Annotated in this window: 428 protein-coding genes, 2 tRNA genes, 10 pseudogenes and 1 riboswitch (1 of these 441 cut by a window edge); of the genes and pseudogenes, 215 read left to right on the top strand and 225 right to left on the bottom strand. The window is 67.5% G+C overall.

The features are described from left to right. The 6 genes and pseudogenes from BLW27_RS00005 to rpsT form a co-directional block, all read right to left on the bottom strand. Positions 1–350: pseudogene (locus BLW27_RS00005) on the bottom strand (transposase); the annotation flags it as partial. A 572-nt stretch (positions 351–922) separates the two neighbouring features. Continuing rightward, positions 923–3340, bottom strand: coding sequence for a DNA topoisomerase (ATP-hydrolyzing) subunit B (gyrB, locus tag BLW27_RS00010; RefSeq protein WP_089877345.1), 2418 nt, complete (start codon positions 3338–3340; stop codon positions 923–925). A 115-nt stretch (positions 3341–3455) separates the two neighbouring features. Then, positions 3456–4553: a DNA replication/repair protein RecF gene (gene recF, locus BLW27_RS00015; protein WP_425429268.1), complete on the bottom strand. Its 1098-nt coding sequence runs from the start codon at positions 4551–4553 to the stop codon at positions 3456–3458. 58 nt (positions 4554–4611) lie between these two features. After that, complete coding sequence (dnaN, locus tag BLW27_RS00020) at positions 4612–5730, bottom strand: DNA polymerase III subunit beta (RefSeq protein WP_089877351.1); 1119 nt, start codon at positions 5728–5730, stop codon at positions 4612–4614. A 158-nt stretch (positions 5731–5888) separates the two neighbouring features. Next, a complete protein-coding gene (gene dnaA / locus BLW27_RS00025; RefSeq protein ID WP_218141074.1) occupies positions 5889–7247 on the bottom strand; it encodes a chromosomal replication initiator protein DnaA in 1359 nt (452 codons plus the stop codon). A 449-nt stretch (positions 7248–7696) separates the two neighbouring features. Further along, positions 7697–7960 (bottom strand): 30S ribosomal protein S20, encoded by a 264-nt coding sequence (gene rpsT, locus BLW27_RS00030; protein WP_089877356.1) that lies wholly within the window; start codon positions 7958–7960, stop codon positions 7697–7699. 218 nt (positions 7961–8178) lie between these two features. On the opposite strand from rpsT, the gene BLW27_RS00035 reads away from it, so the two are divergent. Then, positions 8179–8364, top strand: a complete 186-nt coding sequence (locus BLW27_RS00035; protein WP_089877359.1) for a hypothetical protein — start codon at positions 8179–8181, stop codon at positions 8362–8364. Positions 8365–8367: 3 nt separating this feature from the next. Here BLW27_RS00035 and BLW27_RS00040 read toward each other — a convergent pair whose 3' ends face one another. After that, positions 8368–9144 (bottom strand): enoyl-CoA hydratase, encoded by a 777-nt coding sequence (locus BLW27_RS00040; RefSeq protein ID WP_089877362.1) that lies wholly within the window; start codon positions 9142–9144, stop codon positions 8368–8370. A gap of 61 nt (positions 9145–9205) precedes the next feature. Next, a complete protein-coding gene (mutM, locus tag BLW27_RS00045) occupies positions 9206–10072 on the bottom strand; it encodes a bifunctional DNA-formamidopyrimidine glycosylase/DNA-(apurinic or apyrimidinic site) lyase (protein ID WP_089877365.1) in 867 nt (288 codons plus the stop codon). A gap of 138 nt (positions 10073–10210) precedes the next feature. On the opposite strand from mutM, the gene ubiE reads away from it, so the two are divergent. After that, a complete protein-coding gene (gene ubiE, locus BLW27_RS00050) occupies positions 10211–10966 on the top strand; it encodes a bifunctional demethylmenaquinone methyltransferase/2-methoxy-6-polyprenyl-1,4-benzoquinol methylase UbiE (protein ID WP_089877368.1) in 756 nt (251 codons plus the stop codon). Beyond that, positions 10967–12514 carry a 2-polyprenylphenol 6-hydroxylase gene (ubiB, locus tag BLW27_RS00055; protein ID WP_089877372.1) on the top strand — a complete coding sequence of 516 codons (1548 nt, stop codon included), beginning with the start codon at positions 10967–10969 and terminating at the stop codon, positions 12512–12514. 219 nt (positions 12515–12733) lie between these two features. On the opposite strand, the gene BLW27_RS00060 is transcribed toward ubiB, so the two are convergent. The 3 genes from BLW27_RS00060 to BLW27_RS00070 all read right to left on the bottom strand — a co-directional run bounded on the left by BLW27_RS00060 (position 12734) and on the right by BLW27_RS00070 (position 15458). Continuing rightward, a complete protein-coding gene (locus BLW27_RS00060) occupies positions 12734–12976 on the bottom strand; it encodes a hypothetical protein (protein WP_089877374.1) in 243 nt (80 codons plus the stop codon). Positions 12977–13169: 193 nt separating this feature from the next. Next, entirely contained in the window at positions 13170–13841 is a 672-nt protein-coding gene (locus BLW27_RS00065; protein ID WP_089877377.1) for a flagellar hook capping FlgD N-terminal domain-containing protein, read from the bottom strand. 9 nt (positions 13842–13850) lie between these two features. Next, positions 13851–15458 carry a flagellar hook-length control protein FliK gene (locus BLW27_RS00070; protein ID WP_218141075.1) on the bottom strand — a complete coding sequence of 536 codons (1608 nt, stop codon included), beginning with the start codon at positions 15456–15458 and terminating at the stop codon, positions 13851–13853. Between the two features lie 98 nt (positions 15459–15556). On the opposite strand from BLW27_RS00070, the gene BLW27_RS21585 reads away from it, so the two are divergent. Both BLW27_RS21585 and BLW27_RS00080 read left to right on the top strand, forming a co-directional pair. Beyond that, positions 15557–15844, top strand: a complete 288-nt coding sequence (locus tag BLW27_RS21585) for a rod-binding protein (protein WP_245710720.1) — start codon at positions 15557–15559, stop codon at positions 15842–15844. Next, positions 15837–16178, top strand: coding sequence for a hypothetical protein (locus tag BLW27_RS00080; RefSeq protein ID WP_089877383.1), 342 nt, complete (start codon positions 15837–15839; stop codon positions 16176–16178). Before BLW27_RS21585 ends, BLW27_RS00080 begins: the two co-directional genes overlap by 8 nt. Positions 16179–16245: 67 nt before the next feature. Here BLW27_RS00080 and BLW27_RS00085 read toward each other — a convergent pair whose 3' ends face one another. From BLW27_RS00085 to BLW27_RS00100, 4 genes are all read right to left on the bottom strand, one after another. Next, positions 16246–16863 (bottom strand): DUF1217 domain-containing protein, encoded by a 618-nt coding sequence (locus BLW27_RS00085; protein WP_245710721.1) that lies wholly within the window; start codon positions 16861–16863, stop codon positions 16246–16248. Between the two features lie 176 nt (positions 16864–17039). Further along, positions 17040–17444, bottom strand: coding sequence for a flagellar biosynthesis repressor FlbT (gene flbT, locus BLW27_RS00090; RefSeq protein ID WP_089877390.1), 405 nt, complete (start codon positions 17442–17444; stop codon positions 17040–17042). Then, positions 17441–17821 carry a flagellar biosynthesis regulator FlaF gene (flaF, locus tag BLW27_RS00095; protein ID WP_089877393.1) on the bottom strand — a complete coding sequence of 127 codons (381 nt, stop codon included), beginning with the start codon at positions 17819–17821 and terminating at the stop codon, positions 17441–17443. The genes flbT and flaF overlap by 4 nt, the downstream gene beginning before the upstream one ends. A gap of 80 nt (positions 17822–17901) precedes the next feature. Continuing rightward, positions 17902–19272, bottom strand: coding sequence for a flagellin N-terminal helical domain-containing protein (locus tag BLW27_RS00100; protein WP_342708022.1), 1371 nt, complete (start codon positions 19270–19272; stop codon positions 17902–17904). A 223-nt stretch (positions 19273–19495) separates the two neighbouring features. Between BLW27_RS00100 and BLW27_RS00105 the strand changes: the two genes are divergently transcribed. From BLW27_RS00105 to BLW27_RS00120, 4 genes are all read left to right on the top strand, one after another. Continuing rightward, entirely contained in the window at positions 19496–21352 is a 1857-nt protein-coding gene (locus BLW27_RS00105; RefSeq protein WP_089877396.1) for a sensor histidine kinase, read from the top strand. Beyond that, positions 21349–22692, top strand: a complete 1344-nt coding sequence (locus BLW27_RS00110) for a sigma-54-dependent transcriptional regulator (protein WP_089877399.1) — start codon at positions 21349–21351, stop codon at positions 22690–22692. The genes BLW27_RS00105 and BLW27_RS00110 overlap by 4 nt, the downstream gene beginning before the upstream one ends. Positions 22693–23084: 392 nt before the next feature. Next, positions 23085–24080 carry a TAXI family TRAP transporter solute-binding subunit gene (locus tag BLW27_RS00115; RefSeq protein ID WP_089877403.1) on the top strand — a complete coding sequence of 332 codons (996 nt, stop codon included), beginning with the start codon at positions 23085–23087 and terminating at the stop codon, positions 24078–24080. Positions 24081–24240: 160 nt separating this feature from the next. Further along, the gene (locus tag BLW27_RS00120; RefSeq protein WP_089877406.1) at positions 24241–26562 is read left to right on the top strand and encodes a TRAP transporter permease; all 2322 of its coding nucleotides are present in this window, start codon (positions 24241–24243) and stop codon (positions 26560–26562) included. Here the strand turns inward: BLW27_RS00120 and BLW27_RS00125 are convergent. Further along, positions 26559–27437, bottom strand: coding sequence for a glucosamine kinase nucleotide-binding domain-containing protein (locus BLW27_RS00125; RefSeq protein WP_089877410.1), 879 nt, complete (start codon positions 27435–27437; stop codon positions 26559–26561). The genes BLW27_RS00120 and BLW27_RS00125 overlap by 4 nt on opposite strands. A gap of 60 nt (positions 27438–27497) precedes the next feature. Between BLW27_RS00125 and radC the strand changes: the two genes are divergently transcribed. Further along, on the top strand, positions 27498–28268 hold the full coding sequence (gene radC, locus BLW27_RS00130) for a RadC family protein (protein ID WP_089877413.1): 771 nt from the start codon (positions 27498–27500) through the stop codon (positions 28266–28268). 114 nt (positions 28269–28382) lie between these two features. On the opposite strand, the gene BLW27_RS00135 is transcribed toward radC, so the two are convergent. The 3 genes from BLW27_RS00135 to secA all read right to left on the bottom strand — a co-directional run bounded on the left by BLW27_RS00135 (position 28383) and on the right by secA (position 33898). Further along, the gene (locus BLW27_RS00135) at positions 28383–29957 is read right to left on the bottom strand and encodes a phosphate ABC transporter substrate-binding/OmpA family protein (protein ID WP_089877415.1); all 1575 of its coding nucleotides are present in this window, start codon (positions 29955–29957) and stop codon (positions 28383–28385) included. 19 nt (positions 29958–29976) lie between these two features. Further along, positions 29977–30942: a hypothetical protein gene (locus BLW27_RS00140; protein WP_089877418.1), complete on the bottom strand. Its 966-nt coding sequence runs from the start codon at positions 30940–30942 to the stop codon at positions 29977–29979. A 169-nt stretch (positions 30943–31111) separates the two neighbouring features. After that, the gene (gene secA / locus BLW27_RS00145) at positions 31112–33898 is read right to left on the bottom strand and encodes a preprotein translocase subunit SecA (protein WP_089877420.1); all 2787 of its coding nucleotides are present in this window, start codon (positions 33896–33898) and stop codon (positions 31112–31114) included. A gap of 202 nt (positions 33899–34100) precedes the next feature. Between secA and BLW27_RS00150 the strand changes: the two genes are divergently transcribed. The 4 genes from BLW27_RS00150 to BLW27_RS21860 all read left to right on the top strand — a co-directional run bounded on the left by BLW27_RS00150 (position 34101) and on the right by BLW27_RS21860 (position 36831). Next, a complete protein-coding gene (locus BLW27_RS00150; protein WP_089877423.1) occupies positions 34101–34952 on the top strand; it encodes a foldase protein PrsA in 852 nt (283 codons plus the stop codon). A 1-nt stretch (position 34953) separates the two neighbouring features. Continuing rightward, complete coding sequence (gene argJ, locus BLW27_RS00155; protein WP_089877426.1) at positions 34954–36180, top strand: bifunctional glutamate N-acetyltransferase/amino-acid acetyltransferase ArgJ; 1227 nt, start codon at positions 34954–34956, stop codon at positions 36178–36180. 3 nt (positions 36181–36183) lie between these two features. Then, a complete protein-coding gene (locus tag BLW27_RS00160; protein ID WP_089877429.1) occupies positions 36184–36582 on the top strand; it encodes a (deoxy)nucleoside triphosphate pyrophosphohydrolase in 399 nt (132 codons plus the stop codon). Between the two features lie 126 nt (positions 36583–36708). Next, positions 36709–36831 (top strand): hypothetical protein, encoded by a 123-nt coding sequence (locus BLW27_RS21860; protein ID WP_089877432.1) that lies wholly within the window; start codon positions 36709–36711, stop codon positions 36829–36831. Positions 36832–36930: 99 nt separating this feature from the next. Here the strand turns inward: BLW27_RS21860 and infB are convergent, their stop codons facing one another. Genes infB through rimP form a run of 4 tightly spaced genes read right to left on the bottom strand, consistent with a single transcriptional unit; the run spans position 36931 to position 42259 of the window. Further along, a complete protein-coding gene (gene infB / locus BLW27_RS00170; protein ID WP_089877435.1) occupies positions 36931–39417 on the bottom strand; it encodes a translation initiation factor IF-2 in 2487 nt (828 codons plus the stop codon). Positions 39418–39421: 4 nt separating this feature from the next. Beyond that, a complete protein-coding gene (locus BLW27_RS00175; RefSeq protein WP_089878642.1) occupies positions 39422–40057 on the bottom strand; it encodes an RNA-binding protein in 636 nt (211 codons plus the stop codon). Between the two features lies 1 nt (position 40058). Beyond that, positions 40059–41687 (bottom strand): transcription termination factor NusA, encoded by a 1629-nt coding sequence (nusA, locus tag BLW27_RS00180; RefSeq protein WP_089877438.1) that lies wholly within the window; start codon positions 41685–41687, stop codon positions 40059–40061. A 5-nt stretch (positions 41688–41692) separates the two neighbouring features. After that, positions 41693–42259 carry a ribosome maturation factor RimP gene (gene rimP / locus BLW27_RS00185; protein WP_089877441.1) on the bottom strand — a complete coding sequence of 189 codons (567 nt, stop codon included), beginning with the start codon at positions 42257–42259 and terminating at the stop codon, positions 41693–41695. Between the two features lie 205 nt (positions 42260–42464). Here rimP and BLW27_RS00190 point away from each other — a divergent pair, with 205 nt between their 5' ends. Both BLW27_RS00190 and BLW27_RS00195 read left to right on the top strand, forming a co-directional pair. Beyond that, complete coding sequence (locus BLW27_RS00190) at positions 42465–43625, top strand: pyridoxal phosphate-dependent aminotransferase (protein ID WP_089877444.1); 1161 nt, start codon at positions 42465–42467, stop codon at positions 43623–43625. 100 nt (positions 43626–43725) lie between these two features. Then, the gene (locus tag BLW27_RS00195; RefSeq protein WP_089877447.1) at positions 43726–45225 is read left to right on the top strand and encodes a DNA recombination protein RmuC; all 1500 of its coding nucleotides are present in this window, start codon (positions 43726–43728) and stop codon (positions 45223–45225) included. 236 nt (positions 45226–45461) lie between these two features. Here the strand turns inward: BLW27_RS00195 and BLW27_RS00200 are convergent, their stop codons facing one another. The 6 genes and pseudogenes from BLW27_RS00200 to BLW27_RS00220 form a co-directional block, all read right to left on the bottom strand. After that, positions 45462–45902: a hypothetical protein gene (locus BLW27_RS00200; protein WP_143042180.1), complete on the bottom strand. Its 441-nt coding sequence runs from the start codon at positions 45900–45902 to the stop codon at positions 45462–45464. Then, positions 45903–46049, bottom strand: coding sequence for a hypothetical protein (locus BLW27_RS21085; protein WP_177177776.1), 147 nt, complete (start codon positions 46047–46049; stop codon positions 45903–45905). Positions 46050–46053: 4 nt separating this feature from the next. Further along, positions 46054–46386, bottom strand: coding sequence for a response regulator (locus tag BLW27_RS00205; RefSeq protein ID WP_177177777.1), 333 nt, complete (start codon positions 46384–46386; stop codon positions 46054–46056). 101 nt (positions 46387–46487) lie between these two features. After that, positions 46488–46940: a GGDEF domain-containing protein gene (locus BLW27_RS00210; protein ID WP_089877455.1), complete on the bottom strand. Its 453-nt coding sequence runs from the start codon at positions 46938–46940 to the stop codon at positions 46488–46490. A gap of 25 nt (positions 46941–46965) precedes the next feature. Next, positions 46966–47145: pseudogene (locus BLW27_RS22040) on the bottom strand (hypothetical protein); the annotation flags it as partial. After that, a complete protein-coding gene (locus BLW27_RS00220) occupies positions 47075–48154 on the bottom strand; it encodes a histidine kinase N-terminal 7TM domain-containing protein (RefSeq protein WP_177177778.1) in 1080 nt (359 codons plus the stop codon). The gene BLW27_RS00220 and the pseudogene BLW27_RS22040, both read right to left, overlap by 71 nt. 242 nt (positions 48155–48396) lie before the next feature. Between BLW27_RS00220 and BLW27_RS00225 the strand changes: the two genes are divergently transcribed. From BLW27_RS00225 to BLW27_RS00235, 3 genes are read left to right on the top strand one after another with little or no spacing between them, the layout of a single operon-like run. Then, positions 48397–49053 (top strand): ABC transporter ATP-binding protein, encoded by a 657-nt coding sequence (locus BLW27_RS00225; protein ID WP_089877461.1) that lies wholly within the window; start codon positions 48397–48399, stop codon positions 49051–49053. Next, positions 49050–51437, top strand: a complete 2388-nt coding sequence (locus BLW27_RS00230; RefSeq protein WP_089877464.1) for an ABC transporter permease — start codon at positions 49050–49052, stop codon at positions 51435–51437. Before BLW27_RS00225 ends, BLW27_RS00230 begins: the two co-directional genes overlap by 4 nt. Continuing rightward, complete coding sequence (locus BLW27_RS00235; RefSeq protein ID WP_089877468.1) at positions 51427–52461, top strand: lipocalin-like domain-containing protein; 1035 nt, start codon at positions 51427–51429, stop codon at positions 52459–52461. Before BLW27_RS00230 ends, BLW27_RS00235 begins: the two co-directional genes overlap by 11 nt. Here BLW27_RS00235 and BLW27_RS00240 read toward each other — a convergent pair. The 6 genes from BLW27_RS00240 to BLW27_RS00265 are packed head-to-tail and all read right to left on the bottom strand — an operon-like array spanning position 52455 to position 56851. Then, entirely contained in the window at positions 52455–53336 is an 882-nt protein-coding gene (locus BLW27_RS00240) for a metal ABC transporter substrate-binding protein (protein ID WP_089877472.1), read from the bottom strand. The two genes, BLW27_RS00235 and BLW27_RS00240, sit on opposite strands and share 7 nt — an antisense overlap. Next, positions 53336–53680 (bottom strand): hypothetical protein, encoded by a 345-nt coding sequence (locus BLW27_RS00245; RefSeq protein WP_089877476.1) that lies wholly within the window; start codon positions 53678–53680, stop codon positions 53336–53338. The genes BLW27_RS00240 and BLW27_RS00245 overlap by 1 nt, the downstream gene beginning before the upstream one ends. Continuing rightward, positions 53677–54441 (bottom strand): DUF4198 domain-containing protein, encoded by a 765-nt coding sequence (locus tag BLW27_RS00250; protein ID WP_089877479.1) that lies wholly within the window; start codon positions 54439–54441, stop codon positions 53677–53679. The genes BLW27_RS00245 and BLW27_RS00250 overlap by 4 nt, the downstream gene beginning before the upstream one ends. Positions 54442–54468: 27 nt before the next feature. Then, positions 54469–55620 (bottom strand): ABC transporter permease, encoded by a 1152-nt coding sequence (locus tag BLW27_RS00255; RefSeq protein WP_089877481.1) that lies wholly within the window; start codon positions 55618–55620, stop codon positions 54469–54471. After that, the gene (locus tag BLW27_RS00260) at positions 55617–56279 is read right to left on the bottom strand and encodes an ABC transporter ATP-binding protein (protein ID WP_089877484.1); all 663 of its coding nucleotides are present in this window, start codon (positions 56277–56279) and stop codon (positions 55617–55619) included. The genes BLW27_RS00255 and BLW27_RS00260 overlap by 4 nt, the downstream gene beginning before the upstream one ends. Next, the gene (locus tag BLW27_RS00265) at positions 56276–56851 is read right to left on the bottom strand and encodes a hypothetical protein (RefSeq protein WP_177177779.1); all 576 of its coding nucleotides are present in this window, start codon (positions 56849–56851) and stop codon (positions 56276–56278) included. The genes BLW27_RS00260 and BLW27_RS00265 overlap by 4 nt, the downstream gene beginning before the upstream one ends. 279 nt (positions 56852–57130) lie before the next feature. On the opposite strand from BLW27_RS00265, the gene BLW27_RS00270 reads away from it, so the two are divergent. Together BLW27_RS00270 and BLW27_RS21865 are read left to right on the top strand one after the other, a co-directional pair. Next, positions 57131–57706 (top strand): hypothetical protein, encoded by a 576-nt coding sequence (locus BLW27_RS00270; RefSeq protein ID WP_089877491.1) that lies wholly within the window; start codon positions 57131–57133, stop codon positions 57704–57706. A gap of 88 nt (positions 57707–57794) precedes the next feature. Beyond that, positions 57795–58028, top strand: coding sequence for an HGGxSTG domain-containing protein (locus BLW27_RS21865; protein ID WP_281242699.1), 234 nt, complete (start codon positions 57795–57797; stop codon positions 58026–58028). Positions 58029–58453: 425 nt separating this feature from the next. On the opposite strand, the gene BLW27_RS20545 is transcribed toward BLW27_RS21865, so the two are convergent. The 6 genes from BLW27_RS20545 to BLW27_RS00300 all read right to left on the bottom strand — a co-directional run bounded on the left by BLW27_RS20545 (position 58454) and on the right by BLW27_RS00300 (position 63870). Further along, a complete protein-coding gene (locus BLW27_RS20545) occupies positions 58454–58750 on the bottom strand; it encodes a hypothetical protein (RefSeq protein ID WP_143042182.1) in 297 nt (98 codons plus the stop codon). A gap of 640 nt (positions 58751–59390) precedes the next feature. Further along, a complete protein-coding gene (gene rfbA / locus BLW27_RS00280; protein ID WP_089877498.1) occupies positions 59391–60266 on the bottom strand; it encodes a glucose-1-phosphate thymidylyltransferase RfbA in 876 nt (291 codons plus the stop codon). After that, entirely contained in the window at positions 60263–61102 is an 840-nt protein-coding gene (rfbD, locus tag BLW27_RS00285) for a dTDP-4-dehydrorhamnose reductase (RefSeq protein WP_089877501.1), read from the bottom strand. Before rfbD ends, rfbA begins: the two co-directional genes overlap by 4 nt. Further along, the gene (gene rfbB, locus BLW27_RS00290; protein ID WP_089877504.1) at positions 61099–62142 is read right to left on the bottom strand and encodes a dTDP-glucose 4,6-dehydratase; all 1044 of its coding nucleotides are present in this window, start codon (positions 62140–62142) and stop codon (positions 61099–61101) included. Before rfbB ends, rfbD begins: the two co-directional genes overlap by 4 nt. Further along, complete coding sequence (rfbC, locus tag BLW27_RS00295; RefSeq protein ID WP_089877507.1) at positions 62139–62705, bottom strand: dTDP-4-dehydrorhamnose 3,5-epimerase; 567 nt, start codon at positions 62703–62705, stop codon at positions 62139–62141. The genes rfbB and rfbC overlap by 4 nt, the downstream gene beginning before the upstream one ends. A gap of 148 nt (positions 62706–62853) precedes the next feature. Continuing rightward, entirely contained in the window at positions 62854–63870 is a 1017-nt protein-coding gene (locus tag BLW27_RS00300) for an NAD-dependent epimerase/dehydratase family protein (protein WP_089878645.1), read from the bottom strand. A gap of 277 nt (positions 63871–64147) precedes the next feature. Here BLW27_RS00300 and BLW27_RS00305 point away from each other — a divergent pair, with 277 nt between their 5' ends. The 3 genes and pseudogenes from BLW27_RS00305 to BLW27_RS22045 all read left to right on the top strand — a co-directional run bounded on the left by BLW27_RS00305 (position 64148) and on the right by BLW27_RS22045 (position 64813). Then, positions 64148–64453 (top strand): glycosyltransferase family protein, encoded by a 306-nt coding sequence (locus BLW27_RS00305; RefSeq protein ID WP_089877510.1) that lies wholly within the window; start codon positions 64148–64150, stop codon positions 64451–64453. An 8-nt stretch (positions 64454–64461) separates the two neighbouring features. Next, positions 64462–64590 (top strand): annotated as a pseudogene (locus BLW27_RS00310) (GDP-mannose 4,6-dehydratase); the annotation flags it as partial. 1 nt (position 64591) lies between these two features. Then, complete coding sequence (locus BLW27_RS22045; RefSeq protein ID WP_177177780.1) at positions 64592–64813, top strand: sulfotransferase; 222 nt, start codon at positions 64592–64594, stop codon at positions 64811–64813. Here BLW27_RS22045 and BLW27_RS00315 read toward each other — a convergent pair. Further along, entirely contained in the window at positions 64794–66005 is a 1212-nt protein-coding gene (locus BLW27_RS00315; RefSeq protein WP_177177781.1) for a nucleotidyltransferase family protein, read from the bottom strand. The two genes, BLW27_RS22045 and BLW27_RS00315, sit on opposite strands and share 20 nt — an antisense overlap. A 206-nt stretch (positions 66006–66211) precedes the next feature. Between BLW27_RS00315 and BLW27_RS00320 the strand changes: the two genes are divergently transcribed. From BLW27_RS00320 to BLW27_RS00390, 15 genes are all read left to right on the top strand, one after another. After that, positions 66212–66955: a glycosyltransferase family 2 protein gene (locus BLW27_RS00320; protein WP_245710722.1), complete on the top strand. Its 744-nt coding sequence runs from the start codon at positions 66212–66214 to the stop codon at positions 66953–66955. 8 nt (positions 66956–66963) lie between these two features. Further along, a complete protein-coding gene (gene gmd / locus BLW27_RS00325; protein ID WP_089877517.1) occupies positions 66964–68088 on the top strand; it encodes a GDP-mannose 4,6-dehydratase in 1125 nt (374 codons plus the stop codon). Positions 68089–68101: 13 nt separating this feature from the next. Next, positions 68102–69079, top strand: a complete 978-nt coding sequence (gene fcl, locus BLW27_RS00330) for a GDP-L-fucose synthase (protein WP_089877520.1) — start codon at positions 68102–68104, stop codon at positions 69077–69079. Between the two features lie 13 nt (positions 69080–69092). Then, entirely contained in the window at positions 69093–70523 is a 1431-nt protein-coding gene (locus tag BLW27_RS00335) for a mannose-1-phosphate guanylyltransferase/mannose-6-phosphate isomerase (protein ID WP_089877523.1), read from the top strand. A gap of 172 nt (positions 70524–70695) precedes the next feature. After that, positions 70696–72018 carry a UDP-glucose dehydrogenase family protein gene (locus BLW27_RS00340; RefSeq protein ID WP_089877526.1) on the top strand — a complete coding sequence of 441 codons (1323 nt, stop codon included), beginning with the start codon at positions 70696–70698 and terminating at the stop codon, positions 72016–72018. A gap of 96 nt (positions 72019–72114) precedes the next feature. Then, positions 72115–73149 carry a UDP-glucose 4-epimerase GalE gene (galE, locus tag BLW27_RS00345; protein ID WP_089877529.1) on the top strand — a complete coding sequence of 345 codons (1035 nt, stop codon included), beginning with the start codon at positions 72115–72117 and terminating at the stop codon, positions 73147–73149. A 347-nt stretch (positions 73150–73496) separates the two neighbouring features. Beyond that, a complete protein-coding gene (locus tag BLW27_RS21590) occupies positions 73497–73673 on the top strand; it encodes a hypothetical protein (RefSeq protein WP_245710723.1) in 177 nt (58 codons plus the stop codon). Continuing rightward, complete coding sequence (locus tag BLW27_RS00350) at positions 73657–73887, top strand: hypothetical protein (RefSeq protein ID WP_342708023.1); 231 nt, start codon at positions 73657–73659, stop codon at positions 73885–73887. The genes BLW27_RS21590 and BLW27_RS00350 overlap by 17 nt, the downstream gene beginning before the upstream one ends. 235 nt (positions 73888–74122) lie before the next feature. Next, on the top strand, positions 74123–75061 hold the full coding sequence (locus tag BLW27_RS00360; RefSeq protein ID WP_089877534.1) for an NAD-dependent epimerase/dehydratase family protein: 939 nt from the start codon (positions 74123–74125) through the stop codon (positions 75059–75061). Next, positions 75058–75897, top strand: a complete 840-nt coding sequence (locus tag BLW27_RS00365; protein ID WP_089877537.1) for a sugar phosphate isomerase/epimerase family protein — start codon at positions 75058–75060, stop codon at positions 75895–75897. Before BLW27_RS00360 ends, BLW27_RS00365 begins: the two co-directional genes overlap by 4 nt. Then, positions 75894–76919: a hypothetical protein gene (locus BLW27_RS00370; RefSeq protein WP_143042184.1), complete on the top strand. Its 1026-nt coding sequence runs from the start codon at positions 75894–75896 to the stop codon at positions 76917–76919. The genes BLW27_RS00365 and BLW27_RS00370 overlap by 4 nt, the downstream gene beginning before the upstream one ends. Beyond that, complete coding sequence (locus BLW27_RS00375; protein WP_089877545.1) at positions 76916–78058, top strand: FAD-dependent oxidoreductase; 1143 nt, start codon at positions 76916–76918, stop codon at positions 78056–78058. The genes BLW27_RS00370 and BLW27_RS00375 overlap by 4 nt, the downstream gene beginning before the upstream one ends. Next, on the top strand, positions 78055–78453 hold the full coding sequence (locus tag BLW27_RS00380; protein WP_089877548.1) for a GtrA family protein: 399 nt from the start codon (positions 78055–78057) through the stop codon (positions 78451–78453). Before BLW27_RS00375 ends, BLW27_RS00380 begins: the two co-directional genes overlap by 4 nt. Next, entirely contained in the window at positions 78450–79280 is an 831-nt protein-coding gene (locus BLW27_RS00385) for a glycosyltransferase family 2 protein (protein WP_089877551.1), read from the top strand. The genes BLW27_RS00380 and BLW27_RS00385 overlap by 4 nt, the downstream gene beginning before the upstream one ends. Before the next feature lie 96 nt (positions 79281–79376). Then, positions 79377–80828: a hypothetical protein gene (locus tag BLW27_RS00390; protein WP_089877554.1), complete on the top strand. Its 1452-nt coding sequence runs from the start codon at positions 79377–79379 to the stop codon at positions 80826–80828. Between the two features lie 882 nt (positions 80829–81710). Here the strand turns inward: BLW27_RS00390 and BLW27_RS00395 are convergent. Next, positions 81711–83900 carry a polysaccharide biosynthesis tyrosine autokinase gene (locus tag BLW27_RS00395; protein WP_089877557.1) on the bottom strand — a complete coding sequence of 730 codons (2190 nt, stop codon included), beginning with the start codon at positions 83898–83900 and terminating at the stop codon, positions 81711–81713. Positions 83901–83997: 97 nt separating this feature from the next. Here BLW27_RS00395 and BLW27_RS00400 point away from each other — a divergent pair, with 97 nt between their 5' ends. Further along, positions 83998–84924, top strand: coding sequence for a class I SAM-dependent methyltransferase (locus BLW27_RS00400; protein ID WP_245710746.1), 927 nt, complete (start codon positions 83998–84000; stop codon positions 84922–84924). A gap of 37 nt (positions 84925–84961) precedes the next feature. Here BLW27_RS00400 and BLW27_RS00405 read toward each other — a convergent pair whose 3' ends face one another. The 19 genes and pseudogenes from BLW27_RS00405 to BLW27_RS00490 form a co-directional block, all read right to left on the bottom strand. Continuing rightward, complete coding sequence (locus tag BLW27_RS00405; RefSeq protein WP_177177783.1) at positions 84962–87571, bottom strand: glycosyl hydrolase family 28-related protein; 2610 nt, start codon at positions 87569–87571, stop codon at positions 84962–84964. Positions 87572–87735: 164 nt separating this feature from the next. Beyond that, on the bottom strand, positions 87736–88641 hold the full coding sequence (locus BLW27_RS00410) for a glycosyltransferase family 2 protein (protein ID WP_089877567.1): 906 nt from the start codon (positions 88639–88641) through the stop codon (positions 87736–87738). Between the two features lie 16 nt (positions 88642–88657). Beyond that, positions 88658–89779 (bottom strand): glycosyltransferase, encoded by a 1122-nt coding sequence (locus tag BLW27_RS00415; RefSeq protein WP_089877570.1) that lies wholly within the window; start codon positions 89777–89779, stop codon positions 88658–88660. Further along, the gene (locus tag BLW27_RS00420) at positions 89776–90801 is read right to left on the bottom strand and encodes a glycosyltransferase family 4 protein (RefSeq protein ID WP_089877574.1); all 1026 of its coding nucleotides are present in this window, start codon (positions 90799–90801) and stop codon (positions 89776–89778) included. Before BLW27_RS00420 ends, BLW27_RS00415 begins: the two co-directional genes overlap by 4 nt. Beyond that, complete coding sequence (locus tag BLW27_RS00425) at positions 90798–91688, bottom strand: sulfotransferase family protein (RefSeq protein WP_177177784.1); 891 nt, start codon at positions 91686–91688, stop codon at positions 90798–90800. Before BLW27_RS00425 ends, BLW27_RS00420 begins: the two co-directional genes overlap by 4 nt. 171 nt (positions 91689–91859) lie before the next feature. Then, positions 91860–92924, bottom strand: a complete 1065-nt coding sequence (locus tag BLW27_RS00430) for a CgeB family protein (RefSeq protein ID WP_089877579.1) — start codon at positions 92922–92924, stop codon at positions 91860–91862. Beyond that, on the bottom strand, positions 92921–94444 hold the full coding sequence (locus tag BLW27_RS00435; RefSeq protein ID WP_089877582.1) for a hypothetical protein: 1524 nt from the start codon (positions 94442–94444) through the stop codon (positions 92921–92923). Before BLW27_RS00435 ends, BLW27_RS00430 begins: the two co-directional genes overlap by 4 nt. Then, entirely contained in the window at positions 94441–95298 is an 858-nt protein-coding gene (locus BLW27_RS00440; protein ID WP_177177785.1) for a sulfotransferase domain-containing protein, read from the bottom strand. Before BLW27_RS00440 ends, BLW27_RS00435 begins: the two co-directional genes overlap by 4 nt. Beyond that, entirely contained in the window at positions 95295–96263 is a 969-nt protein-coding gene (locus BLW27_RS00445; RefSeq protein WP_143042187.1) for a sulfotransferase domain-containing protein, read from the bottom strand. Before BLW27_RS00445 ends, BLW27_RS00440 begins: the two co-directional genes overlap by 4 nt. Positions 96264–96424: 161 nt before the next feature. Continuing rightward, complete coding sequence (locus BLW27_RS00450; RefSeq protein WP_089877592.1) at positions 96425–98002, bottom strand: GMC oxidoreductase; 1578 nt, start codon at positions 98000–98002, stop codon at positions 96425–96427. Further along, positions 98002–98835, bottom strand: a complete 834-nt coding sequence (locus BLW27_RS00455; RefSeq protein ID WP_089877595.1) for an aldo/keto reductase — start codon at positions 98833–98835, stop codon at positions 98002–98004. Before BLW27_RS00455 ends, BLW27_RS00450 begins: the two co-directional genes overlap by 1 nt. A gap of 34 nt (positions 98836–98869) precedes the next feature. Then, positions 98870–99409 carry an LbetaH domain-containing protein gene (locus BLW27_RS00460; protein ID WP_218141077.1) on the bottom strand — a complete coding sequence of 180 codons (540 nt, stop codon included), beginning with the start codon at positions 99407–99409 and terminating at the stop codon, positions 98870–98872. 136 nt (positions 99410–99545) lie between these two features. Next, positions 99546–100799: an oligosaccharide flippase family protein gene (locus BLW27_RS00465; RefSeq protein ID WP_281242700.1), complete on the bottom strand. Its 1254-nt coding sequence runs from the start codon at positions 100797–100799 to the stop codon at positions 99546–99548. A 114-nt stretch (positions 100800–100913) separates the two neighbouring features. Continuing rightward, positions 100914–101096 (bottom strand): annotated as a pseudogene (locus BLW27_RS21595) (transposase); the annotation flags it as partial. Positions 101097–101180: 84 nt separating this feature from the next. After that, positions 101181–102467 (bottom strand): MFS transporter, encoded by a 1287-nt coding sequence (locus tag BLW27_RS00470; protein ID WP_177177786.1) that lies wholly within the window; start codon positions 102465–102467, stop codon positions 101181–101183. 82 nt (positions 102468–102549) lie between these two features. Continuing rightward, complete coding sequence (locus tag BLW27_RS00475; RefSeq protein ID WP_089877602.1) at positions 102550–103029, bottom strand: DUF6505 family protein; 480 nt, start codon at positions 103027–103029, stop codon at positions 102550–102552. Further along, on the bottom strand, positions 103026–103745 hold the full coding sequence (locus tag BLW27_RS00480) for a biotin/lipoate--protein ligase family protein (RefSeq protein WP_089877605.1): 720 nt from the start codon (positions 103743–103745) through the stop codon (positions 103026–103028). The genes BLW27_RS00475 and BLW27_RS00480 overlap by 4 nt, the downstream gene beginning before the upstream one ends. Before the next feature lie 9 nt (positions 103746–103754). Continuing rightward, the gene (locus tag BLW27_RS00485) at positions 103755–104822 is read right to left on the bottom strand and encodes an Mrp/NBP35 family ATP-binding protein (protein ID WP_089877608.1); all 1068 of its coding nucleotides are present in this window, start codon (positions 104820–104822) and stop codon (positions 103755–103757) included. A 4-nt stretch (positions 104823–104826) separates the two neighbouring features. Continuing rightward, positions 104827–105018 carry a DUF6494 family protein gene (locus BLW27_RS00490; RefSeq protein ID WP_089877611.1) on the bottom strand — a complete coding sequence of 64 codons (192 nt, stop codon included), beginning with the start codon at positions 105016–105018 and terminating at the stop codon, positions 104827–104829. Between the two features lie 64 nt (positions 105019–105082). Between BLW27_RS00490 and BLW27_RS00495 the strand changes: the two genes are divergently transcribed. Beyond that, the gene (locus tag BLW27_RS00495) at positions 105083–105829 is read left to right on the top strand and encodes a hypothetical protein (RefSeq protein WP_089877615.1); all 747 of its coding nucleotides are present in this window, start codon (positions 105083–105085) and stop codon (positions 105827–105829) included. On the opposite strand, the gene BLW27_RS00500 is transcribed toward BLW27_RS00495, so the two are convergent. Beyond that, on the bottom strand, positions 105823–107772 hold the full coding sequence (locus BLW27_RS00500; RefSeq protein ID WP_089877618.1) for a 4Fe-4S binding protein: 1950 nt from the start codon (positions 107770–107772) through the stop codon (positions 105823–105825). The two genes, BLW27_RS00495 and BLW27_RS00500, sit on opposite strands and share 7 nt — an antisense overlap. 373 nt (positions 107773–108145) lie before the next feature. Between BLW27_RS00500 and BLW27_RS00505 the strand changes: the two genes are divergently transcribed. From BLW27_RS00505 to BLW27_RS00545, 10 genes are all read left to right on the top strand, one after another. Next, positions 108146–108682 (top strand): DUF3305 domain-containing protein, encoded by a 537-nt coding sequence (locus BLW27_RS00505; RefSeq protein WP_089877621.1) that lies wholly within the window; start codon positions 108146–108148, stop codon positions 108680–108682. Continuing rightward, a complete protein-coding gene (locus BLW27_RS00510) occupies positions 108679–109290 on the top strand; it encodes a DUF3306 domain-containing protein (protein ID WP_089877625.1) in 612 nt (203 codons plus the stop codon). The genes BLW27_RS00505 and BLW27_RS00510 overlap by 4 nt, the downstream gene beginning before the upstream one ends. Positions 109291–109304: 14 nt before the next feature. Then, positions 109305–109910 (top strand): TorD/DmsD family molecular chaperone, encoded by a 606-nt coding sequence (locus BLW27_RS00515; RefSeq protein ID WP_089877629.1) that lies wholly within the window; start codon positions 109305–109307, stop codon positions 109908–109910. 127 nt (positions 109911–110037) lie between these two features. Continuing rightward, entirely contained in the window at positions 110038–110223 is a 186-nt protein-coding gene (locus BLW27_RS00520; RefSeq protein ID WP_089877633.1) for a twin-arginine translocation pathway signal protein, read from the top strand. Between the two features lie 105 nt (positions 110224–110328). Next, positions 110329–113355 carry a formate dehydrogenase subunit alpha gene (locus BLW27_RS00525; protein ID WP_089877636.1) on the top strand — a complete coding sequence of 1009 codons (3027 nt, stop codon included), beginning with the start codon at positions 110329–110331 and terminating at the stop codon, positions 113353–113355. Between the two features lie 13 nt (positions 113356–113368). Further along, positions 113369–113962, top strand: a complete 594-nt coding sequence (gene fdh3B, locus BLW27_RS00530) for a formate dehydrogenase FDH3 subunit beta (RefSeq protein WP_089877640.1) — start codon at positions 113369–113371, stop codon at positions 113960–113962. 183 nt (positions 113963–114145) lie between these two features. Continuing rightward, on the top strand, positions 114146–115399 hold the full coding sequence (locus tag BLW27_RS00535; protein WP_245710724.1) for a formate dehydrogenase subunit gamma: 1254 nt from the start codon (positions 114146–114148) through the stop codon (positions 115397–115399). A gap of 7 nt (positions 115400–115406) precedes the next feature. Continuing rightward, a complete protein-coding gene (locus BLW27_RS00540; RefSeq protein WP_089877643.1) occupies positions 115407–116690 on the top strand; it encodes a c-type cytochrome in 1284 nt (427 codons plus the stop codon). A 7-nt stretch (positions 116691–116697) separates the two neighbouring features. Further along, the gene (locus BLW27_RS21875) at positions 116698–116826 is read left to right on the top strand and encodes a hypothetical protein (protein ID WP_281242688.1); all 129 of its coding nucleotides are present in this window, start codon (positions 116698–116700) and stop codon (positions 116824–116826) included. Between the two features lie 56 nt (positions 116827–116882). Then, positions 116883–118217: a sigma-54-dependent transcriptional regulator gene (locus BLW27_RS00545; RefSeq protein ID WP_089877646.1), complete on the top strand. Its 1335-nt coding sequence runs from the start codon at positions 116883–116885 to the stop codon at positions 118215–118217. Positions 118218–118238: 21 nt separating this feature from the next. On the opposite strand, the gene BLW27_RS00550 is transcribed toward BLW27_RS00545, so the two are convergent. Beyond that, complete coding sequence (locus BLW27_RS00550; RefSeq protein ID WP_089877650.1) at positions 118239–118745, bottom strand: DUF2478 domain-containing protein; 507 nt, start codon at positions 118743–118745, stop codon at positions 118239–118241. A gap of 85 nt (positions 118746–118830) precedes the next feature. Here BLW27_RS00550 and BLW27_RS00555 point away from each other — a divergent pair, with 85 nt between their 5' ends. Genes BLW27_RS00555 through BLW27_RS00570 form a run of 4 tightly spaced genes read left to right on the top strand, consistent with a single transcriptional unit; the run spans position 118831 to position 122931 of the window. Then, on the top strand, positions 118831–119694 hold the full coding sequence (locus tag BLW27_RS00555) for a formate dehydrogenase accessory sulfurtransferase FdhD (protein ID WP_245710725.1): 864 nt from the start codon (positions 118831–118833) through the stop codon (positions 119692–119694). Beyond that, a complete protein-coding gene (gene mobA / locus BLW27_RS00560; protein WP_089877656.1) occupies positions 119691–120323 on the top strand; it encodes a molybdenum cofactor guanylyltransferase MobA in 633 nt (210 codons plus the stop codon). The genes BLW27_RS00555 and mobA overlap by 4 nt, the downstream gene beginning before the upstream one ends. Further along, positions 120320–120811 (top strand): molybdopterin-guanine dinucleotide biosynthesis protein B, encoded by a 492-nt coding sequence (gene mobB / locus BLW27_RS00565; RefSeq protein WP_089877658.1) that lies wholly within the window; start codon positions 120320–120322, stop codon positions 120809–120811. Before mobA ends, mobB begins: the two co-directional genes overlap by 4 nt. Then, complete coding sequence (locus tag BLW27_RS00570; RefSeq protein ID WP_089877661.1) at positions 120808–122931, top strand: molybdopterin-binding protein; 2124 nt, start codon at positions 120808–120810, stop codon at positions 122929–122931. The genes mobB and BLW27_RS00570 overlap by 4 nt, the downstream gene beginning before the upstream one ends. Here the strand turns inward: BLW27_RS00570 and BLW27_RS00575 are convergent. Beyond that, positions 122928–123164, bottom strand: a complete 237-nt coding sequence (locus tag BLW27_RS00575; RefSeq protein ID WP_089878662.1) for a sulfurtransferase TusA family protein — start codon at positions 123162–123164, stop codon at positions 122928–122930. The genes BLW27_RS00570 and BLW27_RS00575 overlap by 4 nt on opposite strands. Positions 123165–123301: 137 nt before the next feature. Here BLW27_RS00575 and BLW27_RS00580 point away from each other — a divergent pair, with 137 nt between their 5' ends. Beyond that, positions 123302–124996, top strand: coding sequence for an NAD(P)H-dependent oxidoreductase subunit E (locus tag BLW27_RS00580; RefSeq protein WP_089878665.1), 1695 nt, complete (start codon positions 123302–123304; stop codon positions 124994–124996). Beyond that, the gene (fdhF, locus tag BLW27_RS00585; protein ID WP_089877663.1) at positions 124996–127791 is read left to right on the top strand and encodes a formate dehydrogenase subunit alpha; all 2796 of its coding nucleotides are present in this window, start codon (positions 124996–124998) and stop codon (positions 127789–127791) included. The genes BLW27_RS00580 and fdhF overlap by 1 nt, the downstream gene beginning before the upstream one ends. Here the strand turns inward: fdhF and BLW27_RS00590 are convergent, their stop codons facing one another. The 17 genes from BLW27_RS00590 to folK form a co-directional block, all read right to left on the bottom strand. Further along, on the bottom strand, positions 127792–129756 hold the full coding sequence (locus BLW27_RS00590) for a sensor histidine kinase (RefSeq protein ID WP_089877666.1): 1965 nt from the start codon (positions 129754–129756) through the stop codon (positions 127792–127794). A gap of 67 nt (positions 129757–129823) precedes the next feature. Then, on the bottom strand, positions 129824–130594 hold the full coding sequence (locus tag BLW27_RS00595) for a FadR/GntR family transcriptional regulator (protein WP_089877669.1): 771 nt from the start codon (positions 130592–130594) through the stop codon (positions 129824–129826). Positions 130595–130654: 60 nt separating this feature from the next. Then, the gene (locus BLW27_RS00600) at positions 130655–131098 is read right to left on the bottom strand and encodes a molybdenum cofactor biosynthesis protein MoaE (protein ID WP_089877671.1); all 444 of its coding nucleotides are present in this window, start codon (positions 131096–131098) and stop codon (positions 130655–130657) included. A gap of 4 nt (positions 131099–131102) precedes the next feature. Continuing rightward, positions 131103–131348 (bottom strand): molybdopterin converting factor subunit 1, encoded by a 246-nt coding sequence (gene moaD, locus BLW27_RS00605; protein WP_089877674.1) that lies wholly within the window; start codon positions 131346–131348, stop codon positions 131103–131105. After that, positions 131348–132013 (bottom strand): CDP-diacylglycerol--glycerol-3-phosphate 3-phosphatidyltransferase, encoded by a 666-nt coding sequence (gene pgsA / locus BLW27_RS00610; protein ID WP_089877677.1) that lies wholly within the window; start codon positions 132011–132013, stop codon positions 131348–131350. The genes moaD and pgsA overlap by 1 nt, the downstream gene beginning before the upstream one ends. A gap of 38 nt (positions 132014–132051) precedes the next feature. Further along, entirely contained in the window at positions 132052–132789 is a 738-nt protein-coding gene (gene recO / locus BLW27_RS00615) for a DNA repair protein RecO (RefSeq protein WP_089878668.1), read from the bottom strand. Between the two features lie 63 nt (positions 132790–132852). Beyond that, positions 132853–133185: a DUF1491 family protein gene (locus tag BLW27_RS00620; RefSeq protein WP_089877681.1), complete on the bottom strand. Its 333-nt coding sequence runs from the start codon at positions 133183–133185 to the stop codon at positions 132853–132855. Between the two features lies 1 nt (position 133186). Further along, positions 133187–134092: a GTPase Era gene (era, locus tag BLW27_RS00625; RefSeq protein WP_089877683.1), complete on the bottom strand. Its 906-nt coding sequence runs from the start codon at positions 134090–134092 to the stop codon at positions 133187–133189. Positions 134093–134138: 46 nt separating this feature from the next. Beyond that, positions 134139–135029 (bottom strand): DMT family transporter, encoded by an 891-nt coding sequence (locus BLW27_RS00630; RefSeq protein ID WP_089877686.1) that lies wholly within the window; start codon positions 135027–135029, stop codon positions 134139–134141. A 9-nt stretch (positions 135030–135038) separates the two neighbouring features. After that, positions 135039–135722: a ribonuclease III gene (gene rnc, locus BLW27_RS00635; RefSeq protein WP_089877690.1), complete on the bottom strand. Its 684-nt coding sequence runs from the start codon at positions 135720–135722 to the stop codon at positions 135039–135041. Then, positions 135719–136552 carry a signal peptidase I gene (gene lepB, locus BLW27_RS00640; protein ID WP_089877693.1) on the bottom strand — a complete coding sequence of 278 codons (834 nt, stop codon included), beginning with the start codon at positions 136550–136552 and terminating at the stop codon, positions 135719–135721. Before lepB ends, rnc begins: the two co-directional genes overlap by 4 nt. Before the next feature lie 196 nt (positions 136553–136748). After that, positions 136749–137150 (bottom strand): holo-ACP synthase, encoded by a 402-nt coding sequence (gene acpS / locus BLW27_RS00645; RefSeq protein WP_089877696.1) that lies wholly within the window; start codon positions 137148–137150, stop codon positions 136749–136751. A gap of 27 nt (positions 137151–137177) precedes the next feature. Further along, positions 137178–137930 carry a pyridoxine 5'-phosphate synthase gene (locus BLW27_RS00650; protein ID WP_089877698.1) on the bottom strand — a complete coding sequence of 251 codons (753 nt, stop codon included), beginning with the start codon at positions 137928–137930 and terminating at the stop codon, positions 137178–137180. A gap of 68 nt (positions 137931–137998) precedes the next feature. Further along, positions 137999–138643 (bottom strand): DUF2062 domain-containing protein, encoded by a 645-nt coding sequence (locus BLW27_RS00655; protein WP_089877701.1) that lies wholly within the window; start codon positions 138641–138643, stop codon positions 137999–138001. Between the two features lie 28 nt (positions 138644–138671). Further along, the gene (locus BLW27_RS00660; RefSeq protein ID WP_089877704.1) at positions 138672–140810 is read right to left on the bottom strand and encodes a RelA/SpoT family protein; all 2139 of its coding nucleotides are present in this window, start codon (positions 140808–140810) and stop codon (positions 138672–138674) included. 29 nt (positions 140811–140839) lie between these two features. Then, positions 140840–141193, bottom strand: coding sequence for a DNA-directed RNA polymerase subunit omega (gene rpoZ / locus BLW27_RS00665; protein ID WP_089877707.1), 354 nt, complete (start codon positions 141191–141193; stop codon positions 140840–140842). An 87-nt stretch (positions 141194–141280) separates the two neighbouring features. Further along, entirely contained in the window at positions 141281–141856 is a 576-nt protein-coding gene (gene folK, locus BLW27_RS00670; RefSeq protein WP_089877710.1) for a 2-amino-4-hydroxy-6-hydroxymethyldihydropteridine diphosphokinase, read from the bottom strand. Positions 141857–142004: 148 nt separating this feature from the next. On the opposite strand from folK, the gene BLW27_RS00675 reads away from it, so the two are divergent. The 5 genes from BLW27_RS00675 to rnhA all read left to right on the top strand — a co-directional run bounded on the left by BLW27_RS00675 (position 142005) and on the right by rnhA (position 145274). Then, positions 142005–142580: a LabA-like NYN domain-containing protein gene (locus BLW27_RS00675; RefSeq protein WP_089877717.1), complete on the top strand. Its 576-nt coding sequence runs from the start codon at positions 142005–142007 to the stop codon at positions 142578–142580. A gap of 7 nt (positions 142581–142587) precedes the next feature. Further along, positions 142588–143025 (top strand): YqaA family protein, encoded by a 438-nt coding sequence (locus BLW27_RS00680; RefSeq protein WP_089877720.1) that lies wholly within the window; start codon positions 142588–142590, stop codon positions 143023–143025. Positions 143026–143090: 65 nt separating this feature from the next. Next, complete coding sequence (gene ispH, locus BLW27_RS00685; RefSeq protein WP_089878672.1) at positions 143091–144041, top strand: 4-hydroxy-3-methylbut-2-enyl diphosphate reductase; 951 nt, start codon at positions 143091–143093, stop codon at positions 144039–144041. A gap of 256 nt (positions 144042–144297) precedes the next feature. After that, complete coding sequence (locus tag BLW27_RS00690) at positions 144298–144747, top strand: DUF3429 domain-containing protein (RefSeq protein WP_089877722.1); 450 nt, start codon at positions 144298–144300, stop codon at positions 144745–144747. A 77-nt stretch (positions 144748–144824) separates the two neighbouring features. Continuing rightward, positions 144825–145274 (top strand): ribonuclease HI, encoded by a 450-nt coding sequence (rnhA, locus tag BLW27_RS00695; RefSeq protein ID WP_089877725.1) that lies wholly within the window; start codon positions 144825–144827, stop codon positions 145272–145274. Positions 145275–145395: 121 nt separating this feature from the next. Here rnhA and BLW27_RS00700 read toward each other — a convergent pair whose 3' ends face one another. Further along, complete coding sequence (locus tag BLW27_RS00700) at positions 145396–146712, bottom strand: ammonium transporter (RefSeq protein ID WP_089877727.1); 1317 nt, start codon at positions 146710–146712, stop codon at positions 145396–145398. 29 nt (positions 146713–146741) lie between these two features. Next, positions 146742–147080: a P-II family nitrogen regulator gene (locus BLW27_RS00705; RefSeq protein WP_089878675.1), complete on the bottom strand. Its 339-nt coding sequence runs from the start codon at positions 147078–147080 to the stop codon at positions 146742–146744. 264 nt (positions 147081–147344) lie between these two features. Between BLW27_RS00705 and BLW27_RS00710 the strand changes: the two genes are divergently transcribed. After that, positions 147345–149507 carry a transglycosylase domain-containing protein gene (locus tag BLW27_RS00710; protein WP_143042188.1) on the top strand — a complete coding sequence of 721 codons (2163 nt, stop codon included), beginning with the start codon at positions 147345–147347 and terminating at the stop codon, positions 149505–149507. Positions 149508–149534: 27 nt separating this feature from the next. Here the strand turns inward: BLW27_RS00710 and BLW27_RS00715 are convergent, their stop codons facing one another. Continuing rightward, positions 149535–150131: an MlaC/ttg2D family ABC transporter substrate-binding protein gene (locus tag BLW27_RS00715; protein ID WP_089877730.1), complete on the bottom strand. Its 597-nt coding sequence runs from the start codon at positions 150129–150131 to the stop codon at positions 149535–149537. Position 150132: 1 nt separating this feature from the next. Beyond that, positions 150133–150873 carry an MlaA family lipoprotein gene (locus BLW27_RS00720; RefSeq protein WP_089877732.1) on the bottom strand — a complete coding sequence of 247 codons (741 nt, stop codon included), beginning with the start codon at positions 150871–150873 and terminating at the stop codon, positions 150133–150135. Positions 150874–151065: 192 nt separating this feature from the next. On the opposite strand from BLW27_RS00720, the gene BLW27_RS00725 reads away from it, so the two are divergent. From BLW27_RS00725 to BLW27_RS00815, 23 genes and pseudogenes are all read left to right on the top strand, one after another. Beyond that, positions 151066–152799 (top strand): type I secretion system permease/ATPase, encoded by a 1734-nt coding sequence (locus tag BLW27_RS00725; RefSeq protein WP_089877735.1) that lies wholly within the window; start codon positions 151066–151068, stop codon positions 152797–152799. Further along, positions 152796–154103 (top strand): HlyD family type I secretion periplasmic adaptor subunit, encoded by a 1308-nt coding sequence (locus BLW27_RS00730; protein ID WP_089877738.1) that lies wholly within the window; start codon positions 152796–152798, stop codon positions 154101–154103. The genes BLW27_RS00725 and BLW27_RS00730 overlap by 4 nt, the downstream gene beginning before the upstream one ends. A 110-nt stretch (positions 154104–154213) precedes the next feature. Further along, the gene (locus tag BLW27_RS00735; RefSeq protein WP_089877741.1) at positions 154214–154678 is read left to right on the top strand and encodes a RidA family protein; all 465 of its coding nucleotides are present in this window, start codon (positions 154214–154216) and stop codon (positions 154676–154678) included. Beyond that, positions 154675–155427, top strand: coding sequence for a glycerophosphodiester phosphodiesterase family protein (locus BLW27_RS00740; protein ID WP_089877744.1), 753 nt, complete (start codon positions 154675–154677; stop codon positions 155425–155427). The genes BLW27_RS00735 and BLW27_RS00740 overlap by 4 nt, the downstream gene beginning before the upstream one ends. Before the next feature lie 52 nt (positions 155428–155479). Next, on the top strand, positions 155480–156691 hold the full coding sequence (locus tag BLW27_RS00745) for a GNAT family N-acetyltransferase (RefSeq protein WP_089877747.1): 1212 nt from the start codon (positions 155480–155482) through the stop codon (positions 156689–156691). Then, positions 156688–156978 carry a 4a-hydroxytetrahydrobiopterin dehydratase gene (locus tag BLW27_RS00750; protein ID WP_089877750.1) on the top strand — a complete coding sequence of 97 codons (291 nt, stop codon included), beginning with the start codon at positions 156688–156690 and terminating at the stop codon, positions 156976–156978. Before BLW27_RS00745 ends, BLW27_RS00750 begins: the two co-directional genes overlap by 4 nt. 22 nt (positions 156979–157000) lie before the next feature. After that, positions 157001–158032 carry a P1 family peptidase gene (locus BLW27_RS00755; protein ID WP_089877752.1) on the top strand — a complete coding sequence of 344 codons (1032 nt, stop codon included), beginning with the start codon at positions 157001–157003 and terminating at the stop codon, positions 158030–158032. 403 nt (positions 158033–158435) lie between these two features. Then, positions 158436–158870: a hypothetical protein gene (locus tag BLW27_RS21880; protein WP_089877755.1), complete on the top strand. Its 435-nt coding sequence runs from the start codon at positions 158436–158438 to the stop codon at positions 158868–158870. Between the two features lie 76 nt (positions 158871–158946). After that, positions 158947–159225, top strand: a complete 279-nt coding sequence (locus tag BLW27_RS21600) for an NAD(P)H-dependent glycerol-3-phosphate dehydrogenase (protein ID WP_281242691.1) — start codon at positions 158947–158949, stop codon at positions 159223–159225. Between the two features lie 64 nt (positions 159226–159289). Then, entirely contained in the window at positions 159290–160060 is a 771-nt protein-coding gene (locus BLW27_RS00770) for an HAD-IIB family hydrolase (RefSeq protein WP_089877760.1), read from the top strand. A gap of 127 nt (positions 160061–160187) precedes the next feature. Then, entirely contained in the window at positions 160188–160463 is a 276-nt protein-coding gene (locus BLW27_RS21985; protein ID WP_342708026.1) for a hypothetical protein, read from the top strand. A 53-nt stretch (positions 160464–160516) separates the two neighbouring features. After that, on the top strand, positions 160517–160870 hold the full coding sequence (locus tag BLW27_RS21990) for a trehalose-6-phosphate synthase (protein ID WP_342708027.1): 354 nt from the start codon (positions 160517–160519) through the stop codon (positions 160868–160870). A gap of 130 nt (positions 160871–161000) precedes the next feature. After that, the gene (locus BLW27_RS00780) at positions 161001–163394 is read left to right on the top strand and encodes a glycogen/starch/alpha-glucan phosphorylase (RefSeq protein ID WP_089877763.1); all 2394 of its coding nucleotides are present in this window, start codon (positions 161001–161003) and stop codon (positions 163392–163394) included. Positions 163395–163450: 56 nt separating this feature from the next. Further along, positions 163451–163723: pseudogene (locus BLW27_RS22050) on the top strand (GlgB N-terminal domain-containing protein); the annotation flags it as partial. Positions 163724–164222: 499 nt separating this feature from the next. Next, positions 164223–164495 (top strand): annotated as a pseudogene (locus tag BLW27_RS21605) (alpha amylase C-terminal domain-containing protein); the annotation flags it as partial. A 150-nt stretch (positions 164496–164645) separates the two neighbouring features. Beyond that, positions 164646–165878, top strand: a complete 1233-nt coding sequence (gene glgC, locus BLW27_RS21405; RefSeq protein ID WP_245710748.1) for a glucose-1-phosphate adenylyltransferase — start codon at positions 164646–164648, stop codon at positions 165876–165878. Next, positions 165875–167305, top strand: coding sequence for a glycogen synthase GlgA (gene glgA, locus BLW27_RS00790; protein ID WP_089877766.1), 1431 nt, complete (start codon positions 165875–165877; stop codon positions 167303–167305). The genes glgC and glgA overlap by 4 nt, the downstream gene beginning before the upstream one ends. Then, positions 167302–169395, top strand: a complete 2094-nt coding sequence (gene glgX / locus BLW27_RS00795; RefSeq protein ID WP_245710726.1) for a glycogen debranching protein GlgX — start codon at positions 167302–167304, stop codon at positions 169393–169395. The genes glgA and glgX overlap by 4 nt, the downstream gene beginning before the upstream one ends. After that, positions 169388–171304 (top strand): 4-alpha-glucanotransferase, encoded by a 1917-nt coding sequence (malQ, locus tag BLW27_RS00800; protein ID WP_089878681.1) that lies wholly within the window; start codon positions 169388–169390, stop codon positions 171302–171304. Before glgX ends, malQ begins: the two co-directional genes overlap by 8 nt. 13 nt (positions 171305–171317) lie before the next feature. Continuing rightward, positions 171318–171581, top strand: coding sequence for a hypothetical protein (locus BLW27_RS00805; RefSeq protein WP_089877772.1), 264 nt, complete (start codon positions 171318–171320; stop codon positions 171579–171581). A gap of 8 nt (positions 171582–171589) precedes the next feature. Continuing rightward, positions 171590–171817: pseudogene (gghA, locus tag BLW27_RS21885) on the top strand (glucosylglycerol hydrolase); the annotation flags it as partial. Between the two features lie 76 nt (positions 171818–171893). Next, a complete protein-coding gene (locus BLW27_RS21095; protein ID WP_218141078.1) occupies positions 171894–172073 on the top strand; it encodes a hypothetical protein in 180 nt (59 codons plus the stop codon). Positions 172074–172289: 216 nt separating this feature from the next. Further along, entirely contained in the window at positions 172290–174503 is a 2214-nt protein-coding gene (locus tag BLW27_RS00815; protein ID WP_089877774.1) for an NADP-dependent isocitrate dehydrogenase, read from the top strand. A gap of 73 nt (positions 174504–174576) precedes the next feature. On the opposite strand, the gene BLW27_RS00820 is transcribed toward BLW27_RS00815, so the two are convergent. The 6 genes from BLW27_RS00820 to BLW27_RS00845 all read right to left on the bottom strand — a co-directional run bounded on the left by BLW27_RS00820 (position 174577) and on the right by BLW27_RS00845 (position 182782). Then, positions 174577–175449, bottom strand: coding sequence for an NAD(P)-dependent oxidoreductase (locus tag BLW27_RS00820; protein ID WP_089877777.1), 873 nt, complete (start codon positions 175447–175449; stop codon positions 174577–174579). Positions 175450–175512: 63 nt separating this feature from the next. Next, the gene (locus BLW27_RS00825; protein WP_089877780.1) at positions 175513–178647 is read right to left on the bottom strand and encodes an efflux RND transporter permease subunit; all 3135 of its coding nucleotides are present in this window, start codon (positions 178645–178647) and stop codon (positions 175513–175515) included. A gap of 9 nt (positions 178648–178656) precedes the next feature. Beyond that, positions 178657–179823, bottom strand: coding sequence for an efflux RND transporter periplasmic adaptor subunit (locus BLW27_RS00830; protein WP_089877782.1), 1167 nt, complete (start codon positions 179821–179823; stop codon positions 178657–178659). 123 nt (positions 179824–179946) lie between these two features. Continuing rightward, positions 179947–181131 carry a 4-hydroxybenzoate 3-monooxygenase gene (gene pobA / locus BLW27_RS00835; protein WP_089877785.1) on the bottom strand — a complete coding sequence of 395 codons (1185 nt, stop codon included), beginning with the start codon at positions 181129–181131 and terminating at the stop codon, positions 179947–179949. 86 nt (positions 181132–181217) lie between these two features. Beyond that, on the bottom strand, positions 181218–182234 hold the full coding sequence (locus BLW27_RS00840) for a histidine kinase dimerization/phosphoacceptor domain -containing protein (RefSeq protein ID WP_177177788.1): 1017 nt from the start codon (positions 182232–182234) through the stop codon (positions 181218–181220). After that, positions 182234–182782, bottom strand: coding sequence for a methanogen output domain 1-containing protein (locus tag BLW27_RS00845; RefSeq protein WP_089877791.1), 549 nt, complete (start codon positions 182780–182782; stop codon positions 182234–182236). Before BLW27_RS00845 ends, BLW27_RS00840 begins: the two co-directional genes overlap by 1 nt. A gap of 287 nt (positions 182783–183069) precedes the next feature. On the opposite strand from BLW27_RS00845, the gene BLW27_RS20570 reads away from it, so the two are divergent. Further along, positions 183070–183465, top strand: coding sequence for a hypothetical protein (locus BLW27_RS20570; RefSeq protein ID WP_143042189.1), 396 nt, complete (start codon positions 183070–183072; stop codon positions 183463–183465). Between the two features lie 72 nt (positions 183466–183537). On the opposite strand, the gene BLW27_RS00850 is transcribed toward BLW27_RS20570, so the two are convergent. Both BLW27_RS00850 and mscL read right to left on the bottom strand, forming a co-directional pair. Next, on the bottom strand, positions 183538–184236 hold the full coding sequence (locus BLW27_RS00850; protein ID WP_089877794.1) for a polyamine aminopropyltransferase: 699 nt from the start codon (positions 184234–184236) through the stop codon (positions 183538–183540). Positions 184237–184302: 66 nt separating this feature from the next. Beyond that, positions 184303–184752 carry a large conductance mechanosensitive channel protein MscL gene (gene mscL, locus BLW27_RS00855; RefSeq protein ID WP_089877796.1) on the bottom strand — a complete coding sequence of 150 codons (450 nt, stop codon included), beginning with the start codon at positions 184750–184752 and terminating at the stop codon, positions 184303–184305. Between the two features lie 391 nt (positions 184753–185143). On the opposite strand from mscL, the gene BLW27_RS00860 reads away from it, so the two are divergent. The 6 genes from BLW27_RS00860 (at position 185144) to BLW27_RS00885 (ending at position 191676) form a co-directional block, all read left to right on the top strand. Continuing rightward, complete coding sequence (locus tag BLW27_RS00860; protein ID WP_089877799.1) at positions 185144–186562, top strand: TrkH family potassium uptake protein; 1419 nt, start codon at positions 185144–185146, stop codon at positions 186560–186562. A 315-nt stretch (positions 186563–186877) separates the two neighbouring features. Further along, the gene (locus BLW27_RS00865; protein WP_089877802.1) at positions 186878–188056 is read left to right on the top strand and encodes a substrate-binding domain-containing protein; all 1179 of its coding nucleotides are present in this window, start codon (positions 186878–186880) and stop codon (positions 188054–188056) included. 55 nt (positions 188057–188111) lie between these two features. Next, positions 188112–188876: an ABC transporter ATP-binding protein gene (locus tag BLW27_RS00870; RefSeq protein WP_089877804.1), complete on the top strand. Its 765-nt coding sequence runs from the start codon at positions 188112–188114 to the stop codon at positions 188874–188876. Further along, entirely contained in the window at positions 188869–189591 is a 723-nt protein-coding gene (locus BLW27_RS00875) for an ABC transporter ATP-binding protein (RefSeq protein ID WP_089877807.1), read from the top strand. Before BLW27_RS00870 ends, BLW27_RS00875 begins: the two co-directional genes overlap by 8 nt. Beyond that, positions 189591–190622, top strand: coding sequence for a branched-chain amino acid ABC transporter permease (locus BLW27_RS00880; protein ID WP_089877810.1), 1032 nt, complete (start codon positions 189591–189593; stop codon positions 190620–190622). The genes BLW27_RS00875 and BLW27_RS00880 overlap by 1 nt, the downstream gene beginning before the upstream one ends. Before the next feature lies 1 nt (position 190623). Beyond that, positions 190624–191676, top strand: coding sequence for a branched-chain amino acid ABC transporter permease (locus tag BLW27_RS00885; protein WP_089877813.1), 1053 nt, complete (start codon positions 190624–190626; stop codon positions 191674–191676). 228 nt (positions 191677–191904) lie between these two features. Here the strand turns inward: BLW27_RS00885 and BLW27_RS00890 are convergent, their stop codons facing one another. Then, a complete protein-coding gene (locus BLW27_RS00890) occupies positions 191905–192207 on the bottom strand; it encodes a DUF2218 domain-containing protein (RefSeq protein WP_089877816.1) in 303 nt (100 codons plus the stop codon). Positions 192208–192297: 90 nt separating this feature from the next. Between BLW27_RS00890 and BLW27_RS00895 the strand changes: the two genes are divergently transcribed. From BLW27_RS00895 to BLW27_RS00915, 5 genes are all read left to right on the top strand, one after another. Continuing rightward, positions 192298–193200 (top strand): siderophore ABC transporter substrate-binding protein, encoded by a 903-nt coding sequence (locus BLW27_RS00895; RefSeq protein WP_089877817.1) that lies wholly within the window; start codon positions 192298–192300, stop codon positions 193198–193200. Between the two features lie 9 nt (positions 193201–193209). Then, complete coding sequence (locus tag BLW27_RS00900) at positions 193210–194154, top strand: ABC transporter permease (RefSeq protein WP_089877820.1); 945 nt, start codon at positions 193210–193212, stop codon at positions 194152–194154. Beyond that, on the top strand, positions 194147–195091 hold the full coding sequence (locus BLW27_RS00905; RefSeq protein WP_089877823.1) for an iron chelate uptake ABC transporter family permease subunit: 945 nt from the start codon (positions 194147–194149) through the stop codon (positions 195089–195091). Before BLW27_RS00900 ends, BLW27_RS00905 begins: the two co-directional genes overlap by 8 nt. After that, positions 195088–195849 (top strand): ATP-binding cassette domain-containing protein, encoded by a 762-nt coding sequence (locus BLW27_RS00910; protein WP_089877826.1) that lies wholly within the window; start codon positions 195088–195090, stop codon positions 195847–195849. The genes BLW27_RS00905 and BLW27_RS00910 overlap by 4 nt, the downstream gene beginning before the upstream one ends. A gap of 207 nt (positions 195850–196056) precedes the next feature. Then, complete coding sequence (locus BLW27_RS00915; RefSeq protein WP_089877828.1) at positions 196057–198039, top strand: TonB-dependent receptor domain-containing protein; 1983 nt, start codon at positions 196057–196059, stop codon at positions 198037–198039. 96 nt (positions 198040–198135) lie between these two features. Here the strand turns inward: BLW27_RS00915 and BLW27_RS00920 are convergent, their stop codons facing one another. Further along, positions 198136–198786 (bottom strand): 5-formyltetrahydrofolate cyclo-ligase, encoded by a 651-nt coding sequence (locus tag BLW27_RS00920; RefSeq protein ID WP_089877831.1) that lies wholly within the window; start codon positions 198784–198786, stop codon positions 198136–198138. A 368-nt stretch (positions 198787–199154) separates the two neighbouring features. On the opposite strand from BLW27_RS00920, the gene BLW27_RS00925 reads away from it, so the two are divergent. The 5 genes from BLW27_RS00925 to BLW27_RS00945 are packed head-to-tail and all read left to right on the top strand — an operon-like array spanning position 199155 to position 203418. After that, complete coding sequence (locus BLW27_RS00925; protein WP_245710727.1) at positions 199155–199748, top strand: DUF2478 domain-containing protein; 594 nt, start codon at positions 199155–199157, stop codon at positions 199746–199748. An 11-nt stretch (positions 199749–199759) separates the two neighbouring features. Beyond that, on the top strand, positions 199760–200287 hold the full coding sequence (gene ubiT, locus BLW27_RS00930) for a ubiquinone anaerobic biosynthesis accessory factor UbiT (protein WP_245710728.1): 528 nt from the start codon (positions 199760–199762) through the stop codon (positions 200285–200287). Beyond that, the gene (ubiU, locus tag BLW27_RS00935; protein WP_089877833.1) at positions 200284–201282 is read left to right on the top strand and encodes a ubiquinone anaerobic biosynthesis protein UbiU; all 999 of its coding nucleotides are present in this window, start codon (positions 200284–200286) and stop codon (positions 201280–201282) included. The genes ubiT and ubiU overlap by 4 nt, the downstream gene beginning before the upstream one ends. A gap of 5 nt (positions 201283–201287) precedes the next feature. After that, positions 201288–202199 (top strand): ubiquinone anaerobic biosynthesis protein UbiV, encoded by a 912-nt coding sequence (ubiV, locus tag BLW27_RS00940; RefSeq protein ID WP_245710729.1) that lies wholly within the window; start codon positions 201288–201290, stop codon positions 202197–202199. 58 nt (positions 202200–202257) lie between these two features. After that, a complete protein-coding gene (locus BLW27_RS00945) occupies positions 202258–203418 on the top strand; it encodes an NnrS family protein (protein ID WP_218141079.1) in 1161 nt (386 codons plus the stop codon). Positions 203419–203484: 66 nt separating this feature from the next. Here BLW27_RS00945 and BLW27_RS00950 read toward each other — a convergent pair whose 3' ends face one another. Further along, complete coding sequence (locus tag BLW27_RS00950) at positions 203485–203931, bottom strand: RrF2 family transcriptional regulator (RefSeq protein ID WP_089877842.1); 447 nt, start codon at positions 203929–203931, stop codon at positions 203485–203487. Between the two features lie 79 nt (positions 203932–204010). Between BLW27_RS00950 and BLW27_RS00955 the strand changes: the two genes are divergently transcribed. Together BLW27_RS00955 and BLW27_RS21890 are read left to right on the top strand one after the other, a co-directional pair. Further along, positions 204011–204463, top strand: a complete 453-nt coding sequence (locus BLW27_RS00955) for a group III truncated hemoglobin (RefSeq protein WP_245710730.1) — start codon at positions 204011–204013, stop codon at positions 204461–204463. Positions 204464–204514: 51 nt separating this feature from the next. Then, complete coding sequence (locus BLW27_RS21890) at positions 204515–204637, top strand: hypothetical protein (protein WP_281242693.1); 123 nt, start codon at positions 204515–204517, stop codon at positions 204635–204637. Positions 204638–204981: 344 nt separating this feature from the next. Here BLW27_RS21890 and BLW27_RS00960 read toward each other — a convergent pair whose 3' ends face one another. The 6 genes from BLW27_RS00960 to BLW27_RS00990 all read right to left on the bottom strand — a co-directional run bounded on the left by BLW27_RS00960 (position 204982) and on the right by BLW27_RS00990 (position 210655). Then, positions 204982–206112: a DUF3618 domain-containing protein gene (locus BLW27_RS00960; RefSeq protein WP_089877845.1), complete on the bottom strand. Its 1131-nt coding sequence runs from the start codon at positions 206110–206112 to the stop codon at positions 204982–204984. Beyond that, complete coding sequence (locus BLW27_RS00965; RefSeq protein WP_089877847.1) at positions 206109–206540, bottom strand: phage holin family protein; 432 nt, start codon at positions 206538–206540, stop codon at positions 206109–206111. The genes BLW27_RS00960 and BLW27_RS00965 overlap by 4 nt, the downstream gene beginning before the upstream one ends. Continuing rightward, positions 206540–207079: a hypothetical protein gene (locus BLW27_RS00970; RefSeq protein WP_089877850.1), complete on the bottom strand. Its 540-nt coding sequence runs from the start codon at positions 207077–207079 to the stop codon at positions 206540–206542. The genes BLW27_RS00965 and BLW27_RS00970 overlap by 1 nt, the downstream gene beginning before the upstream one ends. A gap of 516 nt (positions 207080–207595) precedes the next feature. Beyond that, positions 207596–208960 carry a cation:proton antiporter gene (locus tag BLW27_RS00980; protein WP_089877856.1) on the bottom strand — a complete coding sequence of 455 codons (1365 nt, stop codon included), beginning with the start codon at positions 208958–208960 and terminating at the stop codon, positions 207596–207598. Positions 208961–209569: 609 nt separating this feature from the next. Beyond that, positions 209570–209646: transfer RNA gene (locus tag BLW27_RS00985), tRNA-Pro, on the bottom strand. 43 nt (positions 209647–209689) lie between these two features. Then, positions 209690–210655 (bottom strand): DMT family transporter, encoded by a 966-nt coding sequence (locus BLW27_RS00990; RefSeq protein WP_089877859.1) that lies wholly within the window; start codon positions 210653–210655, stop codon positions 209690–209692. A gap of 154 nt (positions 210656–210809) precedes the next feature. Here BLW27_RS00990 and BLW27_RS00995 point away from each other — a divergent pair, with 154 nt between their 5' ends. Continuing rightward, positions 210810–211781: a glycosyltransferase family 2 protein gene (locus BLW27_RS00995; protein ID WP_089877862.1), complete on the top strand. Its 972-nt coding sequence runs from the start codon at positions 210810–210812 to the stop codon at positions 211779–211781. Positions 211782–211901: 120 nt separating this feature from the next. Here BLW27_RS00995 and leuB read toward each other — a convergent pair whose 3' ends face one another. Beyond that, positions 211902–213005, bottom strand: coding sequence for a 3-isopropylmalate dehydrogenase (gene leuB, locus BLW27_RS01000; protein ID WP_089877865.1), 1104 nt, complete (start codon positions 213003–213005; stop codon positions 211902–211904). A gap of 112 nt (positions 213006–213117) precedes the next feature. Here leuB and BLW27_RS01005 point away from each other — a divergent pair, with 112 nt between their 5' ends. After that, positions 213118–213723, top strand: a complete 606-nt coding sequence (locus tag BLW27_RS01005; protein ID WP_089877868.1) for a redoxin domain-containing protein — start codon at positions 213118–213120, stop codon at positions 213721–213723. Here the strand turns inward: BLW27_RS01005 and BLW27_RS01010 are convergent, their stop codons facing one another. The 3 genes from BLW27_RS01010 to leuD all read right to left on the bottom strand — a co-directional run bounded on the left by BLW27_RS01010 (position 213724) and on the right by leuD (position 216391). Next, positions 213724–214659, bottom strand: a complete 936-nt coding sequence (locus BLW27_RS01010) for an endonuclease/exonuclease/phosphatase family protein (protein ID WP_245710731.1) — start codon at positions 214657–214659, stop codon at positions 213724–213726. A 26-nt stretch (positions 214660–214685) separates the two neighbouring features. Further along, the gene (locus BLW27_RS01015; RefSeq protein ID WP_089877874.1) at positions 214686–215501 is read right to left on the bottom strand and encodes a hypothetical protein; all 816 of its coding nucleotides are present in this window, start codon (positions 215499–215501) and stop codon (positions 214686–214688) included. A 284-nt stretch (positions 215502–215785) separates the two neighbouring features. Beyond that, on the bottom strand, positions 215786–216391 hold the full coding sequence (gene leuD / locus BLW27_RS01020) for a 3-isopropylmalate dehydratase small subunit (protein ID WP_089877876.1): 606 nt from the start codon (positions 216389–216391) through the stop codon (positions 215786–215788). Positions 216392–216483: 92 nt separating this feature from the next. Here leuD and BLW27_RS01025 point away from each other — a divergent pair, with 92 nt between their 5' ends. Continuing rightward, positions 216484–216699, top strand: a complete 216-nt coding sequence (locus BLW27_RS01025; protein WP_089877879.1) for a hypervirulence associated TUDOR domain-containing protein — start codon at positions 216484–216486, stop codon at positions 216697–216699. Between the two features lie 21 nt (positions 216700–216720). Here the strand turns inward: BLW27_RS01025 and leuC are convergent, their stop codons facing one another. After that, complete coding sequence (gene leuC, locus BLW27_RS01030; protein ID WP_089877882.1) at positions 216721–218145, bottom strand: 3-isopropylmalate dehydratase large subunit; 1425 nt, start codon at positions 218143–218145, stop codon at positions 216721–216723. A 332-nt stretch (positions 218146–218477) separates the two neighbouring features. Between leuC and BLW27_RS21895 the strand changes: the two genes are divergently transcribed. The 3 genes from BLW27_RS21895 (at position 218478) to BLW27_RS01040 (ending at position 222717) form a co-directional block, all read left to right on the top strand. Beyond that, a complete protein-coding gene (locus BLW27_RS21895; RefSeq protein WP_281242695.1) occupies positions 218478–218600 on the top strand; it encodes a hypothetical protein in 123 nt (40 codons plus the stop codon). A gap of 135 nt (positions 218601–218735) precedes the next feature. Then, on the top strand, positions 218736–219914 hold the full coding sequence (locus tag BLW27_RS01035; protein ID WP_089877886.1) for an acetyl-CoA C-acyltransferase family protein: 1179 nt from the start codon (positions 218736–218738) through the stop codon (positions 219912–219914). Positions 219915–220149: 235 nt separating this feature from the next. Next, positions 220150–222717, top strand: a complete 2568-nt coding sequence (locus BLW27_RS01040; RefSeq protein WP_089877889.1) for a PAS-domain containing protein — start codon at positions 220150–220152, stop codon at positions 222715–222717. Here the strand turns inward: BLW27_RS01040 and yaaA are convergent. The 3 genes from yaaA to BLW27_RS01055 all read right to left on the bottom strand — a co-directional run bounded on the left by yaaA (position 222654) and on the right by BLW27_RS01055 (position 225932). Further along, positions 222654–223421 carry a peroxide stress protein YaaA gene (gene yaaA / locus BLW27_RS01045; protein ID WP_089877892.1) on the bottom strand — a complete coding sequence of 256 codons (768 nt, stop codon included), beginning with the start codon at positions 223419–223421 and terminating at the stop codon, positions 222654–222656. The two genes, BLW27_RS01040 and yaaA, sit on opposite strands and share 64 nt — an antisense overlap. 57 nt (positions 223422–223478) lie before the next feature. Further along, on the bottom strand, positions 223479–225533 hold the full coding sequence (gene recQ, locus BLW27_RS01050; RefSeq protein ID WP_089877895.1) for a DNA helicase RecQ: 2055 nt from the start codon (positions 225531–225533) through the stop codon (positions 223479–223481). A gap of 105 nt (positions 225534–225638) precedes the next feature. Further along, a complete protein-coding gene (locus BLW27_RS01055) occupies positions 225639–225932 on the bottom strand; it encodes a YggT family protein (protein WP_089877898.1) in 294 nt (97 codons plus the stop codon). 135 nt (positions 225933–226067) lie between these two features. Here BLW27_RS01055 and BLW27_RS01060 point away from each other — a divergent pair, with 135 nt between their 5' ends. The 6 genes from BLW27_RS01060 (at position 226068) to arfB (ending at position 231391) form a co-directional block, all read left to right on the top strand. Beyond that, positions 226068–226637, top strand: a complete 570-nt coding sequence (locus tag BLW27_RS01060) for an acyl-CoA thioesterase (protein ID WP_089877900.1) — start codon at positions 226068–226070, stop codon at positions 226635–226637. Positions 226638–226716: 79 nt separating this feature from the next. After that, positions 226717–228111, top strand: a complete 1395-nt coding sequence (locus BLW27_RS01065; protein WP_089877902.1) for an MFS transporter — start codon at positions 226717–226719, stop codon at positions 228109–228111. Next, on the top strand, positions 228108–229010 hold the full coding sequence (gene mepA / locus BLW27_RS01070) for a penicillin-insensitive murein endopeptidase (protein ID WP_089877905.1): 903 nt from the start codon (positions 228108–228110) through the stop codon (positions 229008–229010). Before BLW27_RS01065 ends, mepA begins: the two co-directional genes overlap by 4 nt. 14 nt (positions 229011–229024) lie before the next feature. Further along, positions 229025–229960, top strand: coding sequence for an esterase-like activity of phytase family protein (locus BLW27_RS01075; protein ID WP_177177791.1), 936 nt, complete (start codon positions 229025–229027; stop codon positions 229958–229960). A 63-nt stretch (positions 229961–230023) separates the two neighbouring features. Next, complete coding sequence (locus BLW27_RS01080) at positions 230024–230674, top strand: queuosine precursor transporter (RefSeq protein ID WP_089877910.1); 651 nt, start codon at positions 230024–230026, stop codon at positions 230672–230674. Positions 230675–230968: 294 nt separating this feature from the next. Next, a complete protein-coding gene (gene arfB / locus BLW27_RS01085) occupies positions 230969–231391 on the top strand; it encodes an alternative ribosome rescue aminoacyl-tRNA hydrolase ArfB (protein WP_089877913.1) in 423 nt (140 codons plus the stop codon). A gap of 175 nt (positions 231392–231566) precedes the next feature. On the opposite strand, the gene BLW27_RS01090 is transcribed toward arfB, so the two are convergent. The 5 genes from BLW27_RS01090 to argH form a co-directional block, all read right to left on the bottom strand. Further along, a complete protein-coding gene (locus tag BLW27_RS01090) occupies positions 231567–234131 on the bottom strand; it encodes a DUF4175 domain-containing protein (protein WP_342708028.1) in 2565 nt (854 codons plus the stop codon). Positions 234132–234195: 64 nt separating this feature from the next. After that, a complete protein-coding gene (lysA, locus tag BLW27_RS01095) occupies positions 234196–235461 on the bottom strand; it encodes a diaminopimelate decarboxylase (RefSeq protein ID WP_089877915.1) in 1266 nt (421 codons plus the stop codon). Between the two features lie 76 nt (positions 235462–235537). Beyond that, complete coding sequence (locus tag BLW27_RS01100) at positions 235538–235846, bottom strand: DUF2834 domain-containing protein (RefSeq protein WP_089877918.1); 309 nt, start codon at positions 235844–235846, stop codon at positions 235538–235540. Continuing rightward, on the bottom strand, positions 235847–236017 hold the full coding sequence (locus BLW27_RS21100; protein WP_177177792.1) for a hypothetical protein: 171 nt from the start codon (positions 236015–236017) through the stop codon (positions 235847–235849). It abuts the gene before it with no gap. Further along, complete coding sequence (gene argH / locus BLW27_RS01105; RefSeq protein WP_089877921.1) at positions 236014–237405, bottom strand: argininosuccinate lyase; 1392 nt, start codon at positions 237403–237405, stop codon at positions 236014–236016. Before argH ends, BLW27_RS21100 begins: the two co-directional genes overlap by 4 nt. A gap of 22 nt (positions 237406–237427) precedes the next feature. Between argH and BLW27_RS01110 the strand changes: the two genes are divergently transcribed. Further along, complete coding sequence (locus tag BLW27_RS01110) at positions 237428–237994, top strand: TlpA disulfide reductase family protein (RefSeq protein ID WP_089877924.1); 567 nt, start codon at positions 237428–237430, stop codon at positions 237992–237994. Between the two features lie 324 nt (positions 237995–238318). Here the strand turns inward: BLW27_RS01110 and BLW27_RS01115 are convergent, their stop codons facing one another. The 6 genes from BLW27_RS01115 to pncA all read right to left on the bottom strand — a co-directional run bounded on the left by BLW27_RS01115 (position 238319) and on the right by pncA (position 243675). After that, a complete protein-coding gene (locus BLW27_RS01115) occupies positions 238319–238915 on the bottom strand; it encodes an extensin-like domain-containing protein (protein ID WP_089877927.1) in 597 nt (198 codons plus the stop codon). Beyond that, a complete protein-coding gene (locus BLW27_RS01120) occupies positions 238912–239826 on the bottom strand; it encodes a prephenate/arogenate dehydrogenase family protein (protein ID WP_089877928.1) in 915 nt (304 codons plus the stop codon). The genes BLW27_RS01115 and BLW27_RS01120 overlap by 4 nt, the downstream gene beginning before the upstream one ends. Then, a complete protein-coding gene (hisC, locus tag BLW27_RS01125) occupies positions 239823–240908 on the bottom strand; it encodes a histidinol-phosphate transaminase (protein WP_089877931.1) in 1086 nt (361 codons plus the stop codon). Before hisC ends, BLW27_RS01120 begins: the two co-directional genes overlap by 4 nt. A 97-nt stretch (positions 240909–241005) precedes the next feature. Then, complete coding sequence (pncB, locus tag BLW27_RS01130; protein ID WP_089877934.1) at positions 241006–242298, bottom strand: nicotinate phosphoribosyltransferase; 1293 nt, start codon at positions 242296–242298, stop codon at positions 241006–241008. A gap of 49 nt (positions 242299–242347) precedes the next feature. Continuing rightward, positions 242348–243085: a YkgJ family cysteine cluster protein gene (locus BLW27_RS01135; protein ID WP_177177793.1), complete on the bottom strand. Its 738-nt coding sequence runs from the start codon at positions 243083–243085 to the stop codon at positions 242348–242350. After that, a complete protein-coding gene (pncA, locus tag BLW27_RS01140; RefSeq protein ID WP_089877939.1) occupies positions 243082–243675 on the bottom strand; it encodes a bifunctional nicotinamidase/pyrazinamidase in 594 nt (197 codons plus the stop codon). Before pncA ends, BLW27_RS01135 begins: the two co-directional genes overlap by 4 nt. A 104-nt stretch (positions 243676–243779) precedes the next feature. On the opposite strand from pncA, the gene trhO reads away from it, so the two are divergent. Continuing rightward, a complete protein-coding gene (trhO, locus tag BLW27_RS01145) occupies positions 243780–244700 on the top strand; it encodes an oxygen-dependent tRNA uridine(34) hydroxylase TrhO (protein WP_089878699.1) in 921 nt (306 codons plus the stop codon). A gap of 6 nt (positions 244701–244706) precedes the next feature. Here the strand turns inward: trhO and BLW27_RS01150 are convergent, their stop codons facing one another. The 5 genes from BLW27_RS01150 to fliF are packed head-to-tail and all read right to left on the bottom strand — an operon-like array spanning position 244707 to position 249195. Next, positions 244707–245927 carry an MFS transporter gene (locus tag BLW27_RS01150; protein WP_089877942.1) on the bottom strand — a complete coding sequence of 407 codons (1221 nt, stop codon included), beginning with the start codon at positions 245925–245927 and terminating at the stop codon, positions 244707–244709. Positions 245928–245975: 48 nt separating this feature from the next. Continuing rightward, positions 245976–246698 (bottom strand): flagellar type III secretion system pore protein FliP, encoded by a 723-nt coding sequence (fliP, locus tag BLW27_RS01155; protein WP_089877945.1) that lies wholly within the window; start codon positions 246696–246698, stop codon positions 245976–245978. Between the two features lies 1 nt (position 246699). Continuing rightward, complete coding sequence (locus BLW27_RS01160) at positions 246700–246987, bottom strand: FliM/FliN family flagellar motor switch protein (RefSeq protein WP_089877948.1); 288 nt, start codon at positions 246985–246987, stop codon at positions 246700–246702. Continuing rightward, entirely contained in the window at positions 246980–247585 is a 606-nt protein-coding gene (locus tag BLW27_RS01165; protein ID WP_089877950.1) for a FliH/SctL family protein, read from the bottom strand. Before BLW27_RS01165 ends, BLW27_RS01160 begins: the two co-directional genes overlap by 8 nt. Further along, positions 247582–249195, bottom strand: a complete 1614-nt coding sequence (gene fliF / locus BLW27_RS01170) for a flagellar basal-body MS-ring/collar protein FliF (RefSeq protein WP_089877952.1) — start codon at positions 249193–249195, stop codon at positions 247582–247584. The genes BLW27_RS01165 and fliF overlap by 4 nt, the downstream gene beginning before the upstream one ends. Before the next feature lie 118 nt (positions 249196–249313). Between fliF and BLW27_RS01175 the strand changes: the two genes are divergently transcribed. From BLW27_RS01175 to BLW27_RS01195, 5 genes are all read left to right on the top strand, one after another. Next, on the top strand, positions 249314–249823 hold the full coding sequence (locus BLW27_RS01175) for a flagellar basal body-associated FliL family protein (RefSeq protein ID WP_089877955.1): 510 nt from the start codon (positions 249314–249316) through the stop codon (positions 249821–249823). 11 nt (positions 249824–249834) lie between these two features. Then, a complete protein-coding gene (locus BLW27_RS01180) occupies positions 249835–250194 on the top strand; it encodes a hypothetical protein (protein WP_089877958.1) in 360 nt (119 codons plus the stop codon). Further along, on the top strand, positions 250194–250847 hold the full coding sequence (locus BLW27_RS01185) for a MotE family protein (RefSeq protein WP_089877961.1): 654 nt from the start codon (positions 250194–250196) through the stop codon (positions 250845–250847). The genes BLW27_RS01180 and BLW27_RS01185 overlap by 1 nt, the downstream gene beginning before the upstream one ends. A gap of 110 nt (positions 250848–250957) precedes the next feature. Then, complete coding sequence (locus BLW27_RS01190; protein WP_089877964.1) at positions 250958–251506, top strand: L,D-transpeptidase; 549 nt, start codon at positions 250958–250960, stop codon at positions 251504–251506. Continuing rightward, a complete protein-coding gene (locus BLW27_RS01195) occupies positions 251503–252663 on the top strand; it encodes a geranylgeranyl reductase family protein (protein WP_089877966.1) in 1161 nt (386 codons plus the stop codon). The genes BLW27_RS01190 and BLW27_RS01195 overlap by 4 nt, the downstream gene beginning before the upstream one ends. A gap of 24 nt (positions 252664–252687) precedes the next feature. Here the strand turns inward: BLW27_RS01195 and BLW27_RS01200 are convergent, their stop codons facing one another. After that, positions 252688–253380, bottom strand: a complete 693-nt coding sequence (locus tag BLW27_RS01200) for an arylesterase (protein WP_089877969.1) — start codon at positions 253378–253380, stop codon at positions 252688–252690. 18 nt (positions 253381–253398) lie between these two features. Between BLW27_RS01200 and BLW27_RS01205 the strand changes: the two genes are divergently transcribed. Continuing rightward, positions 253399–254094, top strand: a complete 696-nt coding sequence (locus BLW27_RS01205; protein WP_089877972.1) for an ABC transporter ATP-binding protein — start codon at positions 253399–253401, stop codon at positions 254092–254094. Continuing rightward, complete coding sequence (locus BLW27_RS01210) at positions 254091–256607, top strand: ABC transporter permease (RefSeq protein WP_089877974.1); 2517 nt, start codon at positions 254091–254093, stop codon at positions 256605–256607. Before BLW27_RS01205 ends, BLW27_RS01210 begins: the two co-directional genes overlap by 4 nt. Before the next feature lie 100 nt (positions 256608–256707). Here the strand turns inward: BLW27_RS01210 and gcvP are convergent, their stop codons facing one another. The 9 genes from gcvP to uxuA all read right to left on the bottom strand — a co-directional run bounded on the left by gcvP (position 256708) and on the right by uxuA (position 269587). Then, the gene (gene gcvP / locus BLW27_RS01215) at positions 256708–259554 is read right to left on the bottom strand and encodes an aminomethyl-transferring glycine dehydrogenase (RefSeq protein ID WP_089877977.1); all 2847 of its coding nucleotides are present in this window, start codon (positions 259552–259554) and stop codon (positions 256708–256710) included. A gap of 427 nt (positions 259555–259981) precedes the next feature. After that, entirely contained in the window at positions 259982–260461 is a 480-nt protein-coding gene (locus BLW27_RS22055) for a recombinase family protein (protein WP_089877980.1), read from the bottom strand. 56 nt (positions 260462–260517) lie between these two features. After that, a complete protein-coding gene (gene uxaC / locus BLW27_RS01225) occupies positions 260518–261912 on the bottom strand; it encodes a glucuronate isomerase (RefSeq protein WP_089877983.1) in 1395 nt (464 codons plus the stop codon). Between the two features lie 5 nt (positions 261913–261917). Beyond that, positions 261918–263204: a TRAP transporter large permease gene (locus BLW27_RS01230; protein WP_089877987.1), complete on the bottom strand. Its 1287-nt coding sequence runs from the start codon at positions 263202–263204 to the stop codon at positions 261918–261920. Further along, positions 263201–263719 carry a TRAP transporter small permease gene (locus tag BLW27_RS01235; RefSeq protein WP_089877989.1) on the bottom strand — a complete coding sequence of 173 codons (519 nt, stop codon included), beginning with the start codon at positions 263717–263719 and terminating at the stop codon, positions 263201–263203. Before BLW27_RS01235 ends, BLW27_RS01230 begins: the two co-directional genes overlap by 4 nt. Positions 263720–263785: 66 nt before the next feature. Beyond that, positions 263786–264766: a C4-dicarboxylate TRAP transporter substrate-binding protein gene (locus BLW27_RS01240; RefSeq protein ID WP_089877992.1), complete on the bottom strand. Its 981-nt coding sequence runs from the start codon at positions 264764–264766 to the stop codon at positions 263786–263788. After that, entirely contained in the window at positions 264763–266910 is a 2148-nt protein-coding gene (locus BLW27_RS01245; protein WP_089877995.1) for a PfkB family carbohydrate kinase, read from the bottom strand. Before BLW27_RS01245 ends, BLW27_RS01240 begins: the two co-directional genes overlap by 4 nt. Further along, complete coding sequence (locus BLW27_RS01250; RefSeq protein ID WP_089877998.1) at positions 266907–268376, bottom strand: mannitol dehydrogenase family protein; 1470 nt, start codon at positions 268374–268376, stop codon at positions 266907–266909. Before BLW27_RS01250 ends, BLW27_RS01245 begins: the two co-directional genes overlap by 4 nt. After that, positions 268373–269587, bottom strand: a complete 1215-nt coding sequence (gene uxuA, locus BLW27_RS01255; protein WP_089878000.1) for a mannonate dehydratase — start codon at positions 269585–269587, stop codon at positions 268373–268375. The genes BLW27_RS01250 and uxuA overlap by 4 nt, the downstream gene beginning before the upstream one ends. 69 nt (positions 269588–269656) lie before the next feature. On the opposite strand from uxuA, the gene BLW27_RS01260 reads away from it, so the two are divergent. Beyond that, entirely contained in the window at positions 269657–270391 is a 735-nt protein-coding gene (locus tag BLW27_RS01260; RefSeq protein WP_245710732.1) for a GntR family transcriptional regulator, read from the top strand. Between the two features lie 66 nt (positions 270392–270457). On the opposite strand, the gene BLW27_RS21900 is transcribed toward BLW27_RS01260, so the two are convergent. The 3 genes from BLW27_RS21900 to gcvT form a co-directional block, all read right to left on the bottom strand. Beyond that, positions 270458–270613 carry a DUF4334 domain-containing protein gene (locus BLW27_RS21900; RefSeq protein ID WP_143042190.1) on the bottom strand — a complete coding sequence of 52 codons (156 nt, stop codon included), beginning with the start codon at positions 270611–270613 and terminating at the stop codon, positions 270458–270460. A 204-nt stretch (positions 270614–270817) separates the two neighbouring features. Continuing rightward, complete coding sequence (gcvH, locus tag BLW27_RS01265) at positions 270818–271183, bottom strand: glycine cleavage system protein GcvH (protein WP_089878003.1); 366 nt, start codon at positions 271181–271183, stop codon at positions 270818–270820. A 31-nt stretch (positions 271184–271214) separates the two neighbouring features. Next, a complete protein-coding gene (gene gcvT / locus BLW27_RS01270) occupies positions 271215–272342 on the bottom strand; it encodes a glycine cleavage system aminomethyltransferase GcvT (protein WP_089878006.1) in 1128 nt (375 codons plus the stop codon). 142 nt (positions 272343–272484) lie between these two features. Further along, a riboswitch (glycine riboswitch) is annotated at positions 272485–272583 on the bottom strand. Between the two features lie 94 nt (positions 272584–272677). On the opposite strand from gcvT, the gene BLW27_RS01275 reads away from it, so the two are divergent. After that, positions 272678–273265, top strand: a complete 588-nt coding sequence (locus BLW27_RS01275; protein WP_089878706.1) for a gamma-glutamylcyclotransferase family protein — start codon at positions 272678–272680, stop codon at positions 273263–273265. On the opposite strand, the gene gltX is transcribed toward BLW27_RS01275, so the two are convergent. Beyond that, positions 273246–274571, bottom strand: coding sequence for a glutamate--tRNA ligase (gene gltX, locus BLW27_RS01280; protein ID WP_089878009.1), 1326 nt, complete (start codon positions 274569–274571; stop codon positions 273246–273248). The genes BLW27_RS01275 and gltX overlap by 20 nt on opposite strands. Before the next feature lie 110 nt (positions 274572–274681). Between gltX and BLW27_RS01285 the strand changes: the two genes are divergently transcribed. Genes BLW27_RS01285 through BLW27_RS01295 form a run of 3 tightly spaced genes read left to right on the top strand, consistent with a single transcriptional unit; the run spans position 274682 to position 276552 of the window. After that, complete coding sequence (locus tag BLW27_RS01285) at positions 274682–275623, top strand: 1-phosphofructokinase family hexose kinase (RefSeq protein ID WP_089878011.1); 942 nt, start codon at positions 274682–274684, stop codon at positions 275621–275623. Further along, complete coding sequence (gene thpR, locus BLW27_RS01290; protein ID WP_089878014.1) at positions 275624–276166, top strand: RNA 2',3'-cyclic phosphodiesterase; 543 nt, start codon at positions 275624–275626, stop codon at positions 276164–276166. After that, entirely contained in the window at positions 276163–276552 is a 390-nt protein-coding gene (locus BLW27_RS01295) for a metallopeptidase family protein (RefSeq protein WP_089878016.1), read from the top strand. The genes thpR and BLW27_RS01295 overlap by 4 nt, the downstream gene beginning before the upstream one ends. Before the next feature lie 45 nt (positions 276553–276597). Here BLW27_RS01295 and BLW27_RS01300 read toward each other — a convergent pair whose 3' ends face one another. Further along, a complete protein-coding gene (locus tag BLW27_RS01300) occupies positions 276598–278253 on the bottom strand; it encodes an NAD+ synthase (protein ID WP_089878019.1) in 1656 nt (551 codons plus the stop codon). Between the two features lie 170 nt (positions 278254–278423). On the opposite strand from BLW27_RS01300, the gene BLW27_RS01305 reads away from it, so the two are divergent. Beyond that, on the top strand, positions 278424–279932 hold the full coding sequence (locus tag BLW27_RS01305; RefSeq protein WP_089878022.1) for an MORN repeat-containing protein: 1509 nt from the start codon (positions 278424–278426) through the stop codon (positions 279930–279932). Between the two features lie 149 nt (positions 279933–280081). Here the strand turns inward: BLW27_RS01305 and BLW27_RS01310 are convergent, their stop codons facing one another. From BLW27_RS01310 to BLW27_RS01325, 4 genes are read right to left on the bottom strand one after another with little or no spacing between them, the layout of a single operon-like run. Continuing rightward, positions 280082–281611 carry a cryptochrome/photolyase family protein gene (locus tag BLW27_RS01310; RefSeq protein ID WP_089878025.1) on the bottom strand — a complete coding sequence of 510 codons (1530 nt, stop codon included), beginning with the start codon at positions 281609–281611 and terminating at the stop codon, positions 280082–280084. Continuing rightward, positions 281605–282270, bottom strand: a complete 666-nt coding sequence (locus tag BLW27_RS01315) for an SDR family NAD(P)-dependent oxidoreductase (RefSeq protein WP_089878028.1) — start codon at positions 282268–282270, stop codon at positions 281605–281607. The genes BLW27_RS01310 and BLW27_RS01315 overlap by 7 nt, the downstream gene beginning before the upstream one ends. A 31-nt stretch (positions 282271–282301) precedes the next feature. After that, the gene (locus BLW27_RS01320; protein ID WP_089878031.1) at positions 282302–283009 is read right to left on the bottom strand and encodes a gamma-glutamyl-gamma-aminobutyrate hydrolase family protein; all 708 of its coding nucleotides are present in this window, start codon (positions 283007–283009) and stop codon (positions 282302–282304) included. Continuing rightward, positions 283006–283944, bottom strand: coding sequence for an amidoligase family protein (locus BLW27_RS01325; RefSeq protein ID WP_089878033.1), 939 nt, complete (start codon positions 283942–283944; stop codon positions 283006–283008). The genes BLW27_RS01320 and BLW27_RS01325 overlap by 4 nt, the downstream gene beginning before the upstream one ends. A gap of 143 nt (positions 283945–284087) precedes the next feature. Here BLW27_RS01325 and BLW27_RS01330 point away from each other — a divergent pair, with 143 nt between their 5' ends. Next, positions 284088–284285 carry a DUF1328 domain-containing protein gene (locus BLW27_RS01330; RefSeq protein ID WP_089878036.1) on the top strand — a complete coding sequence of 66 codons (198 nt, stop codon included), beginning with the start codon at positions 284088–284090 and terminating at the stop codon, positions 284283–284285. Positions 284286–284338: 53 nt separating this feature from the next. On the opposite strand, the gene BLW27_RS01335 is transcribed toward BLW27_RS01330, so the two are convergent. Then, positions 284339–285148 carry a response regulator gene (locus tag BLW27_RS01335; protein ID WP_089878040.1) on the bottom strand — a complete coding sequence of 270 codons (810 nt, stop codon included), beginning with the start codon at positions 285146–285148 and terminating at the stop codon, positions 284339–284341. A gap of 102 nt (positions 285149–285250) precedes the next feature. Here BLW27_RS01335 and BLW27_RS01340 point away from each other — a divergent pair, with 102 nt between their 5' ends. The 4 genes from BLW27_RS01340 (at position 285251) to BLW27_RS01355 (ending at position 288622) form a co-directional block, all read left to right on the top strand. Further along, entirely contained in the window at positions 285251–285436 is a 186-nt protein-coding gene (locus tag BLW27_RS01340; protein WP_089878041.1) for a NepR family anti-sigma factor, read from the top strand. Next, a complete protein-coding gene (locus BLW27_RS01345) occupies positions 285429–285995 on the top strand; it encodes an RNA polymerase sigma factor (RefSeq protein WP_089878044.1) in 567 nt (188 codons plus the stop codon). Before BLW27_RS01340 ends, BLW27_RS01345 begins: the two co-directional genes overlap by 8 nt. Continuing rightward, complete coding sequence (locus tag BLW27_RS01350; protein ID WP_089878048.1) at positions 285992–287749, top strand: sensor histidine kinase; 1758 nt, start codon at positions 285992–285994, stop codon at positions 287747–287749. Before BLW27_RS01345 ends, BLW27_RS01350 begins: the two co-directional genes overlap by 4 nt. Before the next feature lie 216 nt (positions 287750–287965). Then, the gene (locus BLW27_RS01355; RefSeq protein WP_089878051.1) at positions 287966–288622 is read left to right on the top strand and encodes a sugar transferase; all 657 of its coding nucleotides are present in this window, start codon (positions 287966–287968) and stop codon (positions 288620–288622) included. A gap of 165 nt (positions 288623–288787) precedes the next feature. On the opposite strand, the gene BLW27_RS01360 is transcribed toward BLW27_RS01355, so the two are convergent. The 8 genes from BLW27_RS01360 to BLW27_RS01395 form a co-directional block, all read right to left on the bottom strand. Next, positions 288788–290176 (bottom strand): polysaccharide biosynthesis/export family protein, encoded by a 1389-nt coding sequence (locus BLW27_RS01360; protein WP_245710734.1) that lies wholly within the window; start codon positions 290174–290176, stop codon positions 288788–288790. Between the two features lie 222 nt (positions 290177–290398). Beyond that, the gene (locus BLW27_RS01365) at positions 290399–291148 is read right to left on the bottom strand and encodes a metallophosphoesterase family protein (RefSeq protein WP_089878054.1); all 750 of its coding nucleotides are present in this window, start codon (positions 291146–291148) and stop codon (positions 290399–290401) included. Positions 291149–291262: 114 nt separating this feature from the next. Continuing rightward, positions 291263–291628, bottom strand: a complete 366-nt coding sequence (locus BLW27_RS01370) for a response regulator (protein ID WP_281242696.1) — start codon at positions 291626–291628, stop codon at positions 291263–291265. Then, positions 291609–293114, bottom strand: coding sequence for a sensor histidine kinase (locus tag BLW27_RS01375; RefSeq protein ID WP_089878057.1), 1506 nt, complete (start codon positions 293112–293114; stop codon positions 291609–291611). The genes BLW27_RS01370 and BLW27_RS01375 overlap by 20 nt, the downstream gene beginning before the upstream one ends. Before the next feature lie 268 nt (positions 293115–293382). Then, positions 293383–293458, bottom strand: a tRNA-Thr gene (locus tag BLW27_RS01380). Positions 293459–293502: 44 nt separating this feature from the next. Next, a complete protein-coding gene (locus tag BLW27_RS01385; RefSeq protein ID WP_089878059.1) occupies positions 293503–295035 on the bottom strand; it encodes a heme biosynthesis protein HemY in 1533 nt (510 codons plus the stop codon). A 13-nt stretch (positions 295036–295048) separates the two neighbouring features. Then, on the bottom strand, positions 295049–296533 hold the full coding sequence (locus tag BLW27_RS01390) for a COG4223 family protein (RefSeq protein ID WP_089878062.1): 1485 nt from the start codon (positions 296531–296533) through the stop codon (positions 295049–295051). 64 nt (positions 296534–296597) lie between these two features. Beyond that, entirely contained in the window at positions 296598–297335 is a 738-nt protein-coding gene (locus tag BLW27_RS01395; protein ID WP_177177794.1) for a uroporphyrinogen-III synthase, read from the bottom strand. A gap of 84 nt (positions 297336–297419) precedes the next feature. Between BLW27_RS01395 and tsaD the strand changes: the two genes are divergently transcribed. Genes tsaD through BLW27_RS01415 form a run of 4 tightly spaced genes read left to right on the top strand, consistent with a single transcriptional unit; the run spans position 297420 to position 300150 of the window. After that, entirely contained in the window at positions 297420–298502 is a 1083-nt protein-coding gene (gene tsaD / locus BLW27_RS01400) for a tRNA (adenosine(37)-N6)-threonylcarbamoyltransferase complex transferase subunit TsaD (RefSeq protein ID WP_089878068.1), read from the top strand. Continuing rightward, positions 298499–299458 carry an NAD(P)H-dependent glycerol-3-phosphate dehydrogenase gene (locus BLW27_RS01405; protein WP_089878071.1) on the top strand — a complete coding sequence of 320 codons (960 nt, stop codon included), beginning with the start codon at positions 298499–298501 and terminating at the stop codon, positions 299456–299458. The genes tsaD and BLW27_RS01405 overlap by 4 nt, the downstream gene beginning before the upstream one ends. 3 nt (positions 299459–299461) lie before the next feature. Further along, the gene (locus tag BLW27_RS01410) at positions 299462–299737 is read left to right on the top strand and encodes a YciI family protein (RefSeq protein ID WP_089878074.1); all 276 of its coding nucleotides are present in this window, start codon (positions 299462–299464) and stop codon (positions 299735–299737) included. Further along, a complete protein-coding gene (locus BLW27_RS01415) occupies positions 299734–300150 on the top strand; it encodes an EVE domain-containing protein (protein ID WP_089878077.1) in 417 nt (138 codons plus the stop codon). The genes BLW27_RS01410 and BLW27_RS01415 overlap by 4 nt, the downstream gene beginning before the upstream one ends. Positions 300151–300243: 93 nt before the next feature. Here BLW27_RS01415 and ahcY read toward each other — a convergent pair whose 3' ends face one another. Then, positions 300244–301632 (bottom strand): adenosylhomocysteinase, encoded by a 1389-nt coding sequence (ahcY, locus tag BLW27_RS01420; RefSeq protein ID WP_089878081.1) that lies wholly within the window; start codon positions 301630–301632, stop codon positions 300244–300246. 187 nt (positions 301633–301819) lie between these two features. Between ahcY and BLW27_RS01425 the strand changes: the two genes are divergently transcribed. Then, the gene (locus BLW27_RS01425; RefSeq protein ID WP_089878084.1) at positions 301820–302413 is read left to right on the top strand and encodes an HD domain-containing protein; all 594 of its coding nucleotides are present in this window, start codon (positions 301820–301822) and stop codon (positions 302411–302413) included. Positions 302414–302431: 18 nt separating this feature from the next. Here the strand turns inward: BLW27_RS01425 and BLW27_RS01430 are convergent, their stop codons facing one another. Both BLW27_RS01430 and BLW27_RS01435 read right to left on the bottom strand, forming a co-directional pair. After that, positions 302432–302986: an ActR/PrrA/RegA family redox response regulator transcription factor gene (locus BLW27_RS01430; RefSeq protein WP_089878087.1), complete on the bottom strand. Its 555-nt coding sequence runs from the start codon at positions 302984–302986 to the stop codon at positions 302432–302434. A 73-nt stretch (positions 302987–303059) separates the two neighbouring features. Further along, a complete protein-coding gene (locus tag BLW27_RS01435; RefSeq protein ID WP_089878090.1) occupies positions 303060–303698 on the bottom strand; it encodes an SCO family protein in 639 nt (212 codons plus the stop codon). Positions 303699–303777: 79 nt separating this feature from the next. Here BLW27_RS01435 and regB point away from each other — a divergent pair, with 79 nt between their 5' ends. The 10 genes from regB to hslU all read left to right on the top strand — a co-directional run bounded on the left by regB (position 303778) and on the right by hslU (position 317637). Then, positions 303778–305175, top strand: coding sequence for a sensor histidine kinase RegB (gene regB / locus BLW27_RS01440; protein ID WP_089878093.1), 1398 nt, complete (start codon positions 303778–303780; stop codon positions 305173–305175). A 161-nt stretch (positions 305176–305336) separates the two neighbouring features. Then, complete coding sequence (locus BLW27_RS01445; protein ID WP_245710735.1) at positions 305337–306764, top strand: PAS-domain containing protein; 1428 nt, start codon at positions 305337–305339, stop codon at positions 306762–306764. A gap of 89 nt (positions 306765–306853) precedes the next feature. Continuing rightward, on the top strand, positions 306854–307330 hold the full coding sequence (gene tsaE, locus BLW27_RS01450) for a tRNA (adenosine(37)-N6)-threonylcarbamoyltransferase complex ATPase subunit type 1 TsaE (protein WP_089878096.1): 477 nt from the start codon (positions 306854–306856) through the stop codon (positions 307328–307330). After that, positions 307327–308286 (top strand): aminoglycoside phosphotransferase family protein, encoded by a 960-nt coding sequence (locus tag BLW27_RS01455; RefSeq protein WP_089878099.1) that lies wholly within the window; start codon positions 307327–307329, stop codon positions 308284–308286. Before tsaE ends, BLW27_RS01455 begins: the two co-directional genes overlap by 4 nt. Further along, a complete protein-coding gene (locus BLW27_RS01460) occupies positions 308271–308939 on the top strand; it encodes a nucleotidyltransferase family protein (RefSeq protein WP_089878102.1) in 669 nt (222 codons plus the stop codon). The genes BLW27_RS01455 and BLW27_RS01460 overlap by 16 nt, the downstream gene beginning before the upstream one ends. Next, entirely contained in the window at positions 308932–311859 is a 2928-nt protein-coding gene (gene addB / locus BLW27_RS01465) for a double-strand break repair protein AddB (RefSeq protein WP_089878105.1), read from the top strand. Before BLW27_RS01460 ends, addB begins: the two co-directional genes overlap by 8 nt. Then, positions 311856–315257 carry a double-strand break repair helicase AddA gene (addA, locus tag BLW27_RS01470; protein ID WP_245710736.1) on the top strand — a complete coding sequence of 1134 codons (3402 nt, stop codon included), beginning with the start codon at positions 311856–311858 and terminating at the stop codon, positions 315255–315257. Before addB ends, addA begins: the two co-directional genes overlap by 4 nt. A gap of 62 nt (positions 315258–315319) precedes the next feature. Then, complete coding sequence (trxA, locus tag BLW27_RS01475) at positions 315320–315640, top strand: thioredoxin (RefSeq protein WP_089878111.1); 321 nt, start codon at positions 315320–315322, stop codon at positions 315638–315640. A 96-nt stretch (positions 315641–315736) separates the two neighbouring features. Further along, positions 315737–316294 (top strand): ATP-dependent protease subunit HslV, encoded by a 558-nt coding sequence (gene hslV / locus BLW27_RS01480; protein ID WP_089878114.1) that lies wholly within the window; start codon positions 315737–315739, stop codon positions 316292–316294. A gap of 41 nt (positions 316295–316335) precedes the next feature. Beyond that, positions 316336–317637: an ATP-dependent protease ATPase subunit HslU gene (gene hslU, locus BLW27_RS01485; RefSeq protein ID WP_089878118.1), complete on the top strand. Its 1302-nt coding sequence runs from the start codon at positions 316336–316338 to the stop codon at positions 317635–317637. 251 nt (positions 317638–317888) lie between these two features. Here the strand turns inward: hslU and BLW27_RS01490 are convergent, their stop codons facing one another. The 5 genes from BLW27_RS01490 to pip all read right to left on the bottom strand — a co-directional run bounded on the left by BLW27_RS01490 (position 317889) and on the right by pip (position 324464). Then, complete coding sequence (locus BLW27_RS01490) at positions 317889–319442, bottom strand: ABC transporter substrate-binding protein (protein ID WP_089878121.1); 1554 nt, start codon at positions 319440–319442, stop codon at positions 317889–317891. 79 nt (positions 319443–319521) lie between these two features. Beyond that, complete coding sequence (locus BLW27_RS01495; RefSeq protein ID WP_089878124.1) at positions 319522–321183, bottom strand: ABC transporter ATP-binding protein; 1662 nt, start codon at positions 321181–321183, stop codon at positions 319522–319524. Next, positions 321180–322379 carry an ABC transporter permease gene (locus tag BLW27_RS01500; protein ID WP_089878126.1) on the bottom strand — a complete coding sequence of 400 codons (1200 nt, stop codon included), beginning with the start codon at positions 322377–322379 and terminating at the stop codon, positions 321180–321182. Before BLW27_RS01500 ends, BLW27_RS01495 begins: the two co-directional genes overlap by 4 nt. Further along, a complete protein-coding gene (locus BLW27_RS01505; protein WP_177177800.1) occupies positions 322376–323353 on the bottom strand; it encodes an ABC transporter permease in 978 nt (325 codons plus the stop codon). The genes BLW27_RS01500 and BLW27_RS01505 overlap by 4 nt, the downstream gene beginning before the upstream one ends. Positions 323354–323486: 133 nt before the next feature. Then, positions 323487–324464 (bottom strand): prolyl aminopeptidase, encoded by a 978-nt coding sequence (pip, locus tag BLW27_RS01510; RefSeq protein ID WP_089878133.1) that lies wholly within the window; start codon positions 324462–324464, stop codon positions 323487–323489. A gap of 47 nt (positions 324465–324511) precedes the next feature. Between pip and ubiG the strand changes: the two genes are divergently transcribed. Next, positions 324512–325246, top strand: a complete 735-nt coding sequence (gene ubiG / locus BLW27_RS01515) for a bifunctional 2-polyprenyl-6-hydroxyphenol methylase/3-demethylubiquinol 3-O-methyltransferase UbiG (protein WP_089878135.1) — start codon at positions 324512–324514, stop codon at positions 325244–325246. A gap of 74 nt (positions 325247–325320) precedes the next feature. Next, the gene (locus BLW27_RS01520; RefSeq protein ID WP_089878138.1) at positions 325321–326223 is read left to right on the top strand and encodes a c-type cytochrome; all 903 of its coding nucleotides are present in this window, start codon (positions 325321–325323) and stop codon (positions 326221–326223) included. A gap of 97 nt (positions 326224–326320) precedes the next feature. Here BLW27_RS01520 and grxC read toward each other — a convergent pair whose 3' ends face one another. Both grxC and BLW27_RS01530 read right to left on the bottom strand, forming a co-directional pair. Next, positions 326321–326578, bottom strand: a complete 258-nt coding sequence (grxC, locus tag BLW27_RS01525) for a glutaredoxin 3 (RefSeq protein ID WP_089878141.1) — start codon at positions 326576–326578, stop codon at positions 326321–326323. Positions 326579–326610: 32 nt separating this feature from the next. After that, positions 326611–327339 (bottom strand): ComF family protein, encoded by a 729-nt coding sequence (locus BLW27_RS01530; RefSeq protein ID WP_089878143.1) that lies wholly within the window; start codon positions 327337–327339, stop codon positions 326611–326613. Between the two features lie 14 nt (positions 327340–327353). Between BLW27_RS01530 and BLW27_RS01535 the strand changes: the two genes are divergently transcribed. Together BLW27_RS01535 and hemH are read left to right on the top strand one after the other, a co-directional pair. Continuing rightward, complete coding sequence (locus BLW27_RS01535; protein WP_089878146.1) at positions 327354–328175, top strand: methyltransferase domain-containing protein; 822 nt, start codon at positions 327354–327356, stop codon at positions 328173–328175. A 56-nt stretch (positions 328176–328231) separates the two neighbouring features. After that, positions 328232–329296 (top strand): ferrochelatase, encoded by a 1065-nt coding sequence (gene hemH, locus BLW27_RS01540; RefSeq protein WP_089878150.1) that lies wholly within the window; start codon positions 328232–328234, stop codon positions 329294–329296. Between the two features lie 75 nt (positions 329297–329371). On the opposite strand, the gene BLW27_RS01545 is transcribed toward hemH, so the two are convergent. Both BLW27_RS01545 and BLW27_RS01550 read right to left on the bottom strand, forming a co-directional pair. Next, positions 329372–329566, bottom strand: a complete 195-nt coding sequence (locus tag BLW27_RS01545; protein ID WP_089878715.1) for a ferrochelatase — start codon at positions 329564–329566, stop codon at positions 329372–329374. Between the two features lie 147 nt (positions 329567–329713). Beyond that, positions 329714–330304 (bottom strand): L,D-transpeptidase, encoded by a 591-nt coding sequence (locus BLW27_RS01550; RefSeq protein ID WP_089878153.1) that lies wholly within the window; start codon positions 330302–330304, stop codon positions 329714–329716. 168 nt (positions 330305–330472) lie between these two features. On the opposite strand from BLW27_RS01550, the gene dalA reads away from it, so the two are divergent. Beyond that, positions 330473–331018, top strand: coding sequence for a divisome-associated lipoprotein DalA (gene dalA, locus BLW27_RS01555; protein WP_425429269.1), 546 nt, complete (start codon positions 330473–330475; stop codon positions 331016–331018). Positions 331019–331058: 40 nt separating this feature from the next. Here dalA and BLW27_RS01560 read toward each other — a convergent pair whose 3' ends face one another. The 8 genes and pseudogenes from BLW27_RS01560 to hslO form a co-directional block, all read right to left on the bottom strand. Next, positions 331059–331556 carry a L,D-transpeptidase family protein gene (locus tag BLW27_RS01560; protein ID WP_089878156.1) on the bottom strand — a complete coding sequence of 166 codons (498 nt, stop codon included), beginning with the start codon at positions 331554–331556 and terminating at the stop codon, positions 331059–331061. Between the two features lie 80 nt (positions 331557–331636). Further along, a complete protein-coding gene (locus BLW27_RS01565; RefSeq protein WP_089878159.1) occupies positions 331637–332422 on the bottom strand; it encodes an ion transporter in 786 nt (261 codons plus the stop codon). Positions 332423–332425: 3 nt separating this feature from the next. Continuing rightward, positions 332426–333646: a class I SAM-dependent RNA methyltransferase gene (locus tag BLW27_RS01570; RefSeq protein ID WP_089878162.1), complete on the bottom strand. Its 1221-nt coding sequence runs from the start codon at positions 333644–333646 to the stop codon at positions 332426–332428. 66 nt (positions 333647–333712) lie between these two features. Further along, positions 333713–335569, bottom strand: coding sequence for an ABC transporter ATP-binding protein (locus BLW27_RS01575; protein ID WP_089878165.1), 1857 nt, complete (start codon positions 335567–335569; stop codon positions 333713–333715). Continuing rightward, positions 335566–337409, bottom strand: a pseudogene (locus tag BLW27_RS01580) (ABC transporter ATP-binding protein). Before BLW27_RS01580 ends, BLW27_RS01575 begins: the two are co-directional and overlap by 4 nt. A gap of 53 nt (positions 337410–337462) precedes the next feature. Continuing rightward, a complete protein-coding gene (locus tag BLW27_RS01585; RefSeq protein WP_089878168.1) occupies positions 337463–338611 on the bottom strand; it encodes a CCA tRNA nucleotidyltransferase in 1149 nt (382 codons plus the stop codon). Beyond that, positions 338608–339210, bottom strand: a complete 603-nt coding sequence (locus BLW27_RS01590; protein WP_089878172.1) for a CoA pyrophosphatase — start codon at positions 339208–339210, stop codon at positions 338608–338610. The genes BLW27_RS01585 and BLW27_RS01590 overlap by 4 nt, the downstream gene beginning before the upstream one ends. Then, a complete protein-coding gene (hslO, locus tag BLW27_RS01595) occupies positions 339197–340183 on the bottom strand; it encodes an Hsp33 family molecular chaperone HslO (protein ID WP_089878175.1) in 987 nt (328 codons plus the stop codon). Before hslO ends, BLW27_RS01590 begins: the two co-directional genes overlap by 14 nt. Positions 340184–340259: 76 nt before the next feature. On the opposite strand from hslO, the pseudogene BLW27_RS01600 reads away from it, so the two are divergent. Continuing rightward, positions 340260–340712, top strand: a pseudogene (locus tag BLW27_RS01600) (NUDIX domain-containing protein). Here BLW27_RS01600 and BLW27_RS01605 read toward each other — a convergent pair. Next, positions 340693–341988 (bottom strand): PP2C family protein-serine/threonine phosphatase, encoded by a 1296-nt coding sequence (locus BLW27_RS01605; RefSeq protein WP_089878181.1) that lies wholly within the window; start codon positions 341986–341988, stop codon positions 340693–340695. The pseudogene BLW27_RS01600 and the gene BLW27_RS01605 sit on opposite strands and share 20 nt — an antisense overlap. 139 nt (positions 341989–342127) lie before the next feature. Here BLW27_RS01605 and BLW27_RS01610 point away from each other — a divergent pair, with 139 nt between their 5' ends. Further along, a complete protein-coding gene (locus BLW27_RS01610) occupies positions 342128–342460 on the top strand; it encodes an Hpt domain-containing protein (protein ID WP_089878184.1) in 333 nt (110 codons plus the stop codon). Between the two features lie 10 nt (positions 342461–342470). On the opposite strand, the gene ilvA is transcribed toward BLW27_RS01610, so the two are convergent. Both ilvA and BLW27_RS01620 read right to left on the bottom strand, forming a co-directional pair. Continuing rightward, positions 342471–343697, bottom strand: a complete 1227-nt coding sequence (ilvA, locus tag BLW27_RS01615; protein ID WP_089878187.1) for a threonine ammonia-lyase IlvA — start codon at positions 343695–343697, stop codon at positions 342471–342473. Positions 343698–343733: 36 nt separating this feature from the next. Next, positions 343734–344474, bottom strand: a complete 741-nt coding sequence (locus BLW27_RS01620) for a hypothetical protein (protein ID WP_245710737.1) — start codon at positions 344472–344474, stop codon at positions 343734–343736. A gap of 128 nt (positions 344475–344602) precedes the next feature. Here BLW27_RS01620 and BLW27_RS01625 point away from each other — a divergent pair, with 128 nt between their 5' ends. From BLW27_RS01625 to msrA, 3 genes are all read left to right on the top strand, one after another. Beyond that, entirely contained in the window at positions 344603–345829 is a 1227-nt protein-coding gene (locus BLW27_RS01625; RefSeq protein WP_089878189.1) for an argininosuccinate synthase, read from the top strand. A 94-nt stretch (positions 345830–345923) separates the two neighbouring features. Further along, positions 345924–346205 (top strand): SCP2 sterol-binding domain-containing protein, encoded by a 282-nt coding sequence (locus BLW27_RS01630; RefSeq protein WP_089878192.1) that lies wholly within the window; start codon positions 345924–345926, stop codon positions 346203–346205. Between the two features lie 143 nt (positions 346206–346348). After that, the gene (msrA, locus tag BLW27_RS01635) at positions 346349–346978 is read left to right on the top strand and encodes a peptide-methionine (S)-S-oxide reductase MsrA (protein ID WP_089878195.1); all 630 of its coding nucleotides are present in this window, start codon (positions 346349–346351) and stop codon (positions 346976–346978) included. Here the strand turns inward: msrA and BLW27_RS01640 are convergent. Together BLW27_RS01640 and BLW27_RS01645 are read right to left on the bottom strand one after the other, a co-directional pair. Next, on the bottom strand, positions 346975–347844 hold the full coding sequence (locus BLW27_RS01640; RefSeq protein ID WP_089878198.1) for a ribokinase: 870 nt from the start codon (positions 347842–347844) through the stop codon (positions 346975–346977). The two genes, msrA and BLW27_RS01640, sit on opposite strands and share 4 nt — an antisense overlap. A gap of 12 nt (positions 347845–347856) precedes the next feature. Then, entirely contained in the window at positions 347857–350112 is a 2256-nt protein-coding gene (locus tag BLW27_RS01645) for an NADP-dependent malic enzyme (RefSeq protein ID WP_089878200.1), read from the bottom strand. Positions 350113–350241: 129 nt separating this feature from the next. Here BLW27_RS01645 and mutS point away from each other — a divergent pair, with 129 nt between their 5' ends. Next, entirely contained in the window at positions 350242–352854 is a 2613-nt protein-coding gene (mutS, locus tag BLW27_RS01650; RefSeq protein WP_089878203.1) for a DNA mismatch repair protein MutS, read from the top strand. Positions 352855–352927: 73 nt separating this feature from the next. Here mutS and BLW27_RS01655 read toward each other — a convergent pair whose 3' ends face one another. Continuing rightward, positions 352928–353479, bottom strand: a complete 552-nt coding sequence (locus BLW27_RS01655; RefSeq protein WP_089878206.1) for a nucleotide exchange factor GrpE — start codon at positions 353477–353479, stop codon at positions 352928–352930. Between the two features lie 3 nt (positions 353480–353482). After that, positions 353483–354553: a heat-inducible transcriptional repressor HrcA gene (hrcA, locus tag BLW27_RS01660; RefSeq protein WP_089878209.1), complete on the bottom strand. Its 1071-nt coding sequence runs from the start codon at positions 354551–354553 to the stop codon at positions 353483–353485. Between the two features lie 111 nt (positions 354554–354664). Between hrcA and rph the strand changes: the two genes are divergently transcribed. The 3 genes from rph to hemW are packed head-to-tail and all read left to right on the top strand — an operon-like array spanning position 354665 to position 357139. Next, positions 354665–355378: a ribonuclease PH gene (rph, locus tag BLW27_RS01665; protein ID WP_089878212.1), complete on the top strand. Its 714-nt coding sequence runs from the start codon at positions 354665–354667 to the stop codon at positions 355376–355378. Beyond that, complete coding sequence (gene rdgB, locus BLW27_RS01670) at positions 355375–355989, top strand: RdgB/HAM1 family non-canonical purine NTP pyrophosphatase (RefSeq protein ID WP_089878215.1); 615 nt, start codon at positions 355375–355377, stop codon at positions 355987–355989. Before rph ends, rdgB begins: the two co-directional genes overlap by 4 nt. Beyond that, entirely contained in the window at positions 355949–357139 is a 1191-nt protein-coding gene (gene hemW, locus BLW27_RS01675; protein ID WP_089878218.1) for a radical SAM family heme chaperone HemW, read from the top strand. The genes rdgB and hemW overlap by 41 nt, the downstream gene beginning before the upstream one ends. A gap of 3 nt (positions 357140–357142) precedes the next feature. Here hemW and BLW27_RS01680 read toward each other — a convergent pair whose 3' ends face one another. The 6 genes from BLW27_RS01680 to rho are packed head-to-tail and all read right to left on the bottom strand — an operon-like array spanning position 357143 to position 363915. Further along, a complete protein-coding gene (locus BLW27_RS01680) occupies positions 357143–358042 on the bottom strand; it encodes a ParB/RepB/Spo0J family partition protein (RefSeq protein WP_089878726.1) in 900 nt (299 codons plus the stop codon). A gap of 23 nt (positions 358043–358065) precedes the next feature. Beyond that, entirely contained in the window at positions 358066–358875 is an 810-nt protein-coding gene (locus BLW27_RS01685) for a ParA family protein (protein WP_089878221.1), read from the bottom strand. After that, positions 358868–359479 (bottom strand): 16S rRNA (guanine(527)-N(7))-methyltransferase RsmG, encoded by a 612-nt coding sequence (rsmG, locus tag BLW27_RS01690; RefSeq protein WP_089878224.1) that lies wholly within the window; start codon positions 359477–359479, stop codon positions 358868–358870. Before rsmG ends, BLW27_RS01685 begins: the two co-directional genes overlap by 8 nt. Next, the gene (gene mnmG / locus BLW27_RS01695; protein ID WP_089878226.1) at positions 359476–361350 is read right to left on the bottom strand and encodes a tRNA uridine-5-carboxymethylaminomethyl(34) synthesis enzyme MnmG; all 1875 of its coding nucleotides are present in this window, start codon (positions 361348–361350) and stop codon (positions 359476–359478) included. Before mnmG ends, rsmG begins: the two co-directional genes overlap by 4 nt. A gap of 3 nt (positions 361351–361353) precedes the next feature. Then, complete coding sequence (gene mnmE / locus BLW27_RS01700; protein ID WP_089878229.1) at positions 361354–362634, bottom strand: tRNA uridine-5-carboxymethylaminomethyl(34) synthesis GTPase MnmE; 1281 nt, start codon at positions 362632–362634, stop codon at positions 361354–361356. Positions 362635–362643: 9 nt separating this feature from the next. After that, positions 362644–363915, bottom strand: coding sequence for a transcription termination factor Rho (rho, locus tag BLW27_RS01705; protein WP_089878232.1), 1272 nt, complete (start codon positions 363913–363915; stop codon positions 362644–362646). A 540-nt stretch (positions 363916–364455) separates the two neighbouring features. On the opposite strand from rho, the gene BLW27_RS01710 reads away from it, so the two are divergent. From BLW27_RS01710 to dnaQ, 4 genes are read left to right on the top strand one after another with little or no spacing between them, the layout of a single operon-like run. Beyond that, on the top strand, positions 364456–365055 hold the full coding sequence (locus BLW27_RS01710; RefSeq protein WP_089878235.1) for a Maf family protein: 600 nt from the start codon (positions 364456–364458) through the stop codon (positions 365053–365055). Further along, positions 365052–365891: a shikimate dehydrogenase gene (locus tag BLW27_RS01715; RefSeq protein ID WP_089878238.1), complete on the top strand. Its 840-nt coding sequence runs from the start codon at positions 365052–365054 to the stop codon at positions 365889–365891. Before BLW27_RS01710 ends, BLW27_RS01715 begins: the two co-directional genes overlap by 4 nt. Further along, on the top strand, positions 365888–366484 hold the full coding sequence (coaE, locus tag BLW27_RS01720; RefSeq protein ID WP_089878241.1) for a dephospho-CoA kinase: 597 nt from the start codon (positions 365888–365890) through the stop codon (positions 366482–366484). Before BLW27_RS01715 ends, coaE begins: the two co-directional genes overlap by 4 nt. Beyond that, positions 366477–367166, top strand: a complete 690-nt coding sequence (dnaQ, locus tag BLW27_RS01725; RefSeq protein WP_089878244.1) for a DNA polymerase III subunit epsilon — start codon at positions 366477–366479, stop codon at positions 367164–367166. Before coaE ends, dnaQ begins: the two co-directional genes overlap by 8 nt. A gap of 35 nt (positions 367167–367201) precedes the next feature. Here the strand turns inward: dnaQ and secB are convergent, their stop codons facing one another. Beyond that, positions 367202–367714, bottom strand: a complete 513-nt coding sequence (gene secB, locus BLW27_RS01730) for a protein-export chaperone SecB (protein WP_089878247.1) — start codon at positions 367712–367714, stop codon at positions 367202–367204. A gap of 98 nt (positions 367715–367812) precedes the next feature. Next, positions 367813–368313 (bottom strand): FxsA family protein, encoded by a 501-nt coding sequence (locus BLW27_RS01735; protein WP_089878250.1) that lies wholly within the window; start codon positions 368311–368313, stop codon positions 367813–367815. Between the two features lie 102 nt (positions 368314–368415). On the opposite strand from BLW27_RS01735, the gene BLW27_RS01740 reads away from it, so the two are divergent. The 5 genes from BLW27_RS01740 to BLW27_RS01760 all read left to right on the top strand — a co-directional run bounded on the left by BLW27_RS01740 (position 368416) and on the right by BLW27_RS01760 (position 372153). Then, entirely contained in the window at positions 368416–369081 is a 666-nt protein-coding gene (locus BLW27_RS01740) for a Tim44/TimA family putative adaptor protein (protein WP_089878254.1), read from the top strand. 38 nt (positions 369082–369119) lie between these two features. Then, entirely contained in the window at positions 369120–370118 is a 999-nt protein-coding gene (gene mltA / locus BLW27_RS01745) for a murein transglycosylase A (protein WP_245710738.1), read from the top strand. After that, complete coding sequence (locus BLW27_RS01750; protein WP_089878260.1) at positions 370115–370708, top strand: Smr/MutS family protein; 594 nt, start codon at positions 370115–370117, stop codon at positions 370706–370708. The genes mltA and BLW27_RS01750 overlap by 4 nt, the downstream gene beginning before the upstream one ends. A gap of 81 nt (positions 370709–370789) precedes the next feature. After that, positions 370790–371326 (top strand): isopentenyl-diphosphate Delta-isomerase, encoded by a 537-nt coding sequence (idi, locus tag BLW27_RS01755; RefSeq protein WP_089878263.1) that lies wholly within the window; start codon positions 370790–370792, stop codon positions 371324–371326. 353 nt (positions 371327–371679) lie between these two features. Then, entirely contained in the window at positions 371680–372153 is a 474-nt protein-coding gene (locus BLW27_RS01760; protein ID WP_089878266.1) for a c-type cytochrome, read from the top strand. An 89-nt stretch (positions 372154–372242) separates the two neighbouring features. Here BLW27_RS01760 and BLW27_RS01765 read toward each other — a convergent pair whose 3' ends face one another. Further along, entirely contained in the window at positions 372243–373349 is a 1107-nt protein-coding gene (locus tag BLW27_RS01765) for a polysaccharide biosynthesis/export family protein (protein WP_245710739.1), read from the bottom strand. Positions 373350–373448: 99 nt separating this feature from the next. On the opposite strand from BLW27_RS01765, the gene BLW27_RS20585 reads away from it, so the two are divergent. Both BLW27_RS20585 and BLW27_RS01775 read left to right on the top strand, forming a co-directional pair. After that, positions 373449–374279: an NAD-dependent epimerase/dehydratase family protein gene (locus tag BLW27_RS20585; protein ID WP_143042191.1), complete on the top strand. Its 831-nt coding sequence runs from the start codon at positions 373449–373451 to the stop codon at positions 374277–374279. After that, complete coding sequence (locus tag BLW27_RS01775) at positions 374276–374887, top strand: sugar transferase (protein ID WP_089878269.1); 612 nt, start codon at positions 374276–374278, stop codon at positions 374885–374887. Before BLW27_RS20585 ends, BLW27_RS01775 begins: the two co-directional genes overlap by 4 nt. A 4-nt stretch (positions 374888–374891) precedes the next feature. Here BLW27_RS01775 and BLW27_RS01780 read toward each other — a convergent pair whose 3' ends face one another. Next, a complete protein-coding gene (locus BLW27_RS01780) occupies positions 374892–375581 on the bottom strand; it encodes a YjbF family lipoprotein (RefSeq protein WP_089878272.1) in 690 nt (229 codons plus the stop codon). Beyond that, positions 375578–377728: a YjbH domain-containing protein gene (locus BLW27_RS01785; protein ID WP_089878274.1), complete on the bottom strand. Its 2151-nt coding sequence runs from the start codon at positions 377726–377728 to the stop codon at positions 375578–375580. The genes BLW27_RS01780 and BLW27_RS01785 overlap by 4 nt, the downstream gene beginning before the upstream one ends. A gap of 195 nt (positions 377729–377923) precedes the next feature. Here BLW27_RS01785 and BLW27_RS01790 point away from each other — a divergent pair, with 195 nt between their 5' ends. The 12 genes from BLW27_RS01790 (at position 377924) to polA (ending at position 394259) form a co-directional block, all read left to right on the top strand. Next, on the top strand, positions 377924–378757 hold the full coding sequence (locus BLW27_RS01790) for a flagellar motor protein MotB (protein WP_089878277.1): 834 nt from the start codon (positions 377924–377926) through the stop codon (positions 378755–378757). Positions 378758–378857: 100 nt separating this feature from the next. Next, entirely contained in the window at positions 378858–380186 is a 1329-nt protein-coding gene (locus BLW27_RS01795; RefSeq protein ID WP_089878281.1) for a flagellar hook protein FlgE, read from the top strand. Between the two features lie 30 nt (positions 380187–380216). Next, positions 380217–381692, top strand: coding sequence for a flagellar hook-associated protein FlgK (flgK, locus tag BLW27_RS01800; RefSeq protein WP_089878284.1), 1476 nt, complete (start codon positions 380217–380219; stop codon positions 381690–381692). 11 nt (positions 381693–381703) lie between these two features. Then, complete coding sequence (locus tag BLW27_RS01805; protein ID WP_089878287.1) at positions 381704–382699, top strand: flagellin; 996 nt, start codon at positions 381704–381706, stop codon at positions 382697–382699. Continuing rightward, positions 382696–383802: a flagellar basal body P-ring protein FlgI gene (locus tag BLW27_RS01810; RefSeq protein WP_089878290.1), complete on the top strand. Its 1107-nt coding sequence runs from the start codon at positions 382696–382698 to the stop codon at positions 383800–383802. The genes BLW27_RS01805 and BLW27_RS01810 overlap by 4 nt, the downstream gene beginning before the upstream one ends. A 40-nt stretch (positions 383803–383842) precedes the next feature. Further along, complete coding sequence (motA, locus tag BLW27_RS01815) at positions 383843–384709, top strand: flagellar motor stator protein MotA (RefSeq protein WP_089878295.1); 867 nt, start codon at positions 383843–383845, stop codon at positions 384707–384709. Beyond that, positions 384706–386922, top strand: coding sequence for a hypothetical protein (locus tag BLW27_RS01820; RefSeq protein ID WP_089878298.1), 2217 nt, complete (start codon positions 384706–384708; stop codon positions 386920–386922). Before motA ends, BLW27_RS01820 begins: the two co-directional genes overlap by 4 nt. 63 nt (positions 386923–386985) lie before the next feature. After that, the gene (gene flhA / locus BLW27_RS01825) at positions 386986–389070 is read left to right on the top strand and encodes a flagellar biosynthesis protein FlhA (protein ID WP_089878300.1); all 2085 of its coding nucleotides are present in this window, start codon (positions 386986–386988) and stop codon (positions 389068–389070) included. Further along, positions 389070–389834 carry a flagellar biosynthetic protein FliR gene (locus BLW27_RS01830; protein ID WP_089878304.1) on the top strand — a complete coding sequence of 255 codons (765 nt, stop codon included), beginning with the start codon at positions 389070–389072 and terminating at the stop codon, positions 389832–389834. The genes flhA and BLW27_RS01830 overlap by 1 nt, the downstream gene beginning before the upstream one ends. Positions 389835–389840: 6 nt before the next feature. Further along, the gene (locus BLW27_RS01835) at positions 389841–390929 is read left to right on the top strand and encodes an EscU/YscU/HrcU family type III secretion system export apparatus switch protein (RefSeq protein WP_089878307.1); all 1089 of its coding nucleotides are present in this window, start codon (positions 389841–389843) and stop codon (positions 390927–390929) included. Continuing rightward, entirely contained in the window at positions 390926–391348 is a 423-nt protein-coding gene (locus BLW27_RS01840; RefSeq protein ID WP_089878310.1) for a hypothetical protein, read from the top strand. The genes BLW27_RS01835 and BLW27_RS01840 overlap by 4 nt, the downstream gene beginning before the upstream one ends. A gap of 112 nt (positions 391349–391460) precedes the next feature. After that, entirely contained in the window at positions 391461–394259 is a 2799-nt protein-coding gene (gene polA / locus BLW27_RS01845; RefSeq protein WP_089878313.1) for a DNA polymerase I, read from the top strand. A 90-nt stretch (positions 394260–394349) separates the two neighbouring features. Here polA and BLW27_RS01850 read toward each other — a convergent pair whose 3' ends face one another. From BLW27_RS01850 to BLW27_RS01870, 5 genes are read right to left on the bottom strand one after another with little or no spacing between them, the layout of a single operon-like run. Then, positions 394350–395303 (bottom strand): ABC transporter substrate-binding protein, encoded by a 954-nt coding sequence (locus tag BLW27_RS01850; RefSeq protein ID WP_089878316.1) that lies wholly within the window; start codon positions 395301–395303, stop codon positions 394350–394352. Between the two features lie 23 nt (positions 395304–395326). Continuing rightward, positions 395327–396331, bottom strand: coding sequence for an ABC transporter permease (locus BLW27_RS01855; protein ID WP_089878319.1), 1005 nt, complete (start codon positions 396329–396331; stop codon positions 395327–395329). Continuing rightward, a complete protein-coding gene (locus BLW27_RS01860) occupies positions 396328–397827 on the bottom strand; it encodes a sugar ABC transporter ATP-binding protein (RefSeq protein ID WP_089878322.1) in 1500 nt (499 codons plus the stop codon). Before BLW27_RS01860 ends, BLW27_RS01855 begins: the two co-directional genes overlap by 4 nt. Then, a complete protein-coding gene (locus tag BLW27_RS01865; RefSeq protein ID WP_089878325.1) occupies positions 397824–398981 on the bottom strand; it encodes a Gfo/Idh/MocA family protein in 1158 nt (385 codons plus the stop codon). The genes BLW27_RS01860 and BLW27_RS01865 overlap by 4 nt, the downstream gene beginning before the upstream one ends. Next, the gene (locus BLW27_RS01870; RefSeq protein ID WP_089878330.1) at positions 398978–400036 is read right to left on the bottom strand and encodes a sugar phosphate isomerase/epimerase family protein; all 1059 of its coding nucleotides are present in this window, start codon (positions 400034–400036) and stop codon (positions 398978–398980) included. Before BLW27_RS01870 ends, BLW27_RS01865 begins: the two co-directional genes overlap by 4 nt. A 131-nt stretch (positions 400037–400167) precedes the next feature. Here BLW27_RS01870 and BLW27_RS01875 point away from each other — a divergent pair, with 131 nt between their 5' ends. Then, positions 400168–401187 carry a LacI family DNA-binding transcriptional regulator gene (locus BLW27_RS01875; RefSeq protein WP_089878332.1) on the top strand — a complete coding sequence of 340 codons (1020 nt, stop codon included), beginning with the start codon at positions 400168–400170 and terminating at the stop codon, positions 401185–401187. A 6-nt stretch (positions 401188–401193) separates the two neighbouring features. Here BLW27_RS01875 and BLW27_RS01880 read toward each other — a convergent pair whose 3' ends face one another. The 4 genes from BLW27_RS01880 to smc form a co-directional block, all read right to left on the bottom strand. Continuing rightward, a complete protein-coding gene (locus tag BLW27_RS01880) occupies positions 401194–402339 on the bottom strand; it encodes an alpha-D-ribose 1-methylphosphonate 5-triphosphate diphosphatase (RefSeq protein ID WP_089878335.1) in 1146 nt (381 codons plus the stop codon). Further along, on the bottom strand, positions 402329–403099 hold the full coding sequence (locus tag BLW27_RS01885) for an esterase/lipase family protein (protein ID WP_089878337.1): 771 nt from the start codon (positions 403097–403099) through the stop codon (positions 402329–402331). Before BLW27_RS01885 ends, BLW27_RS01880 begins: the two co-directional genes overlap by 11 nt. A gap of 57 nt (positions 403100–403156) precedes the next feature. After that, positions 403157–403993, bottom strand: coding sequence for a DMT family transporter (locus tag BLW27_RS01890; protein WP_089878341.1), 837 nt, complete (start codon positions 403991–403993; stop codon positions 403157–403159). Between the two features lie 248 nt (positions 403994–404241). Beyond that, positions 404242–407697, bottom strand: a complete 3456-nt coding sequence (gene smc, locus BLW27_RS01895) for a chromosome segregation protein SMC (RefSeq protein WP_089878344.1) — start codon at positions 407695–407697, stop codon at positions 404242–404244. A 155-nt stretch (positions 407698–407852) separates the two neighbouring features. On the opposite strand from smc, the gene BLW27_RS01900 reads away from it, so the two are divergent. Beyond that, positions 407853–408299: a GNAT family N-acetyltransferase gene (locus tag BLW27_RS01900; RefSeq protein WP_089878347.1), complete on the top strand. Its 447-nt coding sequence runs from the start codon at positions 407853–407855 to the stop codon at positions 408297–408299. Here BLW27_RS01900 and BLW27_RS01905 read toward each other — a convergent pair. From BLW27_RS01905 to BLW27_RS01935, 7 genes are all read right to left on the bottom strand, one after another. After that, complete coding sequence (locus BLW27_RS01905; RefSeq protein WP_245710741.1) at positions 408296–408694, bottom strand: hypothetical protein; 399 nt, start codon at positions 408692–408694, stop codon at positions 408296–408298. The two genes, BLW27_RS01900 and BLW27_RS01905, sit on opposite strands and share 4 nt — an antisense overlap. Positions 408695–408757: 63 nt before the next feature. After that, entirely contained in the window at positions 408758–409567 is an 810-nt protein-coding gene (locus BLW27_RS01910) for a division plane positioning ATPase MipZ (protein WP_089878349.1), read from the bottom strand. A 117-nt stretch (positions 409568–409684) separates the two neighbouring features. Further along, a complete protein-coding gene (locus BLW27_RS01915; RefSeq protein WP_089878353.1) occupies positions 409685–410248 on the bottom strand; it encodes a F0F1 ATP synthase subunit B in 564 nt (187 codons plus the stop codon). 3 nt (positions 410249–410251) lie between these two features. After that, positions 410252–410797: a F0F1 ATP synthase subunit B' gene (locus BLW27_RS01920; RefSeq protein WP_089878357.1), complete on the bottom strand. Its 546-nt coding sequence runs from the start codon at positions 410795–410797 to the stop codon at positions 410252–410254. A gap of 81 nt (positions 410798–410878) precedes the next feature. Further along, on the bottom strand, positions 410879–411103 hold the full coding sequence (locus BLW27_RS01925; protein ID WP_009505655.1) for a F0F1 ATP synthase subunit C: 225 nt from the start codon (positions 411101–411103) through the stop codon (positions 410879–410881). Positions 411104–411172: 69 nt separating this feature from the next. Then, complete coding sequence (locus tag BLW27_RS01930; protein ID WP_089878361.1) at positions 411173–411931, bottom strand: F0F1 ATP synthase subunit A; 759 nt, start codon at positions 411929–411931, stop codon at positions 411173–411175. Further along, positions 411921–412316, bottom strand: a complete 396-nt coding sequence (locus BLW27_RS01935) for an AtpZ/AtpI family protein (protein ID WP_089878365.1) — start codon at positions 412314–412316, stop codon at positions 411921–411923. The genes BLW27_RS01930 and BLW27_RS01935 overlap by 11 nt, the downstream gene beginning before the upstream one ends. Positions 412317–412566: 250 nt before the next feature. On the opposite strand from BLW27_RS01935, the gene BLW27_RS01940 reads away from it, so the two are divergent. After that, a complete protein-coding gene (locus BLW27_RS01940) occupies positions 412567–412902 on the top strand; it encodes an ArsR/SmtB family transcription factor (RefSeq protein ID WP_177177795.1) in 336 nt (111 codons plus the stop codon). A 15-nt stretch (positions 412903–412917) separates the two neighbouring features. On the opposite strand, the gene BLW27_RS01945 is transcribed toward BLW27_RS01940, so the two are convergent. Together BLW27_RS01945 and BLW27_RS01950 are read right to left on the bottom strand one after the other, a co-directional pair. Next, positions 412918–413808 carry a DMT family transporter gene (locus tag BLW27_RS01945; protein WP_342708032.1) on the bottom strand — a complete coding sequence of 297 codons (891 nt, stop codon included), beginning with the start codon at positions 413806–413808 and terminating at the stop codon, positions 412918–412920. After that, positions 413799–414680 (bottom strand): LysR family transcriptional regulator, encoded by an 882-nt coding sequence (locus tag BLW27_RS01950; RefSeq protein ID WP_089878371.1) that lies wholly within the window; start codon positions 414678–414680, stop codon positions 413799–413801. The genes BLW27_RS01945 and BLW27_RS01950 overlap by 10 nt, the downstream gene beginning before the upstream one ends. A 339-nt stretch (positions 414681–415019) precedes the next feature. Here BLW27_RS01950 and ffh point away from each other — a divergent pair, with 339 nt between their 5' ends. The 10 genes from ffh (at position 415020) to rpmE (ending at position 421605) form a co-directional block, all read left to right on the top strand. Beyond that, positions 415020–416513: a signal recognition particle protein gene (gene ffh / locus BLW27_RS01955; RefSeq protein WP_089878374.1), complete on the top strand. Its 1494-nt coding sequence runs from the start codon at positions 415020–415022 to the stop codon at positions 416511–416513. Continuing rightward, positions 416510–417103: a GNAT family N-acetyltransferase gene (locus BLW27_RS01960; protein ID WP_089878377.1), complete on the top strand. Its 594-nt coding sequence runs from the start codon at positions 416510–416512 to the stop codon at positions 417101–417103. Before ffh ends, BLW27_RS01960 begins: the two co-directional genes overlap by 4 nt. Then, complete coding sequence (locus BLW27_RS01965; protein WP_089878738.1) at positions 417103–417615, top strand: GNAT family N-acetyltransferase; 513 nt, start codon at positions 417103–417105, stop codon at positions 417613–417615. The genes BLW27_RS01960 and BLW27_RS01965 overlap by 1 nt, the downstream gene beginning before the upstream one ends. 94 nt (positions 417616–417709) lie before the next feature. Further along, on the top strand, positions 417710–418006 hold the full coding sequence (locus BLW27_RS01970) for a chorismate mutase (RefSeq protein ID WP_089878380.1): 297 nt from the start codon (positions 417710–417712) through the stop codon (positions 418004–418006). 44 nt (positions 418007–418050) lie between these two features. Further along, positions 418051–418410, top strand: a complete 360-nt coding sequence (gene rpsP / locus BLW27_RS01975) for a 30S ribosomal protein S16 (protein ID WP_089878384.1) — start codon at positions 418051–418053, stop codon at positions 418408–418410. Between the two features lie 134 nt (positions 418411–418544). Beyond that, positions 418545–419051, top strand: coding sequence for a ribosome maturation factor RimM (gene rimM / locus BLW27_RS01980; RefSeq protein ID WP_089878388.1), 507 nt, complete (start codon positions 418545–418547; stop codon positions 419049–419051). Between the two features lie 209 nt (positions 419052–419260). After that, positions 419261–419806: a hypothetical protein gene (locus tag BLW27_RS01985; protein WP_089878391.1), complete on the top strand. Its 546-nt coding sequence runs from the start codon at positions 419261–419263 to the stop codon at positions 419804–419806. 89 nt (positions 419807–419895) lie between these two features. After that, positions 419896–420690, top strand: a complete 795-nt coding sequence (gene trmD, locus BLW27_RS01990; RefSeq protein WP_089878395.1) for a tRNA (guanosine(37)-N1)-methyltransferase TrmD — start codon at positions 419896–419898, stop codon at positions 420688–420690. A gap of 297 nt (positions 420691–420987) precedes the next feature. Then, positions 420988–421371: a 50S ribosomal protein L19 gene (rplS, locus tag BLW27_RS01995; protein WP_089878399.1), complete on the top strand. Its 384-nt coding sequence runs from the start codon at positions 420988–420990 to the stop codon at positions 421369–421371. A gap of 12 nt (positions 421372–421383) precedes the next feature. Then, positions 421384–421605, top strand: a complete 222-nt coding sequence (gene rpmE, locus BLW27_RS02000) for a 50S ribosomal protein L31 (RefSeq protein ID WP_089878403.1) — start codon at positions 421384–421386, stop codon at positions 421603–421605. Positions 421606–421684: 79 nt separating this feature from the next. Here the strand turns inward: rpmE and BLW27_RS02005 are convergent, their stop codons facing one another. From BLW27_RS02005 to BLW27_RS02015, 3 genes are read right to left on the bottom strand one after another with little or no spacing between them, the layout of a single operon-like run. Beyond that, a complete protein-coding gene (locus BLW27_RS02005; protein ID WP_089878406.1) occupies positions 421685–422476 on the bottom strand; it encodes a metal ABC transporter permease in 792 nt (263 codons plus the stop codon). After that, positions 422476–423249, bottom strand: a complete 774-nt coding sequence (locus BLW27_RS02010; RefSeq protein ID WP_089878410.1) for an ATP-binding cassette domain-containing protein — start codon at positions 423247–423249, stop codon at positions 422476–422478. The genes BLW27_RS02005 and BLW27_RS02010 overlap by 1 nt, the downstream gene beginning before the upstream one ends. Next, positions 423246–423743: a Fur family transcriptional regulator gene (locus BLW27_RS02015; RefSeq protein ID WP_089878413.1), complete on the bottom strand. Its 498-nt coding sequence runs from the start codon at positions 423741–423743 to the stop codon at positions 423246–423248. The genes BLW27_RS02010 and BLW27_RS02015 overlap by 4 nt, the downstream gene beginning before the upstream one ends. Before the next feature lie 56 nt (positions 423744–423799). Here BLW27_RS02015 and BLW27_RS02020 point away from each other — a divergent pair, with 56 nt between their 5' ends. From BLW27_RS02020 to glpK, 3 genes are all read left to right on the top strand, one after another. Then, complete coding sequence (locus BLW27_RS02020; protein WP_089878739.1) at positions 423800–424777, top strand: zinc ABC transporter substrate-binding protein; 978 nt, start codon at positions 423800–423802, stop codon at positions 424775–424777. A 63-nt stretch (positions 424778–424840) separates the two neighbouring features. Further along, positions 424841–426190 carry an aminotransferase class III-fold pyridoxal phosphate-dependent enzyme gene (locus BLW27_RS02025; RefSeq protein ID WP_089878416.1) on the top strand — a complete coding sequence of 450 codons (1350 nt, stop codon included), beginning with the start codon at positions 424841–424843 and terminating at the stop codon, positions 426188–426190. A gap of 387 nt (positions 426191–426577) precedes the next feature. After that, positions 426578–428083 carry a glycerol kinase GlpK gene (glpK, locus tag BLW27_RS02030; protein ID WP_089878419.1) on the top strand — a complete coding sequence of 502 codons (1506 nt, stop codon included), beginning with the start codon at positions 426578–426580 and terminating at the stop codon, positions 428081–428083. A gap of 58 nt (positions 428084–428141) precedes the next feature. Here glpK and serA read toward each other — a convergent pair whose 3' ends face one another. From serA to BLW27_RS02050, 3 genes are all read right to left on the bottom strand, one after another. Beyond that, a complete protein-coding gene (serA, locus tag BLW27_RS02035; protein WP_089878422.1) occupies positions 428142–429737 on the bottom strand; it encodes a phosphoglycerate dehydrogenase in 1596 nt (531 codons plus the stop codon). 125 nt (positions 429738–429862) lie between these two features. After that, a complete protein-coding gene (locus BLW27_RS02040; protein ID WP_089878427.1) occupies positions 429863–431044 on the bottom strand; it encodes a phosphoserine transaminase in 1182 nt (393 codons plus the stop codon). Between the two features lie 1036 nt (positions 431045–432080). Further along, complete coding sequence (locus BLW27_RS02050; RefSeq protein ID WP_089878434.1) at positions 432081–432521, bottom strand: MarR family winged helix-turn-helix transcriptional regulator; 441 nt, start codon at positions 432519–432521, stop codon at positions 432081–432083. A gap of 77 nt (positions 432522–432598) precedes the next feature. Here BLW27_RS02050 and hmgA point away from each other — a divergent pair, with 77 nt between their 5' ends. From hmgA to maiA, 6 genes are all read left to right on the top strand, one after another. Continuing rightward, positions 432599–433960 carry a homogentisate 1,2-dioxygenase gene (hmgA, locus tag BLW27_RS02055; RefSeq protein ID WP_089878437.1) on the top strand — a complete coding sequence of 454 codons (1362 nt, stop codon included), beginning with the start codon at positions 432599–432601 and terminating at the stop codon, positions 433958–433960. 53 nt (positions 433961–434013) lie between these two features. Then, positions 434014–435240, top strand: a complete 1227-nt coding sequence (gene fahA / locus BLW27_RS02060; protein WP_089878440.1) for a fumarylacetoacetase — start codon at positions 434014–434016, stop codon at positions 435238–435240. A gap of 18 nt (positions 435241–435258) precedes the next feature. Next, positions 435259–436209, top strand: a complete 951-nt coding sequence (locus BLW27_RS02065) for an MBL fold metallo-hydrolase (protein WP_089878443.1) — start codon at positions 435259–435261, stop codon at positions 436207–436209. A 93-nt stretch (positions 436210–436302) separates the two neighbouring features. Further along, entirely contained in the window at positions 436303–437907 is a 1605-nt protein-coding gene (locus tag BLW27_RS02070; protein ID WP_089878446.1) for an FAD-dependent oxidoreductase, read from the top strand. After that, positions 437904–438092, top strand: coding sequence for a DUF2783 domain-containing protein (locus BLW27_RS02075; RefSeq protein WP_089878449.1), 189 nt, complete (start codon positions 437904–437906; stop codon positions 438090–438092). The genes BLW27_RS02070 and BLW27_RS02075 overlap by 4 nt, the downstream gene beginning before the upstream one ends. Further along, positions 438089–438733, top strand: coding sequence for a maleylacetoacetate isomerase (gene maiA / locus BLW27_RS02080; protein ID WP_089878453.1), 645 nt, complete (start codon positions 438089–438091; stop codon positions 438731–438733). The genes BLW27_RS02075 and maiA overlap by 4 nt, the downstream gene beginning before the upstream one ends. Before the next feature lie 159 nt (positions 438734–438892). Here the strand turns inward: maiA and BLW27_RS02085 are convergent, their stop codons facing one another. Then, positions 438893–440125, bottom strand: coding sequence for a Tm-1-like ATP-binding domain-containing protein (locus tag BLW27_RS02085; RefSeq protein WP_089878456.1), 1233 nt, complete (start codon positions 440123–440125; stop codon positions 438893–438895). 10 nt (positions 440126–440135) lie between these two features. Next, entirely contained in the window at positions 440136–441623 is a 1488-nt protein-coding gene (locus BLW27_RS02090) for an aldehyde dehydrogenase family protein (protein ID WP_089878459.1), read from the bottom strand. Between the two features lie 138 nt (positions 441624–441761). Here BLW27_RS02090 and BLW27_RS02095 point away from each other — a divergent pair, with 138 nt between their 5' ends. The 3 genes from BLW27_RS02095 to BLW27_RS02105 are packed head-to-tail and all read left to right on the top strand — an operon-like array spanning position 441762 to position 444542. Next, positions 441762–442538 (top strand): IclR family transcriptional regulator, encoded by a 777-nt coding sequence (locus BLW27_RS02095; protein WP_089878463.1) that lies wholly within the window; start codon positions 441762–441764, stop codon positions 442536–442538. Further along, positions 442531–443190 carry an HAD-IA family hydrolase gene (locus BLW27_RS02100; protein ID WP_089878466.1) on the top strand — a complete coding sequence of 220 codons (660 nt, stop codon included), beginning with the start codon at positions 442531–442533 and terminating at the stop codon, positions 443188–443190. Before BLW27_RS02095 ends, BLW27_RS02100 begins: the two co-directional genes overlap by 8 nt. After that, entirely contained in the window at positions 443187–444542 is a 1356-nt protein-coding gene (locus tag BLW27_RS02105; RefSeq protein ID WP_089878470.1) for an aminotransferase class III-fold pyridoxal phosphate-dependent enzyme, read from the top strand. The genes BLW27_RS02100 and BLW27_RS02105 overlap by 4 nt, the downstream gene beginning before the upstream one ends. Before the next feature lie 35 nt (positions 444543–444577). Here BLW27_RS02105 and BLW27_RS21615 read toward each other — a convergent pair. The 6 genes and pseudogenes from BLW27_RS21615 to BLW27_RS02135 all read right to left on the bottom strand — a co-directional run. Next, positions 444578–445573: pseudogene (locus tag BLW27_RS21615) on the bottom strand (gamma-glutamyltransferase); the annotation flags it as partial. A gap of 54 nt (positions 445574–445627) precedes the next feature. Next, positions 445628–446284: a GntR family transcriptional regulator gene (locus tag BLW27_RS02115; RefSeq protein ID WP_089878476.1), complete on the bottom strand. Its 657-nt coding sequence runs from the start codon at positions 446282–446284 to the stop codon at positions 445628–445630. 139 nt (positions 446285–446423) lie between these two features. Further along, the gene (locus tag BLW27_RS02120; protein ID WP_089878478.1) at positions 446424–447218 is read right to left on the bottom strand and encodes an SDR family NAD(P)-dependent oxidoreductase; all 795 of its coding nucleotides are present in this window, start codon (positions 447216–447218) and stop codon (positions 446424–446426) included. Between the two features lie 21 nt (positions 447219–447239). Beyond that, positions 447240–448763: a tripartite tricarboxylate transporter permease gene (locus BLW27_RS02125; RefSeq protein ID WP_089878481.1), complete on the bottom strand. Its 1524-nt coding sequence runs from the start codon at positions 448761–448763 to the stop codon at positions 447240–447242. A 10-nt stretch (positions 448764–448773) separates the two neighbouring features. Further along, the gene (locus BLW27_RS02130) at positions 448774–449316 is read right to left on the bottom strand and encodes a tripartite tricarboxylate transporter TctB family protein (protein WP_089878484.1); all 543 of its coding nucleotides are present in this window, start codon (positions 449314–449316) and stop codon (positions 448774–448776) included. A gap of 74 nt (positions 449317–449390) precedes the next feature. Then, the gene (locus tag BLW27_RS02135; protein WP_089878488.1) at positions 449391–450332 is read right to left on the bottom strand and encodes a tripartite tricarboxylate transporter substrate binding protein; all 942 of its coding nucleotides are present in this window, start codon (positions 450330–450332) and stop codon (positions 449391–449393) included. Between the two features lie 147 nt (positions 450333–450479). Between BLW27_RS02135 and BLW27_RS02140 the strand changes: the two genes are divergently transcribed. Next, positions 450480–451225, top strand: partial view of an IclR family transcriptional regulator gene (locus BLW27_RS02140; protein WP_089878491.1) — the 5' portion only. It continues 79 nt past the right edge of the window; 746 of the gene's 825 nt are visible here — the first part of the coding sequence; its start codon is at positions 450480–450482; its stop codon lies off the right edge, out of view.

Genomic DNA, 451225 nt, shown 5'->3' on the forward strand with positions numbered 1-451225 from the left:
CAGCGGCCCGTCGGCGCGGCGATAGGGGACCTGAACGGCCAAGGTCTTCTGCCTCCGGCACACAGGGTGGAGAAGTCCGGAACGGGCCAATCCAGCCCCGCCAGTTTCAGCAGGCTCGCCACCATCCCGGCGGTCTGGCGAAGCGGCAGCTTGAACAGGATCTTGATAGACAGGCAGAGTTGTATGGCCGCATCGGAAAACACTGGCGGGCGTCCCGGCCGACCGTCATGCGGCGCGCGCCACGTCATGTCCTTATCGACCCAGATCAACAGCGATCCCCGCTTCCGCAGTGATGCGTTGTAGCTGGACCAGTTCGTGGTGCGATAGCGGGCGGGAGGAGGCTTGCTCATGCACCGCGTCTAACGCCATGGATTCGAAAAGTGAATCCTTCGCCGTCTGACTTGTGCAACAACGCCATGCTCAAGCCTCTTTAGTTTCGCAATCGTATAGCGTTCAAGATTTACAAAAGCAACAGCAAATTATTCACGTAAAAATTCTCTCCGCGCCTGTGATTGATTGGCCCCGACGGCCCGCTCCCCAGTCAGCTCCCCAGACGGCCCGCAGGCGCAGCGAACGGCCAGTCAGCGCCTTGGCGGTCTGACCCTACCAACGTGCACTACGTGCGCTCCCTGGGTTCGCCAAGCCGGCTTTCAACGTTAAGCTGAAGCTCAAGTTCTTCCGCCGGAGAAGGAGGCTTCTGTCTCGGTTGATGGGCAATGCATATCAACCGAGACAGAAAGGCAAAGCTCGTTCGTTTTGCAGACGCTGACCACCGCGCCCTGCGCGAAGCAGTCCAAGAAACCGCGAAGGCCTAGATTTCTCTCTAACCGTCTGAAAGTGACAGAAAAAGCGGCCGAGCCCCGACCTCAGAACGCGAAAAACTTTGCGCGCCGCGAAAAACTACGCGCGCGCCTACACCTCGTCAGAAATCCAGGTTCTCGACGCTCAGCGCGTTCTGCTGGATGAAGTCGCGGCGCGGTTCGACCACGTCGCCCATCAGCTTGGTGAACAGATCATCGGCCTCGGTCATGTCCTCGATGTCCACGCGCAGCAGGGTGCGGGCGTCCGGATCCAGCGTCGTTTCCCAAAGCTGGCCGGGGTTCATCTCGCCCAGGCCCTTGTAGCGCTGCAGGCTCAGGCCCTTCTCGCCCTCTTCGAGGATTGCCTGAAGCAGGTCCAGCGGGCCGTAGATGCCCTGGCGGCGGTCCTTGCGCTCGAGCTGTGCGGGCATGCCATAGACCGCCTGCAGGCTTTGCGTGAAGCTGCCCGCCTTGCGGCTTTCGCCCGAGCGCAGCATCGGCCCGTCCAGCGTCCGCACTTCCTCGACGCCGCGCAGGATGCGGGCCAGCCGGATGCCGCGGTCCTGCGTGATCCGGCCCTGCCAGCCGCGTTCGTATTCCACCGCGACAAGGTCCAGACGCGCGGCGACCTTGTCGGCAACCGCCTGCAGGTCGGAATCCACCGCGCCGGGCACGAAGGCCCCCGCGATCGCCGCCTGTTCCAGGATCCGGCGCTGGTAATGCGTCGGGAAGGCGTCGATCACGCGGCGCAGCTGGCGCGCCTCCTCGACCACGCGCACGAGATCGGCGCCGATCAGGATCTCGCCCGTGCCCAGCCGCAACTGCGCACCCTCGACGCCCTGCTGGATCAGGTAATCCTCGAGCGCGGGCTGGTCCTTGAGGTAGACCTCGGACTTGCCGCGCGTCACCTTGAACAGCGGCGGCTGAGCGATGTAGAGATACCCCTTCTCGATCAGCTCGGGCATCTGGCGGTAGAAGAACGTCAGCAGCAGCGTCCGGATATGCGCGCCGTCCACGTCGGCGTCTGTCATCAGGACGATCTTGTGGTAGCGCAGCTTCGAGATGTCGAACTCGTCGCGCCCGATCCCCGTGCCCAGCGCCATCACTAGGTTGCCGATCTCCTGGCTCGCCAGCATCCGGTCGAAGCGCGCGCGCTCGACGTTGAGGATCTTGCCCTTCAGCGGCAGGATCGCCTGCGTGCCACGGTCGCGCCCGGTCTGCGCCGAGCCGCCGGCCGAGTCCCCCTCGACAATGAAAAGCTCGGTCTTCGACGGGTCCTTTTCCGAACAATCCTTCAGCTTGCCCGCCAGGAAGTTCACGTCCATCGCCGTCTTGCGGCGCGTCAGCTCGCGCGCCTTGCGCGCCGCCTCGCGCGCAAGGGCCGCCTCGACGATCTTGCCGACGATCACCTTGGCCTCGGCGGGGTTCTCCTCGAACCATTCCGAAAGCTTCTCGTTCACCAGGTTCTCGACCGCCGGGCGCACCTCGGAACTGACCAGCTTGTCCTTGGTCTGGCTCGAGAACTTGGGGTCGGGCACCTTGACCGACAACACGCAGGTCAGCCCCTCGCGCGCGTCGTCGCCGGTAAAGCTGACCTTCTCGCGCTTGGCGATCCCGCTTTCCATGGCGTATTTCTGCACCGTCCGGGTCAGCGCGCCGCGGAAGCCCGCCATGTGCGTGCCGCCGTCGCGCTGCGGGATGTTGTTGGTGAAGGGCAGCACGGTCTCGTGGTAGCTGTCGTTCCACCACATGGCGACCTCGACGGTGATGCCGTCGCGCTCTCCTTCCATGTGGATCGGCTCGGGCATGACCGACTGCTTGGATCGGTCGAGATACTTCACGAACTCCTTCACGCCGCCGTCGTAGTGCAGCTCCGTCCGAAGCGGTTCGGCGGGGCGCTCGTCCTCCAGCAGGATGCGCACGCCCGAGTTCAGGAAGGCCAGTTCACGCAGGCGCTTCTCCAGCGTGTGGAAATCGTAGTCCAGGTTGCTGAACGTGTCGGTCGAGGCGAGGAAGCGCACCTCGGTGCCCTTCTCGCCCTCGGCGTCGCCGACCACGCGCAGATGTTCGACCGTCTCGCCATGCGAGAACTTGGCGTAGTGCTCCTTGCCGTTGCGCCAGACCCGCAGTTCCAGCCAGACAGACAGCGCATTCACGACCGACACGCCCACGCCGTGCAGGCCGCCGGATACCTTGTAGCTGTTCTGGTCGAACTTCCCGCCCGCGTGCAGCTGGGTCATGATGACCTCGGCGGCGCTGACGCCTTCCTCGGTATGCATGTCCACGGGAATGCCGCGGCCGTTGTCGCGGACCGACACGCTATTGTCGGCGTGGATCTTCACCTTCACGAAGTCCGCGTGCCCGGCCAGCGCCTCGTCGATCCCGTTGTCGACCACCTCGTAGACCATGTGGTGCAGGCCCGAGCCGTCGTCGGTGTCCCCTATATACATGCCCGGGCGCTTGCGCACCGCTTCCAGCCCCTTGAGAACCTTGATGGAATCCGCGCCGTATTCTTCGGGTGCGCCTGCGGGTTCGGCCATGAACCAATCCTTTGATCGTGTCTGGCGCTGTATAAGCGCGCAGCAGGGGAATGTCACGCCGCGGACACAAGATTTGGGGCCCGGCGCGGCAATAAAAACAAGGGCGCGCGCGACGTCACGCCACCGGCGCGACCCGGCTTTCGCCATCCTCGTCGGTGACCGCGAAGTGCTGGGCACGCGGGCCGAGATCGGCGAACAGCTCGGGGCCCGTCCCGGTCATCCAGGCCTGCGCCCCCAGCGCGCAGATTTCGTCGTAAAGCGCCGCGCGGCGGTCGGCGTCCAGATGCGCGGCGACCTCGTCCAGCAGCACCAGCGGCGGTGAGCCCTCGTCCTGCGCCAGCGCCCGCGCATTGGCGAGGATCAGCGAGATCAGCAGCGCCTTCTGTTCGCCGGTCGAGCATTCGGCGGCGGGCACGCCTTTCGCCGCGAAGACCGCCGCCAGATCTGTGCGATGCACGCCCACCAGCGCGCGGCCGGCCACCATGTCCCGCGCGCGGCTGCCCGCGAGCGCGACGCGCAGCGCGGCCTCGTCGCCCGGCAGTTCTCCCTCGGACTGAACCAGCGCGAGGTCGGTGATCGGAAAGGCGGTCTCAGCCTCGGCCTGCGCGCGGGTCAGGCGATCGACGGTGGCCTGGCGGTTGGCGTGCAGCACCGCCCCCGACCGCGCCATCTGCGCCTCGAGCGCGCCATGCCAATGCGGGTCGCGCACGTGGTCCTTCAGCAGGCGGTTGCGCTGGCGCATGGCCTTTTCGTAATCCAGGGCTGCTTGAGCGTGATACGGAAAGAACGACAGCGCCGTGCGATCCAGGAAGCGCCGCCGCCCCTCGGCGCCCTCGATCCACAGCCGGTCCATGCTGGGCACCAGCCAGACCGCCCGCGCGATCCGCCCCAGCGCCACCTGCGACGCCGGCTTGTCGTCGATGCTGACCTGCCGCGCCGCGCCGTCCTCGGACGTGAAGGCGATCTCGTGCGCGGTGGCGCGGGTCTGCAACGTGCCCGTGACCTTCCAGCCCAGCGCCTCGGGCCGCCGCGCCATGTCCTGCGCGGCCGCCCGGCGCAGCCCGCGCCCGGGCGAGAACAGCGAAACGGCCTCGATCAGGTTGGTCTTGCCCGCGCCGTTGAGTCCCGACAGCGCCACGGGCCGCGCGTCCAGCGTCAGCCGCGCCTGCCGGTGCGACCGGAAATGCGACAGGCCGAGGCTGGAGAGATACACCGGCCGCTCCTTCATTCAGGCAGAACAGGCGCGCCGCGAACACGGCGCGAGACGCGCGTCAGACGCGCATCGGCATGACCACATAGACCGCGCTGGTGTCCGAGCCCTCGCGCATCAGCGTCGGGTCGCCGGACGAGTTGAACAGGAACACCGCGTTCTCGCGGTCCACCTGACTGGCGATCTCCAGCAGGTACTTCGCGTTGAACCCGATCTCCAGCCGCTCGTCGGAATAGGCCACGGCCAGCTCTTCCTCGGCGGCGCCGCTATCCGGCGCGTTCACCGACAGGATCAGGCGGTCTTCATCCAGCTGAAGCTTCACCGCGCGCGAGCGTTCCGAGCTGACGGTCGCCACGCGGTCCACCGCCTTGGCAAAATCGCTGGCATCCACCTCCAGACGCCGCGTGTTACCCTGCGGAATGACGCGCGTGTAGTCGGGGAAGGTCCCGTCGATCACCTTCGAGGTCAGCGTGATCTCGGGGGTGGCGAAGCGGATCTTGGTCTCGGACACCGACACCGCGATGTCCGCATCGCCGTCATCCAGCAGCTTGCGCAGCTCACCCACGGTCTTGCGCGGCACGATGACGCCCGGCATGTCCTCGGCTTCCTTGGGAAGCGGGGCGTCGATGCGCGCAAGCCGATGGCCGTCGGTCGCGACGCAGCGCAGCATGCGTCCCTCTTCGGACTCGGCCACGTGCATGTAGACGCCGTTGAGGTAATACCGCGTCTCCTCGGTTGATATGGCGAACTTGGACTTGTCGAACAGCCGCCGCAGCACCTCTGCCTTGGCCGAGAAGTTCGACGCGTATTCCGACGAGGCCATGACCGGGAAATCTTCCTTGGGCAGGGTCGCGAGCGAGAAGTGCGACCGCCCGGCCGAGACGCTCAGTCTTCCGGCGGCGCTGTCCTCGTCCAGCACGACCATCGCGCCGTCGGGCAGCTTGCGCACGATCTCGTGCAGGGTGACGGCCGAGACGGTGGCGCCGCCGGCGCGTTCGACCATGGCGGGCGCGCGGTCCAGCACCTCGATGTCGAGGTCGGTGGCGCGGAAGGTCGCGGTGTTGCCCTCGGCATCGATCAGCACGTTGGCCAGGATCGGGATCGTGTTGCGCCGTTCGACGACCGACTGCGCCTGCGCCACCGCGCGCAGCAGCGTGGCCCGTTCAATGCTGATCTTCATCGCGCTTGTCCCTCTTCGCACCCCGGACGGGCAGCGTAGCCAAAGGCCGCACCCACCGGTAGACGTATTTTTCGTGTTTTGTCCGCTGCCGGTCCTGCCCCGTCAAGACCGTGAGCCGGTTTGCAAGGCAGGCTGCGGCAGCTTGTGCTTCGCGCGCCTCAGGCCTCGAGCGCGCGGCGCAGCAATTCGACGTCCTCGTCGATCTGGCCGTCCTGCTGGCGCAGCTCCTCGATCCGCTTCACGCCGTGCATGACGGTGGTGTGGTCGCGCCCGCCGAAGCGGCGCCCGATCTCGGGCAGCGAGCGGCTGGTCAGCTGCTTGCACAGGTACATCGCCACCTGCCGCGGGCGCGCGAAGTTGCGCACCCGCTTGGGCCCGACCATGTCGGACAGGCGGATGTTGTAGTGCTCGGCCACCTTGCGCTGGATCTCGTCGATCGAGATCTTGCGTTCGGACGCACGCAGCACGTCCGACAGGCTGTCCTGCACCAGGTCCATGTCGATCGGCTTGCCGACCAGCGAGGCGAAGGCGAACAGCCGCGTCAGCGCGCCTTCGAGCACGCGCACGTTGGTGCTGATCCGGTGGGCGAGGAACTCCAGCACGCCGTCGGCGATCTCGAGGCGGGGATAATGCTCGCGGTAGCTTTCGACCTTGGATTGCAGGATTCCCAGGCGCAGCTCGTAATCGGTCGGGTGCAGGTCGACGACCAGTCCCGACTGCAGGCGGCTGCGGATGCGGTTCTCGAGGTCCTTGATCTCGTCCGGGGCACGGTCGGCCGAGATGATGATCTGCTTGTTCTGGTCCACCAGCGCGTTGAACGTGTGGAAGAACTCTTCCTGCGTGCTGTCCTTGCCTGCAATGAACTGGACGTCGTCGACCATCAGGATGTCGACCGAGCGGAACATCTCCTTGAAGTCGAGCATCTTGCGTTCGCGCAGCGACTGGACGAAGCGGTACATGAACTGTTCGGCCGACAGGTACAGAACGCTCAGTTCGGGCGAACGCTCGCGCAGCTCCCACGCGATGGCGTGCATCAGGTGCGTCTTGCCCAGCCCCACGCCGCCATACAGGAACAGCGGGTTGAACGTGACCTGGCCGCCCTCGGCCACGCGCTTTGCCGCCGCGTGGGCCAGCTCGTTCGGCTTGCCGACGATGAACCGGTCGAAGGTGAAGCGCGCGTCCAGCGGAGCGCCCGGCAGGTCGCGCTCCTTGCGCGGCGCGGCCGGCTGGGGCGCCTCGACCGTCGCGGGCTTGGGCGCGGGCGCCTTGCGCAGCGACGCGGCCGAGATCGCGATGCGCCGGATCGCCGGGTTCAACCGGGCCACCTTCGACAGCAGCAGGTCGCCGTAATTCTGCGTGACATAGGTGCAGAAGAACGTGGTCGGCGCGCTCAGCCGCAGCACACCGTCCTGATCGGTGCCCTCGAAGTCCAGCGGCTCAAGCCAGGTGGCATAGCTGTTCTGCCCCACTGTCTTGCACAGATCGCCCTGAAGCGCGCCCCATTGTTCTTTTGTCATCCCGTCCATTCCGTTCTCTCGGTCATCGCAGCGCCCATGGCTCTGGCGGCCCGTTCTGCAGAAGGAACAGCGTGCCTGCCCCGTTTCCTGATGCGGAAACGGGTGGACCAATATCGCTACCATGCGGTTCCCGACGGACCGGGACCGCTGAGGTCCGAATTGTGCTTGGACACGGTCGGGTACACTTCGGATCCAACGGCGCCGGTGGCTGACGCAATGCAAGATCCGTCCCGGCTGTGTGCTTGCCGGGCGTGTTTGACCTGTCCCCCCTGCGATGTGACTCGCAGGGGCAAATTACCAACCTTGCTTCACGCGCGGCAACTACACTTCAAACTTGACTCGCCCATTGCGACAAAAGAATCTCAGACCGTGTCACGAAATCGTTACCAAAAGAGAAAAGGCGCCACATGATGTGACGCCCTTCGAAAACAACGCAATATGCTGCGGTATCAGCCCAGTGATTTGACCCGCGAGGAGAGGCGCGACATTTTCCGCGCTGCGGTGTTCTTGTGCATCACGCCCTTGGTGACACCGCGCATCAGCTCGGGCTGGGCGGCCTGCAGCGCGGCCTTGGCGGCGCTTTGGTCACCCGAGGCGATCGCCTCTTCGACCTTGCGAAGGAAAGTGCGGATGCGCGAGCGGCGCGCGCGATTGACGGCGTAGCGCTTCTCGTTCTGGCGGGCGCGCTTCTTTGCCTGGGGCGTGTTGGCCATGGTGTTCGTCCTGTTCGTTCGAATGGTTCGCGCACGACCCCACGGCCATCCGTCTTCACGGACTGATTCCAGCCAAAGCGGGCTTCACGCGCATGTTCTGGTCGCGCCTATAGACGCTTTCCCGCCATTTGCAAACCCCCAGCGCGCATCCACCGGAACCTGCCGCCCCGCAGCGAGTTAACGTCATACCGTCAGGCACAGGGTTTGGGAGGTCCGCCATGCTTTCTCCGGTCAAGGTATCCGAATATGCCCACGCGCTCTACCGCTCGCTCGGCCCCCAGGCCGAGGCCGAGGCGGCGCGCCGCGCCCGGAATTGCGAGCAGTCGGGCGAGACGAAGGACGCGGCCGAGTGGCGCCGCATCCAGCAATCGATCACGCAGATGCGCGGCCCGCGCGAAAGCTGATCCTCAGCGGTCACGGAACTGCGCGGTGCGCTTTTCCATGAACGCCGCCATGCCCTCGCTCTGGTCGTCCGTGGCGAACATCGAGTGGAACAGGCGGCGTTCGAACAACAGCCCCTCGGAAAGGGTGGTCTCGTACGAGCGGTTGACCGCCTCCTTCACCGCCATGCTGGCCAGAAGCGATTTCTCGGCGATCTTCGCGGCTGCGCTCTGCGCCTCTTCCAGCAGCTTCTTGGCCGGCACCACGCGACTGACGAGGCCCGAACGTTCGGCTTCCTCGGCATCCATGAAGCGGCCGGTCAGGTGCATGTCCATCGACTTCGACTTGCCCACGAAACGCGTCAGGCGCTGCGTGCCGCCGATGCCGGCGACCACGCCCAGGTTGATCTCGGGCTGGCCGAACTTGGCGGTGTCGGCGGCGATGATGAAGTCGCACATCATCGCCAATTCGCAGCCGCCGCCCAGCGCGTAGCCCGCGACCGCAGCGATCACCGGCTTGCGCACCCGTGTGATCGTCATCGCCTCGTGCCCGAAGAAATCCTGCAGGAACATCTCGACAAAGCTCTTCTCCGACATCTCCTTGATGTCGGCGCCGGCCGCGAAGGCCTTGGCCGAGCCGGTCAGCACGATGCACCGCACCTTGTCGTTGCGGTCGGCGTCCGTCAGCGCGGCGGAAAGTTCGCCCAGAAGCTGCGAGTTCAGCGCGTTGAGCGCATCGGGCCGGTTCAGCCTGATGGTCGCGACATGATCTTCGACGTCGACGACGATCGTCTCGTAGGCCATGGCTTCATCCCTCCGGTTCCGTCAGGGGCTCAGCCTTACCACCTTGGCAAGTCGGTTCAAGCTATCTTTGACAGGACGCGCAGTAGAAGCTCGACCGACCGGATTGCACGATCCGGCGGATTGAGTGGGCGCAGCCCGATGTCCGGCAGGCATCGCCCTCGCGGCCGTAGACGTCGAAACGGTGCTGGAAATACCCCAGTTCGCCATCGGTCTGCCGATAGTCGCGCAGGCTGGACCCGCCGGCCTCGATCGCCTCGGAAAGCACGTCGCGGATGATCGGCGCCAGGGCTTCGAGCCGCGCTGCGGCGATTCGGCGGGCCTTGCGCGCCGGGTGGATCCCCGCGCGGAACAGCGCCTCGCAGACATAGATGTTGCCGAGGCCCGCCACCACCTTCTGGTCCAGCAGCGCCGCCTTGATCGGCGTGTTTCGCCCCTTCAGCGCCTGCGCCAGGTAAGCGCCGGAAAAGGCGTTGCCGAACGGCTCGGGACCCAGATGCGCCAGCAGCGGATGCGCTTCGGCGGCATCCGTCGGCATCAGGTCCATCGCGCCGAAGCGGCGAGGATCGTTGAAGGTTACGCGCCCGCCATCCTCCATGTCCAGCACCACGTGGTCGTGCTTTTCCGGCGCCGGATGGGCATGGACGAATTGCGCCGTGTCGGCCCGGCCCGATGTCCCGCCCGAGATCAGCATCCGCCCCGACATGCCCAAGTGCACCAGCAGCGTCTCGCCCGTATCCAGATCGGCCAGGATGTATTTCGACCGCCGCCGCAGCCGCCGGACCCGCGCGCCGGTCAGCCGCTCGGCCATCCGGTCAGGGAACGGCCAGCGCAGGTCGGGCCGGTTGGCCCGCGCCCGCGCGATCCGCCGCCCTTCCATCACCGGTGCGAGCCCGCGCATGACGGTTTCGACCTCGGGCAGTTCGGGCATGGGCGGAGCTCCTCGCGCGGCGTGTCGCGCGTTAGTTGGCCGTGCTTCCGGCGATTGCAAGCGCGCGAATTTGACTGTTTGTCCTTCGCCCCACATCTCACTAGAACACTGCGACAGGTCACAGGGGGCGCCAGAGCCATGACAGAGCGGGACGATCGGCGCACGCATTTCGGCTTCTCCGAAGTGCCCGAGGCCGAAAAGGCGGGCCGCGTCCGCGGCGTCTTCACCTCGGTCGCGTCGAAATACGACGTGATGAACGACGCCATGTCGATGGGCATCCACCGGCTGTGGAAAGACGCGATGATGGACTGGCTCGCGCCGCGGCCGGGCCAGTACCTGCTGGACGTGGCCGGCGGCACCGGTGACATCGCCTTCCGCTTCCTCGATCGCGCCGGCGGCCGGGCGCGCGCCTGCGTGCTCGACCTGACCGAAAGCATGCTTGTCGCCGGACGGCAGCGGGCCGAGGCCGCGGCGATGGCCGACACGCTCGACTGGGTGGTGGGCGACGCGATGGCCCTGCCCTTCCCCGACAACACCTTCGACGTCTACACGATCTCGTTCGGCATCCGGAACGTCACCCGCCCCGAGGTCGCGCTGGCCGAGGCCTTCCGCGTGCTGCGCCCCGGCGGGCGGCTGATGGTGCTGGAATTCAGCCAGATTCCGAACGACCTGATGCAAAAGGTCTACGACCTCTACTCGTTCAACATCATCCCGCGCATGGGGCAGGCGATCGCCGGGGACCGCGACAGCTACCAGTACCTGGTGGAATCGATCCGGCGCTTCCCCGACCAGGAGACCTTTCTCTCCATGATCCGCGACGCCGGCTTCGAGCAGGCGAAGTACCGAAATCTCTCGATGGGCATCGCCTGCCTCCATTCCGGCTGGAAGCTCTGAATGCGCGGCCCGCACAACATATGGCGGCTGGTCCGCACCGGTGCGACGCTGGAACGCACCGGCGCGATGCGCGCGATCCTCGACGCGGTGGACGCACCCGCGCCGCTGCGCGCGGGTGCGCGCGTGTTGGGTTGGCCGTTCAAGTGGCTGGGTGACGAAGGCGACCCGGCCCAGCCGCCGGTCGTGCGCGCGCTGACCGCCCTTGGTCCGGCCTACATCAAGTTCGGCCAGATCCTGTCGACCCGCCCAGACGTCGTCGGCGACGACATGGCGCGCGAGCTGCGCATCCTGCAGGACAAGCTGCCGCCCTTCCCCCTGTCGGTCGCCCGCCACCAGATCGAGGCCGAGCTGGGCCAGCCCGTCGACCAGATCTACGCCGAACTCAGCGAGCCCGTGGCCGCCGCGTCGATCGCGCAGGTCCACAAGTCGCGGCTGCGCGACAGCCTCGAGCCGGTCGCGGTCAAGGTCCTGCGCCCCGGCATCGAACGCGCCTTCCGCAAGGACATCGACGCCTTCTACCTCGCCGCCGGTCTAATCGAGATCCTGTCTCCCTCCTCGCGCCGCCTTCACCCGCGCGAGGTGGTGCAGCATTTCGAGCAGACCGTTCTCGGAGAGCTGGACCTGCGGCTGGAATCGGCGGCCGCGAGCGAATACGCCGCCAACACCGCGGACGATGCCGGGTTCCAGTTGCCGCAGGTGAAGTGGAACCTATCGGGGCGCCGCGTGATGACGCTGGGTTGGGCCGAGGGCGTTCCCTTGGGCGACAACGACGCGCTCGACGCCGCCGGCCACGACCGCGTCGCGCTGTCCGAGCGGGTCCTGCAACTGTTCCTCAACCACGCGCTGCGCGACGGCTTTTTCCACGGCGACATGCACCAGGGCAATCTCAAAGTCGCGCCCAACGGCGATATCATCGCGCTCGATTTCGGGATCATGGGTCATATCGACGAATACACGCGGCGCGTCTACGCCGAGATTCTCTACGGCTTCATCCGCCGCGACTACAAGCGCGTGGCCGAGGTGCATTTCGAGGCCGGCTACGTGCCCGCCGACCGTGACGTCGACGAATTCGCCCGCGCCCTGCGCGCCGTCGGTGAGCCGATCTTCGGCATGGACGCCACGCGCATCTCGATGGGAAAGCTTCTGTCCTACCTCTTCGAAGTCACCGAGCGATTCGGGATGGAGACGCGGACCGAGCTGATCCTGCTGCAGCGCACGATGGTCGTGGTGGAGGGGGTGGCACGCTCGCTCAACCCCAAGATGAACATCTGGACCGTGGCCCGGCCGGTCGTCGAGGATTACATCCGCCAGTCGATCGGACCGCGTGCCGTGGCCAAGGACATCGCCAAGACGGTCCGCGTGCTGGCGCGCTTCGGCCCCCGCACGCCCGGCCTGGTCGAATCGGCGCTCATCCGCCAGGCGAAACCCGCTCCGGCCGAAAAGCAGAACCTTGGAACGCTCCGGGCCATTTGGCTGATTCTGGGCATCATGATCGGCTCGTTCGGGGGACTTCTTCTCGCCGCCGGATCGCCCGTGCTCTTTCAGTGATGCGAGGGCGCCATGTCGACCCCGAAACCTGAGCGCAAGAAACGCGGACTCCGGTCTTAAGCAATGCTGCGGGCATCCGCCCGGCCGGACGGCTTCAGGTTTCCGGCGCCGCTACGAAAAGACCGTAAGCGCCGCACGTCTTCATTGAAGATGGCGCCCCCGCAAACGCGAAAAGGGCGGCCCTTTCGGACCGCCCTTCCGCAAAGCGCTGAAATGCTTTTAGTCGGTGTCGTTGGCCGAGGCGACGGCAATCGCGGCCAGCGCGAGGCCGCCGATCACAAGCGCGGCGCCCGTACCACCGCCCAGCGCGGGGATGGACGCTGCCGCTGCGAAGCCATCGTCGTCTTCGTCGTCTGCGACCACGACGGGCACGGGGGTTTGCTCGAGGCCGCCGGCCATGACCGGCGAAGCCATCGACGTGGCGAGCGCTGCTGCTGCAGCAAGGGCCAAAATCTTATCCATAATCTATCTCCAGTCTCTGCGGCGTGCATTGGACGCGCTGCGTCCTTGCGGTTTACCTTACACAAGCCGATCGTTCGGATCAAAGCTCAATTCACGTCGCGGCACGTCAAGCGCGGGTTTTGTCGCCAAAAGCGCAACATGACGCAAGAAACTCACATCCTGTCGCGGATTTCACGTCGTCGGCGCCCGATGATCACGCTCCGCCCGAGCGCAGGCCTTCGACCATGGTGGACACGATCTCCGTTCCGTCTGATAGCCGGACCAGAACGTTCCCACCGTCGTTGCGCACCTCTTCAATGCGACTGAACACCTGCGCGACCTGCGAATCGATCACGATTCCGTCGACGCTGCTTTCCACCTCGAACCTGTAGTTGCCACGTGGAAGGGGAACGCCGCTCGCATCGAGACCGTTCCATGTGAGGGATGACTGTCCCGGCTCCAGCTGGATCCGCTCGATCACCGAACCGGACGGGTCGCGCACCAGCAGGGTCGCCTCGTCCGCCTCGGGGTGCGCTTCGGGTCGGACCGTGACCGGCGTTCCGTCGAACCGCACCGGCGCCCGCACCAGCGCCTCCATCCCGATCCACGCGCCCACCTGCTGAAGCGACCCGATGCCAAGCTGCGTGCCGATGGCACCAAGCAGGTCGTTGGTCAGAACCTGCTGCTCGACGGACGAGAATGTCGCCAGCTGCGTCGCGTAATCGTTCGAATCGACAGGATTCATCGGATCCTGGTTCTGGACCTGAACGGTCAACATCTTCAGGAACGTCTCGAAGTCGGAACTGAGCGCGCTCGCGCCCGAGGCTGCCGTCGTCTTGGCGGTGGTCGCGGTCGCCGCGGGCTGCACCTGTGAAATCTGCGTCATGACTGTCCCCTAGATCTTCATGTCCAAGCCGCCTTCGACACGCGTTGCCTCGGCTGCCTCGTCGGCCTCGCGTCCGGGCGGGTTGGCCGCCGGTCCGGCAATTTCCGGGCCCGCGACGATGCCCCCGCTGCGCTCGCCGCCCCGGCCTTGGCCGTCGCGGCCCTCCGCGAAGGTAAAGCCCGACGCACCGTGCCCGCTTGCGGCCAAATCGCGGGCAAGCTGGTCAACATGTCGGCGCAGCAGGTCGAGCGTTTCGGGCCGATCGGCCTGGATGTGCACGACCATCCCGTTCTCGCCCGGAACCATCTGCAGACGCACGTGCCCAAGCTCGTCGGGGCTCAGGCGAATCTCTATCGTGCCGTTGCCCGCCCGGGGCATGGCTTCGGTGATCTGGCGGACGATCGCCGCGGCATCCGTCCGCCCGGGCGGGGCAAGGGCCGATGGCTGAATGCTGCCCGCGCGCAGGTCGGCGGAGCCGCCCTGCGTTGCGAATTCGGGCGCGTCCGCGTCGTCGGCCCCTTCTTGGACCGAGGGATGTGCGATTCCGGCGGCGGCGATCGCCTGCGACGCGACGGCCGACACGAAGGACGCGGCCGGTGCCGCGACCGCCGCGGCGCCCGCGGCAGCCCGCGCGGTCGCGGCCCCGCGTTCAGCCGCCGTGACCGACGAATCGGCGGTGGCTTCTGCGGCCCGGATCAGAGTTTCCACCTTTCGCGAGAGGCCGGATCGACCGATCGCTTCCGCCGCTCCGGGCAGGGCCGTTTGCGCTGCGCCCTCCGGCACCGTCGCGCCGCTTTGCGGCGAAGCGCCGCTGGCCGAGACGAGCTGCGCCAGCTTTTCGGCTTGCAAGGAGGCCCTGTGCGACGCGAACTCGGCCGACGTTGTTCCGGCCGCCGGCGCTCCGGACGGCAGGCTGACGCCAACGACTTGCTGTTCCGCCTTTGTGGTGCCTGGCTGAGCAGGCGCGGCGATTGCCGCGCCGGCCGTCCGCGCGGCAACGCCTCGCAAGGCTCCCGCAGGGGATTCCGGCGTCGCGGCAGCGCCCTGTTCCGGTTTCCCCAAATCGGTGACCAGGGTTTGCGCCCTGAGCAGAGCTTCAGCCGCGGCGGACGCCGTTGCCCTGCCCTGCTCCAGGACCGGCATACCCACCGCTTCCGGACCCGTGCCCTGCCGGATGCCGGCCATGTGCGCCAGGCGGTCGTCCGCAACAGGTTCGGCCGCGGGCGCATCGTGGGAACCTTCCAAGCCGTGTGCCGCGGCCGGGCCTTGATCTGTGGACGAGCCATCTCGTCGCCCCACTAGCGCGGGCGCCACCGCGTGTTTCGGATCGATGTCAGCCTCCGCAATGGCAATGAAAGCGTCGCTCTCCACGTCGGCTTCGGGTTCGGGTTCCGTTGCCGCGTGAATGGCATCGGCACCCTCCGTTTCGGCCCCCTCGACCTTTTCAGCGTTGCCCGACGCGGATCCGGCGGCGGTTTCCGCGGGCTCCGCCGCCTTTGCCGCCCGCTCCGCAGCCACGAAGTCACCGAAGTCCCGATCCGGTTTGCCCCCCGATTGTCGCGCAGGGGCATGTCCTGCATCGGTCAAGCCGAGGAAATTTCCTATTTTCGCCAACATCGGATGATCTCCGGAATTCTTCCGCTTCGGCATTGATAGCAGAGTTTCGTTACCGGTTCTTTACCGCAATCGCGTCATCATGAGCGAAGTGAACCGAATTGGAGTCGCATTTCGTGCAAGTCTTACCGCCACCATCCGCTCTTTCCGGGCAAACTCAGGAACAGGCGCTGCGCGCCGTCGCCGAGAAACTCGAGGCGACGTTCCTCTCCGAGATGCTGAAATCCGCCGGATTGGGCAAGACGCCCGAGGGGTTCGGCGGCGGCAGCGGCGAGGATCAGTTCTCGTCGTTCCTTCGAGAGGAACATGCCAATGCGGTAGCCGCCCGAGGCGGAATCGGACTGGCCGAATCTTTGTTCAACGCGCTGAAGGGAGACGCGCATGGCTGAGGCACTGGAAAGATTGAAAGCGATTGTCGAGGCAGAGCGCGAGGCGCTGCTTTCGGGAGACTTCGAACGACTGACCGCATTGCTTCCGGACAAGGAACAAGCCCTCGCAGAGGTCGAGGGAGCAGGGAGCACGCCGGATTCCCTGCGCGATCTGCATAGGCGTGTCGAGCGCAACCAAGCGTTGTACGATCGCGCCCTTGCCGGGGTTCGGGCAGTCATCGGCAGGATCGCCGAATTAGGTGAGGTGAAGAAATCTATCGGAACTTACGATTCCGCCGGAAAGCGGCGCACGATCGATATTCCGAAGCATGCGCATCTTGAAAAGAGAGCGTAGTCGGCGCAAGAAAAAAGAAAGAGCGAAAGCGGACAACACCGCTTTCGCCCGCTTTTCAAAACGCCTGCTATCGGCGTGCCGTTTGCAGCAGCGTTATTGCGATCTGACCCGAACTGGTCGCCTGGAATAGGCCGATCTGTTCCTGCAGAAGGTAGGTCTGAACGATCTTTTTCATGACGTCCGGCTCAAGCATTTCCGAAATCTTGTCGGTTCCGAAGCGGGCCTGCGCCTTGTCCTGAAAAACCTGCTTCTGAACATCGATGTCCAGCTGGCCGAACGTCTTCGGAAGGTTCAGCGCCTTCTCCAGCACGGTGCGCATCGGCGGCGTCCCCATGAGGCGGAACCACTGGGCGTTTTCGCTCGAGCCGGATTCGTTGATCTCGGTCAGGCCACGTTCGAAGTTGAGCGCGAGCCGCAGCGACTGGTCGCTCTCGCCCACCGCCACCTCGAAGGATTGCTGGCGGAACTTCGCGACGATGTCTTCGGCGAAACCGGGCGCGGACGTCCCGGGTCCCCGCGGATTGCCGAAGCCGAACGCCTTCGAAAAGGCCTTGTACCGTTCGTCGGCGAGCTTGTTCGCGAGGGCTGAACGCTCGGTGGTTCCCTCCTCGAGGATCTTCCGAATGAAGAACTTGCTGTCGATATCGTCCTGCAGGCCGAAGGCGCCCAGCGCCACGCGCAGCATGCGCCTGTCCGAGACCAGATCCTCGGCGGATTTGACCGAACCGATGTTCTCGGCGAAGTAGTCGGTATCGCGTTTCAGCAGCGGGCTGGCGTTGAACACCTCCTTCTGCCGGGCCTGCGTGGACTGCAGGAATTGCCAGCCGACCAGGCCGCTTCCGACAACGATCGGCTGGAAACTCATTTGCGTGCCACGGCCAGAAGCCGATCCTCGCGCGGGATGAGGGCGCGCAGTGCCTTGAGGCATTTGTAATACTGCTCCGTGAGCAGCGCCTCGGTCGCCTGGCTCAGCAGGGTGCGGCTGTCGATGTCGACCATCGCGCGACTCAGTTCCTCGATCTGGCGCAACAGGGTCCGCCGGGTGGAATCGGGGTCCGCGTCGCCGGTCAGTATAAGCTGCGCGGTGTAGCAGATGCGCCGGACGGGGGTCTGCGCCTCGTCGGGATGGATCGCGTCGCGCAGGCGCAGGATGTTCACGTTGGGGGTGACGATGGACAGGCGGCTGCGCTTGTCGCCGTTCTCGATGACGGCGCCGTTGACCAGAACGCGTTCGCGCGGGCCGAGCTTGAGGACGAGGCCGGTCATCGGGTTCTTCCCTTCGCGCTGAGGCCCTTGAGAATGGCGGCGTTGACTTCCAGAAGCGGGCCGACCTTGGCCTCGCGGGCCAGCACCTTGCCGGTGTGGGCGTTCACGAACTGGGCGAGCGCGAAGATCTGCGCGCGCAGCTCTTTCGGCAGTCCGTTTTCCGGGTGGGCGACGTCGACGGCGAACGTGTCCCACAGGGTGCGGTTCTCGACCAATGCCTCGGCCAGCTTGGGAAAGGCTTTCGGGCCCTTCTCCTGCGCGGCGGCGCGCAAGCGGTGAGAGATGCGCGCAAGCACGCGGTATTCGGTGTCGCGATCGGTCCGGGTCGACGACGAGGTCTGGACATAGGCATTCTGGGCAAGGGTATGTGCGTTCACGGCAGAACCTTCTGATTCATGTGTTCGGGGGGCCGAAACGGGGTACCGGGGGCCAAGACCTGGCCCCCGATGTCAGCCGTTTAGCGGAACAGCGACAGAAGCTGCTGCGGCGCCTGGTTGGCGATCGACAGCGCCTGGACACCCAGCTGCTGCTGGACCTGCAGGGCCTGCAGGCGTGCCGACTGCTCTTCCATGTCGGCGTCGACCAGTGTGCCGATGCCCGACTTCATCGCGTCCATCAGGCCGCCGACGAAATCCTGCTGGGTCTCGATGCGGTTCTGGGCCGAGCCGAAGGCCGCTGCCGCGTCGATGCCGGTCTGGATCAGACCTTCGATAGCGCTGAGCGCCGCAGCTGCGCCGTTTTCGGTGGTCACATCCAACTCGGAGAGCAGCGCGAGGCCGCCGCCGACCGTGGAACCGGCAGCAAGTGTGACGTTTCCAGCCGCGGATGCCGTAAGACCAGTTGCCGTATGGTTGGTCACGCTGATCTCGTTGCCATTGGTGCCGCCGACGCTGACCGTGAAGTCGTCCTGCATGCCTTGCTCGGCCAAGCGGAACTTCATCATTTCGGCGAGCCCCTCGGCCACATCAGCTTGGGTGTCACCATCCTTTGCAGTGTAGACGGCCTCCTGCTTCGCCGCAGGTGCGGTAGCGAACGATCCGCCGAAAACGGCGTTCATCTGGAACGAGTAGGAGTCCCCAGCCATCACGGCTTGGGTGCGGCCTGCCGTCGTGGTCTCACCGTTGATGGTGTAAGTTGCTGATCCGGTGCCGTTTGCGCCCGCAGTACCGGCGGCAGTGAGCGCGGCGGCGGCGAGAGTAAGGGCACCGTCGTCTTTCGCTGCCGTCGTGCTCAGATCCTGCTTCTGGACATCGATATCGCTTGCGACAACTCCGGTCGCCGAGCGGTCGAGCGAGGAAAGGACGCTGGTTGTACCGCTTCCCTCCACGCTGCCGGCGGCGGTGTAGGCAGTCGTGGTCTCGTTGTTCGACAGCAGGTTGAGACCGTTGAACTGGGCCGCGCCGGTCACGGATGCGATCTGGTCGGTCAGCGCCTTGATGTCGGTCTGGATCTTGGTGCGGTCGACGTTGCCTTCCTGCGACGCGACGATCTTTTCCTTCATCTGCTTCAGCAGGTCGGTGGTCGTCTCGGCGGCCTGACGCGCCACCTGGGTCGTCGCCTGGCCCAGGCCGAGGTTCGAGCTGATGGCCTTGAAGCCGGACACGTCGGATTCCATCACCTTCGAGATGGCCCAGACGGCGGCGTTGTCCTTGGACGTGGCCACGTTCTTGCCGGTGGCGATCGAGTTCTGCGTGCCCTCGAGGTTCTTGTTGATCGACTTCAGGGTCTGCAGGGCGACCATTGCGCCGTTGTTGGTAAGGATGCTAGACATTTTGACCTCTTCGGAAAGCCGGTTTTCCGCCTTCCAGTTCGTGTTGAACGGTTCCAAGCAACATTCTGAAGCCTGCGAGACCTTCCCCGGTTCGCGCCACCGGCCAGAGCGGCCGATGCAAGGGCACACTCGCCCACCGCGTTTAAAACAGTCTTAAGCGCGGCGCCGACGATGCCGGAAGGTGTGCGGTATTTTAGGCAAACCCTTAAGCTTCCGTCAGGCCTGCGGGCGCCCGCGCCGGGACTGGTCTTCGCACAAGGCGCGCCGCATACTTCGTGCCATGCGCGCACCGACCTCCAGATCGCTTTTCCGCAAACCCCTGCCGGGTCTGATCCTTGCGGCGATGCTCGGCACCGGGGCGCTCGTGGCGTGGCCCGCGCTGGAACGGCATTTCCTGATCCGCGCGGCCATGCGCGACGAGGCGACCCTGCGCCTGGTGACCGAGGTCCTGCGCGGCGCGCTCAGCCGGACCGAGGCGCTGCCCGCGCTGATCGCCGAGCGTCCGATCCTCGCCCGGGTCCTGCGCGCGCCCGACGCCACCGGCCTCATCCCCTTCGCCAACGAGCAGCTGCGCCTGACCGCGCTGTCGCTGGACGTGTCCGACATCTACCTGATGGACCGGCAGGGCGACACGCTCGCCGCCTCCAGCTACCGCGCCGAGCGCAGCTTCATCGGGCAGAACTTTGCCTACCGCCCGTATTTCACCGACGCGATCGGCACCGGCGTCGGGCGCTTTCACGCGCTCGGCACCACGTCGGGCGAGCGGGGCTACTATTTCGCCGCGCCGGTGCTCGACGGGACCGAGATCCTCGGCGCCGTGGCGGTCAAGATCACGCTGGACCAGTTCGAGGACGCCTGGGCGCAGAGCGACAGCACGGTCGCGGTCTACGACACCAGCAACGTGGTCTTCCTGTCGGACCGCGCCGACTGGCGCTTCCGCAGCATCGGGCCGGTCAGCGAACTGGCGATCGAGCGTATCGCGCAGACGCGGCAATACCCCCTCGATGCCGTATCGGCGTTGCCGCTGCGCCGCGTCCCGCTGGCGGACGGGCTGACCCGCGCGACGCTGGACGGCGACGGGGGGCGCGAAAGCTTCGTCCTGCAAGAGGGGTTGATCGCCGCCGCAGGCTGGCGCGTGGCCGTGCTCACGCCCGCCGGCCCCGCGACGGCGCAGGCGGCGGCGGCGCTGGCCCTCGCCGGTCTGATCGTGCTGCTGGGCGCGCTGGTGGCGGCGTTCTTCGGCCAGCGCCGCGCGCGCCTTCTGGAACGGCTCGAGGCGCAGCGCAGCCAGCACGCCCTGCTGGAAAGCCGCGTGCGCGACCGGACCCGCGATCTCGACGATGCCAACCGCCGCCTGCGCGCCGAGGTCGAGGAACGCCGCGCCGCCGAGGCACGCCTGCGCCGCACCCAGGCCGAGCTGGTCCAGGCCGGCAAGCTGGCGGCGCTGGGGCAGATGTCGGCCGCGCTGAGCCACGAGTTCAACCAGCCGCTGGGGGCGGTGAAATCCTACGCCGAGAACGCCCTGACCTTCCTCGACCGCGGCCGCATGGCCGAGGCGCGCGACAACGTCGGCCGCATCTCGCGCATGGCCGACCGGATGGCGACGATCTCGCAGCACCTGCGCAACTTCGCCCGGCGCCCCAAGGACCACGTCGGCCCCGTTCCCCTGCGCGCTGTGGTCGAGGACGCGGTCGAGATCATGCAGGCCCGCTTGGCCCGCAGCGGCGTCACCCTGCGCGGCCCCGACTGGCCCGACGCGCCGGTCTGGGCGATGGGCGGCCGCGTGCGCCTGCAGCAGGTGCTGGTCAACCTGCTGGCCAACGCGCTCGACGCGATGGCAGACGACCCGGCCCCGGCAATCAACCTTGTGCTGGAGGCCACGGAGGACACGCTGGCGCTGCGGGTGCGCGACCACGGGCCCGGGCTGGGCGACGGCGACCTGCCGCAGGTCTTCGACCCCTTCTTCACCACCAAGGACCCCGGCCGCGGGCTGGGCCTGGGGCTGTCGATCTCGTACAACATCGTGCGCGATTTCGGCGGCACGCTTACGGCGGCCAACGCCGAGGGCGGCGGCGCCGTCTTCACCGTCACGCTGCGCCGCGCCGCGCCGCAAGCCCAGGAGACAGCCGCGGAATGACAGACGAGTCCGTCCTGTTCGTCGATGACGAGGAAGACCTGCGCCTGTCGGCCGAGCAAAGCCTGATGCTCGCCGACCTGCCCGTGCGCCTGTTCGCGCGGGCCGAGGACGCGCTGGCCCATGTGGGACGCGACCGGGCATCCGTGCTGGTCACCGACATCCGCATGCCGGGCATGGACGGGCTGGCGCTGATGGCCCGCACGCTCGAGATCGACCCCGCACTGCCGGTGATCCTTGTCACCGGCCACGGCGACATCGAGCTTGCCGTCCGCTCGATGCGCGACGGCGCCTACGACTTCCTCGAAAAACCCTACGACCCGGCGCGGCTGGTCGAATCGGTGCGCCGCGCGCTCGACAAGCGGCGGCTGGTGCTGGAGAACCGTGCCCTGCGCCGGCAGGTCGGCCGCCGCGACGCGATCGAGGCGCGTCTGACCGGCCGCAGCGCCGTCATCGTGGCCCTGCGCCAGCAGCTGCGCGCCGCGGCCCAGACCGATGCCGACGTGCTGATCGTGGGCGAGACCGGCACCGGCAAGGAGGTCGCCGCGCGCGCCATGCACAAGGCCAGCCCGCGCAGCGAGGGCCCCTTCGTGCATGTCAACTGCGCTGCCCTGCCCGCCGACCTGATCGAATCGGAACTGTTCGGCCACGAATCCGGCGCCTTCCCCGGCGCCACCCGCACCCGCTACGGCAAGTTCGAACATGCCCGCACCGGCACCGTCTTTCTCGACGAGATCGACTCCCTGCCGATGCCGCTTCAGGCCAAGCTGCTGAACGCGATCCAGAACCGCGTGGTGACGCGGCTGGGCTCGAACGAGACGGTTGCGCTCGACATCCGCTTCATCGCCGCCTCGAAGGGCGATCTCGAACGCGCCGCGGCCGAGGGGCACTTCCGCGCCGACCTGCTCTACCGCCTCAACGTCATCACCCTGCGGATGCCGCCCCTTGCCGCGCGGGCCGAGGACATCCCCAAGCTGTTCCTCGAACTGGTGCACGAGGCCGCCGCCCGCTACCGCCTGCCCGCGCCCGAGGTGCCCGGCGCGGTGCTGTCCTCGGTCGCCGCCCGCGCCTGGCCCGGCAACGTGCGCGAGTTGCGCAATGCGGCCGAACGCTTCGCGCTGGGGCTCGACCTGGACCTCGGCGGCGCCGACACCCCCGATGCCGCGCACACGCTGGCCGACCGCGTCGCGGCCCACGAACGAGCGCTGATCGCGGCCGAGCTTGCCGCCCAGGGCGGCAGCATCAAGGCGACCTACGAATCCCTCGGCCTGTCGCGCAAGGCGCTCTACGACAAGATGCAGCGCCACCGGCTGGACCGCAGCCAGTTCACCGAGGACGGCTGACCCCGCCCCACGGCGGGCGCCCTGCGCGGCCCGCTTCCGCCGCAACCTGCCGCGGCGCAGCCCCTCGATCCTGGTGAGAATGTCCTCGGCCGGGTGCGGGGGCCGACAGCCCTCGCCTGCGCCGCGCCGCGGGCGATGTATCGAAAGCCACACATCGGGCCGCGCGCATGGGTCCCTTTCCACTCATTTCCCAAGACGGCTGCGGGTTTAGCGCAACCACGCAGCAATCGCACCTTGCCCTGCGCATTTTTCGGTCCAAACAGGAACGGGCGCGACACGCGCTCCGGAGGCAGGACGCCCTGCACCCGGGATCCGCCGCAGCAGGCGCACCCGATGCCGCACGACAGGCATCGGCCGCGCCCGCGACACGGCGCGACAAAAGGGAGAAGAGAATGACGTTCAAGACACTCACCGCCATCGCGGCGGGCACCGCGCTCACCGCCGGTGCGGCCCTCGCCGAACAGCACCAGATGGACCGCAGCGACTGGCCCGAAAGCTTCACCGTCGGCACCGCGTCGCAGGGCGGCACGTATTTCGCCTACGGCTCGGGCTGGGCGAACCTCGTCGCCGAGGAGCTCGGCCTGTCGGGCGGCGCCGAAGTCACCGGCGGCCCGATGCAGAACATGGCGCTGGTCCACACCGGCGAGGCGCAGTTCGGCATGACCACGATGGGCCCGGCGGCCGAATCGCTGGAAGGCACCAACCCGATCGCGCCCGGCCTGCAGATGACCAACGCCTGCGCCATCTTCCCGATGTACCAGACCCCGTTCAGCGTCACCACGCTGGCCTCGTCGGGCATCGAATCGGTGTCGGACATTCCCGACGGCGCGCGCATCGGCTTCGGCCCCGCCGGCTCGACCTCGGACACCTACTTTCCGCGCATGATGGAAGAACTCGGCGTGAACTTCGAGCGCCGCAACGGCGGCTGGGACGACCTGGGCGGCCAGCTCCAGGACGGCCTGCTCGACGTGATCGCCTTCGCGGCCGGCGTGCCGGTTCCGGCGGTCAGCCAGCTCGAGGTGCAGACCGACATCAACATCATCGAGTTCACCGAGGAAGAGCAGCAGCAGATCATCGACGCCTTCCCGGTCTCGGAATTCTCGATCGAGGCCGACACCTACTCGACCCTCGAGGAGGACGCGCGCTCGGTGGCGATGTGGAACTTCGCGATCGCCAATTGCGACCTGCCCGCCTCCTTCGTGAACGCCGTCGTCGACACCGTGATGTCCGACAACGAGCGGATGGTCGGCATCCACTCGGCAGCAAGCGAGACGCTTCCCGAGAACTGGGACAAGAACAAGGTCATGAAGTGGCACCCGGGCGCCGCGCAGTGGTTCGAGGAGAACGCCGGCGCGGACATCCCCGACGACATGATCCACGGCGGCTGATCGCCCCCGTCTGACGGAAACTGCGTGCCGCCCGGACCCGCTCCGGGCGGCACGTCTGCAAGTGAGGGGCGCGGCCGAAAGACGGCCGGCCGAACGGGCTATGCGACGGGCGGTGCCGTCTGTAGCCTTGACGAACACGTCTTTCAGGGGGGACGACCACATGACCGCAGATCGCGACGGGACCAGCACCCGGCCGGACGACACCGGCGACGCGCAGACCCGCGAAACGGACGGCGACGGCGTCCTGGTGGTCGAGGGCGTCGACGAGGATCCCATCGAGAATTACCGCCGGCTGTTCGTCGGCTGGCGCTTCACGCTGATCGCCTGGATGTCGGCGATCTACGCCTTCTTCCACATCGCGGCGCTGAACGGCCTGTCGGTCACCCGCTTCACCGGCTTCGACCTGCCCTTCCTGCCACAGCTCCCGATGGAGACATGGGACTTCCGCACCGTGCACATCGCCGGCGCGCTGGTCATCGGCTTCCTGCTGTTCGCCGCGCGCGCCTACGACGACGACGGCAAGCCCGCCCGCGACCGCACAATCGTGCGGCTGGCCGCCTTCGCGCTGCTGATCCCGGCGCTGGTGTCGCTCTACACCGCCATCACCTTCATCCTGCAGATCGAGTCCGGCGAGCTGCCGCAGATGGGTGGGCTGACCACCTGGTCCGCCTTCCCCGGCACCCCCCTCTACGAGACCGAAACCTGGTGGTTCGGCTTCCCGCTTCTGGTGGCGACCATGGGCGGCATCGTGCTCGGCTGGTTCGAGGACCGGCCCCGCGACCGCTTCGCCGCGTCCGACATCCTGATGGGCGTCTGCGCGGTGACCGTCGCGGCCTACATCATCCCGGTCTACGGCACCGCGGCGCGCAACTCAGTCGGCACGCCGTTCGTACCCATCGGCGTGGCCTTCGCGGCGACCGCCGGCTCGGCGCTGATCCTCGAGCTCACGCGGCGCGTCACCGGCCTGGCGCTCGTCGTCATCACCGGCGTCTTCCTGGTCTACACCTTCACCGCGCACATGCTGCCGGGCATCCTGGCGGTGCAGACCCCCTACACGTGGAAACGCTTCTTCGGCTTCCTCTACACCGACGCGGGCATCCTCGGACCCACCACGGCGGTCAGCTCGACCTACATCATCCTGTTCATCATCTTCGCGGCCTTCCTGCAGGCCTCCAAGGTGGGCGACTACTTCGTGAACTTCGCCTTCGCCGCCGCCGGGCGCGCTCGCGGCGGCCCGGCCAAGGTGGCGATCTTCGCCAGCGGCCTCATGGGCATGATCAACGGCACCAGCGCCGGCAACGTGGTGGCCACCGGCTCGCTTACGATCCCGCTGATGAAGAAGGTGGGCTACCACAAGAAAACCGCCGGCGCGGTCGAGGCCGCCGCCAGCACGGGCGGCCAGATCATGCCGCCGATCATGGGCGCCGGCGCCTTCATCATGGCCGAGATCACAGGCATCCCCTACACCGAGATCGCCATCGCGGCGATCATCCCCGCGGTCCTCTACTTCGTGTCGGTCTACTTCATGGTCGATTTCGAGGCCGCCAAGCTGGGCATGCGCGGCATGCGCGAGGACGAGCTGCCGAAGTTCCGCGACATGATCCGCCGGGTTTTCCTGTTCCTGCCCATCGTCATCCTGATCGCGGCGCTGTTCATGGGCTACTCGGTCATCCGGGCGGGCACGCTGGCGACGGCGGCGGCCGCGGTGGTCAGCTGGCTGACACCCTACCGCATGGGCGCGCGCTCGATCGTCAAGGCGTTCGAGCTGGCCGGCATCATGTCGATCCAGATCATCGCGGTCTGCGCCTGCGCGGGCATCATCGTGGGCGTGATCTCCCTCACCGGCGTCGGCGCGCGCTTCTCGTCGCTGCTGCTCGACATCGCCTCGACCTCGCAGCTGCTGGCGCTGTTCTTCGCCATGTGCATCTCGATCCTGCTGGGCATGGGCATGCCGACCACGGCCGCCTACGCGGTCGCCGCGTCGGTCGTGGCGCCGGGCCTCGTGCAGCTGGGCATCCCGCAGCTGACCGCGCACTTCTTCGTGTTCTACTTCGCGGTGCTCTCGGCCATCACGCCACCCGTGGCGCTGGCCAGCTACGCCGCCGCCGGCATCTCGGGCGCCAACGCGATGGAGACCTCGGTCGCCTCGTTCAAGATCGGCATTGCCGCCTTCATCGTGCCGTTCATGTTCTTCTACAACGGCGCGCTGCTGATGGACGGCACCTGGTTCGAGATCATCCGCGCCGGCCTGACCGCCACGGTGGGCGTGTTCCTGCTGTCCGCGGGCATCCAGGGCTGGTTCATGGGCGGCCGGGTCGCGTGGTTCATCCGCGTGGGCCTGATCGTCGCGGCGCTGTTCATGATCGAAGGCGGGCTCTTCACCGACCTCATCGGCGTGGGCGCGGCGGTCGTGCTGTTCTTCGTGCAGAAGCTGCTGAACCCGTCGCCCGACGCAGGGATCCCGGTGCGCGGCGCCGACTAACCCTGCCGGCGGGGCGCAGCACCGCGCCCCGCCAGCTCCAGCGCGCCCTCCAGCGCGCCGGCGCGCGCCTCGACCAGCGCGATCGCCATGTCCGCCGGCAGATAGGGCGCATAGGCCGCTCCGACGCCGCCGGTCAGGCACAGCGTGTCCCCCGCGCGATGGCCCAGCCGGCGCAGCGTCATCATGACATGCGCCGCGCCCCGTTTCAGAAGATCGCGCGCCACCGCGTCGCCGTGCGCCGCCGCCTCGGTCACCAGCGGCGCCAGCGCGGCAAGCTCGGCGGGCGGCACCCGCGCAGCGAAGCGCACGATCTTGCGCGGGCTGCCGTCGAAGCGCAGCAGCAACCCGGCGGTCAGCGGGCTTTCCTCGCCCAGCCCGTCGACCACCGCCAGCGTCGCCGCCAGCGCCCGCCGCGCCAGCCAGGCGCCCGACGCGTCGTCGCCCAGCGCCGGACCCCAGCCGCCGGCCAGCCGGATCTGCCCGTCACGCTGCCGCGCGAAGAACGCCCCCGTTCCCAGCCCCGCGACAAAGCCGTCCTCGCGCCCCAGCGCGCCGCGCACCGCGGCCGGCCGGTCGTCGGCCACCGCGGCACCAGGCAGCCCCAGCGCCGCGCGCAACCGATCCGCATCGTGCGAATCCACCACGCCGGACAGTCCCAGATGGGCCGGCACGCGGGCCAGCGCGCCCGGCTCCAGGCCGGCCAGCGTCGCCAGTTGCTGCAACCCGGCGCGCAGCGTCGCGACCGCGCCGTCGAAATCGCCGGAGACGTCGACGCCCCCCAGAACCACGCTGTGCCGCTCGACCGGCGTCTGCAGCGCGAACCGGCAGCGCGTGCCGCCTCCATCCACGCCGAGACGCCATCCGTCGATGTTCATGCCACTCTCTCCCGCCCGGAGTTAACCGGACACTAACCAATTCTGCCCGAGGGTCACGCCATGACCAGAGGTCCGCACTTCTCGGATGGCCAGGCCCGGCTGTTCGACGCCGACGAGGCCACGCCGGTGCCCGTCCCCGATGCAGGGCGCGCGGCCCTGCCGTCCTATATCCGCGATCACCGCGCGCGCCTGCGCGAACGCTTCCTTGTCGGCGGGCCGGACGCCCTGCCCGATTACGAGATGCTCGAACTGGTGCTGTTCCGCGCCATTCCGCGCCGCGACGTGAAGCCGCTGGCGCGCACGCTTCTGGACCGTTTCGGCGATTTCAACGGCGTGTTGTCGGCGCCCGCCGCCCGGTTGCGCGACGTGGCCGGCGTGGGCGACGCCGTGGTGTGCGAGCTGAAGATCGTCGAGGCCGCCGCCCACCGGCTGGCCCAGTCGAAGGTGCTGCGCAAGCAGGTGGTCAGCTCGTGGGACGCGCTGCTGGAATATTGCCAGGCCACCATGTCCCACGGCGAGATCGAGCAGTTCCGCGTGCTCTTCCTCGACCGCAAGAACGTCCTCATCGCGGACGAGGCGCAGGCCCGCGGCACCGTCGACCACGTCCCCGTCTACCCGCGCGAGGTGGTCAAGCGCGCGCTTGAGTTGAACGCCTCGGCGCTGATCCTGGTGCACAACCACCCGTCGGGCGACCCCACGCCCAGCCAGGCCGACATCGACATGACCGAGCAGATCCAGATCGCGGCGCAGGCGCTGGGGATCACGCTGCACGATCACCTCGTCATCGGCCGCTCAACCGAGCTCAGTTTCCGCGCCCAAGGGCTTCTGTAGCCGCGCCACGGCGCCGCCGGACGGGGGGCCAAAGGTTGACGATTGGTGAATCCGTCTCTGCAAGCCATTGATGTTGCTGGGGCGCCTTGATGTCCCATCGTGGGACACGCCTTTTCAGCGCACCCAGACCTCGACCCGCCGGTTGATCTGCCGGCCCCAGGCGCTGTCGTCGCAGGCCAGCGGCAACGCCTCTCCGAAGGCCTCCGTGTCGATCTCGACCCGGCCCAGATCCGCCGTCTCGGCCGCCTCCAGAACGGCCGCCCGCACCGCCTCGGCCCGCTTCCTCGCGATCTCCAGGTTCACCGGCGCCGCGCCCCGACCGTCCGAGAACCCCACGAAGGCCAGGCCCTGCCCGTCATGCTCGCCCGCCTCCAGCGCGTCCGCCAGGGCCCGCACGTTGGCCCGCGACTGGGCGTCCAGCCGGGCCGAGCCCGGCTCGAACCGGAACGACGTGGTCAGCCGCCGCCACCCGCTCAACCGGTCTGCCAGCCGCCGCAGTTCGGCCAGGTCCGCCGGCGTGCGGGCGGCCAGGATTGCGTTGGCCAGCCGGTCGCCCTGCAGATCCACCGGCACCTCCTCGGCGGCCCGATCGACGAACCCCGCCCGCCGGATCACCACCTGCGCCGCCTCGCTGCGCGCGTAGGCCAGGAAGTCGCGTCCCAGCGCCGGCAGCCGCCGCGCCGGCAGGTACAGGAACATCGGCGTCGTCAGCGGGTAGTCCTCGGTCTTGATGGTCCGCCGCGCGGCCCGCAGCTGGAACCCGCAAGAGCCCGTCAGCACCAGCGGCTTGGCGTCGTCCGTGGTCGAAAAGCTGGCGAAACCGATGCCGAACGGATCCCGCTCGACCGCCCGCGCCAGCGCCGCGTTGTCCGCGTGCCGGATCACCTCCTCGCGCAGCGTCGCCCGCGCCGGCTCCAGCAGCCGCCTGGCCACCCCGTGGGCAAGCCCCGAGCCCACCTCCCGCAGATGCACCGCGATCGCCACGTCCGGCCCGCCCAGTTCGGACCAGTTGGTGATGTCTCCCGAAAGGATGCGCGCCAGGTCGCGCATCGACACCGCGTCGACCGGGTTGCGCGACGCCACCACCGGCACGATCGCGTCCAGCGCCAGCACGACCGACCGGTTGGGCTGCGTCAGGTCGCCCAGGCCCGCCTCGCGCGCCAGCGCGACCTCGGCCGCGGTGATCTCACGCAAGGCCATGGCAATGTCCGCCTCGTCCGCCAGCAGGTCGGCAAAGCCCTCGTCCGTGGTGGTCGCCCGCACGGTGAAGCGGCCGACGATGCCCGATTGCGCCGACGCGGCGCCCTTTGGCCGGGACAGGACGTAGACTACGTCGCCGCCGGCGGTCTCGCGTTCCGCGATCAGGCCCTCGCTCAGCGCGAAGCCCTCGATCAGCGCCGGGACCAGCACCGAGCCAACCGTTTTCGATCCCGCAATTTCAAGCTCGGCCACGTAGTTCGTCAGGGACGGGCAGCCGACGCCTTCGCACACCACACCGCTGCCATCCACCGTCAGCTCGCCGTACCGGGTCTGGACGCGGTAGTACTGCCCGTCGAACCCCAGCAGCGTGCCTGCCACCTCGATCGCGCCGTCACGGGATCGCAGCGCGACATCCTGCGCCCGAGCGGCCAGCGCCGTGACGGAAAGAAAAAGTGCGGCGCAGAACGCCGCACATCGGTTGATTCTCAACTGGCCGCCCGATCGTCGTCTATCGAGACGCGATAGTCAGGTCTTGGACGAGGTTTTTCAACACCAGAAAATACCCCGCACGGTCGCAATCGGGGATCGGCATTTCCAGGTCCTGCACCCGCAACCGGCCGCCTTCGTGCTGCTGGAATGTCTGGGCCACGATGGTCCTGTTGCAGTTCTGCTCCGTCACCTCGACCTCGACGGACAGGTCGACATCGCCCGCACGCGCGGCAGTGCCGGTGGGGAAGGTATAGACCTCGGCCATCAGCGCATCGGAGCTGTCCTCGAGCCCGAGCCGCACTAGAAAACCGCCCTCGCCCCGTGCGGTCGCGCCGAGATCCCCGGACGCCGCCGCCCAGACGTGGCCCGGCTGGAAATAGTCTGACCCGTATTCGCGCGCGTGCAGTTGGAGGCCCGCCGCGCCGCGCCACTGCACCGCTACGCGGTCGTAGAAGATCAGCGACGATATCTCGGCGCTCGCCGAGGCACCCGCCCCGTCGGCGAATTCCGCCATCACGGTCGCGGCCTCCGAGAGGGCGGGGATCATCACCGCAAGCGTGCCGTCGGCCTGAACCAGTTCGGTCACCATCAGGCCCTGGTGGTGCAGGGTGACGCGCTCGCCCGCGTGGCAGGGGGCGGAAAGCATCACGCTGATCATCGCGCCCGCAGCCGGCTCCGCCTGCATCGAAAGATCGCAGGAGCCGGCCGGGTTCGGCGCAACCTGCGACAGCCGGGATCGCTCGGGATCACCGCCGGTCGCCTGGAGTGCCACGCGCATGTGAGACAGGCGGGCGGCCAACGGCGAATCTTCGGGCAGTCCGGGCGTGCCGCGCCGGGCCGAAGTCATCTCGACATCCTCCAGCTCGAAGGAAGCGTCGACGCGGGCAAGCTGGGCGGCGCGCTCTTGCGCTTGCATCGCGTAACCGATGGCGATGGCACTGAGGAACGTCGCGCAGGCGAGGATGTATGTCTTGAGCCGAGCCACGGTTGCACTCTCCTGTCCTTTGGCCCGTTAAGGATTGGTGACCGAAGATGGCATGTATTGGGCAGCGCCGCGAAACAAACGAGACGGGTAGACGGGTTTTTCACGTCCATTGCCCGGCACGCAGTGCAGTGCCGCCCGATACGCGGAATTCCGAGCGGCGGTCAGGAGATCAGGCCAGACGGCCGTGGCAATGCTTGAACTTCTTGCCCGACCCGCAGGGGCAGGATTCGTTGCGCGCCGGGTTGCCCCAGGTCGCGGGATCGTTCTCGTCGAAGCCCTCCCGCGGGGCCGAGGCCGGCGCTTCGGCCAGCGCCGTGTCGCCGCCGGCCCGCGCGGTGGCGGCCGGAGCGGCACCAGCGGGCGCGGCGCCGGTGCCCGGCGACGGATCGGGAGCCTGCGCCGCCTGCCCCGCCTCGGCCTGCCGGCGCAACTGGTCCTGCTGCGACTGCAACTGGGCCAGCATCGCGCGCTGTTCTTCCTGCGTGATGGGCCGGACCTGCGACAGTTTCTTGGTCACTTCCTCGCGCAGGCTGTCGAGAAGCGTCTCGAACAACTGGAAGGCCTCGGTCTTGTATTCGTTCAGCGGGTCGCGCTGCGCATAGCCGCGGAAGCCCACGACCGAGCGCAGGTGTTCCAGCGTCACGAGGTGCTCGCGCCACTTGCCGTCGATCGTCTGCAACAGCACCTGCTTTTCGACCTGGCGCATGGTCTCGGGGCCGAAAGCCTCGGCCTTCTCGGCCATCATCTTGTCGGATGCTTCCTCGAGCCGCTCGCGGATCACGTCCTGGTCGACGCCGTCCTCTTCGGCCCAGCCGATCAGCGGCAAATCCATGCCCAGCTGTTCCAGCACGGCAGCGTACAGCCCCTGCATGTCCCATTGCTCCGCATAGGCCTTCTGCGGCGCGTAGGTGTCGACGAGGTCGTCGATCACCTGGTGGCGCATGTCCTGCACGATCTCGCCCAGGTCCTCGGCCTCCATAATCTCGCGCCGCTGGCTGAAGATCACCTTGCGCTGGTCGTTCATCACGTCGTCGAACTTGAGCAGCTGCTTGCGGATGTCGAAGTTGCGCCCCTCGACCTTCGCCTGCGCGCGCTCGAGCGACTTGTTGACCCACGGGTGGACGATCGCCTCGCCCTCTTTCATGCCGAGGGTGCTGAGCACCTTGTCGAGCCTGTCCGACCCGAAGATGCGCATCAGGTCATCCTCGAGCGACAGGAAGAACTCGGACCGCCCCGGGTCGCCCTGACGACCCGAGCGGCCGCGCAGCTGGTTGTCGATGCGGCGCGATTCGTGGCGCTCGGTCGCCAGCACGAACAGGCCGCCGGCTTCCTTCACGGCCTTCTCGTCGGCCTCGTGCTGCGCCTCGATCTCGCGGCGGATGTCCTCGGGGTCGCGGTCAGGGTTGGCGGCGATGGACTCGAGCACCTGGAAGTCCACGTTGCCGCCCAGCTTGATGTCGGTGCCGCGGCCGGCCATGTTCGTCGCGATGGTGATCGCGCCCAGCTTTCCGGCATCGGCGACGATCTGCGCCTCCTGTTCGTGCTGCCGGGCGTTCAGGACGTTGTGCGGCAGGTTCGCCTCGGTCAGCAGGCGGCTCAGCGCCTCGGACTTGTCGATCGAGGTTGTGCCGACAAGCACGGGCTGGCCCTTTTCATGGGCGATGCGGATCTGCTCGACGATGGCGTCGTACTTCTCGCGGCCCGTGCGATAGACCTTGTCGTCCTCGTCCTGGCGCGCGATAGGCCGGTTGGTCGGCACCTCGACCACGCCAAGGCCGTAGATCTGCATGAACTCCTCGGCCTCGGTGCTGGCCGTGCCGGTCATGCCCGACAGCTTTTCGTACAGCCGGAAGTAGTTCTGGAATGTCACCGAGGCGAGCGTCACGTTCTCGGGCTGGATCTTGCAGCCTTCCTTGGCCTCGATCGCCTGGTGCAAGCCGTCCGACAGGCGGCGGCCGGGCATCATGCGGCCGGTGAACTCGTCGATCAGCACGACCTCGCCGTCGCGGACGATGTAATCCTTGTCGCGCTTGAACATCTTGTGCGCGCGCAGCGCCTGGTTGACGTGGTGCACGACCGTGGTGCTTTCGGGATCGTAGAGCGTCTGGTCCTCGGGCAGCAGCCCGCGGGCGTGAAGCTGGTCCTCGAGGAACTCGTTGCCCTCGTCGGTGAAGGTCACATTGCGCTGTTTCTCGTCCAGCGTGTAGTGCTCGTCGGTCAGCAGAGGGGCGAGCTCGTCGATCTTCTGGTACAGGTCCGAGCGATCCTCGGACGGGCCCGAGATGATCAGCGGCGTGCGAGCCTCGTCGATCAGGATGCTGTCCACCTCGTCCACGATGGCGAAGTAGTGATCCTTCTGGTTCATCTGGCTCAACTCGGACTTCATGTTGTCGCGCAGATAGTCAAAGCCCAGTTCGTTGTTGGTGGCGTAGGTGATGTCGGCGGCGTAGGCCTCGGCCTTCTCGGACTCGGGCTGGCGGGGATAGACCACGCCGGTCTTCATCCCCAGCGCGGCATAGACCTTGCCCATCCAATCCGCGTCGCGCTTGGCGAGATAGTCGTTCACCGTGACGATATGGACCCCGCGGCCGGTCAGCGCGTTGAGATAGGCGGGGAAGGTCGCGACCAGCGTCTTGCCCTCGCCGGTCTTCATCTCGGAGATATTGCCCTGATGCATGAAAATGCCGCCCATCAACTGCACGTCGAAGGCCCGCAGGCCAAGCGCGCGTTTGGCGGCTTCGCGGCAATTGGCGAAGGCTTCGGGCAGCAGGTCATCCAGGGTTTCGCCCTTGGCGAGGCGCGCCTTGAGGTCCTCGGTCCGCGCGATCAGCCCGGCATCATCAAGGGCCTCGAACTCGGGCTCCAGCGCGCTGATCTTCTCGACCAGCGGGCGGGTCGCCTTGACCTTGCGGTCGTTAGGCGTGCCAAACACCTTGCGCGCGATATTTCCAAGCATGATCGGCCTGTCCTGTCTGACGTCCTCACGTGCGGCATCTGCTTGCCCGCCTCGCACATGAGCCATATGACGGAGGAAAACGTCGGCCTCGCAGAGCCACCTCGGCGATGTAAGGGGCGGGCCCAAAAGTGTCAACGCCGCCATGGGCGCGGCACCCGATCCGCCAACCGAACACGATCGAACCATTGAAGGAACGCAACCGATGTCGAAGATGACTCTCCGCCTTGCCACTGCCGTGCTGGCCGTTTCGCTGGCCGCCCCCGGCTTCGCGCAGGACGAACCCACCGCCGACACCGTCGTCGCCACCGTCAACGGGCAGGATGTGACGCTCGGCCAGATGATCATGATCCGCGCCTCGCTTCCCGAGGAGTACCAGCAGCTTCCGCCGGACGTTCTCTGGCAGGGGATCCTCGACCAGATCGTGCAGCAGGAAGTGCTGGCGCAGAGCGACACGGCGACCGAGACACGCCGCGTGCGCACCGCCTTGGAGAACGAGCGCCGCTCGCTGCTCGCGTCGGAGGTGATCGGCCAGATCGCCGAGGACGCGGTGTCGGACGAGGCCGTGCGCGCGGCCTACGAAGAGCGGTTTGCCGAGGCCGCGCAGGGCACGGAATACAACGCGTCGCACATCTTGGTCGAGACCGAGGAAGAGGCGCAGGCCATCGCCGAAGAGGTTCGCGCCGGCGCGGATTTCGCCACCGTCGCGCGCGAAAACTCCACCGGCCCGTCCGGGCCGAACGGCGGCTCGCTGGGCTGGTTCGGACCCGGCATGATGGTCGAGCCGTTCCAAAACGCGGTCGAAGCGCTGGAGCCGGGCGAGATCTCGGACCCGGTCGAGACGCAATTCGGCTGGCACGTCATCAAGCTGAACGAGACCCGGGCCGCCGAGGCGCCCGAGCTTGAAGAAGTGCGCGCCCAGATCGAAAGCGAGCTGCAGCAGCAGGCGGTTCAGGAATTCATCGACGCCCGCGTCGAAGAGGCCGAGATCACCCGCACCGCGCCGGGCGAGATCAACACGTCGACGCTCAACGACCTCGAATTGCTGCAGGACTGACATGGCGAAACCGGCCCCCCGTTCCCCGCTCGCCCCGGCGGCGTTTCCCGACCTGCCGGTCATCGACGGCGCGCGCTTCGCCGCCGTCGAGGCCGGCGTGCGCTACAAGGGGCGCCGCGACGTGATGCTGGCGCTGCTCGACCCTGGCAGCGTGGTCGCGGGTGTCTTCACCCGTTCGGCCACGCGATCGGCGCCGGTGCTGGATTGCCAGGACAAGATCGGCGGTGAAGGCGACGAGGGCGCAGCCATCATCGTCAATTCGGGGAACTCCAACGCGTTCACCGGCAGGAACGGCCGCGATGCCACCGCCGCCGTCACCGGCGCGGTCGCAACGGCCACGGGCCTGCCCGAGACGCGGGTGTTCTCCTCCTCGACCGGGGTCATCGGAGAGCCGCTGCCGCACGACCGGATCACGGCGAAGATCGACGACCTCGTGGCCGCGCTCTTACCCGATAGCCTGCCCGACGCCGCCCACGCGATCATGACCACCGACACCTTTCCGAAGGGCGCCTCGGCCACGATCGAGACATCGGACGGCCCGGTGAAGATAGCGGGCATCGCCAAGGGGTCGGGCATGATCGCGCCGGACATGGCGACGATGCTGGTCTATATCTTCACCGACGCGAAGATCGCCCGCGGCGACCTGCAATCGCTGGTCTCTTCGATCAACGACCGCACGTTCAACTGCATCACCGTGGACAGCGACACGTCGACCTCGGACACGCTGTTGATCGGCGCGACCGGCCAGTCGGGTGTGGACGTCACCGGCTCGACCGCCTTCGCCGAGGCGCTGGAAGGCGTGATGCTGGACCTTGCCCACCAGGTCGTGCGCGACGGCGAAGGCGCGACCAAGTTCGTCACGATTAGCGTCACGGGTGCCGCATCCGACGGCGATGCGCGGCAGCACGCAATGGCGATCGCGAATTCGCCACTGGTCAAGACCGCCATCGCCGGCGAAGACCCGAACTGGGGCCGCATCGTCATGGCCGTGGGCAAGTCCGGCGCCGCGGCGGACCGGGACACGCTCTCGATTCGCTTCGGCGACACACTGGTGGCGGAGAACGGCTGGGTCTCTCCCGACTACCGCGAAGAGGACGGTGCTGCGCACATGAAGCGCCCCGAGATCGGCATCGCCGTCGATATCGGCCTCGGCGACGGGCAGGCCACAGTATGGACCTGCGACCTGACGCACGGATACATCTCGATCAATGCCGACTACCGGTCCTGAGGCGTGAAGGTCGTTCTGGTTTCGGCCGTCGCGTTGATCGACCGCGACGGCCGAGTTCTCCTGGCGCAGCGCCCCGAGGGCAAGTCGATGGCGGGCCTGTGGGAATTTCCCGGCGGCAAGGTCGAATCTGGCGAAACGCCCGAGGCCGCGCTGATCCGCGAGTTGCACGAGGAATTGGGCATCGGCACCTGGGCGTCCTGCCTGGCGCCGCTTACCTTCGCGTCGCATTCCTATGACAGCTTCCACCTGCTGATGCCGCTCTATGCCTGCCGCAAGTGGGAGGGCGTCCCTCAGCCACACGAGGGGCAGAAGCTGGCTTGGGCGCGGCCCAACGCGTTGCGCAACTTCCCCATGCCACCGGCCGACCTTCCCCTGATCCCGATCCTGCGGGATTGGATCTGACGACGGATCGTGGCGGATTGTCCACGAATCGCAGCTTATTTGGGCGCTAATATGGGGCGCTAACCTTTTCTTAACGCACTTTGTGAATATACTGTGTCGTGTGTGGAGCGAATTAGGGGAAATACGATGCTCAAGACGATCATGATCGGACGGGCGATTTCGGTTCAGGGTTTTCTCGAGAGAACCCTTCCTGACGGACGCCTTATCGTCCGGGTCGGCCAGCGGCTCTTCACCGGTCAGCCGGTCTGACGACGCCGCAACAGCGAACCGTACAGAATGAAAGCGCCTCCTGCATTCAGGAGGCGCTTTTCGTTTTCGCCCGACAAGGTGCCGCTTTTCCGCGGGGGGTCAGTCGAGCCTGCGCTCGACCTCCTCCCGCTCGAAGATCTCGATGACATCGCCTTCGCGGATGTCATCGTAGTTCTCGAACGCCATGCCGCATTCCTGGCCGGACTGAACCTCGGACACTTCATCCTTGAAGCGCTTCAGCGTCTTCAGCGTGCCTTCGTGGATCACCACGTCGTCGCGTAGCAGGCGCACGCCTGCCGAACGCCGCGCCACACCTTCGGTCACCAGACAGCCGGCGACCTTGCCTACGCCCGTCACCTTGAAGACTTCGCGGATCTCGGCATAGCCGATGAACTTCTCGCGCACCTCTGCCGACAGCAGGCCGGAGGCCGCCGCCTTCACGTCGTCCACGAGGTCGTAGATGACCGAGTAGTAGCGAATCTCTACGCCCTTCTGGTTGGCCGAGTTCCGCGCCGGCGCGTTGGCACGCACGTTGAAGCCGATCACAGGACAGCCCGACGCTTCGGCTAGGCCGACGTCGGTCTCGGTGATCGCGCCCACGCCGTGGTGGATTACCCGCACGCGCACCTCGTCGTTTCCGATCTTCTCCATCGCCTGAACGATCGCCTCGGCCGAACCCTGCACGTCCGCCTTGACGACGATCGGCAGTTCCTTGACGTTCTCGTCTTCCTTGGCCTTCAGAAGCAGCTGGTCGAGCGTTGTGCCCGCACCGGCGGCTGCGCGCTTTTCCTTGGCCAGATTGGCGCGGTATTCGGCGATTTCGCGCGCCTGCGCTTCGGTCGCGACGACGTTAAGGACGTCACCCGCCTCGGGTGTGCCGTTCAGGCCCAGAACTTCAACGGGAACGGACGGGCCGGCCTCGTTGACGCGGTCGCCCTGGTCGTTGATCAGCGCGCGCACCTTGCCGTACTGCTCGCCCACAACGAAGATGTCGCCACGCCGCAACGTGCCGTTCTGCACCAGAACGGTCGCGACCGGGCCGCGGCCAACGTCAAGCTGCGCCTCGATCACGGCACCTTCGGCGGCGCGGTCGGGGTTCGCCTTCAGTTCCAGGATCTCGGCCTGCAGCGCGATCGCCTCCAGCAGTTCCTCGAGCCCTTGGCCGGTCGTGGCCGACACCTCGACGTCCTGCACGTCACCCGACATCTCCTCGACGACCACCTCGTGCTGAAGCAGGTCGGTCCGCACCTTGGTGGGGTTGGCCGACGGCTTGTCAATCTTGTTGATCGCCACGATCATCGGGACCTTCGCCGCTTTGGCGTGATTGATCGCCTCGATCGTCTGCGGCATCACCGCATCGTCGGCGGCAACCACCAGCACGACGATATCCGTGACCTGCGCCCCGCGCGACCGCATCGACGTGAACGCCGCGTGGCCGGGCGTATCGAGGAACGACAGGGTCGTCCCGTCCTTCGCCTTCACCTGGTAGGCGCCGATATGCTGCGTGATGCCGCCGGCCTCGCCCGCGGTGACCTTGGTCTTCCGGATTGCGTCCAGAAGCGACGTCTTGCCGTGGTCGACGTGACCCATGATCGTGATGACCGGCGGACGCGGCTTGAGGTCCTCGGGCTTGTCCTCGACCTCCTTGATCACGTCCTCGACGTCGGCGGCCGAAACACGGACGACGCGGTGACCGAACTCCTCGATGATCAGTTCGGCGGTGTCGGCATCGATCGACTGGTTCTGAGTGACCATCATGCCGTTCTGCATCAGCGCCTTGACGACGTCGCCCACGCGTTCCGCCATGCGATTGGCAAGCTCGGAGACCATGATCGCCTCAGGCAGCTGCACGTCGCGCACGACCTTCTCGCGCGGCTGGTTGCCGCCCATCGCCTTCTGGCGCTGGCGTTCCTGCTTGCGCTTCATGGCGGCCATGGACTTCTGCCGTCCACCTTCGCCCGAAAGCGCCTGGTTCAGCGTCAGCTTGCCCGAGCGGCGGTTGCCGCTGTCTTCCTTGGCCTTGCCTGCGCCGCGACGATCGTCACGATCCCGGTCCGGCGCAGCCTTGCGCGGAGCCTCTTTCATTTTGCCGCGTGCGGGACCTTCCTGCGGAGCGGCGGCAGGCGCGTCGGCCTTGCGTGCATCGGCAGCGGCCTGCTCGGCCGCGCGGGCCTCTTCCTCGGCCTTTTGCCGAAGACGTTCCTCGGCCTCGCGCTGCTCGCGCTCCTTCTGTTCCTTTTCGGCGCGCATGCGCTCGCGTTCTTCGGCACGGGCCTTTTCCTCGGCCTCGCGCCGCGCGGCGTCCTCGTGCTCACGCGCCTTTGCCGCCTGCAACGCCTTGAGACGGCGCTCCATCTCGGCGTCGGAGATGCCTGCCGGCCGCTTGGTGCCGGCGCCACCCGTCGATCCGGTATAGCCAGGCTTCGCGCCGCCCGGTGCTGCACCCGGCTTGGGCACGACGACGCGCTTGCGCTTGGTTTCCACCACGACGTTCTTGGTGCGCCCGTGGCTGAAGCTCTGCTTCACGTTGCCCGAGCGGGCACCACCGCGCAAACCCAATGTCTTCTTCCCGTCGTTATCGCTCAAGTCTTCATCCTTTCCGACGGTCGCTACCGCCGCGATCCGCATCGGAACGCCCGACACGTACACCTTTCAGCCGTTGCGCGTCCTCTACAACACGACGCGCCAAACCGCCAGCGCCAAGCGCGGCGTGTATTACAGATTGTCGCCCGAACGCCAACCCAAGCTCTTCCGCGGTGAGCCAGCCTATGTAGTCGCCGCCATAAGGCGTGCTGAGCTTCGACTTGCCACGGGTCGACCCGTCCTCGGCCTGGATCAGGACGCGGGCTTCTTCCTTCTGAAGCCAGTCCTTCACCTTCTCGTAACCGGTCACCGCACCACCCGCCTTGCGGGCGAGGCTGATCAGGTCGACGACCCGGCGCACAAGCAACCGCTCGACAAGATCGGGCAGCTCGTCGGGCGCCTTCGCGGGGCGCTTGAGCGCACGCGCGAACAATCCCTTGCTGGCCGCCCGCTCCAGCGCGGCGCGGTCAGGGACGATATATATGCCCCTGCCCGGCAATTTTCCAGCCACGTCCGGCACAATCCCGCCATCGGGCGCCTCGACGAAGCGTACGAGCGCGGATTGCGGCGCCACCGTTCCGGTGGCGATGCACTTGCGTTCGGGTTCGCCCGAGCGATTCTTGTCCTTGCCGCCGCGTGTCAGGTCAGGCCTCCGTTTCCTCGGTCTCGGCCGCATCCTCGTCGGCCTCGCCCTCGTCCTCGTCTTCCTCGAGCTCGGTCGGATCGACCCAGCCCAGCAGGACGCGTGCCGTCATCACCATGGTCTGCGCCTCGTCGAGGCTGACCTCGAAGGGCTCCAGCAGGCCCTCATCCTTGTGGCGCTGACCGTCGACCGTCGTCCAGCCGCCGGCCAGCTCCCAGTCGGCGCAGGTGGCGAAGTCCTCGAGCGTCTTGATGCCGTCCTTGGCGAGCGCCTCGACCATCTGCGGGGTCAGGCCCTCGAACTCGATCAGGCTGTCCTCGGCGCCCATTTCGCGGGCCCGGGCCAGCGCCTCGCGGGCCTGCGCCTCGAGCACGTCGGTCGCGCGGGCCTGCAATTCATTGGCGGTGTCCTCGTCGACGCCGTCGATCACCAGAAGCTCGTCCTGGTCGACATAGGCCACTTCCTCGAGCGTGGTGAAGCCTTCGGAGACCAGCAGCTGGGCGAAGAACTCGTCCAGGTCCAGCGTGTCCATGAACAGCTTGGTACGCTCTTCGAATTCCTTCTGGCGGCGCTGGCTTTCCTCTTCCTCGGTCATGATGTCGATGTCGAGGCCGGTCAACTGCGACGCCAGGCGCACGTTCTGGCCGCGCCGGCCGATCGCGAGCGAAAGCTGCTCGTCGGGGACCACGACCTCGATCCGCTCGGCGTCCTCGTCCAGGACCACCTTGCTGACCTCCGCGGGCTGCAACGCGTTGACCAGGAATGTCGGCATGTCCTCGTTCCACGGGATGATGTCGATCTTCTCACCCTGTAGCTCGTTCACCACGGCCTGCACGCGGCTGCCACGCATGCCGACGCAGGCGCCGACCGGGTCGATCGAGCCGTCGTAGGAGATGACGCCGATCTTGGCGCGGCTGCCGGGGTCGCGGGCCACGGCCTTGATCTCGATGATGCCGTCGTAGATCTCGGGCACTTCCATCTTGAACAGCTCGGCCATGAATTCGGGCGCGGTGCGCGACAGGAAGATCTGCGGGCCGCGGGCCTCGCGGCGCACGTCCTTGACGTAGCAGCGGATGCGGTCGCCGGGGCGATAGGCTTCGCGGCCGATCTTCTCGTTGCGGCGCAGGATCGCTTCGCCGGCGCCCACGTCGACGATGACGTTGCCGTATTCCTCGCGCTTGACGACGCCGTTGATGATGGTGCCGGCGCGGTCCTTGAATTCCTCGTACTGACGATCGCGCTCGGCCTCGCGGACCTTCTGCAGGATCACCTGCTTCGCCGACTGCGCCGCGATCCGGCCCAGTTCGACCGGCGGGACTTCCTCGACATAGGTGTCGCCGACCTTGGGATCGGCCATGTACTGCCTGGCCTGCTCTACGGTCAGTTCGGCCTGGTAGTTTTCCAGCTCGTCGTCCTCGACCACGGTGCGAACGCGGGTGAACTTCGCGCGCCCGGTCTTGCGGTCGATCGCCACGCGGATATCCATTTCCGAGCCGTAGCGGGACTTGGCCGCCCGGGCGAGGGATTCCTCCATCGCCTCGACCACCAGCACGGGGTCGATCATCTTCTCGCGCGCCACCGCCTCGGCGGTCTGCAACAGTTCAAGCTGGTTGGCAGAGGTGATTGCCATGTCCGTCACTCCTCCTGGGGGCCGTCGGCCTGGATCTCGTCATATGTTCCGTCTTCGACCGCGGCGGTCTTGCGCGCGCGCAGCATCTCGCGCACCAGCTCGTCGGTCATCACCAGCTTGGCGTCAGCCAGCCAGTCGAATTGCAGGCCGATGGTGCCCTCGTCGAGATTGACCAGCACCTCGCCGTCCTCGATCCCGGCAAGAATGCCCCGAAACCGCTTGCGGCCGTCGATCATCTCGTGGGTTTCCAGCTTGGCGTCGAACCCCTCGTAGGTATCGAAATCCTTCAGCCGCGTCAGCGGGCGGTCGATGCCGGGGCTGGACACCTCAAGCGTGTAGGCGTCGACCAGCGGGTCCTCGACGTCCAGCACGGCGGACACGGCGGTCGAGATCTCGGCGCAATCGTCCACCTCGATCGTGCCGTCGGGGCGTTCGGCCATGATCTGCAGCGTCGGGGTCTGGCCGCCCATCAGCCGCAGGCGCACCAATTCGAATCCCATGTCCTCGATCACGGGAGTCACGATCTCGGCCAGGCGCTTGTCCATGGTGGTCTTGGCGATCAGGTCGGTCATCGGGGTTCGCCTTTCGTGAAAGCAGGCGGCGGAAACAAAAAAGCGGGCCACGCGGCCCGCCGATCATGATCCGGTGGGCGCCGGGTTTGGACCCGCGGCGCGCCGCTGTTGAGGGGCATATACGCGCGCGCCGCGCAAAGCGCAAGCCCGAAGGATGGACACGTGCCGCGGCAGACCGGATAAGGCATCAAACGGAGGGGACGCCATGAAATTCGCGCAATCCATCGCCCGGCTGGGCACCGAATCCGCCTTCACCGTGCTGGCCCGCGCCGGCCGCCTGCAGGCGCAGGGGCGCGACATCATCAACCTGGGCATCGGGCAGCCCGATTTCCCCACGCCTCTGCACATCGTCGAGGCGGGGGTAAAGGCCCTGCGCGACGGGCACCACGGCTATACGCCGGCAGGCGGCCTACCCGCGCTGCGCGAGGCGGTGGCAGCCGACCTGCACCGCCGCCACGGCGTCGATGTCGATCCCGGCCGCGTGATCGTGGTTCCCGGCGGCAAGCCCACGATGTTCTACGCGATGCTGCTTTTCGGCGAACCCGGCGCCGAGATCGTATATCCCGACCCCGGCTTTCCGATCTACCGCTCGGCGATCGAGTTCACCGGCGCGAAGGCCGTCCCCTACGCCCTGCCCGAGGCCACAGGCTTCGCCTTCTCCGCGGCAGACGTCCTGTCGAAGATCACGCCCGCCACGCGCCTGCTGATCCTCAACTCGCCGGGCAACCCCACCGGCGGCGTCACCCCACGCGCCGAGATCGACAAGCTGGTCGACGGGTTGGCAGAGCATCCCGAGGTGGTAATTCTGTCCGACGAGATCTATTCCCAGATGCTGCATGGCGGCCGCGATCACGTGTCGCTGCTGCAGTACCCCGAGATCGCAGACCGGGTCATCATGCTCGACGGTTGGTCGAAGACCTATGCGATGACCGGCTGGCGTCTGGGCTACGCGGTATGGCCCGAGCCCTGCGTCGATCCCGTCACGCGGCTGTGCATCAACGATCACTCCTGCGTCAACGCCAGCGCTCAGCTCGCGGGAATCGCCGCGCTGACTGGCCCTCAGGGCGCGGTCGAAGTCATGCGCGCCGCGTTCGAGACCCGCGCGCGCGCCGCCTGCGTCGCGCTGAACGCGCTGCCCGGCATCCGCTGCGCACAGCCAGCGGGCGCCTTCTACCTGTTCCCCAACGTCGAAGGCACCGGCATGACCTCGGCCGAGGCGCAGGACCGGTTCCTCGAACATGCGGGCGTGGCGACCATCGCCGGCACCGCCTTCGGCGCGGCGGGAGAGGGCTTCGTCCGGCTGTCGGCGGCGGCCTCGGAGGCCGACATCGACCGCGCGATCGAGAAGATGCGCGCCGTGCTCTAGCGGTTTTTCTTGATTTTCGGCCCACTTCGCGCGACGTTCCTGTTTCATTCCGCCGCGATCCCGAAGCGGATAAGAACGGCGGTCGAGGCAGGAGCGGATCATGGACTTTCTCGATGCGCTGATGGCGCAGGCTGCGGCGATGGACCCGCTGCATTGGACGTGGATCGCGCTGGCCGGTCTGACCGCCCTGCTGCTGGTCGGACGGCGCAACCGGCCGCTGCACGACCGTATCGCCACGCTCGAAACCACGCTGGCCGACCGCGACGCCGCCCTGCGCGACGCGCTGGCCCGCGCCGACCGGGCCGAGACTCTGGCCGAGGCCCGCGCCCAGCGGATCGAGGCGCTGGAAGACGATTGCGACGGCTTGCGCGACGCGCTTGAAGCCGCGCGAAGCGACGCGGCAAGACTGGACCGTGACCTCGCCCGCCTCAACAGCGAAAGCGCCGCCACGCTGCGCGCCGCGGACGAGAAGATCGCCCTGCTGACTCAGATGCGCGAGGAAATGGCCACGCGCTTCCGCGACCTGTCGCGCGAGACGCTGCGCAGCCAGGGCGAAGAGATCGCCAAGTCGAACATGGAGCGCCTGAAGGCGACGCTGTCGCCGCTGCACGAACATGTCGGCCATTTCGAGAAGGCGCTGAAGGCGATGCACGAATCGTCGCAGAGGGAGCGCACCGAACTGAAGCTCGAGATCACGTCGCTGACCCGCCGGACCGAACAGATCTCGGCCGAGGCGGTGGCTCTGACCCGTGCGCTGCGCTCGGACCAGCAGAAGCAGGGCGCCTGGGGCGAGATGGTGCTGGAACGCATCCTCGAGGATTCCGGCCTGCGCGAAGGCGCCGAGTACGAGGTGCAGGCCCACCGGACCAGCGATGGCGGGCGGTTGCGGCCCGACGTCGTCGTCAACATTCCGGGTGGCAAGACGCTCGTGATCGACGCCAAGGTGTCGCTGACCGCGTACACGGATCTGGTCAACGCGCAGGACGACGACACCGCCGCCTCGGCCGCGCGCCGGCACATGGCGTCGCTGCGCGGCCACATCGACACGCTCGCATCCAAGAGCTACCACGCCGCAGAGGATCATTCCGTCGACTACACGATCCTGTTCGTCCCGATCGAAGGCGCGTTTTCCGAAGCCCTGCGGCTGGACGGCACGTTGACGACCTACGCGCTGGAGCGACACGTTACCATCGCCACGCCGACGACGCTGATGATGGCGCTGAAGACGGTTGCGCACGTCTGGGCGGCCGAGCGGCGCAACCGCAACGCCGAGGCGATCGCGGATCGCGCGGGAAAGCTCTACGACAAGGTCAGCGGCTTCGTGGACAACATGGACGAGATGGGACGCCGGCTGGGCCAGGCACAGGACGCCTATGGCCGCGCCTTCGACCAACTGTCGCGCGGACGCGGCAACGTTCTGGGGCAGATCGACCAGCTTCGCGCGCTGGGAGCACGCACGAGCAAGACCCTGAAAGCCGACTTCGATGCAGAGGACGGGCACGATGCACTGACCGGACAACCATCTGACGAAGGTCCCGGGGCTTCGGCTTCGGTCAACCCACGCCGCTCACCTGTCGGTGCGCTGGACGAGCAGGACTGACGAGCGTTCAGCGAAAACATCCAGTCCATGGGTTCGCGCGGTGCCCGCCAACAAGGGGATGCGGGCGGCGACGTGGTCGCAGGCGACGTCTCCGCCGATCATCGCATCGCACGCCGCGTACAACGTACAGGGTCATGGTCAGCCTGGCGCGCGATCGGCCCACGCCGTGGGCCATTCAGGCGCAGGGCCAGCCTTTTGTCGGACTCACCGCTCCACTCCTCCAACTCACGATCGCCTCAGGCTGCGTCCAGACGAGGCACCGAGCGGCGCGCCCGCACGAGCAGGTCCTGCCCCTCGCACGGATCGTGTCGACTTGGCCGGATCATCTCTCCGACGCGCAGGCGGCGACACAGATCCGGTGCGTGCCCGGCAAAATGATGCAGCGCCGCCATCGCAGCATCGATCGCCTGGCTGATCACTTCGCCCTCGACCGGCCGCGCTTCGCCCAGCAGCGCGACGAAATCATCGCGCCCCGCATAGGCAAGTGTCGGGCGCATTGGCCGCATGACGTCTATGACGTCTATGACGGTGTCTGCCACGTCGCTCAGCAGATCGACGAAGGCTCTTCGTTCGAGCGCGTCGAACAAAGCGAGTCCGTTCTCGAGGTGGAAACACAGCGCTGCCGAGTTCATCACGCCCTGCCGCGCCTTGTACTTGACCATGTTCTGGAGCGGCACCTAATCGACCAGCATATCGGCGCGCGGCAGAGGAGCGGGTTCGTCGAAGGCAAGTCGGGACAGGTCCTGCCGGTCGCTGTGGCTCATCACCGCGCGCAACGTGTCCAGGCGGTTGCCTTCCTTCAGAAGGCCAACCGCCCCGTCCATCCGGTCACGCAATTCCTTGGGCGAGATCGGTTTGGAGACAAAATCCGTCGGCGCCGGCGTCGAATGCGTCCTTTACGACACATTCCGGCGTGCGCGCGGCGGTGATCATCAGGATCGGCGTGCGTTCATAGCCAGGGCGCGCGCGCAACCGGCGCACCACCTCGATCCCGGACAGGTCAGGCATCTGGATGTCGACCAGCACGCAATCGAACGGGAGCAGAGCCGCTTCAACTGCCGCAAGGCATTCTGCGGCGCCGCCCGCCGTCGTGACGCCGGCAAGGCCCATTTCCGTGAGGAATGCCGCGTAGATCCGGCGAGTCGAGGGATCGTCATCCACCAGGAGAACGCGAATCCCGAATTGCGAAGGCGTGAAAGCCATGAGGAAATCCGCAGGAGAAACTCCGGGATAATGCGGGCCGAGGTGTTAAGAAACCAATACTACGCTTCGGGATCCGTCTCGGGCAGACGGTTTGGACAGATGGCGCCGCTGCCCGCGCCGGGGGCGCCCGGGACACCAAGATCGATCCAAGGGATGCTGTGTCGGCCGGTGACAACGCGATCGCGCCCGTCTGACTTGGCCTGCAGCAGGCGGGTGTCCGCTGCGCGGTAAATCGACTCGAAATCCGGGCCGTCCGCGGGCAGGGTTGCGACGCCCGCCGAGAACCCGATCGCCGGCGCATCGAGTTTGTGCAAGTCCACCGGGCGGCCGACCACTCTTCGGACGTCGGCCAGCCGCCGCAGCAACGACTGTTCGTCGGCGCCGGACATCAGGACCAGGAATTCCTCGCCGCCCAACCGGAACACCGCGTCGACCTCGCGGAAGCGTGCGCGCAGCGCGCGCGGCAGGTTGACCAGCACCCAGATCGCCCACGTCGTGTCCGTGGCGGTCATTGATGGCCTTGAAGTGATCGACGTCCAGCAACGCCGCAAGCAAGGGTTCCCCGGAAGCTGCCATCGTGCCGAATCTTCGCGTCAGCGCGCGCCGGTTGAGCAACCCCGTCAGCGGGTCCAGCTGCGCCGACGTCTCAGCCTGCCGGCGCGCGGTCTCGGTAAGGCGCGCGATCCGTTCCAGCGCCCGTTCGCGCGCCCGCGACACGCTGACGTCCTGCGCCGAGAACAGCCAGCCCAGCGGTTCGTCGACGGGGCCGAAGACCGGGCGCACCGGGCCGACCGAAGTCATAATACCGCAGGCCGAATGGCTGGGCGATCAGCCGACCGTGGTCGGTGTCGCGGCAGGCATGGAATCGTGCAATCAGCTCTTGCATGATCTCCGCTTCGCTGCGCTGGTCGCCTTCCTCCGAAAGCATCCGGACGGCTGCAGCGTTCGAGGGGATGACCTCGAACTCGCGGGTGACGACGAAGATCGCCTGCGGCAGCGTGTCGATCACCTGGCGGCGGGCGATCGCCGACACGTTCAGCGCGCCGCCACCCAGCAGCATGATGCCGTAGGCCCCCACCGCCACGGCGAACAGGAAAGGGGTCGGATCATAACCGGCCAAGCTGAAGCCGCCCAGCGTATAAGCCAGATTGCCGACGATCGGGATTCCCGTCACCGCCAGCAGCAGTACGACTTGCGGGCGCTGGTAGCGCGCGCCCTTGCGATAGGCCCGCAGCAGGATGATCAGCGCCCAGATCAGGAAGAAATAGAGGTAGGCCGCAGCCGCGACGAAGCCGATGCCGCGGTCGTGCAGCACCTCTCCTTCCACCAGCCGCGTTCCGGGGCCGTAGAACAACCCGTGCGCCGGACTTGTCAGCGCAAGCACGCTGACCCCCGCCGGCACGACAAGGTACTTGAATACCCGCACCGGCCAGGTGAAGGGCGCCCTGCCCCGCTGCTGCGACAGCAGAAAGATCAGCCACGCAGTGGGGACAAGCGTGATTCCCGCGTGGATCAGTCCGCCGAAGAACAGCTTGCATCCCAGCATGTCGACGGACAGTTCGAATGCCGCGAAGACCAGCCACCACAACATGCCGAGATTTGCCATGAAAAGCGCGGTGCGGCCCGGGAAGCGCTGCATTGCCATCAGCCACAGCGTCAGCGGGCACAGGGCGACAGCCAGAAGCAGCGCGGCAATCGACACGCCCGACCAGGCCGTGGATTGCATGCAGGTCCCGAAAGTCTCCAGAAGTATCACGCGCAGGCGCTCTCGTTGGTCTGCGATCGTTCTTGCCCCGGCAGGGGAAAGACCACCCGACTGGCCCGAACGCGCTGTCCGTCGTCCTAGGGCGACGAGCGAGTGTTGTCCACTTTTCCTGCTTTGCCTGCCGCCGGCGTGACCGGATGCCGCCGGGGCGGCCCTTCCAATATTCGACCCGCGCGATAGCTTGACCCGGTGAAGGAGAAGCCATGCTGCTTGCGCTCGACAAGGTGACGAAATCCTACGCCGGCGCCGACGGTCCTGTGCCTGTGTTGAGCGGCATCGACCTGGCGCTGGACGCGGGCGAGACGCTGGCGCTGACCGGCGAATCCGGTTCGGGCAAGAGCACGCTTCTGCACATGATCGGCGGACTGGACACCCCCGAAGCAGGGACGATCCGGCTGGCCGGGCAGGACGTGACGGCGCTGGACGACCGCGGCCGGGCGGCGCTGCGGCGCGGGACGGTCGGGCTGATCTTTCAGCAGTTCAACCTGATCCCCTCGCTCGACGTGGCCGCGAATATCGCCTTTCAGGCGCGGCTGGCCGGCCGGCACGACCCGGCCCGCGCCGACCGGTTGGCCGATGCGCTGGGGTTGCGATCGCAGTTGCGCAAGTATCCCGAGCAGCTGTCGGGCGGGCAGCAGCAGCGCGTTGCCATTGCCCGCACGCTGGCCGCCGCCCCCGCGCTGGTGCTGGCGGACGAACCCACCGGCAATCTGGACGAGGCGACGGCCGCGCGGGTGCTGGACCAGATGCTCGCCCTGGTGTCCGAAACCGGCGCCGCGCTTCTGATGGTGACGCATTCCGCCGCGCTCGCCGCCCGGATGGGGCGCCGCGCGCATCTCAGCCGCGGCCGGCTGGCATGAACCGGGCGGCGCTGCGGGCGCTGTGGTCGCACTGGCGGCGCAACCCGCTGCAATTGTTCACACTGGTCGCGGGGCTGGCGCTGGCCACGGCACTGTGGTCCGGCGTGCAGGCGATCAATGCCGAGGCGCGCGCCAGCTACGACGCCGCCGCCGGAACGCTGGGCCAAGGCCGCCACGACCAGCTGCTGCCCGCCGCTGGCGAAACCGCGGACCAGGCGGTGTATCTCGCGCTGCGCCGCGCCGGTTGGCAGGTTTCCCCGGTGGTCGAAGGGCGCCTGCGGACCGAATCCGGCAGCGTGCGCGTCGTCGGGCTCGAGCCCCTCACCGCGCCCGAGGGCATGGCGCGAGCCGCGACACCGGGCGAAGGCGACCTGGCCGGCTTCCTGTCCGACCCACCGCTGGTCGCGGCCCCGGACGTGGCGCGCATGCTGGGCGCAACGCATGGCCCGGTGGTCGAAGACGCGTCGGTCGCACCGGGTACTGTGCTGACCGACATCGGAAAGGCGCAGCGCTTGCTTGGCTTCGACGGGCGCGTCAGCCGATTCATCGTCCTGGGCTCGCAGCCGCTGAACCGCCCCCCGCTGGATGCCGTCGCGCCCGGGCTGGTGCGTCAACCGGCGCAGGGCGGGTCGGATGTGGCAAGGCTCACCGACAGCTTTCACCTCAACCTGACGGCGTTCGGCCTGCTCAGCTTTGCCGTCGGCCTGTTCATCGTGCACGGCGCGATCGGCTTGGCGTTCGAGCAGCGGCGCGGCATGGTCCGCACGCTGCGCAGCCTCGGGGTGCCGCTGCGCAGACTGATCGCGCTGATGGCGGCGGAGTTGCTGGCGCTGGCGCTGTTCGCCGGTGCCGTCGGCGTGGCGCTGGGCTATGCCATAGCGGCCGCGTTGCTACCCGACGTGGCCGCGACGATCGAGGGGCTCTATGGCGCACAGGTTTCGGGCAGCGTGCGAGTGCGTCCGGAATGGTGGCTGTCGGGGCTGGCCATCACACTGGGCGGCGCTGCCCTGGCCTTGCTGGATGCGCTGTGGCGAATCGCGCGCATGCCGATCCTGGCAGTAGCCGGCGGCCGCGCTTGGGCACTGACCGGCGCCCGGGCGCGGCGTTGGCAGACAGCGGCGGCGGTGCTGCTGCTGACGGCTGCGGGCGCACTGACGGTCGTGGGCGACGGTCTGGTCGCGGCCTTCGCCTTGTTGGGCTGCCTGCTGATCGGCGCGGCGCTGGCGCTTCCGCCGGTTCTGGCGGGACTCCTGACGCTGGCCGAGCGGCGCACCCGCGCGGCGCTGTGGCAGTGGTTCTGGGCCGACACGCGCCAGCAGATGTCGGGCCTCAGCCTGGCGCTGATGGCGCTGCTGCTGGCGATGGCGGCGAATGTCGGCGTCTCGACCATGGTTTCGAGCTTCCGGGTGACCTTTACCGAGTTCCTCGACCAGCGACTGGCGGCGGACCTGTACGTGGCCACCGAGGACGCCGCCGCGCTGGAATCCTTTGCTGCGCCGATGACGTCCGAGATCATGCCGAGCCAATCAGTTGAGACACGCCTTGCAGGCCTTCCGGCCGAGCTTTACGGCGCGCGCATTGGCATGACCTACCGCCGGAACTGGCGCTTTCTGTTCGCCACCGATGCGCCTTGGGATGCGGTCGCCGAGGGCACGGCGGTAATCGTGAACGAACAGCTTGCCCGGCGGAGCGGCCTTTGGGTCGGCGACACGCTGGCGGTGGCGCCCGAGGTCAGGCTGCCGATCGCGGGCGTGTTCGGCGATTACGGTAACCCGATCGGGCAGGCCATCATTGCTGAACCCCTGTTCAGCGCCCTCTTCCCCGAGGTCACGCCAACGCGCTTCGGCCTGCGCACAGACGATCCGTCCGACCTGCGGCGCGCTCTGATCGACGATCTCGGCCTGCCGGAATCCGCCATCACCGACCAGGGCGCGCTGAAGGCGTTCTCGCTTCAGGTGTTCGAGCGGACCTTCACCGTGGCCGGGGCGCTCAATGTGCTGACGCTGGCGGTGGCGGGGTTCGCGATCTTCATGTCGCTGCTGACGCTGGCCGCGATGCGCCTGCCGCAACTGGCGCCGGTCTGGGCGTTGGGGCTGCGGCGGGCCGACCTCGCCTGGCTCGAGCTGTTGCGCGCGGTGGTGCTGGCCGCGCTGACGGCGGTGATGGCGGTGCCTCTGGGGCTGGCGCTGGCCTGGGTGCTGCTGGCCCTCGTCAACGTCGAGGCGTTCGGCTGGCGGCTGCCCATGTTCCTGTTCCCGCTCGACTACCTGAGGCTGGCGGGCGTTTCCCTCGTGGCCGCAGCGCTGGCCGCCGCGTGGCCCGCGCGAAGGCTGGCCCGGACGCCACCCGCCATGCTGCTGAAGGTGTTTGCCCATGAATGCTAGGATCATCGCGTTTTGCCTCTGGCCGCTTCCGGCCCTCGCGCAGGGGTTCGCCGGCATGGGATCGGACGCCGAGGGCTTCACGAACCCGGTGCCCGGCCATGCCTTCGAATTTCCGGCCGATCACGGCCCGCACCCGGATTTCCGGATCGAATGGTGGTACCTGACCGCGAACCTGCAGGCCGCCGACGGCACGCCCTACGGCCTGCAATGGACGCTGTTCCGGTCGGCCCTCGCCCCCTTCGAGGCCGAGGGCTGGGACAGCCCGCAGGTCTGGTTCGCCCATGCCGCCGTAACCTCGGAAGGCGCGCACCTTGTGGCCGAGCGCTTCGCCCGAGGCGGCATCGGGCAGGCCGGCGTGACGGCCGAGCCGTTCGATGCTTGGATCGACGACTGGCGCCTGTGGGGGCCGGATTTCGACGACCTGCGCCTGATGGCCACGGGCCCGGACTTCGCCTACGACCTCGCGCTCGACGCGCAGGGGCCGCTGATCTTTCACGGCGACGGCGGCTATTCCGTGAAGTCCGAGGCCGGCCAGGCCAGCTACTACTATTCGCAACCCTTCTTCGACGCGCACGGTACGATCACCCTGCCCAGCGGCGTCGTGGAGGTGACGGGCACCGCGTGGCTTGACCGCGAGTGGTCGTCGCAGCCGCTGGCGTCGGGCCAGACCGGGTGGGACTGGTTCTCGCTGTCGTTCGACAGCGGCGCCAAGCTGATGGGTGCTCGCATGCGCGGGGCCGACGACGCGCCCTACACCGCGGCCACCTGGATCGAACCGGACGGGTCGAGCACCGCCTATACCGATGGCGCCTTCACCGCGGAGCCGCTTGAGCAGACCGAGGTTGGGGGCCGCACCGTGCCCACGCGCTGGCGCGTCACCCTGCCGGACCGCGGGCTCGACGTCACCGTAGCGGCGCTGAACCCGCAGGCCTTCATGACCACCGCCGTGCCCTACTGGGAGGGTCCGGTGCGCGTGCAAGGCAGCCACGCGGGACGCGGCTACCTCGAGATGACCGGCTACTGAGCCTCGAGCGCGTCCAGCACGTCCGACATGACCGACAGGAAATCGCCCTCTCTCGGAGGCGCGGCGAGCGGCGGAAAGACGACTGAACGCAGGCCCATGTCTTCCGCCCTCGCCAGCGCCTCGTCGCGGGGCGCGGCCTCCCACACGAGGGTCTCGGCGCCCGTCTCGGCCTGCAGGGCCGCCAGTGCGTCCCATTGCTCGGCCGAGGGCATGGCCCCTGCCTCCCATCCCAGCGACTCGATCGTCAGCCCGTAGGCGCGGGCGAAATACTGGTAGACCGGGTGCGTCGCGAGGATCGTCGTGTTCTCGAGCCCCGCGGCCACCGACTGCGCCCGTGCGTCCAGCGCCATCAGGTCGTCGCGCAGGGCGGCTCGGTTCTGCGCGATCCGGTCCGCGATGTTGCGCATCCGTCTTTGCATGAAGACCGCCAGCGCGTCCGTCTGGTCGGCGGCGATGGCGAAATCCAGCCAGGTGTGGCTGGCGATCGCGTCGTGGGAATGCTCGTCCCCGTCGCCGTGGCTGTGGGTGATCGCGTCGGTCCTGATGTATCGGTCCTCGAGCCCGCGCGTGGTGTCGACAGTGGCCGAGCGCGGCAGCGACACGCGCGTGGTCCACTGCGCGAAGCCCGCACCGTTGAGCGCGATCACGTCGGCCTCCTGAATGCCGCCGATCTCGGAAAGGCTCGGTTCCCAGAACGCCGGGTCCGCGCTTTCGAGCACGGGGTAGCGCACGTCGACCGCATCGCCGCCCAGCCGCGCGGCGAAGTATGCCAGAGGGTAGTTCACGGGCACCACGACAGGCCGGTCCTGCGCGCTGGCGGGCGAAGCCAGATGGGCCGCCAGCAGCGCGCCCGCGATTGCCAGAACTCGAAGCATCACTCTTCTTCCTTCCCGCGCGCGATGTCGCCGGGGGTCAGCAGCCAGTACTCGCTGTGGCCCTCGCTGACCGTCACGTCGATCCGCATGCCGGTGTCCGCGATGCCGTCGGGCAGCGGGAACGCGGTCTCTCCGTCGTCGTCCAGCGGCACCGTCCAGATCGGCGCGCCCTCGGCATCGCTCAGCGCGATCTCGCCCGACACGGGCGCGCGCCCGTTCGAGAACGTCGTCTCGACCACGACCGACTCTCCGTCGACGCGGGCGAAGACGCGCAGGTCGTGCGCCATCGCTGGCCCCGCCAGCGCGCCCAGCGCGACGGTGGCCAGAAGCGTCCCGCGGATCATTCGGCGCTCCACGGCTCGAACTGCACCCAGATCACCGCGCCCAGCTCGTGCGCCTTCGCCTCGCCGTCGCGCATCATCGGCTCGTCGGCGGAGTTGAGCGCAGCGAAGCCCCACCAGCCCGGCGCCGGCACCGCATAGGTGAAGACTCCGTTGTCGTCGGCCCTGATGGTCTGCGTCACCATCAGGTCGGACGGCGCGGTCGCGCCGGCCTGATTGTAATGCTCGACCTCGACCTCGGCATGCGCGACGGGAATGCCGTTCAGTTTCACGACGCCTTGGAAGACGTTGCCGGTCCACAGGCCGAAGGGCCGGGAGAGCGGCACGATCTCGGTCTTGAGGCCTAGTTCGGTGTCCCAGCCGGAATCGTCGCCATAGGCGGACACGTAGGTCTTGGTGTAATGCGTGATGAAGGCGTCTTCCTCGGGCTCCCAGTAGGGCTGGGGCGTCATGGCGAAGACATGCGTGCCCGGACGGTCGAGCGCGTATTCAAGGGTGTAGCCGGGATGGTCCATCACGGTTGCCAGGGTTAGCTGGTCCAGCAGGTCCGTGGTTTCGCCCTCGTGCGTGACGGTGAAAGCCTCGGGGCGCTCAAGATCCATGCCGATCCCCTCGAACGGGTGAGAGAAGGAAAGGGTCAGGTCCACGGACCGGCCGTCTTCCTGGCTGATCATCGGATCGGACGGGATGATCATGCCGTAATGGGCCCAGAGCGGAGCGGCGGCCAAGCAAATCGCCGTGACAAGCGAGGCTGTGCGGATCATGGGACGGTCAACTCCTTTTGTATGCAATCATTGGGCGATCAGCCATGTGAGAAGGGTATTGCTGCGCGACTGCACGACGATGACGATGCCCTGCGCCATCAGCAATGCTGCGCCCAGCAGAATGGCAATTTCGGCGCCCGCCAAGCGCAGGATCATGCCCCGCCCGGCGCCGATGCGACGCGCGGTGTCCAGTTCCGGCGCCCGCAGCCGCCAGGCGAGAAAAAGCGCCAGCGCCACCGCAGCGGCCGCCGCGAGCCCTACGAGCCCTGCCACCGCGTCCAGCAGCGCCGCGATGCGGAAAATGCGCTCGACCAGCCGGTCGACCACGTCGGACGGCACCACAAGTTGCAGCGGGTTCTCGGGCTCCAGATAGCGCCCCCGCAGGATCGTTTCGGAGCGCGTGTCGTATGGCTCGATCAGAACCGCCGTCAGCGGGTAGTCTTCCGGCGCTCCGTGGAAATGGAAGCTGTCGATGTTGTCGGGCGTGATGCGGTTGTACTGCTCCAGTGCTGCGCTGGCGGTGACCGGATCGTCGCCCTCGGCCACCACGTCCTGATGGCCGTGACCGATGCCCGCGATGACCCAGGTGGTCTTGACGTCGGTCAGCACGGCCTCGTCATCCGGGGTGCCGGTGGGCGCCAGCACCCCAGTGACGGTCATCTCCAGCGGATAGACTCCGTCGAGGTCGAACAGGTTTTCCGGTGCGGACACGATCGTGTCGCCGGGGGAAAGGTTCAGGCGCCGCGCGACCGACGCGCCGAGCACCGCCTCGCCCAGCACGGCGAAACGGCGGCCTTGCGCGATCTCGAGACCGCGGAACGAGAAGTAGTCAAGCGTGGTGCCGACGATCCGCGCGCCGCTGGCCGTGAACATCGTGTTGAGCGGGATCGGCAGCGCGAGGTCGCTTTCCCAGACGGCCTCGGCCGCCTTCATCGTGACCGGCTGCGCGCGGTCCTCGCCGAAATACAGCGCACCCATCACGAGGTCGATCTGGCTGCCGCGCGCTCCCAGCACCAGCGGCGTCGCATCGGCCCGCGCGGTCAGCGACTGCTCGGATCCGCGCAGCAGGGTCTGGCTGACCAGCGGCACGGCCAAGATCACCGCGGCGACCAGCACCATCACGACGCTGCGCGCCCAATGCCAGCGCAGATGCGCGAAGGCGAGGAAGGCCGCGTTCATGCCGCCCTCCGCAACTCGGAAAAGTCGATCACCCGGTCGAAGCGGGGCAGCAGCGCGTGGTCGTGGGTGACCGCAAGAATGGTGGCGCCGGCCTCGGCCGCGCGTTCGAACAGCAGGTCAAGGATCAGCGTCTTGGTGTGGGGGTCTAGGTTGCCGGTCGCTTCGTCCGCCAGGATCAGCCCCGGCCGGGTGACCAGTGCCCGGCAGATCGCAACGCGCTGCTGCTCGCCCTGGCTCAGCGCGCCTGGATGGCGGTCCAACCGGTCCTCGATTCCGCAGGCGGTGGCCAGCGCCTCGGCCCGGGCGCGCACCGCGTCGTCCAGCACCAGCCCCGGCGCGATGCGGTAGGGATAAAGGACATTCTCGCGCGCGTTCAGGTAATCCATCAGCGCGAAGTTCTGGAAGATGAAACCGATGCGGCGGGCGCGGAATGCGCGGCGCTGCGTGTCGCTCAGGGCCGACAGGTTCTGCCCGTCGACCGTGACGTGGCCACGCGCCGCCACCTGCAACCCCGCGACGAGGTTCAGCAGCGTCGTCTTCCCGGTGCCCGAGGATCCGACCACCGCCACGCGCGCCCCCCTTTCTATCGTCAGGCGCGGCACGTCCAGCCGGAAGCCGCCGCGCGGATAGGCAAAGTCGAGATCTGCGATGTCGATCACTGTCCCGCTGCCCCCCCGGCATCCGCCGTGATCCGTTCGGCATCGGTCAGGGTGAAGCGGGTGATCCGCCAGGCGCCACTTTCGGGCGTCATCTCGAACCGGGCGGAATAGGTGTTGTCGCGAACGTGGCGGTGCCCCTCGTGGCCCACCAGCCCCATGACGTGCCACGTGGCGTCCATCCAGACGCCGCCCTCGAACTGGCGCGCGTCGAGGTCCAGCATGTCCATCTCGAACACGGTCTGGTCTGGCTCGTAATCCACGCCTGCCATTGCGCCCATGCGCTCCAGGTACAGCGTCACCAGCGCCTCGCCGCCAGCGACCATCGCCAGCGTGTCGTAGATCTCGCCTTCGTCCGTGCGGCCGAAGGCGTCGTAGATCACCGCTAGGTAGTCGGGCGCCACGCGCGCCGCGTCCTCGGCCAGCGCCGGTGCCGAAAGCGCCGGGCCCGCAGCGGTCGCATAAGCACCGCCCTGGTCCGCGACACTGCCCAGTGCCGCGACGCCCAGCGCCGCAAGGCCAAGCGAGGTCGCCATGATCGTGCCGGTGCGCAATGCGTCGTCTCCCGTCTTCACTCCACCCCGTGGCACCATCTAGGGCCTCCGCGCGCCGTGACGAGGGCGACGCGCGCGATCCGGCCATGGTCGGTGCGTTGCGCATGAAGCCTACCAGACTGGCCACTCATAATCTGTTAGGCGGCAGGTAAAACTCGCTCGAACCCTATCACGGGGGAGGGGGGGGAAGTAAAAAACTGAAAAACGACCCCATGCACAGTACGCCGAGGATACATATCCCCTTCAATTGGCTTTCAAGACACAGTATCGTCCTAGCAATTGTGAACACAGGCTTCGAGCATGAAAAAGACATCGAGACAGAAGAAAGCCGCGGAGTCCCCAAAAACCTTTGGTGCCGCGGCACCCGCCGCATTAACCTCTTCACCAGCGCACGAGTTCATATCCGACCAGCACGCGAGAGAAGTTCTGGGCGTCACAGACAATGACGTCTTGGCCCGGCGGGTTAACGATGTCGCTAACCTGCTTTACCTTCGCGCGGGGATGGACGAGGCCGAACGCAACGCGCGTGTCGCGCGCGCCATCGAACTCTACAACAGTATAGCGCCTGCTGATGGGCTGGAAGGAATGCTGGCAGAGCAGATGATCGCCACACACGCCACGATACAAGAGTGCCTGCGCCGGGCAAAGCTAAGTAAGCAGACTGATGATAGGACGATAAAGCAGGCCGAGAAGTTAATGTCGCTTTACATAAAACAACTGGGCGCCCTCGACAAGTACCGCGGCCGGGGCCAGCAAAAGGTCATTGTAGAACACGTTCACGTGGAAGCCGGCGGCCAAGCGATCGTAGGCCAGGTCACCACAGGTCAACCGCCAGTTTACCAAAACGACAGTTCCAAAACGGCAAAAACTAGGTAGCGGGATCAGACTTCACAGAAGGGCTGAAGCGCGTTCATTTAGGCTATAGGACATTACGGCGAAGATGCACCAACGCAATACTGGGCCTATGCGCTCCAGCCTGCGCTGCGGCGCTCTAACGCGGCGTGGCACCTCCTGTCAGGCTCCAGCTATGGCAGGCCGCACGAGATGCCGCATGCATGGCGGAACAGCGAGTAGTGGGGCAAAAACAGGTAACAAAAATGCCTTGAAACACGGCGGCACGACGCACGAGGCGAAGGAGTTGCAGCGTTACATTCGCGCGCTTGCTCAGCGAACAAATGAGATCATCGACGAAATGTGAGGTCCTGGTTCCGCCAGCAGAAATCGATGAATCCGTGTGGCCACAAGACCAACGCCCTCCGCTGCGCTCGACGTTCATTCATATGCATTCCATCTCGCGGCAACTATAATAATAATGAATACCTATCCTGAAGTCCGCCGCCGCTTTGGCGCACCCACTACGCATCCGGCACGAAATCCTGGGCTCTACTTCTATAACAAATTGATCGAAAGCACGTTCCGAAGGAAGGAGATGAAAATTTGAGAAAACGCGTTGTCCTCCTGATCACGCGATGATCGACCGGCATACCCCTACGGATTCAGTACCAATATTCCACCACGTGTAGTCATTGAGATTTTTCGCGGCCGGACCGCGCCAGAGTGTGCGAAACAGGTATCAAAATAAAGTTTATTGACGCCGTTGGAGCGATGGGCCTTGGTCAATCCCTACGAGGCTTTTGCCTTCAGTAGCGTTGATATGGCCCCGGGAAATTCGTAGGCAACAAGAGCCAAGATTGCAAGTACGCAACCAGCCGGACCAATTTTCCCAGTGTTCGGATCAACGAGCCACTCGTCAATCAGCTCTAGCAATGACGCCGGATCGCTGGCGTCCGGATCTTCCTCATCATGACCCTCTTTTGATAGCTTCTCTAAAGACGAGATCGCATGAGCAGTCAATTTCTTAAAGTCTGTAATCTCGTAGCTGATGACGACTTTGACAACCATACTTGCGTTGCGTTCCATTCAATAATCTCTCATCCCATAAGCTACCGTGGCGATACTCAGGAACCGGCTCATCTAGAAACTACGAGCACCAGAGGATCGGCCACCTCAGTAGATAGATAGCGCAAGCCAATTAGCCCCGCAATATTATTGAAATACGAGTATCTAGCGAGAGTTATCATTTACATGACAATGCGACACAGCGATGTCGAGATATCTCAACTCTCAGAATAAGAGCCGTCTTCTTCGGCTTCGCCGATTACTGGTCGAAGGTGAAAGCGCATCCGAGGCTGCCGATTCCGGCGGCGTGGGGGCTCGAAGAGCGGAAGGCGGAGGGCAGATTGCACGGTATGAGCGGCCTCCAGCGCAGGAGGAACAGGTTGCCGAGGGCTAACAGCGTGAAGAGCCGCGCCCGGCTCATCGCGAGGCCACAGTGGCGGTTCTTGAGATACCGAATTGTCGCCCGATCATCCGGAAAAGATGCTCGACCCGGGCGCGCGCCATCGCGATGATCCAATCGATACTTTTGTCGGTAGGGAGCAGAGCGCGCCACTCTTCGGCACGTTGCGAGCACTCACTGACACTCTCAAGCGCAGCATATTTCTTTGTTATGGCTGCTCACTTGGACAAGAAGCTGCTCCTACAGCTGGTGACGTTCCAATTAGTCGACGAGCAACTGGCTGAGATATGTGCCGTAGGCAGTCTTGGAAAACAGCGCGGCTCGCGCAGCCAGCGCCTCGGCGTCGATCCAGCCCATCTGCCAGGCGATTTCCTCGGGGCAGCCGACCTGCTGGCCCTGCCGCGCCGACAGGGTGCGAACGAAGTTGCCCGCGTCCAGCAGCGACCCGTGCGTGCCGGTGTCCAGCCAGGCATAGCCGCGCCCCATCTGGCGCACGGTCAGCGCGCCGTCGTTCAGATACATCTGCAACAGTGACGCGATCTCCAGCTCGCCACGCGACGAGGGCGTGACCGCGCGGGCGCGGTCGGGCGCGGTTCCGTCGAGGAAGTACAGCCCCGTCACCGCGTAGGGCGACGGAGCCCGGGCCGGTTTTTCGACGATGGCGCGGGCGGTGCCGTCGGGCGCGAAGTCGACCACGCCGTAGCGTTCGGGATCGGCCACGCGGTACCCGAAGACGGTCCCCCCGGTGACGGCTGCGTCGGCGGCGCGCAGGTGGTCGGGCAACCCGTGCCCGAAGAAGATGTTGTCGCCCAGAACCATCGCCGACGCGGCCCCCTGCAAGAAGTCCCGCGCCAGAAGGTAGGCCTGCGCCAGTCCGTCGGGCGACGGTTGCGCGACATACTCGAGCCGCAGCCCCCATTGCGCCCCGTCGCCCAGCGTGCGTCTGAACTGCTCCTGGTCCTGCGGCGTGGTGATCACGCAGATCTCGCGGATGCCGGTCAGCATCAGCACGCTCAGCGGGTAGTAGATCATCGGCTTGTCGTAGACCGGCAGTAGCTGCTTGCTGACGCCCATGGTGATCGGGTGCAGCCGCGTTCCGGTCCCACCGGCGAGGATGATGCCCTTGCGGTCGGTCAATGTCCCAGTTCCTTCAGCACGGTGCGCAGACCAGCGCGCCAGTCCGGCACGGGAATTTTGAAGTCCCGCATGATCGCCGCGCAATCCAGCCGGCTGTTCAGCGGTCTGGGCGCGGGTGTGGGGTATCGGGCAGTGGTGACCTCGTCGATCAATGTGTCGCGCCCGGCCGCGTCGAAGATCTCACGGGCGAACCCCGCCCAGCTGACATGCGGCGCACCCGCCAGGTGATAGGTGCCGCCTCGGTGACCGTCACGCAGCGCCTGGGCCATGTGCAGCAGGGCGCCAGCGACGTCGGCGGCCGGTGTCGGCCCGCCGACCTGATCGGCCACGACGGACACGCGGTCGCGGGTGTCCGACAGGCGCAACATCGTCCTGACGAAATTCGACCCGTGCGCCGAGAACACCCACGACGTGCGCAGGATGACGTGCGGCCCGCCTGCGGCCCGCACCGCGTGCTCGCCGGCCAGCTTGGTGCGACCATAGGCGCCCAGCGGCGCCGGGGCATCGTCCTCGTGCCAGGGCGTGGTGCCGGTACCGTCGAAGACGTAGTCGGTGCTGACGTGCACCAGCGGGATGTCCCGCGCGGCGCAGGCGCGCCCCAGGGCACCCGGCGCTTCGGCGTTGAGCACGAGGGCATCGGACTCGGCCGTCTCGGCGGCATCCACGGCGGTCCAGGCGGCGGCATTGATCACCGCGAGGGGGTCGTGGGCGTCGATGGCGCGGGCTGCTGAATGCGGGTCGCGCAGATCAAACGCGTCGCGGCCAAGCGCGGTGACGCCGCCCACCCGCCGCAGCTCGGTCGCGACCTGACCCGAATGACCAAAGACCAGGATCATCCGCCGGTTCCAAGCCGGCGCCCCACGCCGTCGCGGCCCAGCAAAGCGCGCCACCAATCTTCGTGTTCGAGATACCAGTCGACGGTGCGCGCCAGCCCCTGCTCCAGCGTCACCGAGGGGCGCCAGCCCAGTTCGTCGCGGATGCGCGTCGCGTCGATGGCGTAGCGCGCGTCGTGGCCGGGCCGGTCGGGCACGAAGGTTATCAGGTCGGCGTGCGTGCCGTCCGAGCGCGGGCGCCGGTCGTCCAGGATGGCGCAGATCGTTCGCACCAGGTCGATGTTGCTGCGCTCGGCCCCGCCGCCGATCGCGTAGCTGCGCCCCGGCGCGCCGCGTTTAAGCACCGTCAGAAGCGCCTCGGCGTGATCTTCGACGTAAAGCCAGTCGCGCACGTTCGACCCGGCGCCGTAGACCGGGATCGGCCGGCCGGCGAGCGCGTTCAGGATCACCACCGGGATCAGCTTTTCGGGAAAATGGTATGGCCCGTAATTGTTCGAGCAGTTCGATACCACGACCGGCAGGCCGTAGGTCGCGCCCCAGGCGCGCACTAGGTGATCCGATGCCGCTTTCGACGCCGAGTAGGGCGAACGCGGATCGTATGGCGTGGCTTCGGTGAAGCGGCCGAGGGCGCCCAAGCTGCCGAACACCTCGTCGGTCGAGACGTGGTGGAACCGGAAGGCATCGGAGCGGCCTCGCGCCTCCCAGTAAGCGCGCGCCGCCTCGAGCAGGTGGAAGGTGCCGGCCACGTTGGTTTCGACGAAGGTGCCGGGCCCGTCGATCGACCGGTCGACATGGGTTTCCGCCGCCAGGTGCAGCACCGCGTCGGGATCGTGCGCGGCGAAGATCCGGTCCAGCGCGGCGCGGTCCCGAATATCGGCGCATTCAAACGCATATGCGGGTTCGTCCGCCACTGCGGCGACGTTGTCGAGACACGCGGCATAGGTCAGCGCATCGACGTTCACCACCGAATGGCCATCGGCCACGGCGTACCGGACAACCGCCGATCCGATGAAGCCCGCTCCGCCCGTCACGAGGATCTTCATGCGGGGGCCATGACGAACGGACTTGTGAAATCGGCCCAGCATGGTGCGCCCGCGTCCTTTTCGGACAGGACGGGCGGGGCGTCCAAGGCGGGCCAGACTATGGCGAGGCCGGGATCATCCCAGCGCAGGGCCGTCTCGCTTTCGGGTGCGTAGAAATCGGAGCATTTGTAGACGATCTCGGTCTCGGGCTCCAGCGTCATGAAACCGTGGGCAAAACCCTCGGGGATGAAGACCTGCCGGCCGTTCTCGGCCGAAAGCTCGAACCCCGCCCAGCGCCCGAACGTGGTTGATCCGACGCGCAGGTCCAATGCCACGTCGAACAGGCGGCCCCGACCGCAGCGCAAGAGCTTGGCCTGCGCGTGCGGCGGCGCCTGGAAATGCAGACCGCGCACGGTGCCGGCATGCTCCGAGACCGAGTGGTTGTCCTGCACGAAGACTGTGTCGATGCCGGCCCGCGCGTAGGTGCGGGCATTGAAGGTTTCGGCGAAGAAGCCGCGCGCGTCGCCGTAGCGGCGCGGCGTGACCAGGCAGAGACCCGGAAGGTCCGTAGGCTCGATCCGCATGTCCGCCGCCCCTCGCCTGTTCGGTGCGCGCCCCGCGCGCTTTTCAGCGCGCCGATCCAAGCCGTTCGCACCCGCGGCGTCAACGCCTGCGCACGCACGGCCGCCATGGTGTCGCAGCGCGGTCACGAACCTCGGTCACGAGCTTCGGTCAGGCCACGTCGTAGTAGTCCCGATACCATTCGACAAAGCGCCGAACCCCGTCGCGCATGTCGGTTTTCGGACGGTAGCCGGTCAGACGTTCCAGCAGTGTGGCGTCGGCCCAAGTGGCCGGCACGTCGCCCGGCTGCATGTCCATGAAGTTGCGGGTGACCGGCACGCCCAGCGCCTCTTCGACCGCGTCGACGAAATCCAGCAGCCGCTCGCTTTTCGAATTGCCGATGTTGACCACGCGGTAGGGCGCGACGGGCGACAGGCTGTCACCCTCCTCGATCGCCTCGGGACTATCGGGGCGGACGGGCGGGGCATCCATCAACAGGCGGATCGCGCGCACGAGATCATCGACATAGGTGAAGTCGCGAAACATCTCGCCGTGATTGTAGACGTCGATCGGACGGCCGTTCAGCGTGGCCTCGACGAACTTGAACAGCGCCATGTCGGGACGCCCCCAAGGCCCGTAGACGGTGAAGAAGCGGAACATGGTCGTCGGCAGGTCGTAGAGATGGGCGTAGCTGTGGCCCATCGCCTCGGTCGCCATCTTGGTCGCGGCGTAGATCGTCATCGGCGTGTCGACACGGTCGGTCTCGCGGAAGGGCATATCGGTGTTTGCGCCGTAGACCGACGACGTCGAGGCCATCATCAGGTGCTTCACGCGATGACGGCGCGCGACCTCCATGACGTTGAAGGTGCCGACGACGTTGGCGTCGACATAGGCGCGCGGATTTTCCAGGCTGTAGCGGACGCCCGCCTGTGCCGCGAGATGCACGATCACGTCCGGTTCGAACCCGTCCATAGCGGCGTCCAGCGCCTCGCGGTCCTCGAGCATCGCCTCGGACGCGGAAAAGTCGGGCTTCTGCGACAGCATCGCGTGCCGGCGCGCCTTCAGCCGGACGTCGTAGTAGTCGGTCATCCCGTCGAAGCCCGCAACGGCGTGCCCCTCGTCCAGCAGAAGCCGCGCGAGGTGGAAACCGATGAAGCCGGCGGATCCCGTAATCAAAATACGCAAAATATGGCCCTCGCACCGCCGTTGAAAGTCAACGTATTGGGTTTCATTCATGCATGCATCCTGTCAAGCACGCTCAAGCGCTTGTCCGCGTGCGTATCACACGTGGACAAGCCCAACCGAAAGCTTACTGAAACCGGGAGCGACGCGTCGTTGCTGGGCCGACCCTGATATTGACGGCGTCTATGGCGATCTGGACTATGTCGCGGCCGAGGATACCGCACGCGTCATCCGCCGCTGGAGGTCGGGCGAATACAGCCAGCGCAAGCTGCGCCAAGGCTGGATGCCTCCACATCCCACGCTGTACCTGCGGCGCGGCGTCTTCGACCGGCTGGGGCTGTACGACACCAGCTACCGCATCGCGGCCGATTACGACGCCATGCTCCGCTACCTCGTCCGCGGCAACCTTCGGCTGGCCTACGTGCCGCGCGTCTTCGTCAACATGCGGATGGGTGGCGAAAGCAACCGTTCTGTCGCAAAGATGGTGCAGAAAAGCCGTGAGGATTACCGCGCCATCCGGACCCACGGAGTCGGCGGCGTGGGGACGCTCGCGCTCAAGAACCTCGGAAAGATACGCCAATTCCTTTGAAGGATCCCATGACAAAACGCGCACTCATCACCGGCATCACCGGGCAGGACGGGTCCTACCTTGCCGAACTCCTCCTGGAGAAGGGCTACGAGGTGCATGGCATCAAGCGCCGGGCCTCGTTGTTCAACACCGCACGTGATGGGCCTGCCGCGGTCCGGGACGACGCTGGTCGATCTGGTTCTTGGCGCGCACCCGAAGGCCCGGGCGCTTGGGGAGATTGAACAGATCGGTCGCGGTGACCAGCCCGCCGACAATCCGGCCGCCCAACCAGGGAACCACGAGAACGGCCGCACTTTCACCCAGCGATGGGGCCACAGGATGCCGGTAGGAAACACCAGGCTCACGGTTTACCCTTCCTAAACACGTGCTTTGCGACGCCAGGGAGGATTCGCCTCAAGTACAGGACGGGCAACCAGTCGGCCCGTCCGCGCGAGAAGCGGGCGCGCATGTACTCCGGCGGTGGAAAGAAGATTTCGGAGAGACCTGTGACGCGCGTGAGCAGGCTCTGCGTCGCGACAAGGTTCATCAAAACCGCCCTTGCAGGGGCCGCGGCGATGTAGCGGGACACGCTTCCGGGCTTGGCAGATGCCAGGGCGCCCGCGATGTCGTCGGGAACGGTCGTGCCGAGGCGCGCATCTGAATCGGCTAGCGCGGCGCGGAGAATGTCGGAGATATCCCTTTCCGCGGCGCGCGCCACGAGACGCTCCTGCTCGTCGCGGTCAAGACTGCCGAAGAGAAGGTGGATGTCCATCAGCCATGTCAGGCTGTCGATGACCGGGTGCGCGACGCCGTTGAGATGGATCTTAGTCGGCCGGTCGATGTGCTTCTTGCGGTGAACTGCCGAGTACAGCAGCGCATCCACGGCACTAGGGCAACGCGCCTGCGCGTGAAGTGCCAGCACGGGCTGCGAGCGTGCGAGCAGTTCTGCGTGCGTGAAAATTCGCGCCAGAACCGGCGAGGAATCCAACCGCCAGTGCAGATCGATATCGTGCCACCCCCCATCCCGTCCCGACGCCCGAACGACGTCTCCGCGACCAAAATCGACCCCCCGGCGGTAAAGGGGCCGGCTGAAGCCAGCCTCTTCGAGGGCGGCGAATGCTTGTAGTTTTAGGTTTTCCTCAATCAGGATGTCGCTGTCGCCGCGCATCCGCGCCGCGGGACGGGGATAAAGCGTGTAGGCCAGCGCCGTGCCCTTCGTCAGGAGCGGGTGGAGGCCGGCCGCGTACAGTGCGTCGAGCGCCTGCGACACCACGCGCCTGTGCTGTTCCTCCCACATCTCGCGGGCGATCAAGGCTTTCCGAAGAAATTGCGCTAGATCGCTCGGCACCGCCGCCAAGTCGCTTTTCAGCGCAAGAAGCGGACCGAGACCATTGAGGTTGATCCTGTGAAAAAGCAGCGCCCGGTCGGCAGCCAGCGCACCATCACCTGGCCGCCCCGAGCCTAGCCAAGCAGCGAGCGACGCATCGACTTCCGTTTCCACCTCTGTGTCAGATCTTGGTACGGTCATCTTTTCATCAAGCAGTACGTGACGTAGTGCCTCGCGATTGAACAAGGCGCTATGGTTGGCGTTAGCCGCTATTGCGCCAAACCGCCACGCTTGAACCACATCGCGCCTGCTTGACCTGGGCGAAGCCGCCCATTTCCGCTGCACCGCAGAGGAAAGGTGGTTCGACAGCGACATAGAATTTGCGATGGACCTAGGACCCGTGTACGCATCCCCGCGTACCCGGTTCAGCCAAAGTGCAGAGGTGTCGCGAAATGCTGAAGATCTCGGTCGTGACAGCGGTCTTCAATCGCAAGCGCACCATTGCCGAGGCGCTGGACAGCGTGGCGTCACAGGATCATCCCGAAATCGAGCACGTCGTCCAGGACGGCGCATCGACCGACGGGACGATGGACATCGTCCACGCCCGGTCTCGCCCGTCGCTGCTGGTCCAGAGCCAACCAGACGCTGGCATCTACGACGGCATCAACCGCGGCATCGCCCGCACCTCGGGCGAGGTGGTCGGCCTGATGCATTCCGACGACCTGTTCGCCCACCGTTCGGTGCTGTCCTGGGTGGCCGAGGCGCTGGCCGACCCTGATATTGACGGCGTCTATGGCGATCTGGACTATGTCGCGGCCGAGGATACCGCACGCGTCATCCGCCGCTGGAGGTCGGGCGAATACAGCCAGCGCAAGCTGCGCCAAGGCTGGATGCCTCCGCATCCCACGCTGTACCTGCGGCGCGGCGTCTTCGACCGGCTGGGGCTGTACGACACCAGCTACCGCATCGCGGCCGATTACGACGCCATGCTCCGCTACCTCGTCCGCGGCAACCTTCGGCTGGCCTACGTGCCGCGCGTCTTCGTCAACATGCGGATGGGTGGCGAAAGCAACCGTTCTGTCGCAAAGATGATTCAGAAAAGCCGCGAGGATTACCGCGCAATCCGGACGCATGGCGTCGGTGGCGTGGGCACACTCGCACTCAAGAATTTCGGCAAACTTCGGCAATTTCTTTGAAGGATCCCATGACGAAACGCGCACTCATCACCGGCATCACCGGGCAGGACGGATCCTATCTGGCCGAACTCCTCTTGCAAAAGGGCTACGAGGTCCACGGCATCAAGCGCCGCGCCTCGTTGTTCAACACCGCCCGGATCGACCACATCTATCAGGACCCGCACGAGGCGCGGCCCAATCTGAAGCTGCATTACGGCGACCTGACGGACACGTCGAACCTGACCCGAATCCTGCAAGAGGTCCGCCCGGACGAGGTCTATAACCTTGGGGCGCAATCGCATGTGGCGGTCAGCTTCGAGGCGCCGGAATACACGGCCGACGTGGACGGCACGGGCACCCTGCGCCTGCTCGAGGCGATCCGCTTCCTGGGGATGGAAAAGACCTGCCGGTTCTATCAGGCATCGACCTCCGAGCTTTACGGCCTGGTGCAGGAAACCCCGCAGCGCGAGACCACTCCCTTCTACCCCCGCAGCCCCTACGCGGTGGCCAAGCTCTACAGCTACTGGATCACGGTGAATTACCGCGAGGCATACGGGATGTATGCCTGCAACGGGATCCTGTTCAACCACGAGAGCCCCCGGCGCGGCGAGACCTTCGTGACGCGCAAAATCACGCGCGGGCTGGCCAACATCGCGCAGGGCTTGGAAAGCTGCCTCTACATGGGCAACATCGACGCACTACGCGACTGGGGCCACGCCAAGGATTACGTCCGCATGCAGTGGATGATGCTGCAGCAGGAGGCGCCCGAGGATTTCGTGATTGCGACCGGCAAGCAGTATTCCGTGCGCGAGTTCATCATTTGGTCGGCCAGCGAACTGGGTATCGAGCTGGAGTTTTCGGGCAGGGGCGTTGACGAGATCGCCACCGTCGCCCGCGTCACCTCGGACATGGCGCCGGCGGTAAAGCCGGGCGACGTGATCATGCGCATCGATCCGCGCTACTTCCGACCCGCCGAGGTCGAAACGCTTCTCGGCGATGCGTCCAAGGCAAAGGCGAAACTCGGCTGGGAGCCCGAGATCACCGCCCGGGAAATGTGCGCCGAAATGGTCGCCAGCGACCTGCAAACCGCCCGCCGGCACGCCCTGCTGAAAGAGCACGGGCTGGACGTGCCGGTAAGCCTGGAAGACGGCTGAGGAGGGTAGACAGATGCTTAGGATCTACGTCGCCGGACATCGCGGCATGGTTGGGGGCGCGATCCTGCGCGCGCTCGAGGCGCGCCGGGACGCCGGCGAGGACCTGACGCTGCTGACCCGCACGCACGCCGAACTCGACCTGATCGACCGTGGGCAGGTGCGCGCCTTCTTCGATCGTGAACGCCCAGACATGGTGATCCTGGCCGCGGCGAAAGTCGGCGGCATCATGGCCAACAACACCTACCCGGCCGAATTCATCCACGACAACCTGATGATCCAGGCCAACGTCATCCACGAAGCCTGGCGCGCCGGCGTCACGAAGCTGCTGCAACTGGGCAGTTCGTGCATCTATCCACGTATGGCGCCGCAGCCCATGGCCGAGGACGCGTTGCTGACCGGCACGCTCGAGCCCACGAACGAGCCCTACGCCATCGCCAAGATCGCCGGCATCAAGCTGTGCGAAAGCTACAACCGGCAGTACGGCGTCGATTACCGCTCGGTCATGCCGACCAACCTCTACGGGCCCGGCGACAACTTTCATCCCGAAAACAGCCATGTCCTGCCCGCGCTGATCCGCCGCTTCACGGAGGCGCGCGAGGACGGCCGCGACAGCGTCACGATCTGGGGCACGGGCAGTCCACGGCGGGAATTCCTGCACGTGGACGACATGGCGCAGGCCAGCCTGTTCGTCCTCAACCTCGACCCAGAAACCTACGCTCGCGAGACCGAGCCGATGCTGAGCCATATCAACGTCGGCACCGGCTCCGACATATCGATCCTCGAACTGGCGCACATGGTGGCGCAGGTGACGGGGTTCGAGGGACGGATCGAAACCGACCCGACCAAGCCCGACGGCACGCCGCGCAAGCTGATGGATGTCAGCCGCCTCGACAGGCTTGGTTGGCGCGCCTCGATCGGTCTGGAAAACGGCATCGAAGGCACCTATCGATGGTTCCTGCAGCACCGCGACAATTTCCGCGGACGCGCCTGACGAAGGAATGGCCATGACCGACCTCATCCACCCCCTGCTGCTGTGCGGCGGGTCCGGCACGCGGCTCTGGCCGCTGTCGCGGAAAAGCTTTCCCAAGCAGTTCACGCAGCTGATCGGCGACGAAAGCCTGTTCCAGGCCTCGGCGCGCCGTCTGTCCGGCCCCGGCTTCGCACCCCCGCTGGTGGTGACGGCCTCGGACTTCCGCTTCATCGTCACCGAGCAGCTGGCCGGGATCGAGACCGCCGCCGCCGCCACGCTGATCGAGCCCGAGGGCCGCAACACCGCGCCCGCGATCCTGGCGGGCGCGCTGGTTCTGGCGGCCGAAGACCCCGCCGCGCTGATGCTGGTTGCACCCTCCGACCACGTCATTCCCGATGCCGCACGCTTCCGCGAAGCGGTGCAGGCCGCCGCGCCCGAGGCCCGCAGCGGTCGCCTGGTGACATTCGGCATTCGTCCGGACCGGGCCGAGACCGGCTATGGCTGGCTCGAGCTCAGCCGCGACCCCGGCGACTTCGCCCCCGAGGCCCAGCCGCTTCAGGCATTCGTCGAAAAGCCCGACGCCGCGACCGCGCAGGCCATGCTGGACGGTGGCCGGCACCTGTGGAACGCGGGCATCTTCCTGCTGCGCGCGGATGCGCTGATCGCCGCGTTCGAAACCCATGCCCCCGCGATGCTGGCCGGCGTGCGCGACGCGGTGGCGCGCGCCACGCGCGACCTTGGCTTCACCCGCCTCGCCCCGGATGCATGGGCAGGGCTGGACGACATCTCGATCGACTACGCGGTGATGGAGAAAGCCGACAGCCTGTCGGTCGTGCCTTACGCCGGCGCGTGGTCAGACCTTGGCGGCTGGGACGCGGTCTGGCGCGAACAGGGCCCCGACGACCACGGCGTCGTCACCACCGGCCCTGCCACCGCGATCGACTGCGAAGGAACGCTGCTGCGCGCGGAACACGAAGGCCAGGCGCTGGTAGGCATAGGCTTGCGGGACATGATCGCCGTGGCCATGCCCGACGCTGTCCTGGTGGCGCCGCGCGACCGGGCGCAGGACGTGAAGAAGGCCGTCGCGGCACTCAAGGCCAAGGGCCTGCCTCAGGCCGAGGCGCTGCCGCGCGATTTCCGCCCCTGGGGCTGGTTCGAAAGCCTGGTGGTCGGCCCGCGCTTCCAGGTCAAGCGCATCCATGTCCATCCCGGCGCGGCACTCAGCCTGCAAAGCCACCACCACCGGGCCGAGCACTGGATCGTCGTGCAGGGCACCGCCAAGGTCACGATCGACGACGAGGTCAGGCTGGTGACCGAGAACCAGTCGGTCTACATCCCGCTCGGCGCCGTGCACCGCATGGAGAACCCCGGCAAGGTCAACATGGTGCTGATCGAGGTGCAGACCGGCTCGTACCTCGGCGAGGACGACATCCTGCGCTTCGAGGACGTCTACGCCCGCACATGAGAGAGTGTTCATCACCCCTTCGGGATGCGGCCCCGCCCCGATCCCCGCCAAGGCTTAGCCGTGGCGCGTACGTGCGACTTCAATGGTCAGGCAGGGCTCTGACGGACCGTGGCTTGACACTTGCTGCCCTACGCGGGAAGCGTCTGCAAAACGCTGCCAAGGAAGATTTCACATGAAGATTGCGGTAATCGGGACGGGTTACGTGGGCCTGGTTTCCGGAGTGTGTTTTTCCGACTTCGGGCACGAGGTCGTCTGCGTGGACAAGGACTCGCGCAAGATCGAGATGCTCGAGAAAGGCAAAGTGCCGATCTACGAGCCCGGACTCGACCGCTTGATGGAGCGCAACGTCGAGACGGGGCGCCTGTCCTTCACCATAGACCTAAACGCGGCGATCGATGGTTCCGAGGCGGTATTCATCGCCGTCGGCACCCCCACCCGGCGCGGCGACGGTCATGCCGACCTGACCTACGTCATGGCCGCAGCTGAAGAGATTGCGAAGGCGGCGAAGGACTATGTCGTTATCGTCACGAAATCCACAGTACCGGTCGGCACCAACCGCAAGGTCGCCGAGGTGGTGCGTGCCGCGAACCCCGACCTTGATTTCGACGTCGCGTCGAACCCGGAATTCTTGCGCGAAGGCGCCGCGATCGACGATTTCATGAAGCCCGACCGTGTCGTCGTCGGCGTTGAAACCGATCGCGCCGCTGCCGTCATGGCAAGCATCTACCGCCCGCTCTACCTGCGCGAATTCCCGATCATCACCACCGATCTCGAATCCGCCGAGATGACGAAATACGCCGCCAACGCCTTTCTCGCCACCAAGATCACCTTCATCAACGAGATCGCCGCGCTGTGCGAGAAGGTCGGCGCGGACGTGAAACAGGTGGCGCGTGGCATGGGGCTCGACAACCGGATTGGCAACAAGTTCCTGCACGCAGGGCCCGGCTACGGCGGTTCGTGCTTTCCCAAGGACACCAAGGCGTTGGCCCGCACCGCGCAGGAATATGCCTCGCCGATCCAGCTGGTCGAAACGGTCATCAAGGTCAACGAAGAGGTCAAGCGTCGCATGGTGGACAAGCTGCTGGATCTCTGCGACGGCAGCTTCAACGGCAAGTGCGTCGCCGTGCTGGGCGTGACCTTCAAGCCCAACACCGACGACATGCGCGATGCCCCTGCCCTGACCATCGTGCCGGCACTTGTCGGCGGCGGGTCCACGGTACGAGTCTGCGATCCCCAGGGCCGCCGCGAGGGCGAAGCACTGCTGCCCAGCGTCAGCTGGGAAGACGATCCCTACGCCGCCGCCGACGGCGCCGACCTAGTCGTAATACTGACTGAGTGGAACGAGTTCCGGGCCTTGGATCTCAGCGCGCTGGCAAAACGGATGCGCACACCCCGGCTGGGCGACCTGCGCAACGTCTACACTGCCGAGGATGCGCAGAAGGCCGGTTTCCAAGCCTATGTCAGCATCGGCCGCGCCGACCTGATTCCTGGGTGACGGCAGTGGTCGCGACGATTCTCCCCGTCGCGGCACCCCCGCGGCGCCTCGCCCGGCCCGGCCGGAACCGAAGCAGAAGAACATGGATGTGCGGCTATGCCGAATGACGAGAAACCAGTGCTGGTCACCGGTGGCGCCGGATATATCGGCAGCCATACGTGCAAGGCGCTCGCCGCTGCGGGCTACACGCCGATCACCTACGACTCGCTGTGTCGCGGCAACGCGTGGGCGGTCCGCTACGGTCCGCTCGAGGTCGGCGACCTGATGGACGGGGAACGGCTGCGCGACGTGATCCACAAACACGCGCCGATCGGCGTGATCCACTTCGCGGCCTTCTCGTACGTCGGAGAGTCGACGGGCGATCCGCTGCTGTACTACCGCAACAATGTCGCCGGCACCGCAACGCTGCTGCGTGCCATGCAGGTCGAAGGGATCAAGCGCTTCGTCTTCTCATCGACCTGCGCGACCTACGGCACGCCCGAACGAACCCCGATCGACGAGGACTGCCCGCAACGCCCGATCAACCCCTATGGCCACAGCAAGCTGATGGTCGAACAGATCATGAGGGACTGCGCCCGGGCGGGACATCTGGACGCCATCGCGCTGCGGTATTTCAACGCCGCCGGCGCCGACGCCGCGGCTGAGATAGGCGAGGCGCACAACCCGGAAACGCACCTGATCCCGCTGGCTCTCGGCGCCGCGAAGGGCACCTGTCCGCCGCTGACGGTCTTCGGCGACGACCACGATACGCCCGACGGAACCTGCATCCGGGACTACATCCATGTTTCGGACCTTTCCGATGCCCATGTGGCGGCGCTGGCGCGGACCGGAAAAGGGCCGGGTTTCGACGCGCTCAACCTAGGGACGGGAACCGGCGTTTCCGTGAGAGACGTGATCGATATGACGCGCGAGATCACTGGCCGCGAAGTGCCTCATAGCTACGGACCACGGCGCAAAGGCGATCCCTCCGCGCTGGTCGCGGACCCGTCGCGTGCGTTCGCGACTCTGGACTGGAAGCCGTCCCACTCGGACCTTAGCAACATCCTTCAAACTGCATGGGCGTGGATGGAACGTGAACGACGGATGCCGCCGACGACTCGGCTGGCTCAGGCTGCCAAGGGCGCGCGATAGGCTGACCCGCTTGTTGCTGCCGGTCTCCCGCGGCACTCCGTCCTTCAGCAGGATGACGCAGGGGAGGATTGCAGAGCCAAGGCTAGGTTCGCCGCCGCCGCCGAACGCGCCCGCACGGCAATAACGGTGGAGGCGGATCCGACCGTCTACCGAACGACTTGCGTAAACACACTCAATAAGGCTGCCGCATTTCGTTGCGCGGATGGGCTTCCGCAACTTCGGCTTGTTCTCGGCATTTTCTCGAATGGCCGTATGCCGGATGCTCTTTCGGTTTTGCCTACATTGTGGCACCCTCATGTAGAGATGACGCGCCCCGGCCGCCGAATGGCGGCCCCGATGGCTAGTCTTTGCCCTGCGCCAGGATGAGCCGCCGGCGGCTCAGGGAGCTCAAGGACGAGAGTGTCAAGCTGAAGAAGCTGCTGGCCGAGCCGATGCTCTACAACGCGATCGTGAAGGACGGATGCCCCGGCGTTGCCGAGGTTCAGCAGGCACCCTTCGGACAGCAGGATGATCTGGTTACCTAAGAGCACCTGCTGCGCGCGGGCCAATACCGGGGTCTCGGCCTCGATCGACGGGGCGGGGCGGGTGCTTGCCTCGCTCGACCTCGGGCAGGTGGGATACGCTGACGCGCCCCTGCCGCCGCCGCTGCGGGTCACGGCCGACAGCCGGACCGGCGACTGGCCGCTCGCAGGCGCAATCGCCGCGGCGCTTGTGCTTGGCAGGCGCAAAAGCTTTTGACCGCCCAGCCGCGCCCGCGTAACCGGGAATAATACAAATAGTGCCGCCACAACGGCTTCCTCGCGTGGCGACGAAAACACCAACGGAGCGTTCATTTCCCGACAAGATTACACGTTTACTTCGGAGTCCGTTTCCGAAGGCCACCCGGATAAGGTCTGCGGCCAGGGGGCTCGAGGGACTTGCGCCGAGCCGGTGCCCCGAACTATCAGGTAGCTTCAGGAGTTTGGAGACGGGTATGGATGCGCTAGTAGGACATACGGGCTTCGTCGGAAGCACGCTTCGTTCGCAGCATGGGTTCGACGCGCTCTTCAACAGCTCCAACATAGACGAGATCGCGGACGGACCATTCGATGGCGTGGTCTGTGCTGCGGCGCCGGGCTCGATGTTCGAGGCCAACCGGTTTCCCGACAGAGACCTGGAAAAGGTCGAAGGGTTGATCGAACGGCTCGATCGTGTGGCGACCAAGCGGTTCGTGCTCGTCTCGTCGATCGCGGTGCTCGAGGATTTCGCCGCCGGGCTGGACGAAACGACCACGCGGTTCCAGAACGAGCTGGCCTATGGCCGGCACCGTCGGCGGCTCGAGACTTTTTGCGCGGACCGTTTCGACGACTGCCTCATCCTGCGGCTTCCAGCGCTTTTCGGCTCGGGCCTGCGGAAGAATTTCATGTTCGACCTGCTGAACCCCATGCCTTCGATGCTGACCGAAGGTCGATACGCCGGGATCCTTGGGGTCGACGAGGCGATCGCGGGCTATTATCGGCACGACCCAGAGTCCGGGATGTACCACCTCGACCGCGCGTCCTACGACCGCGGCAAGCGGCGGCCGGACATGGACGCGGCCGTGAAGGCAGCGGGACTGTCGGCGATCCAGTTCCACGCGCCCGACAGCACCCACCAGTTCTACGACACCAGCCGCCTGTGGTCCGATATCGAGCTCGCGACGCAGCACGGGCTACCCTTGGTGCACTTGGCGACCGAACCGGTGCGTGTCGGCGCGATCTACGAACGCTTGGCCAAGGAAGCGATGCCGGCGACCGGCGCGAAGGTGCATCACGAGGACATGCGCACGGTCCACGCCGACCTGTGGAACAAGTCGGGCCCGTACCTGATGGACGGCGACGAGGTGATGATGCGGCTGGCGGCGTTCCACACCGCCGCAACGGTGGCGCGGTGATTCCTGCCATTTCGAATATCGCGTGGTCGCCGGACCAGCGCGCCGAAGCCTACGACCTGATGGCCGGGTGCGGGGTCACGGGTCTTGAGATCGCGCCGGGCCTGTTCTTCCATTCCGCCGCCGATCCCTTCGTTCCCGATGCCGCCGAAGCGCGCCGTGCGATGTCCGAGGCCGAAAGCCGCGGGCTTCGGCTCGTGTCAATGCAGTCGCTGCTGTTCGGCGTCGAAGGCGCGGCGCTGTTCGGCAATGCCGAGGCGCGCGAAACGTTCGAGCACGGCATGACGCGGGCGATCGGACTGGCCGGGCGGTTCGACATTCCCAACATGGTCTTCGGATCGCCGCGCCAGCGCTGTATCCCCGAAGGAATGACGCCCGGCCCCGCGCAAGAGCGCGCGATCGACACGTTCCGGCGCTTGGGCGACCGCGCCGAACGCGCCGGAACGGTCATCACGGTCGAGGCGAATCCGGCGCGTTACGGCACGAACTTCCTCAACACCTTCGACGAGGCCGCCGATTTCGTGGCGCGGGTGGATCACCCGCGGATTCGCATGATCCTCGACATGGGCGCCATGCACCTGAACGAGCAGATCGGGCTCGCGGCCGATCGGGCCCGGGACCATTCGGGCCGGATCCACCACGTCCATGTCAGCGAGCCGCATCTGGCCCCCGCCCCGGCCGACATCGCCCCCCTGTCCCGTGTGCTGGACGCTCTTTCCGATTCAGGCTACGAGGGAGCAGTTTCTGTAGAGATGGCGCGTTCCGACGGCGGGCTGACGGCCGTGAAGGAAAGTCTGGTGAAACTTGCGCTGGCCATTTCGGGGAGGGCCCCGGCATGACGACCCATCTTCGGACTGCCGATGTTGTGGCGCGCCAGGATGTCCTGTTGTCGGTGTGTCTTGCGGATCTGCCCCAGACCAAAGCGGCGCATCGCGCCGTGCGCGAATTTGCGCGCACCCTGGACGCCCGCTTCAGGTTCCGCGAAATCATCCTGATCGCGGACGAGGACCGGCGCGAAGCTTTCCTGCCCCTGGTGCGGGATGTTCCGAACGTGCGCCTGTTCCTGGTGCGGTCGGGTCTGGAACATTATGAACGCAGGGTCATTGCGGCGGAAGAGGCGATCGGCGACGTCATCCTGATGGCGAATGCGGCCGAACTGGCCAGCATCGATGCCCTGAGGATGATCGAGCGTGCGGCCGACGAAGGTTTGTTGATCGTGGGCCTGCGGCCGGAGCAAGCCAGCCTTGGCCGGATCGTATCGGCCCCCGTTGCCGCGCTTGGACATGCCGCGGGCTTCAAGGTGGGCGTTCGCGACATGCAGACTATGGCGGTGCCGCGAACGTTGCTGAACCAGATCCTCAGCCACGCCCACCCCGAGCTTGCCCTTCGGTTCCCGCCGCGCGACACGCGACTGCCCTTGGGTTTCGAGACGGTCAGGGAGGGCATGGTTCCGGCGCATGCTCCGGGACAGCTGCGCCGCCGCCTCATGCTCATCGACAAGCTTCTGGTACATCTGGCGCCAAGAGTGCTTCTGCTGGTGACTCTTTCTTCGGGACTGCTCAGCCTGCTGGGGCTGGCCTACATCTTTTACGTCCTCGGCGTCTGGGTGTTCGTCTCCGACATCGAGCCGGGCTGGTTGACGATCTCGGCCATGCAGGGGTTCATCGCGGGGTTCATGGGTCTCGCCGTGCTCGGGCTCAGCCTGGGGCTTCAGCATCTGCTCGCGCTGATGCGGAACGACCGACTGGACAGTGTTACCGAAGAGGTCGCCAAGGTCGATCTGTTCCAGCAGGTTGCTCATGAACTGAACGTCGACCTGAACGACGAGGCCACCACGTCGGGCACGGCCGGGAACCGATGACCGTTTCCGATCGGACCCATGACATCTTGATCGTCGGTGGCGGGTTCTACGGATGTTGCCTCGCACTGTTCATGCGTTCGCTGTCGCTGCGGGTCCTTCTCGTCGAAAGCGAGGAAACCTTGATGCACCGAGCGTCCCGCATCAACCAGGCCCGCATCCACACCGGTTTCCACTATCCGCGCTCGGCCTTGACGGCGATCCGGTCGATGGCGCTGCACCACCGTTTCATGGCCGATTTTTCCGAAGCGGTCGTCGATGACTTCCAGATGCTCTACGCGATCTCGCGGCAGCGCTCGAAGGTATCGGCAAAGCGCTTCTACCGGATGTTCGAGGAAATGGGCGCGCCGATCCGTCCGGCCTCGGCCGCACAGGCGGCGCTTTTCGACGACACGCGGGTGGAAGGAGTGTTCGCCTGCACCGAAACCGCGTTCGACTATACGATCTTGCGCCAGTTGCTGAGTGAGCGGCTTGCTCGCGGGGGGGTGACCGTCATGACCGGAACGCAGGTCACGGCGCTGGCCGACGGGCCCGAGCGGGTGGTGGCCGGCCTTTCCACGGGGGCCGAGGTGACGGCCGCCTACGCGTTCAACGTCACGTATTCTAGGATCAACGCCGTTCTCGACATGGCCGGACTGCCACGGGCGCCCCTGAAACACGAACTGGCCGAACTGGCCCTTGTCGATCCGCCCGAGGAGCTGCGGGGCTACGCGATCACGCTGATGGACGGCCCGTTCTTTTCCTTCACCCCCTTCCCGGCGGAAAATACCTACTGCCTGACCCATGTCCGCTACACGCCGCACGAAAGCTGGAAGGACGACGAGCCCGAGGTTCACCTCGCCGAGCCGCAGGCGCGGGACACGCAGGTCCGCCACATGATCAACGACGGGAAACGCTATCTCCCGAGCCTGGCGCGCGCGACCTACAAGCACTCGTTCTACGAGGTGAAGACCGTGCTGATGAAGAACGAGCGCGACGACGGGCGACCGATCCTGTTCCAGCGGAATCCGGCCGGAAGCCGCGTCATCTCGATCCTCGGAGGCAAGGTCGACAACATCTACGACCTGTTCGACCTCGTCCGCCAGACCAGCCCGGAATTCGCGGGCGCCACGATCGCGCCGGTCCGGGGCAGCGCGGTATGACGGTCGCCGGGCGCTTCCTTGCGGTGGCGGTGGTGGGCGTGGTGCTCGACATCGCCGTGGCCTACCTGTTGGCCGACCAGCTTGGCCTAGCCCTGTGGTTGGCGGCGGCGATTGGCTTTGTGACCGCCGCGTCGGTCAATTACGTCATTCACGAAACCTGGACCTTCGGATCGGGCGGATCGCTGTCCCTGCAGCGTGGGGGGCAGTATCTCACGACCTGTACCGTCGCGCTTGGCGTGCGATTGGCAGCGGTCGCCGGGCTGAGCGCGCTCGACGCAGGACTGCCGGAACTCGTCATCTTGATCTGCGGCGCGGCAGCGTCCTTCGCCGTCAATTACAACGTGAGCCGCTACCTGATCTTTTCAGCCGATTCGACGAAGAAGGGCAGCCGATGAACCGACCGGAACCAAGCGCTCCCGTCACCCAGCACACAGGCCGGGAAGTTCCGACCTTCGAGGTCCGAACCTTCGCGGAAAAGCGGCACGCCTACGCCCTGGTGATCCCCGTCATCAACGAAGGCGACCGGGTCCGCGACCAGCTGGAGCGGATCCGCGATCTGGCGCCCGAGGTGGACGTAATCGTGGCCGACGGCGGATCGACCGATGGATCGCTCGACGATGCGTTCGTGTCTGGCGCCGGCGTGCGGGCCGTCCTCGTCAAGATCGGTCCGGGCAAGCTGAGCGCGCAATTGCGGATGGCCTATGCGTGGTGCCTCGACGAAGGGTATCGCGGTATCATTACGGTGGACGGGAACGGAAAGGACGGGGTCGATGCGATCCCCCAGTTCATCGCCAAACTCGACAAGGGCTATGACTATGTGCAGGGATCACGGTATCTGCCGGGGGGGGCGGCGATCAACACGCCGACCGAGCGAACCATTGCCAACCGGCTGATCCACGCCCCGCTTCTGAGCCTTGCCGGCCGCCGCTGGCTGACGGACACGACAAACGGATTTCGCGCATACTCGGCCCGTTATCTGCTCGACGAGAACGTGCAACCGTTCCGCGGCATCTTCCAGAACTACGAGCTTCTCTTCTACCTCACAGTGCGCGCGGGCCAGCTCGGCTATCGGGTCGCCCAAGTTCCCGTGCGCCGCGTCTACCCTGGGAAAACGGCTGTCCCGACCAAGATAACCGGGGTCGGCGGAAAGCTCCGGGTTCTGCGCCAGACAATCGATGCCGCGCGGGGCAAGTATGCCCCGCCTCGCGAGACTCGAAGCTAGGGCCGTCTGATGTCAACCAGTTCCGGGGACGGCTCTCCGAATCTTGCGCCAGCTGGAGTTCTGAGATCCGTGTGGACGTCTGACAATTTGGCTCGCTTGGCCCTGATCGTCCTAGTCCTGGTGTCGATCCTGCGGCTATCGCAAAGGTCGATCGGTCTCGACGAGGGAATGCTGCTGACGAACCTGTTCCATGCCGGCGGGCTGCAGGATCTGTTCGGTCCGATGCCGTTCTACGACCAGGCGCAGCCAGTGCTTGCCTCGGCGTTCCACCAGGCGATGCTGTTCGTGACCGAGGACGTCTGGGCGCTTCGAGTGATGTCGGCGATGGCGGTGGGGCTGTCGTCGGTGCTTTCGATCCGCGTCCTGAGGGCCGAGCGGGCGCCGTGGCTTGCCATTACGCTGGCTGCAGGAGCTTTCCTGGGGCCACTTGCCTATTATGCAACCGAGATCAAGCACTACGCGCTCGAACTCGTGCAGGCCTTCTTCCTAGTCTACACCTTCCACCTTTTCTATCAGCGGCGCATCACGCTTCAAGCTTTCGCCGTCATCGCGGCGATTTCTGCGTTCCTCGGCTTTTCCACGCTGATCCCCACTGTCCTGAGCATCGCGTTCTGCGTTGCTCTTCAACTTCGCACCAGCGGCACGAGCGCGGCGATGGTTCAGTGGCCCGGTCTTGCCGTCTCGGCCGTGCTCCTCGCCCTCAACTACCTTAGCCTCAAGTACTTGACGCGGGAACAGCTTGAGGTTCCGGCCTATGCTTCGGACGGGCTTCTTGCCGACCTGGGCGTTCTGGCCGTGGCGCTGGGCAGCGCCCACGGCGGGGTCATTTCGGTGATCGCGCTGGTGATCGCGCTGGTCTCGATCCTCGCGCGCCGCGGCTCTCGGTTCGCGGTCCGGTTGGGTCTGCTCTTCATCGCCTTCTGCGTTGCGATCCTGTTGGGTAAGATGACGGGCGTCTATCCGGTCATCAGCGCCCGGCATGTAATCTGGACGACGCCGTTCGCCCTGACGCTCGTGGGGCTGTTTCTGGCGACGGAACTGCAAGCCCGCGGTAAAACCCCGCTCGTTCTCGTCGTCGGCGGCCTGTGCTCGATCGCGGCGTTCTGGGAGACGGGCAGAATCATGATCGACGACGGAGCCGTGGAATTCGCGGACAACGAGGCGCTTTACAGGCATCTCGCTTCGCTTCCCCCGCAGGAAATCGGTCTCTACCCCTACGCGGTGCCGTCGCTCGATTACTACGCCCGCCACATTTCTGGGCTGGAGCGTCACACGTATATTGGCCGACGCGTCTATCCCAGCGGCACGAGGTTCGATCAGGCGGAGTTCGACGGGCTGGCCGAGGGACTTGAGGGCATCGAGGGGTCGCGCCGCCTATACGTCGTTTCACACCTTCCGTCCTCGGTTGATCCCCCAGACGCCGGCACAAGGCGCGTGAACCGCCTGGAGGACGCGTTACGCGCGCGCGGCTGCGCGTGGAGCGAAGAGTTCGCGGGCCGGAGGGTCAGCCTGCTGATGGTCTACTGCCGTCCCGAACCGTCCCGCTGAGCCCATGGATGCCGCGGGACAACCGGCCGAGACGCGAGCGGCCTCGCATTTGAGGCGGAGGATGTCCGCGCTGGCTCAAGGGTGAATCCCGGCGATGCGACCGGCTCGCAGAGCCGTTCCGGGGTTGAGCCATAAAGCACTGTCGAGCCACCGCCTGATCACGCCATCATCACCTTTGCCGTCGGGTACACGTGGCCGGTGCCGGTGGGCGGATCGTGGCATGGGGCTGGCCGCCGCGCTTCTGATCGCGGAGTCAGCGTTTCTCGCCACGCGAGCGTCTGCGTATAGCCCTACAAGTTTCTGATCACCGCCATTGAGGTCACGGTTGCCGCCTCTCCGACGGCAGCCCGCTAAGTCTGTTTCTCGTGGCTCTAGGCCTGCCGCGAGACGTGGGTCAATCTTCCCTTCGCGCCTGGACTCGGGGCTTTGAGCATCATCCGTCCCGCGGCGCGGGGAAGGGGTGGCCTACCCGGCGACAGGAGGCGCCTTCTTCGCGGCGTTGATACTGAAGTCGGCCTTCTACCGGGTCGACTACGGCGACTGGCTGGACCGGGTGCATGTCGACTTGAACCATCGGCGGACGTGCCGGTACCCCGTCCCCTCGCCTCTCCCTTGCGCAAGGGCGACAGTTGGCTACGCCCGCTGACGCGACCTTCCCTGCGTTGCTGTCACCCGTTTATATCGTGACCCCAATCGGCCTCGTAGCGGCACCCTTCGCCGAATGCCGCTGGAGCCCCAAAGACCGCTGGGCCGTCGTCTATTTGGGGATCGGAACCTTGAGCCCATATGCTCTCTGAAAGCGCGCTGAACCTCGAGAACTACCGCTGTTTCCCGATCCCCGGAATCAGGATTGCGGCATGGGCGCGGCTGATCCGCTCCGGATCAGCTTTCGTAATAGGAACTTCCATAGCCGGCATAGCTGCCGTATTTCCCGCCATAACCGTAGCGTTTCATCCCGGCCGGGCTGATCTGGCTCAGCACCAAGCCGGTCACACTGATGTTGACCGTCGAGAGCTGACGCAGCGCTTCCCTGACTTGTACCCGGCTGGTGCGGTCCCAAGCAACGTTGAAGACGACCGTGTCCGCATACTGGCCTATCACCCGCGCGTCGGGCACGATCAGAACCGGCGGGGTGTCGATCACGACATAGTCGTAATGCGCCTGGAGCGTTCCAAGGAATCGCTTGAACTTGGCGGAAGAAAACACGTCGGCGGCGTTTTGGGCGATCTTTTCGCCCAAAATCACGTCCACGTCGAGCCTTGGGTCGCGTATGATGAACTTGGCTATCTCCTCCATCGAGGCGTCGGTCTGCAACGCGGAGCCAATGCCTTCCGCGGTATTCACGTCCTTGCGGAAATACTGGTTCAACGTCCGCCGCCGCACGTCGCCTTCTATCAGAATCACTTTCTTGTCCAGACCAGCCAGGTTGTGCGCTAGGGCTATGGCCTGGGTGGTCTTACCCTCACCCGGTAGCGACGAGGTCGACATAATGATCTGCGAAGGCTTGTCGGGCGAGGACAGCAAGATCGAGGTGCGAAGGTTGCGGATCGCCTCTGCTGCGGCCGAAGTCGGCTTGTCGTTGAAATAGGTGATGAGCTGGTTGCGCCGCTTGATCGGCATGAGCGGGATCTGGCCCAGGACCGACCGTCCCGTACTCGTCTCCAGTTCCTCGGCGCTGCGATAGCCTTTGTTGCCAAGCTGACGTGCCAGCACGATAGCGGCTCCCACCAAAAGCCCCAGGATCAGCGACAACATCAGAATCCGGGATTTGTTCGGCGACACGTAGTTTCCCATGATCGCCTCGGACAGGACGCGACTGTCGGCCTGGGCTGTCCCCCGCTGCACGGTGGCCTCCTTCAGACGCGTCAGGAAGGTCTCGTAGAGAGTCCGCGTCGTCTGGATCTCGCGCTCGATCTGCTGCAACTGAGAAACTTCGTCTGACTGTGCTTCCACCTGACCCTCGAGCCGCTCGACGGAGGGCATCAAGGTTTCCAGCCTTTGCCGCTGTCGCGTAAGGGAATTGTCGAGTTGGTCGGTCAGGAGGTCGAGCCGAGCCTCGATGGCCGAGGTGTCGCTACCGTCGCGGACCAGTGCCGACAACGTGTTGTCGTCAAAGATGCTGTCCAAGCCGAGGTAGTCCTGCTCCGCACGCAGAGCTGCGATCTGCGACAGGCGAGCCTCGGCCTCCGAAATCTCGCTGGCCACGGCTTCGGCCCGTTCGCGAGCGACGATCAACTGCCGGTTCAACGCTTCGAGGCCCTCGAGCGAGACGAGATCGACCTGTGTCCGCAGAGCCTTGAGTTCGCTTTCGCGATTCCGAAGCTCCTCCTCGAGTTCGACGACGCGTGTGCTCAACCAGGTCACTGCGCTCTCGGTGGCCGAGAACTTCTGATCGATCTGATTTTCGATGTATAGTTCAGCCAACGTGTTGGCCATCACCATGGATTTGCGCGGGCTTTGCGTCGTGACCGAGATGTCGAAAACGTAGGTGTTGCGCTGCACGTTGGCCGCAACCGCCCGCCGTACAGCGCCGATGGTGGCGTTCATGCCCGGAGGGGCCGAGACTGCCGGTTCCTCCTCGGTTTCGACGAGAGGTTCGATCCCTGCCCCTCTGGGTTCGGGGAGTGCAGGGAGATCGAACGGCAGCTGGTCGATGGCCGCAGCCACGACTTTTCTCAGCGAGAAGGCCGGCGCGGGACGAAGACTGCTGTTGAATTCGGGATCGGCCAACAGGTTCAGCTCCTGCACGAGCTGGCGGATGAGGCCGCGCGAACGGATTACCTCAATCTCGGTGTTCAAGGCGGCATCGTCAGTGGACGCGCCGGAAACGAGAGCTTCGATGTCAACGACGGGTTCGTTGCGAAGCTCGAGCGCGAGAGACGTGGTGGATCGGTAGGTCGGCACCGCGACGAAGAAGGCATAGTAGGCGCCAAGCAGCAAGGCCACAAGTGCGCAGGCGGCGAGAGCGAACTTGCGGCGCCACAAGGTACCGGCAAGCGCAAGCACGTCGAGCTCATCATCTCGCTCGGTTTGGAGCGATGACACGGGTTGGGCGGTGTGTTTTTGAAGCATATCGGCCAATTTGTCGTTTCTACCAGCCTTGGTAGATCGGTCTCTACCCCATGTCGCCAACCGGCGGAAGTGCACATCCCCACGGGGTTAGTCGTTGGTGAAGGCCGTCGATTCCCAAATGCCGCCCCGGGCAAGAAAACTGCCCTGTAATCGACGGATTCTCTTGATTATGTGTTCCGGAGGAAGGAAACCGTCTATCGCGAATTTGATCGCGTCATGCCGTCTGCCGAGCCGGAAACCGATAATCGAAGGCGGGAAAATCTATGTGGAGCGTGCCCCTGTGACGGCAAATTCGGATAACTGGCGACAGCATCTCTATGAAAACTACGTTTCCAGCGGCCAAGGCGGCACCGGCGCATCGGCGCGCTTCCGGCCGCAAAAGGCGGCTTATCAGGCCATCATCCGCAGGCACGTCCCGCAGGATCGGTCGACGCGCATACTGGATCTGGGGTGCGGGGCGGGGGGAATGCTCTATTTCCTGAAAGAGGCCGGCTACACCCGCCTGCACGGCGTCGACTATTCCGCGGAAATGGTCGAGCTGGCACATGGCGCTGGATTGCACGATGTGCAGGTCGGCGACCTGTTCCAGACGCTTGGCCAAACGCAGGATGGTAGCTTCGACGTCATTTTCACCATGGATGTGCTGGAACACATGACACGACGGAGCCTGTTCACGCTAGTGGCAGAGATGCGCCGAGTTCTGGCGCCGGGAGGGCGGGTGATCCTGCACGTTCCCAATGCTGCGGGCCTCTTCGGCAGCAAGATCCGGTATTCTGACTTGACCCACGAACTCGCGTTCACCGCCACGTCCTTGCGCCAACTCTTCCAAAGCCTTGGCTTCTCGCGGACGGAGTGTTTCGAGGACAGGCCCCTGCCCCGCGGTTTGATAAGGATGATGCGGGCGATAATCTGGGAGATCGGCACCCTGCCCCTGCGGCTCCTTCATGGGGCTGAGACCGGAAGTTTCGACTGTATTCTGTCGCAGAATCTGACAGCAGTCGCATACGCCCCCGACAAAGGCTGAAGAAGCGGGGCAGACCTGCCGCCTGCCCCGCCGAAAGTCACGTGCTTAGCAGCGTCCTGCGCACCATCTGGACGATCGGGATTCGGCGGGAATAGACCGCGTTGCCGCCCATGCTGATGGTCCCACTCGCATTGCTTCGCGACGCGACGACCGCGTTGGCCTCGGCGAACGGCCGGAACTCGTGCCGATTGATCGCCAGCGCGTCTCCCTCCGTGATGGAGGCCTCGATCTGGGTCGCGGTGCCGTCGTCGTCACCGACGCTGATCGTGGCGCTACCGGACGTCGTCGTGCCCCAAAGTGGACTCTGCACCGCATAGTAGCGGCTGTTCAGGATGAACGCCTGGAAGTTTGCCGGGTTGAACGCCTGTACGACGCCAGTTCCGCGCGCATTGACCGGCAGAAACTCGAACCCGCCGAAGCCGTCCGACACGTAACCTGTGACGGCATCGGCCGTGACCGTAAGCTCGGATCGCGTCCTGACGATGAACGCCTGCCCGCTGTTCCGGTCGATCAACACGTCACCGGGCAGCGGCCCCGCCTGGACGAACGTCGCGTCGGCCCGGCTGTTGAACGTGATGGTCCACGTTATGCCCGACACCGACGATGCCGACACCTGGTTCTGGTTCACGAGCGTGGCGGCGCCATCCAGGATCGGGACAGTCAGCCGGAAGTACTGCGGGCCCGTCGTCTCGCAATAAGGGCTGATTCCGTAGGCCCGTCCCCGTGGGTCTCTCGGTCCGACCTTGATCTTGGCCCGTGCGCCCGTGTCGACGTCATAGCTGTTCGTGCGGACACTGATGATCGTGGCCCGGCCGAGTCCGTTGCCGATGCTGACGTTGCCGGCGTTGTGCAGCAAAAGCCCGCCCAAGGTCGCGTTGCAACTGGCCCGGTCCGCCGCCGTGGCCGGGACGTCCGAGGGATCGAACTGGCACCCGTCGAATCGCAGGGCGCTCGGATCGCAGTCGAAAAACAGGTGTGTCGGGTGGTTCTTGAACTGGATGTTCTGGAAGTGAACCGACGCATCTCCGCCGAGAAACCGCCCGGCCCCCGGACTCAGAACCGACAGGGGAACGCCGTGATCCTTCCCCTGAAGACCGAAGCTCAGGTTGCCGTCAGCGAAGGTGATCGTCGCATCATCGGGGCCGCCGCCGCCGGAGATCTCACCGATCCGCCAAAGCTTCTCGCCGTGAAAGCCTTCGATCCGGGTCGGCCCCGTCCCACCGGGCTGCGCGGTGCCCCGGAACTCCACGAGGTTCACGATCGCGTCGAAGGAAAAGCCCGTCAGCACCCCGCCGAACGTGCCCGACTGCTTCCCGTGCTTGTTGTTCGTAAGCGCGCAGAAAAGCTGGTTGAAGATGACTTGCCTTCCGGTCACCGCGCGGGATTGGGAATTGCCGATCGAGATCCCGTATTTGCACCGCTGGATGCGGATATCCGCGAAATTCGAGAAGTCCGCGTTACCGTCGGCATCGCAAGGCTGCTGCGCGATAGCGGTGTTGAACCCGACGATCTCGACGTTCCGGATCGACGCTCGGCTGGTGAAGTTCTTGTTGTACTGCGGCACGTGCCCCAAGTAGCCCGGATAGGAAATGTCCGGGTACCCGCCCACTGGCTTTGCGCCCGCAAACGCGTCGATGGAAATGCCGGCATAAGGTGCGTGGCGGCTGTCGGCCGTCCCCGGATAGGTGACGTCGTCGACCCATGCGTCGGAATCGAAACTGTTGTCCGTCATCTGCGGCGTGCCGAGCGCCCGGCTCTTGATATGCGCGTCGAGCTTGCCCAGAACGGTAAAGCCTTGCACGACCGTCGCGCGGGCGCCCTGAATGTTGATCGCCGGCCGGTCGGAAAAATCGGCAACGATGGTCGTGCCACGGTTTGTCGTCATGCCGTTGTTGCACTCGCCCGCGCCCTCGAGGATCACGGACTGGAAGCCGATATTGAACGGCCCATCACTTCCCTTGAAGCCGTAGCCGACATGCAGGGTCTGGCTTATTCGATACCGCCCGGCAGGCACGAAGGCGACGCCGGAATGCGAGTCCCTGAAGTGAGACCCGAGGTAGGAGGCATCGATGCAGCCTTGGATCGCTGCCCAGGAATCCCGTACCCCCGTGGGATCGGCGCCGAATGCCAAGGCGTTGTAGCGGCCGGATCGGTCAGGCCGGGCGTTCAGCTTGATGCCGCCTGCCGTGGTCAGGTGGGCGTGCGGCTGCGAGGCCGGGACGATCTGGTAGACGAAACTTCCGTCCAAAATATGGACGAACTCCCCGGGTATGGCCGTGTAGCGATGCGAACGCCCTTCGTAGCACATGGTCCGACTCTCGAGGAGCGACCGGAGCGACCGGAACTTGTGGACGTGGCTCTCTTCCAGCGGGGACTGAATGAACACGCGACGGTCGGAGTAGATCAAAACGCCCCGGTTCGTCACGATGTCGACTCGGTAGACCCCATCGACCAGATAGCATGGCGGGAAGTTTCCCTCCGCGTCAGCTATCATGGGGTTTGCAACGATTCGCGTTAGCCCCGGATCGCCGTAGAGCGTACAGAGCCGCTCGCTGTTCTCGTGATACACGTAACGTTTTGCGCCAGCGTGGACTGAACCCTTGTCGTCGATTGCATGGTGGAGTTTGCTGATATTGATGAAACCCATGGGTCTCTCCCTGTGTCGCGACGGCCGGATCCCTGACCCATGCCGAAATGAGCACCGGCCGCGGACATGCGTCTTGTGGCCGTGCGAGACAGGATGATCGGACAAAAGCATTAACGGGGCGGGACAGGCGCGCGCGCTGCCTCCGGAGGCAACGCAACTCTGGATCAGCTTGCCGTAAGGTCGATATTCAACACCCTGCGGATCGCCGCCACGGGATCGCCGTCGCCGGCCCTGATTTCTTTACGGACCTCGTAGATCTTGGCATCGACCAGATAGCGATACCAAAGGCCCTGAAGAACGTGGAACGCCGCGCCTTCCTTTCCGTCAAGGAAGCCAAGTCGCACAACATATCTGTAGAAGAAGTACATGAACGCCCGCACCCCGCCGGGCAGCCGGGTATAGACCTTTTCCTTCAGCCAGCGCTTCACACCGGCCTGCTGCCCGCTGGAAAGGTCCGCTACCGTCTCGTGCGGGATAAACCCGTATTCCAGGTTCAGAAGGTCCACCGCCTCTCGGCTGGCGTAGGAATTGTGCTTCTCGATCCACCAAGTGAGAGAGTTGAGGTTGTCGTCCAGTATCGATCCCCGGAAATTGGCGACGGCTCCTTCGACCAGGATATGCTCGTCCATCCAGCGCATCTCGCAGCGTCCGCGCCCATTGCGGAACAGGCGCAGCATGCGGACCGGGAATACGCCGCCCCAGCGGATCGGCCGACCAAGGAAGGTCATGTGGCGCGACACGTAGACACCATCTACCTCGGGGGGCAGGCCGGAAAGCCGTGTGCGGATTTCCTCGGCCAGATCGGGCTGCACTATTTCATCGGCGTCGAGCCGCATCACCCACTCGGCGTCGAGCCCGACGCGGTCGATACCCCAGTTCAACTGCGTGGCGTAGTTGGTCCAGGGGTTCGACAGGACGCGCGCCCCGGCGGCCTCGGCCAGTTCGACCGTCCGATCGGTCGAGCCGCTGTCCACGACCAGAATGTCGGTGGCAAAGGACGTGACCGAGTCGATGCAACGCTCGATGTGGCGCTCCTCGTTCTTCGTAAGGATCACGACGGTCAGGTGCATGGTGTTGTCTCCGGCCTCATCGGGCGGCCCCGTGCAGATCCTCGTAAAGCACGGCCATCCGCGCAGCGATACCGTCCCAGCCGAAATCAGCAAGAACCCAAGCGCGGCCTTTCTGCCCCATAACTTCCAAGCGCGCGTCCGGCAACGTCATGGCTTCGGCAAGCGCGTCGGAAAGCGGGCCGGGTTCCGGCGGGCACCACCAGCCGCACCCTTTCTCGACGAGTCCCTCCCAAGGAGAGCCGGTGCTGGCCAGGACGGGCGTGCCGCATACCAGCGCTTCGGGAACCGTGAGGGCGAAATTCTCGCTCAGCGACGGGAGGGCGAAGAGCCGTGCATTGGAGATGAGCGCGTCCCGCTCTGCGCCGAAGGCCGGCGGGAAAATTTCCGCGCGGGCCACACCGAGTCTTGTGATCAGCCGCCGCAGCTCCGCTCCGTACCCGCCGCTGTCCGGCCCCGCAATCTTCAACGACCAGTCCGGAAAACGGCCTTCGACCTTCGCCCACGCCATCAGAAGCTGGTCGTACCCCTTTACCGGGTGCAGCCGGCCGATCGCCACAACCTGCTTCGCGCGACCGCTCCAATCGGAACGTGCGGCCTCATTGCTCCGAATGCCGATCGGGATCGTCCGAATTGGAACGTCGCCGAGCAGGGCGCGAACATGCTCGGCCTCGGCGCCGGCCGTGACGTGGAAGGCGTCAGTCTGCGCAAAGCACCGGTTCTGGAACAGCATGCGGAACAGGGCCTTGCGCCGCGGGGAATAGGCCAGCGCCCGGGGGGCGAGCATGCCGTGCGGAGACACGACGAGCGATCGTCCTGCCCGGCGCGCCTTCCACCGGCCGGCGACGCGGGCGGAATAGTTCCAGACGCCGTGCAAATGCATCACGTCATAGTTGCCGGCCTCAATGGTGCGCCCCATGCTGGGAACGAAGCCAAGGTTTTCAGGCCCCACCCGGTCCATCATCTTCACCGGACCGCCGCGCCAACGCTCTGCGTCGCCGTCTCCCCATTCCGCATCGCGAATGCCCAACACGGTCACGTCGGTCCCGTGCGCTAAAAGCGCCCCCGAAAGCCCTTCGACGAATTGGCTGACCCCGAAGGCCCGACGTGACAGCGGTCCGGCGACATGGACGACTCTCATTCCGCCTGCTCCGCGACGCGCCGGTAAATTTGAGCATACCGTTCGGCCGCCAGCGACGGTGCGAACCGGTTCACGTTGAGCAAACCATCCGCCACCAGGCGCGGAACCAGGTCGGGCTCCTTCATCAGCCGCACGACAGCGGCGCGGATCGTGTCCGGATCCACGGGGTCCACCAGAAGCGCCGCATCCCCGGCGACTTCCCGCATCGGCGAGCGGTCGCTCGTGACAACGGGCCGACCGACCGACTGCGCCTCGATGATCGGCAGGCCGAACCCCTCGGACAGAGAGGGGAACATCAAGATGTCGGCCCGTGCATAGGCTTCGGCCAGTTCCGCGTCGGACAGGTCGAAGCGGGCATCGAGCGGGACGCCGAGCGCCCCGATCCGCGCGCGAAGCTCGTCGGGCAGCCGCCCGATGACGGCGAGCGTCACCGGCAGGTCGGCGACCGCTTCGGCCACACGGGCGATGTTCTTGTGCGCTTCCGTGCCGATCATCAGAAGACGGGGCCGCTGCATGTCCAGCGGACGCTCCGAGCGGGGCAACCTTTTCGACAGTGGGTTTTCGACGACTTCTATGCGGGCCGGGTCAAGGCGCAACCATTGTAGAAGTTGCGCCTTGCTTGTCTCGGACACGACCGTGATCGCCGCCGCATGTCGAACCGGCCACCACATCCAGAAGAGCCAAAGGATGAACCGCTTGATCCCGCGGCTGCGGTCTAGGAACTCGCAGTCATGCACAGTCAGCACGGTCCGGCGGCGCGGCAGGGCAAGGGCCACGAAATGCGTGTCCCCGGTGACATGCGCAACGTCCGCTCCTCGCGCTGCGCGACGCGCGTGAAAAGCCGCACGAAGGCGGCGCAGGATGCCTTTGCTGACGTGGGGCGAGACGTCGTAGCTCGCCTCGATGTCGTCGGGCATGTGGTCGGCCACGGTGGTGAACACCGCTTCGACGCTGAAGCTGCGACCCTGCGGCGCACGCATCAGAAGCACGACTTTCAGCGGGTCCGCGACGGAGTGGGTCATCGCGCGAGAGCCGGATCGGCGTCTGCTTGCTCGGGCCAGTGCCAGCGATCCGGATCGGCGCCGACACGGGACAGATAGGCGCAGCTCGGCCCCTCGAACCGCTCGCGGAACCTGTCCCAGTCCGCGCTGGACCAGATCGGACGTGCAACCTTGTGCCGGGAGGAAATCAGCCCGCGTACGGGCCTTTTCAGCGCTTCCGGCAGCATGAGCCCGATGTCCGAACCCAACCGCGTTTCACGCAGCCAACGGATCACGGGCGGGAACCGGCGCGAATTCGCGGTCTGACCATGCCGCGCGTCCGTCTCGAAGGCGAAGTTGGGATCGACGCCCAGGAAACGGGTCACACGATCGAGAAGGGCGGCCGGATCGCTGGTCAGATCGGCATGGAACAACGGCAGGATGCGGTCCGCGCCGAACCGTTCGGAATAAGCCTCGAACGTGCGCAGATACTGGTTCTTGTCCTCGTAGATCCGGTCCGTGCGCAGGAAGTCCGTGAACGAGATATTCTGCAGTGTGGTCATCTCCATCCAGTCGCTCTCGGTGCGGGCCTTGGGATGGCGGGTTATGTAGATGAACTTCGGGTCCTCCAGAGCGTCCGCGATGCGCTCTACCGTCCGCGGATAGAGCCCGAGCGCCGAGTAGGAGTTGCTTGCCTCGCCACGCGCAATCATGCCCCCGAGGCCGGCAAACAGCTTCGCATACCAGTCCGACCCGCGGGCATAGATTTCGTCCATTGAGAAGAAGCTGGGCTCCTTGGACGGCGACATACCGACCTGCGGGTGCTGGTTCAAATACGCCCAGAGCGAGGTCGTGCCCGACTTTCCCGCCCCGATGATGAGAAAGTTTGGGAGCACCGCCCGGGCGTCAGGCGTGGATGTCGTCGCCATCGAAGCGTTCCTCCTTGGTTCGGAACCACCTGGAATATCCGTTCTGTCTGCATGCCCTGCCGGCATTGTCGATGCCCTCGTTGGCCCCGATCTTCCCGGTCGTCAACGGGCAAAGCCTTTCCATCCTCGACCTAATTGAAAGACGGCATCCAGGTCCTGTCGGTCGCCGCTTTATTGTCCATTGGGCGTTCTAGCCTCGAGCCAGGCGACGATCCGTGCAAACTGCTGATCCGTCGAGTAACCGGCCCTGCGGCACTTTTCCTGTCCGGCTTTCGCGATCCGTTCGCGTTCGGCGTCGCGGGTCAGGTAATAGCGGATCTTGTCCACCAGTTCGGCCGGGCCGTCGAAGAACTCCGCCTCGACACCCTCCTCGAACATCGCGCGGTGATCGTCGGTGCGCTCCGCCAGCAGCATGGTCCCTATCGCCGGGATCTCGAAGCTGCGGGTCGTCGTCGTCTCGGGAATGAACTTGCTCAGAAGGCCGATCGCGATCTTCGCGCCGGCAAGCGCCCGCACGTAGTCAGGGCCGAACAGCCCGTCCCCGCGCACAACCTCGCGCGCCCAGGCATTGCGTCGCGCGTACCTTTGCCAACCCGGCCCCCAGACAGCCAGCGGTCCCGCTGCGGCGATGGCTTCCAGCACCTGGGTGTAATGGGGCTGGCAGTGTCCGACGAAGGCGACCTCGCTCTGCAGATGCTGCGGCACATCGACCGCAAGCGCGGGATCCATGCGCGGGCCGAAACCCTGCTCGATATGCAGAAGCTCTCGCGCCCCCGCCTGACGGTAGGCGTCGATCTCGAAGGGTTTCGTCGTCACCAGCAGGTCGTAGTCCGGAACCGCCCGGAAGAAGTGGCGCGACCGGTTTGAGAAGAACTGCGCGTCCGGCGTGTAGTGAATTGCCAGATTCCGCGCCGCGGCCTTCCTCAAGGCCACGACCGTGCTTCGGTAAAGAATCGTGCCCTTGTCGACGAAGACCAAGTCGAACCCGCCCTTGGCTGCGCGTTCCTTCAGGTCGCGGTTCAGCCTCCACACGGGCAAGCTCGTCTGCCAGCGGGCCGTCATTGACCGTACGAGGCGGGGGCCGGCATTGCGGTAGGGCAGCGTGTCGAAGCCCTCGACCACGTAGCCCGATTCTTCGAGTATGGCCGCGCGATCCGGGCCATTTCCCCCCGCCATGAGGTTGCCGACATATAGGATGCGGCCGCCCGGGGCAGAGGCTCGGACGCGGCCCGTCATCTTGCCGGCTCGGGAAGGCCGTGGCCGGCGGAGCCGATGAACGACTTCTGCTGCACGGCGAGCTTCCCGATGATGCGATACATGACGACGATCAACCCGCAATACGCAAAGTAAATCGGCAGACCGGCGATGACCCCGCTTTGCAGGAAGGTTGTCGGTGCCAGCGCACCGATCTGGAGTGTCATCATCGCGGCGGGCAGGTAAAGAAATCGGCCGCGGCCCAACTGGTTGATCGTCAAGCGCGTCAGAAGCCCCATGACCAGCCCGAAAACTAGGCCGAACAGGACCACCCCGGTCCAGCCCATCTGCCAGTACCCGTCTCCGTATATCGACGCGCCGACCCGTGTTTCGGTGTTGCTGCTACCTCTGGCGGCCGCGTGGAACTCCAGCCCCGGGCTGGCCAGGATCGGCTTGTCCGGCCAGATGAACCGCGGCAGGAAATAGATCAGCGGGTTCTGGGTGAACGTCCCCGGCTGCCCCGAATCATACAGCTCCATCGCCGCGGTCTGGGCGCCCGAGTAGTTCAGCCGCAGCCACCACATTTCAACCCCCACGAGTACGGCAGGCAGATGGATGTCGAGTTCTTGATTTGTGAAGGTGAGATCGCCTAGGATTTCCATGCGTTCCCGTATACCCAAGACTTCGCCGTACTCGGCCGCCTCAAGCTCGCTCCATCGTGCGATGGTGTTGGTGTTCTGTAGTGCCGAAAAGATCACCAGCAGGGATAGGACCCAAGGGAACAGTCGCAAATAGGACCGATGGACGACGAAGCCTCCGAGCGCGGGAAGAAGCATGGTAAGAACCACGCTCTTCTTGGAAAATTCAGGAAAGGCGAGCAGCAGGTGCAAGGGCCAGATCAGCCAGAACAGCAGGGCGAACCTACGATCGCCCGTCGCCGCGATCATTGCGACCAGAGCGAAGCCGAGATCCGGCAGGTAACGCAGGTTCCGCAGCGTCCCCGGCACAAGGAAACTCGAGGTCCCATAGATCGATGGCATGATGATGAGATGCTTCAAGATCAGCCCGGTGACGAGGAAGATAATGGCGACGGCCCGCAGCGAAAGCAGCGGCGATCTGGTGCGAACCGACCTGAATCGCGGCAGGGCCAGGAGGATGCCCATGATCGTTGCCGCCAGACCGATGCAGGTCAAAAGGCTGGTGCCCAGGACTTCCTCGCCGGTAACGGCGTAGGTCGAATAGGCCTGGAACTGCCTGGTCACCTCACTGCCGAGGAATGTCACCATCGGCCCAAAGCCGAAGAACAGTGCCGAGGCCGCAGCGAAGGAAATCACCGGCGTGAAAAGCAGCAGCGTCTCGGCCCGACTCAGCCTGATCGCAGCCTGGACGCAGACGAAAACGATCGCGCCAAGCCCGGTCAGGCCGAGCGTACTGAGCGTCGCCTGGCCACACCTTCCCCCGCCGCAGGTCAGGTTTGCGACGATGAAGTAGGCCGCGACGACCAAGGTGCCCGCCATCCACTTGCTCAGGATGCCTCGGATATGCGGCCAGTCCTGTGTCATGCAGTGCCGGCGTCCTCGGTCTCGCGGATCCACGAGCGGTCGGTTTCGAAGCCCATCAGTTCCAGCCCGTCCTGGGCGTGGCGGGCGAAAGCCTCGCGCGCGGCCTGGCTGTAGAGCGGACGCCATTCACCGACCTGGCTCTTGCGCAAGTGATAGGCATTCTCGGTGTTCTTCACGCGCGAGAAATCCAGTTCGTCGATGATCATCTCAAGCCGTGCACGGTCGACCGTCTGTCCCGAGACGCGCTCGAACAATGGCGCGAGCGTCTCGAACGGCGTCTGCTTCAGGTCCTCGAAAAGCAGGCGCGGCAGATCCATCGCCTCGGCGCGGCGGACATGGTCGGCCCAGTTCATCGCGCTGAACCTCTTTTCCGTGAAATACCATTCGATAAAGGCCGGCAATTGCTCGCGCGCCTTCGTCTTGTTGAAGACGACGCCGCTGGCGGCCTCGAAAGCCTTCAATGGGCGGCTGTCGTTGGGGTTCACCAGCTTAAAATAGCGCGAGACGATGGCGTCGCGCCCGTCTCGCGTGATGTAGAGCGTCCTTGCCCGCGCTGCGCGGGTATCCACGAAGCGGTGCAGGTGGAACACGTGAGGCCGCAGCGTCGGCGTCAGCCGCGTCCAAGGCTCGAAGATCGGCAGATCGAAATAGCGCGAGGCAAGATGGCACAACCAGTTCGTCCCGGACGAGGGGAAGCCGTTGACGAAAAAGCTTCCTCGCGCGTCGAACTGCGCGGCATGCATCCAGACCGAGGGCCAATAGATCGACTGCTGCCTGCGGACCGTCAGCTGACGGGGCAGCCCGTTGTCCATCGACGTCACGAGGCGAGACAGCCTTGAGGCACTATCGGTCATGCGCCATGCTCCTGTATTCGTTGGGGGTCGGGGGCCTCCGGCCATCGGAAGTCGTCCCAAGGCAGCGAGCTTCGGCCAAGGGTGGAAGCGATCTTCCGGGCGTCGTCCAGCAGCGCGTCCGCGACCCGCTGCCTGAGTTCGGCCGACGGAGCGCCCGCACCGGGCTTGCTGTGGTTCAGCCGGTCCATTGCGCGCAGAACACCCGTCGCTGGCGGGTTCAGACCCAGGCGAGACAGGCCCCGGACCACGGCGCGGCGCATGCGGCGACTGCCCCCCTGCAGGCGGGCCGAGCGGAAACCGAGTCGCGGATTGGCGACGTCGTATCTGGCCAGCTGATGCGGGGCGAGACCCAGAAAATCCAGCACCTCGGCGTAGGCGCGCGCGGGTGCCTGGCGCATCTCCTCCTCGAGGATCAGAACCTTCAGTCGATCGGGAGCGAAGACCTCGGCGTATCGCGCCAGGTGCTCACCGGGCTGGCCCCAGAAGTGATAATCCGTCAGACGGTCACCTTCGCGAAGCGGTCCCTGATCCCAGGCAGTCTCAAAATCGACGCGGGGGTCGCGCCCCTCCCGCACGTTCTGGGCGTGCATCGCGATTGCCAGATCGACCGGGTTCCGCAGGATGGCGATCAGCCGAACGCGGTCTCTCCGGGCAGCTAGGATGTCGAAGGCGCTCTGCGAATACAGGTACTTCGGGGTGGCGTCGCCAGTCAGCAGCCGGTCTGCCTCGGGCGGGCAGACTTTGGCGCGATACTCGTCCCAGCTGGTGATCGCGCCGGGCATTCCGGCCGTGTCGAAGACGTCATGCGAAAGAAAGTTGGGTTCCTTGATCGCAAGAAACGTGTCGGGATGCGCTCGGAGCCATGAAAACAGGCTCGTCGTGCCGCATTTCGGAGCGCCGATCAGAAACAGATCGGGAAACCGGACAGTATCGGCGACCTCAACCAACGGGGACCACTCTTTCACTTACGATCGTACGATAACCTGCGACAAGCTGCCGGCTCACCTACAATCGTACGGTAACGTGCGACAAGCTGCCGGGCGCCTGTATCGGAACGCAATTTAGTACGCCGATTGGCGGCGCTACGTCTAACAGAGCCGGCACAGAAGTAAAGCGGCAGATGCCGTCAGCCTGCCCGCCCGGCCCTGCCCATCCGGGTAAGTTCCGCATTCAGGTGGTCGGCCAGTCTCAGGACCAGCAGGATCAGCGTCATCGTCGGGTTCGCGCTGCCGCCATTCGGCAGCACGCTCGTCGCAGCCAGATACACGTTGTCGATGCCGAACACGCGCAGATCCGCGTTCACGACGCCTCTGTCCGCGCTGTCGGCGAGACGGGTCGTTCCGACCGGGTGGTAGATGTCGTCGACGCCCCGGATGTCATCGATGGACAAAGCTTCGGGTCGCACAGGCCAACTCAGCCGGCCGAGATGCTCCAGTCCGGACTCCCGCCAGTATCGCTCGAACCTCAGGCAGAGTGAGCGGAAGATTTCCAGGTCCCCTGCGTCGATATCCCAGTCGATCTCGGTCACCGGATGCCCGAACGCATCTTTCCGCGCGCCCAGCACGATCCTGTTCCGAGCCAAGGCGGCCTGCTCGGTGACAAAGTGCACGTGATACTCGGCGGGTGCCGGCCAGAGCAGCCTATGGCGCCCGTAGCGCCACCAGGCGAGGCGAGCAATGTAAGGAGCGTGCCGCGCCGCGCGGGCCAGAGCCGTCGGGTTCGGGCGGCGGGCCTGAAGGGAACGAACGAAGTCCTTCACCGCGTCGAACCCCGTCGCCACCGTCGCATGTGGGGCAATGTGGGCGAACCCCGCGGCGCCGTCCGGGGCGGCGCGCTCGAACCGAAGGCTGCGCATCACCGCCCCGTCGAAGCGAAATCCGAACATGTCGTTAAGTCGCCCCGGCTTGTCCGTCTCGATCCTGCCCAGGGGCGCCGACAGATGGTCCTGAAAGTAAAGACCAAGATGCTTCCGTCCGGTAACGGCGACTCCCTGCGTCTGCTGATCGAGCAGCAGCATAAGCCGCGTCGTCTCGATCGCGCCGGCGGCCATGACGAAGCTGGTCGCCCGGATCTTCAGGCGCCGCCCTTCGGGGCCGTGGCACACCACATGATCGACGACGCCGTCGCGCACATCGAAATCGCGCGCGGTGGCGTTCAGCCAGACGGCCGGACCGTCCGCGTCGCGCAGCATGGCATCGAAAAGGTATGCCACGTTGCGGTTGCGGAAGGTTGGCCATTTCGCTTCGCGCGGCACGAACCCGGCCGCCGGACGCGCGCCAATCCGGGCCGGATCGACCTCGAACGCCGAATGGTCGAGGCCGAAAATCCGCTCAGCCTCGGACAAGTGTTCGGCTAGGACTTCGGGGCCGAAGGGCCAGCCCGGGTGTCCCAGCTCCGGTCGCGGAAGCAGGTCCTCGTCCCGCAGGGGAAGGAGCGCGCCACCCCACTTGACCGAGGTTCCGCCCAGGCCGCGGACTCGTCCCTCGGTCGCACCCGAATAGGTCCGTCGCCGGAAGGCGACGTCGCCGTAGAGCGGATCGGACGGCACATGGCGCTCGGACCCGCTTTCGATGACGACACAGCGAAGCCCCCGCCCGTGAAGCTGCCGGGCAAGGACGAGCCCGGCGATGCCACCGCCAAGGATCGCGATGTCGCACGTCACGCCGTCCTGCGGGGGTGTTTCATGCGACAGGTCGTAAAGCATCAGGCCCAGTCCCCGCCGGCGACGAGGGCGCGCAGATTCGCCGGCTTGGTCGTCGACACCAGCACCACCCCCTCGGGGCGGCGATCAAGGGCGTGGCGCAGTCGGTCGATCACGGTCCCAGTGTCGAGACCGGGTTCACCGCGGTGCTGCGGACCTTGGGACAGGGCGCCGAAAGTCACGTCGGGTGGTGCCTCTGGGCGCCAATGCCCCTCGTCGATCTGGCGCAGGACAGATGCCTCGCCGAACTGTGCCAGCGTCGGGCGGACATGGGCATCGTAGCCGGCGACACCATACGCCCGGATTTTGCCTTCAGCCACCAGCGCATCCAGCCCGGCCCGCACGGCCTGAGGTTCCTGCAGCAGGGCGGGCTCGGGTTCGTGCATCCACAGAACGTCAATCCGCTCCACTCCAAGGCGCCGCAGGGACCGCTCGACCGAGAGAGACATTGCCTCTGGCGTGAAAGCGGGCCGCTCCCGCGCAGGTAACACCTTGCGTCGGACCATTTCCGCCAGCACCGCCGGGCGCAACAGGCGCTGTGGCACGGCATCGGTCCAGCCCGCACCCGGAATGCCCCATTTCGTGGCGATGGTGATCCCGTCCCGTTCGGATCGCCGCGCGGCGATGAAGCGCCCTAGGCTGCGTTCGGCCATTCCGTGGCCGTAGACGGGCGCGACGTCAAAATAGGTGATGCCCAGATCAAGCGCCGTGCCCAGCATGGCCTGCCGTTCCGATTCATCCTTCAGCCTGTGCAGCCGCGATCCACCCAAGCCCAAGCGAGAGCATTCGATGTCGGCGCGAGGCAGGCGGGTTCGGGGGACGGTGGAGTGTGACATGCGTTCCTCAATGCTATGGCGCGGCAGCCCTTGGCTACGCGTTCGGCTGGTAACGGAGACCGACGACCCGCGCCGGATTCCCCGCGACGACCGCGTTGGGCGGAACGGTGTGGAACACGACCGCGCGGGCGCCCACGACGGCGGTTTCACCCACTTCGACCCCGGGTCCGAGAAAGACTTCGGCGGCGATCCAGGCATTCCGGCACACGCGTATCTCGGCCGCGACCAGCGGAAAGGCAGGGTCGCGATGATCGTGGCTGGGCGTGCACAGATGCGCGCGCTGGCTGACTGTGGCGTTTGCGCCGATCGAGATCAGGGCGACGTTGTAGCAGATAACGCCGTCCGCGATGCAGCTGTCGGCTTCCATTACGAGGTTGCGAGGCGCCCAGACCCGCGCGCCCGGATAGGGTTTCGCGGTGGCTGCGATCCGCGCGCCGAACAGGCGCAGCAGGGCCCGGCGGGGCCCGAAAAAGGGGGTCGGAATAGCCCGGTAGAGCGTGGAGTTCATCAGCCGCCAGACCCCGCGATAGAGCTTGTCGCGAAGATCCGGCGCCGGGAAGGTCTTCTTGCCCACGGGACGCATCAACGACATGTCCGGAGGATTCTTCATGCCGCCTGCCTGACCTTCTGATCCAAAAAATGCCATCTTTTCCGCGGGATTCTGGCAGGCTCCGATAACTGACCCGTCGCCTCTACCCGGCGCGAGCGGTTCATGACAATCTCTGAAAAGCGTCGGCTCGAAGATTCAGCCGCCGCCGGACCAGAATCCATTGCTGCAGTTCCATCGTCACCATCGCGATCGCGGTGGCGATCGCCGCGCCCGTCGGGCCGTAGCGCGGCACCAGCACAAGGTTCAGCACCACGTTGGTCACGGCTGCGATCGCGGCCGACCGGGCGGCCAGCCCGGCAAGTTTCGACATCTGCAACATCTTGCCAACGAGACCGCAGGCCGCGCTGAATAGCGTGCCAAGCGCCAGGATGAGGCAGGGGTAGAACGCGGCGCCGTAGGGTTCGCCGAAGACGATGACCAGCGCGCCGTGGCCGAAGAGGGCGAACAGCACCACGAACGTCACGGCGGCCAGAAGCATGATCCGCGCCGCCTTGGCCATGTAGGCCGCCAGTGTCGCGCGGTCGCCTTCGGCATATGCCGCCGCGAGACGCGGCGCGCTCACCTCGCCCAGCACGAGCATCGTGAACGAGCTGAGGACGGCCACCTGCACGGCAATCCGATAGACGCCGACCTCGGCCGGCTCGCGCAGAATGCCCAGCATCAAGATGTCCGTATTGCTCTTGATGAGGCCAACGGCGGTCAGAGCGGTCAGCGGAACGAGCGCACGCAGCCATTCGCCATGCTGCATCACCGCGGGTCCATCGACGGATCGCGGTACAAGCCGGCGTATCAGAACAACGGTTCCCCCGACCGCAAGTAAGGCGGCGACCACTTGCAGAAAAAGAGCCCCGGGTGCCCCGTGGTTCAGCATCGGCAGAAGTAGCACCAACAGGATAAGCATCGTCACGGGGCGGAACACCTGCTCGCCCAGAGCGCCGGCCACCACGTCTCCATGTCCGGACAGAATGCTGCGCTGAAGCTGCAGCAGGCCGGTGACGGGAATCAGCAGAACCACCAGCACGGCAAGAAGAATCTCGGTGCGGGTCGGCGTCCAAACGTCAAGCTGCACCAGCAGGATGCCCCCCAGAAGTGCCAGCAGGACGAGCGCCGCGGCGACCGTCGCAAGGAACCGGTAGCCCCATCTGACGACCCGCCGAGCGTCGTGCTTGCGCGCGCGCGCGGCAGCGATTTCCCGGATCAGCAGGACCGGCAGGCCGCCTGTAAGCGGCAGGGCGAAAATCGTCGCGATGCTGAGGGCGAATGCAAAGCGGCCGAAATCGTCGACCCCGAGCGTGCGGGTGAGGATGACGGACACGAGGAAGCCCATTCCAACGGACGCGACGCGGATGGCCATCAATGCGATGGCACTTCCGCCGAACCGGCGCAAGAAGGCCACGCGCTCGCCGCTGTTGCCAGACGGCTCGTCCGTCTTCGCACGTGGCGTGTCGGTCGCTGGCTCCGCCTCGCCCGCCGGAGCGGCCCCGAAGACATCGGGATATTCCTCTATCTGGCTGCGCCACAGCGCGATCTCGTCGGGATCCACGCCGAACCGCTCTGCCAGCTCAGCCAGCGTCTGCTCTCCCTTGAGGGCCCCCAGCGCCACCTTCGCCTTGAAGGCTGGATCGTGGTTCCGGCGCGGTGGTGTCGTCATGATCGCTCCTGGTTGCCGGCATCATGCAGCGCATGCGCGGATTGTCTACTCTCGGCGCAGGAAACTGGGCGGCGATCCACGCGGTCAGGCGCCAGCCGCATCTTTCTGCGCCTGCGCCTCTCCAAGCGCTTCGGCCTCGTCCTCGCCCTCGGCCAAGGCCGCCGTTTCCGGTGTCGCGGCGCGTGTGGTGCCGAAGGCGCGGAAGCTGCCCTTGTCCGACGCTGCGACCGCAGGGCTGCGGTAGATCCGGTACAGCCCGAAACCGATCACCACCACGTGCGAGATAACGGTGGTCACGAACAGGCCCCGCGGCCCGAAATAGTCGGTCATCAGGAAGCCGGCCGCCAGTGGCCCCACGATCGAGCCCAACCCGAACACCATCAGCAGTCCGCCGGAAACCTGGATCGACGTGCCCGGCGGAGCGTGGTCGTTCGCGTGCGCGACGATGATCGGATACATCGAGAAGATGGCTGCGCCGAACAGTCCGACCAGCGCCAGGTTCATCACTCGGCTTTCGGGCGCCAGCAGGACAAAGGCAAGGTCCGCCGCCAGTGCGGTCACTGCAACGGCGATCAACACGATGCGGCGGTCCATTCGGTCGCTCGCAAGCCCGACGGGAATCTGCGCGACCGCACCGGCCAGAACGGGAATGCTTGCGAACAGCGCGATGGCGGTCAGGTTCAGCCCGATGCGGTCGGCGTAGACTGCCGCCAGCGCGCCGAACGAGGCGTTCGATACGCCCACCAGAAAGACTGCCACCACCGCCACCGGTGAGTTTCGCCACAGCGCAGCCAAATTAAGTTGGACCGATGTCAGCGGTGCCGGTGTCGCCTGGGTCGACAGCGCCGTGGGCACCAACGCCAGCGCATAGACGATCGCCGCAATGGCAAAGAAAACGAAACCCGACGCGTCCCCAAGCGAAATCGCCATCTGGCCGGCGGTGATGGCAGCCAGATTCACCATCGTGTAGACTCCGAAAATCGCACCGCGGGTGGATGGCTGCGCGCGGTCGTTCAGCCAGCTTTCGACGATCATCGCCGCGCCGGCGAAGCAGAACCCGGCGATCGCGCGCGTGGGGATCCAGGCCCACATCTCGACCACCAGCGCTTGCAGCAGCACGGCCACGGCGGCAAAGGCGCACATGACGCCGAAGGTCCGGATGTGGCCCACCGCCCCCACCAGGCGCGGCGCGAAGACGCAACCCAGCACGTACCCGACGGCCCAGCCGGTCCCCAGCAGGCCAAGAGAATAGGCGCTGAACCCCTCGGCCGAGCCGCGGACCGGCAGGATGAGGCCGTTCAGCCCGCCAGCGAACAGCAGAAGGGCGGAGCCGAGCAAGAGCGCCGTGACCGGAAGAAACTGTCTGATCATGCCGCGCTGCACCCTCGTCCGGTGTCCGATCCGTCGGCCTCCGTCCTCGCCCAATCGGGCGGACAACGCAAGTTGCCGGCGGTCAGTCGTCGACCGATCCGTGGATCGCGAACTGCTCGAGTCCAGCCTCCTGCGCCTCGATCACCCGGTAGCTTTCGCGCACGCCGGAATCGGTCAGCTCGCGCGCGACGGTCAGCAGCGTGTTGGGCGCGTGATCCTCGCACAACTCGGCCATCTGGGCGATTTCTTCGCGCGCGACGGGTTTCGCCGCCTCGACCGAGGGTGCGCCATAATAGGTCACGAAGTGTTGCGCCAGCAGCGAGGTCAGCGTCTCGACTTCTGATGGCTCGATCTGCGTCACCGCGACGAAGGTCACGCGCCCGCCGGTTTCCAATCCCATCCAGCCGTTGGCGAAGGCCTGCCGCGGCTTGCCTGTGAGGTCGCCCTCCGTCCAGTCGGAGAATTCGAACCCGCCCGAGATGCACCATTCGCCGGTCCGCGCCGGGCTGGCAAAGACGTGCTGGTCGGATTCGTCGAAGTGAATGGCGCGGGCCAGTTTCATGGCGTGTCCTCCAGAACAACGGTCAGCGGGATCAGGTGCGTGCGCTCGTCGTCGCGCAGCAGCATGCCGAACCGCTCGTCGACGCCAAGGAAGGTGCCGGTGCGGCCCTGTATGGTGATCTCTTCGCCGATGCCGTGGGCCAGTCCGCGCCACTCGGCGTGCAGCGGCTTGGTGCCTTCCGTGTCCCAGCGGGAGATCCAGTTCAGGCTGTGCCGCGCCCAGGATTCGACCAGCTGGCCCAGGTCGACGTCGGCGCAACCCTCGGCGTAAAGCGCCGTCCGGTCGGGCGTCAGCCCGCCATCGGCCAAGTCCAGCAGCGGCATCTCGAAGCCGATGACCAGCCACAGCGGCACTTCGTCGGGATCGGCATCAGACACCACCACGTGGAACCCGCCGCAGGACGCGCCGTTGACGCGGACGCCGCCGGTCCATTCCAGGTGAACGGCGACCTCGGGCGGAGCGAGCGCCCCCAGCGCGTTCTGAAGCCCCACACCGCACAGCGGCAGCATCGCCATCGCATCTGCCAAGGGAACTTCGGGCGCGAAGACAAGCGCGGCTCCAACGCGGTCGGCTGCGACGCGGTAGCAGATCAGTCCCGCGTCACAGCCCTGGATCGCGCGCATCACCGCTATTTCAAGCGGGTCTTCCGTCACCGCTTCGCCCGTCATCGCGGGCGGGAAAGTCAGCACGTCGGGTATGGCGTCAAGCTCGGACATGGCAGCCCCTCACGCCACGCCCCTGGCGACCAGCGCCGCGGCGATGTCGTGGAACGCCTTGGCCTGCGGGCTGTCGGGCTGGCTGACGGCGATCGGTGCGCCGCCGTCCGACGCCAGACGGATCTGCAGGTGCAGCGGCACCTCGGCCAGCAGCGGCACGCCCAGCTTGGCCGCCTCGGCGGCAACGCCGCCGTGGCCGAAGACGTGTTCCTCGTGGCCGCAATTCGAGCAGATATGCGTGCTCATGTTCTCGATCATGCCGATGATCGGCACCTTGAGCTGGTTGAACATGTCGATGCCCTTGCGCGCGTCCAGCAACGCCACGTCCTGCGGCGTGCTGACGATGATCGCGCCGTCGACCTGCGCCTTCTGCGCCAGCGTCATCTGCACATCGCCGGTGCCCGGCGGCAGGTCGACCAGCAGCACGTCGAGCGCGCCCCACTGGACCTGGTTCATCATCTGCTGCAGCGCGCCCATCAGCATCGGGCCGCGCCAGACCACCGCCTGGTCCTCGTTCGTCATCAGGCCGATCGACATCATCGTGACGCCGTGGTTGCGCATCGGCAGGATCGTCTTGCCATCGGGCGAGGCCGGCCGGCCCGACACGCCCAGCATCCGCGGTTGGCTGGGGCCGTAGACGTCGGCGTCGAGCAGGCCCACGCGCCGTCCCTGCGCCGCCAGGGCGCAGGCCAGGTTCGCCGAAACCGTGGACTTGCCCACGCCGCCCTTGCCGCTGGCGATGGCGATGATGCGGTCGATTCCGGGGATCTTCTGCGGCCCGGTGGGCTCGGCCGCCTTGCGCGGGCGCAGCTCGGGCGGAGCCTTTTCCGTATGGCCGGTCATCACGATCGACACCGCCGACACGCCCGGCAGCGCCTTCAGCGCGGTCTCTGCCTGCGCCTTGATCGCTTCGTAGGCCGACGCGCGCTGCGGCGCGATCTCCATCACGAACCGGACGGAGCCGGTTTCGTCAACGTTCAGTGCCCGCACCACCCCGGCGCCCACGATGTCGCCAGAGCCGGATGGGTCGGCGATCTTCTTGAGTGTCTCGAGAACCGTGTCCCTGCTTGCGCTCACCGGATCACTCCTGGCCCTTGATGGTGCCGTCGATCTCGTGCGTCACGCCCAGTTCGGGGATCGTGACCACGGCCTTGACGGCATAACTCTTGCCGGAGGTGTCGTGTTCGCGCATCGCCTCTTCGATGGCCTGCTGCGAGGTCACGCCGACCTGCTTGAGGAACTTTCGCATCGACATGTTGAAATCGTCGCTCATCGTCGTCTCCCTGTTCCGTTCGTCACGATTGACGCGCTGTGTGCGCGCCGCCTAACCTGATCGCATGGCCCGTCTCATCGCGATCCTCGCCCTGGCGCTGGCGGTCCTGCCGCGGCTTGCCGCCGCGCAGGACGACCGCACCGTCCGGCTTTACGCGCCCGACGCTTTGGTGGGCACCGGTGTGATGGATTACATCCTGCCGCGCTTCTCGCTCAAGACCCAGATCCGCGTCACCCTGGCCGACGCGCCGGACGCCGCCGACATCGTCGTGGGCGACGAGGGCCGCCCGCTGTTTGAGGGCGAGCGCGTGTGGCGCATGCGGGTGCTGTCCGACGGCCACGCCGCGACCGAACGATTTGCAGACTGGCTGGCTGGCGACATTGGCCGCAAGGCTGTGCTCGCCTACCAGCCGGACGGCAAGCCCGTCTTTACCGAAGCCACCCCCGAGACGCGCGAGGTCGCCGCCATCGCCTTCGACGGTGACGCGGCGCTGGGGCATCAGGTTTCGCTCAGCCAGTGCACGCGCTGCCACGCGGTGGACGAGGACACGCGGGGTGCCGGAATCGGATCGACGCCCAGCTTCGCGGTCCTGCGGGCCCTGCCCGACTGGGAGCAGCGCTTTACCGCGTTCTACGCGCTCAACCCGCACCCGGCCTTCACCATCATCCACGAGGTCACGCCACCCTTCGACGAAAGTCGGCCCAGCCCGATCGTTCCCATCGCCCTGACGCTGGACGAGGTCGAGGCCGTGCTGGCCTACGTGGCCGGCATGCAGGCCGCCGATCTGGGGGCGCCGCTGGCCCATCAATGATCGCGCCGCTTCGACAGGTAGTCGTCGGTGGTGCGGGGACGCGGCCGCTCGCGGCCGGCGAATGGGTTGTCGTGCGAATGGAACTGGGCGTTGACCCGGCAATCGTCGCACATCTGGATCATCCGCAGCTTGTCGCCGCCCTGGAACATGGAGTGGCTCTGCAGCTTCTCGGTGATGCGATCGATCGTGGATTTGACGCCGAACAGGGTGCCGCATTCCACGCAGGCAAAGGGCTCTTCCTCGTTGATGACCTCCTGGCGCAGCGCGCCCTCGGTCAGGTCCAGGCGGGGTTCGAGCGTGATCGCGTCCTCGGGACAGATGTTGGCGCACAGGCCGCACTGCAGGCAGGCATCCTCCTGGAAGCGCAGCTGCGGCAGGTCGGGATTGTCACCCAGCGCACCCGACGGGCACAGCGACACGCAGGACAGGCACAGCGTGCAGGCGTCCTTGTCCACCAGCACGGCGCCATAGGGCGCGCCCGCGGGCAGTGGCAGCTGCTCGGCATCCGGGTGCAGCGCGCGAGCCGCCTGCCGGGTGATCTGCCGCCGCGTGCCCATGGGGCGCACGGGGGTGACGACCGGCGCTGGCGCGGCCTCGTCGTACAGCGCATCGCTCATGGCGTCGGGATCGGGCGTGTCCAGCACGCGCACGCGCGGCTCTCCGGCGATGGCCTGCGCCAGGGCGACCTGCGCATTCAGCGCCGCCAAATCGGCTTTCGGGCCGGGCAGCAGCGTGACGCTGGCGAAACCGGCGGCCAGCGCCGCGACCGCCTCGGCGTGGCCGAAGGCGCCGATTGCCGTCATCTCCAGCGGGATCACGTCGACCGGCAGACCGCGTCCGTGACGCGCCGACAGGCCGATCATTTCCATGCCGTGGCTGTCGTGAACCAGCAGGCGGGGCGCTGCGCCGCCCGCGTCCAGGTACGCCTTGGCCAGCGTCTGCACCCGGCGGAAAACCAGGTCGACCGGCGGCGCATCGTAGCTGATCGCGCCCGACGGGCACACCGCCGAGCACGCGCCGCAGCCGGCGCAGATCATCGGGTCGACGGTGACGTGTTCGCCGTTCGGCACGATCGCCCCGGTCGGGCACAGGTCAAGGCACCGTGTGCAGCCCGTTTGCTCCGCGCGGGAATGGGCGCAAAGAAGCGGCTCGGTCCGGACATAGAGCGGCTTTTCGAAGGTGCCGACAAGGTGCGACGCCGCGAGGATCGCCGCCGCGACGGCCGGCGGATGCGCCGGATCCGCGCGCAGATAGCCTTCGCGCTTGTCGTGGGCAGGAAACAGGGGCACGTCGCCGCGCAGGTCCACGATCACGTCGCATTGCGACACGCCGCCGTCCTTCGGCTCGGTCAGCGCGAAACCGCCGCGGCCGCCGGGTTCGATCTGGCGCAGTGCGTCGATCGCCACCTCGAACTGGCCCAGCGCGCCCGTCGCCCGGCGGAGGCGGCCGGTGATCACGTCATAGGCCCGAGTATCGGGAATCTCGTCGCCCTCGGCCAGCAGCACCGTGACAGACAGGTGGTCGGACAGCTGCTCGGCCGCAGGCAGCGCCACCTCGGCCCGACCGATGACAAGGCACAACCCCTCGGACACCACGTCCAGCGATTTTTCCGCCGCAGGCGGTAGCAGTGATTCAGCGATCAGGGCGGACATTTTGGGCACATTGGACCGGGTATCCTCGGTCCAACCGGCCCGGTCACGCAGGTCCAGTACCGGCGCCGGGTCGACCCCCAGCTCCTCGGCCAGTGCGTCGAAAGTGCGTGCCTCCTGGGTGCAGCAGAAAACTGCGTCACCCTCGGTCAAGGCCGCCGCAGCAAGGTCGATCTGGCGGGTGCACAGGGCGGTGCAAGGGGTGCGCACGTGTAGCCCCGCAGCCCTGGACAGCGCATCTGCATCGACCGTCTGGCTGCCCAGACAGTCGCACGTTATCAATGACTTGACCATGAATCCGCTCCCCTGGCAGGCCATCGATCTAAGGAATCCCCAAGGCCTGCGCGTCGATCACCTACACACGATTCGCCACCCCCGACAACCGGTTTGTCGGCACGATTTCGTGCCTGAAGTCGGCGGGTACGGTACTGCGCCGGGGGGTGATTCGCTCCGATCCGCCAATGCGGCTTTCCTAGAGAAATTGTCGGGTTGGACAAATCGTCCGTCTGACTCCAAGCAGCCCTGCAGGACTGCCCAAAATGTCCCGATCCGGCTCGGAATGCAGTGGTGCACAAAATGCCCCCTTCCCCAAACGCGCAAGGATGCGCCACGGTTCCATGCGACAGGGAGGTCTTTTGTGATCCACAATCCGAACGCTTACCGAACCATGCCGGTCGGGATCGTGCTGCGGCGCGCGCCCGGCGTCACGCGTTGGGTGCCGTGGGTCTGGACGGCGACGGCGGTACTGCCCGGAGCCGGTCCCGCCGACTGGAAGGTCATGCGCCGCGAGGGCGAGACGGTCGAATACCACGCTGCGACCCTGACGCTGGAACTGCACGGCGCCGATTCCGAGGCGTATCTGCATGGTATCTCCGCCCACGTGCCCAGCCTGTACGTCGTGATGCGTGAATCCACAGAGGACGAATGCCCGCTGGACGTCGCGCTGGTGACCGCCTCGCCCTATGAGGCGCAGGATTACACCGACAGCGGCGAGGAAATCGTCGAGAAGGTGCCGATGCCCCACGGTCTGATCGCCTGGGTGCGCGACTTCGTCGAAGAGTTCCATCAGGATGAGGTCTTCGTGAAGCGGCGCCGCGATCGCAAGCGAGTCGACCTGGTACAGGACGGCATCGGAGACCCGCGCGTGGGCAAACCCGCAGACGTCTACGCGTCGCCCGCGCTCAAGCGGAGGCGCCTGCAATGACCCGTGACCCCCGCCATGACGCACCCGGCAGCTTCTGGGCACGCCGCCGCGCTGCCGTCGAGGCCGAGGACCGCGCCGAGGTCGAGGCGAAGCGTGCCGAGGAGGCCGCGGCCGAAGAGGTCAGGCTGGCCGAGCGCCCGGACGAGGAGATCCTGGCGGAGCTGGGCCTGCCCGACCCGGACGTGATGGAGCGCACCGACCAGGTCCAGGCGCTGCTGCGCGAGGCGGTTCCGCAGCGGCTGAAGACGCGCGCGCTGCGGCGGCTGTGGCGGTTGAACCCGGTGCTGGCCAATATCGACGGGCTTGTCGATTACGGCGGCGACTACACCGACGCTGCTACCGTGGTCGAGAACCTGCAGACCGCCTACCAGGTCGGCCGCGGCATGCTGAAGACCCTCGTGCAGGACGAGGACGAGCCCGCCGCAGACACCCCCGAGGACGCAACGGCCGAGGTCGCCGACGATTACGAGACCGCCGACGTCGATGCCCCCGTGGCCGGACCCGAGGAGGAGACGCCTGCCTACCGGCACGTCTACGACGACGAGGAGGACGGGGACGAGGCGCCTGCGCGGACCGCGCGGCGCATGCGCTTCACGTTCGACACATGACGGAAAAGGACACCATGACCGCAGCCGAAACGATCGCCGTCGCCGACGAGGACCGCCAGCGCGCGGATCTCTACAATTTCCTGGGCGTGATCCTGTCGGCGCCGCCCGACGAGATGCTGCTGGCGCAGACCGCGTCGCTGCAGGGCGACGAGTCCGAGCTGGGCCGCGCCATCGCCACGCTTGCGAAGATGGCCAAGGTCACCAAGCCGAAATCGGTGGAAAGCGAATACAATCGTCTGTTCATCGGGCTGGGCCGGGGCGAATTGCTGCCATACGCTTCGTACTACCTGACCGGGTTCCTGAACGAGAAGCCTCTGGCCCTGCTGCGGCAGGACATGACGGCACGGGGGCTGGCCCGGTCGGACACCGTGTTCGAACCCGAGGACAACATCGCCTCGCTGATGGAGATGATGGGCGCGATGATCGTCGGCCGCTTCGGCGTGCCGGCCTCGCTGGCCAGCCAGAAGACGTTTTTCAACAAGCATATCGCGCCGTGGGCGTCGCACTTCTTCTCGGATCTCGAGGGGGCCAAGAACTCGGTCTTCTACGCGCCCGTGGGCACCATCGGGCGCAGCTTCATGGAGATCGAGACCGAGGCGTTCCGGATGAGCACGGACTAGGGTTTTCCGCCCGGGGCCGCAGGGCTCCCGGGCACACCGCGCGGGCAACCGCGCATCAGCGGCCGGGCAACCGGCCTTACGAGCGGCGGGTGACACCGCCGGAACGCCACCAAGGGAGGACCTTGACATGGCAGGGGAAAAAGAGGCTTCGCGCCGGACTTTCCTGAAACTGGCCGGGACCACGGCGCCGATCGCAGCCGTCGCGATCGCCACCGGCGGGACCGAGGCCGAGGCGGCCGAGCCCGACCTGACTCTGGAGAAGATGCAGGACACCGCGCACACGCGCGCCTACTACGCCTCCGCCCGGTTCTGACCGGACGGATCAGCGGTGGAACAACTGGTAGCGTGAGGCCCGACCGTTCCGCCTGATCACAGCCACGCGTGCCCGCGGTGGGTGCGTGAATGGGAGAGAGAAACCATGCTCAGGAAAAAGACCAACGGGGTTGCGCGACGCCCCCAGCGGACAAGTATCCTTGCCGAGGCCGCGAACGCCTCGGTCGACCGCCGCGCCTTCCTGCGCGGGTCCGGTCTGGCCATCGGCGGCCTTGCCGCCATCGCCGCCACCGGGGGAACCGTGACGCAAGCCACGGCCCAGACCGCCGCCACCGGCGCGGTCGAACTGCGTAAATCCGTCTGCACCCACTGCTCGGTGGGCTGCACGGTCGTCGCCGAGGTTTCGGACGGCGTCTGGGTCGGGCAGGAGCCCGGCTGGGACAGCCCCTTCAACCTGGGCGCCCACTGCGCCAAGGGCGCATCGGTGCGCGAGCACGCGCATGGCGAGCGCCGCCTCAAGTATCCGATGAAGAAGGAAGGCGGCGAGTGGAAGCGCATCAGCTGGGAGCAGGCGATCAACGAGATCGGCGACAAGATGCTGTCGATCCGCGAGGAAAGCGGCCCGGATTCGGTCTACTGGCTGGGCAGCGCCAAGCATAACAACGAGCAATCCTACCTGTTCCAGAAGTTCGCGCGCTACTGGGGCACGAACAACGTGGATCACCAGGCCCGGATCTGCCACTCGACCACCGTGGCCGGCGTTGCGAACACATGGGGCTACGGCGCCATGACGAACTCGTACAACGACATCCACAATTCGAAAGCGATCTTCATCATCGGCGGCAACCCGGCCGAGGCGCACCCCGTCTCGCTGCTGCACGTGCTGAAGGCCAAGGAGGAGAACAACGCCCCGCTGATCGTCTGCGACCCGCGGTTCACGCGCACTGCGGCGCATGCGGACGAATACGTTCGCTTCCGTCCCGGCTCGGACGTGGCGCTGATCTGGGGCATCCTGTGGCACATCTTCGAAAACGGGTGGGAGGACAAGGAGTTCATCCGCACCCGCGTCTGGGGCATGGACCAGATCCGCGAAGAAGTCGCCAAGTGGACGCCCGAGGAAGTCGAGCGCGTCACCGGCACGCCGGGCAGCCAGTTGCGACGCGTGGCGATGACGATGGCCAACAACCGTCCCGGCACCGTGATCTGGTGCATGGGCGGCACGCAGCACACCAACGGCAACAACAACACCCGCGCGTACTGCATCCTGCAGCTTGCGCTGGGCAACATGGGCGTCTCGGGCGGCGGCACGAACATCTTCCGCGGCCACGACAACGTGCAGGGTGCCACCGACCTCGGCGTGCTTTCGCACACGCTTGCCGGCTATTACGGCCTTGCCAAAGGTTCGTGGGAGCACTGGGCCCGGGTCTGGAACGAGGACTGGGATTGGCTGAATGGCCAATTCGCGAAGGTCGAAGGCGCCGACGGCAAGACCAAGGACCTGATGTACGAGACCGGCATACCGGTGTCGCGCTGGATCGACGGCGTTCTGGAAGACGCCGAGAACATCGACCAGCCCAACAACGTCCGGGCCATGGTGCTCTGGGGCCACGCGCCGAACTCTCAGACCCGCATGGTCGAGATGAAGAAGGCGATGGAGCTGCTCGACATGCTCGTCGTCGTCGACCCGTTCCCCACGGTCTCGGCGGTGCTGCACGACCGCACCGACGGCGTCTACCTGCTGCCGGCCACGACCCAGTTCGAGACCACAGGCTCGGTCACCGCATCGAACCGGTCGATCCAGTGGCGCGAAAAGGTCGTCGATCCACTCTTCGAGTCCAAGCCCGATCACACGATCATCGGCCTGTTCGCGCAGAAGTTCGGCTTCCACGACCGGCTGTTCCGCAACATCGCTCTGGAAGATGACGGCATCACGCCGAACATCGAGGACACCCTGCGCGAGATCAACCGCGGCATGTGGACGGTTGGCTATACCGGCCAGTCGCCCGAGCGGTTGAAGCTGCACATGGCCAACCAGCACACGTTCGACCGGACGACGCTGCGTGCCAACGGCGGTCCTGCCGACGGCGACTATTACGGTCTGCCGTGGCCGTGCTGGGGAACGGCGGAGATGAACCATCCGGGTTCGCCGAACCTGTACGACATCTCTAAGCCGGTGGCCGACGGTGGTCTGCCCTTCCGCGCCCGCTACGGCGTGGAGCGCAACGGCGACAACCTGCTGGCCGAAGGGGTGTCCAACCCCGGCGCCGAACTTCAGGACGGCTACCCCGAGTTCACCTACCAGATGCTGGTGGATCTGGGCTGGCACAACGATCTCACGGACGAGGAGAAGCAGATTATCGGCCAAGTGGCCGGCGTGCAGATGAGTGCGATGCTAGCTGGAGACGGCAATAGCACCGTCGATGGTGGACCCGACCAGGCCCTGAACGAGGAAGTCGGCGAGCAATCCATGTCGCCCTTCCCGTCGGATTTCGACGCGAAATCCTCGGCCGTCAACTGGAAGACCGACCTGTCGGGCGGCATCCAACGGGTCGCGATCAAGCACGGCTGCGCCCCCTACGGCAATGCCAAGGCCCGCGCCGTGGTGTGGACCTTCCCGGACCCGGTGCCGTTGCACCGCGAGCCGCTCTACACCAACCGCCGCGATCTCGTGGCCGACTACCCGACCTACGAGGACCGGAAGTTCTATCGCCTGCCGACGATGTACGCATCGATCCAGAAGCAGGATTTCAGCAAGGACTATCCGATCATCCTCACCTCGGGCCGTCTGGTCGAATACGAGGGCGGCGGCGACGAGACGCGGTCGAACCCGTGGCTGGCCGAGCTGCAGCAGGACATGTTCGTCGAGATCAACACCCGCGACGCCAACAATCTCGGCGTCCGTGACGGTGCTCAGGTCTGGGTCGAAGGCCCCGAAGGCGGCAAGGTCAAGGTGATGGCGATGGTGACCGAACGGGTGGGCGAAGGCGTGGCCTTCATGCCTTTCCACTTCGGCGGCCATTTCCAGGGCGAGGACCTGCGGAGCAAGTACCCCGAAGGGGCGGATCCATATGTCTTGGGTGAATCCACCAACACCGCCCAAACCTATGGCTACGACAGCGTGACCCAGATGCAGGAGACGAAAGCGACTCTCTGCAAGATCATGCCAGCGTAAGGAGAAAAGAACTATGGCAAGAGCTAAGTTCCTGTGTGACGCCGAGCGCTGCATCGAGTGCAATGCCTGCGTCACCGCGTGCAAGAACGAACACGAGGTGCCGTGGGGGATCAACCGCCGCCGCGTCGTGACCATTCAGGACGGCACGCCCGGCGAACGATCGATCTCGGTCGCCTGCATGCACTGTTCGGACGCGCCCTGCATGGCCGTTTGCCCGGTGGATTGCTTCTACCAGTCCGAAGACGGCGTCGTCCTGCACTCCAAGGACCTGTGCATCGGCTGCGGCTATTGCTTCTACGCGTGCCCCTTCGGCGCGCCGCAATACCCGCAGGCGGGCAACTTCGGGTCCCGTGGCAAGATGGACAAGTGCACCTTCTGCGCCGGTGGCCCCGAAGAGACTCACTCGAACGCCGAGTTCTCCAAGTACGGCCGCAACCGGATCGCCGAGGGCAAGCTGCCGATCTGCGCCGAGATGTGCTCGACCAAGGCGCTGCTTGCGGGTGACGGCGACGTGGTGTCGGCGATCTACCGCGAACGCGTCGTCGCCCGCGGCTTCGGCTCGGGCGCGTGGGGCTGGGGCACCGCCTACGAGCAGAAGGGCGGCTGATCCGTCCGCGCGGGCCGGTTCGCGCCGGCCCGCCGATCATCCATCCGGTGGGCCCGTCTGTGCGGGCCCATCCGCATTGCACCGCCCGGCGAGGCCGGCGGGCTTTTCGGCCCTGGCCTCCGCCGCAGCGGACCGGGCCGCGTGGCGGCAGCCATCCACCGGACAGGGTTTGAGGGGAAAGAGATGATGAAGAAATCGACCGGGTTCGCATGGTTCGTCGGGTTGCTTCTTGTGCTTGGCGTGCTGGCGGTGGTCTTCCGCCCCGCGCCGCCCCCCTTGGGGCCGACCCCCGAGGCACTGGCCGAGGCGCGCGAGGCGACAGGCGGCGCACAGACCCTTCAAGATATTCTTGCTCGGCAGGAGGGACGGCCCATAGACCCAGCCTTCCGTCAAAGCCAGATCGGCGACGACACCGCCGCCGGCATGGCCGCGCAGCTGGGCACGCTGGGCGGTGAATCGGATTCCGAGATCTGGCGCGCGCTGCGCTACGGCTACGACACGGTCGAGGTCAGCGCAGGCGGCGACGTCGCGCGCGTCCTGATGCAGGATGGCGGGATGAGCTGGTACGAGTTCCGCCAAGGGCCGCTGGCCACTTGGGGCGGCTGGGGATTGCTGGGCGTGATCGGCCTGCTGGCGCTGTTCTTCGCCTTCCGCGGCCGCGTCCGCGTCGAAGAGCCCAAGACCGGCCGCACCGTCACCCGCTTCAGGGCGTTCGAGAGGTTCTCGCACTGGATGCTTGCCGGCAGCTTCATCGTGCTGGGACTGTCCGGCCTTGTCGTGCTGTTCGGCCGCACCCTCATCGCCCCGGTCTTCGGGCGCGAAGTCAACGCGGTGCTGCTGACGGGCGCGAAGTTCGTGCACAACAACCTGGCTTGGCCTTTCATGCTGGCGCTGGTGTTCGTGTTCTTCCTGTGGGTCTGGCACAACATCCCGAACCGCACGGACATCACGTGGTTCCGCATGGCCGGCGGCATCATCGGGAAAGAGCATCCGCCCGCGAAGAAGTTCAACGCGGGCCAGAAGATCATCTTCTGGTCGGTGATACTGCTGGGCGCCTCGATCTCGATGTCGGGCCTGTCGCTGCTGTTCCCCTACGAACTGCCGCTGTTCGCCAAGACCTTCGCCATCCTCAACGACACCGGGCTTCCGCAGCTACTGGGCATCGGGGTGCTTCCCAACGAACTGGCACCGCAAGAGGAAATGCAGCTGGCCCAGACGTGGCATGCGATCGTCGGCTTTGTCCTGATGGCGATCATCGTCGCGCACATCTACATCGGCTCGATCGGGATGGAGGGCGCCTTCGACGCCATGGGCTCGGGCCAGGTCGACGAGGCCTGGGCGCATCAGCACCACTCGCTCTGGCTGGACGAAATCCGCGCCAAGGAGGGCTCGACCGAGCCCGCGGCGCCGGTCCGTCCCGCCACGGCAGCCGAATAGGTCCGTCATGCGGAAGGCGTTGCTTTCTGCGATCATGGTCGTCTGCGCGGCGGCCCCCCTCGCCGCGCAGGACTTTACCACACTCAAGGGCCACGGCGGCCCGATCATGGGACTGGACGTGTCTTCCGAAGGGCGCGTCGCCTCGGCCAGTTTCGACAATTCCGTGGGCCTGTGGACCGGGCGCGACCCCGCTTGGCTGGAAGGCCACGAGGCGGCCGTGACCACGGTCGTCTGGGGGCCGGACGGCACGTTGTATTCCGGCGGCGACGATTTTGCCGTGCGCGCCTGGGGCGACACGCCGCGGGTGCTTGGCCGCCACCAGGGAAAGGTCGCGGCTCTGGCCGTCTCTCCGGACGGGCAGACGCTGGCCAGCGGCAGCTGGGACGGGTCGATCATCGTGTGGACCGTTTCGGGCGCCGGCGATCCGCGAACGCTGGAACGACCCGGGGCAGGCGTAAACACCGTCGGCTTTTCGCCGGACGGCCGGTACCTGTTCGCCGGCACCTCGGCAGGCGATCTGCTGCGCTACGACCTGACGCAGGGTGGCACGCCCTACCCAATGGTCCGTCATGGATTTGGCGTGAACGAACTGGTCATCGGCGAAGGCTGGATCGCCTACGGCGCGGTCGACGGCGGCACGCGCATCGTCGATGCCGCGACCGGGAAACCGATCGCGGATTTCACGCTGGACCGCCGGCCGATCCTGGCGATGGATCATCACGCCGGCACAGACCGGCTTGCGGTGGGCGACGGCCACGGCTTCATAATGATGCTCGACACCGCCGAGTGGGCAATCGCAAACGACTTCCGCGCCACGCGCGAAGGGCCGGTCTGGGCGCTGGCGTTCTCGGCCGACGGTGCGGTGCTCCATGCGGGGGGGCTGGACGACGTGGTCTATGCCTGGCCGGTGGCGATGCTGGATACGTTTGACAGCACGATGGGCCAAGAGCGCGCCTTCCTGCGCGACCCCGAGACCATGCCCAACGGCGAACGGCAGTTCATGCGCAAATGCTCAATCTGCCACGCGCTGGAACCCGGCCCTTCGCGCAAGGCCGGCCCGACGCTGCACGGCGTGTTCGGCCGGCCCGCCGGCACCGTGCCCGGCTACACCTATTCCGCAACGCTCGACGGTTCGGGGATCGTCTGGTCGGACGAGACGATCGACGCGCTGTTCGACCAGGGGCCGGACCATTACATTCCCGGGTCGAAGATGCCCATGCAGGTGATCGGCGGACGCGACGACCGCGCCGACCTGATCGCCTTCCTGAAACAGGCCACCACAGAGGAGTGAGCCGCACATGAAAGCAATGATGACGGGTTTCGCCGCCAGTGCGCTGATCGCGGTCGGCGCGTGGTACACGCTGAACCAGATCGGATTCTCGTCGGCAGAGGTCTATTCGAGCCCCGGCAGCGTGAGGCTGGACTGACCGGTCGCGAAGCGCGCTGTCTTCTGCCGGCCGCGCGGCTGGTGTAGACGGTCTCCATGAACGCGACAGATGAATACGGCAGCACCCTGGCAGGCGCCTCGATCCTGGTGATCGACGACGAACCGGGGATGCGGAACTTCCTGACCAAGATCCTCGGCCCGCGGGTGAAGCGGGTCGAGCAGGCCGCCAGCGCCGCCGAGGCGACGAAGCGCCTGGACGAATCGCATTTCGATCTGGTGATCCTGGACAACATCATGCCCAGGACGACCGGGCTGGACTGGGTCACCGAACAGCGCCGCAAGGGCTTCTTCGCCGACACCATCCTGATCACTGCCTATGCCGACCTGGAAACCGCCATCGCCGCGCTTCGCGCCGGTGTCAGCGACTTCGTTCTGAAACCGTTCCGCGCGAACCAGATCCTGGGTGCCGTGGCGCGCACCCTCGACCGTAAATTCCTCCGACGCGACAACACGCTGCTGCGGCACGCGCTGAACGCGGGCGACGCCCACGGGCCGCTGCTGGGCAAGTCGCGGCCGATGGCCGAGCTGCGCGCCATGCTGGCCCGGCTGGCGCCACTGACGACGCCGGTCCTGTTCACCGGTGCCACCGGCACCGGAAAGGAATTGGCCGCGCGCCACCTGCATGCACTGTCCCCCCGCGCCGAAGGGCCCTTCGTCGCGGTAAACTGCGCCGCGCTGACGCCCGAACGGATCGCGGCCGACCTGTTCGGCGTGATCGAGGAGGGTGGCCGCCTGAAGCCGGGGCTTATCCCTCTGGCCGATGGGGGCACGCTTTTCCTCGACGAGGTGGCGCAGATGCCGGATCAATTGCAGGCCGCACTTCTGCGCGTGCTAGAGGACCGTCGCGTGCGACCCGTCGGCGCCGAGCGAGAGATGCCCTTCGACCTGCGTTTCTGCTTTGCCACCAACGCCGATCTGGACGCCGCCATCGCCGAAGGCCGCTTCCGCGCAGACCTCTATCACCGCATCAACGTGGTGCGCATCGACATGCCCCCGCTGGCCGATCGGTCCGAGGATATCGTCGAGTTGGCCGCGCTGTTCATGACGCAATCGTCGGTTTCGCTGGGCCTGCCGGCGCTGGACCTGGACGAAGAGACGCTGCTGAAGCTGCGCCGCTACGGCTGGCCCGGCAACGTGCGCGAGTTGAAGAACCTGGTCGAACGGTCGGTCATCCTCGGGGAGTTTCCGCCCGAGTTCGCCGGCAGCGGTCAGGTCACCGGCGCGCGTGCGATCGAGGATCTGGAACTGGTCGTGCAGCGCCACATCCTGCACGTGCTCGACATGTGCAACGGTAACCGGGCCGAGGCCGCGCGGCGCCTGGGCGTGTCGCGCAAGACGGTCGATCGGCGAATGGCGACCTGGGGCGACTAGAAGCGGCGCCGAGACGCCGGTTCATGCCGCCTGGCGGTGCGCCCGGCACCAGACCATGATCGCGTCGGCATCCGGTGGCAGTTGTTCGGCCATGTCGGCAGCGAATTCCAGGAAGGCGTCGACGTTACCTTGGTTGACCGCGGTCAGAACCGGGATGCCCTCGGCCAGCGCCTCGCCGATCAGGGGGCGGAAGCCGCGGCCGTCGATTTCCTGCTTGCCGAACTTGTTCACGATCAGCAGAGCTGGCCGGTTCGCCAGCGCCGCGGCAACGATTCCCACCGCACGCTCCAGCCCGGCAGGATCAAGCCGGCAGCCGCGCGACAGGCGCCCCAGGTCCTGGCTGATGCGCACCGTGTCGTTGCCCGACAGGATGTGCAGGTCCATGTCGCATTTGCGCGTCGGATCTCGATCCTCATTGGTCTGCACGGCGCCCGCCAGCGGCAGGCCCGCCGCGCGCAGTTGCATCGCCACCGCGTGGATCAGGCGATCACCTTCGCCGCGGCCTTCGGACACCACGTAGCCCAGCATCGCTCATCCCTTGCAACCGGTTCCGCACCCATACACTATGCCTTTCAAGCCCGGTAACACCACCCCTCACAGGAGCGCGCAGGCCGTGCCCGACACCCCCATCCTGCCGAACCCGGACGACCCGCGCCTGACACGCCGCGTCACCGGAACCGACCAGACCGGCGCGTCCGTCGACATCAGCGTCGTCGAGGAGCGTCCGCTGACGATCTACCTCAACCGACAGGAGATCGTGACCGCCATGACCATCGGAGATTATCCTGAATACCTGGCGGTCGGTTTCCTGCGCAACCAGGGCATGCTGCGCGACGACGACGTGGTGACGCGCGTCGACTACGACGACGAGATCGAGACGGTCGTGGTGCGGACCGAGCGCGAGACCTCCTACGAGGACAAGATGCAGAAGAAGACGCGCACCTCGGGCTGCGCGGTCGGCACGGTCTTCGGCGACATGATGGAGGGGCTCGAGGGCCTGACCCTGCCACGGGCCGAGATCCGGACAAGCTGGCTGTATGCGCTGGCGCAGGAGATCAATACCACCCCGTCACTGTACCTCGAGGCTGGGGCGATCCACGGCACGGTGCTGTGCCAGGGCGACCGGCCGCTGGTCTACATGGAGGACGTCGGCCGCCACAACGCCGTCGACAAGATCGCCGGCTGGATGTTCCGCAACGGCGTGCCTGCCGATGACAAGATCCTCTACACCACCGGCCGGCTGACGTCCGAGATGGTGATCAAGTGCGCGCTGATGGGCATTCCGGTGCTGGCCTCGCGCTCGGGGTTCACCGCCTGGGGGGTCGAAATCGCGCGCGAGGTCGGGTTGACCTGCATCGGCCGGATGCGCGGGCGCCGCTTCGTCTGCCTGTCGGGCGAGGAACGGCTGGTGCGCGACGCCGATCCTGCCAGCGTGCCCGACGAGGACCGCAAGACCCGCCGCAAGGCCGCATCGTGACCAGACCGCTGGGCGTGATCCTGGCTGGCGGCCTTGCCACCCGCATGGGCGGTGGCGACAAGGGGCTGCTGCGCGTGGGCGGGCAGACACTGCTTTCGCGGGCGATCGATCGGCTTGGGCCGCAGGTGGACGGGCTGGCGCTGAACGCCAACGGCGATCCAGCGCGTTTCGCCGAATACGGCCTGCCGGTCCTGCCCGACACAATGCCCGGCTTTCCAGGTCCGCTGGCTGGCGTGCTGGCCGGTCTGGACTGGGCGGCAGAGCAGGGAGCCGAAAGCATCGTCACCGCCGCCGCCGACACGCCGTTCTTTCCCACCGACCTCGTCACGCGCCTGCAGGCGGCGGCGACGGGGCCTTACCCGCTGGCGTTGGCCGCGACGCCGCGCGACGGGGCGGCGCTGAAATCCGGCGGCAAGGTCAATCGCCATCCGACCTTCGGCCTGTGGCCCGTGGCCCTGCGCGACGATCTGCGCACGGCATTGAACGACGGGTTGCGCAAGGTGGTGCTCTGGACCGACCGCCACGGCGGCACCGAGGCGCTGTTCGAGGCCGAGCCCTTCGACCCGTTCTTCAACGTCAACACGCCCGAGGACCTGGAGCGGGCCGAGGCCCTGGCAGAGACCGCATGAAGCTCTACGGGGTGACCGGCTGGAAGAACGCCGGCAAGACGACGCTGATGGAGCGCCTCGTGACCGAGATCACGGGGCGCGGCCTGACCGTGACGACCGTCAAGCACGCGCACCACGACACTGACGTCGACCAGCCCGGCCGCGACAGTCACCGTCACCGGCAGGCGGGGGCGTCGCAGGTCGTGCTGGCCTCGCCCCGCCGCTGGGCGCTGATGACCGAGTTGCGCGATGCGCCCGAGCCATCGCTGGCCGACCTGTTGCCCCGGCTCGACCCCGTCGACCTGGTGCTGGTCGAGGGGTACAAGCGCGCGCCGCATCCCAAGGTCGAGGCCTGGCGCGGCGCCAACGGCAAACAACCGCTGGCCGGCCGGAACGACACGATCCGCGCCATCGCGGCCGACGGGCCGGTCGAGACCCCTCTGCCTGTCTTGGACCTGAACGACACGAAGGCAATCGCCGATTTCATCCTGCGCGAGGTCGGTGCATGAGTCGCTTCGACCTCTGCGTCGTCGTCGACTGGTCCGCGCGCTCGACCCCGTCGCCCGCGCGGGACAGTGCGGATTCGATCTGGATCGGCGCGGCAGGCCGCGACGGCGTCACCTGCCACTATCGGCGCACGCGCATGTCGGCGATGGCAACGCTGGAATCCATCTTCGACGAGGCGCTGTCCAAGGGCCAGCGTGTGCTCGCCGGCTTCGACTTTCCCTTCGCCTATCCGCGCGGTTTCGCGCAGGCAATCGCCGGCACAGACGACCCGCTGGCGCTGTGGTCCGCGCTGGCTGATCGGATTCAGGATGCGCCCGACAACGCCAACAACCGCTTTGCCGTGGCCGCCGATATCAACCGTCGGTTCTCCGGAAACGGCCCGTACTGGGGACGACCCACGACGCTGGGCCTGCCCGACCTTCCCGCGAACAAGGCCGGGTATTTGAATCCCTTCGCCGAGAAACGCGGCTGCGAACGTGCGAAGGGCGCTCAGCCAACGTGGAAGCTGACAGGAGTCGGCTCGGTTGGATCGCAGGCCTTGCTGGGCGTCCCCCGGCTGCAGGCGCTGCGTCAGCGCTACGGCGACCAGCTGGCCGTCCGCCCCTTCGAGGACCGCGACGCGCCGATCACGCTGGTTGAGGTGTTCCCCTCGCTGATCGCGGACACGATCGCCGCGCTGGCCGAGCCGGACGAGATCAAGGATCGCGCGCAGGTGCGGGTTCTGGCGGGCGCGCTGCACGCCCTGCCGGGCGAAACCCTCGATGCGATGACGCGCGAGGGCGATCCGGTCGAGGGCTGGATCCTGGGGCTGGGGCACGAAGCCACGCTGACCGATGCCGCGATGCGTGCAATCGAAGGGCCCGCCCCGCCTCCCCTGCGCAACGACTGCTTCGCCATGCCGCGTGGTGTCGACTGGGTGCCGGTGGACGACGCGCTGGCCCGGCTGCGCGACGGATTGCACGTCGTGGCCGCTACGCAGCGGGTCGCGACCGCAGATGCGGCCGGTCGTGTCCTGGCCGAGGAGACCGTGGCGCGGCGGTCGAACCCGCCGCGGCCGAACTCGGCGGTCGACGGCTATGGCTTCGCCCACGCCGCAATCGGAGACGGTCCGCAGCGTCTGCCGCTGCTGGGCGGCCGCGCCGCCGCGGGACAGCCCTTCGACGGCAAGGTCCCTGAAGGCGCCGCGATCCGCATACTGACCGGCGCCATCCTACCCGACGGCGTCGACACCGTCGTCCTTGAGGAGGACACCGCCGCCGACGCCCGCCACGTTGCCTTCCGGGGCCCGCTGAAGCGCGGCGCCAACACTCGCAAGGCCGGCGAGGACGTGGTCGAAGGCGCGCCCGCTCTGCCCGCCGGCCACCGGCTGCGCGCGCCGGACCTGGCGCTGCTGTCGGCGCTGGGCATCGGTACGGTCACGGTGCGCAGACGGTTGCGCATAGGCGTGCTGTCGACGGGGGACGAGATCGTCGCCACGCCGGACCGGGTGGCAGAGCCGCACCAAATTTTCGACGCGAACCGCCCGATGCTGCTGTCGCTGGCCGAAGCATGGGGCTACGAGGCGGTCGACCTCGGCCATGCGCCCGACGATCCGGACATAATCGCGGCCCGCATGGACGAAGGCGCGCGGGCGGCGGACGTGATCCTGACCTCGGGCGGCGCCTCGGCCGGAGACGAGGACCACGTCTCGGCCCTGCTGCGGTCGCGCGGCATGCTGTCCAGCTGGCGGATCGCACTGAAGCCGGGCCGACCGCTGGCGCTGGCGCTGTGGAACGGCACGCCGGTCTTCGGCCTGCCCGGCAATCCGGTCGCGGCGCTGGTCTGCGCGCTGATCTTCGCGCGGCCGGCGTTCTCGCTGATGGCGGGCGCGGGCTGGCATGAGCCGCAGGGTTTCACCGTGCCGGCGGCGTTCTCGAAGAACAAGAAGCCCGGGCGCCGCGAATACCTGCGCGCAAGGCTGACGGACGACGGCGCGGCCGAGGTCTTCGCTTCGGAAGGATCGGGGCGCATCAGCGGGCTGAGCTGGGCAACGGGGTTGGTCGAACTGCCCGACGGCGCGATGCAGGTCGAACCGGGCGCCCCGGTTCGCTACATCCCCTATGCCAGCTTCGGCCTGACCTAGGCCTTGCGGATCAGGTAGACCTGCGCGTTGTCTTCTTCGGCGGTGTCGACGAGCGTGTGACCGGCCTCGGCGCAGAAATGCGGAACGTCGATGACGGCTGCGGGATCGTCGGCCAGCATGCGCAGCACCGCGCCCGGCGCCAGCGCCTGAAGACGCTTGCGCGCCTTGAGCACCGGCAGCGGGCACAGCAGCCCGCGCGCGTCCAGTTCGTGATCCCAGTTCGTCCCGCTCATGCGCCACATCTAGGCCGTGGCTACGGCACTGTCCATGCCGGGCATTGATCGACAGTTCCTATCAGAGTACGGGTTTTTCATATTGATTGTTTTCATCAACCCGTCTCTTGGTGCGGGAAAGCGAATGGGGAATGCAAATGGCCTTGGATGACCGCGACAGCGTCTGGCGCGCGGGTCGCAGCAACGGCAAGGGGCGTTCCACGCCCAAGGGCCGGCAGTTGGACGACACCGCCTTGGCCGAGGTGTGCGCCCTGCTGGGCGATCGGCCACGGCGACGCGATCTGCTGATCGAGCATCTGCACCTGATCCAGGACGCCTACGGCCACCTGTCGGCCCCGCACCTGCGCGCGCTGGCCGAGGAAATGCGCCTGTCGATGGCCGAGGTCTGGGAAGTGGCGACGTTCTACGCGCACTTCGATCCAGTGCGCGAGGACGAGACCCCGCCGCCCGACCTGACGATCCGCGTCTGCGACTCGCTGTCCTGTGAACTTGCGCGATCACAGGCGCTGTTCGACGCGTTGCAGGCCGGTCACGACCCGGCGCGCGTGCGCGTGCTGCGCGCACCCTGCATGGGCCGCTGCGACACCGCGCCCGTGGCCGAGGTCGGGCATCGCCACGTGGACCACGCTACACCCGAGCGAGTCACCGAGGCCGTGCAGTCGGGCCATTTCCACCCGCGCATCCCGGACTACGAACGCTTCGACGCCTACCGCGCGACGGGCGGCTACGACACGCTGCGATCCCTGCGCGAAACCGGCGACTGGGAAGCTGTGCAGGAACGGGTCCTGACCGCAGGTCTGCGCGGGCTGGGCGGCGCGGGCTTCCCGTCGGGCAAGAAATGGGGCTTCGTGCGCGCCAATCCCGGCCCGCGCTACCTGGCAGTCAACGGCGACGAGGGCGAGCCCGGCACGTTCAAAGACCGCTACTACTTGGAACGCACGCCGCACCTGTTTCTGGAAGGCATGCTGATCGCGGCTTGGGCGGTCGAGGCCGAGGTGGCCTTCATCTACATGCGCGACGAGTATCCCGCCGTGCTGGAGATCCTGCGCCGAGAGATCGCCACGCTCGAAGACGCCGGCATCGTGGCGCCCGGATACATCGACCTGCGCCGCGGCGCCGGCGCCTATATCTGCGGCGAGGAATCCGCGATGATCGAGTCGATCGAGGGCAAGCGCGGCATCCCGCGCCTGCGGCCGCCCTACGTCGCGCAGGTCGGCGTCTTCGACCGGCCCACGCTGGTGCACAACGTGGAAACGCTGCACTGGGTCGCGCGGGTCTGCCGCGAAGGACCCGAGGCCCTGAACGTGCATGAACACAACGGCCGCACGGGCCTGCGCAGCTATTCCGTCTCGGGCCGCGTGGCGGTGCCGGGCGTCTACCTGCTGCACGCCGGTTCCACGATCAAGGACGTGATCGAGGCCGCCGGGGGCATGGCCGAGGGTCACACGTTGAAGGCCTACCAGCCGGGCGGGCCGTCTTCGGGTCTGCTGCCGGCGACGATGGACGACGTGCCGCTGGATTTCGACACGCTGCAGCCGCACGGCTCGTTCATCGGCTCGGCCGCGGTGGTGGTGCTGTCCGACCACGACAGCGCGCGCGACGCGGCACTCAACATGCTGCGGTTCTTCGAGGATGAATCCTGCGGCCAGTGCACACCCTGCCGGTCGGGCTGCGAAAAGGCGGTCAAGCTGATGCAGGCGGATCGCTGGGACGCCGCCTTGCTGACAGATTTGTGCGAGGTCATGGTCGATGCCTCGATCTGCGGGCTGGGCCAGGCGGCGCCGAACCCGATCCTGCACGTTCTGAAACATTTTCCCGACGAGGTTTCGTGATGGATGGCTCGCGCCCAGAACCGGTGATCTTCACGCTCGACGGCCAATCGGTCGCCGCGCATGAGGGCGAGACGCTGTGGGACGTGGCGACGCGCCACGGCAAGACGATCCCGCACCTGTGCCACAAGCCGGCGCCGGGCTACCGCCCCGACGGCAATTGCCGCGCCTGCATGGTCGAGATCGACGGCGAACGTTCGCTGGCGCCGTCCTGCTGCCGCAACCCCGAGAACGGCATGACCGTCCGCACCGACACCGCGCGCGCCGAAAAGGCCCGCGCGATGGTGCTGGAGCTGCTGCTGGCCGACCAGCCCACGCGGGACGACGCGCACGACCGGTCTGCCCACCTGTGGGACATGGCCGATGCGGCGGGCGTTGCCGAAAGCCGCTTTCCCGCGCTGGGGCCCGAGCGCATACCGCTGCTCGATGACAGCCACGTGGCGATGCGCGTGAACCTCGATGCCTGCATCCAGTGCGGACTGTGCGTGCGCGCCTGCCGCGAGGTGCAGGTCAACGACGTGATCGGTATGGCCGGGCGCGGACACGACGCTTATCCGGTCTTCGATTTCGACGACCCGATGGGCGACAGCACCTGCGTCGCCTGTGGCGAATGCGTGCAAGCCTGCCCCACCGGCGCGCTGATGCCCGCCAGCGTGATGGACGAGGCGCAGCACGGCGACAGCGACGACTACGACAGCGAAACGAAATCCGTCTGCCCGTTCTGCGGCGTCGGGTGCCAGATCAGCGTCAAGGTCAAGGACGGCCGCGTGACCCACGTGGAGGGCATCAACGGCCCCGCGAACGAAGGCCGGCTGTGTGTCAAGGGACGCTTCGGCTTCGACTACATCCACCACCCGCACCGGTTGACCAAGCCGTTGATCCGCCGCGACGACGCTCCGGAAAAGGGCATGAACGCCGATCCGGGCAACCCGTGGACCCATTTCCGCGAGGCGACCTGGGACGAGGCGCTGGACCGCGCCGCCCACGGGCTGGCCGACCTGCGCAGCTATCACGGCGGCGCGTCGGTTGCGGGCTTCGGCAGCGCCAAGTGCACCAACGAAGAGGCCTACCTTTTCCAGAAGTTCATCCGGCAGGGCTTTGGCCACAACAACGTCGACCACTGCACCCGGCTGTGCCACGCTTCGTCGGTCGCGGCCCTGATGGAGAACGTCGGATCGGGCGCCGTCACCGCCACCTTTAACGAGATCGAGAACGCCGACGTCGCCATCGTGATCGGCGCCAACCCGACCGAAAACCACCCCGTCGCGGCCACGTATTTCAAGCAGTTCGCCAAGCGCGGCGGCCAGCTGATCGTGATGGACCCGCGCGCCCAGGCGCTGAAGCGCCACGCCAGCCATATGCTGCAGTTCCGGCCCGGCACGGACGTCGCGCTTCTGAACGCGCTGATGAACGTGATCGTCGAGGAGAAGCTCTACGACCGCGCCTATATCGAGCAGTTCACCGAAGGCTTCTTCGAGTTCCGCGACCACATCCGCGCCTTCACGCCCGAGCGCATGGCCGACTTGTGCGGCATCGACCCGGACACGATCCGCGACGCCGCGCGCACGTTCGCCACGGCGGATCGCGGCATGATCTTCTGGGGCATGGGCGTCAGCCAGCACATCCATGGCACCGACAACGCGCGCTGCCTGATAGCGCTGGCGCTGCTGACCGGCAACGTGGGCCGCTCCGGCACCGGGCTGCACCCGCTGCGCGGGCAGAACAACGTGCAGGGCGCGTCGGATTCGGGGCTGATCCCGCAATTCATGCCCGACTACCAGTCGGTCACCGACCCCGAGGTCCGCTCGCTGTTCCGCCACATCTGGCGCGGCACCGAGATCTCGGCGACGCCCGGGCTGACGGTGGTCGAGGTCATGGATCGCGTCTATCGCGGCGAGATCAAGGGCATGTACATCCTGGGCGAGAATCCCGCCATGTCCGACCCGGACGTCGCCCATGCGCGCAAGGCGCTGGCCGCGCTGGACCACCTCGTGGTGCAGGACATCTTCCTGACGGAAACGGCGATGTTCGCCGACGTGATCCTGCCCGCCGCCGCCCTGCCCGAGAAATCCGGCAGCGTGACGAACACCAACCGCGCGGTGCAGGTGGTGCGCAAGGCGGTGGATGCGCCCGGCGAGGCGCGCGAGGATTGGGCGATCCTGGTCGACATGGCGCGGCGCATCGGCCTGGACTGGGATTACGACGACCCGCGCGAGATCTTCAACGAGATGAAGATGTCGATGCGCAGCCTGCACAACATCACTTGGAACCGGCTGATGGAGGAAGGCGGCGTGATCTATCCCAGCACCGGGCCTGACGATCCGGGCCAGGCGGTGGTGTTCGGCGACGGGTTTCCCCGCCGCGCCGGGCGCGCGCGCTTCGCACCGGCCCGCGTCACGCCGCCGGCCGAGGCACCGGATGCGCGCTTCCCGATGATCCTGACCACCGGGCGGCAGCTCGAGCACTGGCACACCGGGTCGATGACGCGCCGCGCCACCGTTCTGGACGCGGTCGAGCCCGAGGCGACCTGCGCGCTGCACCCGGCAACGCTGCGCGACCTCGGGGTCGAGCCAGGCGGGATGGTGACGCTCGAGACGCGGCGTGGAACGGTCACCGTCAAGGCCCGCGCCGACCGGGCGGTCGCGCCGGACATGGTGTTCCTGCCCTTCGCCTATGTCGAGGCCGCGGCCAACCTGATGACCAACTCGGCGCTGGACCCTTACGGGAAGATCCCCGAGTTCAAGTTCTCGGCGGTCCGCGTCACGAGGGCGCACACGCAGGACGTCGCCGCCGAATGATCAGACGGGGCTGTCCGCGTCCGCCGCGGGCAGCCAGACGGTGAATTCCGCGCCGCCTTGTGGGTGGTTGCGGACGTGGATGATGCCGCCTGCCCGCTGCACAAGCGTCTGGCTGATCGACAGGCCCAGCCCGGTACCCTCGGCCCGCTTGGTGGTGAAGAACGGATCGAAGACCGATGCAAGGACCTCGTCGGACAGGCCCGGCCCGGTGTCGCGCACGGTCAGGCGCACGCGGTCACGCCCATCGCGCGCGACCGGTTCGATGCCCAGGTCCAGCCGACCATCGGTCTCCATCGCCTGCACGGCGTTCACGATCAGGTTGATGATCACCTGCTGGATCTCGCCCGCGTCGATCCGGACCGGCGGCGCCTCGTGGAAATCGCGGCGAACCTCGATCGCCCCCTTCGACAGAACGTGCTCCACCAGCACAAGGCAATCTTCCATGACCGGCGCAAGCAAGACGGTCTCATCGTCGCCGGAATACTCGTTCGGACGGGCAAATTGCAGCAGCTTGCCGACGATGGCATCGATGCGCGTGACTTGGCGGTCTATCAGGTCCAGCTCGGTCTCCACCGGGGCCGTGCCGACGCCCAGCGTTTCACGGATGACGTCGACGTTGCCCTGGATCACGGCGACGGGGTTGTTGATCTCGTGCGCGACGCCGGCGGTGATCTCGCCGATCGAGGCCAGCTTCTCGCTCATGACGAGCTGGCGGAAGGTTTCCTCCAGCTTCGCGTTGGCCTCGCGCAGTTCGGCGGTGCGCTCGTCCACTCGGTGGTTGAGTTCCTGCGCGTGGTCGCGCAGCCGGCGGTCGCGGTCCTGCACCTGGTCCAGAAGACCGTCGAGATGCGCCGCCACCTGGCCGATCTCGTCGCGCGACCGCACGGCGCCGTTGCGCGCCGACAGGTCCCCCCGCCCGACCCGGCGCATGGTCTGTGTCATGCGTTCGAGCGGCGCGAAGATGCCCTTGGCCATCCACAGGAACACCGGCACCGACAGCGCCAGAACGGCGGCGAAGGCGGCCATCATCCACAGGTAGGCGTCGCGTTTCGCGGCGGTGAAGGGCGCCTCGAGAAAACCGACATAGAGCATGCCTACCCGCTCGCCGAAGCTGTCGGTCAGCGGCAGGTAGCCCGAGATGTACCAGTCGTTGACCACGAAGGCCCGGTTCAGCCAAGTGAGCCCCTCGTCCAGCACCGCGTGGCGCACCGCCGCCGACACCCGCGTGCCCAGCGCGCGCACGTCCTCGAACAGGCGCACGTTGGTCGATATCCGCACGTCGTCCAGGAACAGCGTGGCCGTGCCCTGACGCTCGCCTCCGGTGACGGCGTTGAGGTAGACCAGCGCGTTGATCGTGTCGATGAACTGCAAATTGCGGTTCAGCAGGATGCCCCCCACCAACACGCCGCGCGCGCCGTCCAGCGTCACCGGTGCCGCGGAATGGACCACCATGCCGCGATCCTCGACCCGCCGGTCGGTGGGCACGGCGGCCTCGGTCTCGATCAGGTCGATGCGGGCGCGCAGATCCAGCCCGCCGGGAAACGAGGCGAGCTTTTCCGCCGGGAAGACATCGATCTCGGTCGCCGGACGCCCCGCCAGGGCGGCGCCGATGACCGGCCACCGCGCTGCGGGGCCGTCTGCGCGCGCCTCGGGCAGGAAATAAAGGAAATCGAGTTCCAGCGCCTCGCGCATTTCCGCGAAGTATGCCGCCCGCGCCGCCGGCCCGCTCCTTACCGCTTCGGCGAACTGGGCCAATGCGGCAACGCCTGTCAGATCGTCGCCGGTGCGGGTCAGGATCTGTTCCAGATATTGCTCGGCGATGCGCAAGTCGCTGTCCACGTTGGCGATCAACAACGCGTCGTAATCAGCGGTCCAGCGAGTCATGCCGATCAGAAGAAGCAGCGGCATCAGCAGGACCAGCGGCGCCAGCGCAAGCACCAGAAGGCGCAGGCGCACCGAGGTCATCGGCGGCGGGATCAGGCGGCGGGCCACCGGTCAGCCCCGGCGGGTCGGACGCGCGGAAGGCTGCGCCCTAGTCACGCGCGGCCGTCCGTTCCAGCCGCTGGCGCGCGATCGCCTCGTGTTCGGCGGCCTTGCGATCGGCGAACAGCGCCGCCTCGACGAAGTTCAGATGCGCCTCGACGGCGGCGCGGGCACCGGCTGTGTCGCGCGCCTGAAGCGCGTCGTTGATCAGCCGGTGCTGGTCCAGCAGCGCGCTGCGCGTCGTGCGCTGCTTGAACATCACCTGGCGGTTGTAGAACACGCCCTCGCGCAGAAGCTGATACATCGAGCGCATCATGTGCAGCATGATGACGTTGTGGCTGGCCTCGATGATCGCGAGGTGGAAGTCCGCGTCCAGCCGCGCCTCGTCGGCGGGATCGCGCTTGCGGTGCGCGGTTTCCATCCGGGCGAACAGGGTGTCGATGACCTTCAGGTCGGAATCGGTGCCGGCCGTGGCGGCACGCTCGGCGGCCAACCCCTCCATGTCCCGCCGGAACGACAAATAGTCGAACACCGCCTCGTCGTGCTTGGCGAAAAGCCCGATCAGCGCGTCGGAAAAGGCGGACCCCAATACGTCGGCGACGTAGATCCCCGAGCCCGCACGCGGGCTGAGAAGGCCCCGAATCTGCAATTCCGCCACCGCCTCGCGCAGCGACGGGCGCGACACGTCCAGTTGCTCGGACAGTTCGCGCTCGGATGGCAGGCGCTCGCCCGGCCGCAGGATACCGCGCAGGATCAGCTTCTCGATCTGGCGCACGACGGCGGAGGACAGCTTCTCGGACTGCACGGGGCGGAAGGGCATGACGAACCTCGGGAATTGGTCGGACACTATGACCACCTCGGGCCCCTGGCAAGCGCGGCGCTACCAGCGGGTCAGCGCGGCCTCGTCCTCGTCGCGCGCGGCGACCCAGTCGGCACTGTCGCCCGCGTGTTCCTTCTTCCAGAAGGGCGCACGGGATTTCAGGTAGTCCATCAGGAATTCCGCCGCCTCGAAGGCATCCTTGCGATGGCGCGCGGCGGTGGCGACCATCATGATCTTGTCGCCCGCGTGCAGGCGTCCGTAACGGTGGATCACCAGCACGTCGCCGAGGCTCCAGCGCTGGCGCGCCTCTTCGGCGATGGCGGTCAGCGCCTTCTCGGTCATGCCGGGATAATGTTCGATCTCCATCGCCTGCAGATCGCCGCTGGTGACGTCGCGCACGATCCCGGTAAAGGTCACCACGGCGCCCATGTCGTGCCGGCCGTCGGCGAAGCCGGCCGCCTCGGCGGCGAAGTCGAAGGGCGCCTCCTGCACGACGACGCGCATGGTCTCAGCCCCCGGTCATCGGTGGAAAGAAGGCGATCTCGCGGGCGCCGGCGATGGACGCGTCGAAATCAGTCAATTCCTGATCGACCGCCACCCGCAGCGCCGACAGGTCGGCGAAGGCCGCGGCGTAGCGATCCTCGCGCGCGCGCAACTCGTCGACCAGCGCGGAAACGGTAGCGGCGTCGGTCTCGACACGCTCCTTGGGCACGCCGATACGCTCGCGCACCCAGGCGAAGTACAGCACGTCCATCACCGGTCCTCCGTCAGGAAGGGCATCGCCTTGCGGAAGTATTCCCAGCCGGTGACCACGGTCAGCAGCGCGGCGATCCACAGCAGCACGATGCCCAGGTTGCCCGCCCAGACCATGCCGAACTGCTTCCAGCGCAAGCCCAGCAGGTCCTCTTCCGCGCCGGTCAGGATGTCGTTCACGATCACCGCGTCCATGCCGATCGTGGACATGACCAGGTAGTGCTCGAACACGCCTTGCGCGAACAGCACCGCGATCGCGACCATCTGGGCGGTGGTCTTCCACTTGGCGAGATTGGTCACCTTCAGCGTGCCGGATTTCTGGCCCAGGTATTCGCGCAGGCCCGCCACGAACACTTCGCGGAAGACGATGAAGGTCGCGGGCAGAACCAGCCACGGCGACATCGAGGAATAGCCCACGATCACCATCAGCGCGATGATCACCATCGCTTTGTCGGCGATCGGGTCCATCATGGCGCCGATCTTCGTTTCCTGCTTCCAGCTGCGGGCCAGGTGACCGTCGATCCAGTCGGTCACCGCCGCCAGGATGAACAGCGCCAGCGCCAGCCAGTCCGCGAAGGGGCGCGAGAAATACAGGAACATCAGTGCCAGGCCGGGAGCGGCCAGCAGGCGAAGAACGGTCAGGATGTTCGGCAGCGTCCATTGCATGGCTCTTACGTAGCCTCTCCTGCGGTCCGGGGGAAGGGTCAGCCGCACGATCCTGTCTGCCGCCGCAACCGGTCGAGCAGCGCGGCCCGCGCTGGGGGCAGCGTCTCGTGCCCCAGGTCGGTAGCCACGTGGTGCAGAAGAAAGTAGCCGGTCACCCCCAGCCCCGCCACGATCTCGGCATCGTCGGCCGGTTCGGCCCCCAGCAGAACCGGCGGAAGCGGCAGCAGGCGATCCGCCCAGTCGCCCGCGCCCTCGGCGGTCACCGCGCGGCCCGTGCGCGGCGAGACATAGGCCAGCCCGCCGGTCGCGCCGGTTACCGCGCAGGCCGTCAGGTCGAGGCCGAAGCCCATTTCGCCAAGCAGGGCGTGCTCCCACCGCAGGTAGGCCAGTGGCCACAGGTCGGGCTGGCCCAGCAGGTCCAGCAGCGCCTCGGTCCGGGCATAGAGCGCGGGGCTGGCGGCGCGTTCGGGCAGCGACCATTGAACCATGGCAAGGACCGCCGACAGTCCCGCGAGCGACAGCCGGTCACCCATCGCGGCCGCCGCGCGCGACCGCTGCGGTTCGGCCGTGAACGCGCCCATGTGATCCTCGAGCCGCGCCCGCCACGTGAGGTCAAGCTGCGCACCCGGCTGCAGCACCGGCGCCAGCTTGCGCGAGGTGCCGCCGCGCAGCACGCCCGTGTGCCGGCCATACCCCGGCGTGAACACGTCGAGGATCAGCGACGTCTCGCCGTGCTTGCGGGTCGCCAGAAGGATGCCTGTGTCGCGCCATTCCATGCGGTTGAAACTGGCCGTCCACGCGCCCGCCGGCAAGTCGCTTCGCGCCATCAAAGCGTCGCGTCAGTCGCGCAGCCCGTCCTGGTCCAGCAGGTGGCGGCCTTGGCGGTCCTCGACCTCGATCACCCACAGGTCGGGGTCGAAACCGCGCTGGCGGGCGATGGCGGCGTCGACGTCGCGTTCGTCGCCCTCGGCAAGCACATCCCAGGCGCGTTCGCCGGTGGCAAGGTCGAAGCCCCGCGTGAAGGCCTGCGCGCGCCCGTCCAGCGTGGCGAGCTTGACCAGCACCGCGCCCGCGTTGTCGTCACCGTGTGCCACGACGAAGGCCGGGATGTCGGCCAGCCGCAGCCGCGTCAGGTAGCCGTCCACCCAGAACCGCGAGGTCAGCCGGGCCACGTCAGTCCCCGTCGCGGAAGTCGAGACCCATCTCGGAATAGCGCTCGGCCTCGTCCAGCCAGTTCTCGCGCACCTTCACCTGCAGGAACAGGTGCACCTTCCGGCCGAGGAACTCCTCGAGCTCTTCGCGCGAGGCCTTCGAGATCGCCTTGATCGTCTCGCCCTTGTGACCCAGCACGATGCCCTTGTGGCCGTCGCGCGCGACATAGACCACCTGGTCGATCCGCGCCGATCCGTCCTTGCGCTCTTCCCAGTGCTCGGTCTCGACCGTCAGCTGGTAGGGCAACTCCTGGTGCAGGCGCAGGGTCAGCTTCTCGCGGGTCATCTCGGCGGCGATCATGCGCATGGGCAGGTCGGCGATCTGGTCCTCGGGATACAGCCACGGTTCCTCGGGCAGTTGCGCCGCCAGCCAGCGGCGCATGTCGTCGACGCCGTGACCCTTCTCGGCCGAGATCATGAAGGTCTGCGCGAAGGCGTGCCGTTCGTTCAGATCCTGCGACAGCGCCAGCAGCGTCTCGGCCTTCACGCGGTCGATCTTGTTGATCGCCAGCGCCACCGTCTGCCCCTGCGGCATGTCCTTCAGCCCGTCGACGATGCGCTTGGCCCCCTCGGTCACGCCGCGATGCGCCTCGATCAGCAGGACGATCACGTCGGCGTCCGCCGCCCCGCCCCAGGCCGCCTTGACCATCGCCCGGTCCAGCCGCCGGCGGGGCGTGAACAGCCCCGGCGTGTCGACGAAGACGATCTGCGCATCGCCCTCGATCGCGACGCCGCGGATGCGGGTCCGCGTGGTCTGCACCTTGTGGGTGACGATCGACACCTTGGCGCCGACCATGCGGTTGGTCAGCGTGGACTTGCCCGCGTTGGGCTCTCCGATCAGGGCGACGAATCCGGCGCGGGTGGTCATGGGCGGGTCCTTGGGCAAAAAATCAAGTCCGGGGCTTTACCCCGGATCACGGCCCCGCGCCAGCCCCCGCGGCGCGCCGGGCCCGCGTGTCGCGCAGCAGCGTGTACAGCCCCGAGACCACGATCAGCGCGGCCCCCGCAAGCATCCAGCCGTCAGGGCGTTCGCCGAAGGCGGCGTAGGCGATGACCAGCGCCACGATCAGCCGGAAGTAGCGAAACGGCGCCACGACGGACACGGTGCCCGACCGCATCGCCTGCGTCAGCGCGGCGTAGGCCACGACGCCCACCAGCGCGGTACCGATCATCCACGGCCAGGCGGGTGCGGGCGGCATGGTCGGCCGCGCGCCCTCGGCCAGCAGGATCACGATTCCGGCCGCGGTGACGACGGCGAAGCCCAGAACGCCCAGCTGCGCCGCGTGCACCCCCGGCGGGCTGGTGCGCGTGGCTAGGTCGCGCCCGGCAAAGCCGATCATGCCCAGCACCGCGAAGATCACCGTGGGCTGGAACCCCTCGGCGCCGGGGCGCAGGATCAGAAGCACGCCGATGAACCCGGCGCCAGTCGCCGCCCAGCGGCGCGGGCCGACCTTCTCGCCCAGCACGAGTGCCGCGCCCAGCGTCACCATCAGCGGCGCCGCCTGCAGGATCGCCGAGGTCGTCGCCAGCGGCACGAAGGCCAGGCTCAGCGCGAAGAACAGCCGGCCGACAAGCTCGAACGCGGTGCGGATCAGCAGGCGGCGGCGCAGGTATTCCGCACTCCAGGCCGGAATGCCGCTGTAGCGCGCCCAGAGGATCGACAGCGCCAGCGCGACCAGCCCGAAGACCAGCGTCGCCATGCCCGGAGATGCGTGCTGCGTCGCAGCTTTGAATAGCGCGTCCTCGATGCCGAAGCCCAGCATGGCGAGGCACATGAACACCGCGCCGCGCACCGAACCGGTCATCGCGCAGTGTCACTCATTCGGCAGCCGCGCCAGCAGCGTCTTGGCGGCGGCGTGTTCGGCCTGCCGCTTCGATCCCGCGCTGGCGGTCTCGGTCTCGCCCGAGGCAAGCCGCACTTCGATCGTGAAGTGCGGCGCATGGTCCGGCCCGTCGCGGCCGATCTCGACGTAGTCGGGCGTGGGCATGCCGCGCGCCTGCGCCCATTCCTGCAGCGCGGTCTTGGCGTCCTTCGAATCCGCCTCGACCCGGTCGATCCGCTTGGCCCAGTGGCGCAGGATGAAGGCGCGCGCGGCCTCGTAGTCGGCGTCCAGGTAGACCGCGGCGATCACCGCCTCCATCGCATCGCCCAGCAGCGCCATCTTGCGCCGTCCGCCGGACAATTGCTCGGACCGCCCCAGTTTCAGCGCCGGGCCGATGTCGAGATCCTGGGCAACGTCGGCGCAGGTCTCCTTGCGCACCAGCGCGTTGAAGCGCGGCGCAAGCTGACCCTCGGTGGCGTCACGGTCGGCTTCCAGCAGCGCCTCGGCCATCACGAGACCCAGAACCCGGTCGCCGAGGAATTCCAGCCGCTGGTTGTCCTCGCGCCCCGGCCCCGAGCGCGAGGCATGCGTGACCGCGCGCAGGAGCAGGTCGGGGGAGGCGAAGCTGTGCCCCAGCCGGCGCTCGAGCGCCTTCAGCTCGTTCGACAGCTTCATTCGATCTTTTCGAAGAACCGGTCGCCGCGCCATGTCCAGAAGAACAGCATCGAGCTGCCCGCCGACGAGAAGACCACGCGGTTCGCCCGTCCGATCAGGTTCTCGAAGGGAACGAAGCCGACGCCGCCCACCACCGACGGCACGCGGCTGTCGGCCGAGTTGTCGCGGTTGTCGCCCATGAAGAAGTAGTGCCCTTCGGGCACCGTGTAGACCGGCGTGTTGTCCGACCCCTGCGAGGCGATGTTCAGGATCGAGTGGCTGTGCCCGCCGGGCAGCGTCTCGACGAACTTCTCCTTCTCGCAGACACCACCCGGTCCGACCGGTGCGTTGGCGCAACGCGGGCGAAGCTGCTGCGGGCCCTGCGGTGCGGCGACCTCGGTGAAGGTGCCGTCCGGCTCGACCGAGACGGGTTCGTCGTTGATGTACAGCACGCCGTCCCTCATCTGGATGCGCTCGCCCGGCAGGCCGATCAGCCGCTTAATGAAGTCGCGCCCGGTGCCCGGGTGGCGGAAAACGACCACGTCGCCCCGCTCGGGCTGCTGGCCGAACAGGCGTTCATTGTCGCCGTCGAAGATGCCGCAGATGTCGCGCGCGTCGATGTCCAGCCCCAGCGCCGGCACGATGACCGACGGGCAGGACGCGTAGGAATAGCCGTAGGCCATCTTGTTTACGAACAGGAAATCCCCGATCAGCAGCGTGTCCTTCATCGAGCCGGAAGGGATCCAGAAGGGCTGGAAGAACAGGGTGCGAAAGACGCCGGCGATCAGCAGCGCGTAGACGACGGTCTTGACGGTCTCGAGGATCCCGCCGCCGCTTTTCTCTTTCGCCATGTAGGATGCCCCCCGGGTGCCTGTCTGCCGCTTCATGGGCGCGGGGCATGGGCATGTCAAGCGCACGGCCGTCGGCGTGCACAGACCTGCTCGGGGTGCCAATCCGCGAGGATCGCGCAGCGGGGACCAGCTCCCGCAGCCCCGTCGTACTCGTGCCAGAATGATGAAGCGAGGTGGGCCAGCCGGCGCGACAGCGTCAGCGCAGCGGGCGCGCCTCGATCACCACGAAGGCCTGCGCCCAGGGGTGATCGTCGGTCAGGGTGACGTGGATGATCGCTTCGTGGTCGGGCGGGGTCATGGCGTCCAGACGCTCTTTGGCCCAGCCGGTGACCTGCATCACGGGCTGGCCGGTGCGCAGGTTCGACACCGCCATGTCCTTCCAGGCGATGCCCATGCGTAGACCGGTGGCCAGCGCCTTCGAGCAGGCTTCCTTCGCCGCCCAGCGCTTGGCGTAGGTGCCGACGGTGTCGCGACGCCCCTCGGCCTTGCGTTGTTCGGTCTCGGTGAAGACGCGGTTGCGGAATCGGTCGCCGAAGCGATCGAGCGTACCGGCGATGCGATCGATGTTGGCGAGGTCGGTGCCGATACCCAGGATCATGGCAGGGTTGCCGCGGCGGCTCGTGGATCAGGCACGGGCGGCGTCCATCAGGCGGCGCATCTCGGCGATGGCGGGCTGCAACCCGCGAAAGATGGCCTCGCCGATCAGGAAGTGGCCGATGTTCAGCTCCATCACCTCGGGGAAGGCCGCGACCGGAGCGACAGTGTCGTAGGTCAGCCCGTGGCCGGCATGAACCTCGAGCCCCAGCGAGTGCCCGTAGGTCGCCATCTCGGCCAGGCGCGCGCATTCGGCGTCGCGTTCGTCGACCTTCCCCTCGGCGTGCAGGTCGCAATAGGCGCCGGTATGCAGTTCGATCACCTGCGCACCGATGCGATGCGCGGCATCGATCTGCGCCCGATCGGCGGCGATGAAGATCGACACGCGGCACCCGGCCTCGCGCAGGGGCGCGATGAAATGCGCCAGCCGGTTCTCGTCCCGCGCGACCTCGAGCCCGCCTTCAGTGGTGCGTTCCTCCCGGCGTTCGGGCACGATGCAGACGGCGTGCGGCTTGTGGCGCAGCGCGATGGCCTGCATCTCGTCCGTGGCGGCCATCTCGAAGTTGAGCGGCACGTTCAGCGCCTCGACCAGCCGGTCGATGTCGGAATCGGTGATGTGGCGGCGATCCTCGCGCAGATGCGCGGTGATCCCGTCGGCGCCGGCCTCTTCGGCAACCCGCGCGGCGCGAACCGGGTCAGGATAGGCCCCGCCGCGTGCGTTGCGGACGGTGGCGACGTGGTCGATGTTCACGCCCAGCCGCAGGCGGCCTGCATAGTCGGTCATCTTGCTGCTCCCTCGCCCGTATTTCCGCCCAAGCTACCCCGGCGGGCGCGGGACGCAATGGGGCACGCTCAATCGGTGCTGCCCTTCTCGACCTTCTTGCGCTTCAGCGCGGCGAGCCTGGACTTGAGAACGCCCTTGCGGCGCCGGTTCTGGTAGGCGGTGATGATCGGCAGCGAGACGTGGAACATCACGAAACCGGCCACCAGGCCGGGCAGGATGCCGCCGATCATGTAGGGAAAAAACACCTCGTCGTAGAAGATCGCGAGATCGGTCCAGTCGGCCCGAGCGCTGGTGAACAGTGCCTCGAAGTTGCGCCACAGGTCATGGCCGGCGCCGACGAACTTGTCGCCGATGCTGCCGTGCTCGCCGGTATCCCTTATCCCGAGGATCCAGTAGCCCGTCTTCATCGAGATGACCCCGATCGGCACGTAGGTCAGCGGATTGCCGAAGAACGTCGCCAGAAGCGCCGCGACCACGTTGCCGCGCATGATGAAGGCCAGACCGGCGGCGATGAAGAAGTGGAACCCGTAGAACGGCGTGAAGGTGGTGAACACGCCGGCGAAGATGCCGCGCGCGATGCGGTGCGGCGGGTCGGGCAGACGGTTGAGCCTGTGCGTGACGTAACGTGCCGCCCGCGCCCAGCCGCCGCGCGGCCAAAGCGCCTGAAGCACGGCCTTCCAGACGGGCCGTCTGTCGCGTCGCTTGAAGACCAAAACCGCCCCTTCCCGGTGCGTGTTGCCGTTACTCGGCCGCGGCGCGGGTCTGGGCCAGACCCGGATCGCGGCGGCGCTCGACCGAAGCCACGTTGCTCTCGGCCTCCAGCGTCGACAGGATCATGTGCAGATGCTCGGCATCGCGCAGTTCCACGTCGATCAGCAGGCGGTAGAAGTCCGGCTTGCGGTCGACAAAGTTCAGATCCGAGATATTGGCGTGACCGTCTCCGATCAATGAGCAAACCCGGCCAAGCACGCCCGCGTCGTTGGTTATGGTCAATTCCAGCGTAACGGTGTGAATCGGCGGATGGATGCCCTCGGCCCAGTGAAGGTCCAGCCAGCGGGACGGCTCGTCCTCGTACTCGGCCATCGCGGCGCAATCGATTGCGTGCACCGCGACCCCGCGGCCGCGATGGGTGATGCCGACGATCCGTTCGCCCGGAAGCGGCTGGCAGCAGCGCGCGCGCTCGAACGCCTGACCTTGGCCCAGCCCGACGATGGCGCGGCCGCTGTCGACCTCGGGGGCGCGGGCCGGCGTCAGGTTGGGATAGACCGAATCGATCACCTCGCGCGTGGTCACCTCGGCCCGGCCCAGCGCGGCCAGCATGTCCTCGGTCTCGTCGAAGCGCAGGGTCCTTGCCGCCTTGTCCAACGCCTTGTCGGTGGCCTTCTTGCCCACGTTCTCGAATGCCGCGCGCGCAAGTTCCGTTCCCAGCCGTGCGAAGCGCTCCTTGTTGGCTTCGCGCAGCGCGCGCCTGATGGCCGAGCGCGCCTTGCCCGTGGTGGCGATTTCGAGCCACGTCGTCTGCGGCGTCTGGCCCTGAGCGGTGATGATCTCGACCGACTGGCCGTTCTTCAGCCGCGTCCACAGCGGAACGCGGATGCCGTCGACCTTGGCGCCGACGCAGGCCGACCCGATGCGCGTGTGGATCTGGTAGGCGTAGTCCAGCGGCGTCGCCCCCTTGGGCAGCTTCACCACGTCGCCCTTGGGCGTGAAGCAGAACACCTGGTCGGAATACATCTCGAGCTTTACCGCCTCGAGGAAGGCGTCGTGGTCCTCCTCTGCGTCGAACTGCTCGGTCAGGGAAGCGATCCACTTGGCCGGGTCCACGGCGAAGGGGTTTTCCGAGCGCACCCCGTCACGATAGCTCCAATGCGCGGCAACGCCGGTTTCGGCCACGTCGTGCATCTGCGCGGTGCGGATCTGCACTTCGACCCGCTTGCCGTCGCGGCCCGAAACGGTGGTGTGGATCGAGCGATAGCCGTTCGACTTGGGCTGGCTGATGTAATCCTTGAACCGGCCCGGCACCGCGCGCCAGCGCTGGTGGATCGCCCCCAGCGCGGTGTAGCAATCGGCCTCGGACCGCGTGATGACGCGGAAGCCGTAGATGTCCGACAGGCGCGAGAAGCCGATCTTCTTCTCCTGCATCTTGCGCCAGATCGAATACGGCTTCTTCGCGCGGCCGAAGACCTCGGCCTGCACGCCGGCCTTTTCGAGTTCCAGCCGCATGTCCCCGGTGATCCGGTGGATGATGTCGCCGGTTTCCTTCTGCAACGTCACGAAGCGGCGGATGATCGAACTGCGGCCCTCGGGGTTGAGCACGCGGAACGCGAGATCCTCGAGCTCTTCGCGCATCCACTGCATGCCCATCCGGCCCGCGAGCGGCGCGTAGATCTCCATCGTCTCGCGCGCCTTCTGCACCTGCTTTTCGGGACGCATGGCGCGGATCGTGCGCATGTTGTGCAGACGATCCGCCAGCTTGACCAGGATCACCCGCAGGTCGCGAGACATCGCCATGAACAGCTTGCGGAAGTTTTCCGCCTGCTTGGTCTCCGAGCTGGAAAGCTGCAGGTTGGTCAGCTTGGTGACGCCGTCGACCAGTTCGGCCACCTCGTGACCGAATCGCTGCTCGATCTCGGAATAGGTCGAGCGCGTGTCCTCGATCGCGTCGTGCAGCAGCGCGGTGACGATCGTGGCGTCGTCCAGCCGCTGCTCGGTCAGAAGCGCGGCCACGGAAACGGGATGCGTAAAGTAGGGCTCGCCCGACTTGCGCATCTGACCGTCGTGCATCGCGCGGCCGTAATCATAGGCCGCGCGGATGAGGTCGGCGTTCGTCCTGGGATTGTAGTTGCGGACCAGCGCAACGAGATCGTCAGCCGAAATCATTTCTGTCACGCCCCGGCCCGCGGGGATGTTCAACCCTGCCCCTGCGCCTCCATGAGCGCGCGCAGCAGCTTCTCCTCGGACATGTCGTCGTCCTGCGGCTTGTCCTGCTCCGCTCCCATGAGGATCGCCATGGCGTCGTCCTCGGGCTCGTCGACCTCGATCTGGGTCTGGTTCGATTCTATCAGACGCTCGCGCAGATCGGCGGCCGACTGGGTCTCCTCGGCGATCTCGCGCAGCGCGACGACGGGGTTCTTGTCGTTGTCGCGATCAACCGTGACGGCTGCACCGCTGGAGATCTCGCGCGCCCGGTGGGCGGCAAGCATCACCAGCTCGAAACGGTTGGGGACCTTGTCGACGCAATCTTCGACAGTCACGCGGGCCATGGGCGGCCTCCCTCGATATCATCTGCAGAAGGAATGCATGTAACGCGGGCAACGGTTGTTGACAAGGGCGATCCGGCGGCGATCCGGTCAGGTTGCGATCGGTTCGGCGCGCAGATCGGCGGGCAGGTCGGCCAGCATCTGCCGCACGGTGCGCCCCAGCACCGGGTGGCGCCAGTCCGGCGCGACGTCGGCCAGCGGCACCAGCACGAAGGCACGCTCGGCCAGGCGGGGATGCGGTAGAATCAACGTTTCGGGCGCCTCTGTCGCCTGACGGTCGGGCGGCAGGTGCCGCCACGCGTCGAACCCTTCGCGATCCGGCATGATTCCGCCGCCCTGCGCCAGCAGGTCCAGGTCAAGGCTGCGCGAGCCCCAGCGCTGGGTGCGGTGACGGCCGAAATCGGCCTCGATCCCGTGCAGGATATCCATCAGGCGGCGCGGCGGGGGCGCGTCGCGCAACACGATGCACGCGTTGACGTAATCGGGACCGGCTCCCTCTGGGAAACATGGCGTCGTGAAGAACCGGCTGACGCGCCCCGGCATCAACCCGGCACGACGCATCGCCGCGATGGCGGCGCTCAGCGTGTCGCGCCGTCCCATCCCCGCGCAGCCAAGGTTGGAGCCCAGCGCGACGAATGACTCGGCTTGCCCTTGTGGCGCATTCATCAGATCGTTACCTAGCAAACGTCGCCAAACTAGTCTTATCGGCTATCTGGTCAATTGAAACCGCAGCGATAAGCGCTCTTCCCTGCTTACAAGACGGGGCGTCGTCTCTCCTTCGCCGGAAGGGGTCCGGCGCCCAGAGGATCATGCCATGTTTTACAAGGACGAACGGCTTGCGCTGTTCATCGACGGGTCGAATCTCTACGCCGCTGCACGGGCGCTGGCGTTCGATATCGACTACAAGCTGCTGCGGCAGGAATTCGCGCGGCGCGGCAAGCTGGTGCGCGCGTTCTACTACACCGCGCTGCTCGAGAACGAGGAATACTCCCCGATCCGCCCGCTGGTGGACTGGCTGCACTACAACGGCTTCTCGATGGTCACGAAACCGGCCAAGGAGTTCATCGACAGCCAGGGCCGCCGCAAGGTCAAGGGCAACATGGACATCGAGCTGGCGGTCGACGCGATGGAGCTTGCGCCGCGGCTCGACCACATCGTGCTGTTCTCGGGCGACGGCGATTTCCGGCCGCTGGTGGAAAGCCTGCAGCGCCAGGGCGTGCGCGTGTCGGTTGTCTCGACCATCCGCAGCCAGCCCCCGATGATCGCCGACGAACTGCGCCGCCAGGCCGACAACTTCATCGAGCTGGACGAGCTGCGCGAGATCATCGGCCGCCCGCCGCGCGAGAACCCGGTCGAGCCGCGGATGGAAACGGCCGCCGAAGTCCGGTAGCGGAGGCTTGCCCGAGGCGGTCGCTTCCCTGGCCGGGCTTTTCCTGGCCGCGTTCGGAGCCGCGACGATCCTGCCCTTCCAGTCCGAGATCGTGTTTGTCGGCTTGCAGGTGCGCGGGATTGTCGCGGTCGTCTGGCTTATCGCGGTTGCCAGCCTGGGCAATGTTCTGGGTGCAGTGGTGAACTATGCCCTGGGCCTTGGCGCCGAACGGTTCCGCGGTACGCGGTGGTTTCCAGCCGATGCGCAAACGCTGAACCGGGCGCAGCACTGGTACGCGCGCTGGGGCGTCTGGACTTTGCTGCTCAGCTGGGCGCCGCTCGGCGATGCGTTCACCGTTGTTGCCGGATTGATGCGCACGCCGCTATGGCTGTTCCTCGGGCTAGTCACGATCGCGAAGACGGGACGTTATGCGGTTCTTGCCTGGGCCACCGCCGCCGCGACCTGACCATGCTGGACGCCGTGGCGCACAGCCCCTACGTCTGGGGAGACCACCGGAAGGACCATGATCCGATGACTGCACGACCGCTGACATTGTATCTGGCCGCACCCCGCGGCTTCTGCGCCGGCGTGGACCGTGCGATCAAGATCGTCGAGATGGCCTTGGCCAAGTGGGGCGCGCCGGTCTACGTCCGCCACGAGATCGTGCACAACAAGTACGTCGTGGACGACCTGCGCGAGAAGGGCGCCGTCTTCGTCGAGGAACTCGAGGAGTGTCCCGGCGACCGGCCGGTGATCTTCTCCGCCCACGGCGTGCCGCGTGCCGTCCCGGCCGAGGCCGCCCGGCGCGAGATGACCTATGTCGACGCCACCTGTCCGCTGGTCAGCAAGGTGCATATCGAGGCCGCCCGCCATCACGAGAACGGGCTGCAGATGATCATGATCGGGCATGCCGGCCACCCCGAGACCATCGGCACGATGGGCCAGCTTCCGCCCGGCGAGGTGCTGCTTGTCGAAACGCCCGCCGACGCCGCCACGGTCGAGGTGCGCGATCCTGACCGGCTAGCCTTCGTCACCCAGACGACTTTGTCGGTTGACGACACCGCCGACATCATCGCGGCGCTGCAGGCGCGTTTCCCGAACATTGTCGGCCCCCACAAGGAAGACATCTGCTACGCCACGACCAACCGGCAGGAAGCCGTCAAGGCGATGGCACCGCATTGCGACGCGATGCTGGTGGTTGGCGCGCCGAATTCGTCGAACTCGAAGCGGCTGGTCGAGGTTGGACGCCGCGCGGGCTGTTCCTACGCGCAACTGGTCCAGCGGGCCGAGGATATCGACTGGCGCGCGCTCGACGGCATCCGCTCAGTCGGAATTACCGCAGGCGCCTCGGCGCCGGAGGTCCTGATCGACGAGGTGATCGACGCCTTCCGCGCCCGCTATGACGTCCGGGTCGAGCAGGTCGAGACCGCGCAGGAGAATGTCGAGTTCAAGGTCCCCCGCGTGCTGCGAATCCCGGCCTGAACGATTCCTGGAGAGTCGGCCAAAAAGGCTGGCCCCGCCGGCCGTGACGGCGGGCGGGGCGCTTGTCCGGGCCGTTGCCCCGTGGACTGGGCGACCGCGTCGCCATGTCGTCCGATGCAGCCAAACTGACCGTCAGATCTTGCGCCTTCCCTGCCCTACCGCGCGCAGTCACAGCAACGGCCCGGCTTGCCCCGGCACGCGACCGTACCACCTTGGGCTTCGCGGGCGCGAAACCCGCCCGAAAACCGGAGGCCGCATGTCCATTCCCCGCTCTGCGTTGTTCCTTGGCCTTGCCGGCGTGCTTCCTTTCCTGTGGGGCGCACTGACGGTCCTTTACGATCCGCTGGCAATGTGGTCGCAGACAACGCTCGGGTCGCGCTTCACCGGCCCCTACGTTCAACTTTTTTATGGCGCCGTGCTCCTGTCCTTCATGTCAGGCGTGCTTTGGGGCTTCGCCACGAAGGCAGAGGGCGCGCGCGCCGCTGCGGGCTATGCTCTGTCGGTTTTGCCCGCGCTCTGGGCGTTCTTCATGACCGGAGGCGGGGCGGACGCGGCGGGGCAAAGCCTCGTCATCGGCTTTCTGGGGCTTCTGCTGCTGGACTGGCAGTTCTGGCGCCGTGGTCTCGCCCCGAGCTGGTGGATGCGATTGCGGGGGCTGCTGACCGCGCTGGTCGTGATCTGCCTGTCGGTGCATCTGGTGGTCTGATTGCCGCTTGAACCCGCGCGGCGTTGCGGCGAAACAGGCGGCATGATCCGCGCCCCGCGAAACACGTTCGCCCCGAGATGACCCAGCTTTTCGCCTATACCGACGGCGCCTGTTCCGGCAATCCCGGCCCCGGCGGCTGGGGCGTGGTCCTGCGCGCCATGCAGGGTGACACGCTGGTGAAGGAGCGCGAGCTGAAAGGCGGCGAGGCGGCCACCACCAACAACCGGATGGAACTTCTGGCCGCGATCAACGCGCTTGAGCAGCTGGCCAGGCCCGCGACGATCACCATCATCACCGACAGCGCCTACGTGAAGAACGGCGTCACCGGCTGGATCCACGGCTGGAAGCGCAACGGCTGGAAGACTGCCGCTAAGAAGCCGGTCAAGAACGCCGAGCTTTGGCAGCGGCTGGACACGGCGCAGGCCCGCCACGACGTGACGTGGAAATGGGTCAAGGGTCATGCCGGCCACCCCGAGAACGAGCGTGCCGACGCGCTGGCCCGCGCCGGGATGGCGCCGTTCAAGTAGCGGGCGCAGCCCGGCCCGCTTCCCCTCGATGACAAAATGCCCCGGACGCGAAAGTCCGGGGCAGTCTCTCCGGTTCGGCGCGCGGAAGCATCCGCGCGCCGGGCTGACAGGGAGGAGGAGATCAGCCCTTGGAGAAGTCGGGATAGGCCTCCATGCCCAGTTCGGACATGTCGAGCCCGGTGATCTCGGCCTCTTCCGAGACACGGATGCCCATGACCGCCTTGAGGACCAGCCAGACGACGGCCGAGGTGACGAAGACGAAGGCGCCGATCGCCACGATGCCGAGGATCTGCGTCGCGAAGGAAGTACCGTCGGTGTAGACCGGTACGACCAACGTGCCCCAGATGCCTGCGAACAGGTGCACCGGGATGGCGCCGACCACGTCGTCGATCTTCAGCTTGTCCAGCATCGGCACCGTCAGGACGACGATGATGCCGCCGATCGCGCCGATCCAAAGCGCCCCGAACAGCGACGGGTCGAGCGGTCCCGCGGTGATCGACACAAGGCCCGCCAGCGCGCCGTTCAGCACCATCGTCAGGTCGGGCTTGCGGTACAGGATCTGCGACAGGATCAACGCGGCCACGGCACCGGCCGCGGCGGCCATGTTGGTGTTGGCGAAGATGCGGCTGACATCCGTCACGTCACCCACGGTGCCCATCGCCAGCTGCGAGCCACCGTTGAAACCGAACCAGCCCAGCCAAAGGATGAAGGTGCCCAGCGTCGCGAGCGCCAGGTTCGAGCCCGGCATCGGCACGGTCTTGCCGTCGCGGTACTTGCCGATCCGCGGCCCGAGGATGAGCGCGCCCGCAAGCGCCGCGAAGCCGCCCGCCGCGTGCACCAGGGTCGAACCGGCGAAGTCCGAGAAGCCCGCTTCGGACAGCCAGCCGCCGCCCCACTGCCAGGACGCCTCGATCGGGTAGATGAAGCCGGTCAGCACGACGACGAAGATCAGGAAGGGCCACAGCTTGATCCGCTCAGCCAGGGTCCCCGACACGATCGACGCGGTGGTGGCGCAGAACATCAGCTGGAAGAAGAAGTCCGAGCCGGCCGACGCGTAGTCGAGCGCGGCCTCTTCCGCCGCAAGCCCAACCGGTTCGAGCGACGTGACCGCGAAGAACGGGCCCAGCCAACCCTCGATCAGCCAGTCGCCCGGGTACATGATGCCGAAGCCGACCAGCCAGTACATGATCGCGGCGATGGAAAACAGCGCGATGTTCTTTGTCAGCTGCATGGTGACGTTCTTCGACCGCACCAGCCCCGCCTCGAGCATGGCGAAGCCGGCGGCCATCCAGAACACCAGGAAGCCGCCGATCAGGAACAGCAGCGTCGTGAAGATGTAGGGGTTTACGTCCGGGGCGGACCCGGCATCCTGAGCAAGCGCGAGGCCCGGCAGGACGATCAGCGCGACAGCCGGCGCAAGTGTCTTGAGAAGCTTCATTTTCGGATTCCCTTGTCTCGTCTCGTCTGTCACAGCGCGTCGGCGTCGGTCTCGCCCGTGCGCACGCGAACCGCCTGCGCCACGTCGAGCACGAAGATCTTGCCGTCGCCGATCTTGCCGGTCTGCGCCGTGGCCTTGATCGTCTCGACGACCTGCTCGGCCATGCCCGACGACACGACGAGTTCCAGCTTGATCTTGGGCACGAAGTTCACCGCGTATTCCGCCCCGCGGTAGATCTCGGTATGGCCGGACTGAGAGCCGAAGCCCTTGATCTCCGTCACCATCATGCCGCGCACGCCGATCCCGGTCAGCGCTTCGCGCACCTCCTCGAGCTTGAACGGCTTGATCGTTGCAATGATCAGTTTCACCTTCATCCCTTTCCGTTGGCAGGCAGGCCTGCGGTGTGAACCGAGCAAAGAAGGCGGCCCGACCGTTTTGGAAGACTTCGGCGCCGTCCTGCCCCTCTTGGGATGGCGAGAGTGCCCGAATTTTGTGCGCCGATCCGCAATCGCACATTTATTGGGCGTGCAAAAAATCGCTGCCGGCGCGCACGGATGGTCAACATCCGATGCCAAGGGCTATAAGGTCGCGCGAACGACAGGCAGACCGGCAACAGCAGGCGGAACAGAGGCATGGGCGGAACGGGAAGCGGGCGGGGTCGGCTCGTGGCGGACCGGCGGGTGGCGCGAAAGCCGACGAAGACGGCAACCAAGCCACGCCGTTCGCGCAAGGCGCGCAGGCCGGCGCGCCGCGGTGCATTCGGCCTGCTGGGCCGACTGACGGGCGGCATCTTGCGGCTGGTCCGGCGCATCGTCGTGACGGCGATCGTGGTGCTGGCGCTGCTGGTGGGCGTGGCCGTCGCGTACTCGTACACGACGCTGCCCGACGTGGCGCAGCTGCTGGACGGGCGCGCCCGCGGATCGGTCACGATGCACGACCGCAACGACGAGATATTCGCGTGGCGAGGCGACCAGTTCGGCGGCGCGGTGACCGCCGACAGCGTGTCGCCGCACCTGCGCAACGCGGTGATTGCCACCGAGGACCGGCGCTTCTACTGGCATTACGGGGTGTCTCCGCAGGGGATCGCTGGCGCCATCCGCATCAACCTGTCTGAGGGGCGCGGTCCTCTGTCCGGGCACGGCGGGTCGACCATTACGCAGCAGACCGCCAAGCTGCTGTGCCTGGGCGACGAGTACGAGCCCGGCGCGTGGGTGTCCGAGGCGGCGTATCTCGACGATTGCCGGCAGACGACGCTGAACCGAAAGGCGCGCGAAGCGATCTACGCCATCGCGATGGAGACCAAGTACACGAAGGACGAGATTCTCTCGATCTACCTGAACCGGGCCTATTTCGGCGGCGGCGCCTATGGTGCCGAGGCCGCGGCGCAGCGCTACTTCTCGAAGCCCGCCGCCACCCTCGATCCGGGCGAAGCGGCGATGCTGGCGGGGCTTCTGACCGCGCCATCGCGGCTGGCACCGACCGCGGATCTCCAAGCCAGCCAAGCGCGTGCCGCCACCGTGCTGCGCCTGATGCACGAACAGGACTACATCGACGAAGCCACCATGCGCCAGCATCAGCAGAATCCGGCGACGTTGAGCGAGGAGGCCGGGCAGACGCGCGGCGGCTACTTCGCCGATTGGGTGATGCAGTCCGGCCCCGACTTCTTTACCCGCGACACGACCGAGGACGTGGTGATCCAGACAACGCTGGACCAGTCGATCCAGCGCGCGGTCGAGGACGCCGTCAACGAGGTCTTTGCCGAGAAGGTCGCCGAAGGGTCAGATGCCCAGGTCGCAGTCGTGGTCATGTCGGCCGATGGCGCCGTGCGGGGCATGGTCGGAGGGCGCAAGACCAACGCCTCGGGCGTGTTCAACCGCGCCACGCAGGCGGTGCGGCAGACCGGGTCGGCATTCAAGCCGTTCGTCTACGCCACCGCGCTGGAACTAGGGTATTCCCCAAACGACACGGTGGTGGACGAACCGTTCTGCATGACCATCGCCGGCTCGGGCCAGTGGTGCCCGTCCAACTACACCCGTCAGCATTACGGCCGGGTGACGCTGACCGAGGCGCTGCAACGCTCGCTCAACATCCCGGCGGTGAAGATCTCCGAAGCCGTGGGGCGCGGCCTGGTGCTGCGGGTGGCGCGCGACTTCGGCATCGTGCGCGAATTATCGGACACGCCCGCGCTGGCGCTGGGCGCGGCCGAGGCGACACTGCTGGAGATGACCGGCGCCTATGCGGGCATTCTGAACGGCGGCAGCTCGGTCACGCCCTACGGTATCCGCGAGTTGCGTCTGAAGGGAGACGACACGGCGCTGATGGGCTCGGGCGGTGGCATCGGCGAGCGGGTGATCAGCGAGGCCGCGGCACAGCAACTCACATGGATGATGCAGCAGGTCGTCGAGCAGGGAACCGGTACCCGCGCGCGGCTGCAGGATCGTCCGGCGGCGGGCAAGACCGGCACTTCCAACGAGCAGCGCGACGCCTGGTTCGTGGGCTTCACCGCGGATTACGTGACCGGCGTCTGGATGGGCTATGACGACAACACGCCGCTAACCGGCGTGACCGGCGGCGGCCTGCCCGCCGAGATTTGGCACGAGGTCATGGCCCGCGTCAGCGAGGGCCAGCCCGCCCGTCCATTGCCGGCGATGGCGCCCCAGCCCAGTCAGCGCGAGGAAGCGCCGCAGGTGGCGCAACCTCGCCCCCAGCCCCAGGCGCAACCGCGGGAGCAACAGCCCGTGCGGACCGAGACCGTGCTCGAGCGTCTTCTCTACGACCTGCTGGGCGGCGACTGACCGCCCGGCAGTGCGCCGGGCGCGGGTTCAGCCTGCGCGCCGCAGGTCCGCGATCAGCGCGTCGATGTTGCCGCCGCGGCGATCCAGCATGGCACCAATCTCGGTCCGTTCGGAAAGCAGCATGTTCACGCCCTCGACGTACATGTTGAAGAACAGCGGCCGGCCGGCGCGGTCGGAGACCAGGAAGGTCACGTCGAACGGCGCCTCGCCGCGCAGATAGACGCGGGTCGGCACCTCGAAATAGTTATTCTGCGCGCGCACGCCCTGCACTTCGAAGCGGCCGCCCTCGAACTCGCGGAACCGGCGGCCGTACTTGCGCGCGACGTAGGTGTTGAACGCGTCCGAGAAGGCGCGCTTTTGCGCGGCGGTGGCGCTGCGCCCGTCGGCACCCAGCGCGTAGGCGGCGACATAGGCCGTATCGGCGTAGCGCGCGAAGATCGACTCGAACGCGGCAATCATCGCGGATTCGGGGCGACCCGAATCGATCACGCCGTTGATCTCTTCCACGAGGGTTTGAACCAGCCTGCGCGCTTCGCCGTCGGTCAGCGCGAAGGCCTGTGCGGGCAGGGCGAAGGCGGCCACGCCCAACGTGCAGAAGGTGCGGCGGGAAAGGGGGAACGTCATGCTAGAATCCTTCCGTGTCGAGCGCCAGCGGATCGGCATCCACCGCCTCGGGCGGGGTCGCACCAAGCTCGTAGCGCCGGTTCTGCAGGTACATCAGGCGCACCTGGCTGTAGCTGTCGGCGCTTTCGTGCAGCACTGAATCGATCGACGCGGCGTAATCCGCGCGCTCGCCGACCTTGTCCAGCACCCGCAACGCCAGCTTCGCGCGCCGCTGCCCGGGTTCGAGCCGTGGGTCAAGCGGGTTGAGGAAGATGTCGACGACGGACCCGGCAAGGTCGCGCTGCGTGGTCGGCCCGACGAAGGGCACTTCCAGATACGCGCCCTCGGCCACGCCCCAGACGTGCAGAGTCTCGCCGAAATCCGTCTCGTCGTGCTCCAGCCCCATGTCGGCGGCAACGTCGGCGATGCCGCCGAAGCCCAGCGTGGCGTTCACGGCAAAACGCAGGGTGTTGCGGCCGGCACGTAGCAGACGGCCCTGCAGCACCTGGTTCACCACGGTGCGCGGCAGCGACAGGGTGTCTGCCACGTTCGAGACGCCGGTCCGCACGGTGGGCGACGCGACCGCGACATAGGTGCGCCCGGCGCGGCTGACGATCCCTTCGTCGACGCTGGTGTTGAAAGCGTGCACGCGGCGGTTCTGCGCTTCGTACGGGTCGTTGAAGCCCGGATCGGGCACGGCCGCGGTGCAGCCCGCCATCGCGGCCACCACGATCAACAGCGAAATCGCCCGTCCTGCACCCATGATCCGATCCTTCCGAGACTTCCTGCGCCCCGAGGGCGTGTTCATACAACGACAACCGGATTGCGTTTATGTGAACGCGCCAAATCGTCTGCCGGTTTCTGGCCCGCTGTGGCACAGTGCGGCCGATCCTCCAAGGCCGGACCCTGACTCGATGCGTGCGCCACTACAAAATCAACCCTTGGTGATCCGTCCATGACCACCTCTGCCATTGACCAGGGCCGCCGCGAGCTGCGCGCCGTCAGGCGTAGGTCGCGGCCGTTCCTGTGGTTCGTCGCGGTATTCAGCTTCTTCGTGAACCTGCTGATGCTGACGGGCCCGATCTACATGCTGCAGGTCTATGACCGCGTGCTCGGGTCAGGATCCGAGGCGACGCTGGTCGCTCTGTCGGTCCTGGTGGTCTTCCTCTACGCGATGATGGGTATCCTCGACTACGTCCGGGGCCGCATCATGGGCCGCGTCGCGGCGCGCTTTCAGGCCGCTCTGGAGCTTCGGGTGTTCGACGCGGTGGTGCGTCGCGCGGCGGTCAAGCCCGACCGGCTCGCGCGCACGGGCTTGGCCGACCTGGAATCGGTCCAGCGGCTGATGGCTTCGCCAGTGCTGATGGCGCTGTTCGACATCCCGTGGACGCCAATCTTCGTCGCCGCGATCTTCCTGTTCCACCCGTGGCTTGGGCTGCTGGCCACCGCCGGGGGGCTGGTGCTGATCGCGCTCACTGTGGTCAACCAGACGGTCAGCCGCAATCCGGCGCTGCGTTCGAACGCCGCGATCCAGCAAGCGGATCAGACGGCCGAGCAGATCCGTTCCGAATCCGAGATGGTGCGCGCGCTGGGCATGCAGACCCACGCCTTCCGCCGCTGGATGAACGCGCGCGGCGACGCGCTGAGCGGCCAGATCGCAACCGCCGACATCACGGGCAGCTTCTCGACCCTGACGCGGACGCTGCGGCTGCTTCTCCAGTCGGCGATGCTGGGCCTGGGCGCCTACCTGGTGCTGCGTTCCGAACTGACCCCCGGCGCGATGATCGCCGGCTCGATACTCATGGGGCGGGCGCTGGCGCCGGTCGAACTGGCCATCGGCCAGTGGCCGCTGGTCGAGCGCGCGCGCGCCGGCTGGACTGACCTTGCCTGCCTGCTGGGCGAGGTCCCGCCCGAAGAGGAACGAACCGCGCTGCCCAAGCCGCGCGCCAATCTCGACGTGCAGCAGCTGACGGTGGTGCCTCCGGGCGAGCAGCAGGCCAGCCTGCGACTGGTCAGCTTCGCGGTGCAGCCCGGGCAGGCGGTGGGGGTCATCGGGCCGTCGGGCTCGGGCAAGTCCACGCTGGCGCGCGCGCTGACCGGCGTTTGGCGCCCGGCCGGCGGTCGAATCCGTCTGGACGGCGCCGCGCTGGACCAGTACGCGCCGGACGTGCTGGGGCAGCACATCGGCTACCTGCCGCAGCGTGTCACGCTGTTCGACGGAACCGTCGCCGAAAATATCGCCCGGCTGTCGCCGCAGCCGGATGCGGAATTGGTCGTCGAGGCGGCGAAGAAGGCGGATGCGCACCAGATGATCCTGCAACTCCCCGACGGCTACGACACCCGTGTGACAGGCGCGGGCGGCCGCCTGTCCGGCGGGCAGGTCCAGCGCATCGGACTGGCACGCGCGATGTACGGCGATCCGGTCGTGCTGGTCCTGGACGAGCCGAACTCGAACCTCGACAACGAGGGGTCCGAGGCGGTGAACCGCGCCATTCGAGGCTTCAAGGCCGAGGGCAAGGCGGTGCTGATCATGGCCCACCGTCCCGCCGCGCTGCGCGAGTGCGACCTGCTTCTGATGCTCGAGGGCGGCATCCGCGTAGCGTTCGGGCCGAAGGACGAGGTGCTGCGGGCGCGGGTGCAGAACCACAGGCAGATCAGTGGCCATATCGGCCCGGCAGGTGTTCGATGACCGACGAGGCGGCACGTTACCCGCTGCGGGGCCCCCTGTTGCTGGGGATCGTCACCCTGGTCGCGCTTCTGGGCGGCTTCGGCACCTGGGCGGCCACCACGGTGATCTCGGGCGCGATCGTCGCGTCGGGCGCGATCGAAGTGGAAAGCAACCGACAGGTGATCCAGCATCCGGATGGCGGCGTGGTGGCCGAAATTCTGGTCGAAGAAGGCGACACGGTGGACGCCGGCGATGTTCTGTTGCGGCTGGACCCCACGCTGCTGCGCTCGGAACTGGTGATCGTCGAGGGGCAGTTGCACGAACTGATGGCGCGCCGCGCCCGGCTGGAGGCCGAGCGCGACGAGGCGTCCACGATCAACTTCGACCCCGTCCTGCTGGACCGGGCCCGCGACGACGCCGAGATTGCCGAGATGATCGAGGGCCAGCGGAACCTGTTCGACGCCCGCGCCCAGACCGTCGCGCGCGAGACCGAGCAGCTGGCCAAGCGCAGCGAGCAGATCGTCGACCAGGTGCGCGGCATCAAGGCGCAACAGGATTCGGTCACCGAGATGCTGGAACTGATCGAGGAAGAGCTGGGCGACCAGCAAACCCTGCTCGACCGCGGGCTGGCGCAGGCGAGCCGCGTCCTGTCGCTGAGGCGCGAGCGCGCGCGGCTCGCCGGCGAGGCCGGCGAGTTGACCGCGCAGAAGGCCCAAGCCGAGGGGCGCATGACCGAGATCGACATCCAGATCCTCGGCCTGCGCAACCAGCGCCGCGAAGAGGCCATCACGACCCTGCGCGACCTGCAGTACCGCGAGCGCGAACTGGCCGAAAAGGCACGTACGCTGCGCGAGCGCCTGTCGCGCATGGCGATCACCGCCCCGGCCTCGGGAATCGTCTACGGGCTGACGATCTTCGCGCCGCGATCGGTGCTGCGGCCAGCCGACCCGGTGCTTTACCTGGTGCCCCAGGACAAGCCGCTGGTGATCGCCGCGCGCGTCCAGCCGGTCCACATCGACCAGCTGTTCCTGGACCAGGACGTCTCGCTGCGGTTCAGTTCGCTCGACCAGCGGACGACGCCGGAACTGACCGGCCGCGTGGTGCAGATCTCGGCCGACGCCTTCACCGACGAACGCTCGAACATGCGCTACTACCGTGCCAAGATCGTGCTGGAGGATGGCGAGATCGACAAGCTGCCGCCGGGCGCGGCGTTGATCCCGGGCATGCCGGTCGAGACCTTCATTCGCACGGCGGACCGGACTCCGCTGGCCTACCTGGTCAAGCCGTTGGCCGACTACTTCGCCAAGGCGCTACGCGAAAGCTGACGCCGCGCCCCTTTGATCCTGCAGGTAAAATCTGCTTCGGTCGACGCTGGGTGTTTCCATTCCGACGAGGCGCGCGTAGCGTCACGCAAAACCACCTTGGGGAAGTCGCCATGTCCAACGCCATCGAATACCGCTTGGCCGAACTCGGCCTCAGCCTGCCCGACGCGCCCGCTCCGGCGGCGAACTACGTGCCCTTCGTGCAGGTCGGAAACACGCTCTACGTCTCGGGCCAGATCAGCATGGACGAGAACGGGCTGATCACCGGCAAGCTGGGCGATGCTCTCGACGTCGAAACCGGCGCGGCCGCCGCGCGGCGCTGCGCGCTGGCGCTTCTGGCGCAGGTGCGCGCGGCCTGCGGAGGCGATCTGAACCGGCTGCGGCGGGTGGTCAAGCTGACCGGCTTCGTCAACTCGACGCCCGACTTCACCGACCAGCCCAAGGTGGTAAACGGCGCGTCCGACCTGATGGTCGAAATCCTCGGCGACGCGGGCCGCCACGCGCGCTCGGCGGTATCGGCAGGATCCCTGCCGCTTGGCGTCGCGGTCGAGATCGAAGGCATCTTCGAGATCGGATGATGCTGCCCCGGGACTTCCTGGACCGGCCGATCGCCCATAGGGCGCTGCACGACGCCAATGACGGCCGCCCCGAGAATTCGCTTGCGGCCATCCGCGCCGCGATCGCGGCCGGCTACGGCATCGAACTGGACCTTCAGCTTTCGGCCGACGGTCAGGCGATGGTGTTCCACGACTACGATCTTGGTCGGCTGACGGACGCGACTGGTCCCCTGCGCCTGCGGAACGCGAAGGAACTGGGCGCCCTCACGCTCCGGCACGGGCACGAGGGCATCCCGACTTTTGCGGAGGTGCTCGAGATCGTCGATGGTCAGGTGCCGCTGCTGATCGAGATTAAGGATCAGGACGGCGCGATGGGCGAGGGGGTCGGCCCGCTGGAACGCGCCGCCGCCGATGCGCTCAAGGATTACGCGGGCGCCGCCGCGCTCATGTCGTTCAATCCCTATAGCGTGGCCCGGCTTGCCCGCCTGGCGCCCGACCGGCCGCGCGGCCTGACCACCTCGGCCTTCCTGCCCGAACATTGGCCCACCCTGCCGGAACGTACGCGCAACCACCTTCGTGCGATCCCCGACTTTGACGCTACCGGCGCAAGCTTCGTCAGCCATGATTGGCGAGACCTGGAAAGCGCGCCGGTCGCCAAACTGCGCGAGCGTGACGTGCCGATCCTGTGCTGGACCATCCGCTCGAAGCGTGACGAAACCCGCGCCCGTGCGCTGGCGTCCAACGTCACCTTCGAGGGTTACGCGGCTTGAAGCCCGCGGCCCAAGGGCCACATCCATGCCGTGACCTGACCGACAGGGCGACATGACAGACCAAAGCACGGGCCAAAGCACCGGACCCACGATCACCGTCTCGACGCTGACCTCGCTGGCGCAGATCGACCCCGCGACGTGGGATGCCTGCGCCTGCCCGGAAACCGCCGATGGCGGGCGGTCCTACGACCCGTTCACGACGTACCGCTTCCTCAAGGCGTTGGAAGACAGCGGCTCGGTCGGGTCGGACAGCGGCTGGGATCCGCACTACCTGATGGTCGAACGCGACGGGCAGGTAATTGCGGTGGCGCCGCTTTACCTGAAATCGCACAGCCAAGGCGAATACATCTTCGACCACAACTGGGCCCACGCCTACGAGCGCGCCGGCGGACGCTATTACCCCAAGTTGCAGATCGCCGTGCCGTTTACCCCCGCCACCGGACGCCGCTTCCTCACCCGGCCGGGATTCGAGGCCGAGGGCGTGTCGGCCCTGATCCAGGGCGCGGTGCAGATGGCCGCCGACAACGAGTTGTCGTCGCTGCACGTCACCTTCTGCACCGAGGACGAGGCCATCGCCGGCGAGCGCATCGGGTTGATGCGCCGGGTGACGCAGCAATTCCACTGGGTGAACCGCGACTATGCCGATTTTGACGGCTTTCTCGGCTCGCTGTCATCGCGCAAGCGCAAGGCGATGCGCAAGGAACGCCAGCAAGCCAATGCCTTTGGCGGCACCATCGAGACGCGGACCGGCGATGCCATCGCCGCCAAGGATTGGGACAGCTTCTGGACCTTCTATCAGGACACCGGCGCGCGCAAATGGGGCATGCCCTACCTGACGCGGACGTTCTTCGACATCGCGCAGGATACACTGCGCGACGACATCGCGCTGGTGATGTGCCGCCGCGACGGGCGTGACGTGGCGGGGGCACTCAACTTCATCGGGCGCGACGTGCTGTTCGGGCGCTACTGGGGCTGCGTCGAGCATCACCCCTTCCTGCACTTCGAGGCGTGCTACTACCGCGCCATCGACTTCGCCATCGAACGCGGCCTGAAGCGCGTCGAGGCCGGCGCGCAGGGCGAACACAAGCTGGCGCGCGGCTACCTGCCGGCGCCGACCCATTCGCTGCATTGGGTGGGCGACCAGGGCTTTGCCCGCGCCATCGAGCGCTATCTGGAGGCAGAGCGCGCCGCCGTCGACGAGAATATCGAGATCCTCACCGCCTTCGGCCCCTTCCGCAAAGCAAACCAGGAGGAACAGCAATGACCGAAAAGCTTGCCGATGCCGAGCGCGAGACGGAACTGAAGCCGCTGCTGGACGCGGGGTGGGAAATGGTGACCGGGCGCGACGCCATCACCAAGACCTTCAAGTTCAAGAACTTTACCGATGCCTTCGGCTGGATGACCCGCGTCGCGATCCGCGCCGAAAAGATGAACCACCACCCGGAATGGTCCAACGTCTACAACAGTGTTCAGGTCACGCTGACGACGCATGACGCCGATGGCCTGACTTCTTCGGACGTCAAGCTGGCCAAGGTGCTGGAATCCCTCTGAGCGCTGCGGCAGGATGCGGATCATGCAACCCGGTCCGCTCAACCTGATCACCGATATCGCGGGCCTGCGCGTGGGCAACGCGCATTACGACTCGCTGAAATCCGGCACCACCGTGCTGGTGGGCGACGCGCCCTTTGTGGCCTCGGTCGCGGTGCAGGGCGGCGCCCCCGGCACACGCGAGACCGACCTGCTGGCGCCCGACAAGTCCGCTCCCGGCGTCGACGCGCTGGTCCTCTCGGGCGGCAGCGCCTTCGGGCTGGCCGCCGCGCAGGGCGTGATGGACGCGCTGCACGAGGCGGGGCGCGGCTTTCCCGTGCTGTCCGCGCGCGTGCCGCTGGTGCCCGCCGCGATCCTGTTCGATCTGTTGAACGGCGGCGACAAGGCCTGGGGCGCGAACCCCTACCCCGCACTGGGCCGCGCGGCGCTGAACTCAGCCGACATCGATTTCGAAATCGGCTCGGCCGGCGCCGGAACGGGCGCGCAGACCGCGCAGCACAGGGGCGGGCTCGGCTCGACCAGCTTGGTTCTGGCTGATGGTGTAACTGTCGGCGCGCTGGTGGCGGTCAACCCACTGGGCAGCGTCACCACGCCGTCCGGCCGGCATTTCTGGGCCGCCTCGGCCGAATTCGGGGACGAGTTCGGCGGCCTGGGTCCAGACCCCGCGCGCGGCTGGCAATCCCCGCCCGAAAGCCGGAAACTCGAGGCGATGATGCGCGCGGGCGGAACCACGGGACCGGCAACCGGCGCAGGCAGCAACACCACGATCGCCATTGTCGCCACCGACGCGGCCCTGACCAAGGCGCAATGCCACCGCGTCGCAGTCGCCGCGCATGATGGCATCGCACGCGCCATCCAGCCGGCGCACACGCCGATGGACGGTGACCTCGTCTTTTCCGCCGCGACCGGAGCCGTGATGCTGCGTGCGCCTGACCTGCAACTGGCCGAGATCGGCCACGCCGCCAGCCTGTGCCTTGCCCGCGCCATCGCCCGTGCCGTCTGGGCCGCGACGCCCGCGCCTCGGGACACGCTGCCCACGCTGCGCGAAGCGCTTTGAAATGCGGCTGACCGCTTGGCGGCACCGCCTTGGCCGCCTTCAGCGCCAATATGCACAGTTTCCGGGCAGCATCCGCCGCAACCGCAGGATGCCACGCCGAATCGCCCCGCTGTTCGTTGGTTTTCAGGCGGGCGGCACCATCGTGTTCCGCATGTAGCGGAGATACAGTCCTAAGGACGCGCCAAGAATGGTGTGCCGCACCAGTTCGGCATCCAATTCCGTCGGGACGTCCCTCCCCGACCGCCATTCCGTCCATGCGCCGGAGGTGCCCGCGTGAAACACTGCGACTTCGCCCTCACCCCCGCGCCCATCCGCGCACGACTTACAAGCGCGTGGCCGTGCTGGTGCCGTCGCCCGGGGCACAGCGCTGGCCCTGCCTTTCGCGTGCACCGGCGGCAACGTGATGCTTTGGGCACGCGTTAGCGAACAGGCGGCGCAGATCAACGCGATCCACCGGAGCGGCCGCGGGCATTCCCTTCGCGATCTGCGCCAAGGGGATCGAGCGGAAACCGGCCTTCTGATGGCGCAGGACGCCGCGGACAAGCCTGGAGCGCGCCCGATCGGGGTGGTTTCGCAGCCGACAGTCGCGGACGAAACCGCGCTGAACCACCGCACGGCGGCGACCTGCGCCTTTACCTTCACCTATGCCGACAGGCTCGATCCGGCCTCTTCCAATGCCGCGCGGTTAGCGGTCTCATTGACGCCCGAGGCCTTTCGGACGTATGTCACGGACGACCTTGTCGGGGTCGAGGTCGGTGGCGCGGTCAAGAACGTGATCGCGATCGCCCGCGGAATGATGATCGGCGCGCGTTCCGAGAGAACACGCGCGCCGCCCTGATCACCCGCGGCATCGCCGAGATGAAGACGCTGGCCGAGGCGCTTGGCGGGCGGAGACGCTGTCGGGCGTGTCGGGCGTGAGCGACCTGTCGCTGACATGCTCAAGCGAATCGGCGCGCAACATGTCGCTCGGGCTGCAGCTTGGCCGCGGGCTGGCGCGTGAAGCTGTTTCGGTGGCCGTCCCGTGGTCGTCGAGGGCGAGCGCAAACGCCCAGTCCGTGACCGACCTGTCGCGGCGACTGGGCGTCATGCAGCCCATCTGCGAGACCGTGAGAGCGGTTCTGCACGACGGGGCGGGCTTCGGCCAAAGCTTCGCCGCCCTCCGGCAAGGCCGCTCGAGGCCGAGCCGCGGGTGATGGACCTGGCCTTCGATCACCCGGCCTCCGACACGGCCGTGACGCAACTGGCTGAGAGGATCTCATGAAACACAAGACCGTCGACATTTCCGAAAAACCGCTGGTGCTGGCCACCGCTCTGGATGGCACCTTCCTTGGCGGCACCGACGAGGCGCGCCGCAAGTACTACGACTGGATCAACGCGAACCGGCACGCCGTCGGCTTGATCTTCGTGACCGGGCGCGACCCGGGCTTCGTGTCCGAACTGTCGCGCCGCAAGGGCGTGCCGAAACCGGATTATGTGGTCGGCGACGTCGGCACGACGATCGCCTTCTCGGACGACCGGCACATCCTGAACCCCATCGCCGAACTCGAGGCCGAGATCGTCGAGAAGTGGGACGACAGCTCGGCCCGCGTTCAGGCGGCGCTGCGTTCGATCCCCGGCCTGCGCCTGCAGGGCACCGCGTTCCGCCAACGCGTCAGCTATGACATGGACCCCGACAAGTTCGACCGCCGCGCCGTCGACATCATTGAGGACATGGGCCTGGACGCGCTTATCTCGGACAACAAGTTCTTCGACGTGCTGCCTAAGGGCGTTTCGAAAGGCCCGTCGCTGCTGCGCCTTCTGGCCCATCTGGGCGTCAAGAACGACCGCGTGCTGGTGGCCGGCGACACGATGAACGACCATTCGATGCTGACCATGGGCCTGCCCTCGGTCGTCGTCGCCGGGGCCGAGCCCGCGCTTCTGGAAGCGGTCGAGAAGTTGGATACCGTTCACGTGGCCAAGGAAGAAGGCGTGGGCGGCATCGCCGAGGCGACGCTGCGCAACAACTACTTCAACAAGTGCGCGGCCTGAGGCGCAGCTTGTCGCAACTGGCGCGCGGTCAGCCGCGCGCCGGTCCGAAAGGAAACGCGACGTCGTCCGAACTCGTGATCGTCTACCACCGCCAACCTACGAGGAAGTCGTCGAGGACGGTCACACGGTGCTCCGCGAGAACAAGAGGCCGAACGGCATCGTTCCCACGCTGAAAAGCTTCTTCGGCTCGGTCGACCACGGCGCCTGCGTAGCGTGGAAGTTGGTCGAGATCGAGGACACCACGGGCAAGCATCCGGTCTCCCGCCTGCCGCTTCCGGCCGGCCAAGTCCGCGAGTTCTATGACATCACCTCGAAAGATGCGTTCTGGCCGAACATCCACTCGCTCAAGGAACGCTACAACCATGACCCATTGGACTGGCCGAACGTCCGCCAGGTGAACTGAGAATTCGCCGAGGCTGCGCAGGATGCGCTGGTCTGGGTTTACGACTACAAACTGTGGCTGGTGCCGGCTACCTGCGCAAGCTGCGCCCCGACCTGCGCATCTCGTTCTTCCACCACACGCCGTTCCCGAGCGCCGACGCCTTCAATGTGCTGCCCTGGCGGCGCGAGATCATCGACAGCTTGCTGGCCTGCGACGACGTGGACTTTCGCATCCCGCGCTACGCGACAGATTTCGTCAGCATCGCGCGGTCGCTCTTCGACCTCGAGGTCAAGCGCGTCCCGGCATGCGCGCACATGATCCCGGAAGGCACCGCGCTGATCGCACGGGCATCCCAGCGCGCGTCCGGCCATGACGAAGCGTCACGCGCATCGGTTATTTACACGGCGTTGACCATGACTGCTCTGTAATCAGGCAACCAGCCGCCTTGCTTCGGCCGCGGGCGCTGCAGGTCGCCCGGTGCCGTGGTTAGAGTTGCATCCTGTTTCGCAATCGATAGACACCTCCAGACACATCGGGAAAACACTTGTCAGGTCCTTCATGCTGAAATCGACCCCCGCCGACGCGCGCGCAATGCGCGAGGCCATCCTGCATCATCTGACCTATTCGATGGGCAAGGATGCCGCACACGCCACCCGTCAAGACTGGCGCATGGCGCTGTCGCACGCGGTGCGCGACCAGATCACCGACCGCTGGTTTGCCTCGACCCGCAAGAGCTACGAGGCGAAGGCCAAGCGCGTCTATTACCTGTCGATGGAATTCCTGATCGGCCGCCTGCTCGAGGACGGGCTGGTCAACCTGCGCATGCTCGACGCCGCGAACGAGGCGCTGACCGCGCTGGAGCAGGACCCGGCCGCGGTGATCGCCGACGAACCCGATGCCGCGCTGGGCAATGGCGGGCTCGGGCGCCTTGCCGCCTGTTTCCTTGAGTCCCTCTCGACACTGGGCGTGCCGGCGCTGGGCTATGGCATCCGCTACGAACACGGCCTGTTCGAGCAGAAATTCGAGTACGGCCGCCAGGTCGAGACGCCCGAGACCTGGCTGCAACAACCCCATGCGTGGGAGTTCGAGCGCGCCGAGGCCAAGTACCGGCTGGGCTTCGGCGGCAGCGTCGCGGTCCGCGACGGCCGCAGCGTCTGGACCCCCGACGAGGCGGTGGTCGCCGCCGCCTACGACACGCCGGTGGTCGGCTGGCAGGGCCGCTGGGCCAACACCCTGCGGCTGTGGTCGGCGAAGCCTGCAAACGAGTCGTTCGATCTCGACAGCTTCAACGCCGGCGATTACATCGGCGCCACCGCGCCCGAGGCTCAGGCGCGCACCATTTCCCGCGTGCTCTATCCCGACGACACCACCGAGGCCGGCAAGGTGCTTCGCCTCAAACAGGAATATTTCTTCACCGCGGCGTCGTTGCACGACATCATGCGCCGGTTCGACAGCGAACACGACGACATCGCGTTGTTGCCGAAGAAGGTCGCCGTCCAGCTCAACGACACGCACCCGGCCATCGCCGGACCCGAGCTGGTGCGCATCCTGCACGACGAGAAGGGCCTGCCCTTCGACCAGGCGATTGACCTCGCGCGCGGCGTGCTGGGCTACACCAACCACACCCTGCTGCCCGAGGCGCTGGAGCGGTGGTCCGAGGACATCTTCCACCGGCTGCTGCCGCGCCACCTGCAGATCATCGACCGGATCGACGATGCGCACGCCAAGGCGCATCCCGACCGCAAGGTCACGATCCGCGAACCCGGCACCGTCAAGATGGGCGAGCTCTCCTTCGTCATGGCGCACCGCGTCAACGGTGTCTCGGCGCTGCACACCGGTCTGATGAAGACGACCGTGTTCAAGGAACTCGACCGCCTGCACCCCGACCGCATCGTCAACCAGACCAACGGCGTCACGCCGCGCCGCTGGATGTTGTCGTGCAACCCGTCGCTGGCGGAACTGATCACCGCCACGATCGGCGACGGCTGGCTCTCCGACCTCGAGCGCCTGACCGAGCTGGAGCCCAACATCTCCGACCCGGAATGGCTACGCTCGTTCACCGCGATTAAGCGCGCCAACAAGGCCGAGCTGGCCGCCTGGATGGCGGCCGAGCACGGCGTACAGGTCGACCCGGCCGCGATGTTCGACGTGCAGATCAAGCGCCTGCACGAATACAAGCGCCAGCACCTGAACATCCTCGAGGCGATCGCGCTGTGGCAGGAGATCCGCGACAACCCGGATGCCGGCTGGACTCCGCGGATCAAGATCTTCGCCGGCAAGGCAGCTCCCGGCTATTTCTTCGCCAAGGACATCATCCGGCTGATCAACGACGCGTCGCGCGTGATCAACGACGACCCGGTGACGAACAAGTACCTCAAGGTGATCTTCCTGCCGAACTACAACGTCAGCTTGGCCGAGCGGCTGATCCCGGCGGCGGACCTGTCCGAACAGATCTCGACCGCCGGCAAGGAGGCGTCGGGCACCGGCAACATGAAGTTCGCGCTGAACGGCGCGCTGACCATCGGCACGCTGGACGGCGCCAATGTCGAGATCCGAGAGCATGTCGGCCCGGAGAACTTCTTCCTGTTCGGCATGACCGCCGAAGAGGTCGAGGCACGCCGCCGCATCGACGGCCACGCGGCACAGGCGATCGCGACCGATCCCCGATTGGCGCGCGCCATCGACGCGGTGCGCAACGGCACGTTCAGCCCGACCGAGCCCGGCCGCTACGCTCACATCGCCAACAACATCGCCGGAGCCGACTACTTCCTCGTCTCGTCGGACTTCACCGATTACTGGCGCGCCCAGCGCGCGGTGGATGCCGCGTTCCGCGACCAGGATCAGTGGATGCGCATGGCGGCACTGAACACCGCCCGGTCGGGATGGTTCTCGTCCGATCGCACGATCCGCGGCTACTTGCGCGACGTCTGGGAGGCCGAAACGCTCGTATAGGGCCGCTCCTAGTCGCTGGCGGTTGAAAGGCCCACAGGAACGCTTAGGCTTGGAACATGGTAAAGGACCCGCGCCCCCGGACCGTCGAGCCCGAAGCAAGCGCCCCGCCCGAGGTCCTGGCGCGGCTGATGAAAGGCGCTCATGACGATCCCTTCGCCGTGCTGGGTCCGCACCGGCGCGGCGAAAGCCGCATGGTCCCCGAGTTCGCGGCGGATGCCGCTACGCTGGACGCGGTGATCGACGGCACCGCACATCCGCTTGCACCGGTCGACGGCCATGACGGCCTAGTACCCGGGGCCGTGCCCGACGACCGTTACCGCCTGCACTCGACCGGCACCGACGGGGCGAGCTGTAACCACGCCTACGCCCACGGCGCGGTGATGGGCGAGGCACCGGTCGACCAGGGCGGGCTTGGCTTTGGCTACATGTGGAACATGGGCTGGATGAACGACACGCTGGTCTACATGGGCACGGAGCCCGTGTACCGCCAGCACCACCACGACCAGATGTCCTTCGGCCTGTCCTACGCGTTCACCGAAAACTTCATCCTGCCGATCAGCCATGACGAGGTGGTGCACGGCAAGGGCTCGATGCTGACGCGCATGCCCGGCCCGCGGGAGGAAGAATTCGCCAACCTGCGCTCGTATTACGGCTACATGTGGAGGACATCCGGACAAGAAGCTGCTGTTCATGGGCCAAGAGTTTGCCCAAGCGGCCGAGTTGGACCAGGCGACCGGGCTCGACCGGCACCTGCTGGACAACCCCGAAGACGCGGGCGTGCAGCGGCTGGTGCGGGACCTGCACGCGCTCTATCGCGCGCAGCCGTCGATGCACGCGCTGGTTACCAGCCCCGACGGGTTCCAGTGGATCGAGGCCGACGACGCGGCGCGCTCGGTCCTTGCCTGGATCAGGCGCAGCGCCGGGGCCGGTCCGGACATTGTGGCGACCTGCAACTTCACCCCGGTGGAACGCAGCGCGTACACCGTTTGTTGGCCATTGGCTGGGCGCTCGCACGAGGCGCTCAACACGGATGCGGAGATCTATGGCGGCCGGGGACGCGGCAACATGGGGGGCGTGACGGCCGTCGACCGCCCAAGCCACGGCCAACCCGCCAGTACCGGAATCTACCTGCCACCCCTGTCGGTGGTCTTTCTCGTGCGCGAACAGTCCGGATCGGCGCCGTCCGAGCCGGTCGCATCTGGGAGGAGACGTCCATTGGTTGAAACCCCATCGAGCCTCGCGCGCGACAGCATGGCCTTCGTTCTGGCCGGCGGCCGCGGCAGCCGGCTGAAGGAGCTGACCGACCGCCGCGCCAAGCCGGCGGTCCATTTCGGCGGCAAGTCCCGCATCATCGATTTCGCGCTGTCGAACGCGCTGAACTCGGGCATCCGCAAGATGTCGGTCGCCACGCAGTACAAGGCGCACAGCCTGATCCGGCACTGCCAGCGCGGCTGGAACTTCTTCCGGGCCGAGCGCAACGAGTACCTCGACATCCTACCCGCCTCGCAGCGTGTGGACGAGCATCAATGGTATCTCGGCACCGCCGACGCGGTGACGCAGAACATCGACATCGTCGACAGCTACGACGTGAAATACGTGCTGATCCTGGCCGGCGACCACATCTACAAGATGGATTACGGCAAGATGATCGCCCAGCACGCCGAAAGCGGCGCGGACGTCACCGTGGGATGCCTGACCGTCCCGCGGATGGAGGCAACGGCCTTCGGCGTCATGGCCGTGGACGCGAACGACACGATCACCAGCTTTCTGGAAAAGCCTGCCGACCCGCCGGGCACGCCGGACGACCCCAGCATCGCGTTGGCGTCGATGGGCATCTACGTGTTCAACTGGAACCTGCTGCGCGACCTGCTGATCCGTGACGCCGATGACAGCAATTCCAGCCACGATTTCGGCAAGGACATCATCCCGCAGATCGTTTCGAAAGGCATCGCCAAGGCGCACCGTTTCGAGGACAGCTGCGTGCGCCACACGCCCGACGCGCCCGCCTACTGGCGCGACGTGGGCACGGTCGACGCCTTCTGGAAGGCCAATATCGACCTGACCGACTTCGATCCGGATCTGGACCTGTGGGACAAGAACTGGCCGATCTGGACCTATTCCGAAGTGGCGCCGCCCGCAAAGTTCATCCACGACGAGGAAAAGCGCCGCGGCACCGCCGTCAGTTCGCTGGTCTCGGGCGGCTGCATCATCTCGGGCACGGAGATCCGCCAGTCTCTGCTGTTCACGCAGGTGCACACCAACTCCTACGCTTCGCTGGAACAGGCGGTGGTGCTACCCTACGCCCGCATCGCGCGGCACGCACGACTGAAGAAGGTGGTGATCGACAGCGGCGTCGAGATCCCCGAAGGCCTTGTCGTGGGCGAGGACCCGGTCGAGGACGCCAAGTGGTTCCGCGTCAGCGACAATGGCGTGACGCTGATCACACAGGCCATGCTGGACATGCGCGAGAGCAAGCTTCGATGAAGGTCCTCTCGGTTGCGTCCGAATGCGTCCCCTTCATCAAGACGGGCGGGCTGGCCGACGTGGTGGGCGCGCTGCCCGACGCGCTGGCGCGGCACGGCGTCGAGATGCGCGTGCTGCTGCCCGGCTACGACGCGGTGCTCGAAATCGTTGGAGACGGCCAGACCATCGCCGAAGAGGACGACCTGTTCGGCGGCCGGGGGCGGGTCTTCTTCACTCAGGCCAAGGGCGTCGGGCTTTACGTGCTCGACGCGCCACATCTGTTCCGACGCAACGGCTCGCCCTATCTGGACGCGGACGGGCGAGACTGGTCCGACAATCCCGAGCGCTTCGCCGCGCTGTCGTGGATGGGCGCCCGCTTGGTAGCGCAGGGGGCGGGCGGCTGGAGAGCCGATGTCCTGCACGGACATGACTGGCAGGCCGGCCTCGCGCCGCTGTACCTGCGGCGGGCGTTCCGGGTCGAGGTGCCATCGGTCATCACGGTTCACAACGTCGCCTTTCACGGCAGCGCGCCGGCCGACCGGCTGGACGGGCTGCGGCTGGACCGGGCCGACTTCAACCCGGAGGGGATCGAGTTCTGGGGCCAGATCAACCCGCTGAAGGCTGGGCTGGTCTTCTCGGACCGGATCACCACGGTCTCGCCCACCTACGCGCGCGAGCTGACGCGGCCCGAGTTTGGCGCCGGGCTGGACGGCGTGATCCGCGTCCGCGCCGACCGGCTGTGCGGTATCCTCAACGGGATCGACACGGACACATGGGACCCCAAGAACGACTTGGCTCTGGTCGAGCCCTATTCGGACCCCGCCGGGAAGAGCGCCAACAAGGTCGCGCTGCGGGCCGAGTTCGGCCTGCCGGAATCGGATGGCCCGTTGTGCATCGTGGTTTCGCGCATGACCCAGCAGAAGGGGCTGGACCTTCTGCTGAATTCGCTGTCCACGCTGATCGGATGCGGTGGCCAGCTGGCGGTGCTGGGTAGCGGCGATACGGCGCTGGAAAGCGCGTGGCAGCGCGCCGCGGCCGAGAACCCCGCCGTCGCCGTCCGTATCGGCTATGACGAGGCGCTGTCGCACCGGATGATGGCCGGCGCCGACGCGATTCTGGTGCCCTCGCGGTTCGAGCCCTGCGGCCTGACGCAGCTTTACGCGCTGCGCTACGGCACGATCCCGGTGGTGGCGCTGACCGGCGGGCTGGCCGACACGGTCATTCCGGCGAACCCGGCCGCGCTGGCGGCGAATGCCGCGACGGGCATCCAGTTCCATCCGGTGGGCGCGCAGACGCTCAACCTCGCGATCCTCGATCTGTGCGCGCTTTACGCCGACACGCGGATCTGGGACCAGATGCGCCGCAACGCGATGGCACAGCCCGTGGGCTGGGAGCGGTCTGCCCGCGCCTATGCCGATCTTTATGCCGACATGGTCGCCGCGCAATGATCCGACGACTCAGCATGGCCGAGGGGCGTGCCGACCCGATGGGCGCCACCTTCGACGGCGAAGGCGTTAACTTCTCGGTCTTCTCCGAACACGCCTCGCGCGTGACGGTCTGCCTGTTCTCGGACGACGGCAAGACCGAGACGCACCAGCTCGACCTGCCCGAGCGCGACGGCAACGTCTGGCACGGCTACGTCTCGGGCCTGCGGCCGGGGCAGCAATACGGTTTGCGCGCCGACGGCCCTTACGCACCCTATTCCGGCCACCGGTTCAACTACCACAAGCTGCTGCTGGACCCCTACGCCAAGCGGCTGACCGGCCACCCGCGCTGGCACGACGCGCTGATGGGCTATTCCGTGGGCGATCGCCACGCCGACCTGTCCTTCGACCGGCGCGACAGCGCGCCTTTCATGCCGCGCTGCGTGATCGAGGACCCGGCCTTTTCCTGGGGCGGCGATCGCCATCCGCGCACCCGCGACGCTGACACGATCATCTACGAGGCGCACGTCAAGGGCCTGACCAAGCGTTTTCCCGACATCGACCACCCGGGCACGTTCCTCGGCCTCGGCTCGGACCGGATGCTGGATTACCTGACCGATCTCGGGATCACCGCGATCGAGCTGCTGCCGGTGCAGGCCTTCCTCAACGACCGGTTCCTGGTCGAGAAAGGGCTTACCAACTACTGGGGTTACCAGACGATCGGCTTCTTCGCGCCCGAGCCGCGCTACCTGCATGCCGGCCGGATCGCAGAGTTCCAGTACATGGTCGCCCGCCTGCACGCCGCCGGGATCGAGGTCATCCTCGACGTCGTCTATAACCACACCGGCGAAGGCGACGAGACGGGGCCGACGCTGTCGTTCCGCGGCCTCGACAACCTGTCATACTACCGCCTGACACCCGACCGGCGCGGCTACGTCAACGACACCGGCACCGGCAACACAGTCAACGTCGACCACCCGATGGTGCTGCGGATGATCCTCGACAGCCTGCGCTACTGGGTCGAGGTCATGCACGTGGACGGCTTCCGCTTCGACCTCTGCTCGACTCTGGGACGCACCGACGACGGGTACGACCGGGGTGCTGCCTTTTTCGACGCGATCCGCCAGGACCCGGTGCTGAGCCGCACCAAGCTGATCGCCGAGCCGTGGGATATCGGCCCCGGCGGCTATCAACTGGGCGCCTTCCCACCGCCATTCCGCGAATGGAACGACCGCTTCCGCGACGACGTGCGCCGCTTTTGGCGCATCGACCTGGGATGCGTGCCGGCACTGGCCACGCGGCTGACCGGTTCGGCCCCGCAATTCGACCATTCCGGCCGCCCCGCCACCGCCTCGGTCAACCTGCTGACGGCGCATGACGGGTTCACGCTGATGGACCTCGTATCCTACGCGAAGAAGCACAACCACGCCAACGGCGAGGGCAACCGCGACGGCCACGGCGAGAATTTCAGCGACAACATGGGCGTCGAGGGTCGGGCGACCTCGGCCGCGCTGGCCGAGGCACGGGCGCTGCGGCGGCGCAACATGATGGCGACGCTGCTGCTGAGCCAGGGAACGCCGATGATCCTTGCCGGCGACGAGATCGGCAATTCGCAGCACGGCAACAACAACGCCTACTGCCAGGACAACGCGGTCGGCTGGATCGACTGGGACAACGCCGACGACGCGTTTCTCGACTTCACGCAGAAGCTGATCGCCTTCCGCAAGGCGCACCCGATCCTGCGGCAGAAGCGTTTCCTGCATTCGGAGGAACGCGAACCCGATGGCCTGATCGACCTGTTCTGGTGGCACGAGGACGGCCGCCCGATGGCGCAGGAGGACTGGGACGACGCGAGCCGCACCGTCCTGTGCGCCGAACTGCGCATGGCCAGCGGCACCCCCGCCTATGCCGAGCGCGAGGAGGCGCTGTTCCTAGTGTTCAATGCCGGCGACGCAACCGTGCGCGCCATGGTTCCGGGACCGTTCGACCGGCTACGCTGGCACAAGCGCATCGACACGCATGCCGGCTGGTTCGGCGACAAGCCGACGGCCGCGCATGTCGAGGTCGCCGGCCCCTCCGTCACCGTTTGCGTATTGGAGCCGCATGATGACTGATCCCCTGGCCGCGCTGGCGAAGGAAGCCGGCATCGTCCCCTCCTACACCGACCAGACCGGGCGCCGCCGACGCACGGGGCGTGCGACGATGCGCGCGCTGCTGGCGGCGATGGGTCTGCCCACGCAGACAGACGCGGACGCGGCCGGGCACCTGCAGGCGCTACGCGACGAACAGGCCGCGCGCGTCGTGCCGGAATGGATCGTCGTCACGCCCGACCGTACGCCGAAGCCGGGCCTGCCCGATGACGCCGAGTGGCACCTGACATTCGAGGACGGCAGCACCGCCGAAGGTCAGGGCGATGCCGCGCTTCCCAAGGTGCCGCTGGGACTGCACCGGCTGCACAGCGGCGGGCAGGATTGCACGCTGATCGCGGCCCCCCCGCGCCTGCCCGACCCCGAACGCGACTGGGGCCTGATGCTGCCGCTGCACGCCCTGCGCCCGCCCGAAACCGGCGGATTGGCAGACTACGACGACCTGCGCGTGGCGGGCGAGGGGCTGGCCGCACACGGGGCAGGGTTCTTGGGCCTCAACCCGATCCACGCGGGTTTCCTCGCCGATCCCACGAACTTCAGCCCCTACACGCCTTCTCATCGCCGTCGGTTGAGCGTGTTCCACGTTTCGGTGGAGGATACGCCGGCGCCCTCGGGCCCGCTGGTAGACTACGCGACCGAGATTCCCGCCCGCCGCGCCGCCCTGCGACGTGCCTTCGACGCCTTCCGCGCGGCCGGCGGCGCTACGGACTTCGACGCTTTCCGAAGCGCCGAGGGTGGCGCGCTGGAGCGTTTCGCCCTGCACCAGGCACTGTCGGACCTGCACGGCGCATACTGGACCGACTGGCCCGAGGCGCTACGCGACGCCGAGAGCGCCGAAACCCGCGCCGCCGCACGAGATTTGGCCGACGAGGTGACCTTTCACGCTTGGGCGCAATGGCGCGCGCATGAGGGCCTGCAGCAGGCGAACGAGGCGATGCGCGCCGCCGGCATGTCGCACGGCCTGTACCTCGACCTCGCCGTGGGTACCCACCCCGCCGGAGCCGAGACGTGGGAGGACCGCGACAGCTTCGGCTACGGGGTCTCGCTGGGCGCCCCGCCCGACGCGTTCTCGGCCGACGGCCAAAGCTGGGGCCTTGCCCCCTTCAACCCGCGCGCGCTGGTGGCTAAGGGCTTCGCCCCGCTGGCCGAGACCTTGCGCACGCAGCTGCAGCTTTCCGGCGCGTTGCGGATCGACCACATCCTGGGCTTCGACAGGGCCTTCTGGGTGCCCGAAGGCGACGCGCCCGGCGCCTATGTGCAGATGCCCCGCGCCGCGATGCTGGCGGTGGTCCGGCTGGAAGCCGCCCGCGCCGGCGCCTTCATCGTGGGCGAGGACCTTGGCAACATCCCGCCCGGCCTGCGCGGCGCGCTCGATGCGAGCGGAATCCTGGGCTGCCGCCTGCAGCTGTTCGAGCGCGAGAACGACACCACCTTCACCCGCCCCGAAGACTTCGACCGCACAGCGATCGCCAGCTTCTCGACCCACGACCTGCCCACCTGGGCCGGCTGGCGCAAGGGGTGCGAGATCGAGGCAAGGCGCGACCTCGGCCATATCAGCGAGGATTTCGCCCGCGGCGAACTGGCCCGGCGCCAGGATGAAGTTGCGGGCTTCGACGCCATGACGGAGGCGCACCGCCCCCCGGACACGCCGCCTGACAGCCCCGACGCGATGCACCACGCGCTGGCCGCGACGCGCAGCGCGCTGGCGCTGGTGCAGATCGAATGCGTGCTGGGGATCGAGGTCCAGCCCAACCTGCCCGGCACGGTGGACGAATATCCGAACTGGCGCCAGCGCCTGCCGCTGGCCCCGCACGACCTGAAGACCGATCCCCGGCTTGCCCGTGCGGCGGCGATCATGCGCGCCCACGACCGATAGGGAAGGAGGAAGCATGCCGCCTACCGACCGCATCGCCTTCGCCGAGAACGCGGCCCAGGCCGAGGCAAGCATGGCCCGAGAGGCGTCGACCACCGCCGCGACCTATTTCGACACGCGCAGCCTGATCGCCCGGCGGCCGGACGGACGGGTCGAGGGCGACCACGCCCTGTTCGGCTTCTGGACGACCGAGCTTCTGGACGCGCTGGTGCCCTCGGGCGACATCTTCATCGAAATCCTGTCGCCGCTCGACTCGCTGGACCTGATGCGCGCGCAATAGAGCGTGCGATTCGAGCACGCCGACGTCCCCGTGATCGGCGCCGCCCGGACGAGCTGGTCGATCTGGCCGGCCCGCTGCACAACTTCCCCAGCCGCCCCGGCACCGCCAGCCAACCCGAGAAGCTGGTGCTGGACGTGGTGTTCGGCCATTCCGGCAACCAGGTGCTGGACGCGCTCAACAGCCGCTTCTTCGCCGGGCCAAACATGTACGGCCAGAACCTCGACCACCAGAACCCGGCCGTACGCGCAGCCCATAGGCGGGCGGCCCCTATTCACGGCGCTGCGCCACGGCCCAGAAGAGCAGATCTTCACCGTGACGCACATGGCGTGCAAGGCAACGGACGAGATCGAGCCGCTGTTACTGAAAGTGCCGGAGATCGAGGGGGAGGGCTGGCGACTCGCGCAGCGCACGCCGTCGATCGGGCGCGACTACACGGGTGGAACGATCATGCTGCGCGACAGCGTGGAGTTGGTCAACACGCGCAAGCGCTAGGCGTTTTTCACCAGCGGGCGTCGTCGCCGAAGGCACCGGGGGAACGGGTGCTGTGCGCCTGCGTTTCCGCCCTGACCCGTCCCGTCCGGCCGCGACTGGCGGCAGCAGGCACCGCCGCGACGGAAAGCGCATCTGCGGCAATGTATACCGCTGTATGCTGTTTACGCGGCCGTCGCTTTGGCCTATGGCGGGGGCAATCGAAGAAAGGCTTGCCTCATGTCCGATTCCCAAATGCCAGACATCATCTACACCAAGGTCGACGAGGCGCCCGAGCTTGCCTCGGCGTCGTTCCTGCCGATCATCCAGCGCTTCGCACGCGCCGCCGGCGTCAGCGTCGACACCCGCGACATCAGCCTCGCAGGGCGCATCATTGCCGCCTTCCCCGAGCGCCTGACCGAGGCGCAGCGCCAGGACGACGACCTGGCCGCGCTGGGCCAGCTGGTGAAGAAGCCCGACGCCAACGTCATCAAGTTGCCCAACATCTCGGCCTCGGCGCCGCAGCTCGACGCCGCGATCAAAGAGCTTCAGGGCCAAGGCTACGACCTGCCCGACTATCCCTACAAGCCCGCCACCGACGAAGAGCGCGACATCCAGAAGCGCTATGACGCGATCAAGGGCTCGGCCGTGAACCCTGTCCTGCGCGAGGGCAACTCGGACCGCCGCGCCGCCGACGCGGTCAAGAAGTTCGCCCAGGCGAACCCGCATTCGATGGGCAAGTGGGAAAGCGACAGCAAGACCCGCGTCGCAACGATGGGCCGCAACGATTTCCGGTCGAACGAGGTGTCGACCACCCTGTCCGACGCCCAGGCGGGCAAGGCGAAGATCGTGCACGTCGCGCCCGACGGCACCGAGACCGTACTGAAGGAGGGCGTCGACCTGCCCGCCGGCACCGTGGTCGACGCGACCTTCATGTCCGCCAAGGCACTTGATGCGTTCCTCGAGCGCGAGATCGAGGCATCGAAGAACGAGGGCGTGCTGTTCTCGCTGCACATGAAGGCAACGATGATGAAGGTCAGCGACCCGATCATCTTCGGCCACGCGGTCCGCGCCTACCTCAAGCCGGTGTTCGAGGAGCACGGCGAGAAGCTGGCCGAGCTGGGCGTGAACCCGAACTCGGGCCTCGGCACGCTGCTGAACAAGGTCAAGGACGAGCCGCAGATCATCGCCGACATCGACGCCTGCATGGCTGAGCGCCCGCCGATGTACATGGTCGACAGCTCGAAGGGCATCACCAACCTGCACGTGCCGTCGGACGTCATCATCGACGCCTCGATGCCCGCGCTGATCCGCGCCGGCGGCAAGGGCTGGGGCCCCGACGACGCCAAGCACGACACCAACTGCGTGATCCCGGACAGCAGCTATGCCGGCGTCTATGACGAGACGATCAAGTACTTCAAGGAAACCGGCGCTCTCGACCCGGCCACCGCCGGGGCGGTTCAGAACATCGGCCTGATGGCCCAGAAGGCCGAGGAATACGGCAGCCATCCGACGACGTTCGAGATCCCGAAGGACGGCACCGTGAAGATGTACGCCGCCAACGGCGACCTGCTGCACGAGCACAAGGTCGAGGCCGGCGACATCTGGCGCGCGGCCAGCGCGCGCCGCGCCCCGATCGAGGACTGGGTGAAGCTGGCGATCGAACGCCAGAAGGCCGAGGGCTGCGAGGCGATCTTCTGGCTGGACGAGGACCGCGCCCACGACGCCGAGCTGATCAAGTTCGTGAAGCCCATCCTCGAGCGCGAGGGCGTGACGGATCGCTTCAAGATCATGTCGCCGGAAAAGGCCACGCGCCAGACGCTCGAGACGATCCGCAAGGGCGAGAACTCGATCGCGATCACCGGCAACGTGCTGCGCGACTACCTGACCGACCTGTTCCCGATCCTGGAATTGGGCACCTCGGCCAAGATGCTGTCGATCGTCAAGCTGATGAACGGCGGCGGGCTGTTCGAGACCGGCGCCGGCGGTACCGCGCCCAAGCACGTGCAGGACCTTGTCGCGACAAACCACCTGCGCTGGGACTCGCTGGGCGAGTTCTGCGCGCTGGCAGAAAGCCTGAAGTTCATGGCCGACCAGAAGAACAACGAAAAGGCCCGCCTGCTGGGCCTCGCCGCCGAGAAGGCGACGCAGGGTGTGCTGGACAACGACCGCTCGCCGCAGCGCAAGCCCGGCCAGCCGGACAACCGCCACAGCCACTACTGGTTCGGCCGCTACTGGGCCGAGGCGCTGGCCGCGCAGACCGAAGACGCGGATCTGGCCGCCGAGTTCGCGCCGCTGGCCAAGTCCCTCGCCGAGAACGAGGAGAAGATCGTCTCCGAGATGATCGAGGCGCAGGGCACCAAGGTCGATCTGGGCGGCTACTTCCACCCCGATCCCGAGAAGACTGCAGCGGTAATGCGTCCGTCGCCCACGCTGAACGCGATCATCGACTGAGCACGCACCGGGACGCAAACCATTGAAGGGCCGGCCCTGCGCCGGCCCTTTCGCTTTTCGCCCGTTCGAAGCCTTAACGCGTGTCCTGCACGTCCAGCAGGTCCAGGAACAGCGCCGCGTGGTCAAGGCCCGCCGCCTCGTCGCGGGCCTGGATCAGGCGGGCGTAGCGATCACTGATCGCCTGCGCCATCGGCAGCGTCAGGCCCAGCGCTTCAGCTTCGGACAACGCGTTCTCCATGTCTTTCAGCTGAGTAACGCACAGCGCGCCCGGCTGGAACGCTCGGTCGGTCATCCGCGCGCCGTGCATCTGCAGGATCGTGCTGTCGGCGAAGCCGCCCTTCAGCGCGTCGCGCACCGCCGCCGGATCGGCGCCGCCGCGTTCCAGCAGCAGCGTCGCCTCGGCCACAGCGCCGATTGTGATGCCGACGATCGCCTGGTTGGCGAGCTTCGCGAGCATACCCGCCCCGCTGGGTCCGACATGCACCGGGCGCCCGAGCGCCAGAAGCACCGGTCGGGCAGCGGCAAATGTCTCGGCCTCGCCGCCCGCCATGATCGCCAGCGCGCCCGCCTCGGCCCCCGCGGTCCCGCCCGAAACCGGCGCGTCCAGGTGCGCGACGCCCAGCGCCGCAAGGTCGCGCGCCTGCTGCCGCGCCTCTTCGGGCCGGGCCGAGGCCATCTCGATCCAGGTCTGGCCGGGCTGCAGCGTGGTGCGCAGCGTCTCGTCGGCCAGCACGGCCCCGGTCGCGCGGCCGTCGGACAGCATCGAGATCACGAACCCGGCGCCGCGCACGGCCACTGCCGGGTCCGCGCACACCGTCGCGGACAGCTCCAACGCCTCGGCCTTGGTCCGGGTGCGGTTCCACACCCGCACGTCGTGGCCCGCGCGCTCAAGCGCCCGCGCCATCGGCGCCCCCATCAGCCCCGTGCCCAGTACCGTGACCTGCATGCCATCCCCCAGCGCGTCCCCGTCCGCGGAGCTATAGCCAGATCCGCAGCCGCGGCCTAGGCCTCAGGCCGGCGCGTCGCCTTCGGCGGGCGCACGCGACGCCAGCGCGCTGTCCAGTTCACGCACCAGCCGGCGCTCTTCCTCGGCGCGGGGCTTGGACAGGCCCGCCAGCAGCAGGTAGGCAACCGGCGTCAGGTACAGCGTCGACAGCGTCGCCAGCCCCAACCCGCCGACGATCACCCAGCCAAGCGCCTCGCGCGCTTCGGCGCCAGCGCCCGCCGACAAGATCAGCGGCACCCCACCCAGCACGGTCGACACCATCGTCATCATCACCGGCCGCAGGCGCACCGTCGAGGCCTCAAGGATCGCCTCGCGCACGGATGCCCCCTGGTCGCGCAACTGGTTGGCGAACTCGACGATCAGGATGCCGTTCTTGGCCATGATCCCGATCAGCATGACCAGCCCGATCTGGCTGTAGACGTTCAGGCTCAGCCCCGTCAGGACCAGCGCGAAGATCGCGCAGGCCAGACCCAGCGGCACCGTCGCCATCACGATCAGCGCCGAGACGACGCTTTCGAACTGCGCCGCCAGCACCAGCAGCACCACAGCGATGGCGAATCCGAAGGTCACGATCAGGCCCGCGCCGGTCTGCTCCAGCGTTGCCGCCTCGGCCAGCGGCACGATGCGGTTGTCGTCGGCCAGCACCTCGTCACCCAGCCGGCGCACCTCGGCCAGCGCGTCGCCCAGCGCGAAGTCCGGCGTCAGCGACGCGGTGATCTCGACCGCGCGGTTCTGCCCCTCGCGGCCCAGTTCAGGCGCGACCGCGCGTTCGGTCAGCGACACGAAGCTGGACATCGGCACCATGGTCCCGTCCTGCGCCTGCACGAAGACGTTGGCCAGGTCGCCCGGATCGTCTACGGGGTCCGAGGTCGACAGCATCTGGATGTCGTAGCTTTCGTCGTCGATGAAGACCGACCCGACCGTGCGCCCGTCCAGCACCGCGCGCAGCGCCTCGCCCAGGCCGGTGATCTCGATCCCGAGGTCCGAGGAGCGGGTGCGGTCGATCTCGACGAACAGCTGCGGCTGCGTCGTCTCGTAGTCCAACCGGACCGAGCCGAAGGCCGGATTCTCCTGCATTCGGGCGATCAGGTCGTCGGCCACGTCGGCCAGCTGCGTGTAGCTGCTGCCGGATATCGCGAAGCTGAGCCCGCGCCCGGCCCCGCGGATGCCCAGCGAGTTCGGCTGGATCGCGAAGGCGCGCACGCCCACGATCTGCGAGAGGCCGGCGTTGATGTCGCCGACGATCTCGTTCTGCGACCGCTCACGCTCGTCCCAAGGCGCCAGGCTGAACACCATGAAGCCGCGGCTGTTTGACCCGAAGCCGGTGATCGAGAACACGTTCGTCACCTCGCCGCTTTCGCGCAGCGGGTCTGCGATGGCCTCGATCTCGCGCATCTTCGCTGTGGTGTAGTCCAGCGACACGCCCTGCGGCGCGTTGACGATCAGCAGCGCGACGGCGCGGTCCTCGCGCGGGGTCAGTTCTTGCCGGATGCCGCCGAACATCATCGCCGCGGTCAGCGCAAACAGCGCAGCGGCGACGACCACGACTATCGGCAGCGCCAGCGCAGCGCGCAGCGTCGCGGCGTAGAGCGCAGCCAAGCGGTTGCCCAGCCAGACCAAAGGGCCGCGCGGGTCGGGGTTCGGCTCCGCCGTCAGCAGGCGGCTGGCCAGCACCGGGCACAGCGTCAGCGCCACCACCGACGACAGGCCCACCGCCATCGCCAGTGTAAAGCCGAATTCGCGGAACAACCCGCCCGCCTGCCCCGGCAGGAAGGACAGCGGCACGAAGACCGCCGCCAGCGTCGCCGTGGTGGTGACGACCGCGAAGAACACTTGCCGCGTGCCCAGAACGGCGGCGGCGCGCGGTCCCATCCCGTCGGTGCGGCGGCGCACGATGTTCTCCAGCACCACGATGGCGTCGTCCACGACCATGCCGGTCGCCAGCACCAGCGCCAGCAGCGTCAGGATGTTGACCGAGAACCCCACCAGATAGATCGCCGCCAGCGTGCCGATCAGCGCCACCGGCATGGTCAGCGCCGGCACCAGCGTCGCCCGCGCGTCGCGCAGGAAGACGAAGATCACGACCACGACGATCCCCACCGCCATTGCCAGCGTCTTGAGCACCTCCTCGATCGCCCCGTTGATGAAGATCGCGTCGTCGGAGGTGACGAAGATCGACACGTCGTCGGGCAGCGTGGCCTGCAGGCTTTCCACCACCGCGCCCACATCGCGCGAGATTTCGAGCGTGTTCGACGTGGCCTGCCGGATCACGCCCAGCCCGATGCCAGTCTGGCCGTTTGCGCGCAGGATCGTCTCATCCGGGGCGGGGCCCAGCGTGACCGTGGCCACGTCGCCCACCTGCACGTCCGGCGCGACGGTCAGGCGTTCGAACGCATCCGGGTTCGCCACCGTGGCGGTCGTGCGCACGTTGATCGACTGCCGCCCGCCCGACAGGTCGCCCGCGGGCGCATCGTAGGCCACGTCCGACAGAGCGCGGCGCAGGTCGGCCAGCGTCAACCCCCGTGCGGCCAGCGCGGCCATGTCGATGTCGACGCGGAAGATCGGCTCGCGGTCGCCATAGACCTGCAGGTCGGCCACGCCCTCGACAGAGATCAGCCTGTCCTCGACCCGGTCACGCACCAGCCGCGTCAGCTCCTGCGGCGAGCGCCCCGGAGAGGTCACGGCGATCCGCACCACCGGCTGCGCGTCGTCGTCGGCCTTGACGACGCTGGGCGCCTCGGCGCCCTCGGGCAATTGACCCGCGACCCGCGCCACCGCGTCGCGCGTGTCGGTGGCGGCGACGTCGATGTCCACGTTCTCCTGAAACTCCAGCGTCACCCGGCTGGACCCGAACCGCGACGAGGACGAGATCGCGCGGATGCCCGACACCCGGCCCACCGCGCCCTCGATCCGGCCGGTGATCTCTTGGTCGACGCTTTCGGGCGAGGCGCCGGGGAAATCCGTGCGCACCGTCACCACGGGGCTGTCGACGCTGGGCAGTTCGCGGATTTCGACGCCAAACAGCGCCGCGATGCCCGACAGGATCAGCAGCGCGCTGATCACCAGCGCCAGGATCGGCCGGCGGACGAACAGCGCGGTGCTCGATCCGCCGATGGCCTTGCTGTCATCGGTGCTCATGCACGTTCCTCACAGCCGCGCCGGCCCGTCCAGAGCGGCCTGCCCGGTCGCGGCGCTGCCCTCGACCACCTCGACATCGGCGCCGGGACGCAGGCTTTGCACACCCTCGATCACCACCGGGTCGCCCGGTTCCAACGCAGCCTCGACCACCACGCTGTCGGCGTTGCGCTGGCGGATCGTCACGTCAACCCGCTGCGCCTTGCCATCGCGCACCACCCATACGTACGAGCCTTGGCTCGACCATTGGACGGCCAGCGGATCGATCGCCGGCAGCGCCTGTCCGGAAAAGCGAAGCTGCACCTTGAAGGCCATGCCGGCGCGCAGCCGGTCGTTCTCGTTGGCGACGCGGCCCTGCACCCGCAGAGTGCGGCTCGAGCGGTCGACGACATTGTCGATGGCAGCGATCCGACCATCGAGAACAAGGTCCGGGATTCCCAACGGCCGCGCGGTCAGCGGCGTGCCGACGTCGATCCGGCTGACCGCGCTTTCGGGCACGCGGAAATCGATCAGGATGGCCGAGCGGTCGGTGATCGTGCCGATCTCGGCCTGCGCCGGCACCCGGTCGCCCTGTTCCAGATCCAGCACGCCGTTCCAGCCCGCGATGGGCGCGCGCAGCGTGCGGCGGCCAAGGTCATACTCCGCCTGCTGCACTTCCAGTTCGGCAGTGCGCAACGCCAGACGTGCCTCGCGCTGGCGCACACCACTGACGGTGCCGGCGTCGGCCAGCTGCTCCAGCCGTTCGGCGTCGTCTCTGGCCTCGTCCAGCATCAGCCGCGCACGTTCCAGCGCGATGCGCTCGGCTTCGGAATCGAGCCGCAGGATCAATGCGCCTTCTTCGACGTAGGTGCCGCCGGCAACCGGAAGCTCGACGATCTGGCCGCTGACCTCGGTGCGCAGCGTGACGGCGCGCAGCGCTTGGCCGTCGCCGATAGCCTCGATCCGGTCGTCGACCGCGCCCTCGGTCACCTCTGCCACGACGACCCGCGCGGCACCGCCGCCGCCCCAGCCGCCGCGACCGCCTTCGCCGCCTTGTGGTTGGGCCGCCTCGACCCCCAGCAGATCCGCCAGGCCCGCGCGTTCAAGCCACGGACCCGAAGAAGGTACAAAGGTGATCCACAGGAACAGGGCGGCGGCGATGACGACCGCCGAGAGAATGATCTGCTTCAGAATGGCCATTGCGAATCCTTGCTTGACGCAAAGGTAACGCGCCTCGGCCATGTGTCACCCGTTATCACCGCGCCGTCATCCGTCGCGAGCGCTTTTTCACGCCCGAGACGCAAAGCGCCCGACCGCCAGCCGCTATTCCAGCGGCAGTCCCACGTAATTCTCGGCAATCGAGCGGGACGCGGCCTCGGACCCTGCAAGATAGTCGAACTCGGCCCGCTGCATGCGTTTCTCGAAGGGCGAGTTCTCCGGGAACTGGTGCATCAGCGTGGACAGCTGCCACGAGAACCGCTCGACCTTCCAGACGCGGCGCAGCGCGGCTTCCGAGTATGTGTCCAAGTGACTGTCGTTCCCGTCGCGGTAGTGCGCCGTCAGCGCGCGCGCCAGCAGACGCACGTCGGCCACCGCCAGGTTCAGCCCCTTGGCGCCCGCCGGCGGCACGATATGCGCCGCGTCGCCGGCCAGGAACAGCGCGCCGTGGCGCATCGGCTCGGCCACGAAGGAGCGCAGCGGCGCGATGCTCTTCTCGAAGGACGGGCCGGTCTCCAGCCGCGCCGCCGTCTCGACGCCCAACCGCACCGAAAGCTCCTCCCAGAAGCGGTCGTCGGACCAGTCCTCGACCCGGTCGGTCAGATCGCACTGCACATAGTAGCGGCTGCGCGTCTTCGACCGCATCGAGGCGAGCGCGAAGCCGCGCGCGTGGTTGGCGTAGATCAACTCGTGGCTGACGGGAGGCCGGTCTACCATGATGCCCAGCCAGCCGAACGGGTAGACGCGTTCGTAGGTGCGCAGCACCGCGTCGGGGATCGCCTTGCGCGACACGCCGTGGAAGCCGTCGCAGCCGGCGACATAGTCGCATTCCACCGTCACGTCGCGGCCCTCGTGGCGGAAGTGCACCCGCGGCGCGTCCGATGTCAGATCGTCCGGCGTCACGTTGTCGACGTTGAAGAAGAAGCGCTGGGCTTCGGCGAAGCGCCGATCGAACAGGTCCCTGGTCACCTCGGTCTGGCCGTAGACCATGACCGACTTGCCGGTCAGGGCCTTCAGGTCGATGCGGTGCCTTTCGCCGTCGAAGGCCAGGTCGAAGCCGTCATGGGGCAGTCCCTCGCGGTGCAGCCGGTCGGCGACGCCGGCGTCTTCCAGCGCCGCGACCGTGCCCCGCTCCAGCACGCCCGCGCGAATGCGCCCCTCGATATAGGCGCGGTCGCGGCGGTCCAGCACGACGGTGTCGATCCCCGCATTGGCCAGAAGCTGCGACAGCAGCAGACCGGCCGGCCCGGCACCGATGATACAGACCTGAGTTTTCACGATTTCCGTCATCTTCCGCCCCCGAAGCACGGCTGTTCAGATACAGGCTTGGCCCCCGTGCGGGAAGGGATAACCTGCGCGTCCGACCCGGCGCACACCTAGAGCGAGAAGTCGATCGTCCACTCCGTCCCCCCCTCGACGACGCAGGTGCGCTCGGCCCCGAGCTGGTCGGCCAGCGCGGTGACGATGCGCGGGCGGCGCTGTACGCCGTGCGCGTCGGGCAGCATGCCGATGCCATCGTCCGAGACCTGCAACCGGCAGCCCCCCGGGCGCCGGCGCAGCGTCACGTCGATCCGTCCCGCCGCCCGGCCCTCGAAGGCGTGCTTGATCGCGTTGGTGATCAGTTCGTTGACCAGCAGCGCGACCGGCAGCGCCTTGTTGATGTTGGCGCTGACCGGGCAGACCTGCGCCCGAAGCGTGACATGCGCCGGGCAGATCGATTCGCGGACCCGGTCCACTAACAGCGTCAGCACCGTCTTAAGGTCGATCTCGTCCGCGTGGCCCGCCTCGTCCAGAATTTCGTGCACGACCGAGATCGACATGATCCGTCCCGACGCCTCGAGCAGCGCGGCCGAGATCGCGCCGTCCTGCGCCGAGCGGGCCTCGGTCCGCAACAGGGCCGACATGATCGACAGGTTGTTCTTCACCCGGTGGACAAGCTCGCGCTTGAGGATCTCGGAAGCCTCGACCGACGCCTTCAGCTTGGCCTCGGTGCGCCGGTGCAGGGCCAGCTGCTCGTTGAGCTTGCGGATCTGCTGCGAATGCGTCCGGAAGTCCGCCGTCGCGTTGGCCGCCGCCGTCATCAGCACCGCCGGCCGGGCACCGTCGCCCGCGGGCAGCCCGCGCGCGCGCAGGTGCAGGGTGTCCTCCCCCCGCTGCAGCCGCAATGGCAGCCAGTTCGACGACGCCGCGGCCATCGCCAGCATCTCGCCCAAATCGGTGCCACGCAGCGTCGCCCACTCGTCCAGCAACGGTGGATGGCACGGGTCCAGTTCGCCAAGCCCGAGCGCCGACAGCGCGGCCTTGTTCGCATAGCGTATCTCGCCCCCGAGGCTCGTGACGAGCGTGGGCACCGGATGATCGGCGAGAGCAAGCCCCGCTACGCGATCGCTCATCATTCCCGGTCGCCACCCGCTTCCGGCGGCCGGTCGGGAAGGCGATAGTATTCGCGCGTGTCGGCGCCTTCGCGACCGGGCTCCAGCCAGACCACCACGCGGCATCCCGCGTCCCCGCGCGCGATGGTTTCCGAAAGCTCGACCCGGGCATAACCCAGATTGTCCGCCGCGATCCGTCCGAACACGTTCGATGTCATCATGCACAGCGACGGCCGCCCCTCGACCATCGCTCCGAACGGACAGCGGCTGTTGCCGAAGACGAGCTTCGTCTCGTCCGCCGAGATCAGGTGGAAATCGCCGTTGATCCGCCGCTTGAGGTCGACGCAAACCTGCGCCACCTGCTCGGCATCCAGCGCCCGTGTGCCCAGCGCCTCGCGGTAGGATCGGTCGATCCAGCGGCCCATCAGGCTGCCGACGGTGCTGACATAGCCTTCGGCGGCATCCAGACCGACCACGCCCTCGAGCGTGCCGGACAGATCGCGCAGCAAGCGCCGCATGAACTGGTCGCTGTCCAGATCCAGGTTCAGGTCTCGAAGGTCTTCCGACACGTTGGTCCCCCAGTGGCCGCCCCGCGCCGTCGCATTCGCGGACGGCCAAGTCCAGATGGCCAGTCGACTTTTTGTGGCTGCGTACAGTGTTACAGTACGATCGGCCATCGCGCGATACGATTCGCTGAGCGAACGCAGGCGGTCTTCCGCCGGCATTCAGCGAAACCGCCCGCGCCCGGCCCCGTTCTCGACCGAAAGTCGAGGGCGCATTTGCCGAAACGCTGGATGCTGGCCTGCTGCGCGCGTCCGTCGAGAAGCTGGGCCATGCCGACGACGACTGCTGGGCAATGGACAACCACGACTCTACGCGCGCGCCCACTCGCTGCGGCTGGGAGGACAACCCAGATCCCGCCGTGCTGGCGCTGGCTGCCCTCACTTGCCTGCGCGGCGCGTCCCTTCAACCTCGGCCACGACGGCCCCACGTCGATCTTGGCCACGCGGTCAGCGGTGAGGCTCTCGACGGGCACGGCTTCGGCTGCAACGCCGACGAGACAGGGTTTCACCTGCCCGCCTGGGGCGCGTGGCTCGGCCGCCCGCCCGGCGGCGCGGGCAATACCGGGGCCGGCACCGCACCCGCAGCGGAACGGGTGATCTCGCCGAAGGCCGAACCGCGCATCACGCGAAGGCAACAACGGGCGGACAGCGGGCACGGCCGAACGCGACCAGCGGCAAGACTACCGTGACGCCGGAAGAGGAAGAAGCCGAGGCCACGCCGGTCTTCGAAGGGACACCGACCCGGCGCGGAACTTCGGCGGCTACCGAACTTGCACCGCCGACCGATCGTGGGGCCTTCGGGCGGTCCAGATCGTGTGCCGGGCGCCGCGCTTGCGGCCGGCGCGCACGGCATGCGCCTCGGCGACGAACCCGGCACGCGACAGACGCTTCGTGAAACCCGCGTCTCGGTGCGCCGACCACACCGCCAGAACGCCGCCCGGCCGCAGCGCCCGGCGCGCCGCGCGCAGCCCCGCCTCGCCGTAAAGGCCGTCGTTGTCGTCGCGCGTCAGCCCGTCGGGACCGTTGTCCACGTCCAGAAGGATCGCGTCGAACCCACCCGAAGCGGCGCGGATCTCGTCGCCCACGTCGCCCTGCCGGATCTCGACGCGGCGGTCCGACAGGCAATCGCCGAACACCGGCTGCATCGGGCCCGACGCCCAGGCGATCAACTCGGGCACGATCTCGGACACGATCAGCCGCGCATCCGCCGGCGCGACCGCCTGCGCCGCCCGCAGCGTGAACCCCATGCCCAGCCCGCCGATCAGCACCACGGGCGCCGCCCGCGCGCCGGCGCGTTCCAGCGCCAGCGTCGCCAGCGCCTCCTCCGAGCCGCTCAGCCGGCTGTTCATCAACTCGTTCCCGTCGCCGAGACGGATCGAGAATTCCTCGCCCCGGCGCAGCAGCCGCAGCATGCCGCCACCTGGCGCCACGGCGGAGGCCAACTCGATCCAAGGCAGCATCAGCGTTCTCCCGTCTTCAGGCCCGCCTCGCGGGTATCCGATCGCGTCCGCCGGGTGAAGGCCCGCTCAGGGCTGGGTCGGCCCGCCCGGCCCGCCGCGCTGGAGGGCGTCGCGGATCTCGAGCAGAACGTCCAGCTGGGACGGCCCGGTATGCACTTCGGGCGCGACGTCGTCGGGCCGGTCGGCCACCGACTTGATGCGGTTCACCGCCTTGACCAGCAGGAAGACCACGATGGCAATGATGAAGAAATTCACGCAGGCCATCAGGAAGTTGCCGATGGCGAAGACAGGAACGCCCGCCTCGGACGCCTCGGCGATCGAGGCGAACTCGCCCTCGCCCAGCACGTAGAACCAGCCCGAGAAGTCGATGCCGCCGGTGAACAGCGCTATGAACGGGTTGATCAGGTCGCCCACCAGCGAATTGACGATCGCGGTGAACGCCGCGCCGATGATGATCCCCACCGCCAGGTCCATGACGTTGCCCTTGGCGATGAAGTCCTTGAACTCGTTTATCATCTGGCCGCACCTCTCTTGCCTGCGAAACCGGGCGTCCCGCCCTGGGCGGAGACTTGACCGAGACGCGGGCCTGATCAAGCGCGCAGGACGGTTCATGGTGCAGGGGATGTTCGCCTTGAGGTCCCTCCAAGGGTCAACCGAACGGGGAACGGCGAAACCTGACCTCACCTTGACTCAACCGGAATTCGCGCTTAACTGGCCGCTCGCTTCGCTTCCGGTCCGCGTCGTGATCCAGCGGATGGCCTTCCAGACAGGCTGGGGACCCACCATTCTACGGACAGCCCGTCTCTCCGCAGCTTCTTCCGGCAGCGCCGCGCGATGTTCGGCGACGCGAAAAGGCCGTTCCGGACCTCTACTCAGCCGCGACCGTTTCCGAAAGGCCTGAACGACGATGACGTTCGTTGTCTTCACAAACGGTCTTCTGCTGGTGGGCATGGGCATCCTGATGGCGGTGAACGCACTGCTGTTCCCCATGACCCGGATGGTATTCCTCGAGGCCGCGCTGCTGACGACGACGGTCGGCGGGCTGGTCTGCATCAGCACCGCGAACCGGCTCGGCGAGATGAGCCGCCTGCACTCGTTCCTGCTGACCGGCAGCACGTGGATCACGGCCGCCATCGCCGGGGCCTTGCCCCTCTGGCTTTGGGAGATGTCGCCAGCCGACGCGTTCTTCGAGGCGATGTCGGGCATCACCACCACCGGCTCGACCGTGATGGTCGGCCTCGACGCGACCGAGCGCGGGATCCTGCTGTGGCGCGCGTTGCTTCAGTGGATCGGCGGGATCGGCTTCATCGTCGCGGGCATCGCGCTGCTGCCCATCATGCGGGTCGGCGGCATGCAGCTGTTCCGGACCGAGAGTTCGGAGAAGGGCGAAAAGCAGCTGGCCAGCGCTGCCCGCTTCGCCTCGGCGACGATCTGGATCTATCTGGTCCTAACCTTCGTCTGCATCCTGGCCTACATCGCCGGCGGCATGAACACCTTCGAGGCGATCGCCCACGCGTTCACCACCGTCGCGACCGGCGGGTATTCGACGTCGGATTCCTCGTTCGGCCTGTTCGACAGCGCCTATCTCCAGTGGATGGCGACGCTGTTCATGCTGGCGGGTGCGCTGCCCTTCGCCTGGTATATCCGCGTCCTCAACCGCGGCGCCGTGCGCAGCGAGCAGGTCCAGGCGCTGATCGTCACGCTGGCGGTGGTCATCCTGGTCATGACCGCCTGGCGCGTCATCACGGCAGGCTCGCCCGTTTTCGAGACGCTGCGCCTCGTGGCCTTCAACGTCGTCTCCGTCGTGACGACGACCGGCTACGCCACCACCGACTACACCGCCTGGGGGCCCTTCGCCGTCGCGGTCTTCGTCTGTCTGACGGCAATGGGCGGCTGCACGGGCTCCACCTCGGGGGGCGCCAAGATGATGCGGTGGATCGTGTTCATGCGCAGCGCCAGGGCCCAGATCAAGCGCATCCGCCAACCACATGGCGTTCTCCCGATCCGGTACGAGGGGCGCTCCGTCGCCCAGGACGTCATGAGCGGCGTCATAACCTTCTTCGTCTTCTATTTCGCATCGGTGGTCGTTCTGGCCATCGCGCTGAGCCTGTTCGGCCTGGACATGACCACGTCGCTGTCCGGCGCGCTGACGGCCGTGGCCAATGTCGGTCCCGGCGTCGGAGAGATCATCGGCCCGGCCGGCAGTTTCGCCTCGCTGCCCGACGGCGCGAAATGGCTGCTCTCCTTCGGCATGTACATCGGTCGGCTCGAGATGCTGACGGTCTTCGTCCTCATGGCCCCGGCATTCTGGCGCGAGGTCGCGTGACGCGCGGCCTCGGCGGACCCGACCGAGGGCCGCGTCGCGCCATCAACGGGACAAGCCGCCACGGGCAACAGCCCTGACAGGCCCATCGAGACCTGCCCGAGGATCACGCTGCCGCGCCCCGGACAACGCCTGAACGCGCCTCGCCGTGCGGATTCCTGACCAAGGTCCACCCGCACACTGCCGTAACGTCACGTCATCAGCCAGCCCGAGAGCGGGTGCGCCGCGCCGGACGCCTCTGTAAGCTTGTCCGGCGGACGCACGAGCGAGAAGATGCAATATTCCCGGTGGCGTGCGTCGGACAGGGAGGGATTACGAATGAAGACGTTGTTTGCAGCGACGCTTGCATCGGTCGTGGCGACCGGCGCGGCGCAGGCGGAGATCCGCATCGGCCATGTCTATGGCCAGACCGGACCGCTGGAGGCCTATGCCGCGCAGAGCCACACGGGCCTGATGCTCGGCCTAGAATATGCCACCGAAGGCACGATGGAGATCGACGGCGAGCCGATTACCGTCCTCGAATACGACACGCAGCTCGACCCGGCGCGGGGCCGTTCGCTGTTGGCCGAGGCCTACGGCGACGACGACGTGCAGATCGCCGTCGGGCCCGTCAGCTCGGGCGTGGCGCTGGCCATGCTGCCCGTGGCCGAGGAATACGAGCGCATCCTGATCGTCGAGCCCGCCGTGGCCGATTCGATCACCGGCGAGAACTGGAACCGCTACATCTTCCGCACCGGGCGCAACTCGTCCCAGGACGCGATCGCCAACGCGGTGGCGCTGGGCGGCGAGGGCGTGGCGGTGGCGACGCTTGCGCAGGACTACGCCTTCGGACGCGACGGCGTGGCCGCCTTCCGCGAGGCGCTGGAGGAGACCGGGGCCACCATCGCGCACGAGGAATACGTGCCGACCGAGACGACCGACTTCACCGCCGCGGCCGAGCGCATCTTCAACGCGATGGGCGACGTCGAGGCGGAGCGGAAGCTTCTGTTCATCATCTGGGCCGGCGGCGGCAACCCGATGGGCCAGATCAACGCGATGGATCCGTCGCGCTTCGACATCGAGATCGCGACCGGCGGCAACATCCTGCCCGCGCTGGTGGCCTATCGTGAACTGCCGGGGCTGGAGGGCGCGACCTATTACTATCACGAGATCCCCGACAACGCGGTGAACGACTGGCTGGTCGAGACGCACCAGGAGCGTTACGACAGCCCGCCGGACTTCTTCACCGCGGGCGGCATGGCCGCGGGCATCGCCGTGGTCGAGGCGATCCGTGCCGCGGGCGGCGCCGATGACACCGAGGCGCTGATCGAGGCGATGGAGGGCATGTCCTGGGAGACGCCGAAGGGCACGATGACCTTCCGCCCCGAAGACCACCAGGCGCTGCAGTCGATGTACCACTTCCGCACCGAGGTCCGCGAAGGCGTGGATTACGGCGTGCCGGTTCTCGTGCGCGAGCTCGGCATCGAGGACATGGACATCCCGATCCGCAACCAGTGACCGATATGCCCGGCGTCGCGCAACGCGGCGCCGGGCCTTCGCGGCGGGACAGCCCATGACACAGACACTTCTCGAAACGGTCGACCTGTCCGTCCGCTTCGGCGGGCATGTGGCGGTCGACAAGGTCAGCTGCGCCTTCCGCGCCGGCGAACTGACGGCCATCGTGGGCCCGAACGGCGCGGGCAAGACGACGTATTTCAACCTGATTTCCGGGCAGATCGCGGCGACGCAGGGCGTCGTCCGCCTCAAGGGCGAGAACGTGACGCGCCTCGGCGTGGCCGCGCGGTGCCACCGTGGCGTCGGGCGCGCCTTCCAGCTGACGAACCTGTTTCCCGCGCTGTCGGTGCTGGAGAACGTGCGCCTCGTGATGCAGGCCCGCCAGCGCCGGGGGTTCAGCCTGTTCTCGATGGCCTCGGCCCAGACCGACGTCACCTCCGCCGCCCGGGCGGTGCTGGAGCGCGTGCGCCTCGACCGTCTGCGCGACCAGCTGGTTTCCGAGCTGAGCCACGGCAACCAGCGCAAGCTGGAGGTCGCGATGCTGATCGCGCTCGACCCGCTGGTCTTCATGTTCGACGAACCCACCGCCGGGATGAGCGTCGACGAGGCGCCCGTCGTGCTCGACCTGATCGCCGAGCTCAAGCGCGAGACCGACCGGACGATCCTTCTGGTCGAGCACAAGATGGACGTGATCCGCACGCTCGCCGACCGGATCATCGTGCTGCACAACGGCGCGCTCGCCGCGGACGGGGAACCGGCCGAGGTCATCGCCTCGGACGTCGTGCAGGAGGCCTACATGGGCAAGGAGATCGAGAATGTCTGAGCCGATCCTCCAGCTCGACGGCGTGGTGACCGATATCGGGCGCTATCATATCCTCAAGGGCGTGACCCTCGATGTGCCGCGCGGACAGGTGACGATGCTCTTGGGGCGCAACGGCGTCGGCAAGACCACGACGCTGCGCACGATCATGGGCCTGTGGCGCGCCAAGGCTGGCCGCATCCTCCTGGAAGGGCAGGACATGGCGCCGGTGCCGGTGTCGAGCCGCGCGGCACTGGGCATAGGCTTCGTGCCCGAGGACATGGGCATCTTCTCGGACCTCACGGTCGAGGAGAACATGATCCTCGCCACGAGGTCCGGCCCTCTGGATCCCGCGCGCCGCGACTGGCTTTTCGCAGCCTTCCCGCCGCTGCGGACCTTCTGGCGGTCCGAGGCCGGCAACCTGTCGGGCGGGCAGAAGCAGATGCTGTCGATCGCCCGCGCCATGGCCGAGGAACGGCGGCTTTACCTGATCGACGAGCCGACCAAGGGGCTTGCCCCCGCGATCGTGTCGACCATGGTCGGCGCGCTGCGCGAGTTGAAGGCGCAGGGGGCCTCGATCCTCATGGTGGAGCAGAACCTGTCCGTCGCCCGCGCGCTCGGCGACCGGGCGGCGGTCATGGATGACGGCGCCGTCGTCTGGGCCGGCGCGATGGCCGAACTGTCGGCCGACCCTGCCCTTCAGGAACGCCTGATGGGCCTGAGCGTGGAGGCGCATTGATGTCCGCGGCACCCGACCACTCGCCCACCTTCTCGCGGCTTTCGCTGACGGACCGGCTGTCGCTGGCCGCGCCGTACCTGCTGGTTCCGGTACTGGTCGTCATCGGCTTTCTCGCCATCGGCGCACCGTCGAGCTGGTTGACGCTGACCGTCTCGGGGCTGGCCATGGGGATGATGATCTTCATCATGGCCTCGGGGCTGACGCTGGTCTTCGGGCTGATGGACGTGATCAATTTCGGCCACGGCGCGTTCATCTCGCTTGGCGCCTTCATGGGCGTGAGCGTGCTGTTCTGGCTGTCGGCCTGGACCGACGCGCCGTCGCTGGTGCTCAACGTCGCCGCGGTGCTGCTGGCGATCCTGGCGGCGATGGTCTTCACCGGGGTCATCGGCTGGGCGTTCGAGCGGGTCATCGTGCGGCCGGTCTACGGCTCGCACCTCAAGCAGATCCTGGTCACCGTCGGCGGCCTGATCGTGCTGGAACAGGCGATCCACGTGATCTGGGGCGCCGAGGAGATCTATCTCAACCGCCCCGAGGCGCTGCGCGGCTCGATCACCTTCGGCGCCTCGGCGCTGGAGCGGTACCGCATCCTCGCCGTCGTCGTGGGCCTTGCGATCTTCGTCGCGATGCGGCTGGTGCTGCGGCGCACCAAGATCGGGCTGATCGTGCGCGCCGGCGTGCAGAACGGCGAGATGGTCGAGGCGCTGGGCTACCGCCTGAAGCTTGTCTTCATCGGCGTTTTCATCGCCGGCTCGGCGCTTGCCGGGCTGGGCGGCGTGATGTGGGCGCTCTACGAGCAGGTCATCACCGCCGGCATGGGCGAGAACATGATGATCCTGATCTTCATCGTCGTCATCATCGGCGGCCTGGGCTCGATCGAAGGCGCGTTCATCGGCGCGCTGCTGGTCGGGCTGCTGCAGAACTACGTGGCCTTCCTCGAGCCGAAGGTCGCGCTCATCTCGAATATCGGGCTGATGACCGCGATCCTGCTCTGGCGGCCGCAAGGCATGATGCCCGTCGTGAAGGCGAAATGACATGCTGGTGAACCTCATATCGGGCGACAGGCCGCGTTCAACCATCCTGACGATCCTGTTGCTGGTCGTGCTGGTCTGCCTGGCCCTGGCGCCGTTCCTCTTTCCCGGCGTGCGCCCGCTCGACACGGCGGCAAGGATCTGCGTCTTCATCCTGCTCGTGGCGTCCTACGACCTGCTGCTCGGCTATACCGGGATCGTGAGCTTCGCGCATACGATGTTCTTCGGCTTCGGCGCGTACGGCGTGGCCCTGGCAAGCATCCACATGGAGCGCGGCTGGGACGCGCTTCTGGTCGGGACGCTCGCCGGGGCGCTTGCGGCGGCGGTGGTGGCCTTCGTCATCGGACTCTTCTCGCTGCGCGTCCGGGCGATCTTCTTCGCGATGATCACGCTGGCGGTCGCCTCGGCCGTGGCCGTGCTGGTCAGCCAGCTGTTCCAGCTGACCGGCGGAGAGGACGGGCTGACATACCAGATCCCCCGCGAACTGACCCCCGCCTTCCGCCTGGGCGAGGTCTTCGGGGTGAGGATCAACGGGCGCATCCTTAACTACTACCTCGTGTTCTTCACCTGCCTTGCGTTGTTCCTCGTGCTGCTGCGCATCGTGAACTCGCCCTTCGGCACCGTCCTCGAGGCGATCCGCGAGAATGATTTCCGCGCCGAAGCGATCGGCTACCGGGTCGTCGCCTACCGGACCGCGGCAAGCTGCCTGTCCGCCGCGATGGCGGCCTTCGCCGGCAGCCTCTACGCGATCTGGCTGCGCTACGTCGGCCCCGACACGACGCTTAGCTTCGAGATCATGCTCGACGTCCTGCTGATGGTCGTGATCGGCGGCATGGGCACGATGTACGGTGCGGTGCTGGGCGCCGTGATCTTCGTGCTGGCGCAGAACTACCTTCAGACGCTGATGGGTGCGGGCGCGGGTCTGACCCAAGGGCTGCCGCTGATCCCGCAGCTTCTGGACCCGAACCGGTGGCTGATGTGGCTGGGCATCCTGTTCGTGCTGAGCGTCTACTTCTTTCCCACGGGGATCGTCGGCAGGCTGCGAACGGGTAAGTGAAGCGCAGCGTTTCGGGCCGGGATCGATGGCTGCATTCGACGGCCGGGAGCGACTTGCAGGGAGGCCACCGGCAGATGTAATCAGCCGATCCCGGGCCCTGTGTTGCTCCGGTCGGTTGTCAGATCCGAGCCTGTTCCGCTGAAAGGCTCGGTTCGTCGGCCGCACAGCCGCCCGTTCGATACTCGCGGTGCGAATTCGGCCGGTCCCTCCAAGGTGCAGGGTGGGCCGTCACGCCACGGGCCGGCCCCATTCCATGGTCTTGAACTTCTCTCTGAACGCGAAGCGTTCGAGATGGCTGTCGATGACGTGGCGCGCCTGTTCCAGCGCCTCGGCGCTGTCCGCCGCCAGCGTGACGACGAGCGCGTCCTCGGTCGCCGCCATGGTCGCCACGCCTGCCCCCAGGACGACCCGCCCCGACACGGCGTCGAACTGCACCTCGGTCTTGTGCCCGAAGTGCTTGCACAGCTGTTGAAGATAGCGGCTGGCGTTCGGCGTCTCGAAGCGGCCTTCGTCCGTCAATGTTTCTGCCATTCCGATTGTCCCGACTGTTTTCATCGGGTAAACGTCTGACAAAATTTGTCGGCTATGTCGAGTCACAGGCCATCGCAGAGGGACACCACCATGAAGCTCACCGTCACCACGCTGGCGCTTGCCGCTATTCCAGCCGCCGCTTTCGCCCAAAGCGTCGAGATCGAGACCGCGGCCGGGCCCGCGACGGTGCCGGCCGCGCCTGAAACCGTCGTCGCGCTGGACCTCGCGGCGATCGACACACTGAGCGCCCTCGGCGTGACCGTCGACGGCGTCCCGGACATCGCGCCCCCGGCCTACCTGGCCGATACGCTGGCCGCCGCCGAGACAGTGGGCACGCTCTTCGAGCCTGACTTCGAGGCGCTGGCGGTCATGGCGCCCGACCTGATCGTCGCGGGAGGCCGGTCGCAGACGCAGGTCAAGCCGCTTTCGCAGGTCGCGCCGACCATCGACATGACGATCTGGGGCGATGACCTGGTCGCGCAGGGCCGGGCGCGCGTCACGGCATACGGCAAGATCTTCGACCGCGAGGAGCGGGCAGACGCCCTTCTGGCGGATCTGGACGCAGCAATGGCCGACGCGCAATCGGCTGCCGAGGGCAAGGGCGACGCGCTGATCCTGCTGACCAACGGGGGCAAGGTGTCGGCCTACGGAGACGACTCGCGGTTCGGTTGGCTGCACACCGCGCTCGGCCTGCCCGAGGCCTACCCCGATCTTTCCGCCGAAACCCACGGCGAGGCGGTGTCGTTCGAGTTCATCGCGGATGTCGACCCCGACTGGATCTTCGTCGTCGACCGGGGCGCCGCCATCGGCCAGGAGGGCGAGGCCGCGGCCGTGACGCTGGACAACCCGCTGGTCGCGGGCACCACGGCAGGCGAGACCGACCAGATCGTCTATCTCGATTCCGCGCGCCTCTACCTTGCCGGCGGCGGCATCCAGTCGATGATGGGCACCATCGAGGAAATCACATCGGCACTGGGTTCGGACGCCGAGTAGACCGGGCGCGTGAGAACCGGACTGTACGCTGCGCTGACGCTCGCCCTCCTCGTGGGGGCGAGTTGCCTTGTGGGGGTCGTCGATCTGTTCGGCGGCGATCTCGACGGGCAGATGGTGCTGGCGGTCAGCCGCCTGCCGCGCACCTTCGCGGCCCTGCTGGCGGGGGCGGGACTGGCGCTGGCGGGGGTCGTCGTTCAGATGAGCGTTCAGAACCGGCTGGTCGAGCCGGGGCTGGTAGGCACGCCGGAATCCGCGATGCTGGGTCTGCTGGCGGTGACGCTGGTGGCGCCCGGCGCGGCGCTGATGATCAAGATGTCGGTGGCGGCGGGAACAGCGCTGATCGGCACGCTGGGTTTCCTGTGGCTGGCGCGCCACGTCCCGCGGAGCGACCCGGTGCTGCTGCCGCTGGTCGGGCTGATCTATGGCGGCATCGTCGGCGCGGCGGTGCTGTGGCTCGCCTGGACCACGAACCTGGTGCAGTACATCGGCGTCTGGCAGAGCGGCGAGTTCTCGGGCGTGCTGCGCGGCCGCTACGAACTGCTCTGGCTGGTCGCCGGCATCGCAGTGCTGCTATGGCTGGTCGCCGACCGGATCACGCTGCTCGGCCTGGGCGAGGACGCGGTGCGCAGCCTTGGCCTGAACTACCGCCAGACGCTGCTGACGGGGCTGGTGCTGGTGGCGGTGATCGTGTCGGTCGTGGTGGTCAGCGTCGGCTCGATCCCGTTCGTGGGCCTGGTGGTGCCGAACGTGGTCTCGCGCTGGCGCGGCGACAACCTGCGTCGCAACCTTCCGCTGGTGGCGTGGCTGGGCGGGTCCCTCGTGCTTGGCTGCGACATCATCGGCCGGCTGATCCGCTACCCCTACGAGATCCCCGCGGGCACGGTGTTCGCCGTCCTCGGCGCCGCGCTGTTCCTGTGGCTGCTTCATGCGACCCCGAGGCGCGCGCATGGCTGAGCGTAGGCTGATCCTGCTGGCGCTGGCTCTGGCGGGCGTATCCGCGCTGTTCATCCTGTGGAACCTGCGCGCGCCGATGGGATTCATCCTGTCCCTGCGGCTGGTGAAGCTTGCGTCGCTGTGCATCGTCGGGGCGGCCATCGGCACCGCGACGGTGCTGTTCCAGACGGTGGCCGCGAACCGGCTGCTCACGCCGGGGATTGTCGGTTTTGACGCGCTGTTCGTGTTCATCCAGACCATGCTGGTCCTGACCCTGGGGGCTGCCGGCTTCGCGACGCTGCCGGTGCTGGCACAGTTCGGGCTGGAAACGCTGGTCCTTGTCGTCGCGGCGCTGGCCCTGTTCGGCGCCTTGCTGCGCAAGGGGTCCGACGACATCCTGCGCCTCGTGCTCACCGGCGTGATCCTCGGCGTGCTGTTGCGCGGGCTGGCCGGGCTGGCGCAACGGCTGCTCGACCCGTCGGAATTCGCCATCGTCCAGCAAGCCAGTTTCGCGACCTTCGGCGCCGTCGACCGGGCGCAGCTGGCGATCGCGGCAGCCGTCCTGGCGCTGAGCGTCGTGGCGGCGCTGCGCCTTGCGCGGCTTCTGGATGTGGCGGCGCTGGGACGCGGCACGGCGCTGTCGCTGGGGCTGGACTTCGACCGCGTCATCTTTGCCGCCCTCGGGGTGGTGGCACTGTTGGTCGCGGTCTCGATGGCGCTTGTCGGGCCGATAACGTTCCTCGGGCTTCTCGCGGCCAGCCTGGCCCACGCGATCCTGCCCACCTGGCGCCACGCGCTGCTGCTGCCCGGCGCGGCGCTGATCGGGGCGATCATCCTCGTCTCGGGGCAGTTCGTGTTCGAGCGTCTGCTGGGCCTGCAATCCACGCTGACGGTGATCGTCGAGTTCCTCGGCGGCCTGCTGTTCCTCTTCCTCGTGCTTCGGAGGTCCCGCTCATGATCCGACTGGACGACGTATCGGTCGAGAAATCCGGCAGCCGAATCCTGTCTGACGTGTCGCTTGCCTTCGGCCAGGGCGGCATCACCGCGCTGATCGGGCCGAACGGTGCGGGCAAGTCCACGCTGCTGCACACCATAGCGGGGCTGATCGCCCCGGCACGGGGAAGGGTCGAGGTCGAGGGCGTCGACATCACCCGCGCGCGGCCGCCGGAACGCGCCCACCGCCTTGCGCTGCTGGCGCAGAACGAGCGGGTGACCGCGCGCCTGACGGTGCGCGAACTGGTGGGCTTCGGCCGCTGGCCGCATCACAGGGGTCGCCCACGCGAGGTCGACCGCCGGATGATCGCCGAGGCACTCGACACCTTCGACCTGACCACTCTGGCGGAAAGGCAGCTCGACGCGCTGTCGGGCGGGCAGCGGCAACGCGCCTTCGTGGCGATGGCCTGGGCGCAGGAGACGCCGTGGCTGCTGCTGGACGAGCCGCTTTCCGCGCTCGATCCGCGCCACGCCCGCGACATCATGGACCGTCTCCACGCCCTCACGCGGCCCGGTGCGGCGCGGCGCAGCGTGGTGATCGTCCTGCACGACCTTGGGGTTGCGGCGCGCTATGCCGACCGGATCGTCGCGCTGAAGGACGGGCGGCTGGTGGTCTCGGGACCGCGCGTCCTGACCATGACCGGCGCGATGCTGAGCGACCTGTTCGAGACCGGCCTGACGATCGAGCGGGTGGCCGGGCGTGACGTCGTGGTTCCGGCATGATCGCGGCCGGATGGTCATTCACTTGCGTTGAAGCTGCCTCATTCAAATCCGGCCTGCGTCATCCGCTTCATCGGTGCCGCGCGTACGATCCACGTGACTCATCGGCCACTTGTGCCGCCTGAGTGTTTCTGTCAGGTAGCGGCTCGAGGCAGCGACGAACCCTTCCCAGCCACCCGAAACCGGAACAACGACCTCGGGGGACGTGGGATGAAAGCATACGGAATTTTCGCGGCTATGACGGCTGGGCTGTTGCCCGTCGCGGCCTTGGCACAAGATCAGGACGACGAAGTATTCCTCGGCACGATCGTCCTGGAGTATCCGACCGTGCCGGGCCTTGGCGAAGAGACGATCTCGGTAACCAGCGACGGGATCGCGCTCAGCAACCCGGCCGACCTGTCCGAACTCTTCGTTGCCGAGCCGACGATCGCGGTCGGCAGCTCGATCCCGATGTCGCAGAAGGTCTATGTGAACGGCATTGAGGAGAACAACCTCGCCATTTCCATCGACGGCGCGCGGCAGAACAACAAGATCTTCCACCACAACACCACGACGCTGATCGACCCCGCCCTGCTCAAGGCGGTCCGGATCGATCCCGGCGTGGCACCGGCGGATGCCGGCCCCGGCGCGCTTGGCGGTGCGCTGGCCTACGAGACGAAGGATGCGGCGGACCTGCTGGCGCCGGGCGACACGTTCGGCGGACGCTACAAGTTCGAATACGACTCCAACGGCGACGTCCGGTCGAACAGCGTCTCGCTTTACGGAACCGGGGGCCGGGTCGAGTATCTCGGATTCCTGAAATACGCCACCGGCGACCTGCGCGAGGACGGCGACGGCGAGACCATCGTCGGATCGGGAACCGACGTCTTGAGCGGGTTGGGCAAGATGGCCTACCAGACGGCAACCGGCAGCCGGTTCGAACTCTCCTACGAGCGCGTCACTGACGACGAGGCACGGCCCTACAGGGCAAACATCGGAACGATCATCGGCGGCCGGCCCGTTCCGGCAACGCGTCCCTACGAGCTCGAGCGCACCAACGTCGTCTTCAGCTACACCAAGACGGCGCCCACCGCGACCTGGGACCCGACGATCCGGCTGGCCTATAGCGGGACCGAGTTGTTCAACGACGAAAGCGCCCTCAGCACGATGCAGACGATCCGCGGCGAGACGACGAGCTTCAGCGGAGAAGCCTCGAACCGGTTCGTCCTGGGGTGGGGCACGCTCAACGCGGGCGTCGACTTCTATTCCGACCGCGCCTCGATCGACTACACCTATCTTCCGAACGCGGCCTTCGACGAGGAGGCCCGGGAGAAACTGAAGAACCTCGGCGTCTTCGCGCAGATGCGCACGAACCCGACGGAGATGTCGAAGCTGTCCTTCGGTTTGCGCGCGGACTTTCAGGAATTCACGGGGGTCGACGGCTCGAAGCAGTCCGAAGCCGGTCTTTCAGCCAATATATCCGGCGAAGTCTCGATCACCGACCGATTTTCGCTCAGCGGCGGCTACAGCCACATCTGGGGCGGTCTCGAACTGGCCGAGAACTACATCATGAACCCGGCCTGGACCTATCCGGAAGACGGGCTGGAAGAGACCACGGCGGACAACATCTACGTCGCGGCGAGCTACGATGTCGGGAACTGGGCGGTCGACGGCAAGGTCTTCGCGACCCAAATCGACAACGCGCGCGCGGCAGGCTACGGCGGCGGACCGGGCCTGACCACCGACGTCGAGACGCGCGGGTTCGAACTCGGTCTCGGGACGGGCTGGGACGGCGGCTTCTTCCGCGCCGGCTTTGCCCGCGTCGACACAGAGGTCGACGGCCGCAACGCGGATTCCTACACCGGCAACTACCTGACGATGCCGATGGGGGATTTCCTGACATTCCAGACCGCGCACCGCCTCGGCAACGGCATTCTTGTCGGTGGCGATGCTCAGGTGGCCTTCGATTACGATGACACCTACGACCCGGCAACCGGGGGCCAAGGACCCGAACTGCCCGGCTACACCGTCGTCAATGCGTTCGCGGAATACTCTCCTGGAAAGATCGGCGACCTGACCCTGCGGGCGGAAATCAACAACCTTTTCGATGAATCCTATGCCAGTCGCGCGACGTACGGGCAGGAATTCGACACGGTCGTGCCCCTCAGGGAACCGGGCCGTTCCGTCCGCCTGAGCGCAGAAATCGTTTTCTGAAAGCGCCGTCGTGGCAATACGAACCCGCCTCGAAAGCGAACGCGGGGTGGATGCATCCGACTGCTCACAGCACCTGACGGGCGCAGTGCATCCACCTTATCGTTTCAGATGCGTCCCGTCCGACAGAAGCACCTCATCCATCGGCACGTCCCAGGGCATCGGGAAGATGGTCGGAAGCGAACACCCCGCGAACCCGACGCCGACGATCCGCACGCGCGGCTTCATCCGCACCAGCGTCCTGTCGTAATAGCCGCCTCCGTTCCCGAGGCGGTAGAGCGCCTCGTCCACCCCCACGAGGGGCGCGATGACGATTTCGGGCACGCCGGCCTCTCCATCTTCCGGCACGGGAATGTTCCAGAAGCCGCGGGACATCCGGCAGTCCGGCGACCACGTGTGAAAGGCCAGAGGCGCCCGTTCCTCGACCATGACCGGAAGCAGCACCCGCGACCCGGCATCATGGGCCGCTGACATCCAGGCGCGCAGATCCGGCTCGCCCCGGATAGGCCAGTAGACCGCTATGGCCAGCCCGGGCGCTGGGGTGATGATCCTGTCGAGACCATCGATGAGGGCGGCCGTTTCCTTTTTCCGGCGCTCTGAAGGAAGGGTGCGCGCCGCCAGCAGCCGCGCCCGCTCGGCCCGCCGGAACCGCGCCACGTCCCGTGCCGCCTCGGGGTCGACCGGATGCCCGTCCACAAGGAGATGGGCAAAGCAGGGTGTCGTGCCGCCGTCGCTCTCGTCGTCCGTCATCGGGATGTGTCCGTCGGTTCTTCGTGCCCGAGGCAGGGTACCGAAGCCCCCCGTGAAGACAATGGCATAGCCTGCGCAAGAGGCCGCGGGCCGTCGATCGGTGAAGGACCTGAGGCGCAACGTCGCGGTCCCGACTTGGCTGTTGAAGTCCCTTCGGCGGGTGATATGCGTATTTGAAATACCAATTGACGCGGCGCGCGCGGAACCGGGCGAAAGCCTTGGAAGGGACACGAGATGAAGGATGCTCTCGAACCAGCCGGGGATGCCGATGCGTCGTCGAGGACCGCCGCCCTCACCGGACTATCCGGCCGCGCAGGTCATACCGGAGACCGAGACGCGGTTTTCCCGGTTCGGATCGAGGTGAGACCATGATGCGGCTTGCGAGCGTGACAGGGCAGGAACGCGGCGCGACGGACAAGCTTTTGGCCGCCGTTGCCGACCGGCTGGCGCAAGACGGGGTCCGGCTGGCGGGCGCGCTGCGCCCGAGCCGGAACGAAGCGGCGGTCGGGCACTGCGACAGCGACCTGTGGCTTCTGCCGGAAGGACCGCTGGTGCGGATCACGCAAGATCTCGGCACCTGCTCCGGCGCCTGCCGGATGGATGCGGGCGCTCTGGAAGTGGCGGTCGGGATGGTCACATCGCGCGTACAGGCGGGCGAAGCGGACCTCGTGCTGCTCAACAAGTTCGGCCTGAGCGAAGCCGAGGGGCGCGGCTTCCGCGCCTTGATCGCCGAGGCGCTCGATCGCGGCGTGCCGGTCCTGATCGGCGTCTCCGACACCCATCGTACGGCCTTCGAGCGCTTTGCCGGGGACATGGCCGCCCACCTGCCGCCGGACGAGGACGCGCTTTTAGCCTGGTGCCGGTCGGCTGTCGCACCCGACGCGACCCCGACAGGGGCGCGCATGCGCGACCCTGATGGCATCCCGACCGGCATGCGCGCGACCAGGGCGGAGACGACGTGAAGGAACCGGACATGAGCATCACCACCACCCCCTCGGCGCCAATACGGCCGGGCGAGCGGCCGATGGCCCGGCTGGCCTGCCTTGCCGTCCAGCCGATCCTGTCCCGCGTGGTCCGCCGGATCGCCGATCGCCATCCATCGCTTTTTGCGCGGCTGGGGCCGCACCGAGAAACCGACTTCCTGATCGACCCCTTGGAACTGCCGTTCGCCCTGCACCTGCGCCCAGACCCTCAGGCGCTGGTCTTCCGCGCCGTGCCGCGCGAAGCCGCGCCCAGGGCGGGCGCCACGATCCGCGGCAGGTTCCTGCTGCTGCTGGAGCTGATCGACGCCGAAGAGGACGGCGACGCGGCCTTCTTCTCGCGCGATCTGGAGGTGTCCGGCGACACCGAGGCAGTCGTTCGGCTGCGCAACGCGCTCGACGACATGGACGGCTCGCTGGCCGAGGAAACAGCCGCCATGCTCGGCCCGCCCGGCCGGGCGATCCTGGCGCGTCTGCGGCGGGCCTATCTCACCGATGCGAAAGGACACGAAAGCGCATGAGCCTTGCCGAACTGATCTGTCCGGCGGGTACGCCGGCCGCGCTGCGCACCGCCGTGGATGCGGGCGCCGACGCCGTCTATTGCGGGTTCCAGGACGCGACCAACGCGCGGAATTTTCCAGGACTGAACTTCACCCCCGAGGAGCTGGCCGAGGCGGTGGGCTACGCCCATGCGAATGGCACGAAGGTGCTGCTCGCGCTGAACACCTATCCGCCGGCGGGCAAGGTCGATCTCTGGCGGCAGGCGGCCGACGCCGGTGCGCGCATGGGCGTCGACGCCTTCATCGTCGCCGACATGGGCGTGGCCGACTACATCGCGCGCACCCATCCGGACGTCCGCCTGCATCTTTCGGTGCAGGCCGCGGCCTCGAGCCCCGAGGCGATCCGCTACTACTGCGAGAATTTCGGCGTCAGGCGCGTGGTCCTGCCCCGCATCCTGACCATTCCCGAAATCCGTCAGCTACGCACCGAGATCCCCTGCGAGATCGAGACCTTCATCTTTGGCAACCACGGCCTCATGGTCGAGGGGCGCTGCAGCCTCACAAATTACCTGACGGGCCAGTCGACCAACATGGACGGCGTGTGCTCGCCCGCCTCGGACGTGGATTACACCCGCCACGGGGACGGGTCGATGTCCTCGCAGCTCGCCGGCTTCACCATCGACCGCTTCGCGCCCGACGAGAAGGCCGGCTACCCCACGATCTGCAAGGGGCGCTACACCGCGCCGCATCGCTCCGAGGGCTACTACGCCTTCGAGGAGCCGGTGAGTCTGAACCTGTCGCGGCTGCTGCCCGAACTGATCGAGGCGGGCGTGCACGCCTTCAAGATCGAGGGGCGGCAGCGGTCGAAAAGCTACGTGCGCAACGTCGTCTCGGCCTTCCGGACCGCCGTGGACGACATACGGGCTGGCCGCCAGCCCGACATGGCCGACCTCGTCGCGCTGACCGAGGGGCAGAAGCAGACGCAGGGTGCCTTCGAGACGAAGAAATGGCGGTGATCCCCATGACGAAACTGACGCTCGGCCCCATCGCCTATCACTGGTCCGCCGAGACCCGGCGAGACTTCTACGCCTGCGTCGCCGACGAGGCTCCGGTCGACGAGGTCTATCTCGGCGAGGTGATCTGCTCGAAACGCGCGCCCTTCCACGAGGCCGATCTGCCCGCCACCATCGAGCGGCTCGAGCGCGCGGGCAAGACTGTGATCCTGTCGACGCTCGCCGAGGTGATGCTGAAGCGAGAGCGCAAGGCGACGGCCGACCTCGCCGCGATGGATGCCGCCGAGATCGAGATCAACAACGCGGCAGGCCTGTTTGCGCGCGGCAAGCGCCCGCACCGGATCGGCCCGTTCATGAACGCCTACAACGAGGCGACGATCGCGTGGATGGCCGGACAGGGCGCGACGCATGTCTGCCTGCCATCCGAGATGCCTGCCCCGGCCATCGCCGCCGCCGCGCGGGCGGCACGCGACCTGGGACTGGGCGTCGAGGTGCAGGTCTTCGGCCGCGCCTCGCTTGCCGTGTCGGCGCGGTGTTACCACGCTCGCGCCCACGGCCGGACCAAGGACAACTGCCAGTTCGTTTGCGAGGACGACCCCGACGGCATGCCGCTTCGGACCCGCGACGATCGGCCGATCCTGCGGGTGAACGGCATCCAGACCCAGTCCGAAAGCTACGTCGACCTGCTGCCCGAGACCGGGCGGCTGATGGCGGACGGGGTGACCCACCTGCGCCTGATGCCGCAGGAGGTGGACATGGTCGCGGTGGCCACGCTCTTCCGCGAGGCGCTGGACGGGAAGCTATCGGTCCAAGAGGCCGACGCACGCCTCGCGGCGCTGAGCGGCGAAGCGGATCTCAGCAACGGGTTCTACCATGGCGCAGCCGGCTACCGCCGCATTGCCATGGCGGCGCCGACCTGAAGAACGCTCGCCGCCGATCGCCGGCGCGTCCCCGCCGCGAACCGCAGGGCGTGTGCCGGTGAAAGACGTCGGGACGACCCGGCACGCCCTCGCGGCACAGGTGACACCTCACCGGGCGATGTTCGTCCTGGCCGGAGCCTGGGCGATCGCGGCCAGCGTCGCGGTGGTCCGGCGTGGCGCCTTGCCGGCCGGGTCGCCGTTCGAAAGCGTCGCATCCTGGCACGCCCACGAGATGGTCTTCGGCTTCGGCAGCGCCGCTTTTGCCGGGTATGCGCTGACGGCAATGAAAAGCTGGTCCGCCCGCAACGGTCTGCGAACAAGGGGTGTTGCGGCCCTCGTCCTTCTGTGGATCCTATCGCGGATAGCGGCCTTCGGAGGATTGGGGGCCGGTCCGTGGCTTCTCGCGACAGCCGGTGCCGGATTCCTTGCAGCCGTGGCCGTGATCCTGCTGCGCGCGGCGTGGCTGGCCCGGCGCGGCGGTTCGCTGGCGCTGTTCGCGACGCTGTTGACCGCGTTGCAGATGGCGACCACGTGCGGCGCGTCCTGGCCCGGAAGCGGTGTCGTCGGCCTCAGCCTCCTGCTGTCGGTGGCAGGCGGCCGCATCGTGGCGGCATTCACCCTGAACGCCGTCCACCACGACGACGCGTGCAGCCGCCGGTTCAGGCTGGCTCACCTGCTGGGCGTGCCCGCGGCCGCGGCGATCGGCCTGTCGCTCATGCTCGATCTTGTCGATCCCGGGCGGATCTGGCCGACGCCGGGTCTGTTGCTTGTCGCTGCCGCCGCCGAGGCGGCGCGGCTGCTCCTTTGGCAGGCGCGACGGGTCTGGCGCAACAGCCTGCTGCTGATGCTGCACCTGGCCTATCTGTGGCTGCCGGTCGGGCTGGCGCTCGTCGCCCTGTCCCGCTCGGGGCTCGTATCGATCTCCCGCGGCGATGCGCTGCACGCCCTCGCGGTCGGGGCCGTGTCCTGTTCGATTTACGCCGTCACCGCGCGCGCGGTCGCACGTCGACGGCGCCGCCTGCACGCCGCGCCCCTCGATGTCGCCGGCTTCGTACTGCTCTGGACTGCCGCTGCCACAAGGGTCTTCGCTTCGCCCGACATGATGCAGACGGCACTGTTCCTCTGGTGCGCGGGCTGGATCATCTTTCTGTCGCGGCACGGAGCGGCCTTGCTCTCCCCCTCGCCGCGCCCGGTCTTCAGCGGCCCGAAGAAGGAATAGGGTCGCGCGCCGGGTTTCCACACCTGCCACCGCTTGGGCCCGGCTCGACCGGCACCGCTGCAGCCGCTATTGCACGGCAGCCGGTCCTTCGGACCGATGAGGGACGCCGGCGGCAGCCGGCAGGGCGATATCGGCCAAGGTGGAGCGGTCGAGTTCCGCCATGAAGGCGGTCTCGGCCGCATGAAGCCGCCCCTTCAGGCGGCAGGTCGGCATCACGCAGCATGTGCCGTTGGGCCCGAAACAGTCGACCAGCGCCTGATCCTGCTCGAGAAGCCGCACGATCTCGCCAAGGCCGATCTCGGCCGCGGGGCGCGCCAGCATCGCGCCGCCGCCCGCACCGCGACGCGTCGTCACGATTCCATGCCGCGCCAGCCTCTGGATGATCTTGTTGAGATGATGCCGCGAGAGATCGAATTCCTCGGCGATCTCGGTGGTCGTGAAGGCCCGGTCGGGCGCGCTGGCCATGCGCATCAGCGCGCGCAATCCGTAATCGGTGAAACTGGTCAGACGCATGGCGGCCCCGCCTTGAATTGGCATTTACAATGCCTGTTATAGGCCCTACCTCGGGAATGCAACGATCCGAGGCCGCTTCATGCCGCAGACGCAACCCCTGCCGCCGATCCGCTCGGCACGCCCCGCGATGACCGCCGAGGTCATGGCGCGCACCGGTCTGGACGAGGCGGTGCTGGCCCGGCTGGTGCATGCCTTCTACGCCAAGGTCCGCGGCGACGCCATGCTGGGTCCGATCTTCGCCGACCGGATCACCGACTGGGAGCCGCATCTCGAGAGGATGGTGGCGTTCTGGTCCTCGGTCGCGCTGATGACCGGGCGCTACCACGGCGCGCCGGTGCCGAAACACGCGGGCCTGCCGGTGACATGGGACCATTTCGAGCGCTGGCTGGCGCTGTTCCGCGCAACCGCGGACGAGGTCTGCACGCCCGAGGGCGCGGCGCACGTGGTCGAGCGGGCCGAACGGATCGCGCGGTCCCTGCACATGGCGGCGGTGGACACGCAACGCTCGGGCAGCGTGCCGTCGCTCGGGTAGACCGCGGCGCACCCGCAGGCGACGCCAAGCCATTCATGAAGGGAGACGGGCATGAAAAAGATCGACGTGGAGAACGACACCAGGCGTTCGAAATTCCTGATCGTGGCGATGATCGCGCAAGTCGTGGTGGTTCTTGTCATCCTGTTCATCTACCTGGCCTGGCTGAGGGCCTAGGCGGAACGACGCGACCCCCTGCGCCGTCGGACACGTGGAAGTCCTCGGTTGTTTCCCGGAGCCGCCCGCAATCGTCGAGCAGCAGCGCGTGATCGTCTCGCAACGCACCGATCCCGGGCGGCATTTCTGAAGCCGCGCCGATACCGGCCGCCGGAAAGACGACGGTTTCCGCCGGATGGATGCGCGACTCCGGCACGCTCCGGAGATGTAGCACAACCCGGAGGCGGCCCTCCGGAACGCGTTCTTCGCCCTCGTGCAGATCCTCGACCATCTCGGCCGGCTTCGCCACAAGACCGCCGGCGCGGGGAGACGCCGCGCATTTCGCGACGTCTCGATCACATTGCTCAGGTGCGGCGCTTTCCCAGGTCCTTGCGCTCCGCCTCGTCCTTCGCGCGGTCGCCGACGCGGCGCGCCGCGTCCTCGGCTTCCTCGCGCACGGCCGATGCCGCGCTGCCTGCAGTCTGATCGGCGGCGTCCCGCTTCTCCTCGGCAACCTTCTTTGCCTCGTCGGCTGCGGCACCGACGACGGACTTGGCCTTCTCGCTCTCTTCACGGAAGATCCGCTCGGCCTCGTCCATCAGGGCGTCGCTGTGTTCGCCCAGGTAGCGATCCTCCATGCGCGACCGCGGCAGGCCCCCGGCCAGCGCGGCACCGATCGCAAGCGCGATCGCACCCGCGACCAGCGGCTGGTCCTCGTAGAAGTCGGACGCCTTGTCGAAGCCGCGGCGCGCACTGCGCGAAGCGGAATCGCGCGCCTCGAGGGCGCGGCGCCGCGCACGGACAACGCGGTCGCGGGCGTCCGCGCTCATCTTCTCGGTGCCGCGCGACAGGCGCGCCTGCATGCGGTCAGCCCGAGCGCGTGCGGCCGCGGCGCGGGCCTTGGCGCCCGAGCGTGCCTTCTGCGCGCTGCCCGAGAGGGACGACTTGGCGCGACCCGCCGCATCCTTGGCCTGACCCGCCGCATCCTTGGCACGCCCTGCAGCGTCGGACGCACGATCACCGACGCCGGGACCGCTGGTGTGGTGGTGGTCATCGTCGTCGAGGTGGTCGAAATCGGCCGGCGTCACGAACTCGTCCGGATCGGGATAAACCCAGTCGGGACCTGCCCCAGGCTTCGTGGCGGCCGCACGCTCGGTGTGCGTGGTGTGCGGCGTGAACGCGGCCGGCTCGGTGTGCTCGGGATACTCGGTGTGCCGCGTCGACGAGAAGCGCCGATCCGCGACCGGATCACGGCCCTGCCCGAAGATCAGCCAGCCGAGGCCGATGCCGGTGAGGGCCAGCGCCATCGGGTTCTCCTTGACGGACCGCTGGATCGAGCTGGCGATCTCGCTGCCGTTGTCGCGCAACTGCGTGCCGATCTGGCGCACGACGTAGTCGGTGTCGAACCGGCCCGACAGCTCGCTCAGGGTTTCGTCGAGATCGGACCGCTCGGCCTCGATCTCGCGTTCTATGTCTTTCGAGGAACGGTCACTCATTTCGTGGCCTCCTTAACGGTTTCTGCGTCACGCTGGACGTTGGTTGCGGTGCGCGTCGGGGCAAGGCTGCGGGCCTTCAGCGCCTTCTTGGCGCTGGACAGCAGGATGAAGGCGATGATCGCGAAGATGACCGCCACGATCAGCGACGCCCAGCCCGTCCCGATGCCGAAGAGATTGACGAACAAGGCGACGAGGGCGGCCGAGATCCCGTTCAGCGCCACGATCCCGAAAGCCAGTGCCGCGGCCAGCGAAACCAACGCGCCCACGGCCTTGTTCATGTTCTCGCTGACCTCGGTGCGGGCCAGATCGACCTCGCGCCGCACCAGCGTCGACACTTGGGTCAGTGCCTCGCGCACCAGATCCAGGGTGGATTGCGCCTGTGGCGGCGTTTCGGAGGTATGCGCGTTGTTGTTGTCGTTGGTCGCCATTACGAATTTCCTCCGGTCCTGGGGGTGCCGGCCGGTGCTGCCGGGCTTGCCGGTGCGGTCGTCGGCGCCGGAGCCGGTGCAGGTGCGGCCGTGGGCGTGCCGGACCGGCGATCGAAGTCTTCGTGGCCCGAGCGATGGCTGCTTGCCTTGGCGAATCGCGCAGCGGCGAAGCCCAGCAGCACGGCGCCGCCGAGGAAGGCGATCGGGTTGCGGCGCGCGAAATGGTTCGCGTCGCTCACCAGTTCCCCGAGGTCCTTGCGGTTGAAGCCTTCCGAGGCATCGGCCAGCGCATCGGCGATCTGGCCGAAGGTGCGTTCCTGCGGAGACCCGTCGCGGCTTGCCTCGGCGGCCTTGCGCAGTGCCTGCGCCACGTCTCCCGCCTCGGACGCGATCCGGCTCTGGGCTTCCTCGGCCTGGTGGCCGGCCTCGTCCTTGACGGTGTCATAGGCCTGCTGGCCCGCCTGGCGCGCGTCTTCGGCCAAGCCCTTGGCCTGGCGCCGGGCCTCCTCGGACCCTTTTCGATTGGTATCGTCAGTCATGTCGGCATTCCTTTCTGAAACTCGCGTCTGCGGAAGACGCCGCTCGGTTGGATGTGCGTCTTGCACTAAGAACCGGCCGATTAGTGCCAGGTTCCCATGGCAAGGGAGGCGCACGCATCACGGGCCAGTTCCTGCGCAGGGCTACCCTCGGGGCGTCCGTCCGATCGTATTGGCCTTCGCCGCCCCTCGGCCGCCCTTTGGACGCGGTTTTCCGGTGGTCGTGTCCTCACCGGTTTGGTGCTCCATCTCCGAGTTGAGCTCCGCCCCCGGCAGCACGATGAACGGGCACGCCTGTGGATCATAGGCGACAGGAATCCCATCGGCAGTGGCGAGGTTGTCGAACCAGAGTGATCCGGCCCCCACTGGATTGGTGAAAACGCGCATCCGGGACAAGTTCCTCGTGTATCTCTGGAGGCACGACGTATGACGGCTTCGAAGGATGCGGCGATTGCCGGACGGATGTCGGGGGACCAGATGTCCTGTTATTTGGCGCTCTCCAACTTCGATTTCGCTTTGTCATCCGTCCGCGCGACCGCCCGCAGCGTTCGGGGATTCCGGCGCAGTTGACGGGCCGGCGGCGCCGCGGGCACGCGACGCTCCTCGCCGCGCGACCGGCTTCCGCGGCCGGTCCCCTGCCCAGGGCGAAGCGTAGCGGTCGATCAGGAAGCTCGTCGCGCCATGGATGAGCGCGGACGCGAAGATCGTATAGGCGACCAGCGCCCAGATCTGATCTTCGTTGATGAACTCCATGTGCCCCGTCGCGTAGCCCACGTAATAGACCGAGCCGATCCCGCGCACCCCGAAGAAGCCGACGATCAGACGATCACGCGAAGACAGGCCCGTTCGCAGGAGCGACAGCCAACCCACCAGCGGCCGGATGACCAGCAGCAGGCCGAAGCCGATCAACGTGTGCGTCCAGTCAAGCACCGGCCACAGCGCCGGAAGGATGCTTCCCAGCATCACCAGCAGGATCGCCGTCAGCGCGTGCTCGACGGCTTCGCTGAACGCGTGCAGGCGTTTGTGGAAATGGTGCTTCTCCTGCACGCGGCGGCAGATCAGGCCCGCGGTGAAGGCGCCGATGAAGCCATAGCCCTCGGCAAGCTCGACGACGCCGTAGCACACAAGGACCGCCCCGAGGGCGAGGACGCCGGGTCCGCTCTTCTCGATCGCGCGGCTGCCCCAGGTGGAGAAGAGGGCGCGGCCGAGCAGCCAGCCGATCAGCGCGCCGACCGCCGCGCCGACCGCGATCCGGTAGAGCAGGTCGCGCAACACCCATTCGGCGAGCCAGGCCGAGGGATCGGCACCCTGCGCGGCGACGATCAGACCGAGGTAGACGAACGGAAACGCAAGCCCGTCGTTCAGCCCGGCCTCGGCAGTCAGCGTGAAGCGCACCGGATGCTCGTTTCCCTCGAGCGGCGGCCCGACCTGCACGTCACCGGCCAGCACCGGATCGGTGGGCGACAGGACCGCCCCCAGAAGGATCGCGCCGGCGATCGTCATGCCCGCCATCGCCCATCCCAGCAACGCAAGGGCCGCGATCGTGAGCGGCATGGCGATCAGCAGCAGGCGCACCGTCGGGCGCCAGCGGCTCCAGCTGCTGACGTTGTCGATCCTGAGTCCGGTCGCGAACAGCACCACGATCACCGCGATCTCGCTGGTGATCTCCCAGATGCGGGGCGAGGCCGTCGGGTCGAGTGCCGCCGGCATGCCGGGAACGAAGGCGAAGGCCAGCAGTCCGAGGATCATCAGGATCGCAGAGGAGGATGCCGCGCGCAGGATCGCGACGCGCGGCAGGAGATAGGCGACGAACACCGAGCCTCCGATCGCGGCCATCAGGACATGCGTCGGCGACAATCCGAAGAATGGCTCGGCTTCGGACATTCGTGCGCTCTCCCTGCGGCGTTGGAATAGAACCCGCGTGTTGCTGCACAGTTGCACCCGCTGGAAACGATTCACCGGTCCGAGCGCGCCTGCCGGATCATTAAGAGAGACCACATCCTGCTGATCCGCAGCAATCTCGGACCGTCGGAACCGAGATTGATCTCAAACATGCAGGGCCCGTGGCCGTGGGGTTGTCCGCTTTGGTCGCCTTGCTACGCCTGCCACGCTGCGCAGCCGCAAGTCCGCTTTCGCCCTTCCTGCAGGTGCCTTCGCAGCCGCGGCAGAAGTCCCGCGGGAGCAGCGAAGGGCCGGAGCGTCCCGCACGTCGGACCTTCTGGAGATGAACGATGCTGCGCCGTAGCGGCTGACCATTTTACAGCAGTTCGGCGACGCGCGCGTGGAGCTTCAGCTAAGCGAGCGGCAGGGCGTCAGACATTCGCACTGCGACCGAACCGCGATCGCAGGCGACTGATTGCCAGTCACTTCCGCCCCGATCGTCGTGCCACGGCCCAAAATCTGGAGCACCAAGATCGCCCCGTTTCTTGGATGCGTCCCAGAAACACCTGAGAGAAGGAAATAGCAAAGGGCCCCGCAGGGCCCTTGTTTTATTGGTCGGAGTGAGAGGATTCGAACCTCCGGCCCCTGCCTCCCGAAGACAGTGCTCTACCAGGCTGAGCTACACTCCGACCGTTCGCGCCGTCTAGACGAGGGCGGGCGCTTTGACAAGCCTCATTCGTCGCCCCTTGCGCGCCGCCGCATCAGGCGCATCAGCTGTCCCACCCGCGGCGCCGTCGCGGTCTCGAACCGGGTGCGCGAGCGCAGGACCGGGCGGTTGCGCGATGCCGCCCGCCCGGACTCGCGCATCAGGATGTATAGCCCGGACCCGATCACGATCGCCGCGCCGACCAGCGTCCACAGGTCCGGCACCTCGTCGAAGAACAGCGCGCCGTACAGCGTCGCCCACAGGATCTGCGAGTACTGCATCGGCGCCACGATCACCGCCTCGGCCGACTTGTAGGCCGCGATCACCAGGCTCGACGCGACGAAGGCCAGCGCCGCCATCAGCGCCAGCCCGCCCAGGTGCTCGACCGGCATCGGGACGTAGACGAAGGGCAGGATCGCCGCCATCAGCGCGAAGTTGGCCAGCAGCGGGTACAGCAGCAGCACCACGTCGCGCTCGTCCTGGCCGATCTTGCGCACGATGATCGACGCCGTCGCGCTGCTGAACGCCGCGGCCAAGGCCGCAAGGTGGCCCAGCGACAGTTCCGTGGCGCCGGGCCGCAACACCACCAGCACGCCGACCAGCCCCACGATCACCGCCGCCCAGCGCCGCAGGCGCACCGATTCGCCCAGGATCGGGATCGACAGCACCGTGATGATAAGCGGCGAGGCGAACAGGATCGCGTAGACCTGCGCCAGCGGCAGCGCCGAGAAGGCGTAGAACGCGCAGACCCCGGTGATCACCGCCGCCGCCGTGCGCAGCGCGGTCCACCACGGCCTGACCGGGCGCAGGTGTCCGGGCCGCGCGTCGCGGATCAGCATCACCGTCACCAGCGGAAACCCGAACAGGACCGAGAAGAACACGATCTGGAAAGGGCTGTAGCTGCCGCCCAGCCACTTCACGATCACGTCGTGGGCCGAGTAGACGCCGAAGGACATCAGCGCGAATACCGCGCCTCTCGCGTTCGGGGACATGCTTGCGCTCCGGTGGTATCGCTGTCGGCGGTAGACCCGGCGGCCGTAGTGCGCAAGGGGGCGCGCAAGGGGCAGGGCCGCGAATTCGTCACGCGGCGGCCTTGGGCCGGCGCGGTTTCGCGGGCAGTGTGGCGGCGCTGGCGAAGGGCGGGGCATGGAAACGGACGCAACCGCGGTGGACGCGGTCCTGATCGGGCGGAACGAGGGCGCGCGCCTCGTCGCGGCGTTGGACTCGCTGCGCGGGCAGGTGCGCCGCGTGGTCTACGTCGATTCCGGCTCGGCCGACGGCAGCGTCGCCGCGGCCGAAGCGGCGGGCGCGACCGTGGTCCGGCTGGACCGCTCCGCGCCCTTCAGCGCCGCGCGCGGCCGCAATGCCGGCTTCGCCGCGCTGGACGCGCCCGGGCTGGTCCTGTTCATCGACGGCGATTGCGCGCTGGTCCCCGGCTTCGTCGACGCCGCGCGGGCGCGACTGGCACAGGACCCGCGCCTCGGCCTCGTCACCGGCTGGCGAGAGGAAGTCCGCCCCGGCGCCTCGCTCTACAACCGTCTGTGCGACTGGGAATGGCACCGCCCGGCCGGGCCGATCACCTCGTGCGGCGGCGACATCCTCGTGCGGGCCGGGGCGTGGCGGTCGGTGGACGGCCAGCGCCCCGACCTCATCGCCGGCGAGGACGAGGAATTCTGCCTGCGGCTCGCCAGCGCCGGATGGAGGCTGGAACGCCTGCCCCTCGCCGTGACGCGCCACGACGCCGCGATGACGCGCTTCAGCCAATGGTGGCGCCGCGCGACCCGCGCCGGCCACGCCTTCGCGCAGGTGGGCAGGCTCCACCCCCGGCACTGGCGGGCCGAGCGGCGGCGCGTGCTGTTCTGGGCCTTGATCCTGCCGGCGGCGATCCTGCTGGCCGTCACGGTCTCGCCCTGGCTCGCCGTCCTGCTGGCCCTCGCCTACCCCGTCAGCGGCTTTCGCATCGCCGCGATGCTGCGCCGCGACGGCGTGCCGGCACGCAACGTGCCTGCGCTGGCCGCGCTCCTGGTCCTGTCGAAGTGTCCGAACCTGCTGGGCATGGCGACCTTCTGGACACGCCGCCTGCGCGGGCGCGCCATGACGCTGATCGAATACAAGTAGGCCCGCGAGACGTCTCGCGGGCCCGGGGCAATCCCTAACGGTTGCCTAATGCGTCTCTGTAACCCATTGATTTCTGGTACCCGCGGCCATGTCCCACCGTGGGACACGGCCGAACGGGCATCAAAGCCCCGCCTGCAGCGCCTCGACCACCGCATCGCCCATCTCGGCCGTGCTCAAGGGCGTGACACCCTCCTCGCCCAGCAGGTCGGCGGTGCGCTTGCCGTCGGCCAGCACCTTCTCGACCGCCTTCTCCAGCCGGTCTGCCTCGTCCCCCAGGTCGAAGGAATAGCGCAGCGCCATGGCGAAGCTGAGGATGCAGGCGATCGGGTTGGCCTTGCCCTGCCCCGCGATGTCCGGCGCCGAGCCATGCACCGGCTCGTACAGCGCCTTGGGCCGGCCGTTGGCCATCGGCGCGCCCAGCGACGCGGAGGGCAGCATGCCGAGGCTGCCGGTCAGCATCGCCGCAAGGTCCGACAGCAGGTCGCCGAACAGGTTGTCGGTCACGATCACGTCGAACTGCTTGGGCCAGCGGGTCAGCTGCATGGCACCGGCGTCGGCGTACATGTGGCTCAGCTCGACCTCGGGGTAGTCCTTGCCGACCTCGGTCACCACCTCGCGCCACAGCACGCCGGATTCCATGACGTTGGCCTTCTCCATCGAGCACAGCTTCTTGTTGCGCTTCATCGCCAGTTCGAAGGCCGAGCGCGCCACGCGGTCGATCTCGGACTCGGTGTAGCGCTGGGTGTTGATGCCGACGCGTTCGTTGCCTTCCTCGATGATGCCGCGCGGCTCGCCGAAGTAGACCCCCGAGGTCAGCTCGCGCACGATCATGATGTCGAGGCCCGCGACCACGTCCTTCTTCAGCGACGAGAAATCCGCCAGCGCATCGAAGCACTGCGCCGGGCGCAGGTTGGCGAACAGGTCCATCTCCTTGCGCAGGCGCAGCAGGCCGCGCTCGGGCTTCACGCTGAAGTCGAGCTTGTCGTATTTCGGCCCGCCCACGGCGCCCAGCAGCACCGCGTCGACCTCTTGCGCCTTCGCCATCGTCGCGTCCGTCAGCGGCGTGCCATGCGCGTCGTAGGCGCAGCCGCCGACCAGGTCCTCGGTCACGTCGAAGGTGATGCCGCGCGCCGTCCCGTACCAGTCGATGATCTTGCGGACCTCGGCCATGACCTCGGGGCCGATGCCGTCCCCCGGCAGGACAAGAAGCGAACGGTCGGTCATGGCACTCTCCTTTTCGTGACGCCGCTTGGCGTAGCGTCCGGTGAACCGGGGGTCAATGGCGGGCGTTGGCGTGGAGACCTATCACAGACAACGCAACGACGAAGGAGAGACCATGCTCACGCCAGGCCAACCCGTGCCCGCCCTCACCGTGTCCACGCTGGACGACAACCGCTTCGACACCACGCGCGACCTGGGCGAGAACGGCGCGCTGGTGGTGTTCTACCGCGGCGCCCACTGCCCGAAGTGCAAGGAGCAGCTCAAGGAGATCGCCGGCGCCGCGAAGAAGGCCGAGGAGATGGGCCTGGCCCTGCTGCTGGCCAGCGGCGACGACAACCGCAAGGCGAAGGCGATGGCCGAGGAAACCGGCGTCGAGCCGCGTCACGTGGGCTACGATCTGACCATGACCCAGGCCCGCGACTGGGGGCTGTGGATCTCGACCGCGCGCGAGGGCTCGGAAGAACCGACGCTCTTCGCCGAGCCGGGGGTCTTCCACATCCTGCCCGACGGCACGCTCTACGCCGCGTGGCTGCAGTCGCATCCCTTCGCGCGCCCGGCCTTCGACGACATCCTGGGCGCCGTGCAGTTCCGGCTGGACAAGGACTATCCCGCGCGCGGCCAATACACCGGCCCGCTGGCCGAGCATGACGGCGGCGTCAAGCTCGAGGCGCCGGACGGCCCGAACGCGCAGGCCTACGGCAACACCAGCACCGCCGACTGATCAGGGCCGGACCACGTCCACCCAGACCAGCCCGTGCGGGCCCGCATCTTCGGCCGGCGGCGTCACGCCCTGCGCGACCACGCGCAGGGCCACGTCCGGCAGGACGTAGGACACGCGCATCGGCCCGGTGCTGTCCCATGTGGCGGTGACGGCGCCGGGCTGCGGGTCCTGCAGGCGGGGATGGTCCAGCACGGCGCGCACCGCGTCGTGCCATCCTTCGCCCGCGACCGGGTCGAGGTTCAGGTTGCCGATCAGCGCGACGGGCCCGGAAGGGGCCTCGGGACCGGTCAGGATGTGTGTCCAGAACAGGACCTCGTCGCGGTTGCGCCGGCCGTTGCGGTCCTCGGGGCCGTCGAAGACCGGCGGCGTCGCGCCGACCGTCAGCAGCGTCAGCGCGCCTGTAGGCGCGTCCACGGCAATCGCCCAAAACGCCGTGCTGGCCAGCCGCTGGATGTCAGGTGCCGGATCGTCCGCACCGATCGCGCTGTCCGGCACGTCCTTCCAAAGCACCGCCGAATGGTCGGCCGCCATCCGCAGCGGGTGGCGCGACAGGATCGCCTGCCCGCCCTGCCCAGAAAACCAGCCATAGCCTTGCGCGTCCCGCGGCCCGCCCAGGTATCCGTCGCCGTCGAGGTCGCGCCCCGTCGGCATACCGGTGTTGGGTCGCGCGACGAACAGGTGCGGATAGTCCAGCCCCCGCGCCGCCAGCGCCTCGGCGACGGCGCCCAGCGTCACGGCCCCAGCGTCGAAGTCGAAGTCGGTCAGGACCAGCACGTCGGGCGCGGCTTCGGCGATCGTGTCGAACGCCGCGAGCGGCGGGTCGCGCGACAGGTCGCGCAGCAGCAGGCCGGGCCCCTTGCGGCTGAAGTCGCCCGCCCACGTGGCCAGGCGCAGCGCCTCGGCCCGTGCCGGCGCCGGCGCGCCGGCCACAAGCACGGCCAGCGTACCGGCCAGAGCCGCGATCAGGCGGCGTGCAGTTCGGCCTGCCGGTAGGCGCGGCGGCGCTTTGCGGCGATCAGATCGGCGATGCGCATCAGCGCGACCCCGCGCATGATCAAGGCGGCCGGAAGGATACCCCATAGCGAAATGACCCAGATGGCGGTCTGCGGATCGGCCAGCCTCAGCAGCGACGGGCCGGAAGGCACAAGCTGCAGCGCGGCCGGGATCAGGAATGGCAGCAGGAATCCTAAGGCCACGTTAACGTGCGCGTCCCGCTCGAACCGCCGCAGGATGTCGCCGCCGGCGGTCGGGTCGACCATCGGCAGGTTGACCCAGACGTTGAACGGCCCGTGCGCCAGCGGCCACCGGGCCAGGCGCAACACCACCGCGAAGATCACCAGCGCAGCCAGCGACAGGCCGTAGGCGAGCCCCGCGGCGGCGCGCAGCGCGGCGTGGTCGGCCGCCGGTACCGTATCGGAGATCACCAGCACCATCAGCCGCACCGGCGAGAACGGGAAATCCAGCGCGTCGCCCAGCCACGCGCCGGGAACCGCGCCGCCCGGCGTGCCGCGACAGGCCAGCGTCACCGCCAGCACGATCGCGAACGCCATGGCGAAGCGCAGCCGGTTGTAAGGCGCCGCGTTGCGGAACTCGATGAACGACGGGTAGGACGAACGGTATTCGACGAAGACCAGCGCCCCCGCGATCAGCCCCAGCAGCGCGACCATCTGCGTCATCTCGGCGTCGCCGCGCGGCAGCAGAAGGCCCGGCGTCGCGATCAGCGAAGCCACGAGAAGCGCGCGAAAGAAGGCCCGGAACCCTTGCCCGATCACATGCATTTGCCCATCCTGTCCGGCCGAACGCGATGCATCGTCGTGCCCCGTCCCGGACGCACGCCCGAAAATCGGGCGGCTGCCACATTCTTGCCCCATTTTGGCCGGGATGCCGCCTTGGTGGCAATGCGCGCGCAGGCACAGACCCGACCGGACAAGCAAAAAACGCAGCAATGGTGCGGGCTTGCATCAGAAAGGCATTAACCTTCCACGCAAGCGAGACGTCGTCGGAGCAGGCGCAACCCAGACGTGTAACGCCCACTCCGAAGGCTATTTGAGGTGACCTGGCGTCACACCCAAGGGCGCGATTGCGCCGCCTTCGCTTCGAACGACTCGATGGCCGGCGCCTTCTCGAGGCTCAGCGCGATGTCGTCCAGCCCGTTGAGCAGGCAGTGCTTGCGGAACGGGTCGATGTCGAAATGGAACGTCTCGCCGTCCGAGCTGGTGACCGTCTGCGCCTCGAGATCGACTGTCATCCGCGCGTTCGCGCCCTTCTCGGCGTCCTTCATCAGCACGTCGACCGCCTCGCGCGGCAGCACGATGGGCAGCAGGCCGTTCTTGAAGCAGTTGTTGTAGAAGATGTCGGCATAGCTGGTCGAGACGATCGCGCGGATGCCGAAATCCTTGAGCGCCCAGGGCGCATGCTCGCGCGAGGACCCGCAGCCGAAATTGTCGCCCGCGACCAGGATCTGCGCCTCGCGGTATTGCGGCTGGTTCAGCACGAAGTCGGGCACCTCGTTGCCCGCATCGTCATAGCGCATGTCGGCGAAGGCGTGCTTGCCCAGCCCGGTGCGCTTGATCGTCTTCAGGAACTGCTTGGGGATGATCATGTCGGTGTCGATGTTGACCAGCGGCATGGGCGCCGCGATCCCGGTGAGCGTCTCGAACTTGTCCATCGTCTCTATCCTCGGATGGGCCGGCCGTGCCGGCGCTGGAACTGGTTGCAGTCGGATCCGTTGATTTCCCGAAGCTGCACAGGAGGTCAGGTTTGCCGTATCGCAAGGGAACCCGCGTCGAATGGAACTGGGGCCAGGGCACCGCCAGCGGTCAGGTCGTGACGCGCTACACCGACCCCGTCACGCTCACGATCAAGGGCAGCGAGGTCACGCGCGACGCCGACGAGGACAACCCCGCCTACCGCATCGAGCAATGCGACGGCGCCGAGGTGCTCAAGTCCGAAAGCGAACTTCGCCGCCCGTCCTGACCGCCCCCGGCGCCGCATCGCTCAGGCCGGCTCCGGCACGGGCTGCATCAGCTCGCGCACGTCGGTGATCCGGCCGGTGACCGCCGCCGCCGCCGCCATCGCCGGGCTCATCAGGTGGGTGCGCCCGCCGCGGCCCTGACGGCCCTCGAAGTTGCGGTTCGACGTCGCGGCACAGCGCTCGCCCGGCGCCAACTGGTCGGGGTTCATCGCAAGGCACATCGAGCAGCCCGCCAGCCGCCATTCAAAGCCGGCCTTCTGGAAGATCTCGGCCAGGCCCTCTTCCTCGGCCTGCGCGCGGACGAGGCCGGAGCCCGGCACCACCATCGCCCGCATGCCTTCCTTGATCTTGCGACCCTTCAGCACGGCGGCCGCGGCGCGCAGATCCTCGATCCGGCCGTTGGTGCAGGACCCGATGAACACCGTATCGATGGCGATGTCCTGCAGCTTCGTGCCCGGCGTCAGCGCCATGTAGTCCAGCGCTCGCTTCGCCGCGTCGACCTTGCCGCCCTGGAAATCGTCGGGCGAGGGCACGGACGCCGTGACCGGCAGCGCATCCTCGGGCGAGGTGCCCCAGGTCACGGTGGGGGCGATATCCTCGCCGCGGATGGTCACGACCTTGTCCCAATGCGCGTCCTCGTCCGAGAACAGCGTCTTCCACCAGGCCAGCGCGGCCTCCCACTGAGCCCCTTTCGGTGCGTGCGGGCGGCCCTTCACGTATTCGTACGTCGTCTCGTCCGGCGCGATCAGACCCGCGCGCGCGCCGCCCTCGATCGCCATGTTGCAGATCGTCATCCGGCCTTCCATCGACAGGCTGCGGATCGCCTCGCCGCAATACTCGATGACGTGGCCGGTGCCGCCCGCCGTGCCGGTGCGCGCGATGATGTTCAGCACGATGTCCTTGGCCGTCACGCCGGGCGCAAGCTGCCCGGTGATCTCGACCTTCATGTTCTTCGACTTCGAGCTGATCAGCGTCTGCGTCGCCAGCACGTGCTCGACCTCGGAGGTGCCGATGCCGTGCGCCAGCGCGCCGAAGGCGCCGTGCGTCGCGGTATGGCTGTCGCCGCAGACGATGGTCATGCCCGGCAGCGTCCAACCCTGCTCGGGGCCGATGATGTGCACGATGCCCTGCCGCACGTCCGACACCGGGTAATAGACCAGGTCGAACTCCTTGGCGTTGCGGTCCAGCGCCTCAACCTGGATGCGGCTTTCCTCGTTCATGCCGCCCTTCAGGCGGTCGGCGGTCGTGGGCACATTGTGATCCGGCACCGCGATCGTCTTGTCGGGCGCGTGCACGCGGCGCCCCGCCAGCCTCAGCCCCTCGAAGGCCTGCGGGCTTGTGACCTCGTGCACGAGGTGGCGGTCGATATACAGAAGGACGGTGCCGTCGTCGTCCTGCTGGACCACGTGGGCATCCCAGATCTTGTCGTAAAGCGTCTTGGCGGACATCGGTCGTCTCCACGGAAACTGTCGGTTGATCTGTCGGTCTCGGGCGAACCGGACTAACGCATGCAGCACCCGGCCGCGCGCCGGGCGCGCCTCATAGCCGCGCCAGAACCGAGTGCATCGCCCCGTGGAAGCGTTCGCGCAGGCGGGCGCGATCGGATCTGTCGATGAACGAAACCATGCCGCGCTCATACAGGCTTTGCCCCCGGCCCGCAAGGCGCGGCGCAAAGCCGCAGGACGGCACCGTTTCGCCCGCGGGCGCGTTGAACGATGATCCGGACGCCGCGCTGCGGCGTAGACAGCATGACGTCCGCGCGCAGGACAGGGGAAAGTCGATGAACAGCCCACTCAACAGGCTCAACGCCGCGCTGATCGCGGTCCTTCTGGTCGCCGCCGTGGCGGTCGAGGCCCAGAACGACACAGCAAGCCCGGTCGCGCTGATGATCTCCGCGCCCTGACCCGGCCGGCCGTCGGGCCGCGACGCGCGCCGCGCTGCCACCCGTGACGGCACGTCGCGGGCTGACAAGCAGCCCCGGCGCCCACATAGTCCCGCGCAACCGGCCCGGCCCCGGGCCCACGTACGGGAGGCATCCATGACCGACGACATCGTCATCCTCGGCGGCGCGCGCACCGCCATCGGCACCTTCGGCGGCAGCCTCGCCGGCACCCCGCCGACCGACCTCGGCACCGCCGCCGCGAAGGCCGCGCTGGACCGCGCCGGCGTCGAGGGCGCGCAGATCGGTCACGTGGTCTTCGGCAACGTCATCAACACCGAGCCGCGGGACATGTACCTGTCCCGCGTCGCCGCGATGCAGGCCGGCGTGCCCGACAGCGTGCCGGCGATGAACGTCAACCGGCTCTGCGGCTCGGGCGCGCAGGCGATCATCTCGGGCGCGCAGGCGCTGATGCTGGGCGATGCCGACTTCGCGCTCGTCGGCGGCGCCGAGAACATGAGCCGCTCGCCCTTCATCGTCCCGGACCAGCGATTAGGCGCCAAGATGGGCGACGTGCGCGTGCTGGACATGATGCTGGGCACGCTGAACTGCCCCTTCGGCAGCGGCCACATGGGCGTGACCGCCGAGAACGTCTCGGCCGAGCACGAGATCACCCGCGAAGACCAGGACGCCTTCGCGCTGGAAAGCCAGCAGCGCGCCGCCCGCGCGATCGAGGAAGGGCGCTTCAAGGATCAGATCGTCCCGGTGCAGGTCAAGGTGAAGCGCGACATGGTCGAGTTCGCCAGCGACGAGCACCCCAAGGCCACCACCGCCGAGGCGCTGGCCGGCCTGAAGCCCGCCTTCAAGAAGGACGGCGGCGTCACCGCCGGCAATGCCAGCGGCATCAACGACGGCGCCGCGGCGCTGGTGCTGGCGCGGGCGGGCGCGGCCGACAAGGCAGGCCTGGCGCCCCGCGCCCGCATCCTCGGCTATGCCCATGCGGGCGTTCGCCCCGAGGTCATGGGCATCGGCCCGATCCCGGCGGTCCAGGCCCTTCTGGCCCGCACCGGGCTGTCGGTCGCCGATTTCGACGTGATCGAGAGCAACGAGGCCTTCGCCGCGCAGGCGATCGCGGTGAACAGGGGCCTCGGCCTCGACCCCGCGCGCGTGAACCCGAACGGCGGCGCGATCGCGCTGGGCCACCCGGTGGGGGCCACCGGCGCGATCATCACCGTCAAGGCGCTCTACGAACTCGAGCGCATCGGCGGCTCGAAGGCGCTGATCACCATGTGCATCGGCGGCGGCCAGGGCATCGCCCTCGCGATCGAACGGATCTGAGCACTGCCCTTCAAGGGACGGCGGGTGGGGCGATGCGGCGCAGCCGCGAGCGTCACCCGTCGTCCCGACCCTGCCCGAACACGCCGAATTCCTAACGGATCGTGAATCCGCCTCTGCAACCCATTGATTTCCTTAGGGCGAAGCCCTGTCCCACCGTGGGACATCTTCAATTCGTCCTTTAAGGCGCCATTCATCCGGCCCTGCCAATCTGTCGCGAACGCGAGGGAAGCGGCCGATGGAGTACGCCAGATTGCTCGCCGAGGAACGGCGCGCGCGGCTCGCCGCGGAACGCCTGCTCGAGCAGAAGCAGGCGCAGCTTCACGCCGCCAACCGCGAACTGGACCTCCACGCCCGCAACCTGTCGCGCCAGGTGACCGACACCCGCGCCGAGGTGGTTGAGGTCCGCTCCGAGCGCGAGCGCGCGGTCTCCCAGCTGGGCGAGGCAACCGAGAAGATCGAGGTCGTCGAAAGCCGGCTCTGGCAGGCGCTGAGCGCGATCCGCGACGGTTTCGCCATGTTCGACCAGGACGGCCGGATGGAACTGGCGAACCCAAGCTACCTCGCCCTCTTCGACGGCGTCGAAAGCATCAAACCCGGCGCGACCTACGACCACGTCATCGACGTCCTGCTCGAAGAGGGCATCGTCGACCCCGGCGACGAACCCGTCGACGCCTGGCGCGCCCGGATGCGCGCCCGCTGGACCCTCGATCCCATACCCGAGGTCACGCTGCGCCTGTGGAACGGCCGCTTCATCAAGATCAGCGACCGCCGCCGCCCCGAGGGCGGGATCGTCACGCTGGGCGTCGACATCACCGCCCTGATGCGCATGTGGTCCGCGGTCGAGGAACTGCCCGACGGCTTCGTCATGTTCGACGCCGACGACCGGCTCGTGATGTGCAACAGTCGCTTCCGCGAGCTCTATCCCGTCTCTGCGCCCGCCATGCAGCGCGGTGCCACGTTCGAGGAGATCCTGCTCTACGGGCTGGAGCGCGGGCAATTCGCCGATGCCGTCGGCCGCGAGGAAGAGTGGCTCGAAGAACGGCTGAACACCCACCGCCACGACCTAAAGACGGTCGAGCATCGCCTCGACGACGATCGCTGGATCCGCGTCTACGAACGCGCCACCCGCGAGGGCGGCCGGGTCGGGCTGCGGGTTGACATCACCCGGATCAAGCACGACCAGGCCCGGCTGGAAGAGGCCATGCTGCGCGCCGAGGCGGCCAACCGCGCGAAATCGGCCTTCCTCGCCAACATGAGCCACGAGATCCGTACGCCGATGAACGGCGTCGTCGGCATGGCCGATCTACTGCTGGACACCCCGCTGGACGACGACCAGCGCACCTTCGTCGACACGATCCGCAGCTCGGGCGAGGCGCTGCTGACGATCATCAACGACATCCTCGACTATTCCAAGATCGAGGCCGACCGCCTCGACCTCAACCCCGAGCCGTTCGACCTTGAACGCACGGTTCACGACGTGATGCAGCTTTTGCAGCCGGCCGCCTACGCGAAGGGGCTGACGCTGCTGGTCGATTACGACATGTTCCTGCCGGCGCGCTTCCACGGCGATCCCGGTCGCGTGCGCCAGATCCTGACGAACCTAGTGGGCAACGCGATCAAGTTCACCCACGAGGGCCGCGTGCTGGTGCGCGTGGTGGGCGTTCCGGACGGTGCGGGCGGGACAGCCGTCCACCTGACGGTCGAGGATACGGGCATCGGCATCGCCGCCGAGAAGATCGAGCACGTCTTCGGCGAGTTCAATCAGGTCGAGACCGATCGCAACCGCCAGTTCGAGGGCACCGGCCTTGGACTCGCCATCACCCGGCGCTTGGTCGAAATGATGAACGGCGAGATCTGGGTTGAGTCCGAAGTCGCGCGCGGCAGCTGCTTCGGCCTCGGCCTGCCGCTGACGGGGGTCGAGCCCACCGCGACCGTGGCGCCGCCCGCCCTGCCGGCAGGGGTGGGCCGGGCGCTGGTCGTCGCAACCGACGGCGAGGCGCGGGCCATCCTGCAAAAGCAACTGGAATCGCTGGGGACCAGCGTCACGTTCTGCGCAACCGGGGCCGAGGCGCTGGCGCTGCGAACGCCAGCGGAAGGCTTCGCCGTGATCGCGGACGCGCTGGAGGACATGACCGGCGCCGGCCTGATCGCCGCGATGGCCGCGTCGGGCCACCCCCTGCCCGCCATCCTGCTCTCCGGCCGGGCCGACGTCTCGCCCGCCGATTGCGGTGCACACGCCGTGCTGCGCCAGCCGGTGTCGCGCCCGGCACTTGCCGCGGCGGTAGAGAGCATCGGGCGCAACCTGCCTTCGCCGCCCGCACCGCGCGATGCCACCGCGCACGGGAAAGACACCCGCCCCCGCTTCGACGTCCTCGTGGCCGAGGACAACAAGACCAACCAACTGGTCCTCGCCAAGATGGTCGCCGGCTTCCCGCTGGACCTGCGCTTTGCCGACAACGGACTTGAGGCTGTCGAGGCGTTCCGCACCTGGCGGCCCGACCTGATCTTCATGGACATCTCGATGCCGCAGATGGACGGCAAGCAGGCCACCGCCGAAATCCGGCGCATAGAGGCCGAAGCCGGCGCCGATTCGGTTCCGATCATCGCGGTGACCGCGCACGCCATGGCCGGAGATCGCGACGCGATCCTGCAGGCCGGGTTGTCGGACTACCTGACCAAGCCGCTGCGCAAGGCACAACTGGCCGAAATGCTGAGGCTTTGGGCCGGGCCGGGTGCGGTTCAGACAGCCGGCCGGACGAAGACCGGCGCGTCCGGCGACGACATCTCGGCGCTCCAGGCATAGCCGCCCAGGTCGAAGTCGTGCAGGCTGTCGGGGTCGGTCAGGCGGTTCTGCACGATGAACCGGGCCATCGCGCCACGCGCCTTCTTGGCGTGGAAGCTGACGATCTTCGGCGTGCCGCCCTTGTCTTCCATGAAGCGTGGCGTGATCACCCGCAGCGACAGCGCCTTCTCGGGGACCGCGCCGAAATACTCCTGGCTGGCGCAGTTCACCAGCACGTCGGTTCCGACCGTCTCGGCCTGCGCATTCAGCGCCTTGGCCAGAGCGTTGCGCCAGTAGTCGTACAGGTTTCCGCCCCGCCGGGTCTTCAGGCGCGAGCCCATTTCCAACCGGTAGGGCTGGATCGCGTCGAGCGGGCGCAGCAGCCCATAGAGACCCGACAGGATGCGCAGGTGGTCCTGCGCCCAAGCCAGTTCGTCCGCTTTCAGCGACGTGGCCTCGAGTCCTTGGTAGGTATCGCCGGCAAAGGCCAGCGCGGCCGGTCTGGTGACGTCGGGCGACGGCGCCGGGTCGTAGGCGTGGAACCGGTCGCGGTTCAGCTTCGCCAAGTCGTCGGACAGGCCCATCAGGCCCTTCAGATCCCCCAGGCTGAGGTTGCGCGCGGTCTTGACCAGCCGGGCGGCATCCTCGGCGAAGGCGGGTTCCGTCGTCTCGACCGACCGCGCGGCCCAGTCCAGCCGCTTGGCCGGCGAAATCACCACGAGCATCGCTGTTCCCCTGCTTGCGGGCCGTCCCGCCGGCCCCATGAAGACTTCGGCCGCGATCTAGTCCGCCACACGCAGAACGTCCAGAAACGCCTGCCCGAAGCGGTCGACGCGGCGCTCGTCCAGAACGCGCGCGAGACCAGCCTCGTCGGTGGGTCGCATCTCGGCCAGCTTGGCCAGCTGTCCGGCCGAACAGCTTAGCGGCTTTTCCGTGCCGTCGGCGCCGCGAACATAGCCCGCCTGCGCCTCCATCAGCGCGTCGTAGATCCCGCCGGCGCCCTTGGCGGCCAGCTTTCGTCGCGCCGGGTGCGGCTGCTCGTGCGCGCCGGTGACGACGGACAGGAACTCGGCGCCGTAGCGCTCGAGTTTCTTCGCGCCGACGCCGTTGATCCGCGCCAGCGCGTCCAGGCTGTCCGGCTTGCGCTCGGCGATCTCGATCAGGGTGCGGTCGGGGAAGATCACGTAGGCGGGCACGCGCGCGGCCTCGGCCAAGGCACGGCGCTTGGCCTTCAGTGCCGACAGCAGCGGCGCGTCCTCGTCCGAGACCATGGCCCGGACGGCGGGGCGGCGGTCGGTCGCGCGGTCGACCAGGTCGTGGCGCAGGGCGATGGTCTGCTCGCCGCGCAGGATCGGCAGAGCGGCGTCAGTCATCACCAGCGCTCCGTGGCGTTCGCCGTCGGGCCGGATCAGGTCACGGCCCATCATCTGGCGGAACACGGCCTGCCATTGGCCGCGCTTGAGCGACTTGCCGACGCCGAAGGTGGGCAGCTTGTCGTGGCCGCGCTGGCTGACCTTGTCGGTCTCGTTGCCCAGCAGGATGTCGATCAAGTGCCCCGCGCCGAAATTCTCGCCGGTGCGCAGCGCGGCGGACAGTGCCATGCGCACTGCCTCAGTCCCGTCGAATGTCTTTGGCGGGGTGTCGCACAGGTCGCAATGGCCACAGGGCTCGGCCGCCTCGCCGAAATAGGCGAGCAGCACCTGCCGGCGGCAGCCCAGCGCCTCGGCCAGGCCCAGCAGCGCGTTCAGCCGGCCGTGATCGGCGGCACGGCGTTCCGGCGGAGCCAGCCCCTCGTCGATCTGCGACCGGCGCAGGCGGATGTCCTCGGGGCCGTAAAGCGTCATCGTTTCGGCCGGAGCACCGTCGCGCCCGGCGCGGCCGATCTCCTGATAGTAGGCCTCGATCGACTTCGGGAGGTCGGCGTGAGCGACCCAGCGGATGTCGGGCTTGTCCACGCCCATGCCGAAGGCGATCGTGGCGCAGACGATCAGACCGTCTTCGGTGGCGAAACGCTCTTCGACGGCGCGGCGGTCATCGGCCTCCATCCCGCCGTGGTAATGCGTCGCCTCGTGCCCGTCCTCGCGCAGCGCGCGGGCGATGCCTTCGGTCTTGGCGCGGGTGCCGCAGTATACGATGCCAGCCTGCCCGCGCCGGGCGTCGGCAAAGGCCATGATCTGCTTGCGCGGGCTGTCCTTGGGCTGGAACGCCAGGTGGATGTTGGGCCGGTCGAAGCCGCGCAGGAAGGTCTGCGGTGCATCGCCGCCGAACAGTCGGGTGACGATCTCGGCCTGGGTCTCGGCATCGGCGGTCGCGGTGAAGGCCGCCAGCGGGACGTCGAGCGCGCGGCGCAATTCGCCGATGCGCAGATAGTCGGGGCGGAAATCGTAACCCCACTGGCTGACGCAATGCGCCTCGTCCACGGCGATCAGCGACACGTTCGCCTGCGCCAGCATCCGCTGCGCCCCGCCCGATGCCAGCCGTTCCGGCGCGAGATACAACAGCTTGAGCGAGCCGTCTTGCAGCGCGCGGAACACGGCGTCGGTCTCTTCCTCGGTGTTGCCAGAGGTCAGCGCGCCGGCGGCAACGCCGGCCTCGCGCAACCCGCGGACCTGGTCGCGCATCAGCGCGATCAACGGCGAAATGACAACCGTCACGCCCTGCCGCATCAGAGCGGGAAGCTGGAAGCACAGCGACTTGCCGCCGCCGGTGGGCATGATGGCCAGCACGTTACGGCCCTGCGCCACGGCCTCGACGATCTCGCCCTGGCCCGGGCGGAAGGCGTCGAAGCCGAAGACGTCTTTCAGCATCACCTCGGCGGGCGCGACATCGCGGGGCATGGGGCCTGCTTCTACCATATATGACGACGCGACCCTTGTTTCACACAAGGGCTGGGTGGATCAAGGCTGACCACCCGTCGCCGCAGGCGCGCTGTGAAGCCGCGTTCAATAGCCGTAGAAGACCCCGGCGTTGTTCGCCAGGATGATGCGCAGCGCGTAGACGGCGATCAGTGCCACCAGCGGTGCAAGATCAAGCCCGCCCATCTGCGGCAGGATGCGCCGGATCGGCGCGTAGATCGGCTCGAGCAGTCGGCTGAGACCGTCCCAGATCTGCGCCACCAGCGGCTGGCGCAGGTTCAGCACCTGGAAGTTGATCAGCCAGCTCATGATGACGTGCGCGATGATGATGAACCACACGATATCGAGGATCAGCATCAGGATCTGGAACAGGGATTGCATGGGCGCCTCGTCGATTTCAATTGCGTCCACAGGTAAGGCCGCGCGCAGTCGGGGGCAAGCCTGACGCCATGTTCTGGTTGACGCGCGGTTTCCAGCGGGTCACCGACGCGGCGACCCAAATCCGGAGCGCTGCCGATGTATCCCTTCGTGCGTCTTTTCAAGGACGGACTTCTGGCCCGCCGGGCCGGCCCGCTGGACATGCTGGGCACGCACGTGTCGCACCACGTCTGCTGGCCGTGGGACCTGGACATGTGGGCCGAGCTGAACAACGGCCGCACGCTGACGATCTTCGACCTCGGGCGTATCCCGCTGGCGATCCGCACCGGGCTGGTGGCGGCGATGAAACGCGAGGGCTGGGGGCTGGCGATCGCCGGAACGGCCGTGCGCTACCGGCGCCGGGTGCGGGCCTTCGATCGGGTGAGCATGCGATCGCGCCTGATCGGGTGGGACCAGCGGTTCCTGTATATCGAGCAGGGGATGTTCCGCCCCGACGGTGAATGCACCGGCCACGCGGTCTTCCGCAGCGCGGTGACCGACGCGAACGGCATCGTCGCCCCCGGCCGCGTCTGTGCCGCGCTTGGCGTGGCCGAGACCTCCCCGCCGCTGCCCGACTGGGTTCAGTCCTGGCTGGCGGCCGAGGACATGCGCCCCTGGCCGCCGTTGCAGGACCAGGGCGAGGACCGCACCGGCCTTGCGGCGCAATAGATCCGCGATGCCCCTTGCCAAGCCCGCCGCCCGCGCGGTTTGATCCCGCCGGGGCCGGGACGGGCACACGGGGGCAGGCATGGTGGACACGAGTCAGGGCGGCATCTCGACGATCGCACCCCGGCGGCGCATATGGGGCTGGATGATGTACGACTGGGCCCAGCAGCCCTATGCCACGCTGGGCCTGACCTTCATCTTCGCGCCCTACTTCGCCTCGGTCGCGGCCGAGTATTTCGCCGCCGGCGACGTGCCAGACACCAATGCCCGCGCGCAGGCGCAAAGCCTGTGGGCATCGGCGCAGACGGTGTCGGGGCTGGTCATCGCCCTGTCCGCGCCGGTACTGGGCGCCTGGGCCGACGCCTCGGGGCGCAAGTTGCCGTGGATCTACGCGTTCTCCGGCATCACGGTGATCTGCGCCGCGCTGCTGTGGGGGCTGCAGCCCGACGGCACCGGGTTGATCCTGGCGCTGGTGGCGTTCTGGGTCGGCTTCACTGCGTCCGAGGCGGCGTTCAACCTCAACAACGCGATGCTACCGTCGCTGGGCACGCCCGAGCAGGTCGGCCGCATCTCGGGCGGGGCGGTGGCGTTCGGCTACTGGGGCGGGGTCGCTGCGCTCTTCATCATGCTGCTGTTCTTCGCCGAGAACGAGGGCGGCACAACGCTGATCGGCCTGCCGCCGGCTTTCGGTCTGGACCCGTCCGCGCGTGAAGGCACGCGCGCCGTCGGACCCTTCATCGCGATCTGGTTCGCGCTGTTCATGGTGCCCTACGTCCTGTGGTGCCGCGACCCGGCTGTGCCCCGCGTTGCCCGGCCGACGCTGCGGATGGTCTTCGCCGAGCTGCGCACCACGATCCGGGGTGCCGCGCACCGGCCCAGCTTCGCCAGCTTCCTGCTGGGGTCGATGTTCTACCGCGATGCGCTGACAGCGCTTTATGCCTATGGCGGAGTCTATGCCGCGCTGGTGCTGGACTGGGAAATCGTCCAAATCGGCGTCTTCGGGATCATCGCCGCCATCGCGGCGGCGGTGCTGTCCTGGGTCGGCGGCATCGCTGACCAGCGATACGGGCCGAAGCCGGTTATCCTGACCTGCATCTGGCTGCTGATCGCCGTCTGCGTCGTCATCGTGGGCATGAGCCGCGAGTCGCTGCTGGGCCTGCCGCTGGCGGCCGGATCGTCGGTGCCGGACGTGATCTTCTACATCTGCGGCGCGGTGATCGGCGGCACCGGCGGCGCGCTCTACTCCTCGTCGCGGTCGCTGATGGTGCGCCACATCGACCCGGGCAAGCCGGCGGAGGGCTTCGGCCTGTTCGCGCTGACGGGACGCGCGACCGCGTTCCTGGCGCCGGCGCTAATCACACTGGCGACCGCCTGGACCCAAAGCAACCAGCTGGGGTTTGTCCCCGTAATCCTGCTTTTCGCGCTGGGGTTGTTTCTGCTACGGTGGACCGATCCCGCAGGAGACCGCATTCGATGATCCGCCCCGCCTTTCTCGGCCTTGCGCTGGCTCTTGCCGCCTGCGGGTCCGCCCCCCGCGTGCCCGAAACGGTTGCCCCGCTGGACCCGGTGCTGTCCACGCGCGAGGCCAAGCAGATGTTCGGCACGATGCCCTCCGCGTCGGACCAGCGCGCGACGCCCATCGGCAGTTACTCCAAGGGCTGCCTGGCCGGGGCCGAGGAATTGCCGGAGAGCGGCCCGACCTGGCAGGCGATGCGGCTGTCGCGCAACCGCAACTGGGGGCATCCGGAGTTGATCGACTACCTTGGCGACCTGTCGCGCACCGCCGCGCGCCAGCCGGGCTGGAACGGGATTTACATCGGCGACATCAGCCAGCCGCGCGGCGGCCCGATGCTGACCGGCCATGCCAGCCACCAGATCGGGCTGGATGCGGACATCTGGATGCTGCCCGCCACCGACCTTTCGCTGTCGCGCGCCGAGCGGGAAAACATCTCGTCGATCTCGCTGCAGCGCGCCAACGGCGCCTACACCAACGACAATTGGACCCGCCAGCACCACGAGATCATGAAGGCGGCGGCCAGCGATCCGCGGGTTGCGCGCATATTCGTCTTCCCCGCCGCCAAGGTCCGCATGTGCGCCGAGGAGACCGGCGACCGCGACTGGCTGCGCAAAATCCGCCCGTGGTACGGGCATCACTACCACTTCCACGTGCGCCTGAACTGCCCGCGCGGCGCCGAGGGCTGCGTGGACCAAGCCCCGCCGCCTCCGGGTGACGGCTGCGCCGACGCAAAGGCTTGGGTGAACAACATCCTGAATCCGCCGCCGATCGATCCCGACGCGCCGCCGCCCGCACCGAAGCGTGAATTGACCATGGCCGACCTGCCGCGCCAATGCGCGGCGGTGCTTGCCGCCGACTGAACAGCCGGACGACCATGCCCCTGTCCCTCGCGCGCCTGCGACCGGCGCTTCTTGTTCTGCTGCTGGCATCTGGCGGAATCGGCCTTGCCGCGCTGGCCCAGGACCGGTCCGCGGCGGAGCACCTGCAGACTGCCGTCTGGCCACGCGACCAGCACGGGCTGGGCGGTTTTTCGGGCCTGACGGTATCCGAGGATGGTGCGCGATTTCTGGCGATCACCGACCGCGGCCACCGTGTCGAAGGCGTGCTGCACCGCGAGGCTGGCCGCATCACTGAAATCCGCGACCTCTCGGCGCACCGACTGCGCAACACGGACGGTCAGATCACGAAGGTGAGGGAGATCGACGCCGAGGGGCTTGCAGTCGCGCAGGACGGCACGGTGTACGTCTCGCTGGAGGGCGAGCACCGCATCTGGACCTACCCGCCCGGGCAGGACACCGCCCGCGCCGTCCCGACGCCCGCCGCCTTCGCCCGATTTTCGGACAACCGCGGGCTCGAGGCGCTGGCCATCGACGGTGACGGCACCCTTTTCGCGATCCCGGAGCAGTCCGAACGCTGGATGGGCGACTTCGCCGTGTGGCGCCGCACCGAATCCGGCTGGGATGACCACCTGACCGTGCCGCGCCGGGGCGTCTTCTTTCTGCCCGTGGGCGCCGATATCGGCCCGGACGGCCAGCTGTACGTGCTGGAACGCGCGTTCATGGGCATCGGATTCCGCAGCCGCGTGCGCCGCTTTTCGGTCGGCCCGGACGGGCTCGGCGAAGAGATCGTCCTGCTGGTCTCGCCGCTGCGGCGGCACGACAATCTGGAAGGGCTCTCGGTCTGGCGGGACGAAAGCGGCGCGATCCGGCTGACCATGATCTCGGACGACAACGAGAACCTGCTGCAGAAGACCCAGCTGGTCGAATATCGTCTGCCCAACACGCTTGCGCGGAGCGATGACAGTGGCTAAGGCGCGCAGGTCCGACAGGTTGTCGGGCCAAGTTCCCGCAAGCTTGCAAAAACGGGTCCTCCTATGACACGCGCGCATCTTCCCGGCGTTCTTGCCATGGCTGCCATCGTGCTGGCCTCCAACGTCCTCGTCCAGTTCCTGTTCGGCCAGTGGCTGACCTGGGGGGCGTTCACCTATCCCCTCGCCTTCCTGGTCACCGACCTGATGAACCGGCTTTACGGGCCACAGGCGGCGCGCAAGATCGTCTTCGCGGGTTTCCTCGTCGGGGTTCTGTGCTCGTTGATCGGCACGCAGATCACGCTGCAGGGCGACGGCTACACCTATCCGGCGGTCACGCTGCGCGTCGCCATCGGGTCGGGCGTCGCATTCCTCACGGCGCAACTGCTGGACGTGTCGATTTTCGACCGGCTGCGCGACCGCCGCTGGTGGGCCGCGCCGCTGGCGTCGTCTCTTGTCGGCTCGTCCGTCGACACGGCGCTGTTCTTCACCATCGCGTTTTCCGGGGCGCTGAGCGCGATCGAGCCGGGGAACGACGTCTCGTGGGCGGGCGAATTGTTGCCGCTGCTGGGCGTGGGGCCGATCGTGCCGCTCTGGGTGTCGCTGGGGGTGGCCGACTGGATGGTCAAGCTGGTTCTGGCGCTCGTGGCCTTGGTCCCGTTCCGCCTGATCGTTGCGCGGGCACGCGGGGCGCAGGCCGCGTGCCCGCGCAATTGACGCAAGATAACGCTTTGAGAATGCGCCGGCCCGTGGCAGCCTGATGTTGTGTTTCAACAACGAAAGGAGGTGATCCAGTGTCTAGAGAAGCATTGGAGAAAGGTGTCGGAACAAATCGGGGGATTGCGGTCCAGGGCTAACCCACGGATCAGATGACCGATTTGGCAGGAGCCACTCCGGCACCCGCCTCCGAGTTCTCGAAGGGTCGTCCGTGAGGGCGACCCTTTTCCGTTCCGTCCTCCGGCGCCGACAGGATCCCCTTTCCCGCGCCGCCCGATGCTCTAAGGTCGGGCCATGCTCAGGATCACGCCGACCATCGCCATCGAGGATTGGGAACTGACCGAACAGTTCATCCGATCCTCGGGACCGGGCGGGCAGAACGTGAACAAGGTTTCCTCCGCGGTCGAGCTTCGGTTCGAGGCAGATCGCTCGCCCAACCTGCCGGGGCCGGTCAAGGCGCGGCTGCGACGGCTGGCCGGGCGGCGCTGGACCAAGGAGGGGGCGCTGGTCCTGCAGGTCGACGAGACACGCAGCCAGGCCCGCAACCGCGAGATTGCGCGCGACCGGCTGGCCGAACTGATCCTGAAGGCGACTGAGAAGCCCAAGCGCCGCATTCCGACCAAGCCCTCGTTGGGGGCGAAGAAACGCCGCCTGAAGGCCAAGAAGGTGCGGGGCGAGGTCAAGGCGATGCGCGGTGCGGTCGATCCCGACGCCTGACGCGCGACCAGCACAATGCCGTGTTCGAATTAACCGGCACCCTCACTCCCGTACCTCGGACGACCAGCGCCGCGCCAGCGGCGGAGGTACCTGAGCCACCGGCCGCAGGCGGGTGGCGAGGCATCTGCGCGCTTGCGCGCTCCGCGTTGCAATCGCCAAAATCCAGGCATCCGCTTCAGAAGCGTTCCAGCAACCGTTCGAGATATTCCAGCTCGGCCGTTGGCCGCTCTGCATCGCCGGTCCGCCGGCGGATCTCGTCCAGCAATTCACGCGCGCGGCGATAGACGTCCTCGCCCTGCAGCAGGCCTTCGTCCGTTCCGGTCTGGCCGCTCGTACCGGCGTTGCGGCCAAGAGGATCGCGCCGCTCGCCCGGATTGCCGCCCTCGGCCATGCCCTGTTGGCCTTCGCCGCCCTGCTGTTGTTGAGCCATCGCCTCACCGAGGCTGCGCATGCCTTCGCGCAGCGCCTCCATCGCCTCGGACTGCTCGGAGATCGCGCCCGGCAGGTCGCCGTCGCGGAGCGCCTTTTCGGCGCCGTCCATCGCCTCTTCGGCCCTGCCAAGCGCCTCGGCGGCTTCGTCGCCTTCCTCGGTGCCCTGTCCCGGCAGGTTGCGCCGCTGGCGCGACAGCTCGTCCCGCAACGCGCGCTGCCGCTCGGCGAGGCTTTCGTCGAGTGACTGGCCATTCCCGGACTGTCCCTGTCCCTGCCCGGGCTGCTGACCCTGACCCGGCTGGCCCTGCCCTTGCCCCTGACCTTGCTGCTGGCCTTGGCCCTGCTGACCTTGCTGACCCTGCTGGCCGGGGTTGAACTGCTCCTGCAGGTCACGGAAGGCCTCGTCGGACAGGCCCTGCTGCTCACGCAGTGTCTCGGACAGCCCCTCCATGGCCTGCTCGCCGGGGCTTTGCCCCTGCCCGCCCTGGCCTTCGGTGACCTGCATGTTTTCCATCATCTGGCGCAGCTGCTCCAGTGCTTCCTGCGCCTCGGCCATGCGGCCCTGTTTCATCAACTCCTGGATCCGGTCCATCATGCGCTGAAGGTCGTTCTGCGACATCTCCATCATGTTCTGCGGATCGCCCTGGGCGGTGTCGCCGTTCTGTTCGCGCTCGCGCTGCTGTTCGCGGGCCAGCTGCCGCATGTAATCGTCGGTGGCCTCGCGCAGCTCCTGCATCAGCTCGGCGATCTCGGCGTCCGAGGCGCCGTTGCGCATCGCTTCCTGCAGCCGTTCCTGCGCGCGTTCCATGCGTTCGCGGGCATCTTCCAGATCACCTTCTTCCAGCTCCAGCGCCAGATCCCACAGCGCCTGCGCCAGGTCCGCCTGCTGCTGGTCCGTCAAACCTTCGGGGACGGCCTGTTCGAGGCTGGCAAGAATCCCTCGCAGCGTCTCGGCCTGCGCTTCGTCCCGGAACAAGGCGTCCGGGCGGTGCAGGATCGTGCGCATGATCTGCGCAACGTCACGCGCGTTCTGCCGGTTCCACAGCAGCGCCTGGCGCTGCTCGACCAGGGCCGAGGCCACCGGGTCGAAGAAATTGCGGCCGGGCAGATCCAGCACCTCGACCTGCGACAGGGCCCTCTGCCCGCGATCGTCCTCGACTTCCAGCTCGAGCCGCACCGGCAGGTTCGCCCACGGGTGCAGCGAGTAGTTCTCGACCAGCATCTCGGAGAAGTCCGAACGGTCGCCCGCCACCGGCATCGGCAGCGGCACCTCGAGGTCGGGGTGCGCCTCGGGCTCGATCTCGCGGCCGTAGCGACGGTCGACCTCGTCCAGCGCCAGGGTGAAGCGTGCCAGTCCCGCGACCACGCCGTGATCGTCGGTGGCGGTGAAGGGGATGCTGCTTTCGCCCTCGTAGGTGGTCTCGATCTCGCCGTCTCGCGCCACCGCGGGCGCCTGATCGGGGATCATCGCGACCTGCCAGACGCGGCCGCCCTGCCCGTCGATCGCCAGTTCGCCGGACCGCACGACCTCGAATTCCTGCGCCGTCTCTTCGCTGGCGCCGCCGGTGTTCGAGACGTCCTCGGTCACGCTCAGCGCGCCGACCTCGCCATACATGCGCAGGGTGATCTGCGCGCCCTCGGGCACGTCCAGCCCCGGCGCCGTGATGTCGTTGAGGTAGACCGACGGCAGCGCGGTGTAGGCCGGCGGCTCCATCCAGCCTTCCCACGCAGGGCCCTGCGCCAGGTCCGGACCGCCGGCGCCCATCGTCGTAACCGACTGCACCCGCATAAGAGAGCCGAACAGGATCGCCACCGACAGCGCGAGCAGTGCGACGTAGCGCAGCGCGAACGGGTCCGAACGCGCGACGCGCAGGTCCGGCTCGACCGCGCGGGCACTGGCCAGCCGCTCGCGCATGCGCTGCTGGTGCGCGCGCCAGACCGCCAGCGACGCCGTGTCCGTGGCCCCAACCGCCTGCCGGTCGAGCGCCGCCTGGATCGGATGGCCCTTCAGCGAATTGTCGAGCCGCGCCAGCGCGGCCTCTTCGGGCGGCAGGCGGAACCGCCGCACGCCGTAGACCAGCGCCCAGAGAGCCAGAACCGCGACCAGAAGACCCGCCGCCCAGACCCATTCCACCGCGACAAGGTCCTGCAGGCCCAGCATCAGCGCGGCCAGCGTGCCGATAATCACGGACCATAAGGGCCAGAACGCCCGCGCTCCGCGCTCGGCGGTCATGCCTAGCCGCGTCAGCCGCAGGGGCCAGCGGATCTGTCCTAGAATCGTCGCGGGATCGGTGTCGTTCTGCGCCAATACATCGCTCCTGGCCGGGTCGTGCCGGAGGCACGCGCTTTAGGATGGCCGCGGAGGCGCGCCCCTACAACCATTCGGGGATGGTATCGCGTGCAATGATATCGTCAAAGGAAGGACGCGCCCTTATGACCGAGAATTGATCGCCGTTCACCAGGACCTCGGGCACCAGGGGCCGCGTGTTGTACTCGCTGGCCATAACCGCGCCATAGGCACCGGCCGAGCGGAAAGCCACCAGATCGCCCGCCCCGACGGGCGGCATCTGGCGCGCCTTCGCGAAGGTGTCGCCGGATTCGCAGACCGGGCCAACGATGTCGAATGGCCGTGTCTCGGCCGCAGGGGCGGGTTCGAGCACCGGGTCGATGTCGTGATACGCGTCGTACATCGCCGGGCGGATCAGGTCGTTCATCGCGCTGTCGAGGATCAGGAAATCGCGCCCCTCGCCTTCCTTCACGTAGATCACCTTCGACACGAGGATGCCCGCGTTACCGACGATCAGGCGCCCCGGCTCAATCTCGATCTCGCAGCCCAGGTGTCCGACGGTGCGGCGGATCAGGTCACCGTAATCGGACGGAAGCGGCGGCGCCTCGTTGCTGCGGGTGTAGGGGATGCCCAGGCCCCCGCCCAGGTCCAGCCGGTCGATCGCATGGCCGTCGGCGCGCAAGGTTTCGGTCAGATCGGCGACCTTGCGATAGGCGGCCTCGAACGGCGAGAGGTCAGTCAGCTGGCTGCCGATATGCACGTCGATCCCGACCACGCGCAGGCCCGGCAGGCGGGCGGCCAGCGCATAAACCTCCCGCGCGCGGGCGATCGGAATGCCGAACTTGTTCTCGGACTTGCCGGTGGCAATCTTGGCGTGGGTCTTGGCGTCGACGTCCGGGTTCACGCGGATGGTGATCGGCACCGTCATGTTCATCGACGCCGCGATGTCCGAGATCGCCTGCATCTCGGGCTCGGACTCGACGTTGAACTGGCGGATGCCGCCCTCGAGCGCGGCGCGGATTTCGGCGCCGGTCTTGCCCACGCCCGAGAAGACGATGCGGTCGCCCGGAACGCCGGCGGCCTTGGCGCGGGCGTATTCGCCGCCCGAGACCACGTCCATGCCGGCCCCCTCGGCCGCAAGGGTCCGCAGGATCGCCTGGTTCGAGGCTGCCTTCATCGCGTAGCACACCAGGTGCGGCCCCCAGGCCAGCGCCTCGTCGAACAGGCGGAAATGGCGCAGCAAGGTGGCCGTGGAATAAACGTAGAAGGGCGTGCCCACAGCAGAGGCGATCTCGGGCACGGAGACGTCCTCGGCGTGCAGCACGCCGTCGCGGTAAAGGAAATGGTCCAACAATATCTCCGCGTCGCAGGGGCTGGGCCCGCTTACCGCAGCGGCGGCGCGGTTTCCAGCGCCACGCGGTCGCGGGTCAGGAGGGGCGGGATCGCAGGAACAGGTACAGCGGCAGGCCGCAGCTGACGCCGATGCAGTAGATCGCCGGGATCGCCAGCAACCCGCGCCAGTGCTTGCGGCGGACCGTCTCGGCCACGATCCAGATCGTCAGGGTGATCGCGGCGATGGTCAGGTCCCAGACCAGGCCGGTGGTGCTGGCGTTTACATACCATGCGTCGATCAGGGCGGACAGGCTCCAGCCGCTGGCGGACAGATAGGTCGCGAACCAGTACATAGGATGCACCGCCCCCCATACTGCCAGCGCCAGCCACAGCCAGCGCAGCATCTACAGCGCCACGCCCAGCGTGAACGGCCCCTGGCGGACCCGCACCGCGGTTGACATGCCGACGCCCTTGTTGCTGAGCGTCACGGTCGAGCTTGCCTCGGGGCGGATCGGCTCTCCGTCGGCGCCGCAGGCCGCCAGCGCAAGCAGCGCGAGGATCAGGAGCGGCCTCATGCCAGCGCCTCCTTCCAGCTAGCGACCTGCTCGCGCACGCGCGCAGGCGCGGTGCCGCCGAAGCTGGTGCGCGAGGCGACCGAGTTGTGGACCCCCAGCACGTCGAACACGGTTTCGTCGATGGCTTCGTGCACGGCCTTCATCTCCTCGAGGGTTAGGTCGGGCAAGTCGCAGCCCTTCGCCTCGGCCCTGGCGACCAGCGTGCCGGTCACGTGGTGCGCATCGCGGAACGGTAGCCCGGTTTCGCGCACCAGCCAATCGGCAAGGTCGGTCGCGGTCGAAAACCCGTGTGCTGCGGCGGATTCCAGCGCCGGGACATTTGCCTTCATGTCGCCGGCCATGCCCTCCATCGCGGCGAGCGCCAGCAGCCAATTGTCGGCGGCGTCGAAGACCTGTTCCTTGTCCTCCTGCATGTCCTTGGAATAGGCCAGCGGCAGGCCCTTCATCACCATCATCAGCGCCACGTTGGCGCCGAAGATGCGTCCGATCTTGGCGCGGATCAGCTCGGCCGCGTCGGGGTTCTTCTTCTGCGGCATGATGGACGATCCGGTGCTGAACTTGTCCGACAGCGTGACGAACCGGAACTGCGCGCTCGACCAGATCACCAGCTCCTCGGCGAGGCGGCTGAGGTGCATCGCACTGATCGAGGCGACGCTCAGGAATTCCAGCGCGAAATCCCGCGCCGACACGGCGTCGAGGCTGTTGGCCATCGGGCGGTCGAAGCCCAGCGCCTCGGCGGTCATGTGCCGGTCGATCGGAAATCCGGTGCCGGCCAGCGCGGCGGCCCCCAGCGGGCTTTCGTTCATCCGCTTGCGCGCGTCGCGCACGCGGTCGCGGTCGCGGCCGAACATCTCGACATAGGCCAGCATGTGGTGCCCCCAGGTGACCGGCTGCGCAGTCTGCAGGTGGGTGAAGCCCGGCATGACCCAGTCGGCGCCCGCCTCGGCCTGCGCGACCAGCGCGCGCATAAGCGCCGTCAGGCCAGCATCAGCGGCGTCGAGCTGATCGCGTACCCAGAGCCGGAAATCCGTCGCCACCTGGTCGTTGCGCGACCGGCCCGTGTGCAGACGGCCCGCCGGATCGCCTATGACCTCTTTCAGGCGCGCCTCGACGTTCATGTGGATGTCTTCCAGTGCGGTCGAGAACTGGAACGTTCCGCCCTCGATCTCTGACAGCACCGTGAGCAGGCCTTCCCGGATCGCGCTCGCGTCGCTATCTGTCACGATGCCTTGTGCCGCGAGCATCGCGGCATGGGCCCTCGACCCGGCGATGTCCTGCGCCGCGAGCCGTTTGTCGAAGCCGATCGAGGCGTTGATCGCCTCCATGATCGCATCCGGCGCGTCGGCGAAGCGACCGCCCCACATCTGGTTCGAGGAAGAGCTGGACATGGGTAATTCCTTCGGAGGGACGATGAAACGGACAGGTCTCGCGCTGCTCTATACCGCGGCGATCATGCTTGCAAACCCGGCCGCGGCCGACATTGAGGCCGCGCGGGACGCGCTGTCCGGCAGCATGAAGAAACTGGTCTTCCATGAGGAACCGCAGCCCGCCGGCACGTCCGATTTCACCACATTCGAGGGCGAGCCACTGAACCTGGCGGACTGGCAGGGCAAGTGGACGGTGGTGAACTTCTGGGCCACATGGTGCGCGCCCTGCCGCAAGGAGATGCCGATGCTCGACGCGCTGCAGGACGAATTCGGCGGCGAGGAATTCGAGGTCGTGACCATCGCCACCACGCGTAACCCGCCGCAGGCGATGCAGGCGTTCTTCGAAGAGATCGGCGTTCAGCACCTGCCGCTGCACCGCGACGAAGGCTCGACCCTTGCGCGCGAGATGGGCGTGCTCGGCCTGCCGGTCACCGTGATCCTGAACCCCGAGGGGCAGGAGATCGCGCGCCTGCGCGGCGATGCCGAGTGGGATTCCGACAGCGCCCGCGAGATGATTCGCGCGCTGACCGGCCTTAGCGGCAACAGCTGACGAACAAGATAATGCCTAAAATGCGAAACGGGGCGGTGAGAAGCCGCCCCGTTCCTCGTGCATCCGAAGATGCCGAGAGCGTTGCACCCGTGGGTGCCGAGAGAGTGAGAGAGTATTCGGTTCGCGGCGGCCCGGTTGGCGCCGCTGTTATGACCAATCTGGGCGAAACCGCGGCGCGGGGCAATGATAATCGCCACAATCGTATCTAATTGCGGCGGCCACTCGGCAATAGGCGCTTGGCCGGCGTTTTGTTTCCAAAAGCGCTGAAATGGGCATCACCAAGCCCCCGCCGATCTGCGACGAATCGTGGTTGACCCGACCGGCTCAGCGGCAATAGGCGCCATTGCCGTGGCGCGCGGTGTCGAAATGAAAATGGTCGCGGTGCAGGGCGTCGCTTCCCGGGCCGAGCACGGTTCCGAAAGGTCCGCAGGCCGCCCCATGCATCCGGGCCAGCGAACGGCCGTGCCGGCCACGGCCCCAATCGTTCAGCACGGTCATCGACTCGCCATCGGCAAGGGTGATGCCCGAGATGTCGATCGCCTTGCCCTTTCCGTGTTCGCTGACCGGCGCGCCGACAAGATGATTGCGCGACCTGCAGACATAATGCGCCGCGATTTGTAGGCTTTCGATGCCGCCACCGTGATTGCCGATCGCAGGCTTGGCGCCGCGATCGACCCAGTCGGCAAAGCGCCGCGCCGTCGGGCAGTCGACCAGCGCCCCCTGGCTCAGCGTCACGCCCGAAACCGATGTCAGCCGCACCGCGTCGTCGATGCCGCAGGCTGGCAGTTCGCCGGGCACCCTCCCCACGACCTCGCCCTTTAGGCGCGGATCGCCGCACAGGCCCCCGCGTCCATCCGACGCGTCGTCATCGCCACAGCCCGCAAGCAGCGCGGCACAGGCCGCAATCGAAAGAAATCTCATCGTTCGACCTTCGCGCGTCCGAAATCGGGCTTGTCGGTGTCCTGACCGGCCTGCAGGATGCCACGCCGTATCGCACGCGTGCGGGTGAAATAGGCGTGAAGCTGCTCGCCGTCGCCGGTGCGGATCGCGCGTTGCAGGGCGAACAATTCTTCGGTGAAGCGACCCAGCATCTCAATCGTTGCGTCCTTGTTGGTCAGGAACACGTCGCGCCACATGGTCGGATCACTGGCCGCAATGCGCGTGAAGTCGCGAAAGCCGGCGGCCGAGAACTTGATGACCTCCTGGTCGGACACGCGGCGCAGGTCGTCGGCGACGCCGACCATCGTGTAGGCGATTAGGTGCGGGATGTGGCTGACCACGGCGCAGACCAGGTCGTGATGCTCGGCATCCATGCGCTCGGTGTTGGCGCCAAGCGCGTGCCAGTAGGATTCGAGCCGCTCGACCGCGGCCTCGTCCGCGTCGGCGGGCGGCACGATCAGGCACCAGCGGTTGTCGAACAGAGTGGAAAAGCCCGCCTCGGGGCCGGAATGCTCGGTCCCCGCCATGGGGTGACACGGGATGAAGTGCACACCTGCGGGAATGTGCGGCGACACGTCGCTGATCACCGTGCCCTTGACCGAACCGACGTCAATCACCGTGGCACCCGACTTCAGATGCGGCGCGATCTCGGCGGCGACCTGGCCCATCACGCCGACCGGAGTCGCCAGCACCACCAGGTCGGCGCCGGCCACCGCCTCGGCCGCGCTGTCGCAGACGGTGTCGCACAGCCCGATGCGGCGCGCCGTCTCGCGCGTCTCGGCCGAGCGCGCGTAGCCCGCCACGTCGCCCGCAAGCCCGGCCCGGCGCATCGCCCAGAACATGGACGACGCGATAAGGCCCAGGCCGATCAGCGCGACGCGCGGATAGCTCATCGGGCGCCTGCCTTGAACTGGCCGATGCAATGGGCGACGCGGCGGCACGACGGTTCGTCGCCGACCGTGATGCGCAGCGCGTTGGGCAGCTTGTATCCCGCCACGCGGCGCACGATCAGGCCCTGGCTTTGCAGCCAGGCGTCGCAGGCGTCGGCCTCGGCCGCGTCGGCGAAGCGCGCCAGCACGAAGTTCGCCATCGACGTGTCGCAGGGCACGCCATGTTCGGCCAGCGCCCCGGAGAGCCAAGCGCGCAGGCGCGCGTTCTCGTTACGGGATTTCTCGACATAGGCGGTGTCGTTGATCGCCGCCTCGGCCGCCGCGAGCGCGGCCGAGGACAGGTTGAACGGCCCGCGGATGCGGTTCAGCACGTCGATCACGGGCTTGGGCGCGTAGCTCCAGCCGACGCGCATGCCTCCGAGGCCGTAGAGCTTGGACAGGGTGCGCGTCATCACCACGTTGTCGCGTGCCTCGACAAGCTTCGCTCCGCCATCGTACCCGTCGACATATTCCGCATAGGCCCCATCCAGCACCAGCAGCGCGCGCTCGGGCAGACCGGCGGCCAGACGCTCGATTTCGGCCATGCCGATCATCGTGCCGGTCGGGTTGTTGGGGTTGGCGATGAACACCAGCCGCGTGGCGTCGGTGCAGGCGTTCAGGATCGCATCGACATCCGTGACACGCTCGCGCTCGGGAACCTCGACCGGCGTCGCACCCGAGGCCAGCGCGTAGATCTTGTAGAGCGCGAAGCCGTGCTCGGTGTGGATCACTTCCGAGCCGGGGCCGGCATAGGCTTGGCACAGCAGCGTGAGCGCCTCGCCGCTGCCGACGGTGCACAGGATGCGCTGCTCGTCGAGGCCGTGGACCTCGGCGATCGCCTGGCGCAGCGCGGCATGGTCGGTCGAGGGGTAGCGGTGCATCTCGTGCAGGGTGCGCTTGACCGCCTCCTGTGCCGCCTGGCTGGGACCGAATGGGTTTTCGTTCGCGCTGAGCTTGACGACGTTCGAGATGCCTTCGACCTGGCTCTTGCCGCCTTCGTACAGCGCGATCTTCATGATCCCTGGCTGGGGTTCGATCTGGGACATGCGGCACCTCTGTTGCGACCGAACCGTCCATACTAGGCCGGGATGTTCGTGAAAAGACGGCAAATCGGACACGGCGCATTGGCCCCGCGCCGTGGTTTCAGACCTCGATGTCGATCGCGGTCTGGGCGCCGACGCCGAACACCTGCTTGTAGCGCGCGATCTCGTCGACCGGACCCATCGCCTTGTTCGGATTGTCCGAAAGCTTCACCGTCGGGCGCCCGTCCGCGGCGATCGCCTTGCACACGAGGCTGAACGGCGCGAGGCGGTCGCCGTCGACCAGACCGCGGAAATCGTTGGTTAGCAGCGTGCCCCAGCCGAAGGACACGCGCACGCGCCCGGCGAACTGGCGATAAAGCTGCAGGATGCGATCCTCGTCCAGCCCGTCCGAGAAGATCACCAGCTTGGTCTTGGGGTCCTCGCCGCGCTCCTGCCACCAGCGGATCGCCGTCTCGGCGCCTGCGACCGGATCGCCACTGTCGATGCGGATGCCGGTCCAGCCGGCCAGCCAGTCGGGGGCGCGGGCCAGGAAGCCCTCGGTCCCGTAGGTGTCGGGCAGGATGATGCGCAGGTTTCCGGAATGCTCGTCCTGCCAGTCGGCCAGCACATCGTAGGGTGCGCGGGCAAGCTCGGCATCGTCTTGGGCCAGCGCGGCATAGACCATGGGCAGTTCGTGCGCATTGGTGCCGATCGCCTCGAGATCGCGGTTCTTGGCGATCAGACAGTTCGAGGTGCCCACGAAGCTGCTGCCCAGCCCTTCCAGCATCGCCTGCACGCACCAGTCTTGCCACAGGAAACTGTGCCGCCGCCGCGTGCCGAAATCGGCGATGCGGATGCCGGACTCGGTGCGAAGGCGTTCGACCTTTTCCCACAGCTTCGTCATCGCGCGGGCATACAGCACCTGAAGTTCGAACCGCCCCATCCTGTTCAGGACCGCGCGGCCGCGCAGCTCCATCAGGACCGCCAGCGCTGGGATTTCCCACAGCATGACCTCGGGCCAGGCGCCTTCGAAGGTCAGCTCGTACTGATCGCCCACGCGTTCGAGGTGGTAGGGCGGCAGGCGCAGTCCCTCGAACCACCCCATGAAATCCGGTCGGAACATCTGCCGCTTGCCGTAGAAGGTGTTGCCGCGCAGCCAGGTCGATTCTCCACGCGTCAGCGACAGGCTTCGGATGTGGTCCAGCTGTTCGCGCAGCTCGCCCTCGTCGATCAGCCGGGCCAGCGGCACGTTGTCGGAGCGGTTGATCAGGCTGAAGGTGACATGCGTGTCCGGACGGTTGCGGAACACCGACTGGCACATCAGCAGCTTATAGAAATCCGTGTCGATCAGCGACCGAACGATCGGGTCGATCTTCCACTTGTGGTTCCAGACGCGGGTCGCGATATCGACCATGGGGCCCTCCGGACGGGTTCGTCGTGTCGCTTAGAGCAAGCGGCCGCTGTCAGGGCAAGCCCGCGGGACGCGCACCGCCCGCGTCGCGGCGCGAGCGCTTCAGTTCCGCGTCGAGTTCGGAGGGCTTGTGGCGCGCCTCGGACAGCGTGTCGTCCGGCGACCGGCCCTCGACCGCCGCCGCCGCAACCCGCGCCAGCGCGTAGGTCGTCACGCGCCGCGTGCCCTTCAGCGCAGCGCGGCCAAGGCCGATGGCGGCCAGATAGTCGTGATACGGCCCGAGCGTGCCGGGCCCGGGCTTCGCCGTGCCCCCGGCCACGGACTCGCAGGCTGAAACGTCGGTCGAGACGTAGGACCGGCAGATCATCGGCCGCGCGTCATAGGCACGGCATGCGCGGGTTTCCGGGTCCAGCGCGGCGCAGGCGTCCGGATGCCAGTCGCGGCCGTCAGGCCTGCCGGCCAGCGGCGCCAGCGCGGCATGAAGCGCGCGGGCCTCGGCCTCGGTGATCGTGCCGCCATCTGCGCCGCCCAGGATGCAGCAGAAGGCGCAGCCGCGCGCGCAGTCCAGCCCCGCGGGGAAAGGCGCCCCACTCAAGCCCACGCGCCCCAGCTGGACCGCCGCCGTTCCGTCCGCCAATGCGGCGACGATCTCGGTCGTGGACACGCCGCGCGCCGCGCTCGCCTCGGCGAAGGCGGTCAGGCCGCGCCGTGCCCGGTCGGCAGCGCCGGCCGCGGCCTGCGTTCTGGCCTTCGCCAACCGGTTGCGCAGGTCGCCCCTGGCTTGGCTCACGTCAGCAGGACCCCGGCCTGCGTCATGCCGTCGCGCGCCGCGCGGACCGAGCCATCGACGTCGATGCCCCGGCACAGGCCCTCGCGCACGGTCACGTCGAAGCCCAGCCTGGCCGCGTCCACGGCCGAGAAGTTGACGCAGAAATCCAGCGCCAGCCCGACCATCGTCAGTCGGTCGATCCCCCGCGTGCGCAGATAGCCTTCGAGCCCGGTCGGCGTTTCGTGGTCGTTCTCGAAGAAGGCCGAGTAGCTGTCGATCCCGCGCCGGAACCCCTTGCGGATGATCAGGTCGGCGCGCGTGGTTTCGAGTTCGGGGTGGAACGCGGCGCCGGGCGAGCCCTGGATGCAGTGATCTGGCCACAGCACCTGCTGGCCGTAAGGCATCTCGACCGTCTCCATCGGCGCCCGCCCGGCGTGCTGCGAGGCGAAGGACGAATGTTCGGCCGGGTGCCAGTCCTGCGTCAGGATGATCGCGCCGAAGTCGCGCATCAGCGCGTTGATCGGCGCCACGACGGCGTCGCCCTCGGGCACGGCCAGCGCGCCGCCCGGGCAGAAATCGTTCTGGACGTCGATCACGATCAGCGCTTCCATGGCATGCCTCCCTGCCTCGCACCTTTCGGGGTAGGGCCGGCTGCGCGGCCGGTCAAGGCCGCGCCCCCTTGCGCACGGCGCCGTGGCGCGCCTATTTCCCCGCCATGCTGACAGTCTGCGCGCTCTACCACTTCTCCCGTTTTCCCGACCCGGACGCCCTTCGCGCGCCGCTGCTGGACCTGTGCCGTGCGCAGAAGATCACCGGCACGCTGCTGCTGGCCCGCGAAGGCATCAACGGCACCATCGCCGGCCCGCGCGGAGGGATCGACGCGGTGCTGGCACATATCCGCGCCCTGCCCGGCTGCGCCGATATCGAGTGGAAGCTGTCCACCGCGTCCGAACGCCCCTTCGCCCGCATGAAGGTGCGCGTGAAGCGCGAGATCGTCACCATGGGCCAGCCGGACGTCGATCCGCTGGCCCGCGTCGGGCACCACGTCGACCCGGGCGACTGGAACGCCCTGATCCGCAACCCCGACGTGGCTGTAATCGACACCCGCAACACCTACGAGACCGCCATCGGCACGTTCAACGGTGCGGTCGACCCCGGCACCGACAGCTTCCGCGACTTTCCCGCGTGGTGGCAGGCCAACAAGGATCGCTTCCACAACAAGCGGATCGCGATGTTCTGCACCGGCGGCATTCGCTGCGAAAAGTCCACGAACTACCTACTGGGACAGGGCGTCGAGGAGGTCTTCCACCTCAAGGGCGGCATCCTGAAATACCTCGAGGAGGTGCCAGAGGAGGACAGCGAGTGGCGCGGATCGTGTTTCGTCTTCGACGGGCGCGTGTCCGTGGAACATGGCCTGCGCGAAGGACCGCACGACCTGTGCCACGCCTGCCGCCGCCCCATCCTTCCCGAAGACCGTGACCGTCCGGAATACGAACCCGGCGTGTCGTGCCATTATTGCGCGCACGAGACCTCGGCCGACGACAAGGCGCGTTTCCGCGAGCGCCAGCGCCAGATCGCGCTCGCCCGCGCCCGCGGCGAGCGACACCTGCACGCGGACGTGCCCGACGACTTCTGACCTCGCTCAGATGGTCTGGATCGCGCGCCTCGCACCGCGGCCGCGCAGGAGGATGCCCAGCATGATCGCGATGTTGACCGCGTTCCACGCGAAGCCGTTCACGAAGGCCAGGGCGTAGCTGCCGCTCCAGTCGTAGATCGCGCCCGAAAGCCACCCGCCCAGCGCCATGCCGAGAATCGTCATCATCATGACGAAGCCGACGCGGTTGCCGGCCTCTCGCGCGGGCATGTATTCGCGCACGATCACCGCGTAGGACGGCACGATGCCACCCTGACTCAGCCCAAAGACCAGGCTGACGGTGTAGAGCGACACCAGGTCGCCCGCCGGCAGGTAAAGAAGCAAAGCGATCGCCTGAAGGCCCGACCCGATCAGCAGCGTGGGCACGCCGCCCAGCCGGTCGGCCAAGACGCCCGACACCAGGCGCGAGGCCACGCCACCCATCAGCATCAGCGACAGCATCTGACCGCCCACGATCGCGCCGAAGCCCAAGTCGACGCACAACGCGACGATGTGCACCTGCGGCATCGACATGGCGACGCAGCAGCCGATGCCGGCCAGTCCCAGCAGCCATTGCAGCGCCTGCGGGCTCAGGCCGGTCGCGCGGGTGCGCGAGGTGGCGGCCGTCTCGGCGGCGAGACGCGCGCTCTCCGGGACCTTCGGGCGCAGCGTCTGCGCCAGCGGCAGGATCACCACCAGCGTCATGACCGCCAGCGCGCCGTAGACCCAACGCCAGCCCGCGCCGTCACCCAGCCACGCCAGCAGCGGTGGCCAGACCGCGCCCGACAGGTAATTGCCCGAGGCCGTGATGGCCACCGCAAGTCCGCGCCGGCGCAGGAACCACTGTGACGTATCGGCGATCAGCGGTCCGAAGCTGGCGGCGGTCCCGAAACCGATCGCCAGTTGCAGCGCGCACAGGACCGCGATCGACGGCGCGACGGCCGCCAGCGCATAGCCCGCCGCGACCAGGATGGCGGCCAGGCTAAGCGTCTTGGTGATGCCCAACCTGTCCGACAGCCGACCGAAACCAAGGTTGCCGGTGGCGAACCCGATCATCGTGGCGGCGTATGGCAGCGAGGACAGGCCGCGTGACAGGCCGAACTCGGCCTGCAGCTCCGGCAGCACGACCGTTACGACCCACATGCCGACATTGCCCGCCACCGCGATCAGCAGCGCAAGGCCGACGCGGAGCCAGGAATACCGGCTGTCGAGGACGAGGTCGGGCGTCATGCGGCCAAGCCTAGGCGCGCGTCCCGACCTTGCCCAGCCGCAAAGCGCCTAGAAGTAACCCTTCACCAGGGACCCGGCCAGCAACGCCCAGCCGTCCGCGATCACGAAGAACGCCAGCTTGAAGGGCAGCGACACGATCGCCGGCGGAACCATCATCATGCCCATCGACATGAGTACCGCCGCCACCACCAGGTCGATGATCAGGAAGGGCAGGAAGATCAGGAAGCCGACCTGGAAGGCGCGCGCGACCTCGGACAGCATGAAGCTCGGCACCAGCACCGACAGCGGCGCGTCGGGCGACAACGCCATGCCGTCTCCGTCTGGCCGCAACTCGGCCATGGCCGCAAAGGTCTCGGCGTCCATTCGGCCGGCCATGAACTGGCGAAACGGCACGATCGCACGGTTGAACGCCTCGGTGATGTCGATCTGTTCCTCGACCAGCGGCTCGATGCCGACCTCCCAAGCCTCGGTGAAGACCGGCTCCATCACGAAGTAGGTCAGAAACAGCGCAAGGCTGACGATCAGCATGTTGGGCGGCGATTGCTGCAGGCCCACCGCTTGGCGCAGGATCGCCAGCACCGTCACGATGAACGGAAAGCAGGTAATCATGATCGCGATGCCCGGCGCGAGGCTGAGCAGCGTGATAAGCGCGATCAGCTGGATCGATGTGGCCGTGATCGAGCCGCCCTCGCCCAGGTCGATCGACAGCGATTGCGCTTGCGCCACCGCCGGCATCACCAGCAGCAGCGCGGCAAGCCCCCAAAGCCGCATGTTACGACTGTGACTGCATGTCGACCACTTCGGTCACGCGCACCGCAAGCTGGCCCTGCCCCTGCCCGTCGACGACCTCGAGCACGCCGATCCCGATCAGCCGGTCCCCGACATACAGCTCGACCGGATCCTCGAGCATCTTGTCCAGTGACAGCACGCTGCCCTTCGACAATTGCAGTAATTCGCGCACCGACGGGCGGGCGCGGCCGATCGAGACGGTGATCTCGATCGGAACCGAGGTGAAAAGGTTGCCGCCGTCGGTGCGGGTGGTGGTCTGCGCGTCATCCATTGACGATCTTCCTTCCGTTCTCGTGCGAGAAGCCTTCGACCATCGTGGCGAAGGCAGTCAGCATGTCGCCCAGGTCGATCTGGCGCTCGGTCTCACCAAAGCGGATGTCGGCCTGGTCGGCGCCCAGCGTGTCGTCCTCGACAATGTCGACGGGAAAGGCGAAATCGCCCTCGATCAGCGGCGCGACTGCGTCCCTTCGGCCCGGCGCGACTGCGATCACCACATCGCGGCGGCCGATCTCCCGGGCGAGCGACTCGAGCTGCTCCGTGATGTGGACGCCCAGGCCTTGACGCGCGATTTCGGGCAGCAGCTTGGCGATCATCTCGTCGAGCAGCGGGCCGATCGCGCCCATGATGGCCGTGTAGGCCTCTTGGTAGGTGAAAGACAGGTCGCCCAAGTGTTGCGCGAAGGTGCTGGTCAGCCGCGCCGAATCGTCCGCCTGCGCCTTGACCGAGTCGTCCCAGCCGGCGCGGTACCCCTCCTCGAACGCCTCGAGCCTGCGCGCCTCGATCTCTGCCGGGTCGGGGGCGGGCGCAGCGTGCTCGGCGTCACGTACCGGCTCGCCGAAATCGTCGAGGTAGTCGCAAAGCCCGATCATTTCGCCTCTTCCTTCTCATCCAGCCAGCTGCGCAGGATCTCGACCGATTCGGTCTTGCGTTCCTCGATGAGGTTGCGCAGTCGCTCGACCGGGTCCGCGCTGACCGGCTCGTCGTCCATGTCGAAGTCGACCATGCCCATCCCCCCGAAATCCGGGCCTCCGGCCAGCGCCGGCAGAGTCTCGAACTGCGCGTCGCCATCCAGCACGCCGCTGGCATCGCCATAGTCATCCTCGGGCGCGGGCAACGCGCCGGCCGAGGCCCGTGCCGCGCCGCGTGCCAGGACGGGGCGAACCACGAAAAGGCCGAGCAGCAGCGCGACGAGCGCGAGAATGGCCATCTGCGCCAGGCGCATCATGTCGATGCTGCCCGTGAACAAGCCCGGCTCGATCGGGCCCGTGCCAAGCCCCTCAGGGCGCTCGAAGGGAAGCGACCGCAGCGTGATCTGGTCGCCGCGCGCCTCGTCGTAACCGACCGCCGATTCGACCAGCGCACGCAACGCCTGCATCTCCGGCTCGGGCAGCGGCTGGAATTGTTGCGCGCCGTCGGCACCGGGCGCATAGGTTCCGTTGACCAGAACCGCGACCGTCAGGCGGCGGATGGCGCCGGGCGCGCGCGTGACTTCACGCGTGGTTTCTGAGACCTCGTAATTGACCCGTTCGCGCGTTTCGCTGGCCTGCGAGGTCGAGCTTCCACCCTCGGCGTTCGCCTCGCCGTCGGGCAGGTTCGACGCGACCGTGACGTCGCCGGCTCCGGCCTCTTGCGACTGGTCGGTGCGTTCTTCGGTGTCGGTCGAGATCGCAACGCGGCCATCCGGGTCGAAACGCCGCTCAAGGATCGATTCCGTCTCAGTCACGGTGTCGACGCTGACCTCGACCACCGCGTTTCCGACGCCGACGCGCGCCTCCATCAGGCGCTGGACGCGGTCGCGCATCGACGAGGCGCGATCATCCGCACTCAGCGTGCCGCCGCCTTCGGCCTCGACCCCGATCAGGCCGCCCTTGCCATCGATCACCGCAACGCTCTCGGCGTCCATTCCCGGCACGGCCGACGCGACGAGGTACCGGATCGCGCGGGCCTGAGGCGGCGAAAGCACAGCGCCGGTGGTGGTGACAGAGATCGACGCCGTCGGCGTCACGTCACGCTGGAAGGGATTCGCGCTGCTGTTGGCGATGTGCACGCGCGCGGTGGCGATCGCCGGGTTGGCGACGATGGTGCGCGCAAGCTCACCCTCTTTCGCGCGCCAATAGGCCGCGTCGAACATCTGCGAGGTCGTGCCGAAGCCAGACAGCCCGTCGAGCAGTTCGTAGCCTTGGTTCCCGTTCGCCGGCAGGCCTTCGCTCGCGAGCGTCAGGCGCAGCGCGTCGCGTTCCGGTTCCGGCACGAAGATCGAGCCGCCGCGAATCTCGTACGCCATGCCTCGCGATTCGAGTGCCTGGACGACATCGCCCGCCGCGCTGGTTTCGAGCCCGGCGTAAAGCAACGCCATGTTCGGGGCAGACGCCATTCGCGCCAGCCCCAGAACGGCAAGCATGACCGCCAGCGACGCCCCTGCGACGATGATGCGCTGACGGATGCCAAGCGAGTTCCAGACAGTCATGAGCTGCTGCAAGAGTCGACCTCCACTCCAAACGTTCTGTTCGGGTTGAGGCCAGATAAGCCCACGCGCCTTAACAATCGGTTAGCCCCTTTGCGTCTATCTAACCCTCGAACCACAGAAGAGGTTGGACATGGCGGACGCTACGGTCGACGCCCCTGTCGAGGGGAAGAAATCCTCGAAGATGCCGCTGATCATCGGCGCGGTGCTGGCCGTTCTCGGCGGCGCCGGCGGGTTCTTCGTCGTGCAGATGAACCCGCTTGGCCTGTTCGGCGGCGCCGACAAGGCGCACGCGACGGAGGAGGGCAAGGACAGTGTCTATCACGACCCCACGCCGCTGGGCGATGTGGGATTCGTCGAGGTACCGCCGATCGTCATCAGCCTAGGCCCGACCGCGGACGGGCGAACCCTGCGATTCCGCACCAGCCTGGAGGTTCCGGCACAGCACGCAACCGCCGTCACCGCGATCGTGCCGCGCGTGCAGGACGTGCTCAACAGCTATCTGCGCGCGCTGGAACCCACCGATTTCGAGGCGCCGGGCGCCCTCATTCGGCTGAGGTCGCAGCTATTGCGGCGGGTAAAGCTGGTCGCCGGCGACGATCACGTGCGTGACCTGCTGGTGCTGGAATTCATCGTCAACTGAGAGGGGTGGAAATGGACCTGATCGCAGACATCCTGCTTGTCGCCGGCGCCTTGGGCGCGGGTTTCTATTGTTTCGTGCTGTCGCGTCGCCTGACGCGCTTTACTGACCTAGAAACCGGCGTCGGCGGCGCAGTCGCCGTGCTGTCGGCCCAGATCGACGATCTGTCCCGGACGGTGTCCAGCGCACGCAAGTCCGCCGGCGATTCCGCCGAGTCGCTGACCGCGCTGACAGAGCGGGCCGAGGGCGCGGCCCGCCGGCTGGAACTTCTGGTCGCGTCGATGCACGATCTGCCCAAGGACGCAGAGCCCACGCCCGAGGCGGAACCCAAGGATACCGTCTTTCTGAGGCACTCGCGCGCCGGAGGGTTCTAATGGCGGCCCGTTCAAAAAGCGCCCCGGCAGCGCAGCGCAGGACGCCCGCACGGCGGCGCACGCGCGGCGCACTGGCAACGATCGGTGGGCTGCTGATCGCCTCCGCGATTCTGCGCGGGCTGAATGGCGCAGGCGACGCCGTGGCGCTGGAGCTGCCCGGACTGAGAGCACAAGAGGCCGAAACAGACGCCGCCGACGCGGCGAGCGGATCCGACCCCGCCGTCAGGATCGAGCGGATCGCCGAAGCCGATATCGCCCCGCTGCTCGCCGCGCTCGATGAGCGCGAAGCCCGGCTCAAGACGCGCGAAACCGCGCTCGACATGCGCATGCAGGCCCTGTCGGTGGCAGAATCCGAGATCGAGGAAAAGCTTGCCGCGCTCGAAGCCGCCGAAGCGCGCCTCAAAGAGACCATGACCCTCTCCAGCAAGGCGGCCGAGACGGACATCGTGCAGCTGACCGACGTCTATGCCCGCATGAAGCCCAGAGAAGCGGCCGCTCTGTTCACCGAAATGGACCCGGAATTCGCCGCCGGTTTCCTGGGCCGCATGCGCCCCGAGGCTGCGGCGGCGATTCTTGCCGGGCTTCCCCCGCGCGTGGCCTATACGATCAGCGTGATCGTCGCCGGCCGAAATGCCGAAGCCCCGACCCGCTGATGGTTGCGCAGCGCGCCCCGGGGCTTAAATTGAAAACCGTACACGCAGGCCAGCATCATGCGGTTTGGACATCAACGCTGCCTACCACTCAATTGACGGAGGAACGGCCCATGCACACGCGCCGCCTTTTCCTGGCATCCGCCGCTGCCTTGGCCGCCGCCCCGGCCGCCGCTTTCGAACTCGAGCCGCCGCTTCGGCCGCAATCGGTGTCGATCCGTCAGGATCTTGAAGCGGGACAGATCATCATACTGCCCCGCGCGCACTTTCTTTACTTCATCGAAACCCCGGGCCAGGCAATTCGATATGGAGTAGGCGTCGGCAAGGCGGGCCTTGCATTCACCGGCACCGCCCGCATCGGCGCCAAGAAGGAGTGGCCGACCTGGCGGCCGACGAACGAGATGATCGATCGCGATCCGCACCTCTATCAGGAATTCATCGACAACGATTACGTTCAGCCCGGCGGGCCGACCAATCCGCTTGGGGCCCGCGCCTTGTACCTGTTCCAGAACGGACGCGACACGTTCTATCGCATCCACGGCACCACCGCGCCCCAGACCATCGGCCAATCCGTTTCGAACGGCTGCATCCGCATGCTGAACGAGCACGTGAAGGACCTGTACGCGCGGGTGCCGATCGGAGCCACCGTCACGGTGCTGTGAGCCACCGTCCGCGCCACCGCAACTTCGACCTGATCGTGCTCGGCGCGGGCCCGGCCGGTGCCGCCGCCGCTGTGACATCCGCAGGCGCAGGCCTTTCGGTCGCTCTGGTCGACCCGCGGCACTTTCCGCGGGACAAGCTGTGCGGCGGCGGACTGACGGGTCGCAGCATGCGACTTTACCGCGAAATCTTCGGTCAGGCCGTGCCACCCGTTCCGCTGGAGCGGCGCGACGCAATCGCCTTCCATGCCTTCGGCGAGGATCTGGGAACAGACCGGGACGCACCGCCGGTCCATCTCGGTATGCGATGCAGCTTCGATCACGCGCTGGTCGAGCATGCGCTGTGCGCCGGAGCGGTGGATTTCACCGGACGGACATGCACGCTAGACGTCGATACCGGCACCGTCACGATTGAGGCAGGCCAGTTGCGGGCGCCGCTGATCATCGCGGCCGACGGCGTCAACAGCCCGACCGCCCGGCACCTCTTCGGCACCCCCTTCGACCGCCGGACCATCGGCTTCGCCCTTGAGGTCGAGCTTCCGGATCGCGCTCCCGAGCGCGCGCTCCGCATCGATTTCGGCGCCGCGGAGTGGGGCTACGGCTGGCAGTTCCCCAAGCCCGCCGGCCTCACGATCGGAGTCGGTGGCGTGCTCAGCCGCAATGCCGACATGAAAGGTGCATTGCGCCGCTACCTCGACACGCTCGGCATTCACGAGTCCCTACCCGTGAAAGGCCAGTTCCTGCCGTTCGGCGCCTTCCGCGCGGTGCCGGGCCGGGGGCGGGTGCTGCTGGCCGGCGACGCCGCAGGGCTGGTCGACCCCCTCACCGGCGAAGGCATCGCGCATGCCATGCTCAGCGGCGCTGAGGCCGCGCGTGCCTGCACTGACGCGCTGGCCGCCAACGACCCCGACAGCGCCTTGCCGCTATACCGCAAGCGCATCGCGCCAATTCACACGGCGTTGCGCCACGCGGCCCGCCTGCGCCCGATCCTCTTTAGCGAAAGCCTGCGCCCCGCCTTCATCCGAAGTTTCCGGGACTCGCGCAGCTTGCGCCGCGAGTACCTGGCGATGCTGGACGGGCAGACGGATTACGGGCCGATCATGCGGCGCATGGCGCTGCGCCTACCCGGCTTCGTGATGCGGGCGATTCGCGGCGTTTGACCCGGTCGATCGGGCAAAGGCCGCCTAGCCGCCGTCCGACCCTGCCTGCGTGTCCGCGCGTTCGATCAGCTCTTCGACCTTTGGGCCCACCGTCTCGACGATCCGCGCGACCCCGGTCGCGTCCGGGTGTATGCCGTCGGGCTGCATGAACCGCGCGGCGTCGGGCATCCCTCCGTCGGGCCCACGCAGGCCCGCGAAGAAGTCGTCGAGATAGACCGCGTCGTATTCCTCGGCCAATTCGGGATACATCGCGTCGAAGTCGCGCTTGTACGCGGCACCGTAGTTCCCCGGCGCCGTCAGGCCGATCAGCAGCACCGCGAGGTCTCGCTCGGCCGCGACCTGGAGGATCCCGTCGAGATTCGCGCGCGCAACCTCGGGCGCGATGCCGCGCAGCAGGTCGTTGCCGCCCAGCGCGACGATCATCGCGTCGATCTCGGGGGTCAGAGACCACTCGACCCGGCTGAGCCCGCCGGCCGTGGTATCGCCCGACACGCCTGCGTTGACGACCCGCACGTCATGGCCGCGCTCGGCCAGCCATTCCCGCAGTTGCGGCACGAAACCCTCCTGCTCGATCAGCCCGTATCCCTGCGTCAGGCTGTCGCCCAGCGCCAGGATGTCGGTCTGCTGCGCCTGCGCCGGGGCGGACGCCAAGCCCGCCAGCACAAGCGCGGCCTTGAGGCCGAAGGCGCGCAGCCCATATGTCACCAGACCCGTCATGGCAGGACCCCTTCCAATATGTCCGATTCCGTTCTTACCCTCGAAGATGTGACCTTGCGGCTGGACGGCAATGCCGGCCCGGTGGAAATCCTGCACGGCATCGACCTGACCGTGCGGCAGGGCGAGGCGGTGGGCCTGGTCGGGCCGTCGGGTTCTGGCAAGTCGTCGCTGCTGATGATCATGGGCGGGCTGGAGCGCGCCACGTCGGGGAAGGTCATCGCGCTGGGCCGCGACCTGACGGCGCTGGACGAGGACGCGCTTGCGCTGTTCCGGCGCGACAACATGGGCGTGGTGTTCCAGTCCTTTCACCTGATTCCCACGATGACGGCGCTGGAAAACGTCGCCACCCCGCTGGAACTGGCCGGGCACCGCGACGCCTTCGACCGCGCCGCGGTCGAGCTTGACGCCGTCGGGCTGAAGCACCGGGCCGAGCACTACCCCAGCCAGTTGTCGGGCGGCGAGCAGCAGCGCGTGGCGCTGGCCCGCGCACTGGCGCCGCGCCCGGCCATTCTGCTGGCGGACGAGCCCACCGGCAACCTGGACGCGGCGACCGGCGCTTCGATCGTCGAGCTTCTGTTCGGCATGGCGCGCGACCGGGGCTCGACCCTGGTGATGGTGACGCATGCGCCCGAACTGGCCGACCGCTGCGACCGCGTCGTGCCGCTGGCCGACGGGCGGATCGCCGAAGCCGACGCGCGGCGCGCCGCGGAATGAGCTTGGGCGTCGCAGCCCGCATCGCCCGCCGGGAACTGCGCGGCGGTCTTAAGGGGTTCCGGATCTTCCTGGCCTGTCTCGCGCTGGGCGTGGCGGCGATCGCCGGGGTGGGATCGGTCCGCTCGGCGATCCAGGCCGGGCTGGCGGATCAGGGCGCGGTGCTGCTGGGCGGGGATGCGCAAGTCGAATTCACCTACCGCTTCGCCAGCGAGGCCGAGCGCGCGTGGATGGAAACGGTGGCCGCCGAGGTGTCCGAGATCACTGACTTCCGATCGATGGCAACCGTCGACCGCGAGGATGGGACCGAGCGTGCATTGACGCAGGTGAAGTCGGTGGACGACGCCTACCCACTGCTGGGCGAGGTGGTGCTGGACCCCGCAATGCCGCTGGACGACGCGCTGGCGGATCGTGGAGCCGTCATGGCCCCGGTGCTTGCCGACAGGCTGGGCCTGTCGCCCGGCGAAACGTTCCGGCTGGGCGAACAGGAGTTCACGCTGCGCGCCCGGCTGGCACGCGAACCGGATGATGTCGGCCAGGGCTTCAGCCTTGGTCCACGGACCATCGTGCGGACCGACGCGCTCGAGGGCTCGGGCCTGCTGGCCGAGGGGTCGCTCTTTGACACGGAATACCGCCTGCTTCTGCCGCCCGGCGCCGATCTGGACGCGGTGCGCGAAGACGCCCTGGCCCGGTTCGAGGCGACCGGGCTGAGCTGGCGTGACGCACGCAACGGTGCGCCGGGCGTGGCGCGTTTCGTCGACCGGCTGGGCGCGTTCCTTGTTCTCGTCGGCCTGTCCGGGCTGGCGGTCGGCGGCATCGGCGTGTCCTCGGCCGTTCGGGCCTACCTTGTTCGCAAGAATCCGGTGATCGCCACCTTGCGCACGCTCGGTGCCACGCGGCGGGTGATTTTCGCCAGCTACTTCATGCAGATCGGCGCACTGGCGGTGCTGGGCATCGGCATCGGTCTGGTTCTGGGCGCGCTGGTGCCGCTCGCGCTGGGCCCGGTCATCGCGCAGGCGCTGCCGGTGCCGGCGCTGTTCACGCTGCACCCCACGCCGCTTCTTGAGGCCGCGCTTTACGGCATCCTGACAGCCTTGATCTTCACGCTGTGGCCGCTGGCACGGGCCGAGCAGGTGCGTGCGGCGACCCTGTTCCGCGACGCGCTGGCGGGCGCGGCCGCGTGGCCCGCACGGCGCTACGTGGTGGCGACGGCGCTGCTGCTGGCCCTGCTTGTGGGGCTTGCCGGCCTGTTCTCGGGCAGCCCTCTCCTCACGCTTTGGACCGCCGGTGGCATCCTTGGTGCGCTGGTGCTTCTGGCGCTGGCGGCGGGCGGCATCCGCTGGCTGGCGCGCTGGGCGGCACCCGCTGCGCGCGGCCGTCCCGCGCTGCGTTGGGCGCTGGGCGCCATTGGCGGACCCGGCGAAGGCGCCGGCGCCGTGGTCCTTTCGCTGGGGCTTGGTCTTTCGGTGCTGGCCGCCATCGGCCAGATCGACGGCAACCTGCGCAACGCGATCCAGCGCGACCTGCCCGAGATTGCGCCCAGCTACTTCTTCGTCGACATCCAGCCCGACCAGATCGACGGCTTCCGCGCGCGGCTGAACGACGACCCGGCGGTCAGCCGCGTCGACACCGCGCCGATGCTGCGCGGCATCATAACCCGCATCAACGACCGCCCCGCGCGCGACGTGGCCCCGGGCCACTGGGTGATCGAGGGTGATCGCGGCGTGACCTACTCGGCCCGCCCCGACGATCGCACCACCGTCACCGCGGGCGAATGGTGGCCCGAGGATTACGACGGGCCGCCGCAGATCAGCTTCGCCGCGGAAGAGGCCGAGGAGATCGGCCTGCAACTGGGCGACACGCTGACGGTGAATATCCTGGGGCGCGACATCACGGCCGAGATCACGTCGTTCCGCGCGGTCGATTTCTCGAACGCGGGGATCGGCTTCGTCATGACGATGTCGCCGTCCGCGCTGGAAGGCGCGCCGCACACCTTCATCGCCACGGTCTATGCCGAGCAGCAGGCCGAGGCGCAGATCCTGCGCGACCTCGCCGACGCCTATCCCAACATCACCGCGATCAACGTCCGAGACGCCATCGACCGGGTCAGCGACTTGCTGGCCGGGATCGGCGAGGCGGTGCGTTGGGGGGCGGCCGCCACGCTGCTGACCGGCTTTCTGGTGATCATCGGCGCCTCGGCGGCCGGCGAGGGCGCGCGCACCTACGAGGCGGCGGTCCTGAAGACGCTGGGTGCCTCGCGCGGGCGGATCCTGGTCAGCTTCGCGCTGCGGGCGGCGCTGCTGGGCGGCGCGGCGGCGATCGTGGCGCTGGCGGCGGGGATCGCCGGCGGCTGGGCGGTGTCCACCTTCGTGATGGAGACGTCCTACACCGTGATGTGGCTGCCCGCGCTGGGAATCATCGCGGGGGGTGTGGCGGCGACCCTGCTGTCGGGGCTGGCCTTCGCCTGGCGGCCGCTGGCGGCGCGGCCGGCGCGGGTCCTGAGGGCGCGCGAATGATCGCCCGCACGTGCCAAAAAGGGGTGTCCCACGATGGGACACCCCTGCGCCATAGCGAAATCAATGCGTTACAGAGACGGATTCACGAACCGTTAGGGATTCACTCGGCTGCGTCGGCGTATTCGCTCATCGGCGGACAGGTGCAGATCAGGTTCCGGTCGCCGTAGACGTTGTCGACGCGGTTGACCGGCGGCCAGTACTTGTCGACCCGGAAGGCGCCCGGCGGGAAGCAGCCCTGCTCGCGCGAATAGGGGCGGTCCCAGTCCCGGACGAGGTCCTCCATCGTGTGCGGCGCGTGTTTCAGCGGGTTGTCCTCGCGGTCCATCCGGCCCTCCTCGATGGCGCGAATCTCCTCGCGTATGGCCAGCATGGCGTCGCAGAAGCGGTCGAGTTCGGCCTTGGTCTCGGACTCGGTCGGCTCGATCATCAGGGTGCCCGACACCGGCCAACTCATCGTGGGCGCGTGGAAGCCGCAATCGACGAGGCGCTTGGCGATATCCTCGACCGTGATGCCGGCCGATTTCTCGAACGGGCGCGTGTCGAGGATGCATTCGTGCGCCACGAAGCCGTCATGCCCGCGGTAGAGTACGTGGTACGCCCCTTCGAGCCGGTGGGCGATGTAGTTGGCGTTCAGGATCGCAACGCGCGTCGCCTGGGTCAGCCCGGCGCCGCCCATCATCAGGACGTAGCCCCACGAGATCGGCAGCAGCGAGGGCGAGCCGAACGGCGCGGCCGAGACCGGCCCCGGACCGTCCGTGCCCTGCGGATCGCCGGGAAGATGCTCGGTCAGGTGCGCCTTGACGCCGATCGGCCCCATGCCGGGCCCGCCGCCGCCATGCGGGATGCAGAACGTCTTGTGCAGGTTGAGGTGGCTGACGTCGCCGCCGAGGTCGCCGGGGCGCGACAGGCCGACCATCGCGTTCATGTTCGCGCCGTCGATATAGACCTGCCCGCCGTGGTCGTGGGTGATGGCGCAAATCTCTTTCACCGTCTCCTCGAACACGCCGTGCGTGCTGGGATAGGTGATCATGCAGGCGGCCAGCCGGTCCGAGTGCTTTTCCGCCTTGGCGCGGAAGTCGTCGATGTCGATCGAGCCGTTGCTGTCGCACTTCACCGCCACGACCTTCCAGCCGACCATCTGCGCGCTGGCAGGATTGGTGCCGTGCGCGTTGACCGGGATCAGGCAGATGTCGCGCGCGCCCTCGCCCCGCGCGATCTGCCAGTTGCGGATGGTCAGCAGGCCGGCATATTCGCCCTGCGCGCCGGAATTGGGCTGCATCGAGATCGCGTCGTAGCCGGTGATCGCGCAGAGCTTGGCGTTCAGGTCGTCGATCATCTGCGTGTAGCCCTGCACCTGGTTGGCCGGGGCGTAGGGGTGCACGTGGGCGAATTCGGGCCAACTGACGGGCATCATCTCGGCGGCCGAGTTGAGCTTCATCGTGCACGATCCCAGCGGGATCATCGCCCGGTCGAGCGCGAGGTCCCGATCGGCCAGCCGGCGCATGTAGCGCATCATCTCAGTCTCGGCGCGGTTCATGTGGAACACGTCGTGCTGCAGGTACTCGCTTTGGCGGATCAGCGTCTCGGGCAGGCGGTAGTCGGCGGTGCGGTCGTCGGTCCGGTCGATGCCGAAGGCGCGCCAGACGGCTTCGATGGTTTCGGGGCGGGTGCGCTCGTCGAGCGTGATGCCGACCTTCGTCCGGCCGACGCGGCGCAGGTTCACGCCCTCCTGCACGGCGGCCTGAAGCACCCCGCGCTGCAGCAGGCCGACGTCGACGGTGATCGTGTCGAAGAACTCCTGCGGCTCGATGGCAAAGCCGGCCTCTTCCAGCCCGCGCGCCAGCCGCGCGGTCTTGCGGTGGATGCGCTGCGCGATGGCGCGCAGGCCCTTGGGCCCGTGGAACACCGCGTAGAATCCGGCCATGACCGCCAGAAGCGCCTGCGCGGTGCAGACGTTGCTGGTCGCCTTCTCGCGCCGGATGTGCTGTTCACGGGTCTGGAGCGCAAGGCGGTAGGCCTTGTTGCCGTGGCTGTCGATCGACACGCCGACGATACGGCCGGGCATGGACCGCTTGTAATCCTCGCGGCAGGCCATGTAGGCGGCGTGCGGGCCGCCGTAGCCCTGCGGTACCCCGAAGCGTTGCGTGCTGCCGACGGCCATGTCGGCGCCCATCGCGCCGGGTTCCTTGAGCAGGCACAGCGCCATCGGGTCGGCGGCGACGATGCCCACGGCGTCGGCATCGTGCAGCGCCTCGATCTGGCCGGTGAAGTCGCGGACATGGCCGTGGGTGCCGGGATACTGGAAGATCGCGCCGAAGACGGCGCCCGCTTCCAGCGCGTCGGAGTTGCCGACGATCACCTCTATCCCCAGCGGCTCGGCGCGGGTCTTCATCACGGCGATGTTCTGGGGGTGGCAGTTCTCGTCGACGAAGAACGCCCTGGCCTTCGACTTGGCCACGCGTTGCGCCATGGTCATCGCCTCGGCACACGCCGTCGCCTCGTCCAGCAGCGAGGCGTTGGCGATTTCCAGCCCCGTCAGGTCGCAGACCATCGTCTGGTAGTTCAGCAGCGCCTCGAGCCGGCCCTGGCTGATCTCGGGCTGGTAGGGCGTGTAGGCGGTGTACCAGGCGGGGTTCTCGAAGATGTTGCGCTGGATCGCGGGCGGTGTGACCGTCCCGTGATAGCCCTGCCCGATAAGCGAGGTCATCGGCGTGTTCTTCTGCGCGACCTCCTTCATGCGGTGCAGCAGCTCGCGCTCGGACAGCGGCTTGCCGAAATCCAGCGGTTCGGCCTGCCGGATCGAGGCGGGCACCGTCCGGTCGATCAACTCGTCGAGGCTGTCAACGCCGAGGGCGCGCAGCATCCCGGCCATCTCGTCTGGCGACGGGCCGATGTGCCGCCGGTTGGCGAAATCGTAGGGCAGGTAGTCGATGGGCTGATAGGCCATGCCGTCATTCCTCGCGTCGCGTGCTTCTTCTGTCCTGAAACATCCCGGGGAGGCCCGGCACGGGCCGGGGACAGAGCCCCCTGCTCCCTCGCTGTCGCCTTTCGGCCCGGGGGCAAATCCCTTGTCCGGCGGTTGTTTGTCGTTTCGGTTTAGTTGGTTGGTTCGCCGGCTGTCAACGCGCCAGCGGAGTGCCGTCGGATCGTCCGGGACCGGCCCTCGTGCGCCGTGGTCCGTCACGCATTGCGCAGGTTCCCCAGTGGGCTTGGAATGCGCCAAGGATCCACCGACGATCTGGTTGGCGCGCGTAAGGGCCGCTTCTCCTGCACGGGAAGTCCTACACTGGAACGCGGACTGCCGGGATCCATTGAATTCTTGTCAGACAGGCCGTCTTCGGACGGGGGGTTCGGTATGAGGGTGATGCTTCGGATCAGGGTCGCAAGTTCTTCGCTGGCCTGCGCGACGAGTTCCGGGTCCGCAAGGAGCGTCTCGAGGAACTCGAGCGCGGCCTCGAAGATTGCCGGTATGTCCGGCGGCAGACGGTCCCTAGCCGCCAGCTGCGCCTCCAGGGCTGCCACGCGCTGCTCGATCGGGTCGGTTTCGGCCCGAGGTAGAGGCGGTTGTTCAGGATGCGCTCCTGCCGGTTGCGGTTGCCTCGGATGGTGGAGGCATCCTTGGGAGCCGGGAGACGGCCTTCGTTCAGTCCCCTTGCGATCGGGGGGACCGAGCGTCGCTCGGCGGTTTCGCAAAAGATCCTGAGCACCACGCCCGCCTCGTCCGGATTGATCTCGCGGGTGAGCCCGGTTTCGCTTTCGCGGCTCCGGTAGCCGAAGGCGCTGGTATGCAGGCGCCCGCGCGAACGGTGGCCGTGGCTGTCGTAGTCAGCACCGGGCCGGAAAGCGCCCTTCAAAGTGTTCGCTCACCAGAGCGTCCGTCCCCGGTTTCCGGCGCACCAAAAGGTGCAGATCACAGACGAAACGCACGTTCCGCCAGCCCGTTGGCGAGCAACGGCGCGATGGCGAAGGCCTCGGCCTCGTCCAGGCGATGCGTGGTCACGAGATCGGCAAGGTAGGCGCAATCGACCCGCCGCGCGACATCGTGCCGGGCCGGGATCGAGCACAGCGCCCGCGTGTCGTCGTTGAACCCGGCGAGGTTCCAGAAGCCCGCCGTTTCGGTGACGCCGGCGCGGTACCGGCGCATCCCCTCGTAGCTGTCGTGGAACCACCACGGCGGGCCGAGCAGCAGGCAGGGCCAGACACCGCATAGCGGCGCAAGCTCGCGCGTGTAGGTGGACTCGTCGAGCGTATACAGCACCACCGTCAACCGCGGGTCCAGACCGACGGCGTTCAGAAGCGGGCGGAGCGCCTCGGTGAACGAGACGGGGACGGGGATGTCGAAGCCGCGGTCGGTCCCGAAGGCTTCGCGCACCTCGTCCGAATGGCTGCGCGACGAGCCCGCGTGGATCTGCAGGACCAATCCATCCTCGACAGACATGCGCGCCATCTCTGTCAGCATCTGCGCACGGAACAATTCGGCGTCGCCGGATTCCGGCCGTCCGGCGCGAATGCGGTCGAACAGCGTCTCGGCGTCCGCCGCGCTCAGGTCGGCGGTGCGCGGTGTCGGATGGCCATGATCGCTTGCCGTCGCCCCCATTTCGATGAAGAACGCGCGGCGCGCGCGGTGGGCGTCGAGGTACCCCTGCCAGCGACCGGTGTCGCAGTTGGTGAGTTCGCCCAGCCGGTCGAGGTTGCGTGCGAAACCGGGCGCATCGGGGTCGATCACCGCATCGGGCCTGTAGGTGGGCAGAACGCGTCCCTGCCAATTGTCCTCTAGCGCCTTGCGGTGCCAGCGCAGGTCGTCGAGCGCGCTGTCCGTCGTGGCGATGGCCGAAATCCCGAACCGCTCGTAGAGCGCGCGCGGGCGGAATTCCGGCTGCGGCAGTTTCTCGGCGATGGCGTCGTAGGCGTCGTTCGCGGTCTTCGGGGAAAGCCGCTCGGACACGCCGAATACATCCTCAAGGGCCTGGTCCACCCACATCCGCGAGGGCGTTCCGGCGAAGAGATAGTAATGGTCCGCGAAGGTCTTCCAGATCCTGCGGGGGTCGGGTTCGGCGTCCGGCCCGATACCCATCGCCGCGAAAGAAACGCCCTGGCTGGTCAGCATCCGCGTCAGGTAGTGGTCCGGCGTGAAGAGCAGCGAGGAGGGGTCGGAAAAAGTCTCGTTCTCGCCCCACCAGCGCGGGTCGGTATGCCCGTGCGGCGACACGATGGGCAGGTCCTTGATCGTGGCGAACAGGTCGCGGGCCAGGTCGCGCCCGCGGGTGTCTACGGGGAACAGGCGGTCGGGGTGCAGAAGGGACATGGGCCTCACATCAGCCAGTTGGGCAGGAAGAGCACGATCTGCGGAAACAGGATCATGACCACGACCGTCAGCAGGACGGCCGCGATGAAGGGCATCGCCTCAATCGTGTAGTCGCGATACGAGCAGCGCAGGATGCCGCAGACGGTGAACATCGACACGCCGACCGGCGGGGTCATCCCGCCGAAGGTCACCAGCGTCATCATCACCAGCCCGAAGTGCACCGGATCGATGCCCGCCGCGGTGATGACCGGCACAAGGATAGGCGTCAGCAGCATCACCAGGACCGTCGCCTCGATGAGCATTCCGAGGACCAGAAGAAAGCCCGAGACCACGAACAGCAGCACCGTCGGGTTCGTAATCGCCGTCAGCGCGAACTCGGCGATGTCCTGCGGCACCCGCTCGAACGTGATGACATAGCCGAACGTGCCCGAGAAAAGGATGATCAACATGATCATTCCGATGTCGTTCAGCGTCTGCTGGAATGCCTCGAGCACGCGGCGCGGGGTGAGCTCGCGGTAGATCAGCATGCCCACGATCAGCGTATAGAGCACGGCGAAGGCGCCGGCTTCGGACGGCGTGAAGACGCCGAACCGGATGCCGACCAGCAGCCAGACGGGAAACATTATGGCCCAGAAGCCCGACACGAAGTCGCGCCCGACTTCGCGCAGCGTCGGCCGGCGGTCCATCTCGGGGACGTAGCCGCGGCGCACGGCCACGATGCGGGTCGCCGTCATCAGCGCGATCGTCAGCAGCACGCCGGGCACGATCCCGGCGATGAACAGCCGTCCGATCGACACCTCGCCGAGATAGCCATAGAGAATGAGCCCCAGGCTGGGCGGGATCGTCGCGGTTATGAGCCCGCCGATGGCCAGCAATGCGCCCACGAAGCCCGGCGCGTAACCCTTGTCGGCCATCGGAACGCCCAGCACGCGCGCCTGCATGGCCGCGTCGGCGACTGCCGAGCCCGAGACGCCGCCCATCATGGCGCTGAGCAGGATCGACGATTGGGCCAGCCCGCCGCGCATCCATCCCGCCAGCGTCGTGGCGAGACGGATCAGCCGCTCGGTGATGCCCGAGCCGTTCATGAGATTGCCCAGCAGGATGAACAGCGGAACCGCGAGCAGCGGAAAGGACTGACTGACCGCGACGATGCGCTGCACCGCCGTGGAATCGGGCAGGAACGTGGAGGGCAGCAGGAAATACGATGCACCGGCGATCCCGATGGCGAAGGCCACGGGCATCCCGATGGCAATCAGCAGCAGGGCCAGGATGAGGATGAGGGTGGAAATCAAAGGATTTCCTCCTTGGCAATATCGTCGGCGTTGCGGTCCGGCCCGGCGAGGTGATCGAACAGGCCCAAGGCGCCGGCCCGCCGCAGACGGCGCACCATGCTGATCGCAAGCAGCACGGCCCCGACGGGCACTGCCAGCGTCACGAGGCCATAGGAAAGGCCCGAAGCGCCCAGTTCGCGTTCCCAGTTGCTGGTGGCGAGAAACCAGCCGTGCCACGCGACGAGGCCGAGAAACGGCAGGATCAAGGCAAGAGAGAAAAGCGACAGTGCTGCGCGCACGCGTTCCGGCAAGGCGTCGAAAAGCGCGCCGACGCGGATGTGCTGGCCGTCGCGCGCGGCGACGTCGGCCCCAAGCAGACAGGCCCAGATGAGCGCCAGCTGCGCGTAGCTCGGAGCGGCCGTGACCGGTGCCCCGAGGCTTCGGCCGATGCCGGCGACCAGAACCGCCACGACCAGGCCGAGAAGTGCCAGCAACGCGAGAGCCTGTTCGGCTCGGTCGAAGATCCTCCAGAGCACGCGTTCATCCTTTCCACGTCAGGGTGATGCCCCGGCCCCCGGGGTTCGGGGGCCGGGTGCGCTGCGTTACTCGTTCTGGCCCAGATGCGGCTGGAGCGCCTCGCGCGCCTCGGTGAGGCCCAGGGTTTCATACACGCCTGCGACGGCTTCCTTGAAGGGCTCCATGTCGACCTCGTTGAACGCGACGCCCGCCGCTTCCATGTCGGCCTGCACCTCGCCGAGCTTCGCGACGGTCGCCTCGGTCGCGGCATCGCCGGCGCGCTTCAGCTCTTCGTCGAGCACGGTGCGCAGGTCCTCGGGCAGCGACTGGTACCACGCCTCCGACGTCACCAGGCCGGTGAAGAGCTGGATGTGGTTGGTGAAGGCCACGTTCGTGGTCACCTCGTGCAGGTTGATGCCTTGGGCGCCCGTCAGCTGCGCCTCGGCCCCGTCGATCGCGCCAAGCTGGAGTGCGGAATAGACCTCGGACCAGGCCATCGGCGCAGGCGTGGCGCCCATCGCGTCGACGGTGGCGATCCAGCCGGGGGCGTCGATGGTACGCACGCGAACACCGTTCAGATCTTCGGGCGTCTCGATCAGCTTGTTGGTGAACATCTGGCGCGTGCCCTGGAACCAGTTGTAGTTCAGCAGGCGCAGATCCGACGAATCCGCAAGGTCTTCGACCCATTCCTGGTAAACCGGCGAAGACGTGACCTGGGCGTAGCCGGTATAGTCGTCCACCAGATAGGGCGCCGACAGGATGCCCAGCTCTTGCTGGAAGGGTGCAAGGCGACCGGCATCCACGAGCACCGCGATGGGCGCACCGTTGCGGATCTGTTCGAGGACGTCGTTGTCCTCGCCCAGCTGCGAACTCGGGTAAATCGTGACGGCCAGCCGCCCGTCGGTGCGCTCTTCGATGCGCTCTTCGGCTTCCTGCATGGCGATCACCAGCGGATCGGTCAGCGGTTGCGACGTCGACAGCGCCAGCTCGTACTCCTGCGCCAGCGCCTGCGACGCGGCGAAGGTGGCGACTGCAGCCAGTGCGCCCTTGGTTATCAGGTGTCTCATGTTTTCTCCTCCTTGGTGAAGTGTGGTGGGATGCCGCCCTGCTCGTTCCGTGGCAGGGAGTCGCTCCCGTCGAGCCTCCAGAGGCCGGCGCGGCCGCCCTCCGTGACAAAAAGGGCGACGTGGTAGAGAAGGCGGCTGAGCGCCGTGTCCCAGACCACGCGGCCGTCGCCGTCCAGACGGTTCACCCAGCGGGGCGTGTCCATCGGCGCGAAGTACCGCCCGAAAATCGTGCCGGCGATCCGGCGTGCCTTGGCGGCCGCGGCCGCGTCGCCTTCGTTGAGCGACATCTGGGCGTAGACCTTGCCTGCCTCGGTCAATGGCCAAAGCAGATGCGTCGCCTCGGTCACGTGGCCTGCGGCGTCGACCGCGTCGTAAGGCGCGCCTGTCAGCGGACCTTCGTGCCGCATGCCGCGCGCCTCGGCGAATTCCACCATGCGCCGCGCATCCGCTGCCGCCGCCTTGTCCCTGGCGGCCGCGCCGTAGCGCCGCAGCAGCCAGGCCCACTCGAACTGGTGGCCGGGCTCGCGCCGGGCACCTAACGGGCCATCCAGCGGTTTCAGATCAGATCCCACGAATTCGCGGACCGCGCCGGTCGAGGAATCGATCAGATGCTCTCGTGCAACCCTTACGATCGGGCGCGCCCGATCGAGCCAGACTTCACGTCCGGTAGCGGCATGCGCTTCGAGAAGCGCCTCGAGCATGTGCATCTGGGGGTTCTGCGCGCGGATCTCGGACCCTTCGGCACCCCGGTCATCTTCCCACAGGGCGCCGGTTTCAGGGTCCACCAGCTGCGTATCGACGAAGGTCCAGAGCGCCTCGAGGTCGGCTTCGGTCACCTGACTGGAACCGGTCCGGAAGAGCGCCGCGAGGGCCAGAAGCGCAAAGCTCTGGTCATAGCTGCGCCGCAGGTGGCTTGCCGGATCCTCGAGCGCAGTGCCATCGGGCGCGACCGAGAAACGGTACCCACCGTCGGCGTCGCGCAGGTGCGCCGCAACGAAACCGTGAACGCGCTCCGCCGCGGCCAGAAGATCCGCCCGACCCGTGGCGGTATGAAGATGTGCCAGCGTGAACGCCACCCGGCACTGCGTAAGCGTCGTTCGTGGGCCGCTTTCCCCCAGCGCTTCCAGGACCGGCGTCGGCCCCTCGCCGCCGGGCGGTAGCGCCAAGGCAAGCCAAGCCGGAATGCGCGCGGTCGCGAAACGCGATGCGGCTTGCACCCCGGACGCGGGCGAGTCGTCGCACCAGCGTTCGGTGCCGGGCAGGTCATGGATCGCACCGGGCGCCGCGATGACCTTCTCGGCAATCGCGATTCCGGCACGCGCCGCCTCGACCGGCGGCTGGCCCTTCAGCCGGGCCGCGATGTAGCCGCCATTGAAGCTGTCGCCTGCGCCCGTCGCGTCCACGATCGACCGCGCCGCGATGACCGCGACCTCCTCGTGCGAGGACAGTGTCACCGGCCGTTCGGCGTTCTTGACCGCGACCTCGCCGGCGCCCGCTTTCAGGTAACGCGCGATCGTGTCCGCGGGACTTGCGTCGCCGAAGACCCGCATCTCGTCTTCGAAGCTTGGAAGCACGATGTCTGCGTGGGCGGCCATGTCCGTCAGGACGTGCCGGATTTCATCGGCGTCGTTCCACAGCGCGGGCCGGATGTTGGGATCGAAGGCGATGATGGCGCCAGCCTCGCGCGCCGCATCCAGTGCATCCAGCAGCCGCTGTCGTGCGGGGGGCGACAGGATCGCCAGGGTGATCCCGCTGAGATAGATCATGTCCGCGCCATGCAGCGCCTGCGACAGCGACGGCCGATCGTCGGCCAGCGCGCGGGCCGCCGACTGGCCGCGCCAGTACAGGAAGGCGCGATCGCCGTCGCGCTTCTCGATCATGTAGAGGCCGGGAAGGCAGCCTTCGATCCGGCGGATGGTCGATGTCCCGATCCCGGCCCGGGACAGCGTGCCGACGATCCTGTCCGACTGGCTGTCTGTCCCCAGCGCGGTGAAGTACGCGACCTCGTCCCGGGCCGGGTCCAGCCCGAGGCGGGCATACCAGAGCGTGTTGAACGTGTCCCCGGCCACGCCCGAGCGCCAATGATCGTCGATACCGCCCGAAAGCTCGATCATCACTTCGCCGATCGCGACAAGGCGGCTCATGTCGCCTCCTTCGCGATCGCGGCGCGCATCCCGTCGGACAGCAACGTTGCAAGCCGTGTTTCGACCTGGCCGCGGAAAGTCGCGCTGTTCCGCAGCTCCGCCGGGAAGAGCTGCGGCAGCGCGTTTAGGGCCTGCACGATTTCGGCAGCGGAACCGTCTGTCCCGGCAATCGCCCGCGTCAGAACCCCGGACCGCGGATCGCGCAGGTCATACGGGTCGCCGCGCTCGTCCCGGCCAAGGACATAGCGCATCCAGGCCGCCACCGCGAATGCGTAGGGGGCGGGATCGTCGCCCGAGGCCAGTGCCTCTTGCGCCGGGGCGAGTATGCGCAGCGGAAGCTTTTCCGTCCCGTCCATCGCGATCTGGTGGGTCTGGTGCGCGATCGCCGGATTGGCGAAACGCACGACCAGCGCCTGCCGATAGGCGTCCAGGTCGATCCCTTCCAGCGCACCGACAGTCCTTGCCGCCGCGCGCATGTGCCGATCGACCAAGGACGCGAGCGCCCGGTCGGCCATCGCATCGCGCACGAACGCGTGCCCTGCGAGGAATCCGGCATAGGCGATCAGGGAATGCGCACCGTTGAGCATCCGCAGCTTCATGCGCTCGTAGGGCTGCACATCTTCGACGAATATCGCGCCGCCAGCCTCCCAGGCCGGTCGGCCCAGCGGGAACCGGTCTTCGATCACCCACTGGCTGAACGGTTCGGTTTCGATCGCCGCCGCGTCCTCGTAACCGGTCAGCCGGTGGGCGAGTTGCACGGTCTCCTCGGTCGCGGCCGGCGTGATGCGGTCGACCATGGACGAGGGGAAAACGACGTTGTCGTCGATCCAGTCGGCAAGCGCAGGATCCACGTGCCGGGCGAAGCCAAGCACGCCCGCGCGCAGCAACGCGCCGTTGTCCGGAAGATTGTCGCAGCACAGGATCGCGGGCGGTTCGAGCCCGGCGTCGCGGCGCCGCCGCAATCCGTCGACGAGCAGACCGATGACCCCTTGCGGCGCGTCGGGCCGCGCGAGGTCGGCGGCGACGGCAGGATGGTCAGGGTCGATGTCCAGCGCCGCGCGGTCGATGCCGTAGGCCTTCTCGGTCACGGTCAGGCTGACGATCCGGATCTCGGGCCGCGCGATGCGCGCCGACACGGCTTCGGTTTCGCGCGCCGCCGCGACCGCGTCGGCAATCGACCCGATGACACGAGCGCGGTCGCCGTCGGCCCCGCGCTCGATCAGGGTGAAAAGCCCGTCCTGCGCGTTCAGCGCGTCCACCGTGGCGGTCGAGCGCAGGCTGACCGCCACGATCCGCCAGTCGCCGCCTTGGACGGCAAGGGCCGCGTCGGTATAGGCCGCCTGGTGGGCGCGGTGGAAGGCACCGAGGCCGATGTGCAGAATGCCGATGCCTTGCGACGCGAGTGCATAGTCCGGTCTCACGCCGTCGGGCAGATGGCGAAGATGATTTGCGCCCAGCCGCGTCATGCCGGCGCCGCGACGGGATGGGAGAGCGCTGCGATCACGCCGCGCAGTTCGGCCAACCCCTTGAGGCGTCCGATCGCCGGGTAACCCGGCTGCGCCTTGCGGGTGAGATCGTCGAGGATGTCCTGCCCGTGATCGGGCCGGAACGGGATCGAGACGTCGCTCCGGCCCGCCTTGCGTCGCCGGGCTTCCTCGTCCAGGGCAGCCTTGACCAGTGCGACCATGTCGGTCTCTCCGGCAAGGTGCTCGGATTCGTGGAAGGAGCAGGGCATGCCTTCGGTTTCGCGCCTGACGTTCCGCAGGTGCAGGAAATGCACCCGGTCGCCCAGGCGCGCCATCATGCCGGGCAGATCGTTGTCGGCCCGCACGCCCAGCGAGCCCGAGCACAGCGCCACGCCGTTCGCGGGCAGATCGACGGCGTCGAGGAACGCCCGGTAATCCGCTTCCGTCGACACGACGCGCGGCAGGCCCAGCAGCGGAAACGGCGGGTCGTCCGGGTGGCAGCACAGCCGCATGCCAAGTCGCTCGGCCTCGGGGGCCACCTCGGACAGGAAATCGACGAGGTGCTTCCTCAGGGTCTCGGCGGAAAGCTGTGCGTATTCTTCGAGGTGCAAGCGCACATCGTCCATGCTGAGATGTTCGGCAGCGCCGGGAAGGCCGAAGACGACGTTTTCCATCAGCTGAGCTTTGCGCGCCTCGCTCATCTCGGCAAAGCGCCGCTTTGCCGACTCGCGAACGTCCTCGGGAAAGGACTCGGCCGCGCCCCGGCGCTTCAGGATATGGATGTCGAACGCGGCGAAATCGACCAGATCAAACCGCATGGCCGTGCCGTTATGGTGTGCACGCCAGGCCAGGTCGGTGCGGGTCCAGTCGAGCACCGGCATGAAATTGTAGCACACGACCTCGAGGCCCGCGGCGGCGAGGTTGCGCAGGCTTTCGCGATAGGTTTCGTAATGTGCACGATACGCGCCGGTCTGCTTCTTGATGTCCTCGGAGACCGGCAGGCTTTCTACGACCTCCCAGGCCAGTCCCGACGCTGTTCCGTCACGCCGCGCGCCGATTTCATCCTGCCGCTGTCGGATGGCCTCGGGCATCCAGACCGCGCCGGTCGGCACGTGATGAAGGGCGGATACCACCCCCTCGACCCCGGCCTGAAGCATGTCCTCGATGCCGACCCCGTCGCCGGGACCAAACCAACGCCACGTCTGCCGCATGATTCCTCCTCCACTCGGCACATGGGTAGAGAAACGATCGACTGGTGACAAGTATGGTAGTATATTTATTTGGACGCCGCAGTTGTGAAGCGCTCGGCACGGCGCTATTACCCCGCCATGGACAAGCTTGCCGTCATCGAGGCGACCGCACCCATCGGCGCTCAGCTGATCGCCGATCTGCGTCTGCGGATCGTGACCGGCGCGCTGCCCCCCGGCACCCGGCTCTCCGAGAAGGAGATCGCAACCGCCTACGGCATGTCGCGACAGCCGGTGCGCGAGGCGTTCATCAAGCTCGCGGCCGAGCGCCTGGTCGAGATCCGGCCGCAACGCGGCACCTATGTGTGCAAGATAAACCTGCACGAAGTGGCGCAGTCCCAGTTCGTCCGCGAGGCGGTCGAGGCCGACATCGCGCGGCTCGCCGCGCGCGCGGCCGATCCGGGATGGATCGAGACGCTGCAGGCCCAGCTTCGGACGCAGTCGCAGCGCGTGACGCAGGGCGGCGCAGTCTTCGTCGAACTCGACGAGCTTTTCCATCAAACCCTTGCCGCCGCGGCCGACCGGTCCGGCGTCTGGGCACATATCCAGCCGCTCAAGATGCACATGGACCGCGTGCGCTACCTGACGGCCGAGGAGTTCCCGCTGGACCACCTCGTCCTCCAGCACCAGGCCATCGTCGATGCCGTCGCCGCAGGCGACGAGGACGCGGCCGAAGCCTCGGTCCGCGTACACCTGCGCGGCGTGCTCGACGACCTCAGAAAGGTGGCCGAGATGCTGCCGCACTGCTTCGATCCGCTGCCGGATTGACCCGACCGGGCGCCGACACCCGGTTTGCCGTCAAGGGCGTCATTCCTCGGCCGTCAGCAGGAACAATCAGGGCGCCATCGCGCGCACCTGCGTCAGCCCCAGCGCGCGGTCACTTTCGATCCGCCGGAAATGGTGCACGATCGGCTGCCTGTCGTAGGCCATCGGGGACTCAAGGCAGCCGCGCAACTCGACGCGCGCCAAAGCGCGCCCCGTCGATTTCATGGACACAAAAGGCAGGACTTTGTCTCGCCCCGGTCAAGGTTGCCATGGCGTACGGTGCCCAGACGCACGCGGCACAGTCGGCCAAGACTGGCGCAGCCCCGTGCAGCGCCCTTCAGACCAGTCATGCACATAGTTCGATGGATCAAGGTATTCCGCCGGCCCGGGAACCCGCTGCATTCAGCGGTAAGGCAGAGCCCCCTTGCCTCAGTCGCCGATGAACTTCTTGTAGGCAGCCTCGTCCATCAGGTCGTCGAGCACCGACAGGTCCTCGACCTTGATGCGGAAGAACCAGGCATCGCCCTCGGGGTCCTCGTTGACCTTGGACGGTTCGTCGACGATGGCGTCGTTGACCTCGACGATCTCGCCGTCGACCGGGGCTAGGATGTCCGACGCCGCCTTGACCGACTCGATCACCACGATCTCGTCGTCCTTGACGACCTCGGTGCCGACCTCGGGCAGCTCGACGAACACCACGTCGCCCAGCTGCTCGGCCGCGTGGGCGGTGATGCCGACGGTGACGACGTTGTCGTCGCCCGCGTCCAGCCATTCGTGTTCCTCGGTGAATTTCATGCCTGTCTCCTGTCAGATCGCCGTATGAATCTCAGCGTTTGAAGCCGGGGGCGACGAAAGGCAGCTTCGCCACCGTCACCGGCAGGCGCCTGCCGCGCACCTCGCCCCAAAGTCGCGTGTCTGCCGTGGCCAGCGTCGCGGGCACGTAGCCCATCGCGACCGGCGCGCCGACGGTCGGCCCGAACCCGCCCGAGGTCACCTCGCCCACCGGGGTATCGGACTCCTCTGCCTCGAACAGCGGGGTGCCCTCGCGCATGGGGGCGCGGCCATCAGGGCGCAGGCCGACACGGGCCATCGCCGCGCCGTTCTCGAGTTCCGACAGCACCAGGTCGGCGCCGGGGAAGCCGCCTTCGCGGTCGCCGTCCCTGCGGCGCACCTTCTGGATCGCCCAGCCCAGCCGCGCCGCGGCGGGCGTGGTCCCGCCGTCGATGTCGTGGCCGTAAAGGCACAGCCCGGCCTCCAGCCGCAGGCTGTCGCGCGCGCCGAGGCCGATCGCCTCGACCCTCTCGTCGGCCAGAAGCGCGCGGGCCAGATCCTCGGCCGCGGCGGCGGGCATGGAGATCTCGAAGCCGTCCTCGCCGGTGTAGCCCGAGCGCGAGATCCAGCATTCCGCGCCGCCCAGCGGCAGCGTCGTGACGTCCATGAAGCGCATTTCGGCGACGTCGGGGTTATGGTCGGCCAGAACAGTCTCGGCCTGCGGGCCCTGCAGCGCCAGAAGCGCGCGGTCCTCCAGCAGCTCGACCGTGATCCCGCGCGGCTCGAGCGCGGCGCGCAGGCGCGCGAGGTCGGCATCCTTGCGGGCGGCATTGACCACCAGGAACAGGTGATCGCCGCGGTTGGCGATCATCAGGTCGTCCTCGATCCCGCCGTCGTCGTTGGTGAAGAAGGCGTAACGCTGGCGCCCCTCGGGCAGGCCCACCACGTCGACCGGCACCAGGCTTTCCAGCGCCTCGGCCACGCCGTCGCCGCGCAGCACCACCTGGCCCATGTGGCTGACGTCGAACAGGCCGGCAGCGTCGCGGGTGTGCAGGTGTTCCTTCATCACACCCAGCGGATACTGCACCGGCATCTCGTAGCCGGCGAATGGCACCATCTTGGCGCCCAGCGCGCGGTGCAGCCCGTTCAGGACGGTGTGTTGAAGCTCGTCGACCTCGGCCATGCGCCCCTCCGGTTCTGTCCCGGCCTAGCGGTCCGGGCATGCGTGCGCGAAACACGTCCGCGCGTCATGCCCCCTCTGTCCCGTCGCCTGAGATCGTTATCCCTTCGGCGTCCCGGCCGGGCCGGGCTCTCTCCAGAGTCTTCGAACCGCGACGGTCCTTGGGCCTGAGAGTTTCCGGGGCGGTTGCTCCTTCGGCACCGGGTCGGACCATCGGCCCTGCCGGTTCTCCCATCGCGGTTGACGGGACGCTAGACCATCGTGTTTCCGCTTTCAAGCGTCGCGGAAGACGCGACACGCCTTTGACAAGGGGGGCGTTTCGGGCCTTCATGCCGCGCATGAAGCACCCTTATTTCTTCGGCTACGGATCTCTGGTGAACCGGCGGACGCACGTCTTCACCCCCTGCCACCGCGCCCGGGTCACCGGCTGGCGCCGCGCCTGGTGCGCCACCGTCAGCCGGCCACAGGCGTTCCTGACGGCGATTCCCGACGCGGGCGCCGAGACGCTGGGCCTGATCGCGCCGGTGCCGAACGACGACTGGGCCGCGCTGGACGCGCGCGAGGAAGGCTATGGCCGCCACGACGCGACGGCGCAGGTCGTCCACGAGGCGGGCGAGGTGTCGCGCATCGCCGTCTACTCGATCGCGGAAGAGCACCGCCTGCCGTCCAGCACCGAGCACCCGATCCTGTTGAGCTACCTCGACGTGGTCATCCAGGGGTTCGCCGCCGAGTACGGCGCCGAAGGAGCGCGCGGCTTCTTCGACACGACCGCCGGGTGGGAGACGCCGATCCTGAACGACCGCGACGCGCCGCTCTACCCGCGCGCGCAGACGCTGACGGGGGACGAGCGGGCGCTGGTCGACGAGGGACTGGCGCGGCTGGGCTGCCGCGTGCTGACCGAAAGGCCTAGCGCGCGCCGGGCTTGACCTGAAGCAGCGGCATGACGTGCGCCATCTCGGGGCCGCGCTCCATGCCGGTCACGGCCTTGCGCAGCGGCATGAACAGGCCCTTGCCCTTGCGGCCCGTGGCCTCCTTGACCTGCGCGGTCCAGTTGGCCCAGGTCTCGGTGTCGTAGGGCGGTTCGCCCAGCATGGCGAAGGCGTCCGCGACGAACTCGCGGTCCTCGTCGTCCACCACCGGTTTGGCCCCGTCGCGGAACAGCGTCCACCAGCCGGCCAGGTCATGGCGGGTGGTGATGTTCTCGCGCGTGACGTCCCAGAACAGGGCGGCCTTATCATTCGGCACGCCCAGCGCCGCGATGTCGCCGGCCACGGCCTCGAGCGGCAGCGCGTGAAGCTTGCGCGCGGTCAGCGGGTACAGGTCCTTCACGTCGAACTTGGTCGGAGCCGAGCCGAACTGTTCCAGCGCGAAGCCCTCGGCGATCTCGTCCAGCGTCATGCGCAGCTCGACCGGCTGGCTCGATCCCAGGCGCGCCATCAGCGACAGGAGCGCCTCGGGCTCGACTCCCTGCTCGCGCAGGTCCTTCAGCGACAGGGTGCCCAGCCGCTTGGACAGCGATTCACCGGCCGGCCCGGTCAGCAGCGAATGGTGCGCGAAGGCGGGCGGCTCTCCCCCCAGCGCGCGGATGATCTGGATCTGCGTGGCGGTGTTGGTGACGTGGTCGTTGCCGCGCACCACGTGGGTCACGCCCATTTCCATGTCGTCCACGACCGAGGCCAGCGTGTAGAGCACCTGCCCGTCCGCGCGGATCAGCACCGGGTCGCTGAGGCTGGCCGCGTCGATCGAGATCGGGCCGAGGATACCGTCGTCCCACGCGATGCGCTCGTTCTCGAGCTTGAAGCGCCAGACGCCGTCGCCGCGCTCGGCCCGCAGCTTCGCCTTCTCGTCGTCCGACAGCGACAGGGCGGCGCGGTCGTAGACCGGCGGCTTGCCCATGTTGAGCTGCTTCTTGCGCTTGAGGTCCAGTTCGGTCGGGGTTTCGAACGCCTCGTAGAAGCGGCCCATCTCGCGCAAGCGATCGGCAGCCTCGGCGTAGCGGTCCAGCCGCTCGGACTGACGCTCTACCCGGTCCCAGGTCAGGCCCAGCCATTCCAGGTCGCGCTTGATCTGGTCGACGTATTCCTCCTTGCTGCGCTCGGGATCGGTGTCGTCGATGCGCAGGATGAAGGTGCCTCCGGCCTTGCGGGCGATCAGGTGGTTGAACAGCGCCGTGCGCAGGTTGCCGACGTGGATCAGGCCGGTGGGCGACGGGGCGAAGCGGGTGACGGTCATCGGGGCCTCCTTGACGGCGCTGGTCCTTTCACATGGCGAGCGCGTTGTCCATATGACACGCAGGTGGCAGGATCGCCCCCGGATACCGCCCGACCCGGACAGGAGGCCAGATGACGCAGATCGTGACATTGACGCTGAACCCCGCGCTGGACCTTGGCGCCCATACCGACCGGGTGGTCGCCGGGCCCAAGCTGCGGCTGAGCGAGCCCGAGGCGCATCCGGGCGGCGGCGGCGTCAACGTCAGCCGCGCCATCGCCAAGCTGGGCGGCACGTCGCGCGCTCTGGTCTCGCTGGGCGGCCCGACGGGCGAGCGGCTGGGCACGCTTCTGGCGGAAGAGGGGCTGGACTTCGTGCCCATCCTGTCGCCGGGCGAGACGCGCTTCAGCCTTGCCGTCACCGACGCCGAGGGTGAGCAATACCGGTTCGTCCTGCCGGGGCCGGATTGGGACGAGGGCACGCTGGGCGCCGCGGTCGGCCGCGTCGACGAGATCGCCGCCCCGGACGCCTATGTCGTGATCTCGGGCAGCCAGCCGCCCGGCGCGCCGGCCGGGTTCGTCACCGAGTTCGTGCGCGCGCTGGGCAAGGGCCGCCGCGTCGTCGTCGATACCTCCGGCCCCGCACTGGTCGAGCTTGCCGCCGGCACGCCGCCCGCGCCCTGCGTCCTGCGCATGGACGGGGCCGAGGCCGAGGCGCTGGCGGGTCACCCGCTGGCCACCCGCACCGACACGGCGGATTTCGCCGAGCGGCTGCGCGTCGGCGGTGCCGCCGAAACCGTGGTGATCGCGCGCGGTGCCGACGGCAACGTGATGGCCGGGCCCGACGGACGCTGCCACGTGACGGCGGCGAAGGAGCCGGTGGTCAGCGCCGTGGGCGCGGGCGACAGCTTCGTGGGCGGCATGGTGATGGCGCTGGCGGCGGGCGAGACGCCGGACCAGGCGCTGCGGCACGGGGCTGCGGCGGCCTCGGCCGCGGTGGTCACGCCGGGGACCGAGTTGTGCCGGCGCGAGGACTTCAACGCCTTCCTGCCGCGCTGCGTGATCACGGCGCTGTAGATGCGGCTGTTCATCGCGCTGCCCCTGCCCGACGAGGCGCTGGACGCCATAGGCGCGCTGCAGGCCCGGATGCCCAAGGGACGCATGGTCGATCCGGACAACATCCACCTGACGCTGGCTTTCCTGGGCGAGTGCGACGACACGCAGGTCGAGGCCGCGCACGACGCGCTGGACGGGTTCCGCGCGCCCGCGGTCACCACCGGGCTGACCGGGCCGGCGATCTATGGCGGCCGGCACGGACAGGCCGTGGCACTCGAGGCGGATGCCGGCGCGCCGCTGTTCGAGCTGCACGACCGCCTGCGCGGCCGGTTGCGCGGCGCCGGTCTGGCGCCCGAGCGGCGCCGCTTTCGTCCGCACGTGACGCTGACGCGGTTGCCGGGGCGGGCCGATGCCTCGGGCTGCCTTCAGGCGCTGCTGGGCGTGCGGCTGGGGCCGTACCTGCTGGACCGGGTGGTGCTGTTCTCGTCCGTGCTGCACCCCGACGGCGCGATCCACGAGCCGTTGCTGACCTGCCCGCTGGACGAGGGGGCGCCAGGCGCATGACCAGGACCGACGCGGCGGCGTTCCACGCGATGGCTCAGGCCGCCATCTACGCCTTCCCGGAACCCTTTGCCAAGGCGGCGGCGGGCGTGCTGCTGCGGGTCGAGGACTGGCCCGACGACGCGGTGCTGCGCGAACTGGGCATGGACGATCCGCTGGAGCTGACGGGGATGTACGACGGAATCCCGATGACCGAGAAGTCCTTGGCCGATCCGGCGCCCTACCCCGACACGGTCTGGCTGTTCCGCAAGCCCATCCTGGCCGAGTGGCGCGACCGCGGCGACGTCGAACTGTTCGACCTGGTGGCGCATGTGACGGTGCACGAATTCGCCCATCATTTCGGCTGGTCCGACGACGACATCGCCACGATCGACCGCTGGTGGGAGTGAGCACCGTTCCACGAAGTGGCGAAAGGCCAAAGGGCAGCCGAACCGCTAGCGCGAGCGCCACCGGTTCACGATCGGATAGCGCCGGTCCAGCCAGAAGGCCCGGCGCGTCAGCCGCGTGCCCGGCGCGGACTGGAAGCGCTTATACTCGCTGACGTAGAGCAGGCTTTCCACCTTGCGGGCATCGGCCTCGGCGTAGCCGGCGTCTACGCAATCGGCCACGTCGCCGTCGCGGTCCACGAGGATGGTCAGGATCGCGTCGAGCACCGGGTAGTCGGGCAGCGAGTCGCTGTCCTTCTGGTCGGCGCGCAGCTCGGCCGAGGGCGGCTTGTCGATCACGCTGTCGGGCATCACGGGGCCGTCGGGACCCAGCATCCAGTGCCGATGGTTCGCGTTGCGCCAGCGGCAGGTTTCGAACACGCGGGTCTTGTAGAGGTCCTTGATGGGATTGTAGCCGCCGGCCATGTCGCCGTAGATCGTGGCGTAGCCCACGGCCACTTCGGACTTGTTGCCGGTGGTCAGAAGCATCTCGCCGAACTTGTTGGACAGCGCCATCAGCAGCAGGCCCCTGAGGCGCGACTGGAGGTTCTCCTCGGTCAGGTCCTCGGGGAGACCCTCGAACAGGGGCGCGAGCGTGGCGGTGATGGCGGCGCGGCCTTGGGTGATCGGAACGTAGTCGTAGCGGCAGCCCAACGCCTGCGCGACGGCCTTCGCGTCGTCCAGCGAAGCGGACGAGGTGTATTCCGACGGCAGCATCACGCAGCGCACGTTGTCCGCCCCCAGCGCGTCGACCGCGATGGCGGCGACCAGCGCGGAATCGACGCCGCCGGACAGGCCCAGCAGCACCTTTCCGAAGCCGGTCTTGCGGCAGTAGCCGCGTAGCGACTGCACCATCGCGGCGTAATCCTGCTCCCACGCATCCGGGTGTGGCGTGAAATCGCCCGGCTCGGCCCGCCAGCGGTCGTCGGTGCGGGTGAAATCGACGTGGGCGATGCAGTCCTCGAAGACCGGAAGCTGCACCGCGACCCGCCCGCCGGGGTTGAGCACGAAGGACCCGCCGTCGAACACCTGGTCGTCCTGCCCGCCGGTCATGTTGAGATAGACCAGCGGCAGCCCCGTCTCGACCACCCGCGCGACCATATGGTTCAGCCGCACGTCCTGCTTGCCGCGGTAATAGGGCGAGCCGTTGGGCACCAGCAGGATCTCGGCCGCGGTCTCGGCCAGCGTCTCGGTCACGTCGTCGTGCCAGGCGTCCTCGCAGATGGGCGAGCCGATGCGCACGCCGCCCAGCGCGTAAGGGCCGGTGACGGGGCCGCTGTCGAAGATGCGCACCTCGTCGAAGACCAGCTCGTTGGGCAGGTGGTGCTTCAGCACGCGCGCGACGACGGCGCCGCCCGAGCAGATGTGGTAGGCGTTGTAGAGCCGCGTGCCCTCGACCCAAGGGCCGCCGATCGCCAGGGCCGGGCCGTCTGCGCAGTCGCGCGCCAGTTGCTCGACCGTCTCGATCGCGGCGGCGTGGAAGGCGGGCTTCAGCGTCAGGTCCTGCGGGTTGTAGCCGGTCACGAACATTTCGGGCAGTGCGACCAGATCGGCGCCGGCGTCGCGGCCCTGCGCCCAGGCGGCGCGCGCCTTGTCGGCGTTGCCGCGCAGGTCGCCCACGATCGGGTCGAGCTGGGCCAGCGTCATGCGAAGGCGGTCGGCCATGGTATCCTTCCCGGTCTCCTGTCGTCCGCGCACGGACATAGCAGACAGGTGCCCGAGGGGAAGCCGGTAACGCCACCGTAGGCACGCGGGATAAGCCGTTGCCCCGTGCCGCCCGCTCCTTTACCGTCGGCGCTCGAGCAATCCCCGAAAAAACGGGCGGGCATGAGAGCATGAGAACGGCAGGTATCTTCGCGGTCCTCGTTGCGCTGGCAGGCGCGGCGCAGGCGCAGGACGGCGACATCCAGACCAAGGAATACGACGACGGCGGCGTGTACGAAGGCACGTTCCAGGACGGTCTGCAGCACGGCACCGGCACCTACCGGCTGCCCAACGGCTACGAATACACCGGCGACTGGGTCGAGGGCGAGATCCGCGGCCAAGGCGTCGCGCGGTTTCCGAACGGCTCGGTCTACGAGGGTCAGTTCGTCGCAGGCAAGCCCGAGGGCATGGGCCGGATCGTCTTCGCCGACGGCGGCACCTACGAAGGCCAGTGGCTGGACGGCAAGATCACCGGTCAGGGCGTGGCGGAATACGCCAACGGCGTGCGCTACGAAGGGTCCTTCCGCAACGCGCTGCACCACGGGCGCGGCGTGATGACGGCGCCGTCGGGCTACGTCTACGACGGGATGTGGGTCAACGGCGTCAAGGAAGGCGAGGCGACGATCACCTATCCCGACGGCTCGGTCTACGAAGGCCGCGTCACCGAGGGCGAGCGCGACGGCGCCGGCACGCTGACGATGCCCGACGGGCTGGTCTACGAAGGCACCTGGAACGCGGGCCAGATCGACGGCGAAGGCCGGCTGACCCAGCCCAACGGCGACGTCTACGAGGGCGAGCTTGCCGATGGCCGCCGCCACGGCCAAGGCCGAGTGACCTATGCCAACGGCGACGTCTACGAAGGCGCCTTCGAGGACGATCGCCGCCACGGCCAGGGCCGGTTCGAGGGCGCGGACGGCTACGTCTACGAGGGCAACTGGGTCGACGGCCAGATCGAGGGCCAGGGCCGCGTGACCTATCCCGACGGGTCGGTCTACGAGGGTGAATTCCAAGGCGATCTCGCCAACGGCATGGGCAAGATCACCTATCCCGACGGCGCGACCTACGAAGGCGACTGGGTCGACGGCGTGATCGAGGGCGAGGGCATCGCCACCTATCCCAACGGGCTGGTCTACCAGGGCGGGTTCCGCAGCGCGCAGAACCACGGCTTCGGCGTGATGACCTATCCCGACGGCTATCGCTACGAGGGCGACTGGGTTGACGGCGAGCGCGAGGGCACCGGCAAGGCGACCTATCCCGACGGCACCGTCTACGAGGGCGAGTTCCAGGGCGGCGAGCGCCACGGCCAGGGCACGATCACCATGGCCAGCGGCTTTTCCTATACCGGTGAATGGCAGGACGGCGAGATCGAGGGCGAGGGCGTGGCGACCTACGCCAACGGCGACGTCTACGAGGGCACGTTCGAGGCCGGCAAGCGACAGGGCACCGGCACGATGCGCTACGCCAGCGGCGAAGAGACACGCGGCGAATGGGTCAACGGCGCGCTGGTGGAGCGGGCCGAGGACGAGGCGCCGGCCGAAGAGGGCGACGATTCGCCCGATACGCCGGAGGCCCCGGAAAGCGCGGAACCGGACGGGCCCGAGGCGGATGGCGAGGACACGCTGCCGCCCCCGTTGGAATGACTAGACTGTGAGCGGCCGGCGCGTGTTCGCCTCGCTCGGCCATTCTAGACCGCAGCCACGCCGATCATGCTGAGTGGCGTTCCGCGAATTGCGGGAGATGCGGTTCTTCAAAGCGTCCACGCGATCCCGAGTGATCTGGGCGTGGCGCTCTAGACGACCTCTCCCGCGTCCATCCGGTCGAGGAATCGCGCCGCCTCGCGCAGCACCGTCTCGCGCCGGTCGGAATCCATGCGATCGAAGGTGCGATACATTTGCGCCATGCGGGGGTTGCCCTCGAAGCGGTCGCGGTGGCGGTCCATGAAATACCAGAACAGCAGGTTGAACGGGCAGGCATCGGGGCCGGTCTTGTCCTTCACCTTGTAGGCGCAGTGGCCGCAGTAATCCGACATCTTCGCGATGTAGTTCCCGGACGAGACGTAGGGCTTCGACGCGATGACGCCGCCATCCGCGAACTGGCTCATCCCGATGACGTTCGGGGCCTCGACCCATTCGTAGGCGTCCCAGTAGACCGACAGGTACCATTCGTGCACCTGCCAGGGATCGATCCCGGCCAGCAACGCGAAGTTCCCGGTCACCATCAGCCGCTGGATGTGGTGGGCGTAGGCGTCGTCGCGGGTCTGTTCGACCGTGCGGCCGACGCAGCGCATCTTCGTTTCGGCGCCCCAGAAAAGGGGCGGAAGGTCGCGGTGGTGGCCCAGGACGTTGCGGCGCGTGTAATCCGGCCCTTCGTGAAAATAGATGCCGCGCATGAAGTCACGCCAGCCGATGATCTGGCGGATGAAGCCTTCGGCCGCGTTGATCGGCGCATGACCGTCGCGCCAGGCCTGCTCGACCGCCTCGCAGACCTCGATCGGGTCAAGCAGGCCGAGGTTCACGTAACCCGAGATCAGCGCGTGGTAGAGGAAGTGTTCCTCGTCCAGCATCGCGTCCTGGAAATCGCCGAATTTCGGCAGGGCGTGCTGCACGAAGTGTGTTAGCGCGCGGCGGGCCTCCCCTTGGTCGGTGGCGAAGTGGAACGGGCGCACCTGGCCGAAGTTGTCGCCGAAGCGTGCCTCGACCAGATCAAGCACCTCTTCGACCGTCTCGTCGGGGGTGAAGCGCATGAGCTGCGTGGCGATGCCGTCGCCCGGCGCGGGCTTGCGGTTGTCGTGGTCGAAGTTCCATTTGCCGCCGGCCGGGTCGTCGTCTTCCATCAGGAAGCCGGTCTTGCGCCGCATCTCGCGGTAGAAATACTCCATCCGCAGCGCCTTGCGGTCGCGCGCCCAGTCGTCGAATTCCTTGTGCGAGGCGACGAAGCGGTCGTCCTCGAGCTGCGTGATCTTCAGCGGCGCGTCGTTCAGCGCCTCGATCAGGCGCCACTCGCCCGGTTCGGTCGCGATGACCTCGGTCGCGCCGGTTTCCTCGGCGCGACGAAGCAACTCTCCGACGACCGAGCCGGAACTGTCCGGGTCGTCCAGCGCCGTGTAGCGCACGTCCCAGCCCTCGTCGCGCAGCCGCGCCGCGAACTTGCGCATCGACGCGAAGATCAGCGCGATCTTCTTGGGATGATGGGGAACGTAGCCCGCCTCGTCCGCGACCTCGGCCATGACGACGATGTCGGTCCGCCTGTCCGCCTCACGCAGGGCGACGACGCGCTCGGTCAACTGGTCGCCGAGGACGAGGATCAGCCGACCTACCACGGGATTTCCCGCATGGCGTAGTCGTAGAATCCGCCGGTGTGCTCGGGCGTCAGGTTTTCCAACACGTTGGCCAGCCGTTTAGCGGCCTCGTCCGCCGGAACGGACGGGTGCCGGTCGAGGTATTTCTCGGTGAAGGCGGTCTGGACGGTGCCGGGGTGCAGGCAGGCGACGCACAGGTGGCGGTGGCTGCGCGCCAGCTCGATCGCGGCGCCGTGCATCAGCTGGTTCAGCGCGGCCTTGGCGGCGCGGTAGGAGTACCAGCCGCCCAGACGGTTGTCGCCGATGCTGCCCACGCGCGCGGACAGCGCCGCGAAGACCGCGCGTTCGCGCCGGGGCAGCAGCCGCTGCGCGTGCTTCAGCACCAGCGCAGGGCCCAGCGCGTTCAGCGCCACCTGGTTCATCAACGCCGTCGGCGTCAGGTCGCGAAGCGCCTTTTCGGGTTCCGCGCCGCCGATCTCGAGCGCGCCGGTCGCCACGAAAATCAGGTCGAACGGGCCATCCAGCGCGCCAAGCGCCGCCTCGACGCTGGCCTCGTCCGTCACGTCCAGCGCGTGTTCCGAACGCGAGAGGCCCGTGACGGCGGTGCCGCGGCCACGCAATTCGCGGCCAAGCGCGCCGCCGATGCCGCCGCTGTCGCCGATGATCAAGGCGCTTTCCATGGCGCGCCAGCTAGCGGCGCGCGGCCCGGGATCAAGCGCGGCGCAGGCGGCGCGACGTCGCCGGGTCGCGCTTTCGGCCGGCCTGCGCGGCCTCGACCAGCGCGCGGAACAGGGCGCGCTGGCGGCGGGCATAGAAAAGGTGTTCCGGGTGCCATTGCACGCCCAGCGCGAAGGGCGGGCTGGCCCGTTCGACGGCCTGCACCATCCCGTGTTCGTCGCGGGCACAAACGCGCATTCCGATCCCGAGATCATCGACCGCCTGGCTGTGCAAAGCGTTGACGCGCATGGGTTCAGTGCCCGCGATCCGCGACAGGTGCGTGTCGGGCACGACGTGGACGTTCCGTTTGGGCAGGATCGTGGTGATCTTGCGCTGGTTCAGCCGCGACCATGCGTCCTGCTCGAGCGTACCCTGCAGCGCGACGTTCAGCATCTGCGCCCCCCGGCAGATGCCCAGAACGGGCACGCCCTGGGCCAGCGCCTCTTCGGCCAGCCGCCGTTCCAGCGTGTCGCGCCGCGCGTCCAGCCGCGCGGTCACGCGCAGGGTCTGGCCGTAGAGCGCGGGCGAGATGTCGTCGCCGCCACCGATGATCAGCCCGTCGACCGAGGGCAGGTCCGCCGCGCGGCCGACGCCCCAGCGCAAAGCGCGCCCGCCCGCGAGCCACACGTTCAGCGCCACCAGCGGAAAGACCCGCCACCCCGAAAGCTGGGAGGTCGTCACCGCGATCACCGGCCTGCTCATGCAGCGACCCCGGTGCCCAGGATGTTGCCGACCTGCCGGGCCCAGTCGTCGCGCGATTCCCGCGTCGTCCGGTGTTCGCGCCATGCGGCGCACAACGCGTCTGTCATTGCGGAATCATCGGCGACACGCTCGATGGCCAGCCAGTCGGCCCAAGGCTCGGCCAGGCTCCAGCCGGGTTCGTCGATCCGGCAATCGGGCAGGCGAAAATGGTAGGCGGGACGACCGCCGATAGTCCGCGCGCGTGGAAATGCCTGCTCGTAGGCGTCGGGCACGGCGTCGCGCAGCAGCGGCAGAAGGTCCAGCCCGTGGTTCCGGCTTTGGGTGTGGCGCGCATAGAGGCGCGCCAGTCCGGCAAGCGTGTCCGGCGGTGCATCGACCAGGTCGTCGGTCAGTGGGGCCGGCCACGGATCGACGAAGGGCAGGATGCGGCGGGTGATGTCGATCCGGCGCCGGGTCCTGAGCCAGTCCTCGGCAAGGCCGAAGGCGCGGGCGACGCGGACGACGCGCATGTCGTCGCCGCTGCGCGCCGGGTTGAGGTGGACGCCGAAGCCCAGCAGCGCGCCGTGTCGCGACCCCAGCGCGCCGGCCCGGCGCAGGTCTTCGCGCAGGGCGTCCAGCGTCGCGAGCGCGCGGGGTGTCAGCGGGTCGGTCACGATCTCGACGGGAATCAGGCCGCGCAGAGCATCCAGCCCCTGCTGGACCAGCCGGCCGCCGCCCAGCTTGCGCAACGCCGTGTCGAGCTCGACCCGGAGATCACCCAGCGCGCTGTCGTGCAGGACCACCACGTGCGGTGCCGAACGTTCGAACCCGCCGCCCAGCCGGTGGCAGGCGATCTCGGCCACCTCGATCTCCGTCAGGCCGGCCAGTTCGATCTCGACGCCGCACAGGCGCTCCGCGCCGGGCAGCGGCGGGAAGGGGTCATCCGGACGGCTCATGCTGCGGCAACCCCACGATTTCGCCCAAGGTTCCGCGAGCGGGCGTCGGACCCGCGAAAACTTGAACGATTCTTTACGGGCGGTCCCGGAACGGCATTGGCGCCGGCGTGTTGACCGGCCTTAACCGCAGAGGGATCCGCGCCATGCCTCACTGGAGCGCCATCTTCATCATGGCGGCGATCATCTCGGCGTTGTTCGCATTCGGCGGATTCGCCGGCGGGACGGCCGCGATCGCCGAGATACTGTTCTATTTCTTCCTCGCCGTCCTGGGCGCCGCGTTCGCCCTGCGCGCGGCACAGCGCGACGACAGGAACGATCACGACGACTTGGGCCGCGGCTGAACCCAGCCTTCGCGCGGACGCCCCCAGCGCCCACACGCAGCAGGCAGACGCTCTCAGGCCCTCAGCGTCTCGGTGGACGAGAAGAACATCGCCTGGCTTACCGCCGAGCGCACCTGGTCTTCCTTGTAGGGCTTCGAGATCAGGAAGGCGGGCTCCGGCCCCTCGCCGGTCAGCAGGCGCTCGGGGTAGGCGGTGATGAACACGACCGGGATGTCGCCGTGTTTCTCGAGGATCCGGTTGACGGCGTCGATGCCGCTGGACATGTCGGCGAGCTGGATGTCGGACAGGATGAGTTCGGGCTTTTCCTGATCGGCCAGCGCGACGGCGGCTTCCTCGGTGCTGGCGGTGCCGGTGATGCGGTGGCCCATCTCGGCCACGATTCCCTCGAGATCGACGGCGATGATCGCCTCGTCCTCGATGATCATCACCTTGCCGGCGACCGACTTGGCCATTTCCTGGAAAGCGATGTCGACCAGCGACACGGCCTCGTCGCGCGGGATGTCCATGATCGCGGCGATGTCGTCGTAATCCATGTCCTCGATCGTGTAGAGCAGCAGCGCCTCGCGCGTGTTCGAGGTCAGCTTGGCCAGGTGGCGCTGCGCCTTGCCGGTCAGGCCGGTTTCCTCGTCGTCCATGTAGCCGCCCAGCGTCGACCAGATCGTGTGGAAGACCTTGAACAGCGCCGGCTTCGCACCCAGCGACCGGTGATACGCGGCCGGATCGTCCAGAATCGCCTCGAGCGCTGCCATGGCGTAGGTGTCGCCCCGTTCCTGCGACCCGGTCAGTGCGCGCGCGTAGCGGCGCAAGTATGGCAGGTTCTGCCCGACTTCCCCGGCCAGGTCGGTAGAATTTTCGTCGCTCATCTCGTCTTTCCTGTTATTTGGTATAGGTATGGAACCGAAGCGCCCCGCGGGAGTTTGGTTCCCCGGTGGCGGGAAGACCTGGAGATCGGCATAGCCCTCAACATGACGCAACAGAACAGTTCATCAAGACTTCAATCGCAGATCGACCGTAACCTCAAGCGGGCCTACGATGATGTGTTGAACGAAGACGTGCCCGACCGCTTCCACGAACTGCTTGCGCGGCTGCGCAACTCCGACGGTTCGGGCGAACCCGCCCGCGGGGCCGAGGAGCCGCGCGCCGATGAGTGATGCCCCCGAGACGCGCGACCCGCGCGACGAGATCGTCGAGCACCTGGGCGCCATGCGCGCCTTTGCGATCTCGCTGACGCGGAACGGATCGCTGGCCGACGACATGGTGCAGGACGCGCTGGTCAAGGCCTGGACCAACATGGACAAGTTCCAGCGCGGCACCAACATGCGCGCATGGTTGTTCACCATCCTGCGCAACACGTTCTATTCGCATTACCGCCGCCGCCGGCGCGAGGTCGAGGATGTCGACAACGTCATGGCGGACAGCCTGGCGCAGAAGCCCGACCATGACGGCCGGCTTCAGATGAACGATTTCAATGCGGCCTTCGACAAGCTCAACGAAGAGCAGCGCGAGGCGCTGATCCTCGTCGGCGCCGGCGGCTTTTCCTACGAGGAAGCGGCCGCGACCTGCGGTGTCGCCGTCGGGACCGTGAAAAGCCGCGTCAACCGGGCGCGCGCGCGGTTGGCCGAGCTGATGCAGTTGAACGAAGGCGAGGCGCTGGAAGCGACCGATCAGGTGACCAGGGGAATCGTAGCGTCGAACCCGAGCGCAGCGTGACCGCAAAGGGCCTCGAGTTGCGCGTCAGGACATTCCTGCGTCGGCTTCCGGTCCAGTTGATCGCCCTTCTGACGCTCGCGCTTTTCCCGCTCGGCGTGATCTCGCTCTACCAGACCGGCGTGGTTCTGGAGGAGGCGCGGGAACGCAATCGCGCCACGCTGATGGAGCGAACGGTGGCGGCGGGAACGCTCGCACGCGAACTGATCCAGCGCGCCTCCGGGGCATCCCAGGCACTTGGCTCGGCGGTTGTCGGGATGGACATCGGTGCCTGCGCCGAGGCGCTGGACCGGTTCGTCGCCGCGGACGGCGACTTCCTGTCCGCGCGCTTCCATGCGGTCGACGGGCGGCTTCTCTGCCAGTCCCGCGGCACCGGGCCGGCCGAGCGCGCCGCTGTCAGCCGGCTTGGGCCCGACATCCAACCCGCCGAGATGGAAATCTCGATCCGTCCGGCCAGTGAAAGCTACGGCACGCCGGTCATCCGCGTGGCCCGCCCGGTCCGGGACGACGGCGGGCTGATCGGCTTCATTTCCCTGTCGATCCCGCTTCGGATCGCCGAGGCGCTGATCGCGACTTCACAACGGGCGACCGGGAACAACCTTCGGCTGGCGGTCGTCGCCCGCGACGGCGTGGTGCTGGCCTCGTCGCACGAAAGCGCCGGGAATGGCGGATACCTGCCCCGCGCCATGTCCGCCGAGACCCTGTTCGAACTGCAGGGCGCGACATTCGAGGCAGAGGCCGGAAACGGCGAGACTCGCGTCTTCGCCGTCAGCCGCATGATCAACGGCCAAGCGGCGCTGGTGGGAAGCTGGCCGCAGCGCGCCGTTCTGGGCCAGGACTGGACATTGGCGACGCTCGCGCCGCTGATCTTTCCGATCCTGATGTGGGTGATCGGCACGATAGTCGCCTATTTCGGGCTGCAGCGCCTGGTGATCCGCCACATCACGGCGCTGCGCAGCGCTATGCGGCAACTTGCCCTCGGAGAGCTGCGCGGCGGCCGGATCGAGCTCGAGAACCCGCCGGAGGAGCTGCGCGAGACCGAGCGCGCCTTCAACCGGATGGTACTATTGCTAGCCCAGGCCGAGGCCAAGCAAGAGCAGGATCTGCGCGACAAGGAGGTCCTGCTGAAGGAAGTGCACCATCGCGTGAAGAACAACCTCCAGTTGATCGGCTCCATCATGAACATGCAGGCGCGCAATGCCCGCACGCCCGAGGCACGGCGCGTTCTGGACAGCCTGCGCAACCGCGTGCGGGGCCTGGCGACGATGCACCGCACGTTGTATTCCAGCCCCGAGATGACCACCGTGCAGGCCGACGCCATGGTCGAGACGCTGGTTTCGGATCTGGCCGGAGGCGCCGCTCAACGACGGGTGGACGTGGTGACCCGGCTGGATCCAGTCGAGCTCTACCCCGATCAGGCGGTGCCACTGTCCATGCTCGTGGCCGAAACCGTCACGAATGCGGTCAAGTACGTGGGACGCCGGGAGGACGGCGTGGCGCGAATCGAAGTGGATCTCGCGCACGACGAAAGCGAACTCGTGGTCCTGACGGTCGAGAACACCAAGGGCAGCGATTTGCACGTGTCAGACGACGGCGCCGAATCCTCCGGCGACGGGCTTGGCGCGCGGCTGATCAAGGCGTTTGAACAGCAGTTGCACGGACGATCGGAAGTCGTTGAATCCTCGGATTCATATCGTTTCGTCCTTCGATTCCACCGGCGGGATTTCGACAACGACGATGCGGCTGTGCCTGCCTAGAAATTGGCACTCCCGCACGCGATCGCGCCCGAACGGGCCCCTTGGCGTCGTTGACTCGCGAAAAATTTCGTCGAAAGATCGTTAAATTAAGCACGGCAACGGAATCACGCGTTCCTGGTAATCCCACTGATTGACAATCCGTCGGGCCCGAAGTTAGCCATAGATATATTTAGTAAAAGTTTACAGACGGGTCCCGTTTGATGATGCGAGGGTGATATGTACGATTTGGCTGCTGCTCAGGACCTGTACCCGGAGGCGCTGCCGCTGGATACTTCGAGCCCTTCGCGAAGGGCATTCTTCATCGCAAAAAGAAGCTTCGACGTGGTGGTGAGCATCCTGCTGCTTCCCCTGCTTCTGATCTGCGCGGTCGCCTTGCTGGCGCTGAATCCGTTCTACAATCGAGGTCCGCTGTTCTTTCTGCAGACGCGCATGGGCCGGAACTGCAAGCCGTTCAAGGCGATCAAGTTTCGCAGCATGCGGCCGGCTGAACGCCTTTCGCGCGGTGCCGACGGGCCGTTGGACGCCGATCGTATCACGCCGCTCGGAAGCTTCCTTCGCAAGACCCGGATCGACGAGTTGCCGCAGATCATCAACGTCCTGCGCGGCGACATGAGCCTGATCGGCCCGAGGCCCGATTACTTCAGTCACGCCAGGCGCTATCTGCGCGAAATCCCGGGCTACAAGTCCAGGCATGTGGTGCGGCCCGGCATCAGCGGTCTGGCACAGACCGAGCTCGGATATGCCGTCGGAATCGAGGCGACGCGCCGAAAGGTGCAGGCCGATCTCTACTACATCACCAACACGAACATGCGGTTGGAACTCTGGATCTTCTGGCGCACCCTGACGGTCGTGGCCAAGCGCGCCGGCTCCTGACCAACATCGCGACAACGGCAATTCAGGGGGCTGCTTCGGCGGCCCTTTTTGATTGCGAATTGGGCACGCGTTCTTCGGTGAAGCGATTTCTCTCCGCAGAATGGAAATCCCCGGCCAGTCGCTATGCGTGGCCGGGGTTCGGACGATCCGCTCCTTGGGCCGCGATCAGTTGGTGGCGGTCGCCTCCCGGATGAGAACCGGGAAAAATTGCTGCAGCGCGCGGTTCCACTTGGTGATCGGCTGCTCCTCGATGAACACGATGTCGCGCGGGCGCATCTCGAATTCGGTCGCGTTCATCATGTGGACGACGTTCGATGCATCGAGATGGTAGGCGATGATGCGTTCGATGCGACCTTCGTAAGCCCCGTCGCGCAGCACGTAGATTTGCGACGGGTCGCCGGTTTCGGTGCTGAACCCGCCCTGATCGTACAGAACGTCGGCCAGGGACGCTGTGTGCCCGTAAGGCAGCGCAAAGCGCGACTGGTTGTTCACCTCGCCCACCAGATAGACATACTCGCGCTCGACGGCATCCAGATCGGTGCGCGCCCGGAACAGCGAACGCTGTTCGTCCAGTGCAGCACGGCGGCGGGCGATCTCGGCCTGCAGACGGGTCAGTGCGGCAGACTGCGTGGCTTCACGGCGCGCGATCACGTCAAGCCGCGACTGGTAGAACTGCAGCGCGCGGGTCAGGTCGTAGCTGGTGTCGACATAGATCGCGTCCCCATCGAGCAGAGCGGCATTGCCCAGCGACGGCTCGTCAAGAAGGACCTCGACGGGGATCTGGTACAGCGTCCCGTCGCGGTAGATCCGGACGGACGCGAATTCCTCGTCGGTGACGGTCAGGCCGCCGGCTGCGGTCAGGGCGTCGCGCAGCGTCACCGTGCTGAGCCCGATGGGCACGATCGTGGTCTGCCCGACAGCACCGCCGACGGTGGCGCGCTTCGAGTTGAACTCGGCCACTTCGAGGCTGAAGGACGGGTCGATCTGGTTGGAGACCAGCGTCTCGAACACGCGGTCCTCTGCCTGTTGCAGCGTCAGGCCCCCGATGTCGATTGTTCCAACCTCGGGGATGGCGATCGTGCCGTCGTCCCGGACGGTATAGCCCTGCCGCTGGCTCTGCGCCGCCAGCAGACCGGACAGTTGCTCAACGGTCGAGGCCGCCCCCCGCGTCGCCAGCAGGACAACGTCACCGACACCGATGCGATAGGGAGGAGGGTCGATCGACGGCAGCGGGCGCAGGTCGAGGGCCTCGCGCTGTTCTTCGGGAACGTAGGGCATCGCGGGCAGCGCCGCTCCGGACATTTCGGACTGGCCGAGATCGGCGCCGACGAAGAACGCGTTCGGCAGGGATTTGGGGGCGTAGGGCGTCCGGTTGGCACGCGCGACCTCTGCCGGGGTCAGCGGCACCACATCGACCACCGCGCCTTCGGCGACGGTCCGGACGGACGGGCTTTTGTAGGTGATGCCGCACCCGGACACCGCCAGCGCCATTGCCAGCGCCACCGCACGCGGCGCGTTGCCCGGAAGTAGACTGTCTTTGCCTGCCTTGATCATCACCGCCATCCTGCCATTTCGATCGAGCGCCACGGCGACAGCGAGCACAAGCAGGTCGGCGCGGCAGAGACCGCCCGTCGACCCGCGCCCAACGATCGCACGCGACTTCCAGAACGGTTTAGCGGAAAGCTGCCGCGACTCGCAGGGAGGCGGGCCAACTTCGGGGTTTTTCGACGCTCCCGTGCCCAATGTGCCACAGACCGCACGATGTCTTGCGGCACGTCAGTCGCGCGTCGAGATAAACTCGACATTGCCCTCGTGGATCAGGGCGGCTGTCAATCGCCCGGTTACATAAGCGCCGGTGTCGATGGAAATTCGCCCGTCCCGCGCCTCGGGTCGTTCGACGATGGTGTGGCCATGCACCACCCACACGCCATCGTCGCGCACCTTCGCCTGAAAGTCGGGGTGACCCCAGAGCAGGTTTCGGCGCGGCTGTCCGGCGACGGGAAGCGAGGGATCGGCGCCAGCATGCGTGACGGCCACGTTGCCCGACTGCCATGAAGCGGGAAGATTCCCGAGCCACTGGATCAGGTCATCGCCCATCGCCTCGGCCAGCTGGTCGCGCAGATCGGTCATCGTGGTCTCGGGCTGTTTGCGGACGCTGTAGCTTTGCAACGTCTGCAGACCGCCGAACGCCAGCCAGCGGTCGCCCTGCCCTTCGGGATTCTGAAGGAACCGGGTCATCATCTCTTCATGGTTGCCGGCCAGGCAGACGAAGTCCTGCGGGTAGAGCGTGTTGACGTGATGCAGCCAGCCCAGCACCTCGGCAGACCGCTCTCCGCGATCGACATAGTCGCCGACGCAGACCACCATCGGATCGTCGGAAATCTCCTCGATCCGATTGAGGATCCGTTCCATCCCGACATAGTCGCCGTGGATGTCCCCGATGGCGAAAAACGCCCGGTCCGGCGCGATAGGCGCATCGAACACCGCGGGCCGCAGGCTTTGAAACATGGATCGCAGCGAGAACATGAACCCGTTTCGCCCGGATTCCCCGGCTTATCAAGTGTCAAGCCGGGGAAAATGCGGCAAATGCGGCCGGTTCGGGCGCTGACCATACGCGTCGGACCCGGGTCCCAGATTCCACTATCGCGCGGCTTCTGAGATTGCGCGCACCACGCGCTGCAGGTGATGCCGGTCGACGGGCTTTTGCAGGGTTGGCGTATCTTTGAACTCGTCCGTCAGCCCCGCGACCCCGTAACCCGTCACGAAGGCAAACGGGAGTTGCCTGGCCCGAAGGAGACGCGCGACGGGGAAAGAGGTCTCGCTCGCGAGGTTGATGTCCAGCAGGGCAAAGTCGAGCGTCTCGCGAGCGGCCAGTTCGGCAGCCCGCTTCAACCGCATCGCCGGACCGACCACCTCGAAGCCCAGTTCGACAAGCAAGTCCTCCATCTCCATCGCGATCAGCATCTCGTCCTCGACGAGGAGGACTCTACGGGGGCGCGTCGGCAAGATCGGGTTGCTCCTTGAGGGTGTCCAGCGGCGACGACATCGTGAAAACGAACCCGTCGGGCGCGTAATCCAGTTTCACGTCCGCTTCCAGCTCTGCTGTCAAACCTCTCTCGATGAGATGCGTTCCGAATCCCGAGCGTGTCGGGTCGGCAACCGGAGGGCCGCCGCGCTCGCGCCAACGGAACCGGAACCCTGCCGGCGGGCCGGGATCGACGCTCCATTCGATCTCGACCTTGCCGCACTCGTTGCTGAAGGCTCCGTGCTTTGCCGCGTTCGTGGCAAGTTCGTGAAGCGCCAGCGCAAACGCCAGTGCAGCCCGCGGACCGAGGGGCACGGAGGGACCGGAGATCGACACCCGACTGCCGTGAGGGTCCGCGTAGGGCTCGAGTATCTCGCGGACCACGGTGGCCAGTTCGGTGCCTTCCCAGTTCTCGCGAGTCAGCAGGTTCTGGGCGCGGGACAGCGCGATCACCCGCGCACTGAGGGCCTCGCCGGCCTCTTCCAGGGTCGACGCACTGCGCATGGTCCGGACGATGATCGCCTGCACGGTGGCCAGCGTGTTCTTCAGTCGGTGGTTGAGCTCGTTCATCAGAAGGCGCAGGCGCAGGTCGGCGCGAACGCGCTCGGTCACGTCATGGCCCTCGACGAAGATGCCGCTGGTCTGTCCATTCGCGTCGAGGATCGGCTGATACACGAAATCGACGAAACGCTCTTCCTCGGGCGCGCCGGGTTCGTGCTGGAGAGCAAGCCCAACCGCATGGCCGGTATAGGCCTTGCCGGTCGTGTAGACCTCGTCCAGAAGTTCGGAGAAGCCTTGGTTGATTAGCTCGGGGAGCGCGCCGAGCACCGGCTTTCCCTCGACCTCTCGGTGACCGATGAGCTTTGAATACGCCGGGTTGGTCAGCCTGAACACGTGGTCCGGCCCGTCCAGCAAGGCCATGAAGCCCGGCGCCTGCTCGAACAATTGTTGCAGGCGCTCGTTTTCCGACGCCAGGCGCCGCTCGGCCAGCACCGTTGCGGTCGTTTCTTGGCACGCGCAGAACATGCCACCAACCCCGCCGGATTCGTCGCGCACCGGCGAATACGAAAACGTGTACCAGGTGTCTTCCGGGTAGCCGTGCCGCTCCATCACCAGATGGAGGTTCTCGTGGAAGGTCGCCCGCCCCGCCAGGGCCTGCTGCACGATGGGCTCGATGTCCTCCCAGATCTCGGGCCAGACGTCCGCGAAGGGCCGGCCCAGCGCTTCGGGGTGCTTGGTGCCCAGAATCGGCCGGTAGGCGTCGTTGTACAGAAAGGCCAGATCCGCCCCCCACGCGATGAACATGGGATAGAGCGAATTGAGCATGAGGCTGACGGCCGTTCTCAGCGATTGCGGCCAACCTTCTGGCGGCCCGAGCGGGAAATCCGTCCAGTCATTCGCCCGGATCAGGCTGCCGATCTCTCCTCCGCCGGATAAGAACGCCGTCTCGGCGGGCTCGTTGCTCATCGGTTCTGCTCCGTGCTTCTCGTGCGTGAACCAATCCGCTTGCCTTGGGCAGAGGCCACATCGCTACCAGTTTCGCGCCTTTTTCATTCCTGACACGCTCGCGCGCAGGTGTCGATGGCGCACCTATGTTGCGGCGCGGCGCATGTCCACGACAGCATATGGTGTGAACGATTACAAGAAAGGCACCCGGTGCCGTCAAAACGCGCCCTCGCGGCCGCGGCCTTGAACTCCGTACTCCATCGGGACGACGGTCTCGGGGAAGTTCAAGTGGTGCCGGTGATAGGACTCGAACCTACGACCCCATCATTACGAATGACGTGCTCTACCAGCTGAGCTACACCGGCCCGGTGCGCGGCCTCTTAGCACCCGATCCCGACAAGGAAAAGCGCTATTTCACCCTTGCCCGCTCGGAATCCGGCTCGACCACGGTGGCGGCCGCGGGTTCGTCGGCCATCTCGGCGTCGACGATGTCGGCTTCTTCGTCGGTGCCCGCCGTGGTCGCCTCGGTCGTGGCCGCCGGACCGGGTTCGGCAACCGGCTTTTCAAGCGCGCCGACGATCAGCGGCAGCATGTCGGCGCCGGCCGGCAGAACGACTTCCGATTGTGCCGGAGTCGTCCATTCCAGCGAATCGAACGCACCGCAATTCGAGCACAGCGGCGCCCAGTCGCCGTGAATCGTGTGGCAGTTCCCGCAGACCCATTGCGGGCCGCGCGAGGCGGTAAGAGCCTTGGCGAGCCAGCCGCGCACCACGGCGTCGGACGCGCCCTCGCCGCGTTCGATCGCGGCCATGACGGCCAGGACGCGTGCATCGGGCTCGTGCTCGGCCATCGGCCCCAATGCGCGCCGGGCGGCGGGGAAATCTTCGGCCGAAAGCGCCAGTTCGGCGCGCAGCAGGCGGGTCTCGCGGTGTTCGGGGTTGATCGAGGTCAGCGTTCCGAACCGGCGCACGCGGTCGGACGGAGACTCGCCCGGCTCGATCTCGGCGAAGGCGGCGGCCAGGTCGGGATGCGGATGCGCGGCCCAAGCCTTCTTCAGGACCTTGACGGCGTAGCGCTTGTTGCCCTGCGCGATGTAGGCGCGCGCGGCCATCGCCGCCGCCGGAATCAGGTCGGGCGACGCCTTGTTGGCGCGGATCGCCGCGTCGTTGGCGTCGCCGTGCTTGCCTTCCGCGTCCAGCGCCTGCGCGCTCGACAGCGCCAGCACCGCGTCGCGCCGGCGATAGACATCGCGCGGCAGCGCGCCCTGTTTCAGTTTCTCGGCCAGCGTCGCGCGCGCGCCGGCATAATCGGCCTTTTCCGCCTGCAGGCGCAGCAGCGTGTCCTGCACCTCGACATGGCGCGGCTTGATCGCGAAGGCGCGCTCGGCCAGCTTCAGCGCGGTGTCGGTGTCGCCCGCAGCCAGCTTCTGCTTCATCAGGCCCCGGATGCCGACGAACCGGGTCTCGTCCCGCGTCACCAGCCGCTTGTAGACCTCTTCGGCCTTCCTGCGGTCGCCGGTCATTTCGGCCGCCTGGGCGGTCACGAGGTCGGTCAGCTCCGGGCGGTGCAGGTACTTCTCGGCGCGCGACGCCTTGGCCATCGCCAGCCGCCCCTCGCCCGAGGCAAGCGCCATGATCCCCTCGGACAGCGCCTGGTAGCCCTTGCGCTCGCGGTTGCGGTCGAAATAGCGCGACAGGGCCGTTTCGTCGCCGTTGATGAAGCGCAGCAGCGCCACCAGCAGGCCCGCGATCTTGAAGGCGATGTAGACGAGGACGACCAGCACCAGCAGCGCGATCACCGATTGCAGGGCGCCCAGCGTGTACTCGGTGCCCGCGACGGTGATCATCATCCCGCCCGGGCTTTCCATCAGGAAGCCCGCGGCAAGGGTCAGCGCCGCGACCAGGACGACGAAAACGACGATCTTGAGAAGTGACCAGAGCATATTCAGATCCTCGTTATTCGTTCAGTTCGCGGGAAAGGCCCGAAGCGGCGTCCAGCGCCTCGGCCCGTGTGCGGGCCATCGCTACCCAGTCGGCCATCTCGGCCTGCGCGGGTTCGGGCAGTTTCTCGATTTCGGCCAAGGCCTGTTCCAGATTGCCGCGTCGCACGGCGGCCTCGGCCCGGCTGAGGATCGCATCGGCGTCGTCGCCAAGCTGCGGCGTGACCGATCGCGCGCCCAGCTGGTTGCGGAGAAACGCGCGCACGCCGCCGGCCGTGTCCTCCTCGACGCGCGCGGCGCGCAGCGCGTCGCGGGCGGCGTCGGGGTATTCGGCCACCAGTTGCGCCGGGGTCGGAATGCCTTCTTCGTCGACTTCGGTCAGCGCGGTGGGCACCGCCACGCCGCTTTCGAGCAATGCGTTCAGCGGCTCTTCGTAGAACCGTCCGGCCTGTAGCGCGGCGATCAACTCCGCCAGCGTGGCACGCTGTTCTGCCAGCTGTGCCTGACGCGCCGCGCTTTCCTCGGATTGCCGCGCGGTCTGGGCGATGGATTCTATCTCGGCGCGGCTTCGCTCGACCTCGGCGCGCTGCGCTTCGAGACTATCACGCAGGCTCGCCAGTTCGCTTTCATATGCGGCGATCGCCTCGGGCGAGACCGCCTGCTCCATCGGCTGCTTCTCGAGCTGGGTCATCCGGGCCTCGAGCGCGTCCAGTCGTTCGATCAGCGTTTGCTGGCCCTCTGCCAGCGTGTCGATTCGCGGCACCAGAGCGTCGACCGCCCCGACGACGGAATCCACGTCGATCTGGTCGAGCGCCCCCTGCATTTCCTGTAGCCGCTCGTCCAGCCCGGCGACGCGCTCGTCCTGCTGCGTCAGGCGGCTCTCGGTCTCGGCGATGAAGGGGTCGGGTTCGGGCGCGGGCATGAAGGGCAGGCCGCCCTCGCCGTAACGCGCCGCGGCAAAGCCCAGCGCGGCGGCCACGATCCCGCCCAGCACCATGGGCACGAAGCCGCCCTTGTGCTTGACCACGGTTTCGCGGACCGGGACCGGATCGCCGAGGGCGGCCGCCGGCGTCGCCTCGGGGGGCAGACTATCGTCGCCCGCAGCCGCCAGCGGCGTGTCGTCCGTGGCGCCGAGCGTGTCCTCCGAGGTGTTGCGCGAGCCGCCGGCGGGCGGCAGCGTGTTGTCCCACGCACCGATCGTTTCGTCCGAGGCGCCGAGCGTGTCGGCACCAAGTGGCAGCGTGTCCTCGGCAGCGGTGTCGGCGGAAAGGTCACCGCCTAGAGCTTCGGCGCCGCGCCCCTCGGCCGGGGTGATGCCGTATTCGTCGACGGGCGCGTCGGTGCCCACGTCTCCCGGCGGTCCGTCCTCGGAATGGCGGTCGGGGCTTTCGGCGGCGGGATGCTCTCCATCGTCGATGGGCGCCAAGCCATAGGTATCGTTCGGAGCAGCGTCCTTGGCCGTTTCGTCGCCGCGGTCCGGATCGTTCTTCGACTTTGCCACCTTGCGCCACCCTTTCGAATTCCTGGTCGTGTCTTTCCGGTCGGGACAGACAGGTCCCACCGGTCTACACGCGCCCCCTGCGCGCCTCAAGTTCCCTGGCCTGCGTCACCATGGCGGCCGTGCAGGCGATCATGGCCGCCTGCTGGGGCTGCCGCGCGATGCCGGGTTTCACAATATGGCCCCCCCCTGCGGCCATGGCCACCGCCTCGCTGAAGGCGGCGACGAATATCGGCGCCTTCCTCGGCAAGCCGGCAAAAGCTGTCGCCGTTCTAGGCGAGAACAACGGAACGACGACCGGCCGGGTTCCCTGCAGCACGGCGCGCGCCTCGTCCGTGGGCGGGCAAAGCGGCTGGTCGTAGATTACCGCCTCGGTCGTGGGAACGCCCATTTCGGTCAGGCGGCAGGCGACGTCGCCGCGCGCGTGGCTGCCGCGCAGATGCACCAACGGGACGGCCGCCTCGCCCCTGCCCAGCATCGCCACCAGCGAGTCGGCATCGCCCCCGGCCGATCTGGCCCGCAGGCCCGCCTGCTCGGCGGCACGGGCGGTGGCTGATCCGACCGTGAAGGCTGTCAGCCCGGGCGAACCGCCTAATTCAGCGTAGGCCCGCACGCCGTTGGCCGAGGTGAAGATCAGTCCGGAGACGTCGCGCAGGTCCGGCAGCGGTCCGGTCACGCGCACGTCGATCAACGGCGACAGGATCGGCGTGACCGGACCGATTCCGTCCTGCCGCAACGCCTCCAGAAATGCGCGCGACGCTGATTCGGGACGGGTCAGCAACAGCAGGGTGGGCGGCGCTGGCATCCGGTTATCCTCGTCGGGCCTGATCCTTGTGAGGCGCATGCCCCGGTGGTAGCTGGAAGACATGTTCTGCGCAACGAGGCCGCGATGACCGCAACGCCGCTCATGCTTGGGCTGGAAAGCAGCTGCGACGACACCGCCGCGGCGCTGGTACGCGGGCGCGAGGTGCTCGCCTCGGTCGTGGTCGGGCAATCCGGGCTGCACGCGGCCTTCGGCGGCGTGGTCCCCGAGATCGCCGCCCGCGCCCATGCCGAGCGGCTGGACCTGTGCGTCAGCCAGGCGTTGCAGCAGGCCGGTGTGACGCTGGACGAGGTCGACGCCATCGCGGTGACGGCAGGTCCGGGGCTGATCGGCGGCGTGCTGTCGGGCGTGATGACCGCCAAGGGCCTGGCCGCCGGGACGGGCAAGCCGCTGGTCGGCGTGAACCACCTTGCGGGTCACGCCCTGACGCCGCGCCTGACTGACGATCTCGCCTTCCCCTACCTGATGCTTCTGGTCTCGGGCGGGCATTGCCAGTTCCTGGTGGTGCACGGTCCCGAGGATTTCACCCGCCTCGGCGGCACGATCGACGACGCGCCGGGCGAGGCGTTCGACAAGACCGCGCGCTTGCTGGGCCTGCCGCAACCGGGTGGCCCGGCGGTCGAGGCCGAGGCGGCGCAGGGCGATCCCGCCCGCTTCCGCTTTCCACGCCCGCTGCTGGACCGGCCCGGCTGCGATCTGTCGTTTTCGGGGCTGAAGACCGCGTTGCTGCGCGAACGCGACCGGCTGGTCGCCACACAGGGCGGGTTGTTTCGCCGCGACCGCGCGGACCTGTGCGCCGGATTCCAGGCGGCGGTGCGCGACGTACTGGCGGAAAAGACCCGGCGCGCCGTTGCGCTCTATCTAACCGAGGCACCGGCCGCGCCCGCTCTGGCGGTCGCCGGCGGCGTGGCCGCGAACGGCGCGCTGCGCGAGGCGCTGAGATCGGTCTGCGACGAGGCTGGCCTGCGCTTCACCGCACCGCCGCTGGCCCTGTGCACCGACAACGCGGCCATGATCGCCTACGCAGGAGGAGCCTTGCTGATGAACGGAACCCGGCACGACATGACGCTTGCCGCGCGCCCGCGCTGGCCGCTGGACTCGGCCGCCGCACCGCTGATCGGTTCGGGCCGCAAGGGCGCCAAGGCATGAGCGTCGCTGTCCTGGGCGGCGGCGCCTTCGGCACGGCGCTGGCGGTCTCGCTGGCGCAGAACGGGCCGGTGACACTGTGGGCGCGCGACGCGGCGGTGATCGACGAGATTGCGACCCACCGGACCTCGCCCCGGCTGCCGGGTTGCGCCCTGCCCGACGCGATCACGCCGACGACCGACCTTGCCCACGCGGCCGGGGCGGATGTGTTGCTGCTGTCGGTTCCGATGCAGGCGCTGGCCGATCTGCTGGAAATCATTCCGGTCCGGCTGGCGGGCAAGGCGCTGGTCGCCTGCAGCAAGGGGATCGAGCTGCGCACCCTCTGCGGTCCGGCCGCGGTCATCGCCCGTCATGCGCCCGACGCGATACCGGCCATCCTGACCGGCCCCAGCTTCGCCGCCGACATAGGCCGCGGCCTGCCCACGGCGCTGACGCTTGCCTGCGCCGACGCGGACACGGCCCGTTCGTTGCAGACCCGCCTGTCGACGCCGAACTTGCGGCTGTACCGCACCGCCGACACCGTCGGTGCCGAGCTGGGCGGTGCGCTGAAGAACGTGGTCGCCATCGCCTGCGGCACGGCGATCGGGCTGGGCCTTGGCGACAGCGCACGCGCCGCGCTTATGACCCGCGGCTTTTCCGAGATGCAGCGCCTCGCGGCGCATCTGGGCGCCGATCCCGACACGCTGACCGGGCTTTCCGGCATGGGCGACCTAGCGCTCACCTGCCATTCCGAGCTGTCGCGCAACTTCCGCCACGGCGCGGCGTTGGGCGCGGGCAAGCCCGTCGACGCGCGCGCCACGGTCGAGGGCGTCGCCACCGCCCGTGCGCTGGACGCGCTGGCCCGGCGAGACGGTCTGGACCTGCCGATCTGCACCGCCGTGAACGCCATAGCCGGCGGCGACACCGCCCCCGAGGACGCGATGCGCGCCCTTCTGACACGACCCCTCAAGGAGGAATGAAAGATGCTCGTTGCCCTGATGACCCATGATCGTGAGGACGCCCTGTCAATCCGCAAGGAAAACCGCGAGGCGCACCTCGCCTATATCGAGGCCACCGGCGTGGTGAACCAGGCCGGTCCGCTGCTGGACGACGACGGGCAGATGGCCGGATCGCTGATCATCCTCGAAGTGCCTGACATGGAAGCCGCGCGCGACTGGGCCGACAACGACCCCTACGCTCGCGCGGGCCTGTTCGAGAGCGTCACGCTGATCCAGTGGTATCGGGCGATCGGCGGATGAGGCACTGGCTGTTCAAGTCCGAGCCCTCCACCTGGTCGTGGGACGACCAGGTGGCCAAGGGCGCCGCGGGCGAGGAATGGGACGGCGTGCGCAACTATCAGGCACGCAACGTCATGCGCGAGATGTCCGTCGGCGATCTGGGGTTCTTCTACCACTCGCAGAAGGAGAAGGCGGTCGTCGGCATTGTCGAGGTGATCGCCGCCGCGCATCCGGATTCGACCAGCGACGATCCGCGCTGGGAATGCGTCGACATCAGGGCGGTCGAGCCGCTGCCCAAGCCGGTAACGCTGGACACGATCAAGGCGGATCCGCGCCTGTCGGAGATGGCGCTGGTGCGGCAGGCACGCCTGTCGGTGCAGCCGGTGTCGGACGCGGAGTGGAAGATCGTCTGCGGCCTCGGCGGTCTGGGCTGAGCGCTATCTCGTCGCAGGCCTCGCAGCGAAGGTGCATGCACGGCGGCTCGCACCTTAAGAATCGGCCGGCGCAGAACGCGCCGGCCGCAAATATCAGTAGCGGTAATGCTCGGGCTTGAACGGACCCTCGGGCGTGACGCCGATATAGGCCGCCTGCTCCTTCGACAGCTGGGTCAGCTTCACGCCGATGCGGCCAAGGTGCAGCCGGGCGACCTTCTCGTCCAGGTGCTTGGGCAGGATGTAAACCTGGTTCTGGTACTTCTCGCCGTTCTTCCACAGCTCGATCTGCGCCAGAACCTGGTTGGTGAACGACGCCGACATCACGAAGGACGGATGCCCGGTGGCGTTGCCGAGGTTCAGCAGACGGCCTTCGGACAGCAGGATGATCCGGTTGCCGGAGGGCATCTCGATCATGTCCACCTGTTCCTTGACGTTGGTCCACTTGTGGTTCTTCAGCGCGGCGACCTGGATCTCGTTGTCGAAGTGGCCGATGTTGCCGACAATCGCCATGTCCTTCATCTCGCGCATGTGCTCGATGCGGATGACGTCCTTGTTGCCGGTGGTGGTGATGAAGATGTCGGCGCTGCCGATCACGTCTTCCAGCAGCACGACCTCGAACCCGTCCATCGCCGCCTGAAGCGCGCAGATCGGATCGGCCTCGGTCACCTTGACGCGCGCGCCGGCGCCGGCCAGCGACGCGGCCGAGCCCTTGCCCACGTCGCCGTAGCCGCAGACCACGGCGACCTTACCCGCCATCATCGTGTCGGTGGCGCGGCGGATGCCGTCCACCAGCGATTCCTTGCAGCCGTACTTGTTGTCGAACTTCGACTTGGTGACGCTGTCGTTCACGTTGATCGCCGGGAAGGGCAGCGCGTTCTCGCGCATCAGCTGGTACAGGCGGTTGACGCCGGTCGTCGTCTCTTCGGACACGCCCTTGATCTGGTCGCGCACCTTGGTGAACCAGCCGGGGCTTTCCTTCATTCGCTTCTGGATCTGCGCCTTGATGACGGTCTCTTCCTCGGACTCGGGCACCGGGATGATGTCCTCGCCCGCCTCGGCCCGCGCGCCCATCAGCACGTAGAGCGTCGCGTCGCCGCCATCGTCCAGGATCATGTTCGGCCCGTCGGGGAACTGGAACGACTTGTCGAGGTAATCCCAGTGCTCTTCCAGCGTCTGGCCCTTGATCGCGAAGACCGGCGTGCCGCCCTCGGCGATCGCCGCCGCCGCATGGTCCTGGGTCGAGAAGATGTTGCACGACGCCCAGCGCACGTCGGCGCCCAGCGCGTTCAGCGTCTCGATCAGGACGGCGGTCTGGATCGTCATGTGCAAGCTGCCCACGATGCGCGCGCCGGCCAGCGGCTTCGCGGCACCGTATTCCTCGCGCAGGGCCATCAGACCGGGCATCTCGGTCTCGGCGATGTCCAGCTCCTTGCGGCCGTAGCCTGCCAGTGCAATATCCTTGACGATGTAATCCTTGGCCATTGGGCCGCCTCCGCATCTATACGTTCGCCGCGGGACGTAGCACCCCGATCGTCTGGTCGCAACGTGCATGGCACGGCGACCGTGACCAAAGCATGAATCGCCGCGCGGATCCCGCCCCCGCGGCTTTACATGCGGGGCCGCACTGCCTAATCCGCCGGCATCTCGCACCGCAGCATGGATGACACGAATGCCCAAACCCGCACGCGCCTGGCAACGGATGCTGTCGGGTCGCCGGCTTGACCTGCTGGACCCGACCCCGCTGGACATCGAGATCGAGGACATCGCCCACGGCCTGGCCTTCGTCGCCCGCTGGAACGGTCAGACGCGGGGCGATTTCGCCTATTCCGTCGCCGAGCATTCGCTGCTGGTGGAAACCCTTTTCGCCCGGCTGTACCCGACGGCGACCCCGGCGCAGCGCCTGACCGCGCTGCTGCACGACGCGCCCGAATACGTGATAGGGGACATGATTTCGCCCGTAAAAGCCGCCGTCGGGCCTGATTACAAGGCACTCGACAAGCGGCTGGAAGTGGCCGTGCACATCCGCTTCGGTCTGCCGGCGGAAACGCCGCCAGCGCTAAAGAAGCGCATCAAGAAGGCGGACACGGTCAGCGCCTGGATGGAGGCGACCGAGATCGCGGGTTTCACCGAGACCGAGGCGACGAAGCTGTTCGGCCGGCCGTCTGCCAATGTGATCGAAGGCCTGTCGATCCGCCTGCGCCCGCCCGTCGACGTGCGCGCCGAGTACACCGCAAGGCACGCAGCACTGCTTTCGGCGCTCTGACGGCGCGAGGGTCGCGGATCAGCGGGGGCTGCGCTTGGCGAGGATACGCTGCAGCGTGCGGCGGTGCATGTTCAGCCGCCGGGCGGTTTCGGAGACGTTGCGGTCGCAGAGCTCGTAGACCCGCTGGATGTGCTCCCATCGCACGCGGTCGGCGCTCATAGGGTTCTCGGGCGGCGGCGGCAGCCCGTCCGACTTCGCCAGCAGCGCGTTGGTGATGTCGGTCGCGTCGGCGGGTTTCGACAGATAATCCGTGGCGCCGATCTTTACCGCCGCCACGGCGGTGGCGATCGCGCCGTAGCCCGTCAGCACCACGATCCGGCTGTCCGGGCGCTTCTCGCGCAGCACTTCGACGATATCCAACCCGTTGCCGTCCTCGAGCCGCAGGTCGATCACCGCGTAGGCCGGCGGGCGGGCCTTGGCGATGGCCGAACCCCCGGCAACCGACTCCGCCGTCTCGACCGAAAAGCCGCGCTTTTCCATCGCCTTGGAAAGGCGCTTCAGGAACGGTTCGTCATCGTCGACCAACAGCAGAGACCTGTCGGCGCCCAACTCATCCACACTGTTTTCGGTCACTGGACAGGCCCTCCCCGTGGCGCCGTGACCGGATGGTAGTGTGCAGCCACAGGGTGGTCAAACCGCGGCACGCTCAGGACGCTTCGACGAAGCACGCCACCTTCTCGGCCATCTCTTCGGGCGAAGCCTCGCGCCGGAAGAACTCGACGAAGCCGTGGTCGGGAAGCATCAAATAGGTAAAGGTCGAATGATCGACCAGGTAGTATTCGTCGCCCGTGTCACGGATCGAGAAATAGGTCCGATAGGCGTCGCTGGCGACCTTCACCTGCGCCTCGGTCCCGGTCAGGGCGACCATGTCCTCGTGCATGTTGGCGGCGAAGTCGCCCAGCACCTCGGGCGTGTCGCGGTCCGGATCGACCGAGATGAAGACGGGCTGCACGTCCAGCCCCTGCTCGGCCAGCAGATCGACCGCCTGGGCGTTGCGCGCCACGTCCAGCGGGCAGACGTCGGGGCAGAAGGTATAGCCGAAATAGACCAGGCTGGGCTTGCTGAGCACGTCGGCTTCGGTGACCGTCTCGCCTTCGGTGTTCACCAGCTCGAACGGGCCGCCGATATCGCCCGGCCCGCCGGCCACCACGCTGGCGCGGCATTGGTCAAGTCCGTCGCCGCCGAAGCCCAGAAGATCGGTCAGCCAGTTCGCCTGCGCCGCCGTGGCCGTCGCCGCAAGAATTGCCGCGGCCGCAGCCGCCCGCACCCCGTATCGTCTTTCCATGCTGGCCTCGGCCGTTGTTTGGGTTAGCTTCCGACACCTAACCATCACGCACCCCGTGACAAGAGGCGAAACCGCGCACATGGCGCAGACCGACCTTGGCATCTTCAGCGAGACGCAACGCAGCAACTGGGTTCGCCTGCGCACGATGATCCTGTTGCGCTGGTTCGCGATCGTCGGGCAGCTGGCCGCGATCACGGTGGCGCAGCACCTCTACGACCTGCAGCTGGAGCTGGGGCTGTGCTACCTTGCGGTGGGCGTGTCGGTCGTTGGCAACCTGGTGGCGATCTTCGTCTTCCCGGAAAACAAGCGCCTGTCCGAGACCGAAAATTTTCTCATGGTCATGTTCGACCTGCTGCAGCTGTGCTTCCTCCTGTATCTGACGGGCGGCCTGAACAACCCCTTCTCGCTGCTGGTTCTGGGGCCGGTTACGGTGTCGGCGGCGGTCCTGACGCTGCGCTCGACGGTCATCCTGGGGATGACGGCGTTCGCGCTGGTCTCGGCCATGGTCTTCTTCCATCTGCCGCTGCGCACGTCGGACGGGGTCATCCTGCGCATCCCCGACCTGTTCGTCTTCGGTCAGTGGACGGCGATCAGCATCGCGATCCTGTTCATCTCGATCTACGCGCGCCGCATCACGCGCGAGATGCATTCCATGTCCGACGCGCTGAGCGCCACGCAGATGGCGCTGGCCCGCGCGCAGAAGTTGAACGACCTGGGCGGCGTGGTGGCCGCGGCCGCGCACGAACTGGGCACGCCGCTTGCGACGATCAAGCTGACCGCCGCCGAGCTGGCCGAGGAGCTGGCCGACCGCCCCGACCTGCACGACGACGCGCGCCTGATCCGCGACCAAGCCGACCGTTGCAGTGCAATCCTGCGGTCGATGGGCCGGACCGGCAAGGACGACCTGCACATGCGCCACGCGCCCTTGGTCGAGGTCATCCGCGAGGCCGCCGAGCCGCACCAGAACCGCGGCAAGGACATCACGATCTCCGGCGCCCCCGCGCCCGGCGGCGCGGGGGCGCAGCCGCAGATCCTGCGCCGCCCCGAGATCATCCACGGGCTTCGCAACCTGGTGCAGAACGCGGTCGATTTCGCCCGCGCCCGCATCTGGATCGAGGCGAACTGGGACGACACCAGCGTCTCGATCCGCATCATCGACGACGGGCAGGGTTTTCCGCCCGACCTGATCGGCCGCATCGGAGATCCGTTCGTGCGCCGCCGCCGCACCGAATCCGACCGTCGCGTGCGCCCGGAATACGAGGGCATGGGTCTGGGGCTGTTCATCGCCAAGACCCTGCTGGAACGATCGGGCGCCGTGCTCAGCTTCGCCAACGGCACCGATCCGGCGCTGTCGGGCGCGCAGCAAAGCGAACGCCGCGGCGCGGTGGTCGAAGTCGTCTGGCCGCGCGGGGCCATCGTGCGGGATCAGCGCGACGCCCGGGGAGCCCTGGGCGAGAACCGGCCGCTCGAGATCTGACGCGGCATGGCGGGGATAGGCACAGATCAGGGCTTAAGAGACCGTTAACCAATTCAGGCGATACCGGGTGCGGTATTGCTGGGGCACGCATTTTGCACGATTATCTGGCAGTCGCTGTTGGTTTCGGATCCGGCCTCGGGCTGTTCGCGGGACTCTGGATCATGGGCCGCGTCGCCAGCCGCCCGCCGGCGCCATCGGCGGTCAGCATCCCGACCAGCGCGTCGATCCTGCTGCAGGATGGCGTGGTGATCGACAGCACCGAGGACACGGCGCTTCTGCTGCCAAGCGCGCCGCATCCCGGCTCCGGCTGGGGCGAGTTGCGAGAGCTGGTTCTGCCCGTGTTTCCCGGCTTCCCTCGCGTCCCGCCCGAGTCCGGTGTTTCGCTGGAGGCGGCCGGGAACAGCGACATGACCATGCGCATCGCCACCGACGGTGGCTTTGTCCGCTGCGTGATCCGCGCGCCCCAGCTGGCCGAACGGCGCAGCCGCATGCGGCTGTCGGACCAGCTGGCAGGCGACCGGAACCGCGCGGCGCTGGACTCGACGCCGCAGCCGATCTGGCAGACCGATCACGACAACCAGGTGATCTGGTACAACAGCGCCTTCGCGCAACTCTGCCGGGAAAGCGGAACGGACCCTCATGGCGAGAGTCCCTTCGCGGATATCGGTCAGGCCGAGGCCGCGGCCGGCACAGTCCGCGCGCGCGTGGCCTTGACCGACGGACGCGCGCGGTGGTTCGCGCTGACCACGCGCCAGACCGATGCAGGTCCCATGCACTTCGCCACCGCCATCGATACGCTGGTCGAGGCCGAGCGCGCACAGCGGACGTTCGTCCAGACGCTGACCAAGACGTTCGCGCACCTGCCCATCGGCCTCGCGGTGTTCGACCGCGATCACCGGCTGGTCCTGTTCAACCCGGCGCTGGTCGACCTGACCCGCCTGCCGGTCGATTTCCTGTCGGCGCGCCCGAATCTGCTGTCGTTCTTCGACCACATGCGCGAGAATCGCATGATGCCGGAGCCCAAAAGCTATTCCGGCTGGCGCGAGCAGCTCGCGCAGGTGATCTGCGCCGCCCGCGATGACCGCTATTGCGAGACGTGGAACCTGCCGTCGGGGCTGACCTATAAGATCACCGGCCGGCCGCATCCCGACCGCGCGGTGGCCTTCCTGCTGGAAGACATAAGCGCCGAGATCTCGCTGACGCGCCGCTTCCGGTCCGAACTCGAACTGACGCAATCGGTCATCGACTGCTTCGACGAAGCGGTCGCCGTGTTCTCGCAACTGGGCGTGCTGACCTTCTGCAACTCGGCCTACCGCGAGATGTGGAAATGCGATCCCGACAGCGCCTTCGCCGAGGTCACGATCATGGACGCAACGCAGGATTGGCAGCGCGCCTGTCTGCCCAGCCCGATCTGGGACGACCTGCGCGACTTCGTTCTGACCATGCGCGAGCGGTCCGCGTGGACCGCGCCGCTGACGATGTTCGACGGCCGTGGGCTGACCTGCGCGATCGAGCCGGTGGCCGCCGGCGCCACCATGGTCCGTTTCGCCCGCGAACGGCGCGTTGCGGTTCAGCCCGCCCTGGCATGAGGCGCCTTGCTGCCGGTCACATACGCCGCGTGCAACCGGACGCAAGGGCCCGCTTGCAGCGCGGCGTGTGACGCGTATCCTCGCGCCCGATGACCACCCGTTTGCTTGATTTCGTCCTCGGCTCCGAGGAGGCCACAGCGCAGTTGGCCCGTTCCCTGGCGCCCTCGCTGCACCCGGGCGACGTGCTGCTGCTGTCCGGCGGGATCGGCGCCGGCAAGACGCACTTCGCTCGCAGCCTGATCCAGACGCTGCTGAACGTGCCCGAGGACGTGCCCTCACCCACCTTCACGCTGGTTCAGGAATACGACACGACCGCCGGACCGCTCTGGCACGCCGATCTCTACCGACTGTCCGGCCCCGACGAGATCGAGGAACTTGGCCTGGTCGAGGCGTTCGACACGGCGATCTGCCTCGTGGAATGGCCCGATCGGCTGGGCGCGCTGACGCCGTCGGGGGCGCTGCACATGGACTTCGCCGCCGATCCCGACGACGACCGGCGGCGCGCGCTGCATGTCGCGTGGACCGATGCACGCTGGGCCGCGCGTCTGGCCTCGGTGGACGCATGAACGCGTTCCTGACCCGCGCCGGCTGGGCCGATGCAGCGCGCGAGCCCCTGGCGGGCGATGCATCGGCCCGGCTCTACACCCGTTTGCGCCGGGCGGACGGCACGGCGATCCTGATGCAGGACCCCGGCGGCGACGTGAGCCTGTTCGCCCGGCTGGCCGCCCATCTGAACGACCTTGGCCTGTCCGCGCCGCGCATCCTGGCGCGCGACGACGCCGGCGGTCTCCTGCTGCTCGAGGACCTTGGCGACGGGCTGGTCGCACGGCTGGCCACCGACCCTGTGCGCGAGGCCGAGCTGTACCGCATCGCGGTCGACGCGCTGGTCAAGCTGCACCGCCACGCCGCGCCCGCCGATCTGCCCGAGGCCACGCCCGACCACATGGCGTCGATTACACAGCTGGCCTTCTCCCACTACGCTGCCCGCCCCGAGGCCGCCGCGCCGGCGATCGACGCCCTGCGCGCGATCCTGGCGGACACTGCAGCGGCCACCGACGTGATGGTGCTGCGCGACTACCACGCCGAGAACATCCTGCTCCTGCCACAGCGCAGCGGCGCGGCGCGGGCCGGGCTGCTGGACTTCCAGGACGCGTTGCGCGGGCACCGGGCCTACGATCTCGTCTCGCTTCTGCGAGACGTCCGGCGCGACCTGTTTCCCGGCACGGCCGAAACGGCGATCGCGCATTACCTGCGCGCAACCGGCACCGAGGAAGCGCCGTTTCGGGCGGCGATGGCCGCTCTGGGGGTTCAGCGCAACCTGCGCATCCTCGGCGTATTCGCCCGGCTTGCCGCCGAGTACGGCAAGCCGCGCTACCTGTGTCTTCTGCCGCGCGTCTGGGCGCATCTTCAGACCGACCTTGCGCACCCGGCGCTATCACCGCTGCGGCGGCATCTGGACTCGATGCCGCCGCCCTCGCTCGCGCCCCTAGCGCGGCCGGAGCCCGCATGCCAGATGCCGTAATGCTGTTTGCAGCCGGGTTCGGGACGCGCATGGGCGCGCTGATCCGGGACCGCCCCAAGCCGCTGGTCGAGGTCGCCGGCCGCGCGCTGCTGGATCACGCGCTGGACCAGTGCGCCCGCATCCCGCGTCGCGTGGTGAACGCCCATTACCACGCCGAGCAGATCGAGGCGCACGTGGCGGGGCTGGGAATCCCCGTGTCGATCGAGAAGCCCGAGATCCTGGATACCGGCGGCGGGCTGCGCCGGGCGCTGCCGTTGCTGGGCCCCGGTCCGGTCTTCACCCTGAACACCGACGCCGTCTGGCGCGGCCCGAACCCGTTGCACCGACTGGCCGCGGCATGGGATCCGGGCACGATGGACGCGCTGCTGCTTTGCGTTCCGCTGTTTCGTGCGCATGGACGCCAAGGCGGCGGTGACTTCACCTTGGACCATGGCCGGCTCAGCCGCGGCGGGGACATGGTCTATACCGGCGCACAGATCGTGAACCCCGCCCTGCTGGAAGGGATCGAGGGCGACGCGTTCTCGATCAGCGCGCTTTGGGACAAGGCGCAGGCGACCGATCGGATGCGCGGCATCCCCTATTGCGGGCATTGGTGCGACGTCGGCCATCCCGGCGGCATCAAGGTTGCAGAAGAGATGCTACGCGATGTTTGAACGCCGAGCGCCGCGCGTCTTCGCCCTGCCGCCGGGCGTCGATTTCCCCGCCGCGCTGGTCGATGGCCTGCATGCGCGCATGAAGGACCGCCCGCCCGAGGCGATGGCACGCGTGACGCTGTTCGTGAACTCGGATCGCACGGCCAAGGGCATCCGCGCTGCCTTCGATGCTGGCCCGCCCGCGCTGCTGCCGCGCATCAGGCTGGTGACCGACCTGGCTGACCCGACGATGCGCGCCCGGCTGACACCGCCGGTCCCGCCCCTGCGCCGTCGGCTTGAACTGACCGCGCTGGTTGCCCGTCTGCTGCAGACCGAGCCCGGCCTCGCCCCGCGCGCGGCGCTGTTCGATTTGTCCGACAGCCTCGCCACGCTGATGGAGGAGATGCACACCGAGGGCGTCGATCCCGGCCGCGTGGCTCGCCTCGACGTGTCCGACCAGTCCGGCCATTGGCAGCGCGCGCTGCGCTTCATCCGCATCGTCCAGGTTTTCTTCGACGCGGATTCCGACCCCGACCGAGCCGCCCATGCCCGACGCGCGCTGATGGCGCGGCTGGAGGCTTGGGCGGATGCGCCTCCGGCCGATCCGGTGATCGTCGCCGGCTCGACCGGGTCGCGGGGCACGACGCACGCGCTGATGCGGGCGGTGGCGCGCCTGCCGCAGGGCGCGGTCATCCTGCCCGGCTTCGACCGCGCCCTGCCGCAAAAGGTCTGGGGCGGGTTTGACGACCCGCTGACCGGCGAGGATCATCCGCAATACCGCCTTGGCCGGCTGCTGGCCGAACTGGGGCTGGAGGCGCGCGACGTGCTGCCCTGGACCGCAGCGCAGGCGCCGGCGCCCGAGCGCAACGCCGTGATCTCGCTGGCGCTGCGGCCCGCGCCCGTCACGTATCAATGGATGGCCGAAGGCCCCACCCTGCCGCCGCTGCCGCAGGCGATGGCCTCCGTTACCCTTCTGGAAGCACCCGCGCCGCGACACGAGGCGCTGGCCATCGCGCTGCGCCTGCGCCAGGCGGCCGAGGACGGAACGCGCGCGGCGCTGGTCACGCCGGACCGGACGCTGACGCGGCAGGTGACCGCGGTGCTGCAACGTTGGAGCATCGTGCCCGACGACAGCGCCGGCCGGCCGGCGCAGATGACGGCGCCGGGACGTTTCCTCCGGCACGTGGCGCAGCTGTTCACCGAGCCCCTGTCCGCCGAGGTGCTGCTGACGCTGCTGAAGCACCCTCTGTGCCACGAAACCGGCCGGGGGCCACACCTGCTGAACACCCGCGACCTCGAACTGCACCTGCGCAAGAAGGCGTGGGCCTATCCCAACGCCCCCGCGCTGCGCGCCTGGGGCGAGGCCGAGATGCGGGCCGGCTGGACCGATTGGCTGACGCGGTGCTTCTGCGACCTCGAGGATCCGGCGTCTCGCCCGCTGGCCGAGCATGTCGACCGCCACGTCGCGCTGGCCGAGGCGATCGCCGCCGGCCCGACCGGCTCCGGTGCGGGTGCGCTGTGGGACCGCGCCGCCGGCCGGACGCTGCTCAGGATCGTGGAAGAACTGCGCGCCGAGGCACCGCACGGCACCGACATGACCGCGCGCGACTACGCCGCGCTGTTCGGCGCACTCGTTTCGCGCGAGGAAGTGCCCGAGGTCGATCCGACGCATCCCGGCATCCGCATCCTCGGCCCGCTCGAGGTGCGCGCGGCGCCGGCCGACCTGATGATCCTCGCCGGATTGAACGAGGGCAGCTGGCCCGAGGTGCCCGGCGCCGATCCCTGGTTGAACCGCGCGATGCGGGCCGAGGCGAGGCTGCTGCTGCCCGAACGGCGCATCGGCCTGTCGGCGCACGACTTCCAGATCGCCGCCGCGGCGCCCGAGATCTGGCTGACCCGCTCGACCAAGTCCGACGACGCCGAAACGGTCCCGTCGCGCTGGCTGAACCGGCTGTCGAACCTGCTGTCGGGCCTGCCGTCGCGCGACGGGCCCGCCGCGCTGGATCAGATGAAGGCGCGCGGGAAGCATTGGCTGGCGTTGGCGCGCGCGGCCGAAGAACCGCTGCAAGCGCCCGCCGCGCACCGTCCCTCGCCCGCGCCGCCCGTCGCGGCGCGTCCCGCACAGCTGTCGGTGACCGAGATCAAGCGCCTCGTGCGCGACCCCTACGCGATCTACGCCAAGCACGTGCTGCGCCTGCGCCCGCTCGATCCGCTGATGCGCCCGCCCGATGCCTTGCTGCGCGGCATCCTGCTGCACGAGATCCTCGAAACCGTGGTCAGGGACGCCCGCGATGCGAACCGCCCGGTGACCGCGGATGACCTGGACGCGGCTGCCCGCGCCATCCTGTCCGATCCCGCCAACCTGCCCTTCCCGTCGGTCCAGCTCTTGTGGCGCGCCCGCGTGTCGCGCATCGCCGACTGGTTCGCCGAGACCGAGGCCGACCGCCGCGCCATCGCCCGTCCCGCCCACTTCGAGGCGCAGGGCAAGGCCCAGATCCCGGAACTCGGCTTTACCCTGACCGGCACCGCCGACCGCATCGACATCGACGAACGCGGCGGTGCCCATGTCTACGACTACAAGACCGGGCAGGCTCCGACCGAGAAGCAGCAGCGCCATTTCGACAAGCAGCTTCTGCTCGAAGCCGCGATGATTGAGCGCGGCGCCTTCGAGAACCTGTCGCCCGACCACGTGGCGCGCGCGCTGTTCATCTCGCTGTCGCCGTCCGATCCCAAAGAGGTGCCGGCCCCGCTGGAGGATGCCCCGCCTGATACCGTCTGGGCCGAGTTCACCGCGCTGATCGCGGCCTATGCCGACCCGACCAAGGGCTACACCGCGCGCCGCGCGCTGCTGTCGGACGCCGACGCGGGCGATTACGACCATCTGGCCCGGTTCGGTGAATGGGACGTCACCGACACCGCCACGCCCGAGCCGCTGCCATGATGGAAAATGCCCCCCGCGCCCACGTCATGGACGACGCCACCCGCGCTCAGGTCCGCGCCGCGCGGCCGGACGAAAGCACCTGGCTGTCGGCCAATGCCGGATCGGGCAAGACGCGCGTGCTGACCGACCGTGTGGCGCGCCTGCTGCTGGACGGCGTTTCGCCGGAACTCATCCTGTGCCTGACCTACACCAAGGCCGCCGCGTCCGAGATGCAGAACCGCCTGTTCCGCCGCTTGGGCCAATGGGCGATGCTGGACGACGACGCCCTGCGCGCCAGCCTGCTGGAACTGGGGTTGGATTCGTCGCCCTCGACCGATGCGCTGCGCCGGGCGCGCACACTGTTCGCCCGCGCGATCGAGACGCCGGGAGGCTTGCGCATCCAGACGATCCACGGCTTCTGCGCGGCGCTGCTGCGACGCTTCCCGCTCGAAGCCGGTGTCAGCCCGCAATTCACCGAGATCGAGGATCGCGCCGCCCAGCTTCTGCGCGCCGAGGTGCTGGAGCGCATGGCCGATGGTCTCGAAGCGCCGCTGATCGAGGCGATCGCGCCGCACCTGCCCGACGATCCCGACCCGCTGCTGCGCGAGATCGCGTCGCACAAGGCGCATTTCCTGTCGCCGCCGGACGACGCGGCGCTGGCACACGCCTACGGCTTAGCGCCGGGTTTCGGCGAAGCCGCGCTGCTTGACGAGGTGTTCTCTCCCGGTACGCTGGACCTGTTGCGCGACATGGCGCCGATGCTGGCGCAAGGCGGCGCCTCCGACCGCGCCGCAGCCCAGGCCTTCGCGTCGGTGACCGCAGCGGACATCGCCGCGCTCGAACGGCTCGAGCCGGTGTTCTTTACGCAGGCGGGCGAACCCCGCAAGACCCTGCCGCCGACCAAGGGCTGCCTGAAGGCTCAGCCTCTTGGACCATACCTCGACGGCTTCGCCGCGCTGGCTGACCGCGTCACGGACGCCCGCGGCAAGCGCATGGCGCTGGCCTGCATCGCCCGCGACCGCGCGCTGATCGCCTTCGCGCAACCCTTCCTTTCCCGGCTCGAGACCGAGAAGACCCTGCGCGGCTGGCTCGACTTCGACGACCTGATCGACCGCGCGAAAACCCTGCTGAGCGACGCCAGCGTAGCGGAATGGGTGCTCTACCGGCTGGATGGCGGAATCGACCACATCCTCGTCGACGAGGCACAAGATACCAGCCCGGCCCAGTGGCAGGTGATCGAGAGCCTCGCGCGGGAATTCACTTCGGGCTCGGGCGCGCGGCAGGACGTGCGGCGCACCATCTTCGTCGTCGGCGACAAGAAGCAGTCGATCTACTCCTTCCAGGGCGCCGATCCGTCCGGTTTCGACCGGATGCGCGACGAGTTCGCCGAGCGTCTGCGCCCCACCGGCGCGCCGCTCAATTCGATGATGCTGGAATACAGCTTCCGCTCGGCCGAGCCGATCCTGCGGCTGGTCGACAACACCTTCACGCAGGCCAGCGCCAGCGGATTCACCCCCGACCAGCGCCACCGCGCGTTCAAGACCGACATGCCCGGACGCGTCGACCTGTGGCCCGTGGTCGAGAAGACCCCCGACCCCGAGGACGGCGCCTGGTTCGAGCCCGTCGACCGCATCAGCCCGCGTCACCACACCGTGACGCTGGCGCGCCGGATCGCCCGATTCATCCGCACCACAATCGAAGACGGCACGCCGATCCCCGAGGGCCACGGCACCGGCGCGCGGGCCGCGCATGCCGGCGACTTCCTGATCCTCGTGCAGAAGCGCAACCGCCTGTTCACCGAGATCATCCGCGCGGCGAAGCAGGAGGGTCTGCCGATTGCCGGCGCCGACCGGCTGAAGGTGATGGCCGAGCTGGCGGTGCGCGACATCATCGCGCTGCTCAGCTTCCTCGCCACGCCCGAGGACGACCTTTCGCTGGCCACGGCGCTGCGCTCGCCGCTGTTCGGGCTGACCGAGGCGCAGCTTTACCGCCTCGCACAGGGCCGCGGGCAGAAATTTCTCTGGCAAGCACTGCGCGACGGCGGCGACGCCGACACGCTGGCCGTCCTGAAAGACCTGCGCGACCAGGTGGATTACCTTCGCCCCTATGACCTGATCGAACGCATCCTGACGCGCCATTCCGGCCGCCGGAAGCTGGTCGGCCGGCTGGGGATCGAGGCCGAGGACGGCATCGACGCGCTGCTGACGCAGGCGCTGGCCTACGAGGCATCGGACATCCCGTCGCTGACCGGCTTCCTGCAATGGGCGCAGGCCGACGACCTTCAGATCAAGCGAGCGCCGGACAGCGCCGGCGCCACGCTGCGCGTGATGACGGTGCACGGGGCCAAGGGTCTCGAGGCGCCGATCGTCATCCTGCCCGACTGCGCCGAAAGCCGCAGCAACAACGACCGGACATCGATCCTGCGCGACGAGGAAGGCGCGCTGTGGAAGACTCGCGCGCCGCTACAACCCGCGCGCCACGCCGCCGCCGTCGCCGCCGCGAAGCAGGCCGAGGCGCAGGAACGCGACCGGTTGCTTTACGTCGCGCTGACACGCGCCGAGACCTGGCTGATCGCCGCCGCCGCCGGCGACCTGGGCAAGTCCGGCGAGACCTGGCACGACAAGATCCGCGCCGGGATGGAAGCCTCGGGGGCCGAGACAGCGCGCTTCGCCTTTCCCGATGACGGGCCGGACCAGGGCCTGCGGCTGAAAAGCCCCGCCTGGGACGCCATGCAGGCCGCGGCCGCGCCGCCGTCGACACCGTCCGCTCCCATCGCGCTGCCTGCGTTCTTCGACCGACCCGCCGCCGCGCCGGTCATTGCGCCGCCGACGGTGTCGCCCTCGAACCTGGGCGGGGCGAAGGCACTGCCCGGCGCCGCCGGCGACACCGAAGAAATCGCGAAGGCGCGCGGCACCTTGATGCACGCCCTGCTCGAGGATCTAGCGCCCGTTGCGCCGGCCGACCGCGCAGCCATTGCGGCGCCACGGCTCGAGGCGTTGACCCGCGATTCCGAAACCGCCGCGCTGGCGGCCGACGGCGCGGCGCTGCTGACCGAGGTCTGCGCCGTGCTCGATGCGCCGGACCTGACCCCGTTCTTCGCCCCGCAAACGCTGGCCGAGGTACCGGTGACGGCGGACCTGCCCGGCATCGGCCGCATCCACGGCGTCATCGACCGGCTGGTGGTCGACGAGGCCCGCGTCCTGGCCGTCGATTTCAAGTCGAACCGCACCGTACCCGACACCGAGGCCACGGTCCCAGACGGCCTGCTGCGCCAGATGGGCGCCTATGCCGCCGCTCTGGCGCAGCTTTATCCCGGCCGCCGGATCGAGACCGGGCTGGTCTGGACCGCGCAGGCGCGTTTCATGCCGCTGTCGGCCGACGTGGTGCAGGCGGCGCTGGCCCGGGCGACCCCGGCTTGACGATCGGGGGGGGCGTCCATACGTTCACGGCTCTGACAACGCCGGGAAGGAAGGACCCCCTCATGAGCACCGTGGCAGTCACCGACGACACGTTCGACGCCGAAGTCAAGAATTCCGACATCCCCGTCGTGGTGGATTTCTGGGCCGAATGGTGCGGCCCGTGCAAGCAGATCGGCCCCGCTCTCGAGGAGCTTTCGACCGAGATGGAGGGCAAGATCAAGGTGGCGAAGGTCGACGTCGACCAGAACCCCAACACCGCCGCCGCCCTCGGCGTGCGCGGCATCCCCGCGCTGTTCATCTTCAAGGATGGCCAGGTGATCTCGAACCGCGCCGGCGCGGCACCCAAGGCGGCGCTGAAGGGCTGGATCGAAGACTCGATCTGAGGCGACTTCCGCAGAAAACATCCCGGGGTGAAGTGCCCCGGCCCCGCCGGGGCAAGAGGGCGGCGCCCCTCTCCCGGCCCACGTGAAAGGTATTCCATGTCCGCAACCGACTTCCCCGGCTGGCACGGCACCACGATCGTGGGCATCCGCAAGGGCGGCAAGGTCGTCATCGCCGGCGACGGCCAGGTCTCGCTGGGCAACACCGTCATCAAGGGCAGCGCCCGGAAGGTGCGCCGCCTGTCGCCCGGCGGCTCCGACGTGGTCTGCGGCTTCGCCGGATCGACGGCGGACGCGTTTTCCCTGCTGGAACGGCTCGAGGCCAAGCTCGAGGCGACGCCGGGCCAGTTGCAGCGCGCCTGCGTCGAACTGGCCAAGGACTGGCGCACCGACAAATACCTGCAGAAGCTCGAGGCAATGCTGATCGTCACAGACGGTCGCGACCTGTATGTCATCACCGGCGCGGGCGACGTGCTGGAGCCGGAACACGGCGTGGCCGCCATCGGCTCGGGCGGGAACTTCGCCCTGGCGGCCGCCCGCGCGCTGATGGATAGCGACCGCGACGCGGAGGACATCGCCCGCACCGCAATGGCCATCGCATCCGACATCTGCGTCTTCACCAACGGCAACCTGACCGTGGAAACCATCGAAGCCTGAGGGCCGGAACATTCCGCCACCGCGCCCGCGAAAGGACCGACATGACCGACCTCACCCCGCGCGAGATCGTCTCCGAACTCGACCGCTTCATCATCGGCCAGAAGGACGCCAAGCGCGCCGTCGCCGTCGCCCTGCGCTCGCGTTGGCGCCGTCGGCAACTGTCCGAGGACCTGCGCGACGAGGTCTATCCCAAGAACATCCTTATGATCGGCCCCACCGGCGTGGGCAAGACCGAGATCAGCCGCCGTCTGGCCAAGCTCGCACGCGCACCCTTCATCAAGGTCGAGGCCACGAAGTTCACCGAAGTCGGCTATGTCGGCCGCGACGTCGAGCAGATCGTTCGCGACCTGGTGGACGCCTCGATCGCCATGACGCGCGAGCACATGCGCGAGGACGTGAAATCCCGCGCCCAGCAGGCGGCCGAGGATCGCGTGATCGCCGCGATCGCCGGCGAAGGCGCGCGCGAAGGCACCCGCGAGATGTTCCGCCGCAAGCTCAAGGCCGGCGAGCTGGACAACACGGTGATCGAGCTGGAGCTGACCGACAACTCCTCGCCCTTCCCGCAGATGGACATTCCTGGCCAGCCGGGCATGGGCGCGATGAACATCGGCGACCTGTTCGGCAAGGCGCTGGGCGGGCGGACGGTCAAGAAACGGATGACCGTCGCCGAAAGCCACGAGATCCTGGTCTCGGAGGAGGCCGACAAGCTGCTGGACGACGAGCAGGTCAAGTCCGCCGCGCTCGAGGCGGTCGAGCAGAACGGCATCGTCTTCCTGGACGAGATCGACAAGGTCACCGCCCGGCAGGACGCGCGCGGCGGCGACGTGAGCCGCGAGGGCGTGCAGCGCGACCTGCTGCCGCTGATCGAGGGCACGACCGTCTCGACCAAGCATGGCGCGGTCAAGACCGACCACATCCTGTTCATCGCCTCGGGTGCCTTCCACGTGGCCAAGCCGTCCGACCTGCTGCCGGAACTTCAGGGCCGCCTGCCGATCCGGGTGAACCTGCGCGCGCTGACCGAGGGCGATTTCGTCCGCATCCTGACCGAGACCGACAACGCCCTGACGCGGCAGTACACCGCTCTGATGGCGACCGAGGGGGTCGAGGTGACCTTCACCGAGGAAGGCATCGCGGCGCTGGCCAAGGTCGCGGCCGAGGTCAACGAGAGCGTCGAGAACATCGGTGCCCGGCGGCTCTACACGGTGATGGAGCGGGTCTTCGAGGAGCTGAGCTTTGCCGCGCCGGACAAGGCGGGCGACAAGGTCACCGTGGATGCCGATTTCGTCGAGGAGCACCTGGGCGAGCTGACCCGCTCGGCCGATCTGAGCCGCTACGTGCTTTAAGGGGTGTCCCACGGTGGGACACTCTTGCGACTTAATGAAATCAATGGCTTGCAAAGACGGCTTTACGAACCCGTAATCTTTGGGCGGCGCGGCGGTCGTGGGCGTCGGCGCGTTTTGCCGGTTTCGATCAACCGTCCCGAAGTCTTTTCATGCGGAAGATGCAGGGGGGCGTGACGTCCCCACCGAGACGCAAAAACGCCCCGCCGGACCGGCGGGGCGTTTCGCGCTTCAGGCCGTTTCGGACGCCGGGATCAGTTCATCCACCAGCGCTCTGCCATGCGGGCGTTGTCCATCTGCCACAGGTTGCCGATCACGCCGGGGGTGGCGACCTTGTTGCTGATCGCCTCGACGTAGTTGGCGAACATCGGGATGACGACGCCGCCGTCGTCGTTCAGGATCTGCTGCATCTCGTAGTACATCTCGCGCCGCCTGTCGGTGTCGAGTTCGGCACGCGCCTCGAGCAGGAGGTCCTGGAAACGTTCGGAATCGTCGCGGTCCCATTGGGTGGCGTTCCACGGCGCGCCTGCCTCGTAGGCGTTCGAGAACATCCAGTCCTCGGTCGCGCGGCCCGACCAGTAGGAGATGCAGAACGGCTTCTTCAGCCAGACGTTCGACCAGTAGCCGTCGGCCGGTTCTTGAATGATGTTGATGTTGATGCCCGCCGCCTTGGCCGAGGCCTGGTACAGCTGGGCGGCGTCGACCGCACCCTCGAACGCGGCGTTGGAGGCCGACAGGTCGATGTCGAGCGAGTCGTGGCCGGCTTCCTTCAGGTAGAAGCGTGCCTTGTCGGGGTCGTAGGTGGTCTGCTCCATGTTCTCGAAGAAGAACTGGTTGGCGGGGCCGATCGGGCTGTCATTGCCGACGCGGCCGTGGCCCAGCAGGATCTTGTCGACCATTTCCTGACGGTTGACCGCGTGCTTGAGCGCGCGGCGCACGTTGACGTCGTCGAAGGGCGCGACGTTGGTCAGCATCGGGAAGGTGTAATGCTGGTTGCACGACACTTCCTGGATGCGCAGCTGCGGGTTGGCGCGCAGCAGCTGTTCGGTCTTCAGGTCGATGCGGTTGATCGCGTCCACCTGGCCCGTCAGCATGGCGTTCATGCGCGCGGTGTTGTCGTTGATCGCGATATACTCGATCTCGTCGAACCAGCCGGCATTGCCGTCCTTGTAGTGATCGTCGACCCGCGTGGCGACCATGCGCACGCCCGGCTCGAAGCTTTGCGCGCGGTAGAGGCCGGTGCCGATGCCCTTCTGGATCGCCTCGTCGATCTGGCCGGCGGGATAGATCAGCAGGTGGTAGTCGGACATCAGGTAGGGGAAGTCGGCATTGCCGTTTTCCAGCACCATCTGCACCTGGTGTTCGCCGGTCTTCTTCATCTCGACGATGGTCTCGACGATCGGCTGCGCCGCGGATTTCGAGCCTTCCTCGGTGTGCATCTTGAGCGACGCGATCACGTCGTCGGCGCCGAACGCCTTGCCGTTGTGGAAGGTCACGCCCTTGCGCAGGTTGAATGTCCAGGTCTTGGCGTCGGCCGAGGCATCCCAGTCGGTGGCCAGTTCACCCCTGAGCGAGCCGTCGGCGGCGACCTCGGTCAGGCTGTCGAACACCGCGCCCTGCGCCGAGGCGATCATGAACAGGTCGGAATGGGTGCGCGAATCCCAGCTGTCGGACGAATTGGCACCGTTGAGGCCCACCCGCAGGCGGCCGCCGCGGCTGGCCTGCGCGCGCAGCGGCAGACCGGAGGCGGCGAGCACACCGGCGGCTGCACCGGTGGTCAAAAGGCCGCGTCTGGAAATGCGTGTCATGATCGTCTCTCCCCTGTTTCTCGATCGTGGCGGGGCAGCCCGCCAATAGCTTCAGGCCCGCCGAAGCAGGCCGATTCTGTCATATCTTATCAGCCGACGCGTCGCCGATGTCATCAACTCCGCGTTCTTTAAGCAGATTCGTCAGCCAGTCCGGGTCCATCTCGGGGACCGAGGACAGCAGCAGGTCGGTGTACGGGTGGTGCGGCGGGCGGAACATCTCGGGCTTGGGGCCCTGTTCGACCACGCGCCCATCCTTCATCACCACGACCTCGTCGGCGATGGATCGCACGGTGGCCAGGTCGTGGGTGATGAACATGTAGGACAGGCCAAGCTCGTCCTGAAGGCGGGCGAGCAGGCGCAGGATGCCTTCGGCCACCAGCTGGTCGAGGGCGGAGGTGACCTCGTCGCAGATGATGAAGCGGGGCTCGGCCGCCAGCGCGCGGGCGATTCCGATGCGCTGCTTCTGCCCGCCGGACAGTTCCGACGGCAGCCGGTCGAGATATGTCTCGGGCGGCAGTTCGATCTGGTCGAGCAGTTCGGCCACGCGGTCGCGTTTCCGGCGGCCGCGCAGGCCCATGTAGAACTGGACCGGGCGGCCGATGATCTCGCCGATGGTCTTGCGCGGATTCAGCGCGGTGTCGGCCATCTGGTAGATCATCTGGACCTGGCGCAGCTGGTCCTTGGACCGCTTGCGGTAGTCCAGCGGCAGGGTCTCTCCGTCCAGCTCGACCTGGCCCACGCGCGGCGGCAGCAGGCCGGTGATGACGCGCGCGGCGGTGGATTTCCCCGAGCCGCTCTCGCCCACGACGGCCACGGTGCGCCCGGCATGGATGTCGAAGCTGACATCGTGCAGCACGTCGATCTTGCCGTAGGCGGCGGTGATCCCCTGGACCGAGATCACCGGCGTCGCGTCCACGGCCGGAGGCGGCTTGTCCGGGCGCTGGAATTCGCGGACGGCCCAGAGGCTCTTGGTGTAGTCTTCCTGCGGCTGCTCGAGCATCGAGCGGGTGTCGCTTTCCTCGACCTCGTCGCCGCGGAGCAGCACCTTGATGCGGTCGGCCATCTGCGCGACCACGGCGAGGTCGTGGGTGATGTAGATCGCTGCGGTGTCGAATTCCGCGACGATGTGGCGGATCGCGGCCAGCACCTCGATCTGGGTGGTGACGTCGAGCGCGGTGGTCGGTTCGTCGAAGATGATCAGGTCGGGCCGGCAGGACATGGCCATCGCCACCATCGCGCGCTGCAACTGCCCGCCCGAGACCTGGTGCGGGTAGCGGAACCCGATCTCGTCGGGGTTGGGCAGGCGCAGCTTGCGATACAGCTCGATGCCGTCCTCCTCGGCCTCGGCGCGGGTGGCGGTGCCGTGGGCGACGGGCGCCTCGGCGTGCTGGTCGATCAGCTTGTGCGCGGGGTTGAAACTGGCCGCGGCGGATTGGGCGACATAGGCGATGCGCTTGCCCAGAAGCTGGCGCTTCTGCTCGGCCGAGGCGTTCACGAGGTCGATCCCGTCGAAGGTGATCGAGCCGCCCGAGATTCGCACCCCGTCGCGGGTGAAGCCCATCGCGGCGAGGCCCAGCGTAGACTTGCCGGCGCCGGATTCGCCGATCAGGCCCAGCACCTCGCCCTTGTGCAGGGTCAGGTCGACGCCGTTGATGATCGGCGTCCAGGTCTCGTCGCTGCGGCCCTCGATGCGGATGTCGCGCATCTGGAGCAGGACGGGGCGGGCGGTGGTGTCGGTCATTCCTTGAGCCCCGAGGATCGGTGCAGCATCCAGTCGACCACGAAGTTCACCGCCACGGTCAGCAGCGCGATGGCGCCGGCGGCCATGATCGGCAGCGCGGCGGTCAGCGGCGAGAAGGCGGCGAAGTTGATGAACTGCGCGAGATCGCGGACCATCGTGCCCCAGTCGGCCAGCGGCGGCTGGATTCCGACGCCGAGGAACGACAGCGAGGCGATGGTCAGGAACACGAAGCAGAAGCGCAGGCCGAACTCGGCCAGGAGCGGCGCGTAGGCGTTGGGCAGGATCTCGCGGAAGATCAGGTAGCCCAGCCCCTCGCCGCGCAGCTTGGCGGCCTCGATGTAGTCCATGACGACGATGTTCATGCCCACCGCGCGGGACAGGCGGAAGACGCGGGTGCTGTCGATCACCGCGATGATGAAGACCATGTAGACCGTCAGCATCCAGCTTTGCGTCGCCCATGCGCTGGCGATGGTCATCAGCAGCAGCGCGAAGATCAGCGACGGGATCGCCATCAGCACGTCGACCGCGCGGGACATCAACTGGTCGAACCAGCCGCGCAGCACCGCCGCGAGGAACCCGAGCGATCCGCCCAGCACGAAGGCCAGCAGCGTTGTGACGAAGGCGATGCCGACGGTGTTCTGGGCGCCGTAGATCAGGCGGCTCAGCAGGTCGCGGCCGATCTGGTCGGTGCCGAGCGGATGCGCCGGGTTGCCGCCGGTGGCGGGGTTGCCGCCGGGCAGCGCGTTGACCTGGTCGAAGACCACCGCCTGCCCGTAGGGGGCGATCAGCGGCGCGAAGATCGCGAGGATCGCGTAGACGAGGATCACCAGAACCCCGAAGGCGGCGGTCAGCGGCATATGGCGGAACAGCTTGCGCGTCGCGGAGGTGCCCACGTGCCGGCCCAGCAGCCGGAACAGGAAGGCGGCGATGGCGAACACGATCAGCGCATGAACCGCCCAGCGGAAGAAGGTGACACCCGCCACGGGCGCGCCGGCCTCGGTCACGGCCGGTTGGAGGTAGTACCAGACCGCCCAGACCAGCAGCGCCAGCACGAAGGCATAGCCGAAGGCGACGGCGTAGGGCATGTCGCGGAAGCGCGGCGCGTTGCCGGTGGCGCGTCGCCCGACGAAGCGGCCGACCCAGGCAGCAACCGCAATCGCCACCAGCGCGATCAGGATCATGGTCCAGACGCTCATTTCGGGTGCCTCAGGCGGGGGTTGGACAGGATCGACAGGATGTCCGCCGTCAGGTTCAGCAGGATGTAGGCGGCCGCGAAGATCAGGCAGCAGGCCTGCACCACGGGGATGTCGCGGTTCTTCACGCTGTCGACGAACAGCTGACCGATGCCGGGATAGACGAACACCACCTCGACCACCACGACCCCGGTGATGAGATATGCGAGGTTCAGCGCCACCACGTTGATGATCGGCGCCAGCGCGTTGGGCAGCGCGTGGCGCACGATGACGCGCATCGGGCTGACGCCCTTCAGGCGCGCCATCTCGATATACGGGCTGGCCAGCAGGTTGATGATCGCCGCGCGGGTCATGCGCATCATGTGCGCCGTGACCACCAGCGTCAGCGTCAGCGCCGGCAGCAGCGTCTTTTCCAACCTCTCGGACAGGGTCATCCCCTCGTAGATGTTGGACAGGGACGGCAGGACCGGGTTCAGCACGGCGAGGAACAGGATCAGGATGTAGGCGAGGAAGAATTCCGGGCTGGAGATCGAGCTCAGCGTCGAGACGTTCGCCGCCTTGTCGAAGGCCGAGTTGCGGAACAGCGCCGCCAGGATGCCCAGCCCCACCGCGAAGGGCACCGCGATGCAGGCGGTGACGCCGGCGAGGAACATCGTGTTGGCGAAGCGCGGTGCGATCTGCGAAGCAACGGTGCGCAGGTTGTCGCCCCCGCCCATGTTCGACTGGAAGTTCATCTGCGCGTAGCTGACGCCGAGGTCGCCGCGCAGCGTGTCGCCCAGCCACGAGAAGTAGCGCAGGATTGCCGGCTCATCGAGCCCGAGGTCGCGCCGGATCGCGGCGACCGCCTGTGGTGTCGCGCCCTGTCCGAGGATGGCCTCGGCGAAATCTCCGGGCAGCATGCTGACGGCGCCGAAGATCACCATCGACACCACGATCAACGTCAGGACGCCCAGCGCCAGGCGCTGGGCAATGATCATGAAAACTGCGGTCACCGGCCCTGACGGTATCCTTGTTATTCTTTGCGCCGACCGTAACGGCCTTCGGTCGCAAGTAAACCCCCATACGGCGCATTCAGGCAGCGCGCGGGGACCGGCCGCGCCGCCGGGCGCGTCAGGCGTTCGCGTCGGCGATCTGGTCCATCACGCGCACCAGCTCGGCGCTGATGCCGGGTTCGGACAGGGCGTGGCCGGCGTTGCGGATCATCCGGAGGTCGGAATCGGGCCAGAGGCGGGCCAGTTCCCACGCGCTGTGGGGCGGGCAGATCATGTCGTAGCGCCCCTGCACGATGGTGCCCGGCGTTCCCGCCAGCCGGTCGACGTTCTTCAGGATCCAGCCGTCCTGCTCGAGAAAGCCGTCATTGACGAAATAGTGGTTCTCCAACCGCGCGAAGGCGCGGGCGTATTCGCCCGGCGCCTCGCCCCCCTGCCCGCTGGAGTAGACCGAGGCGAGCGCGTTCTCCCACGCCGACCAGGCTTGGGCATGTCGGGTCTCGGTCCGCAGGTCGCCCGAGAACAGCCGCTTGTGGTAGGCGGCGATCAGGTCGCCATGCTCGTCCTCCGGGATCATGTCGCGGAACCGCGCCCAGGGTTCGGGCCAGAACTGCCCCGCGCCGCCGCCATAGAACCATTGCAACTCGCGCCGCGTCATCAGGAAGACGCCGCGCAGCACAAGGTGGCGGACGCGGTCGGGGTGGGTGATGCCGTAGATCAGCGCCAGCGTCGCGCCCCAGCTGCCGCCGAAGACGACGAAGCGGTCGATGCCCAGCGCCTCGCGGATGCGCTCGACATCCGCCACGAGGTCCCAGGTGGTGTTGTCGGTCACGCTGGCATGGGGCCGCGAGCGGCCGCAGCCGCGCTGGTCGAACAGGATCACGCGGTAGGTGGCCGGGTCGAAATAGCGCCGCATCGCCGGGCTGCAGCCGCCGCCGGGGCCGCCGTGCAGGACGATCACGGGAACTCCGGCCGGATTGCCGCATTGTTCCACGTAGATGCGGTGCCCGGCGCCCACGTCCATCATGCGCTGGTCGAACGGGTCCGACGGCGGATAGAGATACTGCACTGCGCGTTTTTGGCCCAGGTCTTTGTCCATTCTGCCTCTATATTGCGGGCGGCAGGGAAATGACCATGAGGAATGTCATGCAAACCACCGTCGAGCCGTCCGAGATCGCCAAATTCGAAGCCATGGCCGCAGAATGGTGGGACCCGGAGGGCAAGTTCAAGCCCCTGCACATGCTCAACCCCTGCCGGCTGGACTACATCACCGACCAGATCGCCGGCGAGTTCGACCGCGACCTGTCGGCGCAGGCGCCGCTCGAGGGGCTGCGCATCCTCGATATCGGCTGCGGCGGCGGGCTGCTGTGCGAGCCGATGGCGCGGCTGGGCGCGACCGTCGTGGGCGTCGACGCGGCCGCGCGCAACATCCCCGTGGCGCAGACCCACGCGGAACAGTCTGGGCTGGAGATCGACTATCGCCACACCACCGCCGAGGCGCTGGCCGAGGCGGGCGAGCAGTTCGACGTGGTGCTGAACATGGAGGTGGTCGAGCACGTCGCCGACCCGCAGGATTACCTGGATGCCTGCGCGCGGCTGCTGAGGCCGGGCGGACTGCACGTATGCTCGACGATCAACCGCAACCCAAAGAGCTTCGCCATGGCAATCGTCGGCGCGGAATACGTGATGCGCTGGCTGCCCAAGGGCACGCACGAATGGAAGCGCTTCATCACGCCGGACGAGCTGTACGGACACCTGCGCGCGGCGGGGCTGGACCCGGTCGACCGCAAGGGCTTTGTCTTCAACCCGGTGACCTGGCGCTGGTCGCTGTCGGACCGGGATCTGTCCGTGAACTACGTGACCGCGGCCCTTCGACCGTGACGTCGCTTGCGGGGCTTTCGCCGGGCGGTCCGCGCGTCTAGGTATTTGAGCAACGTAGGAAAGGAAGGACGCACATGTTCCAAAAGAGCAAGGACCCGATCACAAGGACTGGCCTGGGCATCATCGGGGCGGTTGGCGTCGCGCTGATCGCCGTCGCGTTGTGGACCACGTTCGTCCCCCTGACCGACGGCGAACCGGACTCCGACACGGTCCCCAGCGCCGATGACGGCCCCCCCGTGGGTCCGCTGCCGCAGGTCGGCGACGGCGAGAGCCTGGAGAGCGTCGTCGAGGAGACCGGGGGCGAGGACACCGAACTTGCCGAGGAACTGGCGCAGGACGAGGCGGCGCAGGACGCGACAACCGTGACGGACGAGGCCGAAGTGGAAGCGGTCGAGGCGGATCAGGCCGAAGCGGCCCCGGATGCCGTCGCCGTTGCGGAAGAGGAAACGGCCGCAGCCGGTGACCCCCCGCCGCTGGAGGCCGGGGACGATGCGCAGACGCCCGATATCGGCCAAGACGCCGCCGATACACTTGCCGCGGAGGAGAGTGCCGCGGCCGGCGATCCGCCGCCGCTGGATGTCGCCGGGGAAGCCGGCGCGCAGGAGCAGGCACAGGCCGATGCCGGCGCGCAGTTCACCGAAGAGGGCATGGCCCTGCTCACCGCCGATGCCGAGGCCGGCGCACGCGTGTGGAACCAGTGTCGCGCCTGCCACGTTGCCGACGAGGAGCAGAACCGCGTCGGGCCGCATCTGGTGGACATCGTCGGGCGCCAGATCGCCTCGGTCGAGGGGTTCAACTACAGCAACGCGCTGCAGAACGTCGAGGCCGAGCACTGGACCCCGGAGGAGCTGGACGCCTGGCTGGCCGATCCGCGCGGTTACGCGCCGGGCACCACGATGAGCTATCAGGGCCTGCGCGACGCCGAAGACCGCGCCAACCTGCTGACCTGGCTCTACGAGATGCAGCAGGGCGAGTAAGCGGCCGAATTGCGCACCCACGAAAGAGGACGGGCGGCCATCGGCCGCCCGTTCGCATCTCACCGGTTGCCGGGTGCGACAGCACCTCCCGGCCGGATCAGCCCGCCAGAAGCGGGTCGAGCTTGCCCGCGCGATCGAGCTCGTAAAGCTCGTCGCAGCCACCCACGTGGGTCTTGCCCACGAAGATCTGCGGCACGGTGCGGGCACCGCCGGCGCGCTCGATCATCTCGGGCTTGCGCTTGGGGTCGGCCAGCACGTCGATCTCGGTGAAATCGACGCCCTTGGACTTCAGCAGCCGCTTGGCGGCGTGGCAGAACCCGCACAGGGGCGAGCTGTAGACGACGACATCCTGCATTGTTCTCTCCTGACTCTGTGGCTGCCTTTCATCTAGGCATCCTTGCCGACGCGTGCCAGCACCGCGACGCAGACGCGGGTGGCGCCGGCGGCATGGCAGGCCTTGGTCGCGGCGGCCAGCGTCGCGCCCGAGGTCATCACGTCGTCGACGATCAGCACCGGGCGCCCGGCGATCAGGGACGCGCGGCGGGGGTTCACCGTGATCCGCCCGTCGAGCAGGGCAAAGCGCTCCTCCTTGGTCTTTCCATCGAGCGAGGGGGTCGCCCGCGGGCGCAGCAGCGCGTCGGGCGACCAGTCGATGCCCAGCCGTCCGGCCAGCGCGTGGCCCAGCAGCGCCGACTGGTTGTAGCGCCGCTTCAGCAACCGCCGCAGGTGCAGCGGCACCGGAACGACGATCATGCCCTCGCTCACGATGGGGCGGGTGAGGCGCGCCATCCAGTCGGAGGCGGGGCGCGCGATGTCGTGCCGGTCGCCGTGCTTCAGCGCCAGCACCAGCCGCCGCGCGGTGTCGCGGTAGACCAGCGCCGCGCGGCCCTGGTCCCACGGGCGGGGCACGGACAGGCAATCGTCGCACAGCTCGCCCCGGTCGGATTCGCCCGGCAGGGGCAGGCCGCAGGCGTCGCAGGCCAGCCCCGCGACGAAGGGCGTATCGCGCCAGCACGGGCCGCACAGGCCGAAATCGCTGTCCACCCCGTCGCCGCAGGACAGGCAACGCGGCGGGTAGACCACGCGCAGAAGCGTTTGCAGGACCGCGTGCGCCATCCTATGTGCCCTTCATGTCCGATATGCCCCGCCTGACCGACCGCGCCGCATTGCAGCGCCACCGCGACCGCGCCGCGCGCGATCCCGCGCTGTTCCTGCACGAGGCCGCCCGCGACGTGGCTCAGGATCGCCTGAGCATGGTAAACAGGTCCTTTACGGATGCGGCGATCGTCACGCCCTTTCCGCAGGTCTGGGAAGGATTCGCGCCCGGCGCACGGGTCGTGCCCGACGCGCCCGTGCTGGACCTGACCGAGGGCGCGCACGACCTGGTGATCCACGCGATGGCGCTGCACTGGGCCGACGACCCGGTGGGCCAGCTGATCCAGTGCCGCCGCGCGCTGCGGCCCGACGGGCTGATGCTGGCCTTCACGCCGGGGGGTCGCACTCTTACGGAATTGCGCGCCGCCCTTGGCCAGGCCGAGGTCGAGGTGACCGGCGGGCTGAGCCCCCGGGTCGCGCCCATGGCCGAGATCCGCGATCTCGGCGCGCTGCTGCAACGCACCGGGCTGGCGCTGCCGGTGGCGGATTCCTGGACGCTGGACGTGGAATACGCCGGCGCGCTGAACCTGATGCGCGACCTGCGCGCGATGGGTGAGACCAACGCGCTGAACACCCGGCTGCGCAGGCCCACCCGCCGCGCGGTGCTGCTGCGCGCGGCGGAATTGTACGCCGAGGGCTTTTCCACGCCGCAGGGGCGCGTGCGCGCAACCTTCGAGATCATCACGCTGACCGGCTGGGCGCCCGACGCGTCGCAGCCGCAACCGCTGCGCCCCGGCTCGGCCGCCGCGCGCTTGGCGGATGCGCTGAACACGCAGGAGACAAAGCTGGACGATTGACCTGTACCGCCGGGGCGATAGGTATGCGCGAAACACGACAAGCCGGGAAGACGAACATGCTGGACGCAACCGGGCAGGCGACGCGCCCCGCCCACGCCCCCGCCGACCATCCGAAGATCCCGGGGCCCAAGATCGGCATCCTGCTGGCGAATCTCGGGACTCCGGACAACTACGATTACTGGTCGATGCGGCGCTACCTGAACGAGTTCCTCTCGGACCGCCGCGTGATCGACTACAGCCCGTGGAAATGGCAGCCGCTTCTGCAGCTGGTCATCCTGACCAAGCGGCCGTTTTCCAGCGGCGCGGCCTACAAGTCGATCTGGAACGAGGACAAGGGCGAAAGCCCGCTGATGACGATCACCAAGGACCAGACCGCCAAGATCGCGGCGCAGATGCAGGCGCAGTACGGCGACCGGGTGATGGTCGATTTCTGCATGCGCTACGGAAACCCGTCGACGAAATCCAAGGTCCACGCGATGGTCGAGGCCGGCTGCCGGCAGATCCTGTTCTTCCCGCTGTATCCGCATTACGCGGGCGCGACCTCGGCCACCGCGAACGACGCGTTCTTCCGCGCGCTGATGGAGGAGAAGTGGCAGCCGACGGTCCGCACGGTCGATCCGTATTTCCAGCATCCGCTTTATATCGAGGCGCTGGCCCAGTCGATCGAGCGGGCCTATTCCAAGCTCGACAAGCGCCCCGACATCCTCGTGTGCTCGTACCACGGCGTGCCCAAGCGCTACCTGCTGGAGGGCGATCCGTATCATTGTCACTGCCAGAAGACGACGCGCCTGCTGAAGGAGCGTCTGGGCTGGAGCGACACCGAGATCACCACCACCTTCCAGAGCCGCTTCGGTCCCGAGGAATGGCTGAAGCCCTACACGGTCGAGGAGGTCGCGCGGCTGGCGCGTGACGATGGCAAGAAGGACATCGCCGTCTGCGCGCCCGCCTTCAGCGCCGACTGCATCGAAACGCTGGAAGAGATCAACGAGGAGATCAAGGAAAGCTTCGAAGAGGCGGGCGGCGAGCGTTTCACCTACATCCCGTGCCTCAACGACGACGACGCCCACATCAAGGCGCTGAGCGCGGTGATCGAAGAGAACCTGCGCGGCTGGGTCGACTAACGCGGCCGAGGATCGCACGAGTGCAACAAAAAAGGCGGTGCCGCGGCACCGCCTTTTTCGTGTCTGTCGCTGCTCTTACGAGTGCGAGGCAGCTGCCAGGATCGCAATGAACAGCAGCGGGATGACCACGCCGGCGGCCGAGGAGGTCTGTTGCGTCTCTTCGACGACGACGACGGGCTCCATTTCCATGACCACTTCGTTCTTGCCTCCGGCGAAGGCAGAAGTGGCGGCAGCGGCGGACAGCAGCGCGGCGAGTGCGAGATTCTTCATCATATCCTCCAGTCGTTTGCCCGTTGCCCGTGCGGGTCATGCACGTGCGCCAAGCATCAAGATCAAGTCGTGACTGAGGTTATGCAGCAGAAACCGGCTCTTGCAATTCCGCCACGCCTGCGGCCCGTGATGCCGGACCGGCCTTCGTCAAATAAGCAACACCTGCGTGCCCACTTCGGCCATCTGGTACAGCTCTTCGATATGCTCGTTGTAGAGTCCGATGCAGCCGTTGGACGACCGGCGCCCGATCTTGCGCGTGTCGTGCGTGCCGTGGATGCGGTAATACTGCCAGCTCAGGTGCAGCGCGCGGGTGCCCAGCGGGTTGTCGGGGCCCGGCGGCACGTAGTCCGGCCAGTCGGGATTGCGCTGTTTCATCGACGGCGTCGGGCGCCAGTCGGGGGCAGGGTCCTTGAACGTGACCCGCGTGCGGCCGCGGCGGGTCAGATCCTCGGTCAGGGGCACCGACGACGGATACAGGTGGTAACGGCCGCTTTCTTCCCAGAAATGCAGCGCGCGGGAATCGATGTCGACCAGGATCGCGCCCTGGTCGAGGTTGCTGAAATACGGCTGCCAGTCGAGCGTGCGAAACGACGAGACGTTGCGGCGCACGATCTCGGACACGTCGTTTTCCATCTCGGTCGAGCCTTGCGTCTGCGCGAAGGCGGGCGTCGCCACCAGAGCCGCGCTGCCCGCCATGAAACTGCGCCGATTAAGGCCAAGCCCATTCTTCTTCATCATCGTTTCGATTCCTTTGCCGCAAACCGTTGACATCAGATATGGCGCCTACGCTGCAGCCGCAAATCAAACCCGCGTGCGTTGGCCGAATCGGGCTTAAGTTGGTTTGAAGCCCTGCGCGGCGCGGGATAAGGTGCAGCGATCTGCATTGTAGTCGGAAAGATAATGCCCATGACGACGCGCCGTTCCCTTCTTTTTCTCTCTGCCGGCTTTGCACTTGCAGCCTGCACCGCACCCATGACGACCCTGCCGCCGGAGCTCGGGCCGGACGGAGAACCGCTGCCGCGGGCCTACCGGCCCGGGAACGAGGCGACCGTGCAATACCGGATGCTCGATTCTGTCAACGCGTTGCGGGCCTCGGCCGGCGCACCGCCGCTGGAACTGAACGCGCAGCTGAACGCCGCGGCGGCGACGCATGCGCGCGACATGGCGGTGCAGAACCGGCCGTGGCACTTCGGCTCGGACGGCTCCTCGCCGGTCGACCGGGCGCGGCGCGTCGGCTATTCCGGGCGCCTGGTGGGCGAGGCGATTTCGGAAACCTACGAAAGCGAGCTCGAGACGCTGGCCGCGTGGATGGAGCAAGAGAACGTGCGCGAGGTGATCCTCGACCCGTCCGCGCGTGACATGGGCTTTGCCTGGCATCAGGAAAACAGCGGCAAGCTGTGGTGGGTCATGGAACTGGGCGCGCCCGGCCTGTCGCCGGTTCCGGGCATGTGAAGGCGCCAAGGCCCGCCGGTGAGACGGCGGGCCGCACCGGTCAGGGCATGATCCGGATCGGCGTGCCGTCGCGCACCATCGCGTAGATGTCGCGCATGTCGCGGTCGGTGACCGCGATGCAGCCGGCGGTCCAGTCGCGCGCACCCGGCCTGCGTCCGTCGTTGGGCATCCCGTGAATGAAGATGTCGCCGCCGGGAGACAGGCCCAGTGATGCGGCGCGGGTCACGTCCTCGGTCCGGGGATAGTCGATGCCGATCGACAAGTAGTACTTCGAGTTCGGGTTGCGCCGGTCGATCGTGTACTCGCCCTCGGGGGTGCGGCCGTCGCCTTCGAACTGCTTGTGGCCGTCGGGGGCGAAGCCCAGACCCACGTCGTAGGATTTCAGCACCTTGTTGTGGTGCAGCAGGTACATGCGCCGGTCGCTCTTGTCGACGAGCACCTGCGTGACCTCGGGGCCGTGATACGTCTTGAATTTCGAACTGCATGCCGACAGCGCCATCGCGGCCGCCAGCAGCAGCATCAGTCCCATCGTTCTCATTTTTCGGTCCGCTCGTTTGCCGGTTTTTTGGTCTTGCCTGTTTTCGGTAACCATAGCGTAAAAGGCTGCGCCGGCATAGCTCACGAATTCGGGGGAGGTGCGTCCGAAAGCCGCTTCTCGATCGTCTCGAGCCGGCGCAGCACCTCGTCGCGGTAGGCGTCGGTGGCCTCGCCCTCCTCCTTCTGGTGGGCGTCCTGCATCGAGTTCACGATCAGGCCGACCAGCAGGTTCACCACGGCGAAGGTCGTCACCATGATGAACGGCACGAAGAAGGCCCAGGCGTAGGGATAGATCTCCATCACCGGGCGGACGATACCCATCGACCACGATTCCAGCGTCATGATCTGGAACAGCGAATAGGCCGACCGACCGAGATCGCCGAACCATTGCGGGAAGGTGTCGCCGAACAGCTTGGTCGCCATGACCGCGCCGATGTAGAAGATCAGCGCCATCAGCAGGAACACGCTGCCCATGCCCGGCAGCGCGGTCACGAAGCCCTCGACCACGCGGCGCAGGCGGGGTGCGACCGAGATCACGCGCAGCACCCGCAGGATGCGCAGCGCGCGCAGCACCGACAGACCCTGCGCTGCCGGCAGCAGCGCGATCCCCACGATGACGAAGTCGAAGACGTTCCAGCCGTCGCGGAAGAAGCGCCAGCCATAGGCCACCAGCTTGAGCGCGATCTCGATCGTGAAGATCGCCAGGCAGATCCGGTCCACCGCGATGATCAGCGGACCGGCGGCGGCCATCGCATTCTCCGACGTCTCGAGGCCGAGCGCGACGGCGTTGATCAGGATCACTGCGATGATTCCGTTACGCACCACCGCGCGCTGGAGGACTTCCCCCAGTCTTTTGCGAAATCCCATGCGTCAGCGCTCCAGAGTGAGGGTTGCGGCCAGTTCCACGTGCGTCGACCAGCGGAACTGGTCGATCACCCGCACCGGCCCAAGCGCGTAACCGGCGGCGATCAACGCGGCGGTGTCGCGGGCGAAGGTCACGGGGTTGCACGACACGTGTGCTATGCGCGGCACGCGGGCGCGGGCGATCTGGTTTATCTGCGCCTCGGCCCCCGCGCGGGGCGGATCGATCACGACAGCGTCGAAGCGGGCGAGTTCATCGGGCAGCAGCGGGTTGCGGAACAGGTCGCGCGCCTGCGTCGTGACCTTGCGCAGGCCCGTCGCGTGGCGCCATCCGCGGTCGAGCGCGGCCAGCATTTCGGCATCGGATTCGTAGGCGGCGACCTCGGCGGTCTCGGCCAGCGGCAGGGTGAAGGTGCCGCAGCCGGCGAACAGGTCGGCCACGCGGGCGGCATCGCCAACTGCGTGGCGCACGGCGTCCAGCAGCGCGGCCTCGCCCTCGGCGGTGGCCTGCAGGAAGGCGCCCGGGGGCGGGGCGACCTGCGCACGGCCGAAGGTCTGCGTCGGCGGGCGGCGGGTCAGCGTCTCGCCGTCCCAGGACAGGCGGGCCAGGTCGTGGGCCTGGGCAAGTTCGGCGAAGGCCACCGGGCCGGGGCGCGCACCCCCGCGCACCGCGACATCCAGCCCGCCGTCGCTGTCGGTGACCAGCACCGAGATCTCGGACTTGCGGCTGGCACCGGCGGCGGTCAGCGCCTCGACCACGGGCAGCGCGGCGGACAGCGCCGGCCGCACGACCAGGCAGTCGGGATTCTCGACGATGACGTCGCTGCCCTTCTGGTGGAAGCCGGCAGTGGCACCCTTCTTCGTGCGGCGGGCCGAGAAGGTCGCGCGGCGGCGCGAGTGCGGCGGGGAGGTTTCCGTCAAGCGCACGTCCGCCTCGATCCCCTGCGCGGCCAGCGCGCGGATCACCACGTCGCGCTTCCACTCGGCCGTGAAGTCCAGCGCCGCGTGCTGCAGCTGGCAGCCGCCGCAGCGCTTCGCATGGCGGCAGGGCGGCGAGACGCGTTCGGGCACCGGTGTGACGATGCGGGGGGCGGCCATGTGGCCGGCGGCGATCTCGCCCTCGACCACCTCTCCGGGCAATGTGCCGGGGGCGTAGACGGGGCCGCCGTCCACGCCGGAGGCGATGCCGTCGCCCTGGTGGCCCAGCCGCTCTATCACGATCCTGTCCAAGGCTTCCCCGCCGCGTTGATCCGCCCGTCGCCTACCTTGCGCGGGCGCACCGATCAAGCGGCGCGATCACTCGGCCGCGCGCACGGAATCGTCATCCTCGTCATCCGAGCCGATGAAGCCGCCGGACTGGCGTTCCCAGTAGCGGGCGTACAGCCCGCCTCGGGCCAGAAGGTCGTCGTGCGTGCCGGTCTCGACGATGCGGCCGTCGTCCAGCACCACGATCCGGTCCATGCTGGACAGGGTCGACAGGCGGTGCGCGATGGCCAGCACGGTCTTGCCCTCCATCACGCGTTCCAGCGCGTCCTGGATGCTGGCCTCGACCTCGGAATCCAGCGCGCTCGTCGCCTCGTCCAAGACGAGGATCGGTGCGTCCTTCAGGATGGCGCGCGCAAGGGCGATGCGCTGGCGCTGACCTCCCGACAGCTTCACGCCACGCTCGCCCAGGTAGGCGTCATAGCCCTTGCGGCCCATGTGGTCCTGCATGTCCTGGATGAACTCGTGCGCCTCGGCCCGGCGGGCGGCGTCATAGACCTCTTCGTCGGTGGCGTTCGGGCGGCCGTAGCGGATGTTATCCATCGCCGAGCGGTTGAACATCGCGGTTTCCTGCGTGACCATCCCGATGCGGTGGCGCAGGCTTTCCTGCGTGACGCGGCTGACGTCCTGCCCGTCGATCTCGATCGCGCCCTGTTCGGTGTCGTACATGCGCAGCAGCAGCGACACGAGCGTCGACTTGCCCGCGCCCGAGGCGCCCACGATGCCCAGCTTCTCGCCCGGTGCGATGGTCAGGGCGATGTCGCGCACGCCGCCGCCTTCTTCGCGCCCGTAGCCGAAGGTCACGTCGCGGAACGCGATCTCTCCGGCCTCGACGGCAAGGTCGGTGGCGTCCTCGGCGTCGATCAACCCGTGCGGCGGGGTGAGGGTGCGCATGCCGTCCTCGACCTCGCCCACGTTGGCGTAAAGCGCCATCAGCGTGAAACTGACCCAGCCGGTCATCTGCGCCAGCCGCAGGCTGACGGCGCCGGTGGCGGCGATGTCGCCCGCGCTGACCAGCCCCTGCGACCAGTACCAAAGCGCGCCGCCGACCAGCAGGATCGGCAGGATGCCCGCCAGCCCCATCAGGCAGAAGCGGAACAGGGCCGAGAGATACCCGAACTCGATCGTTCGGTCGCGCAGACCGCCCATCGCGCCCAAAGCGGCGCGGTCCTCATGCTCGGCATGGGCGAACAGCTTGACGGTCTTGATGTTGGTGACCGTGTCGACCACCTGCCCCGACACGTTCGCCCGCGCCGCCGCCCGCGCCTTCGACCGCTTGCGGACACGGGGCATGAAGTAGCGGATCATCCACAGGTAGACGGCCATCCACAGCACCAGCCCCCCGGCGATGCGCCAGTCGACCGTGCCCAGCATGAAGATCGCACCCACGACCGAGGCGAGCGCGAACAGCACCGTCTGCACCACCTCGACCACGGCGTCGGTCAGGGCGCGGGCGGTCTGCATCTCCTTCTGGGCGATGCGGCCGGCGAAGTCGTCGTCGAAAAAGGTCACGGACTGGCCCAGCGTGTAGCGGTGCAGGCGCGACAGGACGAGGTTGAAGACGTTGGGCGCGATGGCGATAGACTGCATCGCCGCGTTGGCGCCCATGGTTACGGGCCGCACGATCAGGAAGAACAGCAGCGCCAGGATCAGGATGCCCGCCTGGTCCGAGAACACGTTGCCCGCCTCCGAAGCCAGCGCGGCGTCGACCACCACGCCCAGCATCAGCGCGGCCAGCACCTCGACCACGCCGGCGACGATGGACACGCCGCCGGCCAGCGCCAGCGGCTTTTCGGCCCCGCGCATCGCCCAGCGCAGGAACCGCGCCAGCGTGCGCGGCGGCGCACCGTCGGCGTGGGAAAACGGGTCGATCCAGGTTTCGGGTCTCATTCGGCAGCCTGCGTGTCGGGGTCGAGGAACCCGCCGGATTGGCGGGCCCAGAACCGGGCATATAGCCCGCCCTGCGCCAAAAGCGCGTCGTGGGTGCCATCCTCGACGATGCGGCCCTCGTCCAGCACGATGATCCGGTCCATCGCGGCGATGGTCGACAGCCGGTGCGCGATGGCGATGACGGTCTTGCCCTCCATCATGCCATACAGCGTGTCCTGGATCACCGCCTCGACCTCGGAGTCCAGCGCGCTGGTGGCCTCGTCCAGAAGCAGGATCGGCGCGTCCTTGAGCATCGCGCGGGCCAGCGTCACGCGCTGGCGCTGCCCGCCCGACAGCTTGATGCCGCGCTCGCCCACCTGCGCATCGTAGCCGCGGTTGCCCTTCGGGTCGACGAGGTCGAGGATGAAGTCGTGCGCCTGCGCGCGTTTCGCGGCCTCGATCATCTGCGCCTCGGAGGCGTCGGGGCGGCCATAGAGCAGGTTGTCGCGGACCGAGCGGTGCAGCAGCGCGCTGTCCTGCTGGACCATGCCGATGGCGCGGCGCAGGCTGTCCTGCGTCACCTTCGAGATGTCCTGCCCGTCGATCTCGATCACGCCGCGCTCGGCGTCGTAGAAGCGCAGTAGCAGCTTGACCAGCGTGGACTTGCCCGCGCCGGACCGGCCGACAAGGCCGACCTTCTCGCCCGGCTTTATGGTCAGGTCGACGCGATCCAACCCGCCGGCGCCGCGCCCGTAATGGTGCGACACGCCCTCCAGCCGGATCTCTCCCTTGTCCAGCTTCAGCGGCTGCGCGCCGGGCGCATCGACCAGCGTGACGGGTTGGGCGATGGTCTCCATCCCCTCGGCCACCACGCCGAGTTGGCGGAAGAAGGTGGTCAGCGCCCACATGATCCAGCCGGTCATGCTGTTCAGCCGAAGCGTCAAGGCGGACGCCGCCGCAACGGCGCCGGTCGTCGCTGCGCCCTGCATCCACAGCGCGATCGCCCAGCCGACGACGCCGACGATCAGCAGCCCGTTCAGCAGGGTCAGCGCCACGTCCATGATCGTGTAGATCCGCATCTCGGTCCCGAAGGTGCGACGGGTCTTCTCGATCGCCTCCTTCGCGTAGTCCAGTTCCCTGTCGTGATGCGCGAACATCTTGACCGAGTGGATGTTGGTATAGGCGTCGACCACGCGGCCGGTGACCTCGGAGCGGGCATCCGACGCGGCCTTGGACGCGGGGCCGACGCGCTTGATCACCCACGACATCAGGACGGCATAGCCGATCAGCCACAGGATCAGCGGCGCCATCAGCCGCGGGTCGGCGCCGTTCAGCACGATCAGCGCGCCCAGCACGTAGGCCAGCGAATAGGTGATCGCGTCGAAGACCTGGAACACCGCCTCTCCGGCGGCGGGGGGCGTCTGATGATGCGATTGGCGATGCGGCCGGCGAAGTCGTTCTCGAACCAGCCCACCGACTGCCGCAGCACGTGACGATGCGCCCGCCAGCGGATCAGCGTGCCGAAATTGGGCATGATCGCGTTGTTGAGCACCAGCACGTCGAGTGCCTGGAAGGCCGGGCGGATCAGCAGGACGAAGACGCCCAGCGCGATCAAGGCGGTGCCGTGGTCGGCCCAGACCTGCGCGGGGTCGCCCGACAGGATGTCGACCACCCAGCCCATCGCCCAGATCAGCCCAAGTTCGACCGCTGCGACGGTGACGCTGAGGATGCCGGCGACGATGAAAACGCGTTTGAACGGCCGCGCGTAGTCGAGCATGAACGGCCAGAGCCGACGCGGCGGGCGGTCGGTCTGCGGGTAGTCCGCATAGGGGTCGACGAGGGACTCGAATCTCCGGAACACCGGACTCTCCTTTCGCGGGCAAGCTAGCCCGGCGTCACGCGCTTCCCAACCGGTTAACGCAGAAGGTCGTTCCGCGTCAGCGTGAAATCCGAGGCGATCCAGCGCGCTTCCAGTTCGCGAAGCCTTTGGCCCAGCGCGGGACCTTCGTAGGTGGGCATCAGGTCACGCGCCGTGACGGGAAATCTTGCACTGGCGCCGCGGTCGATCCTTTCTGTCGCATCGGTCGGCAGCGGCTGGTCCAGCATGGCCGCGCGCAGCACGGCGACGTCGCGCGCGGTGTCGGCGCCGTGGCGCCAGGCCAACTCGGCCAGGCCGGCGGGCGCGCCGGTGGCGTCGTGCAGCAGGGCCAGTCGCCGCGCGTCGGCCTTCGAGTGGCGCAGGTCCTCTGAGCCGTCGCAGCCCAGCGCGGCCAGCCGACGCAGGGCATCCGGCGGCAGGTTCAGCGCGGGTTCGAGCGCGATGAGCGGACCCAGCGCGCCGGGATCGGCGCCGGGCAGAACCGCGCGCAGCACGCCCACCTGCACCATGACGGCGACGGCGGGCCCCGGGTCGGGCGCGGCCATCAGCTTGCGCAATTCGGCACCGACGCGTTCGCGCGACAGCTTTTCCAGCCCGTCGAGATTGCGCGCGATCCCGTCCAGCGCATCGGCGTCAAAGCCCTGGTCGGGGTCGCCATACCACGCGGCAAAGCGGAAGAAGCGCAGGATGCGCAGGTAATCCTCGGCGATGCGGTCCGAGGGCTGGCCGATGAAGCGGACGCGGCGGGCCTGCAGGTCGGCGAGACCGCCCAACGGGTCGATCAGCCGCCCGTGCCGGTCGGCGTAAAGCGCGTTCATGGTGAAATCGCGCCGCGCGGCATCCTCCTCGACCGTGTCCGAGAAGCGCACCACCGCGTGTCGGCCGTCGGTCTCGACGTCCGCGCGGAAGGTGGTGACCTCGAATCCCAGTCCCTCGGCCACCACGGTGACGGTGCCGTGTTCGACGCCGGTGGGCACCGGCTTCAACCCGGCGGCCCTGGCCAGCGCGATCACCCGCTCGGGGTGCGCATCGGTCGAGATGTCCACGTCGGCGACCGGCGCGCCCAGCAGCGCGTTGCGCACGCAGCCGCCCACCGCGTAGGCGGCGTGCCCTGCCCCGTCGAGCATCGCCATCACCGCCTGCGTGGCGGGCGCGTCCAGCCAGTCGCCGCTGACGCGGGTCACGGGTTCACCCGGTCGGCCAGCCCCCGAAGGATGCGCGCGGTGGCGCCCCAGATGTAGTAGGGTCCGAAGGGTGCCGTGTAGTAATGCCGCCGCGTTCCGCGCCAACGCCGGGCCTGCTGCCAGTAGCGCGCCGGGTCGGTCACGTGCTCGAACGGGACGGTGAAGATTTCGTCCACCTCGCCGGGTTCGGGCACGGGATTGAACGGGCCACGGATCAGGCCCAGCACCGGCGTCATCAGGAAACCGGTGACCGTCTCGTGCGTGGGCATCGTGCCAAGCACCTCGACCGTCTCGGGCACGAGCCCGACCTCTTCGTGCGCCTCGCGCAGGGCGGCGTCGATCGCGTCGGCGTCGATCTCGTCCTGCTTGCCGCCGGGAAAGGCGATCTGGCCCGGGTGGTGCTTCAGCCGGGACGAGCGTTTCGTCAGCACCAGCGCCAGTCCGTCGCCGCGTTCGACGAAGGCGACCAGAACGCCCGCCGGGCGCAGGGTGCGGCCCGGTGGCAGCACCGCGTCGGGATTCAGGTCGAAATCGGAAGAGGCCGGGTCGTCCGCCCCGGCCACCGCCCGCAATGCGGCTATCTGCTCAGCCTTGCCCATCGCCGGCCTCGAACCCCAGCGTCGCGGGGTCCAGATCGTAGTGCGCGCCGCAGAACTGGCAGTCGGCGGTCACGCGCCCTTCCTCGGTGGTCATCTTCTCGATGTCCTTGGCCGAGTAGATCGACAGGCTCTGGCGCACGCGGTCCTCGGAGCAGGTGCAGCCGAACTGGACCGGCTGGCTGTCGAAGACGCGCGGCGTCTCTTCGTGGAACAGGCGCACCAGAAGGTCGGTCGGCGCCACCTGCGGGCCGATCAGCTCCATCTCCTCGACGGTGTTCAGGTGCATCGTGACGCGGTTCCAGTTCTCCTTGTCGTCGCCGTCCACCAGGTCGTGCGCCTCGAGCAGCCCTTCGTCGCCCGAGCCGCCGCCCTGCGCGAAGGGCGACGCCTTGGGCATGTGCTGGAGCATGATGCCGCCCGCGCGCCAGTGTTCCTTGACGCCCGGCTCGGTCGAGCGGCCGTAGGACAGCGCGAAGATTGTCGGCAGCTGTTCGGACTGTGCGAAGTAGCTGGCGGCGCAATCCGAGAGCGAGGTGCCGGCGATGGGCGTGATGCCCTGGTAGGGCGTCATCCCCTGGCCCTGGTCGATCAGGATGGCGAAATAGCCCTTGCCCAGCTGGTCGAACCCGCGCGCGTCGGTGACGCGGTCGCGGTCGAAGCTGGCATAGGCGCGGATGCGCGCAGGCTCGCCTTCCTCGGACGGTCCGTAATAGTCGGTGGCAATCATGCGCACCGGGCCATCGGTCTGGACCTGCAGCGACAGTTTCCAGCGCAGCTTGATCGTCTGGCCGATCAGCGCGGTCAGCAGGGCCATCTCGGCCACCAGCGCCTCGACCGCGGGGGGGTAGTCGTGCTGCCGCAGCACGCCGGACAGCACGCCGTCGAGCCGCGCGATGCGGCCCCGCATGTCGGGCCGGTCAAGCTGGAAGGGCAGGACGGTATCGTCCCAGGCGATTTTTGTGCCGATGCTCATGGGGTTTCCTTGTGGGCCGGTCGCAGGCATAGGTGTGCCATATAGGCATGACGCGGCGCGACGCAACGGGGGAGCGATGATCCGACGGTACGGTGCGCCGCCCGATCCCGGCCGGCGCTGGACGCTGCGCCCGGGGGTCTACGCGATCCTGCCGCGCGACGGCGCGCTTCTGCTGACCCACCAGAGCGACCCGGTGCCGGAATACCAGCTGCCGGGTGGCGGCATCGAAGCGGGCGAGCATCCGGTTGCCGCGCTGCACCGCGAGGTGTTCGAGGAAACCGGCTGGAGCATCGGCCCGCCGCGGCGGCTGGGAGCCTTCCGGCGGTTCACCTTCATGCCGGAATACGACCTTTGGGCCGAAAAGCTGTGCACGATCTACCTGGCACGGCCGGTGCGCCGCCTTGGTGCGCCGTCCGAGCCGGGGCATCTGGCGTGCTGAATGCCCGACGCCGAGGCCGCGGCGCTGCTGGGCAATCCCGGCGACGCGGCCTTCGTGGCCGGCTTGCCTGTCACGGAGTCTCGACGCTGAGCGCGTCGAATTCGAGAAGCGCGGCCGAGACGTCGTCTCCCAGGTCGCTGTCGACGAGCTCGGTGCGCAGGCGCCAGAACATGTCGTGCAACAGCTCCTCGCCCCGTGCATGGGCGGCGGTCTGGCGGAAGAGGTCGACCAGCCCCTGCTCCTCCAGCATCGAGCCGTCGCGCATCCGCGCCTCGGTGAAGCCGTCGGAATAGATCAGCAGGCGGTCGCCCGGCGCCATGTCGAAGCGGACCTGGTCGTAGCGAACGTCCGGCACGAGCCCGATCGGCAGGCCGCCCTCGCCCAGCAGCCGGATCTCGCCATCGGCGCGCAGCAGGATCGGCGGCGGATGTCCCGCCTGGACCATCCTCATCTCTCCGCTGTGCAGGTCGCCGGTGACGTAGGCCATCGTCAGGTATTCATCGACGCCCGGGTCGGCCGCCAGCCGGCGGTTGAGCTTTTCGGCGACCACCTCGGGCGGGTGCAGCGCGAAATAGCGATCGAAGCGGCGTTCCAGCGCGAGGTTCTGGTCGGGGAAGCGGCTTGACAGGTAGCCCGCCACACGCGCGGTCACCATGGCCGAGGTGATGCCGTGGCCCGAAACGTCGATGCCGTACATCCCCAGCCGCCCGGTCCCGGGGCTGAACATGCCGACGAGGTCGCCGCCGACGTGACCGCAGGGCTGCAGCAGCAGGCTGACCCGCGACGTGCCGAACAGGCGCGAGCGTTCAGGCACCAGCGCCTGCTGGATGGTCCGCGCCTGCTTCAGATCGCGGTCGATCTCGGCATGCAGGACGCGCAACTGGTCCAGCGCCTCGCCCAGCTGGCGGTTGCGGTCGGACAGCGCGCGCTCCATCGCGAGGACGCGCGAACCGGCACTCAGGCGCGCGCGCAGTTCCGGCGCGTTGACGGGCTTCGACAGGAAGTCATCGGCGCCCGCGTCCAGCCCCTCGGCGACCTCGGCCTTGTCGGTCTTGGCGGACAGCAGGATGAAATAGCCGTAGCCGTCGTGCGGCAGGTCACGGAACGCCCGGCACAGATCGACGCCGCTCATGCCGGGCATCATCCAGTCCGAGATCACGATGTCGGGCGGCGCGGCAAGACACGCCTCGATCGCCTGCTCGCCGCTCTCGGCCTGCGCGACGGCAAAGCCCCAGCGTTCGAGCATCGAGCGCAGGATTCGCAACTGCACCCTGCTGTCGTCGACGATCAGCACGTGGCGCACGGATGCCGGCCGCCCCGCCGGGTCGGTCTTGGGGTCGTGCGACGAGGGACCGGCGCGTTGCATCCGACGAAAAGAACCGGTGCCGATTAAGAAGCTGTGAACCCTAAAATGCGACGCAAAGAGCGATTTGGCGCTCGTCCTTCGTTCACCCTTTTCCCCCAATCTCGGGAAAGCCCCGGAGCGCGGGAAAAGGGGATGTGCGATGATCGACTGGGCACGCGTGTGCGAACTGCGCGACGAGATCGGCGCGGAGGACTTCGAGGAGGTGGCCGAGCTTTTCCTGACCGAGGTGTCGCAATGCATCGCGGACCTGCCGGCGGCGCGAAGCCCGGCGGTGCTGCGCGAGCGGATGCACGCGCTGAAGGGCGCGTCGCTGAACCTGGGCTTCGCCGCGCTGGCCGATATCTGCCGCGCCGGGGAACGGGCGGCCGCGCAGGGCGACATGAACGCGGTGCGCCCGGCCGAAGTCCGCAACATCTTCGCCGCGTCGCTGGCCGCTTTCGAAGCCGAATTCGCCCGGCGCTTCGCCGCGTAAACGCGACAGGTCAGATCACGAACCGGGCCAGAAGCTCATCGTCGGTGATGTCCTGATAGGTGAAGCCGTGCTCGTCCAGCTTGGCGAACAGCCGCGCGAAATTTGCGGGGTCCAGCGTCTCGATTCCGATCAGGACCGACCCGAAGTTGCGCGCGGACTTCTTGAGATACTCGAACCGCGCGATGTCGTCGTCGGGGCCCAGCAGGTTCAGGAAGTCCTTCAGCGCACCGGGCCGCTGCGGCAGGCGGAGGATGAAGTACTTCTTTATGCCGGAATACCGCTGGGCGCGTTCCTTGACCTCGGGCAGACGCTCGAAGTCGAAGTTGCCGCCGGTGGTGACGCAGACCACCTGCCGGCCGCGGATCGCCTGACCCAGATCCTTCAGCGCATCGACCGACAGGGCGCCGGCCGGTTCCAGCACGATGCCCTCGACGTTGAGCATGTCGAGGATCGTGGTGCAGAGCCGGTCCTCGAGGATGGTCAGCGTGTTCGCAGCGCCGACGCCCGACAGCCGGGCAAAGGTGCGCTCGCCGATCTTCGCCACCGCCGCGCCGTCGGCAAAGGTGTCGACGCGCGGCAGGGCGACGGGTTCGCCCGCTTCCAGCGCAGCGCGCAGGCAGGCGCCGCCGGCGGGCTCGACCAGAGTGAACAGGCTGTCGGTGCCGAGATAACTGAGAACACCCGCAGACAGACCGCCGCCGCCCACCGGCATCACGATGTGGTCGGGCGCGCGGCCCAGCTGCTCGACGATCTCGACCGCGACGCTGGCCTGCCCCTCGATCACGTCCTCGTCGTCGAAGGGCGACAGGAAGTGCCCGCCCTCGTCGGCGCAGAAGGCCTGCGCGGCGCGCAGCGTGTCGTCGAAGTAGTCGCCGATCAGCCGTATCTCAATGTTGTCGCCGCCGAAGATGCGGGTCTTCTGGATCTTCTGCTGCGGCGTCGTGACCGGCATGAAGATCACGCCGCGCTTGCCGAAATGCCGGCAGGACCACGCCACGCCCTGCGCGTGGTTACCCGCGCTGGCGCAGACGAACAGCGGCGCCTCGGCCTGCTTTCGCATGGCATTGAAGGCGCCGCGCAGCTTGTAGCTGCGCACCGGGCTCAGGTCCTCGCGCTTGAGCCAGATGTCCGCGCCGAAGCGCTCGGACAAGTGGGCGTTGCGCGACAGCGGCGTGGGCTCGAACACGTCGCGCATGGCATGGGCCGCGGCGCGGGCGGCGTTCTGGAAATCGGTCATGTGCGATCTGTGGCCCAGCGCGCGCCCCCGCGCAAGTCAGTCGATGGGGCGGCCCTGAACGTAGTGGCCGTAAAGCGTCGTCAGGACGGACACCCCGATGATCGTCGCGAACCAGCCGGTGACGATGGTGTAGACCACGTTCACGATAGACGTCGGGTCGGGATTCACCAAAGCCGGAGCCTGAATCACGAGGCTGGCGCCGATCACGATGAAGGCGAGCACCACGATCGCGCCGTCGGCGTCCTTCGTCGCGCGCCATCCTTCGCGCAGGGACAGGCGGTGGCCCACGGCCGCAGCGGGCAGCGTCACGCCGAGGCGGAAGAACAGGTAGCCGCCCAGGCCAATCATGCCGAAGGCGAAGATCCCGGCGACGGCCGGCGCGATCGCCAGGAAGAGCATGATCGGGATGAACGCCACGAGAATACCCAGAACCACCACGATCCCCACGACGATCGACCGCCACAGGTAGCGCAGCAGCGTCGCCCCGTGCCATCGCGGCAGCCAGCCCTGCGGATATTCCTCTTCCAGCACGAAGCGGTGCCAGCCGACCGCGATCCACAGGCTGGCCACGATGGCCGCGAACGCAAGGATCACGCTCAGGAGCGATGGCTCGGCGGCCATGCCGGGCACCTCCGCGGCCTCGATCGGGCTGTAGAGCGCCGAGACCTGCCCGGCCACCTGCACCGTGTAGAGCAGCGCCGACACCCGCAGCGCCGGGCCGAGGTTGCGCAGCACCAGCCGCACCGAGTGCATGAAAATGTCCCAGCCCTTCTTCACCGCGCCCTCCGCCGCAACCCGCGTCCCCTGCGTAACAGTCCCGGCGGCCCGGTCAACGCCCAGCGCCTTGCCGCGCGCGGGAAAACCCGATAATCCGCAGCGCGATACGTGGACGGAAGGAACCCCCCATGAGCGCGCCCAAGAAAGTCGTCCTCGCCTATTCCGGCGGTCTCGACACCTCGATCATCCTGAAATGGTTGCAGACCGAGTACGGCTGCGAGGTGGTGACCTTCACCGCCGACCTGGGCCAGGGCGAGGAGCTGGAGCCGGCGCGCAAGAAGGCCGAGCTGCTGGGCATCGACCCGGCCTCGATCTTCGTCGAGGACGTCCGCGAGGAATTCGTGCGCGACTTCGTCTTCCCGATGTTCCGCGCCAACGCCGTCTACGAGGGGCTGTACCTGCTGGGCACATCGATCGCCCGTCCGCTGATCTCCAAGCGGCTGGTCGAGATCGCGCGCGAGACCGGCGCCGACGCAGTCGCTCACGGCGCCACCGGCAAGGGCAACGACCAAGTCCGGTTCGAGCTGTCCTGCGCCGCGCTCGACCCCGACATCAAGGTGATCGCGCCGTGGCGGGAATGGAACCTCGGCTCTCGCACGTCGCTCATCGCGTTCGCCGAGCAGCACCAGATCCCGATCGCCAAGGACAAGCGCGGTGAGGCGCCGTTCAGCGTCGACGCGAACCTCCTGCACACCTCGTCCGAGGGCAAGGTGCTCGAAGACCCCGCGCAGGACGCGCCCGATTACGTCTACCAGCGCACGGTGAACCCCGAGGACGCGCCGAACGACCCCGAACTGATCGAGATCACCTTCGCCAAGGGCGACCCGGTCGCCGTCAACGGCGAGGCGCTGTCGCCCGCCGCGATCCTGACCAGGCTGAACGAGCTGGGCGGCAAGCACGGGATCGGCCGGCTGGACTTCGTCGAGAATCGCTTCGTCGGCATGAAATCGCGCGGCATTTACGAAACCCCCGGCGGCACCGTCCTGCTGGAGGCGCATCGCGGGATCGAGCAGATCACGCTGGACAGCGGCGCGGGCCACCTGAAGGACTCGATCATGCCGCGCTACGCCGAGCTGATCTACAACGGCTTCTGGTTCTCGCCGGAACGCGAGATGTTGCAGGCGCTGATCGACAAGAGCCAGGAGAACGTCAGCGGCACCGTGCGGCTGAAGCTCTACAAAGGGTCGGTGCGCACCATCGGCCGCTGGTCCGAAGAAAGCCTGTATTCCGAGGCGCACGTGACCTTCGAGGACGACGCCGGCGCCTACGATCAGAAGGACGCGGCCGGGTTCATCCAGCTCAACGCGCTGCGCCTGCGCCTTCTGGCGGCGCGCAAACGGCGGCTGGCACGTTGACGCTGCGGCGCGGCACGTAACGTCACGCTACCGGGTTCCTGCCCGCTTGCGCCATGATCGGCGCATCGCAGGAAGGGACCCGAAGACAGTGACGATGAATATGGACGAGATCGCCGCGCGCATCCGCGAAGGACTGGCCCGCAAGCCGCTGGACGAAAGCCTGCGCTTCGATTGCGGCGAGGACGGAGCCCTGCGGCTGGAAGGGTCCGAAGTGACGCATTCGGACGCCGTCGCCGACTGCACCATCCGCATCTCGCAGGCGAACCTGTCGAAGCTGGTCCAAGGCCAGCTGAACCCGATGACCGCCTTCGCGATGGGCAAGATCAAGGTTTCGGGCGACATGAGCGTCGCGCTGAAACTGGGACAGCTGCTGTAGCGGTCGAACCACCAACCTAGGTTCAGGCGCGCGCGCGCCTTCCTCCGGGGGCTCACGCAGCATCACCTAGTGGTGAAAGCCGCGCACGAACCTTGCTTTGATGCATGCGTTGCCGGACCAATGTGGAAAACCCGGAGGACACCATGCGCACTGCCATCCTGACCCTTGCCGCAGCTGCGGCCCTGACCGTCGCCCCCAGGGCCGACGCCGCCGAGATCGTCGTCGCCGGCGGCTGCTTCTGGTGTGTCGAGGCCGATTTCGAGAAGGTCCGCGGCGTGTCAGAGGTCGTCTCGGGCTATACCGGCGGCACCACCGAGAACCCGACCTACGACCAGGTCACCGGCGGCGATACCGGCCATTACGAGGCCGCGCGCATCGAGTACGACCAAAGCGAAATCAACGCGCGTCAGCTTTACGACCTGTTCTTCCGCTCGATCGATCCGTTCGATGCCGGGGGGCAGTTCTGCGACCGCGGTGACAGCTATCGCAGCGCGATCTTCGTCGACGGGCCCGAGGAACGCGAGGCCGCCGAGGCCGCGAAAGCCGCCGCCGAGCGGGAACTCGGCCAAGAGATCGTGACGCCGATCCTCGGGCTCGACGAGTTCTACCGCGCCGAGGATTACCACCAGGATTACTACAAGAGCTCGGAACGCACGTTGACGCGTTTCGGCTATATCGACCGCGCCGACGCCTACGAGCGGTATCGCGAGGGCTGCCGCCGTGACCAGCGCGTGCGCGATATCTGGGGCGACGACGCCCCCTTCGCGGGCTAGAGCGACAGGTCCTGGACCTCGCGCAGGTCCGGGATCACGTCGGCGGTGCCGTGGCGCGTGACCATCAGCGCCGCGGCCTTCGTGGCAAGGCCGATCGCCTGCGCCATCGGCATTCCGCGATCGAGCCCCGCCAGAAGATAACCGGTGAAGGTGTCGCCGGCGCCGGTGGTGTCGACAGGACGCACCTTCAGCGCGTCGAAGTGACGCGTGGTGCCCGCGTCGGTGTCGTGCCAGTCGCAGCCATCGGGCCCGCGCGTCACCACCACGTCGCGCACTGGCAGCGCCTGCGGCTGCATGCCGGTTGCCTCGGCCAGTTGTGCCGCCTCGACCGCGTTCAGCACCAGCAGGTCCAGCAGCGGCAGGACCGCCCGCACGGCATCCGCGTCGAAGGGCGCCGCCGCATAGGCGACGCGCATGCCCCGGGCCGAGGCCATTTCGGCCCCCTCGCGCTGCAGGCTGGTTTCGTTCTGGAAAACGAAGACATCGCCGTCCCGCGCCTCGGCCAGCGGTTCCAGATGCTCGGCCGTCAGCTCGTGATTGGCGCCGGGATGCAGCACGATCGCGTTCTCGCCGGCGTCGTCGACCATGATGATCGCGTGGCCGGTCGGGCCGTCGACAGTGCGAATGTGGCGAGTGTCGACGCCGTATTCCAGCAACCGCTCGACCGCCCAGCCGCCGTCGGCGCCGACAGCGCCCAGATGCACGCAACGTGCGGCCGCCCGCGCCGCCGCCACCGACATGTTCGCCCCCTTGCCTCCCAGTCCGCGCGAGAATTCGCTCGACGCCAAAGTCTCGCCCGGTGCCGGTAGGTGCGGCAGCCGATAGACCAGATCCGCGTTGATAGAGCCCAGGTTGAAGACCGTCATCGCGGCAGGTCCCTAGCCCACCTTGCACGCGGCAAGAACCGCCATGTTCAGGATGTCGTTGGCGGTCGAGTTGGTCGAGCAGATCTGGATCGACCTGTCGACGCCGGTCAGGATCGGACCGATCACCGTCGCGCCCGCCAATTCCTGCATCATCTTGACCGAGATCGACGCCGAGTGGCGTGCCGGCACCACAAGGATGTTCGCCGGGCCGGTCAGGCGCTGGAAGGGATAGGCCTCTTGCGCGCGGGTGTTGAGCGCCACGTCGACGGTCATCTCGCCCTCGTATTCGAAGCTCACACCGCGGGCGTCCAGCACCTCGGGGGCGAGGTGCATCTTCTCGGCGCGCTCCGACACCGGGTAGCCGAAGGTCGAGAAGCTGACGAAGGCCACGCGCGGTTCCAGCCCGAGGTGCCGCGCCACGCCGGCGGCGCGCTCGGCGATGGTGGCAAGGTCATGCTCGTTGGGCCATTCGTGCACCAGCGTGTCGGCGACCAGCACGATACGGCCCTTGTGCAGCAGCACGGTCACGCCCGCGGCACCGTGCTTGGCGTCGGCGTCGAAGACGTGGTTGATCAGCTCCATCACGTGCGCCGACTTGCGCGTGGCGCCCAGGATAAGCCCGTCGCCGTGCCCGTGCGCCAGCATCAGCGCGGCGAAGACGTGCCGGTCGCGCGCCGCCAGCCTGTGCACGTCTGTCCGGTCCAGCCCCTTGCGCTGGCCGCGGGCGTACAGGAACTCCTTGTAGGTCTCGAGATGCGGCGTGTTGGCGGCATTCACCACCTCGATCTCGCTCGCCGCGTCGGCAAGGCCCGCGGCGTCCAGCTTGGCCTTGACGTCGGCCTCGCGCCCCACCACCAGCGCCTGACCCAGCCCCGAGCGCTGGTACATCACCGCCGCGCGCAGCACGCGCGGGTCGTCGCCTTCGGAAAAGATCATCCGCGTCTGGTTCGCGCGGGCGCGCGCGTTGATCGACCGCAGGATCGAGGCGGTGGGATCCATGCGGACTTTCAGGCTTTCCTCGTAGGCCTCCATGTCGATGATCGGGCGCCGCGCGGCGCCGGTATCCATGCCCGCGCGCGCAACCGCCGGCGGGATGCGCCAGATCAGGCGCGGGTCGAAGGGCGTGGGGATGATGTAGTCGCGCCCGAAGCTAAGCGCCGTGCCATAGGCCAGCGCGACCTCGTCGGGCACGTCCTCGCGCGCCAGCGCAGCCAGCGCCTCGGCGCAGGCGATCTTCATCGCGTCGTTTATGGCGCGGGCGTGGATGTCGAGCGCGCCGCGGAACAGGTAGGGAAACCCGAGCACATTGTTGACCTGGTTGGGGTAGTCGGACCGGCCGGTGGCGACGATCGCGTCCTGGCGGATCTCCTGCGCCTCTTCGGGCGTGATCTCGGGGTCGGGATTCGCCATGGCGAAAATGACCGGGTTGTCGGCCATCGACTCGACCATGGCGGGCGTCACCGCGCCCTTGACCGACACGCCGATGAAGACGTCCGCGCCCTTCATCGCCTCCTCGAGCGTGCGCAGGTCGGTCTTCACCGCGTGGGCCGATTTCCACTGGTTCATACCCTCGGTGCGGCCCTGGTAAATCACGCCCTTGGTGTCGCAGGCGATGCAGTTCTCGTGCCGCGCGCCCATCGACTTGAGCAGTTCGATGCAGGCGATCCCGGCCGCGCCCGCGCCGTTGAGCACGATGCGGCAATCCTCGATCTTCTTTCCGCTGATGTGCAGCGCGTTGATCAGCCCCGCGGCGCAGATCACCGCCGTCCCGTGCTGGTCGTCGTGGAAGACGGGGATGTCCATCTGCTCCTTCAGCGTCTGCTCGATGATGAAGCATTCCGGCGCCTTGATGTCCTCGAGGTTGATGCCGCCGAAGGTCGGGCCCATCAGTTTGACTGCCTTGATGAACTCGTCCGGGTCTTCGGTATCCAGCTCGATATCGATCGAGTTCACGTCGGCGAAGCGCTTGAACAGGACCGACTTGCCCTCCATCACCGGCTTCGAGCCCAGCGCGCCGAGGTTGCCCAGCCCCAGCACCGCTGTGCCGTTCGAGATCACCGCGACGAGGTTGCCCTTGTTGGTGTAGTCGTAGGCCAGTTCGGGGTTCTGCGCGATCTCCTCGCAGGGCACGGCGACACCGGGGGAATAGGCCAGCGAAAGGTCGCGCTGCGTTGTCATCGGGACGGTGGCGTTGACCTCCCACTTGCCGGGCATGGGCTCGTAGTGGAACGCCAGCGCCTCTTCGCGCGTGTACTTGGTTCTGGACATGGCTTCCCCCTTGCTCGCGGCGGTTTTCCGGTTTTACCGCGCCTCCGTCAGCCTTAATGTCACGCGAAACCGGCCGGGGGAAGGTTCGTGAACGCAAACGTCAAGGCGCCCGACGCGTCCGTCACGCCAATGATGGCGCAGTACCTGTCGATCAAGGCGGATTACGCCGACGCGCTGCTGTTCTACCGGATGGGCGATTTCTACGAGTTGTTCTTCGACGACGCGGCGGCGGCCGCCGAGGCGCTGGACATCGCGCTAACCAAGCGCGGCAAGCATGACGGCGACGATATTCCGATGTGCGGCGTTCCCGTCCACGCGGCCGAGGGCTACCTGCTGACGCTGATCCGCAAAGGCTTCCGCGTCGCCGTGTGCGAGCAGATGGAGCCCCCGTCCGAGGCCAAGAAGCGCGGCGCCAAGTCCGTCGTGCGGCGCGAGGTGGTGCGCCTCGTCACCCCCGGCACGCTGACCGAAGACACATTGCTGGACGCGCGGCGGCACAACTACCTGGCGGCGCTGGCGCGGGTGCGCGACGACTGGGCGCTGGCGTGGTGCGACATCTCGACCGGCGCGTTTCACGTGATGCCGGTCGGGCAATCGCGCATCGGTGCCGAGATCGCGCGCCTGTCGCCGTCCGAGCTTCTGACGACCGACGCGGTGGACGAGACCATGCGCGAGGTCCTGGGCGACTTGTGCGTCTGGCCCACCGTCCTAGGCGCGGCCAGCTTCGATTCCACCGCGGCCGAGGGGCGGCTGTGCACGGCCTACGGCGTCTCGACGCTGTCGGGCTTCGGCACCTTTGACCGGGCGGAACTGTCGGCGATGGGCGCCGTGGTCGACTACCTCGACATCACGCAGAAAGGCGCCCTGCCCCGCCTCACGCCGCCCCGCTCCGAAGCGACCTCGCGTCTGATGCAGATCGACGCCGCGACCCGCCGCAACCTGGAGTTGACGCACAGCCTTCAGGGCGGGCGGGCGGGCAGCCTGCTTTCGGTGATCGACCGAACGGTGACGGCGGCAGGCGCGCGGCTGCTGGAGCGGCGGCTGTCGTCGCCGTCACGCGACCTGTCGGTCATCCGCGGACGGCTGGAAGCCGTGCGCTGGGCTGTCGAGACGCCGCTGGCCGATCGCCTGCGCGACGCGCTGCGCCGGGTGCCGGACCTCGACCGCGCTTTGTCGCGGCTAGCGCTCGACCGGGGCGGTCCGCGCGATCTTGCCGCCGTCCGCAACGCGTGTGAACAGGCCGCGGACATCCTGCGAATGCTGGGCGGCACCGACCTTCCCACCACGCTGGACGAGGCACGCGCCGCGTTGAGTGGCTTCGACGCCCTGCGCGGCACGCTGGCCGCGGCGCTGGTGGCCGATCCGCCGCTTCTGGCACGCGACGGCGGCTTCATCGCCGCGGGTCACGACGCCGCGCTGGACGAGGCGCGCCAGCTGCGGGACGAGGGGCGCGGCGTGATCGCCAGGATGCAGGCGGATTACGCGCAGCAGGCCGGCATCTCCGGCCTCAAGATCAAGCACAACAACGTGCTGGGCTACTTCATCGAGACCACCGCGACGCACCGCGACCGCATGCTGCAGCCGCCGCTGTCGGACACGTTCATCCACCGCCAGACCACCGCCAACCAGCTGCGCTTCACCACCGTCGAACTGTCCGAGATCGAGACGCGCATCCTCAACGCCGGCGGCGAGGCGCTGGACATCGAGAAGCGGCTGTTCGCGGACCTGCGCGCGCAGGTCCTCGACGCCGCGCCGGCGCTGTCCGGGCTGGCGCTGGGGCTGGCCGAGTTCGACCTGAGCCTGAGCCTTGCCGACCTGTCGCGCGCCCGGGACTGGACGATGCCGCAGGTCGACGACAGCCGCGCCTTCCGGATCGAGGGCGGCCGCCACCCTGTGGTCGAGGCCGCGCTGGAAGCCAGCGGCACGCCCTTCGTGGCCAACGATTGCGCGCTCGACGCGGGCGACGGCGCGGCGGTGATGCTGCTGACCGGTCCGAACATGGCGGGCAAGTCGACCTTCCTGCGGCAGAACGCGCTGATCGCGCTGCTGGCGCAGATGGGAAGCTTCGTGCCTGCGCGCGCGGCGCGTGTCGGGCTGGTCAGCCAGATCTTCAGCCGCGTCGGGGCCTCGGATGATCTTGCACGCGGCCGGTCGACCTTCATGGTCGAGATGGTGGAAACCGCCGCGATCCTGAACCAGGCCGACGACCGCGCGCTGGTGATCCTAGACGAGATCGGGCGCGGCACCGCCACCTATGACGGGCTGTCGATCGCTTGGGCCGTGCTGGAGCACCTTCAGGCGGTGAACCGCGTCCGCGGCCTGTTTGCGACGCATTACCACGAGTTGACGCAGCTGGCGGGCAAGCTGGACGGCGTGCGCAACGCCACGGTTGCGGTCAAGGAATGGCAGGGCGAGGTGATCTTCCTGCACGAAGTGCGCGACGGTGCCGCCGACCGCTCCTACGGCGTGCAGGTGGCGAAACTGGCGGGTCTGCCTGCCCCGGTCATCGAGCGCGCGCGCACCGTCCTGCAGGCGCTGGAGGAAGGCGAGCGCGAGCGGGCCGCACCCAAGGCGCTGATCGACGACCTGCCGCTGTTCTCGGCCGCCGCGGCGGCCCCGCCGACGCAATCGAAAGTGGCATCCGAGGCCGAAGAGCGCCTCGCTGCGCTCAACCCCGACGACCTCAGCCCACGCGAGGCGCTGCAGGCGCTTTACGACCTGAAAGCCCTGACGCAGGCCTGAGGCCGGCCGCTGCCGTCATCTGGATGAAGAAAGCTGGACGCGCGGGGGCAACGCCCCCGTCGCAAGCACGGTCTCAGCTGGCCGGTGTCGAGCTGACGCCCACCTGCGCGGGGCGCAGAAGCCGGTCGTGCAGCAGGAAGCCGCTGGCCGAGACCTGGATGATCTCGCCGGCCTTGGTGTTAGGCACCGGCGCCTCGAACATCGCCTCGTGGTGCTGCGGGTCGAAGCGGTCACCGACCTGCGGCTCGATCCGAGTCACGCCGTGGCGGTCGAAGACAGTCGCCAGTTCCTTTAGCGTCAGCTCGACACCCTCGACCAGCGCGGTTGAGGCAGAAGTGTCGTCATCCTTGGCCACGGCCAGCGCGCGCTGAAGGTTGTCGTAGACGGGAAGGAGGTCGCGGGCGATGCGCGTGCCGCCATAGGCCTGAGCCTCCTGCCGGTCCTTCGCGGCGCGCTTGCGCGCGTTCTCGGCATCGGCCAGCGCGCGTAGCAGTCGATCCTTCAGCTCGTCGCGCTCGGCGCGCAGCGAGTCCAGCTCGACATCCTCGTTGCTGGGCTCGCTCTCGTCTTCGGGTTCCACCGCCTCGGGATCGTCGAGAAACGGATCTTCCTTCGGGTCTGCCATGTCTCACCTCTGCTGCCGGTCGGCGATCAGCCGTCCGACCAATTGGGCCGTGTAGTCCACTATGGGGACGATGCGGCCGTAGTTCAGGCGGGTCGGGCCGATCACGCCTACCGCGCCCACGATCTTTCGGTCCGCGTTCATATATGGAGAGACCACCAGAGAGGAACCCGAAAGCGAAAAAAGTTTGTTCTCGGATCCGATGAAGATGCGCACGCCGTCGCCCTCCTCGGCCAGTTCCAGAAACTCGGCGATGTCGCGCTTGCGCTCGAGGTCGTCGAACAGCAGGCGGATCTTTTCCAGTTCTTCCTCGGCGGCGTCCTCGCCCAGCAGGTTGGCGCGGCCGCGCACGATCAGGCGCGCCGACATGTCCGGCTCGGCCTCCCACACGGCGACGCCGGATTCCACCAGCTCGGCCGCAAGCGAGTCGAGCTCCTGGCGCCGCCTGACGATTTCCTGTGCCATGACGGTCTTCAACTCGGACAACGTCTTGCCGTCGACGAAGGCGTTGATGAAGTTGGCCGCTTCGCGCATGGCCGAGGGCGTCTGTCCCTTCGGTGGCGTGAACAGACGGTTTTCCACGTGCCCGTCGGCGAAGACGATGACCACCAGGGCCCGTTCATGCGACAGACTGACGAATTCGATATGCTTCAGGGGCGCCTCGTGCTTCGGCGTCAGCACGAGCGACGCGCCATGCGTCACGCCAGACAGCGCATGCCCTACCCGGTCCAGCAATCCGCCCACGTCGTCGGTGTTGGACCCCAGCGTCGCGTCGAGCTTTTCGCGGTCGGTGGCTTCCAGGTCGCCGACCTCGAGCAGCCCGTCGACGAACATGCGAAGGCCGAGCTGCGTCGGCACGCGACCGGCGCTGACATGGGGGCTGTCCAGCAGGCCCAGGAATTCCAGGTCCTGCATAACGTTGCGTACCGTCGCAGCCGAAACCTTTTCCGACAGCGTGCGCGTCAGTACGCGCGAGCCCACGGGCTCGCCCGATGCCAGATACCCCTCGACCACGCGCCGGAACACTTCGCGCGAGCGGTCGTTCATCTGTTCGAGCAGCGCGCCTGCCTCTTTCATACTGCGCCTCTTGCCAGTCGGGCCATTAAAGGTGCCTCTTTGCCGGCGTCAATCGGGGTTGCGCCGGGGGTGACGGCCCGTCTATGCCGAGCCAATCAACGGAGAGGCTTCATGCGACCATCTGGACGGAATTTAAGCGAAATGCGCCCGGTTTCAATCGAGACCGGTGTAATGCGGCACGCAGAAGGCTCTTGCCTGATCAAGGTCGGCCACACCCACGTGCTGTGCTCGGCGTCGCTGGAAGAACGTGTTCCTCCGTTCATCAAGGGCTCGGGTCAGGGTTGGGTAACGGCGGAATACGGGATGCTGCCGCGCTCGACCTCGTCGCGGATGCGGCGCGAGGCGACTTCAGGCAAACAGGGCGGCCGCACCGTCGAAATCCAGCGCTTGATCGGGCGCAGCCTGCGCGCGGGTGTCGACCGGCAGGCGTTGGGCGAGCGCCAGATTACGGTGGATTGCGACGTGCTGCAGGCAGATGGCGGCACGCGCTGCGCCGCGATCACCGGCGGCTGGGTGGCGCTGCGTCTGGCGGTGAACAAGCTGATGAAGGCGGGCGACGTGAAGACCGACCCGCTGATCTCGGAGGTGGCGGCGGTCAGCTGCGGCATCTATGCCGGTCAGCCCCTGCTGGACCTAGACTACCCCGAGGATTCCGAGGCCGGCGTCGACGGCAACTTCATCCTGCGTGGTGATGGGCAACTGATCGAGATCCAGATGTCGGCGGAGGGCGCCACGTTCTCGCGCGCGCAGATGGCCGAGTTGATGGATCTGGCCGAGACGGGCGTCTCGCAACTGGTCGAGGCGCAGCGAAAGGCCGTTGCATGATCCGGCGCTTCGACGGAGACACGTTGCTGGTCGCCACGCACAATAGCGGCAAACTGGGCGAGATCGCCGACCTGCTGTCGGATTTCGACGTGACCGTCATCGGCGCGAAGGCGATGGACCTGCCCGAGCCGGTCGAGAGCGGCACCACCTTCGTCGAAAACGCGCGGATCAAGGCGCATGCGGCGGCGCAGGCGACCGGCCTGCCCGCCTTGTCCGACGATTCCGGGATCGAGATCGACGCGCTGGACAAGGCTCCCGGCGTCTACACCGCCGACTGGGCGGAAACGCCTCAGGGCCGGGACTTCGTCATGGCCATGACAACGGCGCATGACCGGCTGGTCGAAAGTGGTGCACCCGAGCCTTGGACCGCACGCTTCTGCTGTACCCTGGTCCTCGCCTGGCCCGACGGGCATGACGAGGTGTTCCCCGGCAGGATGGAAGGCCGTATCGTGTGGCCGATGCGCGGCGACCAGGGCCACGGATACGACCCCATTTTCCAGCCGCAGGGATACGACGTGACCTTCGGCGAGATGGATCGCTGGAAAAAGAACCGCATCAGCCACCGTGCCGATGCCTTCGCCAAGCTTGTCGCAGGCTGCTTTGCCCGTTGAACCCTGGCAGCGCGGCGGCTTCGGCCTGTACGTCCATTGGCCCTTCTGCGAGGCCAAGTGCCCCTATTGCGACTTCAACAGCCACGTCACGGCGTCGATAGACCAGCGCCGCTGGGCTGATGCCTTGGCCGCCGAAGTGCGCCGCTGGGCCGAGGTGACGCCGGGGCGCGTTCTGTCGTCGATCTTCTTCGGCGGGGGAACGCCGTCGCTGATGACACCCGAGACCGTCGATACGGTGCTGCGGGCGGCCCAGGATAGCTGGACTTGGGCGAACGACATCGAGATCACGCTGGAGGCCAATCCGCGCTCGGTCGAGGCGGCGCGGTTTCGCGGCTTTGCCGAAGCGGGGGTGAACCGCGTGTCGCTGGGCGTACAATCGCTGCGCGAGGGCGACCTGCGACGGCTTGGCCGGCTGCACGACGTGGACGAGGCGCGGGCGGCGTTCGACATCGCCCGGAAGACGTTCGACCGGGTGAGTTTTGACCTGATCTATGCCCGGCAGGGCCAGACGCGCGAAGCGTGGCGCGACGAACTGAGCGAGGCGCTGGACATGGCCGCAGATCACCTGTCGCTGTACCAGCTGACGATCGAGCCCGGCACCGCATTCTGGGACCGGCGCCAGGCTGGCGGGTTGCGCGGCCTGCCCGACGAGGATCTGGGCGCGGACCTGTTCGAGATGACGCAGGACATCTGCGGCGCGGCGGGCATGCCGGCCTACGAAGTGTCGAACCACACCCGGCCGGGTGCGGAATCGCGCCACAACCTGGTCTACTGGCGGTCGGGCGACTGGGTCGGTGTCGGCCCCGGCGCGCATGGTCGTGTCACAATGGATGGCGCGCGGCGCTCGAACGCCGGATGGTTGGCCCCGGGCAAGTGGCTTGGCGCGGCCGAGGCCGGCAACGGTGATGAATCCATCGAAGTCTTGACGGACGAAGATCGGGATGCGGAATACCTGATGATGGGTCTGCGCCTAACCGAAGGTCTAGATGTTGATGGTCTAGGCGCTGTCGCCAAGGATCCGCGGTTCCACCGCTCGATTGATGAACTGATCGCTCAGGACTTGCTCTGGGCACGGGATGAAAGCATAGGGGCGACTGCGCGCGGTCGCCTTCTGTTGAACGCAGTCATCGCCGAGTTGATGCCGGACTGAAGCCTAGCGGTGCGAACTCAGCAGCGCGCACAGCGTATCGAGTTGTTCCAGCGTGTCGTAGCTGATCGTGAGAGCGCCGCTTTCGGCACCAGATCTGTGGTCTATCCGCACCGACATGCCCAATGCAGCCGACAAATCGCCCTCGAGCGCCTTGGTGTCAGCATCCTTGTCGAAGCTCGTCCCATCGGCGCGCTGGCGCGGCTTGGATTTCGTGCTGGACGGCCCCTTGGCCAGCCGCTCGGCTTCCCGTACTGAAAGTCCTTTTGCGACAATCGCTTGCGCCAATTCGTCCGGCTTTTCCGCCGTGATGAGCGTCCTGGCGTGGCCGGCACTGAGGTGACCCTCTGTCACCATGGCCTGCACGGTTTCAGGCAGGTTGAGAAGGCGCAGAAGGTTCGCGATGTGGCTGCGGCTTTTGCCTAAGGCCTCGGCCATCTTTTCCTGCGTGTGGCCAAACTTCTGCATCAGCTGACGGTATCCCAGCGCCTCTTCGATCGGGTTCAGATCGGCGCGTTGGATGTTCTCGATGATCGCAACCTCGAGAACCTCGGTGTCGTCGAAGCTTCGGACAAGAACCGGCAATTCGTGCAACTGCGCCATCTGCGCAGCACGCCACCGCCTTTCCCCCGCTACGATCTGGAACCGGTCGGGGTCGGCCGGATCGACGCGCACGATCAGCGGTTGGATGACACCCTTCGTCCGGATCGAATTCGCAAGCTCTTCAAGCTGCGCCGGGGTAAACGAACGGCGCGGCTGATCAGGGTTTGGCACGATTCGTTCGATCGGCACCACTCGGTCGGCGCGTGGACGGCCGGAATCGCCGGGTTCGACGGTTTCGACATCCGCCATCAACGCGGACAGGCCCCGTCCCAGCCCGCGGCGCTGTTCTTTCTTCGGTGCCATGCGTGTTTCGCGTCCTTCGTTCTTCATGCGGCCAACAGATGGTTTTTCCTCAACAGTTCCGACGCGAATGCCCGATATGCCTGCGCGCCCTTCGATGTCGAGTCGTATTCAAGGACAGGCAGCGCGTAGGACGGAGCCTCGCTGACGCGAACGTTGCGCGGTATGACCGTGGTGAAAACCAATTCGCCAAGGTTTGCGCGCGCATCCGCCTCGACCTGCTGCGACAGATTGTTTCGGGCATCATACATCGTCATGACGATGCCCTCTATCCGCAGATTGGGATTTGCGCTTTGCCGGACTTCGCGGATTGTCAGCATCAATTGCGACAGACCCTCGAGCGCGAAGAACTCGCTCTGAAGCGGCACGAGCACCGAATGCGCGGCAACCATGGCGTTGATCGTCAGAAGGTTGAGCGACGGCGGGCAGTCGATCAGAACGAAATCATAACCATGTTCCAGTAGATCGGGACGTCGAAGCGCATCGCGCAACAGGAAGCTGCGCTTTTCGTTGGAATATAGTTCGATATCCGCAGAGCTGAGGTCGACATTGGCCGGAATGAGGGAGAGATTGGGGCTTGCCGTCTCGTGAACCAGATCCGTCAATGCGATGTCGTCCAGTATTAGATCGTAACTGGTGTAGGCACGCATTTCGGACTCGACCCCCAGGCCGGTCGAGGCGTTTCCCTGTGGATCAATGTCGACGATGAGAACCTTGAGCCCCGTTTCGGCCAGTGCCGCGCCAAGGTTGATCGTGGTCGTCGTCTTGCCGACGCCGCCTTTTTGATTGGCAATCGCGATGATCTTCGGCGATGCCGGCCGCTGCAGATCAGACATGCGAAAGGTCTCCGACGGTCAGGATGACGGATGAGGGGTCCGTTTCACTTGTATGGACCCGGTGCGAGAAGGTCCAAGACTTCTTGGCGATATCCACCTCTTTTTGCCAGCTTATTCCTTTGGGGAGGAGCGCTATCCCGTCGACGGCGGAATGGCGCGCGACGTGACCCAACAGGAGGTCCAACGGCGCCAGCGCTCTGGCCGAGACGACGTCAGCGCAAAGCGGTACGACATGTTCGATCCGAGCGGCCTCGACTGCAGCACTCACTCCGGTTTCGCGCAGCACGGTGCGCAGGAAAACCGCCTTGCGCCCATCGCTTTCGACCAGCGTGATATGCATGTTGGGCGATTTCTCGGCCGCGAGTATGGCGACGACAAGACCCGGGAAGCCACCGCCGCTACCAAGGTCTACCCATTTCCGTGCATTGGCGGGAGCCAGATCGAAGAGTTGCGCCGAATCCGCGATGTGTCGCGTCCAGACGTGGCTCAGACTACTTCGAGAGACGAGGTTGATGCGTGGGTTCCACTTCGCCAACAAATCGGCAAAGAGAGTCAGCCGCTCATTTGTTTCACGTGAAACATCAAGATCCGCCCGTTCCGTCATGCAATAGCGCGTCGCTCGTCTTGCCGAAGCCGTGCCACGATCAAGGCAAGCGCCGCGGGCGTCATGCCCTCTATTCGGGCCGCTTGGGCGATGCTTTCCGGCCGCGTGCGCGACAGCTTGCCTTTCAGCTCGTTCGACAAACTGGGCAGCGCGTCATAAGAAAAGCCCGAGGGAATCGCTACCGCCTCGTCCTTCTTCAGCAGGTCGACGTCCCTTTGCTGACGCGCCAGGTAGTTCGCGTAGATCGCCTCCTTGGCTATTTGTGTGGCGGTATCTGGCTCGATTTCAGCAAAGGCCTCGTCAAGCATCCGCACGTCATCGAAAGACACGTCCGGAAAGGACAGCAACTGGTACGCTGTGCGTCGCACCCCGTCGGAATTGACGTTGACGCCGATGGATTGCAACTGGTTTGGCGTGAATGTTCCCTGTTGAAGCATTTCGCGCGCCGTCTCCAGTTTCTCCAGTTTCCGACCGAACGCGCGCCGCCTTGCCTCGCTGACGCAGCCCAACGCGATGCCCTTCGGCGTAAGACGTTGATCAGCATTATCAGCGCGCAGAGACAGCCTGAATTCGGCCCTGGACGTGAACATTCGGTACGGCTCGGCGACGCCGCGAGTCGTGAGGTCATCGACCATGACGCCAATATACGACTCGGTCCGCTCGAAAAACGCCGGCTCCCTGCCCTGCGCTCGCCGTGCTGCGTTCAAACCCGCGACCAAACCTTGAGCGGCAGCCTCTTCATAGCCCGTCGTACCGTTAATTTGTCCCGCCAGGAACAGTCCCCGCAAAGATCGAACCGCGAGCGTCCGGTCCAGAGCGCGGGGGTCCACGTAGTCATACTCGATCGCGTATCCGGGCTGGCGGATCTGCACTGCCTCCAAGCCGGGAATGGTGCGCACGTAGGCTTTCTGAACATCCACCGGCATGGATGTCGAAATTCCGTTCGGATAGATCGTGTCGTCGTCAAGCCCTTCCGGTTCAAGGAAAATCTGGTGCGATTCCTTGTCCGCGAAACGCGTCACCTTGTCTTCTATCGAAGGGCAATAGCGCGGGCCGACGCCCTCGATGTGACCTCCGTACATCGCTGACCGATCGAGGTTCTGGCGAATGATGTCGTGCGTCGCAGCGGTCGTCGCAGTGATTCCACAAGAGATTTGACGCGCGACGGGTTTTCCGGACAAGAAGGAGAACATGACCGGATCGTCGTCGCCCGGCTGCTCCCCAAGTTTCGACCAATCTATGGTCTTCCCGTCTAGACGCGGGGGCGTCCCCGTCTTGAGGCGCCCCAAGGGCAGCCCGAAGTCATCAATACGCTCCGCCAACCGAATGGACGGCTTGTCGCCCATCCTCCCACCGTTGCGCCGTTCGTTTCCAATATGGATGACGCCGCGAAGGAAGGTACCGCTGGTCAGAATGACCTCGCGCGCACGCAAGACCGTGCCGTCGGCAAGCTGAACGCCCTCGACGCGGTCTCCGGCCTGGATCAAATCAACCACTTCGCCCTGCACGACGTCGACAGCCTTCTGTCCGCGAATGGCCGATTGGATGGCCGCGCGGTACAGGGTCCTATCCGCTTGCGCACGGGGCCCTTGCACGGCCGGGCCTTTCCGGCGGTTCAGAAGACGAAACTGGATGCCGGCCTGATCTGCCGCTACGCCCATGATGCCATCCAACGCGTCGATCTCACGAACGAGATGTCCCTTTCCCAGCCCGCCGATCGCCGGGTTGCAAGACATGACGCCAAGGTCAGCTTCGCGCAGCGTCACCAGAGCCGTCGTGGCGCCCATGCGAGCAGCAGCGGCCGCGGCTTCGGTGCCGGCGTGGCCGCCGCCGATCACGACGACGTCGAAATGATGTTTCACGTGAAACACTCCCTATTTTCCGACGCAGAAGCTCGAGAAAATTTCTCCGAGGATCTGCTCCACGTCTATGTGGCCCAGCAGTGCCTCGAGCCTGCGCAGCGCGAGTCGCACCTCCTCGCTGGTCAGTTCATACAGATCCGCACCGCTGTCGAGAAGCCCGATCGCTGCATGAAGATGTGAAGCGCCGGCCGTCAATGCAAGGCGGTGACGTTCGCGGCTGGCAAGCCCCGCCTGCACCGCCTTGTCCATCAGCCGCGCCTTAACCGCGTCGACCAGCGCCGGAACCCCCTGCCCGGTCGTTCCAGACACGCCCTCACCGCCCACAAGGTCAATCTTCGCGCGGAATACCAGATCATCCGGCCCTGGAACGACGCCCGGCGTGATATCTTCGGTCACAAGGTGCACACGCAGATCGGCCGCCTCGGCGCGTTCACGCCCGCGTTGCACTCCGATTCGCTCCACCGCGTCGTCGGTCTCGCGAAGCCCCGCTGTATCCAGAAGCGTCACCGCAAGCCCGCCGAGGTCCATGCGAACCTCGATCACATCGCGCGTGGTGCCAGCTATTTCCGAAGTAATCGCGGCCTCTCGGCCAGCCAAGTAGTTGAGGAGTGTAGACTTTCCCGCATTTGGCGGCCCGATGATGGCTACCTGGAAACCCGTCCGGACACGCTCGGCCGCATCAAGGCCGGACAACTCGGCTTCGATCCCCTCAACAACCTCGGTCAACAGCGCCCTAACTTCCGGAGACACGTCCACTGGCACGTCTTCATCCGCGAAGTCGATCGTCGCTTCGAGCAGCGAGACAGCCCGCAGCGTTGCGTCGCGCCACCGCCCTACCCGGGCGCTGAGTGCGCCTGAGAGGAGATCTAGCGCCTGGCGCCGCTGCGACTCGGTTTCCGAATCTATGAGATCTGCTAGGGCTTCGACCTGCGTCAGGTCCATCCGCCCGTTCTCCAACGCCCGCCGGGTGAATTCTCCGGGCTCTGCCATACGGAAGCCGTCGAGCGCACCCAGCCGGCGTAGGACAGCCTGGATGATCGCCACGCTGCCGTGCAGATGGAATTCAACGACTTCTTCGCCGGTAAAGCTCTTGCCGGCGTCGAAGCGTAGAACCAGTGCTTCGTCCAGAACACCGCCCTCGGCGTCCCGCAGTCGGCGCAGACTCGCTCGCCTGTATTCCGGACGCCCTCCAGCCAAGGCGTCGCATGCATCGTCCGCGCGCGGACCCGACACCCGGATCACCCCCAGACCCGCCTTGCCCGGAGCCGACGCCAGGGCAAAGATCGTGTCCATAGCCTTATCCTAGCTGTTCATCGAGTCGAAGAATTCGGCGTTCGTCTTGGTCTGCTTCAACTTCGAGATCAAAAACTCGACACCGTCGGTCGTGCCCATCGGGTTGAGGATCCGCCTCAGGACGAACGTCTTCTGCAGATCGCCCTTGTCGACCAAGAGCTCCTCCTTCCGCGTGCCGGACTTGAGGATGTCGATCGCCGGGAAGACCCGCTTGTCGGCCACCTTGCGGTCCAGCACGATCTCGCTGTTGCCGGTGCCCTTGAACTCTTCGAAGATGACCTCGTCCATGCGGCTGCCGGTGTCGATCAGCGCGGTGGCGATGATAGTCAGGCTGCCGCCCTCTTCGATGTTGCGCGCCGCGCCGAAGAACCGCTTGGGCCGCTGCAGCGCGTTCGCGTCCACACCGCCGGTCAAGACCTTACCAGACGAGGGCACGACCGTGTTAAACGCTCTGCCAAGTCTTGTGATCGAGTCAAGAAGGATAACAACATCTCGTTTGTGCTCGACCAAGCGCTTGGCCTTCTCGATGACCATCTCGGACACCGCGACGTGCCGCTGCGCAGGCTCGTCGAAGGTCGACGACACGACCTCGCCCTTGACCGAGCGCTGCATGTCCGTGACCTCCTCGGGTCGCTCGTCGATCAGCAGGACGATCAGGTAGCATTCGGGGTGGTTCTTCTCTATGCTGCTCGCGATGTTCTGCAGCAGCACGGTCTTGCCGGTCCGCGGCGGCGCGACGATCAAGCCCCGCTGTCCCTTCCCGATCGGCGACACCAGGTCGATGATCCGGGCCGACCGATCCTTGATCGTCGGATCCTCGATTTCCATCTTCAGCCGCTCGTCGGGGTACAGCGGCGTCAGGTTGTCGAACGCGATCTTGTGCCGCGCCTTCTCGGGCTCCTCGAAGTTGATGCGTGTCACGCTGACCAGCGCGAAGTAGCGCTCGGCATCGTCCGGCGCGCGCATCTCGCCCTCGATGGAATCGCCGGTGCGCAGCGAGTATTTCCGGATCATGTCGGGCGACACGTAGATGTCGTCCGGGCCCGGTAGATAGTTCGCCTCGGGCGAGCGCAGGAAGCCGAAGCCGTCCTGCAGCACCTCCAGCACGCCGTCGCCGAAGATCTCCCATCCCTCGTCCGCGCGTTCGCGCAGGATCTGGAACATCATCTCACCCTTCCGCATGGTCGAGGCGTTCTCGATCTCGAGTTCCTCGGCCATGGACAGCAGGTCCTTGGGGCTTTTCGCCTTCAGGTCGGAGAGGTTGAGGCGTTCCTCGGTCATCGGACATCCTTTCACGGGCACCGAAGGCACCGCGGGTCGTGCAGGCAGGGGGGTGTCATCCAGAACAGGAGACATCAAGGCTGATAGCAGCACGCCCCCGGTTTCGTCAATCGAAGCCGTCGAGACCTCCTGAAGGCCGTCCCTACCTTCTCAAATAAAGAGAAAGATAAGGTTGTTGTGATAGTAGGCCCCTCAGATGGCTGGGGATTAACCCTTTCGCAACAAAATCTCCACAAACGGGCCGATTGTGGATAATCCGCTGGGCGGTTTCGCGGCAAGCGTGCTCTTGAAAGCGACAACTATAGGATTAGAAAAGACAAAGTGTGGATATTCCGAGCGCATACAGCCTGTGAATAAACTTGGGCAGAATGCCGGGGTTGCGCGTTGGTCCCCCGTCTTTTGTTTTCCCGCTCCCCAAGCGGACAAGATCATCGGCGCCGCGCAGAACCGCCCGAGTCCTCCACCGCTTGCGCCTGCGGCGGTTTTTCCGCAAAACGGTCCCCGCGTTCCGACCCCCGGCGATCCACGGAGTTTTCCACAATGGCGGCCGATCTCATCCTCGCCTCCGGGTCTGAAATCCGGCGCCGGATGCTGGAATCCGCCGGCCTGACCCTCGAAATCGAATCGCCCCGCGTCGACGAAGAGTCGATTCGCGCCGCAGTAGCGCTCGAAGGCGCCTCGCCCCGTGAAACCGCCGATACGCTGGCCGAGGTGAAGGCCGCCAAGGTCGCAGGCCGCCGTCCCGAAGCCCGGGTGCTGGGCTGCGATCAGGTGCTGGATATTGATCGCGAAGGGCTTGCCAAACCGTCAACGCGTGACGAGGCGGCCGCGCAGTTGCGCCGCCTGCGTGGCAAGACGCACCGCCTGCTGTCCGCCGCCGTCCTGTTCGAGGGCGCCGAGCCCGTCTGGCGCCACGTTGGCGTAGCGCGGCTGACGATGCGCCCGGTATCGGATGCCTTCATCGAAGCCTATCTGGACCGCAACTGGCCCGGCGTCGCCACCTCGGTCGGCGCGTACAAGATAGAAGAAGAAGGCGCCCGCCTGTTCGCCCACGTCCAGGGCGACCTGTTCACGATCCAAGGCCTTCCGCTGTTCGCGCTGCTGAATTTCCTGACCGACAGGGGGACCATTCCCGGATGACCGCGTCACTCCCCCGCATCCCGCTGGCCGGCGTCATCGGCTCTCCGGTTGCTCATTCCCGTTCACCGGTCCTCCACGGCCACTGGCTGCGCCGATACGGGTTGAAGGGTCATTACGTCCCGCTCGACATCGCCGAGGACCGGCTCGAGGTCATGTTGCGCGTCCTGCCCGAGCTCGGCTTCGTCGGCGTCAACGTGACGATCCCCCACAAGGAACGCGTGCTGGCGCTTGCCGATCTCGTCTCCGACCGCGCCTCGCTGATCGGAGCCGCCAACACGTTGATCTTCCGGCCCGACGGCAAGATCTATGCCGACAATACCGATGGCTACGGCTTCGTCGAGAACCTGCGCCAATCCGTGCCGGACTGGCGACCTGCGGCCGGCCCTGCGACTGTCTTTGGCGCGGGCGGCGCCGCGCGCGCGGTCGTCGTCTCGCTTCTGGACGCGGGCGTTCCCGAGATCCGTGTGACCAACCGGACCCGCCTCCGCGCCGAGATGTTGCGCGAGAACTTCGGCAACCGCGTTCAGGTCCACGACTGGGTCAAGGCCGGCAACCTGCTCGAAGACAGTGCGCTGGTGGTCAACACCACGTCACTGGGCATGACCGGCAAGCCCGAAATGCGCGTGCCGCTGGACGGGATGAAGCCTGGATGCGTGGTCAACGACCTGGTGTATGCGCCGCTCGAAACGCGCCTCTTGCGCGTCGCGCGGGAGCGGGGATGCCGCGCCGTCGATGGGTTGGGCATGCTCCTGCACCAGGCGGTTCCCGGCTTCGAACGCTGGTTCGGCCAACGCCCCGACGTCGATGCCGCCTTGCGCGAGGCCGTGCTGGCATGACCTTCCGGCTTGGTCTGACCGGGTCGATCGGCATGGGAAAATCAACGACCGCAAGGCTTTTTGCCGAGGCCGGTTGCGCCGTCTGGGATGCCGACGCGGCCGTGCATCGCCTCTATTCCAGCGGCGGGGCCGCGGTCGGCCCGATCGCCGCCGCGTTTCCCGATGCCGTGCGCGATGGCGCCGTGTCGCGAGACGCCCTGCGCCCTATCATTGCCGCCGACCCCGATGCATTGTCCCGGATCGAGGCGATCGTTCACCCGCTGGTTCAGGCCGACCGCCAGGCGTTCGCTGAAGAGAACGCTGACCGGATCGCGGTCTACGACATCCCCCTGCTATTCGAAACCAGGGCCGAGACCGAGATGGACGCCACCGCCTGCGTAACCGTTTCACGTGAAACGCAAAATGCGCGCGTGCTGGCGCGCGGCACAATGTCCGAGACGGATCTTGACCGCATTTTGGCCCGCCAGATGCCGAACGAGCAGAAATGCGCCCTCGCCACCTACGTGATCGAGACAGACACGCTTGACCACGCGCGCGAGCAGGTACACGATATATTGCGCAAAATCAGAAGCGGACTACCAGATCATGCGTGAAATCGTCCTCGACACGGAAACGACCGGATTCGAGCCGGAGCAGGGCGACCGCATCGTCGAGATCGGCGCGGTCGAGCTGATGAACCACGTGCCGACCGGCCGGACGTACCACCAGTACATCAATCCCCAACGTGCGATGCCGGCCGAGGCCTTCGCTGTGCACGGACTCGGCGATGATTTCCTGCGCGACAAGCCGCTGTTCCACGAGATCGTGGACGAGTTCCGCGCCTTCATCGACGGCGCCAAGCTGGTGATCCACAACGCCGCCTTCGACGTGAAATTCCTCAACGCCGAGTTGAAGTGGTGCAAGCGCCCTGCCCTGCCCGCCGATTGCGCCACAGACACGCTGGACATCGCGCGGCGGCGGTTTCCCGGCTCGCCGGCTTCACTGGATGCGCTGTGCCGGCGCTTCGGGATTGACAACGGCGCACGCACGCTGCACGGCGCATTGCTGGACTCCGAGATCCTGGCCGAGGTCTATCTGGAACTGATCGGCGGCAAGCAGCCGGATTTCGGGCTGTCGGCGCCTGGCCAGCGGGCCGCCACCGCCGATGCCGGCGCGGACTGGCGTCCGCGTCCCCGCCTGGAACCCTTGGCGCCCCGTCTGTCGGACACGGAAAAGGCGGCTCACGCCGCCTTTGTCGAGAAGCTCGGGGAAAGTGCGCTCTGGACGCGGCTCTAGGAGGATCGATGCAGTAAAGGGTCTGCCGATCAACCCTACTGCGTCGGCGCGTTGGATGCCTCGGCCTGCGTCGCCGCCTGGCGGCGCTGGATCTCGGCGCGGTACAGCGCAAGAAAGTCGATCATCTCGAGGTTCAGCGGCGGGAAGCCACCATCGCGCGACATGTCCGAGACGATGCGGCGGGCGAACGGGAACAGCATGCGCGGGCACTCGATCAGGAGGAACGGGTGCAGCTGGTCCTCCGGCACGTTCTCGATGTTGAAGACGCCGACATAGTCCAGTTCCAGCAGGAAGAGTTGCGCGCCGTTGGACTTCGACTTGCTGTCGACCTTCAGCTTCAGCACCACCTCGTACTGGTTCTCGACCGAGCGTTTCTTCGCGTCGAGGTTCACCTGCACCTGTACGTCGGGCTGGACGTCGCCGCCGGCACCCTTCTGGGACAGGATGTTCTCGAAGGACAGGTCGCGCACGAACTGCGCGAGGACGTTCATCTTGGGCGCCTGCTGGGGCTGCTGGGGCTGCGTTGCGCCGTTCTCGCTCTCGGCCATGGGTCGGTCTCCGCTGTGTCAGGGTTGAGGACGGCATAGCAGCGCCGCCGCCCGGCCTCAATGCCCGGTGTCGCGCATGACCGCGCCACCGGCGCGTATCAGTGCCGCGTCCAGCCAGAGCCGGGATGGTTGGGCGACTTGCCGCGCGGCACCTCCGAATACTCGCCCTCGATCACCGTGTCGCGCGGGCGCCGGCCCGCGTATGGATCGCGATACGGTCCCTGTGGCCCCTGCCCCATTGTGAATCGCTGCACCTTCACCCGCTTCTTAGCCCAAAGGAACACCGCATGCCGCACCGGCGGCGCCAGAAGCGCGAAGCCGACCGCGTCGGTGAAGAACCCGGGCGTCAGCAGCAGCGCACCCGACACCAGGATCATCGCGGCATCGGCCAGCGGCTCGGACGGGTTGTCCAGCCGCTCGAAGCTGGATCGCAGCCGCCCGATCGCCATCCGTCCCTGCGCGCGCACCAGCCAGGTGCCGGCGATGGCGGTCAGCACGACGATCGCCAACGTCGGCCAAAGGCCGATAAGACCGCCGACTTCGATGAACAGTGCGATCTCGATCAGCGGGACCAGAAGAAAGGCGAGAAACAGCCACATGGGCGAGACCTCCGGACGTGGGTTCAGGTGGACTTGGCCGCCTGCGGTCCCTACATAGGAAACCAACCGCGAAGTTTCCATGCACACCCCTACGAGGTGCCGATGAATTCCTCTCTTCTGCAGCTGCTGGTCCTGGCCGGAATCGCCGTCTTTCTCGTGTTGCGCCTGCGCAGCGTGCTGGGGTCGCGCGATGGCTACGAGAAGCCGGCAGTGCCCGGCAGCAGCGCGCGCGATCGCGCAGCGCACCGCCCCGATTTCGAGGTGATCGAAGGCGGGCCGGATCACGATATCGTGGATCACGTGCCCGAAGGCTCTCCTGCGGCGCGCGCGCTGGCCGAGATGAAGCGCGTAGAGCCGTCCTTCGGTGTCGGCGACTTTTTGGGCGGCGCGCGCGGCGCCTACGAGATGATCCTCATGGGGTTCGAGCGCGGCAAGGTCGACGAACTGATCCCCTTCCTCGCCCCCGACGTCTACGAGACCTTCGCAGACGTGGTCCAGCAGCGGCAGGAGCAGGGCCTGACCATCGAGGCCGATTTCGTCGGCGTGCGCGAAACCGCGCTGCACGACGCCAGCTTCGACCCCGAAACCCGCCGCGCCGAAATTACCGTGCGCTTCATCGGCGAGCTGACCTCGGTCGTGAAGGACGCCGAGGGCAACGTCATCGAAGGCTCTCCCACCGCGATCAAGCGGCAGAAGGACATCTGGACCTTCGCGCGCGTCATGGGCAGCGACGATCCCAACTGGCAGCTCGTCGCCACGGACGAATGATTGGCAGGCTTGCGGCGGCCCTTCTCGCGGTATCCGCGATGACCGGTTCCGCACAAGCCGCCGACGGATCGTCCTACGCGATCCTCGGCTTCGAGGATCTGCAAGGCTGGGCCGATGACGACCACCAAGCCGCCCTCGACGTGTTCCGCAACACCTGTGGCGATCTGAACGATCCCGACTGGCGCGCCTTGTGCGCGATGGCCGCCGATACCGGCGACGCGCGGCAGTTCTTCGAGCTGTTCTTCCGCCCGGTGATGATCTCGGACGGCGCCGATCCGCTTTTCACCGGCTATTTCGAGCCTGAACTGGATGGTTCGCTCACCCGCACCTCCCGCTATTCGCACCCGCTCTACACCATGCCCTCCGAGGCCGCCGAAACACGCCCTTGGCTGACCCGGCGCGAGATCCTGTCCACCGGCGCGCTGGCCGGCCGCGGGCTGGAAATCGCTTGGGTCGATGACCCGGTCGAGGCGTTCTTCCTTCAGGTCCAGGGCTCCGGCCGGATCCGCCTGCCCGACGGTCAATCGATCCGGGTGGGCTATGCCGGCGCCAACGGCCATCCCTACAGCTCGATTGGGCAGGAACTGGTGCGCCGGGGCATCTACGAGCCACACCAGGTTTCGGCCGACGTCATTCGCAACTGGGTGCGCCGCAACCCCGACGAGGGCCGCGAGCTGCTGTTTCACAACGACAGCTACGTGTTCTTCCGCGAGGTCAGCGAGGTTCCGGCCGAGCGCGGCCCGCTGGGCGCGATGAACCGCTCGATCACGCCGATGCGCTCGATCGCCGTCGACCCGGCCTTCGTGCCGCTTGGCGCGCCGGTCTGGATCGAGAAGGCCGGCGACGAGCCGATGCAGCGCCTGATGATCGCGCAAGACACCGGCTCGGCCATCAAGGGTGCGCAGCGGGCCGATATCTATTTCGGCACCGGCGACGATGCCGGGCAGCGCGCCGGGCGCGTCAAGGATGGCGGGCGCATGGTCGTGCTGCTGCCGATCCAGCGCGCCTACGCCCTGCTGCCGCAGGACCCCCCATGACCCGGCGGCGCCTGCGCCCGGACGAGCTCGAGCTGTGGCAGCAGATCGCGCGCAGCACCGATCCGCTGCACAAGCGCGCCCGCCATCGCACCGAGGCGCCGCAGAAACAGTCCCGAGCGGAGCCGAAGCAGAAGCCCGATCCGCTGCCGATCCAGCCGTTCACGGTGGGGCAGGCGGCCAAGGCGCGGACCGCGACTCAATCCGTGCCGCAGCCTACGGGCCAATGGCTCGACGCGCAGCCCAAGCGCATGGACTCGAAGGCGTACACGCGACTCAAGCGCGGCAAGCTCGCACCCGAGGCGCGGCTAGACCTGCACGGCCTCACGTTGGACGAGGCGCATCCGCGGCTGATCTCGTTCATCCTTCGCGGTCAGTCGCGCGGCTTTCGTCTGGTTCTGGTCATCACCGGCAAGGGCCGCCGCGAGGACCCCTACGACCCGATGCCTGACCGGCGCGGGGTGCTGAAACGTCAGGTTCCGATCTGGCTGGGCCAGGCGCCGGTGGCGCAGGCAGTGCTGCAGGTGGCGCCGGCGCATGTCCGGCACGGCGGCGAGGGCGCGTATTACGTCTATCTCAGGAAAAGCCGATGAAGGGGCTGGCGGGTGTTCTCGGGATGCCGGCGCGGGCGAGGCGCGCGTGACAGTCGACCACTTTGTGCAGGAGGCACATCCTTGAGCAACGCGATCCCCGCCTGGGTGGACGGCCGGCTTGCGCCGGTCGACAAGCTGGAGGTCCATCTTAGGGGCCTGCGGCACAAGGCCGTGTCGGTCTTCGTGACCAGCGGCGACCGCGTGCTGATCCAGCGCCGCGCCTTGGGCAAGTATCACACGCCCGGCCTTTGGGCGAATACCTGCTGCACGCATCCCGGCTGGGACGAAGGCAGTCTGGACTGCGCCAACCGGCGGCTGGAGGAAGAGCTGGGGATCACCGGGCTGGCGCCGGAATACCGCGACCGGGTTGAATACCGCGCCGATGTGGGAGGCGGGATGGTCGAGCACGAGGTCGTGGACATTTTCCTGGCCGAGGCCCCGGCGGACCTGTGTGTGGTGCCGAACCCGGATGAGGTCATGCAGACCGAATGGGTGCGCTTTGCGGACCTGATCGCGCGGGTGGCCGCCGCGCCAGTGAGCTTCACACCCTGGCTGCGGATCTATCTGGATACCTACGCGGAACGGATCTTCGGTGACCGGATGATTTCGCGGATCTGAACCTCTGGTCTGGATGTCCCACGGTGGGACATGGTTGCGCCTAACAAAATCAAGCACTTCCAGAGGCGAATTTACCATTCGTCAAGATTTACCCCGCGTCGGAGCCGAGTGACGAGGCCCGGCGGCGGCGGCCGCGGGGCAGGGTCTTCGGGCTCGGTCGGGCTGAATTCCGCGCGCTTCAGGCTGTCTCCCAGCCAGGTGCGCACGGGGCGCGGCGGGCGCTTCGTCATTGCTTGCGTCGGCGGCGCCGAGGAAGCGATGGAGGCCGCCCCGGCCGGAACCCGACGGCGGACCCGGTGTTGACCGGCAGCACATCAGGCTAGATTGACGACAGGACTGTAGGGAGAGCGACCATGACATTGAAGATCGCAACCATCGTGACGCTGGCCGGCCTTGCGGCCCCCGCCTTCGCACAGGACAACGGCGCCGCCGTGACCGGGGACGCCGCAGCCGGCGAGACCGTGTTCAACCGGTGCAAGGCCTGCCACCAGATCGTCGACGACGAGGGAGAGATGATCGTGCGCGGTGGTCGGGTCGGACCCGATCTGTACGGCCTCGCGGGCCGCGAGGCGGGCTCCGTGGAGGACTTCAACTACAGCGACGCGCTGGTGCAGGCGGGCGATCAGGGGCTGGTCTGGGAGGCCGAGACCTTCAAGCCGTTCGTGCTGCATCCCTCCGACTACCTGACCGAATACCTAGGCGAGACCGCGCGCAGCAAGATGCAGCCGCAGCGTCTGGACGACGAACAGCTGAACGATCTCTGGGCCTACCTGTCGCAGTTCGGCGCGGCCGAGGACGCCGAAGGGGAAGCCCCCGAGGGAAGCTGACCAGCGGCCGCGCGCTTCGGCGCGATGGCGATCAGGGGCGCGCCCGCCGGGCGCGCCTTTCGCGTGCCGAAAGGTCGCGCGCGAGCGGCTCAGTTCGTGAGGATCGTGGCCTGTCGCGTCAGGCCGAAGGTCGTCCCGACCAGCCCGAGGACCATGCGAGTGTTGTTGACCGGGGATTCCGTCGCCAGAACCGTGTCGCCGGGCTGGATCTGGAACTTGCGCGCGGCGAACAGGCCGTCCGCGCTGGTCAGGTCGAAGGCGAAGACCACCTGCGGCAGCCGCGGGCCTGCGCCGCCGAGCATCGTCGCGGGGTATTCGCGCAGCACCAGGACGCCCTCGGGGTCGGCGCGGCTTTCGACCAGTCCGCCCATCAGCGACAGCGCCTCGAGCGCGCTCAGGTGGTCCTTGGGGAAATAGATCAGATCCTCGGTGCCCGAGGCGCCCAAGGCGACGAAGCTGCGGTCGTCGGCTTCGACGATGACGGTGTCGCGCGGGGACAGCAGGGCGTTGTAGTGCGCCCCTTCATAGAGACGGTCGGCCGAGATGGTGAATGTCCGGGACCCGCGCAGAAGCTTGACCTGCGGATTGCGCAGGTTCGATGAAATGCCGCCGGCATCCGCCAGCACGTTGAGGATCTTGTAGTTCCGCGACGGCATCGGGTAGGCGCCGGGCTTGGCCACGCCGCCCACCACGTCGATGGCGTAATCACGGCCCTGCAGGAGGCTCAGCTGCACCTGGGCCGATGGCGCGATGACCTCGAGCCGGGACTGGACCCGCTGGCGCGCTTCGGCCGGCGTCAGGCCGCCGACCTGGATCTGGTCGACATAGGGCAGGAAGATCCGCCCCGAGCCGTCGACCTCGACCTCTTCGATGCGGGTGAACCGCTGGTTGGGATTGGTCAGCAGCGAATTGTCCTGGCTGTCCCAGATGGTGATGTCGAGCAGGTCGCCGCCGCGGATGATCGAGTTGTCGGGCCCGGCGCCGGTCTGGGGCCAGCGCGCGCTGGTGTCCGGTTCGGGCCAGGCCTGCAGGGCGGCAAGGCTTGCGCGGGTGACCTCGACGACCTGGAAACTGGGCGTTTCGGCGCGGGTCTCGCGCAGGATCTCGGACTGGACGGCGGCGCCGCGCGGCAGGCTGCAGGCGGCCAGCAGCAGCAGCGATCCGACGAGAATGGTCCGCGTGATGGTCTGTCGCACGTCTTCCCCCGGCCGGTCCGGCACCTTAAGCCGCTTACACCGGCTTCGTCCCGTGATAGACACTCTGCCGGTGCAAGGAAAGACCGGAGAACGCCCCCCGTGGCCGAACAGCGACCGATCCCCGTGCTGCTGCTGGGCGCGACCGGCAAGGTCGGGCGCATGCTGCGCCACCCGGCCTGCGCCGAGGCGCTTTCCGGCATCGAATTGATCCCCGTGGGACGGCGCGGCGCCACGATCCGCTGGGCGCCCGGCGACGATCCGGCGGCGTTGCCGCGGGCCGAGTGCGTGCTGGCGCTGTGGGGCGTCACGGCGGGCGATCGGCTGGAGGACAACACCGCGCTGGCGCTGCAAGCCGCTGCGGTGGCGCGCGCTGTCGGGGCGCGGCGGGTGCTGCATGCCTCGACCGCGGCGGTCTATGCGCCGGCGGCGGCGCCCCATCCCGAAGGCGATCCGATGGCGCCCGCCGGTGCGTACGGCGCCGCCAAGGCCGCGATGGAGGGCGCGCTGCTGCGCCGTGTCGGGGGCGGGGTCGAGCATGTGCGGCTGCGGATCGGCAACGTGGCCGGCGCCGACAGCCTGTTCGCCAGCCTGAGCCGGGGCGGCGCGGTCACGCTGGACCGGTTCGCGGACGGGCAGGGACCCGTGCGCAGCTATATCGGTCCGGTCGACCTGACGCGCGTTCTGGCTGCGCTGGTCCGGGCGCCGGCGCTAGACGGCGTGTTGAACGTGGCGGCGCCGGGCGCGGTGCCGATGCAGGCGCTGGTCCGGGCGGCGGGCACTCCGCTGGCCTGGCGGGAGGCGCCTGCGGGGGCGATCCGGTCGCTGGTGCTGGACACGGCGCGGCTGTCGCGGCTTTGTTCCTTGGGCGATGGGGCGTCGGACCCGGGCGCGATCGTGGCGCAGGCTCGCGCGGTCGGGGCCCTGCGATGAGCCTGCCCAAGCGGATCGTGGACGTGCTGGGCGCGCTGGTCCTGGGCGTGCTCCTGTCGCCGCTGATCGTGCTGGTGGCGCTGAGCGTGGCGCTGCGCGACGGGCGGCCGGTGCTGTTCCGGTCCGAACGGATGACGACTCCGCAGCGGGCCTTCGGCTTGTGGAAGTTCCGTACGATGCGCGTGGCGCGGGACGATGCCGGCGTGTCGGGCGGCGACAAGGCGGCGCGGATCACCGCGAACGGCCGGTGGCTGCGGCGCACGCGGCTGGACGAGCTGCCGCAACTGTGGAACATCCTGCGCGGCGACATGAGCTTCGTCGGACCGCGTCCGCCCCTGCGCCGCTACGTCGATCTGCACCCGGACCTGTACGCCCGCGTCCTGCGCGCGCGGCCGGGGGTGACGGGGCTGGCGACGATCGTCTTTCACCGCCACGAAGAGCGCCTGCTGGCGTCCTGCCGCACGCCCGAGGAGACCGAGGAGGTCTATCGCCGCCGCTGCATCCCGCGCAAGGCGCGGCTGGACCTGATCTATGCCCGGCGGGCGACCGTCTGCAGCGACTTCCAGTTGATGGCCGGCACGGTGTGGCGCCGGATCAGGGTGCACTGACGGCTCAGCGCCGCAGCGTCTGCGCCGAAAGCATGCCCTGCGTCTCGCCCATCCATTGCCGTGCGCCGGCGACGTAGCCTCCGGGGGTGACGATGAACGTGTTGGAGACGCGCAGATCGTCTGTGTTGCAGTCGGCGGTCATCACCTGCCCGGTTGCGGAATAGGCGCCAAGCGCGACGTTGGCCTGCTGGCCGTCGGTCGTCACGAGGCAGGTGAAGGCGATCTCGCGCGTCACGTCCTCGGGGGTGAGAAAGCGCATGACGTAGGGCGCGGTGCCGGTCGTGCGGCGTCGCAACTGCGCCAGCAGCGCGTCCTCGTCCGACGACATCAGGTCACCGCCCAGCCCGCGGGTCTGCACGATCAGACCGTCGCGGAAGGTCACGCTTTGCCGTGCGGCGTTGCCGAAGGTGCGGTACGGCCCGTTGCGCTCGATCTCGATCATCATGAAGCGCGCGCCGGCGTCGGTTTCGAGGAGCATCACGGGCCCGTCCGTGGCAGCCAGCACCTGCCGGACCTGCTCCGGGCCGACCGAGACGGGGGCACCCGCGCCGTCGCGGTCGAAAACGAGAGCGGGCAGCGACCTGAGCAGGCGCATCGAGTCGCTTTGGGCGCTGGAGCAGGCGCCAAGCGCGACGAGCGCGCCGACGGCCCCCACGAAAGCCGCTGCGCGGCGCATCCGCTTGGCCAGGATCATCGCCAGAACCTCCCCCAGGATTTCGCCGCATCGGGCTCGTGGTATTCGCGCACCTTGTCGTAGAGCCGGCCGCGGACGTTCAGCCGCGCACCGCCGTCACGCGACAGCGACTGGATGACGATGTCGTTCGACTGGCGCGACGGCGTGCCGGCCAGGGTCGCCAGCGGGATGGAGAAGCGCAGGCCCTTGTCGAACGAGCCTTCGCCGAAATCGTCGGCGGTGGCATCGGTGAAGGTCGCGTAGGCACCGATGCTCCAGCCGTTGGCGAACTCCCGGTCCAGCGCGACGGTCGCGCCGAGATCGCCTGCCAGGTACTGGCCCGCGTCGATCTGGCCGTGGAAGCCGTTGCCGAAATCGTAGTAGGCGGAGACGTGGCCGTTGAAATCCGGAATGGTGAACCGTTCGCCGCTGACCGGGTCGATGGTCTCCATGTCCTGCAGGCCGAACAGCTGGTCATAGTCGCGGCGCTGCACGTAGTTGAGTTCGGCGCCGAGGGCGAAGCGGCTTTCGACGGGCTTCCACAGGATCTCGCCGGAGGCGCCGGCATACATGGATTCCAGGTAGCCGAAGGTCAGGCGGCTGTAGAGATTGCGCCCGGGGCGCTCGTACCAGGCCGCCTGGAGATACTCGATCGCCGGGTCGCCCTCTTCCGCATAGAGCGGCCCGTCGGTGCGCACGCGCGGAAGTTTCGATTCGCTCGGCTCGGCCTCTCCGATGTCGCCGGCCAGGGACTGGGTCAGCGAACCCGACAGGATCAGGCCCGGCGTGATCTCGTAGCTGCTGCTGGCGCGCAGGCCCAGGTCGTAGCGCACGGGGCTGTCCGGGTCGAAGACCGAAAGCTGAAGATAGGGCGCGAGCGAGTATTCGAACTTGGGGTAGAAGCCGGGCGAGGCCGGCGGCACGCGGCCCTGCGCGTCGACGAATTCGGTGCGGGCGAGCATCGCTTCGGCCGCGTCCTGCTCCAGCCGCTCGAGGTCCGAGCGCTGCATGATGACCGAAGCGGTGCCCATTCCGTCGACGACCGGGATGATCTCGAACGTTTCGACCGAGGCGGGCAGGGCGCGTGTCATCGCGCGGGCCATCCGGCCGATCGCCTGCGCGGGCGCGCCGTAGCGGTCGTTCAGGAAGCGGACCGTGGCGCGCGTGGGCTGCAGGTCGATGCCTTCCAGTACCAGCCCTTCCTCGGCGGTCAGGTTGCGCAACGACGCCACCGCCCTGCGGGTCGCGTCGGGACGGGTGGTCCAGCCCAGATCCTGCGCGGCGCCCGGCGCGCGCGGCTCGACCGGGGGCGGCGCGGCTTCGACCCCGCCGGGCACGCCCAGCGTCTTGGGATTCGTCTGCACCGACACCTGGAAGCCGAGCTCGGCCCCGTACATGTGGTAGAGCGACAGCTGCGTTCCGTTGGCGAAGCGGTAGTCGACGCCGTAATTCCACGGGCTGTTCTTTTCGTGCACGTCGCGCGACGTCTCGGCCTCGTAGTCGTCCGAGGAATACTCGACGGTGAAGCGCAGCCGGTCGTTGGGCGCGTACGAGATGCCGCCGAACGCCGCGACGTCGCCCCGGAACCAGCGGTCGGCGCTGGGCACGCCGCCCTCGCCCAGGGTTTCGGAGGGGCGATCGCCGGTGGAGGCGAAGGATTGGTAGCTGCCCAGCCGGCCCCAGCCGACGCCGCCGGTCACGGTCAGGCCGTCGGCGACGGTCTTCGACGCGACGAGATATTCGCCGCTGTAGATGCCGGTGCCGATGAAATCCTGCAGGCCGACGGCGATTGCGGGCCGCACACGGCCTTCCTTCAGCATGAGGAAGCGCAGGTCGAAGCTGCGGTCGTAAAGCGTGTCTTCGCCGTTGGAGAAATCGTCGATCGACGTATAGCGGAACGAGCCGGTCAGCCGTGGCAGGATCTGGAAGGACAGCGTCGTCCTGCGCGACTCGCCGAATTGCGCGATGGTCGCGGCAAGCTGCGCGTCGGGCATCATCCCGGCGGTCGGCATGTCGACGAGGCCGGGCGCGCCGTAGGTGTTGAAACTGAAGCCGCGTTGATCGTTCGCGGTCTGCGGTACCGCCTGCGTGGCCGCGCCGGTCGCCGCCACCAGAACGACAACCCCCGCCGCGCTGGACCTGAGCCTGGACAACACACCGATCCGCATATGGACAATCCTTCTGGGCAAGACTGCCTTCCGGCGTAGCCCAGCGATCGGTTCAAGTCTATCTTGGAGGTCCGTCCCGTCCCGGCATGTGGAAAATTCAGCGCGACTGTGCCCTAACGTCTACAAGTTGATCTGTTAAGCGGGCGTTAAAACGCCCCTCGCTACACCTGACCTCGGTGGGAGAAAGGTGGAGTGATGAATGGCGACGGTACTGTCGCGCCAGTCATCATCAAGCGGAAGAAGGTCGTCGCGGGGGGCGGCGGTCATCACAGCGGTGCATGGAAGGTCGCTTACGCGGACTTCGTGACCGCCATGATGGCGTTCTTCATGCTGATGTGGCTGCTCAACGCGACGACGGAAACACAGCGCGCGGGCATCGCGGACTATTTCACGCCGACCGTGTCGATCTCGCGGATCTCGGGCGGGGGCGACGGGCTGTTCGGTGGCGAATCCGTGGTGGCCGAGAACACGCTGCCGCGCGAAGGCACCGGCGCGTCCGCGCTCAACCCGACCGAGGCCGACCGCGCCCGAGGTTTCTACGACCAGGGCAAAGACGAAGCGGTGACGGCCGAGGACGAGGTGTTTCGCGAGGTCGAGGAAAAGCTGACCGGACGCGGCGGCGAAAGCATCGTCGCCGACGAGCGCCTGCAGCACATCGTGACGCGGGTGACCGACGAGGGGCTGGTGGTCGAGCTGTTCGAGACCGAGCGCGGGCGCCTGTTCGACGGCGCGCAGCCCACGCCGCTGCTGGCGTCGCTCGCCCGCGAGGTGAGCGAGGCGGCGCGCATGGTCCGCAACGACATCGCCATCGGCGCGCATACCGCCGCCTTCCCGGTGGTCGTGGCCGAAGATCCGGTCTGGGACGTCTCGGGCGCACGCGCGCGGGCCTTCCAGGGCCTGCTGCTGCAGACGGGCACGGACGAGCGGCGCTTCAGCCGCGTCACCGCCCATGCCGACCGCGAACCGGTCGAGCCGAACCGCATGGCCGTGCGCAACAACCGCATCGAGATCGTCTTTCTACGCAAATAGGTCGACGATACGCGGTTAATTGTATCTGTTAGCCTGTCGTTAAATGACGCGCCTTATCTGTGGTCCTCGAAACGATCCGTGGACAGCAGAAAGGCGTGTCATGACGATTTCCTCCTCTCTCAATGCCGGTGTCTCGGGACTGTCCGCGAACGCGACGCGACTGGGCACGATCTCGGACAACATCGCCAACGCATCGACGATGGGTTACCGGCGGGTCGAAACCGACTTCTACTCGGTCGTGATGGGGGGCGGCGGCGGGACCTACACCGCCGGCGGCGTGCGCGCCTCGACCCAGCGGTTGATCTCGGAAGGGGGTTCGATCGTCGGCAGCAGCAACGCCACGGACCTCGCGGTGCGCGGCGGTGGATTCTTCCCGGTGGCCCGCGCCGCCGAAGTGACCGGCGGCGCCGCGAACCCGCAGATGTTCCTGACCAGCACGGGTTCCTTCCGGCCTGACGCCGAGGGCTATCTGCGCACGGAAAGCGGGCTGATGCTGATGGGATGGCCCGCGGATGCGAACGGCAACGTTCCAGCCTTCCCGCGCGACACCGCGGCCGGCCTTCAGCCGGTCCAGATGGCGGTCAACCAGCTGACCGCCGAGCCGTCGACCAACATCAATCTCGGGGTGAACCTGCCCTCGACCGAGGCGCAGCCGGGCTCGACGCCGACCGGACCGATCCCGCTGACACTCGAATACTACGACGCGATGGGCGGGTCGAATTCCCTGACGATGACCTTCACGTCGGCGGCACCCGGAACGGCCAACACCTGGGATGCGGTGATCGACGATCCCGACGGGAACCCGATCGGCAGCTACAGGCTGACATTCGACAACACGCCGGGCAATGGCGGCGCGCTCATTTCGGTCGCGGACACCAGCGGAGGCCTGCCGGGCGTTCCAGCAACCGACATGCTGTCGGTCACGGTGCTCGATCCTGTGACCGCCCCGGCATCGGGACCCGGCGACCAGACGTTGACCATCAACATCGGCGCCAGCGGCGGCAGCATGGGCATCTCGCAGCTGGGAGACACCTTCGCGCCGCTCAGCATCCAGCGCGACGGCAGCCAGATGGGCACGATGACCAACGTCGAGGTCGACGCGAACGGCTTCGTCACCGCGTTCTTCGACAACGGCACCAACCGGGTGATCTACCAGGTGCCGCTGGCCGACCTGCCGAACCCCAACGGGATGCGCGCGCTCGACCGGCAGACCTACCTGCCGACGCCGGAAAGCGGCGGCTTCGTCCTGTGGAACGCGGGCACCGGTCCGACCGGAGAGATCGTGGCCTTCGCGCGCGAGGAATCGGCCACCGACGTGGCGGGCGAACTAACCGACATGATCCAGACCCAGCGCGCCTATTCGTCGAACGCAAAGGTTATCCAGACCGTCGACGAGATGCTTCAGGAAACCACCAACATGAAGCGCTGACCGCGCTTCGCCGCCTGAGGAGGCCGCCGAATGTCACTCTCCGGAGCACTTTACAACGCGTTCAGCGGCCTTCGCGCCAACACCCGCGCCGCCAACGTCGTTTCGACCAACATCTCGAACGCGACGACCGAAAGCTACGGCCGCCGGTCGCTGGAGCTTTCGCCGGGATCGGCGGGGACCTCGGGCGGCGTCAGGATCGACGGCGTCGTGCGCAACGTCGACCCCGTGGTTCTGGCTGACCGGCGCCTGTCGGACGCGTCCCACGGTTACGGAAACTCGATCTACACCTTCAACACTCGGTTCGAGGCCGCCGTCGGCGATTCGAACGCGCCCGGATCGCTGGTCGACCGCAGCCTGGCATTCGAGAACGCGCTTCTGACGGCGGCCTCGAACCCCGCCGCGACACAGCGGCTCGAGATGGTGGCACAGACCGCGGATGCGCTGGCAGACAAGCTGAACACGCTGTCCGACGGTATCCAGACGGCGCGCGAAACCGCCGACCACACGATCGGGCACCAGGTCGAGCGGATCAACGACACGATGCGCAGCCTGGAGCGGATCAACGACCGGGTCCTCAAGGCCTTCAACACCGGGGGCGACGCCACGTCGCTCCTGGACGAGCGCCAGAGGCTTCTTGACGGGATCTCCGAGATCGTGCCGCTGCGCGTCGTCCAGCGTGAACAGGGCCAGATCTCGGTCTACACGCGATCGGGCGCGACGCTGCTCGACATGTCGGCCTCGGAGATCGGCTTCGAGCCCACCGGCTACATCACGCCGGACATGGCGCTCGGCTCGGGGCTGTCGGGTCTTACGCTGAACGGCGAACCGATCGTTTCGGGCGACCGGGGCATGTTCGCCGGCGGCGACATGGCGGCCCAGTTCGACATTCGCGACCGGCTGGCGCCGGCACGGCAGGCGGAACTGGACGGTCTGGCCAGCGAGCTGATGCAGAGGCTCGACAACCTCGGCGCGGATGCCACGCTGGTGGCAGGCGATGCCGGATTGTTCCGCGATGCCACCGGCGGCATCAGCGGCGGCGGCAATCCGGCGGCCTTCGATCCCGCGAACGAGGTCGGCGCCGCCCAGCGCATCAGGCTGAACACCGACCAGGTCGCCCCCGGGGCGGGAAACTCGTGGCGCTTGCGTGACGGGATGTATGCCGGCGCGGCCGGCAACGTGGGCGACGCCACGCTGATCCAGGCGATCGCCGACGCGATGACGGATGTCGCACCGCCCGCCACCGCCGCCTTCGGGACCAAGCCCGCGAGCCTTACGGCCCTGTTCGGGGATTTCACCGGCTCGGTCGCCGGAGGCCGCGTGACCGCCGAGAACGAGCTTTCCTTCCTCGTTGCGCAGAACACGGCGATGAAAGAGCTGGAACTGAACCAGGGCGTGGATACCGACGCCGAGCTTCAGCGCCTGATGCAGATCGAACAGCACTACGCCGCGAACGCCAAGGTGATGTCGACGGTGGACGAACTCATGGAACGCCTGTTGAGCATCTGAGGAGAAGCAGAATGCAATCCGTAGGAGATATGGCGCGCGCCCTCGTGCTGCGTACCAACCAGGTCCGCTTGCGGACCGAGATGGACAAGCTGGCGGTCGAGGTCGCGACCGGCCTCGTCAAGGACCGCGCCAAGCATCTGGGTGGCGACATCACCGGGCTGACGGCAATCGACCGGACGTTGTCGCGGCTGAACGCCTACCGCATCAACACCACCGAAGCGGCGCTGGTGACGGGCACGATGCAGCAATCCCTGGGCAACATCCAGGATGCCAGTACCAACCTGGCGCAGAACATCCTGGGCGCCGAGCTGACACCCTCAAGCGGGCTGCTCGACTCCATGTCGGCCGATGCGGAAGCCACCATCAACACGGTCTTCAGCGCGTTGAACCAGACCGTGGCGGGGCGTTTTGTGTTCTCGGGCACCGCGACGGACAGGCCCGCGGTCGTCGATCCCGAAACGATGATGACGGCCGTGCGCGGGGCGACCACGGGCAAGACCACCTTCGCCGACATCTCGGCCGAAGTGGATTTGTTCTTCGCCCCCGGCGGGCTCTTCGACACGACGATCTACACCGGGTCGGGCGACGGGATAGCGCCCTTTCAGATCGGCGAAGGCGAGACGGCCCAGGCCGATATCCGCGCGACGGAGCAACCGCTGCGCGACATCCTCAAGCCGATCGTCATGGCGGCCCTGGCACGGGACGCTTCGCTGGATCCGTCGGTGCGTGTCGACCTGCTGCGCGAATCCGGCGCGACCATCGTCGGCGCGCAGGAATCCTTCACCACGCTACGTGCGGGTCTTGGCGCGACCGAGGCCAGGATCGAGGACGGGATGGCCCAGAACGCCGCCGAGCGGACCGCGACCAGCATGGCCAAGCTCGATCTGATCGAGGCCGAGCCCTACGAGACCGCCGCGCGCTACGAAAGCGTCCGCGCGCAGCTCGAGAGCATCTACGCCATTACGGTGCGCTCGCAACGCCTGTCCCTAACGGAGTTCATCCGATGATCCTGCGCCTTCTGGTCGCCCTTTCGCTGGTCGCTGCGGCGATCCAGCCCGCCGCCGCGCAGTCGGTGCGGATCAAGGATCTGGTCGAGGTCGACGGCGTGCGGTCCAACGATCTCGTGGGCTACGGCTTGGTCGTCGGCCTGAACGGCACCGGAGACGGTCTTCGCAACGCGCCCTTCACCGAAGAGATCATGTCGAACATCCTAGAGCGGCTGGGCGTCAACGTGCAGGGTGAACAGTTCCGCCCCCGCAACGTGGCCGCGGTCTTCGTCACGGCGCAGCTTCCGCCTTTCGCCCGCGCCGGCGGCCAGATCGACGTCACCGTGTCGGCCATCGGCGATGCCAACAGCCTGCTGGGCGGCACGCTGATCATGACTCCGCTGAACGCCGCCGACGGGCAGATCTACGCGGTGGCGCAGGGCACCGTGATCTCGGGCGGTGTCGACGCCGAAGGCGATGCCGCGCGCATCGTGCAGGGGGTTCCCACCGCCGGTGTGATCCCCTCGGGCGCGCGGGTCGAGCGCGAGGTCGAGTTCGACTTCACGCAGCTCAGCTCGCTCCGGCTTGCGCTGCGCGAACCGGATTTCACCACCGCGGCGCGGATCGAGGACGTGATCAACCGGTCGGTCGGTGGCCGCGCGGCGACCATGCTCGACGCCGGGACCGTCCGCATCGACCTGTCCAAGACCGGGGCCACCTCGCCCGCCCGCGCGATCGTGGCGCTCGAGAACCTGGCGATCGAGCCGGAGCGGCGGGCGCGCGTCGTGGTCGACCAGCGGTCGGGGACGATCGTCATGGGCGCGGACGTGCGGATCTCGCGGGTCGCGGTCTCGCAGGGCAACCTGACGCTGCGGATCGAGGAGGCGCCGGTCGCCGTCCAGCCCAATCCCTTCGCCGAGGGCGAGACCGTGATCGTCCCGCGCACCGAGGCCGAGATCATCGAGGAGCCCGGGATCGGCCTGGCCGAGGTGCCCAGCGGTGCGACCCTGTCCGAGGTGATCGCGGGGCTGAACGCGCTGGGCGTCAATCCGCGGGACATGATCGACATCCTTAAAAGCATCAAGGCGGCGGGCGCGCTGCATGCTGAATTCGTGGTGATGTGAAGAGACGGTTTCTGCAAAGCCGGCAGTATCGGGGAAAAAGATGCTTGGAATAATCGGGATCGTTCTCGTCTTCGTGATGGTCTTCGGCGGCTATGTGCTGGCCGGCGGCAAGATGGCGATCATCATCAAGGCACTGCCGTTCGAGCTCATGATGATCGGCGGCGCTGCGGTGGGCGCGTTCCTCATCAGCAACGAAGGCAGCGTCGTGAAGCACGCGATCCGCGACATGAGCAAGGTTTTCAAGGGTCCGAAATGGAAGCCCGAGGATTACCGGGATCTGCTGTGCCTGCTGTTCGAACTCATCCGCCTGGCGCGCAGCAGCCCCGTCGCGCTTGAGGAGCACGTCGAGAATCCGGAAGAATCCGCGATCTTCGGCAAGTATCCCAAGATCGCGGCCGACGCGAATTCGGTCGAACTGATCTGCGACACGCTTCGCTCGGTCTCGATGAACTACGACGACCCGCACCAGGTCGAGGAGGTTCTGGACAAGCGGCTGGAGCGCATGCAGGCGCACGCGCTGCATCCCAGCCATGCGCTGGGGTCCGTCGCCGACGCGTTGCCGGCGCTTGGTATCGTCGCCGCCGTTCTGGGCGTGATCAAGACCATGGCGTCGATCGACCAGCCGCCGGAAGTGCTGGGCAAGATGATCGGCGGCGCGCTTGTGGGAACGTTCCTGGGGGTGTTCCTGTCCTATGCGTTCGTCGCCCCCTTTGCCGCAAAGATGAAGGCCACGATCGACGACGATTTCCACTTCTACCAGCTGATCCGCGAGGTCCTGGTCGCCAACCTCCACAACCACTCGACGAACATCTGCATCGAGGTCGGCCGCCAGAATACCCCGTCGCATTTCCGGCCCACCTTCGTGGACCTGGAAGACGCGCTGAAATCGGTCAAGCAGGCATCATGATCCGGCTGTTGCTTTTACTTCTTCTGATGGCCGGCCCCGCCACGGCGCAAACCGTGACCGTGCGTTCGGGCGAACACGGCACGTTCACGAGGCTGGCGTTCGATTTGCCCGAGGGCACGCGCTGGACGCTCGAGGAGGGCGACGGAAGCGCAAGCAGGCGGCTGACCTTCGACCCGGCTCCGGGACGCATCGACACCGGCGGGGTTTTCGCCCGCATCGATCGCGGCCGGCTCGCCGATCTGTCGACCTTTCCGGGTGGCGGGGGAGTGACGCTGGCGCTCGCCTGCCGTTGCGACGTGGACAGCTTCATGCAAGGCACGCGGATGCTGGTTCTGGACATCTTCGAGTCTGACAGTCCGGTGGCGGAAGCTGTCGAGAGCGGTGGGCAGGCGCTGCAGCCATCGGTAATCTTGCCGGCCGTTCCGGACACGCTGACGGCGGTCAACCTCGGGGCGATGCCGCGCATCGGACCCGAACCGGCGCCGGCGCTCGTGGCTTTCGATCCGGCGCAGGCGCGCCGCGCGCTTCAGGCCCCCGAGTCCGCCTCGCCGTCCGCCGCCGGCTTGATTTCCGATATCGCCCAAGCGGTGGCCGAGTCGGCCGGAGCCGGTGTCCTCGAGCTTGCCGAGACGATCGATCCGGTCCGCGAGACGCCGGAACGTCCCGCGGCATCCGGCGAGTCGGATTTCAATCCGTCATCGACCACGCGAACCATCGAGGAGGACCGGGTTCGGATCGGCGTGGAGGGCTGCATTCCCGACGCGCGCCTGATTGCGGGGGCGGGGTCGGGCGCGCCGGACATCGCCACAGCTTACTCGGACAGGGATCAACTGCTGTCCGAGCTTGGACGACCCTCCCAGGAAGCCGTGGCGCTGCAGCGCGACCGCTTGCTGGCGATTGGCCTGGGCGCCGAGGCGCGGGCGCTTTCCGGCCTTATCGAGCACGACAACGCCCCCGATCGCGTCAAGCGCGCGCTGAGTTATCTGGTCGACGGGGAGCCGGACCCGGACGGCATTTTCCGGAACCAGCTGGGTTGCCGAAACCAAGCTGGCCTGTGGGCATTGCTGACGGACGGCGCGAACACGTCGGGAGTCGATCTGGACACCGATGCCATCGTGCAGAATTTCGAGATGCTGCCCGAGGCGCTGCGCCGCCATCTCGGCGCGGCGATGGCCGAGAAGCTGGCGAAGATCGGCGAACCCGACACCGCGCGCATGCTGATTTCCAGGCTTGAGCGGACGCATGGCGAGAAGACCGACGGGCTCAAGGTGGCCACGGCGGGCCTCGACCTGCACGACGGTGACCCGGCGGCCGCCGCCACCGCGGTTCGGGACGTGACCACGTCGGATCCCGAGATGCTGCCCGACCTGGCGTCGGTGCGAACCGACACCGCCTTTGCGCAGGATCGGGCGGTTGACCCGGAGACACTGGACGTCGCCGAGCTCTTGTGGCGCGAACGACGCATGCACGATGACGGGCCGGGGGCGACGCGAACCTACGTGCGCGCCCTTCTGACCCATTCGCGCTTCGACGAGGCCATCGAAGTCTTCCGGAGCGACACGTTGCCGGCCAACGTCTCGACCGGCTTGCAGCGCGACATCGCGGCACGTCTTGCGCGCGATGCGCAGGACGTCACCTTCCTGAAGCACATGATGCCGCAGGCGTCTGCCGATCTGCATCCGCAGGACCGTGCGCTGGCACGTCCGGTGGCCGAGCGCCTGATCGCCAGCGGGCTGCACGAAGCGGCGCTGTTCCATCTGCAGGCGGACGCGCGTCCTCCGGCCGTGGCTGACCGGATCCTGATGGCCCGCGCGCTGCTTTCGCTCGACCGGTATGCCGAGGCCGAGGAGCGGATCATGGGGCTCGACGAGCCGGACGCGCGCAAGCTGCGGGCGGAGATCCGTGAAGCGATGGGCGATTACGCCTATGCCTCGAACGCATTCGCAGCGCTGGGCGAGAGCGACGCCGCGCAGCGCGCCGCCTGGCTCGGCAGCGCCTGGTCCGATCTCGATGAGACTCCCGATCCGCTTTTTGCCGAGGCCGCGACGCTTGCCGCGACGCAGCCGCGCCCCGAGCAGGGAACCGGCCGGCCGGAACTGGCGGAGATCGACGCGCTTGTGGAGGACAGCGCGCAGGTGCGTGCGACGCTGGATGCGCTGCTGGCGCACACCAGCATCGGGGCCGGCGAATCGCCGGCGTCAAGCAAAAATTAAGGTCTAATGGCGTAGCTGGACGAGCCGGGCAGAAGCCCCGGTCTCGCCGCGGGACTGCATGCTATGAAGGGCGTCGACAAAACCGGGCTTTTCCAGCCCACCATTCTGCTCGCTCTGGCGTTGATGGCGATCATCGCGATGATGATCCTGCCGATGCCGTCGTGGGTGCTTGACGTCGGCCTTGCCGCATCCTTCGGGCTGGCGATCCTGATCTTCACGGTTACGCTGTTCATCGAGAAGCCGCTGGATTTCTCGGCCTTCCCGACGATCCTGCTCACATCGCTGATGCTGCGGCTGTCGCTCAACGTCAGTTCCACAAAGCTGATCATCGGCGAAGGGCACACCGGCACGGGCGCGGCGGGCGACGTCATCCAGGGCTTCGCCAACTTTGTCATGGGCGGGTCGGTGTTCCTGGGCCTCGTGGTGTTCGGCGTGCTGATGATCGTGAACTTCGCGGTCATCACCAAGGGCGCCGCGCGCATGGCCGAGGTGTCTGCCCGCTTCGCGCTGGACGGGATGCCGGGCAAGCAGCTGGCCATCGATTCGGACATGTCCGCCGGCGCGATCGACCATGCCGAGGCCAAGGCGCGGCGCGAGAACGAGTTGCAGGAGACGACGTTCTTCGGCTCGCTCGACGGGGCGTCGAAATTCGTGAAGGGCGACGCGGTCGCGGGTCTCCTGATCACCGCGCTGAACCTCGTGATGGGCATCATCATGGGGGTCTTCGTGCACGGGATGCCCGCCGGCCTCGCGTTCGAGACCTACGCCATCCTGACCGTCGGCGACGGGCTGGTCACGCAGATCCCCGCGGTCATCATCTCGATCGCGGCGGGTCTTCTGCTGGCGCGCGGCGGCTCGACCGGCTCGACCGACACCGCGCTGTCCGACCAGCTTGGCCGTCATCCCGCGGCGCTGGCGACCGTGGGCATCCTGATGGCCTTCTTCGCCTTCGTCCCGGGCCTGCCCTTCGTGCCGTTCATGCTGGGCGCGGCAGTTCTGGGCGGCACGGCCTGGTGGCTGGCGCGCCGCAAGCCCGAGGACGATGACGACGACACCGAGGACGCAGCCCCCGTGGTGCCGCGCGACAAGCCGATCGGCGACGTGCTGGACCTGGACGACATCCATGTCGAATTCGCCACCGACCTCGTGAACATGGTGCTGGATCCCGGCACGGGGCTGGACGCCCGGATCTCGAACATGCGCAACCACGTGGCTTCGAACTACGGGCTGATCCTGCCCGAGATCCGCCTGACCGATTCCAGCCTTTTGCCCACGGGTACCTACGCGATCCGCATCCATGGGGTCGAGATGGCCCGCGGCGCACTGCATCCGGATCTGGTGCTTGCGCTGATCCCCGAGGAGGCCGGCGCACTGCCCCGCGGCCACGACGTGAACGAGCCCGTCTACGGTGCCCCGGCGCGCTGGATCAAGCCGGACGATCAAGAGGCCGCCGCGATGACCGGCCTGACCGTCGTCACGCCGACCGAGGTTCTGGCGACGCACCTGCTCGAGATCATCCGCCGCAACTTCCCGCGCCTGCTGACGCTGAAGGCGCTGCGCCGCCTGCTCGACGAGATGGTGTCGCTGACCAACGGCGCGCGCAGCGAAGCCAACCGGAAGCTGCTCGAGGAGCTGATCCCGGACAAGGTGCAGATCGACACGCTGCTCCAGGTGCTGCGCCTGCTGCTCGAGGAACAGGTTTCGATCCGCAACCTGCCGCTGATCCTCGAGGCGATCGCCGAGACCCGCGGCCACCAGAAGATCCCCGAGACGATTTGCGAACACGTCCGCCAGCGGCTGAGCTTCCAGTTGGTCGCCGGCATGCGGCGCGAGGACGGGACGATCCCGCTGATCCAGCTTGCGCCGGAATGGGAGGATACCTTCGCCGCGCACCAGATCGACGGCAGCCAGGGTGGACTGGACGTGGCGCTGCCGCCCGACCGGTTCGAGGCGCTGACCGCGGGCCTTGCCCACGAGATCGGCGATGCCAGCGGGCGCGGGGTGTTCCCGGCGGTGATCACCTCGGCCCGGCGGCGGCGATTCCTGCGCACGGTGATGGCGGCCAAGGGAATCAACAACCCGGTGATGTCCTTCGAGGAAATTGGCGTCGAGGCCCGTCCGGCGCTGGTGGGGACGGTGGCCGCCTGATGCCGATCGAGGAAGCCTTCGGCGCCGCGACGATACTGGCCTGGGGCAGCCTGATCGTGTTCTTGCGGGTCGCCGCGGCGCTGTTCGCGCTGCCCGCGCTGGGCGAGCAATGGCTGTCGCTCCGCGTGCGCCTGCTGCTGGCAATCATGCTGACCGCCGCGATCGTGCCGGCGGTGCTGCCCGCGCTCGACATCCCCGACCCGTCGCTGGGCAGCTTCCTGAAGGCGCTGGTGACAGAGACGCTGGCCGGCCTGTTCATGGGGATCATGCTGCGCCTGTTCGTCCTGGCGATCCAGACCGCGGGCTCGATGATGGCGCAGTCGACATCGCTGTCGCAGATCATGGGACAGGCGGGCATCGACCCTCTGCCGGCGATGGGCCACGTTCTGACCGTCTCGGCGCTGGCGTTGCTGATGGCCACGGGCTTTCACGTCAAGGCGGCGGCCTACCTGATCCTGTCCTACGACATCCTGCCGCCGCTCGAGTTTCCCAATCCCGGCGCGGTCGCCGATGCCGGCCGGCGCCGCGTGGCCGAAAGCTTCGCGCTGGCGTTCAGCCTGGCGCTGCCCTTCGTCATCCTGTCGGTGCTGTACAACCTGACGCTGGGGGTCATCAACAAGGCGATGCCGACGCTGATGGTCGCCTTCGTCGGGGCGCCGGTGATCACCATGGGGGCGGTCGCGATGCTGTTCCTGACGGCGCCGCTGGCGCTGACCGTGTGGCTGGAAGCGGTCGAGGTCTTCCTTGCCGCGCCGTTCCGGTAGCCCCGCATGTCCGAGGAGGAAGGCGCCGAAAAGAGCCACGAGCCATCGCCGCGCAAGCTCGAGAAAGCGCGCGAGAAGGGCGAGGTTCCCCGATCGACCGACCTGATGACCACGATGGCCTATCTGGGCATCCTGCTGGTCGGGATCGGCTTCGGCGCGAAGGCCCTCACGACCTTCGCCGACGCGCTGGTGCCGTTCCTTGCCCAGCCGGAGCGCCTGGCAACGCTGTTCTTCCGCGACGGCGCGCCTGCGGTGGCGGCTTCGGTCATGCGCGCCACGATGGTGCCGGTCGCGCCGCTGCTGCTGGTGCCGGGCCTGCTGGTCCTGCTGCTTCTGCTGGCCACGCGGACGCTGCTGTTCACCCCGTCCAAGCTTGTGCCCAAGTTCAGCCGCCTGTCGCCGATCGAGGGCGCCAAGAACAAGTTCGGTCGCAAGGGCCTGTTCGAGTTCGCCAAAAGCTTCGTGAAGCTGCTGGTCTATTCCTGCGTGCTGGCGCTGTTCCTCGGTTCGCAGATGGAGCAGATCGTCGGCATGATGCGCGCCAGCCCGGCCGAGGGCGCGGTCGCGCTGGTGAGCAAGATGATGCGGTTCCTGACGATCGTGGTGGTGATCGCCGGCGCGATCGGTCTGCTCGATTTCTTCTTTCAGCAGGCCGAGCACATCCGCAAGAACCGCATGACGCACAAGGAGATGCGCGACGAGTTTAAGGAGTCCGAGGGCGATCCCTACATCAAGCAGCAGCGCCGCCAGAAGGCGCAGGAAATCGCCATGAGCCAGATGATGCAGGACGTGCCGGGCGCGGACGTGGTCATCGTGAACCCGACGCATTACGCCGTCGTGCTGAAATGGAGCCGCGCCGCGGGTTCGGCGCCCGTCTGCGTCGCCAAGGGGCAGGACGCGGTCGCGCTGAAGATCCGCGAGATCGCCGCCGAGGCCGGCGTGCCGATCCGGTCGGACCCGCCGACCGCGCGGGCGCTTCACGCGACCACCCGGATCGGCGACGAGATCGCGCCCGAGCATTACGAACCGGTGGCCGCGGCGATCCGCTTTGCCGAGGACATGCGCCGCCGCGCACGCGAAAGGGGTTGGGGATGACGGGAAAGCTCGACGACCTGCATCCGGTCACCGGCGCGCTGCGCGACCGCGCGCTGGAAAGCCACCGCAGGAACCTGGCCGAAAGCCGCCGCATCGCCGCCGAGGTGGCCGAGATCGACGCCCTGCGCCGCGCGGCGCAGTCGGACTGGGCCGGGCTCGGCGCGCACCGGATGCTGGGCGCGGACCGGCTGTGGAACGGCTGGCTGCTGAACCGCCGGGCGAGCCTGCTGCAGCAGGCCGCGATGGCCCGCGCGCGCGAGCATGACAGCCAGGCCGCCGCGCGCACCGCGCTGGCCCGGCACGATGCCCTCGAGGATCTGGCGCGGCAACAGGCCGACGAGCGCAGGCAGACGCGCGATCGCGCTGCGACCGAGCGGCTTCAGGCGCTTGGCATCCTGAACGCAGGCGGCGAAGGCTAGGCCGCCGCGGCGATCAATCCGGCGCGACCAGAGGGGCGTTCCAACCCTTGGCGGCTGGCCAATCCCGCGCTCTTGCGCCATTGTCCGCGCCAATCGCCAAGGGAGACGCGCCATGGGGTTCGGCAAGGGCTGCCACCTGCACCTGATCGACGGATCGGCCTACATTTTCAGGGCCTTCCACGCGCTGCCGCCGCTGGTGCGCAAGTCCGACGGCCTGCCGATCGGCGCGGTCAGCGGCTTCTGCAACATGCTGCACCGCTACGTCGAGGGGAACACCGGCCCCGACGCGCCGACCCACGTGGCGGTGATCTTCGACAAGGGCAGCCAGACCTTCCGCAACGACCTCTACGACCAGTACAAGGCCAATCGCGACGCCATGCCGGAGGACATGCGCCCGCAGATCCCGCTGACGCGCCGTGCGACCGAGGCGTTCAACATCGCCTGCAAGGAACTGGAAGGGTTCGAGGCCGACGACATCATGGCCACGCTGGCCTGCCAAGCGCGCGAGGCCGGCGGGCGGGTGACGATCATCAGTTCGGACAAGGACCTGATGCAGTTGGTGGGCGACGGGGTCGAGATGCTCGACCCGATGAAGAACCGGGTGATAGACCGCGAGGGCGTGATCGAGAAGTTCGGCGTGCCGCCCGAACGGGTGGTCGACGTGCAGGCGCTGGCGGGCGACAGCGTCGACAACGTTCCCGGCGCGCCGGGCATCGGGCTCAAGACCGCGGCGCTGCTGATCAACGAATACGGCACGCTCGAGGACCTGCTGGACCGCGCCGAGGAGATCAAGCAGCCCAAGCGCCGCCAGACCCTGATCGACAAGCGCGAGCAGATCGAGCTGTCCAAGAAGTTGGTGCAGCTCGACTGCCACATGGATCTGGGCTTCGCACTGGACGAGCTTGAGGTGCGCGAGCCCGACTCGGCGGTCCTGCTGGATTTCCTCGCCGAGATGGAGTTCCGCACCCTGTCCAAGCGCATCGCCGACGCGATGGGCAAGGAGGCGCCGGTCATCCCCGAAAAGGCGCCCGATCCGGCCGAGGAAGCCTCGCTGCCCGAAATGCCGCCGATCGACACCGATGCCTATACCTGCATTCGCGACGTTGCCACGCTGCGGGAATGGGTTGCGGCGGCCCATGCGCGGGGTCACGTCGCGCTGGACACCGAGACGACCGGCCTGAACGAGATGCTGTGCGATCTCGTCGGCGTGTCGCTGTGCATCGAGCCGGGGCAGGCGGCCTACGTGCCGCTGACCCACCGCGACGGCGCCGCTGACGACCTGTTCTCGGGCGATGCGCTGACCGAGGGGCAGATCCCGCTGGACGAGGCGCTGGCCGTGCTGAAACCGATGCTCGAAGACCCGGCGGTGCTCAAGATCGGGCAGAACATGAAGTACGACGTCAAGGTTCTAAGCCGCTACGGCATAGCCGTGGCGCCGATCGACGACACGATGCTGATGTCCTACGCGATGCATTCCGGCCTGCACGGGCACGGCATGGACACGCTGGCCGAGCGCTACCTCAGCCACACCTGCATCCCGATCAAGCAGCTTCTCGGAACCGGCAAGGCACAGGTCACCTTCGACCGCGTGCCCATCGACCAGGCCGCGACCTACGCCGCCGAGGATGCCGACATCACGCTGCGCCTGTGGAAGACGTTCAAGCCGCAGCTGCACCGCGCCCGCGTCACCCGCGTCTACGAGGGGCTGGAACGCCCGATGGTTCCCGTGCTGGCGGACATGGAGCGCGCGGGCATCAAGGTGGACCGCGACGTGCTGTCCCGCATGTCCGGCGCCTTCGCGCAGAAGATGGCGCAGCTGGAATCGGAGATCCACGAACTGGCGGGCGAGAAGTTCAACGTCGGCTCGCCCAAGCAGCTGGGCGAGATCCTGTTCGACAAGTTCTCGCTGCCCGGCGGTAAGAAGGGCAAGACCGGCGCCTACGCCACCGGCGCCGACGTGCTCGAGGATCTGGCGACCGAGCATGACCTGCCGGCGCGGGTGCTGGACTGGCGCCAGATCAGCAAGCTGAAATCGACCTACACCGACGCGCTGCAGACGCATATCAACGCCGATACCGGCCGGGTGCACACCTGCTACTCGATTGCGGGGGCCAATACCGGGCGCCTCGCCTCGAACGAGCCGAACCTGCAGAACATCCCCGTGCGCAGCGACGAAGGCCGCCGCATCCGCGAGGCCTTCGTCGCGGACGAGGGCAAGGTGCTGGTCAGCCTGGACTACAGTCAGATCGAGCTGCGCATCCTGGCGCACATGGCCGGGATCGAGGAGCTGAAGCAGGCCTTCGCCGAGGGGCAGGACATCCACGCGCTGACGGCATCCGAGATGTTCAACGTCCCGCTCGACCAGATGACGTCCGAGGTGCGCCGGCAGGCCAAGGCGATCAACTTCGGCGTGATCTACGGGATCTCGGGCTTCGGTCTTGCGCGTAACCTGCGCATCCCCCGGGCCGAGGCGCAGGGCTTCATCGACCGGTATTTCGAGCGCTTCCCCGGTATCCGGAAGTACATGGACGACACCATCGCCTTCGCCAAGGAACACAAGCGGGTGGAAACCCTGTTCGGTCGCGTCATCCATACGCCTGAAATCTCGGCCTCTGGTCCACGGGCGGGATTTGCCCGCCGTGCGGCGATCAATGCCCCGATCCAGGGCACCGCGGCCGACATCATCCGCCGCGCGATGGTGCGGATGCCCGACGCCATCGCGGGCCTGCCCGCGCGGATGCTGCTGCAGGTGCACGACGAACTGCTGTTCGAGGTCGAGACCGGCGCCGCCGAAGACCTGATCGCGGCCGCGCGCGCGGTGATGGAAGGCGCCGCCGATCCGGTGGTGAAGCTGGACGTGCCTCTGGTGGTCGATGCGGGGCAGGGGGCGAACTGGGCTGCCGCGCATTAGGCGACTTGACGTTCTCCGCTACTCCACCACACAAAAAACGGCCCGTGACCGAAGTCACGGGCCGTCGTCTTGTCGTTCAATGGCTTCCGATCAGAACGGGCTGTCGGGGAAGTAGAACTGCTCGGCGTTTTCCTGCGTGATGATCTGGCTGCCGATGATGAACCGGCCCGAAACCGGTGTGGGCGACACGAGGCCAAGCGCCGTCAGCTCGATCGCGGTGGCGATCTGTGCCGGCGGGTAGGTGACGTTGACGGGCAGCATCGGGTCGCCTTCCATCATGCGCTTGATGATCTGCTTCATCCCGGCGCCGCCGACGACCCACATCTCCTCGTTGCGGCCCGCCTGCGAGATCGCCTCGAGCGCGCCGATGGCCATGTCGTCATCGGCGGCCCAGACCGCGTCGATGTCTTCGTACTTCGACAGGAAGTCCTGCATCACGTTGAAGGCGTCGTCGCGGTTCCAGTTGCCGTGCTGCATGTCCAGCACGTTGATGCCCGACCCTTCGATGGCCGCCTGGAATGCCTCGACCCGCTCGTTGTCGAGCGTGGTCGGGATGCCGCGCAGCACCACGATGTTGTCGCCCTCGCTCAGGGTCTCGGCAAAGTACTCGCCCGCGACGCGGCCAAAGCCGGGGTTGTCGCCCGCCACGTACAGGTCCTCGATCCCCTCGACAGACAGGCCGCGGTCGACGACCGTGACCCAGATGCCCTGTTCCTTGACGGACTGGACGGGGCCGGTCAGCGGCTCGGATTCGAAGGGCAGCACGACCAGCGCGTCGATGCCGCGGGTGGCGACCATGTCCTCGATGTCGTTGACCATGGTGCCCGCGTCGCCGGCGGTGGCCAGGACGAAGTCAAGCTGCGGGTAGGTCTCTTCCAGGCGCTCGATGCTGGCCTGGGCGTGGTAGTTGAGGCCGCCCATGAAGCCGTGCGTGGCCGACGGAATGGCCACGCCGATGGTCATGGTGTCTTCCTGCGCCAGCGCGGGGCCCGACGCCAGCGCCAGACCCAGCGCGGCGCCCTTCAGGATCGTTCTGCGTTGCATGTGTTTCCTCCCAATTGTGCCGTTCATTCGGCGGACTTGCCCTGCCGTTGCAAGACGACGGCAAGGATGACGATGACGCCCTGGATCGTGCCGTTCAGATAGGGCGAGACGATCGAGGCGAGATTCAGGATGTTGTCGATGAGGCTGAGGATCAGCACGCCGATCACTGTGCCCCAGACCCGGCCGAAGCCGCCCTTCAGCAGGGTGCCGCCGATGATCACCGCGGCGATGGCCTCAAGCTCCCACAGCACGCCGGTCGAGCCGGACGCCGAGCCGAGGCGCGGCACGTACATGATCGTCGCCACGCCCACCAGCACGCCCAACAGCACGTACGTGCCCATACGCACCCGGTCGACCTTGACGGCGGAATACTTCGCCACCTGCTCGTTCGCACCCAGCGAGGCGCAGTGGCGCCCGAACGGCGTCTTGCGCATCGCCAGCTCGCCCAGGATCGCGACCAGCGCGAAGACGATGATCGGCCATGCGATGCCGAGGATGCCGTCGTAATAGACCGGGCGGTAGAAGGTGCGCGCATCGAAATCCAGCGACAGCGTTCCGCCATCGGCCAGCCAGGTGGTCAACGAGCGGTAGACGCCCATCGCACCCAGCGTCACGATGAACGCCTCGATCCGGACCTTGGCAATCAGGAAACCATTGAGCATTCCCGCCGCCAGCCCGGTCAGCAGGGCCACGCCCATGCCTGCCAGGACCAGCGGAACGCCGATGCCCAGCGTCGGAATCAAGGCGTTCATCGCCATGATCATTACCCCGGCGATGAAGGCCGCCATCGAGCCCACGGACAGGTCGATCCCGCCGCCGGTGATGACGAAGGTCATGCCGACCGCGATGATGCCGATGAAGGCCGAGCGCGCCAGCACGTTCGTGACGTTCGCGTAGCTCAGGAAGTTGCTGTTGAGCATGGCGCCCAGGACGATCAGCGCGATCAGCGCCAGGACTGGCCCGAGAACGTGCAGCGGCAGGCTGCGCCGCCGGCTGGTCGCTTGGGGTGCCGCGGTGGTGTCGGTCATGCGCTTGCTCCGGTCAACTCGTCCACGCCCATGGCGCGGCGCAGGATCGCGTCCTCGGTGATTGCGTCGCCGCTCAGCTCTCCGGCGATGTGGCCGCGGCCCATGACGACCACGCGGTCGGCAAGGCCGATCACCTCGGTCAGCTCGGACGAGACGACGATGACGCTCTTGCCCGCCGCTGCCAGCGCGGCGATGAATTCGTAGATCTGCTGCTTGGTGCCGATGTCGATGCCGCGCGTGGGCTCGTCGATGATGACGATCTGCGGCTCGGCCAGCATGGTCTTGGCCAGCAGAAGCTTCTGCTGGTTGCCGCCCGAGAGACTGCCGGCCAGCATGTCGCGGTCGTTGACGCGGATGTCGAAATCCGAGATCGCGTTCGTCAGGGCCGTGTCCTCGGCCTTCTTGTCGATGAAGATCCTGCCGAAGCGATCGAGCGCCAGCAGCGTCAGGTTCTCGGTCAGGGACTTGGTCAGCAGCAGGCCCTTTTCCTTGCGGTCCTCGGTCAGGTAGACCAGTCCGGCCTCGCGCGCGGCGCGGACCGAGTTCGGCTTGATCGTCTGGCCGTTCACCCGGACAAGCCCGGTGGCCGGGCGCAGGCCCACGATGCCTTCCATCAGCTCGGTCCGGCCGGCGCCGACGAGGCCGGCAAAACCCAGCACCTCGCCCCGGCGCAAGGTGAACGACGCATCGCGCACACGGCCGGGCACGGTCAGCCCCTCGACCTGCAGCACCACATCGTCCCGAGCGGGCACCTTGGGCGGGAACAGGTCCGAGAGTTCGCGGCCGACCATCGTTTCGGCCATCGCGTGTTCGCTGAAGCCTTCGGCGGGTCGCGTGGTGATGTGGGCGCCGTCGCGCAGCACCGTGACTCGGTCGGCGATGCGCGCGATCTCGTCCAGTTTGTGCGAGGTGTAGAGAATCGCAGTGCCCTGCGCCTTCAGCCGCGCGATCTGCTCCAGCAGCACGTCGGTCTCGCGGGCGGTCAGCACGGCGGTCGGCTCGTCCATGATCAGCACGCGGGCGTTGCGCCCAAGCGCGCGGGCGATCTCGACCATCTGGCGGTTGGGGACCGACAGGTCGCGGATCGGCGTGCGCGGGTCCGCGTGGCAATCCAGCCGCGCCAGCAGGTCGCGCGCTTCCTCGCGCATCGCCTTCTTGTCCAGAAAGGGACCGCGCATCTTCTCGCGGCCCAGAAAGATGTTCTCCTCGACCGTCAACTGCAGGGCCAGGTTGAATTCCTGGTGGATCATCAGGATTCCGGCATCCTCGGCTTCGCGCTGGTCGGCGAAGCGAACCGGCCGGCCGTCCAGCAGCAGCTCGCCCTCGGTCGGGGCAAGGTAGCCGCCGAGGATCTTCATCGTCGTGGACTTGCCTGCTCCGTTTTCCCCGATCAGGGCGTGAACCTCGCCCGGTATCAGCGAGAAATCGACGCCGTGCAGCACCCGGATCGGCCCGAAGGCCCGGGTGATCCCGCGCGCCTCGAGGATCGCCGTCATGGCTTCACCCAAGCCGCATCGCGCTTCGACGACCGGACGCAGGCATCGACGAAGGAGACGCCCTCGACGCCGTCGGCGATCGTCGGAAAGGTCACCCCCTCGGGCACCGACGCACCGGTGCGCGCGGCGCGGATCGCCTGCGCGGCCTCGCCGTAGATGTTGGCGAACGCCTCGAGGAACCCTTCCGGGTGCCCCGGCGGCGTGCGTGTCAGCCGGCGCGAGCCGTCTGACGTGGCGGCCGAGGCACGTGTGACGATCTCGGTCGCGCCGCCCAGCGGGGTGACCAGCAGCCGGTTCGACTCTTCCTGCCGCCACTCCAGCCCGGCCTTCGTGCCGAAGACGCGCAGGGTCAGGGCGTTTTCCTTTCCCGCCGCGACCTGGCTGCACCACAGCATCCCGCGCGCGCCGCCGTCGAAGCGCAGCATGACATGCGCGTTGTCGTCCAGCGCGCGGCCGGGGACGAAGGCTTGCAGGTCCGCCGCCAGCGCCGTGGGTACCAGCCCGGTGACGAAGCGCAGCAGGTTGAAGGCATGTGTGCCGATATCCCCGGTGGCGCCGCCCGCGCCCGAACGTTCGGGATCGGTCCGCCACGCGGCCTGCTTGTTGTCGGGGGCCGGGACCTCGGCCAGCCAGTCCTGCGCATATTCGACCTGCACCACGCGGATGTCGCCCAGGTCGCCGCGCGCGACGCGGGCCTGCGCCTCGCGGACCAGCGGGTAGCCGGTGTAGTTGTGCGTCAGGATGAACTGCGCGTCCGACTGCTCGGCCGCCTTCGCCAGCTTCTTGGCGTCGGCCAGCGTGCCGGTCAGCGGTTTGTCGCAGATCACGTGGATGCCGCGTTTCAGGAACTCGCGCGCCACGGGCAGGTGCATGTGGTTGGGCACCACGACGGCCACCGCCTCGATTCCGTCCTTGAGCCGCGCCTCGCGCTTGGCCATCTCGACATAGTCGGTGTAGGTCCGATCGCGGGGAAGGCCTATCGCCTCGGCCGAGGCGCGGGCCTTGTCCTCGGTCGACGACAGCGCGCCGGCGACAAGGTGGTAGTGCCCGTCCAGGCGCGCGGCGATGCGGTGGATGGAGCCGATCATGGCGTCCTGTCCGCCGCCCACCATGCCCAGCCGGATCGGGCCGGTCCTGTCGGCAAAGCGGCTCATGCGCCCAGCCCCAGCATCTTGCGGTTGGCGGCCTCGTCCGTGCCGCCATCGGCGAAATCGTCGAAGGCGTGCGGGGTCACACGGATGATGTGGTCACGCACGAAGGCCGCGCCCTCGCGCGCGCCGTCCTCGGGGTGCTTGAGCGCGCATTCCCATTCGACGACAGCCCAGCCGTCGAAGTCGATCGCCGCCAGCTTCGAGAAGATGGCCTTGAAGTCGACCTGCCCGTCGCCAAGCGACCGGAAGCGCCCGGCGCGGTCGACCCAGGACTGGTATCCGCCATAGACGCCCTGCCGGCCGGTCGGGTTGAACTCGGCGTCCTTGACGTGGAAGGCGCCGATGCGCTCGGCGTAGATGTCCAGGTTATCGAGGTAGTCGAGGCACTGCAGCACGTAGTGGCTGGGATCGTAGAGCATCTTGGCGCGTGCGTGCTGGTCCACGCGGTCGAGGAACATCTCGAAGGTGACGCCGTCGTGCAGATCCTCGCCGGGATGGATCTCGTAGCACAGGTCGATGCCGTGTTCGTCGGCGAGGTCCAGCAGCGGGCGCCAGCGGCGGGCAAGCTCGTCGAAGGCCATGTCGACCAACCCGGCGGGGCGCTGCGGCCAGGGGTAGACGTAGGGCCAGGCCAACGCGCCCGAGAATGTCGGCAGCGCCGTCAGCCCAAGGTTGGCCGAGGCGCGGATCGCCTTTTCGACCTGCGAGACGGCCCATTCCTGCCGCGCCGCCGGATCGCCGCGCACGGACGGGTTCGCGAAGCCGTCGAAGACCATGTCGTAGGCCGGGTGTACCGCGACCAGCTGGCCCTGCAGGTGGCACGACAGCTCGGTCACGGTGATGCCGTTCTCGTGGGCCTGCCCGGCCCAGTCGGCGCAGTAGCCTTTGCTGTCCGCCGCTTTGTCCAGGTCGATCAGCCGGCTGTCCCAGCTTGGCACCTGAACGCCCTCGTAGCCGCAATCGGCGGCCCAGCGGGTGATCCCGGTCCAGCTGTCGAACGGCGCTTCGTCGCCTGCGAACTGCGCAAGAAAAAGAGCGGGGCCCTTGATGGTTTTCACGGCGTCCTCCCATGCGCGCCGTTTTCCCCCTCCGGCGCGCCTGTAATCGTTTGCACGTGATGGTGACAAAGAATGAAATCGTTTACAACAGATTTTTGTCGGGCCATTCTGGCGCACGTGAAAGGGCGGGGATGGACCGGAAAGTCGCCACGATTCAGGATGTTGCGAAGGCGGCGGGGGTCTCGACCGCCACCGTCAGTCGGACGCTGTCCAAGCCGTCGGTCGTCGCCGCCACCACGCGCGAGGCGGTGCTGAGCGCCGTTGCCGAGACCGGCTATCGCGTGAACGCCACGGCCTCGAACCTGCGCCGGCAGCGGACCGGATCGGTGATCGTGCTGCTGCCCAACATCGCGAACCCGTTCTTCTCGCAGATCCTGGCCGGGCTCGCTTCGATCCTCACCCCGGCGCAATACGGCATGCTGATAGCCGACACGCAGGCCGGCCCGGACCCGGACCAGCGGTTTCGCCACTACCTGACATCGGGGCAGGCAGACGGCATCGTTTTGCTGGATGGCTCGCTGGCGCCCGACGCGCTGGACATTCCCGGACGGCCGCCCGTGGTGATGGCGTGCGAGTGGATGACACGCGATCTGCCCTCGGTGCGTGTCGAGAACGGCAAGGGGGCGGCAATGGCAGTCGGCCACCTTGCCAGGCTGGGGCACCGCGCCATCGGCCACGTCACCGGCCCGCGCGGCAACCTTCTGACCGAGACGCGGCTGGAAGGCTTCCGCGAGGCGCTGACCTCGGTCGGGGTGCCGATGCGCCCGGACTGGATCCTCGAGGGCGACTTCAGCATGGATTCGGGCGCCGCGGCGGCCCGGGCATGGCTGGACATGACCGACCGACCCACGGCGCTGTTCTTCTCGTCCGACGAAATGGCGGTCGGCTTCATGGGCGCGGTGCAACGCGAGGGGGTCCGCGTACCGGACGACGTATCGATCGTGGGCTTCGACAACATCGAGATCGCGCAGCACCTGAGCCCGGCGCTGACCACGATCCGCCAGCCGCGCACGCAGATCGGCATCCGCGCGGCGGAGCTGCTGCTGGGCATGATCGAGAGCGGAACGCGCACCGGGCCCTCGGATCTGATCGAGATCGAGTTCATCCGCCGCGACAGCGCCGGCCCGCCGCCGCGCAAGACGTCCGGCTAGATCCTGTCAGCCCAGGAACCGGTGGCCGACCGGCCCTGACATCCACGCGATCTCGCCCGCAGCGATAGTGGCGCAGATGCGCCCGGTTTCGCTGTCCGCGATCAACAGATCGGCGCGTAGGCCCGGCTCGATTCGGCCACGATCGGCCAGTCCGAGAAGGCGCGCGGGCCCATCCGAGACCAGCGCCCAGGCGGCCGCGTCATTGAGCAGCCCCAGCTCGACGCAGCGCCGCGCCGCGCGGGCCGGGGCCGGGTAGTGGTAGTCCGAGGCCAGCGCGTCGCACAGCCCGTCCGCGACAAGATCCAGCGCCGAGGCGTTCCCCGCGTGGCTTGCCCCGCGCACCACGTTTGGCGCGCCCAGCACGATGGCGTCGCCGTGAACTCGGGCCGCGCGGGCGGCTTCGGCGGTTTCGGGAAACTCCGACACGCGAGCGCCGCGCGCACGCCAGGTAGCCCGGCCTTCGGCGGCGCGGTCGTCGTGGCTGCCCATGGTGACGCCCTGTCCTGCCAGCCGGGCACACAGCGCGTCGAGCGCGGCCGGCACCTGGTCCGATGCCTCGTGCAGCGCCTGCATCAGCGCCAGGTGCGCCTCGGGGTTGCGGCCGGATTTCAGGGCCTGCCCGGTCAGCCGCTGCGGCCGGCGCCCCTGTGCCAGCCGCTCGTGCGGAAGATGGTCGTTGAACACGACCATCGGGATGCCGAACCGGTCAATCATCGCCTCGGCGCGGTCGAACGCATCGAGGAAGTGGGTTTCCAGCCGCATCTGAAGGCGCAGGTCGACCGGCACCGTAGGCGCGACCGAGGCGGTGGCGGCAAAGACCTCCTCGGCGAAGTCCGGCCCGCGCATGCCGCCCTCCCAGGACCAGAACTGTGCAAGTACCGCGGTGGTTATGCCGTTCGCCGCCAGCTCGGCCGATACCGCGACCATGCCCGCGTCACGCTCTCGGAGCGCGCCGCGGCGCGGGGCCATGTGACGCTCGAACCCGTCGCCGTGGGCGTCGACGATGCCGGCGCGGATCTCGTAGCCGCGCAGATCGACGCGTCGTGCCAAGGTGCCCTCGACGATGCGCCCCTCCGCGACGGTCAGCGGCGCGTCGTCCCAGCCGTCCGGGCGCAGGACGTGCGCGCCGTCGAAGGTCATCTCAATCGGCATCGTCGTCCTCGGCGCACAGCCCCAGAAGGCAGGCCAGCTGCTCGACCGGGAAATACTGCGTCCAGTCCAGATCGGGGTCGAACCTGCCCTCCTCGAGGAAAAGGGCCGTCTGTGCCATGACCACCGGCGACTGCATCATGAAGGTGTGCGTGACCGGCAGCGTGATATGCGCGTCCATACCCTCCACAGCGGTGGCCTGCACGGAAACCTTGCCGTCGTCGACGCCCGGAATGATCGCCGAGAACGCCGGGTTGAGCGTCTGCGACCCGGCGATCACGCCCAGCGGGAAATCGACAGGAGGCAACATCTGCGGCAGGTCCTGCGGCCCCGTTCCCAGCTGCTGGCCGGCCGGGCCATTCATCCACTCGAAGATTTCCCAGCCGCCCAACTCGTCCACAAGCTCGGTGCCATGGTTGGGCGGCGCCAGCATGACGACGCGGCCCAGGCGGTCGGGTCGGTGGTCGCGCAGCCAGAAGCGCAACAGGATTCCGCCCAACGAATGCGTGACGAAATGGATCCGTCGCTCGCCGCAGCGCGCGATGGATTCGGGCAGGACGTTTTCGGCCAACGCCTGCACCCGCGCCTTGGTCGAGGGATAGCCCGGGATCACGACGTGGTAATTGCGCAGCCGCAGGAACTGCCCCATCAGCGCCATTGAATACTCGGTGCGCGCCAGCCCGTGCAGAAGCACGACACAGTCCTTGGCCGCGGCGGGCGCCGCGATCAGAGCCAGGCAGAGCGCGAGGACGAGGCGGGTCATGCCCGTGAGATATAGCCTGCCCAGCCGCTGTGAAAGGTGAAACCGGTCGACCACGCGCTAGCGGCGCAGCACCGACAGGCCGATACCCCCCAGAACGATCGCGCCGGCCAGCACCGCATCGGCGTCCGGCACCTCGCCCAGCAGCGCGGCACCGCCCGCCATCGCGATGACCGGCACGCTCAGCTGGGCGATCGCCGCCACCGTGCCCGGGATCCGCGGCAGTACGGAGTACCACAACGCATAGCCCATTCCCGACGCGACGGCGCCCGACAGCACCGCAAGGGCCAGGCCCAGCGGCGTCGCCGGTTCGAACGATCCCGGCAACGCTCCGGCCAGCAGCAGACCCGCCGGCGCGGCCAGCGCGAAATTCGCCATCGTGGCCACGAGCGGGTCAGCCGTCGCGCGTCCCGCAAGCGAGTAACCGCCCCAGCCGATGCCTGCCGCCACCATCGCCGCCGCGTGCGGCAGGCTTACGGTGACGCCCGCCCCCGGCCACAGCAGCCAGGCAAGGCCGCCAAGCGCGACTATGGCGCCCGCCCAGCGGGCGCGCGGCGGCGTTTCGCCGCCCATGATCGCGCCGCAGAACATGGTGATCTGCACACAACCGAACAGGATCAGCGCGCCCAGCCCCGCGTCCAGCGCCTGATACGCCCATGAAAACCCGAAGACGTAGACGAACAACCCGGCGACGCCCGGCACGCGCCCCGGTCCGCCGAAGACAGGCTTGCGCCGCAAAAGCAGGACCAGCGCCAGCAGCACGCAGGCGCCCGCCGCAAGGCGCACTGCGCCGAACGGGATCGCGCCGATATCGCCTCCGCCCACCGCCGCGCGGTTCAGGATCGAGTTCGCCGCGAAGGCGGTCATCGTCAATGCGGTCAGCAGGAACAGGCGCATGCCGACGGCTTACGCCACCGCGCGGGCGCGCGCCAGCCGCCGTCCCCGTCCTTCAATCCCGCACAACCACTCCGGGAGAGCCGCCGTGAGGCGGCGGGGACAGAATCCCGGAAGACCGCCATCGGCACGGCTCACGACAGGTGCCGAAACGGCCCAACCGTTAAGAAACCCTGAATCCGTCTTTGCAAGCCATTGATTTTATTGAGGCGCCCCGATGTCCCATCGTGGGACACCCTGCGCGCCGCCGCTCAGGCCACCATGTCCTCGGCCCGCTTCAGGTCGACCGAGACGAGCTGGCTGACCCCCTGTTCCTGCATCGTGACGCCGAACAGCCGGTCCATCCGCGCCATTGTCACTGCGTGGTGCGTGATGATCAGGAAGCGCGTGTCGGTCCGGCGGCACATCTCGTCGAGCATGTCGCACAGCCGCGTGACGTTGGCGTCGTCCAGCGGCGCGTCGACCTCGTCCAGCACGCAGATCGGCGCGGGATTCGCCAGGAAGACCCCGAAGATCAGGGCGAGCGCCGTCAGCGTCTGCTCGCCGCCCGACAGCAGCGACAGGACCGACAGCTTCTTGCCCGGCGGCTGGCACATGATCTCGAGCCCGGCCTCGAGCGGGTCGTCGCTCTCGACCATCACCAGGTTCGCCTCGCCCCCGCCGAAGAGGTGCGTGAACAGCATCGAGAAGTTGGCGTTCACCTGCTCGAAGGCGGTCAGCAGGCGTTCACGTCCCTCGCGGTTGAGGCTGGCGATCCCGCTGCGCAGCGTGGCGACGGCCTCTTCCAGATCGCGCTTTTCCTCGGCCAGCGTGTCGCGCTCGGTCCGGATATCGACCGCGTCCTCCTCGGCACGCAGGTTGACTGCGCCCAAGGCGTCGCGCGCCCGCTTCAGGCGGCTGACCTCGCCTTCGAGCGTGTCGGAATCCGGAATCGCCTCGGGATCGATGTCCAGCCGGCTCAGCAGCTGCGCCGGGCTGGTCTCCAACTCGTCCTCGATGCGGTCGGCGGCGGCCTGAACGGTCTCGCGCGCGGCCTCGGTGCGGGCCTGCGCGGCGGCGCGGGCCTCGCGCGCCTCGCCGGCCAGCCGTTCGGCATCCCGCTCGGCGACGACGGCCGCGCGAAGGGCCGTCTCGGCGGCGGCAAGCGCGTCGGCCGCGGCGGCGCGCCGGTCCTCGGCACTGTCCATCGCGTCGGCCAGTTCGTCGCGCCGCGCCACGATCTCGCCGGGGGCCTCTGCCGCTTCGGCCAGTTCGGCCTGCGCGGCATCACGCCGCTCAACCAGTTCCGCAGCGCGCGTCTCGGCCGTCGTGAGGCGATGGCGCCAGCCGGACAGTTCCTTGGCAACCGTCTGCGAGCGGGCGGTGCGCGCCTGTCCCTCGCGACGCAACTCGTCATGGGCCGAACGACGAGTCATCATCGTCATTCGGGCGGCCTCGACCGTGATGCGCAGATCCTCGACCAGTGCCCGCGCCGCGTCCAGATCGCCCAGATCCGCCAGTGCGCGCTCGGCCTCGGCCAGTTGCGCGCGGGCGGCGGTGGCCTCGTCCTCGTGCCGCTGCAGGGCCATCGCCAGGCTCTCGAGCTTGCCCTCCGCCATGTCGCGGTCGGCGCTGGCGCGCGATTGCGCGCGGGCGGCGTCGGTCAGCGCGGTGTCGGCGGCACGACGGGCCTCACGCGCGGCGCGGTCGGCTTCGGTCTGACGGGCAAGCGCGGTGGCCAAGGCTTCGTGCGCGGTGCGGGCCGTGTTCAGGCGCCCTTCGGCCTCGGCCAGTTCCCCCTTCAGCGTGTCCAGCCGGTTGATCTGTTCCAGCCGCAACGCGGCGGCCGAGGGCTGATCCTCGGCCGCGGCGCGATAGCCGTCCCAGCGCCAGAGATCGCCGCGCAGGCTGACCAGCCGCTGGCCGGGGCGCAGCGCGCGCTGCAGCGCGGCACCTTCGCCGCCGCCGACCAGACCGATCTGGGCCATCCGCCGCGCCAGCACGGCCGGAGCCCGCACGCGATTGGCAAGCGGCGTCGCGCCTTCGGGCAAGGGCTGAGGGTCTTCGTAGGGCGGAAGCGCGCTCCAGCCCGACGTGCCGTCCGCGTCCACTTCGGGGGCGCGCAACTCGTCCGCCAGCGCGGCGCCCAAGGCCTTCTCGAAGCCGGACTCGACGCGCAAGCGGTCCAGTATCTGCCCGCCGCCCGACGAATCCCGCTCCAGCAGGCGCGCAAGCGCCGAGACCTCGGCCGAAAGCGCTGTCGTCTCGCCCTCGGCGGCCGAGCGCTCGGCCCTGGCCTCGGCCTCCTGCGCCTGGGTTTCGGCACGCGCGGTTTCGGCTTCGGCCAGCGCGGCCTCGGCCTCCTCGGCCATGTCCTGCGCCTCGGCTGCGCGGTCGTCGGCCTCTTCGGCGGCGACGCGGCTGTCAGCCAGTGTCTTCCTTGCGACCTCCATTGCCTCGCGGGCGCGGATGGCGTCACCCTCGGCCCGGTCAAGGGTCTTGCGGCAATCGGCGTACAGGCGCTGAGCCGACTGGTGCCGCGCGGACAGGCGGGCGACGTCCTCGGTCCGGGCGGCTTGGTCGGCCTCGCGCTCGGCCAGGACCGAGGCGGCCTCGGACGCGGCTTCGGAGGCCTCGGCCAGCGCGTCGTCATGGCCCTCGGCGGCGCGAGCCAGCTCGCGCGCCTCCCATTCCAGCCGCTCGATCGTCTCGCCCGCGTCGCGATTCAGCCCGGCCTCGCGGTCGAGATCGCGGGCAAGTTGGTCGATCCGCGCGCGCAGCGTGGCGATCCGGTCCTGCGCGCGGGTTTCGTCGGCGTCCAGCGTATCACGCTGCACCGAAAGGCGCTGCAGGATCGCGCTGGCGACAGCCTCTTCCTCGCGCAGCGGGGGCAGGGCCTCTTCGGCCGTCGCGCGGGCGGCTTCGGCGGCGCGCGCGGCCTTCTCGGCGCGGGCGGCCTCGTTGATGCGGGCGCGCAGCACCTCTTCGGCGGCCAGCCGCGCGGCGTCGGCCTCGTGCCAGCGGCGATACAGCAGCAGCCCCTCGGCGCGGCGCAGTTCCTCGCCGATGGCGCGGTAGCGGGCGGCCTGCCTGGCCTGCTTGTCGAGCGTCGCCAGCTGCGCGGTCAGCTGCTCCAGCACGTCGTCGACGCGCGTCAGGTTCGCGTCGGTGTTCTTCAGCTTCAGCTCGGCCTCGTGCCGGCGCTGGTAGAGGCCCGCGATCCCGGCCGCGTCCTCGAGCACCCGGCGGCGGTTCTTCGGCTTGGCGTTGATCAGCTCGCTGATCTGCCCCTGCCGGACCAGCGCGGGCGAATGCGCCCCGGTCGAGGCATCGGCGAACAGCATCGTCACGTCGCGCGCGCGGCTGTCGCGGCCGTTGACCTTGTAGGCGCTGCCCACGTCCCGGGTGATCCGGCGCACGATCTCGAGGTGGTCGCTGTCGTTGAAGCCTGTGGGCGCCAGCCGGTCCGCGTTGTCGATATGCAGCGAGACCTCGGCGAAGTTTCGCGCTGGTCGGGTGGACGCGCCGGCGAAGATAACGTCCTCCATCCCGCCGCCGCGCATCGCGGTGGGGCGGTTCTCGCCCATCACCCAGCGCAGCGCCTCGAGCAGGTTGGACTTGCCACAGCCGTTGGGGCCGACCACGCCTGTCAGCCCGTCGCCGATCAGAAGGTCTGTCGGGTCGACGAAGCTCTTGAATCCGGTCAGGCGCAGCTTGCTGAAGCGCAACGCGTTCTCTCCCTCGGGTTGCGCCGAGGGTGCCGTCTGGCGCGGCGACCTGTCAACGGGAAACGGGCTCATCTGGCCGAGCGGCGCGCATTCTCCACAAGATATTGCGTTTTCTGCGGCAAGCGCGCAGGCTTCCGCCGACCGGAGGGCAGCCGATGATCGTTCAGCCTGACAACCCGCACGACCCGCAGGCTGCGGCGCTTCTGCAGCAAAGCCACGCGCTGATGCAATCGCTGTTTCCGGCCGAGGCGAACCATTTCTTGTCGCTCGACGCGCTGGCCGCACCGGGGATCACGTTCTTCACCGCGCGCGAGGGCAGCGTCTTGCTCGGCACCGGGGCGCTGGCGGCCAAGGCCGCTTACGGCGAGGTGAAATCGATGTTCACCGCCGCCGATGCGCGCGGGAAGGGAGTGGCGCGGGCCATCTTGGACCGGATCGAGGTCGAGGCGCGGGCGCGGGGCCTGCCCCTGCTGTTGCTGGAAACCGGCACCGGCCTAGACGCGGCGCATCGGCTTTACCGCCGCGCCGGCTTTGTTCCCCGGGGGCCGTTCGGCGACTACGATGAGGGCCCCTACAGCCTGTTCTTCGAAAAGCGGCTCTAGAATCGGGCGCAGTCCAGCGCGCCGGCGGTCCAGTCGCCGATGGTGCGCCAGTCGATCAACTCGCACAGCAGCACGCGGGACCGCGCGGGAATGGCGGGCGCCGGTCGCTCGCCGCAGGCGAGGCCCACGAGCATCATCGCGGGATCGCCCTGAACCCAGGCCACCCGGCAGCCGGGGCGTTCCGCCTGCGCGGCCAGCGCGGCGCGGCGGGCCGTGGCGTCGAACGCGGGCAGCCATTCCGGCGACGTCCGGACGGCTTCAGCTAAGGGGCCACGAAAGCGAAGGGTAAAGCGCGAGCCTTCCACCTCGCGCGTCACGGCCTCGCCGCCGCGAAAGCCCGGCCCGGCCGCATCGCAGGCCGAAAGGGTGGCAAATAGCATGAGAGGCCAGAGCATGCGCATTCCGGCAAGCATCGCCGGATCGTGGTTAGCGAACGCTTAACGGAGGTTGCCCCGGATCTAGAACTTCACCTTGACGCCAGGCAGGTCCAGCGCCTTGAGCAGGTCGCGCAGTTCCTGCCGCGCCGCGACGTTCGAGATCGACAACGACCGAACGCCTACGTCGCGCAGGTCCAGCAGGGTAAGGCCGCGCGGAAACAGCTCGCGGAAGACCACCCGCTCGGAGAAGCCCGGTGCCACGCGGAAGCCGATGCGCTTTGCCAGCTTGGCCAGCGCCTGTTCCATCTTCGCCTTGTTGATCATCTGTTGGGCGCCGACCCGGTTGCGCAGCACGACCCAGTCGGCCGGTTTCAGCCCTGCCTTGGCGCGCAGCTGCCGCGCCGTCCAGACCATCTCGGCATAGACCGATGGGCCGAGGATCTTCTCGCTGTCGTGGTCGATGCGTGCAAGGAGGTCGAAATCGACGAAGCTGTCGTTCAGCGGTGTGACCAGCGTGTCGGCCATTGCGTGAGCCGCCTGCGCCAGCCGTGTGTGCGAGCCGGGGCAGTCTATCAGGACGAAATCGTTGTCGCTTTCAAGCGCCGAGACGCCGTTGGCGATGCGGTAATCGTTTGGGTTTTCGCCCTCGGGGACATCGTCGGGGTTTACCTCGGGCAAGTCGATCCAGGTCGGGCTGGGCAGGTCGCGGTTCTCGGAAGAGAGGAACCTTGCCCGGTTCTGCAGGTAGCGCACGAGGCTTTTCTGCCGCAGGTCCAGGTCCAGCACGCCGACCTTGAAGCCCAGCCGCGCGAGCGCGGTCGCGATGTGCATCGAGACGGTGGACTTGCCTGCACCGCCCTTTTCGTTGCCGACCACGATGATATGCGCCATGGCGCGTCGCTCTCCTGAGGTTGGTGCGCGGGGTTCCGCCGATGCGGTAAGCCGGTCCTTGGCACAGAAAAGGCCCGGCGCAAAGGCCGGGCCTCGGGTCATTCGCAAGGAATGCGGTCAGTGAAGCTTGTCGCCCACTTCGTCGATCGACCGGTCGATGAGACGTGCCGATTCGTCCTGCGTCATCTGCTGCGAAACCACGTCGCGTGCGGCGGCGATGGCCACGGTGATCGCGCGGTCGCGTACCTCGCGCACGGCCTTCGCCTCGGCCGACGCGATCTGGCTTTCGGCGGCGGCCATGCGGCGGTCGACCGAGTCGCGCATGTCTTCCTTCGCAGCCTCGGCGGCACGCTCGGCCTCTTCGCGGGCATGGGCGACGATGCGGTCGGCCTGGGCCTGCGTTTCCTTCTGCTTGCGCTCGAAGCTGGCCAGCAGGGCCTGTGCCTCTTCGCGCAGGCCGCGGGCCTCGTCCAGTTCCGACCGGATGCCCTCGGCGCGCTTGTCGAGCATGCCGGCAAGCATCCCCGGAACCTTGAAGTACAGCAGGATCGCCAGGAAGACGATGAAGCCGATCAGCACGACGAAATCGGTGTTCCGCAGCGTGAAGAAGCCGTATTCGCCGGTGGCCGCGAAGGCCGGGCCGGCGGTCAGCATCGCAGCGGGAAGGATCAGGTGGCGCATGGCTTATCCTTTCATCCGCTGGTCGACGGCGGCGTCGATCTTGCCCTGGTCGGCCTGCTGGCCGAGGGCGGCGACAAGTGCGGCGGCGGTGTCCTTGGCGACCGCTTCGACATTCTCCAGCGCCGAGGCGCGGATGTCCGAGATGGTCTTTTCCGACTCGGCGGTCTTTTCGGCGATCTGGGCGTCTGCCGCTTCCATCGCCTTGGCCGTTTCGGCCTTGATCTCGTCGCGGGTGCGCTGCGCGATGGCCTGGGCTTCGGCGCGGGCATCCGCCAGCGCCTTCTCATAGGCCTTCTCGGCGTCGGCGGCCTTCTTCTTGAGGTCTTCGGCCGCGGCGATGTCGTTCGAGATCGCGCCCTGCCGTTCCGCCAGCACCGCGGCGATGCGAGGCAGCGCGACGCGGCTGAGGATCAGGTAGATCACGACCAGCGTGACGACAAGCCAGAAGATTTGGTTCGGGAACCAGTCAGCGCAAAGCTGCGGCATGCCGATGGCGCTGCCATCCATGCCCACACAGCTGCTGACCAACCCTTGGGTCTCGGTCGCCATGGCGTCCTCCGTCGGACCTGTTCGTACCATCGGGCGGCCGTGGGATCACGGCCGCCCGCGCGTAAGGATGACAGCCGTGGCTTAGACGGCGAACATCAGCAGCAGGGCGACCAGGAAGGAGAAGATGCCCAGGGCTTCAGCGAAGGCGATGCCGATGAACAGCGTCGCGGTCTGCGATGCGGCGGCCGACGGGTTGCGCAGCGCGCCGGACAGGAAGTTGGCGGCGACGTTGCCCACGCCGAGTGCGGCGAGACCCGTACCGAGACCTGCGAGACCGGCGCCGATATGTGCGAGTTGACCTTCCATTGGGGTATCTCCTTACGTCTGGAAGTTTGAGGTTCTGTCGAATTGCGGATCGGACCGAGTCCGGGGCCGTCAGTGATGCGGATGAAGCGCGTCCTTGAGGTAGACGCAGGTCAGGATCGTGAAGACATAGGCCTGGATGAAGGCCACCAGGATCTCGAGACCGTACATCGCGACGATGCCGAGCACCGCCAGCGGCGACACCGCGACCAGCGCCGCGAAGCCCGCGAAGACCTTGATCACCGCGTGACCGGCCATCAGGTTGCCGGCAAGACGGATGGAGTGGCTGACCGGACGCACGAAGTACGAGATGAGCTCGATGATCATCAGCACCGGGCGGATCGCCAGCGGCGCCGAGGTCGGCCAGAAGAGGTACAGGAACTTTGTCCCATTCAGCACGAAGCCCAGGATCGTCACGGCCAGGAACACCGCCAGCGCCAGCACCACGGTGACAGCGAAATGCGAGGTGGTGGTGAAGGCCGTCGGGATCAGGCCGAGGAAGTTCGCGAAGACGATGTAGAGGAACAGCGTGAAGATATAGGGGAAGTACTTGATCCCCTCCTTGCCTGTCACGTCCTCGACCATCTTGTAGATGAAGCCGTAGGCCAGTTCGGCGACCGACTGGCTGCGGCTCGGGATGACGGCGCGCTTCGACGTGCCCAGAACCATCAGAGCCAGGATGCACAGCACGGCCAGTGCCATCCACAGCGTGACGTTCGTGATGGTGAACATGCCCACCGAGCCGGTGCCGAACAGCGGCTCGACGATGAACTGGTCCATCGGGTGGAAAACCAGACCGCCGCTTTCGCCGGTAACCTCTTCAGTCGCCATCCTGTTTTCCCTCGTGCGTGACGCGCGCGGCGTCGCTCTTGTCCGTCATGCCCGCAGCATCGGCCAACCGGCCGGCCTCGCGGGCGTCCTGCTTCACCTGCACCTCGCGCGCCGTGCGGATCATCACGTTGATCCCCGCGGCGATGCCCAGCAGCGTGAACACCAGCATGAACCACGGGCCGGTATCCAGAAACCGGTCGAGTCCGAAGCCGATGCCGAAGCCGATCCCGAGACCGGCCACCATTTCCGTCACCATCCGCCAGGCGATCTGTGCCTGGGAATAATGCTCCTCGTGGTGGTGCTTTTCGCCCGCCGTAGCCGCGCGACGCGCTGCGAGCTTCTTTTCAAGCTCTTCCAGCCTGCGCCTGGGATCGGTCTCGGTCACGCGAAAGCCCCGCCCGAAGTGTCGCGGTGTTGCTAAGCGCAGGGGCGGGCCGAGTCAACAGCGATGCGGCGGCAGCTGGCGAACGCAAAAGATATTGAGTTTGCGCAATAATTTCTGAAAGTCTTGCGCGCGCGACGGACCGCGCGCACGCGTCATCCTTCCGCGCCGGCGGTCTTCGCATATTCAACTATCAGGTTGAACATGCCGTGCGGGGCTTGACCGGCGCGCGGCGCGGCGCCTTATGCGACCCATGGATCCCTCGCTCGACATCGTGTTCGCGGCGCTTGCCGACCCGACCCGCCGCCGCATCCTGTCGATGCTGCTCGAGGACGACATGGCGGTGACCGACGTGGCCGAGCCGTTCGAGATGTCGCTGGCAGCGATATCGAAGCATCTCGCCATCTTGGCCGGCGCCGGCCTGATCAGCCAGGAGAAGCGCGGCCGGGTCAAGTGGTGCGCGCTCGAGCCCGACGCCCTGCGCGAGGCCAGCATCTGGATGCAGGGTTTCGGCCAGTTCGAGCCGGTGAACCTGGACGCCTTCGAGCGGTTCCTGCGGAACGAGGGCCTGACACCCGAGGAAGGCTGACCTCTGGGCGCAGCTTCAGGCGGTTTCCTCGCGCAGCAGCATCAGAAGGGCGAACGCAGTTAGCGCCACGCCCGGCAGCACCATTTCCGGGGGCGTGCCCTGTCCGACCGCGATCTCCCACAGGATGACCCAGCTCGGCGTGAGATACGTATAGGCCATTACCTTGGTCGAAGGCAGGCGAAAGGTGGCGTAGCGCACCAGCGAGAAGGACACGGCGGTCGCCGCGATCGCGGTATAGCCGATGGTCCACCACACGATCGCCGGCAGGTCCGCCCATTCGGTGGCGAGCAGGCGCGGGCCGGACCACAGCGCCAGCAGCACCGCACCGAAGGTCAGGATGACGGCCGTCTGCGCCGCGGCGGGCTCGCCTCGGCTGAGCCGGCGTAGCAGCGGCGCATAGAGGGCATGGCCGACCACCCCCCAGAAGAAGATCGCCTCGCCCCGCCCGATGTCGAAGGCGACCAGCGCCTGCGGGCTGCCGTCGAAGATGACCCACAGGGCGCCCGCGCCGCCGATGACGATGGCCGCGGCCATCCACAGCGTGGTGACCTGCGCCAGAAGCAGGTAGCCGAACACCGCCGACAGCGCGGGGTTGAGCGTGAAGACGGCCGACATGCTGACCGGCCTAGCGGTCTTGAGGCCCTCGAACATCGTCACGAAATACGCCGCGAACAGCGCCGCCACGATCAGGTAGCGCCACGGCGAGGCGAACATCGACCGCGGCACGCCGGTGGTGGTCATGGCGATCGCCCACATGGCGGCGGCCGCCAGCGTGAAGCGCACCGCGTTCAGCGCCGCGGGGTCGATGAACGGGGCCGCCATGCCGCCGAGGCTGAACGAGCCCGCCACCAGAGCCGAGAACGCGAGCATCGCCAGGTGGCCGCGCGCCGCCTCGGTCAACGGCACGGCCCTTCGTTGGCGTAGTCCTTCAGGTGCGTCAGGAACGCCTGCACCTTGGCGGTGCGGTGCAGGTCGACATGCGTCACCAGCCACAGGGGTGACGTCCATTCCTCGCGCGGGGGCATGATCTGCACCAGCTCGGGATGCGCCGCAGCCTCGCGCATCGCGAAGAAGCCGATGCCGGCGCCGGCCAGCACCGCCTGGTTCATCACCCGGCTGTCCGAACTGCGGAACGTCACGCGGTCGTAGGGAATCGTGTGGCGCAGCCATTGCTGGAAAGGCGCGCGCCCGTCGGGATCGTCGTGCGCCACGAAACGGTGCGTTTTCAGCGCCTCAATGTCGCCGGGCAGGCCGTAGCGGTCGACATAAGCCTGGCTTGCATACAGGGCGATGTCCTGGTGGATGAACGGCTGGACGACATTGTCGGGCTCGTCCGGCTGACGTCCGGCGCGTAGCGCGACATGCGCCTCGCCATATTCCAGGCGAAACAGGCGCTCTCCGGTCAGCAGGCGCACGATCACGTCGGGATAGGCTTCCTGAAAGCTGGTCAGCGCGCCTACCAAAAGGGGCGCCAGTTCCACCAGCGACGTGACCATCAACTCTCCGGACACGTCGCTGCCGCGGCCGCGGATGCGGCCCTCGAGCTGCTGGAACTGGTCGTCGGTGGTCTGGGCGACGCGCAGCAGGTCCTGCCCGGCCTCGGTGGCGGTATAGCCGCGAGCGTGGCGCTGGAACAGCTTCACCCCCAGCCGGCGCTCGAGCGCATCGATATGGCGGATCACCGTGGCGTGATGCACCCCCAGCGCCTCGGCGGCGCCGCTTACGGTCCCCCTTCGGGCGACTTGGAAGGCGGTGCGGATCTCGTCCCAGTTGTCCATTATCGACCTGTGCGCTGACTCACATCTCGTCGGCGATACTGGCGATTGCGTTCGTGAATGCAAGTGCGAGATGCACCTCTTGCGCGGCGCGGTCTTGACTCTGGTCGCCGGCCCGGCGTATCCGGCCCGCATATCCGGAATGGCAGGCGCCTTCCGGTCCCTTGGGCTATGCTCGGGATCGCCCTCCGTCAGCGCGTTGCGCCCACGGGGGCATCCGTCGTTCGGGCCATCGCCCGCGACCGGGGGGCCGGCGTTTTCCCGGCCCGGGGTTTGTGAAGCTCAGCCGCCGCGCCTACCTTCGGGCGTGACACAGGACGACAGGAAAGGGGGCCTGCCCTCATGTTCGAATCTCTCTCCGAACGTCTCGGCGGCGTATTCGACCGGCTGACCAAGCAGGGAGCGCTGTCCGAGGACGACGTGCGCTCGGCCCTGCGCGAGGTGCGCGTCGCCCTGCTTGAAGCGGACGTCTCGCTTCCGGTGGCGCGCAACTTCGTCAAATCGGTCGAGAAGAAGGCGACCGGTGCGGCGGTGACGAAATCGGTGACGCCGGGCCAGCAGGTCGTCAAGATCGTCCACGACGAGCTGATCGATGTCCTGCGCGGCGAGGGCGAGCCCGGTTCGCTGCGCATCGACAGCGCGCCCGCGCCGATCCTCATGGTCGGCCTGCAGGGCGGCGGCAAGACCACGACCACCGCCAAGCTGGCCAAGCGTCTGAAGGATCGTGACGGCAAGAAGGTCCTGATGGCCTCGCTCGACGTCAATCGCCCGGCGGCGATGGAGCAGCTGCAGATCCTCGGCACGCAGATCGGCGTCGACACCCTGCCCATAGTGAAGGGCGAGGACCCGGTCACTATCGCCAAGCGCGCGAAGACGCAGGCAAGCCTTGGTGGCTACGATGTCTACATGCTCGACACCGCCGGCCGGCTGTCGATCGACGAAGAGCTGATGGCCCAGGTCGAGGCGGTCCGCGACGTGTCGAACCCGCGCGAGACGCTGCTGGTGGTCGACGGCCTGACCGGCCAGGACGCCGTCCACACGGCCGAGAACTTCGACCAGCGCATCGGCATTTCCGGCGTCGTGCTGACCCGCATGGACGGCGACGGCCGCGGCGGTGCGGCGCTGTCGATGCGCGCGATCACCGGCAAGCCGATCAAGTTCGTCGGTTTGGGCGAGAAGATGGACGCGCTGGAGACCTTCGAGCCCGAGCGCGTCGCCGGCCGCATTCTCGGCATGGGCGACATCGTGGCCCTGGTCGAGCGCGCGCAGCAGACGCTCGAGGCCGAGCAGGCCGAGCGCATGATGAAGCGGTTCCAGAAGGGTCAGTTCAACATGAACGACCTGAAGGGCCAGCTCGAGCAGATGATGAAGATGGGCGGCATGGGCGCCATGCTGCAAATGATGCCGGGTGCGGCCAAGATGGCCAAGCAGCTGGACGATGCGGGCATGGACGACCGGGTGCTGAAGCAGCAGATCGCGCTGATCCAGTCGATGACCAAGGCCGAGCGCGCCAACCCGCAGATCCTCCAGGCCTCGCGCAAGAAGCGCATCGCCAAGGGCTCGGGGATGGAGGTCAGCGATCTGAACAAGCTGCTGAAGATGCAGCGCCAGATGGCGGACATGATGAAGAAGATGGGCAAGATGGGGAAGGGCGGCGCGCTCAAGCAGGCTATGCGCGGCATGTTCGGCAAGGGCGGCATGCCGCCCGAGATGGCGAACATGGACCCCAAGGCGCTGGAGCAGGCGGCCCGCCAGATGGGCGGCCCCGGCGGCATGCCCGGCATGGGTGGCGGCGCGCTGCCGCCCGGGCTGAGCGGGTTCGGCAAGAAGAAATGACGGCGGACGGGACTCATATTCCGGCAGCCCCTGTCGCCTATGGCCACGGGCACCATGCGTCGGCGCGCCTGACGCATGCCCCGCGGCTCGAAACCGACAGGCTGATCCTGCGCGGGCCCGAGCGCGGCGACATCGAGCCGGTGATCGCCTTTCTGATGGATGCCGAGCACGCGGCAGGGTTCGGCCACATCCCGCTGCGCGGCGATGCTTGGCGGTGGTTCACGATGAATGTCGGCCACTGGCACATCCATGGCTTCGGCTACTTCGTGATCGAGGACAATGCGAGCGGCGCGTCGATCGGTATGACCGGCGTCTGGTTCCCTGAAAGCTGGCCCGAGCCCGAATTGGGCTGGCTTCTGTTCCGCGGCCACGAGGGCCGGGGGCTGGCCTTCGAAGCGGCCAGCCGTGCGCGCCAGTGGGCATATGACGACCTAGGCTTGAACACGCTGACCTCTAACATCGTGCCGTCGAACGATCGGTCCAAAGCTCTCGCTGCCCGCCTTGGCGCTGTCCATGAACGCACCTACCACAACGAGCAGATGGGCGAGGACGAATTGTGGCGCCATCCCGGGCCGGAGACCTGCGCCTGATGCTGCCCGACATCCATCTGACCACGGAGCGCCTGACCTTGCGCACGCCGATCGAAAGCGATTTTCCGGCGGTCTCGGCTTTCATGGCCTCGCCCCGGTCCTGCTTCGTCGGCGGGCCGATGGAGGGCGAGTTCGACCGCTGGCGCAGCTTTCTCGGAGCCGCGGGGCACTGGGCGCTCAAGGGCTACGGCATGTTCGTCGTGCTGCACGGGGACAGACGCGTGGGCCGGGTCGGCATCATAAACCACCTCGGTTGGGACGAGCCCGAACTGGGCTGGCAGGTGTTCGAGGGCTGCGAGGGCCAAGGCTATGCCACCGAGGCGGCGATCGCCGCACGGCGCTGGGCATCCGAGGCACACGGACTCGGCCCACTGATCTCGTACATCGCGCCGGCGAACGACCGATCGCGCGCGGTGGCGATCCGATTGGGCGCGCGGCACGAACGGGACGGCACGCTGCTGGATTTCCCGGTGCAAGTCTGGCGCCACCCCGCGGGGGAGGCGGCAGCATGAAGGTACGCGTGCATATCTGGAAGGCCCGCGACCTGTCGTGCGCAACTCTTTTCCGTGCGTCGCTCGTCCGCGACCGATTCATCACGAGGACCGCATGATCGAAGACGCTTCCCGCGCCCAGGCGCTGCTGAAAGAGCATCGCGACAGCATCGACCGGCTGGACGCGATCCTTGTCTTCGCGCTGGCCGAGCGGTTCAAGCATACCCAAGCCGTGGGCGTCCTCAAGGCGCAGCACGACCTGCCCCCATCCGATCCCGCACGCGAGGAAAAGCAGATCGCGCGGCTTCAGGATCTGGCGGAACGGGCCGACCTGGACCCGGAATTCGCCAAGAAATTCCTGAACTTCATCATTCAGGAAGTCATCCAGCACCACAAGCTGCACCAGCAATAGGCGCGGCCCCGGCCCGCCACCACGCCATCAAAGGAGACAGACCAATGGCCATCAAGATCAGACTCGCCCGCGGCGGTTCCAAGAAGCGCCCCTTCTACCGCATCGTCGCCGCCGACAGCCGCATGCCGCGCGACGGCCGCTTCATCGAGAAGCTGGGCATCTACAACCCGCTGCTGCCCAAGGACAGCGAGGACCGCGTGAAGATGGACGTCGAGCGCATCCAGTACTGGCTGGGCCAGGGCGCGCAGACCACCGACCGGATCGACCGCTTCCTCGAAGCCGCCGGCATCCGCGAGAAGACCGAGCGCAACAACCCCAACAAGGCGAAGCCGGGCAAGAAGGCCCAGCAGCGCTCCGAGGAAAAGGCCGCCAAGGCGGCCGAAGCCGACACCGCCGAGGCCTGAGCCGTGCGCGGTGCGACCCGGCCGGCGGCCCACCCGCCGGCCGGGATCGCAGGTGTTCCCGTCTCGACCGCGCCTTCGTGCTTCCGGTGCGGGCGTGGCGGGGACGCCGATCCTTCACTCTTTCAGGGATCGCCATGACCGATCTGATGTGTGTCGGGGCCATCGCGGGCGCCTTCGGCGTGACCGGCGAGGTGCGGCTGAAAAGCTTCACCGCCGACCCGCGCGCAATCGCGGATTACGGGCCGCTGACCACCGAAGACGGCAGGCGCACGTTCCAACTCGAACTGGGGGGCGAGATCAAGGCGGGCTTCGCTGCACGCCTGGAGGGGATCGAGACCAAGGAGCAGGCGGACGCCCTGCGCGGCACGCGACTGTTCGCCCCGCGCGACCGCCTGCCCGCGCTGCCCGAGGATGAATTCTACCATGCCGACCTGATCGGGCTGGCGGTCTACGACACCGGTGGCGCGCATCTGGGTGTCGTGCATGCGGTGCATGACCACGGCGCTGGGGACCTGCTGGAGCTTCATCTTCCGGAAGGGGGGAAGACGGTTCTTCTGCCTTTCACGCGCGCCGCGGTGCCTACCGTCGACATCGCCGCCGGCCGAATCGTCGCGGATCCGCCCGAAGGTCTGTTGGACTGAATTCCCGGTCGAACGCCTGAACCGGGCGGCGAAGGCATCGTCAAGCCTGACCGCCCTCCGTTTCGTTCCGCGAGTGGAAACGAAACCGGCCGTTTGAGCGCTTCGTCGCCAGGGAGGCGCCGGCAATCGGGTCCGATTGCACGGGGCCACCAAAATGCTGCCCCGTTCATCCGGTATCGATTCCTGCACAGTGGCAGGGAAGAACCGGAATGCAGCGCTTTTCCGACCAGCGCCTGGCCGCAATCAGCTGGGCCTGTGTGATTTCAGCGCTGGGCTTGGCGCTGACGGTGCCGGGCTACGGCGCTGCGACCTTCGTCGCCGCGGCCGCCCTCGCGCTGGTCGCTTGGCAGTTTCCGCCGGGCAAGTTCGCCGCCAAGGTGCGCCCCGGGGACCTTCTGTGGACAACGGAGGGATTGGAGCCCGCATATACGGCCGACCGCCTGCGGCCCGGTCTATTGCGCGATTTCGCGCTTGTGCAGGGCGCGGCACGACCGCCTGCCGAGCCATTGTCGCCACATCTCCGGGCATCCGAAATTGCCTTGCGCGCCATGCATCGCGGCGGCATCGCAGACGTGCGCGAGCTTTCGGACCGCGACGTGTTCGCGCTTGCGCTGTTGCGGGACGCGATCCTTGCCGATCCGCCGCGCGCGGCCTGCCTCGCGACCATGTTCCGCGATCCTGCGGCGGTTCTGGATCTGCGCGAGCGCATGCGTGGCGGCGCTACCTTCGAGGTCGGATCGCACCGCGTCGCCTGACACCGGAATCTTCCGGCCGGCGCTCCTCGCGCGGGATCTTGTGTCGGGGCCGCCGCGGCACTACCAGCGGGCCATCCCGGAGGTGCCCCATGTCGAATGTTCCAACCCGGTCGCACGGGCGCAAGTCCATCGAGCCATCGCTCAAGCCGCGCGACCTGATGGGCGGGGATGACAGGCTTGTCCGGGCGTGGCAGGCGCAGGTCATCACGCTGTTGCCCGACGCCTTCCCAGGCATGCTGGGCGAGTCGCTGACCGGCACCGCGCTGAAGGACGGGCTGTGGCAGTTGCACCCGGTCGACCTGCGGAGCTTCGGCGAAGGGCGCCATCGCAACGTCGACGATACGCCGGCCGGTGGCGGGGCGGGGATGGTGCTGCGCCCGGACGTCATGGGCCGGGCCATCGATACCGCGCGCGCGTCCATGCCCGATGCCGCGCCGCTGATCTACCTGTCACCGCGCGGGGCGCGATTCGATCAGGTGCGCGCGCGCGCACTTGCCGCCGGGCCGGGGGTCACGCTGATCTGCGGCCGGTTCGAGGGACTCGACCAGCGGGTGATCGACCACTACGCCATCGAAGAACTGTCGATTGGCGACTATATCCTGACCGGCGGCGAGATCGCCGCGCAGGCGGTGCTGGATGCCTGCGTGCGCCTGCTGCCGGGCGTGCTGGGCAACGCGCAATCCACGGTCGAGGAGAGCTTTTCCGACGGCCTTCTGGAGCATCCGCAATTCACGCGCCCGGCCGCGTGGCGCGGGGCGAGCATCCCCGCCGTGCTCACGTCGGGCGACCACGGTGCGGTCGACCGGTGGCGGCGCGAGCAGTCCGAGCGCCTGACCCGCGAACGGCGCCCTGACCTGTGGCAGGCGCGTAGCGGACAGGACTGACCTCGGACCGCGCAGCACCTCTTGAAACTCCCAAGCATACGCCGTCGCTGACCGACGATTGGACTTGATCCGTAGCGGCGCCCCTTCTATACGGCCCAAGCCTTTGCGGTCCGACCGTAACGGCCGATTCCGCATTGCGGGCGCGCCAGTCGCAGGTGCGCGGGCCGCAGGCGGGGCGACAAGGAAACGCGGTTCGAATTCTCCGGCGGGCGCATGCGCGGACCCGGCCAACGACCCGGAGCTCTGGGACAAGGCAAACCTTCGCGGACCAACCGCGAGCAGATAGGAGATGGTCAGATGAATCTGATCGCACAGATCGAGGCGGAGCAGATTGCTTCGCTGGGGAAGACGATCCCCGACTTCAAGGCCGGCGACACCATCCGCGTCGGTTACAAGGTGACCGAGGGCACGCGAACCCGGGTGCAGAACTACGAAGGCGTCTGCATCAGCCGCAAGAACGGCGAGGGCATCGCCGGATCGTTCACCGTCCGCAAGATCTCGTTCGGCGAAGGCGTGGAGCGCGTGTTCCCGCTGTACTCGACGAACATCGAACATATCGAGGTGGTCCGCCGCGGCCGCGTCCGCCGCGCGAAGCTGTATTATCTGCGCGCGCGTCGGGGCAAGTCGGCCCGTATCGCCGAGGACAACACCTACAAGCCGCGCGCAAGCGCCGAGTCGTAAGGAGCCTTTGGCATGAAAAAGGACATCCACCCGAACTATCACACGGTCACCGTCAAGATGACCGATGGGACCGAATTCCAGACCCGCACCACGTGGGGCAAGGAAGGCGACACCTTGACGCTGGACATCGACCCGACGGTGCACCCGGCCTGGACCGGCGGCAGCTCGCGCCTGATGGACCAGGGCGGCCGCGTGTCGCGCTTCAAGAAGAAGTACGAAGGTCTCGGCTTCTGAAGCTGGCACTCGACCGGAAGTCACGAACGCCGCCCCGAAAGGGCGGCGTTTCGCGTTCATGCAGAGGTACTTGGTAGCCTCAGCCCCGGCGCAGCGCACCGAGCGCGGTCGACAGGGTGAACCCCGCGGCGGCGGCGGCCACGATGCTGGGGCCTGCGGGCGTGTCGAAGCTCACCGATGCCCCGAGACCGGCCAGCGCCGCGGCGATGCCGATCCCGGCGGCGAGCAGGGCCATAGTCTCGGGCGTGCGCGCGAAGGGCCGGGCCGAGGCGGCGGGGATGATCAGCAGCGCGGTGATCAGCAGCGCGCCGACCACCTTGATCGCCACCGCCACCACCACCGCCAGCGCCAGCGTCAGGATCAGCTGTTCGCGCCTTGGATCGATCCCGGCGGCGCGCGCAAGTTCGGGGTTCAGCGTCGCGGTCAGCATGGCCTGCCACCGCCAGCCGACAAGGCACAGCACCAGAGCGGCGCCGCCCCAGATCACCGCCAGATCGGCTCGCGACACCGCCAGGATGTCGCCGAACAGGTAAGCCATCAGGTCGATCCGCACGTTCGTCAGGAAGCTTGCCGCAACGAGCCCGACGGCCAGCGCCGAATGCGCCATCACGCCCAGCAGCGTGTCGGCCGCGTGGTCGCGCGCCGACAGCATCGTCACGGCCAGTCCCATCAGCAGGGCCACCGCCAGAGCGCCGGTGAAGACGCTGATCGAAAAGGCCAGTGCAAGCGCAACGCCAAGGATCGCCGCATGCGCGGTCGCGTCGCCGAAATAGGCCATGCGCCGCCAGACGACGAAGCATCCCAGCGGGGCGGCGGCCAGCGCGGCACCCATGCCTGCCAGCGCGGCGCGGACCATGAAATCGTCGAGCATCACGCCTCCGCCTGTTCTGCATGACGCTCGGCCTGCGGATGGTCGTGGCTCTGCGCGTCGCCGTGGTGGTGATGGTCGTGGTGGTGCCGGTACAGGGCAAGCGCCCCGCGCGTACCTTCGCCGAACAGCGCACGATAGACCGGCGCTTCGGACACGACTTGGGGCGTGCCCTCGCAGCAGACATGCCCGTTGAGACAGATCACCCGGTCGGACGCGCTCATGACCACGTGGAGGTCGTGACTGACCATCAGGACCGCACAACCGGTGTCGTGACGGACGTCCTCGATCAGGCGGTAGAACGCCGCCGCGCCGGGTTGGTCCAGACCCGCGGTCGCCTCGTCCAGGATCAGAAGCTGCGGCCGGTCCAGCAGCGCGCGCGCCAGAAGCACGCGCTGGAACTGCCCGCCGGACAGCGTGGCAAGTTGCTGCTGGCCCGTCCCGGCCGCGCCGGCGCGGGCCAATGCCTCGCGCGCCGCCTCGTCCGTGACGCGGCGCGGCAGCGACAGGAAACGCCGCACGGTCATGGGCAGGGTCCTGTCCAGCACCAGTTTCTGCGGCACGTAGCCGACCCGAAGGCCCCGCGCCCGCGTCACGCGCCCCGCCGCCGGCTTCAGTCCGCCGATCAGCGCCCGCATCAGCGACGACTTGCCCGAGCCGTTCGGCCCGACCACCGTCACGATCTCGCCCGGGCGGATCGCGAAATCCACGTCGCGCAGCACCGTCCGGTCGCCAAAGCGCAGCGTCAGGTCGTGCGTCTCGATCAGTGCGCTCATGCCTCGCCCCCTTCGGCGCAGGCGGGACACAGCCCCGTCGCCTCGCGCACCGTGCGCTCGATGACGAAACCGGCGCGGGTGGCGGCGCGGCCCAGCTCGCCCGCATCCGGCGCGATCTCGGCCTCTGCCACGCGGTTGCAGACCCGGCAGATCAGGAAGGCGGGCGCGTGACCGGCCTTGTGCCCGGCGCAGGCGATGAAGGCGTTCAACCGCTCGATCCGGTGGGCGAAGCCATTCGCCGTCAGGAAATCCAGCGCGCGATAGACCACCGGCGGCTGCGAGCCGAGCCCCTCGTCGCGCAGGCGTTCCAGGATGTCGTAGGCGCCCATCGCGCGGTGCGCCTCGAGCAGGATCTCGAGCACGCGGCGACGCACCGGGGTCAGTTGCAGGCGGGCTTGCGCGCAGGCGGCCTCGGCCGTGGCAAGGCTGTCCTCTATACACGAGCCGTGATCGTGCCGGGCAAAGCCGGCGCCGAGCGAGGGTTGCGCTGTCATCATTCGTCCTCTAGAGCGGATGTAATGTTATATAATCACACTTGGAGTCGCTGTCCATGACCCGCCTTCCCTCTTTCTGCGTGGTGCTGGCCGCCTGCGCTACACTGGCCATGCCGGCGCGGGCCGATGTACCGCACGTGGTGGCCGACATCGCGCCGGTGCATGCGCTGGTGCTCCAGGTCATGGAGGGCGTCGGCCAGCCGGACCTGCTGTTGCCGCGCGGTTCGGACCCGCACGGCCACGCGCTGCGCCCCTCCGAGGCGCGCGCGCTGTCCCAGGCCGACGTCGTCGTCTGGATCGGCGACGCGCTGACGCCCTCGGTCGCTTCCAGCATCGACACGCTGGCGGCCGGTGCGGACAGCCTGCCGCTACTCGATGTGGCGGGAACCACCGTTCTCGCGTTCCGGGAGGACGCGCTGTTCGGAGCCGCCCATGGCGACGAGGATCATGGCGAGGATGAAGACGTGGATCACGGCCACGACGCCCATTCCCACGATGAACCGGACCACGGACACGATCATTCCGGCGCCGATCCGCACGCCTGGCTGGACCCGCGGAACGCGATCGTCTGGCTGGACGCAATCGCAGAGACGCTTGCCGAACAGGATCCCGCGAACGCGGCGACCTACCGGGCGAATGCCGAGGCCGCGCAGGCTGCAATCGCCGAAACCGAGGCCGAGATTGCGGCCGAGCTTGCCGATGCGGGCGACCTGCGCTTCGTCGTCTATCACGACGCCTTCCAGTATTTCGAAGCCCGCTTTGGCCTGCGTGCGGCCGGCGCGCTTTCCCTGGCCGACGATGCAAGTCCCAGCGCCGCGCGCCTCGCCACGATCCGCGACGCGGTGCGTGCCGGCGATATCCAGTGTGCCGTGGCCGAGCCGCAATACGATGCCGGCCTGATCGCCGCCGTTTTCGAGGACACGGCCGTCGAAACCGTCATCGTCGACCCGGCGGGAGCCGACCTGGAGCCGGGTCCGGACTTCTACGCCCAGCTTCTGCGTGTGGCGGCCGCCGGCTTCGGCCGCTGCGACTGAGTCCTATGGACAGTGGCGCGACGATTTGCCAGCGTCGCGCCACGCCCAAAACCGGAGACCGCCATGAAGGACGAGAACTTTCTAAAGGAGAACAACGCACGTCAGTTGTGGCATCCGATGGGCCATCCCGGCGAGGCGCAGGCGCAGCCTCCGAAGATCATCACCGGCGCCCAGGGCGTTCGCATCACCGACATCGACGGCCATGATCCCGTGGACGCGGTGGGCGGGCTGTGGTGCGTCAACCTCGGCTACTCGAACGACAAGGTGAAGCAGGCCATCGCGGACCAGCTTCAGGCGCTGCCCTACTACTCGGCCTTCGCCGGCTCGACCAATCCCGCCGCGATCGAGGCCGCTTATGCCACGCAGGCTTTCTTCGCCGAGGACGGGATCGAGCGGGTGTTCTTCACCTCCGGCGGATCGGACAGCGTCGATACCTGCCTGCGGCTCGCGCGCCAGTATCACCGCCTGCGCGGCCAACCCCAGCGGACAAAGTTCATGTCGCTGAAGAAGGGCTATCACGGCACCCATTTCGGCGGCGCCAGCGTGAACGGCAACAACCGCTTCCGGATCAACTACGAGCCGCTGCTGGCCGGCTGCTTCCACCTGCCGGCGCCTTACACCTACCGCAATCCGTTCAACGAAACCGACCCCGAGGCGCTTGCCCAGGCCATCGCGCAGGTGGCCGAGGACGAAATCGCCTTCCAGGGCCCTGACAGCATCGCGGCGTTCATCATGGAGCCGATCCTGGGCGCCGGTGGTGTCATCGTGCCGCCCGCGACGTTGATGCCGCTGATGCGCGACATCTGCGACCGCCATGGCATCCTGATGATCGCGGACGAGGTGATCACCGGCTTCGGCCGCACCGGCGACTGGTCGGGCTCGCGCCACTGGGGCGTCAAGCCGGACATGATGAGCACCGCCAAGGGCATCACCTCGGGCTATTTCCCGGTCGGCGCCGCGCTGATCGGCGGCAAGGTCGCCGACGTGTTCGAGAACGCTGATTCCGAGGGCGCGATCTGGCACGGCTACACCTACTCTGCGCATCCCGTGGGTGCTGCGGCCGTGATCGCCTGCCTGGCCGAGACCGAGCGCCTGGACCTCGCCAGCAACGCTGCCGCGCGCGGCGCGCAGCTGCACGAGGGCTGTCTGGAGCTGGCGCGGAAATACGACATCCTGGGCGACGTGCGCGGTGGCCATGGCCTGATGATCGGCCTCGAGATCGTCAGCGACCGGGCGAAGAAGACGCCGATGGACATGACCACGATGAAGCGCATCCACGCTGCCACCTACGAGGCCGGCGCGATGGTGCGGCTGGGCATGCACAACATCCTGATGTCGCCACCTTTGGTCATTACCGAAGCCGAAATTGAGACGATCCTGTCCGCGCTGGACAAGGGCTTTGCCGCCGCCTGACCTGCGCACGGGTCGCGTTTTGCCGCGCACGTCCCTCCACAGCGATGGTGTGATCCGCCGCGTCGCGCTTGCCTCCATGGGCAGGCGCGCCTGCGGGTGAACGAACCTTTGGCAGGACGCGGCCGCGATAGGCGTTTGATGCCACGGCCGGACCCGCTGCCGGGGCGGGCGAAGCCGGGGTGTACTGGCGATATACGAACAAAAACGAATATGAACCTTTCATTTCCGCGCTTCGCTCGTGTTAGAGTTTGCACAACGATCCCGGAAGTGCGGCATGGCAGAGATATTCGGAGTCGGCAAAGGTCGACCGGCACCCCAAGCCGCGGCACCTGACTGGCTGCGTGGACACGGTCGCGCAAGATTGCATCAACGGAGAGGGAGGGACGGATGACCTACATTCTGGCCATCGATCAGGGAACCACATCCAGCCGGGCAATCCTGTTCGACGAGGATCTGAAGATCGCCGCGTCCGCGCAGGAGGAATTCGAGCAGCACTACCCGGCCAGCGGCTGGGTCGAACACGATTGCGGCGACATCTGGACCAGCACCGCCGCCGTCTGCCGCGCGGCGATGGAGCGAGCGGGCGTGCGTGCCGGCGACATCGCGGGCATCGGCATCACGAACCAGCGCGAGACCACGCTGGTCTGGGACCGCAAGACCGGCAAGCCGATCCACAACGCCATCGTCTGGCAGGACCGCCGCACGCACGAAATGTGCCAGAAGCTGAAAGCCGAGGGCCTTGAGGAAACCGTGACCGCCAAGACAGGCCTGCTGCTCGATCCGTATTTCTCGGCCACCAAGGTCGCGTGGATCCTCGACAACGTGGACGGCGCCCGCGCCCGCGCCGAGGCCGGAGATTTGGTTTTCGGCACCGTCGACAGCTGGCTGATCTGGAACCTGACCGGCGGCGCGGTGCACGTCACCGACGCCACCAACGCCGCGCGCACGATGCTGTACGACATCCGCAAGGGGCGCTGGTCCTCGACCATGTGCAAGATGCTGGGCATTCCGACGTCGATGCTGCCCGAGGTCAAGGATTGCGCCGCCGACTTCGGCATGGCGCGCGCCGACCTGTTCGGTGCCGAGATCCCGATCTTCGGCGTCGCGGGCGACCAACAGGCTGCCACGATCGGGCAGGCGTGCTTTGATCCCGGCATGTTCAAGTCGACCTACGGCACCGGCTGCTTCGCACTGCTCAACACCGGGGACGAGCCTGTGACGTCCAAGAACCGCCTGCTGACGACAATCGCCTACCAGCTCGACGGCCATCCGACCTATGCGCTGGAAGGGTCGATCTTCATCGCAGGCGCGGTGGTGCAATGGCTGCGCGACGGGTTGCGGATCATCCGGGCGGCGCCCGAGACGCAGCCGCTGGCCGAAAAGGCGGACGAGGCGCAGAACGTCGTTCTGGTGCCCGCGTTCACCGGGCTGGGCGCGCCCTACTGGAACGCCGAGTGCCGCGGCGCCGTGTTCGGCCTGACGCGCAATTCCGGCCCCGAGGAATTTGCCCGCGCCGCGCTGGAATCGGTGGGTTACCAGACGCGAGACCTGCTCGAGGCGATGCACGCCGACTGGGACGTCGAGGGCCGCACGATGGGCGGGGGCGCCGACAAGCCGCTCCGCGTCGATGGCGGGATGAGCGCGTCGGACTGGGCGATGCAGTTCCTCGCCGACATAACCGGCGCGCCGGTGGACCGCCCCGAGGTGGTCGAGACGACCGCGATGGGCGCGGCCTGGCTTGCCGGTCAGCGCGCCGGGTTGTACCCGGACATGGAGGGTTTCGCGAAGATGTGGCGGCTGGAACGCACCTTCGCGCCCGGCATGGACGAGGCGAAGCGCGACGCCAAGTACGGTGCCTGGAAGCGCGCCGTTAAGGCGGCCCAAGCCTTCTGAGGAAGCCGCCAACCGGAGGAAATGCGCCGGGGCCGCGAATGGCCCCGGCGATCTTGCGTCAGGCGATGTCGAATTGCAGCGGCTTGACCTGGCCGAACTTGCCGGTGGCCTTCAGCGCATCGACCGCGGTGGCGGGAACCGGTTCGTCGACATACAGCATCGCGATCGCGTCCCCGCGCGACACCGACCGGCCCAGCGTGAAGTTGGCGATATTCACGCCGTGCTCGCCCAGCGTCTGGCCCAGCGTGCCGATGATGCCGGGCACGTCCTCGTTCGTGGTGTAGATCATGTGCTGGCCGATCTCGGCTTCGATGTTGATGCCCTTGATCTGGATGAAGCGCGGTTTGCCGTCGCTGAACACCGTTCCGGCGATCGAGCGTTCGCGGTTCGGCGTCACCACCGTCACCTTGATGTAGCCCTCGAAGACACCCGACTGTTCCTGGTTGGTGGTCGAGACCTTCACGCCCCGCTCGCGCGCGATCAGCGGCGCCGAGACCATGTTCACGTCCGGGTTCATCTGCTTCATGATGCCCGCGATCAGCGAGCAGTTCAGCGCGTCGAGGTTCATCTCGGCAGCGGACCCGTCGTATAGGATGTTGATCGCGGTGATCGGCTCGTCCGTCATCTGGCCGATGAAGCGGCCCAAGTGGTCGGTCAGCTTGATCCAGGGGCCCATGATCTTGGCCTCTTCGGCCGTGACGCTGGGCATGTTCAGCGCGTTTTCCACCGCGCCGGTCAGCAGGTAGTTCGACATCTGCTCGGCCACCTGCAGGGCGACGTTCTCCTGCGCCTCGGTGGTCGCAGCGCCCAGGTGCGGCGTGCAGACGACGTTGGGCAGACCGAACAGCGGGTTCTCGGTCGCGGGCTCGACGGCGAAGACGTCGAAGGCCGCGCCGGCCACGTGGCCCGACTTCAGCAGGTCGGCCAGCGCTTCCTCGTCGACGAGACCGCCGCGCGCGCAGTTTATGATCCGCACGCCCGGCTTCGTCTTCTCGAGCGCCGTGCGATTCAGCATCCCGCGGGTCTGCTCGGTCGCCGGCACGTGCAGGGTGATGAAGTCGGACCGCTTCAGAAGATCGTCCAGTTCGACCTTCTCGATCTGCATCTTCTGGGCCTTCTCCTCGGACAGGAAGGGATCGTAGGCGATCACCTTCATCTTCAGCCCACGCGCGCGGCCGCAGACGATGCCGCCGATATTGCCCGCGCCGATCACGCCCAGCGTCTTGCCGGTCAGCTCGACGCCCATGAAGCGGGATTTCTCCCACTTGCCGGCATGGGTCGAGGCCGAGGCCTCGGGGATCTGGCGCGCGACGGCGAACATCATCGCGATGGCATGCTCGGCCGTGGTGATCATGTTGCCGAAGGGCGTGTTCATCACGATCACGCCCTTCTTGGACGCGGCGTCCTTGTCGATGTTGTCCGTGCCGATGCCCGCGCGGCCGATGACCTTCAGCTTGTGCGCGTTCTCCAGGATCTTGGGCGTGACCTTGGTGGCCGAGCGGATCGCGAGGCCGTCATACTCGCCGATCACCTGCGCCAGCCTGTCCTTGTCCTTGCCGAGGTCGGGCATGAAATCGACCTCGATCCCGCGGTCGCGGAAGATCTGGACGGCGGTTTCGGAAAGCTTGTCGGAGACGAGAACCTTGGGTGCCATTGTGCATGTCCTTGAGTGGGCACATCGCATGCACGGGCGATGCACAACCCATACATACGCGATATGCGCGGATCTAAGTCCGGTTGAGGGGGGCGGGGTGCGCGAGCGCACACCCCGGGAAAGGATCAGGCCGCCTGCGCCTGTGCGTCGATCTCGGCCGCGAAGGCCCAGTCGAGCCAGGGCAGCATCGCCTCGATGTCCGCGGTCTCGACCGTGCCGCCGCACCAGATGCGCAGGCCGGCCGGCGCGTCGCGATAAGCGCCGACATCCAGCGCGACGTTCTCGGATTCCAGCCGCTTGGCGACGGCCTTGGCGAAGGCGGCGGGGTCGGCAATGCGCGGATCGGTGAACTTCAGGCAGACCGAGGTGTTCGACCGCGTCGCCGGATCCGTGGCGAGGTTGTCGATCCAGTCGCGCCCGTCGCAGAAATCCCAGATCGCGTTCGCATTGGCATCCGCCCGCGCCATCAGGCCCTTCAGCCCGCCGACCGAGCGCGCCCAATCCAGCGCCAGCAGGTAATCCTCGACCGCGAGCATGGACGGCGTGTTGATCGTCTCGCCCTTGAATATGCCCTCGATCAGCTTGCCGCCCTTGGTCAGGCGGAAGATCTTGGGCAACGGCCAGGCGGGGGTGTAGGATTCCAGCCGTTCGACGGCGCGCGGGCTGAGGATCAGCATGCCGTGCGCGGCCTCGCCTCCCAGCACCTTCTGCCAAGAGAACGTGGTGACATCCAGCTTGTCCCAGGGCAGGTCCTGCGCGAAGGCGGCACTGGTCGCATCGCACAGTGTCAGGCCGTCGCGGTCGGCGGGAATCGCCGCGCCGTCGGGCATCCGTACACCGGACGTGGTGCCGTTCCAGGTGAAGCAGACGTCGCGGTCGTAATCCAGCGCGGCCATGTCGACGATGTCGCCGTACTCGGCCTCGTGCACGCGGGCGTCGAGCTTCAGCTGCTTGATCGCGTCGGTGACCCAGCCCGCGCCGAAGGATTCCCAGGCGACCATCTCGACCGGGCGCTGGCCCAGCATGGTCCACATCGCCATCTCGAACGCGCCGGTATCCGAGGCGGGGACGATGCCGATGCGGTAGTCGGCGGGCACGCCGAGGATCTCGCGCGTGCCGTCGATGGCGGCGGCCAGCTTGTCCTTGCCGATCTTGGCGCGGTGCGACCGGCCCAGTGCCGCGTCGGACAGCCCGTCAAGCGAGAAAGTGGGGGGTTTGGCACAGGGGCCCGAGGAGAAGCGCGGGTTCGACGGTTTCGTCGACGGACGCGTAGTGTCCGGCCGCGTGGCCGGGTTGGTCGTAGCCATGTCTGCTAACCTTCCAGATAGTCGCCCCTCGTTGGGGAGGGGTGTCCCACAAACGGGACTACGCCTGCCGCAAGAACGAAGCAATAGGGCAAGGCACATGCCATGCAGGTCAGCGCAGCGTTTTGCGCAATCGCGTAGGAACGGAAGTTTCCGATTGGCACAAATCCGGCCCAGCAGAGTCACGCCGTTTCCGGGACGGAAAATTTGATTCGTGCGTAAACTCATCCTTCGAGGTGACATCGGACCGGTGGTCCCCAGAGCCAAACGGGCTGGCTGGAGAATCGGGGCGATGAAGCGAGCGGTCTCGGTAGGGGCTGTTCCAGCTGCGTCCTGGCGTCTGCAGGAACAGCACCTTCAGGTGGCAGAATACTGCCGCTGGCAACCATGCGTTGTGTCATGGGGCCAACACTCCCATACTATTGGTTGACGTAAGGTGATTCCGGGGGGATGCCGATGGACTGTGTGAATGACGACACCGTAAAGGCCGTGATCGAGTTGGCGGAGTGTCGCTTCCGATCGAAGGCGGTCCGGCAATCTTTCATGGCCACACCCAGCGCGATTCTGGGTCATCGTAGCCCCCGGGAGGTCTTAAGCCGGCGGGATCATTTCGAAATGATGCAACTGAGCCTCCTGCTCATGTCGAGTGTGCCGCGGCCGCGGGAAGAGAGCGGTCGTGCGGTGGGCAAGGTACGGGCACCTCAGGCGCTTGGCGCGTCGATCGTCGCCTCCCGGTCTCCTGGCCAGAGCCACCGCCCTGTGTGACATCGGCAACGAGGATCGGCGAAGCGTGCTTCTACTACAAAAACCGGGTCAACTGTCGCCGCTACCGGGAAAAGGGCGCGGAGAAGCGCGTACACGCGCATCCGGGCCGACTAGCGGTAAGTCCACGCGCTCCTGGCTGTGACACGCTTGAACTGCGCGTTCCCGTTGCGCGTGATGCCGCAGCGCACCCATGGATCGCTACAACGCCGTCGGCACTGCCGAGCGCGTTCGCACATTCGTTGGCTGCTTTGTCGCTCGAGCAACGAAGAGAGCTTCAGTCGGGCAGGTCTTCGAATGCGGCGAGCCGCTGAAGGCAGTCGATCAGAACGGTGCGCTCGCCGGTCGAGAATCCCGCCATCAGATCGGAGTTGTGTTTCTCGGCCACCTCGACCAGGTCGTCGAACGCACTTCGCCCCTGCGGCAGAAGCGTCAGGATACCAAGGCGACGGTCCCCGGAACTCTCCCGACGCGTCACGAAATTTTTGTTTTCCAGCGCTTTTACCGCGCGGCTGATCTTGGTCTTGTGCATCTTCGATAGCCGGCCGATCTCGCTCGCGGTCATGTCGCCATAGCGGCCCAAATGGAACAGCACGCGCCACTCCGTCCGAAGCATTCCGTACCTGTCTTTGTAGATCCGCGAGAACCGGATGCTGGTCTCTTCAGCGGCTTGGTTCAACAGGTAGGGAAGAAAGTTCCTCAGGTCGAAGTCGTGCATCGATTTCCTCACCGACTGGTCTTGTTGGTTACAAAAGCAACCAGTACTACGTCCTCCAACAGTTTGGAGGATCGATCATGAACGACCAGACACAGATCTCTGGCCTGATGCAGGCGTCCATCCCACAAGGCGTCACCGAAGGCTACATGCCCGGCTTCGGCAACGATTTCGAGACCGAGGCGCTGCCCGGCGCGTTGCCGCAGGGAATGAACAGCCCGCAGAAGGTGAATTACGGCCTGTACGGCGAACAGCTGTCCGGCACCGCCTTCACCGCGCCCAGCCACCAGAACGAACGGACCTGGTGCTACCGCATCCGCCCCTCGGTCAAGCATCAGGGCCGGTACGAGCGTATCGACCTGCCATACTGGAAGACCGCGCCGCATGTGCCGGAAAACGTGACCTCGCTGGGCCAGTACCGTTGGGATCCGGTGCCGCATAGCGAGGAGCGGCTGACCTGGCTCACGGGCATGCGCTCGATGACCACGGCGGGCGACGTGAACACCGCCACGGGTATGGCCGCGCATATCTACCTCGTGACCGAATCGATGAAGGACGACTACTTCTACTCGGCCGACGGCGAACTGCTGGTCGTCCCGCAGGAAGGCAAGCTGCGCTTCGCCACCGAGCTGGGGATCATCGACGTCGAGCCGCAGGAGATCGCCATCATCCCGCGCGGTCTCGTCTACCGGGTCGAGGTGCTGGAAGGCCCCGCCCGCGGCTTCGTGTGCGAGAACTACGGCCAGAAGTTCGACCTGCCCGGGCGTGGCCCCATCGGCGCGAACTGCATGGCGAACCGCCGCGACTTCAAGACGCCCGTCGCGGCCTTCGAGGATCGCGAGACGCCGTCCACCATGACGATCAAGTGGTGCGGTCAGTTCCACCGCTCGGAGATCCCGCACTCGCCGCTGGACGTGGTGGCGTGGCACGGCAACTACGCCCCTTGCAAGTACGACCTGAAGACCTACTGCCCCGTGGGTGCGATCCTGTTCGACCACCCCGACCCGTCGATCTTCACCGTGCTGACCGCGCCGTCGGGGGTCGAGGGCACCGCCAACATCGACTTCGTGCTGTTCCGCGAGCGCTGGATGGTGATGGAGGACACCTTCCGCCCTCCCTGGTACCACAAGAACGTCATGTCCGAGCTGATGGGCAACATCTACGGCCAGTACGACGCCAAGCCGCAGGGCTTCGTCCCGGGCGGCATGAGCCTGCACAACTGCATGCTGCCCCACGGCCCCGACCGCGAGGCTTTCGAGAAGGCGTCGAATGCGGAGCTGGGGCCCGACAAGCTCGACAACACCATGTCGTTCATGTTCGAGACCCGCTTCCCGCAGCACCTGACGGAGTTCGCAGCGAAGGAGGCCCCCTTGCAGGACGACTACGTCGATTGCTGGGACGGGCTGGAAAAGCATTTCGACGGGACGCCGGGCCGGAAGTGACGCTCGCCGGGGCGGGGCTTCGAATGGCAGACCAAGGATAGAGGAGGAGCAGCTTGCTCAAGCGAAGCTGGATCGACAGCGCCAATGATCCCGAAGGGGAGTTTCCGCTGAACAACCTGCCTTATGGGGTGTTCTCGACGAACGGCACCGCGCCCCGCTGCGGCGTGGCGATCGGGGACAGGGTGCTCGACGTCGCGGGCGCGGAAGAGGCCGGCCTGACCGAAACCGCGGACCTTCTGCAGTACGCGACGTGGAATCCGCTGATGGCCGCGGGTCCCGCCGCGTGGTCGGCATTCCGCGAGCGCCTGACCGACCTTCTGGCCGAAGGGGCGGCGGATCGCGCCAAGGTCGAGCCGCTGCTGGTGCCGCTGGCCGATGCGACCATGCACATGCCGCTGGAGGTCGCCGAATACACCGACTTCTACGCCGGCAAGCAGCACGCGCAGAACGTCGGCACGATGTTCCGCGGGCCGGAGAACGCGCTGCCGCCGAACTGGCTGCACATCCCCATCGGCTACAATGGGCGGGCGTCGACCGTCGTGGTTTCGGGCACCGACATACGCCGTCCCTTGGGGCAGACGAAGCCGAAGGACGCCGAGATGCCCTCGTTCGGGCCGTGCAAGCGGCTGGATATCGAGCTCGAGATCGGCGCCATCGTCGGCACCCCGTCGAAGATGGGCGAGCCGATCACGACCGCCCGCGCCCAGGACATGATCTTTGGCTACGTCCTGCTGAACGACTGGTCGGCGCGTGATCTGCAGGCGTGGGAGTACCAGCCACTGGGCCCGTTCCAGGCCAAGGCCTTCGCAACGTCGATCTCGCCCTGGATCGTGACACGCGAGGCGCTGGCCCCCTTCGCCGTGGATACGCCGCCGCGCGAGAAGCCGCTTCTGCCCTACCTTCAGGCCGACTTCCCCGGGAACTATGACGTGGCGCTGTCGGTCGAGATGAACGGCCACCGCATCAGCACCACGAACATGCGCGAACTCTACTACTCGGCAGCGCAGCAGCTGGCGCATCACGCGTCGTCGGGATGCGCCATGCGGACGGGCGATCTGCTCGGTTCGGGCACGATCTCGGGACCCGAGCCGTCGAACTACGGCTCTCTGCTCGAGATGACGTGGGGCGGCGAAAACCCGCTCGACGTTGGCGGAGAGACCCGGACCTTCATCGAGGACGACGACACGCTCACCCTCAGGGGGCATGCGCAAGGGGACGGCTACCGCGTCGGCTTCGGCGCCTGCACGGGCACGATCCTTCCCGCCCCCGAATTTCCCTAAGAGACGACAGGAGGCCACATGGCCAAGGCATTCGCATCCGCCGGAGACATGGCGGACAAGGAGATCAGCTTCACGCAGGTGGGCGAGGGGCTTTGGGCCTTCACCGCCGAGGGCGATCCGAATTCCGGCGTCATCATCGGCGACGACAGCGTGATGGTGGTCGAGGCGCAGGCCACCCCGCGGCTGGCGCAGAAGGTGATCGAGAAGGTGCGCGAGGTCACCGACAAGCCGATCAGCCACCTGGTGCTGACCCACTACCACGCGGTGCGCGTGCTGGGCGCATCGGCCTACGACGCGCGCGAGATCATCATGTCCGACATGGCACGCGCCATGGTGGCCGAGCGCGGGCAGGAGGACTGGAACAGCGAGTTCGACCGCTTTCCGCGCCTGTTCCAGGGCCACGAGAGCATTCCCGGCCTGACCTGGCCCACCACCACCTTCAGCGACCGCATGAGCGTCTACCTGGGCAACCGCCGCGTCGACCTGATGAAGCTGGGCCGCGCCCATACGGCCGGCGATATCGTCATCCACGTGCCCGACCAGAACGTCATGTTCACCGGCGACATCGTCGAGTACCACTCGGCCTGCTATTGCGGCGATGGTCACTACGGCGACTGGCCGCAGACGCTCGAACGCATCCGCGCGTTCGACCTGGACGCCATCGCGCCGGGCCGGGGCGATGCCTTGGTCGGCCGCGACATGGTGAACGCGGCGCTGGACAACACCGCCGACTTCGTTTCCTCGACCTATGATGCCGTGAAGCGCGTCGCAGTCAGGGGCGGCTCGCTGCAGGAGGCCATGGCCCATGTGCGCGAGGTCTGCGACCCCAAGTTCGGCGACTACGCGATCTACGAACATTGCCTGCCGTTCAACGTCGCCCGTGCCTTCGACGAGGCGCGCGGCATCGACACGCCGCGGATCTGGACCGCCGCGCGCGACAAGGAAATGTGGCAGGCCCTGCAGGGCTGATCCAACTGCCCGGGCGTTGTCCGGGCACCTTCTTGCCGGACCGATCGGGCGTCGCACCCGCCCTCGGCCATGTCCACTTCGGGAGGAGACGTGATGCTGGACGACCGCTACGCACTGGCGCACCGACTTTATCCATACGAGCGCGCCGCCGATCAGGATGCCGAGGTCGCGGCGCATCATCCGGTCGTGGTGATCGGGGGTGGCCCCATCGGGATGGCGATGGCGCTCGATCTCGCCTTGCGTGGCGTCCGCACCCTGGTTCTGGACGACCACGAAGGAGTCGGCGAAGGCAGCCGCGCGATCTGTTTCGCCAAGCGCACGCTGGAGATCTGCGACCGCTTGGGTTGCGCCGACGCCATGGTCGACAAGGGCGTCGTATGGAACCTGGGCAAGGTGTTCCACGGCGAGGATCTGGTATTCGAGTTCAACCTTCTGCCCGAGGGCGGGCACCGGCACCCCGCCTTCATCAATCTTCAGCAGCCCTATTTCGAGAAGTTCCTGGTCGACCGGATCCGGCAGGCGCAGGCCGAAGGCGCACCGATCGAGATTCGTGGCAAGAACCGCGTCGAATCGCTGGACGTGCGGGACGACGGTGCCGGGATCGAGATCATGACGCCCGAGGGGCCTTACTCGATCACCGCCGATTGGGTTCTGGCCTGCGACGGGGCCGGTTCACCCACGCGCAGGGGGCTGGGTCTCGGGTTCGAGGGCAAGGTGTTCAAGGACAGCTTCCTGATCGCGGACGTGCGAATGAAGGTCGACTTCCCGGTCGAGCGCCGCTTCTGGTTCGAACCGCCGTTCCGCGAGGCCGGGGATTCCGCGCTTCTGCACAAGCAGCCCGATGACATCTGGCGGATCGACTTCCAGATCGGCTGGGACGTGGATCGGGACGCCGAGCTGAAAGAGGACCGGATCCGCGCGCGCATCGACCAGATGCTGCCCGGCGTGGAATACGAGATCGTGTGGACCTCGATCTACACGTTCCAGTGCCGCAGGATGGAGTCGTTCCGCCATGGCCGCGTGCTCTTCGTCGGCGACAGTGCTCACCAGGTTTCCCCCTTCGGTGCCCGCGGGGCGAACGGCGGCGTGCAGGACTCCGACAACCTCGCCTGGAAGCTCGCCATGGTGTTGAACGACGAGGCGCCCGAGGCGCTGATCGACACCTACGACGCCGAGCGGTGCTACGCGACCGACGAAAACATCCGCAATTCCACCCGATCCACCGATTTCATCACGCCGAAATCCGAGATCAGCCGAGTCTTCCGGAATGCAGTGCTGCACCTGTCGCGCCGCCACGACTTCGCCCGCCCCTTCGTGAACTCCGGTCGCCTTTCGGTGCCCTGCATCTATGACGGCTCTCCGCTGAACGGGGCCGACAGCCTACCCGGCGGTCCCGCACAGACCCGCCCCGGCGCCCCCTGCCCGGATGCTCCGCTGGAGGACGGGTTCCTTCTGCATCGTCTTGGCACGGGATTCGTGCTTCTGGCGATCGGACAGGAGCCCCCGGACACTTCGGGTCTGCGCAGCGTGTCGATCGCCACGCCGAACGCGGAGACACGCGCGCGATATCTCGTGGCGGCCGACCGGGCACTTTACCTCATCCGGCCCGACCAGCACGTCGCGGCACGCTGGGAAACCGCGACACCAGTGGAGATCGAGGCCGCCCTGAACCGCGCGACCGGAAAGGAAATGGCATGAGTGCTCTCGTCACCTCCCGCAACATTGCCATCCCCGACGAAGCCTACGATCTGCTTCTGACGGCACATGAAGGGCTGACCAAGGACGAAAGCGACGCCCTGAACGCGCGGCTGATCCTGACGCTGTTCAATCACGTCGGCGACCTCGACGTCATTCGCGAAGCCATCGAGGTCGCCCGTCAGTGAGCGCCATTCTCTACGATTACTGGCGCTCGACCGCGAGCTACCGGGTCCGCATCGCGCTGAACCTCGCCGGCATCGCCTACAGGTCCGTGCCGATCGACCTGATCGGGGGCGAGCAAAGCGGGCCGGATCATCTGGCCCGCAATCCCCAAGGGTTCGTGCCGGTGTTCGAAATCGACGGCCTGCGCCTGACCCAGTCGCTGGCGATCATCGAATATCTCGACGAGACGCGCGGACTGGGGCTGTTGCCGGCCAATCCCGCCGAGCGTGCCCGGGTTCGCCGCCTGAGCCTGACGATCGCTGCCGACACCCACCCGATCTGCAATCCGTCGGTCGTCAAGGTGGTCCTTGGCCGCCTCCCCGGCGACACCCGCGACGAAGCAAGGGTGGATTGGATGCGGCACTTCATTCGCCGCGGCCTGATGGCTTTCGAGGCAATGCTCGGCGAACCCCCCACGGGTCGGTTCTGTCACGGGGACACCCCGACGCTCGCGGACCTGTGCCTGATCCCGCAAATCTACAACGCTGACCGATGGGGCGCGGGCTGGTCCGACCTGCCCCGCATTCAGGCCGTCGCGGACGCGGCAGGCGAAATCGGCGCCTTCCGCGCAGCCAGCCCCGAGGCCGTGAACCAGACGGGCTGATGCTGGTTACGCGTTCTATCGATAACTGAAGGCAATCCGATCAACTGCCTGATCTTCCGGCTCAATCGTGCCGAACGGCAGCAGGCGCCGTCGGAAGACCCTGCCCGACGGGAAGAAAACCGCAGGCAAGCGTCACGAGGGCGCCTTGTCCGGCGCCCCTCACGCGGGAACGTGTCCCGCGTCGCGCCACGCGTCGAATACGCGCAGCGCGGCTTCGGCGAAGGCATTGTCGTTGATGTGGCACTTCAGATCGTGCAGCGTCACGTTATCGGGACAGGTCGCGACCAGTTCGTCGCAAAACGCCGCGAGCCCGGCGGCGTCGTGCAACGGCTCGCCGGGGCGATCCCACTCGCCGCAACCGCCGCGCGGCAGCAACACCGCCGTCGGCCCGGTCGCCTTCGCCAGTTGCTCGGAGTGCGCGCGCGCCACCTTTCGCCGTCCCTCGTCGTCCAGCACATAGGACGTGATCAGGCGGTTGTGCGCGTGGCTGGGCAGGCCGTCGAACCGCGGGTCGGCCGGTTGCCAGCCGATCACGTCCACCAGGTCGTAGCAGCCCGGCGCCACCAACTGCGGGACGCCCGCCATGCCCGCGCCGGTCAGGCGCGATCCGCCCGCGCTGACCATCGAGCCGAAGACGTGGTTGCCCAGTTCCTGCGTGCAGAAGTCGAAGACGCAGGCGAAGGCGCCTTCCTGCGCGAGGTTCTCGAAAGCGCGCCCGCCCATGCCTGTGGCGTGGAAGACCGCCACCTCGTAGCCGCGCGCCTCGAGCGCGGGCTTCAGCGGCACCATGTAGCGCAGGGCGGTCTTGCCCAGGCTCGTCATCCCGATCAGCGGCTTGTCCCGTTGCGGCGGCTGTGCCGCCCGCGCCGCCCCCAGCACCGCTCCGGCAGCCTGCGCCAGCGAGGCGCGGCAGACCGAGTTCAGCCCGTAAAGCCCGCCCGCCCACAGGATCATCTGCACGTCTGCCGGCAGACGCTCGGGCGGCAGCAGCGGCGAAAAGGCGATGGTCGAGACCACGTATTTCGGAATGCCCAGCGGCAGTGCGCCCAGCAGGTCCAGCGCCAGGTCCGTACCCATGGAGCCGCCCAGCACGATTGCCCCGTCCACGCGCCCTGCGGCGCAAAGCTCGGCGGCCTTGGCGGCGGCGCCGCGGCCCATGATCTGCATGGCGACGTTCTCGTCACCGCTGTCGATCGCCGTCTGGATCGAGCTGCCGCCGGCCTCGGCCACCTCGTGCTTGGAGATGTCCACCGGCCCCGACGGATCGCCCAGCACGCTGACATCCATGGTCAAGACCCGTCCGCCCTGATCCTCGATGCACGAGACCAGAAAGCCAAGCTCGTCGGCCTTCGTGTCGTAGGTCCCGGCGACCAGTATCGTCTTGTCGGTCATACCCACCTCGTCAAAGCTTAATCCATGCGGTCTTCAGATCGACGTATTTGTCGAAGGCGTGCAACGACTTGTCGTGCCCGTTGCCCGATTGCTTGACCCCGCCCAACGGCACGGTGATGTCGGGCCCGCCATAGGTGTTGACGTGCACAACCCCGGCCTGCACGGCGCGGATCATGCGGTGCGCGCGGCCCAGGTTCTGCGTCCAGACCCCGGCGGCAAGGCCGTAATCGGTGGCGTTGGCCAGCCGCACCGCCTCGTCCTCGCCCTCGAAGGTCGTCACCGCCAGGACCGGGCCGAAGACCTCGTCGCGGAAAAGCCGATGCTCGGGGGCGACGTCGGCGATCACGGTGGGCGCCATGTAGTAGCCGCCGGTGTCCTGCATGATGCGCGAGCCGCCCAGGGTGACGCGCGCGCCCTCGCGTTCGGCCCCGGCGACGAAGTCGAGGATCTGCGTCAGCTGCGGCTCGGAGTTCACCGCGCCGGACTGCGTGGCAAGGTCCAGCGGGTCGCCCACGCGCATCCTCGCCGCGGCCTCGGACAGGGCGGCGACGAAGTCGTCGGCCACGCCGCGCTGCACCAGAAGCCGCGAGCCCGCGACGCAGACCTGCCCGGAATTGCGGAAGATCCCCGCCGCGGAAACCTTCGCCGCCTCGCCAATGTCGCCCACGTCGTCGAAGACGATGTTCGGGGACTTTCCGCCCAGCTCAAGATAGACGCGCTTGAGGTTCGATTTCGCCGACGCCTCGAGCAGGCGCCGCCCGGTGGCGCCCGAGCCGGTGAAAACCAGTGCGTCCACGTCCATCGACATCGACAGCGCCTGTCCGCAGCCCGCGCCGCGCCCGGTCACGACGTTCAGCACGCCCTCGGGCAGGCCGGCCTCCAGCGCCAGTTCGCTGATGCGCAGCAGGGTGAGCGACGCGGTCTCGGCCGGTTTCAGGACCACCGAGTTGCCCGCGGCCAGCGTGGGGGCAAGCTTCCACGTGCCGATCATCAGCGGGAAATTCCACGGCACGATCGCGCCGATCACGCCGACCGGTTCGCGGTGGATCAGGCCCAGCGCGGCATCGGCGGTGGGGGCGATCTCGCCGTAGATCTTGTCGATCGCCTCGGCGTACCAGCGGATGGTGTTCACGGCCGATCCGACCTCGGCCTTGGCGGCCATCGCGATCTCGGTGCCGTTGTCGCGCACGCCCAGAACCGTCAGATCGAGCGCGTTCGCCTCGATCAGGTCGGCCCAGCGGAGCAGGATCTTCTTGCGCGCGGCGGGGGCCTGGCCGGACCAGCGGCGATCGGCAAAGGCGGCGCGGGCGGCTGCCACGGCATCGTCGACATCCGCCTCGGTGGCGTCGGCGATGGTGGTCAGTATGCGCCCGTCGATGGGCGAGATGCTGTCCAGCGTCTCGCCGCCGCGCGCGTCCTTCCAGGCGCCGCCGATCAGAAGGCGGCCCGGCGACACGTCGCGCGTGCGCAGGGCGTCGATGTCAGCCTGGTCGAACATGGGCGTCCCCTGTTTTCGCAAGGTTCGAATAATGAACCGGTGGTTTAAAATATTGACTTGAGCCACGTCACGTGTCAACCGTTGCATGCGAGACGGAACGCCCGGTGGCGCGGCATTCGTTTTTCGGAGAGGCGTGGAATGGGAACGACGGCGAAAGCGCTCGCTCTGCTCGACCAGTTTTCGATCGACCGGCCCGAGATCGGGCTGAGCGATTTCCACCGCCTGGTCGGGCGCGACAAGGCGACCGTCCACAGATACCTTACCGAGCTGGAACAGGCTGGCTTCGTCGAGCAGGACCCGGTGACGCGCGTCTACCGGCCCGGCCCCGCGGTGCTGCGGCTCGCCACGATCCGCGAGACGTGCTTTCCGCTGAAAAGCGCGGTCGAGCCGGTTGTCAGGGCCGCCGCCAAGGAACTCGGGGAACTTGTGCACTTTTCCCTTCTGCAGGGCGGCGCGCTGGCACCGGTTGCGCACCACGACCCGCACCAGCACGGCACGGCGGTATTCTTCGATGAAGGCGCCATGCTCCCCTTGCACGGCACTGCCTCGGGGATCAGCATGCTGGCCTTCGGACCCGACGCGCTTTGGTCCGGGATCGGCGCTGCGCCGCTGCGGGACTTCACCGGCCAGACACCTACGGACGAGCCGACCCTCCGCAGGCTGAGCGAGGCCGCGCGCGACGCCGGATACGCGCTGGCGGACCGCACTTTCGATGCGGATGTGGTGTCGGTCGCGATGCCGGTCTTCGGACCGCACGCGGCGGCAAGCGGCGCCGTGGCCGTGGCCGCGCCCGCGGGCCGCATGAACGACGCGCTGCGCGAGCGCGCCATCGAGACGTTGCGCCGGATCGCGCCGGTGCTCGGCCAGTCGCTGGGCGGCCGCATGCCGGCGAAGACGGAGGCGCAGGATGCCTGAAGCCCTGGTTCTGGATTTCGGCGGCGTGATCTCGCGCACCCTATTCGAGACCCACGCGCTCAGCGAGAAGGCGCTTGGCCTGCCGCCCGGAACGCTGGACTGGCAGGGCCCCTTCGCGCCCGAGACCGATCCGCTGTGGCGGCGCATGCAGGCCGACGAGATCACAGAGCGCGACTACTGGCGCACCCGTACCGCGGAAGTTGCCGCGCTCGTGGGCGCGGACTGGACGCAGATGTCGGACTTCGTGTGCGCGGCCCGCGGGGCCGCCCCGTCCGAGGTGATCCGCCCCGAGGCGCTGGCGGCCATGGACGCAGCAAAGGCCGAAGGCGCCCGACTGGCGGTGCTGTCGAACGAGCTCGACCTGTTCTACGGCGCGGATTTCCGCGCCAAGCTGCCGTTCCTGGCCGACTTCGACGTCATCGTGGACGCCACCTATTCCGGCATCCTGAAGCCCGACCCGCGCGCCTACGCGGCGGTGACCGAGGCGCTGGCACTGCCGCCCGCGGCCTGCGTCTTCGTCGACGACCAGATGCGCAACATCCAGGGGGCAGAGGCCGCGGGCCTCGTGCCCGTCCATTTCGACGTACGCCGGCCCGGCGACAGCTTCGACCGGGCGCTCGATGCGCTCGGGATAAGAGGGAGACGATCATGAAAGACGGCAATTTCCTGCGCGAGAACAACGCAAAGCACTTCTGGCAGCCCATGGCGCACCCGGCCGAAAGCCTAGCCAACCCTCCGGTGATCGTCACCGAGGCGCAGGGTGTGCGTATCCGCGACGTGGACGGGCACGAGACCGTCGACGCGGTGGGCGGGCTGTGGAACGTCAACCTGGGCTTTTCGTGCAAGCCGGTGAAGGATGCCATCGCGGCGCAGCTTGAACGCCTGCCGTTCTACTCCACCTTCCGCGGCACGACCAACGACGCGGCGGTCGAACTGTCCTGGATGCTGCGCGACTTCTTCGCGCCCGACGGCATGGCGCGCTGCTTCTACACCTCGGGCGGGTCGGATTCGGTCGAGGTCGCGCTGCGGCTGGCGCGCCAGTATCACAAGATCCGCGGCGAGGGCGGGCGCACCAAGTATCTCAGCCTCAAGAAGGGCTATCACGGCACGCACACGCTGGGCGCCTCGGTCAACGGCAACGCCAATTTCCGCACCCAGTACGAGCCCCTGATGCCGGGCTGCTTCCACGTGCCGGCCCCCTACACCTACCGCAATCCGTTCGACGAATCGAACCCCGAGAAGCTGGCGCAGCTGTGCCTTGCCGCGCTCGAGGACGAGATCAGGTTCCAGGGCGCCGAGACCATCGCCGCCTTCATCATGGAGCCGATCCTGGGCGCGGGCGGGGTCATTCCGCCGCATGAAAGCTTCATGCCAGGCGTCCGCGCGATCTGCGACAAGTACGGCATCCTGCTGGTCGCCGACGAGGTCGTCTGCGCCTTCGGCCGCACCGGCGACTGGACGGGCTCGCGCCACTGGGGGGTGAAGCCCGACATGATGTGCATCGCCAAGGCGATCACGAACGGCTATTTCCCCTTCGGCGCCGTGATGATCGGCGAGGCCCTGGCCGAGGCCTTCGAGGGCGACGGATCGGGCAAGGGCTCGATCGGGTCCGGCTACACCTATTCCGGCCATCCGGTGGGCGCCGCCGCCGCCATCGCTTGCCTGCACGAGACCGAGCGCCTGCAGGTCAAGGACAACGCCGCCGCGCGGGGCATGCAGCTTCACGAGGGTCTGCTGAAGCTGAAGGAGCGCCATGAACTGATCGGCGACGTGCGCGGCGGTCACGGCCTGATGTGCGCGGTCGAACTGGTGTCGGACCGCGAAGCGAAGACGCCTGCCGACAAGAAGACCGCCACGGCCGTGGCCAAGGCCGCCTATGAGGACGGCGTGATGCTGCGCGTGTCGGGCAACAACATCATCCTGTCGCCCTCGCTGATCATCGAAGAGGCCGACATCGACAAGATCATCTCGGCAATCGGGACGGGCCTGTCCGCCGCTTCCTGACCGAGCCGCCGAAGCGCGACATAGTAGATCAGCGACACCGCCAGCCGGTCCTTGTCGACCACGGTGATGTAGACCGTGTCGCGGTGCAGCGCCTCGGCGGGGCGGGGCGCGGCGGTGCCGGCCTTCTTCGGGTCGATCTGCGCCGCCAGCCTGTCGGCCAGCGCGTCCGACAGCAGCGTCTCATCGTAGGGACGGCCGGAGACGGGGTCGCTCGGGAACATGTTGCGCACGCCGTAGGCGAGGCGCGTCGCCTCGGTCTGGAGGTGGATGCGCGCGGCGCTGTCGGGTGCGAGGCCCGCGATGTCGAACCGTTCGAGGATGGCGGCGATCAGCTGCGCTGTGTCGCCTTGGGTGTTGGGCGGCAGCTCGACCAGGTCGTGGCCGCGATAGCCGCGTCGCACCGGGTCGACCGGCGTGGCGGTGGTGTTGGCGAAATCTTCGGCGCGGTGAAGGCCGCCATGGGCGCGCAGCGTGACGACGATGTCCTCCATGATCTCGCCGCGGTAGAACGCTTCGGCGCCGTCGGGGGCGATGAGCCTCAGGGCGGCGGCCTGCGGAGCCGAGGCGAAGCGGCTGCCGGCCTTGTAGGGCTTGCCGCCATCCGTGAAATGCGTGCGCCCCGGGCCGATCAGCCGGTCGCCGAAGGTGGCCCAGTCCAGCGCGGTGCGGTGATAGACGGGAATGCCGTTCTCCGCGTGGTGGATGGCCGGTGCCAGCACCTCGGCGAGGCTCATCTTGCCGCGGGTGCTCACCAGCCGGTCGAACGCGTCCACGGCGCCGGGTACGGTTACGCCGTGGGAGGAATCCAGCCGGATCGTGTCGTGCCCCTGCTCGCGCAGGCGCGCCGCGTCCAGCGCCGCCGGCGCGCGGCCCGAGCCGTTCAGGCCGGACACCGATCCGGTCGCCGGGTCGTGGATGATGGCGAAGACGTCGCCGCCGAGGCCGGTCATCGGCGGCTCGCAGATGCCCAGGACCACGGCGCCCGCCACGGCCGCGTCGACCGCGTTGCCCCCTGCGCGCAGGATATCCAGCGCGGCCGGGGCCCTGGTAGTCGTGCATCGTCAGTCTTCCTTTCCCGCAAAGAGCTAGGTTCCGTTGCGTTCCTGGGCCAGCGGCAGAAGTTCCTGAAGGCTCAGGTAGTTGTGACCCACATGCTCGATCATCAGGGCGCGCGCGTTGGCGGCGTCACCGTCGAGGATGGCCTCGGCGATGGCGCTGTGCTGCCGGTGCGGCACGGTCAGGTCGATGAGGTCGCTGTCGAAGATGAATCCGATCGCGCTGTAGGGGCTGACCTTGATCCGGGTCTCGCGCGCGAGCGCGGTGATCATCCAGTTGCGCGCACCGCTGTGGATCAGGGCGTGAAATTCGTCGTCGATCTCCTGCGCCTCGGGGCCGTTGCCCGCGTCGCAGACCTGGCGCGAGATCTCCATCAGCGCCTTGACGCGCAGCCTTCGCGCCTCGCTCAGCCGTTGCGCCGCGTATGAGGCGCACAGCCCCTCGATCTCGCCCATCGCCTCGAAGGCCTCGCTCAGCTCGTTCTCGCTCATCCGGCGCACGATGGCCGAGCGGCGCGGCCGAAGCTGGACAAGCCCCGAACTGGACAATTTCTGGATCGCCTCGCGGATGGGCATACGCGAAACGTCGAGTTTCTCAGCGAGCGACTGCTCGTCCAGCCGGTCGCCCGGCCGCAAGGTGCCGCGAACGATCATTTCGGCAATGCTTTTGCTGATCCCTTTTTCCAATCCGCGCCTCCTCTGGTTGCCGCAAGGGAAACAGCACTTTGTGCGGGTCAAGAATATTGTATACGATTTTTTTCGTATCGCACACGAAGCACCCGCCGCATGCGCTAGCAACTGGCGCTGCTTCGGCCCCTAGGCCCTGTCAGTCTTCGGAAAAGGCGATGGTCGGGACGTCGACCACGGTCGCGCCGCCATCGACGGTCAGGACGGCGCCGGTGATCATCGCCGCCTCGTCCGAGCACAGGAAGGCGGCCGCGCTGGCCACGTCGTCCGCCGCGGCCGGCCGGCCCAGCGGCACGTCGCGAGTCACCAGCGCGTAGGCCTCGTCGACCGAAGCCAGCCCGCGCCGCTGCATCAGCTCCGCCATTTCGCTGTCGGCCATCTCGGTACGAACCCAGCCCGGGCAGATCGTGTTGCAGCGCACGCCCTTGGGCCCGTAGTCGCGGGTGATGGACTTCGCCAGCCCGATCAGCGCGTGCTTCATCGTGACGTAGCCGCAGGCCTCGGGCCCGGCGGCAAGGCCAGCGATCGACGACATCATCAGGATGTTGCCGCGTCGCGCGATAAGGTCGGGCAGGGCGGCGCGCGCGGTCACTATCGCCGTGTTCAGGTTCGCCTGCACCGAGGCATTCCAGTCCTCGTCGCTGTTGTCCTGCAACGTGCCGAAGCCGAAGCCGCCGGCATTGCAAACCAGCACGTCCAGCGGGCCGAGGCGGTCGTGGATGCGCGCCAGCGCGTCGGCCACCTGCCCGGACGAGGCGGCATCGGCCGGCACCGCCAGTCCGCCGATGGCGTCCGCCGCGGCCTTCAGCGGCTCGGCGCGCCGGCCCATCAGCGCGACCCGCGCGCCTTCGGATGCGAACCTGCGGGCCATCGCGGCGCCGATGCCGGTGCCGGCGCCGGTGATCAGAACGGTCTTGTCGGTGTAGCGCGCCATGGTCTCGTCGCTCCCTGTGTGTCAGCGTTGCTGCGTGTCGTGGCTGTCGTGGTCGCGTTCGCTCTCGGGCAGCCGGCTGCGCCGTTCGCGGATCACGCCCCAGACGTGGAAGCCGATCAGCAGCACGATCGCCACGGCGAGCCCCGCGGCGATCGGCCGGTCCACGAAATCCAGCGGCTCGCGCACCCGCGCCATGGCCGAACGCAGCTTGACCTCCATGATGCCGCCCAGGACCATGCCCAGGATGATCGGCACGACCGGCAGGTTCTGCCGCTTCAGCACCAGCCCCAGCATTCCGAATCCGGCCGCCATCACGCAATCGGTGACCGAGTTGCGCAGCGAATAGACCCCCACGAAGGACAGCGTCAGGATGATCATCCCGAGGAACCGCGTCGGTATGCGGATGATCCGCGTCAGGGCGTTCGACGAGAACCCGATGAACACCACGACGATGACGTTCAGCAGCAGCATCGCCGCGAACAGCGCGTAGATGAAGTCGAGTTGGTCGCGGAACAGCGCCGGGCCGGGCACCACGTTGTGCACGTAGAAGACCGACAGCATCATCGCGGTCAGCGCCTCGCCGGGGATGCCCAGCGCCAGGAGCGGGATCATCGCGGCGGCGGGCACCGCGTTGTTGGCGGATTCGGACGCGACGAGGCCTTCTTCGCTGCCCTTGCCGAACAATTCCGGGGTCTTCGAGGTCTTCTGCGCGTGAGTGTAGCTGAGGAACTGGGCCGTGAACTCTCCGACGCCGGGGATCATGCCCATCATCACGCCGATGCCCGACCCGACCCCGGCGATGCGCTTGAACCGGAAGACCCGAAGCATCGCGGTGAACATGTTGCCGTCGATGCGCTGACTGTCCGGCGACTGGTCCGGCTGCGACAACAGCAGGAAAGCCTGGCTCAGCGCAAAGAGGCCCAGCACGACGACGATCAGGTCGAAACCCGACTGCAGCGCGTCCAGACCGAAGGTGAAGCGCTGGGTGTAGCGCACCGGCTCCAACCCGACGGTGCCGAGGAAGATGCCGAAGGCCGCCAGCGATCCGGCGGCGAAGGTCTGCCCGCGATGGGCGATGACGACCAGGACGATCCCCAGAAGTGCTGCCAGGAATATCTCGCGCGAGCCGAAGAGCGGCGCGATCTTGGCCAGCAGCGGCGACAGCAGGATCAGCGCGGCGATCGACAGCACGCCGCTGACGAAGGACGCGCCGTAGGCCAGCCCCAGTGCGTGCAGTGCCTTGCCCTGGCGGGTCATCGGGTAGCCGTCATAGGTGGTCAGCGCGTTCACCGCGGTGCCGGGCGTGTTGATCAGGATCGCCGGAAGCGAGCCGCCGTACATCGACGATCCGTAGATGCCCAGAAGCATGGTCAGCCCGACCAGCGGGTCCATCGAGAAGGTCGCCGGCAACAGGATTGCGATGGCGACCGCCGGTCCGACCCCGGGGATCGCGCCGATGATGACGCCACCGACGGAACCGACCAGCAGCGCCAGCAGGATCTGGGGGGTTGCCAGCAACCCCAGTCCGGACAGGAAGACTTCCATGCGCGCGGCCTCAGAAATAGGTCATGATGAAGGTGCGCGCCGGCCCGGACGGCAGCAGGTCATACACCGCTCCCGCGGGGATGCTGACCTGCAGCATCGACTTGAACAGCACCACCACGAAGACCGCCACGCCCAGGGCCGCAAGGCTCCAGTTCAGGCCGCGGTAGCCCAGCCGCCATGTCAGCAGAAGCGTGAAGAGGATGGTCGCGGGCAGGTATCCCAGCCAGGGAACGACCGAGACGTAGACCATGAACCACAGCACGTATTCCAGCGCCTTGACCCACTCCGCGACCTCCTGCCAGCGACCCTCGATCCTCTCGGAGACCAGCGCGCCCACCAGGTGCAGCGTCGAGAAGACGACCATGGTGACCACGGCGACGGTCGGCCAGAAGGCGGGCTGCGCGAAGGTCTGCACGCGGGCGACCCAAGTCGTCTGGGACGGCAGGTTCGCCAGCAGGAACAGCGAAAACAGCAGCGACAGGGCGGCGACGAACATGTCGCCGGGCCGCCGGTAACGCTTGAACAGGTCCTGAAGCGTCTTGCTGCGCACCATTTGCCGTCTTCCTTCCACCGGCCGTCTGCAAACGAAGGGCGCGCGCAGCCCTATGCCGCGCGCGCCCCAGTGGCTTATTCCTCGAGAAGGGTGGTGATCCGGTCGAGCGCGGCGGCGTCGGACTCGATGCGCTCGGCCGCCTCCTCGGCGCCGATCCAGTAGATCAGCGCGCCGGTCTCCGCCGCGATCTCCTGGGCCCGATCCGAGTTCATCACCCGCTCGGCCACGTCAGCGATCTTGGTGCGCACGCCCTCGGGCGTATCCTTGTGCACGAACAGCCCGTTCCACAGGCTGGCGCTCAACTCGGGTACCAGCTCGCCAACCGTCGGCACGTCGGGGGTCAGCGGGATGCGCCGCTCGCCGATCGTGACCAGCACGGTGACGTCGTCGATGCACGGCAGGATGGACTGCAGGTTGGTGTTGATCACGTCCGCGTCGCCCGAAGCCAGCGTGTTGCAGTCCAGCGCGTCGAAGGCCGTATCGGCGGCGTATTCCATGCCCTGTACCTTCGCCATGCCAAGCGTGACCTGCGTCGGCACGAGGAACGAGCCGAAATGGCCCAGCACGACGGGATTGTCCTGCGCATGCTCCACCAGTCCGTCGATGTCCGAGAACGGCTGCGACTTGAGCGAGGCCAGGACGAAGGGATAGGTCAGGAAGATCCCGACCGGCTCGAACGGGTTGGGGTCGAGCGCGGGGATGCCGACCATCGGGCCGACCACGGGAACGTCGATCACAAAAGAGCCGATCGTATAGCCGTCCGCCGGGGCCATGGCGACTTCGGCGGCGCCGGGAAACGGTCCGCCGCCGCCGCCGGGCTTGTTCACGACTGCCGTGGGTACCCCGTAGGTCTCCTGGAATTCCTCGGCGATCAGGCGCGTGAAGACGTCCTCGAGGTCGCCCGGCGGAAAGGGCACGACGAAGCTGACGGGTTTCTCGGGATATTCGGCAAGGGCAATGCCGGGCAGGGCGGTCGCGGCAAGCGCGAGGGCGGCCATGGTCTGGAACGACTTCATCGGAGATCTCCTGTTGGCGCTCGTTTTTTCTTGAGTGTCAATATTTGACACTCTATGGTCAAAAATGATGGGTCCGCGCCACGGTGCTTGTCAAGAATTGCATTGGACGCGGGACGTTTTTGTTTGCCTCCGCGCAAGGGGTCTGCCGTGGGAACGATCACCAAGGCGTTGCGACTGCTGTCGCATTTTTCATCCGACCGGGCCGAGATCGGCTTGGCCAGCTTCGTGCGGCTCAGCGGTGGCGACAAGGCGACCGTGCGGCGCCACCTGGTCGAGTTGGAGAAGAACGGCTTTCTCGAACAGAATCCCGAGACGCGCAGCTATCGCCTTGGCCCAGCGCTGCTGCGTCTGGCGTCGGTGCGCGAAAAGCACTTCCCGATCCGCGCCGCGATCGTACCGGTCGTGGACGACATGGCCGCGCATCTGGGCGAGCTGGTCCATGCCTCGCTGTGGCAGGGAGACGTGATGTCGCCGCTCTACCATGCCGACGTCTCGCGTCACGGCCTGCGAGTGATCTTCGACGAGGCCGAGCTTCTGCCGCTGCACGCGACCGCGTCCGGGCTGGCGATGCTGGCCTTCGGCCCCGAGGGCATCGCGGACACTGTTCTGGGCGCCGATCTTGCGTCCTACACCCCCAGCACGGTCATCGCGCGTTCCGACCTGCAGCACCTGATCGAAACCTGCCGCGCCGCCGGCCAAAGCTGCTCGGACGAATTCTTCACCAAGGGCGTGATCTCGTTTGGGATGCCTTTCTTCGGCCCTGCCGGCGACGCGATCGGCACGCTGGCCGTGGCCTATCCGCGCTCGCGCCAGACACCGTCGCTCGAGGCGCGGGTGATCGCGGCGCTGCGCGACGGCTGCCGCACGATCACGCGGGCCTGCGGCGGCACGGT

It is taken from the genome of Citreimonas salinaria, from assembly GCF_900107235.1.
Lineage (GTDB): Bacteria > Pseudomonadota > Alphaproteobacteria > Rhodobacterales > Rhodobacteraceae > Citreimonas > Citreimonas salinaria.

Excerpts from the sequence above, each read along its gene's own strand:
- BLW27_RS00085 (WP_245710721.1), bottom strand. The coding sequence starts at position 16,863 with ATGCTGCGCGTGGCGCTGGGCGCCTTCGGCCTGCAGGACGATATCGAC.
- glgX (WP_245710726.1), top strand. The coding sequence starts at position 167,302 with ATGATCCGACGACTCAGCATGGCCGAGGGGCGTGCCGACCCGATGGGC.
- BLW27_RS00805 (WP_089877772.1), top strand. The coding sequence starts at position 171,318 with ATGCCGCCTACCGACCGCATCGCCTTCGCCGAGAACGCGGCCCAGGCC.
- BLW27_RS00385 (WP_089877551.1), top strand. The coding sequence starts at position 78,450 with ATGAACCGACCGGAACCAAGCGCTCCCGTCACCCAGCACACAGGCCGG.
- BLW27_RS01605 (WP_089878181.1), bottom strand. The coding sequence starts at position 341,988 with ATGCAACGCGCCGGTCCCTCGTCGCACGACCCCAAGACCGACCCGGCG.
- BLW27_RS01640 (WP_089878198.1), bottom strand. The coding sequence starts at position 347,844 with ATGACGGTCTTCAACCTGGGCTCTATCAACGCGGATCTGGTCTATCGG.
- BLW27_RS01360 (WP_245710734.1), bottom strand. The coding sequence starts at position 290,176 with ATGATCAAGGCAGGCAAAGACAGTCTACTTCCGGGCAACGCGCCGCGT.
- BLW27_RS00505 (WP_089877621.1), top strand. The coding sequence starts at position 108,146 with ATGCCGGTCGGGATCGTGCTGCGGCGCGCGCCCGGCGTCACGCGTTGG.
- BLW27_RS01185 (WP_089877961.1), top strand. The coding sequence starts at position 250,194 with ATGGCGGCCCGTTCAAAAAGCGCCCCGGCAGCGCAGCGCAGGACGCCC.
- BLW27_RS21860 (WP_089877432.1), top strand. The coding sequence starts at position 36,709 with ATGCTCAAGACGATCATGATCGGACGGGCGATTTCGGTTCAGGGTTTT.
- BLW27_RS00720 (WP_089877732.1), bottom strand. The coding sequence starts at position 150,873 with ATGGGTGCAGGACGGGCGATTTCGCTGTTGATCGTGGTGGCCGCGATG.
- dalA (WP_425429269.1), top strand. The coding sequence starts at position 330,473 with ATGACGACGCGCCGTTCCCTTCTTTTTCTCTCTGCCGGCTTTGCACTT.
- BLW27_RS01850 (WP_089878316.1), bottom strand. The coding sequence starts at position 395,303 with ATGCAACGCAGAACGATCCTGAAGGGCGCCGCGCTGGGTCTGGCGCTG.
- BLW27_RS00230 (WP_089877464.1), top strand. The coding sequence starts at position 49,050 with ATGAACCGGGCGGCGCTGCGGGCGCTGTGGTCGCACTGGCGGCGCAAC.
- BLW27_RS21890 (WP_281242693.1), top strand. The coding sequence starts at position 204,515 with ATGAAAAAGATCGACGTGGAGAACGACACCAGGCGTTCGAAATTCCTG.
- BLW27_RS00710 (WP_143042188.1), top strand. The coding sequence starts at position 147,345 with ATGGGCGGAACGGGAAGCGGGCGGGGTCGGCTCGTGGCGGACCGGCGG.
- BLW27_RS00815 (WP_089877774.1), top strand. The coding sequence starts at position 172,290 with ATGTCCGATTCCCAAATGCCAGACATCATCTACACCAAGGTCGACGAG.
- motA (WP_089878295.1), top strand. The coding sequence starts at position 383,843 with ATGCTTGGAATAATCGGGATCGTTCTCGTCTTCGTGATGGTCTTCGGC.
- BLW27_RS00420 (WP_089877574.1), bottom strand. The coding sequence starts at position 90,801 with ATGACCCACTCCGTCGCGGACCCGCTGAAAGTCGTGCTTCTGATGCGT.
- ubiU (WP_089877833.1), top strand. The coding sequence starts at position 200,284 with ATGAGCCTTGCCGAACTGATCTGTCCGGCGGGTACGCCGGCCGCGCTG.
- recQ (WP_089877895.1), bottom strand. The coding sequence starts at position 225,533 with ATGCCCCGCGATGTCGCGCCCGCCGAGGTGATGCTGAAAGACGTCTTC.
- BLW27_RS00750 (WP_089877750.1), top strand. The coding sequence starts at position 156,688 with ATGACCGAAAAGCTTGCCGATGCCGAGCGCGAGACGGAACTGAAGCCG.
- mutM (WP_089877365.1), bottom strand. The coding sequence starts at position 10,072 with ATGCCCGAACTGCCCGAGGTCGAAACCGTCATGCGCGGGCTCGCACCG.
- mepA (WP_089877905.1), top strand. The coding sequence starts at position 228,108 with ATGATCCGCCCCGCCTTTCTCGGCCTTGCGCTGGCTCTTGCCGCCTGC.
- BLW27_RS22045 (WP_177177780.1), top strand. The coding sequence starts at position 64,592 with ATGGGCCTGCCGCGGTCCGGGACGACGCTGGTCGATCTGGTTCTTGGC.
- dnaQ (WP_089878244.1), top strand. The coding sequence starts at position 366,477 with ATGCGTGAAATCGTCCTCGACACGGAAACGACCGGATTCGAGCCGGAG.
- BLW27_RS00860 (WP_089877799.1), top strand. The coding sequence starts at position 185,144 with ATGACGTTCGTTGTCTTCACAAACGGTCTTCTGCTGGTGGGCATGGGC.
- BLW27_RS01425 (WP_089878084.1), top strand. The coding sequence starts at position 301,820 with ATGCCCAAACCCGCACGCGCCTGGCAACGGATGCTGTCGGGTCGCCGG.
- BLW27_RS01970 (WP_089878380.1), top strand. The coding sequence starts at position 417,710 with ATGATCGAAGACGCTTCCCGCGCCCAGGCGCTGCTGAAAGAGCATCGC.
- hmgA (WP_089878437.1), top strand. The coding sequence starts at position 432,599 with ATGAACGACCAGACACAGATCTCTGGCCTGATGCAGGCGTCCATCCCA.
- BLW27_RS01040 (WP_089877889.1), top strand. The coding sequence starts at position 220,150 with ATGGAGTACGCCAGATTGCTCGCCGAGGAACGGCGCGCGCGGCTCGCC.
- BLW27_RS01860 (WP_089878322.1), bottom strand. The coding sequence starts at position 397,827 with ATGACGGCGATCCTCGAGGCGCGCGGGATCACCCGGGCCTTCGGGCCG.
- BLW27_RS00920 (WP_089877831.1), bottom strand. The coding sequence starts at position 198,786 with ATGACGGACGACGAGAGCGACGGCGGCACGACACCCTGCTTTGCCCAT.
- BLW27_RS00660 (WP_089877704.1), bottom strand. The coding sequence starts at position 140,810 with ATGATTTCGGCTGACGATCTCGTTGCGCTGGTCCGCAACTACAATCCC.
- BLW27_RS01875 (WP_089878332.1), top strand. The coding sequence starts at position 400,168 with ATGGACCGGAAAGTCGCCACGATTCAGGATGTTGCGAAGGCGGCGGGG.
- BLW27_RS00150 (WP_089877423.1), top strand. The coding sequence starts at position 34,101 with ATGTCGAAGATGACTCTCCGCCTTGCCACTGCCGTGCTGGCCGTTTCG.
- BLW27_RS02070 (WP_089878446.1), top strand. The coding sequence starts at position 436,303 with ATGCTGGACGACCGCTACGCACTGGCGCACCGACTTTATCCATACGAG.
- regB (WP_089878093.1), top strand. The coding sequence starts at position 303,778 with ATGGCGCAGACCGACCTTGGCATCTTCAGCGAGACGCAACGCAGCAAC.
- BLW27_RS02090 (WP_089878459.1), bottom strand. The coding sequence starts at position 441,623 with ATGTTCGACCAGGCTGACATCGACGCCCTGCGCACGCGCGACGTGTCG.
- BLW27_RS01630 (WP_089878192.1), top strand. The coding sequence starts at position 345,924 with ATGAATATGGACGAGATCGCCGCGCGCATCCGCGAAGGACTGGCCCGC.
- BLW27_RS01190 (WP_089877964.1), top strand. The coding sequence starts at position 250,958 with ATGCACACGCGCCGCCTTTTCCTGGCATCCGCCGCTGCCTTGGCCGCC.
- BLW27_RS01100 (WP_089877918.1), bottom strand. The coding sequence starts at position 235,846 with ATGCTGCGCTGGCTGTGGCTGGCGCTGGCAGTATGGGGGGCGGTGCAT.
- BLW27_RS00125 (WP_089877410.1), bottom strand. The coding sequence starts at position 27,437 with ATGAACATCGACGGATGGCGTCTCGGCGTGGATGGAGGCGGCACGCGC.
- BLW27_RS00960 (WP_089877845.1), bottom strand. The coding sequence starts at position 206,112 with ATGAGTGACCGTTCCTCGAAAGACATAGAACGCGAGATCGAGGCCGAG.
- BLW27_RS01210 (WP_089877974.1), top strand. The coding sequence starts at position 254,091 with ATGAGCTTGGGCGTCGCAGCCCGCATCGCCCGCCGGGAACTGCGCGGC.
- glgC (WP_245710748.1), top strand. The coding sequence starts at position 164,646 with ATGGCCTTCGTTCTGGCCGGCGGCCGCGGCAGCCGGCTGAAGGAGCTG.
- BLW27_RS02135 (WP_089878488.1), bottom strand. The coding sequence starts at position 450,332 with ATGAAGTCGTTCCAGACCATGGCCGCCCTCGCGCTTGCCGCGACCGCC.
- BLW27_RS00965 (WP_089877847.1), bottom strand. The coding sequence starts at position 206,540 with ATGGCGACCAACGACAACAACAACGCGCATACCTCCGAAACGCCGCCA.
- BLW27_RS01315 (WP_089878028.1), bottom strand. The coding sequence starts at position 282,270 with ATGGAAAGCGCCTTGATCATCGGCGACAGCGGCGGCATCGGCGGCGCG.
- BLW27_RS00060 (WP_089877374.1), bottom strand. The coding sequence starts at position 12,976 with ATGGATAAGATTTTGGCCCTTGCTGCAGCAGCAGCGCTCGCCACGTCG.
- ubiE (WP_089877368.1), top strand. The coding sequence starts at position 10,211 with ATGACAGAGCGGGACGATCGGCGCACGCATTTCGGCTTCTCCGAAGTG.
- fcl (WP_089877520.1), top strand. The coding sequence starts at position 68,102 with ATGCTTAGGATCTACGTCGCCGGACATCGCGGCATGGTTGGGGGCGCG.
- BLW27_RS01300 (WP_089878019.1), bottom strand. The coding sequence starts at position 278,253 with ATGGCCGACCGCCTTCGCATGACGCTGGCCCAGCTCGACCCGATCGTG.
- BLW27_RS01460 (WP_089878102.1), top strand. The coding sequence starts at position 308,271 with ATGCCAGATGCCGTAATGCTGTTTGCAGCCGGGTTCGGGACGCGCATG.
- ubiG (WP_089878135.1), top strand. The coding sequence starts at position 324,512 with ATGCAAACCACCGTCGAGCCGTCCGAGATCGCCAAATTCGAAGCCATG.
- BLW27_RS01795 (WP_089878281.1), top strand. The coding sequence starts at position 378,858 with ATGACGATTTCCTCCTCTCTCAATGCCGGTGTCTCGGGACTGTCCGCG.
- rpmE (WP_089878403.1), top strand. The coding sequence starts at position 421,384 with ATGAAAAAGGACATCCACCCGAACTATCACACGGTCACCGTCAAGATG.
- BLW27_RS00115 (WP_089877403.1), top strand. The coding sequence starts at position 23,085 with ATGACGTTCAAGACACTCACCGCCATCGCGGCGGGCACCGCGCTCACC.
- dnaN (WP_089877351.1), bottom strand. The coding sequence starts at position 5,730 with ATGAAGATCAGCATTGAACGGGCCACGCTGCTGCGCGCGGTGGCGCAG.
- pip (WP_089878133.1), bottom strand. The coding sequence starts at position 324,464 with ATGGACAAAGACCTGGGCCAAAAACGCGCAGTGCAGTATCTCTATCCG.
- ahcY (WP_089878081.1), bottom strand. The coding sequence starts at position 301,632 with ATGGCCAAGGATTACATCGTCAAGGATATTGCACTGGCAGGCTACGGC.
- flgK (WP_089878284.1), top strand. The coding sequence starts at position 380,217 with ATGTCACTCTCCGGAGCACTTTACAACGCGTTCAGCGGCCTTCGCGCC.
- mscL (WP_089877796.1), bottom strand. The coding sequence starts at position 184,752 with ATGATAAACGAGTTCAAGGACTTCATCGCCAAGGGCAACGTCATGGAC.
- pncA (WP_089877939.1), bottom strand. The coding sequence starts at position 243,675 with ATGGAAGCGCTGATCGTGATCGACGTCCAGAACGATTTCTGCCCGGGC.
- BLW27_RS01715 (WP_089878238.1), top strand. The coding sequence starts at position 365,052 with ATGACCGCGTCACTCCCCCGCATCCCGCTGGCCGGCGTCATCGGCTCT.
- mutS (WP_089878203.1), top strand. The coding sequence starts at position 350,242 with ATGATGGCGCAGTACCTGTCGATCAAGGCGGATTACGCCGACGCGCTG.
- BLW27_RS01205 (WP_089877972.1), top strand. The coding sequence starts at position 253,399 with ATGTCCGATTCCGTTCTTACCCTCGAAGATGTGACCTTGCGGCTGGAC.
- glpK (WP_089878419.1), top strand. The coding sequence starts at position 426,578 with ATGACCTACATTCTGGCCATCGATCAGGGAACCACATCCAGCCGGGCA.
- leuC (WP_089877882.1), bottom strand. The coding sequence starts at position 218,145 with ATGTCCGCCAAGACGCTTTACGACAAGATCTGGGATGCCCACGTGGTC.
- BLW27_RS01060 (WP_089877900.1), top strand. The coding sequence starts at position 226,068 with ATGTATCCCTTCGTGCGTCTTTTCAAGGACGGACTTCTGGCCCGCCGG.
- BLW27_RS01245 (WP_089877995.1), bottom strand. The coding sequence starts at position 266,910 with ATGAGCCGCCTTGTCGCGATCGGCGAAGTGATGATCGAGCTTTCGGGC.
- hslO (WP_089878175.1), bottom strand. The coding sequence starts at position 340,183 with ATGAGCATCGGCACAAAAATCGCCTGGGACGATACCGTCCTGCCCTTC.
- BLW27_RS00235 (WP_089877468.1), top strand. The coding sequence starts at position 51,427 with ATGAATGCTAGGATCATCGCGTTTTGCCTCTGGCCGCTTCCGGCCCTC.
- BLW27_RS01115 (WP_089877927.1), bottom strand. The coding sequence starts at position 238,915 with ATGAGATTTCTTTCGATTGCGGCCTGTGCCGCGCTGCTTGCGGGCTGT.
- folK (WP_089877710.1), bottom strand. The coding sequence starts at position 141,856 with ATGAATGCGCCACAAGGGCAAGCCGAGTCATTCGTCGCGCTGGGCTCC.
- BLW27_RS00255 (WP_089877481.1), bottom strand. The coding sequence starts at position 55,620 with ATGAACGCGGCCTTCCTCGCCTTCGCGCATCTGCGCTGGCATTGGGCG.
- moaD (WP_089877674.1), bottom strand. The coding sequence starts at position 131,348 with ATGGACGTGCTGTACTTCGCCTGGGTGCGCGAGCGTATCGGCGTGCCC.
- hisC (WP_089877931.1), bottom strand. The coding sequence starts at position 240,908 with ATGTCCCAGATCGAACCCCAGCCAGGGATCATGAAGATCGCGCTGTAC.
- BLW27_RS00340 (WP_089877526.1), top strand. The coding sequence starts at position 70,696 with ATGAAGATTGCGGTAATCGGGACGGGTTACGTGGGCCTGGTTTCCGGA.
- BLW27_RS01530 (WP_089878143.1), bottom strand. The coding sequence starts at position 327,339 with ATGGCGCACGCGGTCCTGCAAACGCTTCTGCGCGTGGTCTACCCGCCG.
- BLW27_RS00080 (WP_089877383.1), top strand. The coding sequence starts at position 15,837 with ATGGCTGAGGCACTGGAAAGATTGAAAGCGATTGTCGAGGCAGAGCGC.
- BLW27_RS01905 (WP_245710741.1), bottom strand. The coding sequence starts at position 408,694 with ATGCTCTGGCCTCTCATGCTATTTGCCACCCTTTCGGCCTGCGATGCG.
- ubiV (WP_245710729.1), top strand. The coding sequence starts at position 201,288 with ATGACGAAACTGACGCTCGGCCCCATCGCCTATCACTGGTCCGCCGAG.
- BLW27_RS01015 (WP_089877874.1), bottom strand. The coding sequence starts at position 215,501 with ATGCATGTGATCGGGCAAGGGTTCCGGGCCTTCTTTCGCGCGCTTCTC.
- BLW27_RS01375 (WP_089878057.1), bottom strand. The coding sequence starts at position 293,114 with ATGAGCAACGAGCCCGCCGAGACGGCGTTCTTATCCGGCGGAGGAGAG.
- rpsT (WP_089877356.1), bottom strand. The coding sequence starts at position 7,960 with ATGGCCAACACGCCCCAGGCAAAGAAGCGCGCCCGCCAGAACGAGAAG.
- BLW27_RS00440 (WP_177177785.1), bottom strand. The coding sequence starts at position 95,298 with ATGACCGATAGTGCCTCAAGGCTGTCTCGCCTCGTGACGTCGATGGAC.
- BLW27_RS00570 (WP_089877661.1), top strand. The coding sequence starts at position 120,808 with ATGAGTCGCTTCGACCTCTGCGTCGTCGTCGACTGGTCCGCGCGCTCG.
- BLW27_RS01520 (WP_089878138.1), top strand. The coding sequence starts at position 325,321 with ATGTTCCAAAAGAGCAAGGACCCGATCACAAGGACTGGCCTGGGCATC.
- BLW27_RS02075 (WP_089878449.1), top strand. The coding sequence starts at position 437,904 with ATGAGTGCTCTCGTCACCTCCCGCAACATTGCCATCCCCGACGAAGCC.
- BLW27_RS01625 (WP_089878189.1), top strand. The coding sequence starts at position 344,603 with ATGAGCGCGCCCAAGAAAGTCGTCCTCGCCTATTCCGGCGGTCTCGAC.
- grxC (WP_089878141.1), bottom strand. The coding sequence starts at position 326,578 with ATGCAGGATGTCGTCGTCTACAGCTCGCCCCTGTGCGGGTTCTGCCAC.
- mltA (WP_245710738.1), top strand. The coding sequence starts at position 369,120 with ATGACCGGTTCCGCACAAGCCGCCGACGGATCGTCCTACGCGATCCTC.
- BLW27_RS01890 (WP_089878341.1), bottom strand. The coding sequence starts at position 403,993 with ATGCGCCTGTTCCTGCTGACCGCATTGACGATGACCGCCTTCGCGGCG.
- BLW27_RS01035 (WP_089877886.1), top strand. The coding sequence starts at position 218,736 with ATGACCGACGACATCGTCATCCTCGGCGGCGCGCGCACCGCCATCGGC.
- BLW27_RS00630 (WP_089877686.1), bottom strand. The coding sequence starts at position 135,029 with ATGACCGGTTCGGTGCGCGGCGCGGTGTTCATGTGCCTCGCCATGCTG.
- BLW27_RS00950 (WP_089877842.1), bottom strand. The coding sequence starts at position 203,931 with ATGCGTCTGACCAGTTTCACCGATTACGGATTGCGCGCGCTGATGCGC.
- BLW27_RS01150 (WP_089877942.1), bottom strand. The coding sequence starts at position 245,927 with ATGACGCCCGACCTCGTCCTCGACAGCCGGTATTCCTGGCTCCGCGTC.
- BLW27_RS00870 (WP_089877804.1), top strand. The coding sequence starts at position 188,112 with ATGACACAGACACTTCTCGAAACGGTCGACCTGTCCGTCCGCTTCGGC.
- BLW27_RS00415 (WP_089877570.1), bottom strand. The coding sequence starts at position 89,779 with ATGAGAGTCGTCCATGTCGCCGGACCGCTGTCACGTCGGGCCTTCGGG.
- rph (WP_089878212.1), top strand. The coding sequence starts at position 354,665 with ATGCGACCATCTGGACGGAATTTAAGCGAAATGCGCCCGGTTTCAATC.
- BLW27_RS00065 (WP_089877377.1), bottom strand. The coding sequence starts at position 13,841 with ATGACGCAGATTTCACAGGTGCAGCCCGCGGCGACCGCGACCACCGCC.
- BLW27_RS00595 (WP_089877669.1), bottom strand. The coding sequence starts at position 130,594 with ATGCCCTTCCGCCCCGTGCAGTCCGAGAAGCTGTCCTCCGCCGTCGTG.
- rho (WP_089878232.1), bottom strand. The coding sequence starts at position 363,915 with ATGACCGAGGAACGCCTCAACCTCTCCGACCTGAAGGCGAAAAGCCCC.
- BLW27_RS01175 (WP_089877955.1), top strand. The coding sequence starts at position 249,314 with ATGGCGGACGCTACGGTCGACGCCCCTGTCGAGGGGAAGAAATCCTCG.
- BLW27_RS01445 (WP_245710735.1), top strand. The coding sequence starts at position 305,337 with ATGGGCCGCGTCGCCAGCCGCCCGCCGGCGCCATCGGCGGTCAGCATC.
- BLW27_RS01710 (WP_089878235.1), top strand. The coding sequence starts at position 364,456 with ATGGCGGCCGATCTCATCCTCGCCTCCGGGTCTGAAATCCGGCGCCGG.
- BLW27_RS01775 (WP_089878269.1), top strand. The coding sequence starts at position 374,276 with ATGAGCCTGCCCAAGCGGATCGTGGACGTGCTGGGCGCGCTGGTCCTG.
- hemW (WP_089878218.1), top strand. The coding sequence starts at position 355,949 with ATGCCTTCGCCAAGCTTGTCGCAGGCTGCTTTGCCCGTTGAACCCTGG.
- addA (WP_245710736.1), top strand. The coding sequence starts at position 311,856 with ATGATGGAAAATGCCCCCCGCGCCCACGTCATGGACGACGCCACCCGC.
- BLW27_RS02120 (WP_089878478.1), bottom strand. The coding sequence starts at position 447,218 with ATGGCGCGCTACACCGACAAGACCGTTCTGATCACCGGCGCCGGCACC.
- gcvP (WP_089877977.1), bottom strand. The coding sequence starts at position 259,554 with ATGGCCTATCAGCCCATCGACTACCTGCCCTACGATTTCGCCAACCGG.
- BLW27_RS01165 (WP_089877950.1), bottom strand. The coding sequence starts at position 247,585 with ATGATCGGGCTTTGCGACTACCTCGACGATTTCGGCGAGCCGGTACGT.
- pncB (WP_089877934.1), bottom strand. The coding sequence starts at position 242,298 with ATGGTCGATATCGCGACCCGCGTCTGGAACCACAAGTGGAAGATCGAC.
- BLW27_RS00370 (WP_143042184.1), top strand. The coding sequence starts at position 75,894 with ATGACGACCCATCTTCGGACTGCCGATGTTGTGGCGCGCCAGGATGTC.
- BLW27_RS01065 (WP_089877902.1), top strand. The coding sequence starts at position 226,717 with ATGGTGGACACGAGTCAGGGCGGCATCTCGACGATCGCACCCCGGCGG.
- BLW27_RS21100 (WP_177177792.1), bottom strand. The coding sequence starts at position 236,017 with ATGAGGCCGCTCCTGATCCTCGCGCTGCTTGCGCTGGCGGCCTGCGGC.
- rnc (WP_089877690.1), bottom strand. The coding sequence starts at position 135,722 with ATGAAGCTGTCGAACGAGCTGAAGGCGCTCGAGCGCCGGCTGGGGCAC.
- BLW27_RS00220 (WP_177177778.1), bottom strand. The coding sequence starts at position 48,154 with ATGCAATCCACGGCCTGGTCGGGCGTGTCGATTGCCGCGCTGCTTCTG.
- trxA (WP_089878111.1), top strand. The coding sequence starts at position 315,320 with ATGAGCACCGTGGCAGTCACCGACGACACGTTCGACGCCGAAGTCAAG.
- BLW27_RS02105 (WP_089878470.1), top strand. The coding sequence starts at position 443,187 with ATGAAAGACGGCAATTTCCTGCGCGAGAACAACGCAAAGCACTTCTGG.
- yaaA (WP_089877892.1), bottom strand. The coding sequence starts at position 223,421 with ATGCTCGTGGTGATTTCGCCGGCCAAGCGGCTGGACTGGGCCGCGCGG.
- rpoZ (WP_089877707.1), bottom strand. The coding sequence starts at position 141,193 with ATGGCCCGCGTGACTGTCGAAGATTGCGTCGACAAGGTCCCCAACCGT.
- BLW27_RS20570 (WP_143042189.1), top strand. The coding sequence starts at position 183,070 with ATGGACAACCACGACTCTACGCGCGCGCCCACTCGCTGCGGCTGGGAG.
- BLW27_RS00820 (WP_089877777.1), bottom strand. The coding sequence starts at position 175,449 with ATGCAGGTCACGGTACTGGGCACGGGGCTGATGGGGGCGCCGATGGCG.
- rfbB (WP_089877504.1), bottom strand. The coding sequence starts at position 62,142 with ATGAAGATCCTCGTGACGGGCGGAGCGGGCTTCATCGGATCGGCGGTT.
- BLW27_RS02085 (WP_089878456.1), bottom strand. The coding sequence starts at position 440,125 with ATGACCGACAAGACGATACTGGTCGCCGGGACCTACGACACGAAGGCC.
- BLW27_RS00880 (WP_089877810.1), top strand. The coding sequence starts at position 189,591 with ATGTCCGCGGCACCCGACCACTCGCCCACCTTCTCGCGGCTTTCGCTG.
- BLW27_RS00550 (WP_089877650.1), bottom strand. The coding sequence starts at position 118,745 with ATGCTGGGCTACGTGGTGTCCGAAGGCCGCGGCGAAGGTGATCGCCTG.
- gmd (WP_089877517.1), top strand. The coding sequence starts at position 66,964 with ATGACGAAACGCGCACTCATCACCGGCATCACCGGGCAGGACGGATCC.
- mobB (WP_089877658.1), top strand. The coding sequence starts at position 120,320 with ATGAAGCTCTACGGGGTGACCGGCTGGAAGAACGCCGGCAAGACGACG.
- BLW27_RS01550 (WP_089878153.1), bottom strand. The coding sequence starts at position 330,304 with ATGATGAAGAAGAATGGGCTTGGCCTTAATCGGCGCAGTTTCATGGCG.
- BLW27_RS00675 (WP_089877717.1), top strand. The coding sequence starts at position 142,005 with ATGTTTTACAAGGACGAACGGCTTGCGCTGTTCATCGACGGGTCGAAT.
- BLW27_RS01645 (WP_089878200.1), bottom strand. The coding sequence starts at position 350,112 with ATGTCCAGAACCAAGTACACGCGCGAAGAGGCGCTGGCGTTCCACTAC.
- hslV (WP_089878114.1), top strand. The coding sequence starts at position 315,737 with ATGTCCGCAACCGACTTCCCCGGCTGGCACGGCACCACGATCGTGGGC.
- BLW27_RS00780 (WP_089877763.1), top strand. The coding sequence starts at position 161,001 with ATGCTGAAATCGACCCCCGCCGACGCGCGCGCAATGCGCGAGGCCATC.
- BLW27_RS02130 (WP_089878484.1), bottom strand. The coding sequence starts at position 449,316 with ATGGTGCGCAGCAAGACGCTTCAGGACCTGTTCAAGCGTTACCGGCGG.
- tsaD (WP_089878068.1), top strand. The coding sequence starts at position 297,420 with ATGACCGCAACGCCGCTCATGCTTGGGCTGGAAAGCAGCTGCGACGAC.
- BLW27_RS21875 (WP_281242688.1), top strand. The coding sequence starts at position 116,698 with ATGAAAGCAATGATGACGGGTTTCGCCGCCAGTGCGCTGATCGCGGTC.
- BLW27_RS00250 (WP_089877479.1), bottom strand. The coding sequence starts at position 54,441 with ATGATCCGCACAGCCTCGCTTGTCACGGCGATTTGCTTGGCCGCCGCT.
- BLW27_RS01735 (WP_089878250.1), bottom strand. The coding sequence starts at position 368,313 with ATGTGGCTGTTTCTCGCCTTTCTTCTGGTCCCGCTGATCGAGATCGCA.
- BLW27_RS21880 (WP_089877755.1), top strand. The coding sequence starts at position 158,436 with ATGCTTTGGGCACGCGTTAGCGAACAGGCGGCGCAGATCAACGCGATC.
- BLW27_RS00745 (WP_089877747.1), top strand. The coding sequence starts at position 155,480 with ATGACAGACCAAAGCACGGGCCAAAGCACCGGACCCACGATCACCGTC.
- BLW27_RS00770 (WP_089877760.1), top strand. The coding sequence starts at position 159,290 with ATGAAACACAAGACCGTCGACATTTCCGAAAAACCGCTGGTGCTGGCC.
- BLW27_RS00195 (WP_089877447.1), top strand. The coding sequence starts at position 43,726 with ATGGACTTTCTCGATGCGCTGATGGCGCAGGCTGCGGCGATGGACCCG.
- BLW27_RS01505 (WP_177177800.1), bottom strand. The coding sequence starts at position 323,353 with ATGATCATTGCCCAGCGCCTGGCGCTGGGCGTCCTGACGTTGATCGTG.
- BLW27_RS01965 (WP_089878738.1), top strand. The coding sequence starts at position 417,103 with ATGCTGCCCGACATCCATCTGACCACGGAGCGCCTGACCTTGCGCACG.
- BLW27_RS01275 (WP_089878706.1), top strand. The coding sequence starts at position 272,678 with ATGAAGCACCCTTATTTCTTCGGCTACGGATCTCTGGTGAACCGGCGG.
- recO (WP_089878668.1), bottom strand. The coding sequence starts at position 132,789 with ATGGAATGGCGCGACACAGGCATCCTTCTGGCGACCCGCAAGCACGGC.
- BLW27_RS01950 (WP_089878371.1), bottom strand. The coding sequence starts at position 414,680 with ATGGACAACTGGGACGAGATCCGCACCGCCTTCCAAGTCGCCCGAAGG.
- BLW27_RS01490 (WP_089878121.1), bottom strand. The coding sequence starts at position 319,442 with ATGACACGCATTTCCAGACGCGGCCTTTTGACCACCGGTGCAGCCGCC.
- BLW27_RS00895 (WP_089877817.1), top strand. The coding sequence starts at position 192,298 with ATGAAGCTCACCGTCACCACGCTGGCGCTTGCCGCTATTCCAGCCGCC.
- BLW27_RS01415 (WP_089878077.1), top strand. The coding sequence starts at position 299,734 with ATGAGGCACTGGCTGTTCAAGTCCGAGCCCTCCACCTGGTCGTGGGAC.
- BLW27_RS00575 (WP_089878662.1), bottom strand. The coding sequence starts at position 123,164 with ATGAGCGGGACGAACTGGGATCACGAACTGGACGCGCGCGGGCTGCTG.
- BLW27_RS00905 (WP_089877823.1), top strand. The coding sequence starts at position 194,147 with ATGGCTGAGCGTAGGCTGATCCTGCTGGCGCTGGCTCTGGCGGGCGTA.
- rsmG (WP_089878224.1), bottom strand. The coding sequence starts at position 359,479 with ATGACGGAACGGGCGGATCTTGATGTTTCACGTGAAACAAATGAGCGG.
- fdh3B (WP_089877640.1), top strand. The coding sequence starts at position 113,369 with ATGGCAAGAGCTAAGTTCCTGTGTGACGCCGAGCGCTGCATCGAGTGC.
- thpR (WP_089878014.1), top strand. The coding sequence starts at position 275,624 with ATGCGGCTGTTCATCGCGCTGCCCCTGCCCGACGAGGCGCTGGACGCC.
- BLW27_RS00450 (WP_089877592.1), bottom strand. The coding sequence starts at position 98,002 with ATGCTTTACGACCTGTCGCATGAAACACCCCCGCAGGACGGCGTGACG.
- dnaA (WP_218141074.1), bottom strand. The coding sequence starts at position 7,247 with ATGACAAAAGAACAATGGGGCGCGCTTCAGGGCGATCTGTGCAAGACA.
- BLW27_RS01500 (WP_089878126.1), bottom strand. The coding sequence starts at position 322,379 with ATGAGCGTCTGGACCATGATCCTGATCGCGCTGGTGGCGATTGCGGTT.
- BLW27_RS01055 (WP_089877898.1), bottom strand. The coding sequence starts at position 225,932 with ATGCAATCCCTGTTCCAGATCCTGATGCTGATCCTCGATATCGTGTGG.
- malQ (WP_089878681.1), top strand. The coding sequence starts at position 169,388 with ATGACTGATCCCCTGGCCGCGCTGGCGAAGGAAGCCGGCATCGTCCCC.
- hrcA (WP_089878209.1), bottom strand. The coding sequence starts at position 354,553 with ATGAAAGAGGCAGGCGCGCTGCTCGAACAGATGAACGACCGCTCGCGC.
- BLW27_RS02065 (WP_089878443.1), top strand. The coding sequence starts at position 435,259 with ATGGCCAAGGCATTCGCATCCGCCGGAGACATGGCGGACAAGGAGATC.
- BLW27_RS01305 (WP_089878022.1), top strand. The coding sequence starts at position 278,424 with ATGAGAACGGCAGGTATCTTCGCGGTCCTCGTTGCGCTGGCAGGCGCG.
- BLW27_RS02100 (WP_089878466.1), top strand. The coding sequence starts at position 442,531 with ATGCCTGAAGCCCTGGTTCTGGATTTCGGCGGCGTGATCTCGCGCACC.
- BLW27_RS01835 (WP_089878307.1), top strand. The coding sequence starts at position 389,841 with ATGTCCGAGGAGGAAGGCGCCGAAAAGAGCCACGAGCCATCGCCGCGC.
- BLW27_RS01865 (WP_089878325.1), bottom strand. The coding sequence starts at position 398,981 with ATGAGCCGCTTTGCCGACAGGACCGGCCCGATCCGGCTGGGCATGGTG.
- mnmE (WP_089878229.1), bottom strand. The coding sequence starts at position 362,634 with ATGGACACGATCTTTGCCCTGGCGTCGGCTCCGGGCAAGGCGGGTCTG.
- BLW27_RS02125 (WP_089878481.1), bottom strand. The coding sequence starts at position 448,763 with ATGGAAGTCTTCCTGTCCGGACTGGGGTTGCTGGCAACCCCCCAGATC.
- BLW27_RS00885 (WP_089877813.1), top strand. The coding sequence starts at position 190,624 with ATGCTGGTGAACCTCATATCGGGCGACAGGCCGCGTTCAACCATCCTG.
- BLW27_RS01940 (WP_177177795.1), top strand. The coding sequence starts at position 412,567 with ATGGATCCCTCGCTCGACATCGTGTTCGCGGCGCTTGCCGACCCGACC.
- rnhA (WP_089877725.1), top strand. The coding sequence starts at position 144,825 with ATGACCCAGCTTTTCGCCTATACCGACGGCGCCTGTTCCGGCAATCCC.
- rpsP (WP_089878384.1), top strand. The coding sequence starts at position 418,051 with ATGGCCATCAAGATCAGACTCGCCCGCGGCGGTTCCAAGAAGCGCCCC.
- gltX (WP_089878009.1), bottom strand. The coding sequence starts at position 274,571 with ATGACCGTCACCCGCTTCGCCCCGTCGCCCACCGGCCTGATCCACGTC.
- BLW27_RS00715 (WP_089877730.1), bottom strand. The coding sequence starts at position 150,131 with ATGACGTTCCCCCTTTCCCGCCGCACCTTCTGCACGTTGGGCGTGGCC.
- BLW27_RS01240 (WP_089877992.1), bottom strand. The coding sequence starts at position 264,766 with ATGAGACACCTGATAACCAAGGGCGCACTGGCTGCAGTCGCCACCTTC.
- coaE (WP_089878241.1), top strand. The coding sequence starts at position 365,888 with ATGACCTTCCGGCTTGGTCTGACCGGGTCGATCGGCATGGGAAAATCA.
- BLW27_RS00590 (WP_089877666.1), bottom strand. The coding sequence starts at position 129,756 with ATGACCTCGGTGCGCCTGCGCCTTCTGGTGCTTGCGCTGGCGCCGCTG.
- serA (WP_089878422.1), bottom strand. The coding sequence starts at position 429,737 with ATGGCACCCAAGGTTCTCGTCTCCGACAAGCTTTCCGAAACCGCCGTC.
- BLW27_RS01405 (WP_089878071.1), top strand. The coding sequence starts at position 298,499 with ATGAGCGTCGCTGTCCTGGGCGGCGGCGCCTTCGGCACGGCGCTGGCG.
- leuD (WP_089877876.1), bottom strand. The coding sequence starts at position 216,391 with ATGGACAAGTTCGAGACGCTCACCGGGATCGCGGCGCCCATGCCGCTG.
- BLW27_RS01545 (WP_089878715.1), bottom strand. The coding sequence starts at position 329,566 with ATGAAGAATCTCGCACTCGCCGCGCTGCTGTCCGCCGCTGCCGCCACT.
- BLW27_RS00110 (WP_089877399.1), top strand. The coding sequence starts at position 21,349 with ATGACAGACGAGTCCGTCCTGTTCGTCGATGACGAGGAAGACCTGCGC.
- BLW27_RS00515 (WP_089877629.1), top strand. The coding sequence starts at position 109,305 with ATGACCGCAGCCGAAACGATCGCCGTCGCCGACGAGGACCGCCAGCGC.
- secB (WP_089878247.1), bottom strand. The coding sequence starts at position 367,714 with ATGGCCGAGAGCGAGAACGGCGCAACGCAGCCCCAGCAGCCCCAGCAG.
- BLW27_RS00955 (WP_245710730.1), top strand. The coding sequence starts at position 204,011 with ATGCCGCAGACGCAACCCCTGCCGCCGATCCGCTCGGCACGCCCCGCG.
- BLW27_RS01340 (WP_089878041.1), top strand. The coding sequence starts at position 285,251 with ATGACGCAACAGAACAGTTCATCAAGACTTCAATCGCAGATCGACCGT.
- BLW27_RS01075 (WP_177177791.1), top strand. The coding sequence starts at position 229,025 with ATGCCCCTGTCCCTCGCGCGCCTGCGACCGGCGCTTCTTGTTCTGCTG.
- BLW27_RS00350 (WP_342708023.1), top strand. The coding sequence starts at position 73,657 with ATGATCTGGTTACCTAAGAGCACCTGCTGCGCGCGGGCCAATACCGGG.
- BLW27_RS00240 (WP_089877472.1), bottom strand. The coding sequence starts at position 53,336 with ATGCTTCGAGTTCTGGCAATCGCGGGCGCGCTGCTGGCGGCCCATCTG.
- BLW27_RS00580 (WP_089878665.1), top strand. The coding sequence starts at position 123,302 with ATGGCCTTGGATGACCGCGACAGCGTCTGGCGCGCGGGTCGCAGCAAC.
- BLW27_RS01925 (WP_009505655.1), bottom strand. The coding sequence starts at position 411,103 with ATGGAAGGTCAACTCGCACATATCGGCGCCGGTCTCGCAGGTCTCGGT.
- BLW27_RS00535 (WP_245710724.1), top strand. The coding sequence starts at position 114,146 with ATGATGAAGAAATCGACCGGGTTCGCATGGTTCGTCGGGTTGCTTCTT.
- BLW27_RS00500 (WP_089877618.1), bottom strand. The coding sequence starts at position 107,772 with ATGGTCAAGTCATTGATAACGTGCGACTGTCTGGGCAGCCAGACGGTC.
- BLW27_RS01320 (WP_089878031.1), bottom strand. The coding sequence starts at position 283,009 with ATGAGCAGGCCGGTGATCGCGGTGACGACCTCCCAGCTTTCGGGGTGG.
- BLW27_RS00545 (WP_089877646.1), top strand. The coding sequence starts at position 116,883 with ATGAACGCGACAGATGAATACGGCAGCACCCTGGCAGGCGCCTCGATC.
- BLW27_RS00995 (WP_089877862.1), top strand. The coding sequence starts at position 210,810 with ATGGAAACGGACGCAACCGCGGTGGACGCGGTCCTGATCGGGCGGAAC.
- rfbC (WP_089877507.1), bottom strand. The coding sequence starts at position 62,705 with ATGCGGATCGAGCCTACGGACCTTCCGGGTCTCTGCCTGGTCACGCCG.
- BLW27_RS01780 (WP_089878272.1), bottom strand. The coding sequence starts at position 375,581 with ATGATCCTGGCCAAGCGGATGCGCCGCGCAGCGGCTTTCGTGGGGGCC.
- BLW27_RS01855 (WP_089878319.1), bottom strand. The coding sequence starts at position 396,331 with ATGACCGACACCACCGCGGCACCCCAAGCGACCAGCCGGCGGCGCAGC.
- BLW27_RS00405 (WP_177177783.1), bottom strand. The coding sequence starts at position 87,571 with ATGGGTTTCATCAATATCAGCAAACTCCACCATGCAATCGACGACAAG.
- glgA (WP_089877766.1), top strand. The coding sequence starts at position 165,875 with ATGAAGGTCCTCTCGGTTGCGTCCGAATGCGTCCCCTTCATCAAGACG.
- BLW27_RS00410 (WP_089877567.1), bottom strand. The coding sequence starts at position 88,641 with ATGCACCTGACCGTCGTGATCCTTACGAAGAACGAGGAGCGCCACATC.
- BLW27_RS21085 (WP_177177776.1), bottom strand. The coding sequence starts at position 46,049 with ATGGACGGGGCGGTTGGCCTTCTGAAGGAAGGCAACCGCCTGGACACG.
- BLW27_RS01080 (WP_089877910.1), top strand. The coding sequence starts at position 230,024 with ATGACACGCGCGCATCTTCCCGGCGTTCTTGCCATGGCTGCCATCGTG.
- BLW27_RS00825 (WP_089877780.1), bottom strand. The coding sequence starts at position 178,647 with ATGAGCACCGATGACAGCAAGGCCATCGGCGGATCGAGCACCGCGCTG.
- BLW27_RS01760 (WP_089878266.1), top strand. The coding sequence starts at position 371,680 with ATGACATTGAAGATCGCAACCATCGTGACGCTGGCCGGCCTTGCGGCC.
- ffh (WP_089878374.1), top strand. The coding sequence starts at position 415,020 with ATGTTCGAATCTCTCTCCGAACGTCTCGGCGGCGTATTCGACCGGCTG.
- fdhF (WP_089877663.1), top strand. The coding sequence starts at position 124,996 with ATGGATGGCTCGCGCCCAGAACCGGTGATCTTCACGCTCGACGGCCAA.
- BLW27_RS01285 (WP_089878011.1), top strand. The coding sequence starts at position 274,682 with ATGACGCAGATCGTGACATTGACGCTGAACCCCGCGCTGGACCTTGGC.
- BLW27_RS00650 (WP_089877698.1), bottom strand. The coding sequence starts at position 137,930 with ATGACCGACTATGCAGGCCGCCTGCGGCTGGGCGTGAACATCGACCAC.
- BLW27_RS01985 (WP_089878391.1), top strand. The coding sequence starts at position 419,261 with ATGCAGCGCTTTTCCGACCAGCGCCTGGCCGCAATCAGCTGGGCCTGT.
- pobA (WP_089877785.1), bottom strand. The coding sequence starts at position 181,131 with ATGACGGAAATCGTGAAAACTCAGGTCTGTATCATCGGTGCCGGGCCG.
- BLW27_RS01810 (WP_089878290.1), top strand. The coding sequence starts at position 382,696 with ATGATCCTGCGCCTTCTGGTCGCCCTTTCGCTGGTCGCTGCGGCGATC.
- BLW27_RS01385 (WP_089878059.1), bottom strand. The coding sequence starts at position 295,035 with ATGCTCTGGTCACTTCTCAAGATCGTCGTTTTCGTCGTCCTGGTCGCG.
- BLW27_RS00475 (WP_089877602.1), bottom strand. The coding sequence starts at position 103,029 with ATGAAACTGGCCCGCGCCATTCACTTCGACGAATCCGACCAGCACGTC.
- BLW27_RS00455 (WP_089877595.1), bottom strand. The coding sequence starts at position 98,835 with ATGTCACACTCCACCGTCCCCCGAACCCGCCTGCCTCGCGCCGACATC.
- argJ (WP_089877426.1), top strand. The coding sequence starts at position 34,954 with ATGGCGAAACCGGCCCCCCGTTCCCCGCTCGCCCCGGCGGCGTTTCCC.
- BLW27_RS01685 (WP_089878221.1), bottom strand. The coding sequence starts at position 358,875 with ATGTCTGATCTGCAGCGGCCGGCATCGCCGAAGATCATCGCGATTGCC.
- BLW27_RS00465 (WP_281242700.1), bottom strand. The coding sequence starts at position 100,799 with ATGGCCATCCGCGTCGCGTCCGTTGGAATGGGCTTCCTCGTGTCCGTC.
- BLW27_RS01355 (WP_089878051.1), top strand. The coding sequence starts at position 287,966 with ATGTACGATTTGGCTGCTGCTCAGGACCTGTACCCGGAGGCGCTGCCG.
- BLW27_RS01455 (WP_089878099.1), top strand. The coding sequence starts at position 307,327 with ATGAACGCGTTCCTGACCCGCGCCGGCTGGGCCGATGCAGCGCGCGAG.
- nusA (WP_089877438.1), bottom strand. The coding sequence starts at position 41,687 with ATGGCAATCACCTCTGCCAACCAGCTTGAACTGTTGCAGACCGCCGAG.
- lepB (WP_089877693.1), bottom strand. The coding sequence starts at position 136,552 with ATGGCGAAAGAGAAAAGCGGCGGCGGGATCCTCGAGACCGTCAAGACC.
- BLW27_RS02095 (WP_089878463.1), top strand. The coding sequence starts at position 441,762 with ATGGGAACGACGGCGAAAGCGCTCGCTCTGCTCGACCAGTTTTCGATC.
- BLW27_RS00380 (WP_089877548.1), top strand. The coding sequence starts at position 78,055 with ATGACGGTCGCCGGGCGCTTCCTTGCGGTGGCGGTGGTGGGCGTGGTG.
- BLW27_RS01495 (WP_089878124.1), bottom strand. The coding sequence starts at position 321,183 with ATGACCGACACCACCGCCCGCCCCGTCCTGCTCCAGATGCGCGACATC.
- BLW27_RS01410 (WP_089878074.1), top strand. The coding sequence starts at position 299,462 with ATGCTCGTTGCCCTGATGACCCATGATCGTGAGGACGCCCTGTCAATC.
- BLW27_RS00035 (WP_089877359.1), top strand. The coding sequence starts at position 8,179 with ATGCTTTCTCCGGTCAAGGTATCCGAATATGCCCACGCGCTCTACCGC.
- gcvH (WP_089878003.1), bottom strand. The coding sequence starts at position 271,183 with ATGAAATTCACCGAGGAACACGAATGGCTGGACGCGGGCGACGACAAC.
- gyrB (WP_089877345.1), bottom strand. The coding sequence starts at position 3,340 with ATGGCCGAACCCGCAGGCGCACCCGAAGAATACGGCGCGGATTCCATC.
- BLW27_RS01880 (WP_089878335.1), bottom strand. The coding sequence starts at position 402,339 with ATGCCGATTGAGATGACCTTCGACGGCGCGCACGTCCTGCGCCCGGAC.
- BLW27_RS00840 (WP_177177788.1), bottom strand. The coding sequence starts at position 182,234 with ATGAGCGATCGCGTAGCGGGGCTTGCTCTCGCCGATCATCCGGTGCCC.
- polA (WP_089878313.1), top strand. The coding sequence starts at position 391,461 with ATGGGGTTCGGCAAGGGCTGCCACCTGCACCTGATCGACGGATCGGCC.
- BLW27_RS00120 (WP_089877406.1), top strand. The coding sequence starts at position 24,241 with ATGACCGCAGATCGCGACGGGACCAGCACCCGGCCGGACGACACCGGC.
- hemH (WP_089878150.1), top strand. The coding sequence starts at position 328,232 with ATGCTGGACGCAACCGGGCAGGCGACGCGCCCCGCCCACGCCCCCGCC.
- BLW27_RS00970 (WP_089877850.1), bottom strand. The coding sequence starts at position 207,079 with ATGACTGACGATACCAATCGAAAAGGGTCCGAGGAGGCCCGGCGCCAG.
- trmD (WP_089878395.1), top strand. The coding sequence starts at position 419,896 with ATGTCGAATGTTCCAACCCGGTCGCACGGGCGCAAGTCCATCGAGCCA.
- BLW27_RS01830 (WP_089878304.1), top strand. The coding sequence starts at position 389,070 with ATGCCGATCGAGGAAGCCTTCGGCGCCGCGACGATACTGGCCTGGGGC.
- BLW27_RS00740 (WP_089877744.1), top strand. The coding sequence starts at position 154,675 with ATGATGCTGCCCCGGGACTTCCTGGACCGGCCGATCGCCCATAGGGCG.
- galE (WP_089877529.1), top strand. The coding sequence starts at position 72,115 with ATGCCGAATGACGAGAAACCAGTGCTGGTCACCGGTGGCGCCGGATAT.
- ilvA (WP_089878187.1), bottom strand. The coding sequence starts at position 343,697 with ATGACCGATTTCCAGAACGCCGCCCGCGCCGCGGCCCATGCCATGCGC.
- BLW27_RS00320 (WP_245710722.1), top strand. The coding sequence starts at position 66,212 with ATGCTGAAGATCTCGGTCGTGACAGCGGTCTTCAATCGCAAGCGCACC.
- fliP (WP_089877945.1), bottom strand. The coding sequence starts at position 246,698 with ATGCGGCTTTGGGGGCTTGCCGCGCTGCTGCTGGTGATGCCGGCGGTG.
- BLW27_RS01295 (WP_089878016.1), top strand. The coding sequence starts at position 276,163 with ATGACCAGGACCGACGCGGCGGCGTTCCACGCGATGGCTCAGGCCGCC.
- BLW27_RS01200 (WP_089877969.1), bottom strand. The coding sequence starts at position 253,380 with ATGACGGGTCTGGTGACATATGGGCTGCGCGCCTTCGGCCTCAAGGCC.
- BLW27_RS21900 (WP_143042190.1), bottom strand. The coding sequence starts at position 270,613 with ATGAAATCGACGGGGCGCGCTTTGGCGCGCGTCGAGTTGCGCGGCTGC.
- BLW27_RS00755 (WP_089877752.1), top strand. The coding sequence starts at position 157,001 with ATGCAACCCGGTCCGCTCAACCTGATCACCGATATCGCGGGCCTGCGC.
- BLW27_RS01885 (WP_089878337.1), bottom strand. The coding sequence starts at position 403,099 with ATGACCCGCCTCGTCCTCGCGCTCTGCCTGGCTCTGATCGCGGCGCCC.
- BLW27_RS01960 (WP_089878377.1), top strand. The coding sequence starts at position 416,510 with ATGACGGCGGACGGGACTCATATTCCGGCAGCCCCTGTCGCCTATGGC.
- BLW27_RS01915 (WP_089878353.1), bottom strand. The coding sequence starts at position 410,248 with ATGCGCCACCTGATCCTTCCCGCTGCGATGCTGACCGCCGGCCCGGCC.
- BLW27_RS02025 (WP_089878416.1), top strand. The coding sequence starts at position 424,841 with ATGAAGGACGAGAACTTTCTAAAGGAGAACAACGCACGTCAGTTGTGG.
- BLW27_RS00040 (WP_089877362.1), bottom strand. The coding sequence starts at position 9,144 with ATGGCCTACGAGACGATCGTCGTCGACGTCGAAGATCATGTCGCGACC.
- BLW27_RS00510 (WP_089877625.1), top strand. The coding sequence starts at position 108,679 with ATGACCCGTGACCCCCGCCATGACGCACCCGGCAGCTTCTGGGCACGC.
- BLW27_RS00305 (WP_089877510.1), top strand. The coding sequence starts at position 64,148 with ATGCCTCCACATCCCACGCTGTACCTGCGGCGCGGCGTCTTCGACCGG.
- BLW27_RS00190 (WP_089877444.1), top strand. The coding sequence starts at position 42,465 with ATGAAATTCGCGCAATCCATCGCCCGGCTGGGCACCGAATCCGCCTTC.
- ubiB (WP_089877372.1), top strand. The coding sequence starts at position 10,967 with ATGCGCGGCCCGCACAACATATGGCGGCTGGTCCGCACCGGTGCGACG.
- BLW27_RS00480 (WP_089877605.1), bottom strand. The coding sequence starts at position 103,745 with ATGTCCGAGCTTGACGCCATACCCGACGTGCTGACTTTCCCGCCCGCG.
- BLW27_RS00915 (WP_089877828.1), top strand. The coding sequence starts at position 196,057 with ATGAAAGCATACGGAATTTTCGCGGCTATGACGGCTGGGCTGTTGCCC.
- flbT (WP_089877390.1), bottom strand. The coding sequence starts at position 17,444 with ATGACCGGCCTCGTCCTCAAGCTCGGCCCGCGCGAACGCGTTCTGGTC.
- BLW27_RS20545 (WP_143042182.1), bottom strand. The coding sequence starts at position 58,750 with ATGGAACGCAACGCAAGTATGGTTGTCAAAGTCGTCATCAGCTACGAG.
- secA (WP_089877420.1), bottom strand. The coding sequence starts at position 33,898 with ATGCTTGGAAATATCGCGCGCAAGGTGTTTGGCACGCCTAACGACCGC.
- BLW27_RS00520 (WP_089877633.1), top strand. The coding sequence starts at position 110,038 with ATGGCAGGGGAAAAAGAGGCTTCGCGCCGGACTTTCCTGAAACTGGCC.
- BLW27_RS01590 (WP_089878172.1), bottom strand. The coding sequence starts at position 339,210 with ATGGGCAAGGCTGAGCAGATAGCCGCATTGCGGGCGGTGGCCGGGGCG.
- BLW27_RS01785 (WP_089878274.1), bottom strand. The coding sequence starts at position 377,728 with ATGCGGATCGGTGTGTTGTCCAGGCTCAGGTCCAGCGCGGCGGGGGTT.
- BLW27_RS01900 (WP_089878347.1), top strand. The coding sequence starts at position 407,853 with ATGATCGTTCAGCCTGACAACCCGCACGACCCGCAGGCTGCGGCGCTT.
- BLW27_RS01565 (WP_089878159.1), bottom strand. The coding sequence starts at position 332,422 with ATGGGATTTCGCAAAAGACTGGGGGAAGTCCTCCAGCGCGCGGTGGTG.
- arfB (WP_089877913.1), top strand. The coding sequence starts at position 230,969 with ATGCTCAGGATCACGCCGACCATCGCCATCGAGGATTGGGAACTGACC.
- rimP (WP_089877441.1), bottom strand. The coding sequence starts at position 42,259 with ATGACCGACCTGATCGCCAAGACCACCATGGACAAGCGCCTGGCCGAG.
- rimM (WP_089878388.1), top strand. The coding sequence starts at position 418,545 with ATGACCGATCTGATGTGTGTCGGGGCCATCGCGGGCGCCTTCGGCGTG.
- BLW27_RS00525 (WP_089877636.1), top strand. The coding sequence starts at position 110,329 with ATGCTCAGGAAAAAGACCAACGGGGTTGCGCGACGCCCCCAGCGGACA.
- BLW27_RS00210 (WP_089877455.1), bottom strand. The coding sequence starts at position 46,940 with ATGACCGCCACGGACACGACGTGGGCGATCTGGGTGCTGGTCAACCTG.
- BLW27_RS01335 (WP_089878040.1), bottom strand. The coding sequence starts at position 285,148 with ATGAGCGACGAAAATTCTACCGACCTGGCCGGGGAAGTCGGGCAGAAC.
- BLW27_RS01330 (WP_089878036.1), top strand. The coding sequence starts at position 284,088 with ATGCCTCACTGGAGCGCCATCTTCATCATGGCGGCGATCATCTCGGCG.
- acpS (WP_089877696.1), bottom strand. The coding sequence starts at position 137,150 with ATGATCCTGGGTATCGGCACCGACCTCGCCAACATCGATCGCATCGCC.
- radC (WP_089877413.1), top strand. The coding sequence starts at position 27,498 with ATGACCAGAGGTCCGCACTTCTCGGATGGCCAGGCCCGGCTGTTCGAC.
- BLW27_RS00470 (WP_177177786.1), bottom strand. The coding sequence starts at position 102,467 with ATGATCAGACAGTTTCTTCCGGTCACGGCGCTCTTGCTCGGCTCCGCC.
- BLW27_RS00495 (WP_089877615.1), top strand. The coding sequence starts at position 105,083 with ATGGCCCGTCTCATCGCGATCCTCGCCCTGGCGCTGGCGGTCCTGCCG.
- ispH (WP_089878672.1), top strand. The coding sequence starts at position 143,091 with ATGACTGCACGACCGCTGACATTGTATCTGGCCGCACCCCGCGGCTTC.
- BLW27_RS01435 (WP_089878090.1), bottom strand. The coding sequence starts at position 303,698 with ATGGAAAGACGATACGGGGTGCGGGCGGCTGCGGCCGCGGCAATTCTT.
- rplS (WP_089878399.1), top strand. The coding sequence starts at position 420,988 with ATGAATCTGATCGCACAGATCGAGGCGGAGCAGATTGCTTCGCTGGGG.
- argH (WP_089877921.1), bottom strand. The coding sequence starts at position 237,405 with ATGTCCAGCTCTTCCTCGAACCAGATGTGGGGCGGTCGCTTCGCCGAC.
- BLW27_RS01345 (WP_089878044.1), top strand. The coding sequence starts at position 285,429 with ATGAGTGATGCCCCCGAGACGCGCGACCCGCGCGACGAGATCGTCGAG.
- BLW27_RS00925 (WP_245710727.1), top strand. The coding sequence starts at position 199,155 with ATGATGCGGCTTGCGAGCGTGACAGGGCAGGAACGCGGCGCGACGGAC.
- BLW27_RS00105 (WP_089877396.1), top strand. The coding sequence starts at position 19,496 with ATGCGCGCACCGACCTCCAGATCGCTTTTCCGCAAACCCCTGCCGGGT.
- BLW27_RS01740 (WP_089878254.1), top strand. The coding sequence starts at position 368,416 with ATGAATTCCTCTCTTCTGCAGCTGCTGGTCCTGGCCGGAATCGCCGTC.
- tsaE (WP_089878096.1), top strand. The coding sequence starts at position 306,854 with ATGACCACCCGTTTGCTTGATTTCGTCCTCGGCTCCGAGGAGGCCACA.
- BLW27_RS01820 (WP_089878298.1), top strand. The coding sequence starts at position 384,706 with ATGATCCGGCTGTTGCTTTTACTTCTTCTGATGGCCGGCCCCGCCACG.
- BLW27_RS01655 (WP_089878206.1), bottom strand. The coding sequence starts at position 353,479 with ATGGCAGACCCGAAGGAAGATCCGTTTCTCGACGATCCCGAGGCGGTG.
- BLW27_RS00875 (WP_089877807.1), top strand. The coding sequence starts at position 188,869 with ATGTCTGAGCCGATCCTCCAGCTCGACGGCGTGGTGACCGATATCGGG.
- BLW27_RS00435 (WP_089877582.1), bottom strand. The coding sequence starts at position 94,444 with ATGACACAGGACTGGCCGCATATCCGAGGCATCCTGAGCAAGTGGATG.
- BLW27_RS00540 (WP_089877643.1), top strand. The coding sequence starts at position 115,407 with ATGCGGAAGGCGTTGCTTTCTGCGATCATGGTCGTCTGCGCGGCGGCC.
- BLW27_RS01160 (WP_089877948.1), bottom strand. The coding sequence starts at position 246,987 with ATGGATGACGCGCAGACCACCACCCGCACCGACGGCGGCAACCTTTTC.
- BLW27_RS00690 (WP_089877722.1), top strand. The coding sequence starts at position 144,298 with ATGTCCATTCCCCGCTCTGCGTTGTTCCTTGGCCTTGCCGGCGTGCTT.
- addB (WP_089878105.1), top strand. The coding sequence starts at position 308,932 with ATGTTTGAACGCCGAGCGCCGCGCGTCTTCGCCCTGCCGCCGGGCGTC.
- BLW27_RS02020 (WP_089878739.1), top strand. The coding sequence starts at position 423,800 with ATGACCCGCCTTCCCTCTTTCTGCGTGGTGCTGGCCGCCTGCGCTACA.
- BLW27_RS21895 (WP_281242695.1), top strand. The coding sequence starts at position 218,478 with ATGAACAGCCCACTCAACAGGCTCAACGCCGCGCTGATCGCGGTCCTT.
- rfbD (WP_089877501.1), bottom strand. The coding sequence starts at position 61,102 with ATGATCCTGGTCTTTGGTCATTCGGGTCAGGTCGCGACCGAGCTGCGG.
- rdgB (WP_089878215.1), top strand. The coding sequence starts at position 355,375 with ATGATCCGGCGCTTCGACGGAGACACGTTGCTGGTCGCCACGCACAAT.
- BLW27_RS00600 (WP_089877671.1), bottom strand. The coding sequence starts at position 131,098 with ATGCGCGTCGTCGTGCAGGAGGCGCCCTTCGACTTCGCCGCCGAGGCG.
- BLW27_RS01805 (WP_089878287.1), top strand. The coding sequence starts at position 381,704 with ATGCAATCCGTAGGAGATATGGCGCGCGCCCTCGTGCTGCGTACCAAC.
- BLW27_RS01790 (WP_089878277.1), top strand. The coding sequence starts at position 377,924 with ATGAATGGCGACGGTACTGTCGCGCCAGTCATCATCAAGCGGAAGAAG.
- BLW27_RS00270 (WP_089877491.1), top strand. The coding sequence starts at position 57,131 with ATGAAAAAGACATCGAGACAGAAGAAAGCCGCGGAGTCCCCAAAAACC.
- BLW27_RS02040 (WP_089878427.1), bottom strand. The coding sequence starts at position 431,044 with ATGGCTACGACCAACCCGGCCACGCGGCCGGACACTACGCGTCCGTCG.
- BLW27_RS01920 (WP_089878357.1), bottom strand. The coding sequence starts at position 410,797 with ATGGCGACCGAGACCCAAGGGTTGGTCAGCAGCTGTGTGGGCATGGAT.
- flhA (WP_089878300.1), top strand. The coding sequence starts at position 386,986 with ATGAAGGGCGTCGACAAAACCGGGCTTTTCCAGCCCACCATTCTGCTC.
- BLW27_RS01575 (WP_089878165.1), bottom strand. The coding sequence starts at position 335,569 with ATGAGACCCGAAACCTGGATCGACCCGTTTTCCCACGCCGACGGTGCG.
- BLW27_RS00730 (WP_089877738.1), top strand. The coding sequence starts at position 152,796 with ATGACCGACGAGGCGGCACGTTACCCGCTGCGGGGCCCCCTGTTGCTG.
- msrA (WP_089878195.1), top strand. The coding sequence starts at position 346,349 with ATGCGCACTGCCATCCTGACCCTTGCCGCAGCTGCGGCCCTGACCGTC.
- BLW27_RS01365 (WP_089878054.1), bottom strand. The coding sequence starts at position 291,148 with ATGTTCTCGCTGCGATCCATGTTTCAAAGCCTGCGGCCCGCGGTGTTC.
- BLW27_RS01250 (WP_089877998.1), bottom strand. The coding sequence starts at position 268,376 with ATGACGCGGCTGGGCGCAAATCATCTTCGCCATCTGCCCGACGGCGTG.
- BLW27_RS00735 (WP_089877741.1), top strand. The coding sequence starts at position 154,214 with ATGTCCAACGCCATCGAATACCGCTTGGCCGAACTCGGCCTCAGCCTG.
- BLW27_RS01930 (WP_089878361.1), bottom strand. The coding sequence starts at position 411,931 with ATGGCGACTGAAGAGGTTACCGGCGAAAGCGGCGGTCTGGTTTTCCAC.
- trhO (WP_089878699.1), top strand. The coding sequence starts at position 243,780 with ATGCTGACAGTCTGCGCGCTCTACCACTTCTCCCGTTTTCCCGACCCG.
- BLW27_RS00725 (WP_089877735.1), top strand. The coding sequence starts at position 151,066 with ATGACCACCTCTGCCATTGACCAGGGCCGCCGCGAGCTGCGCGCCGTC.
- hslU (WP_089878118.1), top strand. The coding sequence starts at position 316,336 with ATGACCGACCTCACCCCGCGCGAGATCGTCTCCGAACTCGACCGCTTC.
- BLW27_RS01535 (WP_089878146.1), top strand. The coding sequence starts at position 327,354 with ATGTCCGATATGCCCCGCCTGACCGACCGCGCCGCATTGCAGCGCCAC.
- BLW27_RS00490 (WP_089877611.1), bottom strand. The coding sequence starts at position 105,018 with ATGAGCGACGATTTCAACATGTCGATGCGAAAGTTCCTCAAGCAGGTC.
- BLW27_RS01910 (WP_089878349.1), bottom strand. The coding sequence starts at position 409,567 with ATGGCGCATATCATCGTGGTCGGCAACGAAAAGGGCGGTGCAGGCAAG.
- BLW27_RS01610 (WP_089878184.1), top strand. The coding sequence starts at position 342,128 with ATGATCGACTGGGCACGCGTGTGCGAACTGCGCGACGAGATCGGCGCG.
- uxaC (WP_089877983.1), bottom strand. The coding sequence starts at position 261,912 with ATGTCCCTTCTGCACCCCGACCGCCTGTTCCCCGTAGACACCCGCGGG.
- BLW27_RS02015 (WP_089878413.1), bottom strand. The coding sequence starts at position 423,743 with ATGACAGCGCAACCCTCGCTCGGCGCCGGCTTTGCCCGGCACGATCAC.
- BLW27_RS01840 (WP_089878310.1), top strand. The coding sequence starts at position 390,926 with ATGACGGGAAAGCTCGACGACCTGCATCCGGTCACCGGCGCGCTGCGC.
- BLW27_RS00430 (WP_089877579.1), bottom strand. The coding sequence starts at position 92,924 with ATGACGGGCCGCGTCCGAGCCTCTGCCCCGGGCGGCCGCATCCTATAT.
- BLW27_RS01680 (WP_089878726.1), bottom strand. The coding sequence starts at position 358,042 with ATGGCACCGAAGAAAGAACAGCGCCGCGGGCTGGGACGGGGCCTGTCC.
- BLW27_RS00425 (WP_177177784.1), bottom strand. The coding sequence starts at position 91,688 with ATGGCGACGACATCCACGCCTGACGCCCGGGCGGTGCTCCCAAACTTT.
- BLW27_RS00700 (WP_089877727.1), bottom strand. The coding sequence starts at position 146,712 with ATGAAGCTTCTCAAGACACTTGCGCCGGCTGTCGCGCTGATCGTCCTG.
- BLW27_RS00395 (WP_089877557.1), bottom strand. The coding sequence starts at position 83,900 with ATGCTTCAAAAACACACCGCCCAACCCGTGTCATCGCTCCAAACCGAG.
- BLW27_RS00070 (WP_218141075.1), bottom strand. The coding sequence starts at position 15,458 with ATGTTGGCGAAAATAGGAAATTTCCTCGGCTTGACCGATGCAGGACAT.
- BLW27_RS01750 (WP_089878260.1), top strand. The coding sequence starts at position 370,115 with ATGACCCGGCGGCGCCTGCGCCCGGACGAGCTCGAGCTGTGGCAGCAG.
- gcvT (WP_089878006.1), bottom strand. The coding sequence starts at position 272,342 with ATGGCCGAGGTCGACGAGCTTCAACACACCGTCCTGAACGGGCTGCAC.
- BLW27_RS00890 (WP_089877816.1), bottom strand. The coding sequence starts at position 192,207 with ATGGCAGAAACATTGACGGACGAAGGCCGCTTCGAGACGCCGAACGCC.
- BLW27_RS01395 (WP_177177794.1), bottom strand. The coding sequence starts at position 297,335 with ATGCCAGCGCCGCCCACCCTGCTGTTGCTGACCCGTCCCGAATCAGCG.
- BLW27_RS00865 (WP_089877802.1), top strand. The coding sequence starts at position 186,878 with ATGAAGACGTTGTTTGCAGCGACGCTTGCATCGGTCGTGGCGACCGGC.
- BLW27_RS02050 (WP_089878434.1), bottom strand. The coding sequence starts at position 432,521 with ATGCACGACTTCGACCTGAGGAACTTTCTTCCCTACCTGTTGAACCAA.
- BLW27_RS00225 (WP_089877461.1), top strand. The coding sequence starts at position 48,397 with ATGCTGCTTGCGCTCGACAAGGTGACGAAATCCTACGCCGGCGCCGAC.
- uxuA (WP_089878000.1), bottom strand. The coding sequence starts at position 269,587 with ATGCGGCAGACGTGGCGTTGGTTTGGTCCCGGCGACGGGGTCGGCATC.
- era (WP_089877683.1), bottom strand. The coding sequence starts at position 134,092 with ATGACCACCCGCGCCGGATTCGTCGCCCTGATCGGAGAGCCCAACGCG.
- BLW27_RS00375 (WP_089877545.1), top strand. The coding sequence starts at position 76,916 with ATGACCGTTTCCGATCGGACCCATGACATCTTGATCGTCGGTGGCGGG.
- BLW27_RS00850 (WP_089877794.1), bottom strand. The coding sequence starts at position 184,236 with ATGCTGCCTTGGATCGAGTTGGCCTCCGCCGTGGCGCCAGGTGGCGGC.
- BLW27_RS21865 (WP_281242699.1), top strand. The coding sequence starts at position 57,795 with ATGCGCTCCAGCCTGCGCTGCGGCGCTCTAACGCGGCGTGGCACCTCC.
- ubiT (WP_245710728.1), top strand. The coding sequence starts at position 199,760 with ATGAGCATCACCACCACCCCCTCGGCGCCAATACGGCCGGGCGAGCGG.
- BLW27_RS01325 (WP_089878033.1), bottom strand. The coding sequence starts at position 283,944 with ATGAGCCGTCCGGATGACCCCTTCCCGCCGCTGCCCGGCGCGGAGCGC.
- leuB (WP_089877865.1), bottom strand. The coding sequence starts at position 213,005 with ATGACCGACCGTTCGCTTCTTGTCCTGCCGGGGGACGGCATCGGCCCC.
- BLW27_RS01180 (WP_089877958.1), top strand. The coding sequence starts at position 249,835 with ATGGACCTGATCGCAGACATCCTGCTTGTCGCCGGCGCCTTGGGCGCG.
- BLW27_RS02005 (WP_089878406.1), bottom strand. The coding sequence starts at position 422,476 with ATGCTCGACGATTTCATGGTCCGCGCCGCGCTGGCAGGCATGGGTGCC.
- BLW27_RS00990 (WP_089877859.1), bottom strand. The coding sequence starts at position 210,655 with ATGTCCCCGAACGCGAGAGGCGCGGTATTCGCGCTGATGTCCTTCGGC.
- BLW27_RS00335 (WP_089877523.1), top strand. The coding sequence starts at position 69,093 with ATGACCGACCTCATCCACCCCCTGCTGCTGTGCGGCGGGTCCGGCACG.
- BLW27_RS01120 (WP_089877928.1), bottom strand. The coding sequence starts at position 239,826 with ATGAGCTATCCGCGCGTCGCGCTGATCGGCCTGGGCCTTATCGCGTCG.
- BLW27_RS00980 (WP_089877856.1), bottom strand. The coding sequence starts at position 208,960 with ATGTCCGAAGCCGAGCCATTCTTCGGATTGTCGCCGACGCATGTCCTG.
- BLW27_RS00245 (WP_089877476.1), bottom strand. The coding sequence starts at position 53,680 with ATGATCCGCGGGACGCTTCTGGCCACCGTCGCGCTGGGCGCGCTGGCG.
- BLW27_RS00830 (WP_089877782.1), bottom strand. The coding sequence starts at position 179,823 with ATGGCCATTCTGAAGCAGATCATTCTCTCGGCGGTCGTCATCGCCGCC.
- BLW27_RS01005 (WP_089877868.1), top strand. The coding sequence starts at position 213,118 with ATGCTCACGCCAGGCCAACCCGTGCCCGCCCTCACCGTGTCCACGCTG.
- pgsA (WP_089877677.1), bottom strand. The coding sequence starts at position 132,013 with ATGCAATGGACGCTGCCGAACATCCTGACCGTTCTTCGCCTGCTGGCC.
- BLW27_RS00360 (WP_089877534.1), top strand. The coding sequence starts at position 74,123 with ATGGATGCGCTAGTAGGACATACGGGCTTCGTCGGAAGCACGCTTCGT.
- BLW27_RS01110 (WP_089877924.1), top strand. The coding sequence starts at position 237,428 with ATGAAACGGACAGGTCTCGCGCTGCTCTATACCGCGGCGATCATGCTT.
- BLW27_RS02010 (WP_089878410.1), bottom strand. The coding sequence starts at position 423,249 with ATGAGCGCACTGATCGAGACGCACGACCTGACGCTGCGCTTTGGCGAC.
- BLW27_RS00910 (WP_089877826.1), top strand. The coding sequence starts at position 195,088 with ATGATCCGACTGGACGACGTATCGGTCGAGAAATCCGGCAGCCGAATC.
- BLW27_RS01560 (WP_089878156.1), bottom strand. The coding sequence starts at position 331,556 with ATGAGAACGATGGGACTGATGCTGCTGCTGGCGGCCGCGATGGCGCTG.